This window comes from Chryseobacterium proteolyticum, from assembly GCF_046591535.1.
Classification (GTDB): Bacteria; Bacteroidota; Bacteroidia; order Flavobacteriales; family Weeksellaceae; genus Chryseobacterium; species Chryseobacterium proteolyticum.
On the sequence record NZ_JBJLWK010000001.1, the window covers coordinates 690,435 to 1,151,807 of the forward strand.

Here is a 461,373-nt window from a genome sequence, read left to right on the forward strand (position 1 = left end):
TTCAGTCAAATGATAGGGCAGGATGGTACCTTTAACAAAAGTGCCCAACTTATCTACCAGGACAACTGGAAAAAACTTCTTTTTAAACCCGGATTAAGAAGAGAAGCCAATGTAGGGATCAGCGCCAATAATGACCAGATAAAATCCTATACCTCCCTGAATTATTTAGATGATAAGGGATATCTTATTTCTTCCGGTTTTGAAAGATTCGGAATACGATCCAATCTGGATTATACTATCACCTCAAAGTTAAAACTGATCAGCAGCCTGTCTTATACTTACAGCCAGCAGGATTTTGGTGAATCGGGAGGATTTTCCAATCCGTTCCAGTTTGCAAGAAATATTGCTCCTTTCTATCCTGTTTTCCTTAGGAATGATAATTACCAGATCATTTATGACAATAATGGAAATCCACTCTATGATTACGGGGATTCCAGTGGTCCAAACGGAGCAGGAAGGTCTTATGCTGTCTATGAAAACCCGGTAGCCAATCTTCAGCAGGATAAATTCCGGACAACAAGCAATCTCACCAACATTAATCTGGGCCTCAATTACGAAATTGTCAAAGGATTGGATTTCACCTATAACTTTGGAGCATATCTGGAAAATCTTAAAGACCTCAGATATGGCAATACCGTCGGAGGAACTTCATCATCTGTCGGGGGAACCATCAATATGGGCTCCACATTCAAGCATACATTAAACCATCAGCAGCTCCTTACTTATCAGAAAAAACTAGACAAACATAGTTTCAATATCCTTATTGGGCATGAACTCAATAAAATAAAAAATGAAGGGTTTTCCGGATCAAAACAACAACTGTTATTACCCAACTCGTTATCTTTTGACAATGCTGTAAAAATAACAGATTTATCGGGGAATGGCTACGAATATGCTGTAGAAGGCTACTTTTCCAGATTACTTTATAACTATGATAATAAGTATTTTTTCAATGCCAATATCCGAAGAGACGGATCGTCTGTATTTTCGCCGGATAGCAGATGGGGTACCTTTTATGGTCTGGGAGCTGCATGGAATGTAGCCAAAGAAGATTTCCTTAAAGATAATGAAGTAATCAGCTCCTTAAGGTTAAAAGCTTCATACGGTCAACAGGGTAATGATAACATATTACTTAATGACGGAACAAGAGATTATTATGCATACCAGGACATCTATGGCATCAATAACTTTGGAAATGATAAGCCCGTTCTTTCCCTTAAAAAGCAGGGAAATAAGGACTTAAAATGGGAAACTTCCAAAAACCTGAATGCAGGTTTTGAAATATCCCTGCTACAAAACAGGATCAGCCTGAATGCAGATTATTTCGAAAGAAAAGTATCCGATATGATCTATATGCTTCCATTACCGCCTTCCAATGCCGGATCCTACATAAAGTACGGCAATATCGGTGACATGATCAACAGGGGAGTTCAGGCCAATCTAAGCGCTGAAATCCTGCACTCCGATCAATTCCAATGGAATGTATATGCGAATGCCACCCATTACAAAAATAAAATCACCAGATTACCGGCCGAACAAAGGAATACAGGTCTTGTTTCCGGACTTTTTATCCTTACGGAAGGAGGCGACAGGTATACTTACTATCTTAAAAAATTTGCAGGTGTAGACCCTTCTAACGGAGATGCTTTATGGTACCGTACAGCATTAAACCCTAATACCCAGAAAGAGGAAACAACTGTTACCCGGAATTATAAGGATGCAACAGATTACAATACGGGTAAATCCGCCATTCCAAAAGTATACGGTGGTTTCGGAACTGATTTTACTTATAAAGGATTTAACCTGGCTGTAAATTTCTCTTATCAGTTCGGTGGATACGGCTATGATGATATTTACAGATCTTTATTCCATTCCGATAGCTATGCTTCTAATTACTCTACAGATCTAAGCAAAACATGGACACCGGAAAATCCGGGTGCACAGCTTCCAAGGGTAGATCTTACCTCTACGAATCAGAATGGAAACTCCACGCTTTATCTTATAAAATCGGATTATATCAGTCTTCAGGATGTTACATTATCCTATCAGCTTCCGGACGGATTTCCGCAGCAGGCAGGTTTATCGGGGCTGAAAATTTACGTTACAGGAAACAACCTTTACCTATGGTCTAAAAGAAAAGGTTATGATCCGAGAGCTTCATTAACCGGCGTATCCGATCCATACCGTTACTCTTTATTATCCAGTGTTTCCCTAGGTTTTAAATTAACATTTTAAGAAAATATGAAAACAATACAATACTTTATAGCAGCCCTGTCAATAAGCGTTATGATGACAAGCTGTGCCAATGATCTGAATACAGATCCGGATGGAGATATCTCCGGTGAACAGTTGAATAATGATCAGTCATCACCTGAAAAAATACTGGGTGGAATATACCTTGATCTCCGCAGTAACGGAGCCGGAGGAACGACCTTACATTCGGATTTTGGAATTATGGCGATAAAAGCAGGATCAGATCTGATGTCTAATGACGTTATCCAGGCTAAAAATCAGCATTTGGGAATGTTTTACAATTATGATGCAACGAATGCCAATAATTCTGCATCCGAATTTGTATGGACTACATTTTATGCGAGAATCTTTATCATCAACAAACTTCTGGATGGTCTGCAGAAAAATGGTAACGATAATAATAAAGCCATTAAAGGACAACTTCTCGCCCTCAGAGCTTACTCCTATTTTTATCTGGTGCGGTTTTACGCCAACGATTACAAAGGACATCAATCGGAGCCGGGAGTTCCTTTGGTCTTAACAAGCAGCAACCCAAGCCAGGGACTTCCCAGAGCAATCATATCGGATGTATATAAACAGATTGCCAGTGATATTGAAGAATCTATTATCCTTCTGGATAGCTATGCCCGCCCATCCAGAGCCCAGATAGACCAAAGAACGGCAAAAGCTATAGCCTCAGAAGTTTATTTACAGACAGGAGATTACATAAAAGCAGCAAAATATGCTGAAGAAAGCAAGCAGGGAATAGCACTGATGACCGAAAATGAGTATACGACAACCGGGTTTTCCAATATCAATAATCCGGAAGTATTGTGGGGTTTCCACAATACGACATCCACAATGAGTATTGGAAATTACTATGCTTCTTTCTTCTCTATGTTTGATAATACCAATAAAGGATATGCCGGTGCTGCCGGTATCTATAAGCTTATCGACAAAAGGTTGTATGAAGCTATTCCAGAAACGGATTATCGCAAAAAAGTATTCAACGGAGCACAAAGCAATTCCTATACTTTTAATGGAGAAACAAGAAATTATCCTGCATATGTGAGCTGGAAATTTAAAGACCCTACTTTTTTTGAAGGGGATTATATTTATATCAGGGCTTCATCATTATATTACATACAGGCTGAAGCAATGGCCAGACAGGGAAGGGAAGCAGAAGCCAGACAGGTATTGTATGAAATCACTTCGAAAAGAAACAGTGCCTACACGTTATCTACCAAAACCGGAAATGAGCTGATCAATGAAATTATCCTGCAAAAAAGGATAGAATTATGGGGTGAAGGTTATGACTGGTTTGACATGAAAAGACTGAATGTTCCTCTGGAAAGAATATATCCGGGAACCAACCATACGTTTGGCAGATTCAATCTTTCACCCGATAAATTCAGGTTCCAGATTCCTAATAAAGAGATCAATAACAATCCACAGATCAAACAAAACGACTAGCAACACACATTCATTCATATCAACAAATTATTAGCAATTTGTAGCCGGAGTATTTTCACTCCGGCTTTTTTGTATATTACGTCTATGGCAATTCAACTTATAGCCTCGCATTAGCACACATTTTGTTATGATAGATGCTCAGTATTACCATAATGAAATTAATTGATCTCTGGTCAATTCAAAATTAATTTGAAATTGGTGTACTTATTTTATCCTGATTAATTTTTAAAATATGAAATTCCTAACTTATCTGGAGGCCAATAAAAAACTTCTATTTAAAGCAATACTTATGAGTTTAGTGGTGCTGTTTATTCTGTTGAGCCTTTTTGTTACTTTTATTTCTCCCGAATATCTGGACCTCCATATTTCCAGAGAAATACAGGAGAATCAAACCAGGAATCTTGACGCATTAATGATAGGTATCAGCTGGTTGGGAAGAACCCCGGTATCAGTGGTTATGGTTTTCCTTATTGCCCTTGTACTGGTTTTATTACGGTATAGAAAAGAAGCCGTATTTATTGTATCCACATTGTTATCAGGACTTGTAGGCTTAATCCTTAAAATCATCATCAACAGACCGCGTCCTTCCCAGGATCTGGTCGTTCTTTTAGAAAAAACCCAATACCAGAGTTTTCCAAGCGGACACGTTTTATTTTATACCACTTTTTTCGGAGCGCTGATTCTAATTTTCCTTCATATGAAGACCATAAAATATACCGTGCGTATATTCCTTGTTGCCACATGTCTGCTGATGATATTTGCAGGAGCTTTTTCCCGTATTTATCTGGGAGCACATTGGTTTACAGATGTTTTAGGCGGATTTATTGTAGGGATTCTCTGTCTCTTTGCTTTGGGATCCGTCTATGTGAAAAATATAAGAACTGCACCATAAAGTTGCTGAATAGTAAAGTGATATAATGGCGAAAAGGCAAAATTGCATAAAACCGGCTTCTCAAAAAACAAAATTTACAATTCAATAAATCTGCAATTTTACCTTCCAGCTTTATTCGATTCCGGCTTTTCGCTTTTTCGCGATGTAACAATACTTCAAAATGGTATCTTTTTTGCGACCATATCCCTATGAGTTGTTTTATTTCTGCTTATTGAAACTCAGTCCAATAGCAAAACACTCTGAAATATTCGTTACACTTTAATTCTTAACATTATGCTTAATTATAACTTAGCTAATCAGGAAATAGCCATCCGCCTGCTTGTTGCTGCTGTATTCGGCGGTCTTGTCGGTTGGGACAGACAAAGGAAAGAGGGGGTGGCAGGTTTAAGAACCCATATGTTGGTTTGTGTAGGTTCTTCTTTAATTATGATTGTTTCTGCTTTTGGCTTTAATGATATTATGGGAAAACCTTCTATTGTGCTCGACCCTTCACGGATTGCTGCCCAGGTCATCAGTGGAATAGGCTTTTTGGGAGCCGGTACCATTCTTTTTCTCAGACCACAAATTATAATCGGACTTACTACAGCGGCAGGATTATGGGCTGTTGCAGGTATCGGATTAGCCGTTGGGGGTGGCTTGTATTTTCCAGCCTTCATTGCCACGGTGATCATCCTTGTTATTCTGGCTCTATTAAAACCATTTGAAAGAAAGCTTTTTAAAAGTACAAAAGGTAAAACCATGACCTTGTTCTATAATTCCGGACTGATCAGCCTTGCTCAGATTGAAAGTATATTCACTAAATATGAATTGGTGACGAGTGAAATATTCATACACAGCAGTAAGGACAGCTCATCCGATGAACTAAAGGTTACCTTTGATTACAATTCCCCTCCATCTCAAATACTTTCAGCATTAGATGAGTTTAAAACGATTGAAGGGATAACTGAGATTAATTCTCATATCTAATAAATCTTTCTTTAAATTCTTTTTCAACTTTAAGGATTATACAGCAAAATGATCCGCTTCATTTATGCAGATTTATAGATTAAGCAAGATTAATATTGCAATATAATGCAAATTTGCATATTTTTGCAAAACAAATAATTACATTAATGGTCTCTGAAACGGTAAAGAAAGCAAAAATAGCTACCCAGCTTATATTTTTAGTTTGTGGATTGGGAATTGCGAGTTGGGCACCTATGGTTCCCTTTGCTAAAGACAGACTTAGATTAGATGAAGCCGATTTAGGCTTACTGTTGCTTTTGCTGGGAGGAGGAGCCTTGTTGATGATGCCGTTATCAGGACTCCTGATCAATAAAATAGGGAGCCGGAAAATTATAGCTGTAAGCGTTTTGTTGAGTGCATTACTTCTTCCTTTTCTATTGATTGTATCGGATGTTTATATTATGGGAGCCGTTCTTTTCGCATTCGGGTGCAGCATAGGAACGATTGATGTAGCTATGAATGCTCATGGAGTACAGGTGCAGAATCAATATGGAAAACCTATTATGTCATCCCTACACGGACTCTTTAGTGTTGGCGGGCTTTTCGGTTCTTTAGGACTGGGTTTTCTTATGAAGCTGGGATTAAATCCGATTTATGCGGCAGTAAGTATATCCGTTTTGCTTATTTTCCTTTTGATCATTCAATTCAGATATTTATTTGATCGTGAAACGGAAAGAAAAAGCATTATCCAGTTTTCCCATGTGGATCATGAAAGTAAAACGACTTCCCGTTTTCAATGGATGGATTCGAGAGTTTTGATTCTGGGGATCATGTGCTTTATGGTTTTTCTCTCCGAAGGAGCTATGTTGGATTGGAGTGCCGTATTTCTAAGAGATGATAAAGGCGTGGAGTCTGAATTTTCAGGGATAGGATATGCTGCTTTTTCTGTAGCCATGGCTGTTATGAGATTATCGGGGGACTCCCTTATCAGCAAATTAAACAGCAGGATAGTGGTCATAGGCGGAAGTATTATTGCTGCAGCGGGAGTAATTATTTTAACGTTTAGTCCATGGGTACCGCTATCTCTTTTTGGCTTTATATTACTCGGATTGGGAGCTGCCAATATTGTTCCTGTATTTTTCAGTGAAGGCGGGAGGATTTCAGGAATTTCTTCCACGGTTGCCATTCCTGCAATTACGACAATAGGTTATGCCGGATCACTGGCAGGTCCTGCTTTACTAGGCTTTATTGCGCATCATTTTTCTTTGACTGCCGCATTTGAAATTATAGCTTTGCTATTTGTTGTGGTCGCCATCATATATAAATTCAGAAATACTTCGTCATCATGTTAAAAGAAGAACGTTTTGAGGTCATCCTGACCCAGCTAAAGAAAAAAAAAGAAAGTTATGTTTGAGAGCCTGGCCTCAGATCTTAATGTTTCTGAAGACACGGTACGAAGAGATATAGAGCAGCTTCACCGCAATGGTCTTTTATCCAAGGTTCGTGGAGGTGCTATTTTAAGAGAGAAAGATCCGCTTTCTTTTCATGACAGACAGTCTTTTTTGGCCGAGGAAAAAAATGTAATTGCTTTAAAAGCTCAGCAATTCATTAAGGATGGGATGACCCTCTTTTTAGATGGGGGAACAACCCTCTGTGCAGTTGCGAATTATATGCCGGCAACTATCAATATCCGGGTTATAACGAACAACACCTCGCTCATTCCTATCCTTAGTACATTCAAAGGGATAGAACTGATTCTGTTGGGAGGAATTTATGATAATGATTTAGCCGTTACTACAGGAAATGCAACCTGTGATGAAGCGTCCCGGTTTATTGCAGATCTTTTCATCATGGGAACCTGTGCAATAGATGCAGATTTTGGTGCATCAGCAACTTCTATGACTGATGCGGAAACCAAAAGAACCATGATCAGATCATCAAAAAAAAACAATTGCACTCGCCAATCAAAATAAACTCCGACGTACAGAGCCCCTTAAAATCTGTGATATTTCAGATCTTGATGTATTAATTACAGATCTATCTGCCGATCATGATGAACTGGAATCTTTCAGGAGGCTAAATGTTCAGATTGTGTAGAGAACAGTATTATAAACTGTATGATTGAATGTTAAAAATCAATCTAAAAGCTTATGTATAATATTATGTATTTTTTAATCATATTATTTATAAATTATGTCTTACCTCTCAAATTTGGGGAAAACTTCTAAAAAAAAAGACTTAAAAATCACGCCTTATTCTGTGTAAGGCGTTTCTTTTTTATTAAGGATATTTCTTTGATTTTCTAGAATATTTAAAAATTTTAATATGCCTACAGAAGATTCAACAAAGAATAAAATCAACATATAAATTAATGTTGCATATAACTTTTATTCATTAAAATAAATTTCATTTAGAAATGAATTAATTACAATCCAATAGATAAAATTAAATTCATCATCCGATTTTCTAAAAGTTTCTTTAAAAATAAAATAAGCAAAATAATTTCTTGACGAATCTGAATGAATCATTTAGATTAGCTGCCATTAATAAGAAACACAAGGCATGAAAAAACTCTACTTCAGTGTACTTTCTATGTGCATTATTTCCGGGCTATCGGCCCAGGAAGTGGTTTGGCAAAAAGATATCAAATCCTCAACCCTGGATTTTCTAAGCCAGGTAACCACTACAATCGATCAGCAGTATTTGATAACAGGAAGTGTCATACAGGCTGGAAATCAGAAGAAGGATGCTGGAAGCATCCAGCAAAATAATGGATATGACTTTCATCTGGTAAAACTCAACCAACAGGGAGACCAGGTTTGGGAAAAATATTTCTCAGGAAACAATCATGATTATTTGTCTTCTACCGTAGCTACCCAGGAAGGAGGCTTTCTAGTTTCAGGAACCTCATATTCCGGAAAGGGAATAGATAAAAAAGATGACTCGAAAGGCGGATCAGATATCTGGCTCATTAGAATTAATGAATTTGGAGATGAGCTGTGGCAAAAGACTTTAGGAACAAGTGCTGATGAAGAAGCCAGAGCTGTTATCCAGTCCACAGATTTAGGATTTGTTGTAGCCGGAAATGTTCAGAATTCTTCCAAAGGCTATGGTTCAAAAGATATCCTGGTTATCAGACTTGATAAAAACGGAAAAGAACTTTCACAACTTATTTTAGGAGGAAAAGGATTAGATGAAGTGGAGAAGATGATCCCCACAAGAGACGGAGGAGCACTTCTGGGAATCTATTCAAGAAGTTCAGAGTTTCGTGTTTTCGATTCCGGGAATCAAAACTCAGCCACAGGAACCTCAGATTCCGTATCCCGCTATGCAAAAACAACTGAAAACTTTGGTGAAGGAGATTACTGGATCGTAAAACTAAACAAAGAAGGAAAGGTAGAATGGGAAAAGAACCTGGGAGGAAAAGGAGATGATCATCTAAGAACACTGGCTTTAACCTCAAACGGTTATATCATCGGAGGAGAATCCAGAAGTGAAAGATCCGGAAACAAAACAGTAGGAATAGAAGAAGGAACAGATTTGTGGTTGGTTTCTTTAAATGAAAGAGGAGATGAACAGTGGCAGAAATCCTACAACTTCAAAAACAGGGATGTTTTGATGGGTATGACTGCCCTAAATCAGCTATCAACTGACAACTCTCAACCCTCAACTAAAGGAATATTGTTGGGTGGATATACTCAGGCAGAAGGAAGAATAGAAACAGATGATGAAACATTCTGGATATTGTATCTGGATCATAATGGAAATGAACAGTGGAGAAAGCATGTGAAGGGAGAATCCAGAAAGAGAGAAGAGAGGTTATCGGATATTAAGCTGAACAGGGATGGTTCCATCATTTTAGCAGGAACCAGTGCAGAGGAACTAGGGAAGGAGAACTGGAAGATTGTGAAGCTGGGAGATAAGCAACTGGATCAGTTAATTGAAAAACAGGATATCAAGATCTACCCGAATCCGGTATCAGATTATGCTTATGTGGAGGTTGGGTTGGAGAGTTCGAGAGTGAATGGGTTTGAGGCAGACATTACCTTATATGATATGGGAGGAAGACAAATACAAAGCTTGAAGACTAAGAATAAGATAACGAAGATGAATACTCAGAATTTAATTCAGGGAGGTTACCTAGTTACGGTAAAGACCAATGAAAACAAAACAGCGAGCGCAAAACTGATAAAAAAATAACATGATGAGAAAAATTATATTTTACCTATTTCTTATTGCTATAATAAATTATACAAATGGACAATCTTATAGAAGCGTGTCTTTTCCTTCCAGCCCAGAGGCAATCTCAATTTTAAAAGTGGTTGATATCCCCGTAAACCTTTCTACTGGAGTAATAAATTCTAGCATACCTATCCACAACATCAAGCTGAAAAACCTAGAAATACCTATTTCAATAAATTATCAATCTTCTGGTTATAAACCAACCGAAGTGGCAAGTAATGTAGGATTAGGTTGGGATTTAATTGCAGGAGGAAAAATTGTTCAAAATGTGAATGGTAAAAATGATTTAATAGACGGTTACTTGCAACATGATGCTCAACTTCCTATTAACCGTGATTTAAAATTTCCGATAATGATGGGGACAGGTTATGGAGGTCCTGCAGGTGCTGCCGTAATGGCCATTATGGATAGCTTAAAACAGCCTGGTACAGACTACTATTTACTATCCCGTATCACCGGAAGGAATTATACAGGCTCACCTGTTTTAGATGTTAATGCAGATGTATTTTATTATTCAATCCCTGGTCAGTCGGGGAAGTTTTTTCTTAGCAGAAATCAGCAGGGCGAAATCAAAACGTATCCGATACCTGTGGAAAAAGGAGAAAAGATTAATTTAAAAAATAATTCGGAATATGAAATCATAGATACAAAAGGAAACATTTATACTTTTGGACAAACTACTGAAAGTTTTAATTATACCAATAGTACAGGAGCTATTATAAATTCTCTAAACGGGCAATCGACCAGTTCTTATTTAACGTTTTACTTAACTCAAATCAAAACACCACAGAATGAGATTGTCAATTTCTATTACGATGATGTAGAATATGAACATATAGCCAATAATGATTATATAAGATATCGATATTTTTCTGAAAAATTCGAACAAACAATTAATTATTATACTATTGTAAAGGCTAAAGTTCTCAATAAAATAATAGTTAATAATGATTATGAGGTTATTTTTAATTACAACAATTATCGGAAAGATATCTCTGGTAAGATAGCACAAAAGGCGCCAAAAACCTTAGATAAAATTGTGATCAAAAAAACATTAGAAATTACAAACTATGATTTCGAGTACGAATATTTTGGGGTTAATAAGTCTAATTACAATACTACCATACATGAATCCAATAATTTTAATGTTGGATATAAGCTTAAACTAAAAAGCATAAAGAAATCTGGTGAAGAACCTTATGTTTTTAACTATTACAATGAGAAAAGCATTGACCGCTATACGGAAGCATTAGACCATTGGGGCTATTATAATAACAGATCTCTAAGATATATCCCTACAGCTGGTTTTGATAATGGTTATATTTCTGTTTCAAATGCGAAGGAACCTGATCTTGAATCAACAAAAAGTAACATTTTAAAATCGATTGTATACCCTACTAAAGGATATGTATTGCTTAATTACGACTTAAATGATTATTATGATGAAAATTTTATTAAATACCAGCAAGAAACCAATGTGGTAGGGGTCTATGCTGAAGATGGCACAGATCAATATACAGGACAAATCGAGAGACAAGAAAAAGAATTTATTTTCCCAAATAATAGTTTAGAATCATCAACTACTATTTCCATCCAGTACTCTTTAATAGATGACGGGGTACAGACAACGAATAATTATATCGATTATGGTTTTTTAGATGAAAATAATAAAGCCGTATATTTTAAGCTTGCTTTAAAGCCTGGGTTCAATAATGAAGGTATTTCTATACATGATTTCATACCGGGTAAAAAATACAAGATTTTCATAGAATATTCCAAAACACAAGAAAATGCAGGGAAAAGCTTTGGAATCGTTTTTACTACTGTAAAAAGAATAAAAGCAGGTGAAAAATATGTTAAGGTTGGAGGACTCCGAATTGAAAGTGTAGAGCATTATGACCATAATGGGCAGAAAGAAAGAAAACAAGCTTATAATTATACCAATAATGATAAAACTTCTGGTTTACTTTACGAAAGGCCTTATTTCTACTATGGTGAAAAATTGATACTACCGCAATATATAGGACAACAGGAAGGAGCTAATTATATCAAACTCTATCAGACACAACACTCTAAGTTACCTTATAACGTAATGGGTTACAATGGTTATCATATCTTCTATAAAAAAGTTACAGAACTTACTCAGAATGTTCGATATCAAAACTTTCCAGCAAAAAAGATAGAACGATACTTTACTTTTATAAATGACACTAAAAGATATGGGACGGAACAAGTAACCTCTTATGATTGGAAAAGAGGACTTCCGGAGATGGTGAAATATTTTCTATATAATAATAACAAATATGATCTTACAAGACAAGAAGTGTACAGCTATAAATTCTGGGATGCTCCGCGAATCACAAATTCGATCTACATAGATCATATAGATCCTCCTATTTATCCAAATGAATTCCATAAAACCTCTGTAAATGCAACCGCAGAATATGATGATCCTTATTTACTCAACTGGAGTACGTTTAGTGTATCAGGATATAAGCTCATCTCTTCCTGGTTTCATCTTGATAAAAAAACTATAGAAGATTATTACGATGGGAAGCTATTAAAGACAGAAATTAAGTATTCTTATGATAATCCTACCCATTTACAATTGACTGGCCAGTCTACTACCTATCCCGATGGTTCTCAAACTGAGACCCTTTACAGCTATGCCCATGAGAAAGGAAATCAAAAGCTGATTAACGCTAATATGATTGGAATTCCATTAGAAACTACAGTGACAGAAAAACTAAATGCTAATACTGCTGTAAAAACGATTTCAAAATCAGAAACAAAGTATGATGATCCTTCAAATCTATTTCCAAGCTCAGCAATATCCTATAATATTCTGGATAATACCCCCTCTACAGAAGTGACTTACAATAAATATGATTCTAAAGGAAATATCCAGCAATACACTACCAAAGCAGGTGTTCCCACAACAATCATCTGGGGATATAACCAGACACAGCCTATTGCAAAAATTGAAGGTGCAAAATTATCTGACATTCCACAATCACAGATTACAGCTATTGTAAATACTTCTAATGAAGATGCCTCAGATCCTGCAAAAGAAAATTTATTGATGACGGCCCTGGATACCTTCAGAAAAAATACAAACCTGGCTTCCTATCAGGTTTCCACTTATACTTATGATCCTTTAATCGGAATAACCAGTATTACTCCACCATCAGGGATCAGAGAGGTGTATATCTATGATACTGCCAACAGATTGAAAGAGATCCGCCAACAGGAAGTGGACAGCTCCGGAAATATAACATATAAGACGTTAAAGGAATTTAAATACAATTACAAAAACTAGCATACAATGATCGCCTAAGTTTTATAATAATATATTTTGTCTAATAAATGAATTTTTAAATAAGGTTACACTTACTCTAAATAACAAAGTTTAATGCCGTTAATTTTAAATTAATTAAAAATAAAACACACTAACCCCACTTTAATAATGATGAAAAATATAATTTTATTACCATTTTTATTTATAAGCTATTTTATATATGGACAAAATTATCAGGTTGCGCCGAATAAATACAACTTAACAATCAAATCTCCTGACGCAAGCCAACTATCCAAATTTACAGATATTCCTCCTAGCACTCATACAGGTACTACAAGTATTATAATTCCCATTTATACAATTCAAGTGGGAGATTACACTCTTCCTATTTCCTTAAAATATCATACATCGGGTATAAAAGTGAAAGAAGTTGCTTCTAAAGTAGGGCTTGGGTGGAGTTTGTCTATTGGAGATATTATTCTTTCCAAACAAATATTTGGAAATCAAGATAAGGGAGCAATTCCTAATATCAATCAGGTAGATGGAGGCTTTGAACCCAATACAAACTCCGGTGACCAGAATTTTGCGACAATAATAACAGGATTTAATTCTTTTGATCCTGAAAATCCACTCAAAGATAATAAAAAGGATACCCAGCCAGATATCTATTCTTATTCCGTAAAAGGTACTTCAGGAGACTTTTATTTTGATAGTAAAGGAAAAATTATAAAAATACCAGAAACTGATATAAAAATAGAGGATTATTTTACATTGACTGATAATAATGGTAACAAATATTTTTTTTCAGAGGGTAACCAAATGAGAACAACAGGAGGACAGATTCCTTCTAGCGATGATATTATAACTACCGATTTTATTATAAAGAAAATTATTCTTAATACCGGAAAAGAAATCGTATTTGAATATTCATCAATAAATACTCCATACCAATATTTAAGCAATTACTACAAGGGATTCTCCTATCCGGTATCATGTATACAAAGTAAAAGCTCTGAATATAACGAGTATGCATCTTTAACAGAAGTAATGTCCGAAAATTACCTCACTAAAATTATCTATCCCGAAGGCTCCGTACTATTCACTTATAATAATAGTAGAGAAGACATTATAAACGGACTTTCATTAGAAAAAATTTCAACTTATGATAATGCAAATAAGTTAATTTATAATTATTTTCTTAATAAAAGCTATTTCACCACCTCTGATACTAAAAATATTAATGGCTACCCCAATCATACAAATTCAATAACAAAAAGATTAAAATTAAATGAAGTAAAAAATACCGTTGATAACTCTTCTTTTAAACTAACATATTATGAGGAGAATCCTCTTCCTAACAGGTTATCTGATGCTACCGACTATTTGGGATATTCTAATGGAAAAACAAATAATGCAGGAATTCCCTATTTTACAATGGAAGATGAAGTATATGGATTAGGGGACGATAAAAAACCCAATATCACCTATGCTGTTTCCGGAAGTTTAAAAGAAATTATATATCCCACAGGGGGTAAAATGAAACTTGACTATGAATTGGATGACTTTAATTTTGAAGGACCAGAAATCAATGTTTCACGTCAAGGGTTTATGGAATGCGGAAACGGAACAATTGGAGGAAGAGAATTCACAGTAAATTCAACTCGCGCCAATATAAAGTTCAAATTTACCTTCACTAGTCCATATAGTCCTAATGATGATGGATCAGGAAGTCTTCCTATAGGATCATATGTTGTAGCTGAACTCCTTGACCAAAATAATAATATTTTAAAACAATTCTTAATCAGTAAAGAGTATGAGTATTTTATAGAAAAGAAAAGCTTATACAAAATCAGATTTCGCAAGCAAGGAAGTGAAAATCTAGATACTACAAAGCCTCTTCCTTGTCTGATGGTAGAATGGTATGAAGTTACCTCAGAAAATAAAAAATATAACAAATCGGTTGGAGGAATTCGCGTTAAAAAAAATTACCAAACAAGAAAATTTTAATAACAATATTATGGAAGAAAGGTTTATATATACTGATAAAAATAATATTTCCACAGGAGTATTTATGGGAGATCCTCTCAACTATTTTTATTCAGTAAAGTCTCCTGATGATTATAATGGAAATTACTGCGAAAAACTTATTGTCAGTAATTCAGGAAACTTCAATCTAGCGACAATAAACGGAAAACCAGTAGTGTACAATAAGGTTATTACAGAAAGAATAAATGTAAACAATAATGAAAAATGGAAAACGGAAGATAGCTATTATAATATAGGATCTACAAATGCATATAATAGCAAAGTACCCTATCTTACTTTTGTTAATAACCAGTTTGCCAGAGGCCTTTTAATTAAAAAAGAAATTTTTGACACTAATAATAAAATTGTAAGAAGAATAGAGAACAATTACAGTTCGGATAGTTTTTTTAATCAGAAGTCCGCTGATTATGTAGGCCAATTTCCACAACTAGTAATAAGACCATATCAAATAAATATCATAGGAATATATGCTAGTCTTTATGTGAATAATATTCCAATTTCATATACTCCTGTTTTTGAAACAAACCGCTATGAAATAACTTCAGCCTGGATGAAAAACACACAGACTAAAGTAACTAATTATCTCGGTGACAAAGAAATAAATGAAATTACAGATTATTACTATGATAATTCATATAACCACTTAAATCCTGTTAGACAGAAAAACACACTCTCTGACCTGATAAGTGAAGTAAGTTTAGGCTACGCTTATGAAAAAAACAATCAATTGATGATAGATAAAAATATGATAGGTATTCCGCTGGAAACGACTACGAGTAAAACCATTGGAAATAATACTAAAATTATATCCAAAGTGGAAACGATTTATCCAAAAACTCAGGCAGAGGCTGATACTAAAACACAAGGATTAACAGTACCCACATCCATGCTATCTTATGATATTTCAAACCTTTCTTCGGGCATTACAGAAATCACTTACGATCAGTATGATTCTAAAGGAAATATCCAGCAATACACTACCAAAGCAGGTGTTCCCACAACAATCATCTGGGGATATAACCAGACACAGCCTATTGCAAAAATTGAAGGTGCAAAATTATCTGACATTCCACAATCACAGATTACAGCTATTGTAAATGCTTCTAATGAAGATGCTTCAGATCCTGCAAAAGAAAATTTATTGATGACGGCCCTGGATACTTTCAGAAAAAATACAGGCACATCTTCCTACCAGGTTTCCACGTATACTTACGATCCTTTAATCGGAGTAACCAGTATTACTCCACCATCAGGGATCAGAGAGGTGTATATCTACGATACTGCCAACAGATTGAAAGAGATCCGCCAACAGGAAGTGGACAGCTCCGGAAATATAACATATAAGACGTTAAAGGAATTTAAATACAATTACAAAAACTAACACACGATGAAAAAAATAATCATTCCTATTGGAGTATTAATGGCGGGAATAGCTCATGCACAGCTTTCTCCGACAGAAAATTATGTATATTCTAAAACATATTTAGAATACAGTGCCAATAACCAGCCCGCAAGAGTTTCAGAAACTGTGGAGTATTTCGATGGTCTGGGAAGGCCAAAACAAATAGTGAATATAAAAGCATCTCCCAAAAGAAGGGATGTCGTAACTCATATCGAATACGACGGATTTGGAAGGCAGGTAAAAGATTATCTACCGGTTCCCCAGGATAAGACACTCAATGGCGCCATTGTTCCTAATCCTTTAAACAATGCTACTCAGGTAGGGATTTACGGACAGGAAAAGATCTATGCTGAAAAGACATTAGAAAATTCTCCTTTGGACAGGCTACTAGAACAAAAACAAGTAGGGACAGCCTGGAGTGATAAACCTGTAAGGTTTCAATATGATGCCAATATCCATGAGGATTATGTTAGAAAATATAAACCTACAACGACATGGGATCCTATAGGAAAAATGACAGTCACTAAGATTGAGTTGCTTGAGTATTTTTTACCGAATACCCTCTATAAAAATACTGTTACCGATGAGGATGGAAATAAAACCATAGAATTCAAAAATGGAAGGGGACAAGTTGTGCTGGTTCGAAAAGTCATTAGCCCTACTGAAAATGCAGATACTTATTATGTATATAATGAATACGACCAATTAGCATTTGTTATTCCACCAGGCTCTCCAGCAACACCAGATGATACCGCATTAAATAATTTCTGCTATCAATATCGATATGATGGAAAAAGCAGACTGGTTGAGAAAAAACTACCAGGCAAAGGTTGGGAATTTATGGTGTATGATAAAGCAGATCGGGTAGTTTTAACAAGAGATGCTAATTTAGAAGCAAAAGGACAATGGCTTTTTACTAAATATGACCAGTTTTCGCGGCCTGTTTATACGGGAATTTTAGACAGCTATCCAGGAAGATCCGCACAAGCTGCAACGGTTAATGGTTTTAGTTCTTCTAATGAAGTACGAAGCTCTTCAAGTTTTAATAATAGTGGAATGGATATTTATTATACTAATTCTACTTATCCTCAATCCAATTTTAAATTACTCAGTATAAATTACTATGATACCTATCCATCATACAGTTTTAACCCATCCTTCTCTGCTGATATTTTTGCCCAACCCGTCCTAACAGATAACTCTTCTGGAAATAACACTAGTACAAAAGGTCTTCCTGTAATGACCTTTATTAAAAACATTGAAGATGATAACTGGACAAAGAACTATAATTATTATGATACCAAAGGAAGACTCATCAGTACCCACTCGATCAACCACCTGGATGGATATACAAGAACGAGCTACCAGCTTAGCTTTGCCGGACTTGTTAAGCAAACTGCCACAAGGCATAAAAGATTAAAAACAGATGCGGAGACATCCACCCGGGAGTTTTTTACTTATGATAGTAATGACAGGCTTCTCACACATACCCACCAGGTCAATGGCGGTCCTATTGAATATCTGAGCCAAAATACCTACAATGAACTTTCCCAGCTGGAAAGTAAAAAGGTTGGAGGAACTACTATAAACACCCCGCTTCAGCAGGTAGATTATAAATACAACATCCGCGGTTGGATGACCCAAATTAATGCTCCTTCAAACCTTAATGGAAAACTTTTTGGGTATGAGCTGAGGTATAATAATCCAGTTAATACGTTATTTGCTATTTCAAGATACAATGGAAATATTGCAGAAGTGGACTGGAAAACTTCTGTAGATAACGTATTAAGACGATATTCTTATAGTTATGATAATTTAAACAGGCTTAATTATGGGCATTATTCTGAACCTAATGGAACAGTCCCACAGGAAAATCATTTCGGAGAGTCTTTGGAATATGATTTAAATGGAAATATTACACGATTATACAGAAATACAAAAAACACAACCAATGGCCTTGCCATGCAGATAGATAATCTTACGTATTCATACACTGGAAACAGATTATCCAAAGTCTCAGATGCGTCTAAAAATTTGTCAGGATATCCTTATTTTGCAACTCCAAATGAAATTACTTACGATTCGAATGGAAATATGACTAGTCATAAAGACAAAAGCCTCGAATTAATTGAATACAATTTTCTAAATCTTCCAAGTAAAATAACAGGAAAACCAGTTAAAGCGCAAAAAATCACAACAAATCTATACAGAGCAGATGGAGTAAAGCTTTCTAAAATTTTTAGTGCACCATCTATTCAAGAAACAAATACAACAGAGTATCTTGACGGCTTTCAGTATAAATTTTATACAGGATCACTTACCCCACCAACACCGAATGGATTACAGTTTATATCAACATCCGAAGGGTATTATGATTTTGTAAAAAATAAGTATATTTACAACTATACCGATCATCTAGGGAATGTGCGATTAAGTTATACCAAATCCGGATCCGGAACAGAAATTATTGAAGAAAACAATTATTATCCTTTTGGATTAAAACACGAGGGATATAATAGCCTTGCGGGAAATCCAGCTTATCAATATAAGTACAATGGCAAGGAATTGCAGGAGACGGGAATGTATGATTATGGGGCAAGGATGTATATGCCTGACTTGGGAAGATGGGGTGTGGAAGATCCGTTGGCAGAGAAGATGAGAAGACATAGTCCTTACAACTATGCTTTTAATAATCCGATTGGCTTTATTGATCCTGACGGGAGAGAAGGAAAAGGATGGATTCATCAATTGTTTGATGATGGTAGTCAAAGGTTAACCTATAAATCTAATATTAATACACCTAGTGAGGCAATTGCTGCTGGTTATACAAATGTTTATGGAGTTTCCCAAGAAGGATTTGTTAGGGAAGGTGATACAGAATATTCTTTAAATAATGACGGGACATATACAAATACAGCATCCGGAGATACTTCTTCTGGTATTTTAACAACTCAAGATGGAACTACTATAAAAGGAAAAGGAGCTTTTGATCTTACTCAATATTTATCAAATCTTGGAAATTCACCTCAAGAGTTTTATTCAAATCTTGGAGGAGCTGCTCCTCTTGAATATAACAATCCTTTTTTTAGAGGTAATATAGATAAAATGGTAGATTTAGGAGGTTTTATGGGAGGAATGGTTAATAGTTTAAGTAGAGGAAATGATTGGAAAGATGTTACTGCTTATAGAGTAGATCTGGCAGGATTAGCTGACTTAGCAATTTCACTATTTGGAAAAGGACAAGCTAATGAGAATATTAGTAGGGATACTATTATTACAGCTAAATTTATAATTGATGACAAGAGAGATTCAATGCGTTTTAAAGTACCGAAAGTGGGTGATATATACCAAAATTGGCATACAGGAAGGAATTATGATGAAATTACAAACCCTTACGTGCAAGCAAAAGTTGATAGTGTTATAAAATCTCGGAAAAAATAATATGAAAAATTTAATACTGGCAGTACCTTGTTGCTTCTTTTTATTACAATCTTGCAAAAAAGAAGATTCACAAAAAGATCATGTGGAACTAATCAAAGAAAATGCCACTACTACAAAGGCATCATATAAAAATGGAAAATTGGTTAGCTCAGAAGTATATGACAAATCTGGGCAATTAGACAGTAAATACTTGTACCAGAATGGAACTGTAATAAAAATATATCAATATTTTCCTGATCAAAAAGTTAGTTCATATTCTTATCTAACGAAAGCACCTAATCATTATATTACAACAATTTATTATAAAAATGGAAAAACAGCCAGTGAAGGGGAAGGAGATTATTATAAAGATCAAAACTTATATTTAAGAAGAGGTGAATGGATTTTTTATAGTAAAAGCGGAGAACCTTACTCTGTATATGGTTTTATGCATGATGGTAAAAAACAATACATAAAAAGAGAAATTATTTTTGATACTATTAAAAAGAAAACTCTTAAAGATGTAAATTTTGATCCTCCTTTTTTATATGAAAAAGAGACAGTAAAAAGTTTAAAACCTGTTAATTCAAAATAAAAAATAAAGTCAACAAGATTGGTGACTTTAAAAATTATAAGTACAATGGAAAAGGAATTGCAGGAGACTGGAATGTAGTGCTGGACACGCTCACGGAGAAAATGCGTTGTTACAGCCCTTATAACTATATTTTTAATAATCTGATTGGCTTTATTGATCCTGACGGGAGAGAAGGAAAAGGATGGATTCATCAATTGCTTGATGATGGTAGTCAAAGATTAACCTATAAATCTAATATTAATACACCTAGTGAGGCAATTGCTGCTGGTTATACAAATGTTTATGGGAGTTTCCCAAGAAGGATTTGTTAGGCAAGGTGATACAGAATATTCTTTAAATAATGACGGGACATATACAAATACAGCATCTGGAGATACTTCTTCTGGTATTTTAACAACTCAAGATGGAACTACTATAAAAGGAAAAGGAGCTTTTGATCTTACTCAATATTTATCAAATCTGGAAAATTCACCTCAAGAGTTTTACTCAAATCTTGGAGGAGCTGCTCCTCTTGAGTATAGCAATCCTTTTTTAGAGGTGATATAGATAAAATGGTCGATTTAGGAGGTTTTATGGGAGGAATGATTAATAGTTAAGTAGAGGGAATGATTGGAAAGATGTTACTACTTATACAGTAGATCTGGCAAGATTAGCTGACTTAGCAATGTCACTATTTGGAAAAGGAAGAACTAATGAAAATATTACTAAGGGATTCTAGTATTACAGCTAAATTGCAGGTCAATGAGAAAGATACAGTAATGCTGTGTAAGATAGCGTTAAAAAATCTAAAAAATAACATGAGAAATTCAATATTACTACTATTTTTTTGTATATACTTATTACAATCTTGCAAAAAAGAACTTCCAAGAAAAGATTATATAGAACTAATTAAAAATAATGGTACAACTTCAAAAGCTACATATAAAAATGTAAGATTAAAAAGCCATATAAGCTTAAACTGGTTTAAGAAATATTACTTTAAAATTCATTCTGTTCCCAACAAAAAACCACTGCAATACAGTGGTTTTCTATTATAAAAATATAATTTCTATGATTCAGTAAATGGATCAGCTTTTAAGCTTACCTTTCAACGGGTGCTCGCCCTGCCATCCGGCACTGGCATCATTACCCACATAATGAATTGATAAATCTGCAGCGGCTTTGGAATTGGAAAAACAAATCGAACGATCCGAGCTGTTCTCCAATTTCTCAATATACCAGAACGCTTCATTTTCCAGAGCTTTCAGTTTAGAGTTTGTTTTATAGACCAGTAGATCAGCTGAGCTTTCAACATCAGTTTCATAAACTACAAGATCATTTTTAGATTGAAAATTTTTAATACTAATACTTGGCATGTGTTCGGTGTTTTGGAGTTATTATATTTCGGTATTGAATCAATTCCGTAGGCCTAAAGGTAGTAAATTATAATTTAATGGATCACAATGCTTTATATCTCCTTCCATTAAACCATTTCTTTAACCTTCTGTTTAGATTTTCTAAATTCGGTTAAACTGATCTTGTGGCGCTTTTTGAAAAACTTATTGAGGTGGCTTTCATCCGCAAAACCAAACTCGCTCACGATTTCATTGATCCGCATATCGCTGAACATCAGCCTGTGTTCAATCAATCGCATTTTGTAGTTATAGATATAGTTTTGAATGGTTTCTCCACATTGATTCTTAAAATAGCTTCCCAAATAAGTTTCAGATAATCCAAATTTCTGACTGATCACAGAGGCCTTCAGCTGTTGTGGGTCATAGATATGGGTCTGAATGTGACCGATGATCGATAACATTCTTTTGTCTGCATTCACCGTTGCATTGACAGGCCTCATCTTGGAAATATTTCTTGCTGCAATCACAATTAATGCGTTTACATAATGAAGTGTGAGATCCTCCTGATAAAGATCACTATGCTTCATATTGTGCAGAAGTGAATCTACGATTGATTTTACCAGAAATTCATCCGGCTTGTTTTTCAAAACACAGCCTGACAGATGTGAAGCATGATACAATAAGCATTCAATACAGTTTATGCTTTTCCAATTGTATTCTCTTACATAATTCTCACTGAACTTAACAAATAAAAATTCTGAGATCTCAGAAATCTCAAAATAATGCTGGTCATTAGGAGTGAGCATGATCAGGCTACCTTTGTTGTAGGTAACTTTATTATCATTGATTTCTAAAAATCCTGATCCGGAGATAACATAGACCATCTGAAAGAAAGAAAACTGCAGATTCCTTACGGGGCACTTTTCTGTTTTACAGTACTCTACATCTACCAATCGGTCTATATTTTCTTTATTCATCCTGCAAAATTACTCAATTATCATTAAAATATACTGATTTATTAAAAAAAAATCTGTCCAATTTTGTGGAATAATTTTAAGACTCATCATGAAACGATCGATTTATATTTTGGCTCTGGGAGCTTTTGGAATCATTACAACAGAATTTGGGGTAATTGGAATTCTACCCAACATCAGCAGGGAATTTAATGTATCTATAGATACAGCCGGTTGGCTGTTAAGTGCTTTTGCACTTACTGTGGCTGTTTCGTCTCCTTTTATCACTGCATTTACCACTAAGATCAACCGTAAGCTTTTATTATGTATGGTGCTTGGTGTATTTGTATTATCAAATCTTCTTTCTTCTATTTCAACCAGTTTTACCATGTTGATGGTAGCACGGGTTCTACCTGCGTTTTTGCATCCGCTGTTCTGGAATATTTCAATGGCAATTGCATTTAAACAGGGTGGTGCTAAAGCCGTTTCTGTGGTAATGGCAGGACTTAGTTTGGCTACCGTTTTAGGAGTTCCGCTTACCACCTATGCAGCGGATTTCTTTAATAACTGGCAAGCCTCTTTTTATATGGGAAGTTTTGTGAGCCTGATTGCGTTTTTAGGATTATTATTCTTTGTTCCGTCCATGCCTGCAAGTAAAGATAAAACATCACAAAATCAACTATACGTATTAAAAAGTCCACAACTTTGGGTCAATCTGGTCTCGACTATTCTTACATTGGCTGCTATGTTTTCAAGCTATACATATCTGGCTGCATATCTGGAAAAAATTACACGGATGAATGGAGCAGAAATAAGTGTAATGCTTCTTTTATTCGGAGGTATGGGAATTCTGGGGAACTGGCTTATGGGGATTGCACTAAACAGAAATTTACTTGTTACCGTACGATTGTTTTTTGTGTCTCTGATTGCCGTTCAGATATTAGCCTATTACTTCGGGGGAATTTTTGTGGCGATGGTTCTGATTCTTTCTCTTTGGGGAATGATACACACCGGAGGTTTCCTGGTTCCTAATATCCGTACCACTCAGGCAGTCCCTCACAGCGCACTTGAATTTGTCAACAGCCTGCTGACTTCCTGCTACAATATCGGGATATCATTAGGAGCTCTTGTGGGTGGTTTAATTATTGCAAAATATGGAATTCATCAAATTGTCTGGATCAGCATTGCATTATTGGGAGTTACACTCGCTATCAGTTTTATTACTTTTCCGAAAAAAATAGAAATAGAATCAGAAGCTGAGGAAAAAGAAGAAATAACAATTTCTCCTGCAGTTTGCGAATAAATCCTATTTGACTAAATAATAAATTTTTTCTCCTCATCTCAATACAGTTTTTATTCTGAATATTCTACAGAAAAAGATTGTATTGAGATTATTTTTGATATCGGTTCTAAAAGCTTTTATATGGTTTCTTTGCCGTAATGTGTACAACGTTAGATGCTCCGGGTTCTATAACAAATTGTACTCCGGGTTCTCTTTCCTCATGTCGTCCGTCAATGGCTGATCCCGTGGATAATGTCAGTTTCCCTTTCCAAGCAGGATGCGGAGGAATCAGGGCGATTTCAATTTCTTCCTCTTCAATCTGTATGATAATCGATTCGGCATCAATCTTTGTCCGGATCCCGTCTTTTGATACCGTATAAGTTACGTATTGCTTATTTTCATTCATATTTTTAAAATTTTCATTCATTAAATTAAAACGTTTCTTCTTGGGTTATGGCCGATCGTGACCATTTTATTTTTAATTTAGTATTACTTTTTAAATATAGCTTTAATACCAACATCCATTTATTATGCCTCCCGAAATGTATCATCAGGAATTTGATGTTCCGGAACAATTACAGGATACTATAAAATGTTTCTGGTACAACAGGAGGGATTCAACAGAAGCTCAATCCTTCTTTGAAGTAACTCCTGATGGCTATGCTGAAATTATTTTTTATTTCAGTGGCGAATGCAGCGTTGCTCAAAACGGAATTCTTCATCCGTTACCTTCGCCATTTATGATGGGGCTGCTCAATCAGCCTGTTCATTTCCATATGGCCAACCGGCTGGAGATTATCGCGGTAAGATGTTTCCCATGGACGGTTTTCGATTTGCTGGAACTTCCTTCCGGTAAAGTAGGGGTACATACTTTTGAACACCCAATAGCACAGCTTCATTCCACATTGGATACATTGATTCAGCAAGGTAGAAAAGAAGAAGCTATAGATCAGCTAAAACAATATTTCCTTACACTGCGTTCACATGTTTCTACCGACAGCATGCTATTCAAAGCAGGAGTTGCCATGACAAAGGCCAAAGGTACTTTACACGTCAGCCAGGTCGCTGAAGCGGCTCATGCAACAGTAAGAACTTTAGAAAGAAAATTTAAAGAGTCATCCGGCCATACCGTTAAGGATGTATCGGGTCTGATGCGTTTTGAGCAGGCCAGAAATCATTTATGGCTGCATCCTGATGTTAATCTAGCCGGGTTGGCTGTTGATCTTGGATATACGGACCAATCCCATTTAAGCAGAGAGTTTAAACGGTATACCGGTATTACTCCTGCTGCGTTCGCTAAAAAAGCTAAAAAAAAGACAACGAGCGGTAAGCAATGATTTTGTCGCATTTGTACAATCCTAAGCTTACTGCATTTCTGACATTTGTATGGAAATTAACATACAAATTAAAAGACATGCAATATTTATTAAAAGACAAAAAAGTAGCGATCATCGGTGGCGGACCTGTAGGTTTAACTATGGCCAGACTACTTCAGCAAAAAGAAGTCAATGTAACCGTTTATGAAAGAGACTTTGACGCCCAAACCAGAATATGGGGTGGGACGCTCGATCTTCATAAAGGTTCAGGACAGGAGGCCATCAAAAAGGCCGGACTGCTTGAAAACTACTATACAACCGCAATTCCCATGGGAATTATATTTGCCGATCAACAAGGCAATACTTTATATACCAGAAAGCCAACTCCGGAAAACCGGTACGATAACCCTGAAATCAACAGAAATCAGCTAAGAAAGATCCTGCTGGAAAGCTTAGTTCCAGATACCGTTATATGGAACAGAAAGCTGACCAACCTCACAGAACATAATGGCAAATGGTTGCTACAATTCGAAAACCAGCCCGATGCAACAGCTGATCTAGTGATTGTGGCCAACGGAGGAATGTCAAAAGTTAGAAACTATGTCACCGATGCCGAAATCGAAGAAACCGGTAGCTTTATTATCCAGGGTGATGTTCCGCAGCCTGAGATCAATTCTCCTCAAATGTACGGGCTGTGTGATGGAAGCAGGCTCATGACTTCAAACCAAGGAAGCTTATTCGTTGCCAATCCTTATAACAATGGTTCGCTCACTTATGGTTTAATTATACAAAAACCTCAAGAATGGGATCAGGGCAATGCTTTGGACTTTCAGGATAAAGAAAGTGTAATTCAGTTTCTTTCCGAAAGATTACCGGATTGGGGCAAACCTTATCAGGAAGTATTTCAGGCAACTTCCTTCTTCGTTGGATTACCAACCCGAAAATTACCATTAAAACAGTGGAAAGATAGCAGACCGCTTCCCATAACTCTGATCGGTGATGCAGCCCATCTGATGCCTCCTTTTGCCGGACAGGGTGTAAACATTGGCCTGGTAGATACCCTTACCTTATCTGAAAATCTTACTGAAGGTAGTTTTGAAACTGTAGAAGCAGCTATAAAAGATTATGAACTGAAAATGATAAAGTATGCAGCTGAAGCCCAACAGGAATCAGCCGTTAACGAGGCAGAAATGCGCGATCCCGATTTTTCTTTCCTACAGCTTTTTAAATAACAATAACCTTCTGCATAAAGAGATATAGTCTGGGTTGACGCAACTCAGGTTATATCTTTATAAAAAATAAATTTAATCATTCGATTAAATTACTTGTTTAACCTAAAAAATATTTTCTACCTTTGCAACAGAAGAACGATTGTAATATGAAAGAAGAATCTAAAAAAATAGATACCTCAACGGAAGAAAAAATAAAGGAAGCCGCACGAATCGTATTTTATAGAAAGGGATTCGCTGCAACCAGAACCAGGGATATTGCTGAAGAAGCAGATATCAACCTGGCATTGCTCAATTATTATTTCAGAAGCAAGGCCAAATTATTTGAGATTATCATGCTCGAAACTATGGCTGGATTCTTTCAAAGCTTGTTAGTGGTGCTAAATACAGAGAAAACAACTCTCGAAAAGAAAGTAGAAGAGGTGGTAGGGAAGTATATCGACCTGATCATCAAAGAGCCGGAAATTCCGACATTCATCATCAGTGAGCTCCGTAACAATCCTAATCTTCTATTGCAAAAAATCCCTTTAAAAGAAGTGATTCAATCTTCTGTCTTTTTAAAGCAACATCAGGAAGCGGTGAAAAAGGGTAGTATTATCGAGCCTAATCCTTTACATTTTCTAATTAACCTGTTGGGGCTTACCGTATTTCCCTTCATAGCAAAACCAATGTTGATTGGAAGCAGCGAACTGAACGATAAAGAGTTCAATACCTTAATGATTCAACGTAAAAAGCTTATCCCGATCTGGGTAAAAGCCATGATGGCGGCAGGCTAATTTTTTTTGACCCTAATTTAATCAAATGATTAAAACGAAATTTTAAACAAGAATTGAAAAATAAAAAAAATGATTTTTAACCTATAAACGATGAGTTATTATGTACAAAAATGCTCAAAAATACCTGCTGGTTTTCGTTCTGGGTTGTGTCTCCACAACTTCTTTTAAATCTCAGCTTCAAAGCCTTAGTCTTGAAGAATGTTATCAGCTGGCAAAAGACAATTACCCGCTAATCAGAAAAAAAGGGATGATTGCAAAAACAGCCGGTTACAATATTGAAAACGCCAATAAGAAATATCTTCCCCAGGTTTCTTTTTCCGGCCAGGCCACATACCAGTCTCAAACCATCAGTTTTTCGGATGCACTGGGAGCACTCCCGATCAATGCAGCACTTCCTTCACTCAGTAAGGACCAATACAAAATTCAGGGAGAGATAGACCAGGTATTGTACGATGGAGGAACCACTCACAACCAGAAGGAACTGATAAAAGCCAATACTGAATTACAGCAACAAAACATTGAAACAAGCCTTTATACATTAAAGCAAAGGGTCAATAATCTGTTTTTCTCCATCCTGCTTATGGATGCACAGCTAAAACAAAACGACCTCAACAAATCCAACCTTCATACCCAGATCCAGAAGACAGAAGCCGCATTAAAATATGGTGTTGCGTACAGAAGCAATCTGGATGAACTAAAAGCAGAGATCATCAATATCGATATGATGGCAACAGAGTATAAAGCTAACCGGGAAGCCTATCTTAAGATGCTTTCCATTTTCATTGGGAAAGAACTTTCAGATTCTACGAAACTTGAAACTCCCGACAGTGATTATTTTCAAACAGAAATTAGAAGGCCTGAGCTCAAAGCTTTTGATCTCCAAAACTCCATTTATGACCTCCAGAAAAAACAGTTGAAATCCGATTTTCTCCCCAGGGTAAGTGCATTCTTCCAGGGAGCATATGGAAGGCCTACACTTAATATTATTGAGAATAAGTTCGGTCCGTGGTTTATTACAGGAGTTAGGTTTAGCTGGTCTCTTGACAGTTTGTATACCTCATCCAACAAAAAAGAAATACTGGAGTTAAACAAAAAAACTGCGGATGCAGACAGAGATACATTCCTTCTGAACACAAAACTGGATCTTACGCAGCAGGATGAACAGGTAAAAAAATACACCCAACTGATCACACAGGATGAAAACATCATTGTCCTGCGGCAATCTGTAAAACAATCTGCAGAAGCACAGCTTGATAATGGAGTAATCACCATCCACGAATACATTCAGAAACTCAATGCTGAACATCTTGCAAGACAAACCCTAGTTCTTCATCAGATTCAATTATTACAGGCCAGATACAATCAGAAATTCATAACCGGAAATTAATAATCCATTGTTATAATGAAAAAAATAATCATCCCCTTAGCCTATACTTTACTCTTGACGGCATGTCAACAAAAAGATAATTTTGACGCTTCAGGAAACTTTGAAGCCGATGAGGTTATTGTATCCGCACAGCAAAACGGTGAGCTGATTTCTTATTCCGTTCAGGAAGGATCGCAACTTCATGCAGGAAGTAAAGTAGGACAAATAGATGTAAAAGTAGCCACTCTTCAGAAAGAGCAGGCCGAAGCAAGCATCGGAGCCCTAAACCAAAAAACCAATAATGCAGATGAGCAGAATCTGCTGATCAAAAAGCAGCTTGCTGTACAGGAAGCTCAACTGGCACAACAGCTCCGTGAACGAATACGTACAGCTAACTTATTGAAAGCAGATGCTGCTACAAGGAAACAGCTCGACGATATCGATGCCGCCATTGATCAACTAAGAAAACAGATTGAAGCCACCCGCCAGCAACGATCAGTCAATAACTCCACTGTCAATACCCAAAACAGAAGTATTCTCAGTGAAAAAGCTCCTTTGGAGAAAACAGCGGCCCAGTTTCAGGAACAGATTAACAAAGGACAGATCATTAACCCTGTTAATGGAGTAGTGCTTGTTAATTATGCCCTCAAAGGAGAAATGCAGCTGATCGGTAAGCCCTTGTATAAAATAGCCGATATCAGTACCCTTGATTTACGAGCTTATATAACGGGAGTCCAGCTTCCTCAGGTTAAAATAGGGCAGCAGGTAAAAGTAAGAATCGATCAGGGTAAGAATGGATTCAGGGAATACAAAGGAAGCATACAATGGATCTCATCTCAATCCGAATTCTCTCCAAAAAATATTCAGACTAAGGACGAAAGAGCCAATCTCGTTTACGCTATAAAAGTACGTGTAAAGAATGATGGTTATTTGAAAATTGGAATGTACGGTGAGGTAGTTTTTTAATTAAAAATGGAAAATTAAAAAGTTCAATCTTTTTCCTCTTTCAACTCTCAACCCTCAATTCATAATTCATAATTCATAATTCATAATTCAAAATAAAAATGAATTCAGTAATAGTAAAAAACCTGACCAAGTCCTACGGCGATATAAAAGCCATTGATGAGGTTTCATTTGAAGTAAAAAAGGGGGAACTCTTTGGGTTAATCGGTCCTGATGGTGCTGGTAAGACCTCTATTTTCAGGATTCTTACCACACTTTTACTTCCTGATAGTGGAACAGCCACTGTGGAAGGACATGATGTGGTAAACGATTACCAGATTATCCGAAATAAAGTAGGCTACATGCCAGGAAAATTTTCACTATATCAGGATCTCACCGTGGCAGAAAACCTGGACTTCTTCGCTACCTTATTTGGAACAACCATAGAGGAAAATTACAGTCTCATTAAAGATATTTATGAGCAGATCAAACCATTCAACAACAGAAGGTCAGGTAAGCTTTCAGGGGGAATGAAGCAAAAACTCGCTTTGTGCTGTGCATTGATCCATAAACCGGAAGTGCTGTTTCTGGATGAGCCAACCACCGGTGTGGATGTGGTTTCAAGAAAAGAATTCTGGGAAATGCTAGGAAGATTAAAAGAGCAGAATATAAGTATCGTTGTTTCTACACCTTATATGGATGAAGCCAAACTTTGTGACCGGATCGCCTTGATACAGGGAGGAAAGATCATGTCTGTAGATCAACCCGAAACAATCGTCTCCAATTTTCCCAAATCCCTTTTTGCAGCTAAAGGTGCCAATATGTATCAATTGTTGGAAAACCTGAGATCTGACCAAGCTGTTGAAAGTTGCTATGCATTCGGAGAATATCTTCATCTTACTATGGTTTCTGATACGGCAACTGAAAAGGAGGTGACAGAACTAGCCCAATCGTATCATCCTGATGAATTTGAGATCAAAAAAATTACCCCCGCTATTGAGGATAGTTTTATTCGTCTGATGCGTGAACAAAAAGAAATAAGAGAAACGAACCATGGGAAATAAAGCAATTATCTGTAAAGATCTGACCAAGCAGTTTGGAGATTTTAAGGCCGTAGACGGTATTTCCTTCGATGTAGAACAGGGCGAAATATTCGGTTTCCTGGGAGCCAACGGGGCAGGGAAGACCACCGCCATGCGTATCCTTTGTGGCCTTTCTTTTCCAACCTCAGGAAAAGCAATAGTAGCCGGTTATAATGTATACAAACAACAGGAAGAGATCAAGAAAAATATAGGCTATATGAGTCAGAAGTTCTCTTTATACGATAATCTTACTGTATTGGAGAATATTGAGTTTTATGGAGGAGTATATGGCGTATCGCGTTCAGATATAAAAACACGAAGCAATGAACTCATTTCCAGATTAGGACTGGAAAACGAGGCTAAAAAACTGGTGGGTTCCTTACCGCTGGGCTGGAAACAAAAGCTGGCCTTTTCAGTAGCTGTTTTTCACAGGCCTAAAATCGTATTCCTGGATGAACCCACAGGTGGAGTAGATCCCATTACAAGAAGGCAGTTCTGGGATATGATCTATCAGGCAGCAGCGGATGGGATCACGGTGTTCGTGACCACCCATTATATGGATGAAGCAGAATATTGTAACCGGATTACTGTAATGGTGGACGGAAGAGTAGAAGCCATGGATACCCCCGCTAACCTGAAGAACCAGTTTGGAACCCACTCGATGGACGAAGTTTTTTACCAGTTGGCAAGAAGTGCCAAAAGATCAGGAGATTAGTTATGAAACAGTTACTCGTATTTATCAGGAAAGAATTTTACCATGTTTTCAGAGATCGGAGAACCTTACTTATCCTTTTTGGTTTGCCTGTCGTTCAAATCATCTTATTTGGATATGCATTAAGCAGCGAGGTAAAAAATATAGGCATTGCCATACAGGATAATGCCCATGACATCCATTCCGTCCAGATCATTTCCAAAATACAGGCAAGCCCCTATTTTACAATGCATGGACCCATCCTGAATTATCCGGATGTGGAAAGAAGGTTTAAAGAAGGAAGCATCAAATGTGCAGTTATATTCCCGGTCAATTTCGGAAAAGATCTCTATCGTACAGGCGGAGCGCAAATTCAGATTATAGCGGATGCATCAGATCCCAATACCGCAACGATATTAACCAATTATCTCAACAATATCATTAATGATTATCAGCAACAACTTAATCCCCATATCAAAATCACATATAAAATAATTCCCGAAATAAGGCTGTTATACAATGAAGAACAAAACGGCTCACTGAATTTTATTCCGGGAGTGATTGCTTTAATTTTTATGATTGTGAGTACGGCTTTAACCTCTGTGTCTGTCGTTCGTGAAAAAGAAATGGGAACCATGGAAATCTTATTGGTTTCTCCTTTTAAGCCCGTTATGGTCCTGATGGCCAAAGCCATTCCTTATCTTGTATTGTCTTTGGTCAATTTTGTGATCATCCTGCTGCTATCTGTGTATCTGCTGGATGTAGAAATCCGGGGCAGCCTGCTTTTATTATTTGGAGAAAGCATCTTATTCATTATCACATGTCTTTCCCTGGGATTGCTGATCTCGAATGTAACCAACTCCCAACAGACAGCCATGCTGATTTCTATGATGGGAATGATGCTACCTACATTATTGCTTACAGGATTTATGTTCCCTATAGAAAATATGCCCTGGATATTCCGTGTCGTATCACACATCCTTCCCTCAAGATATTACTATGATATCGTAAAAGCAGTTATGCTGAAAGGACTGGGCTTTAGTTATGTATGGAAAGAAACTCTTGTTTTACTCATTATGGCAGGTGGACTCTTAACGTTTGCCTTAAAGAAATTTAAAATCCGCTTGTCATGAAAGTATTAAGCTTTATTTTAAGAAAAGAATTCCGTCAGATCTTCAGGGATAAGATTATCCTGGCAATGATGTTCATGATGCCGACAATACAGCTCATCATCATGCCATGGGCGGCTAACTTTGAGGTAAAAAATATTAATATTGCATATGTTGATCACGATCAAAGTAGCTATTCCCACAGACTGATCAACAAAATTGCTTCATCCGGATATTTTAAAATTGCAGGAAACCCGGATTCCTACCAAAAAGGATTGAAAATGATTGAACAAGGTGATGCCGATCTTGTTCTGGAGATCCCTGCTCACTTTGAACGCAATTTGGTCCGCGAGGAAAGCCAGAAAATAAATATATCGGTAGATGCAATCAACGGGACAAAGTCTTCTCTGGGAGGTAGCTATCTGGTATCGGTTATCGGAGATTTTAACAAAAATCTGGATATTAATATTAAATCACCGGTTAAAACCACCACTGTATCTCCGGCAACCATTAAAGTGGCAAGTACCAACTGGTATAATCCAAGGGCAGAATATAAATACTATATGGTTCCGGGAATACTGGTCCTGCTTCTGACACTGATCGGAGGATTCATTACGGCTCTTAATATTGTCAAGGAAAAAGAAATCGGAACCATTGAACAAATTAACGTTACTCCCATAAAAAAATGGCAATTTATCCTGGGGAAACTGATTCCTTTCTGGATTGTAGGAATGACTGTTTTTATCATCGGATTGATTGTAATGTACATTATTTACGGCATATTTCCTGAAGGAAGCCTTTTGACCCTTTATCTTTTTGCAGCAGTTTACCTTATTGCATTGTTAGGGTTGGGCCTCCTGATCTCTACTTTTGCCGATACACAGCTTCAGGCAATGTTCATTGCATTTTTCTTCATGATGATCTTTATGTTGATGAGCGGATTTTTCACCAACACCGAAAGCATGCCCGACTGGGCGGAACAGATATCCAATTTCACCCCTGTTACCCATTTCATTAAAGTCGTAAGGCTTATTGTACTGAAGGGAAGTGGATTCTCTGAGATCAAAACCGAGTTTTTCTACCTGCTGGGATTCGCATTGCTCCTGAATTCACTGGCAATTTACAACTACAGGAAAACGAGTTGAAAGCACTGAAAATCAACGATAATTGTAAAATTATTTTGTTCATATTTCTAATAATTAATTGTTAAAATGGAAAAAATATTTTTAGTGTAATATATTAATCGTAATATTGCAATATAAAGTTATCATTATGGGAGCAACCAAGACAGACCATTTTACGGATAAACAGAATAAAATAGCCACTATTGCCAAAGCATTGGGACATCCTGCACGGATTGCTATTATAGAATACCTTTTAAAAGTAAACGCATGTATATGCGGGGATATCGTTAATGAACTTCCGCTGGCACAGGCTACGGTTTCCCAGCATTTAAAAGAATTAAAAAATGCAGGGCTCATCAAAGGAAATATCGAAGGAACTGCAATTTGCTATTGCATTGATGAAAAAACTTTTGAAGTTTTGAACGAATATTTCTCGGGGATTATTTCCACTGTTACTACACAAAAATGCTGCTAATGCATTTTTTTGACCTTATCAATCGTAATATTGCAATAAACAAATAAAATAAAAACAATGAAATTATCTGAAATCAAAAACATCTTACCAACATTACATAATGTTGAATTTCAATTGGAAGACGGAACATTTGTACCTGAGCATTTTCATGTTACAGAAGTAGGAACGATAACAAAATCCTTTATTGATTGCGGAGGAACCATAAGAAATGAAAAAGTAGTCAATTTCCAGCTTTGGAGTGCCAATGACTATGAACATCGCTTAAAACCCGGAAAGCTTCTCAATATCATCGCGCTATCCGAAGAAAAATTAGGAATTGAAGACCATGAAATAGAAGTGGAATATCAGAACATTACCATCGGAAAGTATGATCTGGATTTCAATGGAAAAACCTTTGTCCTTAAAAATAAAACCACAGCCTGCCTGGCTCAGGAAGCTTGTGGGGTTCCAACTGAAAAGAAAAAACTCAAATTATCAGACCTTTCTGCCCAATCAGGTGCTTGCTGTACACCAGAATCAGGATGCTGCTAATCAACTGTCTCATCTTAAAAATAAACAAAAATTATGTATCCATCCGTTTTAGAAACTATAGAAAAATTAAAGGCCTTTGAAATCACCTCATTATCAGTGGGAACAACCAATATTCCTTTAGCCGTCGGTCTAATCGTAATGATGTATCCGCCATTGGCAAAGGTGGATTATTCTCTTCTCCCTGTAGCATTCAAAGATAAGAAGGTTATCGGTGTTTCACTATTGCTGAACTGGCTGATTGGCCCTGTTTTAATGTTCATATTAGCTGTTTTATTCTTAAGGAATGAACCTGATTATATGGTCGGCCTGATTCTCATAGGACTGGCAAGATGTATTGCAATGGTCCTTGTCTGGAATGATCTTGCAAAAGGTAACCGTGAGTATGCAGCCTTGTTGGTAGCTCTTAACAGCATATTCCAGGTATTCAGCTACAGTTTTATGATTTGGTTATTCATCAATGTCTTACCCGGAAAACTCGGCCTTGCTAATTTTAATATCAGCGTATCCATATCAGAAGTAACAGAAAGTGTTTTGATATATTTGGGCATCCCTTTTTTTGCCGGTTTTCTGAGCCGTTATTTACTTACAAAATTGAAGGGAAAGGAATGGTACCAGAGAAAGTTTATTCCTAAAATATCACCATTAACGCTATATGCCTTATTGTTTACCATCATTCTTATGTTCAGCCTTAAGGGGGACAAAATTTTGGAACTCCCTTTAGATACGCTAAAAGTAGCCATTCCGCTTATCGTCTATTTTATAGTGATGTTTATGATGAGTTTCTTTATCAATAAGCTGTTGAATATTCCTTACGATAAAAATGCAGCCATCGCATTTACTGCAACAGGAAACAATTTTGAACTTGCCATCGCCGTATCTATCGCCGTGTTCGGAATCCATTCTCCACAGGCATTTGTTGGTGTGATAGGACCTTTGGTTGAAGTTCCGGTTCTGATACTATTAGTTAAGGTCAGCTTATGGTTAAAAAACTATAGTAACAAGCCATAACCATTTTTGTATGCACTTAAGGGTTGTTGATACCTGAAATAAAACCAGACTTTTTCCTATGACCTATTTTTGGTTATATGAAAAAGTCTTTTTTCCTTAGGTTTGCGTTATCCGTGATTTTATTGATGCACAGTGTTGATTCCATTGTGAGTGGGGATGTTAATAAATTTGGCATCCATTTTTTGAATACCATTGGTTTCAGTCCCTGGGGCTTGTATATCGCGTGGATGGTTAAATTAACCCATCTTTTATCCGTCCCATTTCTGGTGCTGAACAAATATATAAAAGCGGTCGCGATATGCAACATACTGATCTTTATATCAGGGATCTATTATGTCCATGCACAAAACGGCTGGTTTGTGGTAGGAGGGGGTACCAACGGAATTGAATTTAATTTCCTTTTGATCTTTTGTTTTCTGAATCTTATGTTTCCGAAAATTTCCTTTAGAAAGAAAGAAGCAGGTCGTTCATAGACAAAAAGTTTCGTTTCATAGCTTTTCTGCTTTTATATTGGTTTGAAAAATAGTATTTTGTAGTTTTAAATCGACAGCTTGAAAACCAATATCAAATCGAAATTATATACCCATCTAGTTTTTTGGATATTGTATTATATCCTTGAGGCTTATCTTGATTTCTATTGGTCCCGGTATCAGTTTCCGGATTTCAAGTGGCAGATCAGGCTTCAGAACACCCTGACTCTTGAGTTGGGATATTTTTTTGTCAAAGTCCCTCTTGCCTATGCGTTACTCTATGTTTACGAAAAAACAGACATCAGTAAGCTTCTCAAGTATCTTTTTTCTATTCTCATTGTGATCTTTGCCGTGTTGGGGCATCGGTTTTTTTACGCATTATATCATTTATCCTTACATATACGGAGTTACGGAAACCCTTGACGGGAAACAACCTTCGGGGTTTATCAACGGACTGGTTGCTTTCAATTCATTCATGGATCTTATTTTTATGGTCGGATTGGTATTCGGAGTTGAAATTACCCGGCAGAAGAACCTTCTCAAGAACCAGATATCCATGCTGAAATCGGAAAAACTGGATCAGGAACTCACCATGCTGAAAGCCCAGATCAATCCGCATTTTCTGTTCAATACGCTTAATAACATCTACGGAATGGCACTGAAAAAGGCCGATGAGACCCCAGACGTCATTCTCCAGCTTTCCAAAATCATGCGTTATAATATCTATGAAGCAGCTGAACGACACATTTCCATTGCAAAAGATATTGAGAACATTAAAGATTTTATTGAAATTCAGAAAATTCGTCACCGTCGGCTTTTTGTTAATTTTAAAGAAGACATCGATAATCCGTCGCAGGAAATTTCACCGTTGATACTGATTCAGTTTATTGAAAATGCATTTAAACATGGCGTATCCGAAAGTCTGGGCAATTCATTTATACATATAGATATTCGCCTGAAAAACGGCATCCTCCATTATTCTGTAGAAAACTCCAAAGAACAGATAGCCGGTGATTCTACTAAAATAGGATTAAAAAATATCCGCAGACAACTGGAATTATTGTATCCGGAACATATCCTTTCTGTGGAAGATAAAAATGATCGGTATAACGTTAAACTAACCATTGACCTCAATGATACATTCAGCATCTAAAAAATACAACTGCATTATCGTGGAAGATGAGCCTATTGCAGCTGAAATTCTGGAAAATTTTGTAATCCGGAACGAAGAACTCAACCTTGTTGGAAAATGTGCCGATGCTGTACACGCAAGCAGCCTTTTAAACATTCATGATGTAGATCTTATGTTTCTTGATCTTAACCTTCCCGTTATAAAAGGATTTGATTTTCTGAAAAAATTAAAGAATCCTCCCTTTGTCATTGTAACCACAGCTTATCATCAATATGCAGTAGAAGGGTATGAACTCGATGTCGTGGATTACCTGATGAAACCCATTCCTTACGATAGGTTTGTTACTGCCATCAGTAAATTCAGACACATTGTGGAATCCGAAGAAGCTTTACTGGAAATTGCCGACCGTGATTACATTTTCATTAACAGCGGAAAAAAACAGGTTAAGATCACACTTCAGGACATTTTTTATATTGAAAGTCTGCGTGAATATATCAATATCCATACAAAAGCAGAAACGCTCACCTTTAAAATGCCCATCAGTAAAATTGAAAAAAGCCTACCTTCAAAAATATTCTTCCGTATTCATAAATCCTATATTGTTTCTAAATTAAAAATAGAAGTTAAATCAGCCAATATGATTCAGATAAACGGTAAAAAGCTTCCCATAGGCAGAACGTATAAGCCATTTGTTGAATTGTAGCATTCTTTAAGCCTTTATTCTGTAATGGTATCATTTTTCCGGCTTCCAGTTTTAGTAGACGTTATCCAGCTGTTGATATATACATTTCATTAAAATATTCACCAATTATTGAATTTTGACTCATAACAGTTAAAAAAATCAATAATTATGAATTACCGGATGAAGCTTCTCAGCGCAGGTGTCGTCTTTTTTATAGGACACGGGCTTGTTTTTGCACAGGGAAAGCAAGATACCATTAAAACCCAGGATATAGAAGGTGTGGTGGTAACTGCTTTAGGAATAAAGAGAGAAAAAAGATCTTTAGGATATTCTACCCAGGAAGTAAAAGGCGAAGAAATTAATAAAAATCCTACCACCAATTTCATTAATAATCTATCCGGTAAAGTGGCTGGTCTTGAGATCAAGCAGTCTACCAATTTCGGAGGATCAGTCAATGCTGTTTCCAGGGGATATAAATCTATCCTTGGAGATAACCAGGCTTTGTTTGTGGTAGATGGAGTTCCCATCATCAACAGGAATATCAATTCCCCGCTTCAGGTTAATGGCTTTGGAGGCTATGATTACGGCAGCCCGGTTTCCGATATCAATCCCAATGATATTGAAACACTCAATGTATTAAAAGGAGCTGCAGCCACCGCATTGTACGGATCCAGGGCACAGAATGGAGCCATAATCATCACAACGAAAAAAGGCAGGAAAAATACCCAGGGGATCGGTCTTGAATACAGTGGAAGCATTTCCGTTTCTACTGTGGATAAGTCAACCTTTCCAAAATATCAGACAGAATACGGGCAGGGATACGATGGAAACATTTTCAATTCTTATCAGGGACATCCGATTTCCTCTTTTTCAGATTCTTCCTATGGAGCGCCATTTGATCCTAACCTTATGGTGTGGCAATATGATGCATTTATTCCCGGTTCACGCAACTTTGGAAAGAGAACACCATGGGTAATGGCCAAAAACGGACCGGTAACTTTTTTTGAGAAAGCAATTAATCAAACCAATAATATCGCACTAAGCGGGGGAAATGACCGTGCTACCTTCAGATTAAGCTATTCCAATATCAATGCAACAGATATTCTTCCCAACTCTTCCCTGATCAAAAATAATTTCGGGGGCAATGCGTCGTATAAAATAACGGATAATCTTACCGCTACAATCTTTGCCAATTATGTAACTCAAAATACCAAAGGCCGGAATTCTACGGGTTACGGGGATAATATTATAGGTAATTTCAGGCAGTGGTGGCCTACCAATGTCGATATTCAATACCAAAAATATCTTTATGAAACATTTAATAAAAACTATACCTGGAACATCCTTTCTCCTGATGATTTACGTCCGGGTTATTGGGATAATCCTTATTTTACACGCTATAAGAATTATCAAAACGATAAAAGGGATCGTTTTGCAGGAAACTTCAGCCTGAGCTATGATCTTTCCAAAAGCATCAATATACTGGGAAGGGTAGGTACCGACGGATATACGATGATCACAGAAGAGCGGAGGGCCAAAGGCTCAATACCTGCATTCTTTAGTTTTAATCCTATTGAACAGCCTTCCGGATATGCTATTACCGATTTCCGCTTTACAGAAACCAATTACGACCTTATCGCAACCTACAAAAAGAATATTGGAGAAAATTTTAATATCCAGGCACTGATCGGGGGAAATATCAATGTCCAGTCCAGCTATTCCAATGCCCAGACCACATCCGGAGGATTGTACATCGATGACCTGTATACCATTTCCAATTCTGCAGCAACACCTGCAAAACCCCTGATATCGGATACATCAAAATATGTTTACGGAGCGTTTGTCCAGGCTTCCTTAGGATATAAAAACACGTATTACATTGAAGGGACTTTCAGAAGAGACCAATCCAGTTCATTGCCTAAAGGAAAAGAAGCTTACTACTATCCATCCGTTTCAGCCAGCATGGTATTTTCCAATCTGCTGCAACAAAAATGGCTGAGTTTTGGAAAGGTAAGGGCTGCCTACGCAGAAGTAGGTTCTGACACCAATGCAGATCAATTGAGAAACAGGTTCATTGTTCAGTCATCCTTTGGAAACAACCCTGTATATTCTTACAATACGGTCTTGCGGAATGCCGACCTGCTTCCGCAAAAGCTTAAAAACCTTGAATTGGGTACCAATATGCAGTTCTTTAAAAACAGAATAGGTTTTGACGTTGCCTGGTTCAGAAATATTGCCTTTGATCAGATTTTACCACTTCCTATTTCTCTTGCCAACGGCTCCGGAAGCAAAATTCAGAATACAGGGGAGCTTACCACCAAAGGATTTGAGGTCTCATTCAATATAACTCCTTTAAAATTGAACAACTTCAACTGGGATATGAGCATCAACTGGTCCAATCCTAAAACAAAAGTTACCGCCTTAAGAGAAGGGACAGAAAACATTTCAATAGGAACGCTTCCGGGAGGGATTTCTATCAACGCACCACTTAATGAGGAGTATGGAAGCATCTGGGGAGCAGATTTTGTGTATGATCCTAATGGAAATAAGATCATTGGAAAAAACGGTGCTTACCTTCACACGGATGATACCAATCACAACCTGGGAAGTTTCCAGGCTGACTTTATTGCCGGACTCAACAATTCTTTTACCTATAAAAATTTTAATGTAAGCTTTCAGATCGATTGGAAAAAAGGAGGAAAGATCTTCTCACTGGACCAATATTTCGGCTATGGAACAGGACTTTATCCCGACTCTGTGGGATTGAATGATTTAGGTAATCCTATAAGAAACACATTATCTAATGGAGGAGGAGTTATATTACCCGGAGTGATGGAGGATCCTAATAATCCGGGACATTATATTCCCAACACGATACGTCTGGATCGTTCCAGATCCAGCCAGATCATTGAAACCGACCCACCTTCTTCTGCCTTTGTTTATGATGCCAGCTTTATAAAACTACGCCAGGTATCCGTTTCTTATACTTTTGATAAGAAATCTCTGGGAAATATAGGCATTCAGAGTCTCACATTGGGTGTTGTGGGAAGTAACCTCTGGATCATCCACAAAAACCTTCCTTATTCAGATCCCGAAGCTGGTTTGTCATCGGGAAATATTCAGGGATATCAGTCCGGAGTGATGCCTGCAACCAGAAATTTTGCATTTAACCTGAAAGTTAATTTTTAAAAACTATGAAAATGAAAAATAAAATAATGATAAGCTCTATACTATTTTCGGTATTAATGGGCTGCACATCGGAGGATGTAAATAATGATCCCCATGTCACTTATAACACGATCCCGGAAACTCTTATTACTTATGCGGAAAAGGAACTGAGCGATTATATGAACACTCCCAGTGTGAACGAAAATAATTTTCGTCTTATTATGCAGTATTGGCAGGAAACCGTTTATGTGAATGAAAGCAACTATAATTTTACAGCAAGAAATGTTTCCAATAATGTATGGACCGATAATTATGTAAATGTGCTTAACAGCCTCAATAAAGCTAAGGAACTGATAGAGCAGTACCAGCCTTCCGCTTCCGAAGTGACCAGCTGGCAGGCTAAAAAGCAGAATCAGCTGGCCATTATTGATATTTTATCAGTTTATACATTTCAGACTTTGACAGACACTTATGGAGATATTCCGTACAGCCAGGCTCTCAACAATGAAAAATACCCGCTTCCGGTTTATGACGATGACCAAAAAATTTATGAAAGCATGATCAATCGTCTTATGGCGGACATCAACAGACTGAAGGAAGGAGAAGGGACTTTTGGCTCCGGAGACATTTTGTATGGTGGAGATATCGCAAAATGGAAAAAATTCGGGAACTCGTTACTTCTGAAACTGGGGATCGCTATTTCCGATATTGATGCAAACCTGGCTAGGACAGCAATCAATACAGCGATTTCCGGAGGAGTAATTACGGATCAGTCTCAGAACTGTATTTTCAGATACCTTGCGGAGACACCCAATTTCAGCCCTATATTCGAAAATCTGGCTAATAATGGAAGAAACGATTTTATTGGAGGAAAACCTTTTATAGATTATCTCAATGCTACTTCCGACCAAAGGGTAACCAAGTACTTCAGAGATGTAAACGGAGTTTATCTGGGACAGACCATAGGAGCTCCCGGAAACTTTTTCGCTTTTTCCTCTCCCGGAATCTTTGCTTATATTCCAGTGACTCCGGGAAACCTGATGACGCATACAGAAGTAACATTTTATCTTGCAGAAGCAGCTGCCCGGTTTGGAATCGGAGGAAATCCGGAGACGCTTTATAAAGATGCTGTCCGGGCCTCATTCCTGGAATGGGAACTTTCTGCCCAGGAGGCTGAAACTTACCTGACAGCCCACCCTTATAACCCCGGCAACTGGAAAAAATCAATCGGAGAACAGGCATGGATTGCTCTATATAATCTTCCTGTAGTATCATGGAATTTTTACCGCAGGCTGGATTATCCCGCTCTTCAGGCTCCTCCTACCGCCATTAACAATGCAGAAGGAAAAGTCCCTGTAAGACTGCAATATCCATCGCTTGAAGCAACTACGAACGGAACCAATTATTCCAAAGCCGCCACCGCTATCGGAGGAGATAAATTAACGACTAAAATCTTCTGGGATATCCATTAAACAGCATTTATAAATTCACACAATCAACTTCATATTAAATTTTTTCAGTTGTGATTTTAGCCTGCATGACTCATGCAGGTTTTTTATTAAAACTTTTATAGACCGGACTCTTGCATTCGTAGATCATTTTATTTTTTTTACACACCAATTGATCATCTTTGAACTGTGAATTAGGGTTGGCAAAAACACTATCATACCTTATTTTTCCAAAGAACATAACAATATATAGGTTAGTATTCACGCTGTGAATCGTTAAGGCTTAATGAGTTTTCAGACTCTTAAGCCTTTTTTTTTGTCCTGTAATAATTCATGATCCGTAGAGTAAAAAAACAAACATGTGAGGCATAAATTGATGTTCGATTAAAAAAAAAACATTAATTTTGTATATTATTATGTTTCAACGTAAGTACATATTGATTTTTATTCTATTGGGATTTTTATTCATGCCCAAGCAAATCTATGCATGTGCTGTAAAAATTTCCTTACAAGAGAAATCGCGTTGTGAACTCAATATTTCAAAATCTATTAAAAAAGATCAGTGTAATTCCTGTGGTTCTAAAAAATGTCCAGGAAAATGCAATAATCCTTTATGCAAATGCCCGGCATCCAATTTAAATCCAACTTTACCGGACAGACATGATTTTAGTTTTCTTACAGTAGAAGTCTTTTCTCCTGTTTCTTTTTTAACTTATGAAAGTGCTGTTTCTAAAGGCTTTCAATCCATTTGGTTAATCCCTAAAATAGGCTAGATCCTGTATTTTATAGCCTAAAGTGTGCCTTTTTGTAAGGATACATTTTAATTTTTTTCCATTCAATTTATTAACTGAAACAACAGGAATATTCCTTTTGTTCACAAAATACTCTATACAATGAAATCAATATCAAAAATATGGATAGCATTCACCTTGCTGTTTTCATTACTAATCTATGCCCAATCTCAAAATATAAAAACAGAAACCGTAAAGATCTATGGGAATTGTGACATCTGTAAAGCGAATATAGAAAAAGCGGGAAACCTAAGAAAAATAGCCACAGTAAGCTGGAACAAAGATACCAAAATGGCTACTTTAACCTACGATCCTCAGAAGACCAATCAGGACGAAATATTAAAAAGAATAGCTCTGGCAGGGTATGACAGTGAAAAATTTTTAGCTCCTGACAATGCTTATGCAGCATTACCGGAATGTTGTCATTACAAAAGGGATTTAAAACCCGCTTCTCAAAATAAGGCTATGGACATGAATATGAAGACTGACCATATGAACCATGACCAGAAAAAAACGGAAGAAAACAACATGATAGCTACCCAGAATACATCTCAGCTAAAAGCTGTTTTCGATAACTACTTCTCTTTAAAAAATGCACTGGTTAAAACAGATGCCGATAATGCATCAACTAAAGCTTCTGAACTGTCAAAAGCAATTAAAGCCGTGGAAATGAACCAACTTTCAAATGAAGAACATATGGTCTGGATGAAAGTAATGAAGGACCTGACCCTTAATGCAGAAAAGATTTCCTCTGCTAAAGATGTTGCCAAACAAAGAGAAATATTTGCTGTATTATCTAAAAATATGTACGACCTCGCAAAGGTATCCAAACAGGGTAATCCTATATATTATCAGCATTGTCCTATGTATAATAATGGGAAAGGAGCTGATTGGCTGAGCCTGGAAAATGAGATCAAGAACCCTTATTTTGGTTCTCAGATGATGACTTGTGGCAGCACAGTAGAAACACTTAAATAATATCAGTTATGGATAATCAATCAGATCATCACGGAATGCAACATAAAAACCATACAGGAATGTATAAACGATTTATCATGATGGCTGTTGCTATGTTTGTTGCCATGTACTTCATTATGTATTCAATGATCGACGGAATACAAAACCTCATTCCCAATATCAATAACTTTTATATGACCTTGCTTATGGTATCCGTCATGTTAATTATTGAATTATTGATCATGAAGGATATGTATAAAAACAAGAAAATCAATGGGATCATCATTGTATTTTCTCTTGCTTTAGGCATTTTTTCCTGGTTCGGAATCAGAGAACAGATTATGGTGGATGATAAAGAATTTGTAAAGGGAATGATCCCTCATCATGCGGCCGCTATTCTTATGTCAGAAAAGACAAAACTTACTGACCCGGAATTGATACAACTCCAAAAAAACATATTGGAAACCCAGGCCAATGAAATCGAACTCATGAAGCGGAAGCTGGAAGAACTCAACAAAAAATAAGGTAAAATTCATATTATAACAATTATGAAATCAAAAAAAATTTAATAGTACCTATACCATGAAAAATATATTCTTATCAATCAGTGTTGTCTCAATGATGGCAATTACTTTATTCTCCTGTACAAAATCACCGGATAAAAATGCGGAACAACATACTGACCGTGCTTCTTCTGCAACAGAAACACAATCAGCCGCCCAATTAGAAAATACCAATACAGCAGAAGAAATCAACAATAAATCAAATGAAAAGACAGCTGTCAAAGACCCTGTTAACAATTTTTCTATAGATCCTTTAATCAAAGATTATTTAATTTTAAAAAATGCACTTGTTGCCGATAACGGTCAAGCTGTTGCTACTGCCGGAAAACAGTTATTAGCTACCCTAGAGAAGGTAGATATGAAAACTATTCCTGCAGATAAGCATAAAGCATATATGGAAATTGCAGAAGATGCTAAAGAGAATGCGGAGCATATTGGAGATAATGCTGGAAAAATAGATCACCAAAGGGAACACATGATGTCATTAAGTAATGACATGGCTGATCTTATTGCAACATTTGGAACGACCCAAAAATTGTATCAGGATTATTGCCCGATGTTCAACGATGGAAAAGGTGCCATCTGGATCAGCGAAGCAAAAGAAATTAAAAACCCTTATTACGGTAATAAGATGCTCACTTGTGGTTCCTTAAAAAAGGAATATTAAAATGAAGATAGTACTAAAGATTTTTGCAGCTATTATGCTGCTGGTTTTTATTGCTGTACAATTTTATCAGCCTGCCCGGAATGCAGATAAAGGGCAGGTTTACAAAACCGATTTTATAAAGACCCATAAGACAATGCCCGTTGAAGTAAAAACCCTATTACAGACCTCGTGTTATGATTGTCATAGTAACAATACCAATTATCAGTGGTACGATTACATACAGCCTGCACGAAGTTTAGTAGACAAACACATTAAAGATGCTAAAGAGGATTTGAATTTTAACGAATGGGCCACTTACTCGGGTCGAAAGCAGGAAAGATTAATAAACTCAATTAAAAAACAGATTGAAACTAAAAAAATGCCAATGTCATCCTACACATTCATGCATAAAGATGCAAAACTGAATGACCGGCAGATAAAGCTGATAACAGATTGGCTGGAAAAGCAAGAATAAGTTTCATATAAAAGAAATATACAATGAATATATCCCAAAATATCTCGTTAAAGGTACTTCTGACAGTATTTATACTCCTGTGCTCGAAGACTATTTTCGCGCAAAAAGTCGTCCGTTACGAGCTATATGTAAAAGATACCATAGTTAATTACGCAGGTAAAGAAAAAAGAGCCATTGCAGTAAACGGGCAAATACCGATGCCTACATTGACCTTTACGGAAGGTGACATTGCTGAAATAGTGGTCCACAACCTGTTAAAAGAAAATACTTCGCTGCACTGGCACGGAGTCTTTTTACCCAATAAGGAAGATGGTGTGCCTTTTCTCACCCAAAATCCAATAAAACCAGGTGAAACCTACACTTATCGCTTTCCAGTGATTCAAAACGGTACTCATTGGTACCATTCCCATTCAGGAATGCAGGAGCAAATTGGTATGTACGGGAGCCTCATCCTGAAAAAGCGTGAAGAGGATAAAAGATTTAGAAAAGGAATCGACGATTTGCCAACCGTTCCTGTTATTTTAAGTGAATGGACAAACCTTAATCCGGACAATATTCACAGAATGCTTCATAACGCCAATGATTGGGCAGGAATAAAAAAGAATGCAACACAATCTTATGTCGAAGCTATCAAGGAAGGTTATTTTAAAACCAAAATCGCCAATGAATGGAAGCGTATGACAGCAATGGATGTAAGTGATGTGTATTACGATAAAATATTAATGAACGGGAATAACGCTACAGATTTAAAAACCGTTGATGGTAAAACATTAAAAGCCGGCGATAAAGTAAGGTTACGAATATCAAACGGTGGTGCATCATCTTACTTTTGGCTTCGCTATGCAGGAGGAAAAATAACGGTTGTCGCCAACGATGGAAATGACGTTGAACCGGTAGAGGTCGACCGTTTGATCATTGCCGTTTCCGAGACTTATGATGTAGTCGTAACAATTCCTGAAGATGGTGTTTCTTACGAGTTTTTAGCTACTACTGAAGACAGAACCCAGTCAGCCAGTTATTACATTGGGAATGGGATAAAACAGCTTATTTCACCACTTCCAAAATTAAAATATTTTGAAGGAATGAAAATGATGAACGGGATGATGAAAATGAACGGAGACCTGAATGATATGGGCATGAAAATGAGCTTAAACCAAATGGATATGAATGTCGTGATGTATCCCGAAATTACAGGAGAAACTAAGAAAAAAGGCAAGCAAAAGGAAGAACCCAAAGAAGACCACAGCAAACATACCATGAATATGGATATGGATAATGATCCCAACCGGTATAATGCCAATGCTTTGGGTGACATTAAAACGCTAAACTATGCCATGCTACAATCTCCTTTCGATACCACGCTTCCCAAAGATGCCCCGGTGAAAGAACTCAGGTTTACGCTTACAGGAAATATGAATCGATACGTATGGAGTATGGACAATAAAGTTCTTTCCGAAACAGATAAAATTCCGGTTAAAAAAGGAGAGATCCTGCGTATTACGATTTATAATAATTCCATGATGAGACACCCGATGCACCTGCATGGATTTGATTTCAGGGTGATCAATGGTAAGGGGGAAAAATCTCCACTGAAAAATGTTCTCGATATTATGCCGATGGAAACCGATACCATCGAATTCCTGGCCAATGAAGAAGGGGACTGGTTCTTCCACTGTCATATCCTTTACCATATGATGTCCGGAATGAACAGGGTATTTGCTGTTGGTGATTATAAGAATCCTTTACTCCCAGACAAGGAAAAAGCCTATATGGCTTTGCAGATGGAAAGCAATATGCCACACTTTATGGCGCAGAATGATTTTGCTACCAATGGTAATGACGGGCAGGCCATGCTGCAGAATGCAAGATGGTCTTTAGGAACGGAATGGCGTCTGGGATACAACAGCATGCACGGTTATGAGGTAGAAACCCATCTGGGCAGATATATAGGTAAAATGCAGTGGTTTATGCCGTTTATTGGTTTTGACTACCGTTACCGGAAAATGGGAATCGACGAACACGAAACCAATATCTTCGGACAAAAAAAACGAAAAAGATAGTCGTAGGGCATTCAGTTTAGGTTTTATGTACACTTTACCGATGCTGGTTAATTTTCAGGCAGAAGTATATCATGATGGTATTGTGCGTCTGCAGCTCATGCGTGAAGACATTCCGATCTCCAGAAGATTGAGAGGAGACTTCATGATAAATACCGATAGAGAATATATGGCAGGGCTCAGCTATATCATCAACAAAAATATCAACATCCGAACCCATTATGATAGTGATATGGGCTTTGGAGCAGGTATTACCTTAAATTATTAAAGGTGATACTTTAAAAACAAAATGGCTCGGGAGCTTTGCTCCCGAGCCGTTTTTATTGAATGAATATATACCTGAAATCCAGAATATTTTAACCCTTGGGGCATAATTCTTGTACGAATTGAATACACCACAAAAAAAAAGTAAATATGGAAAATCAAGAGACCGTAGCAGTCCTTAACGATCTGCTGCACATCAGCAACGACCGGATTGCCGGATTTGAAAAAGTAGAAGGAAAGGTATGGGAGTCTTATCCGGACATCAAAGGTGATTACGATAAGATGATCACCCAATCAAAAATCATGAAAAATGAACTGATCAACCTGATTACCGAAAAAGGAGGAACTCCCGAAGATTCACCTTCTGTTGCAGGATCACTTCACAGAACATGGATTGACATTAAAAACTCTTTTCTCGTAGGGGATAAGGTAGAATCTACCCTGGAAAATGTTGCTTTTGGAGAAAAAGCGGCAATAGAGGCCTATCAACAAGCTATCGATAGCGGACACCTTTATGATAAGAGCCTGGAGACCGTAAAAGAACAACTGCACAACATAAAACAGTCCTACGCCCAGTTTAAAAAAAATGGGGGATTATAAGAAAAAGGATTAACTAATATATACTATTCACGAACTGATAAGGACCATGAAAATAGCTACGTATAATGTAAACGGAGTAAATGGGCGGCTGCCTGTTCTGCTTCGCTGGTTACAAGAAGCACAACCGGACGTGGTATGCCTCCAGGAACTGAAGGCGCCACAGGAACGTTTTCCCCTGAAAGAAATAAATGATGCAGGATATAATGCCATCTGGCATGGCCAGAAAAGCTGGAATGGAGTAGCCATACTTTCAAAAGGATATGAAATCACAGAGGTTCAGAGGGCTTTGCCAGGCGATCCGGAAGATATTCAAAGCCGCTATATTGAAGCAATCATTGATCAGATTGTTATTTGTTGTTTGTATCTCCCCAATGGCAATCCTTATCCGGGACCAAAATTCGAATATAAACTGGCATGGATCGATCGCTTGAAAAAAAGAACAGATGAGCTTATAAAAATGGACCTGCCCGCCGTTATTATTGGTGATTTTAATATTATTCCGACGCCATTTGATGTACATAAACCCGAACGATGGGAAAATGATGCATTATATCGGATCGAAGTAAGAAAAGCTTTTGAGAAAATGCTTAAAAAAGGTTGGCTTGATTCTATCAGAACCTTGTTTCCTGAAGAAAAGATCTATACGTTCTGGGATTACCTCTACAAAGCATATGACCGCGATGCCGGAATCAGGCTTGATCATGTTCTGTTGAGCCCTTATCTATCATCCAGGTTAAAATCGGGCGGTGTTGACCGGCATGTTCGTGGCTGGGAAAAGAGCAGTGATCATGCCCCGGTGTGGATAGAATTAGAAAAAGAAGGGAAACAATAACCCTATCTTTCCTGTTATCTTTTATTCCAGGCATATCAATAATAAATCTTTTAATTTTAGTTAAAAGATTTTTCGTAATATTATAGAACGTTTTATAAAATACAAACACATGAAAAATACAAAATTATTACTGGCAGTAATGATCACTGCGATGTTTACCACTACAGGATGGGCTCAGAAAACAACTCCAAAAGTAGCAGGTGGGGATAAAGACCAACACGGGTGCATCGGTTCAGCCGGTTATACCTATTCCGTTCTAAAAGATGATTGCGTAAAGCTTTTTGAAGAAAAGATACAGCTGAGAGAAGCTAATCCTCAGAAATCCTACGTTTCCAATGCTGTAGTTATCTTGAGTAAAGACAAGAAAAAGGCGGAATTGTTCCTTCCTGAATCCAAGGGAAGTATCATTCTCAACAGAACCCTTGAATACTTAAACACATCGGTGTATAAAAGTAAAAAAGGAACGTATAACCTGAATAAAGAAAAGGATAGTTATACACTGAGAAAAGGTAAGAAAATCATTTACAGTATTTAAAAAAATAAAGCCTGCCGGTCAGGCTGTTGATGACCAGAGCCCGTTATTTGCTGATAACGGGCTCTGATTTTATTTATTTTTCTTTAAGATCTTTTTTAATCTGCTTCTCAGCATTTTCAGCTTTTTTTTTCCTGTGCTTCCTTCTCTTTACGCTGCTGCACTCTGGATTTTTTTTCAGCACGCCTTTCCTGGCGTATTACTTTATTCGATTTCGTATTATACAAAGCATCAACAATTCCTTGTCCGGTTTTACTGAAGATTTTTATTTTAGGTTTGTCATGGGTCCCCGTTACAACTACCGGAAAGCCGATCCATCCTCCCGGAGGAAGACCTATTCTTACCCGCAGATCCAGTAAACCGTTGAAACTTGTTGTTCCACTGATAGAAGGTCTTAGGATAGATACTTTAAAGGTGAATTTATCAACGTGGATCAGGTTATTTTTGATCACGGTTTCGATATTAACTCCTTTCATATCCGGATTATTAAAAGCGTTTGCACCAACATTATCACCAATTACCGAAAGCATCTTAAGATTTTTTACCTCTACATCCCGGAGGTTTACGATACCACCCCCTTCAAGGGACGGATAAATAGGCTTCATATTTTTATCAAAATCTCCTTTCAGTTTATAATCAAGAGACACAATCCCTTTTACATTCTTAGCAGCAGTAACCATTTCCCGGACCATATCAATTTCTTTATAAGCCCTTTGTACATCAAAATCCAGTACCTTAAGCGCAATGTCATAATTAGCCGTTAATGGAGATTCGTCCTGATAACGTGCATCAATATTCATGCGGCTTCCAATGATATCAAAAGAAGTATTTTTAAGATACACCTGACCCATATTTACAGAAGCCAGACCTTGAAGATGATTGAGATCAAGTCCCTTAAATTCGACTTTTTTAGCATGGGCTTCCAAAGAGACATCAAGGTTTTTCGGAATAATTACCACACCGCTGCTTTTAGGATTTTCAACTTTTGCATATTCCACTTCAATCGATTTATCTGCATTATCTCCATCCTTAAGTGCCATGAACTCGTCAATAAGAATATAATTGGAGTTTAACCCAAACTTTCCGTGAAGGGTCCCCTTTCTTTCAATAAAATAGTTGATGGTATTGAGCAGATATCCGTTTAATGCAAAATCCGATTTTCCATAAGTGGCCAAAAACTTTCTGAACCACATTTTCTCATTTTCAAACTGAAAATTTCCTTCTTTGATATAAAATGATTTGGGAAGATACGATGTAGTAGCCTTTATATTTTTAAGAATCAAAGTTCCTTTGTTATCCAGCTTACTGTATTGGCCGGTAGTTGCATAGCTCTGACGTCCGTTCAGGGAAAGATCCGCCATAATAAGTCCGCTTACATCAAATCCTTCTTTTGCAAACACTTTATAGATTCTGCCCACATTCAAAACACCTTTTGCTTTAACTTTATAAAGCAGGTCTTCAAAATCATGCAGATCAGCATTAACATAGACAGGATTCCCTTCAAAATCAAAACTAAAAGGATCCAATTTCACTCCAAGGCTTTTAAAGGTTCCGTCTGTATTATTAATGTTGGCGATCAGGTTGATATTCTGAATAGGGTTAGGGTAATATTTCGTCTTCAGCCAACCGTCTTTTAAATGAAGATAACCCTCCGTCTTTGGGAATAATTTTTTATCCAGGCTGAAAATCCCGTTTGCCTTGATATTCGTATCCATAAGCCCACGAACATCAATATTCTTCAAACCTAATGCATGATCAAGAGTCTGAAGATCAACAGCGCCTTTTACATCGGCATTCACCATCATTTCATTAAGTCCTTTCGTTCTTACCACCGCACGGAAATTATTATTTTTACCCAGATCAAAACTCAGATTCCTGAGATTCAGATTCATCTGTTCCGTATCTAATGAAGGAAGATCTACCATAAGATCCATATTCAGGTTATTCATAGGAACAGGAGCTTTTCCATTGGAGACAAATCCATCTTTTACCAGCAGTCTGGCATTTAACCTTGGTTTCAGCTTTTTGGGTTCACTGAATCTTCCTTTCAGGCTGAAAAACAGATCGCTGTTTCCTTCAATTTTAGTGTCTTTTGCCCAGTCCAGATATTGCGGCGGCAATACCGAGATCATATCGCGGATCGTTGTCTTTTCAGATGCAGCATTGATGTCGAGATTATATCCGTCTTTCAAAATACTAAGAGAACCTGTAAATTTTAAGGGCAGATCATTGATCCTTAATTCGTTTTTCCTTAATACAAAAGTTAATGCATTCGTATTGATCCGCGTAATGAGATCTGCACGCAAACTTTTTTGTTTGGCGTAATAGATTCTGTTGAGGGCAAAGTCTACTTTATTGATCTCCAGATCGGTTTGCAGATCAAAAATATCTTTGCTGAATCCACCTTTACCTGTGTAATTCAAGCCTTTGGCATCTACCAGCACTCTGGCAGAATGATCATTGTATTTGATATTCCAGTTTCTGAATTTGATAAGGTCCAGCTTTATAGATGCTCCTTCTTCTGTACTATCCTTAGGTGTTTGTGAGGGCTTGGAAACATAAACATTATAGTTGGCTTCTCCTTTACTGTTGACGAAAACATTCGCGTTGGCATCCGTTACATATATTTCATCAATCTTCACCTCACGGTCAAAGATCAGGTTTTTAAGATTGATTCCCACGGCCACTTCTCTAGCGGCAAGTAGAGTATCTTCCTGAAATGGCTTTGAACCTTTCAGGATAAGCTGATCCACAGAAACCGTTAGCGATGGGAAATGCCTGAAAAAGGAGAGGTGGGTCTTTTTATAATCCAGTTTACCCGCAAGATGTTTATTGGCAAATATTTTTACCTGCTGGGAAATAGTTCCCGGAAACAATATAGGGATGATGAACATCAGAAAAAGAATGGATGCTATAGAAATTCCCAGCCATTTCAAAACTTTCAAAATTATTTTTATAAACTTTTCCATAAAATTGCTATTATAATTTTGATTTCGATATTATTTTCCTCTTATGAGTAAATAATAATTAACAACCATCTAAAATCAAGCCATTCATCATTAAAGCACTGTTTCAAACATGTAAACAAATACTTCATTATAAAAACAACAATACATTAATAAACAAATAATTACAACAATAGATTGCAATCAAATTATAGTTTATATGATCTATGAAAGTTTACAATAATTTTAACAAAAAAGTACCTCTAAGAGGTACTTTTAAATTCTATAAATTCGAAAGAGTTTTAACTCTAAAACAATTTAAGTCCTACAATTCCAACTACGATCAGCAATGCAGACAACAATCTGAAGATATTAGCCGAATCCTGAAAGAATATAATCCCTACCAATAAAGTACCTACCGCACCGATTCCTGTCCATACCGCATAGGCTGTCCCAATAGGAATGGTTTTCTGTGCATACCACAGCATAGCACCGCTGATCGTCATACAAATGACAGATAGAAAGATCCACCCGAATTTATTGCTATCAGCCTGTTGCGACATCTTGATTCCCAAAGGCCATCCGATTTCAAAAATCCCTGCGATAATTAATGCAATCCAGTTCATAATTTATTATTTTTTCATCTGTTATAATGTTCTCAAAAAGTAGGATTGGAATACACCAATCCTACCAAACATGATTAAATTAGAATGAACCTTTCCGGCATGAAAGGATAGACTGTACAGATTTTTATTGATTCTTAACCATGTTTGCCAATCATAAAACTGAAAACTTTGAGTAATGAAGTGTACAGCATTTTTACTTTGTAAAAGTAATAGTAAATACTAGTTTTCAACAGATTAAATAAAGTGATCTGACATAATCCGCAGGTGAAGTGTAGTTTTCAACGGATGAAACGTCACATATATATTTTACTGTAGATCTTCCTTTTTACACAATAGCAGATTTAGGGAGAATAGCTTATCTTTAGGTAGATATTTTCATTCTTAGCATTACCATGGGAAAATCAACGGAATCACTTGAGGAATTTTACAAACATAAGCTTACGCATCTTTCCCAGAGTCCAGGAAAGGACAGTGGTCTATTCAATATTTTTAGTATTGAAGAAAATATGATTAACGGAACAAGTTCACCAAGCTATATCCGGAGAAACTTTTACAAGATCATGCTTTTTAAAGGGAATAATGTATTCCATTACAGTGACAAAAGCATACCAGTTGAAGGAGATACCTTATTATTCTTTGATCCTAAAACGCCTTATACTTACGATCCTTTGAAACCCGGAATCGTCGGATGGTTTTGTGTCTTTAAAGAAGAGTTTTTTCAGGATACCCAACGGATCAACCTCAGGGAACTGCCTTTATTTTCAGGGGCAGACCATCCGGTATTTAAACTCAATTCCGAAGAGTCTGAAGAAATACGTATGATATTCGAAAAAATCTATAAAGCAAATAATACAGAATACATCTACAAACATGAACTGATCAAAAGCTATATCAGTGAAGTGATCTATCTTGCCATGCAATTCCGTCCCAGTGAAGATATTTCTTTACATTCCGATTCAAATTCGCGCATTACGGCTCTATTTCACGAATTGCTCGACAGAGAGTTCCCGATAGAATCCAAAACAGACCGGTTCGAGTTAAGATCTCCGCGTACAATTGCCGAAAGGCTTTCAATCCATGTCAACTCACTCAACAGAGCTATAAAAACCGTAACAGGCCTTACAACTACGGAACACATTTTTGCTAAGCTCACTGCAGAGGCTAAATCCCTGCTAAAGCATACCCAATGGAATATCGCAGAAATAAGCTATGTTCTGGGGTTCGAGGACCAGGCTCACTTTAATAATTTCTTTAAAAAACAAACGGGTATGAATCCATCTGCCTTCAGACAGGTTTGAATCTGACAAAAAATGGTTTTAATATCACAAAGTAAAGCCGGGTAACGGGATCTACCTTTGTAAAAAAAAGAAATCATGACAGGTACAAAAATCTGGTATATCACCGGAGCTTCAAAAGGGATGGGATTTGCAGTAGCTCAACAATTATTAATTAAAGGCCATTGCGTTGCCGCTACATCCAGGTCTGTAAGCTCATTAGAACCACTTTTTCAGTATGGAGAAAAATTTCTTCCACTGGAAGTTGACCTTAAAAAAGAGAGTTCTATTGCTCAATCCCTGAAGACAACCTATGAAAAGTTTGGGAGACTGGATGTTGTGGTCAATAATGCCGGGTACGGGCTTGGCGGTGCGTTGGAAGAACTTACGTCAGAGGAAATTAATGACAATTTTGAAGTCAACTTTTTTGCTGTCGTTAAAGTTATTCAGCAGGCTTTACCGTATTTAAGAGATCAGAGATCAGGGCATATTATTAATATTTCATCTATAGCCGGCTTTGCTCCCGGAACAGGCTGGTCGATGTATAGTGCTGCAAAATTTGCAGTTAGCGGACTTTCTGAAGCCCTTTCGAATGACCTTAAACCTCTTGGCATCCATGTAACGAATGTACTTCCCGGGTGGTTCCGGACAAACTTTGCCAATACAGATTCCATAGCTTATAATAAAAACAGCATAAAGGATTATGATTACCTTCGGGAGGCCCATGAAAGAATGAATAAATTGAACGGAAACCAGCCGGGAGATCCGGATAAAATAGCAGATGTATTTTTAGAAATAGTTAATAACCCTGCACCGGCTGTCAATTTATTTTTGGGCAGTGATTCTTTCAACAGAGCTCAAAGTAAAATAGAACAGCTTTCCCAGGAAATGAGCAGATGGAAAGATATTTCTTTTTCTACAGATTTTCCCGGATAAAAAACTAAGTTATCAAGACCCTCCATAAACCAGCAAGCTTTTTTATGGAGGTTGTTTTATATAAAACAGGAGCGGACCATTAAAAATTTCTAAATTGCGATCATCAAACAATAACATCCAGTTCTTACAATGCTGACCGATATTATAGCAAAGGATCTCAATATTATCTTCTGTGGAATCAATCCTGGCTTAAAATCTGCGGACGATGGCCATCATTTTTCAGGCAGAAGCAATCGTTTTTGGAAGGTTCTTCATCAATCCGGTTTTACTCCCTACCAAATTGAAGCAGTACATGATACCACGATTCTGGATTTTGGATATGGTCTCACTACGGCTGTAGCAAGACCCACATCGCGGGCAGATGAGCTTTCAAAGGAGGAATTCGACCAGTCTCTTGAAATTTTTAAATCTAAAATCACAACTTTCCACCCCAAATATGTAGCTTTCTTGGGGAAGGCAGCTTATCAGGCCTTTTCTGGAAAAAAACAAATCTCATGGGGAAAACAATCCGAGGATTTCTGCGGAGCTAAAGTCTGGATATTACCAAATCCAAGTGGCCTGAACCGTGGATTTACCTTTGAAGATCTTTTTCACTCTTATTCAGAATTGTATCAGGAAATTCAAAAGTAAAAAGTACTAATATAAATTTTTATATTTTATTTGGCTTGCTTACATATTGATTGCCTTTCACAAAAAACCTCCAGGGCAGAAGGGCATCTTCCTGGGCATAAGCAACTCCTACACGTGGAGATGCCACGATATCATCAGGCGAATAACGAATACCATGATCTTCGATCCAGATTTCTTCCCCCGTCAAATCTTTTTTGTTGAATGTGCGGTCAATTCCCAGAGCTTTGGCTGCTGAACCCGGTCCGGAAGAGATCGCTGCTTTTGTAAAAGGCATATTTCTTCTTTGTTCCATAATTTCTTTCCCTACCAATGGTTCGACTGCCCTTACTAATACCGCGTGCGGTTCATCACGTACCGAGCTTACAATATTGAAGAGATGGTGAATTCCATAGCACAGATATACATACGAAACACCTCCTTCATGATACAGTGTTTCTGTTCTGTCCGTACGCCGTCCTCCATAGGCATGGGAAGCCTTGTCAAGAGCGCCGAAATAAGCTTCAGTTTCAACAATAATACCTGCCGTCACCTGATCACTGATCTGCGTGAAAAGCACTTTTCCCAAAAGGTTTTGAGCGAGAAATATAACGTCCTGGTTCTGATAATAGGAGAGTGGTAGTTTCAAAACAATGGGTTTTAAAATTTAATACAACAAAATTAACGATATAAACAGCAATCTGCTAATCGTCTGTAGATTCTTATTAGATTTGAACTTTAAGATCCTACCTATTCACTAAAATAAAAGTAGTGCATAATAACAAGGTTAGCCGTGGAATCTGCACACTGGTTTTTAAAAGAAAATAGCTCTTAGGTTACATTTGCTATAAAAAGAAATAAAAAATCCCACATTACTGTGGGATTCTTTTTATCTAGGTCCGGGAGGACAATGTTCTTTTAAATATTGGGTAAACAATGTAGCCAGGTGAAGCGAAGTTCCTTCTCCTTCACTGATTGAGTGTGTCCTGTTAGGGTAGGACATCAGCTGGAACTGCTTGTTGTACTTGATCAGCTCATTCACATAGACCTCTGTATTCTGATAATGCACATTATCATCTCCTGTTCCGTGAACCAGCAGAAGGTTCCCTTTCAGATTTTTAGCATAAGCAAGAGGAGATCCGTTTACAAAATCTTCTCTGTTTTCCTGTGGAAGTCCCATATATCTTTCCTGGTAGATATTATCATAGAACAATTGATTAGCCACCGGAGCAATCGCTATCCCTGTCTGATAAATGTCCGGATATTGTCCCAAAAGATTCAGTGTAGAAGAACCGCCACCGCTCCAGCCCCATACGGCAACTCTGGAAGTATCAATATAAGGCCATTTTGCAAATAAAGCTTTAGCTCCCATTGCCTGATCACGGATGTTCAGCTGTCCTATTTTACGGTAAACAGATTTTCTCCATTCACGACCTCTTGGAGCCGGAGTTCCACGATTTTCAAGTGAAACATATAAATAGCCATCCTGTGCCATATCTCCGATATATAAGCCGTTCCAGCCCGTATAAAAGCTATCGGTTACGGTTTGGGCTCCAGGTTCTCCATATACTGTAAAGACGATCGGATATTTTTTATTCGGATCAAAGTTTTTAGGTTTTACCACCCATCCGTCCAGGGTAATTCCATCCTGTGTTGTAATCTGGAAAAATTCTGCCTTAGATCTCGAAGGGTCTGCTTTGGTGGAATTTTTTGCAGCTACCAGTTCTTTATGATCAGGAAGCGATATAATGGAACCATTGGAACGGGCATTAACACTGCTGTTACTAAATATCGCCAGTTTTCCATTGGATGAAATGCTGTATTTGTTAGTTCCAGGATAAGACTCAGGCGTAACCCTTTCGGATTTCCCACCGTTCATGCTCACTTTGTACAAATATTCCTGAGTGGCATTCTTTGGTGAAGCTAAAAAGTAAATCAGTTTGTTAGGAACATCAAAAAATTCCGGTTTTATCACATCAAAATCATCTTTTGTAATCAGTGTTTCTTTTCCGTTCAGGTCTATTTTATAAATGTGTCTCCATCCGTCTTTCTCAGATAACCATAAAAATTCTTTACCATTGTTAATCCAGTCCCATCCGCTCGGATCATTGTCGTTCCAACGGGATTTGATATCGATCCACGCAGGATCCGTTTCGGTATAAATGGTTTTACTGTTTCCTGAATTGGCATCGGCAACAATTACCTTACTCTGGTTTTGTTTTCTGTTCAACTGCTGTAAAATAATAGATTTGGAATCCAACACCCATTCCATTCTCGGAATATAGTTCTGCATTTCATCCCCTGCAATATTTGCTTTTTTTGAGGACTTTGAAGCCAAATCATATAACCAGATGCTACAACCAGAAGGATTTTCTCCAACTTTAGGGTATTCTACCGGAATCGTAAAAGAATATAGGCTATCGGTATTATTGATCATCAGGAAGTTCTTGGTTCCACGTGCATCCAGTTTCCAATAAGCAATTTTACTTCCATCCGGAGACCATCTGAATCCATCCTGAGTCCCGAATTCTTCTTCATAGGCCCAGTCAAAAGTTCCGTTGATGATCCTGTCTGTTCCGTCATTCGTAATTTTACTGTACTTGTTGTTGGAAAGATCTTCGATGTATATGTTATGCTTAGATACATAAGCTACCTTTTTCCCGTCCGGTGAGAATTTGGCAAACATCAGCGATTCACCGGGTAATCCTTTTCCAAGCTGTGTCAGCTTTTTACTGGCTTTATCAAAAATCCAGTAATCACCACGGGTATTGTCCCGCCATACCTTCCGGGTATTGGCAAAAAGCAAAAGGCTTTTTTCATCCGGAGACACCTCGAAACTTTGTACGTCCAGAGCTTCTGAACTTCCGGGTGGAATTAATTCGCTCGAACTTAAAAATGTCTGGTTCTTTCCGGGATTTAATAAATTTACGGTTTCAATTCCGTTTTTGGTAAATGAATAATAAGCATTGCCATCAGGCGTCCATTGTGTTTTTTGCGCCGCAAGAGGCGACAGACACAGGAAACACAGTGCAATGTTAATCAGTTTTTTTATGCTTCTCATATAATAATTAATTAAGATATATGTTCTTTTCTGTAATTCTCAATTTCTTCCACAGTTTTAATCAATCCGTTCCCCAGAAGTTTGTATCCCTCATTCGTAATCACGAAATCATCTTCGATACGTACGCCTCCAAAATTCCGGTATTCATTAACTTTATCGTAATTAATAAATTCTGCATTTTTATTTTCAGCCTGCCATATATCGATCAATTCAGGAATCATATAAATACCCGGTTCAACCGTTACCACGAAACCGGTTTCTAAAGATTTACCTAAACGTAAAGATTTTAGCCCAAATGTTTTTGTATCCTTTGGTTCATCTTCAGTATATCCTACATATTGTTCCCCAAGGTCTTCCATATCATGAACATCAAGCCCCATCATATGTCCTAATCCACACTGAAAAAATAGGGTATGGGCATGATTTTTTACTGCTTCTTCCGGATTTCCCTTCATTAATCCTAAATCGACAAGTCCGTCTACCAGATGCCGGGACGCTTGTAAATGAATATCCCTGAATTTTACACCTGGTTTTAAAAGACGCTGGGCATTTTCAAAAGCATTCAGAACTACCTCATAGATTTCCTTTTGCTGGGTACTGAAAGTTGTACTCACAGGAAATGTTCTGGTGAGATCCCCGGCATATCCCATTGCTGTTTCAGCTCCTGAGTCATTCAGGAAAAGATCTCCGTCTTTCAAAGTATTAAGGCGGTAGTGATTGTGCAGGATGCCTCCGTTTATCGTTACGATTGGCGGATAGGACATCTGGCATTCTTTATCTCCTGCCAGGTGCTGAATTGCATTGGCAATTTCATATTCTTTAACTCCGGGTCTTGCCATGCGCATTGCCAGCAGATGCATATCATTGGATACATTTACAGCCTGTTCTATCTGAACGATCTCTTGAGGTTCCTTTACCGAACGTTGTTTTACAATCGCTTTGATCATCTCTACAGAGGGCTGTAATTCTGCTACTTTAATTCCCAAAAGATCACTTAGCAAAATTTTATTGAAAGATTGATATGGTGGAAGATAGTGCACCTTCCGGTTAGCTGTTTTTGCCTTCAGAATGTATTGGGAAAGTTCCCTGTAGGGTAAAGTTTCTGATACTCCTGATTTCTGGCTTTTCTCTTTCAGTGTTTCCTGTCTTCCCATCCATATGATATCATCGATGCTCAACTCGTCGCCGAAAATAATCGTTTTATTTTCATCGATGTCAATGATAGCGGCAATACGAGGTTCCTGAATTCCAAAATAATACAGAAAAGTACTATCCTGGCGGAAATAATAAGGATTATGTTCAAAATTAACAGGGTTCTCTATATTCCCTAAAAACAAAAGAATCCCGTTCTTTATACTGCCTTGTAATGCAGTTCGTCTATCCTGATAAGTCTGTGGTGAAAACATATAATGCATATAATTTTGATAAGGTTTAAAGTTACAATTTTGTTATATTTCTAAAGGATTTGTTCACGAAAAATAAATAGCAGGTAAAGTTTGGATTTTAAAATGATATACAGTGTTTATATTTTGCTTAAATTCGACCATATTTTAACACCATATTCTTTCATCACAAAATTCTGATCCTGTATGAAAAGTCTTCAGTTTTCAGTTCCTGCTGATACCAGCAAAAGCATCCGTATTCAAGAGGATATTATGCCTAACTTCTACCCCCATTTTCATCGGCATACCGAAGTCCAGATCATGTGGATCATTGAAGGACATGGAACATTAGCCATAGAACAAAACCTTTTTGCTTTTGAAGCCGGTGATATTTTCTATATCGGAGCCAATCAGTCACATGTTTTCAAAGGTGATTTTAATAAAGGAGAAAAACAAAAAGTTCATGCCGTATCCATCTTCTTTGATCCCCATAAAAAATTATCTCCCATCTTTAACCTACCCGAATTTGAAGAGTTGAAACATTTTATGGATCACTCTGAAGTGGGCTTCCAGATCGCTTCTGAGGTAAAAGCCGAGATAAGCGTCAGCATCAACGAATTGAAAAAATCGAAGGGTATAGATCAAATTCTAAGCTTTATAAAGATCCTCACTCATTTGATGCAAAACAGAAATCTACACATTCCATTATCAGCAGAAAAAAATATGCCTGTTGAGATTTCTAATTATGATCAACGCATCATAGATGCCCAAAACTATATCAGGAAAAATTTTGCCCAGAATAAGCTGACTCTTGATCGTATTGCGAAGGAAGCATGTATGACTCCACAGGCTTTTTGCCGCTCTTTTAAAAAGAGGACCGGAATTACTTATATTGAATTCCTTAATGAATTACGGGTACAACGCGCATGCAAACTGCTGATCTCTTCCACCATGTACAATATCTCGTCAGTAGCTTTTAACAGTGGTTTTACGAGCCTGACTAATTTTAACCGGGTTTTTAAATCAATTATGAAGCATTCTCCCAAAGAATATCTTAAGCGGTACAAAGACACCATTTTGGATTAAAAAGACACCATGTTAAAATATGGTTACAATTCATTAAAATATTAACATTCATCGATTTAAAATTCCGGTAGTTTTGGAGAAAAATATAATTTGATTATGAATACAAAACTTAACTGGGAAGGTATTTATCCGGCAGTGTTGACTCCATTCACAAAAGAGGGGAATATAGATTTTGAAATGTTTGCTAAAAATACAGAAGCTCAGATTGAAGCGGGTGTCCATGGAATCATATTGGCTGGAACATTAGGAGAGGCAAGCGCTTTGGAAACAGAGGAAAAATTTGAACTATTAAAATATGCAAAGAAGATTACAGCTGGAAGAATCCCTGTCATTTTGAATCTTTCTGAGAATACTACAAAAAATGCAATCAACTTTGCAAAGAAAGCTAAAGAACTAGATGCAGATGGATTGATGTTACTTCCTCCTATGAGATATAAAGCGGACAGCCGTGAAGTCGTAGAATATTTTAAAGCCGTAGCAACTGCGACTGATCTTCCTATTCTTATTTATAATAATCCTGTTGATTACGGAATTTATGTAACTCTTGATATGTTTGAAGAGCTTATTGCTTATCCTACAATCCAGGCCGTTAAAGAATCTACAAGAGATCTGGCCAATGTTACCAGAATGATCAACCGTTTTGGCAAAAGAATTAAAATTCTTGGTGGTGTAGATACCATTTGCCTTGAAACTCTGATACTTGGTGCTGACGGTCTTGTTGCGGGTTTGGTCGATGCATTCCCTAATGAAACAATGGCAATGTATAACCATGCTAAAGCTGGAAACTATGATAAAGCAGTTACGATCTACAGATGGTTCATGCCTTTACTGGAATTGGATATTCATCCTAAACTTATTCAATACATCAAACTTGCAGCAACCGCAGAAGGGATAAGCAATCCTTATGTAAGAGCTCCAAGATTAGAACTTCAAGGCGAAGAAGCTGAAAAAATCAATACAATTATTGCAGATGGAATAGCGAATCGTCCCTCATTAGATTAATGTCATAGATACAGTTATGATTGAAGAAACATCAAAAGAAACTATTGATAGGAAAATTCAGAAGGCAACTGAGGCTTATCAGTTCCTGAAGAATTCAACGATAAAGGAACGTGCGGCGTTAATGAACGCTATAGCAGATAAAATTGAATCCCTGGGAGATGAACTTCTGGAGACAGCACATGCTGAGACTTCATTACCTATGACCAGACTTGCAGGTGAAAAAGCAAGAACAATAGGACAATGGAGAGGTTATGCTAAAGCAGTAGCAATAGGGATCTACACCGAACCAAGAATTGATCTTCCTCAACCGGATAAACAAAAAGGAGATCTGAGAAAATACAATATAGGATTGGGTCCTGTAGTGGTTTTTGGAGCCAGTAACTTTCCATTTGCATTTTCTACTGCGGGAGGAGATACTGCCAGTGCAATAGGTGCAGGAAATCCTGTTATTGTAAAAGTACATCCTGCACATCCCAAAACTTCGCAGATCATGGCAGAGGCTATAACAGAAGTGATAAAGGAACAAGAATGGCCTGAAGGTATATTCAGCGATATTACAGGAATATCAAATGATGTTGGAGCTTATTTAACTCAACATAAAGATATTAAGGCTGTTGCTTTTACCGGTTCATTTGCTGGTGGGAAAGCTTTATTTGACCTCGCCAATCAGCGCGAGGAACCTATTCCTGTATTTGCAGAAATGGGAAGCATCAATCCTGTATTTGCCTTTCAGAGTGTATTCCAAAACAGAGCAGAAGAATTGGCAAAGGAATATGCTGCTTCTTTAACATTGGGTGCAGGTCAATTCTGTACCAATCCTGGTGTATTTATAGCGTTGAAAGGAGAGGGACTGAATAGATTTGTCAATGCACTAAAAAAAGAAATTCAAGGGATTACTCCTGCCAACATGCTTCATAAAGGAATTTTTGAAAATTTTGAAAAACATAAAAGGACAGCTTCAACACAACCAGAGGTTCACCTTATTGCCGAATCTCATACGGAAGCCCAGGAATGGCAAGGACGTGCAAGTGTGATACAGACCAGCGGCAGAAACTTCATTAAAAATCATCTTTTAAGTGAAGAAGTTTTCGGGCCTTTTGGTATCGTTGTCGAATGTGAGAGTCATGAAGAAATTATTCAAATTGCTCAACAGTTAAAAGGACAGTTAACCATAACCGTAGCAGCTACAGTTGAAGATGCACGTGAAAATTCTGATGTGATTAATCTTTTAAAAGATAAATGCGGAAGATTATTATTCAACGGAATGCCAACAGGTGTTGAAGTTGTTTATGCCATGCAGCACGGAGGACCTTTTCCATCTACCACAGATACCCGTTTTACATCAGTAGGACCGGATGCCGTGAAACGATTTGTCCGTCCGATCTCTTTTCAGAACTGGCCGGATGAATTTCTGCCGGAAGAATTAAAGAATGAAAATTCACTACAAATTAACAGAATTGTTGATGGAAAAATTCATTCAGGACCAATAAAATTATAACAGATGAACAGAACATTTTTTTGTATCGACTCCCATACTTGTGGATGCCCTGTACGCCTTGTGGCTGGTGGTGGACCCATGCTGGAAGGGAATTCGATGATGGAACGCCGGCTTCATTTTATGAAAGAATATGACTGGATCCGAAAAGGATTGATGTTTGAGCCAAGGGGGCACGATATGATGAGTGGCAGTATCCTTTATCCACCTATTGATGAAGCTAATGATGTCGGTGTTTTATATATTGAAACCAGTGGATGCCTTCCCATGTGTGGGCATGGAACCATCGGAACAGTCACCATCGCTATAGAAGAAGGCTTGGTTGTTCCAAAGGTTCCCGGGAAATTACGGCTGGAAACTCCCGCTGGCCTTATTCTTATTGATTATGTTGAGGAAGGAAAGAAAGTAAAATCTGTAAAACTAACGAATGTAAAATCTTTTCTGTACGCCGAAGATCTGGAAGTAGATTGTTCGGGTTTGGGGTCTATAAGAGTAGATGTAGCCTATGGTGGTAACTTTTATGGAATTATCGATCCTCAGGAAAATTTCAAAGATATCTCGGGTTTTACAGCCAGCCAGTTAATCCATTATGGAAAAATGATCAGAAAGCTTTTGAATGAAAGATATAGTTTCATTCATCCTGAAGATGAAAACATTACAGGATTAAGCCACATTCAGTGGACAGGTAAGCCTACAGATCCTAAAGCAAGTGGACGTAACGCAGTTTTAGTAGGTGAAAATGCTCTGGATCGTTCTCCTTGTGGTACGGGAACTTCTGCAAGAATGGCGCAATGGTATGCTAAAGGAAAACTAAAAGAAGGCGAGGAATTCATTCACGAAAGTTATATCGGATCCCAATTTATAGGCCGGATTGAAGGAACCACAACCGTTGCCGGAAAATCAGCCATTATCCCTTCAGTTGAAGGCTGGGCGAGAATTACAGGGTATAATCATATTATTATTGACGACGAAGATCCATACTGGTTAGGATTTCAGGTTATGTAAACAGACAAATGACACAAAATAAAGGAAAAGCACTGGTTATTGGTGCAGGAATCGTAGGATTAAGCTCTGCATACTACCTCTTACAAAAAGGCTGGCAGGTAGAAATTCTGGAACAGAATGATCTGTCCAACAATTGCTCTTATGGCAATGCAGGAATGATTGTTCCGAGTCATTTTACACCTTTAGCTGCACCAGGAGTAGTGACACAAGGTATCCGATGGATGTTTGACAGTAAGAGTCCATTTTATGTAAGACCTTCACTAAGCCCACAACTACTATCCTGGGGGTTGAAATTTTTAAAACATTCCAATCAGAAGCATGTAGATCGTTCTGCATCGGCTATCCGGGATCTTAATTTAGCAAGCAGCCAGCTTTATAATGAGCTCGCTAAAAAAGAAGAATTTAATTTTGAGCTTACTCAGAATGGAATCCTTATGCTTTATAAAACAGAAAAAGTCGCTGAAGAAGAAATTGAACTTGCTCATACTGCTATCAAATTAGGACTGCCTGTTGAGATTCTTGATCAGAAAGAAATTCAAAGCTTAGAGCCGCATGCTAAGCTGGATGTCATTGGTGGAATTAATTATAAATGTGATGGTCACATGAATCCTATAAAACTGATGAGTCAGATGATCTCATATCTTAAAAATAATGGGGTTGTTTTCTATACTCAACATGAGGTAACGGGATTTGAAATACAAGGAAGAACAATTAAAGGCATTATTGCAAATGGCAAAAAATTCACTGCAGATCAGTATGTAATGACGGGAGGGTCTTTTCTTCCGGAACTGGCACAAAAAGCAGAAATTAAAATCCATTTAATGCCTGGTAAAGGATATTCATTCATGCATCAACCAGACAACCCATCCAACAAACTGGAACACGCTGCATTATTACTGGAAGCCAGAGTAGCAGTAACGCCAATGGGAGGACAAATACGCTTTGGGGGTACCATGGAGCTTGCACCTCATCGTGATAAAAAGAACATGAACAGAGTAGAAGGTATTGTACAATCAATCCCTAAGTATATGCCGGACTTTCAGGTACAAATACCAAAAGAATCTGATGTTTGGTTTGGATACAGACCCTGTGCTCCAGACGGACTTCCATATTTAGGACAATCTTCAAAACTTGACAATTTAATTATTGCAGGCGGCGGTGGAATGATGGGACTCAGTCTTGGACCCGTTTTTGGAAAAACAGTTTCCGAAATCGCCAATGGTCAAAAACCAACAGCCGATATCAGCAAATTCAATCCCGAAAGATTTAGCTAAAAATTACATTTTACATTCGACATTTTACAATTCAACACCAAAATCACACCATAACTAATTAATAATGAAAACAACACCTATCACAATGATGCTATTATTACTCAATTTCCTGCTTTGCTATTCATGTGAAAGCAAAGAATTGGAGACCATAACAGACCAGCCAGAGGCAAAACCCACAACTATGGCTAAGAATGTTTCTTTAATCGGCGAACAGAGAGAATACACTTTTTCACCCGAAGCAGGTGGAGAGAGAAGTTACTACATTTCGATTCCTGAAAATTATGACGATACTAAAAAATACCGTTTGGTTTTTGTTTTTGCAGGAACAGATTCGACCGGAGAATTTATGCATGAATGGATGGGACAAGGTTGGAATTCCAACACTCCTGGACTGGAAAAATTAATGGACAATACTATTTTTGTTTATCCTGATCAGAAATACATATGGGGTACTGGAACAGGTTGGGCTCTTGGAAGCTATGCCGGACAATATGGAGGAATGCATGATATTCAATTCACAAAAGAACTTCTTGCATTGATCAAAAATGAATATACCATTGATAACAACCGTATTTTTGCTACCGGACATTCCTGGGGCGGTGATATGACCAATGTTACAGCTTATTTCTTAAATGGAGTATTCACAGCTATTGCTCCCATAGCATCCAATAGACCATTTTGGTTTGAAAATAGCAATGGTAATTATGTTGCTAATTCCAATTATCACGGAAACACGGCCGTCTGGGTGTTCTTTGGGCTTAATGATGACCATTTTGGTAACATCAGTCCTAACGGGCTCTTCGGAATACAGCAAGCTGATTTCTGGAGACTGAAAAACGGAACAAGCAGTACCCCCACATCTACACCAATTGGAAGCAGTACAGATGTTACAAAAACGTATGGTGGGGGCACAGCAGCCGTAAAGCTTAGCCTTTATAAAACCGGACAATACTCAGGCAGTGGCAGTCTTCCTGGTCACCAACCACCAGATTATTACTTCAAAGCAGTAACAGATTGGTTCAAAACTTTTTAATTGACACATTTCTAAAACAAAACATCACCATTTAAAACAACCTAAAATTTCCCTCCTACTGAAGGGTTACAAATCAAAGATTTGACGGGTGGTCTATTAAAAATAATAAATATATAGTTGAATGTTGAAAAGGCTTAATGACCAACAATGGCGTTAAGCCCTTTCTGATTAATATCATTACCCATTTTACAGTTATTTATGTAATTTTATAATCATTAAAATATTCTTATGCATTATCAAGACGATACCATCATCATACGTGAGTTTACCCCTCAGGAATTACCTCTTTTTCTTTCTCTTTTCGAAAATAAAAACGTTACCAGCTTTCTGCCCCATAAAACCCATCAGGAATATATAGAAATGTTCGAAAAAGCTTTATCAGATTATAAAGAAGGTTCACTCAGCAGATGGGGAATTTTTAATGCTGAAAATAATGACTTTATAGGAATGGGGGTTGCCAGAATCTTTGCAGATCATCCTGAACAAACCGAAATCGGATACGTACTCAGTGAAAATTATTGGGGAAAAGGGGTAGCAACTCTTGTATGCAAAGCCCTTGTCGGGTATTGTCTTTCACTAAGAGAAACAAAAGATATCGTTGCCGTAACTGATCTGGATAATATCGCATCACAAAAAGTTCTTGTTAAAAATGGCTTTAACAGGATGGAAAACCTGGCAAGGGAAAATGAGGAATTGGCCTATTTTATATTTCAGAAAAATTAAATAAGTATGTTTGTTTAATTCTGCCCGGTTTGCGGAAAAAACATCTCACTTCTCATTCCCACTCAGAGATTTCTTATTTGCATAGTAATTTCTAATCCCTGTTGAAATCTGCAAGGAATAATCGGTGGTTACATAATTTTCTCCTTTGTAGCTGATCCCATTTGCACCCGGCGCAATATCTTTAAAAAATTGCCTGAATGATTCCTGGGAATAATTCTGCCGTGTTGTAGAACTTTTAAAATCACCAAGAGGCAAAGTAACGCCTCTATCATTAACTGCTGCATTTCCGTGACAAGAGATACAGGATGAGACAGGATTATCAATCGGACCATTAAGCCTTCCACCCAATCCATGATATTTGAGAAAAGCAGCATAATAATTTTCTTTCGACCCGATCAATGCAGGATTAATAAATGATTCCGTTAATTCCCGGTTGATAAATGCACCATCCCGGTTAAGATCCTTCACCACACCCGAATCATTCCCCCAACTTAATCCTACCGGAACCATTCTCTCCCAGACTGTTTTTCCTTTCCCTGATCCGTCATACATAAACGTGCCGTATACCCAGCCCGTTTTTAAAGCTCTACGATCTTTTACAGCAATATCGATCTGCAGTAACCGAACAGTACGATCAATTCTTTTTTTGTTGACACACTCGGCATTGGGATTGCACAAATAAATATTTGCTTTCCATTCAAGCGTATTGTTCAGGAAGGGAAGCTTTTTGGTATCGGCATCTGTAAACAACAACTTAAAACTTACCGTTCCTTCGGGGAAATGGGATTTCCCGGGATCAGGACTTTGTTTTGCTCCCGGCCAGACTTGCCCTAACGTATATCCTCCCGGAGAATTATACATACCGACTGCCCAGTTTTCCAGCTCAACATCCTGAAGATCGTGCAGTTTGTATTTTGGGGTTGCAAATTCTCTTGTCATGCCATGGATATATTCCCGACCATTTCCTATATAGTCAGTACCTGCATATTTTTCATCATCGTGAAGCCAGGGTGCATGGTACCATTTTCTGATCCGGTTTTCCTGACCTCTGAAATCCACGTCTGTATTACCTTCCAGACAATAGTATAAAACCTTATGCATGTAAAGCTGAGGATTTTTGGTGAAATCAATACTTTGCCAGGGATAATTTTCTAAAACCAATTCTTTAGGATAGTCCTGACTCAGCTCAAAAGGTTTCAATCCCACAGGAGGCACATAATTAGCATTATAGCTTGGATATAAAGATGCAGTATATATGATCTTTTTTGTTATCGTTCCTTTCTTGGAAGACACTCTATTTTGAAGGGATTGCTGGCAGCCAACCAGAAAAATAAGTACCATTAAAATACTTAAGAACTCTAATCTTTGTCTCATATCAATAGTTTGATCATAAAGATAACAGGTTAATCTTAAAGCGAGTAGGGGTCTTTTAAAACTTAATATGTACTATGAAAAAAGTTCTCTATGCAGCTTTTCAAGATCTCTTCAGAATAAATAATTACTGTCCTGACGGGTGGCCAATCGACAATTTTACAAAATGGCTATATATTCCCACCTGAAAAACATTTCATTAATAAAAGAAAATGTTATAACTTGCAGTCATTATGATGTCCAAACGTTGCAAATATGCTTTAAAAGCAATGGTCAGGTTAGCAAGAAATTACAATCAGGGCTTTCTGCCTACGTCTGTTATAGCACAAGATGAGCATATTCCCAGAAAATTTTTAGAACAAATTCTTTTAGAGCTGAAGAGGGTAAAACTGGTGAACAGCAAACAGGGAAAAACAGGAGGATATTATTTACTGAAATCTCCTGACGAAGTTTCTCTCGCTGATATTTACAGGATTTTCGACGGTCCTATTGCATTGGCGCCATGTGTTTCCTTAAACTTTTATGAACCCTGTGATGATTGTGTGGATGAAGAAACCTGCTATCTAAGAAATGAATTTATTATCGTAAGGGAAAAAACAAGAAAAAGCATGATGGAGGCCACTCTGACTACGTTTATGAAAAAAAAATTAGTTTTTTTTTAATTTTAAATACTACTAATTTGGTAGGATTAATAGGATTATATATATTTGCAGGAATAATTTCAATCTCAAATGGAAAATAATCTGAAAAAAGAATTCGAAAAACTGCTTGAAGAAGTCTCTGACCATGCTGTTAATACTGAGTTTCTACAATTACTTGCAGAAAGGTTTCCGGGTGAGGTTATTTTTTCAACAAGCTTCAGCTACGAAGATCAAATAATCACTCACCTGATAAAAAATCTTGATATTGATATTTTCACGTTGGATACCGGGAGGCTCTTTGAACAAACCTATGAAACATGGACAGCCAGCAGGGCTTTCTTTAAAAAGAACATCAAAGCCTATTATCCCGATACGGAAGAAATAAGAGAGTTTGTTTCACAAAACGGACCGGACTCATTTTATCAATCGGTGGAGCAGAGGAAGGCATGCTGTACAATCCGTAAAGTACACCCTTTGAAAAAGGCATTGCAGGGTTATAAAGTATGGATAACAGGATTGAGATCCGAACATTCTGTCAACAGACAAAATATGCCGCAATTGGAATGGGACGAAGATAACAGGATCATCAAATTCCATCCATTGCTTCACTGGACTTCAGACCAGGTCCTGGAGTATGTTCAGACGAACCACTTACCCTATAATCATCTGCATAAAAAAGGATTCGTCAGCATTGGCTGTGAGCCCTGTACAAGAGCTGTAAAAGAAGGTGAAGATTTCAGGGCAGGCCGCTGGTGGTGGGAAGATGCCAGTAAAAAAGAATGCGGTTTACATATCCATAAATAAAGAAAAAAAATATGTCAAAATATCATTTAAATTATCTCGACCAGTTAGAATCTGAGTCTATTTATATCTTAAGGGAGGTCGCGGGACAGTTTGAGCGGCCCGCATTGCTGTTCAGTGGAGGAAAAGACAGTATTGTTCTGGCTCATCTTGCTTCAAAAGCATTTCGTCATGGGAAGATCCCTTTTACATTTGTTCATGTGGATACCGGACATAACTTTCCGGAGGTCCTTAATTTCAGGGATCAGCTGGTGAAAGAGCTGGAAGTGGACCTTGTTGTAAGAAAAGTAGAAGATACGATAAAAGCTAAAAGCCTTACAGAACCTAAAGGTAAATTTCCAAGCAGGAATTGGCTGCAAACCTATACTTTACTGGATACCATTGAAGAATTTGAATTTGATGCCTGCATAGGAGGTGCCCGCAGAGATGAAGAAAAAGCTAGGGCGAAGGAAAGAATTTTTTCTGTGCGTGATGAATTCGGACAATGGGATCCTAAACTCCAGCGTCCCGAACTATGGAATATCTTCAATGGAAAAATTCATAAGGGAGAAAATGTAAGAATTTTTCCGATCAGCAACTGGACCGAACTTGATGTCTGGAATTATATCCGAAGAGAAAAAATTGAATTGCCATCAATTTACTTTTCGCATGACAGGGAGGTGGTAGATTTTAACGGACAATGGATTGCCAATTCGGAACATGCTTCCTTAGAAAGCCACGATTTTATTACTACAAAAAAAATACGGTATCGTACGGTAGGCGATATGACCTGTACCGCAGCGGTTGAATCTCATGCTGTAACCATAGATGCAGTGATCGAAGAAATTGTTGCAACCCGCATTTCCGAACGTGGAGAAACAAGGATCGACGACCGTGTAACAGAAGCCGCTATGGAAGATAGAAAAAAAGGAGGCTACTTTTAATCGTGTATCATCTATCATTTATCACTAATCATTGATCATTTATAACTAACAGATATGGATATTTTAAGATTTATAACAGCAGGAAGTGTTGATGACGGTAAAAGTACCCTTATCGGAAGACTGTTGTACGATAGCAAAAGTATTTTACAGGATCAGTTGGAAGTCCTTGAAAAACATTCTAAAAATAAAAATGAAGATGGAGTGGACCTGGCGCTTTTAACGGATGGTTTACGTTCTGAAAGAGAGCAGGGAATTACCATTGACGTCGCTTACAGGTACTTTTCAACAGCTAAAAGAAAATTTATTATAGCCGATGCTCCCGGCCATGTGCAATATACCCGGAATATGATCACCGGAGCTTCCAATTCGGATCTGATGGTCATCCTTATTGATGCACGTAAAGGAGTCATTGAACAAACAAGAAGACATTCTATCATCGCTTCATTACTCAAGCTGAAAAAAGTAGTTGTAGCCATTAATAAAATGGATATGGTCGATTATTCGGAAGAAGTTTTTGAAAGCATTAAATCCGATTATTCCAAGATTGCCGATAATCTGGACTTACATGACGTAAGCTATTTTCCCATTTCAGCACTGAAAGGAGATAATATTGTAAGCTTATCTTCTAAAACGGAATGGTATAAGGGAAACGCTCTTCTGGAATACCTGGAACAGGTAACCCTTGATGAAGAATTGAATAGTGGAAGCCGTTTCCAGGTACAGTATGTAATTCGTCCACAGACAGAGGAATTACATGATTACAGGGGATATGCAGGACAGATATTAAGTGGGAAATTTCAAAAAGGGGACAAAATCCAGATATTTCCGGCTGTTTCATCAAGTGAAATCACAGCAATTGAAATTAATGGAAAAGAAGTTGAAGAAGCCTTTGAAGGACAACCTGCCGTCATTCACATTGCTGATGATCTGGATATTGGGAGAGGTGATCTTTTTGCGACCGAAGAACAGCTTCCCATTATAGAAAAAGATCTGGAAGTACTCTTATGCTGGCTCGACCAGAAATCATTACAGCCCGGTAATAAATACCTGTTACAACAGAATAGCAGACTTGTAAAAACAGTAGTAAAAGCAGTAGACTATAAGATCAATGTCAATACGCTGGTACAGGAACAGGCTGATGGGGAGATAAAGCTGAATGAGATCGTTAAGGTTACCCTGAGAACAGCACAACCTCTTGCTTACGATAGTTTTATTAATAACAAAAGAACCGGATCTGCAATTTTGGTGGATGAAACATCTAATTCTACGGTGGCAGCATGCATAATTCAATAAAAAATGACAGCATTTAGTAATTTAATCGATAGAATCCGGGACAATAAACAAAATAGCGGCCATGTTTTTTTTAATAAAGCAAAAGCCAAAAATTTTGTTACGACCCTGTACGAAGTTCTTTTTCTTCCTGGAAAAGAAGAGATAAAAGATCAGTTGGAAGAAAATTTTGCCAGATTATATGGCGAACTGTTTTGCCTGATCAACAGCATAACCGGTGATGAGGAAATTGCAGAAGTACAGACGGATAGCTTTTTTGATGCACTCCCGGGAATTTATGATCACCTCATCAAGGATGCCCGTTCTATACTTGAGTTTGATCCCGCTGCGGATTCTCCTGAAGAAATACTTCTTGCTTATCCAGGATATTTTGCTACGTATGTCTACAGAATCTCTCATCAGTTATGGAAACAGGAAGTAAGAATTTTACCGCGTTTCATTTCTGAATATGCCCACAGCAAAACAGGGATCGACATCCATCCTGGAGCGGTGATCGGGGAACATTTTTTTATTGATCACGGAACAGGAATCGTGATCGGGGAAACAGCCATCATTGGAAACCATGTGAAGATCTATCAGGGGGTAACCTTGGGAGCTTTGAATGTTTCGAAGGAAAAAGCCAACCAAAAAAGACATCCGAATATTGAAGACCATGTTATTATATATTCCGGAGCGACTATCCTCGGCGGAAATACAACAATAGGCAGGGAAAGCATTATCGGTGGAAACGTATGGATCACTCAAAGCGTTCCGTCTAATTCCCTGGTGTATAATAAAGGGGAAATAAGAATAAAAGATAACAACACATTACCGGAGTCGCTGAACTTCGTCATATAAAAAGAGAAAAATAAAAATTGTATTGGTATGAAATTTCAGAACGCATTAGAAACGATTGGAAATACGCCAGTCGTAAAGATTAATAAACTTTTTAATTCAGATCATGAAGTCTGGATCAAACTGGAAAAAAGCAATCCCGGTGGAAGTATCAAAGACAGAATTGCATTAGCAATGATCGAAGATGCAGAAGCAAAAGGATTATTAAATAAAGATACTACCATTATAGAGCCAACCAGTGGCAATACAGGAATAGGACTTGCGCTTGTTGCTGCAGTTAAAGGATATAAACTTATTCTCGTAATGCCCGAGAGCATGAGTATAGAACGCCGCAAGATTATGGAAACCTACGGTGCTGAGTTCGTGCTCACTCCAAGGGAAAAAGGAATGAAAGGTGCTATTGAAAAGGCTAACGAACTGGCAGAGGAAATCCAGAACTCATGGATTCCGAAACAATTCGATAACCCTGCCAACGTAAAAGTACATACCGAAACTACGGCACAGGAAATTATAAAGGACTTTCCCGACGGACTGGATTATGTAATCACAGGAGTGGGTACAGGAGGACATATCACTGGAATTGCTAAAGTTTTAAAAGAAACCTTTCCCAATATCAGGGTAATTGCTGTAGAACCAGAGCTGTCTCCCGTATTGAGCGGCGGAAGTCCCGCACCTCATCCTTTGCAGGGACTGGGAGCAGGATTTGTTCCTTCCATATTGGATATAACACTTCTGGATGGCGTCATTACTGTAGGTAAGGAAGAGGCATTTGAATATACACTGAAAGCAGCAAAACAGGAAGGACTTTTTGTAGGAATTTCAACAGGTGCTGCATTGGCAGCGATTGCAAAACATCTCCCTGAAATACAACCCGGAGCAAAAATTCTTACCGTAAATTATGATACCGGAGAAAGGTATCTTTCGATTGAAGGACTCTTCTAAATCCTTTAACTAAAAACCGATTTTAAATGAATACAAGTATCAAAGCACCCAAGGTATATCTTATCGGTGCAGGACCCGGCAACCCTGATCTGATCACTGTAAAAGCAGTAAAAATTATTGCTGAAGCAGATGTTATTATGTGTGACCGACTTGTAAGTCCTGAAATTTTAGAGACTTATGTCAGTAAAAACGCAGAAATAATATATGTAGGTAAAGAATGCAGTAAAAATGCTTCTACCCCTCAATCGGTCATTAATTCTCTAATGGTAGATTATGCTCGCCAGAACAAAACCGTCGTACGGCTTAAAGGAGGAGATGTATCTGTATTTTCTAATATCCTGGATGAACTCCAGACTTTAAGAGAAAATCATATTCCATATGAAATCATCCCTGGTATCACTGCAGCTTTAGGAGCAGCAGCCTATGCAGGCATGCCTTTAACAGCCAGAGGATACGCCACATCAGTCCGTTTCTTAACCTATTATAAATCTGAAATTCTTACTGATGAATACTGGAAGGAACTGGCCGGGACCGACGACACTCTTGTCTTTTATATGTCCAAAGGTAATCTTGCCGGTCTGGTTGAGAAGTTCATCAGGCTGAACATTTCGGATGAGAAAAAAATAGCTGTCGTTGAGCAGGCCACAACACCTTATCAAAAGGTATATACTTCTTCTTTTGATGACTTTAAAAATAATTTTAAAGGTAAAACATTTGCCTCACCGTCACTGGTGATTATCGGCAAGATCGTGAATCTGCATGAAGAGTTCTCGTGGCTGGAAAATGCAGCAGAAGAAGGTCTCTATTTTAAATCGGTTGAAAATGGAAGCCTAATACAAAAAACTCAAAACTTTTTCGAATATGCTGTCTGAAACAAAATTAAATGTCCTTAAACAAATATCCGGGGAGTTCTCCAGGGACGAAACCATATGGGCAAGCGGATATTTAGCCGGTCTTGCAGGAACTCCTTTGACGGCTACGCTACCACCTATCCATACAGACCAGCCAGATCCCATCACTACAAGGAAAATAACCCTGGCATACGGTACGGAAACGGGAAACAGTAAAAAGCTGGCAACAGGACTTGCAGGGATTATCAAGAAAAAAGGAATTCAGGTCAAATTAGCCGATCTCTCCCAATATAAGCCTAAAGACCTTGGTAAAGAAGATTATTTCTTTGTGATCATCAGTACGCAAGGAGAAGGAGATCCACCTGTTCTGGCAAAAAAATTCTATGATTATATCCATGAAAATGAAATCAATCTCAGCAATCTTAAGTTCGGGGTTCTGGCATTGGGAGACAGCAGTTATCCTTTATTCTGTAAAACAGGAGAAGACGTGGATTACCGTTTTGAGCTATTGGGAGCAAAACGTATTGTTCCTTTAAAAAAAATGTGATATTGATTATGAAAGCGAAGCCGGAACCTGGATAGAACATGTTTTTGAAGCTGTACAAAAAGCATCAGAAGGAAGCTTAAAAAAATGCTTCAGCTCCAAAACAACCTTCCGGCCGAAGAAAATATAAGGGAAAAATATCTGCAATCATCAACCTCAACGATATCACTTCAGAAAAAGAAACCTATCATATTGAGATTGAAACCGAAGAAACCCTTAGTTATCAACCGGGTGCAGCTTTAGGGATTATGCCTTTTAATTCACAGGAAGCAGTGGACGAGATCATCCGGCTTACCGGAATCAATTCCCAAAAGCAGATACAAACTACAAAGCTTACAGCCAGCGTGCAGGAGCTTTTACATAAACACCTTAATATAAGTTATTTATTAAAGTCTGTCGTTGCACAATATGCCAAGATCACAGGTCATTCAATTCCGGATGTCCGTTTAGGTCTTTTGGATCTTCTAAGGATCTATCCGGTAAAGGGACCTGATGAGTTTGAGCAGGTTATTAAAATACTGACAGGCCAATCCCCACGTCTGTATTCTGTTTCTTCTTCACTGGAAGCGCATGGTGATACTGAAATTCATATTACGGTAGCGAAATCAGAATTTTTCATTGATGACCAGAAGCAAAATGGTTTATGCAGTGGTTATTTAAGTCAATTTAAGGAAGGCGAAGAGCTTGAATTTTATATCCAGGACGCGGGACACTTCAAACTGCCTGAACCGGAAAAAGATATCATTATGATAGGGCCCGGCACCGGGATTGCGCCTTTCAGGTCGTTTCTTTGGGAACGGGATGCCACGGGAGCGGAAGGAAGAAACTGGTTATTTTTCGGGGACAGAAATTTCATTTCAGATTTCCTTTACCAATCGGAACTGATCGATTTCCTGAAAACAGGAACATTAACGCATCTGGATACCGCATTCTCAAGGGATACTGTTGAAAAAATTTATGTCCAGCATAAGCTGAAACAAAAAGCACAGGAGGTATTTTACTGGCTGGAAGGGGGAGCATCCGTCTACGTTTGCGGAACCAAAGACCCGATGAGCCGTGATGTAGAAGAAACTCTTCTGGATATCATACAGGATGAAGGACGACGTAGCAGAACCGAAGCAGTAAGCTATCTCGAGGAAATGGAACTTAGTGGCAGGTACGCGAAAGATGTTTATTAAAATCTGCCGGAAATAATCACCAATTAAAAGAAAATAATAATGAGCAATAAAGATAACCTTTCGCCGGTAGAAAGGATAAAAACCGGAAGCAACGGACTCAGAGGTACGTTAAAGGAAAGTCTTGCGGATGATTTCACAGGATCTATAAGAGAAGATGACCAGACACTTATCAAATTCCATGGAATGTACCAGCAGGATGACAGGGACAGAAGGGAAGAACGCGTAAGCAAGAAGCTGGAGTGGTTGTATTCATATATGATCAGACTGAGACTACCCGGTGGATTTTTAACCCCGGAACAATGGATCGGATTGAATGGCATTGCCGAAGATCACTCTACAGGCACAATAAAAATTACAACAAGACAAACCATTCAGCTGCACGGCATTTTAAAATCACATTTAAAACCCACGATCCAGAATTTCAATATACAGCATCTCGATTCCATTGCAGCCTGCGGGGACGTGAACAGAAATGTAACCTGTACTGCGAATCCTTCGGAGTCTCCATTGCATCAGGAAGCTTATGAATTAGCCGGTAAAATCAGTGAAATGTGTCTTCCTAAAACCAAGTCCTATTATGATATCTGGATCGATGATGAATTAATAGTCGACAGGAAAGTTGAAGAAGATCCTCTGTACCAGGACAGATATCTTCCAAGAAAACTGAAAATTGGAATTGCTATTCCACCTAATAATGATGTGGATGTATTTATCAATGATATTGCACTCATCGCTATCATTGAAAACAATAAAATCTCCGGCTACAATATTGCAGCAGGAGGAGGCTTGGGTGCAACACATGGAAATGAGGCCACCTATGCACGTTTGGCTTCAGTATTAGGATTTGTGGATACCGAAGAGAAAGTATTAAAGGCGGTATATGAAATCATCACCGTACAGCGTGACTTCGGAAACAGAAGTGACAGAAAACTTTCCAGGCTAAAATATACAATCGATACAATGGGAATCGAAGGATACAGAGCGGAGGTTGAAAAAAGAACAGGCTTTGCCTTCGAACCCGCCAGGGAATTTAAGTTTGAACAAAGAAAAGACCGTTACGGCTGGACACAAAACCATGAAGGAAATTGGTTCTACACCGCATTTGTTGAACATGGAAGAGTTCTCAACACGGATAATTACCCGTTAAAATCAGGTTTATTAAAAATTGCAGAAACCGGCAAGGTTAATTTCCGCTTTACTTGTAACCAAAACCTTATTCTTGCGGATATTAAAGAAGCTGATAAACCTGAAATTGAACGTCTCCTGAAAGAATATGGTATTTCTGGGTATACAACCGGAGCCAGCGCATTGCGCAAAAACTCCGTAGCATGTGTAGCCTTAAATACCTGTTCCCTGGCTTTAGCAGAAGCACAGCGTTATCTGCCTTCCCTGGTAACCAAAATAGAGCCCGTACTCGAAAAATATGGCCTTTTGGAGGAAGATATCACGATCAGGATGACAGGTTGCCCGAATGGTTGCGGAAGATCACCTAATGCAGAGATCGGTTTTGTGGGTACTGCTTATGGTAAATACAACCTTCACATTGGGGGAGACCGCTTAGGAACCCGTCTTAACACGAAATTCAAAGAGAATATCGGCGAAGAAGAAATCATTGAAACGCTTGATGAGCTTTTTGGAATTTACAAACAAGATAAACTAGAAGAAGAAACTTTCGGTGATTTCTCCTATCGTTATTTACAAAACTTAAATTGAAAATATGACACAACCATTTTATCGTCAGAAACAAACTAAAAAACAAAACCATTCTATTTTAGGTAAACGAATGTGTATGTGTTGTTGATTTTAAATCAATGATAGCATTAACTGTTTAAATTATTTAAATCGCAAGCCACAAAGACTTTAATGTTGCTTGTTTTAAAACATATCTGAATCCTCCCTTATTAAAAGTTTAAACAGGCTCATTCACATAACCTAAAAAATGAAAAAATGAAAAACAATAAGCAGGGATATTTTCTGCAGAGATCAGCTGTATTTCTATTGATCTTCTTATTTTGTACTCTTGCAGAAGCGCAGCAGCAGCTCGTAGAGTTAAGCGGAACGATAAAAAATACCGATACCCGGAAAGGGATCAGTACCGTAAAGGTGCAGGTTGAACACACTGAGGATACTTCATTAACAGATCAACAGGGTAATTTTAAAATACGTACAAGGGTAAAAGTACCTTTCAGGCTGATCATCAGCAAAGAAGGTTTTCTCACCCAAACGTTGGAAATATTATCCCTATCCAATAAAATTGCGGTGGAACTTAATCCGCAGAATGCCATCATTGATGAAGTGGTCATCTCTGCATCAAGAGTTCCGGAAAAAGTTTTAAAATCACCAATAGCTATTGAAAAGATTGATATCCGGGCGATCAGGGAAAGCCCTGCTGCATCTTTTTATGAAACCCTTGAAAATGTAAAAGGGTTACAACTATTAACGTCCAGCCTTACTTTAAAAATTCCTAACTCAAGGGGATTTAATTCTCCCAATAATTTCCGGTTTATGCAGCTGGTAGATGGGGTAGATGTACAATCTGCCACATTGGGTGTTCCTTTAGGAAATGCAATCGGACCTACAGAGCTGGATATACAGTCTATGGAGGTTACACCCGGTGCAGCGTCTGCGCTCTACGGAATGAATGCCATCAACGGACTGGCAAGCCTTCAGACAAAAGATCCTTTTACCTCCGAAGGGCTCAGCGTTTATTTCCGGGGCGGCGTGAATCATGTAGACAACGTTAATCATAAAATAAGTTCTCTGGGGGAGAGTGCAATACGGTTTGCAAAAGTTTTAAATAAAAATCTGGCGGTAAAAGTTAATGCCTCTTATTTCAGCGGAGTCGATTGGATCTCGAATAATCAAACCGATCAGAACGCCAATCCATTGATTACGGCCAATCCCAATTTTTCATTGGCTAATAACCCTGCAGAGGATCTCTGGAACAAATACGGAGATGAAAGAAACAACCGGGTTGCCGTAAAAGTAGATTATAATGGCAAACCTACCACATTCAATGTATCGAGAACAGGGTATCTTGAAAAAGACCTTGTAAGTCCTGAAGTAAAGAACATTAAATTTGATGCGGGATTATATTACCGTTTTGGAGACCAATGGAAGACTTCATATGTATACCGGTACGGATTGCTGGACGGAACCTTCCAGAGGGGAAATAAAATCCGCCTCCAAAATGCGACAGTGCAGAATCACAAAGTTGAACTGACTGGTAAGGAGCTTACATTCAGAGCGTATGTCTCTATAGAAAATACAGGAGATTCCTATAATCTGAAACCATTAGCGGATAATCTTGATCTTACGAATCTTTCTAACAGCAACTGGAGAAATGTATTTCAGACGGCTTTGCAGAACAGTATTAATGCCGGTGTAAGCCTTAATGAAGCTTTTATTCTTGCCAGAAGGGAAGCCGATAAAAACAGAGTAGTCCCGGGAACCCCGGCTTTTGAACAATTAAAAAATACAATTATTGGGATTAATAACTGGGATTCGGCCAATGGAGGAGTGGCAGGAGCACCTGCAACCGGAGGAGCAAAACTGGAGCAAAAATCGCGTTTTTATCAAGGGGAGCTAACCTATGATTTCAGCAGATTTGTAAAAATATTCAATCTCCTTGCGGGTATCGATTACCGTCTTTACAGCATTACTTCCGATGGAAACAATTTTGTAGATTTTAACAGGCCGGTTAAAGAAAGAAACATCCCTTTAACCGACGGAACATTTGGTAAGGATGTTATCTATCAGAAATATGGGATTTTCGCCCAGGTTACCAAGCTTTTCTTTGACGATAAATTAAAACTTAATGCCGCCTTAAGGGTGGACAGAAATCCTGAATTTGAAGCTAAAGTGAATCCGAGGATAAGTATTGTCTATTCTCCTGTAAACCAGCACAACTTCAGAGCATCATTTCAGAACGGATACCGGTTTCCTTCATTATTTGAAGCATTGTCTTTCGTCAACAACGGAAATGTAAGAAGGGTCGGAGGACTTTCAAAGGTCAACGAAGGACTCGGATATCTCGAAAATTCTTACACATTAGCATCAATTGATAAGTTTACTTCTGCTGTGAATGCGGATGTAGACGGAGGGAAAACCCTTAACCAGGCGGCCCTGGACAATAAGAATCTTTTAGCCGTCGCCAATCTTCAAAAGTTACAACCTGAAAAGATCAATTCATTTGAGGTAGGATACAAATCGGTTTTCTTTAATAGTAAACTGGTTCTGGACTGGGATTTTTATTATAATATCTACGAAGGTTTTCTGGGACAGGTAGAAGTGGCCGTACCTAAAAACGGTCAGGTGGGAAGCAATAATGCATTGCTAGATATGACCGACCGAAGCAAGCAGGATCGTTATCGGGTATATACCAACAGCAACAGTACTTATAAAAGTTACGGGACCTCTCTCGGAATCAGATATAATATTATTAAAAACTACAATATCAATGCTAACGTTTCTTACAATGATCTGGCTTCGAACAATGCATCCGATTTGTTCATTACTTCATTCAACACCCCAAAATGGATGGTAAATGTAAGTATAGGAAACAGGGAGATCATTAAAAATATCGGATTTACAGTCGTAGCAAGATGGCAGAATCAGTTTTTATGGGAAAGTCCTTTGGCCTCGGGGAATATTCCGGCATATTACACCATAGATGCACAGGCAACATGGAAGCTTCCTGAGATCCATGCCAATGTAAAGGTTGGAGCTACCAACCTTTTTAACAGGCGTTATTTTCAATATGCAGCCGGGCCTGAAATAGGCGGATTGTATTATCTGGCTTTTACCTATGATTTAAAACTATAATTAAATGAGCAATTCCTTATATCCCATATTTTTAAAGCTGGAGCAGCTGTCACTCCTCATTATCGGTGGTGGCAGGGTTGCCCTTGAAAAGCTGGAATCGGTACTGGGTAATTCCCCTGAAACTTCAATTAAATTGGTAGCCAAGGAAATTATTCCGGAAGTAAAAGCTTTACAAGCCCGGTTCCCTAAAATACAGATACATGAAAGACCTTATAATGAGAATGATTTTAATAATGCAGATCTTGCGATTATTGCCGTAAATGACCTTGAGCTGGCCGGTCAGATCAGGGAAAAGGCACGGAATCATGATCTCTTGGTGAATATTGCGGATAAACCGGATTTGTGCGATTTTTATCTAGGATCCATTGTCAGGAAAGGAAGTCTGAAAATTGCTATTTCAACCAACGGAAAATCGCCAACCATTGCCAAAAGATTAAGGGAAACATTTACCGAAATCATTCCTGATGAAATGGATATGGTACTGGACAATATGCAGGATATTCGTAACCAGCTAAAGGGAGATTTTAATTATAAAGTAAAAGAACTGAACCGGGTAACGACAGAATATCTTGCTGATGGAAAAAAAAAGCTTTTCGAATTCAGATCTGGAAATCGAAAAGCTGATCCACATTACCAAAATAGCCCAGAGAAGAGCAAACATATATCTCGCTGTCATCGGAGTTTTACTTCTTTTAGGCGTATTAGGAATTATTATTTATCAGTTTAACCTTTCGGATGACATTCAGGTGTTCCTTAATAAGGACGGCCATATTTTTTACTGGATGCTTCTTACCGGTTTTCTGGCAGAAATTGTAGCAGGATCAATGGGTATGGGGTACGGAGTAATATGCACCACTATACTTTTGTTGCTCAATGTTCCGCCACCCGTAGTAAGCGCAAGCATTCATTCTGCAGAATCATTTACTACTGCAGCCGGAAGTTTCAGCCACTATAAACTGGGAAATGTCAATAAAAAACTGGTTTGGGTTCTGTTTCCGCTGGCCATTGCCGGCTCTGTGATCGGTGCATTAACCTTATCCCATTACGGCGAATATTATGCGCATATCGTAAAGCCTATTATCGCTTGTTATACTTTGTATTTGGGACTGAATATTCTTAGGAATGCTTTCAAGGAAAAAACAAAAGATCGTATAAAAACAAAAAAAAAGAACCAACCTTAGGCTTCTTGGATTGGTTGGGGGCTTTATAGATTCATTCGCCGGAGGCGGTTGGGGGCCGTTGGTTACAGGAACCCTGATCAAAGAAGGAAGAATTCCGCGTTATGTTGTAGGAAGCTCTACTGTTGCTAAGTTTCTTCTAACCCTTACCAGTGCTGTTACTTTTATTTTTACCATTGGTATCCATCATTGGAATATCGTGCTTGGACTTTTACTGGGTGGTGTTTTTACTGCCCCTTTTTCAGCAATGCTTACTTCCAGGCTTCCTACAAAGAAAATGTTTGTGGTTGTAGGAATAGTGGTTATTGCAATGAGCCTTACCACAATTATCAAATCAATAATCTAGCAACCAGGATTTTACCTATACAGAAAAAGCTCCCTCACGGGAGCTTTTTTGCTAATAATATAGATGTAATGATTACTTCCTATAAAAATCATTCCGTCCACAGATGTCCGGCAGCATACGTTTTTGCTTTTCCGGCAATGATCACCCGATCACCCTGATCCTCACAATATAACTTTCCTAATCTTTCGGAAAGCTGCATTGCAAAAAGATCTTTTTTCCCCAATCTGTCAGACCAGAAAGGAATTAATGAGCAATGAGCCGAGCCTGTTACAGGATCTTCAAGAATACTTGCCTGCGAAGTAAAATATCTTGAAACAAAATCGCTGTGGTCACCTTTTGCAGTTACAATCACGCCACCTGGGTCCAGATTGATCTGATCAAAGATTTGCCTGTCGATTTTGATGTTTCTGATATCATCTTCATTATCATATACCAGAACATAATCCCTGGATTTAAATACCTCTTTAGGCTGTATATTCAATGATTTTGAAATCAAATCCGGTAAAGAGGACGGGGAAGGCATTCTCGAAGGAAAATCAAGATAATATAGCCCATCCCTGTAGGTAACTTTTAAATCGCCACTTTTTGTTTCAAAGATAATTTCATTCCTGTTATAGTTTAAAACTGAAATCAGACAATGGGCCGTTGCCAGTGTTGCATGTCCGCATAAATCCATTTCAATTTCAGGGGTAAACCAGCGAAGATGTATTCTTGAACCGAGGTCTATAAAAAATGCTGTTTCGGCAACCGCGTTTTCCATAGCAATCTTAAGAAGAGTTTCATCCGGAAGCCATTCTTTTAATGGTACAACACATGCCGGATTTCCTCTGAAAAGCTCATCTGTAAATGCATCTATCTGATATAATTCTAATTTCATAATTACGGATATAAACTTGTTTCCTGCAAAATTAAAAATTTCTTTTCATCTTGGTATTCCAACAGGGGCAATATCTTTCAGATGGACCTTCAGGTATATTTACGCATTTATTTTTTTCGAAGATCAATCCCAAATCCCACACATCCCCGGAATAAGAACAGGGTAAGAAAAAGTAAATAAAGGGTTTGAGGCAGGTAAAGAAAATAACTCAGCCAGGTAAACGCATCCATTTCATAAACTCCAGTTTCCGGCTTAATCGGAATAAGCTCTTTAGGAATTGAATTCAGATCATGTGTCAATAAGGCTACCAGAATTATGATGATCAGAACAACAGAACTTATTCTCGTCCAGAAACCCAACATTAAAAATAAGCCAAATACACACTCGCAAAAAGCTGTAAAATGAGCAGTGAACGCCGGAAAGGGAAAGCCTATACTGCTGATGGTATTGAACATATATCCCTGGAAAATAGGGTGGAATAATTTATTAAACCCTGCGATAAAAAAGAACAGCCCTATCAGGATTCTACAGATAATATAAATGGTATTGCTGTTTTTTTCAAAGTTTGATATGGTTGTTTTCATTATATTTTTTAATTCATTTTAATTAAACATTATTGAAGGCACAGAAATCCCGGCCTTGCATTTTATTGAAATCCAGATCACAGATTATGAAGGAATAAAGCAATGTGCATATATTCCGGCATATAGATCCTGGATAGTATTATTGTAAGCAATAATAAGGTTCTGTCATTGTTGGATAAGACCAAAGACAATCAGAAATTAAGCTGTTATTTTTGGGGGAATCCAAATCGAATAAAAAAAAGAAGAGTAGGATGGATCATCATATAAAAAGAACCGGTTTTTTACATCCTTTTCAAATCTACCGAATGTAAAAGATGAAAATGGTGCAGTAAACAATGATGAAAAACCTGAACAATAATTGCCATTACATTTAATAGGCGTTGTATTGTTTTCTTTGAGAATAACTTTATCACATTCTTTATGGGAAGTTTCCTTGATGTGAAAAAAGACAGTGGTCGGAGCTGTAAAAGAATTTGTACCAGACTGAATGATCAACAAATGGGTAAGCATCAAAAATATACTCAATACCTTTATATAATGCCATAAACCGATTTGTTTCACCATAAGCACTTCCTTACACCAGACAAAGGTAATAAAATATTTACGGGTGAAATTCCTTACATCCATTCACTACAGATGTGATATTTATCAATTATTATAACTGTTTTTTATTTAATAGTTTTGCACAAAGAAAAATCACACCAAAATATTAGACACCATGAAAAGATGCATCCTGTCGATACTATGTTTTTTATCAAGCTATATTCTTTCGGCACAAAATGCCGACAATTCCCTTCAGGGATATTACAAAGCAAGCAGTGACGATACACTTTACAGCAGTTTTAACTTCGATGGAAACGGAAAAGTTTCGATAGGTGATATGGATTATGGAGATTATTTTACAAGAAATGACAGTTTAATTATTTATCCTGATAAAAGCATTTTCATCTTTAAAATTAAAAAAGGAAAACTGCTCGGGATTTCTAATTGGGTTGAAAAAGGCGTCTGGGTTCAGAAAAAAGACAGCTCCGAAGTCAATAACAGAAAGAGTCCTCTGGAGGCTCAAAACAAAGCCCGGCTTTTAGCAGAATACTATGATAAGACAAAAAGTCCTTCAGGTTCAGATCTGGATTTTGAAGCCCTGTTTTCAGGAAAAACCGATGAAGTGAATGAAGAACTTTGTAATAAAGGATTAGCAAAGGCCTGCATGAATCTTTTTGGGCTCAAAATGATGAAGTATACTCCCGGGCTTTTGACCAAACCGGAGAAAATCGCCTCAAAAAAAAATACAACCTCATCCTGAATTAATTGCCCTGTCAAAGAAAATAATAAACATGGGAGAGCCTGAAGGGTATACGGTTCTGGGAAGCTATTATTATACATTAGGATTAAAAGAAAAAGCTTTTAAAACCTGGGATGAGGGAGAAAAGAACGGAAGCTTAAAATCCGGAACGACAAAAGCCCTGATTGTATTCCAGGAAGAACTGGAAAAAGAGGCCGCAAAAGAATAATCAGTTAAAAGTCTGCCGGAATTCAAGTGGAGAAAGCGAAGTCCTGTTCTTAAACAAACGGTGAAAAGACTGCGAATGCTCAAAACCAAGATGATAGGCAATTTCCGAAACCGACATTGAAGTGGTAGACAACAATTCTTTAGCTTTTGCAATCAGCCGGTTCTGGATATGCTGCTGTGTTGTTTGTCCCGTATGGACACGCAACATATCGCTGAGATAATTAGGACTGATATGCAATTCGTTTGCTATAAATTGTACGGACGGAATTCCATTGATGATGAGGCTGTCATTTTTAAACTGCTCATCAAGCAGTGTTTCCAATTGCGTCAAGAGATCATTATTTACTTTCTTTCTGGTTAAAAACTGACGGTTATAAAAACGATCACAGTATTTCAAAAGCAGGTCAATATTGGAGATCAGTAAATCCTGGGTAAAAACATCCATATTATTTTCCGTTTCCCTCCGTATATTGGCGATAATTTCCGTAACAGAATTTTCTTCTTTTTCGGAAAGGTGTAAAGCCTCATTGGCAGAATAGGAAAAATAGCCGTAATCCTTTATGGAAGAAGCAATAGGATAGCCCTGCAAAAAATCCGGGTGAATCACCAATACACTTCCTTTAACGTCAGAAAGCAGAATATCTTCAAACTGCACCACCTGATGGGGAGCAATAAAGTACATGATTCCATCTTCAAAATCATAATATTGCTGACCGTATTTGAATCTTCCCGCACAATCACTTTTAATCGCAATAACGTAAAATTCCGTTGTAATAGCACTCAGAATGGTATCCGGAGACACAGACACTTCATTAAAATCAAAAACACTGATCAATGGATTCGTAGGTTTTTTAAGCTTCAGATAATGATGCATTGCTGTAATAGAAGATACTTTTTCAGGAGTTTTCATCGTTTGTTGTTTTATAAGTTACCGTGTATTTTACTGCTCTTTTTTTATCTGTTCTATGCCTTTTCGATATGGGGTTACTTCAAAATCCGGGAATCTGTTTCTGAATTTTGAATCATCAAAAAGGTTATCATATTCATATCTGGGAAGAAGTTCCTGCAGTTCTTTTGCTTTCTCATTAAACAGGGCTCCAATCCTGAAAGCAAATTTAGGAATTGTAAAATATCTGAATTCCTGTCCATAAATTTCCGAAGCTAAAGCAATGAATTCTTTATAAGTCAGCCGATGATCATCAACAGGTAAGTGCCAGGTTTGACCATAGGCATCGGGTGTATTACCAATCAAAGCGGTAGCTCTGCTCGCATCGGGTGTCCAGATTAAGCTTCTTAACTTATCATCTCTTAAAGGAACCTTTAGTTTTTTTCCCTCTTTAATAGCATCGAAAATAAAAGCGTTGGTAATGCTCTGTGTTTTTCCGGGGCCATAGAATTCCGGAGCTCTGCAGATGACAATATCCATAGTTCCGGCTGCCATCTCTTTTAAAAGCATTTCTGCCATTTTCTTCCTTACTCTTCCTTTTCTACCCACAGGAGCAAACGGTGTTTCTTCCGTAAGAACGTTACCATTTTGAGGATACATGTAGGTATTATCAAAAAATACAAGCCTGGTTCCGTTTACTTTACAAGCCTCAATTATATTTTTTGTAATAAGGAGAAACTGTTTTTCCCAAAGATCCGAGTCCATCGGAAGCCCTAGTGTGAAATAAGCAATTTCACTTCCTTTCACCGCCTCAACCGCATTTTCTTTAACAGAGAGGTCCGCTGAAAAGACGGTATCCGTGTCATTTACTTTTTTTGCATTTCTGCTTACAATTCTGATATCGGAAGTGAAATTCCGTTTCAGCTCCCTTGCCAGTTCTTCGCCAATCTGGCCATTAGCACCTAATATTGTTTGCATAATTATGGGTATTTATTTCTGACTTATATTCCTGTGCAAAATTCGGGCATAATCTGAATGAAATTGTATCCCGATCACCTGAATTTGTAACATAATCTCTGTTCTTGCCCTACACACATTTCAATCACAGGTGTTGATCATTCTAACGTAATTACAAATCCCAATTCCATTCCTAACCTTATTTATTCTAAGAAAAAATACCGGAAATTCCTGTACTAATCCGCATTCTTGAACGTTGTGAAGGAGGTGTATTTATGCTAAACTTGTATATTTGCCCAACAATCAAATTCATTCGAGACAAAGAGAATATTAATGATGCCAAATGATGCTTCCCATAAGCTTATCCCAATGACCGATTTTGTCATTGAGTATTATTCAAACGAAGGATACGCCGATCTTCAGACATTAAATCTGATGAAAAATTATGCTAACTTTCTGAGGCATCCCTTAACGCTTGCCCTGTTTGTTCCTGTAGATCCAAATGGGAATGTCTTGAAGGAACCTAAAAACTATTCTTCCTGGAAATCGCTTAAGCACAATGAAGTTCTTTCCGATGATACTCCTGCTGTAAGCGGATTTGAAGAATACAATGTCTATAAGAAAGCCGAACAAAACTGCTTTTTTGAAGGCTTTAAAGTGGCCTACAATGGGTATTCGGTCGTACGCATTACAGCATCCTATGATGAATCGATAGAATTATCTTTCAATAAAAATGACTCAAAATTTCAAACGTTTACGGATATTGAATCCCTTACTGTTTTTGATGAGATCTATCTGAGCCCTACGGCATTAAAAATGATTGGCATCAAAAGGAAATAATAGGGCAGAGGTCACTGTTGGCAAATATCAGGAAACGGTTACTCCAAAAAGATGTCCTATCAGTGCCGTTATCCCCATCGCAGCAGTTCCCCAGAAACAAATCCTTAACACAGCAATTCCGATTTTTGAACCTCCTGTTTTTGCAGAAACAGCTCCCAAAATCATCAGAAAAATAATGGAAAATCCATATTGAAAATAAACCATCTGATCAATAGGAGCTAAAAGAGATACAAGAAAGGGAAGCATGGCGCCCACAGCAAATGATGCCAACGAAGCAATGGCAGCCTGCAATGGCCTGGCCTGGCTGATCTCATTAATTCCTAATTCATCCCGGGCATGGGCTTCCAGGGCATTGTGCTCACTTAATTCAACGGCAACTTGCATTGCTGTTTCCTTACTCACACCTCTTTCTTCGTATATTTTGGCAAGTTCTTTAAGTTCCATTTCCGGCATTTCTTCCAACTCCCTTTTCTCACGCAGAAGATCAGCTTTCTCGGTATCCTCCTGTGAACTCACCGATACGTATTCACCTGCAGCCATGGACAAGGCACCGGCGATCATCCCGGCTAATGCAGCCAGAATGATCGTGTTACGCTGTGATTCTGCAGCGGCAACTCCTATAACAATGCTTGTTGTAGATAATAAACCGTCATTGGCTCCCAAAACGGCTGCCCGCAGCCAACCAACCCTGTTTACATAATGTTTTTCTTGTTGATGATGCATACACGAATGAATAAATGGTTATTCTCATCTTAAATATAAGGAAATAATACCGTATTCTACTTTTGTAAAAGTAAAAAGACAATGCTAAACGCCATTTCAACAATTTATCATTTCGAAAAAAATATTTATAATCTCTAATCAACAGTACATGCACCTCCTGGGGTCAAACATTTGTTTAGAAATTTATTGTTTTACAGGAGCGAGCTGTAACAATAATACAACATTAAAATAACGCAACGCTACAACCAGGATCTATAAATAAATATTCATTCCGGAAAAAAAGCCCCCTAATATCCGTTAAAATGCATTCAGAAAGGGTGTTTTTACAAAAACGATATCCATACTAAACACCCGATATATTAATCGAATATTAAATTATAAGAATATTTAATTATTTTTTTCAAAAAAAATTTGTCATATTATAATTTTTCATATCTTAGTGATGTATTAATCATAAAAAATTATATCATGAAAAATTTAAAAAAAATTAGACAGAGAGCAATTGAAAACTATTTCAGGAGATGGATTCCTTGATCCAATCTTAGGATTAGTAGGTGGTGTATTAGGAGGTGTTGGAACTATCGTTGGCGGTACTATCGGTGCTGTTGGTGGTGCAGTTGGAGGAACTGTTGTTCAAGTGATCAAAAATCTTGAAAACGGACTTTGCCAGGTGCAGTGCGGAATCAACAACGTAGTACACATTACTGTTGTTAGCTGTGGAGCAAACACTTGCAACTAATAAAAAATTAAAGACTAATAACCGCTCCGAAAAGGGCGGTTTTTTTATGCTCAGAAATAAGCAATACAAATCTTGGTCACATTAATCAGCGGGTATAGAACCGGAGATTTACGGACAAACTTTTATTTTAAAAATGGATAGGTAAAAAACAGAATATGAATGATATTCAATAAAAAATGACTCAATATATTCACCAGTATATTGTTTGATCTCTGGTAAATTAAACCATACATAATCCCGGCTATTGCAGCATACAGAACATACAATATTCCACCCGCCCAATGCAACGCTCCAAAGCTTAATCCGGCAATAACAACAGCAATTATCTGACTGTTTTTAATATTCAGCAAAGACAAATGCCTTTGAAAGAAACCTCTGAACAAAACCTCTTCGGCCATGACGACAAACAGCACGTTATTCAAGGCCCATACAAAGAAATACTGATGAAATTTAATATCAATTCTTACAAAACTAAATAATAGTGTGAGTCCCATCAGCAAAAGAATGGTCATCAAAATCAGGGACCAGCTTTTCTTCAAAGCGGACCTGAAACCAGCTCCAGGCGGTACTACAAATAACAACAGGGTAAGTCCTGCCAACGTTTTATCTATATTAAAGTACATTGTGAAAGGGACACCGTCTTTTGAAACCTGTATTTTGTCGAAAATGAGCACATTATTAAACCCCGGCAACAGATGCTGAAAAATAATAATCGAAATAGCTAGAATTACCAGTGCCAAAGTATGATATAAAAACCTGTTGTATTTCAGGTTCTTTTCCAGCACAGTATACAGATAGACCAAAGCTGCAAACAACGTTATAATTAAAAATCCTGTAACAGATATAAGCTGAGTGAAGAGGCTCATCATCAAAACAGAAAATAATACTCCTGTTTTGACGAATTCTTTTCTTTCCATATGGTTGATGATACTTTAATTAAACTAATAACTGCTTGGTTTCTGAAAGTAAAAATAATAATAAAAAAGTCAATTAAGAATTTTCTGTTGGAACTGAATAAAAAAGCTCCTGCAAAATGCAGGAGCGATAACTATTGAGAGCTTTTTTTTTGATTTATTTATTTTTTAACCAGTTTCAAACTTCCGGTTTTACCGGTACTGGATCTCCATTGAACAATATAAGTACCGCTCAAATGATTTTGAATATCAATAGGAAGCTTTTGTAAACCGGCTTCTAAATCCTTAGAATAAGCATTTATTGTTTTACCATTAATATCTGCTATGTTTATTGAAACTGTTTCCTTACCTGCAGCCGTATAATACAATTCGCTAAGTCCTATGCTTGGATTTGGAGCTATTAGTGGTGTATTTTGAGGGTTTGCTGTTTTTGAAACCGGTATACCACCTCCCGGAATGCATAGATTACATTCAAAACGGGTAATTCTCATGAGATATTTATTGGTAGCAATACAGGTAATCGCAACACCGTATCCGAATTGACCGGTATAGTAGGTCACAGGAGGAATTATAGTCTCATCTCCAACATGGGTTCCAAGCTCATAATATCCGCTTTGTAAGGATGGAGTACTAAAAGTTACATTAACATAGGTGACAGGGGCCGGGCTCCCGGGAAGAAGGTAGATCACAGGAAAATTATAATCCTTTGAGGAAACAACATCTGGAAGAAAAGTATTTGTTCTTATATTAGAACCAATTTTTATATCCAGGGTAACGTTTGTATGGGCGTGCCCTGGTACGGTTTCACCTATAAAATTGTCATCCCTGGTAAAAGTAATGTTATAGGTATCTCTTACAGGAGCAATTATCTGCGCAATTATCTGACTTTGAAAGAAAGACATAAAGGATAAAAATAGAATTAGTTTTTTCATGCAATTAAATTTAGGTTAGTAAAATATTTTTAATAAAATTGAGATTTAAATAGGGTACAGCCAACAAACAACTAGCAACTGAGCAAACTGGTCTAGTATCTGTCTTGTTTTCCGTAGTAATCGTCTATAACATACTATTAAAAGAAACTCCGATAATGCTCATATTAAAAATGATATGACCATTATCATATCATTCTTCAGTCCGAGCTTTTCAACAAAGTATTTTGAGCTTTCCTGCAAAGTTAAACTCTGATTTCCCCCATAACTTTGTCCATGCAAATAATGATACAAGCATGAAAAAGAAAGACCCAACTGTTTTAGGACCAAGATTAATATTAAATGATTATAAGGGAGCTGATGTAGAAGGAGAAGCTTTTGTAACCGACCATATCTTCAGCTATATCCTGCAGGGAAAACATGAGGTATGGCTTGGCAACAAAAAATATTCATTTCAACAGGGAGATTTCAGATTCTTCAGAAGGAATCAGCTGGCTAAATACGTTAAAAATACCGGTACTGAGGGCTTTAAATCAATTGCTATCCATATTGACCAAACCACTTTAAAGGAAATGAGTCATCAATATGGGTGGATAGCAGATGAAATGAATTTGTCAGGAGAAGTGCTTTTGATCAGTCCCGACAATCTTCTCAAAGGATTTACAGAATCTCTGATTCCCTATCTGCAGGAGCCTGAAATTGATCATCATATTCTAATGTTAAAAACCCGGGAGCTGATCATGTTACTGATCAAAAACAATCCACAGTTTAAGAATATCCTTTTTGATTTCAGAGAGCCGGGTAAAATTAATCTCGAGGCATTTATGAACAGCCATTACAGATATAATATCAGTATTGAACGTTTTGCTTTTCTTACAGGGAGAAGTCTGGCCGGATTCAAAAGAGATTTCGAGAAACTTTTTCTGACGAGCCCCCGCAGGTGGCTCGTCAGAAAAAGACTGGAAGATGCTCAATATCAGATAGAGGAAAAAGGATACAGGCCTTCTGATATATACCTGGATCTGGGATTCGAAGATCTTTCTCATTTTTCATATGCTTATAAAAAAGCATTTGGGTACGCTCCCAATAAAAAATAATATCAATAAAAACCAATACAATAATAATGGATATACAATTAAAAGGAAAAAGAGCATTAATTACAGGTTCAAGCTCCGGCCTCGGCGAAGCTATTGCAAAAATGCTAGCAAGTGAAGGTGCTATGGTAATTATCCATGGCCGTGATAAAAGCCGTGCCGAGAACGTTGCAAAAGCAATAATCGATAAAGGAGGGTCTGCAGAAATTGCTATAGGGGATCTTTCAACTGATGAAGGAGCAGATCAGGTAGCCGCCGAAGCACTCCAGTCTGGAAAGATAGATATCCTGATTAATAATGCAGGTGCAACTTCCCATAAGTCCTGGGGTGAAGCGACAGCCGATGACTGGCTGGATATTTACAATACAAATGTAGTTTCATATGTACGGATGATTCAACGTATTGTGCCACAGATGAAAAATCTGGGTTGGGGAAGGGTAGTCCATATCGGAGGAGGCCTTGGCATACAACCGATTAAAGAGCAGCCCCATTACAACGCAACCCTGGCAGCCCGTCATAATATGTCTGTTTCGCTTGCCAGAACACTAAAAGATACGGGCATCACATCAAATGTGGTGTCGCCGGGTGCCATTATCAATCCAATGGTGGAAGACTGGCTCAAAAATGCAGCCCCTAAATTTAATTGGGGAACAGATATGGAGGAGATCAAGTACAAAGCTGTCCAGGAGCTTATCCCGAATGACACAGGAAGATTTGGTGAACCCGAAGAGATTGCAGGAGCTGTAGTATACCTTTGTAGTCGTTTTGCCGACTACATCAGTGGTTCTGTTCTTCGGGTAGACGGCGGTACAATACGTTGCCTGTAAATAATAAAATCCGGCAGACCCGAGTGATCTGCCGGATCAGTAGAATTCATTTGATGCATAATACATCGGTTCTTTTAGACATTTACAGAAAATTATTGAAATAAAAAGGAGACCTTCTGGTCTCCTTTTCTTTATATTTAAAAGCTAACTACCAGTAATTTGCATTTCAAAAAGTCAAATAAACCCCGGATAGCCCTTAGATCAAAAATGTTTTTTACGTAAAACATTTTTATAGAAAAAATGAATATTTTTAAATAAATTAGAGCTTTCCACGATACAAGATTTAACCCTTCAATCATGAGCCTGAATTTTAAAAAAAAATACGCTGAAAAAAATACTAATTCCGCTTTTAATAATAGCTTTTTTATTTTTAGTTGGTGCCCTTTATCAAAAGAAGGCGCGGTATAATTTAGTCACCATTTCAGAAAACAAGGTGTACAATTCAGGAGTTATTCCTCCTGACAAATTACCGGAGGTATTAAAGAGTCACAATATAAAAACGGTTATTGACCTACGGGATGGCTTGCAGCAAACGGAACTCAATCCGGAAACAAAGAAACAGGTAAATGCGGAAGAAAATGCCGTAGATAAGCTTTCAGGTATTCACTATTTCAATTTGCCCACCGATCAGATTCCCCAGGACAGCACGGTAAAAAAGTTTTTATCTATTATGGATAACCCTAAAAATTATCCTGTTTTGATCCATTGTCATCATGGTGTTGGGCGTTCCCGTTTATTCAGCTCACTATACAGAATTGAATATGAAAATTTCACCAACGAAGAGGCGAGAGCAAATGCCCGTTTCCTTTGGGAGTTCGGTAGTAATTTCTCTAAAAATTCGGACAAAGGAACTTATCTGTTGAATTACAAGAAAAGAACATCAGGCAAAAAACTGGATTCTTTATAAGAGATAAAATAATATATCCAACAAACTGAATAAAAATTAAATATAATGAAGTACTACCATGTAGATGTTTTCTCAAAAAAGAAATTTTCTGGAAACGGATTGACCATTTTTGAGATTAATGAGGAATTTGATAAAAAGAGCATGCATATTCTAACGCAGGAAATGAAGCAATTTGAAAGTATCTTTTATTATAAAATCAATCCGAACACTTTCAGAGCATACATATTTACAGTTGAAGAAGAGCTGGATTTTGCAGGACACCCCATAATCGGCTTGTCTGCAATGCTTCACGATCTTTATTCCCCGGAAAAGGAGAGAAACAGCTGGACTATTGAGCTTAATGAAAAGCCGGTTGTTGTGGAAACAACAAAAAAACCCAACTATTATTCAGCAAGAATGAATCAGGGAATTCCGGAATTTAAAACGGTATTAAGAAAAGAACAAGAAAATGAATTTTTAAGCTATTTAAATCTGAGCATGGAGGACAAATTCGGAGAATTTCCATTTCAGGTGGTTTCTACAGGTTTACCTTACTTAATAGTTCCTGTAAAAGCCAGTGCATTAGGCAAATCAAAAATTATAATTCCTGATTTAGAAGTTAAGCTTAATGAAATTGGTGCCAAATTCATATTTGTTCTGGATGTTATCGGGAAGCAGGGGAGAACCTGGGATAATCAGGGTTGGGTAGAAGATGTTGCCACAGGAAGCTCAGCTGGTCCTGTAGGTGCCTACTTAGTTGGGAATAAAATTGCAGAAATAAATAGCGAAATCATTATTGAGCAAGGGCATTTTTTGGGAAGACCAAGCCAGATTAAAGTTATAGTCACCGGTGAAAATGAACAAATGGATCATATTTTTGTAGAAGGGGATGTCTGTAAAATAGCACAAGGAGAAGTATTCATCTAACTAAGAGCAAATGTGCTCCTGATATATATTTAAATAAAATTGAAAATCAGGCTTACATAAAGTCTTTAGTAAGAATTAAAACAAATCGGCTCTGCCAACTTACAGATAAATTTGACAAGGCATTTGACAACACTTCGTTATAGGGAATTATATGAAAGAGATAATATATAAATTAAACAAAGAAATAGAAATTGAAAAAATAATAGCCCTATTATTTGATTCTGATTATTTGCCACTTGAAGATATGAATGATAAAATTCGTTTACAAAAAATGTTCACTAATGCAAATCTGATAGTTTCTGCTTGGGATAACACAAAACTTGTTGGAATTGCTCGTTCTTTGTGCGACTTTAGTTATTGTTGCTATCTTTCAGATCTTTGCGTTGACTTACAATATCGAAATCTGAATATTGGAAAAAAATTAATTGAACTCACAAAAGAAAGTGCAGGCAATGAATGCAAACTAATTTTGCATTCAAATGCAAATGCATTTAAATTTTATGAAAAAATTGGAATGAAAAATATTTCTGAAGCATTTATAATTCAAAGAAATTATTAAGTATGCTTATTATAAAAAGATACATAAATTATACTGGCATATACAATTTAACATAATATAAATTATAGGACTTTTTAAATTCATTCCGAATAGGGGTAATTATCCTTCATACGCTGATCTTTCTGTCATCTTTTCAAATATCCGATTCTCAGCCATTACAAATCTTGCCATATGGCAATGCAGATTCTTTATAAACCCTATACCTTTATCCTAACCAAAAAATAAAATCATTATGAAACCTACAATGATCTGGTCAAATCTGGCCGTAGCCAATCTTGAACGTACCCACAAATTTTATACAGACTTGGGATTTAAACCTAATGGTCCGCACACCTCTGATCAGCTGGTAAGCTTTTTCTTTGGTAACAATGATTTTGTGATCCATTTTTTCCTCAAAAATATCCTGGAGTCCAATCTTAAACCGTTAGAATTCTGCGACACCCAGAAAGTCCATGAGATTGTTTTTACGCTATCTGCAGAAAGCAAAGATCAGGCAGATGACTGGGCTAAAGAAGTTGAAAAAGCCGGTGGCACCATTGTCTCGGCGCCTCAAAGTTTCGGAGATCATTACTATGGATTTGTTTTTTCGGATCCTGACGGCCATACCTTTAATGTATTCCATATGTATTATTCCTGGATTTAATTCTTATATTTGCTGCAATACAATCCAATATGAACCATTCAAGCTGTTTGCCTCCTCCAAGATTTTAATATTTCTAAAGTGTAACTGAAGTATTAACGCTGATAAAATTTTATTGGCTGTTTTCTAATGCTTCAGATTCAATGACTTATTAATTAAAATCTTTGTCTTTACAGAAAGGCAAATTGTCTCATGAAAAAATCATATGTATTATTACATCTGGCCGTTATACTGGCTGGATTTACAGGAATATTCGGAAAACTCATCTCGCTTAACGAAGGTCTTCTGGTCTGGTACCGGCTGTTATTCTCCACTCTCATTTTATTTGTGATTCTCAAATCGCTGAGAATCCCTTATACGATTTCAACCCGGGGAAAATTCCATATAGCCAAAGTTGGAATACTGATTACCTTGCACTGGTTATTTTTTTACGCAAGTATCAAATACGCTAATATCTCCATAGGTGTAGTGTGTTATTGTCTGACCAGTTTTTTTTACTGCCGTATTCAAACCTCTTATCGATAAGGAACGGTTTAAGATTTCCGAGCTGTTGTTAAGTTTATTAACGGTTTTTGGGATCAGTCTGATTTTTCATTTTGATACATCGTATCAATTAGGAATTGGTTTGGGTGTTATTTCATCCGCTATTGGCGCTTTGTATACCATTTTCAACAAGCGCCTGGTTCAACATTATGACACCAAAGTCATTAATTACTACCAGATGCTTAGTGGAACTGTTTGCCTGGGAGCTGTCCTACCGGTTTATCTTTATTTTTTCCCAGTAGAAAGTGTGATTCCCGGAATGAAAGATATCGGTAATCTGATGATCCTGGCTCTTTTTTGTACAGTGGGTCTCTATGTTATATTTGCAGAGGTTTTAAAAAAGATCCCTGCATTTACAGTGAACTTAACCTTCAATCTGGAGCCTGTTTATGCAATTATCATGGCCTTTTTATTCTTTAATGAAAGCAAACAGGTAAATCATTCATTCTATATTGGACTTTCTCTGATCATTACTTCTGTTGTATTACAGACCATCATTTCGATCAGGAAAAAATAATATATACAAAACCCTCTTCCTTTATAGTAAGAGGGTTTTTAAATCAATTTAAATCACAAAATAGTGATAAATTAACTATTATACATGCTTTTCAATCTTGCTCTGTTTATCCGTACTATATCCTTATTCTTAATCTTATGTTTCTTTTGCAGTGGCCCTTGCGGGATATGTATTGCTTCTTCCGTGATCAATTGGTTCAGTTTATTTGTCGAAAGCTGTAAGCATTTTTTTATAACAGATGAAAATTTAAGATTAAAATCAAAAGGATATTTAATTTCAAAGGCTATGATATCATGGTCACCATTCAGAATATCTTCTGCTGAAACCTTTTCATATTCCAGCTCATACCGGACACTCTCAAAATCCAGCTCAACATTATTTTTCCGTGCTGTTTCCCTGGAAAACGCGTAATCCCAGGCTGTCTTTGTACAATTCTCCGAAAACTTATTAAAAAGATTTTTATCTATGTTCTCTGGTTTTATACGGGAAAAAATCGTCATGTTATAGGAGCTCCCACATTTTAAACAGTTGTAAATTAACCATATATCGATATTCTTTTTTTGAGCGTTCATCCTGAATTTCTCGCTGCAATAAAATCTGTCGCTGCTGCAATGACTGCATTTTCTTTTTAAAAAGGGAGTATTCATTATTTTTACCTCCCAAATATATTGTATCATTTAAAGTATGCTTATTATTCTTCATTAATTTTGGGATATCATTTAATAATATTATAGTCTTGATCCATAAGATGATCAGGACACTGTAGAAATAATTCATGCAATTGCCTTTGTAAGCAACCCAATAAATAATATGATTAAATGAAAAACCTGTTCGGGTATAGAATTACCCAAATAAAGAAATAATCAGCCTGTGGTTTGTGAGGCCGATTTTAAGCTACTATAAGTTTAAGAATGGTTCTCAATGATCGTTGATTTGTGATATAAATATAATCAATCTCTTGTAAACAGCGATTATTTGATCGTTTTTTTTATTCGTTACGATTCCTTTTTGAGAATAATATGATTTTTCCTAACCTTTACAACTACCCTGTCTCCAGGCTCAAAGCCGCAATCCAATGCTTTACAAAAGATTTATATAAAACAATTTCAATTTTTTTTTGGAAAACATTTGCGTAGCTAAATAACTTCATATATATTTGTAGTCAAATAACTACACGATGAATTTAAGAAGAGATGTATTCCAGGCAATAGCAGATCCTACCCGAAGATCTATTTTGATGTTGGTGGCGGCCCAATCGATGACCGCAGGAGCCATTGCTTCTAATTTTGATACTGCCCGCCCAACTGTTTCGAAGCATTTACAGATCCTTACGGAATGTGAACTTTTAACCCAGGAACAAAACGGCCGCGAAATGATATACCACCTAAATCCCAATAAAATGAAAGAAATAGCCGATTTTATAGAACCCTTCCGCAAAATGTGGGATGAGAAATTCAACAAGCTGGAAAGCGTGATGAAAGCATATCAAAACATAAGTAGTAAGTAATGGGCAATGAATAATTACACCTAACAACTCTTACTCTCCCCCTCTCAAACACCAAAACCCTCAAACCAAAAACATGGAACTAAAAACAAAAATTCACGCCGAAGACGGCAAGCAGGAAATCTTCATCACCAGGGAATTTGATCTTCCTGTCCATCTTCTCTTTAAAGCCTACACAGAACCCGAATTGGTAGAACAATGGATGGGAACTAAAGTGGTAAAAATGGAAAATAAGCAACATGGCGGCTACCGTTTTGAAACCTCAAACCCGCAGGGCGACGTAATCTTCAGTGCCAACGGAACGATCCATGAGATCATTCCCGATCAGAAAATAATCCGGACCTTTCAAATGGAAAATACACCCTTCCCCGCTCAGATCGAGTTTTTAGAGTTTGAAAAATTAACTGACACAACCAGCAAAATCACCATCCAAACCATCTATAAATCGGTAGACTTCAGGGACCAGCACCTGAAATTACCATTTGCCCAGGGAATCAATATGGCCCATAATCGACTTCAGGAAGTGGTTAAGGGAATTGAGAAATTAGAGGTTAGAGGTTAGAGGTTAGAGGTTAGAGGTTAGAGCAAAAATAATCATTTCACTTTTTAGCCCCAAAATTCGGATCCTGCAAACCCCACCCTCACACACTCACACACTCAAACCCTCCCACCCTCAAACCCTAAAACTCTCCCACTCCAAACCCTATAACACAAAACACCATGAATCCAAAAACAGACTTTTTCTTTAACGAACCCGGCCAATGGCAAAAAGAATTTAAAAAGTTAAGAACCATTGCTTTAAGTACCGAACTTGTAGAAGATTTAAAATGGGGATGTCCCTGTTATACCTATGAAGGAAAAAATATTTTTTTGATCCACGGGTTCAAAGACTATTGCGCCCTACTCTTTTTTAAAGGTGCTTTAATGAAGGATCCTGATAAACTCCTGATCCAACAGACAGAAAATGTAAAGGCCGCAAGACAAATCCGCTTTACAGATCTGGAACAGATTAATGACCTTGAAAAAATTCTTCGGGAATACATGTTTGAGGCTGTTGAAATTGAAGAATCGGGAATTAAAGTTGAAATGAAAAAAACTAAAGAATTCGAAATGGTGGAAGAATTTCAACAGAAGCTGGATAAAGATCCTGTTTTAAAACAAGCCTTTGAAGCCTTAACACCGGGAAGACAAAGGGCCTACCTACTCCATTTTTCCTCTGCTAAACAAAGTAAAACCCGTGAATCAAGAATTGAAAAATGCATTCCTCAAATTCTTGACGGTAAAGGAATTAACGACTAATCACAAAAAAATTATACTATGGAAACACAATCAAACAAATCCGAAAAAAGAAATAAGATCATCTATTGGATATTTACCCTTTGGCTGGCATTGGGAATGATATCAACCGCCGCGGTTCAGCTTTTAAAAAATAAAGATGAAGTGGAAAACTTTACCAGCCTTGGATATCCGGCTTACCTCATGACCATTATCGGAGTATGGAAAATCCTGGGTGTCATAGCCGTACTTATTCCTAAGTATCCTTTATTAAAAGAATGGGCTTATGCAGGATTTTTCTTCGTGATGTCAGGAGCTATTATTTCCCATCTTGCTTCAGATCACAATTCAAGTAAAATTTTTGCTTCACTATTGCTTTTGGTACTTACTCTGATTTCATATTACTTCAGACCTGCTGACCGAAAAGTTGGATTTGGTAATAATAATGTATTGTAAGTTTTTTAATCTGATTGAAAATATCTGCATGATCAGTTAGACAAAAATTTTAAAAAATACACCTAAAACACATATAATCAGTAACTTCATAAATACGTGTTATACGAAATCACATCCCATTAAAGAATAACAAAAAATCAAATTAATATGAATAAGAAAAAATTAACTTCACAACAGAGTCAGGAGCTTTTAAAAATTCTGAAGACGCGTTTTGAAAAAAAATACCGGCCGCCACAAAGGCCTTGACTGGAGTAAGATCCAGACCAGGCTTGAAGCACAACCTGAAAAATTATGGTCACTTTCTGAAATGGAAGATACTGAAGGAGAGCCTGATGTCATCGGTTACGATAAAAAATCCGATGAATACATTTTTGTCGACTGCTCTCCGGAAAGTCCAAAACGAAGAAGCTTATGTTACGATTACCAGGCCTGGGAATCCCGTAAAGCCAATAAGCCGGAAAGTAACGCCATCGACAAAGCGTCAGAAATGGGAATCGAGTTACTAACTGAAGAACAATACCGCCAACTTCAGGAATTAGGAAAGTTTGATCTGAAAACATCCAGCTGGGTAAAGACACCTCCTGAAATTCGTGAATTGGGAGGCGCCATCTTCTGCGACCGCCGGTACAATACGGTTTTCATGTATCACAACGGTGCAGATTCATACTACGCTGCAAGAGGGTTTCGTGGGAGTTTGAGAGTTTGAGAGTATTAGGGTTGTAGAATACTGGGTTGGTATGAGGTTGTTTGATTTGGTAGGTGGTTCTAGATATCGTTAAGGTTGAGAGTATTTATTTTGTAATAACTCTCAACTTTCAACTCTTAACTTAACTTTACATCTTGAACCTTATTGCAGCTCTCAGACCCTCTAACCCTCAAACACAAATACAACTCCCCTCCCCCTCAGTCTTCAACTTTCAATTCCCTTATCCACGGTGTTTCCACGCTCCAAAAGATAATATCCACACCCAGATAGTTCCCGGCATATTCTACAAACTCTTCTTTTGTGAAAGGTTTCTTTGTTTTTGGATTTTTATACGTGAGTGTTGGCTCCTGGACTGCCATTGCAACTAAAGAAAGTTGTCCTTTATACTGATTAAAGAAGGGATAGGAATTTTTCATCTGGGCTTTTTTGTTGGGAACAATATCAGGACCGCCTAAACCCACATTATTTTCTTTGGCAAATTTAAATAGCCTGGACATATATTGATGATCATTTTCCCATTCACATGGAAAGAAATTGACATACTGCAAAACGTTGGACTTTTTGAATACCTCTTTTGCAAACTTTAGATTATCGATCTCTGCCTGAAAATACCGGTCACAGCTGAAACCGGTTTTATCTTTTTTCATCTCAATGTCTATAGATGTTTCCGGTAAATTAATACCTTGAATTCTTCCGTCAAATTTTTCAGCTAAAGCGCCCATGAGCTTTTGAAATCTTTTTTGAACTTCGGGATTCCATTGTTGGGTGACCCAACCATTTCCAACAGGCTTATTTTCACCAGGGTTATCATATTGCGGAACCAATCCTCCTTTATATTCCTTATCCTTTAATATATAATCCGGAACGTATCGGGCTTCGGGTTCAAAAAAGCGGTCCTGAAGCTGGATAAACAACTTTCTATCGAGTTGGCTTAGGAAATTGAGATCATTTTCAATCCGGGAAAAATCATAAACATCTTTTTCTTTTTCCAAAGATTTCCAATTATACACAATTTGAACTCCTCCGATCTCTTTGTTTCTTATCTTTTTTTCCAGATCATGAAGATCACCTGAAGAAGTATAAATATAATTTTGAGGTTTTTGAGATTTGAAAGAACTTGCTCCAAAGAAAATGAAAGCAAGACAAAATATTTTAAAACTTTTTATCATATCCGATTTTTATTATCCATTTATAAGCACTTTTTATGCCTAAATGAGTTTTTGATATACGGGAAAATATCCGGGAAAGTTTTTTTTAAGCGATTCTCGGCAATTAGGAAAAATTTGATATACACAAGTATTTCGGGGACTTTTTTTTTAATAAATTTTATTTCCATTAAATATATCTTTGATTTAAATAGTTTGGTTAATTTAGCAAAATCGAAATTTGATTTAATATAATTCTAAGGATATGAAAAAATTAATTATGTTGGGTTCATTATCATTCTTTTTAATGAATTGCAATAAAAAACCAGAACCTGTAACTCCAAAAGTGGAAACCGATTCTGTTGCAGTTGAAGAGCCGGTGGTTGATACATTAGGAACAAAGTCATTTTGCTATTTAGGAGTAATTGGTAAAGACAGTGTTTTTGCATCTATTGATGATAATCTGGGAACCATCTCAGGTAAATTAGCTTATAAAAACAGCGAAAAGGACAGTTCTAAAGGAGATATAACAGGCTTTAAATCAGGAGATACATTAAAACTCACTTATGAATTCCAGTCGGAAGGTACTAAAAGTAAACGCGATATTTTCTTTATTCAGAAAGACAATATATTAATTGAAGGAATTGGAGACCATAAAGAAGAAGGCGGGCAAAGTAAGTATGCCGACGAAAAGAAAGTTGCTTACAAAGATGGGCCGAAAATGAATGTTGCTGATTGTGCGCTTGTATCCAAAGCATTAAAATAAGACACAGCTTCTTGCATCACATTAGCGCCTTTCCAAGAATACAAACCAAAATCATGTTCTATGCAGACACTTCAATTCAGGCCTTTTTCACAGTCCGAATTTATTGAAGATTTAAGGAGAATATTTCCTCAATATAAAATTCAGACAAGTTTTGGAACATTACAGGTTCGTACAAGCGGTTTTACTCTTACCGGAAATGTAAAAATAACGACCAATCCGGGAATAGGTACCGTTACTACACAAACCAACAGTGATATCCCTCTATTTTATTTTATCTTCTCTTTTCCGATCGCTATTTATATCAGAATGAAAAAAGATAAAATAAAACATCTTGAAGATGAAGTGGTTGCGGGTATAAAGCGTATACTTAGGCAAGATCCCCACGGTTAATCAGCCGTGACACAAACTAAAAAAACAGCCATATGGCTGTTTTTTTAGTTATGACTCTCTGTTAATAATTTCAATAAAATCATTGATGCCTTCGTCAGGAGTATTCCAAGAAGTAATCAACCGGATTGCAGAATACTGGTCATCGATCTTTTTCCAGATGTAAAACTCAAATTTTTGAGATAAAATATCGATAAGCTCATTACTCAAAATAGGAAATATCTGATTGGTATAAGTCACGGATAAAAAGGCAGTTCCTTTTTCCTGTAGGGCATTTTTTATTTTCATCGCCTGCCGATTCGCATGTCTGGCCAGATCAAAGTACAGATCATCTTTCATCAGTTCCAGAAATTGGATTCCAAGCAACCTTCCTTTTGCCAGCAAAGCCCCTTTCTGTTTGATATTGAACCCAAAATCTTCCTGAAGAACAGGATTATTGATCACAATTGCCTCCCCTATCAGAGCTCCGTTTTTAGTTCCTCCCAGATAAAAAACATCAGTCAGCCGGGCTACGTTTTCAAGACTCAGGTCACTTACTTCTGCCGTTAAACCATGTCCAAGCCTTGCTCCATCCATAAAAAGATACAAGCTTCTTTCTTTGCAAAATGCGGAAAGATCCTCCAGTTCTCGGGTGGTGTAAATAGTTCCTAATTCTGTTGAGTTGGAAATATAAACCAATTTAGGCATCACCTGATGCGGAACATTGGTATGGCTTTCCAAAACCGTTATGATATCTTCCGGTGTTAATTTCCCGTCTGCTTTTTCAATGCCTAGAATCTTATGGCCTGTAGCTTCAATAGCTCCGGTCTCATTATTTAAAACATGACCTGTAGAAGCAGAAATTACAGCCTGATAGGGTTTTAAAATAGATGAAATAACGATCAGGTTAGCTTGCGTTCCGCCTGAAACGAAATAAATTTCTGAATCTTTTTTTCCTATTTTTTCTCTGATCAGTTGTTTAGCTTCTAAAGAAAAAAGGTCTTCCCCGTAACCGGCTTCCTGCTCGAGATTAGAACGTAAAAGTGCTTGTAGAATATTGGGATGACATCCCTCTGAATAATCGTTTTTGAATGAAAATTTCATAGATCAAAATTAAAAAAATTGAAGACAACAAGCGCAACATTTCCACAATATTTTGTTAGATTTGTAGGTAAAATCGTCTAACATTTTGAAAACAACATTAACAGAAGAAAATTATCTGAAGGCTTTGTTTCATTTGGTTGATAATGAAGGGAAAGTAACGATTAACGAACTGAGTAAATTTTTAAATGTAAAAATGCCCAGCGTTAATAACATGATGAAAAAATTTGCAGAAAAAAGCTGGGTTGTTTATGAAACCTACAAACCTCTCCGAGTTACCGAAAAAGGAAGGCGGGAAGCAGCTTTGGTAGTGCGTAAACATAGGTTGACGGAGATGTTTCTGGTGAAAAAAATGAACTTTGGCTGGGAAAATGTGCATGAAATTGCAGAACAATTGGAACACGTACACTCCCAGATCTTTTTTGATAAAATGGATGAAATTCTGGATCATCCGAAATTCGATCCCCATGGAGAGCCTATTCCCGATAAAGATGGAAATATTATTGCTCAGGATCTGCAGAAGCTGAGCAATTGCGAAGTCGGTGAAACCGTAGTTTTTGCATCCGTTACACTCTCGGATGATGCTTTCTTAAGCTATCTCACGGAGAGAAAGTTATTACTGAATACAAAGATAAAGATCATTAAAATTGAGAGTTTCGATAAATCCGTAACAATTGAAATCGAAGGAAAAAAAGAAATTCTAAGTAAAAAAGCGACGGAGAAAATACTGGTAAAAAAGTAAATCCTAAGTATAACACAAATAAGGTGGCATGGAAAAAATCCGGCCACCTTTTTTATATCCTTAAAAAGGAACAATAAGTTTTAAAGATACATTCCTTCCCATATTATAAATATTGCCTAAATACTTCAAACGGCTAAGATGCGACTGATAGGCACGGTCAAAAACATTATTCACCTGAAACTGGAGGACTGCGGAATGATTTTCCGAATAGTTGATAGCCATGGACGTTCCTATATTACATAAGGTATAGTCAGATGTTGCAGTTTCAGTACCATTGAGGTTAAGGTATCTGTTCTGCGCAGCTGAATATTCTATTTCTGCCATTGGAGTAATCGAAGAAATAATTGTGGAACCTGTAGCTATTTTCTGGGATATATTGCCTGATAATCTCAGCGGAGAGATCAATGGAAGATATTCGCCGTTGATTCCCTGGTTTTTAAACATCTTTTCCCGGTTGAATCCATAAATAACCGAAAAACTGGTTTCAAAATTAAATCCCTTCCACTTCTCAGGATGAAGAGAAAGCCATGCTTCCATACCATAAAGTTGGGCAGAAGCCTGCTGATATTGGTAGGTTTTGTTTCCCTGGGAATCGACGAGAGGATTTCCCTGACTGTCTATAAGCAATGAAAGATATATATAATTCTGAATATTATTGTTAAACAAACTCACGTCTGCAGAAAAATCTTTAAAGCGTGTACTGACTCCCAAGTCTTCCTGTAATGAAAACTCCGGATCAAAATTCCTGTTTCCTTTGTAAATAATATGAGCTCCCGGATCCAATCCATTGGAACCTATTTCTGTGATATTAGGAGCTCTGTAGCTTCTTCCGATATTTGCTTTAAGACTGATGTGCTTCGTTAACTGAAACGCTGATCCTATGCTGGCAGATAGTCCGCCGAATGTTTTATGATACAAGGGAAATCGAAGTTCGGCACTGGCAGATGATGATGGGACGTGTTCTTCAAATTGGGTGATAGGATTTGTTCCTATATAAAAGTCACTCCATCGAATATTCCGAAGATCATACCGCGCACCACCACTGATGTTGAGTCTTTTGTATTTCCATTTTACATAAGCATAAACTCCTTCCTCCTGCAGATCATAGTCCGGAATAGGAAAATCAGTTGCTGATTTATTTGTATTATTCTGCATCATACCATTCACTCCGGCAGAAATTTCAAAAGACGAAAATTTTGGAAAATTATAGCGTACCCCATAATTTAACGTGTTGAGTCGTACATACATCCCGGCCTGGGAGGGAAATGTAGGATGATTGTATTCACGGCGGATATTTTGTTGTAATGCCAGCTGGATATCCAGATCACCTTTTCCCAACTGTTCGGTATGTTGAGCATATAGCCTGTAATGCTGAATTCTCTGGTGTAATGGAGAAAGAGCATAAGAGTTAAGCTCTTTTTCCGGCACAATAGGTCTCTTTTCCATATCATCATCATCTCCCTCTCCTTCCTGATAAGTAAATTTTCCGGTTTTTGGATCTCGACTACCATCCGGTATTCCCTGGAGATTATCATATAATGTAAAATTGATCTTAGAAAAACGGGTGTCTGTTTTATATCCTAATAAAAAAGACAAGTTCTTTTCTTCAAAATTGGTATTGTAGACCCTTCCATCAATAGAATTTCTAAAGTTTTTAGCTATTCGGTAAGAGCCGGTTAAGGCTGCTATAAAAGAGTTCTTTTTGTATCCCACCTGCATTCCGTTCCCGATAAGATTATTATTTCCCTGGTATTCACTTGTTATTTTACCATGTACTACTCCATCATCCAGATTTGGAATATAGGGAAAAAGACTTACAACGCCGGCCAATGCATCAGAACCAAACATCAGGCTTGCAGGGCCTTTTATAACTTCAGCCCTTTCAATCATATAGGGACCGATCTCTATACCATGCTCATCTCCCCACTGCTGACCTTCCTGGCGTACCCCGTCATACAAAGTCAAAACCCGGTTATAACCCAATCCCCTGATAAAAGGTTTGGAAACATTCGGTCCCGTTTCTACCACACTCATTCCCGGTGCAGATTTTACAAGGGCACTTATGATATTGGTAGCTACCGATTTTTCAATCTGTTTAGAAGAAATACTGATCACTGCAACAGGATTTTCCTTAATTAAAGTTTCTTTTGAAACCCCTGTAATAACCACTTCATCAATTGTATTGCTATTACGTAACAATAAAATATCCGGAATAGACGTAGAAGCTTTCTCTACAAAAATGTCCTGCTGCACTTCCTCATACCCTTTCGCCTTAATAACAAGCTGATAACTACCCGGAACCAGATTTTTCATAATGTAGTTACCGGTTTTGTCGGCTACCGTCTTTTCTTTTGTTCCTTTGAGTATTACTTCGGTATTCGGAAAGTCTCCGTTTTCATAAAGTACCCTTCCTTTTAATTGTGCATTTTGGGCACCTACTATAGAAATAGTAAAAATACCGGATGCTGACAGCATAAATCTGAAATTCATATACATTGTATTAAACCATGATCATCAAAGGCTATGGCTAAACATTAAAAAGCCTATTCGTGAACAAAGGCAAAAGTATAAAAATTTTAATTAATGCAACAATGTTGCTTTAATTATTTATCATATTCTTCTCATTACTCTGGAATCCTACCTGAAAGTAACAAAGTTAATTTCACAGACGAAGTGAAAATGGTTTTTCAAAACCACTACGGAGATTTCACAACATTATCATGCAGATAAATTTGCGAGCAAGTATTTACCTCATACAGAATGATGGTGACTGATAATCGTTAAAAAAGGGTTAAACCTTCTTCAGCAAATGGTCAATATTTTTATTTTAATTAGGTTTGCAAATCTTTCTGCTTCAACTTTTATTCTTCTTAAAAGCAGTATCATTAAATTATTATTCTAAAAAATTATGAAAAAAAGAAGTCAGTTTCTGATTATTTCCATTGTGTTTCTAAGCCAGTTCATCCATGCCCAGGTAAGAGATTTTGTAATAGAACCACCTATTAAGCCCAATTTGTATATCTACAAAACTTTTGGAGTATTTGGAGGCAAGGAATATTCTACCAACGCAGTATATCTTATTACTAAAAAAGGAGTCGTTTTATTTGATGTTCCATGGCAGAAAACACAGTATCAAAGCCTGATAGATACAATACAAAAGCGTCATAATCTACCTGTTATTGCTGTATTTGCCACCCATTCCCATGAGGACAGAGCAGGAGATCTCAGTTTTTATAATAACAAAGGCATCAAGACCTATGCTACGGAAAAAACTAACGAAATCTTAAAGAAGAATGGAAAAGCAACCTCTACTGAAATTATAAAAACAGGAAAACCCTATCGCATTGGAGGAGAAGAGTTTATCGTTGATTTTCTTGGAGAGGGACACACTGCAGATAATGTAGTGGTATGGTTCCCCAAATACCATATATTAGATGGAGGATGTCTGGTAAAAAGCAGAATGGCAGCAGATTTAGGATATACCGGAGAAGCTAATGTAAAAGCGTGGCCTCAGACAATGGCAAAATTAAAATCCAGGTATGCCGGAGCAACGATGGTTATTCCGGGACATGATGAATGGAAAGGTGGAGGTCATGTAGAACATACAATAGATCTCCTGAATAAAAAATAGCAAAAGCCCAGGCAAGTTGCCTGGGCTTGTTTCATCAAAAAAAATCCCGTAAAACGGGATTTTAATATTTAATATGGATCAATTAATCCAATACGCTCCATCCTCTTTTCGGATTAGCATTATTGGAAACTTCCTGTTCATTAACGATGATATTTTCTTTTCTCTGACCGATATAATCAAGTTCACTTAATTTAGAGAAAATAATTTCAAGACTTCTAAGCATCTGCTGGATATAAAGCAAAGGCTCACCACAATTGTGATGATCATAATTGGTTTCAGCAACAATAGAAAGCTGATTCAATAACGTATGAGGGGCAATTTCACTCCATTCCAAACTGTAATTCAGCATTTCTTCCAGCTCGGCAGGAACCAGAACCTGGGTAGAATTATAAAGACGAAGCGCCAGCTTTGCGAAAGAATCAATTAAAAATACCGGTGGTTGCCAGGGAATCACATTTCTGAACTGAAAATACATATCCCCGAACGTATTGATCATAGCATTACACAAAAACTTAACGTTTTGTGCCAGTGCCGTATTCTGATTTTTATGAGAAGCTTTCTGAATGATCTTGAACGCATACTGCTGTAGATTTCCAATAGATTTAGCAAAACTGCCATAGTAATCAATAAGAACAGGATGGCTCTGAATAGAAGTACATGGCGGAATAAAATTGGAATTAACCTGGGCAATATTACCTTTAAGATCAACCTTTCCCACGATCAGATAATTTCCTCCGGAATAGCTGCTGTTGAGCGAAGTTACAGGAAGAAGTTCAATATGGTAATTCGGCTGGGCATTTGGGTGTCTTGGAGGGATCTCTTCAGGATCGATATCTCCAAAAGGTACTTTATCAAATGGATTTACTGAAATCAGAATATAATATTCTCCATCAGCCTGTTCTTCATTCATGGACTTCGCCAATGATTTTACGCTTACCCTCCTGTCCGACAGCTCCATTCTGTATCCGGCCAGTGTTACAGCACTGCAACGTTTGATAACCAGCTGTACATCATTCGTCGCGGTATTGTGAACATCAAAAATGGTTTTATCTGTAAATTCATTTGAGATAGGAAGAAGCCCGTAATTATAAGGAGTGATTCCCAATGAATTGGAATCCCTGATGGTATCAATTAAAAAATTATCCTGATCATTCAGGTGTCTCTGGGAAACTTTCATCCCGTCAACCCAATTGATTGCAAAATGTTTAATAGGCTGTATCATATTAAATACTTTTAAATTTTGTGTGGTTATGATTTTCTTGTTATTCCTTCTTCTTCATGCTGAATAACCCTCTTACAAATTACGACTTCGTTTTCAGAAATCCCGTTTGTATTAATATCCTGGTTAAAATCAATATATTTTCTAAAGCTGAAAAATGATTTTTTAGTATAAAAGATCCAGTAATAAGATTCTCTGTCTGCATCCGTAAGGTGAATGATCGATTTAGGATTTTTGTGATTGTAGTCATCCACTACCCTATAAAACCAGTCTCCAAATGTTACTCCGGTTGGCAAAGTCTTAGCCTTAATTCTGAACCTGTTGGAATCTTCTAAGTTTTTACTCAATTCCACATTCAATACCATAAGTCTATCAAAATCCGCGCCTTCAAAATCCGGAAGCCTCTGCTCTGGAGAATAACGCCATGTTTTATAAATATCCACCGGAATACTGATAAACTGAACATAGCAATAGTGAAACACCATCGGAACAAGAAATATGATAACACTCGTTGCAGACATTACCGCATTACCGGTTCCCACACTCATCCATTTGAACAGCAATACAAAAAGATATCCTCCGAAAGCAATACACGTTAATGAAAGTATGGACTCAAATAAAATGCTCATCGGCAATGAGTCAATGTGTTTTTTGAAATATTTATCCAATAGATTAACATGGATAATTCCAAAAATAAGGTAAATGATTTGTGCTATAAGATACCAATACGGGTTAAATAGATTTCCGGCAAACCCAAAAAAGCCGGGCAAAGCCAAACATAAACTGCATAGCAGCACATAAATAATAATGACCTTAATTTTAATTGCAGGTTTATTTCTTCTGATTACACCGAGTATAACCATCATGATTACTGCTATTAAAGGCATTAAAATATATCTTAAAAAGATTCCCTTTACTGAAGAAATTTCCATTGGTTGTTTTTCAAATTTATAATGTATTGGTGCTTGTAAATATAGCTAAATTATTTTACAGAAATGTAGAGTATCCAAGGCGGTTTGCATTTCTTTCATCATCTTCCAGCTTAAATGAATATTCCTGTTTTTCGGTGATAAAATTTTCCACTACATCTACCGTTACAGGAAGAAAATAATCGTATAACGCCTGGAGAACTTTTCTGAATGGATTTCCGGGAATATACATTTTCATTTTTTCGTACGGAATGGGTCCTATATTCACAACCCAGTTACGCTGTCCGTCCATATGCCTGCCACTGGGAATATAAGTAACTCCCAATCGAGAATTCCCTAAAAGCATAGAGTCGTCATTTTCCTCTATATCCTCGATAACATTAGGAGTGAAGGTAACTTCTACCGGTACCTGAAGGAAGGCGGTCAGGCATCTTTCAAACCACCTTTTATCTCCACGGATGTTATGGAAAAAAGGTAAAATATGCATAAAGATATAGGCATTCTTTGTATCCAGATGTCTTACAATAGGCCACAGGTCACTGATCGTTTCAAGCAGTGTATCGGTATCGCTTGATACATCAAAGTCAAACTCCTTAGACAGAGCACTGATTTCGGTAAAAAAGATTTCTAATTCAAATGGGCGAAAAAATTTGCGCGCGTCTTCCTCAATCCTTTTTTGTTTGCGGATCTCCTTAACAACGCTTTCTACATTCTTTCTTGAGGTGCTTAATGAAGGAGGATGAAACAAACCTTCCGGAAGATAGTCGTATATCCCTTCCCTGTAAGTTTCTATCGTAAATACTTCTTCATCAAATCCCAGATAATTACTTGAAATACTTTTGATATCTTTAAGATAAGCCCTGTCATTGATGCCGATACGGTCAATGAAAATATTGCTTACACTCCTGTGATATTTCAAAAGATTGACGGCTACAGACTCTGCTTTAAAATCTGTCTGCAGCTTATTGTAATGCATATCTACAATATTATTCTCATACATAGTGTTTCCTGTGATTATGGCCTGTAAAGATAATATATCTCATCGCAATGAAAAAAAAATATTATTCAATTTTTATATTTCTACGACAATACTATCGATAACAGCAGTAAAAATATAAAAATTTTGTATAATCAAAGCGGGTTCCGGATAAAAAATATAAAATAAAAGAATACGTAGCTACCTGTTAATTGGAACATGGTTTAATCCATGAATATGATTAAATTTTATTAACCTTATTATAATAATAAGAAATTCACTTTTTTACGCCTTATTACCAAAAGCTAAGTTATCTTTGCAGATTGAAAATGTTATTTACAATGAAAAGTATTTATTCTAAAATTTTAATTTTAGCATTCATTTCCTCTTCTCTTTATTCATTTGCGTGGGGATTAACGGGACACAGAATTATTGCAGAAATCGCAGAGAATCATCTTTCCGGAAAGGCAAGAAGAGAAATCAGAAAAATTATGGGCAAGGAACGCCTGGCCTATTGGGCTAACTGGCCGGACTTTATTAAATCGGATACAACAGGGGTATGGAAGCAGGCTTCAGCATGGCATTATGTAAATATTGATCCGCAGACTGATTTTAAAACCTTTGAGCAAAATTTAAAAGCACAGGCGGGACCAAGCCTTTATTCTCAGGTAAATACGTTATCTGCACAGGTAAAAGATGAAAAAACCCCTGAGAAAGATAGAAAAATTGCACTGATTTTCCTGATCCATATTATGGGAGATTTAGCACAGCCTTTACACGTTGGAAGAGCGGAAGATCTGGGAGGCAACAAGATTAATGTTACTTATTTCGGAGAAAAAACCAACCTGCACTCTGTCTGGGACGGAAAATTGGTTGATTCCCAAAAATACAGCTATACAGAATATTCAAGATTACTGGATATCAAATCAAAGGATGAAGTGAAACAAATTCAGTACGGGACATTAGAAGACTGGTTGTACGATTCGCATAAAATTGCCAATAAAATATATGCGCAAACACCGGATGGATCCAAATTATCATTTGACTACCAGTATAAGTTTAACGATACTCTGGAAAGACAACTTCTTTACGGAGGTTTAAGACTGGCCAAATTGTTGAACGACCTGTTTTAATAAGATTGATCGTGATAGAACTCAGGGTTGTATGTTGAATTATATTTTTGTTCAACATCTAACCTCTAAAGTGTGATTCTAAAAATTTCAACGATTAAAAAGATAGGGCGAAACTTCGGTTTCGCCTTTTTGTTTGCGCAAAATTCAGTTTATGTTTAAAAAAAAATTAAAACTGGTGTAACCTTTTGACCTCTTCAAGCGTATAATATATAGTAACTCTAGTTTGAGGATAAAATAAATGAGACAGTTAAAAATTACTAAGCAGGTAACCAACAGGGAAACTGCTTCATTAGACAAGTATTTGCAGGAAATTGGTAAGGTAGAATTGATTACTGCAGACGAAGAAGTAGATTTGGCACAAAAAATACGTGCAGGTGACAGAGCCGCACTGGAGAAATTAATCAAAGCCAACCTTCGTTTCGTAGTTTCTGTATCTAAACAATACCAAAACCAGGGACTTTCTTTACCCGATTTGATCAATGAAGGTAATTTAGGATTAATGAAAGCTGCAAAAAGATATGATGAGACCAGAGGTTTCAAATTTATCTCTTACGCAGTTTGGTGGATTCGTCAATCAATTTTACAGGCTTTGGCAGAACAGTCAAGGATTGTAAGATTGCCACTAAACAAGATTGGCTCAATTAACAAAATCAATAAAGCATACGCTCACCTTGAACAGGAAAATGAAAGACCACCTTCTCCGGAAGAATTGGCTGAAGTTCTTGATATGAGCGAAGAGGATATTAAAGAATCTATGAAAAACTCCGGTAGACACCTGTCTATGGATGCACCTTTAGTAGAAGGTGAAGATTCTAATCTTTACGATGTATTGCGTTCCGGAGAATCTCCAAGCCCGGATAAAGATTTAATGCTTGAATCTCTTCAAATTGAAATTGAAAGAGCATTGAACACTTTAACTCCAAGAGAAGCGGATCTTGTAAGATTATACTTCGGATTAAACGGAAAACATCCAATGACTTTAGAAGAAATTGGTGAGACTTTTGACCTGACGAGAGAAAGAGTTCGTCAGATCAAAGAAAAGGCGATCAAGAGACTAAAACATAATACAAGAAGTAAGATTTTAAAATCTTACCTGGGTAAATAATTTAGCCTAAACAATTAGCAGCGGAGTTTGATTTTCAGACTCCGCTTTTTTTATCTTTGTATTTATGATCGAGATTTTTTTAATCTCAATCAAAAGCCGGCGAAAGCCTCAGGATAAAAGGCTACTTCAACCGCGGAATTTTAAATCAGGACTTTAAAATTTTCATAAATTTTAAAAATAAAGGATTTGATATCAATTCCATTTTATAAATTCAATGTTTGTAACAATACAAAATATATATTCAACTAATCAAATTAAATAATCAGATCTTCGGAAAAATTCTGTAGTCAACAAATATCAACTGAAAAAAACAACACATGAAAAAAATACTTTACATCATATCCCTTGTTGCCTTACTAATCTCCTGCAAAGAAAATAATTCGGAGAATGCACCTATTGCAGATAATTTAGTGGATCATGCAGAATCTTCTGTTTCAGGATCTTTTAAAAGTGGTCGGGGTGGTGATATGATCGACCAGATTTACTCTGAATTGATTAAGAGTGACAACAATCTGAAAGTACTGGATGATAAAATAAACGATGCCAACAGGGAAGCCATTCAAGTTATTTTTAAGTATAAAGAAATCCTTGACAAATCTGAATCATACTACCATGATGCTCAGTACCATACTGATGCAATAAGCGATTCCATTCTGAAAAACGAACTAACCAAATCTATCAAAGCAAGCTCTGATCAATATTCTTTAAAGGTCAAAAACATAAAGGATCTTATTAGTCAGATCGATGTCAATGAAAAGAAAATGAATGATCTTTACACCGCTTTTAAGATCAGAAAGACACTTCCTGAAATTGAAAAATACCAGCAGGCTCATCCTCTGAAAACAGACCAACTGAACATATTCATTAATAAGCAAAATACGCTATTAAAGGAGCTGAAAAACCTGAAATAATTCAGAATACAATAAAAATCCAAATGATGCAATATACCACTCAATGGCTTACTGATAAAAGCCGGATTAAAGAACTTGTTGACTTTTTTATTACCCATAAAACAAAGTCATACATTTCACATGGAGAAATAATTTCAGGAAGAGCAGAAAGTTCGGAAGAATGGAGTGCTGATCTTGAATCCATTCTAACAGAGCAGTTTAACAGTGATTTTAATGCTGGAAGTCCTTCTGCATCAACGGTCAGGATTTTAATTGCAGAAAACGCTGAAAAAGAAATCATTGGGATGCTGGTTTTTAATGTGATTTACAGTGGTTTTAAAAATTATGCAGTGCTAGAAGACATGCTCTTAGATCAGTCTTACCGCGGGCAATCTATCGGAAGTACCCTCCTGGAAAGTGCGATCGAAGAATCCGGTAAGTGGAATATCAGCTTTCTCCTTTTGGAAAGTGGTATTGATAATAAAGGAGCTCATCATTTTTTTGAAAAATATGGTTTTAGAAAAGTTTCCGAAAATTATATTTTAACCCTGTAAGCAGATAATCAAGCTGATATGAATTCAATTTCAATTATCGGAGCCGGAATCGGAGGTCTCACCCTTGGCAATATCCTTAAACAACATCAGCTGGATGTTACATTATATGAGTCAGCTCCTGAAATTAAGCCAGTGGGATCAGGAATTATGATGGCCATGAATGCGATGAAGGTATTTGAACAACTAAATCTAAAAGAAAAAGTTGAAAATGCAGGGAATAAAATTCATGGGATCTCTATTACTGACGGTTCATTTCGATCTATTTCAAGAACACATAGTTCAGATCTTGAAAGAAAGTTGAATGTCTCCAATGTAGCCATTCATAGGGCGGAGCTGCAAAAAATCCTTGCTGAAAACATAGGTTTCGAAAACATTCAGCTAAGTCATAATCTACAAAGTATAGAAAAAAATGATAACTATACGTTACACTTTGAAAACAGAACAGCCGTAGAAAGCATGGTTGTTTTTGGAGCGGATGGAATAAAATCCAAAGTTAGGAATCAGATCTTAAAAACAGGAACCATCAGAAATACAGGACAAAAGTGCTGGCGGGGCATCGTTAACTACGATCTCCCGGAAGAGTACCATCATGAAGCTCTGGAAATGTGGGGAAAAGGTAAACGTTTCGGTTTTGTAAAGATGTCAGCTACAAAAGTATATTGGTATGCCGTAATAAGTGATAAAAGCTTTAAACCGGATATTGATCTCTGTTCTGTTTTCAGTGATTTCAATCCATTGGTAACAAAAATCCTACAAGCAACTTCTCCCGGGGATATCATTTTAAATGATATTACAGACCTCTCTCCCATACCTGAATGGTATTCTGACAATTTATGCCTGATAGGTGATGCCGCGCACGCAACAACTCCTAATATGGGGCAGGGTGCATGCCAGGCCATAGAAGATGCTTATATCATCGGAAAATTGCTCGTAGAGAATAAAGATTTTAACCGGGTCTTCGAAAATTTTCAAAAAAATAAGGAGAAAAAAAAGTAGACTATGTTGTCAATACCAGCCGGATGATTGGAAAAATATCTCTGTGGAAATATGGCACAGGATTCAGGAACTTTTTAATGAGGCAAATCCCTGAAAGTACCAATAAAAAACTGATTGAAAAACTGGTATATCTGGAGCTATAACCATTATAGAGTCAACAATCTTCTTCCGCTAAGTCAGTAAACAGAATAAAAAAAAATGTATAGCTTTAATTAAATTACACTTTAAATAAAACTATACAATCAATTATCTTAAAGACAGTTAAGGTCTTTATTTAATTTCCGACTTTACACTCCCACATGAAAGCATTTTACTTCCGTAGTAAGGATTTACAACCTGCTTTTCATTACTTAGCCAGCTTCCGTCAGCCATAGGACAATACATTACAAAAACAGGTTTTCCGGATAGTTTGAACTGCTTTGTCAGCGCGATCATATCTTTTGAAAGATTCAGAAAGGCCTCTCTTTGGGTATCTATACTTTTGGTTCCGGAAATAGTACCGGCATTCTTTTTCAGGGCAGACAAATGAGTTGATGAAATAACTTTAGGATCTATTGCAGCAGCTGTCTTAACGAATTCTGCGGCGGCTTTTGATGTTTTATCAGCATCGTCCGTTGTTAAAGCTGTTTTAACAGAAATATAATCCTGGTATAATTTTGAAACCTGAGGGTTGGATTGTGACTGTGCAGATAAAGACAGTACTGAGAATATAGAAAGTACTGCTGTAATGATATACTTTTTCATTGTTTTAAATTTAGAATTGAAAATTTTAATATTAATAAGGTCCTGGAATATCACAAATGGTGATAATCATCTTGTTCATCCAATAAAAACCATTGGACGAAAGATTAAATTTTAAATTCTGAAATTACAATGTTCAATAAAAATAGGAACTGAACTCCTCTCAGGTGGTGGATTGACAGTGGTTTGCGAAAATTTTTCAGCTGAAAAAGATTGGTCTGCATAAAAAGTTTCGTCACTTTGAAGCCTTGGAATCGCTTTCAGTAATTTGATTTTCAAAAAATCTGACTTTTGCGAATCATCAACTTTTAAAACCTTAATTTCTGTCTTGCAGCAGTCCTTTTTGGACTTAACACCACATTTAGAGCATATGTCATCGGTTTTCCGGCTTACAGAAACCAGCTCTTCCATACAATAATGCACCCTAAAAACAGCTCCGGAAGAAAATCCGAAGTAGAAAATAGAAAACACTATGGCCAGAATCTTTTTCATATGTTGAAGCAAAGGTAAAAATATCTTTGATTTTGTTGTTATAAAATTATGTAACGTTGTTATAAAATTCGGGAAATAAAAAGCTTCTGAAATCTTCAGAAGCTTTTTTATATTTTATCTATTTCAGATTAACCGTTTTTAATGATCAGACGGTCATCTCAGGGAAAATCTTATTTAAGCTTAAATTCAAGTTTTACATTGAAAAATCTTCCGGTCAGACGTACCGGTACCGGATACATCAGATTGGTATTCGCGTCGGTAATCCATTGATTGGCTACCGTATTCCGAATGTTAAATGCATTGAATACCTGTACTCCTAAAGTAAGCTCCTCAAAATTACCCCAGAAACCATATGTCTGTTTTTTATCTTTTGAATCAATGAATACTTTGGATAGTCCTATATCCACTCTTTTATAAGATGGTAAGGTACTCTGATATCTATAAGGGGCATTCACGTCTGGTGCACCGTTCTGATCCAATATGATTGGCGATCCTGTCGGTAATCCCATTGCATAGGTTAAAGTAAGATTTACTCTCATTGAAGGAAATTGAGGCATATAATCCTGATAGAACATCGCAAATCTTAACCTCTGATCGGTAGGTCGGGGAATATTCCCTCTCCCATCGATATTTTCATATACCCTCGCATAACTTGCAGACAGCCATGAATCAATTCCGGGAACAAATTCTCCGAATAACCTGGCATCAAGCCCATAGGCATATCCGGAAGCATTATTTTTCCCTGAATAACGGATCCTTACATTATCCATGTAGTATGGAATAAGATCATCCATCTTTTTATAATAAGCTTCTGTAGTCAATTTAAACGGACGATCATACATCTGGAACTCATAATCATTTGCCAGAATCAACTGTATGGAACGCTGGGATTTGATGGTGTTATTGAAATTCCCATCCAGATCCTTAATCTCTTTGTAAAAAGGTGCCTGATAGTATATCCCTCCCGAAAGCCTGAATAACATATCCGTATCCCAGTCAGGTTTTACAGCAAACTGAACGCGGGGCGAGAAAATGGTTTCATTATTAAAGCTCCAATGGGCAACCCTTGCTCCGGCGTTGATGAAAACCTTATTGGTTCCCCAATAAAATTTCTGGGAATACTGTGCATAGGCAGATAACCGTGTGGGCTCAATAGCATTCTGCCCTGCTATTCTGTATAATAATTTAAGATCTCCCGGTGTTCCGAATCTTGGATCATCTATAGGTCTTGGGATACTGTAGCCGGCAGAGTCAATTAATTTCCATTCATTGGTAAGATCCTTGAGGTTTTCTTTTTCATATTTAAACCCTACTTCGATATCAGTATTCACATTCGGAGAAAAACGTCCTCTGAACTGAGCTCCGTAGGTTCTTACGAAAAGATCATTCCTTGCATGGTCTATCTGTCCTCCAGTATCATAGGTCGTTATAGGTGCTCCGGTGATCGGATCAAATGTTTGTAATATATATTGGGATTGAATAGAATAATATTCTCGCTCCCTGTTTTGATAGGCAAAAGCATCTAATGTAAACCTCCACTTTTCCGATGGCTTGAAATTCATCGAAAGTGTTCCCATCATGTTTTTATACTGGTCATTTTCTTTTCCTGCATAAAAAACAGTCAGATTAAGAGGCCTCTGGAGCGTTCCGAAATCCACACTCCTTTCTTTAGGAATCATTTCATAATCATTCTTGGAATAATATCCTACAAATGAAAGGCTAAGCTTAGGATTGAAATGATAATTGATATACGATTGAAAATCCCAATAGGTAGGATTAAAATTGGTATCTTCTTTCAAGGTATTCAGAACCAGATTGGTATTTCTATACCGGCCGGAAAATAAAGCAGTCAGCTTTTTATTTTTTGAAGCCAGACCGGTCGTTAGTCTGCCTCCGATCAAACTTGCTTCCCCGGACAGTTCAAATTTCTCAGGTTCCCGGTAATAAATATTCAGTGCAGAGGACATCTTATCTCCATATCGGGGTTCAAAACCTCCTGCAGAAAAATTAACTGTTGAAACCATATCGGGATTGATGATACTTAACCCTTCCTGTTGAGAGTTTCTGATCAAAAAGGGCCTGTAGATTTCAATATCATTAATATAGATAAGGTTTTCATCATAGTTTCCACCACGAACCATATATTGTGAAGAAAGCTCTGTATTGGAGTTTACGGAAGGTAAGGTTTTCAGAATTCCTTCTATTCCTCCCGAAATACTTGCAACATTCTTAGCATCTTTGGCTGAGATTTTTACAGTACTGAGATCACTGGTTTTACCAACGACTTTTTTCTGGAACACAACTTCCTCAATATCTCTGTATTTTGCAGTATCCTTCTTTTTTGTCTGAGAGAACACTAACATGGGAACCATAAGGCTCAGCGGTAAAACTAGTTTTTTCAAAAGAAATGTTTTAAGAATTTCTAAAATTAAGTATTTTTTAACAATTACAAAATCGATTCTCTAATTCTTGTTAATTTTTGTAACAAATCTTCTAATAAATCCAGCCTTAACATATTAGCTCCATCAGATAACGCCGTTTCCGGTGTAGGATGTGTTTCTATGAAAAGTCCATCCGCCCCTACTGCAATTCCAGCTTTTGCAATTGTTTCAATCAGGTCTGGTCTTCCTCCAGTAACTCCTGAATTCTGATTAGGCTGTTGTAAAGAATGGGTAACATCCAGAATAACAGGGGCATATTGCCTCATAGTAGGAATCCCTCTGTAGTCAACGATAAGGTCTGTATAGCCGAAAGAATTTCCTCTTTCAATAATTGCTACTTTCTGATTATCGGAATCTGTTATTTTCTGAACAGCGAATTTCATAGATTCCGGAGACAGGAACTGTCCTTTTTTCAGGGTCACACATTTTCCGGTTTTCGCTGCTGCCACCAAAAGATCCGTCTGACGGACTAAAAATGCGGGAATCTGTAAAATATCTACATACTGGGCAGCCAAAGCTGCATGCTCATTTTCATGAATATCTGTTGTTGTAGGAATATTAAAAGTTTCCCCAACTTTTTTTTAGAATTTCAAGAGACTTTTCTTCCCCGATCGTAGTAAAGGAATCTACTCTACTTCTGTTGGCTTTCTTGAAGCTTCCTTTAAAAATATATGGTATATTATATTTGTTGGTAATTTCTATTACTTTTTCAGCAATCCTCAATGCCATGTCTTCGCCTTCGATGATACAAGGTCCTGCTGTAAGAAAAAAGTTTTTTGAATCTTTGTGATGGATATTATCTAAATACTGAATCATTTTATTATAATTAAAAAGTTCAGTAAAAATACTTATAATGTTTCAGAATCCGAAATTATTTAAAGCCTTAATATTACTGGAATTTCAAGGTCTTTTTCCAAAACATTAATAATATTAAGACTCCATCTTCTTAAGAATTTTCTCAAAAGTATTAATATTTCTACTGGTAAACTGGTCTTTCATACTTTTCTTTCCCAGAATTTTCCCGAAGCTGGAGTCTAATGTATTCCCCTTAGGAACCTGCCAGTAAAAAATATCATTGATAATCTCACCCTTCTCATTTTCAGCTTTGGAAGACAATTCAAATTCTTTCATTAAAATAGCTTCTACACCTTCATTTCCTATAAAAGTATAGCTATGAAAATCTTCGTTTTTTTCAAAGGGATTTCCGTTCCAGAAGTTTTCAATTTCAGCACCAGACCTGATAAAAAGAAAAGCATCATAAGAAAAATGTTCAGACATTGCTGCTTCCAGAATTTTTTTAAGATCTGCCACATTCTTATCGGAAGAAAAAACAATATTTCCGGAAGCCAGAATAGAGCTTACGTTTTTCATTCCGGCTTTTTCAAAGACTTTACAAACATCGGCCATTTTCATGTTCGTTCCTTTTACATTCACACCTCGAAGAAAAGCACAGTATTTCATAGTTTTAGTTTTTTAAGGTTTGATTATTACAGGTTTGTCAAAGTTGAGAGCAACTACGTGTTACTTAATCCTAACGTACAAATTATAATCCGTTCCGGAAGGTTTAAGACGATAAATCTTTTCCATAATTGTATTTTCACTTTTTAGATGGTCTTTTATCCTGAATTCTTCCAATAATCTGTAGTGAGTTTTATAATATTCCGCATCTTTTCCTTTAAATAAGTCATTATAAGAAAGCAGATATTTTGGTTTTCTGTTTTTAACGGTGTTGATCCAGTAATTGGCTTTATCTTTCTTGATTTCGGTCTGAATCTGTTTATCCACCAAACCAACTTCATCAATTGTCTTCAACCCAGAAAAATAAGGTACATATCCTGCTGGTTCTAGTAAGATCCACTGATTTTTATCTTTTTCATAAAAGTTTAAGGAAGTTCCGATCGATCTTCTGTAATTCCATTCTCCGTTGCCCGTTGCAATAGAATGTATGGTCTGGAAAATCATCATAGGAACGATATAAATAATAATCAATAAAAACAGCCATAGATCTCTTTTGACCTTTTGTTCGAGCACAAAAATAAGGACCGGGACAAAAAGTAAAATCTGAGGAACCCAGTAATACCAGTCGAATAAACTTTTCTGAGAAAGAAAGACCAGTTGCTTCACCCATCCAAAAATGAAAATCATCCATAAGAAATAATTCCTCTTTTCTCTTTGGCGGACCAGAAAAACAAAACAGGCCAATTCAAAAAGCAGCACAACGATTGTAAACGGATTAAAATCGCCGGGTAATTTGAGCATTCCCCAGAAGTTTCCGTAGTTAGAAATAAAATATTCCACATCCTGCCCGAATGTAAAATTCTTATCATAAAGTAGTTTTTTAGCAACAATGGTATTGTTAACCCATTCTCCAAAATAAAACCAATTGAACGCCAGGGCAAAGGAAATCCCCAGTATTCCACCTAAAATGTAGCTCCATCGTATTTTCTTATTCCAGAATATATCGACCAGAAATACAATACCTAAAAAAATAACAGTATCAATTCTTGTAAATAAAATAAGGATAGGAAGTACAATAAATGCCCATTTCTTTTCCTTTTTAAAACCATAATACAGCAAAGCCATTTCAAGGAAGAAGAGAAGCCCGTATTCCATTCCCAGAATTGAAATTTTTATTGAAGGTGGTAAAATTCCAAACAGAAAAATAAAAACAGCTTTATGCCATGGATTTTTTAAAAGCAGATGAGATAAGAATAAACTTCCTATTGTAAATAATATGGAGTTGAAAATAAGAAGAGGTTCAATAAAGTATTCTTTACCGAAAATAAGGTTGAACAGGTAGGAAACAAAAACATACAGGTGCGTTGTAGATGCCGATATTTTTGTATCTCCGTTAAACCCTATTACTCCATAATCCATTAAATTCTGTGCGACCCGCCAGGTGATGAATGCATCCTCCTGAATATGGTGCGTCAGTAAGAAAAGGAGCTTAAAAACCACTGTAAAAATTACAGCATAGATTGGAAGTTTAGTTGTTCTTTCAGACATTGTGCTTCTTTAATGCCACAAATATAACCTTAAAAATTTATGAATACAATAACAAAAAAACGGAACCGAAGTTCCGTTTTAAGTATGTTTTGAAAGCCCTTTATTGGGTAGCTTTCATAATCGCTGTTGTAATCTGCTGTTCTTTTTCTTTGGAATAAGTAGAATCAAAAGGTTTCATAATATCAAATAAGTACTGATAGAACGGAGTGATTCTTTGTACATTTTCAGATTCATTCATCGCTTTTTCCTTACCCATTTGCTGGAGGCCTTTAATGAATACATTGAACTTTTTATCTATAGGCTCTATCGACTTCACAAGATAATCATATGCTTTATCTTTCAGCCCAATAGCTTTGTATGCAGAAGTTACAGCAGAAACCACAAGAGAATATTCCATAGGTTTAGATCCCATTTGTCTTCTCAGGTATCTCTGATCACCAGGGCTAAGGCTTAAATAGTAATCATATTCTTCAAATATTCCTTTCTTAAGAACTTCTGCCAATTTTAATCCTTTTTGTTCCTGTCCTGCTACAATATATCCGTACACAATTGAACTTAATGAGCGTGGATCATTGTATTTCTCCGTCGGGATCTCTTTTGCGGCAAGATCTAACAATTCAATTGCTTTATCTTTCTGTCCGGCGGATGATAAAGCTCCTACAGCTCTGCTGACTGTTGATCTGTAATATATAATATTGGATGTTGCAGTTTCATCATAATGATTGGTAAGATCTTTAAAATTACCCCATTTGAAGTTTTTAACCACATTGTATAGAGAGTTGGCGTCTACCCTTCCCATATCTCCATCGCCGCTAGGTGGCGTATGAATAGGAACCAATCGGTAACTGAAACCATCAAATTGTAAATAATCATCCAGATAGAAAATATTTTCACTGTCATAAATTCCACCTGAGGAGAAGTTAATCGGTCTTTTCCAATCAAAATTGGCAAAAATATCGAACATCATAAGGTTTCCCTTAAAAAGAGTATTCGCTTTATAATCGATCATAATCTGATTTACAGTATTAGGAAGATCACTTGGATTGATAATCCCTGCTTTTAAAGCATTTTCCTTGTTGACAGGTAAAATAAATTTATTCACTGGTAAGAAGTTGTATTTCTCGTAATGTGCCTCTCCGAAGATCATTTTAAGAATTTCATCCTTTTCAGGAGATTTCATCTTGATGAAATTGATTGCTTCTTTTAAAGTCATGGAATCCTGGGTAAGATATTTTCTAAAAGCCTGGAATTCCGTTTCAGGCGCTCCATGTTCTTTAAGATTTTCAAAAATATTCTGCCAGTCTTCTTTTTTCATAATGTAAACCTGATCGTTCACACCATCTTTATAATCATCACGAGTAAGTTCCCCAGGGATTGGATTGGCGTTATAGGTTTTTCTCTTTACCTGATCACAGTACCAGGGAGTAGCAAGCAATGTAAAGTTGACCGTTTTTACATCATCACGGAAATTTTCGGTTTCCTGAATCGCCCAAACAGGAAAGGTATCATTATCTCCATAAAGAAATATAATATCCTCTTTGGGCAAAGACTTCAGAAATGAGTAGGCATAATCGTGTGCTGCTGATTTACGGCTACGGTCATGCGTATTATAATTCTGAAATCCCATCATAAAAGGTATACCCAGTAAAACCACTCCCGCAACAATATTCGCTGCACCGGACTTTACTTTAGATTGTAAGAACCATAAAATAGCACCCGCTCCTAAACCTATCCATATAGCAAAAGCATAGAATGAGCCTACCATCGCATAATCTCTTTCTCTAACCTCAAAAGGTTTTACTCCCGTATAAAAAACAATTCCGGCACCTGTGAGAATAAACAATGACAGCAATGCATAAAACCTCCCAAAATCCCTGTTAAGCTGGAAGAAGAATCCGATTAATCCTAAAATAAGGGGTAAGAAGAAAAAGGCAACCGTGCTTTCATTTTTAAATTTAGCAGGCATCTTATCCTGATTTCCCCACATGGCATTATCTATAAAAGAAAATCCGGAAATCCAGTTTCCATTGGTACTTTCCATATGTCCTTCTCTGTCGTTTTGCCTTCCTACAAAATTCCACATCAGATATCTTACAAAGTAATATCCGTTCTGGAAAGTAATGAAGTAATCCATATTCTGAGCCAGAGAAGGCTTCTGAACATTAATAAGATCGTATGGCTTTACTTTCAGGTAATCTGCTGCCGTAATCGTTTTATCTTCGTATTTCTTTCTCAGTTCATTGAAGATCTCTTTTGCCTGAGGATTATCTGCCACATCTTCATTTCCATAATTGAAGGTGAAGTCAGGAGCCCCATACATTGAAATATAGTTCGCCATAACATCTTTATCTTCGTTAAACATTCTGGGCATTAAACTTACCTGGGACTTACTGAAAACATAGTTAAAACGTTCTCCTGTTTTTCTATAGGTTCCTGTTTTTTCATCCTTTTCATAAATGTCGCCGGTTTTCTTTGTTTTAAAACTTCCGTCTTCATTTTTCTCAATTCCGTTGGCATCAAGGAAAGCGGTATAGTTTTGCCCGTAAATTGTCGGCCAGTCTCCATATTGAGCTCTGTTATAATAATCAAGCATACCGATAGCCGTATCGGGATCATTCAGGTTCATTGGCGGGTTTGCGTTAGCTCTGATTGGAATGACCATCCAACATGAGAAGCCGATTACCATATAAACAATTGATAATGCTACGGTCTGATAAATGCTTTTTTTACTTTTTCTCGCATATTTAATCATGAAATAGCATATTGCTACCATAAGAATAAAAGCAGCAATTGTTCCTGAATGGAAAGGAAGTCCCAAACCATTGACGAAGAATATCTCTAGTTTACCAAACATCGTCATGATGAGTGGGAAAATAATTTTAAATACAATAATCAGAATCCCCAACGTGATCAGATTTGCCCAGATGAAATTTTTCCACGTGAACTTATAGTTTCTGGCGTAGTATACCAGGCAGATTGCGGGAAGAGATAACATACACATCATGTGTACACCTACTGAAAGTCCAACGATAAAGAAAATAAGAATGATCCATCTTTCATTGTCCGAAGTGTTATACTCATTTTCCCATTTGGTGATCAGCCATACCAAAAGCGCAATAAACATCGAAGCCATGGAATACACTTCCCCTTCAACCGCCGAAAACCAAAAAGTATCGGAAAATGTAAAACACAATGCGCCTACTACCCCGGCAAAAAGAATCGAAATTTCCTGATGTTTGGTTACTTCTTCAAAATCTTTATTCAGTAATCGTCTTACAAAATGCGTAATGGTCCAGAATAAAAACAAGATCGTAAAAGCACTGAACGTAGCAGACATTGCATTGATTACGATAGAATAATTTTCGCCTTTTCCTAATGCAAAAATGGCCGCTACAGCGCCCACAATCTGGAATAAAGCAGCCCCGGGAGCGTGCGTTACCTCTAATTTTACTGCAGAAGATATGTACTCACCACAGTCCCAAAAGCTCAAATAATGTTCTATCGTTGATAAATAAGTAATAAATGCAATGACGAAAATCACCCATCCTAAAACGGTGTTCCATTGCCTGAAAGTCCAGTTTTTCATATAATATATCAGTTTATCTTTGCCTACAAATTATTAAGCGGTCAAGGATTATTTTCCAGTGATATCTTTAATAATATAGCTATTCTCTGTAAGACATTTAACCACTTAATTTTATTACATCCAAAGCAAAAAAAAAACGGAACCGAAGTTCCGTTTTAAGTATGTTTTGAAAGCCTTTTATTGGGTCGCTTTCATAATCGCTGTTGTAATCTGATGCTCTTTTTCTTTGGAATAAGTAGAATCAAAAGGTTTCATAATATCAAATAAGTACTGATAAAACGGAGTGATTCTTTGTACATTTTCAGATTCATTCATCGCTTTTTCTTTACCCATTTGCTGAAGATCTTTGATGAACACATTGAACTTTTTATCAATAGGCTCAATAGATTTCACAAGGTAGTCGTATGCTTTATCTTTCTGCCCAATAGCGTTGTAAGCTGTAGTTACAGCAGAAACCACAAGAGAATATTCCATAGGTTTAGCTCCCATTTGTCTTCTCAGGTATCTCTGATCACCAGGGCTAAGGCTTAAATAGTAATCATATTCTTCGAATATTCCTTTCTTAAGAACTTCTGCCAGTTTCAATCCTTTTTGTTCCTGTCCTGCTACAATATATCCGTACACAATTGAACTTAATGAGCGTGGATCATTGTATTTTTCTACCGGAATTTCCTTAGCAGCAAGGTCCAGTAACTCGATCGCTTTAGCTTTTTCACCTTTTAAAGAAAGGGCTGCTGCTGCTCTGCTCGCTGCACTTCTATAGCTGATGATATTGGAAGTTGCGGTTTCATCAAAATGAGCATTTAAGTCTTTAAAATTACCCCATTTGAAGTTTTTCACCACATTGTACAGAGAGTTGGCGTCTACCCTTCCCATATCTCCATCGCTGCTAGGTGGCGTGTGAATAGGAATCAGTCGGTAGCTGAAACCATCCAATTGCAAATAATCATCCAGATAGAAAATATTTTCGCTGTCATATACTCCGCCTGAGGAGAAGTTAATCGGTCTTTTCCAATCAAAATTAGCCAGAATATCAAACATCATCAGGTTGTTCTTATAAAGAGTATTGGCTTTATAATCAATCATGATCTGATTAACAGTATTAGGAAGATCGCTCGGATTGATAATCCCTGCTTTTAAAGCATTCTCCTTGTTGACAGGTAAAATAAATTTACTCACCGGTAAGAAGTTGTATTTTTCATAACGCGCCTCTCCGAAGATCATTTTAAGAATTTCATCCTTTTCAGGGGATTTCATTTTGATGAAATTGATTGCTTCTTTTAGAGTAATGGAATCCTGGGTAAGATACTTTCTAAAAGCCTGGAATTCCGTAGAAGAGGCTCCTTGTTCCTGAAGGTTATTGAAGATATTCTGCCAGTCTTCTTTTTTCATCAGGTAGATCTGATCATTCACACCATCCCTGTAGTCTTCGTGAGTTAACTGGCTTGGAATGGCATTGGCATTATAGGTTTTTCTTTTTACCTGGTCAATGTTCCATGGTGTTGATAGCAAAGTAAAGTTGACCACTTTTACATCATCACGGAAATTTTCGGTTTCCTGAATCGCCCAAACCGGATATGTATCATTATCACCGTATACAAATAAAATATCCTCTTTTGGCAATGATTTTAATACGGAATAAGAATAATCATATGCTGTATACCGGTTACTTCTGTCATGTACATTATAGTTCTGGAATCCCATCATAAAAGGTATACCCAGTAAAATCACTCCCGCAACAATATTCGCTGCACCGGACTTTACTTTAGACTGTAAGAACCATAAAATAGCACCCGCTCCTAAACCTATCCATATAGCAAAAGCATAGAATGAGCCTACCATCGCATAATCCCTCTCCCTAGGTTCAAATGGTTTTACACCTGTATAGAAAATAATTCCAACGCTGGTAATAACGAATAATGATAATATAGCATAGAATCTTCCAAAATCCCTGTTAAGCTGGAAGAAGAATCCGATTAATCCCAAAATAAGAGGTAAAAAGAAAAAGGCAACCGTGCTTTCATTTTTAAATTTAGCAGGCATCTTATCCTGATTTCCCCACATGGCATTATCTATAAAAGAAAATCCGGAAATCCAGTTTCCTTTTGTATTTTCCATATTCCCCTCAAGATCATTCTGTCTTCCTACAAAATTCCACATCAGATATCTTACAAAGTAATATCCGTTCTGGAAAGTAATAAAGTAATCCATATTCTGAGCCAGAGAAGGCTTCTGAACATTAATAAGATCGTACGGCTTTACTTTCAGGTAATCTGCCGCTGTAATCGTTTTATCTTCGTATTTCTTTCTCAGTTCATTGAAGATCTCTTTTGCCTGAGGATTATCTGCCACATCTTCATTTCCATAATTGAAGGTAAAATCAGGAGCTCCATACATTGAAATGTAGTTCGCCATCACCGATTTGTCCTCATTGAACATTCTCGGCATTAAACTTACCTGGGACTTACTGAAAACATAGTTAAAACGTTCTCCTGTTTTTCTATAGGTTCCTGTTTTTTCATCCTTTTCATAAATGTCGCCGGTCTTCTTCGTTTTAAAGCTTCCGTCTTCATTTTTCTCAATTCCGTTGGCATCAAGGAAAGCGGTATAGTTTTGCCCGTAAATTGTCGGCCAGTCTCCATATTGTTCTCTGTTATAATAATCTAGCATACCGATAGCCGTATCGGGATCATTCAGGTTCATTGGCGGGTTTGCGTTAGCTCTGATTGGAATGACCATCCAACATGAGAAGCCGATCACCATATAAACAATTGATAATGCTACGGTCTGATAAATGCTTTTTTTACTTTTTCTCGCATATTTAATCATGAAATAGCATATTGCTACCATAAGAATAAAAGCAGCAATTGTTCCTGAATGGAAAGGAAGTCCCAAACCATTGACGAAGAATATCTCTAGTTTACCAAACATCGTCATGATGAGTGGGAAAATAATTTTAAATACAATAATCAGAATCCCCAACGTGATCAGATTTGCCCAGATGAAATTTTTCCACGTGAACTTATAGTTTCTGGCGTAGTATACCAGGCAGATTGCGGGAAGAGATAACATACACATCATGTGTACACCTACTGAAAGTCCAACAATAAAGAAAATAAGAATGATCCATCTTTCATTGTCCGAAGTGTTATACTCATTTTCCCATTTGGTGATCAGCCATACCAAAAGCGCAATAAACATTGAAGCCATGGAATACACTTCCCCTTCAACCGCCGAAAACCAGAAAGTATCGGAAAATGTAAAACACAATGCGCCTATTACCCCGGCAAAAAGAATCGAAATTTCCTGATGTTTGGTTACTTCTTCAAAATCTTTATTCAGTAATCGTCTTACAAAATGCGTAATGGTCCAGAATAAAAACAAGATCGTAAAAGCACTGAACGTGGCAGACATTGCATTGATTACGATAGAATAATTTTCGCCTTTTCCTAATGCAAAAATGGCCGCTACAGCGCCCACAATCTGGAATAAAGCAGCCCCGGGAGCGTGCGTTACCTCTAATTTTACTGCAGAAGATATGTACTCACCACAATCCCAGAAACTCAGCTTGGGTTCTATTGTTGATAAGTACGTGAAAAATGCAATGACGAAAATCACCCATCCTAAAACGGTGTTCCATTGCCTAAAAGTCCAGTTTTTCATAGTATAAAATCAATTACGCGAAAATAGGGCTTTTATATGATTTTATATCGATTTTAACAAATTTTTAAAATACTGGTGTGGTATTTGCGTTAATAAGTCTGTAACCATTGAGGAAGGAAAAATATCGATTTAAGTAATGACAGCTTAGAAATCAAACAAAAGTTTAGAAATTATTTATTTTTTTGTATTTTTGCCCTCAGATTTTTATTGAAAAATAGCAAATAATGAGTAATGTTTACGATAATATCCTTGGCCTAATAGGAAACACTCCTATGGTGAAGCTAAATACTGTAACGAAAGATATTCCTGCAACTGTTTATGCCAAGTTAGAATCATATAATCCTGGACATTCCACTAAAGATAGAATCGCACTTCACATTATAGAAAACGCTGAGAAAAAAGGTTTATTAAAAGAAGATTCTGTAATTGTAGAGACCACCTCAGGGAATACAGGATTCTCTCTTGCAATGGTTTGCATTATCAAAGGGTATAAATGCATTCTTGCTGTAAGTGACAAAACAAAACCTGAAAAGATTGCCTATCTTAAAGCTCTTGGAGCGGTAGTGTATGTTTGCCCTGCTAACGTACCTGCGAATGATCCCCGATCCTATTATGAGGTTGCCAAAAGAGTGGCTTCTGAAACACCTAATTCTGTTTATATCAACCAATACTTTAATGAGTTGAATATTGATGCCCATTACCAGACTACCGGACCGGAAATATGGGAGCAGACAGAAGGAAAAATCACACATCTTTTTGCATGTACAGGAACCGGGGGAACTTTATCCGGGTCAGCAAAATTTTTAAAGGAAAAGAATCCGAATATCAAAATAATAGGAGTAGATGCAGACGGATCTATTCTGAAAAGTTATCATGAAACCGGAGAAATCCATAAAGAAGATGTTCACCCCTATCAGATTGAAGGAATGGGAAAAAATCTTATTCCTGCCGCCTTACTTTTTGATAAAGTCGACCAGTTTGTAAGAGTGAATGATGAAATGTCTGCCTACAGAACCCGTGAAATAGCTCTGAAAGAGGCTATCATGGGAGGTTATACGACCGGAGCTGTTACCCAGGCGCTTATACAATATGCTCAATCTAACGAATTTTCAAAAGATGACCTGGTTGTATTAATTTATCCTGATCACGGATCAAGATACATTACCAAGGTATACAGCGACAAATGGATGGCGGAACAAGGTTTTGTAAACAATTGTGTTCACAACTACGATGAAGTTTTCAAGACAGAATTCATCAAATAGAAATAATTACCATACAAATCAAGCCTTTTTTGTAGATCACAAAAGGCTTTTTTTAATTAAATAAAATCACTTATAAAATGTTGGATATTTTTGAAAGAATAAAAGAAAATCCAGGACCTCTTGGACAATTTGCAGATTATGGAGAAGGCTATTTTATTTTCCCGAGACTTGAAGGGCCAATCGGACCTAGAATGCAGTTTCAGGGAAGAGAAGTCATTTTCTGGAGTGCTAACGATTATTTAGGATTATGTAATCATCCTGAAGTTTTGGAAGCCGATGCAAAAGCCGCTGCTGAATACGGGATGTTTTATCCAATGGGAGCAAGGGCAATGTCCGGGGAAACAGAACAGCATTTACAACTGGAAAGGGAGCTTGCTGATTTTGTTCAGAAAGAATCTGCTTATTTATTAAATTTCGGTTACCAGGGAATGGTTTCTACCATTGACGCTTTGGTTAGCAGAAATGATGTAATCGTATATGATGTAGATTCACATGCATGTATCGTAGACGGGGTAAGACTTCACTCCGGAAAAAGATTTACCTATAGACACAATGATATAGAAAGTCTTGAAAAAAACCTTCAGAGAGCAACAAAAGTAGCTGAAGAAACCGGTGGTGGTATTCTGGTAATTACAGAAGGGGTTTTCGGAATGAGAGGTCAGCAGGGGAAGCTTAAGGAAATCTGTGACCTGAAATCAAAATATAACTTCAGACTTCTTGTAGATGACGCTCATGGATTCGGAACTCTTGGAAAAACAGGAGCCGGAGCTGGAGAAGAACAAGGATGTCAGGATAAAATCGATGTATATTTCTCTACTTTCGCTAAGTCAATGGCAGGTTTCGGAGCTTTCATTGCCGGAGATAAAGAAATCATCAGATACTTAAAATTCAACTTAAGATCACAAATCTTTGCAAAATCCCTGACGATGCCAATGGTTATCGGAGGGCTTAAAAGATTAGAGCTTTTAAGAACAAGACCTGAAATTAAAGCTAAACTTTGGGAAAACACCTATAAACTGCAAAACGGTCTTAAAGAAAGAGGTTTCAACATTGGAGACAGTAATACTTGCGTAACGCCAGTAATGATGCAGGGAACACCGGTAGAAGCAACTCTTTTGGTTAAAGATTTAAGAGAAATTTACGGAATTTTCACATCTGTAGTTGTTTACCCGGTAATTCCTAAAGGAATGATATTACTAAGATTGATTCCAACAGCGTCTCATACAGATGCTGAGATCAATGAAACATTAGCTGCCTTTGAAGCTATTCACGATAAACTGGTGGGTGGTCATTATAAGGAGCAAGCTGATAATTATCTGAAGGAGAACAACGTTCAGTTTAAAGAAATTTAAAACAATACAAAAGGCCATTTGAAATACAATGGCCTTTTTATCTATAATCCACTTCTGAATGAGTGGTAAGTATCTGTCTTTTAATTTTTTAAAAGTCATTATTTTATCTAATAGATTGATATCAAAATAGATGTATTATGAGAAATTCTAGAAATATTAAAACAGCAATTATCGGCCTGTTTCTTACGCTTTTCTTTACAACAGCTAATGCCCAGCATTCTTATATAGATAACCATAAAGATATTGCAGCAGATCTCTCAAAACAATACGGGATTCCAAGCTCGATCATACTCGCGATAGCTATTGTGGAGTCCGGAGCCGGAACCAGCAAGGCTAGCAAAACCCTTAATAATCACTTTGGTATTTTGGGAAAGAACGATGTGAATAATTCTAAATTTAAAAGCTTTAGTACCGTTCGCGAAAGCTATGAAGCTTTTTGCCGTATGCTTTCTAAAAAGAAAATTTATACCCGGTTAAAAGATAATAACAACAGTAACGATTGGGTTAAAGCTATTGCTTCCACAGGTTATTCTACCAAACCTAATGAATGGATAAAGAAAATAAATTCTACCATTGCTAAATTCGGCTTACAAAAATAAGTTCAATTCATCTTTTACAGGCCATTAATTTTTTTGTATGATATAGATGTGATAATTTTGCAAAAAAATTCCTATTGAAAGATCTTCTTCTGATTACTCCGCCTTTTACCCAACTTAATACTCCTTATCCTGCCACGGCTTATATTAAAGGTTTTTTAAATACCAAAAATATTACCAGCTATCAGATCGATTTGGGGATTGAAGTTATTTTGGAACTTTTTTCAAAAGAGGGTCTTCAGAACATTTTTTCCAGGAAAATTGATCTTGAAAAGTTGTCAGAAAATACCCAAAGGATTTTCGCTCTAAGGGACGAATATGTAAAAACAATTGATCAGGTCATTCATTTCCTGCAAGGTAAAAATGCCACTTTGGCCCGCCAGATCTGTAGCATGAATTTTTTACCGGAAGCTTCCCGGTTCAATCAGCTGGATGATATGGAATTTGCTTTCGGAAACATGGGGCTTCAGGATAAAGCAAAACACTTGGCCACATTGTATTTGGAGGATCTATCTGATTATATTGTTGAAAATATAGATTCCGATTTTGGTTTCAGCCGGTATGCAGAACGCCTGGGGAAAAGTGCCAATTCTTTTGACGAGCTATATTCCAAATTATCAGACCGGCAAACATTTATTGATGATATCACATTAGAAATTTTAGCGGAAAAGCTACAGACCGTACAACCCAAACTTGTCTGTTTCTCTATCCCCTTTCCGGGGAATTTGTACTCCGCTTTTCGATGTGCCCAATACATCAAGAAAAATTTCCCAAACATTAAAACAGCGATGGGTGGTGGCTTTCCAAACACGGAATTAAGAGAAATAAAAGATCCCAGGGTTTTCGAATTCTTCGATTTTATTACTTTAGATGATGGCGAACTCCCAATTGAGCTTCTTTATAACCATCTAAATAACCCAACTGAAGAAGCCGAATTTAAAAGAACTTTCCTCATTGAGAACCATACGGTAACTTATAAGAATAACTCTAAACGACACGACTATAAACAGGCACAGGTAGGAACACCGGAATATACAGATCTTTTACTCGATCAATATATTTCAGTCATTGAAATTGCCAACCCAATGCACAGTCTGTGGAGTGACGGAAGATGGAACAAGCTTACAATGGCTCATGGATGCTATTGGGGAAAATGTACTTTTTGTGATATTTCGCTGGATTACATCAGAATCTACGAGCCTGTTTCTGCAAAAATCCTGGTCGACAGGATGGAAGAGCTGATTAAAGAAACTGGAGAAACCGGTTTTCATTTTGTGGATGAAGCTGCCCCACCCGCTTTAATGAGAGAAGTTGCGCTGGAAATTTTGCGCAGGAATCTCGTGGTGACCTGGTGGACCAATATCCGTTTTGAAAAGAGTTTTACCCGAGATCTTTGTTTTTTACTGAAGCTTTCAGGTTGTGTTGCTGTTTCAGGAGGACTGGAAGTAGCCAGTGACCGTCTTTTAAAATTGATTGATAAAGGGATTTCCGTTGATCAGGTGGCTCAGGTTACAAGAAATTTCACTGAAGCCGGTATAATGATTCATGCTTACCTTATGTACGGCTACCCTACCCAAACTGTACAGGAAACAATTGATTCACTCGAAATGGTGCGGCAGCTCTTTGAAATGGGAATTCTGCAAAGTGGATTCTGGCATCAGTTTGCCATGACGGCTCATTCTCCGGTGGGTTTACATCCTGAAGAATTTGGCGTTACTCCTATTAAACAGGAGATTTTATTTGCCAATAACGATATTGATTTTACAGATAAAACAGGAATTGACCATAGTAAATTCAGTTTCGGATTAAAAAAATCGCTTTTCAATTATATGCACGGAATCAATTTTGATATCCCATTACAGGATTGGTTTGATTTTAAAATTCCCAAAACAACCATTCACCCCAATTATATCCACGATTGCCTTTTAGAAGAAGATAATTTTGTTTTTAAAGGAAACTCAAAGGTTATTTTTATGGACAGAAATGTTGTTGCCGAGAATTACATAAAAACAAAGAAACAAAATTCGTGGGCATATACACAACTGACATTCCATTTAAAAACAAATATCGTAAAAATAGATCTGGAGCAGCCAAAAGCAGAATGGCTCATGAAAGTGCTTGCGGAAAACGCCATTGAAAATGCAAAAAAGACAACCCTGCAACAGCTTAAAATTCAGTTTGAAGAGAACTTCGAGGATTTTGAACTGTTCTGGTTTTCAAAACCTATACAGCAACTTAAAGATAATGGTGTCATTTTAAGTTTGTAGTTTCTAATTGAGAAGTCTACCGGGATCTTTAGCTGATCCAAATTTTGATTGATTTTTATAAATGAATCAAACCCGGCATTCCATAGACAATTAAATTATTAAACACTAAACTTTTATTTCTCTACACCATCTTTTACGACCTGTCCTACAACAACCTTTTCCTGAATTTTAATAAAATTCGGATCTAAAATTGCCATCCGTTCTGCAATAGTTTTATAGGTCGGAAATTTTAAAATTGAAGCCCTTCCGGACATTTCCCTGTACAATGTAAAACTTTTTCCACCGGCTGTTTTGATCTGCTTGGTAGTGGTAATGTATTTGCCAATATATTTGCTCTTGGCATCATAGATTTCAATATCTACAAATGTTTTCTCAGCAATCTTATCATCAGATCCGAAGCTTACCGGCAAATTCGTAAAATATCCGACCGGGACACCATTGCTGAGAATTTCCCCTACATTGTTGACTTCAATTTTCATTTTGTCAATTTTACTCCGTATGGAATAAGCATCCTTGGTTTTAGTATCGAGTTTTCTTTTGGGTGTATTTTGAAAAAGCTCATCTAAATTCTTAACATTAATACCTTTGTTATCAATTATCTTGAGGTCTTTTATACAAGTATATACTGCAGATCTTTCTTCACCGGAAAAGGCCGAAGGAGAGCTGTAATCCAACTCAATGGTCTTATCCCTGTTGTATACTCTGTTCAATTTTATGTAACTGTCCCTTACAGAATCCACGACGCTTTTATCAACAAATTCTATTGTATAAATAGGCGTCTCCTTCAGATCCATAAAAGTGTACTCACTTGATTTATTTGAAATTTTAGCAACATGTACTCCATCAAGACTTATAATACCCCTTTTGGTTTTAAAATTCTGGGCGTTTAACACAATTCCCATCATCATAAACAACATGATCATACTCTTCATAAAATCAGATTTACATTACATAAAAAAAAGTGTAACCAAAGTTACACTTTCTTGAAAATATATTTAGCTTTTCATTTAATTACTCACAAAGGATAATTCCTTTATTATGATTAAATTCTACAACACCGCTTTTGATAGAATAAGAAAAAACAGAATCTTTTTCATTCTCTCTGGTAAGGTTCTTGGCATAAGCTTCATCGACAGAATTCACAAACAGCTTTACTTTACCATTAATTAATGAAGAAACGATTCCTGCGTGGTTTTTCATGATGTGAAATTCACCATTTTTTCCCGGAAGTAAAACAGAGTTTACCTCGCCTTCAAAAACTACGTATTCTGGTGTTAAAATTTTTATATTCATTTTAATTTAGATTAAAAGATTTCAGATCTCAGATTTCAGACAACCTTTAAAGTCTCATGTCTAGTATCTGATATCTCATGTCTAACTTATTAAGCGTTATCAGCTAACATTTTTTGTCCTGCTGCGATAGCTTCTTCGATAGTCCCCTTCAAGTTGAAAGCGGCTTCTGGTAAATGATCAAGTTCTCCATCCATAATCATGTTGAATCCTTTGATGGTGTCTTTAATATCTACCAATGAACCAGGGATACCTGTAAACTGTTCAGCAACGTGGAAAGGCTGAGACAAGAATCTCTGAACTTTTCTTGCACGGTAAACAACAGATTTATCTTCTTCAGAAAGTTCTTCCATACCAAGGATCGCAATGATATCCTGAAGAGCTTTGTATCTCTGAAGAATTTCTTTTACTCTCTGAGCACAGTTATAATGCTCTTCTCCGATAACTTCCGGTGCAAGGATTCTTGAAGTAGAAGCCAATGGATCTACCGCCGGATAGATACCTAAAGAAGCAATTTTTCTATCTAGTACTGTAGTTGCATCCAAGTGAGCAAATGTAGTTGCAGGAGCCGGGTCAGTTAAGTCATCCGCAGGTACATATACTGCCTGTACTGAAGTAATGGATCCGTTTTTAGTAGATGTAATTCTTTCCTGCATCGCTCCCATCTCAGAAGCAAGCGTCGGCTGGTAACCTACCGCAGATGGCATACGTCCAAGAAGTGCAGATACCTCTGAACCAGCTTGTGTAAAACGGAAGATATTATCTACGAAGAATAGAACGTCTCTACCTTGTCCACTTTCTCCTCCATCTCTATAGTACTCAGCTAATGTAAGACCAGAAAGGGCTACTCTCGCTCTTGCACCTGGTGGCTCGTTCATCTGTCCGAAAACGAATGCAGCTTTTGAATCTTTCATCGCTTCTAAATCTACTTTAGAAAGATCCCAACCACCATTTTCCATAGAGTGCATGAAATCGTCACCATATTTGATAATTCCTGATTCCAACATCTCTCTCAAAAGGTCATTTCCTTCTCTCGTTCTTTCACCTACTCCGGCAAAAACTGAAAGACCTCCGTGTCCTTTTGCAATATTATTAATCAACTCCTGGATCAATACTGTTTTACCAACACCGGCACCACCGAACAATCCAATTTTACCTCCTTTTGCATAAGGCTCAACTAAGTCGATTACTTTAATACCTGTAAATAAAACTTCTGCAGAAGTTGACAACTGATCAAATTTCGGAGCTTCTCTGTGGATAGGTAATCCATTTTCTTTAGAGATATTCTGAAGCCCGTCGATAGCATCACCAACAACGTTGAATAGTCTTCCGTTTACAGCCTCACCAATCGGCATTGTAATAGGATTTCCATATCCGATTACTTCCTGACCTCTTGTAAGACCATCTGTAGCATCCATTGCGATACATCTTACCGTATCTTCACCAATATGTTGTTCTACTTCTAAGACTACTTTTTCACCGTTTCCTTTAGTAATTTCTAACGCGTCATAAATACTTGGAACTGCTTCCACATTATTAAAAACTACGTCGATTACCGGACCAATAATTTGAGAAATTTTTCCTTTAATTTGGTTTGCCATTGCTAAATTTTTTCTTGGTGCAAATATAATGATTCTTCATAAACCCACAATTGGTAAAAAAAAGATTTTTATCATGCTTTTCTGATCAGATGAACAGAATCGGAAATCAAAATTCAGGTACAAAATTCACTGTTAAAAATCTCAAACAGGCTGATTAAAATTTAACAATTGATAATTTATACTGTTATTCATTCACAAAAATTAAAATTGACAACAATTCTCAGACTGCAAATTATCGAAATTGTTCATTGAAAATAACTCTTACTATATAATAATAGATAATTTTAAAGGTTTTATATTTGCAGTCAAATTTTTTCCGTTTTGAAAGTTTTCAAGAATTTTAATGACTATTCCGCGCAAAAGCCTTTAGCACTGTCTTTAGGAATGTTCGACGGGGTACATTTGGGACATAAATGCATTATTGATGAACTAAAAAAAAATAGGGGCAGAAAACCAGTTGGAAACTGCTATCCTTACTTTTTGGCCACATCCAAGATTTGTTTTTAATCCCAATGAAGATTTAAAACTTTTAAATACCCTGGAAGAAAAAAAAATTGTTGGTTGATAAATATGGGATCAATAATTTGTTTTTAAAAGAATTTGATGAAGAATTCAGAAATCTTACAGGAGAAGAGTTTGTTCGCCAGATCCTTATAGATAAGCTGAATGTAAAATACCTTATTATAGGATACGACCACTCTTTTGGAAAAAATAAAAGCGGAAATTTTGAACTTCTCCAAAAACTGTCTAAAGAATTGGATTTTGAAGTGGAACAAATGGAAGCCATCAATATCCACGAAAATAATATAAGTTCTACCAAAATCAGAAATGCTCTCTTAGCGGGAAATATTGTAGAAGCTAATGAAATGCTTGGCTACTCCTACTCTGTTTCAGGAAAAGTAGTTCATGGCAAGAAAATAGGAAGAACTATTGGCTATCCTACCGCTAATATTAGTACCGAATCTATTAAGTTATTGCCTAAAAAAGGAGCATATATTGTTGAAGTTTATATTAAAGGACAGCCATATAAAGGAATGCTCAGTATAGGAACCAATCCTACTGTAAACGGCGACGCACTAACGGTTGAAGTGTATATCCTAAATTTCAACGAGGACATCTACGATCAGGAGATCACTGTAAAATTCAGGGATTTTCTTCATGATGAAATCAAATTCGAAGGTCTTGAAAAATTGATCGAAAGATTGGATGAAGATAAAAGACTTACTGAAGAATTTGATTTTAAAAAATAATAAAAGCTTACAAAATTTGTAAGCTTTCTTTTTGATTTATTTATATCCTAAAATTTGATTTTCCGTATTTACTGAATCTTCAACAAATTTTTTAAATTCCGGATACTGTTCTTTTTTAATATTATCCCAAGGTGTATTGGCTGTCCGGGTAATTTTCAATTTGTTATTTTTTTGTAATTCATAATTAATCGAATACTTAAAATTATTATAAGTCAGTGTTTTATTTTCCGGAATTTCAATGAACTTCATACTTTCCGGAATATTGAGATACACTTCTTCTACATATTCGTTATGTTTTTCATATTTGGTATATTGAATATCTGTATTTCTGTTTTCTGTTGCTACAACTTCCTTTGTAAATGGTTTTGTCACAAAAGGAATCTTCATAATCTTTAAACTTCCAACAGACTGAGGTTTATCATTAATACTAAATTGTACTTCAAAACTAAGAGGTTTTGACGTTAGGTCTTTTCCATCAATCAGCTTCACAGTTGTTACATTAATGATCTTATCAAGCACAGAACCGTATTGTTCCTCCATACTTTTCTTCCTGTAATCATCTGTTTGATCATCTTGAAAAAATTCATTAAAATAACTTTTCGTTTCTCCCATTACATACTGTTTTGTAGAAAAGTTCTGATTGTCTCCATTAATTGTAACGTCACTAACTGTTCTAAAAACACTTTTAACATTATTATCGCTCGATAAACTGATCAGATCTGTGGATGTATTCGATTTATCAATAACAAGAGCTTTTGCATTATAATTAAGTTTAACTGCAGAGTTAAAAGGTAAATATTTTCCTGTCATTTCGAGAAAAGTTTCTTTTCCGTCAAGATTAACTTTTACTATACAGTGATTAAAACTAAGATTGGGCAATAAGAGACGCTGAGAGGAGTTGTCATTAGTTTGAACCAATACAAGGTTTGACTTCAATCCTGCCTGATTTCCTAAAATCAAAAACAAAGTAGAAAGATCTTTACAATCCCCTAATTTAGTAGAAAGTGTTTTAGATGGTTTTTGAGGTATATACCCACTTTGACGGAAGTCGACTGAACTATAACTTATGTTTTTTTCAATATAGTTATAGATTTTCTCAGCCTTTACCATATCATTCATTCCTGAAGTTCCTGCAGGAAAAATTTCTTTAAAAGATCTCTCAACAACTTTGTCTGAAACAACACTTTTTTGGATCAGATCAGCATACCATTTAGCTATTTCCTGCCATGTTTTAATTGAATTCACTGTTACCGAAATAGTCGAATCATAGAAACTTGGACCATAATACTCTTCCAGATCTACTTCGGGAAGATTATCTAATTTCCATGTCTGGAATAATTTATCCCCAATTTTCTTCTTCGTAGACGTTACTTCTTTATTATTGCTTTTTACCTGATAATTTAGACTTTCAGGAGTAATAACAGTAAAAATAGATTCTACCACAGGGTATTCAGAATCAAAATAAGAACTTAGGTTAAAATCTTTAGAGAATCGTCCTCCATTTCTTTCCAAGCTTTCTTTTTGAATAAGAATTACGTCTCCTACTGATAAATTTGTAAATACAATCTCATCTGCGGATTTTTCTCCCGGAATTATACTTCCATTTTGCTTAATAATTTCAGATTTTATTACATCATCATCATAATCAACATAATACTCTTTCAATTCTTCAATTCCTTTTTCCGAAGTAATTTCATAAACATATGTACTTCTTTTTTTGAGTCCCCCTTCTGCAAATACATTTACAATGTACTCATCCAAAAGTGTTGTAACTCCCTTTTTTCCTTTTATCCCATTATTTCTGCGTTCACTGATAAGTTGGTACAATTCCTTTTTAGATACTTGTGTAATTTCATCCTGGGTTTTATCAAGATCCCTTAACAACTTATGCATTTGTTCATTTTCCGTATTATGAGAAAGGGAAAGTTTTGCAAATTTTATAGCGTCCTGTTTTTTATTTACTTTTGCCAAATAATCTGCTTTTGTAGCTAAGATTGAATAAGAATAGGGAAAGTTTTCTAAAGCATTTTCTAATTCAGTAGCATATTCAGGATTCTGGTAATCTCCATCTAAAATGCCTAAATATTGTGATCTGAAAGAATTTACCGTAGGATACAGTTCAATATATTTCTTTAAAATTTTCTTCTGATCTTCTATCCTATTTGCTTTTTCATAGTAAGAATATAAAGTTGACATTACATCATTACTATTCTTCTTTTCATATACTTCTTCAAGTTTTTTTAATGGTCGAGCTTTGATCCTTTTTATCAAAATCTTCTAATGTTGTAAAAACTGTAAAAAACTTCTCATTATTGGCAAAATACTTTTTAAGGTTTGCAATATGCATTTTTGCTTTAACAACATCACGATTTCTCATTGCAATTACAACATCAAAAAATTCGCCTAATGGTTTTGCTTTTGTTTTATATAAAATGTTCCTGTACTTTTCAAGTTCCTCGATAGACATACTCTCAAACTTTTCGCTTTCTACCATTTTGATCATCGGTACTATATAGTATTCAGGATCATTAACTCAATATTTTTAAAAACTTCATTGACTTTTTTATCATCTTCTACATTCGTATAATAGATTGTAAACAGAGATTGAATAAGAGAAGACTTAGGGTAAGATTTCAACAATTCATCAATCAACTCTTTCGCTTGTTCATTTTGAAAATTACTAAGATAGGCTGAGGCTAATAAATATTTATAAAAAAAACTATTTGGAGTTTGTCTAAGCTTTTCTTTTAAAGCTTTTTCAAATTTCAAAGGAACTTCTTTAGCTTGTAACTGATTAAGTGGGGTTTTCTGATAATCCTTAAAAGTATCAAAATATTTAAGGTCAGAAATTTTATTAAAATTCAGATCAAAAGGCACCACCATAAAGGCATTCTTAGAGTTCTTCATGTCAAATTTTAACATAATTCTATTCATTCCTTTAGGTAGATTTACTTCTACCAAATGTGCTCCTAGGTTTGTATATCCGTCATTTGTACTTGATAGTATTTCAGAATCATTTAAAAACAGTCTGAATTCAGTGTTTGTATCTACTTCAAGCAAAATTTTCCTTTCTGTAGGATTTTCTACAAAACTTTGGGCATACATAATTCCTCTTCCATACTCTATTTCGTTAATAAAAAACTCAAATCCATCATTTGATGGAAGTTTCTTATTATACCACCCTACATTTCCAAAGCTATTAGCATTGAAAAGTTTATCATTTTTCGCATAAGATTCCGGATCATATTCGTTGTACAAACCGCTTCCGTTAAGATTTTCAAAAACACCTGCATACTGCCATTTATCGATCCTGCCTATTCTTGCTAAAGCTTCATCGGCGGATTTGTAGTTATTTCTTATCCTGTCTAGGGTCGCTTTATATTCTAAAATAGTAACTGTATTTGCATAGGTTTCATTTTGAGCTAAAAAATCTATTTTCTTATAAGAATTATCGTCCAATCCTGATCTTTCATTATCTCCCAATACAAATCTTCTTTTGAAAATAGGATACAAATAGGCTTCATCCAGTTTGAAATTAACGAAATTTTTAATAAATGTTTCATCAAAAGACATTTCCCCCAATTCCTCATCTATTAAAGCATCTAAAAATAAAGATTCAAAACCATTTAGCTTTTTGTCTTTTAAATTTTTATCATAAAAATTTCTGGCCTCCTCTCTTTTATTATTCAATAAAAGATTCCATGTTTTAGTCTCTTCCTGAGTTTGTGCAAAGGCACTGACTGATAAAAAGTAGATAGCGGAAATTAGTACTTTCCTCATAGTTAGTTTATAAATTATTAATGGTATTTTGATATTTTTTCGTTAATGAAGAGAAAACAAGATCATAGGAGTGATCAATCATTTTAAAAATAAGATCTCTTTTTAACCCATCCAAAGAAACTGAATTCCAATGGGTCTTATTCATGTGATAAGCACCTGTGATCTGCGGATATTGCTCCCGAAGTTCGGCACTCCATTCAGGATCGGTCTTTACGTTGATTGCTAAGGGCTGTCTTTCCAGTCCCATTAATAAAAACATTTTCGTTCCTACTTTCATCACAAGCGTTTCATTGTCAAAAGGAAAAGTTTCTGTGACTCCTTTTTTTGCAAGACAGTAATCCAATATTTCGTTGGCATCCATTTTTAATAGCTGATTGTTTTAATGGGTTATTAGTTAAAAGATGAAAATGAGAGTTTAGTAGTTGATAGTTGATAGTTGATAGTTGAAAGTGCAAAATTAGTGTTTATCAAGTTCTTTTAATCTTTTAATCTTTTAATCTTTTAATCTTTTAATCTTTTAATCTTTTAATCTTTTAATCTTTATTATTAATTTCAAATTTAGTAAATTTAGGTAGGAAAGAAAAGTTCACAACATCATCACTAATCACATTTATTATGAAAGCTTTGGTAATTGGCGCTACAGGTGCTACCGGTAAAGATTTAGTCAATCAATTACTTAACGATAAGGAATTCGATGAAGTTGATGTATTTGTCAGAAAACCTCTTGATATCAGGAGTGATAAATTAAACGTTCACATCGTAAACTTTGATGCACCGGAAGAATGGAAAGAAGCAGTAAAAGGTGATGTTGCTTTTTCCTGCCTGGGAACCACTTTGAAAACAGCTGGGAGTAAAGAAGCCCAGAGAAAAGTAGATTTCGACTATCAGTATGAATTTGCAAAAGCTGCGAAGGAAAACAATGTAGATGACTACATTCTTGTTTCTGCATACGGGGCAAATCCTAAATCTAAAATTTTCTACTCCAAAATGAAAGGCGAGCTTGAAGAAGCTGTTAAGCAACTGCATTTTAATAAAATAACCATCTTTAAACCTGGCATGCTGGAAAGAAAGGATTCTGACAGAACGGGAGAAGTTCTCGGAAGCCGAATTATAAAATTTGCCAACAAAATCGGACTTCTGGAAAGCCAGAAGCCATTGCCAACTCATATTTTAGCCAAAGCCATGATCAATTCTTCTAAAATCAAAAGCTATGGGTATTCCAGTATAAAACTGGGAAATATATTTTGTTTTGCTGAGAAAACAAATGAATGAAAGGTTAGAAATTAGAGATTAGAAGTTAGAGGTTAGAGGTTAGAGGTTAGAGGTTAGAGGTTAGAGGTTAGAGAAAGATAATAATTTGAGGTGATAAACTGATATTTTCTGGTCTGAGCCGAAGCTCAGACTTTATTTCGTCGTTTTACTGTTCATACTTTTCCCTAATTTTTCATATTCAACATCATTAGGCTCCCAAAGCTCGATTTTGTTTCCTTCTATATCCATGATGTGTACAAACTTTCCATATTCATAACTTTCGATCTTATCCACGATGGTTACATTTTCTTTTTTTTAACTCTGCAACCAGCTTTTCAAGATGTTCTACCCTATAATTGATCATGAAGTCTTTTTCTGAAGGTTGAAAATATTTTGTTTTTTCACTGAAAGGACTCCACTGGCTAAATCCTTTTTTAGAGTTATCAGCCCCCTGGTACCATTCAAATACCGCCCCATATTCATTGGTGCGAAGCCCCAGGTGATCGCTATACCATTCTCTCATTTTCTTAGGATCTTTACATTTAAAAAAAATTCCACCAATCCCCGTTACTCTTTTAAGACGGTCCTCATTGCCATCAGTAGCAGATTTAAAGGCAAATCCTAATATAAAAGAAATTAGAATGCAAAGCGCAAAAATGATCTTTTTCATGAGTTACGTTTTTATTTATTTAACCATATAAAAAAAGTGGGTGAAAACACCCACTTTGTAAAAATATACTTTTTTTGTTTACTTAAAATATTTTGTAATCGCCTGATCAGTTGGCTTCGTAGTGCTTACAAAGCTATCTACTAATTTACCGTTTTCATCGATCAGGAATTTAGTGAAGTTCCAAAGGATCGTAGTATTCTTAACTCCGTTTAGTTCTTTTTCTGTCAGATATTTAAAAATAGGTGCTGTATCATCCCCTTTTACAGAAACTTTAGCAGCCAATGGAAAAGTTACCCCATAATTTTTCTGGCAAAACGCACCGATCTCGGTATTGGTTCCCGGTTCCTGACCTCCAAAGTTGTTGGCAGGAAAACCCACTACTACCAATTTATCTTTATATTCTTCATAAACTTTTTCCAGATCCGCATATTGAGGGGTAAATCCACATTCCGAAGCCGTATTTACAATCAGGATCTTTTTCCCTTTAAAGTCTGCAAAATTGATCTCTTTGCCATCAAGGCTTTCTACTTTGAAATCATATATTGTTTTTCCCATAAGTTCATTGGTTTTAGCTTTAGAAATTTCACTTTTTTGGTTGGTACAACTCTGTAAGAACGCTACAAAAGAAAGTAGCAATAAGAAGATCTTTTTCATGAGTAATATGATTAGTGGCAGTTTTCACTGCGTTATTTATATAGACTATTAAAATTTAAAGATATTGGCAGGAAAAACTTTGTTGACGTCTATTTTATTGATCTGCATTACAAAATCCCCATCTTTTTTAGGGCTTGAAGATTCAATTCTGAAAGGCATTAATAGATTTCCCACTTTTCTATACTCCGAATACGTTAATGTTTCATCTTTTTTTATTTCCTTAAGAAGCATATAGGTATTGGTATCAAAATAATAGAAATTTTTATTGACATTTTTTGTTAATTCTACTTTATGGCAATAAATATCTCCCACTTTCTCTTTTCCCAGATATTTAGCTTCAAAACCTTTATTCTCCCAGTCAATGAAATCATTATCAAAACTTTCGGGAATATAATTCGGATATTCCTGAACTTTATTTGTGGCATAGTTCATTGCATATCCTTTACTTCCGTCATAGCCTTCAATCGCAGTTTCTTTATTATTAATGGTAAGAACTGTTTTAGTGAGATTCGGGCGTTGCTGATAAATTTTTATCGGATATTCATCTTTGATCCCCAAAATTACTTTCCCTTGAAGTAATACTGAATTTAACAGCTTCCAATTTGTCAGTCCGCCTGATAGTTCAATATTTTTATCGATAATTTCCTTAGCGGTCTGTGCAAAAGTAATTTGTGAATAAATCAGTACGAATACTAAGAGTAATTTCTTCATTAATTCAATTTATAATTCAAATATAAGGCGAATTTGTAAGAAAGCAAATTTGTGAAAATGTAAAATCGTACTCATTTAACAATTTTACAAATTTGCTATTTAGCAATTCAGCCCTTCTTCCTTTTTGCCTGTTGGCAATTTAGTTGATCAATTTTCTTGCTTTTTCCAAATCCTCAGGTGTATCAATTCCAACTCCAATAAAGTTGGTCTCTATTAATTTAATTTTCATCCCATATTCCAGGTAACGGATACATTCTATTTTTTCCGAAATTTCTAAAGGTTTCATTTCCAGTTTAGAAAACTGCAGCAGTGCATGCTTCCTGAATGCATATACTCCAATGTGCTTGAAATAATCTACAGCATACGAGATCTCCCTGTGGTAAGGAATAACTGAGCGGCTAAAGTATAATGCAAAACCATTATTATCGGTAATAACTTTCACATTATTTGGGTTTTCAATTTCCTCCTTTTCAGTCAGCTTTATCTTCAGAGAAGCTAATGAAATTTCCTGATTATGATCTTCTTTAAAAACTTCAATCAGCTGTTTTAGAGGTTCTGTCTTTAAAAAAGGCTCATCACCCTGCACATTGATCACAATATCACAATCTATATGCTGAACTGCCTCCGCAATACGGTCACTTCCTGTTTCATGCTGCCCGGTCATTACGGCCTTTCCTCCATTATTAATAATCTCATCATAAATAATCTCAGAATCACACGCTACAAAAACTTCATCAAATAAACCCGTTTCCAGAACATTCTGATAGGTGGTCGTAATTACTGTTTTACCACCTAAAATCTGCATTAATTTTCCGGGAAACCGGCTTGCTTCGTAACGGGCGGGAATAACTGCTATGATCTTCATTGAACGATTCTTATTATTTTAATTTTTTTTTAAATATAAGCAAAATATGGACTTCTTCTTAAAAAGAAACGTTTACTCCCACCATATTATAGCCTAGATTCGTAGAAGCAATAAAATTCAATTTATATTTTACTTTTCCTGTACTTGCTCCTGAAACTGTATATCTGTTTTTCGAAATGGTTTTCCCTATAAAATATCCCATGAGCAAGGCTAAAGGATAATCCGATGCCCAGTGAACCTGGCTTTGCATCATCTGAAAAGCCATCGCTCCTGCCAATGTATATCCTACTGGTTTAATCCATACTGCATCAGGATAATTATCTGCAATCGTTGTAATAGCCGACATAAATGTTGTTAAATGTCCCGATGGCATCGCATCATAACTTGATGTATTTTTAGCAAAAGCTGCAAAGCTTGGAAAAGGAGTCCAGTGTCCTCCGGAATTACCTTTTTCTATTGCTATAAACGGACTTTCCCTGCCTGTAATCCTTTTTATTGTTTGTGAAAAAACACCGGAAAGCAATAAACTTTCCATTAAACCACTGGCGGTTGCCTGAGCCCTGTAGTCATCTTTTATCCAACCATACGTCGCAAAACCTATCCCTAACAATACAACTGCAGAGCCATTACCGATGAGATATAAACCTGAGCCGATATTTTTCGGTATTTTTATAACTCCTCCGATTTTACTGTAATTATTATCGGCACTCATCCCCCATTTTTCACCCAGTTCTCTTGAATTATCAATCAATTTCTGATCGAATGGAATAAGCACCAAAGTACTTGCTATTGCACCTCCTAAGTAATAAGCATGATCCTTTGCAACAAAGTCCTTATTAGTATCTATAAAATCTTTCGGGGCCCTGGTAATAAATTCGAAAAGCTTAGGCTTATGATAGGTTCGCACAGAACCGTCTTTGAGAATATAGCTCTGTGATTTTAACGATTTTTCGATGGTGCTGTCTTTTTTCTGCGACCATACCATTACTGATATGGGTAATAACAGCCATTTAATTTTTTTCACTTTGTGTTTTTTTTATACCCGCAATCAGCTATCCGGTTCATGAGACTTTCAACAGAAACAAAAGTTCATTACAACAACTGATTGCGGGTATTTATTTTATTTTAAATTGCTTAATGCCTGCTCTAATTTTGGCATCATTACTTCAATTTCGTTTACTGCTAATCCTCCTACAGAAGCACGGAACCAAGGTTCAGATTTTTCTTCTCCGAAGGCAGAGAAAGGAACTAAAGCTACACCCGCTTCATTGATTAGATAAAAAACAAGATCAGATGAATTTTCTATAGTGTTCCCATCCGGTTTCGTTTTTCCGATATAATCCAACTTGATCGTAAGGTAAAGGGCTCCCATAGGCTCAATGCTTTCTACGGCTAATCCTTTGCCTTTTAAATCCTGGATTCCTTTATGAAGAACTTTAAGGCTTTCTTCCAGTTTTCCTTTAAATTCATCAACAAAAGTATTTACATCTTCAGAGTTCTGGTAATATTTAGCTGTTGCCTCCTGCTCCGGCTTAGGTGCCCAAGCTCCTACGTGTGTAAGCAAAGCTTTCATTTTATCGATAATATGAGATGGCCCGAACCCCCATCCTACACGCACTCCTGTTGCAGCAAGACATTTTGAGATCCCATCAATATAAATCGTATAGTCTTTCATTTCAGGGAATAGAGAAACGGGATCATAATGTTTAGCATCAAAAGTAAGATTCGAGTAAATTTGGTCATACATCAGATATAAAGGCTTTTCATCAGCGCCTCTTTTTTTGTTTTCTTCGATGATGAGTTCGCAGATTTCAGAAAGCTGGTCTTTTGTAAACATCGTTCCTGTTGGGTTCAATGGCGAACAAAGCGCTAATAAAACAGCACCACTTAAGTGAGGTTTAAGATCAGCAGCAGTAGGTAAAAAGTTATTTTCAGGAGTTGTCTTCACCTCAATAGCATCTGCAGAAGTAAGATAAGCATAGTGATTATTATTCCAAGAAGGAATAGGATAAATAACTTTATCACCTTCATCTACAATCGTCTTATACACTGCATAAATCAAAGGTCTAGATCCTGCAGTAATTAAAATATCATTGGCTGAATACTCCAGATTCCATCTTGATTTAAGATCTTTTGAAACTTCATTTCTTAAAGATAAAAGTCCGTTTGCAGGCGGATAATTCGTCAGATTATTCTGATAAGCTTTCTGAATCTCCTCCTTTAATTTTGCAGGTATCGGATAGATATTAGAATTCAGGTCACCAATAGTAAGATTGGCTATCTCCGCTCCTTTTGCCTTTAAATCATTTACTTCATTACCAATTTTTACAATTTCAGAACCAATCAGGTTCGCCGCTAATTTTGAAACTTTCACTTTATTTAAATATTTATTGTTTTTGACTAATGTTATATGTTATTAAGTATAAGTTATAAATTTTGTTTTTAATTAGAGAGCTCTTTCCTAATACTCTCATTCATAAATGTATAAACCAAATTTATAACTTTCATTTTCAGTCTAGTTTAAGATCTGCTTTTACCTGATCAATTTTCTCATCCAAAGATTTTAATTTATCTCTGAAATCAGCTTCGGAAGTAATCATATCTTTTACCGAAATATAAAACTTGATCTTTGGTTCTGTTCCGGAAGGTCTTATACAAACTTTAGTTCCATCCTGAGTATAGTAAATCAATACATTGGATTTTGGAATCTCATTCATAACCTGTTTTTCATTTTTAGAAACAATAAAATGGGTTTGTTCCTTAAAATCTTTAATATCTTCAACCAAAGACCCCGCGATTTCTTTTGGAGGGTTTTCTCGGAAATTTTTCATCATGTTCTGAATTTCTTCAGCTCCGTCCTTACCTTTTCTGACAAGATTCACCAATCCCTCATAGTACATTCCTGTCTCCTGATATATCTCAATCATATATTGATACATCGTTCTGCCATTGGCTTTGCACCATGCTGCAATTTCGCACGCCAAAAGAATACTTCCACAAGAATCTTTATCACGAACAAAATCCCCGGTCATAAAACCAAAGCTTTCTTCTCCTCCGCAAACAAACTTTTCTTTTCCCTCAGCTTCACGGATCATTTTTCCGATCCATTTAAACCCAGTAAGACCTGCCTTACAGGCAACCCCAAATTTTTGGGCAATATCAAAGAAAATATCTGACGTAACGATCGTAGAACCAATAAACTCTTTTCCAGTAATCTTATCCAGTTTTCTCCATTCATTTAGAATATAATACGTAAGAATAGTATTGGTTTGATTACCATTCAGCAGTTGCATTTCTCCATCAAGGTTTCTCACTGCAATTCCCAATCTGTCACCATCCGGATCTGTTCCAATCACAATATCAGCATTGGTGATTTTTGCAAGATCCATTGCCATTTCCAATGCAGCAGGCTCTTCAGGGTTCGGGGAAGCTACAGTAGTAAAGTTTCCGCTAGGAATCATCTGTTCTTTTACAAGATCCACCTTTTTGAATCCTGCTTTTTCCAAAGCCTTCGGAACCGTTGTATAAGTTGTTCCGTGAATGGATGTAAAGACAATATTCAGGTTCTCTTTTCCAACATTCTGATACGTGGAATTCTCAATACAGGCATCAATATAAACATCATCCTGCTCTGCCCCGATCCATTCAATAAGATCATCGTTCCCGTCAAATTTAATTTCATCAAATTTCACAGAATACACCTCATTGATAATTGCTTCATCATGAGGCGGAACAATTTGAGCTCCATCATTCCAGTATACTTTATATCCATTATATTCCGGGGGATTATGAGAAGCCGTAAGTACAATACCCCCGTTACATTTTTTATCACGAACGGTAAAAGACAATTCCGGCGTAGGTCTGTGATCTTTAAAAAGCAATACCTTAATTCCATTAGCCGTTAAAACATCAGCCACCAGTTTTCCAAATTCTTTGGAATTATGACGAACGTCATAAGCGATAGCTACTTTAATTTCCTCATTGGGAAATTGCTTTAACATATAGTTCGCAAGTCCTTGTGTAGCTTGACCTAAAGTGTACTTATTTAAACGATTCGTTCCAACCCCCATAATTCCTCTCATACCTCCGGTCCCAAATTCCAGTTCCCTGTAAAAAGAATCTTCCAGATCAGGAGAATTACTATCAATTAATAATTTCACAGCATCTCTCGTTTCCTGATCAAACGTTTCACTTAACCAAAGTTTCGCTTTTTCTAATGTTGTCATATTTGTATCTTATTTAAGCTGGAAGTCTGATGTCGGAGGCCTTTCAGCTGTCTCCATATCAACTTTTGCAGCGTATATTTATTATTCTTTTATTGCATTTCTGTATATATTTCTTTACAACTTTATTCAGAAATATATTTTCTATTCTTTTTTATAAACAATTACATGCTCTCCTAACTTTCAGCTTCTATTATAGCGTCTTATTTTCAACCTTTGTTGTTTTATCAATTTTGAAAGCGCGGATAGGATCATTATAATATAAAAACTTTGCTGTATTCTGAATATGTCCTTTAAGAGAATCTTTTACATTAACTTCAGCATAATTCCCGTTTTTAGAATCAATATTCAGGTTGGTGATTTTCCAATACGGAGCAATCAGGCTAGCCGTATCAGAAATCTTTATTACTGCATTTTTAGTTTCTCCTAAAAAATTGGCTCTACTCCTGTTCACCATCTCTATTTCCGCTCTTCTTGTGTTCACTGAACCCATAAATGTAGCGTTATTCTTTAAATTAAGCTTAAAATTATCTGTTTTTATTTCACTCGAAATATTCATTTCTACAGAATCTGAAATGGAAACTTTTTCAAGATTATATTTTGAATAAATGGTCACATTATAAAAATCAACTCCCTTTGTTCCTCTTTTTTCTTTTATTGAAAGAGTTTTGTCTTTCACATCTACATCTAAGTTATTGGCAACATTTGGATAAGTCTCTATTTCAACAAAATTTTTAGGACCTCTCGCATAAAATACCCTAAACTTCCCGTTAAGGTCCAGGTTGACAAATTCAGAAACATCCACATCTTTTCTCTCAATATTTCCTTTGGGGGAAACTTTTCCACAAGAAATTACGGCTACAAGCACAAATATGTACAATATATTTTTCATACTTACTTAAAATATTTTATATAAAACAGAAATTATTGCAAGACTTTCTATTCCCATTACCACATAAAGAATTGATACTCTCACCATTAAACCTGGTTTTGAGTATGATTTTTTAAAAGCATTCCAATAAGTGATTGCAGGAAAGAGAATAAAAAGAACGAATAAAATTTTATCAGCAATATCAGTAATTTTTGATAAAGGCTTCCATAAACCCATAAAACTTACGATATCATCTAGCAAAAATATAACTAAAATTCCTAAAAGACTTACTGTTCCAAGGATAAAATGCTCTCCAAGATTCAATTTTACCTTTTTAAAAATAAAAAAAGCGTTAACTGCGAGCATTGGGATAATAATAAAGAGGATTGTTTTGGAGTATCTTGCAAAAAAAGTCCTTACTTCAGAAGATTCAGGAATTGCTTCTTTCGTTGCAAATTTTTCGTAAAAATGTAAGGTCAGTACATTAAAGCTAAAAAGAATCAGCAACAACGAAATAAAGTTGTAATATCTGATTCTTTTTCCTGCTATATAATCCATTGCTGTTTTTCCGGGCCGAAACAAAATACTCTTTATTGTTTTGAAAAAACGGGTTTCTACATGCCAGATGGATCCTAAGATGTCATTTTTAATAAGTGAGATATGAGTTATTCTTGTTGTGTCGGTCTTCTGTCCGCAATGAGCACAAAACTCACCGGAGATTGTATAACCGCAGTTCAAACAACTCTTCTTATTCATGGAAAAATATCACATTATATTAAGTATTTTCAAGTGATCCAGCATAAATAATTAAGCCAACAAAAGATACTGTTATGATAGCTGCAATGATCAAAGGCTTCCAAATCTCTTTTTTAGGATAATGTTCTTCATCCGGAAAATAGTTGGGAACGAAATAATATGAGAGCAAACCTCCTCCAGCGGCACCAAAGACATAAGCAAGTGAGCTTTTCGGTTCTTCCGGAATATTTACTATAACTATAGTTACTATTGTTATTAAAATGGAAAGACCCAATACAATATAAGCCTCTCTTTTCTTCTTAATATCAATTAAATTCTGATATAATAAAATACCCCCAAAAAGAGTTGACATCAAAACAGAAAAACCGAAAATGGCCTTTTTAGAATATATTTTTGGCAGATTATTTTCCATACTATATCACTTCATCAATATTGTAGTTCTTATGTTCTCTATTAGTCCTGATGATCATTTCTCCTAAGAAGCCGGCAATAAAAAGCAATGTTCCCATAATCATCATGGTTAAAGCAATAAAGAACCATGGATTATTGGTAATCAGGTGGCCGTAAATTCCCCTGGAGACATCAATTAATTTCGAAACACCCAGCCAAAATGCCGAAAGGAATCCAAAAATAAACATAGTGGTTCCCACCGCTCCAAAAAAAATGCATAGGTCTTCCTCCGAAACGGCTTACAAACCAAAGTGTTACTAAATCCAGAAATCCCCGAATAAACCTTTCGGTACCAAATTTGGAAGTCCCGTAAGGCCGGGCCTGATGACGGACTTCTTTTTCCGTAATCCTTTTGAATCCTGCATTCGCAGCCAGAACTGGAATGTATCGATGCATATCTCCATATACATCAATAGATTTAACGACCTGTTTTTTATATGCCTTCAAACCACAATTGAAATCGTGCAGCTCCACTCCTGAAACTTTTCTAGCAGCAGCATTGAAAAGTTTAGACGGAACATTTTTGGTCATTACATTGTCAAATCGTTTCTTTTTCCACCCTGAAACAATGTCGTAATTATCTTCAACGACCATTTTATAAAGATCAGGAATCTCTTCAGGAAAATCCTGTAAATCAGCATCCATTGTAATGATCACATCTCCGTGTGCTCGTTCAAACGCTGCATGCAATGCCTGAGATTTCCCATAATTTCTGGAAAATTTAATTCCATGAATCTGTGGATGCTGTACCTTGAGATTTTCGATAATGCTCCAGGACAAATCCGTACTTCCATCATCTACAAACCAGATTTCATAGGATAAATTGTTCGTTGCACAAACCAGATCAATCCTTGAAAACAGCTCTTCAAGAGAGTCTTCTTCATTAAGTAGCGGAATAATTATAGATAAGTTCATTTAATTTTTATAAAGATTTATTGATGAATCGTTTTTGTTCTGAAAAACGCTCCGAAAAACAGGGACAAAACTACGTAAAATATAAGAATTGCTGCAAAATATCCTGAAAAATGACTTGCAGTAAGCATATCTTTTCCTTTTACAGCTTGTGGAGAAAAGCTTTGACTTCTCTCTTTGTATTTTTGATCTAATTCATCAATGTCTTTCTGATGTTTCAAAATCTTTCCTGCAGACTGATATTCAGAATCTAATTCAGATTTTTGTCTTTCAACATACTGGTAATTTAACAGTTTTTTAGCATCTGTATCAACAAAATTCAGGAACAGGTAAATGCTAAATATGGAAAGAATTCCACCAATAAACATGGGCACAAAAGATCTCTTGAAAGCTTCTCTGAAACCCATTTTATGGGTGTTCCAACGTGATTTAACAGACCAGAATGCTCCCCCTGCATAAATAACAGGCAATACGAAAGCATTGATTTTGAGGGATGTATCAAAATAATGAATTCCTGAGAAGAAGTAGTATGCTACAAAAAAAAACAATCATTGTAGCGATAAATAGTATAATTCCTATAGTGGATGGACTTTTCGTCATATTCTTATTTTTAGAAAAATTTCAGAAAAATTATTACCCTAAATTTCAGCAATTTAGCACCAGTAAAGCTTTTTTTCGTTCATTTTTCTGTAATATTATTTTCAAATTTATAATTAATTCCTATCTTTGCACCGGCAAGTCCTACACAACCAGCTCCTGAGAATCCTCCAGGGTGGGAACACAGCAAAGGTAATCGGTCGTAGCGGTGTGATGTAGGTAGCTTGCCATTTTTTATTTCCCTTAGTTTAAAATTCAAACTCCTCTCCCAATTTCGGTAAAACAAGCTCTACATTTTTATCACTAAAATGTTTTAAGGCACTTTCATGATTTATTTCAATAGCCGGGAAAGTATCAAAATGACATCCTATTACTTTTGGTGTTTTTAGCAATTCAGATGCTGCAAAGGCCGCTTTTCTCGGGCACATTGTATAATGGCTTCCAATTGGTAAAATGGACAAATCAATATTTCCGTAAAGCCTTGGAAATAATTCCATATCTGCCATTACCCCTGTATCCCCTGCCAGATAAATATTCTTACCTTCAGGTAATCTGAAAATATATCCCACAGGAACACCTCCATAGCTTCCATCAGGGAAAGAACTAGTATGGTGAGCCGGAACCATGGAAATTTTAAGATCGTCGATTTTTGCCGATCCTCCTAAGTTCACATCATCTTTGTTTTTTGCAGCCTTGAAGTATCCACACACTTCAGGCACCCCGATAACGGTAGCTTCTGGATGATATTCCAAAACTTCCGCCACATCTGCTATATGATCACCATGAGCGTGGGTCAGCAGGATATAATCGATTTTCTGGGCAGAAATATCAAATCCGGACTCTGCTTTTTTATAATTATAAAAAGGATCACTTAAAATAGTCTTATCCTTGTATGTGAACAAAAAACAATTTTGTCCTAAGAATTGTATTTTCATTTTGATTTTATTTTAATTATGTTAAATATAATTGTCAAGTATTTCTAAATAATGTTTCAAAGATTTGTTGATATTTAATAAACAAAGAATACATTACTTATTTTTGGGGAAATTTATCTTCAATCAGCCTGAGGTTAATGCCATGTTCCAGATATGCTTTACAACCGTCTAAAACTGTCGTAAAACCACCCGTATTATCATTAATTGTCTTTAAAAGATCTTCACCTGTCTGGGTAAATCCATAGCTTTTAATCACAACTAAAGTCCCTTTTTCCATTTCTTTGAATTCATAATCCACATTAGATGAAGGATCACCCCATTCTGTTTTGATAAGATGATTGGGAATGATTTTATGAACAGTGACATTATTTTTCACTCCATACATTTCCCATTCCCAGGTAATTGTTTTACCTTCTTCAAGTCTTCCGCTCGATTTTGTAAACCAAAATTGAGTGGTTAGTTCAGGATTGATAAATGCTTCAAACACCTCTTGAACAGGTTTTCTGATAAGCATTTGAGCTTCAACGAATGCAGGAGAATTACTCATACTGATAATTTGTTTAGTTAAAAAAAATTAAGTCCGATTGCTGTCAGTACAGCCATAGTAAACGTCAGGATACCCACTTGTTTCAAATACTGATCAAGTTCTTTAGGCTCCTTTACAGACATTATTTTCCTTCTCAGTTTAGCAAACGGGATTAACAGGATCATTACAATGAATACATAGTAATTTTGCGACTGTATGAAACCGTTTATCCCTAAAAAGATAAGGATTAAAATCAGAGGAAGCTGCAAAAGGATCATCTCATAAATCATTGCATGTCTGAAACCTAATCTTAAGGCAAAGCTGTTCTTCCCAGATAATCGATCCGTTTCAATATCCCTCATATTATTAAGATTTAAAACAGCCATACTCATCATTCCAACTGCCGTTCCCGGCAATAAGATATCCCAGCTGAATGTTTTTGTAAACAGAAAATAACTTCCGCAAACAGAAACCAAACCAAAAAAGATAAATACAAAAACGTCTCCCAATCCCATATACCCGTAAGGTTTCTTACCTACAGTATAGCCGATTGCCGCTAAAATACTTGCAACTCCCAGACCTATAAAAATGTAAAACTCATTCATATAATCGGGAATAAAAGCAACGTACAGCAAAACAACAGTTGCTATAAAGGACAAGGTTGAAAATAAGATCACTGCATTTTTCATTTGCTTTGCTGTAATCTTTCCTGAAGCTACTGCTCGACTTTCGGCCTCACTGATTCTTTTTGCATCTGTCCCTTTTACGCCGTCACCATAATCATTGGCATAGTTTGATAAGATCTGATACAGAAGGGTTACCAGCAGGGCTAAAGCAAAAATCTTCCAATCCCAGGTCCCTCCTTCACCGTATAATTTCCATTTTGCAATGAAACTACCCATAATAATTCCGCTCAAAGAAAGCGGTAAAGTTCTTAGCCTTGCGGCTTTTATCCAATCTTTCATAGTTATAATTGATAAGCGATAATTGATAAATGATACCGTGATCATTTATCAACTATCATTTATATTTTTATGATATCCATTGATTTTCCCCGAAGTCAGGTTTTCTTTTTTCCAGGAATGCATTTCTGCCTTCCTGAGCTTCTTCAGTCATATAAGCCAAACGGGTAGCTTCTCCTGCAAAAACCTGTTGTCCCACCATTCCATCGTCAGTTAAGTTCATTGCGAATTTCAGCATTCTGATGGAAGTCGGAGATTTGGCTAAAATTTCCTGTGCCCACTCATAAGCTGTATCTTCTAATTCTTCATGTGGAATAACGGCATTCACCATTCCCATCTCCAAAGCTTCCTGGGCAGAATAGTTTCTTCCTAAAAAGAAAATTTCACGGGCCTTTTTCTGGCCTACCATTTTTGCAAGATATGCAGAACCATAACCACCATCGAAGCTTGTAACGTCAGCATCCGTTTGTTTGAAAATAGCATGTTCCTTACTAGCTAGCGTGAGATCACAAACCACATGAAGCGAATGTCCTCCACCTACTGCCCAACCCGGAACAACGGCAATTACTACTTTAGGCATAAAACGGATTAAACGCTGAACTTCTAAGATATTCAGACGATGTCTTCCATCTTCACCTACATACCCTTGATGTCCTCTTGCTTTTTGGTCTCCTCCACTACAGAAAGCCCATCCTCCGTCTTTAGGACTCGGTCCTTCTCCTGAAAGCAAAACAACACCTATTGAAGAGTCTTCATAAGCGTCATAAAAAGCATCATATAATTCTGAAGTTGTCTTAGGTCTGAAAGCATTACGAACCTCCGGTCTGTTGAAAGCAATTCGAGCTACACCATTGCATTTTTTATAGGTAATATCTTCGTATTCTTTAGCGGTTTTCCACTCAATCATCTTGTAAAAATTTTTCTCAAAGATACGGAATTGCAAAGAATTTTAACGTTCCAAAAACAAGGATTATCATGTAAAAAAACATAGAAACTGAGGAAGCTCATTTTCGGATTAAAAAACAAAAACCGAAACAATTTTGTTTCGGTTTTCTATATCAATTCTTTTAAAGAATATTATTTAGCTTTTCCCTGAAGTTCAGCTTCTTTAGCTTTCATTTCAGCCATCTTAGCCTGATTCTTAGTAATGCTGTAAATCTCCTTCAGCATAGTAACCGCATTTGCATCATTAGGAAGAGCCTTATACCAGCTTTCAGCATAAGGTAAAGCTTTGTTAAATCTTTCTTTTCTGGCTTCAATAAGCTTCGTTGCATCATCCGGCTTAGTTTTTCTAAGCGTGTTGATTTCATTTACCGCTTTATCATCTTCTCCGATTATTGTATACACTAAGTTTTGATAAGCATTGGCAAAATCAGGCTTCAACTCAATTGCTTTTTTGAAAGAAGCTTCAGCATCTGCACCGGTAGCAGGATTTTTAGATTGCATAACTCCTAAATTATACCAGTTGGTAGCATCATTAGGATTTTTAGCCAACTGCTCTTTTAAAGTAGCCACAAATTTATCTGTATTTCCTGACTGATAATAAGCTGTACTTTGGAAGTCTTTCAGCTTAGCATTATTAGGAAATTTAGCTAATCCTTTTTCAATGATAGCTACAGCCTCGTCATTCTTTTTGGCATTTAAAAGCAATGTAGATAAAGTCTCATATAAATCAGGCTCTACACTTGGAGTTTGCTCTGTTTTGAAGTCTGAATAATCTGAAGATTTTTTCAGCATCTCCCAAGTTCCTTTATCATAAGTAGCAACCTGACCTGTTTTTTTATCTTTTGCCGTATAGTTGGTCTGAACTCCTGTATATCCTGAATTGATCAATTCAGTATAGATCTTAATGGCTTCATCAACGTTGTTAGCCAAAGCATAGTTAAGTCCTGCATAATACATATACACTTTATCATCTTGGCCATTCGTTTTTAACAGGTTATAAACCTCTAAAAACTTAGGAGCCGCAACAGCATAGTTTTTCGCATTATATGCATCCATAGCTGCTTTGTTAGCATCTTGTAGCTGAGCATTTACATCCTTCTTCTGTCCGAAAACAAAAGCTGAAGAAATAATCGCTATACTTAAAATTAGCTTTTTCATAATCAGAATTTATTTTATTTACATTTATTCTTCAGAATCTGAATCTCCGTTTTCATCTGCAGACTCTTCATTTTCCGAATTATTTTCTAATTGTGGTGTTACATTTGCATCTGCATCGCTGCTTTGTGTAGATTCTGCTCCTTCTTCTCCTTCCTCCAACTCTTCTTCTACATCCTTATCCATCTCCACTTTTGCAATCGCCGCAATTTCATCATTTTTCTTAAGGTTGATCATTCTAACCCCTTGTGTATTTCTACCCATAACCCTCATTTCATCCATATTCATACGAATAGCAACACCGGATTTATTGATGATCATCAAGCCATCTTCATCCGTTACATTCTGGATGGCAATAAGATTTCCTGTTTTTTCGGTAATGTTTAGCGTAATAACTCCTTTTCCTCCTCTGTTGGTAATTCTGTAATCTTCTACAGCAGTTCTTTTACCATAACCCTTTTCAGAAACCACTAAAACGGTTTCATTCTCTACATCGTTCACAACAATCATACCAATTACCTCGTCATTATCTTCCATGGTAATACCACGAACCCCGATAGATCCTCTACCTACCTCTCTTACTTTTTCTTCCGGGAAGCGGATACATTTACCATTTTTAGTAGCAATCATGATCTGAGAAGTTCCGTTCGTAAGCCATGCTCCTAACAATTGGTCATTGTCTCTGATTTCAATAGCATTAATACCATTAACTCTTGGTCTTGAATAAGCTTCAAGAGATGTCTTCTTGATCGTACCGTTCTTAGTGATCATAACCACACTCATCTGATTGATGTATTCAGCATCTTTCAGATCATTGGTTCTGATATATGCTTTGATCTTATCATCCGGTTCGATATTGATAAGGTTTTGTACAGCTCTTCCTTTTGCCGTTTTAGAACCTTCAGGAATTTCAAATACCCTTAACCAATAACATCTTCCTTTTTCTGTAAAGAACAACATATACTGGTGATTGGTCGCAGAAACAATATATTCAAGGAAATCTTCATCTCTTGTTGTTGCCGCTCTGTTTCCTACACCACCCCTGCTCTGGATCTTATATTCTGACAGGGAAGTCCTCTTGATATATCCTGCGTGAGAAATAGTAAGAACTACCGCTTCATTAGGAATAATGTCTTCAATTGACATTTCACCTCCTGAATAATCGATTTCAGTTCTTCTTTCATCACCATATTTTTCTTTTACTTCAAGTAATTCCTCTTTAATGATTTCAAACCTTCTGCTTTCGTTAGCAAGGATATCTTCTAAATTCAGAATTTCTTTCATGATCGCGTCATACTCATCACGGATCTTATCCAGTTCCATTCCCGTTAAACGAGCCAAACGCAGATCAAGAATTGCCTGGGCCTGGATTTCAGAAAGATCAAACTCCTGAATCAATCCTTCCTTAGCAGCCTGTGGGTTTACACTGTGACGGATGATAGAAATTGCCTTATCCAGAGAGTCCTGCGTACCGATCACCTTCATAAATCCTTCAAGGATATGTGCTCTTTCTTTGGCTTTTTTAAGCTCAAACTGAGTTCTTCTTATAACAACATCATGTCTGTGCTCTACAAAGTGATGGATAATATCCTTTAAGTTTAATTGTTCCGGTCTTCCGTGTACCAAAGCAATATTGTTGACACTGAAAGATGTCTGAAGTGAAGTATATTTATATAATAAATTCAATACAACATTCGGAATCGCATCATTTTTCAGCTCATATACAATACGAAGTCCGGTTCTGTCGGACTCATCTCTTATCTCATAAATCCCTGGAATTTTCTCATCTTTAACCAGCTCAGCTGTCCGGGCAATCATTTCAGCTTTGTTTACCTGATATGGAATTTCAGTTACGATAATAGCATTTCTGTTTCCTATCTCTTCGAAATTAACTTTTGCTCTAAGAACTACCCTTCCTCTTCCAGTATGGAATGCATCTCTTACTCCATCGTATCCATAAATAATTCCTCCTGTTGGAAAATCCGGAGCAACGATGTGCTGCATCAGCTCATCTATGGTAATCTCTTTATTATCGATGTAAGCAACAATAGCATTAACAGACTCAGACAGGTTATGCGGAGCCATGTTGGTTGCCATACCTACAGCAATACCGGAAGTTCCGTTAACTAAAAGATTAGGGATTTTAGTAGGCATTACAGTAGGTTCCTGTAAGCTGTCATCAAAGTTATTCTGAAAATCAACTGTTTCTTTGTCAAGATCAGCAAGAACGTCGTCAGAGATTTTTTTCAATCTTGCCTCAGTATAACGCATTGCTGCAGGTGGATCTCCATCCATTGAACCGAAGTTCCCCTGACCATCAACCTGTGGATAACGTAAACTCCAGGATTGCGCCATTCTTACCATTGCATCGTATACAGAAGAGTCTCCGTGAGGGTGGTATTTACCTAAAACATCCCCAACAATTCTCGCAGATTTTAAGTATTTTCTATTAGAAAAAACCCCTAATCCATACATACCATAAAGCACTCTTCTATGAACGGGTTTTAAGCCATCTCTTACGTCAGGTAACGCCCTTGAAACGATAACCGACATCGAATAATCGATATAAGATGACTTCATTTCATCAACAATGTTGATAGGAATTAGTCTTTCTCCTTCTTTTTGCATAAACAAATTTTATTATAATGACAGTCAGACTTTTAGCTGTGAGTCTGAAAATTATTTATTTTGGTTTTTTAATAACGGGCTAATTTACGAAATTTTTACCGATTTTTGTGGTAGAATTTATCCACAAAATCTTAAAAATTCTTAAAATATGAGCCTATTAAGTATAACTTTCCACTGCACAAAAAATAATCTTGAAGAGTGGGAAAATTATATGGATGAGACATTGGTTTTAATGACTGAAAATCTTATGGATGTAAACAAATATATTCTTTCTGAGATCGAAAGTGATTATATCGATGAAGGGAAGAATTATAATCTCTTGCTGATCTTTGATAATGATGAGCTTCGGACAGATTTTATCGAGAGTGAGCTCTTAAACATTAGAGAAAGAGTTGAAAAACAGTTCGGGCAAGAGGTCATGATATTCAATACTTTCTTGAACCCCAAAAAAACAAGAATGTAATCATAAAAAGAGCTCTGAAATCTCAGAGCTTTTTTGTTGTATTAAAATTAATTATAAATCTCTTTCATTACCTCGGATGATGCGGAGGTCCATGTGGTCTTGGCGGTGGAGGTGGATGATGCAGACAAGAAGTCAGCAGGAAAACCAACGCCAGTATGCCGATAGTTTTAGTCAGGGTTTTCATATTTTTTCTTTTTATGATTACCATAACAACAACAATCTGGATGCCAGATATTTACTTTATACATAATAAATTCTAAAACACCTTATAAATTAAAAACCCTGCTTTTCCAGGGTTTTAATTTTTCAAGAGATCTTAATCTCTGTGATGTTTTTTATGTTTCTTGTGTCCTCGTCCTCTATCATCATCATATTCGTAATAGTACACTCTTTTTTTTAACCTGGCCCGGTGCATAGTATCTTGCACTTCCGCCATACACTTTCTTAGCTTGGCCCGGAGGTAATCCTCTCCTTCCATGGTGGTATTCCTGCACTGTACAGCTACTTAGCATTAAAGTCAAAGAAACCACACCTAGCATTTTTATCAAACCGTTCATATTTTCATTGTTTCGAATTTCGAAATGTATATAAACAAGGTTGATGCCAAAAGCAAAAAGAAGTTAGAGGTTAGAGGTTAGAGGACAAAGTTAAAGTTTAGGAATGCGTTGCCGTTTTTTAAAGCGGACACTGCCTAATCAAACCCAACTGTCTCACTTCTCTTTTCAAGCATGACAAGATCTTTCCACTCTCCATTGAGCTTTCCCACTTTTTTACGAACTCCCACTGTTCTGAATCCATTCTTCTGATGAAATTTTATAGAAGCTTCATTTTCCGGAAATATATTAGACTGTAAAGTCCAGAATCCATGATATTCACTATCCAGAATCATCTTTTTAAGCAGCACAGATCCCAGCCCTTTTCCCTGGTACTGATTATCAAAATAAATACTCACCTCAGCAACACCTTTAAAACATTCTCTTTTACTCACAGGCTTCAAAGCCGCCCATCCTACTACTTCATTATTTTCATTCTCCAATATCCACCTGCAATCATTGAAAAATTCCGTATTCCAAACTTCTCTGTTAGGAGCCTCTGTCTCAAAAGTGGCAATCCCACCATCAATTCCCTGTTGAAATATTTCTAATACACGTACTTCGTCACTGGGAAGCATTTCTCTGATCTCGTAGTTCATTTTATTACTGATATTTTCTTTTATTTTTTCTTTTTATCCTCGAATAATGAGTCTGCTTTGTCTGGTTATCTTCCGAAACAACACTGATATTCCCATCCACTTCCAGAATCGATAACCTTACATCTTCTATTCTTTCTACTCCATGCTCCCTGATCGCTTCCTCCAGCTCATCTTTGGTAATTTTTACTGTATTTAAAGCTTTTTCATCGATCTTACCATCCTTTACCAGGATTACAGGATTTTCTTCCATAAACGTTTCAAAAGAACGGTTAGAAAACATTAATCTTTTTAGTATAAAATTGGCGGCAAAAAGAACAAGTGCAGCAATGAGACCACCTTGCAAGGAAGTATCCTGACCCACCATTGCATTTTGCACTGCATTGGAGATTAATAATAACAAGACTACATCTCCCGCGTTAAGCTGAGATAGCTGATTTTTGCCGAACAGACGGATCGCTACGACCATAAACAGGTATACGCAAAGCGAACGGACTACAACATCTAGGATAGGATTCACCAATTATATTTATATCTATCAAATGTATAAATTTTTATGATTCTGAGGAGTATTTTTTAATAGAGTCCTATCAAATTCAATTATGAAAAATTATAAAAGATTGGCATAAAGTTTGAGCATCTGTTAGCATCAAACACAATATTATGAAACGACTGCTTTTTTTCCTATCTCTACTGCTACTTTTTAACAGCTGTGTAACAAGCAAAAGCAGCAATGAAAAGGAAATAACAGCTAAAATCGACCAACTCTATAAATATACTTCACCGTCCAATTCTACTTCTTCAAAGGAACTTTTTTCTCCTGATCTAAAAAATATACTTGATCAAGCAAACAGGATAGCTGATGCGGATGCCCAAAGAATAAAAAACAGCAACTATCCCACTGATAAACCTGCAGCAGTAGAAAGCTTTATTTTCACAGGAGTACCTGATGCTACAAATCAAAAAATAAAAAGCATAAATGTAACCGGAAATACAGCAGAAGCCATCGTGGAAATGGAAATCAGTGAATATAAAGCAGACGATAAAATATATCCTACTCTGGTTTGGGAAAATACAATTCAACTGATCAATGATAAGGGCTGGAAAATTGACAATATCATTTTTACTCAAAGGTCTACCCTCAAAGAGCAACTCAAGGCTTTTATTATCGAAACAAAAAAGGCCCTGTGCTATAACAAATAAAAAAGCTGCTTGACGAAGCAGCTTTTTTTTTTATTTTAAGGACACTGAGCGATTGGAACTTCGCTACATACTGTCTTATTCAATCTTTCACAGTATACGCAGTATTTTTTAGGTTCTCCGCCATACACTGATTTTAATTCTTCCTTGTTAAGTTTCTTTAAATTTCTCATACTTTTTAATTTTAATGTTTGGTAAATTTAAAACGAAGAACAAATTAATTTATTACAGTTTTTTGCAGAAAATTTTCACTATTTACACTTAAAAACTATCAAAACTTCTTTTATGAAAAGATTTATTACCTGTTATCAATCTCAACTGTTACAGGCATTACATAGGTATAAGCAATAATGTTGTTATTAAAATCTTTACGATTTATTTTCAGATTCGTTAAAACATTTTCAATCTCTTTACTTACGTTCTTGCAATCACCTGTTGAGTGTACATTCACAATTTTTCCATTTTCTGTAATATCAAATTTCACTTCTGAATTCACAACACCTTGTTTATATTCATAATTAGTAAAGTCGAAATTATTGATAAGCTCTTTTCGTATTTTATTGAACGTATCATTTTTGCTCAGCTGAATTTCAGGAATGACATTACCATCTGTAGTCTGTGCTTTTAAAGTGCTCAATGAAACAAATCCTATAATGGACAGGAATAGGGCACCTATTTGAATTTTATTTTTCATAACTAATTGATTTTAAATATTGTAATATTCCATTTATAATTGCTACTCTAAGTTATTAAAAATAATTCATATTCAGTTCATATTTAATTAACATTCAGTTAATATTAAAACATAAAACACTAAATAACAGATATTTAAATAGATTAACCATGTGAAAATTTAATATTGGAGTTGAGAAAACCACCTTTTTATACCCTATTTTATCGAAATCTTTCCTATCCAATTGGCTTTGATAATCAAGAATCTTTTAGATTTAGGAATAAAAGAGAGGATAGTACACTATCCTCTCTTTATAAAATGAATTCCGTAATTAAAATATCTATTCCAATGAAGTATAAATATTGGATACCTATAGTTCTTTTTTTCAGAAATTTACCGGTCAAACTTTTCTTAGACCTCACGATTTCTTCCGGAGTTCCCTGGGCAACAATCTGTCCGCCATGCTTTCCTCCTTCAGGTCCCACATCAATAATATGGTCGGCCAATTTGATTACATCCATATTGTGTTCAATAATAATGAATGAATTTCCGAGTTCTACCAATTGATTGATCGCATCCATCAAAATTTTAACATCTTCAAAGTGCAGACCCGTGGTAGGCTCATCAAGAATATAGAGTGTATTTCCGGTTTGCCTTTTGGCAAGCTCAGTAGCCAGTTTAATACGCTGGGCTTCTCCTCCTGATAGTGTAGTTGATTGCTGTCCCATTGTAATATACCCTAAACCTACATCCTGTAAAGTTTTAACTTTACTGTAGATCTTAGGAATAGGTTGGAAAAACTCTACTGCTTCATCAATTGTCATATCTAGTACATCAGAAATTGATTTACCTTTATAACGGACTTCAAGGGTTTCCCTGTTGAATCTTTTCCCATTACATGTTTCACAGTGTACATACACATCCGGAAGGAAGTTCATTTCAATTACTTTCAATCCACCTCCCTGACATGTTTCACATCTTCCACCTTTTACATTGAAAGAAAATCTTCCCGGCTTGTAACCGCGAATCTTACTTTCCGGAAGCTCTGCAAAAAGATTTCTGATATCAGTAAACATTCCAGTATAAGTTGCTGGATTGGATCTCGGAGTCCTTCCAATCGGAGCTTGATCTACATCTACTATTTTATCAATATTCTCAAGCCCTTCTATTTTTTTGTATGGCAAAGGTTCCTGAACCGCTCTGTAAAAATGCTTGTTCAATATAGGATATAATGTTCCGTTAATCAGAGAAGACTTACCACTTCCCGAAATTCCTGTTACCACCACAAGCTTTCCTAAAGGAATATTGAGATTTACATTTTTAAGGTTGTTTCCTGTAGCTCCTTTTAAAACGATGCTCTTACCATTTCCAGATCTTCTTTCGGCTGGTATTTCGATTTTTCTTTTCCCATTAATATAATCCGCTGTGATAGTGTCTGCTTTCAAAAGATCTTTAGGTTTTCCCTGCCATAGAATTTCACCTCCAAACTTCCCGGCCCTAGGACCAATATCCAGAACCTCATCCGCTTCAAGGATCATATCTTTATCGTGCTCTACCACTAAAACAGAGTTTCCGATATCTCTCAGGTTCTTCAATGAATTGATCAGCCTCTCATTATCTCTTTGGTGAAGTCCGATACTGGGTTCATCCAGAATATAAAGAACATTAACCAATTGAGAACCGATCTGTGTAGCGAGACGGATCCTTTGGGATTCTCCCCCTGAAAGCGTTTTTGAGCTTCTGCTTAAGCTTAAATAGTCTAATCCCACATCCAGCAAAAACTGAAGCCTGGTTTCGATTTCTTTTAAGATTTCGTAAGCAATAATTTTATTTTTTTCTGAGAATTTATCTTTAACATCATGGAGCCAATCTTTCAGATCAGCCAAACTCAATCCATTAACCTCAGCAATATTTTTACCATCAATTTTAAAGCTCAGACTTGTTGGCTGCAGGCGGGTTCCGTTACATTCAGGACATGTTTCCTCAGTAGTAAAATGTCTTTCCAATAAAACCCCTTCATAAGATTCTTTTTCATCAATAATTTCTTCCATAAAAGGAATCAATCCATCAAAATTAATCTTTATCTTTTTAGTGATCCCTGCATATTTAAGGTCTTTGTTAAATTCTTTATGACATCCATAATATATATATTCCAAAGCTTCTTCAGGAATATCCTTCATGGGAGTTGTAAGACCTAAACCAAATATCTCCAGGATATTTTTAATCTGTGCTAAAATCCATTTATTCGATTTAATATCTTCTAAAGGCAACAGACCTCCCTGATTAATGGATAATTTAGGGTTTTCCACAAAATAATCCGTATTAATCTTTTTAATAGTACCAAGACCTTTACAGTCCGGGCAGCTTCCTTTCGGCGAGTTGAAGGAGAATGTGTTGGGTTCAGGCAATGCTAATGAATGTCCTGTTTCTGCATCCATTAAGTTTTTTGAAAAGTACTCAATTTCCGTACTTCCTAATTTTTGAATTCCGATAATTCCCTCTCCCATCTCCATAGCAGTTCTGAGTGACTTCTCCATTCTGCTTTCAGATGCATTTTCTCCAATGATCCAACGGTCAATAACGATATCAATATCGTGTGTCTTATAACGATCAAGCTTTAGATCATATTCAATATCCTGTAGTTCACCATCAATTCTTGCCTGCCCATACCCTTTTTTCGCCATCTGTACGAAAAGCTCATGATAATGCCCTTTTCTTGAACGGACTACAGGGGCCATAAGCATGATCTTTTCCCCTTTATAGTTTTCTTTAATAGTTTCAAGAATCTGATCTTCCGTATAGCTAACCAATTTTTTTCCTGTAGAAAGGGAATAGGCGTCAGAAACCCTTGCATATAACAGACGAAGGAAATCATACAATTCCGTAACCGTTCCTACTGTAGATCTTGGGTTTTTATTTGTTGTTTTCTGCTCGATAGCAATTACGGGAGATAATCCTTCTATCTTATCGACATCAGGACGTTCCAATCCTCCCAAAAATTGTCGTGCATAAGCAGAAAATGTTTCTATATAACGACGCTGGCCTTCTGCAAAAATGGTATCAAAAGCCAATGAAGATTTTCCACTACCGGAAAGCCCCGTAATAACCACTAATTCATTGCGTGGAATTTTGACATTGATATTTTTAAGGTTGTGCTCGCGTGCGCCGTAAATTTCTATATATTCTGTTGATTTACTCATAATTTGGCGTGACTTTACCTGAAAATCACAATGTGCAAAATTACGGAATTTTATGGAATTTTTTATGTTAAAAAGTGTTAGATTAATTAACTCTAAAAGTCCTGTTTTTGTTTTTTAAAGTTTAAATTTACATTGCTTTAACCCTAACTAATCAATGCAAAGATTACGCGACCATATTGAAGAGATAACGTCCCTTACTGATGAAGAATTCGAATATATCAAAACATTTTTTACACTCAGGAAAGTCCGTAAGAATCAATTTCTGCTTCACGAAAGTGATGAAGTAAAATTTGAATTCCTGGCTTTAGATGGAATTTATAAAGTTTTTTACATCGATGAAAATGGAAAAGAACATATTGTACAGTTTGCCAAAAAGAACTGGTGGATGACCGATTACATCGGTTTTTTTAAGCAAAACAATGCAACTATGTTTGTGGAATGCCTGAAAGAGGGTGAAGTGGTATGCCTGACCCTTGAAGGAAGAGAGAAACTGGCGGCTGAATTTCATAAAATGGAACATTTCTTCAGAGTAAAACTTACCAATGGATATATTGCTTTACAGCAAAGGATTACATTACTATTATCCAGTACACCTCAACAGCGATATGAAGAATTCTCAAGATTATACCCAGATCTTATCCTCCAGATCCCGAAAAAATATGTTGCGGAATATCTGGGCGTAAGCAGGGAGACTCTAAGCAGATTGTATACCAATGATAACAAGTACTGAGTGTGATCGAAATCACACTTTTTTTGTGACTCCGATCCTTCTTTTAGCATGCCTTATCACCATAAATTTGCTATATCAATCGGAAGAATTCCGACGAAGTAAAATAACAAATAATTCAAGTCATGAAACCAAAAGTATTAATCATTGTATCCAATGCCAACTCAATCGGACCGGAAAACAGAAGAACAGGAACTTTCCTTCCGGAAGTAGCACATCCGTATGCAGAATTTTTAAAAGCCGGTTATCAGATTGATTTTGCCAGTCTGACAGGAGAGACACCTTTTTTAGATGCCTTAAACTTGGCTGATGATCCTGATAATTTAAAATTCCTTACAGGTACCGGATGGTCAGATATGCAAAAAGCGGCTTCGTTATCAGATTTTAATAGTAATGAATATGATGCTGTGTTCATACCCGGTGGTTTAGCACCAATGGTAGATATGCCGGAAGCACCTCTTCTCAAGAAATTTATAGCTGAGATATATGAAAAAAATGGTATTGTAGGAGCCGTATGTCATGGTCCTGTATCTCTTCTCAATGTACAATTAAGCGATGGAAGCTATTTGGTAGCCGGAAAAAATATTACATCTTTTACCACGGAAGAAGAAGACAACTATGCGAGAAAAGATGTTCCCTTTGACCTTCAATCTGCTTTAACGGAACAAGGCGCTATTTTCCACGCTGCACAACCATGGTCAGCGAACAGCATTGCTGATGGGAATCTGATTACAGGACAAAACCCCGCCTCCGCAAAAGGAGTGGGTGAAAAAATAGTTGCTGCCTTAGAAGCTAAATAATCTAATTAAATCTAAAAAAATGAGCCAGAAAGAAGTTTATGTATATGCGAGGTGGCAGGTAAAAGAGGGAGAATTACCTACCGTATTGAATATGATGAAAGAAGTTGCTGAACAAAGCTCCCGGGAAGATGGAAATTTATTTTATAAACTCCATCAGAGTCAATCGGATAGGAATACATTGATTTTATTTGAAGGATACAAAAATTCAGAGGCTGTAGAGATACATCGTAATTCTGAATATTTTAAGAAATTGGTGTTGGAACAAATTGTTCCTTTACTCGAAAGCAGAGAAGTGCTCCTTATGGATAAAATTGTATGATGCCTTTATAAAATTAAAATTCCGGAAATTATGTTTTTCCGGAATTTTAATTTAGTTTTCAAAAAAGTCAACATCTTCGTTACTGATACTGACAATATATTCTATACCATCTATTGCTTTAGAAATGATTTGGTTCCGAAGCATGTTGGACATATTCTCCCAATACGCTCTTCCGTAAAAAGAATAATTCTGAGGGATAATTTCAATCTCTACTGTTCGTACAAAACCTTCCTTAGGCTTATTACTGATCATAGTTCCCCTTCTCACCCTTACCTCTTTCAGTTCATCTTTAAGTACCATTCTGCAATAATTTTTCACATCTTCCAATGAGATTATCTTATCACGGGTTGTAAGTGCATATTTATAGGCCTGAATGCTGTCTGTTCCTTTTTGTTCCTCAGCTCCTCCGATTGTTTCTGTAAGAAGTACTAAAGACTGCGATTTCAGCTGATTGGATAATTCGGTTCCCGGACGCATATGATTGGCCAGAGTACAATGAGTAATCCAAAAGGATGCATATGTATGATCAGTCTTTTCAACAGGTTCCATAATAACGTAATTCAGTTCCTGCTTGATACTTCTTTTAGCATTATTAACCTTTTGTACCATTGATTTCATTTTATCAGACATCTCGCTCAACATCCCTTTTACATTATCCCTGTTTAAAAGTGAAAATGCTGCAATCTCGTCTCTTGTGAGTTCCAGAACATTGGCAATCATATCGACTGCATTTCTGTTGGTAAAGCGTTCCATTCCTCCTTTTCTTACCGTATAAAGTCCTTTTTTAAGGTCATCGGTGGGAGTAAAAGGAATTTCCGTATATCTCCTTCCCTCTCCATCCTGTACCTCATCAACATATAAGAAATGTTCTCCTTCATCTGTTACCAAAGGAATGTTATTTCCCATGATATCAAGGCTGTATTCTGTTTTTTTCCATCCTCTGTTATAAATAGGAAAAGCATTGAAAACAAATGAGAAATTATCCAGAATTTCTGAAGAAAACTGTGGCGGAAATTCAAAAGTCAGCCATAGATATTGTTTTCCATCAATATATTTTTCTATCTCTTCTCTTCCTTCAAGGAAATTCAGATTCTGTGGGAGTTTACCGGCTTCAGAAAACAAGCTATTTGATAATCCTGTTATTTCAATGAATTTGTGATGGTAGATGCTTTTAATATCTTCAATTGTTTTTGTCCTGATCGATTGTTCACGGAACATTTGTTCATATCCTTCTGCCTGCGTATTTTTAAGATATGATAAGCCTTCCCTCACAAATAATGGATTGCCATCGCTTGTAACCGTAAGATAAGGCAATAGCTTATAAACAAAGTCCAGATGTTCAAAGGCAGGATTGGAGCAAAATATACTTAAATATTTAGGAAAGTTCTCACTTACGTACTTAGAGACATCCACTCCAATGGTTACCTTACGGTAATCTTCCGGTTTTCCCTGAAATCTTGAAATAGGTATTTTATTCAGTCGGTCATCGATACTATAGCATGTATTCCCTACAAACATAATAGAAGTTTGAATTCTATTGATTCTTACATTACCGATTGGCGTAAAAGGAATGTTAACCTGTTTATCCGATTCTGATTTAACCGTAGAGGTCATCTGCTTTCTAAAGAAAAACTCCGTATGCTCAAGCAATACTTCTGAAGATTCTGAAGGTTGAGTAAAGGCAATAGCATGCGACGGAATTGGATGTGTATAAATAGAAGGAGTCAGTAATTTTGCCAGTTTCTCTAAAATACGGGCATTTACGGTCTGTATTTCATTATTTGCTTTAAAAATTTCAGTACTGAAGGCATCTATCAGTAATTTCACAAACGGGTCCAAAGATTGTGGACTTTTCAATCCCCATACTTTCGTTGCGTTTTGAAGCATTCTTGCCTTTACAGATTCTTTGGAATATATATTTTGATCTAGATTCATAAATTTCAATTACAATAAGCATTAATCAATAGACATAGGGCTCAGGAAAAGCTCTGTAGAAAAGCTAAAACGCTCACCGGTTGCCTCCATTTTGGCATTAATGGCAATCTTTACTTTTTTCTTTATTTCCGTATGCTCTTTGGTATCGTAGCTATGTTCTACAATTTGTATGTGGGCGTCAATCTGTGGCTGAACAATTCTTGGTTCATATTCCTGTATCTGTCTTTTTAGACTTTTAATGAATATATTCTCCCAAACAGCGCTTGTAACTCCATTATCGAATTCAAGGTTCCAAACATCATTTCCGTAATTTTCATCATATCTGTTTTCTCCTTTTTTAGTGGTTATCAGCAACATAATGTTATGGGCTATACTCTCTCCCATGTCGCAGGTATCAATACTTCCTCCTTCGGACATTAGTGTTGACGGAACAAAAGGCATTCTGTAATTTGGTGTGTCCATATATCAACTTTTTTGTTTTGACAGTATTATTTCATTCGCATAAAACAAAATACCAATTTAAACATTTTCAGGAAATAATAAGAAATAAAAATATCATTTAAAAATTACGGCTTTCAAAGTATCTTGAAAGCCGTAAACTATTTTTTACCTCCCGTTGCCAGGATGTTTTTTATTTAGCAAATAGATCGTACTACTGATCTGTTTTTTTGTTCCTGTTGATAAAATAATAGACAGGAAGCCCTAATATCACCATTATAAACCCCGGCCAGGTATATTGTTGCTTATAGATCAATAGTAAAATACAAAATCCGGTTCCTATTAATAAATAAATAAGAGGAGTAACTGGATATAACCAGGTTTTATAAGGTCTCTCAAGATTAGGCTGTTTAAATCTTAAATAGATTACACCAAAAACAGTAATCATATAGAATAAAACAATCACAAAAGAAATCATATCCAGTAAATTTCCATACTGCCCGCTCAGGCATAATAAAGAAGCCCAGATTCCCTGCATCCAAAGTGCATTTCCGGGAACTGCATTTTTATTGTTTTTTTCTGCCGACTGGAAAAACATACCATCTTTCGCCATTGTCTGGAAAACTCTGGCTCCTGCGAGGATCAGTCCGTTATTACACCCAAAAGTAGAAATCATGACCAGTAAAGCAATAATAATTGTTCCCGCACTTCCAAATATATGATGCGAAGCAGCTACCGCTACTCTGTCATTAGCCGCGAAAGCAATGGAATCCCGGTCCAAAGCATTCAGGTATACATAATTAACTGCTATATACAGAAGCATTACGGCAGAAGTACCATAGATCATTGCCTTAACCACATTTTTTTTTAGGATTATCAATTTCGCCGGATACAAAAGTAACGCTCTCCCAGGCTACGGAACTGAAAACGGAACCTACCATAGCTGCGGCAATACCTCCAAGTAAGGTCATTCCTCCAATAGGCTCCCATCCATGTTTAAGAAAATTTCCGCTAATATCTTTTTTCAGATTGTTAAATGAGTCATAACCAAATCCAAAATTTTCGGAAAGATGGGAAACATCAACTAAAATAAATCCGGCAGCAATAAGACCTATTAATGCTATAATTTTAGAGCCTGTAAAGATATTCTGTAAAATCTTCCCGCTTTCTACTCCTCTTGTGTTGATGTATGTAAGAAGAAGAATAACGGCAATTGCTAATATCTGGATCCACGTTATTTTAAACTCACCACTCTGGAAAATTGCTTCAGCATCATTAAGTGCTGGAATCAGGTAAGCAGTAAATTTACCGAAAGCCATTGCAACGGCAGCAATAGTGCCCGTCTGAATAACCGTAAAAAGCCCCCAGCCATATAGAAACCCCATCCTTTTACCGAAAATCTCCTTAAGGTAAGTATATTGTCCTCCTGCTTTAGGAAACAATGCAGACAGTTCCCCATAGCTTATTGCTGCTGCCACTGTCATTATTCCTGTAATAACCCATACTACGATCAACCAGTATCCGGATCCCAGATTCCGCATCATATCGGCACTTACAATAAAGATTCCACTCCCAATCATAGAACCCATTACCAACATAATGGCATCCCAAAGTTTTAATTTTTTCTGCATAGATTATTTAGAATTTCCAAATATAAACAAATAAGTTTCTGATTTTGAATTTTATGCAAAAATTACAAATACACCTATTTTTTATCAAGTATATCTAACTTATTAATTCAATTTTTATTGTTATTTTTGAAAAAAATATTAAAAATGAAATTCAAATCCATATTACTTGCGGTTGCAATCAGTACTTCTGCTGTAGCATTCGCTCAGGAGACATCACAGAAAAAGTTCGCTCCGCCGGCAGGAAATGCTATCGTGGGAGATACTTATGGTGCTGGTGTTGACTCATCTGTAGAATCTAAGGCGATTACGGTTGAAAAACTTGGTAAAAAACTGAAAAAAGAAAATAAAAAACTTGAGAATGTAGCCATCAAAGGAAAAGTAACCGATGTATGTGAGAAAAAAGGATGCTGGCTAACTATTCAGACTGAAGATAATTCTCAGTTCTTTGTAAAAATGAAAGATTATGCATTCTTCGTTCCTACTGCTCTGAAAGGGAAAAACGTTGTTTTGGAAGGAAATGCCGAAAGAAAAGTAATCTCTGTAGATGAACAAAAGCATTATGCTGAAGATGCTAAAAAACCACAATCAGAGATCGACGCTATCACAAAACCAAAAGAGGAAGTGAGATTTGTAGCTAATGGAATCAAAGTTGTTAATTAATCCTGCAAACCTCATCTAATAAAACAAAAGCGGAACAAATGTTCCGCTTTTTATTTTTCATTTTTTAATCTTCAATACTAAAATCTACTTTTTCATCCAGCTTAGGATATTTGGTAGCACACAAAAATTTCTTTCCCGTACAATCTATTTCAAGCCATCCCTTTCTTTTCTTTACATCTCCCACCTCCATAACAAATGGAATAAAAGACAAATCATCTTTTCCTTCTTCTTTAATTTCTCTGTACTGAACTGCGATATCTAAAATACAATGATGATCTGTATTCAGTTTTACATTTCTGTAGATAATATCGTAGTGGCTTTCTTTATTCTCTGGAATATCGAGGTAAGATTCCCAGCCTGTAATATCAGAATTAAGTTCACTGATTGCTTTTAAAGCATAGAATAATGCTATAGTATAATATTTTCTTGTTCCTGTCCTTGTATAATCATCTACAAAGTGTCCTCCCTCAAATAGAATCGTAGGCATTCCTGCTTTAATAAAATTATCACCAGTTGATGTTGGATAAAACTCATCAGAATATCTTCCAATCTGATTAGGAATTAAATCTTTTAAATGATTGTATATACTTCCAATCACTGCCATACATTTTTTTCTGTTGTCCGTAACGGTGCGCTCTTCATTTTCAGAGGGAGCCAAAAACGAAAGTGTGGCTGGATGGATTCCATCTGTTGTAAAAATAGTCCTTTGCTCATGTAAATTCAGAGCATAATCATATTGGTTTGCAGATACTGTATTCTTAAGGAACTTAATCTCTTTACTGGCCTCACTATGAAAATCCCTGTTAAGGTCTATATCAGTCGCATTTAGCCTTGTCCATCTTTCAGAGCCATCAGGATTTAGCATAAAGATAAAGTCAAGTTTGATCTTGCTGAATAAATCTTCCTTCATTTCAGGATATTTATCAAGACTTACCAGTAAGTCAAGCATAGCATGGGTAGCGTTTGATTCATTTCCATGCATTTGCGACCATGCCAGTATTTTAATAGGTCCACTGCCAATACTTAATTTATAAATGGGCTTCTCCAAATACGATCTTCCGATCTCTGTAATATATTCGCTGAGATTCGTCTGTAGGTAAAAAAATAATTTTTCAGGGGAAATATAGCGATTAGGAAAATTTGGATTTTGAAGATAGATCTGTTCAAAGTTCATTTCATAATAATTTACATGAGTCAAAATTAGCCATTTTTAAAGAGAAAATAAAATTAACATTTGTAACTTTATTAAACAATGTAAATTGCCATAATGTCTGTGGATAAAATTGTGGATTGCTAATAATTTAATATAATATTATTAAGTAATTTAAAATCAAATATTTACTACGATTATCTAAATGCCTATTTTAAATTTACTTGAAGTGGTCAATTCCCTATTTATCCTCAATTGAGGGTAATGTGATTAAACACAGTAAGATGTGGAAAACATAAATTTCCCGCTTTGTATACAAATGTAAATTGTGGATTATTTTCTTATTTTTTTGATTTCCGTCATTAAATAGGACAGATAAAAAGTCATTTTATTATATAGTAATGCATTGAGGAATTTTCAAATTAATCTTAATCAGTTTCTCATAAGAAATAGCCATTAATAGACACTTAGCGTTTAAATTTGAGTATAACTTCATATTATATATGGTTGAAATCAGGCATTTATCATTGGTCCTACTCCAGCGTCATTCAAAAAGACAATAAATAGTGATGAATAGAGCCTTATCAGAAGATTAATACTAATTTTTGAACAGCATCCTATTAACAGGAAATTTATTGACTTCTTATTTTAAGTATATATCACTAAAATCAGATATGAGGATAAATTGTTGAATAAAAATTATAGTAGAATTTTATGAGTAATATAATATGTTGTTTATCAACAATATACCTATTTACTTTTGTATATTATGAATGTGAATAATTATTTACATTTGTATTTTGCATTTGTAAATTTATTATTTACATTTGTAAAACAATTAAAAGCTTATTTTTATGAGTTTAAATGAAAGAATTTCTAAAGTTATCGAGTATTCAAGACTTACTCCTTCTGAATTCGCAGATGAGATCGATGTACAGCGATCTTCCATTTCTCATATCACTTCCGGAAGGAACAAACCTTCTTTGGAATTTATTATAAAAATAAAATCTCATTTCCCTGAGATCCTTTGGGATTGGTTAGTCAATGGCGAAGGTGAAATGCTCAAATCAGCCTTACCCGAAACTTCAGTTCCCGAACCGGATGAACCGGATGAAGAAAAGTTAAAGCCTACTTCCCTCCCTGATCTGTTTACCATGATGAATGATGATGAAGATTTCGGCATTGATGAAGATGAAATTGTTCCTCAAAAACAACCCCTTCGAGAATCTCCTATACCGTACAAGGTTAAAGCTCAGGAAAAAATAAACGATTCTCAGCGATTAGAGAATTCAAATGAAAAAATTATTAATCAAGTTATTGAAAATCAACAAAGTAAGATAAAAAGAATCGTTTTGTTTTATGAAAATGGAAAATTCGAAAGTTTTGAGCCATAAAAAAGCCTGATCAAAGAATTGATCAGGCTAAAAATAGTTTAAGAAAAAACTAAACCTATTGTTTTAAAAGTTTAGTCATTTTTGTAATCTCATTACTTTTAATTTTTAAAATATAATTTCCTGTAGGAAGTTCAGAAACATTATATTCTTCTGAACCTTTTAGTGTTTTCACTAACTTTCCTGATATATCAATTACTTCCACACTGCTGATCTTAATCTTTTCGGGATTACTAATTTTAAAAATATCTTTTACAGGGTTGGGATAAACCTGTATCCTGTTATCATATTGCATCACTTCATTAGTTCCCAATGTTGTTGATGTAAATGTTATTATAAAGGGCATATCAACAGTATAATCAGGTGCTGTTGTAGGATTGCCATCATCTATTAATGAAATCCATGTTCCTGCTATGGCATTATTTTGTTTAGCATTAAAGCTGGCAAGCCCTCTGCTTCCTGGTATAGTAACAGAAGGTAAAAAACCTGCATTTGCTGTAATTGCGTTTTGTAATTGATATTTTATCCAATAAGTGCCAGCGTTTAAAGTAACAGGTGTACTTGCCGTAATTTTCCAAATTTTCCTTGTTGTCCCCGGTACAGAAGCTGAAGTAGGTACTGCGCTATTAAATATTCTATATGTATTATAATCTACCCCTGTAGTACCTATTGGTTGTATCATTCCCAAAAACACTTACCGCACCTGACACAGAAGGATCAGAACTGAATATATTTACCCTTACTGTATTAAAAGGAGATGTTGTTCCTGTATATCCGGTTTGATAAGCAAAAAAATCTATCGTACTAATTTGCCATTGAGCACCGGGAGGAATTGTAAAATCATCTGCAATAAAAAAGCTACTTGTGGTTGAACTATAAGTCCCTCCATAGCCCGAACTTGTATTGGACTCTGTTGTATTTCCTGTATTATTCTGAACTTCAGACCATGTGTATCCAGCAGGTGCAGTAACACCGCTTTTCGAAGTAGTTCCGGTACTTAAACCTCCATTAGTGTAGGTTTGTGCTATGGTAAAATTTGCTATTGTGATGATAGCAATAAGTAATATTAAATTATTTTCATCAAAAAGTCTTATTCCACTAAATCCACCTTAATAATGCGAATAAAAAAACTCACTATTGGTGAGGTTTATTATTTTTTAAATAATTGGTATTAATTATTTACTGTTTTTTCTTCTTTCTAATTCTTTCTTTAACAGTCCCAGTTCTCTACCGGTCTGCCCGGCCACAGAAGTGTTTTCCTGAGCTCGTCTGGTCAAATAAGGAACTACGTCTTTTACTGGACCATAAGGAAGGTATTTAGCCACATTATAGCCTTTATCTGATAAAGCGAATGTAATATTATCACTCATCCCGTAAAGTTGCCCAAAATACACATGAGGATTACCCGTTTCCAGAGATTTTGTTTTCATTTTATCCATAACCAACTCGGAAGAGATCTCATTGTGGGTTCCAAAAAATGCTGAAACTTTATCTAAATGATTCATTACAAAATCAATTCCTGCATTATAGTTCCTATCAGTTGCTTCTTTATTAGGCTGGATAGGATCTGCATATCCCTTTTGTTCTGCTCTGGCTCTTTCCTTTTCCATGTAAGCCCCACGCACTATTTTATATCCGATAAAATAATTCTTTTCTCGGGCTCTTTGCAAATGGCTTTCCATGTATTCCAGCCTTCCGGTTCTGTACATCTGAATCGTATTCCAAACAATTGGTTTTTCTTTGTTGTACTTTTCCATCATCTCTTCACAAAGATGATCTGCAGCATCCTGCATCCATGTTTCTTCTGCATCAACCATTACTTTCTTATCGTTCTCATGACAAAGCTTACAAACCTCATCAAACCTTCTTACCACTCTTTCCCATTCTTCTTTCTGGCTGGTCGTTAGCTCTGCGTTTTTACCAACTGCTTCATACAGATCAATTCTTCCAAAAGCTGTAGGCTTAAAAACAATAAATGGAATTGCCGGATTTCCTACGGAAAATCTTACAATATCCTTGATTTCCTTACATACTGCATCAAAAGTTTCTTCATCTTCTTTTCCCTCAATTGAGTAATCGAAAATACTTCCAACCCCTCTTTTAAATAATTGCTTTACCACTTTCATGCTTTCTTCCCGTGTTTCGCCACCACAGAATTGTTCAAATAAAGTATTTTTTACAATTCCGGTTACAAACGGAAAATTATGATGAACGGTAAAATTAAGAATAGAAGTTCCAACACTGGTTAAAGCCGGTTGTTCAATCATTTTAAACATCCAATATGCTTTTCTTAATTGGGCATCTGTTTTGTCTGCAAATGCAACTTTAGTATCGTTAAAAATGGGCATTCCTTTTTATTAAATTTAATTTTGCAAAGGTAATAATAACCTTAGTCTTTTTAAAAAATATTTTTTAAAATTTACTTTCGATCCCGTTCAAAAGCATCGCAATAATTCCTACGAAGACCCAAAGTCTTAATATATTCAATGTTATGAACTTGCTTTTCCGGGAGTAGTTGAGGAGTAAATAAATACATAAAATCATAATAAACATCCCGCCGACAAAGTAATAAGCCATAAAACCTGAAACTCCGGTTCTCATAATTAGCTTCATAGACACCACCATCGTTACAATAAGCAGAGATACGATAATGATTTTAGTTGTTTTATTTTCGAAATAATTAGGAATTGTAGTATATCCAAACGCTTTATCAACGCTTTTGGTCAGTGTGTCTTTTACAATATCAATGCATAAAAGGATCAAAAAAAGGAAAATGGCCATTAAAAGAACCTTTTTGGAAAAAGTTTCATAGTATACCATCATCCCAAAGAAAGGATATAATGTAAGACTTACAAAAGTAAGGTTATTCAGCAGCAATACACGGCTTAACTTATGGCTGTAAAACCACATAAAAAAACTGATAGATCAGAAAAAAAAATAAATACGTTATGTGAAATAAACCAAGCAACTCCAAGGGAAATAACACTTAATGCGAGATATGCGTACAAGAAATATTTCTGGGCAATAAAACTTTGAATTCTTGTACGAAAAGGTTTCACCACATGGTCCTTTTCAAAATCGTAGAATTGGTTGATAATTCCTCCCGCTAGAATGCTCAGTACCGTACAGAAAATAATACCGTGAACCTTAAAATCGAAGACAAAATTTCGAAGACTTTCCTCCTGATTAAATAAGAAAAAAGTAGATACATAAAGCGCAAATGTAAGCAAGATCGCTACAAAAAACCTTGCGCCTAAAAGAAAGCCCACGAACTGTGAGAATCTATAAAATAAAGATTTAGATATATAGTTTTTTGATTGGAAAGTTTCTTTTTCAGAATTCATTCCCAATCTGTTTAAAATCTGTAAATAACCTCTTTGTTAAAACCATCAAGCATTTTTTCCGCCTTTTCATAGTCTTTGGTAAATCCAAGTATATATCCTCCGCCACCGCTTCCGCATAGCTTAAGATAATAGGCATTGGAATCCAGACCTTTCTTCCATATGTTGAAAATACTTTCCGGAATCATTGGTCGAAAATGTTCATAAGCCCAGTGTGAAAGTTTTTTCAAGTTTCTAAAGAAAGGATTCATATCCTTTTTCAGAAAAGCCTCGATACAGGCATTATTATAACGGATAAACTCCTCTTTTAATGTTTTACGGAAACCTTCTGTCTTCATTTTTTCAAAGAAAATCTGAATCATCGGGCCGGTTTCTCCGGTCATTCCGGAATCTATAAGGAAGATTGCTCCTTTTCCTTCTTCCCCTTCAGGAATAGCAACCCTATCGAGATTTTCTTTGTTTTCGATAAGGATGGGAAGATTCATATAACAGATTAAAGGATCCATTCCTGAGCTTTTGCCGTGAAAATAGCTTTCCATTTCTCCAAAAACAGCTTTCAGTTTTTTAAGATTTTCTTTGGAAATATTCTCCGGGTTAAGCTTATTCATAGAATAACGTTCAAAAATAGCAGCTACTAAAGCCCCTGAACTTCCTACCCCATATCCCTGAGGAATATTAGAATCAAAGAAAAGTCCATTTGAAATATCTTTTTTAAAACTTTCTATATTAAGTTGGAAGTCATCAGAAAGATTAAGATCCGCAAGAAAATCAGAATATTTCTGCAGATGCTGATTTGATTTCAATTCAAATTCAGAATTCAGATCAGAGAATTTTAAAGCTCCTTTATAGAAACTATAAGGTACCACAAGCCCCTGGGAATCTTCTATCATCCCATATTCTCCAAACAGAATTATTTTTGCGTAAAATAGAGGGTTCGTCATCTTGACAATAAATCTTTTTGCAAATTTAAGATTATTCTGCTGAATATAATCAAAATCCGGGCCGAATTACAATATTTTTTGAACAATAATGGATTTGTAACCATAAGCCTTATTCATACTTCCAACCTGATCAACCCAATAAAAAAGCCTGATTTGATCAGCTTTTTATTGGGTATTATTGTTTTATTAATTTCTTTATTACCGTCTGTTTTTCCGTTTCTACAGAAACTACATAATTTCCTGTTTGTATTGATGAAATATTAACTTCTGATTTATTTCCCTTTAATGAATCGGATGACAATACTAACCTTCCTGCTTCATCGTACATTTTATAGGATCTGAGGTTTTCCTTGGCTGAAATGACAATCATATTCTTTGCTGGGTTAGGATAAATATTCACGGTATTGTCTTTTGTACTTACATCTTCAATACCTAGAACAGCACATGAAAAACCTGCTTTCCAGCCACTTCCTGTTTCAGCAGGATCCGATACAAACCTTACAGTAATAGCACCTGTAGCATGAGTAGAAGTAAATACTCCCGGCAATGTATTCCCAGTTAAAGTCCCATTAGCAAACAAAGGTGAAGTCGTTGAAGGACCATTATAAATATACATATAATCATAGTCTTCTTCCAGTTCAAGTTCTGTAAAAGCATGCTGAGCGCCGAGCCGGAACTCGGATAAAAAGTTTTTACAATAGTTTCATTATTACCATAAGCACCATTCACCCCTCCTGTATCCGTAAATAATATACCTCCACACCAATTGGCATCTGTTAGAAATAACTGGGATCTTTGAAAAGCATTTGATCCCGAACAACCCGATCCTACAAAAAGTCTGTAGTAAGTGGCCGGTTGAAGGTTCGCTAAACTAATATTTTGAGTGGTTGTATTTCCTGATGTTACAACTGTCCCGTCCATTGTTGTCAATTTATACTTCCATGAAGTAGAAGTTCCATCCGTAATCGTAGCATTTGCTGTATTTGTGGTAACATTAGAAATATTCATAGCCGTAATGCTAAGCGCACAAGGTGTTGTACAGTTGGTTCCCAGACAAGGTTTGGAATCTACGGTACTCCTGATTAGTGCTGCAGGCTGAGGACCAAATCCATTACTAAAACTTATTCCCACTCCTGAAACCAGGTGACAATAGCTCATGATCGTACCCTTTACCGTGGTGGCCGGAATCGGGCCTGTACAGCCTTCACTATACCCAGCTTGTGCACCACATCCGTCTATTGCTGTTCCATTACCATTCCATGCACAAGCATGGGTATGGGGAGAACCTAAACTATGCCCCATTTCATGAGTCATTGCTTGGATAGTCCATGAATAAACAGGAACATTGGAATAGGTCTGAGAGATTCCCGAATATGCATATTTGTTTCCCGTGCAAAGTGAATTGAGATAGGCAATACTCGTTGTAGCCGGAGCATTTACTAAATGAGCAAGATCTCCATTAAAAGTAGGCCTGTTTGTTCTGAAGCTGCTAAGATTAGCACCAGGAGTTCCTGTATAAGGATCCGCAGTAGTCCAGATAAAAATTTCATTAAGGGCTACTTTTATATCATCATTATTATAAAGTGTTGCGATATTGTTATGAACAGCCGTAAGCCAATTCGTTACCGTTGTTGTATTGGAGCCGTTATTTTGATAAGGAGCAAAACAAACTTCATAATAAATCCGGACACAGTTTTCAGTAACAGCTTTATTAACAGTAGCAGGATCAAATGCTGTCTTTTGAACCTGATTTTCTTTTAACTCGTCTACTCCACAAACAAAAGGATTCGTGCCTGTAAGTTTTGACTCAGAATAGCTTACAAAATCTTCCGAATTCTTTATTTTTCCGACAATAACATTTCCTAATTCAGATGATGAAGCTACTCCAACTACATCATCTTCAAAGAAGCTAAAAGCAACGATCGAAGAATTATCTCCCTTAATGATACCTCTGTAATACGCCCCAGGGTTATATGGCACAATTTCCCCTTTATTGGTGGTTACTTTAAAATTATCTGTAAAAATCTGATGCTTGTAAAGCTCTACGGTAAGCTTTTTATCTCCTTCGAAAGGGAATGAAATTTCAATAGATTCAGGCTTGTCTCTGACCAACTTTTTTAGATTTACAGAATGAATAGTCATTGCAGTAATATCTGTGGCTGCCCTTTTATATTCCTCCATTTTAGGTGAAGTTCTATTAGTATTGAAAAGATCATATTTCTCAAAGTGTTTACCTTGTTTATGATATTCTGATATTTTCTGCGAGACAGGCCTTAAATTCTGAGCAAAATTTAAGACAAAGCATAACGAAATGCTAAAAAGTAGAATTTTCTTTATCATTATTAATTTTTATACAAATAAACAAAAAAAAATCTACACCTAGTGATTAATCGTCATGAAAATTATTAAAATGATAAGTACAATATAACAAAAAGGCTAATTAATTAACAATATGCTTCTATCATTTTTTAGACCTTTTTAAATAAAAAGACGCTTATAAGCGTCTTTTTATTTATGTCTTCTACAATGTATCACGATCTTTCAGCATTTTGACCTTCAGAAATCTAATCAATATAAGACCAACCCCAAAGAATAAAGTCATTGAAAGGGCAGCAATACGCATATTATTAAAATGCTCAATCAATGTTGCGAAAATAAATGTTCCAATAATAATGGCTATTTTTTCCAATACATCATAAAAACTAAAATAGGTTGTATTTTCCATTGAATCTTCAGGTAACAGTTTTGAATATGTTGATCTGGACATGGCCTGAAGCCCGCCCATCACTAAACCTACAACTGCTGCAACTCCATAAAATTGATATTCAACATTTGGATTTTCTTTATTTAAGAAATAGGCCCATAGACAGGCTACAATCCATAACACAATAGCGATAGAAATTACATTTTTATTTCCTATTCTCTTTGATAATCTGGAGAAAATTATAGCTCCTATAATTGCCTCGATCTGGATTACCAGAAGAGTCCCTATAAGCTTATCCTGTGCGAGATTAATTTCACTTTTACCAAATAGCGTAGCCATGAGGAAAATGGTTTGCATTCCCACACTATAAAAAAAGAAACTCGAAAGGAAAAATTTCAGATTTTTATCTTTAAAAAGCTCATTTCCTACCTTAAAAAGTTCATGAAAGCTTTCTTTGGCAATATCTTTATAAAAGCTCATATTATCTTTAAGTACCTCAAAAAAGCCTCCTTGTTCTGCGTGCTTTTTGAATATATTCTTATAATTTAATAAAACCAGATCCTTTGGCAGGTTATCTTTTACATTTCCAAATTGTGGCAAATGTTTAAAAGTATATTGGGAAAAACCAAACCACCATGCTCCCGTTAATAAGAAACTTATTCTTGTAAATAAAAGTTGTTGGGCAGCACCTTTAGCGAAAACCTGAATCAGAACTAAACAAATAACAACTAAAACTACAGAACCAATATAACCGTAGACATAACCTTTTGCTGAAAGAGCATCCTGCTTATCCGGAGTTGCGATATCGGGTAAAAATGAATTATAGAATACCAGACTTCCCCAAAATCCTACACTTGCAGTAATACTGAAAAGTAATCCTAAAAATACATTATGCATTCCTGTAAACATAGCCAATCCCATACATGAAGTGGCTCCAAGATAACAGAAGAATTGCAAAAATGATTTTTTATTTCCGATCGTATCTGCCAAAGAAGATAAAAATGGAGATAATAATACTACGATAAAGAACGATATGGTAAGTGAATATCCATACACTGCATCAGGTTGATATTCTTTTCCAAAAATCTTTATTAAATGCCTTACAGGGACATCAATCCATTGTTTTGTCTCAGTTACATACTCCTTCTTTTCATAGGCGGTAGTAAGAATAGAATAATAAATAGGAAAGATGGTAGAAGTAATAACCAAAGAATAAACAGAATTGGCCCAGTCGTACACTGCCCAAGCCTTCATTATCTTTGGATTATTCTTAATATTTTTTGGTCGTTGATTCTCTGTTTCGGACATTTCAAATATATTAGATGCACAAAAATAGAAAAACCGCTGAATATTCAGCAGTTTTTTTTTATTAATTAGAATATCCTGATATATTATCAATTCTTTAAATACTATTGATATGTAGAGGTCTTGAATAATAATTACAGGTTTTAAAACAAAAATTGGAGCCTTTAAAGCTCCAATTCAAATATTCAAAAAGAATTTGAATACTAGATATTTTCAATAACAATAGCTGAAGCACCTCCACCACCATTACAGATAGCAGCAGCCCCATATTTAGCATTGTTTTGTTTTAAAACGTTAATCAGAGTAACAATAATCCTTGAACCAGAGCTTCCCAGTGGATGTCCTAAAGCGACAGCCCCTCCATTTACATTTACTTTGGCGGCATCTAATCCTAAGATCTTATTATTAGCCAAACCAACTACTGAAAATGCTTCATTAAATTCAAAGAAATCAATATCTGTAAGTTCTAACCCTGCTTTTTTAAGAGCAATAGGTAAAGCTTTAGCAGGTGCTGTTGTAAAGTTTTCAGGCTCCTGAGCTGCATCAGCGTAAGAAACGATCTTCGCTAAAGGCTTAAGGCCTAATTCTTCCATTTTTTCTTTAGACACAAGAATCAAAGCTGAAGCACCGTCATTTAAAGTTGAGGCATTAGCTGCAGTTACAGTTCCTGCTTCTTTTTTAAATACTGTTGGAAGTGTTGGCAATCTGTCAAAATTAACAGCTTTATACTCTTCATCTTCAGCAAAAATTACAGGTTCTCCTTTTCTTTGAGGAATCTCAACAGATACAACCTCATCGTTGAATTTACCTTCACTCCATGCTTTAGCTGATCTTTTATAAGATTCGATAGCAAACTGGTCCTGCTCCTCTCTGGAGATAGAATAATCTGTTGCGCATTTTTCTGCGCAAACACCCATGTGAACTTTATTGTAAACATCTGTCAGACCGTCTAAAACCATTCCATCCTGCATTTTAACATCGCCTAACTTGGTTGCTATTCTTGCGTTATAATAATGAGGTACTGAAGACATATTTTCCATTCCTCCGGCAACGATTATATCTACATCACCTGCTTTAATAGCTTGTGCCGCCATTGTTACGGCTTTCATTCCTGAAGCACAAACTTTATTTACTGTTGTGGACGGAGTTTCGATAGAAAGTCCTGCTCCTAATGCCACCTGACGGGCAGGTGCCTGCCCTTCTCCTGCCTGTAATACGTTCCCCATGTAAATTTCCTGAACCAATTTCGGATCAAGACCAATTTTGTCTAATGCTCCTTTTACGGCAACAGTTCCCAGCTTTGTAGCAGGAACAGTTGATAAACTTCCCATAAAACTCCCCATTGGTGTTCTTACTGCGGAAACGATGAATACTTCTTTCATGTGTATGATTTATTTTTTTTATTGATATATGTAACCTTACGGCTTCATTTTATTTGATAGTAATTAGTTCATATCTTCGACTTTACTAATTATAAATTCTGTCGTTTTATTATTATATTCTGAAGTAATTTTAATAAAATTACGATCAGTTTCTACAACCCTGTTTACCATCACTTCTCCCAGCTTCATAGGGTAGCTTTCTTCAGATTTGGCTATCAGCGTAACTTTATAATTACAATCATCTACGAAATCTAATCGTGATTTTATATAGTCTTTACCTTTGTTATAATATTCTGTTTGAATATTGTCTTGTACAGTCATTACCCATTCGTCAATAGGCATATCCACACGTAAGAATTTTCCTGTTTTGATATTCTGACATTTTGCAGGTTGATCTGAAGTCAGAAAAATATTTTGCTGGGCTCTTACCTGTGAAAAACTTAAGACAAAAAGCAAAATGAATAAAATGTTGAGATGTTTCATATTTTTGTTGTGTTTTTTTTAATTAATAATAAAAAAGCTCCTAAAAACTCTATAATCCATCCCCATTTTAGCTTAACCACACCCGCAAATGTCTCTCTCCATGATGCAAAAGGAAGAAAACTGAAATAATTCAAAGATTGCATTTTAATGGCAACCAAGGTAAATATAAACAAAAGGATAAGTAAAAAGCCTAGAATTTGCCCCATTTTAAAACGATTATTGACCACTCCAAAAAGAGCACAAACACCCAAAATCCAGCAAATTATTGCCAGTGAGAGATCCAGCTTCCAGTAATTCCAGTTTCCAATAACAGGAACATGAACCAGCGGTAAAAAGCTTCCTGCGATTACTAATAATGATCCTATTAACTGAATATTTTTCATAATTCTTAAAATGCCAAAATACAAAAAAAAAACACACTTATAAAAGCGTGTTCAATACCATGATATCCTATTAAAAATCAAAACATTAAATTGAAAATTTCTAAACCTATTTGTATTCCGTTTTTGTTTTTCATCAGGGCATCATCATTAAAAATAGGAGTAAGATCTTTTTTCACATATAAACTAATCCCTCGATAGCCTATACTCAATTTTGTTCCAAAAAGGAAAGGATTCATCCCATCTTCTATCCTCTGTTTAAAAATATTCCTGTTTGACTCTTCATTGGAGTATCTGTATTTTATTTTACTTCCGATTTTTACGCCTCCATATACACCAAGACCTATCCTCAACTGTGGCTGACTGTTATCCAGAAATTTCTCACCACCATAATTTACGTACTTAGGATTTAATACAAACTGCATTTCAAGAGGAATTTCAATATATTCTGCTTTTAATTGTGAAGATTTCAGATTACCCATCGTAAAAGGTCTTTGAAAGAGTTTTCCATCAGCTTGTGCAAAAACCATTGATTTCTTCACATTATAGATATCCGATCTCAACCCAACTCCAAAATTCAGCAATACGGGGCTGGCATTACTTCCTGCCTGTACTTCAAATCTAAACTGATAAGAAAGAGACCCTGACTTTCCTGAACGAAGTTCTTCAGAATCGTTAGAAAAATTAAACGGAGCAGACTTATCTGTAAGATTTAAAAAGCCTCCACCAATAAGAACACCTGCATGATTTAAAAGACGTTTCATATCTGTTTTTTTCTCATCAATACTTTTACCCAGAACAGATTTTCTTACTTTCTCTTTTGTTATATCCTCAAAGCTTTCTTTTTCAGCATCAACCTTTTCATTAATACTATTTTCATACTTCACTGCAATTTCACTATTCATTTTTTTCTTATCATCAGCAGAAATCTTTCCATCCTTAAAGTCTTTATCAACAGCATCAAGCTCTCCATTCATTTTTGTCTTTTCTGAAGTAATAATACTGTCGATTTTTGCAGTATAATTATTAATTTTTTCTTTCAAAGTTTCCCGGGAACGGGAATCGTAATAATTCCCTGATTTTTCCTGTGAAAAAGCCATTACAGAAGCAGTCATCATGATGGCAGAAATTAGAGCTTTATTTTTCATTTTTCTTATTTTTATTAATTATTCCAGCTGTCCAGCTGCATTTGAGTTGGATGATATATTGTGATTATAAGTCGAAATTGTTTTAATCTGTTTTGGTGTGGACAGTGACTCCTAATGTTACAGCAGCTTTTGAAAGGTGCGGTTTTAATTTATCCAATTCAATTCTTATGTATGGTCCTTTTTCCAGGTTTCCTTGTATTTTATCATATTCTCTTCCTACAAGCAAGTCTGAAGCCTCTATATATTTTGCAGTTTTTTTTCTCAGTTTTTTTGATTAACCGTACTTAATTTATTTTCAGATATCTTTTCTTCCTCGGGAATTACAAGATCAACAGGCTTTATTTGAACGCCAGATGCAATAGGATGAAGATCGTGATCTGCTTCATAATTTGACACTTTAATATCCTTTGTAATAGCCCTATTATGATCACGATTGGATGTGATACTATCTACTCTTTCCTTCTCTTTACCATTTGTTGCAATACTACGATCAACAATATCAGAAGATATAGCAGAATGATCCAGATGCTCATTCCGGAATACTAACTCTGGGTTATTATCTAAAGTCTCAGTTTTCTCGTTTGACTTGTCATGGGCAATTGTATGTGCAGTTTTTGTCCTGTCTATATTAAAATAAACAAGAATTCCTGAAGAAAATAAGAACAAAATAATTGCTGCATATTTCCACCACTTATAAGGCGATGAAACAGGTAGATTTTCAACTGAAATATCTGCTTCATCCAAACCTATTTCTATTTTGTTCCAAAGATCATGAGATGGCTTTATCTCCATTTCTTCATATCCGGATTTTAATTTATTCAGCATTTTGTTTTTCATTTTCTTTAGTTTTAAAAAATTCAACCAGCCACCTTTTAGCTTTGTTTAATTGACTCTTACTTGTCCCTTCGGAGATATTAAGGATCTCAGCTATTTCCTGGTGCTTTTTCTCTTCAAAAACATATAAATTAAAAATAATCCTATACCCTGGTGGCATTTTAGAAAATATTTCTTCAAGATTAATTTCTTCCAATCCTTCTTCAAAATCGTCATCAGAAAAATCATCGGCGATTTCTACATCTGCATATAAAATGTTTTTTGTTTTCCTTATAAAATTTATTGAGTCATTGATTATGATCTTTCTCAGCCAAAATGGAAAACTCTTGTAATCTCTGCATTCATTCAATTTAGTAAAGCACTTTAGGAATGCATTTAATAGAATATCTTCAGCATCATGGATATTATTGGTATAAGAATTCGCAACAGCCAACATTTTACTTGAAAAAGCATCATAAAGAGCTTTTTGAGCCCTCCGATCCTGTTTTATAGCAAGTGTAAAGTTTTCTTCTAAATTCTTCATGTTTTAGTTTCTATCTTATAGACGTGGAAAAATACAAAAGGTTGCCTGAAAAAATAAAAAAATGCACTTTATTTCTAAAGTGCATTGTATTGTATTGATAATAAGCTTAATATTTTTTTAATGATTGATATGGGCTACTTCTTTAGGATCGTGTTTGTGTTTAAATAAAAGAGCAAAAAGAATAGCCAAAACTAATGCATACGCAGCAAAAGATAACCAGATATTCTGCCAGTCTTTTACCATCACAATAGAGGACAAAGTTCCATCGGAATTAACAGCTGCATTAAAAGAATTTTTCAGAATTTCTAAAAATGTCGGATTATCGGGAGTTGTTTCCAGATAAGCAGATAAATCACTTACATTAGTAAATTCACGTGTAAAGAATTTATCAATCGCCCAACCTGCCATGTAGCTTCCAAAAACAGCTCCAAAACCATTCGTCATCATCATAAATAAACCCTGTGCAGAAGAACGGATCTTTTTATCGGTTGTGGTCTCTACGAAAAGGGAACCTGAAATATTGAAGAAATCGAATGCCATTCCATAAACAATGCAGGAAAGAATAATCAGTGCAAGCCCATATCCTTCAGGAATTCCATATGCGAAAAAGCCAAACCTTAAAACCCAGGCAAGCATTGACATCAACATTACTTTCTTTATACCGAATTTCTTTAAAAAGAAAGGAATTGCAAGGATAAACAGTGTTTCCGAAACCTGTGAAATCGACATAATAATTGTTGATCTCTGCACCACAAAAGAATCTGCATATTTAGGAAAATGAGCAAATTCACTCAAAAATACATCACCATACGCATTGGTAAGCTGTAAGGCAGCTCCTAAAAGCATGGAAAATAAAAAGAATAATGCTGTTTTATAATTAGCAAAAAGTTTAAAGGCATTCAGTCCTAATTGCTCTGATAACGGAGCATTTTTATCAATCAGTTTTTGAGGTGGGCATTTAGGTAAAGTTAATGCATAAATTCCTAATAAAATTGCAACAACGCCTCCGATATAAAATTGTCCTTCGGTTGCTTTGTTTCCTGTAAGATTTGTTATCCACATGGCTACAATAAATCCTATTGTCCCCCAAACCCGTATAGGTGGAAAGTCTTTTACAACATCTAGATTACTATTTTTCAGTATCGTATATGAAATAGAGTTGGCAAGAGCAATAGTAGGCATGTAGAAACACATAGCAGCCAGCATGACATAAAAGAATGAATTAGGATCGCCTGTATGTGGCAAGATAAATAAGACAATGCCGTAAAGAATCTGTAAAACCGAAAAAATCCGCTCTGCATTTACCCAACGGTCTGCTATAATTCCGGTTATGGTAGGCATAAAGATAGAAGCTATCCCCATTGTTCCAAAAACAGCTCCAAACTGAGTTCCATCCCAATGTTTTGTACCGAACCAAAAATTAGCCATCGTAATCAGCCATGCACCCCAAACAAAAAACTGCAGAAAGCTGAGGATGGTAAGTCGTAATTTTAAATTCATAGTTTAATTGTAAGTATCTCTTTAGTCAATTTTCTTTTTCCTCCTTTTGATTTCTTCCTGAATCTCCAAAGCGGTGTCAAAGTCTTCTTCCTTTACAGCATCTTCCAATAATTTCTGTAATTCCTCCATAGAGAGAGATCTTAAATTATCTTCTGTCTGAACTGTTTCAGAAAATGACTGTTCCTCCTTGGAAACATCTTCCAATTCCAAAAGAATTCCTGCTTCATTTAAGACTTGTTGAGTGGTAAAAATAGGCGCGTCAAAGCGTACTGCCATAGCAACGGCGTCAGAAGTTCTGGCATCTAAAATCAGTTCTTCTTCCGTTATTTTATTTTTGAAGTTTATGTTGGAAAAGAAAACTCCATCTACAATCTGATAAATAATCACGGACACCAATTCATAATTTGCCGAAACTATAAATTTTGTAAATAAATCATGGGTAAGAGGACGTGGTGGATGAATATCTTTCTCCAGACCAAGAGAAATGGATTGTGCCTCGAAATTTCCTATAACAACAGGTAACTTTATGTGTGTTTCTTCATGTTCCAATAACAAAGCGTACGCCCCTGATTGGGTCTGGCTGTACGATATTCCTCGAATAATTAGCTGTTTATAATCCATAGCTACAAAGATAAAGTAATTTTTGAATGTAGGTTTTACTTTTTGGACAAAAATAAAAGCTCGGAAAAACCCGAACTTTCATTTTTTATATAGTATAAAACTAAATTTTATCCTTTGATTGCTTTAATTTTTTCAGTTAATGCCGGAATAATCTGGAATGCATCACCAACTACCCCATAATCTGCTGATTTGAAGAAAGGAGCTTCCGGATCACTGTTGATCACAACAATTGTTTTAGAAGAGTTTACTCCTGCTAGATGCTGGATAGCACCGGAAATACCTACTGCAATATAAAGGTTAGGAGAAATTGCTTTACCTGTTTGCCCTACGTGCTCAGTGTGAGGTCTCCAACCAATATCGGAAACAGGCTTGGAACAAGCTGTAGCTGCGCCCAAAACATTGGCAAGGTCTTCAATCATCCCCCAGTTTTCAGGACCTTTTAAACCTCTTCCCGCTGAAACTACAATTTCAGCTTCTTTAAGATCCAATTTCCCTGAGCTTTGTTCATGAGAAACCACCTTAGTATCTTCATTAGCCACTGATAAGTTTTTCACCTCTTCAGAACCTGACACCGGATTCTCTTTAATTCCGAAAGCATTTTGAGAAACAGTAATAATTACTCCTGTCCCTTCAGCTTTAGCATGCATAAATCCTTTTCCTGAGAAAGCTCTTCTCTTCACCTGGAACGGAGAAGTACTTTCAGGAGCTGCCAATACATTGGTAATTAAAGAAAAATTCTTCATTACAGCTAACATAGGAGCTACGGAAGAAGCATCGGTAGTATGAGGAAAAACAATTATGTTTCCATTCACCACCTCACTCACTGCCTGAGCAAATGCTTTTGCTGAAAAGTTTTTAAGACCTTCGTCTTTAATATTGATGACATTAGATGCTCCATATTTATATAATAAATCTGAAGAATCTGTAGGGTTTACAGAAATTGCTGTAACGGTATCTCCCGCCTGATCAGCAATAGCTTTAGCATACGAAACTGCTTCAAAAGCTGCTTTTTTGTAAACTCCGTTTATATTTTCTGCGTATACGAATACTGCCATTTTTTTTTGAATTAAAAGATTAAAAAATTTAATAATTAAAAGATTTAGATCACTTTAGCTTCTTCGTGAAGTAATCTTACCAGCTCATCCAGATTGTCCGGAGAAACCATTTTCACAGCAGCTCTTGGAGGAACACTATCATAAGAAACTCCCTGAACTTTCACTTCAGAAGAAGTAGGCTCAACAACCTGCAAAGGTTTTGTTCTTGCAGACATAATCCCTCTCATATTAGGAATAATTAGATCTTTTTCGTCCACCAAACCTTTCTGTCCGGCAATCACAGCAGGAAGTTTTACAGAAATCGTTTCTTTACCTCCTTCAATCTCTCTTACTGCAGTAGCTTCGCTTCCATTAACATCCAAACCAACAGATGCATTCACAAACGGCTGATTTAGCAACTGTGCTACCATTCCGGGAACAGAACCTCCATTATAATCAATAGACTCTTTTCCACAAAGGATAAGATCGTAACCTCCATTTTGAGCAACAGCAGCAATTTCTTTAGCTGTTGAATAACTATCTTTTGGATCAAGATTTACTCTAACTGCATCATTTGCACCAATTGCCAATGCCTTTCTGATAACCGGTTCCGTTGCAGCATCTCCTACATTAATAACCGTCACTGTAGCTCCTTGGGACTCCTGAAGTTTAACTGCCTTTGTCAACGCAAATTCATCTAATGGATTGATTACCCACTGAATTCCGTTTTTGTCGAAAGCAGACTTATCTGCTGTAAAGTTAATTTTGGAAGTAGTATCCGGAACACTACTAATACAAACTAATATTTTCATGTGTACTATTTTATTTTTCTCTTTATTGCATAAAAGCCTGGTGTTGTTATGCAGAGATTTTGTTTGATTAATTTCTGTAAATATAAATAAAAAATATATTATGCATGCATAATACTTATGATTTTATTATTCAATACATTAAATGTATTTATTTTGCCGGTTTAGTCGCCCTGAACTCTATCTTACTAGGTAAAACCCGTGGATTCATTTTTAAAATATCCAACACCAGATTTCCCATATCTTCAGGCTGAATTTTCCATGCATCTTTTTCTGAAACAACATTCCCGTTGAAATTCGTCGCTACAGATCCCGGCATAATGACTGTTGTTTTAATATTATATTTTCTTAGATCTATCATTGCGGCCTGTGTAAAGCCAACAACCCCAAATTTTGAGGCATTATAACCAGTTCCGTTTTCAAAAAAATTAGCTCCTGCCAGACTTGAAATTGTAATATAATATCCTTCCGTCTTCTTTAATTCCTCAACTGAAGCTTTTAACGTATAAAAAGGGCCGGTTAAGTTCGTTTTTATCATAGTATTCCATTCTTCCACAGTAAGTTCATCTACGGGCTTAAATATCCCTAGTCCTGCATTCGCAATTACAAAATCTACTTTTCCAAACTTCTGTACAGTGTATTTTATAGCTTCCTCTTCACTTTCAAGACTTCTCACATCTGAAACAATCCCTAAAACCTGTCCGGAATATGACTGCAATTCTTTTTCTGCTTTCATTACATCTTCTCTTTTACGTCCTGAAAAGGCAACTGATACTCCGTTTTCCAATAAAATCCTGGCAATTCCAAAACCTATCCCCTTGGTTCCTCCTGTTATATAGGCTACTTTATTTTCGATCATACATTTCACTTTAATTCCCTAAAATAAAAAAAAAACGCTTCAATTGAAGCGTTAATTCTTGCTAAGATTAATCAGTTATTTATTTTTTAATAATTTTTTAGATATCTTCCCATCTATGGTCTCAATACTGATGATATAAGCACCTGAACCGAGATGCCTTACATCAATTTTATCTCCATCAAATTGCGCATGCATATTTCTTCCGGCAGCATTAAAAATTTCAATTTTAGTTACAGTTGACTTGGATTGTATAGCAACAAAATCAGTTGCAGGATTTGGATAAACCAAAACACTATCGTCCAACACGGAAGCTTCTTTTGTTCCTAATACTCCATTATTTGTAGCTGAAAGTGTATAATTATCAAAAGAAGTGATATGAGCAACCGTATTTCCCGCTCCAACAACAGAAACGAAATCCATTTCAAAAGGATCTACTCCGGGGGCGGCAGGAATGTAGGTAGCCGGAGGACTAGAAACAATACCGCCCGGACTTAACCATGTTACCACCCCTGTAGTTTTATTAAATGTACATTTTAATGTAATCCACGTATTTGCTGGATAGGTATATGTATTAGGCTCCAGATAAAAAAGAATATTACCCGTTACATTTGTCGTAGTATTGGTATAATATGCTATGCCTACAACTCTTTGTGTAGCGTATTCATATCCGGCTCCAAGCAATGTTTTATGCGTTGTTTGGTCGTAAACCATCACAGTTCCTCTAGCTACACCCCCTGTGACGCTTCCTGTATATAAGTTAAATTCCAATGACAGGATATCATTTCCTGAGGTTCTTGCAGCCCATGCGGCTGGTAATCCATCCTTCCACATATACTTTTGATCAGTTGCATTCGCACTTCCGGTTAGCTGTAAAGATTTGCCATGAGAAGCATCAATATTTACAATCTGTGCGTCTGTATTAGCTCCCCCAGCAAAATCTGTACGAAAGCCACCTTGCCCTGTGGCTGGAACACCCGGGGAGCCTGGGGTAACACTTACCCCCACATTTCCTATGACATAGGAATTAAAATTATCACTTTGTAAAGATTGAGCATTGAATGTTTGAAACAAACCAAACAAAAACGCGCTAATTGATAAAACTTTTTTCATAACATACTTTTTTAGTTAAACATATTATTATAACATTAATTTTTAGTACAAACTTCATTACCAAAGAATTTACTTCTATTGATAAGACAACTAAACTCTAAAAAAGGTTGCTTATGAAAAAAAATAAAACATTTAAAATCAATCGTCTAATAAAAACCAAAGCTCTATTCGAGTATACTTTCAGTACCTCATTGATTGATTTTTTATCATTCCTTATCCTAAGCCTAACCAATTTTATGTTACAAAACTATTTTGATACTTAAAGATTACCAATACTTGGAAAAGGGTAATTATTTCTACCTAGTTTTAGGTATTATTAAAATTAATCAATGAAATATTTTGGCAATAAAAAAACGCTCCGGATTGGAGCGTTTTTTATACTAAAGTTTATTAGTTTTATTCTTTAATGATTTTTTGAACATATACTTTTCCATCACTTGCCTTAACCTTTAAGATATAAGTTCCTTTTGTAAAGCTTGATACGTTTACTTCATTAACATTTTTATTATTAGAAATTGAAGTAATCACTCTTCCATTCATGTCATAAATATCAATTCCTTCAGATTTTAAACTGTTACCAAATCTGAATTTCAAAACATCTTTAACCGGATTTGGGAAGATTTGTAAATCTTTTGAATTAATTACCTCTGTAACACCTAGAGTATTCTGTCCTGTAATAGTCATTACCCATCTTGCAGAAGCAAAACCTGCTAAAGCTCCGGTTCCTGTTGCAATAGGTGTGTCAATACCACAAGTTTCTGAAGATAAATAAGACGGTCCTGTCTGAGCTCCAGGATGAGTTCCTAAATAGAAGGACTGAGGTGGAGTTGCTGTAGATCCATCATGATATATTTCCACAACAAATGTTCCTCCTGCCGGAACCACTTGTGATAGTGTTGCTCCCGTACTAACCATCTGCCCAACATTAGCCGGAGCTACGTTTACATTAGCCGTCCCTAAAAGTGTCGGGGTTCCTGTTGGAAACGTACCTGCCAAAGTATAAAGGTTTACCTCTACAGGGAAAGTAGTATTGGCTGTTTGTACTCCAAATGCAATATTGGTAATATTATAGTTGTAATTAATACCATAGTCTGATAGTTTAAATACTCTATAATAAGAATTATCGGCAGTATAGCCGTTAGCCTGACTTCCACACGCCACAGAACCTGTAGTTGCTACAGTATTAGGAACTGCATTTTGTGTAATAACTTGAGAGTAAGCAGCACTTGCGATTAACGCAACTGCTAAAGATGTAAAAATTTTCTTCATGATATAATTTTTAAATTTAAAATGTAAATATATTTTATTTTTTTGATTTAAAAAAATTTTAACAAATAAATCAAATAATCAAGAATAACAAGCTATACAAGCAATTAATAAAACAAAACAATCCACATAAGAGTGAAAAATATGCATTTTAGGAAATAATTTAATTATTAATAAAATAAACCATAAATAACATTTTAATGTAAAAATACCTGAGTCAAAATAAAAAAGATAGGATACCTGGTGGGGTATCCTATCTTTTATTTGTTTACTACAATATGTGCAAGCACCTAGCTTCTCATACTGTTCTGTTATTTTGAATAATTTTCAAAAAAGAGCGGAATACTTTCGATTCCTTTATAGAAATTAAACAATCCATAGTGTTCATTAGGCGAGTGAATGGCATCAGAATCCAATCCAAAGCCCATCAATACAGACTTTGCACCTAATACTTTCTCAAACATTGAGGTAATAGGAATACTTCCTCCTCCTCTGTAAGGTAATACCTCTTTTCCAAATGCCGTTTCCATTGCTTGCTTAGCAGCTGCAAATTCCTTGGTATCAGTCGGTAAAACATAAGGCATCCCTCCATGATGCGGAGTTACTTTTACCCTTACTGTATCCGGAGCAATTTTTTCGAAATATCTGGTGAATTTTTCAGTGATTTCTTCCGGAGTCTGATAAGGCACCAAACGCATAGAAATCTTTGCAAAAGCCTTTGAAGGAATAACTGTTTTTGCTCCCTCTCCGATATAACCACCCCAAATTCCATTACAATCCAATGTTGGGCGAATTGATGTTCTTTCTAGAGTCGTGTATCCTTTTTCTCCTTCTATGTTACCTAATCCGATAGCTCTTTTAAACTCCTCAGGATTATCTTTCAATTTATTCATTTCAGCTCTTTCCTGATCTGAAACAATATCTACATTATCATAAAACCCGTCAATTGTAATATGTCCATCTTCATCGATTAACTTTGCAATCATTCTTGAAAGAACGTGGATTGGATTTGGAACTGCACCTCCATACAATCCGGAGTGCAAATCCCTGTTTGGCCCCTCTACTTCTACCTCTACATAACTTAAACCTCTTAAACCCGTTGTAACAGTTGGCTGCTCATTGCTGTAAATATGAGTATCAGAAATCAGAATGCAATCACAAGACAGTTTTTCTTTATTTTCATTAACAAAATCACCAAGACTTACGGATCCTACTTCTTCTTCTCCTTCTAAAATAAACTTAACATTACAAGGAAGAGTATTGGTTTTCATCATCGCTTCAAATGCCTTTAGATGCATAAAAAACTGTCCTTTATCATCTGCAGAACCTCTGGCAAAAATAGCCCCATCCGGGTGAAGCTCTGTCTTTTCTATATATGGTTCAAAAGGAGGTTTCTTCCATAATTCTAAAGGATCAGCAGGCTGAACATCATAATGACCATATACCAGAACAGTAGGAAGATTTTTATCTAAGATCTTTTCTCCAAAAACAATTGGGTAACCAGCTGTTTGGCATACTTCCACATTATCGGCTCCCGCATTTTTTAGATGTGTTGCACATACTTCTGCACATTTCAATACGTCATCTTTATACGCAGGATCTGCAGAAATAGAAGGAATTCTCAATAACTCAAATAATTCATCCACGAAACGCTGTTTGTTTTCGTTGATGTAATTTAATGTCTCTTGCATTGTAAAAATTTGTTTTGTTAAAATTAAAGAAAATGGTCTGCAGCAGCAAGCAAAAACAAAGAATTTTCCTTTAGCCAATTATTTATTTAGAATCGGCCAAATACTACACACCAAAAACAAAAAATGTCCTGCAACCTGGCAAGACATTTTTATATTTTCTAATAATAATTAGTGTTCAGCTTTAGCTTTTTCAGCTTCTACGGGTTTTGCTGCAGCAGTACTGTCTGTTTTTGGAGCTTCTGTTCCATGTTTTTCAGCAACAGCAGCTTCTTTATGTTCAGCTGTAGCATCATGACCATGAGTTTCTCCACCTTTTTGCACATCATCTGAATATCTTTCTGCTCCCTCTTCTAGCTTTAAAGTATTCTTATTTCCTCCAGCTTGTATTTTTTTACAGCTTACTGCTACACTTGCAATGGCTAAACATATAATTAATTTTTTCATATGTAAGATTTATTTTTTTAAAAGGTCATATGGAATCGCTCTATTTTAGTCTATTCTAAATTATCCCAACAGCCGCGATTTCATGCTTAAATTTTAGATTGCCCAAAATTAAGAAATCCTGCTCCTTTTGACAACATTTTTACACTGATTTTAAAATAATTTTACCTTTTTTGGATTGTGTAAAAATAAGATATCTTTCTCCACCATCCTTCAGGTTGTATTTCTTTTTGATTTCATCTGGTTTCAAAGGATAATTCTTTGAAATGATATTAAATTGCTCCTTCTTTTTAATCTGCTTATTTCCAATAACTTCCATTTCCATAACTCTTCCCGGAAAGCCTTCAATTTTCTCTGTTGAAGTATAGATATGAGTGTTGGGATGAAGTTTTTTTTAGGGAAAATTTTTCAGATATAAGATTAAACGCACCTGCTTTTAAAATGGAGTTATTTGGCAAATATATAAAACGCTCTGGTTCGGAATATTCTGAATGAACAAATTCTTCATTACCCAATTGAAATACAAAGTCCGACTCTCCACTTTCTAAGTTGATACAATGGCACATGACTTTTTCAGGCTCATCATGTGTTAGAAATACGACGACTTCTTTTACCTCATTTTTTAATGCGATAATATCAATTCTTGAAATATTCTTTAATACAGAGAGAAGATATTTTAAATCAATCAGTGGCGATAGTTTTACTACTACCTTATTTGAAATGGATAGTAAATGATCCTGGATTTCAAGAATATTGGGTGAGAGATCTTCTAAAAGAAAAACTTTATTTTTACTACCATCTCTTCTGGCCGGATCCAAATACGTAACATCAAAAACTTCTTTATTCTGCTCAAGAAAATTTTCAAGCCTTAGATTAATAAATTTGGCTTTTTTACTTAAAACCGACCAGTTATGTTCAACTATTTTTAAAAGTTCAGTATTTTGTTCTACTAAGACTATATCATCAAAATTTTGTGACAGATAGTAGGCATCAATTCCAAAGCCACTGGTAAGGTCAATGAATTTTTTCCCACTTATCAAAGTTGATTTATAAATCGCTGTTTTTTCAGAAGACGATTGTTCCATATTGAGCTGAGGAGGAAATATAATTTCATCACGTAATAAAAAAGGAAATTTCTTTAAAGCAACTTGTCTTCCCTTTATTTGATGAACGATTTCCTGCATGCTGACTTCATCAAATGGCGATTTTTTCAATAATAATGAATGTAAATCTGTAGTCAGATTTGCATTTATAAAATTTTGAACCTCTTTTTTTAATATTTCAACCACAGATTTCCCTGATCTACAAAGATGTTTATGTTTAATTTCTTAATATTTTAAATTTCAATTTATTTTTCTAAATATCCTTTTAGCAATGCAATCAATATTGAAACCAACTAAAATTTAGAGTTTTAAGCCTGTTAATTTCAAGTAGATCGATAGAGAAGAACACTACAGCTCTAAATAATATAAAATTACCTTTTATAAAAGATATAGTCTGTTAATAACGGCTCAATACCGTTTTGTTTTAATAGAGAATTAATCTGCCCTCTGTGATAAGTAGAATGATTGATTGCATGGAAAAGCATTTCAAAGACACTATTTTCAAATTTTGTCCCCTTTGAGTTCTGATATCCTATTCGGTTATCAAGATTAAAATTCTGAACAATCTGAATACTTGTTAAAAAATTCTGGTGATTGATCTCTTCCAGATCTTCAAGTGGATTGACCTGCCAGACTTCGAAAGTTTCTTTTCCCAATATCCTTGCATTCCAGATTTGTTGAGCATTAATCGTATGATTGATTAATGCAATAGTTCTTTCATCTATTTTCGGCGTATGATCTTTAACCAGCTTAATTATTTTCTGATTATAATGATGCGTATATTCAAATAAATCAACTAGCTTATCGATCATAATTCAAACATTTCCGCCCAACGTACAGGCTTTATCTCTTTTTCAGAATACAATTCATCAATTGATCTTTTAGCTTCCAATTTTGGATAAAGATTCACTCCTATTAATTTGATCTTTCCTTCTTCCACCCACTTCTGCTCTTCAATAGCGTGCTGATAGATTTTTTTCTGAATAACTCCCTGTCTGATTAATTCCAGATAGCCACCCCCGTCTTCTATTTCCAAAAACAGATCCCAGGATTTTTCTGCAATTTGTCGTGTGAGATCTTCAACATAATAACTCCCATTGGCAGCATCTTCAAAAACATTAATGATACTTTCGTAAGCCAACACGATCTGTTGCTTGAAAGAAATTTCCTCTGAATTATCCGTACTTCTGCTTACAAGATAATTATTGCTATAAACCGCATCAGCACCACCAATCATTGCTGCGGCAAGCTCCAATGTGGAACGGATAAGATTATTTTCACTATCCGAAACTGCTTTATTTCTTAATGAAGTTTCAACAAAAATATAAGGGATTTCGTTAAGGTTATATTCTTTTGAAAGCTGGTTAAAGATGAGTTTAAATGCTCTTATCTTTGCCATTTCAAAAAAATAATTTCCTCCTACGGCAATTTTAAAAATCAATTTATCTAAGATTTCAGCTCCAAAAACTTCAATAAGTTCTTTCGTTTTTGCTAATGCTATTCCAAGTTGCTGATAAATTGCAGCTCCTGCATTTTGATGAAGAGAAATATCTATACAAATATTTCTTCTGAAATCTTTAGCTAATAGCTCCCTGGCCAGCTGATCATTAATTATTCCATCTTTTTCATTGAATACATCAATCAGCGAAAAGTATTGATCTTCATCCTTTGGGCTGATATGTTCTGCAAGATCTTTATTATTAACGAAAATGGTTTTTCCTTCTAAATTTTCAACATTCTGATTTAAAAGAAATGCAAAAACATCATCTTCCAGACTTTCATGGTACTGGGCAACCAAATGAGTGCTTTCTTCAACTTTGGGAAGATTAACCAAAAGCTGTGGTACAGAATCATAGAAAGGTTTTACTACAATTCCTTCTAAATTTTCTTTTTTTCAGAATTGTGTAGATATCTTCTGTTTTAAGTTGCTTTTTTACTAAATTTTCCCAATCAGGAAGGGTATTAATATTTGACATTTAGTGGAAAGTTATAGGATTAAGAGCTTTTATTTTATGAATTTTATTTTTTCGATATTTTAGTGCTATCCACAACAAGAATGAAGATTTCCTCATCAGGTTTTTTCATAAAATAATTTTCTCTTGCGTATTTTTCTTTTTCAGATTTATTATTCATGAGCTTTTTATAAAACGTATCATTTTTTTCATATTCCGTTTTATAATACTGCAATTGTTCCTGGTATTTACTGATCTCACCATTGAGCTCATTAATTACCAGAAATGATGTTTTATCAAAGAAAATCATCCACACTAAAAACAAACAGATAGTAATAAAATACCTATTTACAATGTATTTCTGAAGCAGTTTAACGACTTCGGATTTCGGTTGGATGTCTTTAATTAATTTATTTGCCATTTTAGTGTTTTCTCAACGAGTTTTTTATCACAGTAGTTAAAAAATCAATCGCTACAGAATTTTGCTTCATATTAGGGATGATAAGATCAGCCTCATTTTTTGAAGGTTCAATAAATTCCTGATGCATTGGCTTTAAAGTAGTTTGATAGCGATGTAAAACTTCACTTAAATCTCTACCTCTTTCCTGGGTATCTCTTCTAATTCTTCTGATCAGCCTCTCATCAGAATCTGCATGAACAAAAACTTTCAAATCAAATTCTTTCAGCAGCTCTTTATTAGTAAGAACTAAAATACCTTCCACAACCAATACATTTTTAGGTTCTACAGTCACATGGTCTCCGGTTCTGGAATGCGTAACAAAACTATAAATGGGCTGTTCAATGGGCTCATTATTTTTTAAAGCTTTGACGTGTTTTAACATCAGTTCAAAATCTATAGACTTCGGGTGATCATAATTCAAAGCTTCCCTTTCAGCCAATGTAAGATTATGGTTATCATGATAATAATTATCCTGTGACAAGATGTTCATTCCTTCGATATCAAGCTGTTGGAGTATTTTATCCACAACTGTAGTTTTGCCGGATCCAGTTCCTCCTGCAATTCCTATTACAAGCATTCTTTTTGAGTTTCTATATAGTTGGTACAAATATACTATTTTACTTGAATGCAAGTAAAGTAATCCATCTTTAAATTATATGGAAAGCACATACAAATAAAAACACCGGCAATGATACCGGTGTTTTTATTATACTATTTCGCTTGTCAGCTCTCTTGAAATCAATTTCTCATGCATAGGCTTCAGTACATCCATAGAGCCTGTTTTTACAGTGCATTTGCCCTTATAATGAATCAGGATCGTACATTGCTCAGCCTGCTCAAATGTATGCTTACAAATTTCCACAAGGCAGTCGATCACATAATCAAAAGTATGTACATCATCATTATGTACAATCAGCTTATACACATCATCCGTTTCTTCCAACACGAGAACTTCTTCTTCGTACTGGCGTTTTGGATTTTCGTAATCCTTTATACTGTTATAAAAAATCATTTTAGAATTATTTAAACTTCCCCTAATTTATCCGCCAAATCATTGATAACATTTGGACCTTCATACACCAATTCTACCAGCTCAACGCTCTTGTTATTCATTTTCAGAATTTTAAAATGGTAGTTTTCAATATCAAACTCCTGATTTTCCACAGGAATATCTTCTAATGCGTGGAGAATAAATCCTGCTAATGTATTATATTCGCTTTCTTCAGAAGGAGCCAATTTTTTAGGCAGGAATTCATTAATTTCTTCGAGAGGTTGTGTAGCCTGAACCCAATAGATGTTGTCTCCAATCTTATCAACAATTTTATCTTCGTCATCTTCCTCATCCTGAATTTCTCCCACCAGCTCCTCGAGGATATCTTCAAGTGTTATAATACCTTCGGTACCACCGAATTCATCAATAACAATTGCCAGGTGTTGCTTTTTCTGCTGGAAGATCTTAAGGAGATCGGAAATCTTTTTACTCCCCACTACAAAGAAAGCATCACGCATAAGGGTTTTCAGATCTTCATGATTCAGCTCACCTTTTCTTTTAACAAATTCTCTGATAATCTCCTTTGTATAGAGAATACCGATCACGTTATCAATAGAGTTGATATACACGGGAATTCTGGAATAACCACTATCCATAATTTTATTGATAATATCGTTGATATCTTCCTCAAAATCTATTGATGTAATATTCTGTCGGGGAACCATGATTTGCTTTGCAGAGTGATCTGTAAAATCAAACGCATTCTTAATAATCTCATAGTTTTCCTCTTCTATTTCTCCGCTATCAGCACTTTGTTTTACCAAAAGCTGAAGTTCTTCTGTGGAATGGATTTCCTGCTCAGATGCGGGATGTATCTTCATTAATCTTAAAACCCCGTTCGACATGGAATTCATCAACCAGATAAAAGGTTTGAAAATCGTATAGAAGATCCTCAATGGAACAGCAGTTGCCATCGTGGTAGCCTCTGATTTTCTGATTGCAATAGATTTGGGAATCAATTCTCCAAACACTATATGCATAATCGTAATAAGAACAAAACTGATGATTAACGATATAGAAGTAACTGAAGCAGCACTTAATTGAAAATTGATAGATATAAAGATATTCTCTACAATATGGTGTAATGCGCTTTCTCCTACCCAACCTAGGGCAAGTGAAGCTAATGTAATTCCTAATTGTGTTGCAGAAAGATATTCATCAAGATGTTTTATGATGTGCTCTGCCTGTTTAGCCATTGAGTCCCCCTCTGCGGCTTTAATTTGAATTTGCGAATAACGAACTTTAACAATTGAAAATTCAGCGGCTACGAAAAAGCCATTAAGTAATACAAGAAACAAGGCTAGCAAAAGCCTGACTATGTCCGAGTCCATTTAGAAAATTATATAAAATTTAGTTTTACAAAGATATAGAAAATAAAAATAACAAAAAAAAGCATCGATATACTCGATGCTTTAATATTTTACTAAATATTTTTCTTATGAATTTTTCAAAGCTTCTGCTCCCGAAACGATCTCAAGGATTTCGTTTGTAATAGCAGCCTGTCTCGCTTTGTTATAGAAGATTACCAAATCATTCTTCAAAGCCTGGGCATTATCTGTTGCTTTATGCATCGCAGTCATTCTAGCTCCATGCTCAGATGCCACTGAATCTAAAACAGCTTTGAAAACCTGAGTTTTAATAGATTTTGGAATCAGGTTATCCAAAATTTCATTCTTGTTAGGTTCAAAGATATAATCTGTTTCTACTTGTGGCTCAGTAGTTTCAGGCATCAGGATAGGAAGAAGTTGCTCTTTGGTTACTTCCTGAGTAGCAGCATTAATGAATTTATTATAAATTAAATAAATCTCATCAAATTTACCCTCCTTAAAGCTGTTCATAACCCCTTCTGTAAGGTTAGAAACTGCATCAAAGTTCAAATTATCAAAAACGGCACTTTCATTAGCATATACAGTACGGCTTCTTCTTACAGCATCATATGCTTTTTTACCGATTGTAAGAACTTCAATATCGTATTGAGAATTATTCTGAAACTGAATATTAAGCTCCTTTACAATAGATGAGTTAAATGCACCGGCAAGACCTCTGTTTGAAGTTACAGCGATAAAAAGCACTCTTTTAACCTCTCTCTTTTGAGCATAAATAGAAACCTGATCAGGATCTGAACTAGAGTTTACATTCTGAATGATTTCTTGTAGTTTCTCGGAATAAGGTCTTAACATCACGATTGCATCCTGTGCTTTTTTAAGTTTCGCAGCAGAAACCATTTTCATAGCACGTGTAATTTGCATCGTAGATGAAATTGAACTGATTCTTCCTCGTATTTCTTTTAAGTTTGCCATATTGGGTTAGTTGTTGGTTGTCGGTTGTTGGTTGCTAGTTTTAGAAATTTCTGTCAACTATCAACCAAAAACCATCAACTAATTTTTTAATTATATTTTGAAGCTAGATCGTTAGCAGCTTGCTTAAGAACGTCTGTAATTTCGTTATCAATTTTTCCAGATTTAATAGCAGCCATCGTTTCAGGATGCTTAGATCTTAAGAACGCGATATATTCCGCCTGGAATTCTTTCACTTTTCTGATAGGAACGTTTCTTAACAAGTTTTCAGTACCTGCATAGATCATTGCTACCTGGCTGTCTACCGGAAGTGGAGAGTTAACCGGCTGCTTAAGAAGCTCCACGTTTCTTTCCCCTTTAGAGATTACAGCTAAAGTAGATGCATCTAAGTCAGAACCAAATTTAGCGAACGCTTCTAGTTCTTTATATTGAGCCTGGTCAAGTTTCAATGTACCAGACACTTTTTTCATTGATTTAATCTGAGCGTTACCCCCTACCCTTGATACGGAGATACCTACGTTAATTGCAGGACGAACCCCTGAGTTGAATAGATCAGATTCAAGGAAAATCTGTCCGTCTGTAATTGAAATTACGTTAGTAGGAATATATGCAGAAACGTCACCAGCCTGAGTTTCGATAATAGGAAGTGCAGTTAATGAACCACCCCCCTTAACCAAAGGCTTCAAAGATTCAGGTAGGTCATTCATCTGGCTTGCGATGTTATCATCAGCGATCACCTTTGCAGCTCTTTCCAATAATCTTGAGTGAAGGTAGAAAACGTCTCCAGGATAAGCTTCACGTCCCGGTGGTCTTCTCAATAGAAGAGAAAGCTCACGGTAAGCAACAGCTTGTTTAGACAAGTCATCATAAACGATAAGAGCTGGTCTACCTGTATCTCTGAAATACTCACCGATAGAAGCACCTGCCATAGCAGAATACACCTGCATTGGAACAGGGTCTGATGCATTAGCGGCAACAATTACAGTATAAGCTAAAGCTCCTTTATCAGAAAGAGTTTTAACGATCTGAGCTACTGTAGATGCTTTTTGTCCAATTGCAACATATATACAATATACAGGTTTCCCTGCATCAAAAAATTCTTTTTGGTTGATGATCGTATCAATAGCAACAGTCGTTTTACCTGTTTGTCTGTCACCAATGATAAGCTCTCTTTGTCCTCTTCCTACAGGGATCATAGAGTCGATCGCAACGATACCTGTTTGTAGAGGCTCAGTTACAGGCTGTCTGAAGATAACTCCAGGAGCTTTTCTTTCCAATGGCATTTCGTATAAATCCCCTGTAATAGGACCTTTACCATCGATAGGGTTACCAAGAGTATCAACTACTCTTCCTAGCATACCTTCCCCTACTTTAATTGAAGAAATTCTGTTTGTTCTTCTAACTGTATCACCTTCTTTTACTAATTTACTTTCTCCTAAAAGTGCAACCCCTACGTTGTCCTCTTCAAGGTTAAGTACAATACCTTCTACATCACTAGAAAATTTAACCAACTCTCCGTATTGTACGTTTTCTAACCCGTATACACGAGCAATACCATCACCGATGGTTAAAACTGTACCTACTTCCTCAACGTTAGATTGAGTGTCGAAGTTGGCCAATTGTTGTTTTAAGATCGCAGATACTTCTGCCGGATTTATTTCTGCCATTGTATGGTTGTTTTTGTCTTAATTTAATTGAAAATCTTTTTTAACCTGATTAAGTTTGCTTTTAACAGATGCATCGATCTGCTGGTCTCCTACTCTTAAAATATAACCTCCTAAAATCTTAGGATTTACATTAACCTTCAAATCAAAATTTGAAGTATTTTTTACCAGGTTTGTAGATCCTAAGATCTGATCAATATTTTCTTTTGAAAGCTCAGTAGCAGTAGTTAAAGTGATTCTCTGTACACCATTAACATCTTCTACTTTATTGATAAATTCCTGAGCGATATTCTTCAACTGGCTTTCACGACCTTGTCTGATAACCAATTTGATTAAATTCTGCGAAGAAAGTGACAAACCTTTGAAAATCTCATCAGCTACTTCTATTTTCTTTTTAGCATCAATGTAAGGTGTAAGGAAAAACTTGTTCAGATCCGCAGATACTGACATCAGTTTTACCACATCTTTCATTTCAGAAAATACAGTAGCCGTTTGCCCTGTTTCATTAGTGAAATCAAGCAAACCCTGTGCGTATCTTTTAGCTACTTTAGATGTAAGCATTATTAGTTAAGGTTAGATTTGTTTAAATAATTTTGAACCAACTCGTTCTGAGCTTCGTTGTTATCTAATTTTTGTTTTAAGATAGACTCAGCGATATTTACAGATAAAGCACCAATTTGAGTTTTAATATCTGCCATTGCAGCATTTTTCTCTGTCTCAATAGTTTGTTTAGCTGCTTCAATCATTTTATCTCCTTCAGCTTTAGCAACATCTTTAGCCTCTCCTACAATTCTATCTTTAATTTCTCTTGCTTCTTTCAGGATAGCGTCTCTTTCAATTTTAGCTTCACGAATGATTCTTTCGTTATCAGCTTTAAGATCTTCCATTTCTTTTTTAGCCAATTTAGCTTGATTTAATGCGTCAACAATAGAAGTCTCTCTGTCATTTACTGCATTAACGATTGGTTTCCAAGCGAATTTTGCTAAAAGAAACAACAGGATAACAAAAGTAAGCGTCATCCAAAACAAAAGTCCAATTCCAGGTTCAATAATTCCCATATCTGTAAATTCTTTTTTTAATGTGATAATTTTATGGATATCTTTTTAAAATTCTTAGCAGCAGCCAACCGCTTCACTGCTAAGAATATTCTCTTTTGAGGATAAATTACTTGATGAAAGCACCAAAGATGATCGCGATAAGACCAGCACCTTCAATAAGACCAGCAGCAATAAGCATTGCTCCTTGAATCTTACCAGCTTGTTCTGGTTGTCTAGCGATAGCATCCATTGCATGTCCACCGATTTTACCGATACCAAGACCTACTCCTAGTACTGCTAAACCGATTCCTACGTAAATTAATCCTGCTCCAGTTGATAAATCCATAATAAATAAATTATATTAGTTAAAATTATTTTAAAATGATGCTCTATTAGTGAGCGTGTTCTTCATGACCATGTTCGTGCTCATGTTCTGCTACAGCAATACCGATAAATAGTGCTGATAATACTGTAAATATATATGCTTGCAAGGCAGCTACCAATAATTCCAATACGGAAACAAATAATGCTAATGGCACAGATGCAAATCCTAAGAATGGTGATTTGAAGATAAAGATCAAGGATATAATTGCTAAGATCATAATGTGACCTGCAGTAACGTTAGCGAAAAGTCGCATCATTAAGGCAAAAGGCTTTGTAAAGATACCGATGATTTCGATCGGAACCATAATAGGATATAATAAGATCGGTACCGGCGGCATAAAAATGTGTTTCCAATAATCTTTATTAGCACTGAACAAAGTAATCAATAAGGTAATAACAGCCAATACAGCAGTGATTGCAATGTTACCAGTAAGGTTAGATCCTCCAGGGAAGAAAGGAACCAATCCGAAAAGGTTATTGAACCAGATAAAGAAAAATGCTGTTAATAAATAAGGCATATATCTTTTATATTTAACTGATCCGATATTCGGGATTGCTACTTCATCTCTGATAAACACGATCACAGGCTCCATTATTTTTCCAAAACCTGTCGGAAGCTGAGATTTCTTATAGTTTCTTGCCATTCCAATGAATACTACCAGCATAAAAATCACTGATAAGAACATTGACGCTGCATTTTTAGTAATGGAAAGATCAAAGTAAACATTATCTGATTTTTGTTTCCCACCTATTAATGCAAACAAAGTTGCTTTTTCAATTCCTTTAGTAGAAACCACTTGTCCCTCTTCTAATGTATACCCATCATGCTCATGACCGTGAGCGATCTTGTTAGAAAGGAAAGTATGCCATCCTTCATTATCTTTAATAATTACAGGTAATGGAATTGAAACGTGATGTTCTTCCCCATTATCATCTTTGGTAGTCCATAAATGCCATTCGTTAGAATCACCAATGTGTTCCATGATCATTTTGGTCGCATTAAAGCCCTTTTCCGCTTCTGTATGCTCTACTTTTTCAGCTGCCTTCTCACCTTCAGATTCATGTTGTGCATTAGCTAAACCACTAATAAACACAAATAAAAATGCGAAAAATAATGAAGAAATTTTTCTGTTCATATCTCTTTTTTAATCGTGTGCAAATATATCGATTTTATTAAACTTTACCAATATTAAAAATTGATTTTTATCATCAAAAAAGTCAAGATTTGTTAATGAGTTTTATTATAGATAAGTATATAAGGAACGATGCGATAATAAAGCAAATTACAATAAATAGAAAATTAGCTTTTGTTTTATCAATAACAAGCAAAGAAATAACAAGCCATACAAGATCTTTTGAAAGGTTTACCACCAGAAATTTCATCCCCGCGTCTGGTCTGCCATATAAATATCTTTTAAATATTATATAAACAATACTATTAAGGACTATTATTAAAAGTACAATAATTAAACTATTCCAAATATTCATTTTGCAAAAATAAAATTATAATTTATTAAGCAAAATAAATCTCCGCAATGTATATCATATATATTATTAAAAAATCCTTATTTTTGCAGACTATAATTTATAACACATATGTTTAATAGTTTACAGGATAAATTAGACAAGGCGCTTCATAATATTTCCGGACGTGGAAAAATTACGGAAATCAATGTTGCGGAAACCGTAAAAGAAATTCGTAGAGCATTGGTAGATGCCGATGTTAATTATAAAGTAGCAAAGGATCTTACTAAAAGAGTTCAAGATAAGGCTTTGGGACAAAACGTTCTCACTTCTCTTACTCCGGGCCAATTGATGACTAAAATTGTTCACGATGAGTTGGTAGATCTAATGGGGGGATCCCAGGAAGGCATTAATCTTTCAGGTAAACCTACCATAATCCTTATTGCAGGTCTTCAAGGTTCCGGTAAAACTACATTTTCCGGAAAACTTGCCAATTATTTACATACTAAAAAGAATAAAAAACCTTTATTGGTAGCGTGTGATGTTTATCGTCCCGCTGCAATCGACCAGTTAAAAGTACTGGGCAGCCAGATAGGGGTTCCTGTTTATACAGAAGAAGGAGCTACCAATCCGTCTACCATTGCTGAAAATGCCATCAAGTTTGCAAAAGAAAAAAACCATGATGTTGTAATTGTGGATACTGCAGGACGTTTGGCGATTGATGAGCAAATGATGAATGAGATCAAATCTGTTCATTATTTCATCAAGCCTCATGAAACATTGTTCGTTGTAGACTCTATGACGGGTCAGGATGCTGTAAATACTGCAAAAGCATTCAATGATGCATTAAATTTTGACGGTGTTGTTCTTACCAAATTAGACGGTGATACAAGAGGGGGAGCTGCATTAACGATCCGTTCTGTAGTTGAAAAACCGATTAAATTCATTTCCACAGGGGAAAAAATGGAAGCTCTAGATCTTTTCTACCCGGAAAGGATGGCGGACAGGATTTTGGGAATGGGAGACGTTGTTTCCTTAGTAGAAAGGGCTCAGGAACAATTCGATGAAGAAGAAGCTAAAAAACTTCATAAAAAAATTGCTAAAAACGAGTTTGGTTTTGACGATTTCCTAAAGCAGATCAATCAGATCAAGAAGATGGGTAATATGAAAGACCTGATGGGAATGATCCCTGGGGTGGGAAAAGCTATTAAGGATGTTGAGATCAGTGATGATGCATTTAAACACATTGAAGCAATTATCTACTCCATGACTCCGGAAGAAAGAAGAAGACCTTCTATTATCAACACGCAAAGAAAACAAAGAATTGCAAAAGGCGCAGGAAGAAAGATTGAAGATGTAAACCAATTGATGAAACAATTTGATCAAATGGGTAAAATGATGAAGATGATGCAGGGACCTCAGGGTAAACAAATGATGCAGATGATGAGTAAAATGCCTAATATGCCTGGAATGGGCGGAATGTTTGGAAAATAGGAATCCATCAATCAATATAAAAACCGGCTCAATTGAGCCGGTTTTATTTTTTAGTCTGACTGATTATTATTTATCAGATTTCTGAGATTTTGATTTAATGAAGTAAGAAAAACCAATATTAACTCCAAAAGTTTTAACGTTAGTTTTTACATCCGTATTCATAATTGTTTCTTTATTAGAAAACTGATCATATGAAACCCCTAAATTAACCCCTAAAGATTGTGTTGCCATGTACGTTACTCCTCCTTTTACCTTCCATGCCAAACCATCTGTAGTAGTATCAGATGAAACTGAACCATCACCAAAATTTCCTTCACCTGTATTTTTAACAGACGAATATCCGATCCCTGCTCCAAGGAAAGGGACAAACTTGCTATCATTAACAAAGTAATAAGTAGCAGTTGGCATTACAGAAAAATTATTGGTTTTAGATTTGATTCCCTGATATTTTGTTGTAGCACTCATAAAACCTAAGTCAATTCCAACGGCTAACTTATCAATTACAAAATACCCCACTGAAGGAGATACAGAAAAAGTGCTCACTTTAGGCCCATCTATCGATTGTCCGCCAGCTTTAATTGTTGTAGTAATGTTGTTAAATCCTAAACCAGTGTTTCCACTGATCACCCAGTCTCCTTTAGTCATCTGAGCGTTTGATAATCCAAAAAGTGCAACAGCACCAGTTAGTAATAGTTTTTTCATAGTTATTAAAATTTAATTTATACAGGGTTCTATTTGTGGAAATAGAACTCATTATTAGTTATCATTTGATATAAAAAGTTACAAGCGGCAAATTTAACATAAATTTACCATTTATTTAATATTTAATTAAACAATATTATAATCTCTTTTACACCATTGTTTTCAGGAATTTAAAGCGATAAAAAAAAGGTCTGAGCAAGCTCAGACCTTTTTTTATTGTAAAATAATGTACTAATTACTTAGCAAAAACATATTTAACTCCGAAAGTTACAGAAGATAAATTCAATCCGAAGTTATAGTTGTTTGTAGCATCACCATCTTTTGGCTTGTAGTTGTTGTAACCGAACTCACCGATAGTAGCTTCGATAGACCAGTTCTTGTTCAAGAAGTAATCTAAACCTGGCTTCACAGTAACACCAATTTGAGTGTATTTAGCTTCGCTAGAAGTAGAGTTTGAAACTGTAGTATTTCCTGAAGTAGATACTGAGTTATTTTCTAACTTAGTTTTTCCGAACTCCATTGGTACTGCTAATTGTCCGAAGATATATAATTTTTCAGACAAAGTCCAGTATTTTCTTACGAAAGGAGCAACAACGAAAGCTGGCTTCTTAGTGATATTCTCACTTACAGTTGTAGTGTTAAGAATAGTTGTAGTAGTAGTAGCTGTAGTTTTTTCAGTTTGGTAACCAACACCTAAACCAATTGCTAAGTTTGTGTTAACAAAATATCCAACTGTAGGTAATACATTGAAGTTTTCTTTTTTAAGATTACCATTGTTAGATTCTTCTTGAGAATAACCAACAGATCCTGATAAATATGTAGTACCTTTAGCAATCTGAGCATTAGATAAACCGAAAAGTGCAATAGCACTCGCTAATAATAATTTTTTCATTTTAAAAAATTTTAATACTTTCTGAGAGCAAATTTACAGTGGGTCCCTCTAATATTAAAATTTGTTAACGTGATTAATATCATCCAAAAATACTCGCTTTTTACAGAAAAAAAATGCACTTAATATATTATATTATTTTTTTCACAAATTTTTGAATAAAAAAACTCCAATTCTGCAATTGGAGTCCTTAAAATTCGGAATTTTTAATAATTTTATCTTAAATAGAAATTATATCCGATGTTTACAGCGCCTATTGTCCAGCTTGATCTGTATCTTCCAAAATCACGTCTGTTACTAATGCTTTGGTACCCTATATACAATTCACCTTTAGACATCTGATATCCAAATTTCGGTTGTGCATAGAAACCTCCATCCATTCCGTCTTTTACAGAAATAGCATAACCAAGATCTAATCCTACAAAAACAGGAGCTCCTGAGAACTTATACTTTCCTGAAACAGCCACCGGAATAAATCCAAAATCATCAAAGTTATCTTTTCCAAAGAAATGTGAATACCCTGAAGCAACTCCCAGATCCAATCCTTTTGTAATATTCCACATATAAGATGCATCTACACCTAAAGTAAATGATGAAACATCACTGGCATCAGCAACAGGAATTCCGATATGTCCTCCTAGTTTAAAACCTTCTTGCGCATTTACTGCACTTCCTAAAAGCGCAAAAGCGCCCACTAATAATAGTTTTTTCATTTTTAAATAGTTTTGATTGATGCTGCAAAATTAACGTTTATTTTTCATTCTACCTCCCGTTAAAACACGGATAAAAAAAAACACTTACCAGGTAAGTGCTTAAAATTATTTTAAATTACGGTGAGCGGAAGTAATCTTGCTGAAGAATTAAACCTATTAATTTCCATCAAATTTAAATCGGACCCAATGTTTGATTATTCGTTTCGAAGCCTTTTCTCTTCGTCATTATAAGCCAGGATAATTTTCCTTACAACCGGATGTCTTACAACATCCTCTTCAGTTAGATGCACAAAACCAATTTCATTTACACCATGCAAAATCCTCATTGCTTCTTTTAGTCCGGATTGCTGATTTCTTGGCAAATCGATTTGGGTAGGATCCCCTGTTATAATAAATTTAGCGTTCATACCCATTCTGGTAAGGAACATTTTCATCTGGGCATGGGTTGTATTCTGTGCTTCATCCAGAATTACGAAAGCATCATCCAGGGTTCTTCCTCTCATAAAAGCTAAAGGTGCCACTTCAATAACTTTCTTCTCCATAAAACCTTCAAGTTTCTCGTGAGGAATCATATCTCTTAAAGCATCATATAAAGGCTGTAAATAAGGATCTAATTTTTCTTTAAGATCCCCCGGCAAAAATCCAAGGCTCTCCCCTGCTTCTACAGCGGGTCTGGTAAGTATAATTCTTTTAACCTCTTTATCCCTTAAAGCCCTGGCTGCTAAAGCAACACTGGTATAGGTTTTCCCTGTTCCTGCAGGTCCTATAGCAAAAACCATATCCTTTTTCTCGGTTTCTTTAACCAGTTTTTTAAGATTAGTCGTTTTAGCTTTTATAATTTTACCATTGACTCCTTTTACAATAATATCCTGATCAAAAATCAGATGTTTTTCATTCTCATCCTTAATATTGAGAATACTCTCTACATCTTTCAGTTCAATAGAATTATTTTTTGAAATAAATTTTACAATATCATCAAGTTTTTGTTTAAATATATCCAGAGCTTCCTGATTTCCTTTAGCTAAAATAGAGTGATCTCTGCCTGTAATTTTTAGTGTCGGAAAGCTTGATTTTAATAAATTGAAATATTGGTTATTAACTCCATAGAAGATTTTCACATCGATATCTTCCAAATCATATGTTAATTCAAACATGTAAGCATTTTTTTATTAGAATCTAAATTTAAAGTTTTTTTTTCATACTTATATTAATTTTGTTATCCACAATTTTCATTTAAACACCTTTATAGTACAATTAGCTAACTCTTAGTTATATAAAATATCAATTCTCTTAAAAGGTACCGCAATATAGATTATATAAACACTTGTAACAGGTATAATGTGGTACCTTTTTAATTCTTTTTCTTAGTATTAAAAAGATATTATATTCAATGTAATAAAAGGAGGTTTAAACTCATGTAAGCTTCTTTTTTAATTATTTTTTATGAGTTATAAGCACGAAGTTTTCCTTTATTTTAAATAAATTTGCAGGACTAGTATTATTCCACAACTACAAAAATGTCAATTATTACACTCACTTCTGATTTCGGAAATTTAGATTACAGGGTTTCGGCTATGAAAGGCAAAATTCTTTCTTTAAATCCTGAGGTTAATATTATTGATATTACCCACGAAATTCAGGCATATAATCTTATCCAGACTTCATATATCATACGGAACGCGTATAAACATTTTCCAAAAGGAACTATTCATATTCTGTCGGTAGACAGTTTTTATCACAAGTCAAGAAAAAATATTCTCTATAAAGCAGATGGTTCTTATTTTCTTGCTGCAGATAATGGTTTACTTAGCCTTGTTTTTTTTTGATATCAAACCTGAGGCTATTTATGAAATTACTCTGAACAACAGGTTTGATGATATCATTAATTTCACTTCAACAGATATTTTCGTTCCTGCTGCCGTACATTTAGCCAACGGTGGCCTTCCGGAAGTAATCGGACGGAAAATAAAAAGTGTAAAAGAACTTCTATTCCCGAAACCTGTCTATAATGAGACTGAAAAGATGATTATCGGGGAAGTGATGTATATTGATAATTTCGGAAACATAATCTCAAATATCAACAAAGATTTTTTTGAAGCCGCAGGAAAAGGACATGAAAATTTCACGATCAAATTCAGGAATTTAAGTCTTTCAAAAGTATTTTCCAGCCACACGGAAGTTGTTTCAGACTGGAACAGGGAAACCGAATTCCATGGGCAATCCGCAGCCATTTTTAATGACAGCCAACTATTGGAACTTACTATCTATAAAGGAAGCAAGAAAAATGGTGCAAGAAGTTTATTTGGACTGAATGTAGGCGGGAATATTTATATAGAATTTTCGTAAAATTATATATTCCGTAAAAAAACCGATTTTTTTTATATATTTGTCAAAATCTAAAAAATAAAAATGGCAGAGTACAAATTATTGCTTCCTTCCATGGGAGAAGGTGTTATGGAAGCTACAATTATCACTTGGTTATTCAATGAGGGTGATCAGGTAAAGGAAGATGATTCCGTAGTAGAAATTGCAACAGATAAGGTTGATTCAGATGTTCCGACACCAGTTTCGGGAAAAATTGTGAAAATCTTAAAGCAAAAGGATGAAGTTGCAAAAGTTGGTGAAGCCATTGCTATTTTAGAAATTGAAGGAGAAGGCGGAAATACAGCTACAGAAGAAACGATCACTGAAGCCCAAGTATCAGCTCCTGATACTGAAACTTTAAAAACGATTGAAGAACCATTAAAAACGGGAACTTCAACAGTTGAATTTTCAGGAGATCTTTATTTATCGCCTCTTGTAAAATCTATTGCACAACAAGAAAACATTTCTGAATCTGAATTAAAATCTATTAAAGGAAGCGGTTTAGAAGGAAGAATTACCAAAGAAGATATTTTAGCATTTGTTAATAACAGAGGAAACCAACCAAAGGCAGCACCTGTTCAGCAAGTTGCCTCTACTCCACAGCCGGTTGCAACAACTCCTGTTGTAACACCTGTATCAGTTTCAGCTGGTGACGAAATCATTCCAATGGACAGAATGAGAAAAATCATTGCTGAAAATATGGTTAAAGCAAAACACATTGCACCTCACGTTACTTCTTTCATTGAAACAGACGTTACCAACGTTGTAAAATGGAGAAATAAGCATAAAGATCTGTTCGAAAAACGCGAAGGTGAAAAACTTACCTTTATGCCGATTTTCGTAAAAGCGATCGTAAAAGCAATTCAGGATTATCCAATGATCAATGTCTCTGTAAATGGAGATAATATCATCAAAAAGAAAAATATCAACATTGGTATGGCAACGGCTTTACCGGACGGAAACCTTATCGTTCCTGTCATTAAAAATGCAGATCAGCTTTCGCTATCAGGACTTGCAAAGGCGATTAATGATTTAGCTTATAGAGCCAGAAACAAGAAATTAAGACCTGAAGATACTCAAGGTGCTACTTACACTATTTCCAATGTAGGAAGCTTCGGAAACTTAATGGGAACCCCTATTATTCCTCAACCGCAGGTAGCTATCCTTGCTATTGGTGCTATTGTAAAAAAACCGGCAGTACTTGAAACTAAAGACGGTGATGTAATCGCTATCCGCCAGTTAATGTTTATGTCCCACTCTTATGACCATAGAGTTGTAGATGGTTCTTTAGGCGGAATGTTCTTAAAACATGTTCATGATTACCTTCAAAACTGGGATCTGAATACAGAAATTTAAAAATTAAAGCAGCAATAAATTTTGCTTGTTATATGATACAAACCTTCGAAATGAATTTCGGAGGTTTTTTATTATTGCATTTGTGATTAAATAATATTATTTTTAAAACAAACTTTAAATGATGAAATTGAAATACAATAACGTTAACTTCTTGCTATCCTATCCCTTAAATAATTACAACTATTATTTAGGAATAAAAACAATATTTGCTCTTCAAGGTAAAACAGGACTATAAAATGTACTCAGTTTTTATATACCTCCGCAGAAGTCTCAAAAAATCTTTTGATAATATCCGCAATGAACAACTGAAGTACAATTTGCTTCAGGCAATTCCTTTCTGGATTGGTTCGGTGATTACGGGATTTTTTGCCGTGATGTATGCTAAAATATTTGCGTGGGGTGAAAGTCTTTTAAATATCATTTTCAATTGGCATTCATGGATGATCTTCATTATTGCTCCCATTGGTTTTGTTTTATCCTGGTGGCTGGTAAAAGAATTTGCACCGAATGCCAAAGGAAGCGGAATTCCACAGGTAATGGCTGCCGTAGAGCTTGCTAATCCCAAGGAACACAAAAAGATCAGAAGCCTTTTGAGCCTTAAAATCATATTCTTTAAAATTATTTCTTCTGTCATTTTGGTAATCGGGGGTGGTGCTGTGGGACGCGAAGGACCAACCATCCAGATCGCAGGTTCTGTTTTCAGAAAGGTAAACGAATATCTTCCCGAATGGTGGCCGAAAATATCAAAAAAAAAATATGATTATGACAGGTGCGGCCGCAGGTCTTGCAGCAGCTTTCAATACTCCTTTGGGGGGAATTGTATTCGCAGTGGAAGAACTATCAAAAACTCATATTAATTATTTTAAAACAGCTCTTTTTACAGCTGTTATTATTGCAGGCTTAACTGCGCAAACCCTGGCAGGATCTTATTTATATCTTGGTTATCCCAAAACGCATGATGTCTCGCTGATTGTAATGTTCCCGATCATGCTTGTAGCGGGTGTTTCAGGTATTCTCGCAAGTCAGCTGTCCGTTATCATGCTTACCATGAATAAGTGGAAAAAGAAAAATCTGAAAACGGATAAATCAAATATTTTATTTCTTATTATTTGTGCGCTTATCATTGCTTCTATTGCTTATTTTATTAACAGAGAGATCTTAGGATCCGGTAAAGAAATCATGGAAAGAATTCTTTTCACAAAAAACAAGCATGAAGACTGGTATGTGCCCATCTTAAGAATGTTGGGACCTGCTTTATCCTTTACATCAGGAGGAGCCGGCGGCATCTTTGCTCCTGCTCTTTCCGCAGGCGCAAGTATTGGCTCCGTCATTTCAGGAGTGATTCATCTTACCCAAAACGAAACGAATGTTGTGGTTCTTGCGGGAATGGTTGCTTTTCTTACGGGAATTACAAGAGCCCCTTTTACATCGGCAATTATCGTCCTTGAAATGACTGACAGGCACTCATTAATATTCCATTTAATGCTGGCCGGAATGGTATCGTCTATTGCTTCTATTTTAGTAAGCAGACATTCACTCTATGACGTGATAAAGATGAATTTTTTAAGTGAAATAAGAAGCAAAGAAGAAGTCTAAAATTTTGCAAAAATATTCATAGCTCAGACTTTCTACTATTATCTTTAGCAGTTCCCCACAAACAAATCTGCCGTATCTGTTGCATACTTAAAATACTTTCACTACTTTTGCACCTCGAAATAATTAATAAATTCATTTAACATTATGAACAATTACGAAACTGTTTTCATTTTAACTCCCGTTCTATCTGACGCACAGGTGGAGGAAGCAGTAAAAAAATTTGAAACTCTTTTAAAAGAGAAAAACTGCGAAATCGTTGCTAAAGAGAACTGGGGATTAAAAAAATTAGCTTATCCGATCCAATTAAAAAAGAACGGATTCTACACTTTAATTGAGTTTAAAGGAGAAGGTACTATCGTTGCTGATTTAGAATTAGCTTTCAAACGTGACGAAAGAGTAATCCGTTACCTTACTACAAAACTTGACAAGCATGCTATTGACTATGCTGTAACAAGAAGAACTAAAGTAAAAGTAGCTAAAGCTTAATTATTAACCCATTATTAAAAAAGACAAGACATGGCAATAGATGAAATGGCTAAACAAGCCTCAGCTGGAGGAGAATCAGAAGTAAAATTCCTTACTCCACTTGATATCAATACAAAATCTGAAAAGAAATATTGTAGATTCAAAAAATTCGGAATTAAGCATGTAGATTATAAAGATGCTGATTTCTTATTACAATTCGTAAACGAGCAGGGTAAAATTTTACCAAGAAGATACACTGGAACTTCTTTAAAATACCAAAGAAAAGTTTCTGCTGCTATCAAAAGAGCAAGACACCTTGCTTTAATGCCTTACGTAGCTGACTTATTAAAATAAGATATAAAGAAACAAGAAGAAAGAGAAAAGATGGAGATCTTTTTCTCTTTTTTTAAGTTGCTGAATAAATAATTAATTCTAACGATTTTTAGATTAAAGGAAAGAAATAATTTCTAAGACAACAGTCTTTTTTCTTTTTTCTTTGTTCTTTTCTCTAGAACTAAAAAACGGACAACAACAATGGAAATTATCCTAAAAAAAAGACGTAGAAAACTTAGGACTTGAGTTTGATACAGTAAACGTAAAACCAGGTTATGCAAGAAACTTCTTGATTCCTCAAGGTTACGCACTTTTAGCTACTCCTAAAAACAAAGCAACTTTAGAAGCAACTTTAGAAGCTAGAAAAGAAGAAGAAGCTAAATTAATTGCTGCTGCTAACGCTGTAGTTGAGCAATTGAAAAAAACTACTATTACTATTCCTGCTAAAGTTGGATCTGGTGATAAATTATTCGGATCTATCAACAATGCTGACCTTTCTGCAGCTCTTGCAAAAGCTGGTGTTGAAGTTGAGAAGAAATATATCAAAATTCCAGGGAACACTATTAAGAGAACTGGTAAAGTAACTGCTGTTGTAAGATTACACAGAAACGTAGAGTACAACTTCGAGTTTGACGTTGTTTCTGATGCTCCTGTTGTAGCTCCAGCTCCAGCGGCAAAAAAAGAAGAAGCTAAAACTGAAGAAGAAGCTTAATAAAAAGAGAATTTATTTCTCACACCATATAAACCACTTCATTCGAAGTGGTTTTTTTTATACCCTGATATCTGTTGCCCTATTCATTCCCTCTCAACTTCTGGAGATATTCTGTCGGGGGTATCCCAATTACTTTTTTAAAGATATTACTGAAGGAAGACAGACTGTTATACCCTACCATCATTGCAATCTCGTACATATTGTATTTCCCTTCAAGCATAAGTTCCAATGAACGGGTTATTCTTAAAGCTCTTAAAAAACGAACGTAATTCATGCCCAAAATCTCTTTAAATTTTCTGGACAATGTTCTTGTACTCATTCCAAATTCTTTTGCCGTAGATTCAATGGTAAGGTTCTTCTCCAGGTTGGCATGGATGTATTTGGCTACCTTTAGCAATGTTTCATCTTCCGGGAAAGGATGCTGTACAGGAAACGCTAATTTTTTATCTCTTTTTTCAGGTAAAATTCCCTTAAGTGCTTTGAGAAAATAATATTTAGAACCGTCATTTTTTGTGATTTTCCCATCCCATTCTTTTGTGTATAAAATCATTTCCCGAAGTAAATGACTCACAGAATAAATATTGATTTCATCAAAAAAGCCATTTTCATCTCCATCTTTTTTAAAGTAAAAATTGTATAAATCCACTTTTGGGCTAGATGTAAATATATAATGGGGAATACCGGCAGGGATCCACATAAAACATCTCGCAGGAAGGTACCAGTGCTTAAGTTCAGTAAAGATATGTACGATACCGCCTTCTGCATACACCAATTGGGCAGAACTGTGATTATGGATATCTGTTTTTACATTACCGGTAAGTACATGATATACATAAAATTCTGCGTCTTCTTCCTCTACCGCTTTAAAGTGACTATCATTCATGAGATAAAGGTACTGAGAATATTTCTATTTGGCGTAAATGAGAAAATCTTTTTCTGCTTTAACAAATCATGTCTAGACGTACTGCTCGTACCTTTGCACTATCAAAATCAATTTAGCAAAAAACCTTTAATTAATTTATGAAAATGATATTTAGCACACGCAGATATCACTGGATTGCGTTGTGCTTATTATTGATAAGCATGTCCCTACACTCACAAGTGATCGATTATCAACATCTCAGCCTTCAACAGGCATTAGAATTAGGTCTGAAGAATAATAAAAATATTCAGATCAGCCACCTCAAACAAAGTATGTCTGAAACAAAAGAGAAAGATCTTAAAATGGAAAGATTGCCGGACATTGAATTTCATACCAGCTACACTCAGGTATCTGATCTTTTTCAGCATGAAAACGGAATTTTGGGAAAAGCAACCCGATATAATGTTATTAACGGGATGTATGATTTTACCCTTTCCGCTTCCATTCCGGTATATATGGGTGGAAGAATTAAAAATACGGAGAAGAAATCATCTGTAAACACTGAAATTTCGAAATTACAAACCCATCTGGATGAAAGATCACTGAAAATGCAAATCATTACCGCTTTTCTTCAGATTCACCATTTAAAGGAACAACAAGAACTTATTGCTGAAAAAATGAAGGAAGATTCTGTAAACATAAAACAGGTAAAGGCCTTAAAAGCAAACGGAGTGGTTACTTTTAATGAAGTACTAAGAACATCTTTGCAACTTTCTAATCACAAAATGAGCTGGACAGAACTTGATAATGACATCCAGATCGCGGAACACCAGTTAAAAACAATTTTATTCCTTCCGGACACTCAGGAAATGCATGCTGAAACAGAAGATCTTATTTCTGAAAATGCAGAAATTCCGTATATCAATGAGCTGACCGAAACAGCTTTAATTAAAAATGAATATGTTGAAATCACCAAGAAAAATCTCTCTTTAAAAGAGCTTGATCAAAAAATCGTAAAAGCCAATTATCTTCCCAAGATTACTGCCGGAGGTGAATATTTCATAAAATATCCCAATATGATGTTCTTTCCCCCTGAGCCTTATGCTTATCGTTTAGGAATGATTGGGGTAAACCTAACCTATCCTATAGAGAGCTTATATAAGAATAAATATAAGATGCAGGAAGCAAAGGAAAATGTAGACCTTGCCAAATTACAGATTGAAGAGAAGGAAGAAAGTTTAAAACATTCAGTTTATGAAGCGTATAAAAAATTTGAAGAAACTGAACAAAAAGTAAAAATAGCAGAGGAAGCTATTAATCAGGCAAAAGAAAACTATCGGATCGTTAAAACAAAATACGCAAATAAATTAAGCCTTATCACCGAATTGATTGATGCTGATAATACATATCTGGAAACTCAATCCAATCTTATTTCTGTGAAGATCAACCGACAATTAAAATACTATCAACTCCAATTTACTATCGGAAACTTATAAAACTATGACTAAGAAGCAATTGACCAAAAAAGAAGAAAGAATCAACAAATCGATTACTTTATTAGCCTGGATTCTCATCATAAGCGGAATTACAGGGATGATAAGTTTCTATCTTTTTTCCAGAAAGAATGTAACAACAAATGATGCGCAAATAGAACAATATATTACACCGGTTTCAAGTAAAGTTTCAGGCTTTATTAAAGACATACGGTTTAATGAAAATCAGTTTGTCCATAAAGGAGACACTTTAATTGTAATTGACAATCGGGAATTCATCAATCAAGTAAAAATGGCCGAAGCCAACCTGCATGCAAATTCAGAAAATATTGCAACCATCCAAAGTGGTGTTAATACTAAAGAAAGTGATACTAAAATCATCGATGCTAAAATAGCTTCAGCAAAAATTGATATATGGAGAACGGAACAGGATTATAAGAGATACAAAAATCTTTTGGCTGAAGATGCTGCCACCGAACAACAGTTTGAAAATGTACAGGCTTCATATGATCAGGCTAAAGCCAATCTGCTGGCATTGGAACAGCAAAAGAAAGCAATTAGAGCTGGTGCTAATGAACAAGAGACCAAAGTAGCTCCCGCAAAAAGTCAGATTCAGCAAAGCTCCGCCAATCTCAGTAATGCAAAATTGTTTCTTTCGTATACGGTAGTTACTGCCCCTTATGATGGATGGGTCGGAAAAAAAAACGATTCAGGAAGGACAGCTGATTAAAGAAGGACAAGCTTTGGTTCAGATCGTCAGTAAGGAAAAATGGATCATTGCCAATTATAAAGAAACCCAACTGGGGCAGATTGATCAGAAGCAGGAAGTGATTATTGAAGCGGATGCTTTTCCGGATATTGAATTTAAAGGAAAGATAGTTTCCGTATCCCCTGCATCAGGTTCTCAGTTTTCTCTGGTTAAGCCCGATAATGCAACCGGAAATTTTGTAAAAATAGAACAGCGTTTTCCAGTAAAAATTATTTTAGAGAATGGTCAGGACAATGAAAAATTACTTTCAGGAATGAATGTACTGGTCAGCGCTAAAAAACTATAGAAAGCGAAAAATTCACCATGCATGCGATGATATAAAGGAATTTGAGACCTTATATCCATCCTTAATCCCCACTATCCGTAATTCCAAATCTACTATCTAAGTTAAAAAAATGCAACATAATTCAGTTTATTATAAATGGGTACCACAATGGCTGAAACTGCCGCTCCTTATTCTGGCGCTGTTTCCCCACCTGATGTTATTGTCTATCCTGCATTCCAATAGTGCCTTCACGGCTTCCTTTATGGATGTGGACCCAGATGACATCCAATACTTATTGATTTTGATGTACGGGACATTTGTGGTTACCCTTTTAGTTTTGCAGCGATTTATGGCCTATTTCAGCGTAAAATACTACATTTTGCTGATGTCCTCTATTTCAGTAATTATACTGTATGTATTATCAGTCACCAATGATTATCATATTGTTCTTGTCATCCGCTTTCTTGAAGGGATATTCGGATTATTGGAAGGCGCTATTTTTTTACCCCTTATTATAGCGGAATTGAAGACTGTTCATGCTAAAGTAATTGCTTATCTTTTCATGTACACCATAATGCTTACCGGAGGAACAGTTACCACCTCATTATTAAAATCAAGCATTCAGGATTACGATTTTCAGCATATGATTCTGATGATCGCTTATTTCCACATTTTTGTATTGATTATCGGAATTGCGTTATTCAACAAAAACAGATTCTTTCCCAAAAAGCCACTATATCAGCTTGACATTACCAGCTGGTTTTTATTGTGGACCTGCTTGCAGGCGGGAGCTTATGCTATTATCTATGGAAAACGCCTTATGTGGTTTGAGTCCCATATCATTATTTTATGCTTATTCATATTTTTAATATCCGGAGGATTATTTATTTTAAAACAGAGAAATTCAAAACGCCCAATTTTCCATTTTGAAGTTTTCCATTCTAAAAATGTTATTGCGGGTATGGTTCTTTTTTTTTGTTTTTTATCTGATCCGTTCGGCTTTGAATAATGTTTACAGTATCATGGCTACCGTATGGAAATGGCCCTGGGATTATATTGTAGATGTACAGTATTGGAATGTGGCAGGAACGCTTATTGGCGTTTTATTATCCGGGATCTGTTTAATGAAAGGTATTTCCTCCAGAATGGTCTTCTTTACCGGGTTTTTATTACTGGCCATTGATTGTGCCTGGTTCACATATACTTTTTATCCCGATACAACACTTTCTACCATTTGCCCTCCGTTATTTTTACAGGGAATAGCCCAGGGGCTTTTATTCACCCCTCTTGTTTTCTTTTTAATAGCAGGGCTTCCGGAAGATTATGTAGCAAATGGCACGGCAATGGGAACCACTACCCGATTCTGGACGACTGCTATAGGATATGCTTTAATGCAGAATTTAATGCTCTTTCTTACCTTAAAACATTCTGATGCCTTAAGCTATAACATGACAGATACCAATCCTGTTTTTTATTCACAGTGGACACAGATTTTCGGAGCAAATATCTCTAAGCTACCGGTGAATGAATCTTTATCATTGACAGCCGGAGCGTTTAAAGCAAAAATTACATCACAGGCTATTTTACTTTCCAATATGGAAATATTTACCGGCTTATTCTGGCTGGCATTTATTACGGCACTTTTACTGCTTTTATATCATCCCGCTAAAATTGCGATCAGAAATATAATGTAATTTTTAGGCAAAAAATTTGCATTGCTTTCCCAAATTTGAAAGCATGGACATTCAGGAAATCTCATCAGCTCAGAAAGCATTTTTCAAAACACATAAAACAAAAAGTATAAAGTTCAGGAAAATGTACCTTGAAAAGCTTAAAGAAATCATCACACAGAATGAGGAGCTCTTATATAAAGCAATAGAGAAAGATTTTGGAAAATCAAGATTTGATACATTTACTACAGAGTTATCTTTTGTTCTAAAGGATATTGATTATTATATAAAAAATCTGAAAACGCTTTCAAAACCCCAAAAGGTTTCAACCAACCTTGCTAATCAGATCGGGAAAAGTCTCATTTATCCTGAACCTTTAGGATGTATTCTTGTAATTGGTGCATGGAATTACCCTTATCAACTATCCCTTTCTCCACTTGTTGCCGCCTTAGCAGCAGGAAACTGCTGTATCCTTAAACCAAGTGAAATTGCCGAAAATACAATGGAAGCAATGGCTAAAATTATCAATGAAAACTTTCCTTCTGAATATGTTTATGTCTATAAAGGTGGAATCAATGAAACGACAGATCTTTTGAAACTCAGGTTTGATAAAATATTTTTTACAGGGAGTACCAAAATAGGAAAGATTGTTTATAAAGCTGCTGCGGAAAATCTGACGCCAGTAACCTTAGAATTAGGAGGAAAATCACCGGTCATCATTACTAAAGAAGCAAATCTTGAAGTTTCAGCCAAAAGAATCGTTTGGGGTAAGTTTTTAAACGCAGGACAAACTTGTGTTGCTCCGGATTACCTTGTTATAGAAGAATCCGTGAAAGAGCAGTTTCTGGAAATGCTCCGGAAATACATTAAAGAATTTAAATATGAACCCGGATCAGAACAATACACAAGAATCATTAACCAAAGAAATTTTCAAAGGCTTATTCAATTGATCCAAAAGGATAAGGTATATTTCGGAGGTAATTATAGTGAAGAAAAACTTTATATAGAACCAACCATCCTAACGGATATTGAATGGAAAGATCCTGTCATGGAAGAAGAAATCTTTGGTCCGATTCTGCCCGTGATTTCATTCACCCACTATAACCAAATGATCAATACGATTACAGAATTAGAGAAACCTCTCGCTGCTTATCTCTTTACGAATAACCCAGAAGAAAAAGAAATTTTTAAGCAAAAGATCTCTTTTGGCGGAGGATGTATCAATGATGTGGTAATGCATTTAAGTAACGACCATCTGCCGTTTGGGGGAGTAGGAAATTCAGGAATTGGCCATTATCATGGTAAATATGGGTTTGAAACTTTTTCACACCAGAAATCGATCCTTGAAAGGGTAACATGGGGCGAACCCAATATAAAATATCCACCATATTCTGATAAAAAACTAAAATGGATTAAGAAACTTTTATAAAACAAAAACCGGGGAAATTCCCGGTTTTTATTTATGATTTAGGTATCCATTCGTTGAAAAATGCTTTTACTTTTTCAAGATTATAGCCTTTATCCTGTTCCAGAACATCACTTTGCTGAACATGAATCATTTTACCATTTTTATCCAGAACAATAAACACAGGATATCCGAATTTATCTCCCGGATTACCATATTGAGCAAAAACTTTTTCATTTTTGTTGTCCGGAGAGAAATTAAGGTGATAGTATAAATAATTTTTATCAACAATATTTTTTAATTCAGGTGTGGTTTGTACAAACTGATTAAAGCGTAAACACCAGATACACCAATTTCCACCGGCCTGGATCATAATATTTTTATTTTCTTTTTTTGCCTGAGCAATCAGTTTATTAATATCTTTTTGAGCATCCGCTTTCGGATCATATGGCTTCGGTAACTTAGCCTTCTCCTCAGCGGCTTTTCTTTTGGCATCCAGTTCTGCATGATCAGTCTTTACAATTAATGCCTTATCTCTTGAATCCTTAACATCCTCAGTCCTCTTTGTTTCCTGTGAAAAAACAAAAGTACCTGCGATCAGGAAAGCTGCTATTGATAATTTTTTCATAATATAAAAGTAAAAAAATAATACTTATTGCAAGCAAAAATAGAACCATATTTTTATTATCACTAAATTTGCATGTTTTATGAATTTCCTGATCAAGATACTATACCTGATTTCTAAGCTCCCGTTGAAAATATTATATATTTTTTCGGATATCATTTTCTTTTTAAACTACTACATTGTAGGTTATAGAAAAAATGTAATCACCCAGAATCTAACCAGATCTTTTCCCCTGAAATCAAAAAAAAGAGATCGCAGAGATAAGAAAAAAATTCTATCGTAACTTTTCAGACTACCTGGTAGAAACTGTAAAATCCTTTAGTATTTCACAAACAGAGGCCAGGGTAAGGATGCAGCATATCAATCAGGATGTATTTCATGAAGTCCAAAAGGAAGGAAAAAATGTTATTTTATTGGCCGGACATGTTTTTAACTGGGAATGGATTAATGCATTGGCTACTATCGTTCCTCAGAAAAACTGCCATCCTGTATACCGCAAAGTAAACAGTGAATTCTGGGAAAACCAGATGAAAAAGGTCCGGAATAAATTCGGAAATAAGGCGTTGGAAGCCAATGAAGTTATTCTCAATATTTTCAGGAGTAAAAATGATGGCGACTCCATTTATATGTTCGTTGCCGATCAAACACCTCATGTTTCTCATGTCAACTACGGATTGGAATTCCTGGACCAGAGAACCCCAGTATTTATAGGATATGATAAGTTGGCGACAAGAATGGACCTGGCTTTCATTTACTGTGAAATGAAAAAAGTAAAACGTGGTTTTTATCAGGTAAACTACCATAGAATTTATCCGGACAGTGAAAAGTTTGTTGAGCACGAGGTAGTAAAAAAGTTTCATAAATTACTGGAAAATACCCTTCATAAACGTCCTGACAACTACCTTTGGTCACACAGGAAGTGGAAATATCAGGACTCTATTAAACACTTTGATTCAGAAAAAGAATAATACAGGATGTCTAAAAAATTAGCAGTTGTTATTTTAAACTGGAATGGTAAGGACTGGCTGGAAAAGTTTCTTCCTGGCGTTGTCCGCTTCTCGGCTGATGCGGATATATATGTTATTGACAATCTTTCTACAGATAACTCCATCGATTATCTAAAATCACAGTTTCCGACCGTAAAGATTATTTACAATGACAGAAATTATGGCTTTGCGGGCGGATATAATGTCGGATTGAAAAATATCAGGGCTGACTATTATTGCCTTCTTAATTCTGATGTAGAAGTAACGGAAAACTGGATTACCCCTGTCCTTGACCTCTTTGAAAGAGATCCTGAAATTGTAGCTATACAACCCAAGGTTTTATCCTATCAGAACAAAAAATATTTTGAATTTGCAGGTGCTGCCGGGGGATTAATAGATAATTTAGGATATCCATATTGCAGAGGAAGGGTTTTTGATGATGTAGAAGAAGACAAAGGACAGTACAATGATGAAGCAGAAATATTTTGGGCATCGGGATGTTGTTTCTTTATCCGTTCAAAGGATTTTCAGGAACAAAATGGATTTGACGAAAGATTCTTTGCCCATCAGGAAGAAATCGATTTATGCTGGAGGCTGATCAACACGGGAAAAAAAAATATACTATACAGGGAAATCTACTGTTTATCATGTAGGAGGAGGAACTTTAAATAAGCAAAGTCCGCAGAAGACTTATTTGAATATCAGAAATAACCTTTCCATGATGCTTAAGAACCTTCCTTTCCCAAAACTGATCTGGCTTATTTTTTTCAGACTTTGCTTAGACAGTATAGCGGGTATTTATTTTGGATTAAAAAATGGATTTTCACATCTTTGGGCTGTTGTAAGAGCACATTTTGGCTTTTATGCACAGGTTCCCGGAACCTGGAAACTCCGTCAGAAAAATCAAAAGAATATTTTCTATCAAAGCAAATGGCTTATATTCAAACACTTTATTGGAGGTAAAAAATATTCATAAACTTTGGCTATCCAATTATAATTCATAACTTATCATATTATCAATAAAAATGGATTTTTGTGCAATAGATTTTGAAACGGCAACCAACGACAGAAGCTCTGCTTGTGAACTTGGAGTCTGTATTGTTCAGGATTCCAAGATTGTTGAAACCAAAACCTGGCTTATTAAACCACCCAGTTTTCCTTATTTTAGCCGATTTAATGTTGCGGTTCACGGTATAGAACCAGAAGATGTAAAGGATGCTCCTACTTTTGATGAAATCTGGTATGAAGTGGAAGAAATGATGTATGGAACGCTTATGATTGCTCATAATGCAGGCTTTGATGCAGGGGTCTTAAGAGGGTGCCTTAAACATTATGGTATATTCACACCAAAACTGAATTATTTATGCAGTATTCAGCTGGCAAAAAAGTCCTGGAATTATCTCCCTAGGTATGGATTAAAACATCTGTCAGAATATCATCAGATCAGCCTTAATCACCATAGGGCTGGAGATGATGCCGAAGCTTGTGCTAAAATCTCTTTATTAGCCTTTGAAAAGTTATTTCTAAGTACAAATGAAGAAATTTATGATTACCTGCGGCCTAAAATCAAACAACTCTGATTCTAATTGCTCAATACTTCTGAAAGCAGGTTGAATTTAGGAATGTCTATTTCAAAACTTTCCTGAGTTTCCATGTTTTTAACCAGGTATTTTCCGCTCATATTCCCTACTCCTGACCGAAGCATTACGTTAGAGAAATAACCGAAATTTTCACCTGTTGAGATCTCCGGAGTCAATCCGATTACCCCATCTCCGATGATCTCAGTATATCCGAAACCTACATCGAAGATTAACCATTTTCTTTTCAGGATCTTAATGGGAAAACCACCGTCATTTTCTATGGTTATATTATACTTAAAAACATAACGGTTTTCTGAGGGGTAACTGTTTTTACTATCATATTCAGGTATGACTGAAACTTTGATATTAGAAGTTATTTTTGAAAACATCACTTAACATTTGTTTAAATAAATACAAAAATCTCGCCTTTTTTGAGGCGAGATCGTAACTTATATTATAATTTTCTTAAAATTTATAATTCCAGAGCTTTTCTTTCATCACCGCCCATTAAAATCTCAACAGGATTATCGATACCTTCTTTTACAGCTACTAGGAACCCTACGGATTCTTTTCCATCAATAATTCTGTGGTCATAAGACATTGCAACGTACATCATAGGACGGATAACTACCTGCCCGTCTACTGCTACAGGTCTTTGAATAATGTTGTGCATTCCCAGGATTGCAGATTGTGGAGGATTGATAATCGGAGTAGACATCATAGATCCGAAAGTACCACCATTTGTAATTGTGAATGTACCACCAGTCATTTCATCAACACTGATTTTACCATCTCTTACTTTAGTAGCTAAATCTTTGATGTTTGCTTCAATACTTCTGAAAGTCATGTCTTCAGCATTTCTCAATACAGGAACCATTAATCCTTTAGGACCTGAAACCGCGATTGAAATATCACAGAAATCATAGTTGATTTTGAAATCTCCATCGATAGATGCATTTACATCAGGATACATTTGCAAAGCTCTTGTAACAGCTTTTGTAAAGAAAGACATGAAACCTAGTCCAACGCCGTGTTTTTGGGCAAACTCTTCTTTATATTGTTTTCTGATTCTGAAGATCTCAGACATGTCAACCTCGTTGAAAGTAGTTAACATTGCCGTTTCATTCTTTACAGAAACCAGTCTTGAAGCGATTTTTCTTCTTAGAACTGAAAGCTTAGTAGTCGTTGTTGCTCTTGAACCGTTAGTAGAAGATACACTTCCCATAGCAGGAACAGCAGCTAATTCAGCATCAGTTTTAGTAACTCTTCCATCTCTTCCGGATCCGGTAACTTGCCCTGCATCTATTCCTTTTTCATCAAGAATTTTTTTAGCAGCAGGAGACGGAGTTCCCGTTGCATATGTCTGTGTAGCAGCCGCAGGTTGTGCAACCGGTTTTGGTGCTTCCTGAACAGGTGCTGGTTTTGGAGCCTCTTCTTTCTTAGGAGCTTCAGCAGCAGGAGCAGCTGCCCCTTCTGGTTTAGGAGCATCTACATCAATTAAGCAAACTACCTGACCTACTTGTACAACTTCACCTTCTTCTGCTTTTAAAGTAATTACACCACTTTGCTCAGCTGGAAGTTCAAGAGTTGCTTTGTCTGAGTCTACCTCAGCGATTGGTTGATCTTTTTCTACATAATCACCATCTTTCACAAGCCAAGTCGCGATTTCAACTTCTGTTATTGATTCGCCCGGTGAAGGAACTTTCATTTCTAAAACTGACATATCGTATTTTTTATTTTTTTATTAATTATTATTTATTGATTAAGCTGTTACAGGTCTTTTTGCAGGCGCATCGTTTGTGTTGAAAACCCTGTTGATTACTGCATTCTGATTTTTCTCAAACATCTTGTGACTACCAGGAGCCGGAGCACCACTTGGTACCGGAGCTATTACCTGAATACCTGTATCTCTGAAGTTTCTAAGGATATAAGACCATGCCCCCATATTTTCAGGTTCTTCCTGAGCCCAGATCAATTCTTTTCTATTATCATATTTGCTTAAAATCTGCTCAATAGCATCTGTTTGTAATGGATACAATTGTTCAAATCTAACCAGAGCAATATCTTCATTGTTAAGTTCCTCTTTCTTCGCCAATAATTCAAAATAGAATTTACCTGAACAAAGGACAACTTTTTCTACTTTTTTAGGATCTGCAGTAGCATCATCCAAAATAGGCTGGAAAGTTCCGTTCGCAAAATCTTCTAATGGAGAAACAACTTTAGGATGTCTTAGTAATGATTTAGGACTCATTACAACCAACGGTTTTCTGTAAGACCATTTCAATTGTCTTCTCAACAAGTGGAAATAGTTAGCTGGAGAAGTGATATTGGCTACCACCATATTTTCGTTCGCACAAAGTGTCAAGAATCTCTCCAATCTTGCAGAAGAGTGTTCTGCTCCCTGTCCTTCGGAACCATGTGGCAATAACATTACCAATCCGTTCTGAATCTTCCATTTCTCTTCCGCAGCAGCCAGATATTGATCAACAATAATCTGAGCACCATTTACGAAATCCCCAAACTGAGCTTCCCAGATTGTAAGCGTGTTTGGAGAAGCCATAGCATATCCATAATCAAAACCTAAAACTCCGTATTCTGAAAGGTGAGAGTTATAAACATCAAATCTGCTTTCAGAAATATGTCTTAATGGAATATACTCTTCTTCCGTATCTTCTGTTTTTACTACGGCATGTCTGTGGGAGAAAGTTCCTCTTTCCACATCTTCCCCTGAAATTCTGATGTTGTGTCCTTCAGTAAGTAATGTAGCATATGCTAACCATTCTCCTAAAGCCCAATCTAAAGAATCTACCTCAATTGCTTTTACACGGTTTTCGAAAAGTCTTGTAATCTTATTGATGAATTTCTTATCAGCAGGAAGTGTAGACATTTTAATAGCCAGTTCCTTAAGCTTAGCTAAATCATATTTTGTATCTACAGGAGACTGCATTGCTCCTCTTTTTGCAATAGGATAGTTTGTCCAGTCATCAGACATGAAAACATCCATTGCATTTTTCTCAATCTCCTTAGAAGCATCGAAATCTTTATCCAAAAGTTCTTTGAAATCAGTTTCCATTTTCTTCAGGATATCATTAGAAACAATACTGTCCTGAATTAATTTATCCTTATAAATTTCTCTTGGATTCGGATGCTTGGAAATCAGTTTATATAAATTGGGTTGAGTAAATCTTGGTTCATCCCCTTCGTTATGACCATATTTTCTATATCCCAGTAAATCGATGTATACATCTTTTCCGAACTTCGCTCTGAAATCAGCTGCAAAGTGGATTGCATGAACTACTGCTTCCGCGTCATCAGCATTTACGTGCATTACCGGAGACTCAGTTACTTTTGCAATATCCGTACAATAAGTGGATGATCTTGCATCTGCATAGTTGGTTGTAAATGAAACCTGGTTATTCACAACAATATGCACCGTACCTCCTGTTTTGTATCCTTCCAGGGTCATCATCTGCGCTACTTCATAAACAATTCCTTGTCCTGCAATAGCTCCATCCCCATGGATAACGATCGGTAAAATTTTAGAATAATCCCCTTTGTATTTATCATCTACTTTAGCACGGCAGATCCCTTCTACCAAAGCTGCTACTGTTTCCAGGTGAGATGGGTTCGGAGTAAGATTGATAGAAACTTCTTCACCTGAAGCTGTTTTGATCTTTTTAGAAGATCCTAAGTGATATTTAACATCACCCGAGAATACATCTTCTTCAAATTCTTTTCCTTCAAATTCAGAGAAGATCTGTTTGTAAGATTTTCCAAAAATATTGGATAGTACATTTAATCTTCCTCTGTGAGCCATACCAAGCACCACCTCATCTACACCAAGCTGAGAAGATCTTGAAATCAACTGATCCAAAGCAGGAATCAATGTTTCTCCTCCTTCCAGTGAGAATCTTTTCTGACCAACAAATTTCGTGTGAAGATAATTTTCAAAAGCTACAGCCTGATTCAACTTCAATAAGATCTCAGTTTTTTCATTGGCTGAAAGACTTGGATGGTTTTCATTTACCTGCAACCATTTTTTGATAAAATCCTTCTCTTCAACATTGTTGATATAAGTATATTCAACACCGATAGAGTCACAATAAATGTTTTCCAGGTGCTTAATGATATCCTGCAATGTTGCAGGCTCTTTCATCCCTGTTTCAACAGCACAGTTAAATTTTGTATTTAAATCCTCCTTGCTCAGACCGAAGTTCTCGATATCCAGAGTAGGTGTATAGTGTCTTCTTTCTCTTACCGGATTTGTTTTTGTAAACAAATGCCCTCTTGTTCTGTAAGCCTCAATAAGGTTTACTACTTTAAATTCTTTCTTGATGTGCTCAGGAACTTCTCCGTTTGATACCGCCTGAGATATTTGCTGTACTGCAGGAGCAGTAGTAGCTGGAGCTTGAATGTATTGGATGTTATCTTCATCACCGTAGTTCTCCAAAGCAAAATCAAAGCCTTGAAAGAAGGCTTTCCATGATGGCTCTAAAGAATCCGGGAATTTTAAGTACTGTTGGTATAAATCCTCAATTAACTGAGAATGAGCTGCGTTTAGGAATGAAAATCTGTCCATTATTACAGTTTATCTATTATTAAAATTTGTTTGTATAATTAATCCTCAAATTTAATAAAAAAAACCGACTTGGGACAGCCTCAGATTACTAAAAAAAACATAAAATATATAATTTCCAATAATTTACTTAAAGACAGATAGGGAAAGCTTCATGTTCACATCCTGATCATCCATCGGGCGCTCCATAAAAACCTGACGAATATCACCAAAACGCATCTCATCTTTCTTTGCTTTTTGAATCAATTGCTGAATTGCTTTTACTCTTCCGGCATAAGGTCCTTTGTAATACATCACATAATTCTGCGTAGGATTTACAGATCTGAAACTAAAGTTATTATCTGTAACTCCTATCTTTTTTGACAATGGTATCCCCAGGAAATAGGAAACCTCCTTATCTTTATAATTATCGGCGTCAGTGATCAGGATGGGAAACCCGAATTCATCCTCTTTTTTTCCAAGATCCATGCTTACATAATTGTAAACTTTATTGTAGTTCATAACGATGTTTTTGTACAAAGCATCTTTCTTGTTGGAGGTACTTACATTAATTCCCAGCAATAACTTTTCCTCTTCATTTTCTACCATTAAGCTATCGTATTTTATTGCAGCCATCTGGTTATCTTTTTCCACCTTATTTCCGAGAACGTTCTTAAGGTTGGCCATACTTTTATCGATATTTTCTGTAAAACGGTCCTCCGTCCAGAAATTCTCCACTCTCCTCAGCACAGAAAGTTTAGGGGTATGAACATACCATGTGATCTTTGTTTTTTCTGCAGATAATGCTTTGAATTTAACATCGACAAGCGTTGGGTTCTCATTTTTATCTTCAAAAAGCTGATATTTAAGGGTTTGATTAGGGTTTTCATACCGGATAAACATCTCTCCGTCTCTATCATTTTTTGGATCAACGTAACTTATAGCGCTTCCCATTCCCTCGTAGGGAGTATAATAATCAATATCAATAGTTTGGGAATTTGTAAAGAAATTATTCCAACGGGTAAAATTCTGCAAATTATTGAATTGGTGAAAGACTTTATCCAAAGGATAATCTATCTCTTTTTCAATTTTAAAATCTTTACTTTCATCCACAAAATAATACATGGAAGCAGCATAAGCCCCTACCAGTAAAACAACAATTACACTTATTATTTTAAAAAAAACGCATCGTACAAAAGTAAAACAAATAAAAAAAAGTGACCAATATATTGATCACTCTAGTTTTAAGTTTATGAAAATTATCCAATATGAGTTCCCGGAGGCAATACAGCTCCTTTTTTCACCACAACAATACCATCCTGCACGGAATGGGTTCCAAAGTCGCCATCCTGTAAGTGCTTCCCTCCGATAATCCTTACATTATCTCCGATATAGCAATTTTTATCCAGAATTGCTTTTTCGATATAACAGTATTTCCCTATTCCCATGTTGGGACGGCCATTTCGGTCATTCATGACAATTTCAGTAGTGTTCTGATAGAAATCCGATCCCATTACATAAGAATTTACGATCGTACTTCCTTTATCGATACGGGTCCTGTTTCCGATCACTGAATTTTCAATTTTGTCCGCCATAATAATACATCCGTCTCCAAAAACAGCTTTACTAACGTAAGATCCATTAATTTTGGATGGAGGTAGCATTCTGGCTCTCGTATAAATCGGTGACGAAGAAAATAAATTAAACTGTGGAAAATCCTGACAAAGATCAATATTAGCTTCGTAAAAAGACTCAATTGTTCCAATATCAGTCCAGTATCCTTCATACTGATAACTTAATGTAGCATATTTTCCTATTGAATTAGGAATAATATCTTTACCGAAATCATCCCCCGCACCTTCATCAAACATCTTTTTAAGAATACTCTTTGTGAAAATATAAATCCCCATAGATGCAAGGAATTCTTTCCCTTCATGTTTGTTATGATCAGAAACTTCAGACTTCCAATCTCCTAAAATATCCATCCCAGGTTTTTCAACAAATGAAGTAATATTTCCTTCATCATCGGATTTCAAAATACCAAACCCTGTTGCATCCTTGGCATTTACAGGAATAGTCGCAATAGTTACATCCCCTCCTTTTTTAATATGATAATCCAGCATTTCCCTGAAGTCCATCTGATAAAGTTGATCTCCTGAAAGGATAAGGATATAATCATAATCATATTTTTCAAGGTGTTTCATCGACTGACGAACCGCATCTGCTGTACCCTGGTACCAGCTCTCATTTTCAACATTCTGTTCGGCAGCTAAAATATCTACAAATCCTTTACTGAAGATATCAAAATGATATGAATTTTTAATATGAGAATTTAAAGAAGCAGAATTAAACTGGGTTAAAACCAAGATCTTATTCAGTCCCGAGTTTAAACAATTGGAAATAGGAATATCTACCAGTCTGTATTTTCCGGCAATTGGAACGGCTGGTTTTGACCTTGAATAAGTTAACGGAAAAAGTCTCGTTCCTCTACCTCCTCCCAAAACAATGGAAATAACGTTGCGATTCATAAATATCTTGCGTTTAATTTAGTTTAGATTACTTTTTATTCACTTTATGTATTTCTACAATACTTCTTTTCCTCATTATGTCACTACAGAAAACAAAACAGGTTATACTTCGTTTTATTTATTGTATAACGCAATATACTTCTCCGCAGACTTCTCCCAGGCGAAATCAAATTGCATATTGGCAGTGATAAGGTCCTCCATCACACCTTTTTGATAATATATATGCATCCCTCTGTTCATCGCGTGAATTACATCATCAACTCCCGGATAGGAAAAATTTAATCCCGCGCCTCCTGTAGATATATCCTGCACAGTATCTTTCAATCCACCGGTGTATCTTACAATGGGAACCGTCCCGTATCTCATGGAATACATCTGATTCAATCCGCATGGCTCCACCCTTGAAGGCATCAGCAAAAAGTCTGCTGAAGCATATATTTTATGGGACAGATATTCTTTATACCCCAGATCAAGAGCAAAATTACTGTACAAATGTTCATATTCTTTTAACTTATCTTCTATATATCTATTACCGGAGCCCAGAATGATGACATTTAAAGCACCATAGCTCTGTCTTATACTTCTCCATACAACATCGGGCAGCAGATCGGCTCCTTTTTCTGTTGCAAACCTTCCAATAAATGCAAACAAAGGAAGTTCCGGCTTCAGACCATACTCTTTGCAAAGTTTGGCTTTACTCTTTTTCTTCTGTTCTACGGCATCTTCGATACTAAAGTTATAATCCAGCATAGGATCAATCTCAGGATTCCATACTTCAGTATCAATACCATTGATGATTCCGTATGCTTTTCCGAATTCTTCGCGAACCAGACTTTCAAGTCCGCGGAAACTTATAAAAAGCTCTTCCAGATAGCCTTCCGAAACCGTGGTGAATGCATGTGCACATTTGATCATACACGCCAGAGGATTAATCAATCCGTTCCAGTCTAAAAGTCCCCACCTGTAGTTATCAAACACAGGCATATATTGTGCCATATTCCAGCCCATCATCCCTTGGTATTCACCATTGTGAATTGTCCCAATTGTTTTAACCCCCTTAAGAAATTTAAATTCAGGACAATATTCAATCATAAAAGGAACCAGGCCTGTGTGATAATCATGGCAATGCAAAACATCAGGACGGATTTCCATGGCACTCAGCCAATGCAAGACACCATGCTGAAACGCTAAAAACTGGAAACTTTCATCCTGGTAACCGTAAGGATTATCCCTGTCTAAAAGCCCTGGAATTTTCACCAGGTATAACTCAAAGCCTAAAACATTTGTTTTTTCTTTCATTACCTGAACCTGAAGCATATTGGGCCCCTGATGAATAAAACCATCAAAAACAATATCAAATTCATGATCGTAAATAAAAGATTTATTATACCAAGGCATTACAACCTTTGCATCCACTCCTTTTATTTTATTCTGATATTTTGGCAAAGCTCCTACAACATCTGCTAAACCGCCTACTTTTGCTATCGGATAACATTCCGTACTAAGATGATAAACAATCATTTTACTTTTTATGTAATTTAATTCTATGTAATTTATACTTTTTATCTTTTTTCTGCTTTAAAATCAATCCGGCGAGTGGCGGCAGTTTTAAAGTTATGGATTGGGGCCTGTTCATCCAATCCCCTTTCTCTTCCCTGATAATAATAGGATCTACACCACTGCCACTGTATATTTCATCATCGGAATTGAAAATAACTTCCCAATGTGTTCCTTCGTTCACTCCTATTGTATACTCCAAAATACGGGGTGTAAGATTAAGAACGACCATGCAAACATCATCCTTCCGTTTTCCCTTTCTTAAATATACAAAGACAGAATTATCCTTATCATCGGCTTCCACCCATTCAAATCCTTTGGGAATAAACTGGTTTTCATACAAAGCAGATTCTGATCTGTACGCATGATTGAGATCTTTGACTAATATCTGCAATCCTTTATGAACAGGATACTGTAACAAATGCCAATCCAGGCTTTGCTTAAAATTCCATTCAGCAGTCTGACCGAATTCATCTCCCATAAAAAGCAGTTTTGCTCCCGGATGCGTATACATGTATACATAAAGTGCCCGAAGATTGGCAAACTTTTGCCATTCATCTCCCGGCATTTTATAAATAAGACTTGCTTTCCCATGTACAACTTCATCGTGAGATAAAGGCATCATGTAATTTTCGTTATACATATACATGGACGCAAAGGTTATTTTGTGATGGTTGTTGTTCCTGAGGATGGGATCAAGTTTAAAATAATCCAGTGTATCATGCATCCAACCCATCATCCATTTCATTCCAAATCCCACACCACCATCATGCACCGGCTTGGTAAGCATTGGAAAATCTGAACTTTCTTCAGCAATCGTAATAATTGCATTTCCGAATTCTTTATATACTGCTGTATTAAATTCCTGAAGAAATATTTTTGCTTCAAGATTTACATTCCCGCCATACTGATTTGGCTCCCACTCTCCTTCATTTCTGGAATAATCCAGATGGAGCATGGAAGTTACGGCATCTACCCGCAATCCATCCGCATGATATCTTTCCAGCCAAAACATGGCGTTGGAGATCAAAAAAGATTTTACTTCATTTCTTCCGTAGTTGAAAATGTAAGATTTCCAGTCCGGATGAAATCCTTTTCTCGGGTCTTCATGCTCATATAAAAAAGACCCATCGAAACGATGGAGTCCATTCGCATCTCCCGGGAAATGAGAAGGAACCCAGTCCAGTATTACGCCTATATCATTCTTATGAAGTTCATCAATCAGGAACATTAAATCCTGAGGAGATCCGAATCTTGAAGTTGCAGCATAGAAACCTGTGATCTGATATCCCCAACTGGGATCATAAGGAAACTCCATGACGGGCATAAATTCTACGTGTGTGAATCCCATTTCTATGATGTAAGGCACCAGCTTTTTGGCTATATCACGATAATTTAAAAACTTATCAGGATGGTCTTCTTCCCTTACCCATGAACCTAATTGCATTTCATATACAGAAATCGGAGCTTCCAACCGGTTCTTTTTCCATCGGCTGTCCATCCATTCCTGGTCCTTCCATTCATACCATGTAGTAGAAATCAGAGATGCTGCCTGTAAATTTTGCTCCCAACTTAATGCATAAGGATCACTTTTTTCCAAAAGATCACCGTAAGCCGTTTCTATAGCATATTTATATAAAGTTCCCCATTTAAGATCAGCAATAAAGCCTTCCCAGATCCCGGATCCATCCCACCGGGGATATAAAATATGCTCTTTATGACTCCAGTTATTAAAATTCCCAATCACAGAAACCTTTTTTGCATTGGGTGCCCAGACAGAAAAATAAACTCCTGAAACCCCGTCTTTCTCTACGGAATGTGCCCCAAACTTATCGTAAAGCTTGTAATGCTTACCTTCTTTGAAAAGATAAACATCATCATCCGTAAAAAGTGTATAGGTTTTAACAGAGTTCATTAGTGTTTAATTTTATATGCTTTGAAACTACGGAAAATACAGATAGAAACAATTAATTATAATTCAAATAATTGTTATAAAAGTTCTTTCATCCACCTCCCTATCAAATATATAAAATTTAATAGTCTTCTGATTGTTTTTTACCAGAAATTTTCAACGTTTATATATCTAAAGTTTTTTTATAAATTTAGCCTTAACTTTTTATAAAACGCATGATGAAGTTTAAGCTTTACACTGATGAAAGTGATGACAGAACTGTTTATATAACAGGAAATTTTAATAACTGGAACCCTAAAGATGATCAATACAAGCTTACTTCCATAGATGCTAACAACTATAGTATTGACATTAGCGATGAATTTTTGCCCTCAGCAATAGAATACAAATTCACAAAAGGAGGCTGGGAAAATGTAGAGCTTGACCAGTATGGAAATATTACTCCCAACAGAAAAGTAAACAAATCGACAGGAGAAGTCTCTGACATTGTAAAGAAATGGAGGCTTAACTGGGGACCTTTTAAAGATGAATTTTTTCCCATTATTGAAATCATCTCAGAAGAATTTTACATTCCACAACTCGACAGATACCGAAAAGTATGGGCATTACTTCCCTACGATTATTATATATCCAACAAAAGCTATCCTGTACTCTATCTTCAGGACGCACAGAACCTCTTCAACGAAGGAAGTGAATACGGCAATTGGGAAATAGATAAAAAACTCTCTATTCTTGCAGAATACGGACGTGGGGATGTCATCATCATCGCGATTGAACACGGAAGTCAGGAAAGGATAAAGGAATATATATTCGACAATGATCATGTTGCTCACGGTTCCGAAGGCAAGAAATACATACGCTTCATTACAGATACGCTGAAGCCTTTCGTCGATGAAAATTACCGGACCAAAAAAGACAGGGAAAATACAGGTATTGGCGGGAGTTCATTAGGTGCCCTTATTAGTATTTACAGTGGATTTCTATACCCTGAAGTATATTCAAAATTACTGATCTTCTCTCCTTCGCTTTGGGTAGAGCCTAACAATAATTTTCCAATGATGAACTTCCGTATTCCCTTCAAGACTAAAATCTATTTATACGGAGGAGGAAAGGAAGGATCTAAAATGGTAAAAAGAATCCGCATATTTGAAGAATATTTAAAAAAATGGGAACAAAAAAATCTTTTTGATTTCGAATTTAAAACCAGTATTAATCCCGAAGGTACACACAGTGAATTCTATTGGTCGCAGGAGTTTCCAAGGGCCATCGAATGGCTATTTTATGACAATACAGAAAATCCTGTAGAAGTAGCACCACAACAACAATCAATCAAACCGTAAAAATTATGAAACTAATTAATAAAAAAAATAAAAATTACATTCAGGTTTTTCAACTATTTACAGAAGAAGAATGGATCAAAAAAAATAAAAGCTTTAACAAAAATATTTCCACCTTTTTTACAGGAAAAAAGAATGAAGTTTTCATCAGCGCTAGTGAAGATAGCATTACTTATTTTATCGGATTAGGAAAATCGTCTGTTCAAAGTTTTGAGATCCAGCAGGTGGCAGTAAAATTTTCACAAACACAAAAAAATAATTTAAAAGCTGTCCCTACTCTGTTGATGAGCGATTTCATCAGCCAAAAACAATTTGAAGAATTTATCAAAGGACTGTTATTAGGAACATACAAATACCCATTTGATAAAAGCCATCCTTTCTGGAGCCCTGAATTTGAAATTCACTTTGAAAATATAAGCCAGAAAAAACTGGATAATATCAGCCAAAAAGCATTAGCGTTGTCCAATGGTCAGACAGCCTGCCAGGAATGGTTAAATAAACCTGCAAACCTTAAGACCCCACCCGTTTTAGGCTCATACCTTAAGGATCTGGCAAAAAAACATCAGCTTAAATACACTGTATTCAACAGAAAAAAATGTGAGGAATTAGGTCTTGGAGCGTATCTCTCAGTTAATCAGGGAAGCGCTTATGATGCTGCCTTCACCATATTAGAATATCGGACAACCGTAAAAAAAGCAAAGACCATTGGATTAATTGGAAAGTGTGTGGTTTTTGATACCGGAGGCATTTCATTAAAAGATCATCAGAACATGCATTATATGAAATCCGATATGGGCGGAGCAACTGCTGTTATAGGATCTTTAATTTATGCTTCAGAGATGCAGCTTCCTGTAAACCTTGTTGTAATTTTACCTATTACCGATAATGCTATTTCTGAAAAAGCTTTTCTGCCAAGTGATGTCATCACAGCTTACAACGGAAAAACTATAGAAGTTCTGAATACTGATGCAGAAGGCAGAATGATATTAGCCGATGCTCTTTCTTATTTGGCTAAAAACTACAAAACAGATCTTCTTATTGATCTGGCAACCCTTACAGGAAGTTCAGTAAGAATGTTTGGAGATACCTGTGGTGCTTTGTTCTCAAACAATGAAGAAGTGAAAAATCTGTTATTGCAAACAGGTGACAGAACCAATCAAAGGCTGTGGAATCTTCCCTTGTGGGATGTATGGAAAGAAGACATACAATCTGATGTAGCAGATCTTAAAAACATTTCCTTGAAGCCGATTGGTGATTGTATTGTAGCGGCCAAATTTCTGGAACAATTTATAGAAAATCATCCGAAGTGGGCTCACCTGGATATTGCGGGAGTCACTTTCGGGAGTGTTGGTTATGCCAAAGAAAAAGCAGCAACAGGTTTTGGAGTGCAATTGCTGACGGATTTAATCGAAAATTATCATTAAAAATTAGTTTATTACAAAATTTCTCTGTATAATTGATTTAGGATTTTCAAAATCTCAGCAATGGCTAATTTTTAATATTAATTAGTTAATAAAAAATTGCTTTTATTTTTGATAATTCATTAAATTTTTAAAAACACTGTATGGAGGAGAAAACTATAGTATGTATTTCGTGCTATTACAAGGGCTATGATTTCATGGACGAAATGAAGATGCTCGGTAATAAAATAATCCTGATTACATCCGAAAATATCAGAGAAAAGAACTGGCCGTGGCATGCGATCGATGAGGTTTTTTATATGCCCGAATTAAAGCCGTCCGTATGGAACCTTGAACATCTTATTCAGGGATTCTCTCATCTTATGCAGACCCGAAAAATTGATGCTGTCGTTGCTCTCGATGATTACGACGTTGAAAAAGCAGCACTGATCAGGGAGACTTTCCGTATCCCAGGGATGGGACAAACTACCCACCGCTATTTCAGGGATAAACTGGCAATGAGACAAAAAGCCAAAGATTCGGGTATCAACGTACCGGAATTTACAGCAGTCTTTAACAATGATGAGGTTAATACTTTTATTGAAAACGTTCCTGCTCCGTGGGTGTTAAAGCCCCGTTCCGAAGCTTCTGCATCTGGGATAAAGAAAATCACTTCTAAGGAACAGCTTTGGGAAGCTTTAAATGAGCTGGGAGAAGAACGGCATCTTTTTTTACTGGAAAGCTTTAAACCCGGAGATGTTTTCCATGTAGACAGCCTTACTTTTGATAAGAAAGTGGTGTTTACATCAGCATCTCAATATCTGGCCCCGCCGATGCAGGTTTCCCATGAAGGAGGTGTTTTCAGAACCAAAACTTTAAGCAGGCAATCTGATGAATTTAAAGCTCTTGAAGAAATTAATGCAAAACTCCTCTCAAATTTTGGATTACTGAATGGAGCCACCCATACTGAATTTATAAGGAGTAAAGAAGACGGAACATGGTATTTTCTGGAAACCTCTTCACGTGTAGGGGGTGCACATATTCCTGATCTTGTTGAAGCTTCCAGCGATATCAATATCTGGCGCGAATGGGCAAAGATTGAAGACGCACTCCTGAGATCAAAAAAATATGAAGTAGCCAAACCCGTGGAGTACCATTCCGGGTTGATCATTGCCTTAATTAAGGATCAAAAGCCTGATTACGGTCCGTTCGAATGTGAAGAAATCGTTAAGTACCTTCCTATAGATTATCATGTCGGGATAGTATATAAATCCGGAAACGCCGACATTATACAGGAAAGACTCGACTTCGCAGCAGAGAAGATCAATACCGGATTACTGAATATTTTACCTCCGAAAGGTAAACCCACAAGTTAGTTCGGTCTGTATTCAAATTATAATTATTCCAAGCATGCCACATATACAACATACTGATTATTATTCAAATATATTGGGAATAAGCATTAAGGTAGAAGTAACAGGACATTACGGCTATCCTATCATCATGTTCCCTACTTCGCAGGGATTGTATACCCAGAATCATGATTTCCACCTCAACGGAAGCATCAACTGGTTTGTAGAACAGGGTAAGGTAAAGCTGTATAATCTTCAGACTATTGACAGCTGGAGTTTTTATGATGATGCTATATCGCCGCAACAAAGAATAAAAAATTATGAAAGGTATGTTCAGTTTCTTATTCAGGAATTTGTCCCTTATATTCAGAAATTACATAAAACACACCGGGTTGCTATAGCCGGTGCCAGTTTCGGAGGATACCATGCTGCAAATTTTGCATTCCGGTTTCCTGATGTCATCTCACATTTATTCTGTCTTTCCGGGGCATTTACGATCCGGAATTTCATGGACGGATATTCTGATGATCTTGTATATTATAATTGCCCCAGAGAGTTCGTCAAAAATGATGAGGCCTGGAAATATAAACATATGCATATTGTCTTAAGTACTTCTGATCAGGACATTTGTAAGGATAAAAACCTTGAAATGGCAGCAATCCTTCAATCAAAAGGAATAGATTACTGGTATGATGAAAGAAAATGGATCAATCACGACTGGCCGTTGTGGAGAATGGTATTTCCGACGTTCATCAGCACATTTTTTTCCTGAAAAATCAGGTTCTGACAATCATTTATTAGTATAAAACAATAAAAATAACAATTATGAAAAAAAAAGGTGGGAATTCTATTTGGTATGGAGGATACATTTCCCTGGGCATTTATCGATAAAGTAAATGAGCTGGGAAGTGGCGAGATTATAGCAGAACCTGTCCATATTGATAAACTTGAACAAGGGGCTGATTATGGTTATGCTGTTATTATAGACAGGATTTCCCATGATGTTCCCTTCTACAGGGCATACCTCAAAAATGCTGCACTGAATGGGACCTATATTATCAATAATCCGTTCTGGTGGAGTGCTGATGAAAAATTTTTCAATAATGCACTGATGACAAAACTGGGAATTCCTCTTCCCAAAACGGTATTATTACCTTCTCACGAAAGGCCAACCAATACTACGGAAACATCATTCAGAAACTTAAAATTTCCTCATGACTGGGAATATATATTCGATTATGTAGGTTTTCCTGCTTATATGAAACCTCACGACGGAGGGGGCTGGAGAAATGTGTATAGAATTGAAAATCCGGAAGATTTATGGAATAAACTGGGTGAAACAGAACAACTCGTGATGATGGTTCAGGAAGAGATTATTTTTGATGATTACTACAGGGTATATTGCCTGGGCAGGAAATACGTTCATATCATGCCTTATGAGCCACGAAATGAGCCTCATTTAAGATATGCAACCAATCATCAGACTAATGGTGAAGAACTGGAAAAACTATTGAAGACCATTCACGATTATACCATAACAATGAATGAGGCCTTAGGATATGATTTCAACACCGTGGAATTTGCAGTACGGGATGGAATTCCTTATGCTATTGATTTTTGTAACCCTGCGCCTGACGCCGACAGAAATTCTGTAGGAGAAGAAAATTTTGCATGGATTGTGGAACACGCTGCTCTGTTTGCGATTGAAAAAGCCAAAGAATATGTTCCAGGAAAGCCTAATATTTCCTGGGGAAATTTTGTAAAAGACTCTATACGATAGATCAGTGAAAGAGAAAATAAAAAAACACTAAAAGGATGCACCAGTTTACTATAGGAATCGAAGAAGAGTATCAGATAATTGATGTTGAAAGCAGGGATCTTATTTCTCATGTTTCTAAAATTATTGAAGGTGGGAAAGCTGTTTTAAGTGAAAATTTAAAACACGAAATGCATGAATCCATGATTGAAATGGAAACAGGGATCTGCCAGAATATTCAGGATGCAAGAACTGAGCTCACGAATTTAAGAAGGCATCTCATCAATATCGCCCATGAACAGGGGCTCAGGGTATCAGGAGGAGGAACCCATCCTTTCTCCCATTGGTCGGACAATTCCATTACCCAGGGTGAACGTTATGTAAAAATTGTAGATGATATGGGAGATGTAGCCCGGGAAAATCTCATTTTCGGTCTTCATGTTCACATTGGTATTCCCAATCGTGAAGAGGGAGTAAGAATTCAAAACGTAATGCGATATTTTCTTCCCCATGTTTACGCCCTATCAACCAATTCTCCGTTTTGGATCGGAAGAAATACAGGTTTTAAATCATACAGACAAGAGATCTTTGTCAAATTCCCAAGAACAGGGATACCAAGCTATTTCAACTCATTGGCTGAATTTGACAGCTATGTAGACCTTTTGGTGAAAACAGGAACGATTGATAACGCCAAAAAAATATGGTGGGATCTTCGGGTACATCCATTCTACCCTACTATTGAATTCAGAATCTGTGATATGCCGTTAAGGATTGATGAAACGGTTTGCCTGGCTGCCATTATGCAGAGTTTAGTGGCCAAAATTTATAAACTTCACAAGCAAAATTTAAGTTTCAGAAGTTATAGAAGGCTTTTATTAAACGAAAATAAATGGCGCGCTTCAAAAAGTGGTATAGAAGCGCATCTTATCGACTTTGGTAAAGAGGAATCGGTGCCATATCCGGATCTCCTGAAAGAACTGCTGGAATTTATAGATGATGTAGTTGATGAGTTAGGATGCAGAAAAGAAGTAGAATACGCATGGAAAATACTGGAAAACGGAACCGGTGCAGACAGGCAGCTTCAGATCTTCAGGGAAACAGGAGACCTTACTAAAGTGGTAGATTATATGATCTCCGAAACAGAATACGGCATTACCCACGGCGAAATCATTTCATGATATTTTTGGTAACTTTGCAAAAATATGATGTATGAAAGATATTAGAATTGCTCTGTTGGACATGAACAACAATCATGTTAACCAAGGATTTAGAAATATTAAAGAAATTTCTGAAGCCTTCAGGCAAAATTCTGAAGAAAATGTAAGCATTGAGGTATTTGATGTACGATACAAAGATGAAATTCCGGATATCAGAGATTTTGATATTTTCATTTCATCCGGAGGGCCGGGAAATCCTCATAAAGAAGGTTTGGACTGGGAAATAAAGTACTCTGATTTTTTAGATGCCGTATATAACCATAATAAAGAAAAGGAGGATAAGAAATATTTGTTTCTCATATGCCATTCGTTTCAGATAGGAAGTATTCACTGGAATCTGGGAAATGTATGTCCAAGAAAATCTTACTCTTTTGGAGTAATGCCTATCCACAAGACAGAGGAAGGAGAACGTGAATTCTTATTTAAAAATCTTTCAAATCCTTTTTATGGTGTAGATTCGCGGGCATTTCAGTTTATAGAACCGGACCATGATCGTTTTGAGGAATTAGGAATGAAGATCGTTGCAATAGAAAAATTCCGACCTCACATAAACCTTGAACGGGCTGTTATGGCAGTTCGCTTCTCAGAAGAGATCTTTGGAACACAGTTTCATCCCGAAGCAGATCCGGCGAGCATGCTTGAAAATCTAAAAGATGAAAAGAACAGAGCTGCGATGATAGAAAACTTCGGAAGAGAGAAATATCTTGAAACACTTGACCGCATTGATGATGAAGACAAAATTGTTTTGACAAGAGCACAGATCCTTCCGGCATTTTTACAGTTTGCGAAAAAAAAATATTCTGAAGAGAACAGGTGTAATTGCTTGAAATAAAAAGTAAATAAACGCAACCTCATAAATCGAGCAATTTTGCTCGATTTTTTAAAATCACAAAGAAAAAAATATGATCCCAAAATACAGAAAGCAATTTAATAAAGATTTTTCGCAGGAAAAATACAATCAAGTTAAAGATATTCTTACGCAAAAAAGCGGTATTGAGCCTGCATTCAGAATTTCAGAAAGTCCATTTTTTCTTACTAAAGAATTTGAAACCAAACTCATTGACGCCAGTGAAAGCATTATCGATCAGATAAAGGCTTTACCTAAAGAAATTCTTCAGAAAGCTATCCCGGAGAATTGTAAAGTTCCCAATGATACAGATCAGCCTCACTTCTTCACCATTGACTTTGGTGTTTGTAAAAATGAAAATGGAGAGATTGAGCCACAATTGATAGAACTACAGGCCTTTCCTTCGTTGTATGCTTTTCAGAAAACTTTTGAAAATACTTTTTGTGAAGTTTATCCCTTTCTTTCAGCAATTAAGAATCCCATGTCTGCTGACCAGTTCACTCATTATTTGAAAGAGTTAATTATCGGAGATGAAAATCCGGAAAATGTAATTCTTCTCGAGATTTTTCCCGACAAACAAAAGACGGCAATAGATTTTGCGCTGACTGAAAAACTACTCGGAATAAAAACAGTTTGCCTTACTAAAGTAAAAAAAAGAAGGAAGAAAACTATACTATGAGGATAATGGCAGACAAATTCAGATAAAAAGGATTTATAATCGTGTTATTTTTGATGAATTGGACAGAATTCCGGGTCTTACTCTTGAATTCGATTTTCGAGAAGAGGCAGATGTTAAATGGATCACTCATCCCAATTGGTTTTTTAAAATTTCAAAATACCTTTTACCTTTATTACGACATCAGTTTGTTCCTAAAAGCTACTTCCTCCATGAGTTTCCCGAGCATGAGAATCTTGAAAATTATGTTTTAAAACCTTTATTTTCATTTGCAGGTAGTGGTGTAGAACTCAATCCTACCTTTGAAATAACAGATTCTATTACAGATAAGGAAAATTATATATTACAACGGAAAGTACAATACGAACCTGTTTTTGAAGATATCAATGGTGAATTTTCAAAAGCAGAGATCCGTTTATTGTATATTTGGCGGGAAAATGATGAACGTCCTATCTTACTTGAGAATCTTGGCAGAATGACCAAAGCTGCCATGGTGAATGTAGATTTTAATAAAAAAGATGCCATCTGGATCGGTAGTTCTAATGTATTCTTTGGAGAAATGTAAAAATAATTAAAACAACATCTGTTTATGGAACAAAATTCCGCTTTTGAAGAGTTTGATAATACCACTAAAAGGCGCGACCTATTACCGGTATGGATCAAGATCTTTACCTGGTTTTTCTTAATTGGAGGGTCTGTAGCATCCCTGATACTAATTGCAGGATTTTTCCTGACAAATGTATCATTATCAATTTACGGAATCAAAGCCAATCATCCTTATACTATTCCTGGTCTCATCGTTTGTATTCTTTTAATTTTTAAGGCCATTGTAGCTTATGGACTTTGGTTTGAAGAAAAATGGGGTCCAAAAACAGCAATTATTGATGCTATTATAGGTATTATAGTTTGCATTGTCATGATGGTAGTTATTCCTTTCGTTAATTCAAACATCAGCTTCACCATTAGACTAGAATTAATCCCTCTCTATTTTTATCTGATGAAAATGAGGGAGATTGAGAAGAGATGGACAAGCTTATAAAAGAAAAACCTCCAAATGGAGGTTTTTTCATTATATTCTTAATCAGATTTTATCGTCTTCCAGCAATTCTTTAGCCTGATACTCCTGGACAAGATCAATCGCATTTGAAATCACATCGCTCAGGGCAGTAATAAATGTTCCTTCTTCAGCCATTCCGATAGCATGTTTCAATGCCTCAATTTCTTTTGGAATAATCTCATAACTTACATCTCTTCCGGCTTCATTAATTCCGTCTATAATCAGACCGTTAATTTCCTCTTCTTTCCTTCCCCGAAGATGTTTTTCATTTCTTATGATAATGTAATCAAACATTCTCCCCGCAATCTTGCCGCATAACCGTATGTCTTCATCTCTCCGGTCTCCTACCCCTGAAATAATTCCAATTTTTTTGGTTGACTCTACATTTTTAAGATAATCTTCAATCGCCTCGTAGCCATTTGGATTATGGGCAAAGTCTATTAAAACCTTAAAATTTTTAAACTTAAATATATTCAATCTTCCCGGTGTAAGCTGTGCACTTGGAATAAATGTTCTAAGTGAATTTGAAATATCCTCAATACCAAAACCGTACAGGTAGCAGGCTAAACTTGCTGCCAGAACATTTGCGATCATGAATTTTGCCTTACCTTCCATTGTAATAGGAAAATCTTTAGCCCTTCCAATGCGGATCTTCCAGTCTCCTTTTTTAATGGTTACAAAGCCTTCTTCATACACACATGTAATTTTTCCTTCTTTCGCGAACTTCTTAATATACGAATTATTCTCGTCCAAGCTGAAAATTGCTACATTGCTGTCCAGATCATTTACAATTCGCATTGAATATTCATCATCGGCATTCATTACACTCCAGCCGCTTTTCTTTACACTATCCAATACTACTCTCTTTACTCTGGTAAGATCTTTTAGATTATGAATATCATTCATCCCCAAGTGATCTTCTTTAATATTGGTTAAAACGCCAATATCACACTGTGAAAAACCTAACCCTGAACGCAGAATTCCTCCTCTGGCAGTTTCTAATACCGCAAATTCTACAGTCGGATCTTTTAAAACAAATTCAGCGGAAAGCGGACCTGTGGTATCTCCTTTTGTAAGCATGGTATTCTGAATATAGATTCCATCTGAAGTTGTAAATCCAACTCTGTATCCGTTATTTTTAACAATATGGGAGATCAGTCTCGTCGTGGTTGTTTTACCATTAGTCCCCGTTACAGCTATAATAGGAATTGTAAAAGGTTTACCCTGTGGATACAGCATATCTACAACAGGAGCAGCCACATTCCTCGGAAGACCTTCACTTGGAGCAAGATGCATTCTGAATCCAGGAGCTGCATTTACTTCAATAATGGCCCCACCACTTTCTTTGAGTGGCTGAGTCAGATTTTCAGCCATGATATCGATACCACAAACATCAAGACCGATGATTTTAGAAATCCTTTCGGCCATGGTAATATTTTCAGGATGTACCATATCCGTTACGTCAATTGAGGTACCTCCCGTAGAAAGATTGGCAGTAGATTTCAGGAAAACGACTTCTCCTTTCTGAGGAACCGTCTCCAGTGTATACTGAAGCTTTTCAAGAAGCTCCATCGTATCCTTATCAATTTGTATTTCCGTTAAAACATTTTCATGACCATAACCTCTCCTCGGATCTTTGTTTTCCTTTTCAATCAGTTTTCCTATATCATGTTCTCCGTCACCTACCACGTGGGCAGGTACCCGTCTGGCTGCTGCAACCATTTTATTATTAATGACCAGAACCCTGAAATCATATCCTGTAATATATTTTTCAACGATCGTTTTTTTAGAATAGTTCTGGGCATGTTGCAGACCAATTTTAGCACTTTCCCAATCATTTACATTGATAGATGACCCTTTTCCATGATTACCGTCCAATGGTTTAAGAACAATCGGATATCCGATTTTTTTAATAACCTTTTCCAAGCCTTCTTCATCCGTTACAAGGTCACCTATGGGAACCGGAATTGCCGCATCATGAAGCATCTTTTTGGTAAGCTCCTTGTTACATGCAATATCTACCGCAATTGAGCTTGTTTTACCGGTAATCGTTGCCTGGAATCTTTGCTGGTTAACTCCGTATCCCAATTGTACCAGAGAATTGGTTCCTAATCTGATCCATGGAATTTTTCTGGAAACGGCTTCTTCTACGATACTCCCTGTAGAAGGACCTAAACGAACACGTTCCCTGATTTCCTTTAATTTATGAACGCATTCACTGATATCGTATTCTTTTCCTTCGATCAGGGCTTCAGCAATTTTTACGGCTTCTTCAGCAGCATAAATTCCTGCATTTTCTTCAATATAATCAAATACTACATTGTAAACTCCGGGAGTTTTTGTTTCACGGGTTCTTCCAAATCCGGTGTCCATTCCTGCCAGGGTTTGGATTTCGAGAGCGATGTGTTCAATAACATGTCCCATCCAGGTTCCCGTTTCTACCCTATGAAAAAAGCCTCCTCTTACGCCCTCCGAACAGCGATGGGTAATCAAGGAAGGTATCAATTTTTCTATACGCTCTCTGAACCCTTCAATCTTATTGGTAGGAAAATTCTCCATCTCTTCGAGGTCCAACCGCATCTGTATCAGCTTCTTCCTTCTGATGCTCCAAATATTTGGACCACGTAAGGCCTGTATCTTCTCAATTTTCATAGTCAATTTGCATTTTTCTTGATTAATAATAACATCTTCTAAAATCAAAGATAATGTAAAACCATAAACAAAACCATAGACCATTTAAAGATTTCCCAAAAAAATTAAATATTATTAACAATCTTAAAATCCTCAAAATCAATTTATGTATAATTGATATTTCCTCGAGTACTAATAATTTTTTAAATTTGCATACATGATGAAACCTGTTGGAAAATTAATTGTTATCGGAGGTGCTGTAAATAAAGGAAGTTTTGCAGAAACCGATTATGATCAGAACATAGAAAAAAACCTTAATTTTTTTGAAAGAGGTATTTTAAGAAAGATCATTAATGAGTCTAAGCTCAAAGAAAATTCTGTAATAGAAATCGTTACTACAGCTTCACAGATCCCTCAGATTGTAGGAACGGAATATAAGAAAGCATTTGAATTTCTGGGCGCAAAAAATGTCAACATTCTGGATATCCATAACCGGGAAGAAGCCAATTCTGATGCTATGGTAGCAAGAGCCAATGCAGCGGACGTGGTGATGTTTACCGGTGGGGACCAATTGCGGCTTACATCTATCCTTGGCGGGACAAGATTCCACGATACCATTCTTTTAAAATACCAGGAGCAGGATTTCATCTATTCCGGAACTTCTGCCGGAGCTGCTGCTGCTTCAGAAAACATGATCTATCAGGGTAGCAGCTCGGAAGCATTATTAAAAGGAGAAATAAAAACCACTCAGGGGTTAGGACTTATTGATAATGTAATCATTGATACCCACTTTGTACAAAGAGGACGCATCGGAAGACTTTTCCAGGCAGTTGTTAATAATCCAAGAACATTAGGAATTGGATTGGGAGAAGATACAGGTCTTTTTATACATAATGATGTAATGACTGCTGTAGGTTCGGGTCTTGTGATTATCGTGGATGGACGTTTTATCAAAGATACCAATCTTACCAATATCAATTTAGGCGAACCTATATCCATTGATAACCTTACCGTGCATGTCATGTCGATGAACGATCATTATGACCTTACCACAAGAACATTAACGATTGAGAATTCACAATTCAATCCTATCCCACAGGACAAATAATTTGATCCCGAAAAATTGAGAGTGAAGAATTGAAAGTTTTTAGTGTATATGAACTAAAAACCTTATAATTTATAGTCAATATAATCGTAAGTTTACCACCTTCAACTTTCATTTAAATAAAAATATGAAAATAATCATCCACGGTGGTTTCTTTTCCGAAAGTGACCAAAGCCATGAAGTAAAAGTTGCCAAACAAAATTCATTAAAAAATATTGCACAAAAAGCATTTGATTATCTGCAATCCAATTCAGCTTTTGATACCGTAGCGTATGCAGTATCTCTTCTTGAAGATGATGCCCTGTTCAATGCAGGAATAGGTTCCCAAATCCAAAGTGATGGTATCATTCGGATGAGTGCAGCGATCATGGATGGAGAAACACAGAAATTAAGTGGTGTTATTAATATTCAGGATGTTAAAAATCCCGTATTTGTAGCAAAGGATTTAATGAAGGAGGAAGATCGTGTTTTAGGAGGTAGTGGTGCAAAAAAATATGCTTCAGAACATGGTTTTCAAGATTTCTCTACAGAAATTCCCCAAAGAAGAAAAGAGTACGAAGCAAAAATCAATAACGGAGGAAAAGGAACTGTAGGCTGCGTAGCCATAGACAAGGATGGAAAACTTGCTGTTGCCACTTCAACCGGTGGAAAAGGATTTGAAATTCCCGGAAGAATTTCTGATTCAGCTACTGTTGCCGGAAATTACGCTAATTCATTTTGTGCGGTAAGCTGCACTGGTGTAGGTGAAGATATTGTAAGCAATGCTACAGCAACAAAAATTGTGACCCGGGTAACTGATGGAATGAAATTGAAAGATGCATTTCATAAAACCTTCGAGGAATTAAAAACTATTGATGGCTTTGCAGGTGCGATTGCTCTTGATAAAGATGGAAATATCTATCATCAGGACTCTTATCCTACGATGGTTTTTGCAAGTTTTGATGGTGAAAATTTTGAAATATTCAATTAATTTAACATTTTTTTTATTACTGCTTTCATTTTTTTGGCACGCAATTTACATGATACTAAACAACAAATTTTTAATATTAATTTAAAAAAATAGAAATCATGGGAAATAAGACAAACGGATTATTAGCTTTATTAGGTTTAGGTGCTTTAGCATATTGGAAGTACAAAAAATCCACACCAGAAGAACAACAAGCTGTAAAGGACAAAATCAACAACGTTAAGGACAATGTAAACAAGTGGGGAAATGATCTTAAGAACAAAGCAAATGATGTAGCATCCCAGGTTCAGGACAAAGTTGATGAGGCTAAAACAAAAGCTCAGGACTCTTTAAGTTAAAACAAGTTTTTTTTAACATTCATATACAGAAAAGTCATCGTAATACTTATTTACGATGACTTTTTTTGTGCTTCCAATGCAAATACCAAAGGTATATGATTTCCAAATTGCGGTATTCTCCATTTACCTTTCTCAGATTCTACAATGTGTTTAAAACAAGGATAGGGAGACCAGTCAAATTCCTGAAAGTCATTTATGGTCATGTTATTTTTAATTAGATTCTGGATAACCTCTGTCAATGAATGATTCCACATCACATATTCCTGAGTAATATCGGCTGATGGATCTGCATACGTTCCGTTATATGTTTCAATGATCGGTTTTTCATTGAAATAATTATAAGCAACCCTATTAAAGTCATCATCAAACATCCAGACAACAGGATGAAATTCTGCCATGATAAACTTCCCATCCGGTTTTAAAAAGTGAGCAATAACCTGCGCCCACTGATCCAGGTCGGGAAGCCATCCTATGGTTCCATAGCTTGTAAATACAATATCGAACTTTTCATCTAAAACATTGGGAAGATCGTAAACATCAGAGCAAATAAATTCAGTATCGGTTCCACACTTCTTCGTCAAATCTCTTGCAGTGGCAATAGCTTTGTCAGATAGATCAATTCCGGTAACCACAGCTCCTAGCCTTGATAATGATATTGAATCCTGTCCAAAATGGCATTGCAAATGCAGGATCTTTTTTCCTTCAATATTTCCTAAAAGATCGAGTTCTATGGAATTGAGTGAACTTCTTCCATTTAAAAACTCATCAACAAAATAAAAGTCCGATTTAAGATGGGGTTCCACCTTAGCATTCCAGGAGTTTCTGTTAATTTCTAAATAATTCTTTTCCATGATTGAACATATAAGTGCTATGATGTGTATTGTAAACAATATTAATTATAATTCCCCGAATCAGTCATCCAGAGAATCATCGGATGGAATCACAATAGAAGTGTAAGGACTGTAAATCTCCCACCCTAAAGTTTCATATAATGATTTACCCTCTGTAGTGGCCACCAGAAAATTATTCCGGGCGCCTTTTGACAGTGCTATTTTTTCAAGTTCTTTCATTAGTAAAGAAGCAAGTCCTTTTCTTCTGTGTTTCTCATCTGTAATGATCTGATCATACACAGCCATATCATCAACAATAGCAACTCTTCCTATCGCTCCCTGCTCATTTCCATTTTTGGTCATTACCCTTACAACATGCGTAGAATTATACACGTCATGATGAATCGTGTAGTCATCTGGGAGACAACGCTTTAAAGCAACCATGGGATGAAAACATGACATCATATACTGGTCACCCTGAATTTTCCATTTTGAGGGGATTTTATCCTTAAAAGTTTCAAAAGTTGAGGAAACTTTCAGGTATACCCATGGTTCATCAATTATCTTCGACAGCTGAATAAAATCATCATTAGGTTCAGAAAACAGATATCGCTTTTTCTGCATAGGAGCATTGACATCAACAGTAAAACCGGATTTATATGGAACCGGTAAAGGTAATTCTCTTGATAACGACCATCCTTTCAACCACTTTTCTAATATTTCGGCTGAAGCTTTATTTTTCATGATAAGGCTATTAAAAATGTTGACATAAATATAATAATTGATTGATCTTATCTCACAATAAATATAGATTATATACATCTCAAAATATTAAAATAAATCACCATCTTTAACATAGTGTATTATGAAAGGCCAGGTTTTAAACAGATAAAAAATAATTTCATGAATAAAAAACATATTGTAATCATAGGTTTAGGAGGTGTAGGGGGCTATTTTGGCTTTAAAATAAGCCAGAATAATGAAACTTTCCACCAATATATCATATCATTTGTTGCAAGAGGTGAAACCTATAAAAAAGTGAAAGCGGAGGGCTTGACCTTAATTTCCACTGAACACCGATATAGTAAAACATGGGCTAATTCAGTTTATGAAAATATCGGGGAAATTGTAAAACCTGATCTTGTATTGATTTGTGTAAAAGAATACGACCTGGAAAGAGTTTGTCAAGAACTGAAAGAAGTCATTACTGAAAATACCATTTTATTACCTATGATGAATGGTGCTGATATTTATGACAGAATAAGAAAAATAATTCCTGCTCATGTTATATTGCCTTCATGTGTTTATGTGGCTTCTCATATAAAAGAAAAAGGAGTTGTAGAACATAAAGGGAAAACTGGAAAGTTGATTATTGGCAGGGATCCACAAAATTTTTCCCAAAACATAGATTGGGTAATCAATGTTCTCAAAGAAAGCAGGATCGATTTTGATTTTAAAGATGATGCCTTAACTGATATCTGGACCAAATTTACTTTTATAGCAAGTTTCGGACTGGTAACAGCTAAATACAACTCCTCTATTGGTACCGTTTGTACAGATCCTGCACAAAAAAATGAGGCAGAAGAAATAATGAAGGAAATAAAAGCAATTGCAGATAAAAAGGGGATTTTCCTTGAAGATAATATCATTGAGAATACTTTTGAAAAAGCATCAGCATTTCCTCATGAAACTCCTACTTCCCTTCAATTGGATATTAATTCCGGAAAAAAAGAAAGTGAACTGGAATTATTTGCAGGAGCAATTATCAAATACGGAAATGAAAACGGAATCAAGGTACCTTTTACTCAAAAAATATATGATGAAATAAAGGCTAAGATAAAATAAAAAAAGAGTCTTCTTATCTTGATAAGAAGACTCTTTTTAGTTATTAATCTAGACTATCCCAAAAACTCTTCCAAAGAAACTGTTTTTTGCTCTCCGGCTTCAAGGTTTTTAAAAGTCACTGTTCTGTTTTTAATCTCTTCTTCACCCAGGAATACCAGGTTTTTAATTCCCTTTTTTTCCGCATAAGTGAATTGCTTATTAATTTTTGCACTTTCAGGATAAAGCTCGGCAGAAATCCCCTTTGCTCTGAGTTGAATAATCAGCTTTAGAGCTTCAAGTGTTTCTTCCCCTCCGAAATTAGCAAACAAATATTCTACTTTCGACGCAGCCTCTTCCGGGAAAAGACCTAGCTCTTCCATAACCAGATAAATCCTGTCTAATCCGAAAGAAATACCGATACCCGGAATATTTTTAACCCCGAATACAGCCGTAAGATTATCATATCTTCCACCACCACCGATAGAACCCATTTGAGCTTCATCAGCTTTCACTTCAAAGATAGCTCCTGTATAATAATCCAACCCTCTTGCTAATGTAATGTCGAAAACAAGGTTCTGCAAGTCTACGCCAAGACTTAAAGATTGCGTAAGAACAAACTCCAGTTCCTCTACTCCTTTCAATCCTATTTCATTTCCTACAAATTTTTCCTTCAGCTGAAGAAGGTTTTCCAAAGCATCATCCGATTGAGAGAATAAGAAATCTAGTTTATCGATAGATTCCGGGGAAATTCCTCTTTCTAGCAATTCCTTGATTACACCGTCTTTTCCAATCTTATCCAATTTATCAAGTGCTACAGTAAAATCAATAAGCTTATCTGTAATTCCTGCATATTCTGCCAATCCGGAAAGGATTTTCCTGTTGTTGACATGAATCGTTACCGAAACTTTCAAGTCTGAGAAAGATTTCAGATACAGCTGAATCAGCTCTACTTCCTGTAAAAGACTTTCACTGCCTACTACATCGGCATCACACTGGTAAAACTCCCTGAACCTTCCTTTTTGAGGGCGGTCAGCTCTCCAAACCGGTTGAATCTGATATCGTTTGTATGGAAATGTTAATTGCCCGTGATTCATTGCCACGAATCTCGCAAAAGGTACGGTAAGATCATAGCGAAGAGCTTTGTCCGTAAGACTTTCTGAACTGAAAGGCTTATCCAATGCTTTTTGAAAATCGGTAAGCATCTGTGTCTTTTTATCTTCTTTAGCTTCATTGATGCTCGAGTTCAGAATCTTAAAAATTAACCGATCTCCCTCTTCTCCATATTTCCCCGTTAATGTCGAAAGATTTTCAAAACTTGGTGTCTCCAAAGGCTGGAATCCAAATAATTGAAAGTTATTCTGTAAAATATTAATGATATATTTTCTTCTTGAAACTTCCTGTGCGGTAAAATCTCTCGTTCCTTTTGCTAAGCTTGGCTTCATTCTATAATAGGTAAATGATAAATAATAATTGATAAGTCTTGCAAAAATAAGGAATTGAAAGGACTTTTTAAATTCCGGAAGATTTTAATTATTTAAAATTTGAACTCATCAATTCCCTTATCATTAAACAGTATTTTTGTACAAGCCTCATGATTTTTCAAAGCTCCCTGTACACGCCATATGATCGTATATTTCTCTCCGATCCTCATCTGTTTACCCCTGCTCGATTTTAGTCCGTATTCTTTGAAAAGGGCTTCATATTTATCCACCACTTCATCATTATAAGAAAGGGTAATCTGATAAGTATAGCGGGTTGTAATCCTATCGATAACGTTCTGTATGTATTTGAAAAGGACCAAAAGTAAAACTACAGATATGGAACCGATCAGAGCTTCCTTATAATATTCCGCACCTATCGTCATACCCAGTGCCGCACAAATCCAAATAGTCACAGCTGTTGTAAGTCCGGATACCCTGTTTTCCTCCTTAAAAATAACTCCCGCCCCTACAAAGCCGATTCCTGTAATAATATTAGCTGCAATCCGATCCGGACTTCCCTCGACACCAAGACTCAAAGATAGCATGGTAAACATACACGAACCCAATGTCACTAATATCATTGTCCTAAGTCCTGCAGATTTTAACTGGTACTCTCTTTCGATCCCGATGATTCCTCCAATTACAATCGAAAATACTATAGGGAGTATATCGTTTATACTAATCATTTATCTTTTTTTTGCCTATGTCAAATTATTATTTTTTTGTTTTATTTACAAATGTCTTATAAAAAAATATTATCAGTTTTCAGTACGTGTGCCCATTATTTACCGGTAGGTTTCATAACATAAATAGGTATGGAAAAAGCTGAAGGAATACAGATCCCCCAGCTTTTCATTGTTTCACAATTTGTGTTTGATCAATTAGTAAATCAGATACTTTCCAGAATTTCTATAATCTCTTCACCATAGTTTTCTATTTTATGTTTTCCGAAACCTTTGATGTCTAATAATTCTGCTTTTTTTGCCGGTTTATATTTTGCTACGGATAACAGCTCTTTATTACTGGCTATAAAATAAATTGGGAGATTTTGCTCTCTTGCTTTTTCCGATCTCCATAATTTCAGGGCATCGAGAATTTTTTCTTCATCCCTATTCAGCATTTCATTTTCTGCCGAATATTTTACACTTTTGGATTCTTTTACAGCAGATACTCCTGCTTTCAGTTCTTCGAAGTATAAGACAACTGACCAGTAAAGCTCGTCGTGTACAAAAGCGGTTTCCGTTTTAATAATTTCATGATTTCCGAGAAAATCGTCCAATGCCTGCTGATCTGTATACAGATACTCTTCGGGCAGCCTTATTTTAAAAACTTTTACTCTCATCATCTGTGTTTTTGTATTATTTATTACCCCCTAACAGCAGGATTTCATCAACCCTTATTTCTGTAATATACCTTTTTACACCATCTTTATCATCGTAAGATCTGTAGGTAAGCTTTCCCTCAATAGCGATTTCTTTTCCTTTGGGAACATACTTCTGAAGGATCTCCGCAACTTTTCCAAAGGCAATCAGATTATGCCATTGTGTTTCTTCTACTTTTTCACCTTTTGCATTGGTGTAGTGATCACTCGTTGCTAAAGACACGCTTGCTTTTACATTCCCACTGTCGAAGTTGATCATTTCTACTTCTTTTCCTGTGTAACCGATTAATGTTACTTTGTTTCTTAGTGACATAACTATAAATTTTAAAGATTAATATTATCAGATAAGAGACGTTCACTGCTTTCTCAAATCTCTGTTGCAAAGATTGCCATCCCAGCCCATTAAAGTCGGTTATAAACTATTTAAATTCATTTGTAGTCGTTTGTAAACGGATAATCCGTACCTTTGATTAAATATTCATGGTATGAAAAAAGAGATCAACATCTTTGAATTTCCTTTTAATTTAGGCCTTACTAAAAAAGAACATGAAACAGAGCCCGGAGTAAGAAAACTTCCGGATTGGCTTCGAAAACTTAATTTTCATGCTAAGCTCCATCCTAAGAATATTTTGAGACTTAATGGTCCTGACTATGCAATGGATTTTGATGAAGAAACCCAGGTAAAAAATCCAGATCGAATCATTGAATATGCCCAAAAGCAATCTGACCTGATCCTGAAAAACTATGATAAAGACACCCTCAATGTAATCATTGGCGGTGACTGCAGTATTTTAATAGGAACTGCAATCGCCCTTAAAAAGCTGGGAAATTTTGGTTTGTTTTATCTTGACGGGCATACTGACTATATTCCACCTGAACTTTCACCAAGTGGTGGCGTAGCCGGAATGGATCTGGCTATCGTTTCAGGAATGGGACATCAAAAACTCACCAATATTCGTGGCCTGAGGCCCTATTTTCTTGAAGAAAACATCTTCTGTGTAGGGAATGCAGAAACAGACGATGAAGACTATGTAAACCAGGTTATTAATTCAGGCGTTCATTATTATGATCTGGAAAGTCTACGTAAAAATGGTTTCAGCAAAACGGCTGAAGATTTTTTAAAAATGGTTCAACAGAAAGGTTTGGATGGTTTTTTCATTCATTTCGATGTTGATGTATTGAATGATCAGATTATGCCGGCTGTTGATAGCAGAACAGAAGATGGAATCGACTATAATAACCTCCGGGAAATTCTGACTCCATTGATTGAGAATGACCAATGTTTTGGAATAGAAATTACTATATTAGACCCTGACTACGATAAGCAAGGCGTCTACACAAAGGCATTTGTTGAAAATTTAACCCAGATAATAAAAAAATAAAGAAGAATTCATGAAGCAGAAAATAAAAAGAACACTAAGGGTTTCGAAATATGTAATTTATAAAGAAACGCTCGTCGATTACAAAGAACATTTCTGGTCTTTTTTAGGTGCATTTTTTGGAATCGGAATCATTGCATTCATCCAGTCGCACTATCTTTTGGAACAGGAGAACATTTTTCTGATCGGCTCGTTCGGGGCATCCAGCGTTTTAATCTATGGAGCCATTCAAAGTCCGTTGGCACAACCCCGGAATCTTGTAGGAGGTCACCTTCTTTCTGCATTGGTGGGTGTAACGATTTATAAAATAGTTCCCGACGTATTATGGCTGTCAGCTCCGTTGGCTGTTGCGTTTTCAATCGTTCTGATGCAGTATACGAAAACCCTGCATCCACCCGGTGGTGCTACAGCGTTGATCGCCGTTACCTCATCAGGAAAAATTCCGGAACTGGGATATTGGTATGCATTATCTCCTGTTCTATCGGGGTGTATCATCCTGCTTCTTGTTGCTTTATTTTTCAATAATATTACTTCCAACAGAAGTTATCCCAACCATACAAGATTTCTGCGGTTGTTAAAGAAAAAGCATCAACACAAAATGAAAAAATAATATTATGAATTGTCTAGAATGTGGCGAAAAGATCATCGGAAGATCAGACAAAAAATTCTGCAATGACGCCTGCCGCAACGCCTATAACAATAAGCAGAATAAAGACTCCAATAACCTGATGCGGAACATTAATAATAAACTTCGCAAAAACTACCGTATTCTTACGGAAATAAACGTGGAAGGTAAAACAAAAATTTCACGTTCAAAGCTGGATGGCTTAGGTTTTGATTTCGATTACATCACTAACATTAAAGTTTATAAAAACGGTTCGGAATATAAATTTATTTACGATTACGGTTATAAACTTTTGGAAGATGATTTTGTATTGATTGTAAAAAATCAAAACTAAGAATACACCACCAAAATTAATATCTATGAAAGAAGTTGTTTTAATTACCGGAGCTAATGGAATGGTTGCCCGAGAGCTATCAAAAAAGATAGATCCGGAATATACGGTCCGGTTGCTGACCCGGAAAAAGACCAAAGACAATGAATACGAATGGGATATTAGTAATAGGACAATTGATGATTCGGCATTTGAAAATATCAGTCATATCATTCATCTTGCTGGAGCCAATATTTCTGAAAAAAGATGGTCGGATGACAGAAAAAAAGAGATTATTTCCAGCCGGATTGATTCTGCAAAACTTATTCTTGATACTTTAAAAAAGAAAAACATCAAGTTAAAATCTTTTATATCAGCTTCCGCCACGGGAATTTATGGAGCTTATACTTCACAGAAAATTTTCTCAGAGGAAGATGAAAAAGCCGATGATTTCCTTGGAAAGGTAGTTATGCTTTGGGAGCAAGCTGCTGATGAATTTCTTAGTCAGAATGTTGCAGAAAGAGTTGTTAAAGTAAGAACATCCATCGTACTATCTGAAAAAGACGGAGCCTTAAAAAAAAATGGCAACTCCCGTGCGGCTGGGAATCGGTTCACCCATTGGAACCGGAAAACAATATATGCCGTGGATTCATCTGAAAGATATCATCGGTATATATGAATTTGCTCTAAAAAATCCTCAGCTAAAAGGAGCTTATAATGCTGCATCACCACAACATACAACCAACGAACAGTTTACGGAAAAAATTGCAGAGGTTTTACACAAACCTTTGTTTATGCCTAATGTTCCTGCATTTGTACTGAAGATCATTTTTGGAGAGCTTTCTGTTGCTTTACTGGAAGGCTCAAGGGTTGATTCCCAAAAAATTCAGAATGCAGGCTATCGGTTTCAGTTTCCTGATCTGAGAGATTCGCTGGAAGATTTACTGAAGAAATAAGATCCACGGTCTTTTCTCAGAGGATACATAAAGAGAAAGTATCTGTTAATATTGAAGTATCTGATTTCATATCTAAATACCACATTATGAAAGACATCATTGTTACCAAAGCCAGACAGAATAATCTTAAAAATATCTCCTTAAAAATACCTAAGAACAAAATCACCGTTTTCACCGGAGTATCGGGATCAGGAAAATCATCCCTGGTTTTTGAAACAATCGGGGCTGAAGCTCAGAGGCAGATCAATGAAACCCAAAATAGCTTCATCAGAAACCGCCTGCAACATTTTGGTGTTCCGAATGTAGATAAAATTGAAAATCTGAATGTTCCATTTATCATCAATCAAAAGAGATTAGGAGGTAACGCCCGTTCTACAGTGGGAACCGCAACCGATATTTATGCTTCTTTACGATTACTTTTTTCAAGAATCGGTGAGCCTTTTGTGGGATATTCCAATGTATTTTCATTTAATAATCCCCAGGGAATGTGTCCTGAATGCGAAGGTCTTGGATTTGTACAAACGGTAAATACTGAAACTCTCTTTGATAAAAATAAATCCCTAAACGAAGGTGCTATACGGTTTCCTACTTTTCAACCCGGTGGCTGGCGGCTGACCCGATATATTCATTCCGGATATTTTGACAATGATAAGAAATTAAAGGACTATACAAAAAATGAATGGGAATTATTACTGAATGCTGAAGAGCACACTCCTAAACATCCTTCAAAAGAATGGGGGAAAACGGTTAAGTATAAAGGAGTAATTCCAAGGATTGAAAACTCATTTTTAAAAAAGGACTCAAAAGAGAATATCACCAGGAAAGAAACGCTGAAAAAAGTAATCATTACTAAAGATTGCCCGGTCTGCAAAGGAAAAAGATTGAATCCAAAAGTTTTGTCCTGTAAAATTGCTGATAAAAACATTGCCGATTGTACAGCATTATCAGTGGATGAACTTCTGGTATTCATCCAGTCCATCCCCTCCAAAACCTACTCTTCCATCCTATCGGAGCTGAAAAAAAAACTTCAGAATCTCATCGATATAGGATTGCAGTATCTCACGCTGGACCGGCAGACAGATACTCTGTCCGGAGGTGAATCTCAACGGGTAAAAATGGTAAAACAGTTAGGAAACAGTCTTGTCGATCTGTTGTATATTTTTGATGAACCCAGTATTGGTCTTCATCCCAAAGATATTGATCATATTGTAGACATTATAAAGAAAATCAGAGATAAAGGAAATACAGTATTGATCGTAGAACATGATCCTGATCTTATTAAAATAGCAGACCTTGTCGTAGATATGGGACCTGCATCCGGAAAAAATGGAGGCGAGATTATGTACCAGGGAACTTTTAAGAATCTAAAAACGGCTAAAAGCAAAACCGGAATCTATTTCAGCAAAATTCCAGATTATAATAAAAATCCCCGATCAGCAAAAGGATTTATTGAAATAAAAAACGGAAGTATGTTTAATGTTAAAAATATTGACATAAAAATCCCGAAAGGAGTTATGACGGTTGTAACGGGAGTTGCAGGTTCCGGTAAAAGCACGCTGATCAATAAAATACTCCCTCTTTTTTATCCGGAATTAACCGTCATTGATCAATCTGTTTTTACGGCCAGCAGCCGTTCCAACCTACTTACTTATCTCAATCTTTCCAATACGGTCCGAAAGCTCTTTGCAGAATCAAACAATGTTTCGGATAAGCTTTTCAGCCGGAACGGAGAGGGCGCCTGTCCCAATTGTAAAGGTCTCGGAATAGAAAAAGTGGACCTCGCATTTATGGATGATATTGAGCAACCTTGCGAAGTTTGTCAGGGATCAGGATACAAGCCCGAAGTTCTTCAATATCATTATCACAAAAAAAAATATTGCTGAAGTGATGGATATGACCGTTTTAGAAGCGCTAAGTTTTTTTCCCAAACAAGGATTCGGACATGAGCTTACACTGCTGATCAAACTTGGTTTAGATTACCTTACTTTAGGCCAGCGACTCGACAGTTTTTCCGGCGGTGAAAGGCAGCGTCTAAAATTAACCAAAGAATTAAACCATACTGCCAGGGTTATAGTTCTGGATGAACCCAGCACCGGACTTCATCCTATCGACAATGAAAAGTTGCTTTTATTTTTTGAGGAGCTTGTGAATAAAGATAACACCCTTATCGTCATTGAACATAATCTGGATATTATTGCTCAGGCAGACTGGATTATTGACATTGGTCCCGGAGCCGGAAAGTTGGGTGGTAAAATTATGTTCGAAGGGACTGTAGAACATCTTTTATCCGCTTCCCAGTCCCAAACGTCTAAATATCTGAAAAAACATCTCCATGGAAAATAGTAAGATATGATCTATATCGATCAAAATCTCTCAATTTAAAGGCATTTTACAGGATTTGTTGGAAAATAAATATTAATTTAGCCCGTACATTACAGAGAAATTAAAGGTCATCTGATAACCATGAATAACAGCTTAATCTTAAGGAATATATCCCGACATATATCGCTCAGCGATGATGAAGCCAATTACTTCAATTCTTTGTTACGCGAAAGGAAAGTCAGAAAAAAAGAATGTATCCTGAAACAGCAGGAAGCCTGTAAAGAAATCAGCTTTGTTCATTCGGGCCTACTGCGTGCTTTTTATTTGGATGCGACAGGTAAAGAATCCACAATTATGTTTGCCCTTCCTGATTGGTGGATCACTGATATGTATTGTTTCGTTAATGAAAAACCCGCTATGCTGAATATTGAAGCACTCGAGGATAGTTTTATTTTTCAATTGAAAAAAGGAGATCTGGACAAATTGTACTATACGGTTCCGAAATTTGAAAGATTCTTCAGAATTATGATGCAGAATGCTTATACCAGGGAACAGCTAAGGATCATTGAAAATCTCTCCCTGTCTTCAGAAGAACGTTATAATGCCTTTATCCGGAAATATCCTGTGGCGGCAGAACGTATTACCCAAAAGCAAATCGCTTCTTATCTTGGGATCACGCCCGAATTTCTAAGTACCATAAAAACCAATAAAAATAAAAAATGAATACTCTTAAACTATCTTATTTTTTTTTACATGGTTTCTTTCTTTATTTTACTTAAAAATAAAAGATAATGCTAATATTAATTGCCGGACCTTACCGAAGTGGTACCCACGATGATCCAAAACTCATCAAACAAAATCTGAATAAACTAGAATCAGCAGCATTGCCTATTTTCAGGAAAGGTCATATCCCGATGATAGGTGAATGGGTGGCATTACCACTGATACACCTTGCCGGTTCAACAAAGATAGGTGATGAAGCTTGGCAGGAAATACAATATCCGATTGCCCACAGAATTCTGGAAAAATGTGATGCTGTATTACGGATAGAAGGAGCATCCAAAGGAGCTGATGAGGATGTAAGAATTGCTCAAGAAAGAGGACTGAAAATTTATTATCATATAGAAGATATTCCCTATGCAGAACAATAAAGTGAAAATCATAAAGACTGAAATCTTATCAGATAACTGGTACACCCTGAAAAAGGTTACCTATGAAAAGATAAAAAACGACGGATCAGTAGAAATCCAAAGCAGAGAAGCTTACGACAGAGGAAACGGTGCCACGATCCTGCTTTACAATAAAAATACAAATACGGTTATTCTGACAAAGCAATTCCGATTACCTACGTTTATTAATGGAAATTCAACAGGAATGCTTATAGAAGCCTGCGCAGGTTTACTGGATGATGACAATCCTGAAGATTGTATCAGAAGAGAAACCGAAGAAGAAACAGGCTACCAGATTTCGCGGGTAGAAAAAGTTTTTGAATCTTATATGTCTCCGGGGTCAGTAACTGAAATTCTTCATTTTTTCATTGCGGAATATTCTAAAGAAATGAAAATAGCAGATGGTGGTGGCCTTGAAGAAGAAGGTGAAGATATTGAAGTGCTGGAGTTATCTTTCGGTGAAGCATTGCAAATGATCGATAACGGGGAGATCAAAGATGCAAAAACAATCATGCTCCTTCAATATCTTCGTGTAAAAAATATTTTGTAGCATCATCTTTGCTGCTAAAAAACTAATATCATAAAAACTGAATTTAAAATAAAATAAGTATTTTTCATTCTTGGTTTCTTAGCCTTAGAATTTCCCGAAAAGGATGTGAGAAGTACACTTAAAATTTAAAAATATGAAACGGAAATTTTCATTGATTATCTTATTATCGTTATCATTAGCTGCCTTTGGTCAAAAAAAAAGAAAGTGTAAGCATTAAGGAAAAAGCACTTACCGAGCAGTTCAAAAATGATTATAAAAAGAAGACTTATAACAAATTTGAAGGAAAGATCGTTGTGAAAGATAATCAGATACAATTTGATGATAAAACCATTTTCTATGATAAATCGGATAAACTAACAAGTTTAATTTTACGGGAAGGACTTATCTATCCGCAACTCCTGACCGATTATCAAATGGAAAAATTCATAGAGGAAAGTACCGACAAAACCCAGAAAAGATTTCTGCGTCTTCAGAAAAATCCCCGTGCCGGTTTCGATGTCAATAATGTAAAATTAAGCAATACCATAGAACTAACGTTCCTCGAATCCAGCCTGAAGGCCAAAAGATTCAGAGTGACCTGCAAGGATAGTAAACTGGGCAATTTAATTCAATATCTTTTTGAACTGACTAATAAAAATGCAGGTAAAGAAACTTCTATGGAAGAGTTTGTTAAAAATTCAACTTTGACCTACCTGCAGCAGCAGAGGCTAGATTAGAAGATCTTTAATTATAGCAGTGTCAGATGATTTTAAAAATTTCAAGCATCAAACAGCTTAATGTAATTTTCTTATTATTTTCAATTTATCAGATAATTGCACTAGTGTCGCTTTTTGGATGCTACCCTTCAGATATATTTTACTGTCAATATTCTATTTATGGTTTGATGATAACATATCCCATTTCAGTTGTTAGCTTTATGATTAGATTTGCTGCTAGGGATTCAGAAATAATAGTCATTATTATTCAATCATTTATTTTTTTGATCTTAGCTTTGATTTACATATTGTTAAAACGTAAAATTCAACAATCCAGTAAGGCAAGATGACATTGCTCTTGAAAATTATTATGAGAAATTCACCATAGATTATAATCAACATAAATGTTAAAAAAAACATCAACATCCCAAATAGTATTTTTTAGTGTTTTTCTAATCATTTTCTTTGTACATAATTTTGTATTACAACCGATGATCAGAGAGACCTACTTATCTTCTGATCTCAAAAATTTTGAAGAAAGCTCCTGGAAATATACAGTGATTGTATTTTTCGCTCTTTTGTCCCTAATGTTTTTCTTAACAATTAAATCAAAAATAAAAGATCTTTCAAACTTACCCATTGCTATTTTTGTTTTAGGACTCAGTTGTTTCGCAGGATTACATCGTCCAATAAATGATCTTTTACTTTACATCAATATGAAAGTTGAGAAAGGAAGAAATTCAAAAGAATATAAAGTTGTTAATCATCAAGATTATAAGACCTTTTGGTTGAATGGTAAAACCTCAATACATGATAATAATGATTTGAATAAAGTAAATACATTCAGGCTGAAAAAAAAATTTAAAACCCATTTTTGAAATGAATACCAATGATACAGTCCTTGTTCCATTGAGAAGGGGTCTGATCAATATTGATTATCTTTATTAATATTTCAAACACAGCATAAAAAATATGCAGTGTTTACATTAAAAACAAAACCATGGAAATTCAAAACATTGATCATATCGTTCTAACGGTAGCTGATATCGAAAAAACCATCTCTTTTTATACAGACATCCTTGGATTTGAAGCGGTCTCATTCGGAGATAACCGGAAAGCGCTTGCTTTTGGAAACCAAAAAATCAACCTGCATCAGAAAGGCAATGAATTTGAGCCAAAGGCACTACATGCTACTCCCGGTTCTGCAGATCTGTGCTTTATTGCCACAACAGATGTACATGATATTTTAAAAGAACTTAAAGAAAAAAAACATCGAAATCATCGAGGGTATTGTTATCAGAACCGGAGCAACAGGCAAAATAAGGTCCGTCTACTTCCGGGATCCTGATCAGAACCTGATTGAAGTGAGTAATTATATTTAAAATCTTCTTGAGCATGTCCCCAGATAAAAACGCCTTGGCTAAAATCCTTAGTAATTTCGAACAGGAAGAATTACCCAACAAAACCTTGCTAACGGAAGAAGGTAAGATGGCGCGTAAATTTTACTATCTCAAAAAAGGAGTTGCCAGAGGTTGGCTTAATAATGACGGTAAGGAAATTACATTTCAGTTTTTGTTTGAAGGAAACTTTATTTCGTCGTGGGAAAGTTTGTTTTATAATTCTCCAAGTATTTATAATATCGAAACGATAGAACCCTGTACTGTATACAGCACTTCTATTGAGGATTTCAGACAAATAATTGAAAATAATCCGGACAGCAAGGAACTTTATTACAGCTATCTACAGGAACGCTTACTTAAATATCAGAAGCTCTTTATTTCCCGTATAAAAGATTCTGCAGAGGAAAGATATAATGAGCTTATAAAGCAATCCCCCGAGATTTTCCGCCGGGTTCCTCAGTATTATATTGCATCTTATCTTGGTATCACTTCTGTATCATTAAGCAGGATCAGAGGAAAAAAAAATCTAATAAGAGATGTACTCTATATAGTAACTCCATGGTTATTCTTCACTTCTGCCATTACAAAAGTACTGTGTGTGCTTCCTATCGAGTCGACGGAACCTAATTTATTAAATACAAAATCCTGGTAGTGTTTCATATCGCGTACCTGAACTTTGAGAAGGAAATCAAAATCGCCCGAAATATTATAGCATTCCGCAACTTCGTCTATCAGTGTAATTTCCTGTACAAAATCATTTCCCACAGACCTGTCGTGGATCTTTAATTTAACCTGACAGAAAACTGTAAAACCACGATTCAGTTTCTCAGCTTCCAGGACAGCCGCATAATGTTTGATATAACCCTCCTGCTCCAACCTTTTAACACGCTCAAAAACAGGAGATGGAGAAAGATTAATTTCCTTTGCCAATTCTTTAACGGTCAATTTTGCATTTTTTTGAAGGATCCTTAACAATTGAAGGTCTTTATCGTCTAGTCTTTCCACAGGATAATATTCTTTTTTCGATTTATATTTTCAAATTTACAGAATAAATAACTTACAAATTCAATTCAAACAAAACAATATCCTTAATTTTTACATTTAAGCCAATTAAACATCTTAAATTAATACCTTTACACCCTATTTTGTTCTTTAACATACTTCATCAAACGGAAAAGGTTTTACTTAAGGTAGATTAATAGGGAATCGTGTGAAAATCACGAGCTGTCGCGCAACTGTAAGTAACACAACAGAGGTTTTTGTCCCTGAATATCCACTGCCACAAGCGGGAAGGATGACAAAAACTGTTACAAGTCAGGAGACCTGCCTGTCCCGAATTGACAATGCTTTCGCGGTCTGAAGCTTTTGGTCATACAGATGATACTTTTGAACGTATTGGATTGGGTTTTAACTCAGAATTTATTTGAGTTTAAACGTAATGTTTTTTATGAAAATTAATTTCAGGTTACCTAACAATCTACTCTTCACTGGGAAAATTACGTCTATATTGTATCTTCTCTATTGCTAAAAACTATTTCCCGATTGCGTTATGAAGCATTATAAGAACTTTTAAAACCAAAATTTAATTAAAAGTTTAAAGAAAATGCAAACACACATCCTTGGCTATCCGCGAATCGGTAGCAACAGAGAACTTAAAAAAGCCTGCGAACTATATTGGGCAGGTAAAACATCGTTACAGGAACTTTTAGAGGCAGGAAAAAAGATCAGAAAGCAAAACTGGGAACTACAACAAGAAGCCGGAATTGATCTGATTCCATCCAATGACTTTTCTTTTTATGATCAGGTATTGGACATGACATTGTCTGTTGGAGCTATTCCTTCCCGTTATCAGGATATTACACCAAATGAGCTAGATCTTTACTTTGCTATGGCCAGAGGTTATCAGAAAGAAGGGCACGATATTACAGCCATGGAAATGACAAAATGGTTTGATACCAATTATCATTATATCGTTCCAGAATTCCAAAAAGATCAGCAATTCAAATTATTCTCCCATAAAATCGTTAATGAGTTTATTGAAGCGAAGGAAGCAGGAATTCATACAAAGCCTGTTATCCTTGGATTGGTAACCTATTTATTATTAGGAAAAGAAAAAGAAGAAGGTTTTGATAAATTGGATTTAGCACAAAATCTGCTTCCGGTTTACGTTGAGATCTTAAAAGAGCTTGAAAACAACGGAGCAGAATGGATTCAGCTGGATGAGCCGTTTTTAGCACTAGACCTTGATCAGAAAGCAAAAGAAGTTTACCAGAACATTTATGCTGAAATTGCCAAACAGTTTCCGAACCTTAAATTTATTGTGACCACCTATTTTGATGGGTTAAAAGATAACCTTTCATTGGCCACTACTCTACCTGTTGATGCACTACACATTGATCTGGTAAGAGCCCCGGAACAATTGGATGAGGTCATCAATGCAATTCCTGAAACATTAATCCTCTCATTAGGAGTCGTAGACGGAAGAAATATCTGGAAAAACGATTTCAATCAGTCTCTGGTTTTCATCAAAAAAGCTATTGCAGCATTAGGTTCTGAAAGAGTTTTCATTGCACCGTCATGTTCATTACTTCATTCTCCTTTCGATCTTGACCTGGAGAAAAATGAAAATATACTATCTCCGGAGATCAAACAATGGATGGCTTTCGCCAGGCAAAAAGTTTATGAAATTGTTACCTTAAAAAAAATTAGCTTCAGAAAACCCGGATTACAATACTTTACAGGAATTAGCTGAAAATAAAAAAGCTATTGAAAACCGAAAAGTTTCAACACTAATTCACAATCAGGATGTGAAAAACCGTGTTACCGTAACTACAGAAAGTGACGCACAGAGAAACAGTCCTTTTAATGTGAGAAAAGAAGCACAGCAGAACGCATTGGAGCTTCCTTTATTTCCAACAACAACAATTGGGTCCTTTCCTCAAACCAAAGAAGTAAGAAGCTGGAGAGCTCAATTCAAGAAAGGAGATCTTACCGCCCAGAAATATGATCAGCTGCTTAAAGAAGAAACACAGAGAACCATCCAATGGCAAGAGGAAATCGGAATTGATGTATTGGTACATGGAGAATTTGAACGCAACGATATGGTCGAGTATTTTGGGGAACAGCTCGCAGGATTTGCATTTACTCAAAACGGATGGGTTCAAAGCTACGGAAGCCGCTGTGTAAAACCACCGGTTATTTATGGAGACGTTCACAGGCCTCAGCCAATGACGGTTTACTGGTCGCAATATGCCCAGTCATTAACTCAAAAATGGGTAAAAGGAATGTTGACCGGCCCTGTAACCATTCTTCAATGGTCATTTGTACGTGATGATCAGCCTCGTTCTACCACCTGTAAGCAGATTGCTTTGGCAATCCGTGATGAAGTAAACGATCTTGAAAAAGCAGGAATCAGAATTATCCAGATCGATGAACCAGCTATCAGAGAAGGTCTTCCTTTGCGTGAGGCAGAATGGCAAAATTACCTTCAATGGGCTGTAGAAGCTTTCAGAATCTCCGCAAGCGGTGTCGAGGATGCTACACAGATCCACACGCATATGTGTTATTCCGAGTTTAATGACATTATCCACAATATCGCTGATATGGATGCCGATGTTATCACGATAGAATGCTCAAGAAGCCAAATGGAGTTATTGAATGCTTTCGCAGACTTTAAATATCCAAACGAGATCGGCCCCGGAGTGTATGACATTCACTCTCCAAGAGTTCCATCAAAAGAGGAAATGGTTGCATTGCTGAAAAAAGCACAAGCCGTAATCCCGGCAGAACAGCTTTGGGTAAATCCGGATTGCGGATTGAAAACCCGTCATTGGGAGGAAACAGAAAAAGCATTGATCGCTATGGTAGCAGCTTCGAAAGAAGTGGCTGCAGCTTATTCGACTGAGAAAGTTTAGTTAGAAGCTGATTATTATTTTTTTTATGTTGCAAGGCAGAAGTGTAAGCTTCTGTTTTTTTTGTTTATTTTAAAGGTAATAAATAAAATTTGGAATAAATTTTTAAAAAGTTTAGATTAGACTTAAAAAATTAATGATTGAACATTTTAATGAAATATGTGAATTTCGCCAAAAAAATCCTATAGTAAAGGGAAAAGTCATTAAAACTGACGACCCAATTTTAGTGAATGTTAAAAATTCTCTTAAAAACCTTAAAAAAGAATTAGAAAGTAAATATAAAATTTTTAATGGTATCAATCTTTCCATAGAGGTTTCCAAAGGAGCAGCTAACTTCCCACATGTAACACATATCTGTATTTTACCCCCTAATCAAAAAGTATCAAATGGTATTTATGTAGCAATATGTTTTGATAAAGCAGGTAAAGGAGCTGTTGTAGGATGTTTAGAATCTAAAACAAATCCAAAAGGATTAAATGTAAAGCTTAGAAAAAAAAGGAAAAATAGCCCCTAAAATTGATGTTGACGGAGGCGGACAAAATACCAAATATAACAATGTTTTCGAAAACCCTAAAGAGTTTTATTATAAACTAGAAAATAATTATGAGTTAGAAGACCATATAAGTAGATCACTAAGTATTTGCCTTTATAATTTATCGTTAATAGAAGATTCTAGCTATTTACAGGCTAATGATTATTTAATGTCATCTATTAATCAAAAAGAAATTGAGCACTTTAATTTCAAAACTATAAAAGATGACAGAAAAAAAAATTGCTGTTTATATTCATTTAAGAAGGGGACAAAAAAATTTCAGAAATAAACTTATTGAAACATATAATAAAAAAATGTGCAGTAACTGGATGCGAAATTATTGAAATGTTAGAAGCTGCACATATATATCCTTATAAAGGCTCTAACACTAATAAAATACAAAATGGTCTCTTATTGCGTTCAGATATCCATACTTTATTTGATTTAGGGTTAATAAGTATAAACCCTGAAAACTATACTATTGAAGTAAGTCACAAAGTTTTTAAAGATAATTATTACTCAAATCTAAAAGGTAGTAAAATATATTTACCAAAAAGAAATGAAAGTTATCCCGACAAAAATTCTCTTAAAAATCATTTCGAAAATATCTTCATTAAGTAAAAGCAAAATAATAATACCTACAGAGGAATAAAAAAACTTCTCAGAAATTTATATATAAAAGAATCAAATCCTAAATAATGTTGCATAAATATGTCTAAAATACTTTCAAAAATTATTGACTTTTCTGGTATTTTATAATACCGAAATAAACTTCAAATAAATTAATAATGAATAAGTTATGATTTTCTGGAATTAATTACCTAATTTTGCACCCCAAAAAAAGGATTATACTATGGAATCTAAAATAGCATTGTACTCATTCATACTTATGGATATAACAATTACATAGAATCCTTAAAATCAATAAAATATATAGATATGAAAAGAGTTGGTGAACATAGAAAGCTTCTTGGGGTAGATAAAACAGTAACATTACAGGAGTTAAAAACCATTTACAGAAATACGATGAAAGATTCTCATCCTGATAAATTCATCAACGATGAAGCCGGGAAACTGGAAGCTGAAGAAAAAAGCAAATCTGTGATTGAAGCTTACCATTTTTTGGTGAGCATTAACCCTGAAACACAGGAAAAGTATAAGGAGGAATATGTAGAAACAACTACAAAATCTAATATTCACGATTTCTATTTTGAAAAACAGGTTCTGAAGATCCAGCATTTAAACGGAATGATGTATGAATACCTGGGAGTACCAAGAAACACCTATATCAAAATGGTAAATGCTGATTCACCAAGCCGTTTTGCAAGAAGACACATTTACGGAAACTTCATCTACAGAAAGTCAGGTGAAGCCATGGCAGATTAATTTTTTGTATAAAATAAAAGGGAAGGCTTTCAGTTTATTCTGGAAGCCTTTTTTATTGTGGAGAATAGAGTTTAAAATTTTGTTGGCAGCACAGGGAACAATCAAAAAAGCGTATCAAAAATGATACGCTTTTTCGGTTAATTAAGGTTGTTATTTTAATCTAAATGTTTAGGAGTAAATCCGTCATCACTTAGTTCTCTGTGCTCGTAATCAGCTTTCATTTCAGCCTCGTAGTCTGTTTTCTCATGCTGACCCATTCTTCGTAGAATTGAATCAAACAGAGAGTATACTACTGGTACGATGATCAAGGTAAGGAATAGAGACGATGTTAAACCACCGATAACTACCCAAGCCAGACCTTTATTAAATTCAGCTCCTGCTCCACTCGCCAATGCAATTGGCAACATCCCGAAGATCATCGCGATGGTTGTCATAAGAATCGGACGAAGACGAGCATGGTTAGCCTGAATCAAGGCATCGTGTGTATTTGATCCTGCAGCTTTTCTAGCATTGGTAAAGTCAACAATCAGGATCGCATTCTTCGCCACAAGACCAATCAACATGATCATCCCTAACATCGTAAAGATGTTCAGTGAATTTGCTGTTAAGGCAAGGATAACCATAACTCCGATCATCGCAAGCGGAATCGAGAACAATACCACAAACGGATAAACAAAACTATCATATAAGGAAACCATTACCAGGTAAACCAATACGATAGCTGCCAATAAGGCAATACCTAAAGTACCGAAACCTTCCTGCTGGTTCTCCATATCACCACTCCAGATATAATCCACACCGATAGGTTTTTTATCGCTCTTCATGAACTGGTCTGCCCATTCATTCGCAACATCTCCCACAGGTCTACCCACTGCCTTTGCTCTTACTTTTACGGAAGGAGATTTATCTCTACGCTCAAGTAAGCTTGGTCCTGAACCCATTTTCACTTCTGCAAACTGACTCAAACGAACTTTTTCTCCCCTAGGATTTGTGAACATCAGGTTCTTAACGTCATCAATAGATTGTCTATTTGCATCACCAAAACGGATATTGATATCATATTCATATTCTCCGGCTCTGTATTTCCCATCTGTGTTTCCGTTGAATGCTGTCTGCATTGTTTGTCCTACACTCTGAAGATTCAGGCCTAAAGAAGCCATTTTATCTCTGTCTATATTTACCTGAACTTCAGGATTACCGGTATCTGTTGATAGTTCAGCATCTACTGCCCCGGGAACTTTTTTCAATAGTTCCAGAATTCTTGTTGCCTCTTTTACTGCTGTAGCATTATCAGGAGCTGTTACAACCATTTCGATCGGTGCATTTTCAGCACCCAGGATACCAATTGGAGCCGTTTTAAACTCAACTCCTGTAAATTTCTCTTCTAATGCTCTTTTTACTTTAGCTGCTTTGATGTTCGTACTTTCAGCACGCTCAGATTTATCAGTAAGGTTTACCTGAACTTCAGACTGATAAGTCGTTGCCTGAGCTCCACCAAAACCTGTTGACTGCTGACCTACAGTGGTAATCAGATCCACAACATCTTTATCATTTCTTAAAAACTTCTCTACATCTAAAGTTAACTGGTTGGTCTTTTCAACCGTCGCATCTTTTGATAATTCCATTTGAACTAGGAACTGACCACGGTCGATTGGAGGGAAGAATTCACCACCAATGAAACCAAATGCTACCAGCATGAACGAAGAGATCAGAATAATAAAGGTGATCACTACCGTTGATATCCTTCTTAACGTTGACTTCAGACACCACTCAAGAATTCCTGTGATCCAGTGTGTGAATTTATCAATCAGTCCTTCAAACCAAAGAATGAATTTTTCAAACCAGTTTTTACCTGTTAAGTGCTCCAGCTTACCAAATCTCGATGATAACCAAGGGATAATAGTAAATGATGCCAACAATGATAATAAGGTTGCAATAACAACCGTGACGCAAAATTGTCCAAGGATGTTTGCTACAAGACCTGAACTCATTGCAATCGGAAGGAATACTACCACGATTACCAATGTAATTGCAGCAACGGTAAATCCAATTTCAGACGCTCCATCATACGCAGCCCTGATCTTACTTTTACCCATCTCCATGTGACGGTAAATGTTTTCCAATACCACAATCGCATCATCCACAAGGATACCAACCACCAGGGATAGTCCTAATAAACTCATCAGGTTCAGTGTATACCCCATCAGGTTCATTCCAATGAAGGCTGCAATTAACGAAGCCGGAATAGAAACCATTACGATAAAGGCATTTCTGATACTGTGAAGGAATAATAACATCACAATAGCTACAAGTACGATTGCCAGGAACAAGTCAAAAATAACGTGGTTGGCAGATTCAAGAGTAAAATCCGTAGTATCATTCACTACCTTCACTTTTATCCCCTGAACTTTATACGCTTCTTCTACTTTTGCTATGGTTTTCTGAACACTCTCAGATACAGCAACCGCATTCGCATCAGACTGTTTCTTAACCTGCATTAAGATCGTCGGAAACTGGTTAAATCTCGCCACTTTCTCAACATCTTTCTGAGAGTCGAAAACGGTAGCAATATCGGATAAACGAACCTGAGCTCCATCTTTATTGGAAACAACAAGGTTGTTCATTTCCTGGATCGATTTATATTTTCCGGATAATCTGATCGTAGATTTTGTCGTTCTCGATTTCAAACTTCCTGTAGGGAAATCCAGGTTGGATGAAAGGATAGCCTGCTGAACATCTCCGATGGAAAGTCCATAACCCTGCAATTTTTTCTCATCAAGATTCACCTGAATCTCTCTTTCCTGTCCACCTACAAGATCAACCTGTGCTACTCCGTTTACACGGGAGAAAATAGGCTCTATTTTTTTATCTAAAAGGTCATAAAGTTCTTTGTTATTCAATTTATTCGAAGAAACACTCATTGTAATAATAGGTAAATCATCCAATGAGAATTTATTCAGTGAAGGTGGATCTACATCATCCGGAAGATCTTTAAGAACTGCATTTACTTTACGCTGAGCATCATTTAAAGCATAATCCACATCTGCACCATCGTTCAGCTGAACCATGATCACGGATAAACTTTCATATGAAGAAGACTCTACTTTTTTTACATTTTCCAAAGAACCTACGGCATCTTCAATTTTCCGGGTTACGGAAGTTTCCACCTCTGCAGGCGAAGCTCCCGGATAGGTCGTAGAAATTGTTACCATATTGGTTTCAAACTTCGGAATCAATTCGTATCCCATGAGTGTATAACTCAGGATACCCCCCCAGTGTCAGAATTTTAAATAATACAATTACCAACGAGGGTCTTTTGATCGATATTTCTGCTAACTTCATAAGTCTACTACTTTACAATATTGATTTTTGACCCATTATCCAAGTTGATCTGTCCGCTGGTAATTACCTGTTGACCTTCAGTAAGACCTGTAAGAATCTGTACTTTATCTCCGTACACTTTCCCGATCGTTACTTTGATCAATTTGGCAGTTCCATTTTGAACGATAAACAACTGGCCAGAGCTCACCCCGTTTACAAATGCTTCCGCAGGAACAGTAAGCATGTTCTGAGTTTCAGCCCCGTTGTTTGTTTTGAATACTGCAGTTGCATACATACCGGCTTTCAGGTTTCCTTTGTTCGGAACTTCAATTTCTACCGGGAAATTTAAAGAAGCATCACTTTTAGGAGCAATAAATGTAATTCTTCCACTGAAAGAATCTTCAGGTAGAACATTTACGCTAATTGGAACTACCTGACCTAACTGGATTTTCCCAACCTGGCTTTCATCCACCAGAACGGAAAGTTTTAAGGTATTGATATTAACGATCTCAAACATGGAAGTTCCCACTGAAACTACAGTTCCAGGCTCCACCATTTTTTTATTAATTGTACCACTGATCCCTGCCCGGATGCTGGTATCATTTACTCTTACACCCTGAGCTTTTACAGCAGCCTGCATATTTTTAAGCTGTAATCTTGAATTATCAAGCTGTTGCTTGGTAACTCCTCCTGTTTTATAAGCATTTTCATAACGCTGATTGTCGATAATTGCGTTTTGTAAGTTATTCTGAGCCTGTGATACATCTACCTCAATAGCATCTCTTTTAATAGTTGCTAAAGTCTGACCTGCAGAAACTCTTGAACCTTCTTTTACTAGAACACTTACAATACGTCCTGCAATTTCAGAAGACTGATTCATTTCCTGCTTTGGAAGAAACGTTCCATTCGCTGAGTAATCCGTATCGATATTTTCTCTCTTTACGGTTACCACATTAACGTTGATCTTATCAACCTGCTTGGCAACTTCTTTTACTTCCTGTGTCTGTTTTTCTTTGTTTCCCGCAATCTTATAAGCTGCTAAACCAATAAGTACAGCCGCTACGATGATATATATTAAAGTTTTTTTTCATTTTAGTTTATTATTGGTTTTCTAATGTATTTAATTCTCCTTTAGCTTTGATCAGTTTTATCTCAGCCTGCTTATAATCCAGCAATGCATTCGCATAATTCTGTTTTGCCTGAGTAAGAGCATTTTCAGAATCCAGAACTTCTGTAAGTGTTGCTAAACCATACTGATAATTGGATTGTGTGTTGCTTTGAACCCTTTCTGCCAGTCCTACATTATTCTTCATGCTTTCGATATTGATGATCGCATTTTCCATATTGGAAATAGCATTTTTATAATCCAGGTTTAGGCTAAGCTTAGTTTTCTCAATATCCTGATCCAGATCCTGAATATCGATTTCAGCCTGTTGAATCTGAGCCTTGGTTTGGCCACCCATAAAAATCGGAACTTTAATGGCTAGACCTATGGAAGCAAAATCACTCCAGTTGGTTCCCTGAGAAGATCCTGTGAAATAAGGAAATTTATTTCCTAATCCCTGCCATCCGTAATTGGCTGTTAATCCCACCGTAGGATAAAGATAAGCTTCTGTTGCTTTTTTACTAAACTGTAATAACTCTCTTTGTTTATTTAGTACTTTTAATTCAGATCTTTGTTCCAGGCTCACATTGGTTGCTAAAAGCTGCGGATTCGGTTCGATTGTTTTTTCTTCAAGCTCTATCGGTGTTTCAATAGGAACTCCCATATAAAACTTCAATGAATTTTTAGCCACTTCCACTCCGTTGATCAGCTGTTGCCTGTTCGATCCTATATTATTAAGCTGAACATTGGTACGGTCCAGGTCGATAGTTTTAGCAAGGCCATTATCAACTAAGCTTTTGATCACATTTCTTACCCTTTCCGTATTAGCATAACTGGCTTCAATCGTCTTAAGATTTTCTTCCTGAACAAAAACCTGATAATAAGCTGTCGCTACATTTTCAATGATTTGCTCATTGGTTAGCTGTGAATTAAGAATATAAAACTCACGGGTAGATTTAGCCGCTTTTAAACCGATGAATACTCTCTGGTCAAAAATATTCTGGTTAAGCGTTACAGAGTTTACAGACTGCCATTTTGTTCCGAACGTCACAGGAATCATCTGTCCCGGCATTCCTAGAATCTCACCAGGAAGAACAGACTTCTGTAAAATAGGATTAAAGGTATTGCTGATATTAGCACTGATCTGCGGTAAAGCACCGGCTCTGGCTTCATCAATCTTATATTCAGCTTTTTTTTACCTGTAAAGCAGCTTTCTTAGCTTCTGCCTTATTTTTCAGGGCCTGCTGAATGGCTTCTTTTAAAGAAACCTGTTGTTGAGCATGTACCGATGAGTAACCGAAAATCATAAATGCTGCAGCTATCCCTATTTTTAGCTTTTGTGCAGTTATACGTTTTCTTTTCATAATTTTATTACTTCGTTTATTTTTTTAATAGATGTTCTTCTTCAAATACTTTATTCCTAAAGGACGGATCATATTTAAAAATACTTTAAGCTTTTAACTAATTTTTAAATAAAATATTCAGTATGATCTCTTTTCTCTCTGATATGATCTTATCAAATTCTTTATCACTGATCATTAGATTCTCCATCAAAAGAGGACGTATTGCGCTGGGAAATACCAATAAAGAAACCATATTCAGAATAAATTGGATAGGTTTCATTCTCTCTATATTTCCTGCTTCCATTTCCGTTTCAATGTCTTCATACATCTTTTTCAAGTCATCTTCCTCTATATCCTTCTTATGACAATTTCCTTTATTGATCTGTGAAACAATATAAGTTTCCAGATAAGGATACTGAAGGCTTGTTGATAAACTTCCTTCTATAAACTGGCTTATTTTCTCTTTAAAAGGCAGATCGGAATTCTGTATAATTTTAGATTTCTCTTGTTCTACTTTTTGCGCTTCATTAAATACAATCTGCATCAGATTATCTCTGGAACGGAAATAGTAATTAATAAGCGTTCTATTCACTCCGGCTTCATCTGCAATCTCTTGCGTAGTAGCATCAAACTTCCCTTTCACAAAGAATAGGTGCTTCGCAGTTTCTTTGATCAATTCTTGTGTTTGGTCTTTTTTTGCTTGATTTGACATTTTTGTTAAACAAATTTGTGCAAATGTAGATCAAAATTTTTTTTTTGACAAAATTGTTAAACAAAATAATTAAATGAATCTCATGATTTACATCATGTTTTAAAACAAACACTTACAGATGAATGATTATTAATCCCGATAAAGTGAGGCGTTTTTATATATTTGCCGGAAATTAATAATAGATGCGGAAAATTTTATTTCTTTTATCAGTGTTCACTTATGGACTCACATTTTCTCAAACCAAAGCTATACAGGATAATCAGTATTTTTTTTACGAAAACAAAGGCCAGATTGTTGATCAGGATGGAAAAGAAAACACTGATGTAAAATATTTGTACAATTCAGCAGGGCTGAATGTTCAACTTCGATCTAATGGGTTTTCTTATGATGTATACGAAACGAAAAAGACATCCAATCCTAATTCCCAAAAATTTAAAAAAGATAAATCTTTAAACGCTAAAACCTATTATGAGGATGAATTCCTTTACGAACATTTATTTCATAGAGTTGATATTGAATTACTAAATTCAAATAAAAGTGTTTCAATTATTGCGGAGGGAAAATCTTATGATTTTGACAATTATTACAACATTCCCAATAATTCTGAAGGAATAACCAATGTTCACAAGTTTCAAAAAATAGTATACAAGAATATTTATTCAAATATTGATTTGGTATTTTTTAAACCAAAAGATACTATGAAGCCCATTGAATACAATTTTATTATCAATCCAGGCGGAAAAATTTCAGACATAAAAATGAAATTTAGTGGGGCTCCAACCTCAATTAAAGATGGTAAGCTTATCTTGGATATGCGTTTTGGAAAAATGCAGGAAAATATTCCCAACAGTTGGATTAAAAACAAGAATATAAATGTAAGTATTCCCGTTTCTTTTAATGATATTGGTAATCAAACTTTTAGCTTTAATACTCCAATTGACATTTCCACTAAAACTATTATCATTGATCCGGTTCCAACAAGAATCTGGGGAAGCCATGCAGGTGGAACAGGTGATGATTATGGTAGAATAAAAACTGATAGTCAAAATAAAGGTTACTTATTTGGTACTACCAGTAGCTATACTAATTTTGCTACTTCAGGTACCTATCAACAGAATCTTGCCGGTGGACTTGACTCTTTTTTAATGAAGTTGACACCAAGCGGACAAAGACTTTGGGGAACATATTATGGTTTTGGAATGACTGATGTTTTCATGGATGTTGATTTTGACGAAGATTTTAGTATTTATGCCGGGGGAACTATTCAAAGAGGACCATACAATGAAAATATTGTTTTAGTAAAATTTGACAATAATGGCGCTCTTGTCTTTCAAAAAGAATTTGTTTCCAGCAGACAAGACAAGCTTTATTCCGTTTCTTATAATCAAAATAAGATATATATCGGAGGAGATGCTTTCAGTTCTGATTTCCCAACTGTGAATGCAATGCAACCAACAAAATCTACACCTCTTGGATATACAGATGGAATTTTAGCCTCTTTAAATTCAACAACAGGTAATGTAGATTGGGCAACTTATTTTGGGCAAAGTGATGGTTCAACTTCTATTTTCCATATTTTTTCTTCAAATAATGATCTTGAAATAATTGGAGCTACACAATCTTCAAATATCCCCATGATTAATGCCTTTCAATCTATAAAAGGTGGAGAATCAGACGGAATCTATATTAAATTATCGAAACAAGGAAACACCATTCTTCGATCAAGCTATTATGGAAACGCAGGATCTGAACTTGTGTTAAAAGCAAGAATTGTAAATAATATTTTAATTCTTCCGGGAAAATATACTACAACTGCTTTTCCTCAGGGGCAGCCAGGAATTTGGCGGGTTAACCTAGCGAATAATACCGTTACAAAAAACTACTTTAATTTTCATGGAGATCCTCAATTATTAGCATATCCTGACACTTCGGGAAATGTTTTCTTCACAGGTTTACATTTCAATGGCCTGCCGGATATATCGACTCCCGGTGCCTATATGGGAATGCCGGCACAATATAATTCTACATTTTTAATTAAATATAACCAAAATGATGTAAAGGAATGGGGTACTTATTATACAGGAAATGGTGCGACACAACAAGGAGAGGTAACAAAAGATAATGATGATGCGATTTATTTAACAGGAATGTCAGGTGGAAATACATCAGGTATCGCAACCCCTGGAACATTTCAGCAATTACCTGGTGGTGGAAACGATATTTTTATTGCTAAATTTAAGGATTGTACATCAGCCGCTACAGTAACCTCAAACTCTCCTGTTTGTATCAATTCTTCCATCCAATTACATGCAACCGGGGGAACAACATATAGCTGGACCGGACCTAATGGATTTAGTTCCACCCAACAAAATCCTACTATTCCGAATGCCACAGCCGCTAGTGCAGGGACATATATCTGTCAGGTATCAGGGTCAGGCGGTTGTGACGGAAGCTTCACTGTAAATGTAATCGTTGGAGATACTGTTGCACCGGTTCCAAATATTGCCAATATGCCGGATGTCACAGGAGATTGCCATACTGTAATTTCAACTTTCCCAACAGCAACTGATAATTGCGCAGGAATTATTACAGCAACCACCACAGATCCGCTTTCTTATTCTGTTCCGGGAACTTATATAATCCACTGGACTTATAATGATGGTCATGGAAATACGGCAACACAAAACCAAAATGTAATTATAACCTCTCCGGCTCTCCCTGCAACACAAAATTTACAACAAACATTTTGCGCTACTAATCAGCCAAAAGTTTCAGATATTCAGATCATTGGTCAGAATATAAAATGGTATGATGCATCAGGAAATCTTTTACCTTTAAATACAGGGCTTGTAAGCGGGCAAACCTATTATGCTTCACAAACCATTAACAACTGTGAAAGCAACAAAATAGCAATTCAGGTGACGGTTAATTCCACTCCTAAGCCAGCAGCAAATACTACTCAGGATTTTTGTGCCTCTGCCAATCCTACGCTAGCTAATCTGGCTGTTACGGGAACATCACTTGTGTTTTACAATGCGGGCGGGAATATTTTACCCCTTAGTACACCACTGGTACATGGACAAACGTATTTTGTCACTCAAACATTGAGCGGGTGCGAATCTGAAAAGCAATCCATAGCTGTTACATTGTCCATCAATAATGTTCCGGCTCAGGATGTCACAGATGCTTTATGCAATACTTCTACCGGAACAACAATGGCTATTAATCTTCATTCGTATGAAGGAAATATTATTTCTAACCCGCAAAACTACACCTTTACTTATACTGATAGTGCAGGAAATACGATTCCAAATCCTTCAGTTTATATGATGACCATTGGCTCAAGTGTTATTCATGTAAAAGTATCTACCCCTGACGGATGTTTTATAGTGATACGATTAAGCTTAACATTAAATCCAAAGCCTAAAATCAGTCTTCCAGAAAACATTGATTTTTGCAAGGGAAAAACATTAACACTCGATGCAGGAAGCGGATTTGCTTCTTATCTATGGAATACAGGAGCTACAACACAGACAATTGTAGTATCCGTTCCCGGAAACTATTCTGTGAAAGTAACCAACAGTTTCGGATGTGAAAGCATTGCAAATACGCAGGTTAGCTATTCTGTTTTAGCTGAGATCGTTTCTGTAACAATTGCTAATAGTTCTGCAACTGTTTTACTTTCAGCTAGTGGAAACTATGAATATTCACTGGATAATGTGACATGGCAGGATTCCAATGTCTTTAATAATTTAAGCATGGGAGAATATACTGTTTATGTAAGAACAAAATCAGGTTGCATCATTGGCCAGAAAAACTTTTCTATCTTCAATATTCCTAATGCAATTACTCCTAATGGTGACGGGATCAACGATAAATGGAAGATAAGAGGCCTTGAAAATTATACAGGAACTGAAGTCGGCATCTATGATAGAAGAGGTATTCCGGTATTCAAAGATATCATCAGTAAAAAACCTTTTGAATGGGACGGAAAATACAATTCATTACCATTGCCTACAGGAAGCTATTGGTACATTATAAAGGTTTCGGATGGGCGATTATACAATGGTTGGATATTGATTAAGAACAGAGAATAAAAACAAAAAAACGAGCAGAAAATTCTGCTCGTTTTATATTTATAATAATCTGATCTTATCCTCCATAATATCGATGATCTTATCTTTATAAAGACCTCCGATTGCTTTCTTGAAGTTCTTTTTACTCATCTGGATTTCATCTTTGATCTCCTCTGGAGTAGATTTATCAGACAGGTAAAGAAGACCATAGTTCTCCTCTAATTTGGTAAGGATTTTTTGCTTAAACTCATCAATATTTTCAAAACCTTCAGGCTGTAAGGAAACGTCAATCTTACCATCTTCACGAATGGCTTTAATGTAGCCTTTTTCTTCAGATAGCGGATATAATTTCTTGAAAACATCAGAAGCATAGATCAATCCTATGTATTTTTTATTGATGACAACATTCCAACCCAGTTCACTTTCATTCATCATGATCAGATCTACCTTATCTCCTTTCTGGAAGGGCAGATTTTCATATTGAGGATTCCTTTTAAACTTTGTTGTTCCCGTGATCAATTCCAGATCCTGATCTACATAAAGATATACCAGATATCTCTTGCCTTCAATAATTTTGGATTTTTGTTGCTTATAAGGAATGAATAAATCTTTAATAATTCCCCAATCCATAAAAGCACCACTAGGTAAACTCTGAACACTGGTCATTACTGCATACTCTCCTACTTCAGCCAATGGAATTTCAGTAGTGGCTTTTAATTTACCATCATCCTGATACACAAAAACTTCAATTTCATCCTCAATTTCCTTATCTTCCTGAGCGAAAACCTTTGGTAAAAAAGCCTTTTCACCCGATTCATCGATCAGGATCCATCCTGAATTATTTTTTTCTGAAATTTTTAAAGTTTGAGTTCTTCCGAGTTGCATTGATGATAAAATTAGTCTGCAAAGGTACGGAAATATAAAATGACTCCTTCAGAAATAATTCCGTCAACTTCTATTTCCCTGAATTTCCTGATTTAATTTTATTAATCCGACCCAATATTCCTTTACCAGTTTATATTTATAAAGAGGTCTATTTTAAAAGAGAACTTAGCTACAAAGTTGATTATTCATCGACCGGTTATTAAGTTGTCTGAAAACGAATCCGGATTTCGTTCAGCTTGTTATACATTGTGCTTAATAATTGATCCGAAAGCTTGTCAAGATTAAAATGTGTGGCCAGGATAAACCTTAGTTGATCAGGCTCAGTAATTTCAAGACTTTCTTTTCTTCCATCATTTCCGCGTATAGTGAATGCATGATTAAAAAGCGAATATCTGGATTTTTCATCTACACGGGAAATCATAAGAGATTTACCAAATACAGAATCAGGCCCGGTAGCCACAAACCAATTTGCCATTTCCAGGTCAGGCTGCTCCACTTCTTCAAGTGAAAATTTATAGATTGGAAGCCATTCTTCCTTCAAAACCTCCAACTGATAAAAAATGTCATTGTTAACCAATCGAAACACTCCATTTGGAGTTTCCTGCTCTATATTTGCCTGAAGTAATATGGGGGAAGTAAGCGTCATTGAACCGAAACCCACGTCCACAAGATATTTTAGACCCTTAATATCTGTAGTGAGCATCATGTGTGATCTTGCCGTTGCTTTACCATTAGCACAATTCCACAGGACTCTGGCCAGATGCATTTTGATAGTAAATCCTAAGTTCGTCAGGATATTTTTAAACAGTATATTTTGTTCATAACAGTATCCACCTCTTTGAAGTGTAACCAGTTTATGGAAAATGACACCTATGTCTAAAGAAGGAACTATGCCCATGAAAGAATCAATATTTTCAAATACAATATGTTTAGGATGCAACTGATGTAATTTCTGCAAGCCTTTCAGCTCGCCGTTATCTTCATGGTTCCAGTACGTTCCCAACCGTTTTAAATACAATTCCAATTCTGATCTTTCCATAATTTAAATTTAAAATTTGTCTAGATGCTTATTATGAGTTTGCTATATATTCCATTAATTCCCGCTTACTGCTTTCGAAATCAAAAGCATCATACACCATGAAATACCTGTTCTTATCTGCGCATTTTCGGTACATGGATTTCGCCAGGGCCAATTTATTCTTATCAAAACTCAACGACTTTACAAGATCCCTTATCTGCTGTGAAGTAAAAAAAAGAAGTACGCATCTGCTGATTAATCAATGCTATTTTACCGTCATCAAATTTCTCATTATTCTGAAGCATTTCAAAAAATTGGCTGAATGTGCGGGCATCCATAGTATTGCCCGGTTGATTCCAGTTTCCGGATTGATTACCATAAGGATTATTCCATATATCATTCCAGTCGTTGAAGCCATAAGATCCGTCCTGAATCGGGTAAGAATCCAATAAATATAAACCTTCATTGGTAAAAAAATCGAGTACCATTCTGTTGTTATTCCTTAACATCAGAGTCGATCTGTAAATTAAAAATCCATTATCATAAATTGATATGGGCATTCTCCCGGATTGCAAATCAAAGAAACGGTATTTTCCCGAATTGTTTGAAATGGATTGATCACCAAGTTCAACAGTGAAGTATCCCAGTTCAGGAATCCTCAGAAAAACTTCTGCATATCCATAATTTTGGTTCCAATGATAATTGGGATTTTTAAAACCATTATTTTGATTACCGTTTCGAAAGCCGGAATTGCTTTTAGTAGTATTATTTTTAGTAGTATTATTTTGTTGATTTCCTTTGGCCGCTGAAGATTTCATTTCAGTCACAGAAGCTTCATTTTTTAACAGTTCTCCTGCTTTTCCAGCTTCCTGAGCAAAAGAATAAATTCCGGTAAACATCGCTAAACCAATAAATATATTTTTCATTATTTTACTTTTATATCAGCATCTCTATTTTTATGCCAAAAAAAAGAGAAACCAAGTTTTGGTTTCTCTTTTTATATCAATTTTGAAATTTTTAATCTTCAGTAAATACTACATATGAATTGGTCTCTTCCCTGTAGCATCCAATGCCGCTTCTTTAACAGCTTCAGCATATGTTGGGTGAGCGTGAGAACTTCTTGCAATATCTTCTGCACTTGCACGGAATTCCATAGCAATTACACCTTCAGCAATTAAATCTGCGGCTCTTGCTCCGATGATATGCATTCCTAAAACCTCATCTGTCTTCTCATCAGCAATGATTTTTACCAATCCGTCAATATCACCACTTGCACGGCTTCTTCCTAATGCTCTCATTGGGAATGAACCTACTTTAATAGCAACACCTTCTTCTTTTAATTGCTCTTCAGTTTTACCAACTCCTGCAACTTCAGGCCATGTATATACTACACCAGGAATAAGATTGTAGTTGATGTGTGGCTTTTGACCTGCTAAAGTTTCAGCAACAAATACGCCTTCTTCTTCAGCTTTATGTGCTAACATAGCTCCTTTAACCACATCTCCGATCGCATAAATATTGGCAACATTGGTCTGTAAATGATCATTTACCTTTACTCTGCCTCTTTCATCAAGCTCTACTCCAGCCTTCTCAAGACCTAAACCATCTGTATAAGGCTTTCTACCCACAGAAACCAAACAATAGTCTCCTTCAACAGTAATTTCCTCTCCTTTTTTATCTTTAGCTGTAATTTTTACAGAGTCTCCATTTCTCTCAACAGCAGAAACAGCTGTAGAAAGCATGAATTTCATTCCCTGCTTCTTAAGAACTTTCAGTAATTCCTTACTTAATGCTCCATCCATTCCAGGAATGATCTTATCCATAAATTCAACAACAGTAACCTGAGATCCTAATCTTAAATATACTGAACCTAGCTCAAGACCGATTACCCCACCTCCGATAACTACCAAATGCTTAGGAATTTCTTTAAGATTCAAAGCTTCAGTAGAAGTAATTACTCTTTCCTTGTCAAGCGTAATAAAAGGCAATGAAGATGGCTTGGAACCTGTTGCAATGATTGTATATTTGGAATCGATAGTTTCTGAAGAACCGTCTTTCTTGCTGATTTTAATCTGAGTAGCTGATTCAAAACTTCCAACACCTTCAAAAACAGTAATTTTGTTTTTGCTCATCAGATAGTTGATCCCATCTGTATTTTGCTTTACCACTTCATTTTTACGCTCGATAATTCTTGCAATATCTACTTGAGGATCATTGATAATGATTCCGTGACCTGCAAAATTATGTTTTGCGTTTTCGAAATGCTCGGAACTATCTAAAAGTGCTTTAGAAGGAATACATCCAACGTTAAGACAAGTTCCGCCTAAAGTTGAATATTTTTCAATAATTGCTGTTTTGAAGCCTAATTGCGCAGCACGAATTGCAGCAACATAACCACCAGGACCAGAACCTATTACGGTAACATCGAATTGACTCATGTTATTTTATGAATTTGTTTATTATTATCTATCTTAAGTCTTACAAATTTAATGATAAATTACCAAGCACCAAAGTGAGTTTTATCAATTTTAGAATTGATAACAGGACATCCTATCTTTTACAGGAGTTATTTCAATAGTTTGATATTTTCTTCATTTCCTTCTTTTAAATAAATAGCTGAAAAAATGAGTGGTTTTTCAGCTGATGCATTATCAAAATGAAGAATTTTAACGTTTTTTGGTTCATAAAAAGCATCCCCCTCATGGAGTATTATTTTTTGCTGTCCTTCTATCTGAAAAACAGCATCTCCTGATTTTATTATTCCCAATACCGGACAAGGATGCAGATGCTCCGGTGCCGCTATGCCTGCAGCTATTGTGACCTCCTGAATTTCCGCAGTTTTAACTTTCTGATCAAGACCTGTTTTTAGCAACTCTTTCCTGGAAAGCTGGGTGTTCTGAGCCATAAGAGCTACAGAATTCACCATCAAAATAGCTATTGCAAACGATTTAATTATTTTCTCCATGATAACCTTTGGTTTAATAATTAGTAATTAACCTATTAACAATTTTTATTATGAATTACGAACTACATCCAACAGAAGTTTTTCGTATTTATCGAGAATAATATTCTTGGAGAACCTTGATTTAATAGAACTTTTAATGGCTTCTTTATCATAGGTCTGATGCAGGATAGTCATGATCTTTTGGGAAAAATCTTCATGATTATTGATATCCGAAATCTCACCGTTTACCTGATGTTGGATGATTTCATTAATACCTCCGGGACAGTTGTTGGCAAGAGCGTAAGTTCCACAAGCACCGGCTTCCAATAATACATTAGGAAATCCCTCATATCTTGAAGAAAGAATGAAAAGGTCCGCGTATTTTAAGTATTGATAAGGATTCTCCTGTCTTCCATGGAAAAATACATGTTTTAATCCCAGAAAATCTTTCATCTGATGCAGGATTTCTTTGTCTTTTCCATCCCCCAGAATATGGAGCAGAATATTTTCATTTTTTAATCGGGAAAAAACTTTCAGCAAGTTATCGAATCCTTTTCTTGAAGATAAATTTCCAATGGCCACAACATTTTTGTAATTGTACGCAAAGCATTCCGGCTTTTGGGAAACGGCAAGCTTCTGATTGATAAAATCAAAATCCACCGGATTATTGATCTTCACAATCTTATCCGATTTTATATTGAAATTCTTCATCAGATCCCTCATCATGTCATCACTTTGTGCGATGATCCGTTGATAGTTATTATAAAAATTATAAAAGAATTTAATTTCTTTCCGCGTCACATGCTCACTTACCACATTTGTTTCTCTGGCAATGAACTTCGTCCTTGGAAAAAGCTTTATAAACAATGATAAATAAGCATTTACCTCACCAAATCCTGAAAATACAATATCAGGTTTCCTTTTATAGATCTCCGATAAAATAGGCTTTAATGAATGTCTGATTCTTTCTGTATTGATATCAATAATTTCAACATCTTTTTCAAGAAAGCTAAGATAACCTCCTTGTTTCCGTAAAAGCAAAATCTTAGGTTCAAAACGATCCCGTGAAAGATGATTTGCAATTGTGGTAATAATTCTTTCTGCACCTCCGGTTTCCAAATCCGGCAGAATAAAAATAACAGAAATCTTTTTCATCATTGTAAAAGAACCTTACCCATGATCGGATAAGGTTCATATTTTTAATTTAATTAGCTACGTCACTAATGAATTTTATCCTTAACATTCTGACCTCTTCATCAGAAAGCTCATCTCCGAATTCATCCAGCAACACTTTCATGCTATCGCTTTCAGAATCATTCATGAATTCCATGAAGCCATCTACAATATCTTCATCGAAATTATCTTCAATATAGTAATCAATATTCAGCTTCGTTCCCTGGTATACAATACTTTCCATTTCTTTCAACAATTCATTCATTGTTAAATTTTTGGCTCTTGCAATATCTTCAAGATCGATCTTCTTATCGGTACTCTGAATAATAAATACTTTGTGGCTCGATTTATTCGCTACCTGTTTCAGTACCATATCCTGAGTACGTTCAATATTATGGTCTTCAACATAGGTTTTTATGTAGTCAGCAAATTCCTTTCCATACTTTTTAGCTTTTCCTTCCCCTACTCCATAAATCTTGGCAATTTCCTCCACTGTGATCGGATACTGAACCGTCATGTCTTCCAAACTAGGATCCATAAATACCGTATAAGGAGGAATTCCGTATTTTTTAGCCACTTTTTTCCTCAGTTCCTTTAAAAGACCAAATAAATTCTGGTCCAGTCCTCCTCCGGATTGCATCTGCACCTGATCACTTTCCGCTTTTGACTGTGTAAGGTCAAATTCGCGGTCTTCTGCTATCATAAACACGTGATCTAAATTATGGTCCAGAACCTGTAGGCCTTTATCCGTAATCTTTAAAACACCGTACGTTTCAATATCTTTTTGCAGAAAATTCTGAACAGTAGCCTGTCTTAAGATCGTTTTCCAATAGTTATCTTTCTGATCTTTCCCGAAACCGAAATATGAACTTTGTTCAAGCTTGTACGATTTGGTTACAGCACTTTCTTTTCCCGAGATCACCGAGATCAGGTCTTTGGATTTAAACTTTTCTCCAGTTTCTCTGATCAGTTCCAGAACTTTCTTCAGATCTTTTGTAGCATCCTTTAATTTTGGAGGGTTTGATGCATTATCACACATTTTAGCTCCTTCTCCATTAACAGGATCAAAAGCTTCACCGAAGTAATACAAAATATACTGTCTCCGGCTCATGGATGTTTCAGCATAACCTACCACTTCATTTAAAAGCTGTAATCCGATTTCCCTTTCTGAAACCGGCTTTTGAGCAAGGAACTTTTCAAGCTTTTCGATATCTTTCGGATCATAAAAGGCTAAGCAGTGTCCTTCTCCACCGTCTCTTCCTGCGCGTCCCGTTTCCTGGTAGTAACTCTCTAATGACTTCGGAAAATCGTAATGGATTACAAACCGCACATCCGGTTTATCAATTCCCATCCCAAAAGCAATGGTTGCAACAATAACATCAGCATCCTCCATGAGGAATTTATCCTGATTAGCCACTCTTACCTTCTGGTCAAGACCGGCGTGATATGGTAATGCATTGATTCCATTCACTTGTAAAAGCTGCGCAAATTCCTCTACTTTTCTCCTGCTTAAACAATATATAATTCCTGATTTTCCCTTATGCTGATTAATAAATTTTACGATTTCAAGATCTACATTGACTTTCGGGCGTACTTCGTAGTATAAATTAGCACGGTTGAAGCTTTCCTTAAATACCAATGCATTCGTCATTCCCAATGTTTTCTGGATATCATCCTGAACCTTAGGAGTTGCCGTGGCTGTAAGTGCAATAACGGGAACGTCGGCAATTTTATCGATAATCAATTTCAGATTTCTGTATTCCGGTCTGAAATCGTGTCCCCACTCTGAAATACAGTGAGCCTCGTCAATAGCAAAGAATGAAATTTTAACTTCCTTAAGGAAATCCAGATAATCTTCTTTAATTAATGATTCAGGAGCAACATAAAGTAATTTTGTCTTCCCGCTTTTAATATCATCAAAGACCTGCTTGGTTTGGGTTTTATTTAATGATGAATTTAAAACATGTGCTACTCCATCATCAGATGAAAGACCATTTACGGCATCTACCTGATTCTTCATTAATGCGATTAAGGGAGAAACTACAATCGCCGTCCCTTCAGAAATGAGTGCCGGAAGTTGGTAACATAATGACTTACCTCCCCCTGTCGGCATCAAAACAAATATATCCTTCCCTTGTAACAGATTTTCTATAATTTGTTCTTGTTGACCTTTAAAAGTAGAAAACCCGAAATACTTTTTCAATTCGCCTGATAAATTGGCTTTTTTTGCGCTCATCTAATTTTCTATTGCTAAATTTGCATCTAATCCAAAGTTATAAAATTTTTGCTTATAATAAAAGCGAACGAATTTATAAAAAATAAAATTTATATTAAATATTCTTTTTAAAGTATAAATTTATATCGGGAGAATTTTGTATACAAATTGTAAAGGTAAAAATGGAAAGAGCAAATATCATTTCAATAGCAAAAACAACATTAGAAATAGAGATTTCAGAACTTGAAAAATTAAAAAGCAGAATAGACAATGAATTTGTAAAAGCAGTAGAGGTTATTCATTCAGCAAAAGGAAAATTAATTGTTGTTGGAATAGGAAAATCTGCTCATGTGGGAAATAAAATTGTTGCCACGCTCAATTCCACAGGAACTCCTTCTCAGTTCCTTCACGCTTCGGAAGCCATTCATGGAGATCTTGGAGTTATCCAGAAACAGGATGTGGTTTTATGCATTTCCAATTCCGGGAATTCACCTGAAATTGCCAATCTTGTTCCATTCTTAAAAGATTATTCTTCAGCATTAATAGGAATGACAGGAAACAGAAAAAGCAAACTGGCAGAATTTTCTGAAATCATTTTAGATACCCATGTCGATCTTGAGGCCTGTCCCAATAAACTAGCTCCGACCAGCTCTACTACCATACAGATGGCACTGGGAGATGCGCTGGCAATCTGCCTGATGGAACTCAACGACTTTAAAGAGAACGATTTCGCAAAATTCCACCCCGGAGGAAGCTTAGGAAAAAACTTAACCGCAAGGGTTGAGCAATTCCTTTCATCACAAAAACCACAGGTAAGCGAAAATGCACCTGTACGGGATGTAATTATCTCAATCAGCGCATCGAGTCATGGAATTACTGTGGTTACAAAAGAAGATGAAATCATCGGTGTGATTACGGACGGTGACCTGAGAAGGATGCTGTTAAAAGATGAAGATGTATCTAAGGTTCTGGCCAAAGATATCATGTCTGCCCATCCTAAAACCATTGAAAAAAATGTTCTCGCAAAAGATGCGATGAAAGTTTTAAAAGAAAACAATATCGGCCAGCTTATTGTAACCGAAAATGGTAAGTACTTTGGAATTATAGACCTTCACAAATTGTTGGACGAAGGAATTATCTAAAAAATAACATCTTATAAAAATAAAGTTCCGGCTTGCTTCGCAAGCCGGAACTTTATTTTTACCCTTGCCAACTTTTTTTTAAAATCCATATCTTGTAAGAACAAATACAAAAAACATGAAGAAAAAAGCATTAATCGTAGTCACAAGTGTGGAAAAATACCCTGAAATGGATCGTGCAACCGGTTTATGGCTAGGTGAGGCAGTTCATTTTTATGAAAAATTATCCCAAAAAGGATATGAAATCGATTTTGTAAGCCCGCGGGGTGGTTACACTCCTCTTGATCCTGTTTCCCTCCAAATGTTTGTACAACCGGTGGACTGGAAATATTATGCAGATCAATCCTTCAGGGAAAAGTTGGCAAATACTTTAGAGCCTAAGGATATTCATGCAGAAGATTATGAAGTTATTTACTATTCCGGAGGACATGGTGTTGTATGGGATTTTCCTGACAATAAGGAGTTACAGGATATTTCAAGAAAGATCTATGAAAACGGAGGAATTGTTTCTTCTGTTTGTCATGGTGCTGTAGGTTTATTTAACATCCGGCTTTCAGATGGTGAATTACTGATTAAGGGGAAAACACTTACCGGTTTTTCAAATTCGGAGGAGGTAGCAGCTGAGCTAGCTGACCATATGCCTTATCTGACAGAAGATGTTTTAAAAAGCAAAGGTGCCAACTATGTAAAAGCTGATAAAGATTTTATTTCTTTCGCCGTTGCTGACGGAAGACTGGTTACAGGCCAAAATCCTCAATCAGGAGGAGCGGTTGGTGAAAAAGTGCTGAAAATATTGGAAAAACAAGAAAAGTAGAAATCTAAAAACTGATCCCGGTAAAAATTTACCGGGATCATTAATAATATAAAAAGGACAGCAAAATCATAATCAATAATTACAATTACTCATTATAATTTCATAGTTTTGCATGCTTATATATTATAAAGTTTTTACTTTGTAAGACCTTAATATTCTAGATAGATTCTATATAATGGAAGAAAAAAAGGAAATGTCCTTTCTTGGGCACATTGGAGAATTAAGAGGGCATCTGATTCGCTCAATTATTGCTATTATTATTGCCGCTTTTATCATTGGCTTTAATATCAATTGGATTATGGACCATATTTTTTTCGGTCCTACCAGAAATGACTTTCCCACTTTTAAAATTGTTAATCACTTTTCGAGGATGATCCTCGGAGAAGACAGCATACATCTTCCAAAAGAATTTCCTGTTCGTGTACAAAGGCTTTATCAGCAGTTCAATGTCATGATGGCGGTTTCTATTTTCGGGGGGGATTGTTCTGGCATTTCCCTATATAGTCTGGGAGCTATGGCGTTTCGTCAGTCCTGCATTACATCCGAAAGAAAGAAAAAATTCGATCTTCATTATCAATGCGGTGTGGATATTGTTTATGTCAGGGGTTTTATCAGGATACTTTCTGATTCTTCCTTTTGCCGTCAACTTTGGGGTGATTTTCAAAATTTCCGATATTATCGTTCCTCTTTATGATCTGAGTGATTATACCACGTTATTCTTACAGGTTGTATTAGGTATGGGAGTGGTTTTTCTATTTCCTATCCTTATTTATTTCCTTACGACGATCGGAATTCTGAGCCCGAAATTCATGAAAACATACCGAAGACATGCTATTGTGCTCATCATGGTTGTAGCAGCTATTATTACTCCTGCTGATGTTTTAAGTATGATTATGGCAGCCCTGCCATTATTGTTGTTGTATGAATTCAGTATTGTCATGTGTTCTTATACCTATAAAAAGGTTCAGAAACGTGAAGGAAACCTGCCTGTCGTTCAGAAGTAGTGTCAGCAAAAAACGAAGACCGAAAGCGTCTTCTTACCATATTCCCGCAGATTAATCTGCGGGATTTTTTTATGGATATAACCACTCGATTTATTTTTTTTTCAGGAGCTTAATCCTGCTTTCCGTTACAATCTTTTTTACAAAAAGGATTTTCACTTCAATCAGGGCTATTGTTTTGCCCGTTGTCACCGATATTAGTTTTAAGAACTATTTTATGCTTTCACAATTTATCTTCAATTAATTTTCTATTTTTGATAGATTAATAATTTGATATCAGATGAAAAAACTTTCATATTCACTTTTACTTGCATCAGGACTTGCTTTTGGACAATTCTTCGAAAAACCGGAAACATTTACAAAGCAGGACACTTTAAAAGGTTCTAACACCAAATTCCGAAACTTTTGGGATGTAAAAAGATATGATCTTTCCGTAGAACCGGATTTTGATCAGAAAAGCATTAAAGGAACCAACAAGATCAGTTTTGAAATCATCAAAGATGTCACCAACCCTACTTTCCAGATCGATCTTCAAAAACCTATGAAAGCCGATAAAGTAGAGGCTAGTTTTCCGATTGCCGACACCAAACAGGATGGGGATTTCATTTTCATCACCACAAATAAAAACTTCAAAAAAGGCGAAAAATACACCATTGATATCACCTATTCCGGAAATCCTGTGATTGCCAAAAAAGCACCCTGGGATGGCGGCTGGGTTTTTACCAAGGATGAAAAAGGAAATCCTTGGATGAGCGTCGCTGATGAAGGCATAGGGGTTTCTATATGGCTTCCTACAAAGGATATATGGAGTGACGAGCCGGATAATGGCATTACTATGAAAATCATTGCTCCCAAAGGTCTTGTTGGGGTTGGAAACGGACGTTTAATCGATAAAAAAGCGGACGGAGATAAAACCATATATACTTGGGAAGTTAAAAACCCGATCAACGGCTATTCCATTATTCCTAATATTGGAAAATACGTCAATTTTAAAGATACTTTTAACAGAGAAAAAGGGAAATTGGATCTGGATTATTGGGTATTGGATTATAATCTAGAAAAAGCAAAAAAGCAATTCCAGCAGGTAAAACCAATGCTATCCGCTTTTGAGTACTGGTTTGGTCCGTATCCTTTTTATGAGGATTCTTATAAACTCGTGGACTCTCCGTATCTGGGGATGGAACATCAGAGTAGCGTAGCTTATGGTAATCAATATATGAACGGATATCTGGGACGGGATCTGTCCGGTACGGGAGTGGGATTGAAATGGGATTTTATCATTATCCATGAAAGCGGACATGAATGGTTTGCCAATAATATTACCGCAAAAGATCAGGCTGACATGTGGATCCATGAAAGTTTTACCAATTATTCGGAAGTTCTTTTTACAGAAAAATACCTGGATAAAAAATCAGCAGATATATATGCCATCGGAATACGCAATATCATAAGCAATGACATCCCGATTATCGGTAAATACGGAGTTCGAAATGAAGGAAGCGGTGACATGTACCCTAAAGGTGCCAGCATGATCCACACGATCAGACAGGTTATCAACAATGATGATAAGTTCAGACAGATCCTAAGAGGTCTTAATAAGGAATTCTACCACCAGACGGTAACTACTCTGCAAATTGAAAACTACATCAATTCGAAATCAGGCATTGACTTTTCCAGTGTATTCAACCAGTACTTGAGAACTATTAAAGTTCCGACACTGGAATACTCTCAAAAAGGAGAAGCATTGAAGTTCAGATACACCAATGTTGTTAAGAACTTCAAGCTTCCTATCAGAATTGACGGAGAGCAAACTATAAATCCAACGGAGGAATGGCAAACGGTAAAATTGAAAAAAGGTACTCCTGTTGAGTTTAATAAAAATTATTACGTGAATTATAAGAAGGTACAATAAGCGAAAAGGCTGATAGAGTAAATGGCTAATTTGCAAATTCGCTTTTTCGTCCTTCTGCATTTCAGCGCTTTCTTCATTTTAAGAAAAGTTTAATACCACAATGGAATCTTATTTGTAACAAAATCATTTTTAGAGCAACTACTTAACTATAAATTCTAATCAATGAAAAAAATAGCACTAAGCTTAGGTATATTAGCCACTGTTCTGGCCAATGCCCAGTCTATTAAAACCAATATTGACCTGGTGAATGTAAAAGACGATAAGGTGGCGGTAACAATGGAATTTCCTAAAATGAAATCCGGCAATGTAAAATTCCATTTTCCTAAAACAGTTCCCGGAACTTATTCCGTGGATGATTACGGAAGATTTATAGAGGGTATCAAATTCTTCGATAACAAAGGAAGAGAGCTGGCCTACACTAAAGTGGATGACAATTCCTATGCACTTAAAAATGCTCAGTTTTTATCAAAGGTAACTTATCTGGTCAATGACAGTTTTGATGATGAATTGAATACTGAAAAACACAAAGCGGTATTTTCTCCGTCTGGAACTGATATTGAAGCTGGAAAAGTATTTTTAATCAATACCCATGGGTTTATAGGATATATAGATGATATGCAGGATGTTCCTTACCAGTTGGTCATTCAGAAGCCCGCTGATTTCTATGGAACCACTGCCCTCGTAGATCAGGATAAATCAGAAGCTACAGACACTTTTACGCTGGCTAACTATGCAAAAGTGACAGATTCTCCGTTAATGTACACCAAACCGGACTATATTACTTTTAATGCAGGCGGTATGGATCTGGTTTTAGGCGTTTATTCTCCGACAGGAAAGTATAAAGCAGCTGACTTTAAAACCAACCTTGAAAAAATGGTCGTTGCCCAAAAGAAATTCCTGGGTGATATGAATACCAATAAAAAGTATGCGATCATGCTTTACCTTTCAGGTGGAGAAGGACCCCAGATTAAAGGTTTCGGAGCACTGGAACACCATGAGTCTACAAGTGTTGTATTACCGGAGGCCATGCCTAAAGAAGCTATCGATCAAACCATTACCGATGTTGTTTCACACGAATTCTTCCATACGGTGAACCCACTGAAAACCCACTCTGAAGAAATTCATTACTTCAATTATGCAGATCCTAAAATGTCTCAACATCTATGGATGTATGAGGGAGGAACAGAGTATTTCGCAAATTTATTCCAAATCCAGGAAGGATTGATCAACAAGGATGAATTCCTGAAGAGAATAGGTGAAAAAATCACCAATTCTAAGAACTATGACGACACAATGCCGTTTACCGTAATGAGTAAAAATGTTCTTGTAGAGCCTTACAAGGATCAGTACAGAAATGTTTACGAAAAGGGAGCCTTACTGGCGATGTGTATGGATATTGAGCTTAGAAAGTTATCCAACGGTGAGATGGGGTATCGTGATATGATCAGAAAATTATCACAGAGATTTGGTGAAAACAAACCGTTTAAGGACGACAAACTGATCGATGAACTGGTAACTGTTACCGGCTACCCGCAAGTTAAAGATTTTTACAACAAATATATTGCAGGAAATCAGCCAACACCTTATGCTGACTATTTAAACCAGGTAGGTGTGGAAATAACAAAACAGGAAACTCCACCAATCTTCTGGTTTATTAAAGACCCAAACCAAACAGGATTTAACGAGAAAAACAATACTTTCATTTTTGATGAAAACTCTCCTTTATCTCCTTTTGCGAAGAGCATTGGTTTTAAAATTACGGATGAGATCTATGCAATAGACGGAAAAACTATTGATGTGAAAAATATACAGGCATTTATCAATTATACCAAAACCATCAAAGAAGGACAACCCGTGACAGTAACAGTTCTTAGAAAAAATGGAGATAAGACTGATAAAATAGAGCTGAAAGGAAAAGCAATCCTTGATAAGTTAACTATGGAAACGCTTAAATACAAAGCCAATCCTACACCGGCAGAACAAAAACTGCAGGATCAGTGGTTAACAGGAAAGAAATAATAAACAATACTTAATGAAAAAGCGGGGATTGTTCCCCGCTTTTTTTATTTTTACAGACTTTCTTATCCTTTCTTAATTGTTATCCTAAAAGTAGTCCCCTTGCCCAATTCTGTCTGTGAAATCTTTATGTCACCGTTATGGTATTCCTGCACTACCCTTTTTGCAAGCGACAATCCTAATCCCCAACCCCGCTTCTTTGTTGAATAGCCCGGTTTAAACGCATTTCTTGCCTGCTGCTTTGTCATCCCGCTACCCGTATCTTTCACTTCTACCAGGATATTTTTATTTCTTTCAAATACGGACATTTGCAAAGATCCTTCCCCTTTCATAGCATCTACGGCATTTTTCACCAGATTTTCAATAACCCAGCTCATCAGGATCTTATTATGCGGAACCAGAATAGTATATGTCGGTAGCTGCAGGGTAAAACTTATCTTACTTGAAATCCTGGATTTTAAATATTCATAATTCTCCTGAATCATCTGATTAAAATTCATATCATTAAGCTCCGGCACAGATCCGATTTTTGAAAATCGTTCAGAAATGGTTCTCAGTCTCTCAATATCCTTTTCTATCTCTTCAATTCCTTCAGAATCCGGATTTTCCAGTTTCATAATCTCCATCCATCCGATCATGGATGAAAGCGGAGTTCCGATCTGGTGTGCGGTTTCCTTCGCCAGACCTGCCCATACATACCCTTCATCCGTTTTTTTAATCGTCCTCAGAAACCAGAATGAAAATAACAGGTAGGATAGGATAAATAGCCCTAAGAAATAAGGATAGTACCGCAAATTGTTAAGCAATGAAGAGTTATCATAAAATACAAACTGCTTATCACCGTTTGCCACTTCAATCTCAAATGGAGCATAATTATTTTCCATTTTTGAGATTAGCTTTTTTAGTTCTCCGGGATTTTCAAGAATTTCTTTGGCAATATTTCTTGAACTCCCCTCAAATATAAAAGGTTCTTTATTTTCATTCGTCAAAATTGATGGAATCTGATCATTCTCCGTTAATATCGCAAACAAAAGCTCCTGGGTCTCAGAACTTTTCTGCTTATTGTCCTGAAGAATCTTTATCGCAGTAGCGAAAACCTTAATTCTTTCAGCCTCTTTTTCCCTTAAATTTTTAATGAGAATATTAGATGAAACAATCAAAGCAATAACAATCACGGTAAGTAACGTAAATACAAACCAGTTATTGATTCTCGATAAAAACGGATGATTCTTCATACCTTTTTTATTTTAAAATATTCAGAATTTTCTGTAATTCCGTATTTCCGCTTCCCTGATAATTATTGATGATAATGGAGAATACATATTTTTTTCCATCCTTTGCCGTTTGATATCCCGCAAAAGATTTTGTATCCCTCATAGTTCCGCTTTTCATTTTCATCCCGTTTTCCTGCGTTGGGAATCCGTCATAATAGGCATCAAACCATGGTTGCTTTTTAGCATACAAAAGAGCCTGTACCTCCGCTTTTGCCGATACATAGTTCTGAGGAGAAAGCCCGCTACCGTCTGCAAAATTGATCATATTCGGATTAATCCCGTTGGATTTCCAGAACTCTTTAAGATAGGCAACTCCGCTTTTAAAGCTTGAATTTCCCTTTTTCTCTTTCCCCAGCGTCTTAATAAGAGTTTCTCCATATAGATTAATACTCTTCCTTAGAAACCAGTATATAATCTTATCTAACGTCGGTGATTGATACGTAAGAAATATATTTTTCTTAGAAACTTCCAATATCTGTTTTCCTTCAATTTCGAGTTGGGAATTCGTAATAACCTTCCCTGAAAAGCTAATTCCGGCTTCCTTAAGCCACTGTTTTACTTCTACTCCCAATTGTAAAGGAGGATTTGGAGTTGATCCTGAAACAGTAACCGTTTTACCGGCAGGTAAAGTTCCGTTAATCAATGCCACATCCGAGTGTGGTGCCGTGAAAATAAGGCTCTGATCCGAACTTCCACCGGCTTTCAGGTCATTTAACCATTGAACTCCTTCCAGCGGATAGGAAAAGCTTTTAAAAGTAGTGCCGTTGATGTTGATATCAAACTGGTTCTCTCTCCAGTTGATCCCCCAAACTCCGGCGCCGTAATAATTCCCCAGATCGTCCCAGGGCCAGCCTCCGGGAATCGTCTGATGGTCAAAATATGAATCATCGATCACCAGGTCTCCATTAACCTTTGCAATTCCCTGCGTTTTGATTGCTTCGATAAGCTTTTTCTTAAAATTTTCAGGTTTGTATGCTTCGTATCTCCAGCTTCCCAGAGTAGGATCACCATTAGAGCTGATCAACAGGTTTCCGTTAAGAACATCTTTTGAAATCGTACCCGAATAACCGGCTGTTGTTTTAAAAGTATAATTTTTCCCTAAGGTTTCCAATGCTGCCCCAGCCGTAAATATTTTCTGCGTGGAAGCAGTCGAAAGTCCTTTATTTCCCTGATAATCGTAAATCAAACGCCCGTTTTCATCGGTTACATAAAACGATAAACTGGATGCTACTCCTCCTGAAGAATTCATAAGATCCTTTGTAGCATCGTCTAATTTTTGAGCGATATCCTGAGCAAAAACTATTTGTGTAGATAATATAAGAACACCAAGTGTTTTTTTTCATTGCATCATTGTTATGGTGATTGATTATTTCGCAACTTATGTTGACTATATCATTGCTGAATAGTCCATTCTTTATTCAAATATAAAAAAAGATAGTGGGATCAGATTAATGAGCTTCCTGCCTCAATTTCATAGGGTGCCTTTCCCTTCTCAAAAATCCTTGTCAGTTCGCTTCCTTCAACCGTTATATTTCCACCAATTCTCCTGATCCAGTTTCCTTCACGCAACCCGATTACCTTTAAGTCATTTTGGGTTAGAAATTCAAGAATTCTGGTTTCCCGGGTTTCGCCGTTATGTTTTAATTCCGGATTTGGATCCAGATAGTGAGGGTTCAGATTAAAAGGGACTAAGCCCATACAATCAAAACTTGGAGGATAAACGATAGGCATATCATTCGTTGTTTTCATATTTTGTCCTCCGATATTGCTTCCCGCGCTGCATCCTAAATAAGGCTTACCTTGTTCTATATTATTCTTTAAAACCGACATCAGATTTTCCTCATGTAAAGTTTTAACCAATAAAAATGTATTTCCACCTCCTGTAAAATATCCTTTCGCATTATGTAAGGCAGCGGCTTTATCGTCAAATTCATGCAGGCCTTTTACTTTAATACCTATTGTTTCAAAAAAAGAACGGGCTTTTGCCGTATAATCGTCATGGGATATCCCTCCAGGCCTTGCATAAGGAACAAAGATGATTTCATCAACACCCTTATATAATTGTATTAATTCTTCTCTTAAATATTCCAGGTATTCGCCACCGAAAATGGTTGATGTCGAAGCTAATATGATATTCATACAATGAAATTATTGTGGTTATAAAACTAGTTGAAGTACAAAGATAACTGAAACCACAACGAATCAAAAATTAAGCTAAAAAAAAATAGCTGTATCCGTTAATATTTTCTAAAAAAACTTAAAGCCTCTAAAATTTAGCCATTTATGGAATTATTATTGAATTTCAAAATGTAGAATTATAAAATATAAGATTATGAAAATCGTTAAAATTAATATCAAAAATCTATTTTTAGGTTTATTATTTGTAGGAGGAATGAGTTTGGTTAATGCACAGGTAGATAGCACCAAAACAACAGCCAATACAGCTGCAACAACTCAAGCTGGAGATTCCAGTATTGAGGGTCTTAAAAAACAAATTGAAGCCAATCCAAAGGATACAGAATCGTTAGCTAAATTAGCTGCAGCTTACCAGGATGCTTCAGATTGGACCAATGCAGTGGCAACCTGGAAAAAGATATCTGTTTTATTACCCGATTGGGCTCCGGCATATTACAGCCAGGCTTATGCATATCAGGCTGCTAAAGATGATGCCAATGCTAAAATTGCTTATGAAAAGTATATAGCAACTGTAAAGCCTGAGGAAGTAGAGCAAAACAAGAAAAACCTTGCGTATGCTTATTTCTATCTGGCCTTTTCAGAACAGCAGAGCGACCGTAATAAAGCAAAAGAACATATAGCTAAGTCGTTACAGTATGACCCTACCAATCAGGATGCTTTAAAACTTAGCAAAACCTTAAATTCATAAAAAATAAAATCCGGAAAATTTTCCGGATTTTTTATTTCTGTATTTTATTTGATCATTTTACCGAAGAAATCGGTTTCTCCTTTTAGATGTCTTATAATTTTATCAATGTTTCGGTCAATACTTGCCTCGGTTTTAAGGTTATTGATATAACGAACCAATTCCAGCTTTCTTGAAGGAATTAAACTTTCAAAATTACGCAGGGTAACGGAATCTTCCCTGATCGCCTGGTCAAGTTTAGGATGAATAACAATACTCCTGTCCGAGCTATCATATTCTATTGAAACTTCTATTATCTCACCAATTCTTTTGGGAGAATTCTTTAACATGACAAGATTTACATACAATCTCCATTCTCCGAGATACTTCATTAAATTCTGCTTATATTCCACACCATTCACTGTTCCTTTCACAGGAATAGGACTCTTTTCTCTTCCTGAAACTTCAAAAATTGTTTTTAATATTTCTTCAGGAATGAAAACAAAAGGATTAATTCCTATAATTTCAAGCCGTGCTGTAAACAGATTATTTTCCATATATGACAAATTTAGAAAATAGTTTAATAGGATAAAATAGTAGACAATCAATAGATATCCGACAGACTATTTATGTTTTCCAACCTCCAACCTCTAACCTCTAACCTTTAATATCTACCTTCCAGTCTCAAACCAACAAAACAGCAACTAAGTTTTCCACTCACAAAGTATTCCTTATCTTTGCAGGAATAAATCTATGTAACAAAATGAAATTTTTTATTGACACTGCTAATTTAGAGCAAATTAAGGAAGCTAAAGATCTTGGAATTTTAGATGGTGTAACCACTAACCCTTCATTAATGGCTAAAGAAGGTATCCAGGGAGCTGAAGCAATCAAGAACCACTACAAAACGATCTGTGAAATTGTAGATGGTGATATTTCTGCAGAAGTACTTTCTACAACATATGAGGAAATGATCAAAGAAGGAGATGAATTGGCAGCAATCCATCCAAACATTGTGGTAAAAATTCCGATGATTAAAGATGGTATCAAAGCATTAAAATATTTTTCGGACAAAGGAATCAAGACGAACTGTACATTGATTTTCTCTCCGGGACAGGCTCTTTTAGCAGCAAAAGCAGGAGCAACTTATGTTTCTCCATTCCTGGGAAGACTAGATGATATTTCTACGGACGGGCTTAACCTTATCCAGGAGATTCGTTTGATTTTTGACAACTATATGTACGAAACTGAGATTTTGGCAGCATCTATCCGTCATTCTATGCACATTATCGATTGTGCTAAAATCGGTGCTGACGTGATCACTTCGCCACTGGCTCCGATCTTAAGCCTGTTAAAGCACCCGCTTACAGACAGTGGATTAGCTCAGTTTATTGCAGATTCTCAGAAATTGGCTTAACAACTTAACCATATTGCATAAAAAATCCCGAAATGAATTCGGGATTTTTTATTTTATTTATAAAGATCAGGCTCTATTTTATTATTGTTATTTTTCATTTCTTCTCTCGCCCTTTTCTCTATATTCCTGTACATTTCATTCATATCAATGTCTTTCCCATCCTTATTTTTCATTCTTACGACAGCTCCGGCCGGAAGTGTGCTCATTGTTTGCTTCATGTCCTTTGTGGGATCTGCCTGATAATCTTTCCAAGCTTTTTTAAACTGTTTTTTTGTTACTTCGATATCTTTGCCCCCCAAACCGATCATAGTTACTCCCGGCATTTGTATGTCTTCGTCCTGGCTTATGTTTGTCTTTTTATTTCCAATTAAAGTCATTATATGCGAACCTGTTTTGTCTTCGAGCTTCACAATTAAACCGGGCAATCCATAGAATTTATAAGGTCCGTCCTGAAAAGGGATATCGGTACTAAACCAGGCAGTCCATTCTCTGCCTCCATAGGTTGTTGTTGCTTTTTGGGTGTTATACTCTCCTATTTTTTGTTTTTCAGAAAGAATCTTCCATTCAGGTTTTTGATCTTCTGCTATTTTATAGATTGTGTTCCCTATTTTTTCTGAAAGTACAACCTTATAGTCGGGGTATGTTTTGGTAACGCTTGTAGCGATCACACCCGGTTTCATATTTTTTTTTGATATTAATACTTTCTCCAAAACCGCCTTTCATTTGCTTTGCGATATCCGCTTTTGTTGTAGAGTCGGAGACAAATTTTTCACGGCTGTAATATTTTGAGCCATTTTTATCAATATCCAGGAGCATTACATCACTTTTTATATCCGCTCTGTTGGTGGAATCAGAGATATATTTATAATCATAATAAAACCTGTTTGCCTGGGCATGAGTAAGTATACTCAAAAGTAAAAAAAGTAAAATATTATTTTTCATAGGTTATTGAGACATAAAAAAGCTTTGCCAATTCTGGATTGACAAAGCCAATTGGAACTTTATTATTTTGTCTGAATTCTTATCTCTCCTGAAGGATCTCCGTCTTTTGTGCGTTTATTCACATTCATACTTTTAATATCCTTTGGATTAATAGCATCAAATTCTTTTCTGGTGACCTCTACTCCGTTAATGTATAATTTCATGTTACCGTAATTATTAGCGGATCCGTTTACTCTTGGAACTGTAAAAGTATTTACATCTTTAAAATTAGAGTTCAGCCTTACTGTCACCGGATTATCCGAATCGCTAAAACTGGATGTATACACATAAACTCTTCTATTGTTGCCATCCAATGCTCTTCTTTCTGCATCCAGCTTCATTCTTTCTGCATCAAGTTTAGCTCTTTTTTCGTTAAGCCTGGCACGCTTTCTATCGAGTTTCGCTCGTTTCGCAGCCGTTTCCATAGCTCCTTTTGCATTCTCGGAAGCCTTGGCAAGTTCTGCTGCATCCCATTTCATATCCTTAATTTCACTGAACTTTAAAGCTTTCATTCGAGGAGCTGTCGGAGGAACCGGAGGCGTTGGCATATCCTGGAAATCGAAATTAATTTCAGGTATTTCAGGAATCTCAACGTTCATATTCTTGAGCTCTTTCACTTTATTCTTCCATTCATCGGATTTGAAAAAGTCATTAATTCTTTTAATTTCATTTCCATTAATGGTATAAGCCATTCTGAAATCATCGGAACTTGTAATTTTTCCCATTTCAGCTGACAGATCATTAAGCTCATCTACATTCTTCTGGAACTCTTTACTTTCCGGCTTAAGGCTTTTCAGAGCCATACTTTTTTCCTGGATTTTCTTTCCAAGATCTTTTAATTTCTCTGTTTCTTTTTTTTCTTAGCAGCTTTTGTTGTGAATCATCAATTTTACCGATCTTGGCAGGAATGGTGTCTTTTGTGATGGAAGTTACATTCTGAATTTTGGCTTCAGGCTGTTCTTCCATTTTGGATACTGCTTCCCGGATCGCTATGTTGGTTTCTTTGATTTCTTTATTCTTCGCATTTACCATATAGGCAAAAGCTACTGTAAATAAAACCGGTAATGCAAAAATCCTTCGCGCATACCCGAATTTGGTTTTGGGTTTTTGTAACATTTTTAGACGTTTTTTTTAGATTTGAACTTAAAAACGGACTGGTTGCAGGTAACTGTGTTCCGGAAAAGTGACTTGCTAAAAGCATCTGCGCAAATGCTTTTGTGTCCGATTGTTTGACGGCTTTTTTATCAGCCAGGTATTCATGAATAAGACCGAGTTCTTTTTTCATCATATAAAAGAACGGATTGAACCAGAAGACTGAAGTAATCACTTCGATAAAAATTTTATCAAAGGAATGCTTCTGTTCAATATGTACCATCTCATGCTTTAAGATCTGTTTCCCAATATCAGAATTCAACTGTATTGAATTCTTCCAGAATAGATTTTTAAAGTATGAAAACGGTGCTTCAGTAAGGTTTGTATGGTAAAAATTTATACCATCAAAACTCTCTTTTTGAAATTTCTTTTTAAGCTGTTGGATCCTGATGATCCCATAGATAAACCTTCCTAAAAAATAGAAAGAAACCAGTCCCAAAGCTGAAAAAATAATTCTAAAATAAATGTGGTCATTGCTTATGTTTTTATGTGAATTAAAATTCTGTAATTTATTGAGCAACAAATACACCTCATTATTCACTTCTATAGTAAAATCATCAACCCTCATAAGAGGTAATAACAATGAAAGTAATATAGCCGATAACAGATAGAATCTGTTATAATGATGAAATGTCTTGTCCTTTAAAGACAACTGATAATACAAAAATGTTACACCAGAACATACAATTACTTTCCCAAAGTATAGAAGTAGAGTTTCCATATCAGTTTTTCTTTTTGAGTTCGTTGAGCAGCATTTCAAGATCTTCTACCGTCATTTCATTTTTTTCTACCAAAAAAGAGACTGCACTTTTATAAGATCCTTTGAAATAATTTTTCACAAGACTTTTCATCGTCTTTCCCGAATACTGTTCCTTTGTGATCAGTGCAAAATATTCATGCTGTCTGCCATAAACATTATAATCAACAAATTCCTTATCCTTTAGTACTTTTAGAATAGTTGAAACAGTATTTGTGTGAGGTTTGGGTTCAGGAAACAAATCAAGAATATCCTTGAGGAATCCTTTTTCAATTTTCCATAAATACTGCATTACCTGTTCTTCTGCTTTTGTTAAAGTCTGAATTATCATATCCTGTTCATTTATCTTGAATGATATATCATCGCTAAATTCTATATCACTATTAAATTAGTTATACAAATGTAGAAATAAATTACATTCAAACAACTATTTTTTTAGTGATAAACAGAATAAGCACATAACTAATTGATATTCAATATAATATTTTTTATTAAAATATGTTAAATTTATAAGTAGTAATCAAATTCCACTGAATTATCAATAGAAAATTCTTTAATTACAATATAAATTCTTAAAACTTGTTAATTTTTATTAAATAAAATTAAAATGAATATGTTTAAACTGGGAAAATATATTTATTTTAGTGCTTTAAAAATTTCTCATGAAAAGATATAATTTACTGATTGTACTATTACTACTTATTTTTAACATTACTAATGCTCAAAAGAAAGGTTCGCCTGCTGCAGATTTCAGCGCTTTAAAGGAAGCAAAAACTAAAATTGAAAATACAGTTCCTGCGGTTATCGGACATTTACAAGCGATCGCTACCAAAGAAGGAGACAATAATATTCTTACCAACGGAAAAGCAGCACTGGGAAAAGAATATGGTATTTTAGAATCTGAATGGTACTTATACAGAGGAAATATGAACAACTGCATTTTAAATAATTCTTCAAAGAAAGCTAAAAAGTGCATGGAATACCACACCCAATACCTGAGAAATACGCTTATCAACTATAAAAACTATATTACTTACCTCACAAAAAAGAATGGATATCTTGGAGTAGAAGGTGATACTAAAATTGATTTTAATCCTAGTGAAATCACTACAAAATTAAATGACGCTTATTTTAACGGTGGTGATGCCTCCAACAGAATGAAAGGAAATCAAAAGAAAGAATTTCTGGGTCAGACAATGGCAGATGATCTTAAATTAAAACCTTATGCTGAACTAGCACAATAATATAATCCCGCTTTATGCGGGATTTTTTAACATAAAAAAAGAGAATCACAAAGTGATTCTCTTTTGCTTTAGTAGCGGGAACCGGACTCGAACCGATGACCTTCGGGTTATGAGCCCGACGAGCTACCTACTGCTCCATCCCGCGATATTGGATTGCAAATGTACGACTTTTTTTTTAAAATTCCTAATTTTTCTTTTAAATAAAGGAGTTTTATAAAAACTATACATTTATTTGTATCTTTGTTTTATGGCAAAAATATTAAAAATTTACCCTGACAATCCTCAGGAAAATCTTATTAATGAGGTGGTTAAAACCTTGAATAATGGTGGATTAATTATTTATCCTTCTGATACTATTTATGCATTGGGTTGTAATATTTTTGACATCAAAGCCATGGAAAAACTGGCTCAGATCAAAAAAATGAAGCTGGAAAAAGCCCAGTTTTCAATTATTTGTAACGACCTCAGTCACCTTTCGGATTTTACAAGACCCATTGATACTTCCGTATTTCGATTTTTAAAAAGCCACCTTCCCGGACCTTTTACATTTATTCTGGATGCCAACAAAAGTGTTCCTCTGGCTTATAAAGGACATAAAACAATCGGTATCCGTGTTCCAGACCACTCCATTCCTCAGCTGATTGTTGAAAAATTGGGACATCCGATTGCTTCTACCTCTATCAGGGATGAAGATGAAGTGATCGAATACTCTACCGATCCGGAACTCATCGCTGAAAAATATGATCATCTGGTGGATATTGTTATAGATTCAGGATACGGAGACAATGTAGCTTCTACTATTGTAGATCTTACTTCCGGAGAACCTGAAGTAATCAGACAGGGAAAAGGGATTATATAACTTTTCTAAATAGAAGTTAGAAATTAGAGGTTAGAGGTTAGAGGTTAGAGGTTAGGAAGAAACTAAAAATGGGATATATTTCCGGATTTCCCCAATAACGATTATTATCCAACATTAAATATATATTGTTTATTATATACCTCTCACTGAGGTTCTTATTATATTATTTTATGAAAATCATTACATCACCGGCTAAATTAATGAACGTAGAAAATTCAACTGACCTGTTGAGATCCACTACCCCGAAATTCATTGAAGAGGCAGAATTTATACAATCATTTTTAAAACATAAATCACCTAAGTATCTTTCCGAACTCATGGAGATCTCTCCTAAGCTGGCAGATGAAAACTGGGAAAGAAATCAAAACTGGAAAGCAAATCCAAAGCCTAAAGAATCTGCACCGGCTATGTTTGCGTTCACCGGAGAAGTATACAGAGGGCTGGATGCCAAAACCCTGGATAAAAGTGCCGTGGATTATCTGCAGAAAAATTACAGAATGCTTTCAGGTCTTTATGGCTTGTTAAAACCTTCTGATAAAGTCATGTTGTACCGACTTGAAATGGGCCGTCATTTTGAATTTGATCAATACAAAAATCTATATGAGTTCTGGAGAGAGAAAATTACAGATCAGCTGAACTCAGAAATGAAGAAAAATGAGATTCTGCTTCAACTGGCAAGTAATGAATACGGAAAGGTAATTGACTGGAAAAAACTGAACCATAAAATAATTGATTTCGATTTTTATGAATTAAAGGACGGAAAATTAAAAACGATTGTTGTGTATACCAAACACGCCAGAGGTCTTGTTGTAAGATTCTGTGCTGAAACCAATGCCCAAACGCTGGACGATGTTAAAGCCTTTAATTATGAAGGTTATATGATCGACGAAGAAAAATCTACAGATACCAAATTGGTTTTTACAAGATAAATGACAATTTCAGAATTTAAAATCTATTTCAAAAAAGAGCTGAGTGATCTGTATACAGCATCTGAAAGTGCTTTCCTGTTTTCTGTTTTTGTTGAAAAATTAATCGGATTTGATCAGTTCCAGCAAAGACGGTTTTCTCATCAGGAGTTGCTATCTGATGATGAAAAGGAGCTTCAGAAAATAACCGCAGAGCTAAAAACCGGTAAACCTTACCAACATATCCTAGGTGAAACGGAATTTTATGGGATGACATTTTTTGTGAACGAAAATGTTTTAATACCACGCCCAGAAACAGAAGAACTGCTTGAGATAGCCATTGATACAATCCAAAGGTCGTTTTCTGAACAGAAAGATCTCAAGATTCTTGATATTGGTACAGGAAGCGGAGTTATTCCTTTGGTTCTTAAAAAACATTTTCCGGATGCCGATGTTTCATCTATAGATTTTTCAGAAGCAGCTTTAGAAACAGCAAGAAGAAATGCTGTTTTTCATGGGCTGGATGTTCGTTTTATGTATGGTGACTATCTGAATTTTAAGCTTACTGAAAATTATGATGTCATTATTTCCAATCCTCCTTACATCGGGATTGAAGAAGAAGTTGAAATTGAATACTCTGTGAAAGGATTTGAACCACAAATGGCACTCTTCTCTCCTACTTCTGATGCTTTGATCTTTTACAGGAAAATCGCTGAAGACTCGAAAAAGAACCTGAACGGAAACGGATTGTTATTTTTAGAAATTAATCAAAAATTAGGGGCAGAAACCCTGGAGCTTTATTCTTTCTTTTCGGAGGCTCATCTTGTAAAAGATTTGTCTGGAAATGACAGGTTTATAACGGGAAAAAGATAGGATTCCGTTATTTTCGGTTTTAAGTTCTGTATCTTTAGCTCAAATTTCAAATAACCATGCCACATTTTATCATAGATTGCTCAGAAAATATTTTAGATCAGAAATCTCCCGGTGAAATAATGAATGCAGTTTACGAGACTGCAGAAAACTCCGGACTTTTTGCAAAAGGAGACATCAAAGTGAGATTAACGCCTTTTAAATATTATAAGATGGATGATGGAAAGGAAAGCTTTATCCATATTTTCGGAAATATTATGGGAGGAAGAACTATAGAACAAAAGGCCAGCTTATCCAGACAAATAATAGAACGACTGAACCTGATGTTTCCGGATATACCTATTCTGTCTATCAATATACAGGAGTTTGAAGCAGCGACTTATTGCAATAAATCTTTAATCAACCCTGAAAATATGAATAAGGACAGACATTTTCCTGGTCACTGATATTTTTTAAACGAAACAATATTTAGCATAATACTTGTTTCCTTTACACATCAATAAGCAAACTTTTACGTCAAAAATTAAATAATCATGGAACTTAAAGCTCACCAGGTCAATGGTATCAAAGTAGCGGAAGTGATTTCCGACAACCACGTGATAAAATCAGCACAGGACGGTATCGATCTATTAGGTAACGCCTACTATCAGGGGTTTGATAAGGTGATTATCTATGAGAAAAATATAACCCCGGAATTCTTTGACCTCAAGACTAAAATTGCCGGCGATATTCTCCAGAAGTTCTCCAATTACAGAATGGGATTAGCCATTATAGGAGATTTTAGTCAATATGAAAGTAAAAGTATGAAAGATTTTATTTTTGAAAGCAATAAAACCAGGCATATTAATTTTGTTGAAACGTTGAAAGAGGCTTTGGAGAAGTTTTCAAAGTAGTATATTCTTTATTCTGAAAAAAATCTATCGCATCGGCAATTGCTTTATCTACGGACTGGTATTCCAGGTTTAATTGTTCTATTGACTTGCAGTTGGTATAATAATTATCTATTCTCAAAGCTTTCATGTTGGGTGAGCTTAGATTCGTCTTTACATTCAGTGATCTTAGTAAATCCCCTGCTACTCCTAAAAGTATCAGGATGAAATCCGGAAGTGGAAGCAATAAAGGGTTTTGGCGGGTAATCATATTTACTTTTTTAAAGAAGTCTTTATACTTTAAATTCTCATGGGCCAAAAGGTAACGCTCTCCGTTTTTTCCCCTATCGATGGCATTAACGATTCCACAGGCAACATCCTCCACATGAACAAAATTCTTTCCTCCGGATGGGTAAAAAACCAGATTTTTCTTCCATACCCAATAAATAATTTTCCCCGAGCTGGGCTTCCAGTCATAAGGCCCAATCATAAACGTCGGATTTAGAATAACAACTTCAGTGGTTTTGTTGTTTCGTAAAAGAAAATCCTCAGTTTCTGATTTACTTCGGGCATAATAAGATTTTGTGAAGGGATATTTTTGACCGGAGCTTTCATGACCTAATTCGTCAAGATTCCCATATCCCATCGTATTCGCAGTACTTACAAATAAGAACTTTCTAACCCCGGCTTCAACTGACTGTGAAAACAAATGAACCACGGCATCATAATTTGTTTTTCTGTATTCCCCATAGGAAAGCAGATCCTGCCCAGTTTCAGCAGCAATATGAATGACGAAATCCACCAGTTTAAGATGCGAGGAAACATCAGAAAACAAGCTTCCCTCAACTAACCGGAGGTTTTCATCTTCCTGACCATAATAGCGACTTTTCTGCCGCACCAAAGCAATAACAAAATAACCATCTCTTAATAATTTTTTAACAACATGAGTTCCTAAAAGCCCGGTACTACCGGTAACAAAAACTTTTTTCATGCTTCTATTTCTTTTTTTATTGCGTTCGTCATCAAAGGTAATTTAATCCAGATGGGCAATATCTTCATTACCAGCCAACTTATAGGATTAACCATGATGACAGAATCTCTTTTGAATAGCTGGTTGACACATCGTGCAGCCACCTTATTAGGATCAAGCAAAGTCAGTTTTCCTAAAAAACCCTGTTTTTCAATTCTTTCGCAGACATCTTTATTGGTTTTCATTGCTCCCGGATTCACAACACTCACAAAAACGTTGGTATCTTTTAGTTCCTCATGTAATCCCCTGGAAAAGGAATGGATAAATGTTTTGGAGGCGGGATAAACCGTTTTAAAACCAATCGGTGAAAATGCAGCCATACTGGAAACATTTAAAATATAAGCTTTGGGTTGTTTCAAAAGATTAGGCAACAGCTGATGGGTCATTAAAGAAGTAGCCATAACATTGACCTGTAATATCGTATTGATATAATCAGGCGTAGCATCCACAAATTTTCGGGTTCCTCCCAGACCGGCATTATTAATTAAAATGTAGATATTAAAAGACATGTTCAGCTTCTCTGTTATGTACATTACATTTTCATTTAGTGAAAGATCAATTTCATAATAATGTGTTTTTACATCATAGGTTTTTGCTATTTTTTCACTTAAAGAAGCCACATTCTGACCAGGCAGACTGATAAGAATAACATTGATCTTCTTTTTAGCCAGATGCTCGACAAACGCCTTGCCTAATCCCTGACTTGCTCCCGTTACAACAGCAAATGATTCTTTAGTATCCATGATAAAAATTATGGTACAAATGTATCTTTATGAAGATCCTTTTCTGTTCCATCTTATATGACTGAACACATTTAAGCACAAATCATAAACAACTTAAAATCAATATAATAAAAGTAAAAAAAGGTTAAAATTTATAAACCTGAACTTATTTTTTAAACTCAGAAGGGGTCTGATCAGTAAATTTTTTGAAGGTGGTGTTAAATGAGGTCTTGGAATTAAATCCAGATTCGAAAGCAATCCCTAAAATGGAAAGCTTATTGGCCTCATTATTTTTCAGCAACTTTTTAGCATGCTCGATTCTATATTCATTAATGAACTGAAAAAAGTTTTTTTGAAAGCCGGTATTGATCACATACGATAAATGATGAGTAGAAACAGACAAGTGTTCTGCAAGCTTAATTAAATTCAGCTCACTATCCAGGTAAAGCTTTTCTTTTTCCATTACATTTTCAAGCTTTGTTTTAAGCCGGGATAATTCTTCATCAGAAATGAGTTTTCGTTTGATTTCTTCATTTTCTGCTTCATCATTAATGGATATGAGCTCATCCCGTTGTTTTTCCTCAACAGGATAAATTTCTTTTTGCTTCAGCGAGTAATACGCTACAAAATAAACCACTAAAAGAAAAGCTATATTGATGAAAGCATTTAATGATGTAGAATCATAGAAAAGATTGTAGATAACATATACGATATTGATAATCAAAAGAATAAGAATAATATACTCCAGCCAATTAAGATTGATCCCTTCCGTATTAGCAGAGAATTGCTGAATTCTCTTTTGATGTTTCCGTATGGTAAAATAAGAAAGCCCTGTATAAAATACCGCCTGGAATAATATCAATCCTATAAATGTAAACTCAAAAAAAGATTGGTTTTCAAAGTTTCCGTAACGTTGTAATAACAAATTGATAAGAAAAATAACAGGTAAAACAGCATATTTTACGTCCGACCTCTTAAACCTAAATGAAGGATTTGTAAAGAATAAAACACTGAAATAAAACATAATGGGTGTAAAAAACTGAACGAACTGAACAAAAAGAATGGAATGAATTTCTATCTGAGAAATTTTGATCAGTGACCAAATTTCATCCAGCCAGTATGTGGACCACAAAAAAAGAAACAAACCAAACCATAGGTTGGCTTTTCGATTAACTTTAAGAGGATTGGCCAGTTTTAACAAAGAAAGCAAAACCAATGAACCATAGATAAGTATGACGATAAAACGATTCAACTCTATTGTATTCATTGGTTTTGATATTTTATTTAAAGATAGGTTTTTTATCCTATTCTTTTCCTGACAAAAATCTCGTAGCTTAAGTACAGGAGCGGAATCGCCATAATTCCAATATACAAACCGTTATCCATTGCTCTTTCAGGCTGATTGATCACCGCATATAGCAGACCGAAAAAGGCTCCGCCAAGATGTGCTGCATGACCTATATTATCATGTTGTCTGGGATTAAGCATCATATAGACGGAATAGCTGAAATAAAGAAGCCCGAATATATAGCCCGGAATTCCGATAGGAATAAAGAATATATATATTTTAAGATCAGGAATAAGTGCAATTCCGGCAAATAATATCCCTGAAACCCCTCCACTCGCTCCAATAGCAGAATACCATGGCTGCTTCTGATAGATAAACAGGGAAAACATATTTCCGAGCAGTATAGAACCAAAGTATACAATTATGAAACCCAGATTTCCAAAACCTTCCATTACGATAGGCCCAAAGAAATAAAGGGTCATCATATTAAACAGAAGATGCATTAAATCTGCATGAAGGAAACCTGCAGAAAGGAGACGGATGTACTCTTTCCTGTTTTGGATAGCTCCTACATTAAATTTATACTTTTCGAAAATACCATGATTATTAAAAGCAATAAAGCTGATAATACTGGTAGCTATAATAACTAATAATAAGATATTCATGATTAATTTAAAATTTAATTTTCGTCACTATCAGTATCTCCTTCAAAAAGGTCACCGATAACCCCACCGTCTTCATCAATGCCTTCAGTATGTTCAGGCTCTTCATATACTTCCGGTTCCTCTTCTTCAATCTCCGGAACCGTAATATTTATCGCTTTTACCTTGAATTTGGTAAATTGATTTCCGATTGCTTTTATACCTTTCACCATAATAAAATCATCAATATTTATGGTTTCGGGATCACGTTCTTTTCCTTTATCTTTTGAAAAAATGATTTCTGCAGTAGATCCGTTGGCTACTATCACGTTCTCAATAAATGATTTGCTATGCTCCGAAGGCATGAAATTCTGGGGATTGGTATTATTTTCGAGAAGGAATCTTTTAATAAAATACATCTCTTTTTCCCCATCGTAATAAATACAAGTTACAGGTTGCTGCGGCCGCCATTTTTCAAGGATCAGATAATCATCGTCAAAACGGTTTCCAAGGTCAAAACTTACCAGCTTTGCCTCTCCATTGGAATTAATCGTCAGGATTTTATCATCTCCTTTAAAATTCCCTAACAAAGTACCCCTGCCATCAGCATTTAATCTTCGTACCGTATCATCAAACCAGATTCTTCTTGGAGCCAGGGTTGAAATACCTTCTTCCTTAAGATCTACTTTTTTCACGGAGTATTTGGTCACCAGGTTTCCTTTGGAATCGCGGCCTTTAATTGCCAATTCAGAAAAATCGATATCCATCTTATTTTTTCTGATTCTTGGATTCGGTTTTAAGAGAACAGTAACCGTTTCAGCTTCTCCATTCGGATTAGCGGAAAAATAAAGCACTTCCGAGCCTTTTTTATCAGACGCCAGAGGATAATCTGTATTTCTTGTCACCGCCGTTACGGAGAAACGTTTCATATAATACGGACCTTCTTTACCTTCACGGTAGATCATATTATACACTGTTCTCTTGTCGTTTTTCTTCCAGACAGCCACATGCAGGAGATCTTTTCCGATAAAGGTTTTTGCCTCTACTTTGACGATCTTCATACTTCCGTCTTTTCTGAAAGTTATAATATCATCGATATCGGAACAGTCGAATAGGTATTCATCTTTTCTCAATGAGGTTCCTATAAAGCCTTCTTCACGGTTTACATAGAATTTTTCGTTAGCCACGGCTACTTTTGTAGCATCAATGGTATCGAAAATTCTTAATTCGGTTCTTCTCTGCTTTTCTTTACCGTACTTCTTCTGAATATTTAAATAATACTCGATAGCATAAGCGATAAGATTAGCAAGATTATATTTAACCTGCTCTATCTTACCTTCAAGAGCAGCAATATTTTCTTTAAATTTATCTAAGTCGAACCTGGAAATTCTCTTGATTCTGATCTCTGTCAGCTTCAGAATATCTTCCTCAGTAACGGCTCTCAAAAGATGCTTGGTATGTGGTTTTAATCCTGCATCAATAGTTTTGATTACCTCTTCCCACGTCTTTACTTCTTCAATATCGTGATAGATTCTGTTTTCGATGAAAATCCTTTCCAATGAGGAGAAATGCCAGCTTTCCTGAAGTTCGTGAAGTTCAATCTCCAGTTCTTTTTTCAGCAATGAAACGGTATGATCCGTATTCATTCTCAGGATTTCAGAAACACTCAGGAACATTGGTTTATCTCCCACAATTACACACGCATTCGGAGAAATTGTTACCTGACAATCTGTGAAGGCATATAACGCATCAATTGTTTTATCCGGTGATACGTCATTATGGAGATGGATCAGAATTTCTACGGTATCGGACGTATTGTCTTCAATTTTTTTTAATCTTGATCTTACCTTTTTCATTAGCCTTTAGGATAGAATCTATCAGATCACTGGTTGTTTTGGAAAAGGGAAGTTCAGAGATAACCAAAGTATGTTTATCGGTCTGTGTAATTTTGGCTCTTGCACGTACTTTACCACCTCTTTGTCCGTCGTTGTATTCAGAAACGTCCAGATACCCTGCTGTAAGGAAATCTGGGAAAAGTTCAAACTTTTTTCCTTTAAGGTGAGCTACTGAAGCATTGATCAGTTCATTAAAGTTGTGAGGAAGTATCTTCGTGGATAATCCTACACCAATCCCTTCTACTCCCTGCGTTAAAAGTAAAGGGAACTTTACGGGAAGATCTATAGGCTCGTTATTTCGTCCATCGTAAGATTTTGCCCACTCCGTTGTCTTAGGATTGAAAACTACCTCCAGTGCAAAAGGGGTTAATCTGGCTTCAATATACCTTGCTGCTGCAGCCGAATCTCCGGTAAAGACATTCCCCCAGTTTCCCTGAGTGTCAATCAGAAGCTCTTTCTGCCCGATCTGTACCATGGCATCAGTAATAGAAGCGTCCCCGTGGGGGTGATATTTCATTGTATTTCCTACAATGTTCGCTACCTTATTGTACCTCCCGTCCTCCAGCTCACGCATGGAATGCATAATTCTTCGCTGAACGGGTTTTAATCCATCGTAGACCGATGGAATCGCTCTATCTAAAATCACGTAAGAAGCATAGTCCAGAAACCAGTCTTTATAAAGTCCGGAAACTTTCTTCAGGCTTTCGCCTTCATGTGAATTTTCTTCTGTCATTATTCGTTTTTAACGTTTTTCTCGTTATTCGCTTTTACTACTTTATTTAAAGAGAATTTCAAATCATTTACTTCTTTTGTCGTCAGGTAAGAAATTTCGTATTTCAACATGGTTGAACCACTATTCTTACTTGAAATTGTAATATATAATCTTTTTACAAAGAGTAAATTGACGATCTCGTATTTTATTAATTTGTATTTTGGAAATTCATCACTTAAAGGTTTATCTAAAAATGGAATGATGTTCCTGTTTTTGAAATTGAGAGCCTCTCCATCACTATCATACTCAAATATTTGTCTTCCGGTAAGATGGAAAGCTAATAACATAATTACCGGTACAATAATCAGCAGATAGCTTTCTGATCCTAAAATATTAAATTTATATTCTTCTAAAAAGAAGGACACAATTCCGGCTATTAAAAACATTATTAAGAGGGTATTAATAAAGTTGTAGCCCGGTGCTTTATTACGGTTACTTAATCTCATTGTTATTTGTGTTTAAGTTTAAAGGTTATGTCATTTAAGTTTTTTAAAGATTAATTATTAAAAGAAAGTTTTTTGGAGGGATCTTTAACTTTCTACTTCGCTTATTAGTTCTCTGCTATCAATATCCCCGTCTTCTACAACAAGATTTTCAAGAATGAAAACCTGTCTGTCCGGTGTATTTTTACCCATATAAAACTCTAAAAGCTGTTCTATGGTCTGATCTTTTCCGACAACTACAGGCTCCAGGCGGATATCTTTACCTATAAAATGTTTAAACTCATCGGGAGAAATCTCTCCAAGCCCCTTAAATCGTGTAATTTCAGGGTTTTTTCCTAATTCATTCAAAGCCTTTACCCTTTCCATTTCCGTATAACAATATCGGGTTTCTTTTTTATTTCTCACCCTGAATAAAGGAGTCTGAAGGATATAAAGATGTCCGTTCTTGATCAGGTCCGGGAAAAACTGCAGGAAGAATGTAATCATTAAAAGACGGATGTGCATTCCATCGACATCCGCATCAGTTGCAATAATAACCTGGTTGTATCGCAGATCTTCAAGACTTTCCTCAATATTTAAAGCGGCCTGCAATAAATTGAATTCTTCATTTTCGTACACTACTTTCTTGGTCAGTCCGTAGCAGTTCAATGGTTTCCCTTTCAGTGAGAATACAGCCTGTGTTTCTACGTCTCTTGATTTCGTGATGGATCCCGATGCGGAATCTCCCTCGGTAATAAAGATCTGTGTATCCCCTTTTCTTTCTGCCTTCTGATCATTATAATGTTGACGGCAATCACGCAGTTTTTTTATTATGAAGCGATACTTTTTTCGCCCGCTCTCTTGCCAGTTTCTGAATTCCCGAAAGTTCCTTTCGTTCTCTTTCGGAAATTAAAATTTTCCGTTGAATGGCTTCTGCAATCTCAGGGTTTCTGTGCAGGAAATTATCCAGTTTGCTTTTTAAGAAATCAATGATAAAGGTTCTTACAGTGGGACCATTAGGGCCCATATCATTAGATCCTAATTTTGTTTTGGTCTGGGATTCAAAAACAGGTTCTTCCACATTAATTGAAATCGCAGCAATGATTGATTTTCTTATATCCGAAGCATCAAAGTTTTTGTTGAAAAATTCACGGATTGTTTTCACATATGCTTCACGGAAAGCATTAAGATGGGTACCTCCCTGCGTTGTGTTCTGCCCGTTCACAAAAGAAAAATAGGTTTCAGTCTGTGATTTATCCGAATGCGTAATAGCTACTTCAATATCATTATCCATCAGGTGTACGATCGGATATAGAATTTCGCTTTCCAGTTCTTCTTCTAGCAGATCTTTAAGTCCATTTTCTGAATAATAGGTTTCCCCGTTAAAAATGATCTTCAGTCCCGGATTCAGATATGCATAGTTCCGGAGCATTCTTTCGATATACTCTTTTCTGTATTTGAAATGAAGAAAGATTTCTCCATCGGGTATAAACGAAATTTCAGTACCGTTCCTGTCCGAAGTATCTTTTTCCTCATGGTTTTCCGAAATGATTCCACGTGAAAATTCCGCAACCTTCATTCTTCCGTCGCGGAAAGATCTTACTCTGAAATAATCAGAAAGCGCATTAACCGCTTTTGTACCAACACCATTCAATCCTACGGACTTTTTAAAGGCCTTACTGTCGTATTTACCTCCGGTATTCATTTTGGAAACAGCATCCACCACTTTTCCAAGCGGAATACCCCGGCCAAAATCACGAATCGTTACCTTTCCGTCATCTACTTTTATTTCAATTCTCTTACCCGATTTCATCCTGAACTCATCGATAGAGTTGTCCAGAATTTCTTTAAGTAAAATGTAAATACCATCATCGGCGGAAGAACCATCTCCAAGCTTTCCGATGTACATACCGGGACGCAAACGAATATGTTCCTGCCAATCGAGGGTTCTGATATTATCTTCTGAATAGATTGGATTTATTTCTTGTGACATAAGTTATTTCAGCAAACACACAAAAGTACGAAAATGCTTAAAATTATCCGAATTTTTCTAATTCATTTTTTTCAATATTATGTAATATGTTTTGCATTATTATCAAGCAAATTTTATATTTACATCATTATTCAAGATCAAGTGAAAAACCTACGTGATTTTCTTCTATTTTTAGTAATACTATTTTTTCCATTTCTTTCATTTTCTCAAATCCCGGGATTGGTAAATTATAGTGAGAAAGACGGGTTGAATAGCTCCTACACCTATTCTATGAGTCAGGATGACAAAGGCCTTATCTGGATTGGTAGCGATAATGGACTTTTCAGGTTTGATGGTAAAGAATTTAAACAATACAATAAAAAAAGCGGGCTTAAAAACATTGATATCCTTGGGTGCAATCCTTTATCTAATGATGAGATTTTCATCGTAACCTACCTGAGTGATTTTGCCTATCTGAAAAATGGCAAAATCATCAATCCGGATGATAACAAAGAGCTTAGGAAACTTAAATTCCGTGACACCTCCCATACTTACAGCAGTGGAGATTCAGTTTGTATATATACAGCCAACAATCCAAAAGATATCTATATATACAGACGTGGAAAAGTAACAACAATTCCTCTTTCCTTACATGCAGGTTTTCCCTTAGTGGGTCGTAATCCTTATATATTCAGTATGGATGTGGCCAACCACCTGCTTTACCTTACAGATGATACCCAAAAAGTTATAGCATATGATATCCTCACAAGAAAGAAAATACTATGCAATATTTCATTACCAAAAAGTGCCATCTACAGAAAGGGGGACTTCTTAGTTGCTTACCGTGGAAATACTATTGATATCTTCAAACGAAAAAACAAATTTGAATTCATTAAAACGCAGTCGTTTTCTGTTGGAGAACCGATCCATCAGCTTGTTATTGACCGTAACGACAGATTGTGGGTATGTTTAGATAAAGGAGGAGTTCTTTATTACAAAAATACTTTACGGGATGGGAACCTATCCCGGCCCATGAAGATCATGAATGATTTTGTCATGAATCATATCCTCGTAGACAAGGATAAAAACATCTGGTTTTCCACGAGAAACAATGGTATTTACTTTATTACAGATAAGTTTTTCAACAATTATATCCATCTTCCTGTAAAGAATAATTCTTCCTACATTACCGCTATCGGAAAAAGTGGTAAAAACATTATCATGGGGTACAATGAGGCAAAATTCGGCATTTTAAAATCGAATACCATCATTGATGTATCCCTTGAAAAAAATCGGAAAATTGAAACAAAGGCCCTGTTTTCAAAAGGGAATAGCATTATACTGGGGCTTAGCTTAAGAACATACCAATACAATACCGATAATAAAAAAATTACAACCATTGGTGATTATAGCTTAAAAAATATAATCCCCTATAATGACAGTTCAATACTCCTCTGTACTTCCCAGGGTCTTACACTTTATAATTTCATTACCGGGGCCAAATCTGACCTGTTTAATGAAAGAGCCTATACAGCCCTACGCTACGACAAAGACAGTGTCTTTGTTGGAAGTTTTAAGGATGTGTATAAAATGAATGTAAAAACAAATAAAAGAAAACTATTTATTGAGGGATATTATTTCAAAGATATCAAAAAACTTAAGCCTGATGTATATATAGGCTCAACCAATCTCAATGGAGTCCTGATTTTTAATAACAAAAAGATCCTCAAAAGAATCACTGAAAAAGGTGGTCTGTCCACAGACCAGATAAAAAAAAATCGAAGTTGAAAATGAAAACGTTTTCTGGGCGAGTACCAATTCCGGTTTGAGCAGGATAGAAATAAAAGGGAAAAAACTGGCCATCGATAATTTCACACAAACCGATGGGCTTCCCTCCAACGTAGTCGCGGGATGCGTTATAAAAGACGACACCATTTATGCCGGAACGTCAAAAGGTCTGGGTATTTTACCTATTCACAACTTGTTAACCCAGCAGAAGTTTATCAATAAAAAAGTAGTCATTAATTCTGTGACCGTAGGGGGTAAAGAGATATTTGATCTCAATCAGGAGATTAAAGGGCAAACACCTGACAACACAATAACCTTTGACCTCAGCTTTCCGGATTATATCTCTCAGGGTATGATCAAATTCAAGTATAAAGTCGAAGGTCTGACCGACGAATGGCAAATAAGCAATTCATCTAAGATCATGTTTAATTCAATTCCGCCGGGCAAATATACTTTTAAAGTTTTCGGGCTTGGTTATAATGGAAAACGATCCTATACATTTTCGTCAATAGCATTTGAAATTAAGCCCAAATTCTGGCAAACCTGGTGGTTTAAATTCTTCATCATTATCATGGGATGCTCACTTATTTTTGTGGTGGTTACTATTTACTTTCAGAGAAAAAGAAACAAAAAACTCGAAACGCTTTATTATGAAAAGAAGATTGCCGAACTTGAGTTACAGGCCATCAAGGCACAAATAAATCCGCATTTCATTTATAACTGTCTCAATTCTATTCAGTTTTTGCTCTACAAAAAAGATTATGTGGAAACTGAAAACTATTTAAACATATTTGCTCAGATGATACGAAAAACGTTACACTATTCTGAAAAGACATTTATGCAGATCAAAGAGGAAATTGAATACCTTTCCCTATATCTGAATATGGAAAAATTACGTTTAAAAGATCAGTTCGACTACACCATAACACGTTCAAAAAAAACAGATGAAAACTGGATGATCCCATCATTACTGATACAGCCGTTTGTAGAAAATGCCATAAAACATGGTGTTTCCGGTTTAAAGGATCGAAAAGGAAATATCAGGATTACATTTGATTATACCGATTCACTTCTTTGTATTACTATTGAGGATAATGGCGTGGGAATAGAAAAAAGACCGGAATCTGCAAAAGCCAATTCTTTCGGAGTGAAATTATCTCAAAAAAGGATTGAAACATTCAGGCAGCTTTTTGAGACTGATATAACGTTGGAGCTGAATAATCTTTCCGAAAAGGACGGAAAACAAGGTACACAAATTAAACTATATATGACCCCCTATGAAAACCAAAATACAAGCCTGCATCATTGATGATGAACAAGACGGAAGAGATTATATTTCTCTCCTGCTGAAGAATGAGTTTCCGGATATACAGATTTCGTTTCAGGCCTCAAGCGTAGAAGAAGCCTATGTTAATCTTCTGAAAAACGCTCCGGATATCTTATTTTTAGATATCCAGTTAAAAGATGGTACCGCATTCGATTTGCTTTCAAAATTCAGAGAGATCAACTCGCAGATCATATTTATTACCGCCTTTGAACATTTTGCGATCCAGGCCATAAAAAATGGAGCAACGGATTACCTTCTGAAACCTATCAAAAAGATGGATTTTATTATCGCTGTAAATAAGGCTCTGGAAATCAACAAAAAGAACAGAACTTCTATACCGGCTGTTAACCAGAATAAAATAAGCCTACCTACTATGCAGGGATTCAAGCTTACGAATATCGCAGATATTGTTCGTTGCGAAGCGGATTCCAGCTACACTACATTTTATATGAGTGATAAAACAAAGGTTATTGTATCGAAAACACTGCATGAATTTGAAGATTTTCTTTCCGACTATAATTTTTTCAGAATACATCATAAACATCTGATCAATCTGAGCCACTTAAAAGAGTACATCAAAGGAAAAGGAGGACAGGTTATTATGACTGACAACTCTGTTCTGGATGTTTCCGTCCGTAAGAAAAATGATTTCTTAAATAAAATTGAACAATTGGAATAAATCCTAATCCGATTTTTCAAAAAACAAAATCCCTCCATCCAACATAATATTTTGGATGGAGGGATATTTTATATGTATGTAAAAATATCGTTTGAATCCAGACGCTAAATCACAATTAAGAGAAATTATATAACACTTATTAGTGAAGCAGGAACACTTATTAAATCACAATACCCTGGCATCAGATATCGTAATACATTTATGACAAGTTCATAAACAAATTACTAATAACTAAAGTTTTTCTGGTTTTTGATTGATAAAACCAGTAGCACATTATGATAAGAATATATTTTTTAACGATTTATTTGTTCCTTGGATGCCTTCTGATGAATGCACAAGCTCCTTGTTCTGATTTTAATGGCACCAGTAATCCTTTAGGAAACTGGCAGCTGGATCCTGTAAACAACGCTGTCAATTACAACCTTGGCAGCCCCAATACATTGGACGGTTCACAATATCTTATACTAGATGATCTTTCCGGTGGGTCCTGGTTCATCAATCCTGTTGACTATAAAAACATAGGCCAAAGATTCCTGGGACAATGTCTGTATTTCGATTTCTATCTTGAAAAAGACGGAGGTTTTAATGCCCCACTCCATCCTACTATTTACATTCTTTCAGGAAATCAGGCGATTACGTTTGTTGCCAATGCTACAGTAACCCCTAATAGCGGATGGGTCCGGGTACGTGCTCCATTAGCTTTAGCTACGAGCTCAGCTTTTCCAAGTAATTCAGAAGGTACATGGAGCATGCCGGGAGGTACATGGACTGACTTCAATAATGTATTGAACAATTCAACAGCAGTAATGATATCGCCAGACATTACTTCAAGCCCAAGCGAGAGAGTATACTTCGACAATATTTGCATCAAATCATGTGACGGATGTACAGCAGACTTTAAACTTGAAACATCATTCAGTACACAAGGTAATAACACAGGAACTGTGAATTTAACTCTTACCAATCCAATTCTTGTTTCAACACCCAATAATCCGGGCAGTAGTTACACTGTAAACTGGGGTGACGGAACAACATCTCCTTATGTTTTTTCCACTTTAACCCATACTTATGCCACTCCTGGTACATATACGATATGTGTTACTGAAAAGCAAGGAAAACTATTGGTATGTACAAGATGCTTCACTTTCTGTTATTCCAAATCAACAGTCCCTTCCAGAGAGGCTAATATTGGTAATACAGCACCTCAGATTGATATCAAAGCTATTGGCAAGGCAGAGTTAACAGCGATGGATAATGAGTACAGACTGGTTCCTAACCCCGCTAAAAACTATGTGGATATTCAAACAAATCTATCCTCAAGAGGACCTGTTTCCATAAGAGTTCTTGATACATCGGGAAAAATAGTGCTGGAAAAATCAGAAAACCTTGAAAGCGGCCGCCAGAATATAAAACTAAATACTGAGCACCTTATTCAGGGGAATTATATTGTTGAAATTAAATCAGCCAATAAAATAAATTCTCAAAAATTGATTATTTCAAAATAAAATCCAAAGTTTTTAAAAGAGCTGTTCATATCCGAACAGCTCTTTATTCATTTTCATGTTGGTTACAGTTAACCTCCGATTAACAACACTTATTAAAAAAACACCAACACTTACAAATTCACAGTATCGGGATGTTTACTATCATGATACTTTTAGTCTACCAAAAAAAAACAAAAACTTTAACCTATGAAAACAAAAACGCTTCTGGTCCTTGCCGGACTGGCAACTACACAATGTATGTTTAATTCTTGTGGCGAAGACAACACAAACCTGCAAAATGAAAACTACAAATCAACCCAATCATTACCTAAAACAGCTCTAAGCTTTACCAATGGTACTTATTTTACAGATCCTCAGGCTGTAAATGCAGGATTCGAATTTATCCGAAGTAAGTTTGCTCAAAATCCGGGCTATGTTTTAAATCAGCAGGATCTGAATACATTTTACGAAAAAGCTCAAATTGCAACGGATGAAAGATTACCACTTGATCAGGTTAATAATATTATTAACAAAACAGTAAGTTTAATGCAGGTACCTTTTGCACAGGCTGTTCAACAATTAAATATTTCAAGTGCTGCAAAATCATTAGCGATAACAATTAATAACGGTTCAATCATTCATTTAGAGGCGAATGCAGCATATAACAATCTTCCGGCTAATGAAAAATCAATGATTAAGAATATCAATGACTACAAATACAATGCTGAACAAGGAAATTACCTGATTACAGGAATTCCAACCGGTAAACAACCGTTATGGATTACAGGCGGTATGATCGGTATGGTAGGCGGTGGTATCATTGGATTTGCAGTAGCAGGTCCTGTTGGAGCACTTGTAGGAGCAGGAATAGGTGTAGTTGGTGGTATTATAACAGGAGCTATACTAGGAGCTAAGTAAACTATGAGAATGGCATTTCCTTATCAAAAATAAATTTTTTAATTGCTGTTATGGGCCTTGCGCTCATAATAGCAGTTTTCTCTTTTCATAAAGACCCTTCTTTAAAATATAAAATTAAAAATATTGAACTGAATAGTGAGGCCATTTATTTAATACAAAGAGGTACAACAGGAAAACTGGGAAATGTCGCAAAAGACTTTAATATCAATAATAAATATGCTTCTCATTTGGGAATTGGTTTTGTCAACAATAATATCCTAACCATTTATCATGTGTATGTGGACAAAAATAAAAACAATAACAATCTTTATATGGATAGTATAGACGAATTCATCAGTCCTGAAGACCTGAATTATTTGTCTATCTGGAAACTTAAAAATATTGATACCGCAAGTTTCGACCATATTAAACAGACCCTTCGCGAATCTGAAAAAGAAAATATCAATTTTGATTTTAAGTTTGAGGAAAACAACAAAGCCTATTATTGCTCGGAATTTATCGTAAGAATATTGGAGAAAAATAATATAAAAATCATGTCTGATCATAAAAAAAACATCGTCGGAATGATGAGCCAGATTTTAAAAAAAGATACCCTTACCTATTTCCCTGTAGATGGCTTTGAAAATAGTAATCAAGTAATCAAAATATTTGAATGGATAAAATAATCTTTGATATATACTCAAAAAAATAAAATCACAAATAATAAACATCAGGGTTATCGAAATGGGTAACCTTTTCTTATATCCATACTTCTGTATTGGAAAAAATAAATTAAATTCGAAGTATATAAAATACAGTCAATGATACAGCTTCCTCTTTCCAAGCTTTCCAATGTTGGAACCACTATTTTCAGTCAGATGACTCAATTGGCAAATGAAAATCAAGCCATCAATTTATCTCAGGGATTTCCGGATTTTATGCCGGATCCAGAATTACTGAATTACGTGGATAATTTCATTAAAAAAGGGTTTAATCAATATGCTCCCATGGGAGGGATGATTGGATTAAAGGAAGAAATTGCCAGGAAAATTGAAAACAGCCATCAGGCCATTTATCATCCCGACTCAGAAATTACAGTAACGGCAGGGGGAACACAGGCTATTTTTACAGCCATAGCCACGTTCATCAAGAGAGACGATGAAGTGATTATTTTTGAACCGGCTTATGATTGTTATGAGCCGACCGTAGAACTTTTTGGAGGAGTTATCCGGCGTTTTGAAATGAAGGCCCCGGATTATGCGATCGATTGGAATGCTGTAAAAGGAATGGTTAATGAAAAAACCAAAATGATCATTCTTAATAATCCTAATAATCCTTCGGGAAGGATCTTAAAGGAAAGCGATATTCAGGAGCTTATTCATATCGTAAAAGATACACCGATTCTCATTTTAAGTGATGAAGTGTATGAAAATATTGTTTTCGACGGAAAACAGCATTTAAGTATCTGCAAATATCCAGAACTAAGGGAAAGAAGCCTTCTGATAGCTTCATTTGGAAAGCTTTTTCATGTTACAGGCTGGAAAGTGGGTTATTGTGCAGCTCCAAAAATACTGACCGACGAATTCAGAAAAGTTCATCAGTTCAATGTGTTTAGCGTGAACACACCCATTCAGCTGGCGCTAGCCGAATATATGAAAGATGATGAACATTACAACCACCTGAATGAATTTTTCCAGAAAAAAAGGGATTTTCTACGGCAAGGGCTTTCGACTACTTCATTCGAATTACTTGATTGTGAAGGAACATATTTTCAGGCTTTAAAGTATGATAAGATATCGGATAAAAATGATTTTGACTTTGCCAGCGAATTGACAGTGACCCATAAAGTAGCCAGTGTTCCCTTCTCTTCTTTCTACAAAAACAAGGTGAACGAAAACGTGATCAGGCTATGCTTTGCAAAGAAAGAGGAAACGTTAGAAAGGGCAATTGAAAATCTATCTAAAATATAGCACATCGCTAAAGGTACCTGATCAGATGAGTGGAGAAAGCAAGCGGGCTAAATGTTCAAAGAAAATCTTTAGCTTAGGTCTTTTTCTCCATTCATTAAGATGAATTTCAGAGCAATCATTCATATCATGAAGAAATACCTGCTCAATCTCCCGGTTTATTTCCTTATCAAATACAAGAGTATTCACCTCAAAATTCAGCTCCTGACTCCTCACATCCATATTTGCAGTACCTACTGATGAAAAAAGATCATCTATGATCATCGTTTTAGCATGTATAAACCCTTTTTTATAAAAAAAGATTCTCACATTACTTTCCAGTAATTCCTCATAATAGGAATAAGCAGCTGCATTTACCACAACAGAATCTCCGGATTCAGGAACCATAAGCCGTACGTCAAGTCCGGCAATAGCAGCTTGTTTGATGGCATTGAGAACTGTTTCTACGGGAATAAAATAAGGGGTAACAATATATACTTTTTCTTTGGCCGAAAGAATAGCAGAAGCTGTACTCAGCATGATGGAAGGCTTGGTATCCGGTCCACTGGCGGCTACCTGAATAATTGTTCTTCCTTCTTCATTATCCTTATAATTGAAATAGTCTTCAGACAAAGGAGGAATTTTTTCGGTTGCAAATATCCAATTGCTCAGGAATAAAAACTGGAAATAAAAAGCTCCGTTTCCCTGGATATATAAATGCATATCGCGCCAATATTGTGTAGGGTTAGGATTGATATATTTATCAGAAACATTGATTCCACCTGTAAAAACTTTTGTTCCGTCAACAATAATAATTTTTCTGTGATCTCTGTAGTTGACCCTGTTGGCGAGAACCCTGAAAGTAATTTTGTTGACAGGAGAAACTTCTACTCCGGCTTCTCTTAATCTTGCAAGCAGTTTCTTTCCGATTTTACCACTTCCCATATCGTCATAAAGAAAACGGATAATAACACCTTCCCTAGATTTTCTCACCAGTAAATCCGCAAGTCTATTACCTATATCATCATTTTCGTAAATATAATATTCAAGATGAATATGGTGTTGCGCATTTTCAAGAACCTCAAAAACTTTTTGAAATTTTTCCTCTCCGTTAATCAATACTTCTACCTTGTTTTTACGGGTCAGGGGTGAGTGTCCGCCATGATAAAGAAAATTAACGGTCGTTATAAAATCCTCCAGCTCTTTTTCTCTGATACCAAGAGTTTCATAATGTGTTTCTTTGATATATTTTTTAATCCTGTTATAGATTTCCTCGTTTCTTTCAATCTTGAATGTATAGAACTTATTCTTCCTGTAATTAACACCAAAAACAAAGTAAATCACGATCCCTATTATAGGTAAAAAGACGATCAGTAGCAGATAAGCCAACGTTTTGCTGGTATTTCTGGTATCCATGATAATTCTCACCGCAAGAAAAAAGATCCCTGCAAGATAGAGTATTTCAATCGCAGGTAAAATGTAAGGAAACTGGCTTAAAAATTCTTTAATCATAACCGGTAAGATCGTTCATCAGACAATTATTATTCTACATTAAAGATAGCAAAAAGCAGTAGATTCCTACTGCTTTTATTCATTATTATATCCTTGATATTATCTTACAACGCCATTCCTCCCGACACTTCGATTCTCTGACCGCTGATCCATCCTGCATCTTCCGTACACAAAAAAGCGACTACTCCACCTACATCTTCCGGAAGTCCAGCCCTTCCTAAAGCTGTGATGTTTGAAACCAAAGCATTAACCTCTTTATTATCACGTGTTCTGCCACCTCCAAAATCGGTTTCTATAGCTCCGGGCGCCACGACATTAGCTTTAATCTTTCTCGCACCTAATTCTTTCGCCATATATTTTGTAAGCATTTCAACCCCTGCTTTCATAGATCCGTATACTGACGATCCCGGAAGCGCTACTCTTGCCAAACCGGATGAAATATTGATAATTCCACCTCCATCATTCATAAAAGGCAAGAACTTCTGACTAAGGAAAAATACTCCTTTGAAATGGATATCTATAATATCATCCAGTTGCTCTTCTGTAGTTTCAGTAATCGGAGAATATAAAGCAGTTCCGGCATTATTAATTAAATAATCAATATTCGGACTTGCGGTGTGCTCCTGTAGATGATCTGTTACATTTTTTATAAAGGCGTCAAAACTTTTCACATCTCGTGTATCCAATTGGAAAGCAGCAGCATTTCTACCCAATGCCTTGATCTCATTGACTACAGCATCAGCTTCTTCTTTACTGCTTTTATAGGTAATGATAACGTCGAGACCTTTTTCAGCTATTCTCAAGGCTGAATTTTTTCCTATTCCACGGCTTCCACCGGTTATTAAGGCAATTTTTGTTTTTGAATTCATTTTTTCGTTGTTTTTAATGGGACAAAGTTCTGGTATTTGGAGACACAGATGTTTGCTTCAATCAATCTGAAATTTGCAAAATTCAAATCAGGAACGAAACTGTAATGGATTGTATGAAGTTTTTCTCTTAAAGAAATTTGAAAAATGAGCAATTTCCTCAAAACCCAACGCATACGATATTTCAGAAACATTCCAGGTGGTTTGCTTCAATAGTATTTTAGCCTCCTGGATAAGCCTGTCAGCTATAAATTCCGTCGTAGTCTTTCCTGTATTTTCTTTAAGTTTTTTGTTTAAATAATTAACGTGCACAGACAGGCGGTCTGCGTAATCTTTTGCTGTTTTAAGCTGGAGTCTCTGATCGTAGGATTCAATGGGAAACTGTCGTTCCAATAGCTCTATAAACAAAGAAACAACTCGTAAAGAAGCATCATTGGAGGTCGACAATTTTGTAGCCGGCTGTAACTTTTGTCCGTAATGGATCAATTCGAGTACATAATTGCGGATCAGGTCATATTTAAAAATATAATCAGACTCAATTTCAGTTTTTATTTTCCTGAAAAGTACCTCAATTTCATCTGCTAACGAAGCATCAATTTCAAATACGGGGAATGCTCCCGGTTGAAATATAGGCAAGTCTTCAAGCGTATTATGAGATTTATCCTTAATGAAGAAATCTTCAGTGAATACACAGAAGCTACCCGATTGATTAGGATCTTCAGGAACCCAGTGATAGGGAACCTTAGGCGTTGCAAATAATAGCGCATTCTCTTTTATGGGAATAACCTTATCTGCATATTCTGCTCTATTTCGTCCCCGGATCAGGCTTATCTTATAATATTTTCTTCTGTTATATGGCATTTCAGAAGTTGCCTTTACCTTTTCAATGGTCTGAGCAATATCAAATACATTAAAATGACCAATATCTTTATGCAAACCCTTTGGAAAAATACTTTCAATATCCTTCCCCAGCTTTGCAGTCATTTCCCTATAAAAATCTTCCAGAGAAGCATGCCCTATTTTTTCCATAATTGAGTATTTGTAAAATTCAAATATATAAAGTTACACAAATATTGAATTCCAATCATTTATTGTTAATGTAAATATTTTTCATAATATAGTGACATACAATAAATATTTTTCATAACTTAGTTTAAACTAATTTATTAAAATCATAATATGAAAAATCTGAATCTCCAAAAAGGAAAAAAATTAAACAAAAAAGAGTTAAGAACAATTACCGGTGGACTACAAATGTGTGTGGATCCGGATACCAATCAATGCATCGCTTACGGGCGTCAGTGTGCAGAATTTCAATGCAGATACATTCCTTAAATTGATATTTTTTACGAAGCCACTCTTCCAAAGAGTGGTTTTTTGTACTAATTCAATAAGGCTGAAAATTGATGTTTTCAGATTCAATAAAAGGAAATAGATTAGAAGCATATTTATTACTAAATCATTAACACGATCATCATGAAAAAACAAAATTTACAAAGCGGAATAAGATTAAATAAAAAAAAAGCTAAGAACAATTACAGGAGGCCTGATGCAATGCCGTGATCCGAAAACCAACGGTTGCAGGATCTTTTCACTGGGATGTGCAGAGCCTGAGTGCCGTCCGGAACTTCCATAATCCCAACCGCAAAACTTTTCTCATAAGACCATTCTGCATAAGAATGGTTTTATACTATTTTAACTGATCAACTATTAATAAACACTTTAGTTACTGTAAAAATGCATTTTTAAATGTACAGGCACTTTAGGGATGATCATTTCTTACCCTGATTTATTAAACAATTACCAATCAATACATATGAAAAACCAAGACTTTATGAAAGCAAAAAAACTGACAAAAAAAGAATTAAAAACAATCGTCGGAGGAATGCTTGACTGTAAACAGCCTATCGCATGTCCTACTTATCCCTGCGACCCTCCGCTTCCGGATTATCCTAACGGTTGTACAACCATTTCGCCAAGCTGCGCACAAAAGGAATGTCGTTATTAACGGATGCACATTTTTGTTAAAAAAAAACGCTCCCAAATTAATGGAAGCGTTTTTTTAATTACTATAACTTTAATATTTCTTTTACTTTATACGTTGAATCTGAAGTGCATAATATCACCGTCCTGAACAATATATTCCTTTCCTTCTACAGATAATTTCCCAGCCTCTTTTACTTTCGATTCCGAACCATATTGTACATAGTCGTTATATTTGATTACTTCTGCACGGATAAATCCTTTTTCAAAATCAGTATGGATAACTCCGGCTGCCTGAGGAGCGGTCCATCCCTGTCCGATAGTCCATGCTCTTACTTCTTTTACACCCGCAGTAAAATACGTCTGAAGCTTGAGAAGATCATATGCTTTTCTGATTAATCTGTTAACTCCGGGTTCTTCTAATCCCAGCTCTTCAAGGAAAATTTCTCTTTCTTCGAAAGTTTCAAGCTCATTGATATCAGCTTCAATCTGAGCAGCCAAAACCACAATTTCAGATCCTTCTTTTTGAGCCATTTCATCAATTTTGGACACCCATTCGTTTCCATTCTTAATTGAATTCTCATCTACATTACAAACGTAAAGTACAGGTTTTTTTGTTAATAGCTGAATATCGTCAATAATTGGTTTTGTAAGATCATTTACAGGAAACTCTCTTGCATTTCTTCCATCTTCAAGAAACTTCTGAAGGCTTTGCAGCGTTTCATAAGTAAGAATGTCTTCTTTTTTTCCTGATTTGATAAATTTCTTAGCTTTATCAACTGCTTTTCCTACTGTTTCAAGATCTTTCAGCTGAAGTTCAATATCAATAATTTCTTTATCTCTCAAAGGGTCTACGGAACCTTCTACGTGAATGATGTTTCCATTATCAAAACATCTTAAAACATGGATAATTGCTTCACATTCGCGGATATTTGCAAGAAACTGGTTTCCTAAACCTTCTCCTTTGCTGGCTCCTTTTACTAAACCTGCAATATCTACAATCTCCACAACAGCCGGTAAAACTCTTTCAGGATTTACTAATTTTTCCAACTCGAATAATCTTTGATCCGGTACTGATACCGTACCCAGGTTAGGTTCGATAGTACAGAAAGGATAATTGGCAGATTGAGCTTTTGCATTGCTCAAACAGTTAAACAGAGTTGATTTACCAACGTTCGGCAATCCTACGATTCCACATTTCATAATGAAACTATTTTATTTTTAAAGGTCTGCAAAGATAGTGATTTTAACACGAGTTTCATAATAAAAAAATCTGCCGGATTCCCGGCAGATTTTTTTTTACATTTTATTTGCACCTTAAGGATTTGCACCTGTAGCGTTCTGAGCTAAGGGAGCATCATCAGGTGTTTTTTCTAATGTCTTATCTAATGTAAACAGAGATTCGTCCGTTGCACGATCTCCACCAGCAATTTTTAATTTATCGATCAGGTTCTGAGCTAAAGTTTCCTCTTCAATCTGTTCCTGAACGAACCATTGCATAAAATTCCAAGTTGCCCAATCCTTTTCCTGAAGGGCAAGATCAACAATTTTATATATCGATGTTGTATTGTCTACCTCGTGATTAAAAATGCCGTCAAAGCAAGCAGTCAGAGATTCAGGATCACTTGGAGGTGCAGGAATGGCATCAACTTTAGGTTTTCCGCCTCTGTTTAGTACATATTCCATAAATTTGATAGAATGGTTTCTCTCTTCCTGCGCATGCCTGTATAGAAAGTTAGCAATACCCTGGTATCCTTTGTCATCAGCCCATATTCCATAAGAAAGAAAAGTGTGTGCTGCATGAATTTCTTTATTCATCTGATCGCTCAAGGCTTTTTCCACTGCAGGTGAAAGTCTGTTCGTATTCATAATATTTTATTTTTAGTGATTATGAATATAATCCTGCAAAAATGGTTCCGATAAAGTTCTTATTCTTTAAAAAAAAACACTAAAATAACAACATAAAATACTAGAAAACAATATTTTAAGCTAACAATTTATAGTTATTCTAAAATAAAAGCAGCTCTACAAGAGCTGCTTTTATTGTATCGGCACCAATAACATATCATTTATTCTTTGCTTTATAGTTTTGGAAGCCTTTTATTATTTTATTTTTTTTGCCATGTAATCACTTTCATTTCCCAGCCGGTCAATTGCTTTAATGGCAATTGCATTTAAAGTTTTTCCATCCTTATATTTAGGAATATCTTTTGAAAGTGTGTCTAAAGTCAGAATTTCAATTTCCCAAACGCCATTATATTGCTTAAATAATGCCCACTGAAATACATCTTTCAGATTTTTATTACTCCAGCTTGCCTGAGCAAAACTTCCGTTATCGGCCACAAACAATGTTGGGGTTGAGATAGGAGCAGCTTTAATCCATGGACTTTTTGGCACCAAAGCTTTTTCTTTATAGGGCCCGTTTCTCAGGGTGCTTAACATCGAGGGATTTCTCGTAAGCCCTGCAATGCTCCAATGGATTTCACCTGCATCACCTTTCAGAATCTGTCTGGAAAGTTCTATCTGGTTTTTAATCTCGGAAGGACGATCAGAAGTCCTGATTTCCACTGTATTTAATCCCGGCCATAGGTGGCGTTTCATTGTATTTTCAGATTCCCACCAATTCAGCAAAGCTTCAAAACCCTGCCCTTTAGAATCAATAGGCCAGTACAGTTGGGGAGAAAAATAGTCTACCCATCCTTTATTTAACCATAATTTAGCATCAGCATACAATTCGTCATATTGAGAAGATCCTGTAATTCCCACAGGATAACCCGGTTTCCAGATTCCGAAAGGGCTGATCCCGAATTTTACATAATTTTTTTCCGCATGAACTTCTTTGTAAATCCTTTCAACAAATTTATTGACATTATCTCTTCTCCAATCTGCCCGGGATAAAGTTCCTCCACTGCTTACATATGCATTCCAAGTAGCATTATCAGGAAAATCACCTCCTTTATTATAAGTTGCATAAGGATAAAAATAGTCATCAAAATGCACCGCATCTATATCATATCTCTGCACGATATCCTTTACCACATTAGAAACGTGTCCCTGTGTTTTAGGATTCGCAGGATCAAACCAATACATCCCGTTTTTTAGTCTTACCACAATGTCAGAAAGCTTATTGGCCATAGAAAGGCTGTTCACAGCTCCTCCGTTTGTATGATGTGCACGATAAGGATTAAGCCAGACATGAAGCTCCAGACCTCTTTTGTGGGACTCTTCAATCCAGAACTGCAACGGATCATAATTGGGATAAGGGGATCTCCCGGTCTCTCCTGTCAGAAAATAAGACCAAGGTTCAATAGAACTGGTGTATAATGCATCCGCAGAGGGACGTACCTGAAATATTACAGCATTAAAGTTGTTATCTTTCAGCATATCCAGCATACTGATGGCTTCGGCCTTTTGCTGATCAATAGATAAATCGTTTCTTGAAGGCCAGTTGATATTCGCAACACTGGCAATCCATGCACCCCGGAATTCCCTGTTAATAGCCGGAAGATTAACTTTAAAAACCTCATCGGCTGGTGGTACAGGAACTGGTTTAGTATTAGCCACAGGAGGCTTTGAAATATTTTTAACGGGATTGGCTGTATTTGGATTTCTGGTTGGTTTTACCGTATTATTCTGAACGGTACGGGAACTTCCACAAGATGCCAGTACCCCCAGCAATATGATCAATTTTAAATTACTAACTTTCATAGGGTGCAAAACTACATTAAATTATTTTTTTAGTTTTTTAAAAATATTATAATAAATTGAATTAATTCAACTTTTGTATATAAAAAAAAGCCTCGAAAATCGAGGCTTTCACTTATATTGAATTTCATTATGCTTTCGCAGATCTTTCCAGTCTTTTTCTTTCTTCTTCAGAAAGTACTTTCTTTCTCATTCTGATGAAGTTTGGAGTTACCTCGATTGCCTCATCACCCTGGATATATTCCATACATTCTTCTAATGAGAATAAGATTTTCGGAGCAACACCAGTATCTTTATCTTTTCCAGAAGCTCTCATGTTGTTCAACTGTTTTGCTTCTACGATGTTTACAACTAAATCTCCTGGTTTGTTTTGTTCACCAATGATCATACCTGCATAGATTTCCTCACCCGGATCAACAAAGAACTTACCTCTATCCTGAAGTTTAGCAATAGAATATTCAGTAGCCGGACCTTGAGTTTTGCTGATCAATACACCATTGTTTCTTCCAGGAATAGCACCTTTAAATGGCTTATATTCTGTAAAACGGTGTGCCATAATAGCTTCACCAGCTGTAGCAGTTAACATCTGAGAACGCAATCCGATCAAACCTCTTGAAGGAATCTCAAATTCCATATGCTGCATTTCTCCTTTAGTTTCCATAATGTGAAGGTCCCCTTTTCTTTGAGTTGCCAAATCGATAACTCTTGAAGCATACTCTTCAGGAACATCAACAACCAATGATTCATAAGGCTCACATTTTTCACCGTCAATTTCTCTTAAGATAACTTGTGGCTGACCGATTGTCATTTCATAACCTTCTCTTCTCATTGTTTCGATCAAAACTGATAAGTGAAGAATACCTCTACCGAAAACAAGGAATGTATTGGCATCATCAGTCTGTTGAACTCTTAATGCTAAGTTTTTCTCCAATTCTTTCGTTAATCTTTCTTTCAGGTGATTTGAAGTAACATATTTACCGTCTTTTCCGAAGAAAGGTGAATTGTTAATAGAGAACGTCATGTTCAACGTAGGCTCATCAATTGCAGTTCTTGGTAATGGTTCAGGATTTTCCATATCCACAAAAGAATCACCAATCTGGAAAGAGTCGAAACCTACTACAGCACAGATATCTCCAGCTTGTACTTCAGTTACTTTTTTCTTTCCTAAACCTTCAAAAACGTATAATTCTTTTACTTTTCCTTTTACAATTTTACCATCAGCCTGAGCAAGGCCAATCCACTGAGATTCTTTAATCTCACCTCTTGTTACTTTCCCGATTGCAATTCTTCCCAGGAAAGAAGAATAATCAAGAGAAGTAATTTGCATTTGAAGATTACCTTCAGATACTTTTGGAGCAGGAACATATTGTAAGATACCATCTAATAATGGTAAAATATCTTCCGTTTGCTCTAGTGAAGTATTGAACCAACCTTGTTTTGAAGATCCATAGAAGGTTGGGAAATCCAATTGCTCTTCAGTAGCTTCCAGGTTGAAGAATAAATCAAATACCTGATCATGTACTTCATCCGGACGACAGTTTGGTTTGTCTACTTTATTGATAACCACTAGTGGTCTTAACCCTAATTCCAATGCTTTTTGCAATACGAATCTTGTTTGTGGCATAGGCCCTTCGAAAGCATCAACTAACAAAATTACACCATCTGCCATTTTAAGAACTCTCTCTACTTCACCACCAAAATCGGCGTGACCAGGAGTATCGATTACGTTAATTTTAACGTCTTTATAAGTAACAGAAATATTTTTAGATAAAATGGTAATCCCTCTTTCTCTTTCAAGATCGTTATTATCCATTATTAATTCTCCACTTTCCTGATTTTCTCTGAAAATGTTTGTAGCATGAATAATCTTGTCAACCAAAGTCGTCTTCCCGTGGTCAACGTGTGCGATAATCGCAATATTTCTAATGTTTTGCATGAATGATTTTTACGGGTGCAAAAATAGTGTTTTTTAATTAATTAATCAGTATGATTATACATTATTTAACAAATTCATAATGAGAAAGTTAAAATAAATCACATAGCAATGGGCTCCCTGGCTCCTTATTCCAAAGTACACATATACCTGACCATCCAGCTGTTAGGCGTTCATTACATCATACCTTCATCTGTATTTTCTAAAAAAAATAAACCAATACCATCTGAATAACAAGAACCGCACAAAATCTTAATAAAAAAGATTTTTTCGAAATTTTATGTCTAAAGATAAAAATTCCGAATATTCCTCCTACACTGCCGCCAAATAGGGCCAATGCCAAAAGTGTGTTTTCAGAAATCCTTCTTTGATGCATTTTAGCCTTTCGTTTATCGATTCCGAATATAAAAAAGCACACGAGATTAATAGCCAATAAATAATACATCATATCCTGCAAATGTACGATCCTTGTAAAAAATAAGGCATAGTAATTAAAATTTAACCACTATGCCTCATCTTATATTTGATCAGAAATTATAAATTAACCGTGCTTTCCTTCTCTTATTTCCTCAACCATCTTAGCATTAAATGCTGGCAAATCTTTCGGTGTTCTGCTTGTAACAAGACCATTATCCACTACAACTTCTTTATCTTCCCACAAAGCTCCTGCATTTTTTAGATCTTCGCTTATCGAATTCACAGAGGTCATATTTTTTCCGTCTACAACTTTTGCGTTGATCAGGATTTGTGGACCGTGGCAAATCGCCGCAACAGGTTTTTTCTGCTGAAAAAAATCTTGTACAAAATGGAGTGCTTTGTCATTTGTTCTTAACTGATCTGGATTGATCACCCCTCCAGGTAATACCAGTGCATCATAATCTGAAGCATTTGCTTCATTAAGATTTTTGTCCACAGTGTATTCTTTACCCCAGTCTTTTTCGGCCCATGCTTTTATGGTTCCGGAATCGGGGCTTACAATATGCGCAGTCCAACCTTGTTGTTCCAAAAATTCTTTTGGTGATTGTAACTCACTTTCTTCAAAACCATGGGTTGCCAGAATTGCAATTTTTTTCGACATAATATTAAAATTTTTGGTGTTATTAATTAAGAAGAAGAAAAAATGATGCCGAGCCCGTGTTATCAATTACTAAAAAAAGTTAAACATAAAAAAAGAGCTGCTATTAAGCAGCTCCCTATTTAGTATATCTAACAAATTATTTTTTTGCTTTCACATTAACGCCGATCTCAATGTCTTTACTAATCATCCATTCAGCAGGGTCTGCTTCGGAAGTTCCGAATTTAATACCCCAATCAGCTCTGTTTACAGTAAATTTAGCATCTATAGAAGCGGAATTAGCTGTTGCTTCTACTTTGGCTGGGAAAGTTACATTCATTGTTTTTCCCAATAGCGTAAGATTACCGCTTATTGTTTTATTTGCACCTGCCACAGCATCTTTAGGAGCTTCTTTAAGGTCCGCTACACGGGTAATTTTAAAATCTGAAACCGGATTCTTCTCTACATTAAAGAAGTCAGGAGTTTTTAAATGCGTTACCAGATCTTCCGGCTTCTTGTCTTTTTCAGTTACTGAAGCAGGATCCACTTTAATAGAAGTCATGTCGATAACAAAATTTCCTGCAGAAACCTGATTACCTTCAACACTAAGGTCACCTGATTTTACATTAAGAGTTCCCCAACGTGGAGCAAAACCTCCTTTATGGTAAGCTTTCCAGTTAACCACAGAAGCTACTGTATCTACGGCAAGCACTTCTCCTTTGCTCTCAGCAACAGCCTGTTCCTGGCCAGCAGCCGAAGCCTCCGCTGATTTCTCTTTAGTACATGATGCCATAAGCAATCCTACTCCTACTAACGCGATAACACTAATTTTTTTCATATTTTATTTTTTTAAAAAGTTTTTGAACTGATCAGGATCGATTCCTTAATTCTGAAATTCAAAAGTAGAAAAACCTTATTACTTATTCTCTTATCATACATCAAGAAATTAAGTTTCTATTTTCAGATATCCATCATAAAGTCCTAAAACCATACAAATATGTAAGGTGTAAGATATTTCACTCACCATATAAATTGCCTATTTTAGCAGTCTAAAATTTAGAATGAATACAACCGGCTATATACAACAAGCGCTTAATATACCTGAAAAAAGCATTACGAATACCTTACAATTATTGTCAGAAGACTGTACTATTCCTTTCATCTCACGATATCGAAAAGATACGACCGGAAATCTGGATGAATTGCAGATTGAACAAATTTCAAAACTCAGCAAGCAGTTTGATGAAATCATTAAAAGAAAGGAATCGATCCTCAAATCCATTGAGGAGCAAAACTCTTTAACGTCTGAACTTCAGCAAAGAATCCAGGATAGTTTCGACATACAGGAACTTGAAGATCTTTATCTTCCGTATAAAAAACGAAAAAAAAACGAAAGCCGATGCTGCGAAGGAAAAGGGACTTGAACCTCTGGCTAAAATCATTATGAGCCAGAAATCCCATGATCTGGATTCTGTAGTTTCCCGGTATATGAACGATTTAGTTTCTTCTCCGGAGGAAGCTTTGCAGGGAGCACGGGATATCATGGCTGAATGGATCAATGAAAATATGTATGTCCGCAAAAATCTCCGTCGTTTATTTCAACGCAAAGCAGTTATATCTTCTAAAGTTGTTAAAGCCAAAAAGGAAGAGGAAGGTGCACAAAAATTTTCTCAGTATTTTGAATGGGAAGAAAGCCTTGGCAGAACCCCCTCCCATCGACTTTTGGCTATGCTACGAGCAGAATCTGAAGGTTTTGTAAAAGTAAATATAGGAATTGATAAAGAAGAGGCAATCGATTTTATTGAAAATGCCATCATTAAATCTAAAAATGAAAGTAGTGAACAAATTGCTCTGGCGATAAAAGACAGCTATAAAAGGTTACTGGAACCCGCCATTTCCAATGAAACACTACAGGAAGCAAAAGAAAAGGCAGATAAAAAAGCGATCGAGATTTTTTCTGAAAATTTAACCCAGCTATTATTAGCTCCTCCTTTAGGAGAAAAAAGAATATTAGCAATAGACCCTGGATACAAAAGCGGGTGTAAAGTGGTATGCCTTGATGAAAAAGGAGACCTTCTGCACAACGAAACCATTTATCCGCATGCACCTCAGAATGAATCGGGAATGGCAATGAAAAAGATACGCTCGATGGTTAACGCCTATAATATTGAAGCTATTTCAATAGGAAACGGAACAGCAAGCCGTGAAACAGAGTTCTTTATTAAAAAAATTGCATTTGACAAACCGCTGCAGGTTTTTGTTGTTTCAGAAGCCGGAGCATCTGTTTATTCTGCAAGTAAGATTGCCAGAGAAGAGTTCCCCAGCTATGATGTGACAGTACGTGGTGCTGTTTCCATTGGCAGAAGACTTGCAGACCCATTAGCTGAACTCGTTAAAATTGATGCTAAGTCCATTGGTGTTGGACAATATCAGCATGATGTAGACCAGACTCAATTGAAAAACGAACTGGATTCTACGGTTATGAAATGTGTAAACTCCGTAGGGATCAATCTGAACACAGCCAGCAAATCACTTTTAAGCTATGTTTCCGGAATTGGTGAGAAAATGGCAGAAAATATTGTCAATTACCGCGCGGAAAACGGAGCTTTTGAAGACAGGAAACAATTGAAAAAAGTACCCAGATTAGGAGAAAAAGCTTTTCAGCAGGCAGCGGCATTTATAAGAATAAGCAACGGAAAAAATGCATTGGATAATTCAGCGGTGCATCCGGAAGCATACGGTATCGTTGAAAAAATGGCCAAAGACCGGGGAATAAAGCTGAATGAACTTATAGCTAACAAAGAGAAAATTGCATTAATCCAGCCGGAAAAATATATTAGCGAAGAAATTGGTATCCTTGGGATCCGGGACATTTTAAAAGAGCTTGAAAAACCGGGATTGGATCCCAGAAAGGCAGCCAAAATTTTTGAATTTGACCCCAATGTAAAAAGTGTAAAAGACCTGAAAATAGGAATGATCCTTCCGGGAATCGTTAATAATATTACAGCCTTTGGATGTTTTGTTGACCTGGGGATTAAAGAAAGTGGATTAGTCCATATTTCTCAGCTCAAGGACGGTTTTGTTTCAGATGTGAATGAGGTAGTGAAGCTGCATCAGCATGTTCAGGTAAAAGTAACAGAAGTAGACGAGGTAAGAAAGAGAATTCAGCTGAGCATGATCTTATAAAGAATTTAATTTGAAAATCTCGGAAATTAAAGAAAGAAAAGTCATTCACCGGCCGATTCGTTATTTTGACGAGTCCGGCCAAAGAATTTATCATGCATACGAGTATCATTTACCTTATAATCCAGGTTATAAAGGAAACGAGACCGAAAGACTTTTTGCCAAGTGGATAGATATGCTTCCTTTTGGTTTAATTTTCTACTTTCTCCTTCATAAAGTAATTGTTATCAGCATTCTGCTTTCCATACCCTGTGTTATCATTGCAGGAACCATAACGGAATGGTCTTGGGGAACAACTTTAGGCAAGAAAATATTTAAAATTAAAGTCCTGGATGATTACGGAAACTATCCCGGATTTTTAAAATCATTCCAAAGGAATCTTTTATGCCTTGCTAACTTTTCCCCTGTCTTCTCTGAATACACAACCAGAACAATTGCCATGGGAAGACGAACCGGAACGCGGGTGAATTTCAGCATGCATATGAACAACACGATCTGTAAGACCTATATTGTAAAAGAAAGCAAAATTCCGGAAATCAGGGATCTCCTGAAATATCAGGGTGATCAGAACCTTTTATTGTAAAAGCTTTTTTTAAATAAAAAACCGCCCTAGTGTTGTGGCGGTTTCATTTATTGTTTATTTATAATCCTTTGAATCTCTTCTCGGCTGCTTTGCTTCAGGCCATTTTACAACCTCCCCTTTTTCATCTTGCGGCATTACTCTTCTCTCTCTGCTGGTAAACTCAGGATCTTCAGATGCCATATAAGCTAAGGTAGCTGTTAAAATCACATTATTTTTAAGCTCATCAAAAACGATCTTATCATATGTATCTTTCGTTGTATGCCAGGTATATCCAAAATATCCCCAGTTCAATGAACTTAATGAGAATCCCGGTACACCTGCTGCTACAAAAGATGCATGATCAGATCCACCTCCTCCCGGCATTCCCGGAAAATCGGTTTTAATATTATCACGTACATTTTTAGGAACTGCATTCAGCCATTTCCCGATATAATCATATGACTTCAGAAATCCCTGTCCTCCGATATTCACTACTCGGCCAGTTCCATTATCCTGGTTGAAAACAGCCTGAGTTCCTTTCATAATTTCCGGATTATCAGCAACAAATCCTCTCGATCCGTTCAATCCCTGCTCCTCGCTTCCCCAAAGTCCGATTACAATCGTCCTTTTATTATTAGGGTAGTATTTTTTAAGAATCCTAATGGTCTCAAGCATGGTAAGTGTGCCGGTTCCATTATCCGTAGCACCCTGCGCTCCGTCCCATGAATCCAGGTGTGCAGAAAGAATAACATATTCATTGGGTTTTTCCTTTCCTTTGATCATTCCTATCGTGTTGAAGCTTTTAGCTTCAGGAAGTATTTTTGACTGGGCCTCAAGCTTTATTTTGGGTTTAGCCCCCTTTTCTGCCATTCTGTACAACATGCCATAATCTTCCACATCAATATCAATCATGGGAATTTTAGATGTTTTCGCTCCGAATATTCTGTTGGCTCCCATAATTCCTGTCCAGTTGGAAATGGCAATCCCTGCTGCTCCCGCTTTTTCCAGAGCTTCCGGAAGTGTATTATTGTCATATCCTATATTCTTTACATAATCACGGAAATCTTTGGAAGCTTGTTCTTTTTCCGCCTTTAGCTTTTCATATAATTCCGGAGTAGCGAATTCTTTGATCTGATCATCAGAACGTCCGATTTTCTGATACTGCGCAATCAATACCATTTTACCTTTTACAGAAGGCAACCACTGATCAAATTCGGCCTTGGAAGATACCTTTGGAAGTACTATAACCTCAGCTTCAATTGCCTTCTTAGTTGCAGGGCTCCATGCAAGTTGTGTGGCAGATAATGATTTCACACGGGGATATACCATATCTACATGGGTAATTCCTCTCTGCCACCCTTTCCAGGTTCCAAATTGCTGAAGGTTTGCATCTACTCCCCATGAGCGAAGTGTTTTAGCTGTCCATTCATTGGCGGCAAGCATTTCCGGAGTTCCTACCAAACGGGGTCCGATACCATCAAGCAGCTCATAGGCCATATTTTCGAGTTGAGAATTATTATTGGCTTCATTCACAAAGCTTTCCACAATAGGATTAAGCTTTTCCTGAGATTTTGCGGGAGCCTGTGCCCAAGAAAACTGCGTTGCCAGAACAACTGCCGGCATTGCAAAAAACGTATTTATCTTCATAGCATTATTGATTGGAATAAAGATATAGATTTCAGCGAAAATTGAAAAGAAAAGGAGAACTAAATAAAAGAATAAAAGCCTTTATAGGAAAATAATTAAGAAATTAAATGGATAACAATTAAAAAAACAGCTTAAAACAACAGTTTAATTTTTTTTTTCAAAATTTGTTACTTTTCATTAATAAAAGCCTGCTCCTCAGCAGAAAGTATGATAGCATCTTCTTTCTCCTCTTTTACCGGAACATTTTCCCAGATGTTTTTACTGAAGTCTACTCTGTACGAAAGTCCCTCCTTATTTGACTTTTCAAAAGTATTGTAAATAATTTCTCTGTTGAATTTTCTTTCATGCTTCTTTCCCTGGTAAAAAGCAGAGTATTTTTCACCTTTAAGTCTTACCAAGGCGGGCAGATACATTCCGTCTTTTTTATAAAAATCAAAAGTAAGTGAAGCATCCCCTAATTGGTAATCATACTCTATTCCTCCTGCCATTTTTCTTCTGATTGGCGGATAATTTGTCTGTAGATAATTGACTTCAAAATAAGTAATCACTTTATCAGCCTTGTTATACTTAAGCTCTCCTATGAGCTCAATACCCGTACCGGATTTAACCTTAAAAGTCATCATCTGCTCATCCCCTTCTTCAGAGATTATTTTCCCTGAATATTTTGAGTTAATACTGTTAATATGATTAAGTGTACGGTTCAGTTCGAAGCTAAGAAAATAATTTCCCATATACTCATGAGAAAATTCATTACTCCCCGGCGAAAAAATACTGTCTGACTTTAAATTTTTCAGGTATTTTACATTATTCAGCTGCATCTGGAGAATCTTGTCATAATTTTTACGAATTCCGTCATTATAATTGTAATGGTTACTTTTGCTCCATAATTTAGCTTCCGTAATAACTAAAAAGCAGAGTTCATCATTATCTGATCTTTTTTCTTTGAATACCACATTATATAAGGAAGGCTCATTATAATATCTTTTTTCATAATTCTTTCTTATATCATTAAAAAGTTTTTTTATATCTATACTTACCATTTTTACCTCTTCAATATTTTTGAATGAAGGTTTCAATTTGATAAAAGAATTAAAACCGGATACTTTTCTTTTCTGATATCCGAAAGCTGATACTTCAAAGTTTCCTGCGTTCTGCCCAAGTGGAGCATAGCCGTCTTCATTGGTGTAAACAACCTGATTATTAAGAACAATCCTCGCATGAAATATGGCTTTCCCGTTTTCTGAATCTTTGACTTTTACTTTTTGCGCGGAAAAAAGACCAAAAAAAAAGAATCAAATATAAATAAGAATGCTTCATATGACGGGTGATTAATGTAAAACAACTAACTATACAAATATACCCACAAAGGGAAATAAGACAATACCTTGATGAAATTTAGTACTATTTAGCTTCTATTTTCAAAATTCTCTAAAACAAAGAGATTGAATATCTGAAAGCAGGATCCATAGAAAAATCCCGGCACAAAAAAAGCCAGCTTAAAAAGCTGGCTTTTAGGAAATTTATTTTTTTGATTCCTCAACAGAAACTTTTCTGAAATCTTTGAACAATTTGCTAAGTTCTAAAGCTGATTTACGAGCTCTTGTTCCAGCTGCCTTGTTTCCTTTTTCAGCTTGTTGGTTTGCTTCAGTTGCGAATGCTTCAAATTCCGCGTTGATTTTTTCAATTAGTTCTTTCATTTATTTTAAAATTTAGGGTGCAAATATAGGTTTTATGGTGATTCCAGCCTAACTGTGATGAAAAAAGTTTACAAAAATTTGAAAAAAAATAATCCTTTATAATACCCAATATAAATTCAAATTTTAGAAGGCGGGTGAAATTTTTAATTTAAAGCTAAATTTTTTCCAATATCCTTTTTAAATTAAGGGTTTATAACATAAAAAATTCAAAGACCTTACAGCATTAATACTGTATAAAATTGCAAAGCACTTTTCAATAGGAAAAGAAGCGGAATCTCAATTTTATAATAAGAGTACACAGTTCTTTTTATCTGTTTTTATGTACCTTCGTTTTTTATAAATTATCTGCCTGTCCCAACCATGGAGCTGCCAAAAGAATATATATTACGGAATACCCATATCAGCACGCTTTCAGTTTATGAACTTTTAAAGCATACTTCAACGGCAAGATTCATGGAAGAAAAAAACTTCCATGATATTGAACCTCTTGCCCTGGAGATTAATTCGGGTGTTTTTACAAAATCTGTTTCGACAATAGGTTTTCCTAATATTTCCGTAAGCCAGGTAGGTTCTTCAATTGTAACGGCATGCTCTTGTGATCAATACGGAGAAAAACTTTGTGAACATCAGGCAGAGATTATTTATTGTATTCTAGAACAGAAAAATTACAGAATATTCTACGATGCCAATCTAAGACAAAGGACATTGGTTTCACATGCTAAAAGTTTCGGGTTGGAAAATGAACCTGACCTTGACACTTATTTCCAGTTGGAATTACAGAACGGAAAACTCAACATTCAATCCAGGATAAAGGAACTTCTCCAGATAGATGAACCAGGCTTTAAACAAAATCTGCTTCCTACGAGGCAATCGGTTTTAAAGGAACTTGCTATGCAAGAGACTGAGAGAAAAAGAATATTGGTTATTGGCAAGCACCGGTATTATAATCATCTCAATTTTTCATTAATGGAAGCTGATACTACCCAAAGCGGTAAGATCAAAAATCCGTTGACCCCTATTCATCCTATGCAACTCGTCTGGAAAGCGGATCAACCTGCTGAGATCAAATTCTATACGGCAATCGCTTCTTTTCAGAATAAATTTAATGAAGAAGCGGACGCAACGGAAACGGAAGCCCTGAAGTTAATTATCCGGAATCCACAGGGACTTGATACTTATTACCACGATCATACTATTTCAGAAGCCATTTCTTCTAAATCCCTGATTCCCGTAAAGCTCAATCTGCTGAAAGCCGAAATTCTGCTTACAGTGTTTAAAAAAGAGCCTTTTTATGAGATTACGGGAGAATTACTATTTAATGATATTTCTCTTTCTTTCAAAAATGTAATAATCCGCCATGATTGTTTCATCTATCATCAGAATACATTGAATCTCATTGACAATCCTGATCTTCTTAGGGTGATCAGATTTTTTAAGTCCAATAATGAGATTCTGCTGATTCATGCATCAAAGTATGAACACTTTTTACATACTGTTTTATCTCCATTAGAGACTCATGTCCAAATCAATTACAGCTACATTCGTACTGCCAGTCCGGTACAGCTTCAGGAAAAGGATTTCCAAATGGAAAAGATCATTTATCTTCACCAGGAAGGCAACTATATCTCCATCACACCCGTAATGAAATACGGATCCGTAGAGGTGGCAGTATACTCCCGGAAGCAATTATATGATACGGATCAGAATGGAAATCTGTTTAAAATTGAACGCAATTACGAAGCTGAAACAGCACTTACATCCATTGTCATGATACAGCATGAGGATTTTCAGGACCAACTGGAGGGACATGAATATTTCTACTTGTACAAAGATAAATTTCTGGATGCCGATTGGTTTTTAAGAACTTTTGAAGCATGGAGAAATGAAGGGATAACCATCCTTGGATTTAATGAACTCAAAAATAACAAACTGAACCCTCACTCTGCGAAAATCAACATCCAGGTGACAAGTGGTATCGACTGGTTCAATGCTAAACTAAGTGTGCGTTTCGGAGGTAAAGAAGCTTCTTTGAAACAGGTACACCGGGCCCTTCGTAATAAAACAAAGTTTATACAACTGGATGATGGCACCCAGGGAATTTTACCTGATGAATGGATAAAGAAGATCGACAGGTATTTTCAGATTGGTGATATGGACGGAGAGTTGCTTAAAATTCCAAAAGTTAGCTTTTCGGAGGTTTCGGATTGGTTTGAAAAAGAGGTTTTATCAAAAGAGGTACAGACTGAAATTCATTCTTACTCCAAGCAATTCTCTGTGCTGAAAAAAGCACCTGAAATTCCCGTTCCTGCAGGATTGAGAACTACCCTACGAGATTATCAGAAAGAAGGCCTCAATTGGCTGGGGTTACTCGACCATTATAATTTCGGCGGCTGTCTTGCCGATGATATGGGATTAGGAAAAACTATACAGATCCTCGCATTTATTCTATATCGAAAAGAGAAATATCATTCCGGAACCCACCTGATCATCGTTCCTACTTCCCTGTTGTTCAACTGGCAGGAAGAGATTGAAAAATTTGCTCCTTCTCTTAAGGTATTGATGCATTATGGTCCGGACAGGGAAAAATCAACAAACCGTTTCCAGGATTATGACATTATATTGACAAGTTATGGAATGCTCCTTTCGGACATCCGTTTTCTTAAAACATTTCATTTTGATTATATTTTCCTTGATGAATCACAAACAATTAAAAACCCCAATTCAGAAAAATATAAAGCTGCACGTCTCTTACAAGCCAGAAACAGAATTGTTATTACAGGAACGCCTGTTGAGAACAACACCTTTGATCTGTATGGCCAGCTTTCATTCGCCTCACCCGGATTATTGGGGAGCAAACAATATTTTAAAGATACGTATGCCATTCCCATCGATAAGTTTGAATACAACAAACGTACTATTGAACTTCAACAAAAAATAAATCCTTTTATTTTAAGAAGAACAAAAAAGCAGGTTGCCAAAGAGCTTCCCGAAAAAACAGAAATGGTAATCTACTGTGAAATGGATGCAGAGCAACGTAAAATCTATGACCTTTATGAGCGTGAATTACGCGATTTCATATCCGCTTCCACAGATGATGAAACACTAAAAAACAGCATGCATGTTTTGACAGGTCTTACTAAACTCCGTCAGATATGCAATTCTCCTGTATTACTTAAAGAAGGCTACTCAGGCGATCACGCTGTAAAGATCCAATTATTAACGGAACAGATTGAAAATAAATCAAAAGAACACAAAATCCTTGTATTTTCACAATTTGTAGGAATGCTGGACCTCATCAAAAAAGAACTTGAAAATAAAGATATTCCCTTCGAGTATCTTACAGGACAGACCAGGGACAGAGGTACAAAAGTTCATAGATTTCAGACCGATGACAATGTGAGGGTATTCCTCATCAGCTTAAAAGCTGGTGGTGTAGGACTCAACCTTACAGAAGCTGATTATGTATATCTGGTAGACCCATGGTGGAATCCGGCTGCCGAAAACCAGGCCATTGACAGGAGTTACAGAATAGGGCAGACAAAACATGTAGTAGCCGTCCGTATGGTTTGTACCCATACGATTGAAGAAAAAATACTGAACCTGCAGAAAAAGAAAAGTAAACTGGCCCAAGGACTGATAAAAACAGAAGAATCGAAATTACAAGGCTTCAGTAAAGCAGATTTGCTGGAAATTTTAGAATAGTCTGACGGCATTTTCTTCAACCTCCTTTCTAATTTTACACAATACACATTGCTTGCAATATCTGTCGTTAGGTTTTCGTATCTTTGATTTTTATAATTTTAAAGTTATGAGCGATCGGCTGGAAACCATTGAAGACTATTACAGAAATATCAGAGAAAACCAATTAAAAATGTTTGATTCTCACGATTTTGAATTGGGGAAATCACACTTTAATATCTCTATGCGAAGATACTGCAGCTTCAAAAGCCCGTACAATCGTCGTGATTATTACAAAATAAGCTTCATCATCGGTAAAGGAACTTTTAAATATGGACAACAGGAATTGTATATAGACCGTCCTGCTTTGTTTTTTCCCTCTCCAAATATTCCTTATTCATGGGAGTGCGATGGAGATCTTCAGGAAGGCTACTTCTGCCTTTTCAATCAGGAATTCTTTAACGGAAGTTCGGAATTCAAGCTATTTAAGAAAACATCATTATTTAAGGAATGGAGCATGCCTATTGTATTTTTGACAGAAGAACAGACTCAGTTAACAACGGTGTATTTTGAACAAATGTACAAACTCAATAATTCAAATTATCCGTTTCGCTGCGGAAGCATTAAAAGTCATCTGGCATCTGTCCTTCATCTTGCCCTAGAAAACCGCGTAGAAGACGTTGATCCTGATGAACTTCCCGCAAATGTACGCCTGTACCGTCTTTTTGACGAATTGCTCAACAAACAGTTCCCTTTAGATTCTCCTGCCTATCCGCTTGCCCTGAAAACCGCATCAGATTTTGCCGAACGGCTTAATGTACACGTCAATCATTTAAATTCTTCTGTAAAGTCCGTAACCCAGCTTACTACCACACATATTATTAAGGAAAGGATGTTTGAGGAATCTAAAAACCTTTTAAAATACACCAACTGGGATATTGCTGAAATCGGTTACACTTTGGGATTCGATCAACCCTCTCATTTTAATAATTTCTTCAAAAAATACTCAAATACCTCGCCGCTCAAATTCAAGCACGCGATTTAATTCTTTGAATTTTGTAATTTTTTCTTTGTCTTTTAAAATTGATATCAAAAATTCCCGGCTTATTTTTGTATCATTAAAAAAAGAGATGAATTATGTTGAGAGAAGCATCTGAACAAAGGATCAGATTGATCACCATTATGGCTTTTATATCCATTCCATTATCGGGGTTTGTTACAGATATATATCTGCCCTCCTTCCCCTCAATGGCTAAAGGAATGCATGTTTCTGAAAAAGACATACAGATTACCCTTACCTCCTATTTGCTGAGCTACGGAATTTCCCAATTATTCGTGGGAGGAATTTTGGATAGCATCGGCCGGTATCGCCCCAAGTTAATCGCATTGTTTTTATTGGTAATTACAAGTATTCTAATCACCATGACCAATAGCATTTTACTGATTTGCCTTCTCCGTATCCTTCAGGGGATAGCCGTATCAGTGCTGGTGGTCGCTACACGGGCAATTTTTGTTGATATTTATGACGCGGAAAAAGTAAAACATTATCTCAGTTATTTTACAATTGTTTGGTCCTTAGGTCCGATTCTCGCTCCTTTTCTTGGTGGATATCTGGAAAAATTATTCAACTGGCATGCTAATTTTTACTTTCTGGCTTTTTATGCCGGAGCCATACTGCTATTTGAATGGTTTTTTAGTGGAGAAAGTCTTCCACAAAAAAAGAAACTCAATTTTTCTGAAAACATCAGCTTGTATAAAATGATGCTCCGGAACCGTATTTTTATGCTGGGCATTATTATTTTAGGATTAAGCTACTCGATTGTTATGCTATTCAATATCACGGGTCCCTTTATTATCGAAAATACTTTCCATTTCACCCCTGTTGTTATCGGATACTGTACACTAATCCTGGGGTTCTCCTGGATGATCGGTGGATTTATCGGTAAAAAAAGAGTATCATTAGGCTTTAAAGCAAGAATACTGCAGCCTATCATATTACAATTAACTCTCATTACGGGACTCATTATTATAAGTTATTTTTCTGAAAGTTTATATATCATGATTCCTTTTGCATTTTTTATTCATATCTGTTCGGGGATTCTATTTACTTCATTCTTCACAACAAGTATGCTTTATTTCCCTAAGAATGCAGGGACTGCCGGTGGACTGATGGGAGGACTGGTGTATATTATTACTTCGGTTACAAGTTTCATTATCTCCGTAAGCGGAACTGTTAGTTTACAGAAAGATCTTTCCTGGCGGTATTTAATTATTGCAATAATCCTTCTGGGTATCATTCTTACCATGAACCACACTTTACAAAAAGAAAAAGCAGAGAATTGATCTCTGCTTTTTTATTTTCATACCTGCTGATTATAAAATGCCCCGAATCAAATTGTTGATGCCGGGAATACAATTGTTGGTGGATAATGTTTTATGCTAAAGAGTATATGAGTTAATATTGCACTGTCAAAATAAAATTATTGTAATTTCATAGAGAATACGGAAACTTATATTTCTTATTTCTCTATTTAATTAAAATGTAATTATAAAAAGCTCAAAATAAAGTATATTCATGATAACGTTCGCCAAAAAACAATGGAAGCAGATAATGATCATTCTGATGATCTATACGACGTGGAGTGTGGCGGCATTTCTATTTCTGATCCGACTACAGGGATTGGAGACCACCCTGAAACAATTCGGAACAGGAAGTCAGCTTTATATTAATTTTATTCATACTGTTGTAAAGGGAACCATTGTATACTATATTCTTATTTATCAGTTGTTGATCCCTCTAATAAAAACCAGAAACTGGAAGAAAGCAATTTTACAAGGGCTTTTATTCTTTACCATACTGACCATTTATGAATACATATGGAATTTCCAGATTCAAAACCCCAAACCCACAGATCCAAGTTACGTTTCACCCAACATATTCTTTCTCACTGCTGCATTACTTGATCTTGTTATCATTTTGATAGCCGTCTTTTTTGCCACGATAATAACTTCCAATGAAATGCGTAAACGTAAAGAAGAGCTGGAGAAAGAAAAATTAAAAGCCGAACTTGCCGCCATAAAATATCAGATCAATCCTCATTTTATTTTCAATTCGCTAAGTTTTATTTATACAAAAACCCTTAAAACAAGCCCGGAGGCAGCTCATGCAGTACATCTTCTTTCAGAAATTATGAGCTATGCTCTGGATGATTGGGATGAGCTTGGAACAGTGCCTCTTGCATTGGAAATTGATCATATGAAAAAAGTTATAGAAATGAATCAGATCCGGTTCAATCATATGCTAAAAGTAAAGTATCATCAACATATTGAAACCGATGAAGCTTACATATCTTATGTCCCGACTCTGGCATTGGTTACTTTGGTGGAAAACGCTTTTAAGCATGGGGAATTGAATGATGAAAAAAACCAGGTAACCATTGAGCTGGAAGCCACAAAAAATAAGATCTATTTCCTTGTCAGCAATAAAAAGAAGAAAGGTCCTAAAGAACCCTCAAAAGGAATAGGATTAAGCAATGTGAAGCAACGTTTACAACTCATGTACGGTGATAAGCATTCCTTTGCTGTTAAAGAAGATGAAAACTATTATTTAAATGAAATAACCATTAATCTTTAAACCATGATTAACTGTATTGTCGTAGATGATGAAGCCCACGCAATAGAATTGCTCACATTGCATATTGAGCAAACACCATTTCTGAAACTTGTAGGTTCTGCTATGAATCCGGCAGAAGCTTTACAAATTTTGAATACCACGGAAGTGGATCTCATTTTTCTCGATATTCAAATGCCGGGTATGTCAGGAGTTGAATTTCTACCATTACTAAATGACAGGTATAAAGTCATCCTCACTACCGCTTTCAGAGAGTATGCTTTAGACGGATTCGACCATAATGTTGTAGATTATCTGCTTAAACCAATTTTCTTTCCACGGTTTTTAAAGGCAGTACAACGGGCGCAGGAAATCATTTCTTTATCTACAAAAGATGCAGAAGACGATTTTATCATGGTTAAGACAGAATATAAAGGAAAACTAATAAAAATTAAAACTCAGGATATCATATATATAGAAGGAAAAGGAAAATATGTATGCTTTCATACCAGAGATGGAGAAGAAATCCTGGCATTATTAAATATCGGTGGACTTGAAAATAAATTACCAGGTGATCATTTTCTCAGAATACATAAATCATTCATTATTGCAATCCCTTTTATTATGATGATCCATGGAAATTTAGTCCAACTCGAATTTACTAAAAACCAGATACCAATCGGGCAGACTTACCGCGAATCTTTTATGAATCAAATGCTGGGTAAAGTAATTACCAATAAAAAAGAAGAAGGCCCGGAATAGGATTACGGACAATAAACCAATATATACACAAACAATCAATTTATAAATCAAAAAAAATGAGAAAATCATTATTAATCCAATCCGTTGGAGTTTTAGCCCTTTCAGCGGCAACATCATGTGCACCTTCCTATTTTGGGAAAACATATGCTGCCACCCAAAACGTAGATGTTTATTTTGATGCTGCTGATGTAAAAAGAGAGCATGAAACAATGGGGACAACAGAAATCAATCAAGGCTTCAGTTCCATGGATGCTATGCAGCAAAAAGCGATTGAATTAGGCAAGTCACGAGGTGCAGACGGCGTTATTATGAAGCTTACAGAAGAGGTTACGGGAAGTTCGAAAAGCGATTTTGGAAACATGAAGAAAGGAAGCAAAAACAATACTTATACCGGTGGGTCGGTAACCACTAACATGAAAGTAAAAAAGATACAGGCTACTTTCATTAAGTATAAATAAGCCAAATGTCCTTCATTCTTATCAGGCTGCTCCTCTGGCTTCTTTCGCAGGCTTTATTCTAAAGATTAGCTGCTTTTCATTTATTTTTTTAATCGTTCAACATTATTTAACAGTTTACAACAAAACTGCATGAAAAGTAATGCCCGAAAATTAATAAACGTCCCCCAGGCAAAACAATGAAAAGCACGTGAAGCCAGTAGAGCCAGCCGTGTATATGATAAAGCTCTCCTTATCGTTTAAATAGTCGTTTTCACTATAAACAATTCAGATTGTTTTCATCCGAAGTCACCTGTGGCTTCGGATTTTGATACAAAGACCTGTTCCTTTAATTAATAGATGATAGTACCATATATAGCTCATTTTGATTTTTCAGCTCCATCTTTTTATTGATCCTGTATCTTCTCGCTTCAGCTGCTCTGATTGTAGAATTGGCATATTGAGATATTTCCTTAATTCCAAAATTCATCTTCAGAAGCGTACAGAAGTTGATATCCGAAATATTCAGATCAGGGTATTTACTTTTCAGAGTAGGATAAAAATTAGGATATATTTTCTGGAACTCTATGTAAAATGCATTGATATCTTCTTTAGCTAAAAGTATCAGTTCTTTTGTATTTTCTGATTTTGCATTCGAGATGTTATCCTTTACAGTTTCCGTTTCAGCTTTTTCGAGGTTAATGATATCTGCCGGCACTTCATCTGGTATTTTATTCTGAATAGAATTATCCTCTTTATTTCCTTGTTTCTTTTTATAATAAAGGAAACCAAAAAGAGCTGCTAAGAGAATAACACCTGCACCAATAGCAATATTTGTTGGTTTTGATGACACCTCTTCTACATTGTCAGAAACCTTACCATTTATTTTATTAATAAAATTTACATCCCCTGATTTTTTCTTTACCAGATCAACGCTATCTATGATCCGTTTATACTTTTTTGAAAAATAAGTAGATTGTTCATAATCTTTCAATCCTTCATATGATTCAGCCATCATGGCATACACCTCATACTGCTCATATCGGTTATGATCTTTTTGGGAGTCCATAATAGCCCTTGAAAAATAACTAATAGCTGCAGGATAATTCCCGGATTCTTTTTCAACGATTCCTTTATTTATTAAATTCTGGATGATAAATCTATCGTCCGGAAATGAAGCAAGAAACTGATCTGTGATAGCGATATACTTTCTGGCTTCATCTACTTTTTTAAAGCGTGCCAGGGAACCGGCCAGGGACTCAAGTGTACAGATTGTGGTTACCTTCTTCAATCTGCTTTCATTACCTATTTTTAGACATTGTGAATAAGCAAGTTTTTTTAAGTCTGACAACCTCTTGCTTGGTACTTTCATTAAAATTTTCACTAATCGTCAATAGCTCAGCCTTTGCCACTGTGATGTGTATATCATTAACCAGCTTATCATTCTTTATAGTAACAAGTTTATTATACTCCTGACATTTATTTAAAATTTGTTTTGCAGCACTTAGGTGATCAAGCTGTAAGAGTAATTTATGATAAGATAACAAAATGCGACATATCATATTGTAATCATTTTGTTTTGTCGCCATATCTACACCTTCATTAATTTTGGCCAAAGCCGCATCAAAATCACCATTAAGTTGATATATCCTAACTTCTTCAAATATTGAATAAACTTGCCCAGGGTAAAATTTCTTTTCACGGGATAGATAATAAAGAACTATAGCATTCTTAAGCGTGAGTCCTGGATTATTATCTCCTGTTATATAATTTTTTTCCAACAACCGGCTTACACTATCAATTTCTTTACTGCTATTCTGTGCCCCGGTATTACTACAAAAAATAAAAAAAACAATAAAGAATGTGGATGTTTTTAATACTTTATTTATTAGCATGTTTCTAAATTAATTAAATATATACAATTGGTAATTATTTTACAGGACTTCTGACTGCTTTTCAGTACAACTCAATCCCTGTATATTTTGTGTATTTATATGTTTTTCCATTTAACCAATTTACATTTATGACCACAATCAATCATATAAAAAAAATGCACTTACACAAATATACATAAATTAACACATCTCTGCACAATAGGCGCTTTAAGGTTTGTTTATAAGTTTTTTCATTATAGTTTTGTGACAGGAAATTATTTAAATCAGAAAGTAAAATAAAACAACAAAAGATCAACTTCAATAAAGATCACTTTAAAAAAAAATTAACACAATCTCTTAATTTAACTTAAAAAAAAACACAAATGAAAAAAAAATTGCAGTTAAACGCTAAAAAATACATTTAATTACTGATCATCAAAAAATTTCAAGAAGATATATAGTTTTTCTAATAATAAGCAAAAAACACAAATGATGAGAAAAAGTAATAATAAGTCAGTTTTTTATAATTGATTATTCTTTGAAACTTCAAGATAATCATTAATTAGTGTTAATAGTTTTAAACTGTTTTTTATCCGGGGCCAATTGGTCCCGGATTTTTTTAATGACTATTTAAATAATAGTGTACGACTTTTCCCTAAATCAAAAGCACCTGTTATTTCGTTTTCTTACAATAAACGCGAACAACAAATCGGTAGCTTCGTTTATCAAAATATTTAAAAACAACATTATGAAAAAGTTTCTCTTTAGTGTTTTAGCTTTATTAACAGCGCTGCTCCTGATCATTGGCATATTAGAACTTACCAGTTCTTATAAAGTTTCAGAAGATATCAACCGAAATGCTCCTGTTCAGACCCAACAACATATCGCTATCCATGCTTCTCCGGAAAAGATATATCAGATCATGGGTGATGTTAATCATTGGTCTGCCTGGAATAAAGACATCCAGGATCCGGTAATGACGGTACCTTTTCAAAAAGGCAACAGTTTCGATTGGAAAAGTGGAGGTCTTACAATCAGATCCACCCTACACACTGCAATTCCTTATCGCAAAATCGGGTGGTCAGGTCCGGCATTCGGTGCTTTTGCGATTCACAACTGGACATTTGTTCCGAATGGTGTAAACACGACCGTTGTTGTAGATGAAAGTATGGAAGGGTGGCTTGTTACCATGATGCATAAAAAATTCCAGAGCCATCTGGAACATTCTTTACAGGAATGGTTAAGAAATCTAAAAATACAAGCCGAAAAATAGTTTTTTTAATAAAAAAAGCCATAATTATTCTACAGATAACGAATAATTAACAAAAATAATGACATTTAATTTTAAAATCTTTATATCTTTATAGTCTAATAACCTGTGTTATTATAATCTCAACAGTTTATATACCTCTCGCTTACCCGGGAGGTTTTATAAAACTGACTACTTCCACTCTGGATTACTACAAAGAATTTATCTCACCTGTTATGAAACAGGATATATAGCCTACCTCACATGCATTCTTGATCAATTTGAATTGCCTTTATGATTTTTTAAACTACTTTCGCTTTTCTGGTAATCCTGGCCAGCCATGCGGGGAAAAATCTTTTAAGAAAAACACCCAGAACTTCCTTGCCTCCTATCGCTTTCTGGTATTTTTTCTTTTCAATCGCACGAAGCATTTTTCTGGCAAAAACGTGAGCCGGCATACCATTTTGGGTTGCATTATCCATGGTTCCCTGTGAAGATCCGTCTCCGGTTACGGCATTCATTGAAATATTGGTTTGTATAAACCCCGGACAAATAATAGTTATCAGAATATTTTCTTTGTATAATTCTGCCCGAAGAGCATCAAAAAAGCCATGCAAAGCATGTTTTGCTCCCGCATAACCACTCCGCATCGGAGCCCCGAAAATACCCATAAGGCTTGAAACAACAGCAATCTGTCCTCTTCCATTCCTGATCATGTAAGGAATTGTTGCTTTGGTAAGGGCCACTGTCCCAATATAATCTATGTCTATCAGACGTTTATCAACTTCAATATCAGTTTCCATTGCCAGAGACCGCTGAGACAAGCCTGCATTGTTAATAAGAAGATCAATACTTCCGAATTTTCCAGCTGCCTCTGCTGCAACAATAGCCATATTCTTATAATTGTAAAGGTCCAGTGGTAATACCGCGTACCGATTTTTGGACAGCTTTGCTTTTTGCGCAACTGCTTCCAGCTGATCTTCTTTTCTGGATGAAAGAATTATTTTTGCTGTAGTCTTTGCAGCCAGCTCCATTACCAATGCTTCTCCTATTCCGGAAGAAGCCCCTGTGATCCAAACTGTTTTATCATCAAAGTAGGTGCTCATGATATTGTTCTTTATCTTATTTCAGCCCGGCAATATATTTTCCGGCTTTCATTCCTGAAAAAATACAGCCTCCTAAAAAGGTTCCTTCCAGGGCTCGATAGCCATGCATTCCTCCCCCTCCGAAACCTGCAACCTCCCCAGCCGCATAAAGTCCTTCTATTATTGTATCATCTTCTCTTAAAACCTGTCCATTCAGATTGGTCTTAATCCCTCCTAACGTTTTTCTTGTCAGAATATTAAGCCTTACCGCAATTAAAGGTCCGTTTCGTGGATCCAGTATCTTGTGTGGTGTGGCTACTCTTCCCAATTTATCTCCAAGGTATTTTCTGGTACTTCTTATGTAATTCACCTGTGTATCTTTTGAAAACGAGTTATCCAATTCTCTGTCCCTGGCTTCGATCTGAGATTTTACCTTTTCATAATCCAAAAGATGATCTCCGGAAAGTTCATTCATCCTTTTAATCAGATCCTGAAGATTATCCGATACAATAAAATCTTTTCCATGTTCTTTAAAAGCTTCCACAGGGCCTGGTGCTTTTTTCCCAAAGATTCTTTTTAAAAAAAGACTGTAATCCTTATTTGTAATGTCAGGGTTTTGCTCGGAGCCAGAAAGGGCAAACTCTTTTTTAATGATTTTTTGTGTTAAAATAAACCACGAATAAGAAAACCCGGTATCCTGTATGTATTTCAGGGTTCCCAATGTGTCAAACCCAGGTAAGAAAGGCGCTGGAAGCCTGTTTCCATTCGCATCAAACCACAGGGATGAAGGTCCCGGTAATATCCTGATCCCATGATCCGGCCAAATAGGATTCCAGTTTTGAAGACCTTCCGTATAGTGCCACATCCGATCCCTATTGATGATATCAGCTCCGGCATTTTCAGTAATCCCTATCATTTTCCCATCTACATAAGCAGGAACTCCAGATACCATTTTTTCAGGAGCTTTACCTAATCGTTGCGGCCAGTTTTTGCGCACCAGTTCATGATTAGCTCCTATTCCTCCGGAAGCAATAATAATATGGGGCGCACAGTATTTGAATTGTGAAACAACAATTCTGCTGGTTGCCTCACCTCTTTCTTTATTGTCATTTTCAAGAATGTCTCCTTCAATGCCTGTGACCTTACCATTTTCTGTAATAAGGCTGGTAACGCGATGCCTGAACCTCATTTCAAGAAGCCCTTTTGCTTTTGCTTCGTAAGCCTTTTCTACAAAAGGTTTTACAACCCCGGTCCCAGTGCCCCAGCTTACATGAAAACGAGGAACGGAGTTACCATGCCCATCCGCGGAGCCATCTCCTCTTTCTGCCCACCCCACCATGAACATCAGCTTAATTCCCATTTTAGAAATATAATCATACTTTTCGTTAGCTGCGAAATTCAGATAGGCTTCTGCCCATTGTTTCGGCCAGTAATCTTCTTTACGATCAAAATCTGCTGTTCCCATCCAGTCCTGTTTCGCCAGTTCATAAGAGTCCTTAATTCCTAGTCTTCGCTGCTGAGGAGAATTAATCAGAAAAAGACCACCAAAAGACCAGAATGCCTGTCCTCCGATATTCTGTTCTGTCTCCTGATCGAGCAATAATACTTTTTTTCCGGTGTTCGTTATTTCCATAGCAGCAGTAAGTCCTGCCAAACCAAAACCTACGATAATTGCATCTGGTTGAAATTCATTGTCCATTGGCGGTAAGTGTAACAAAATTCTATTAACTAAGATAATAGATTTTAACATTATAAAACGTCAATTATTTTCAGCTTTACTAATTTTATTCCACTTTTATTATGTTTTGAATATGATATGACAAAAGACTTTAATGATGTAAAAGTTGGGATTTAGAAGTAAAAAATATAACAAAAGAATGGGACCACTTTTGTTATAATACTTAATTTGATATAGTTAAATCCCTTATTATTCAAAAAATATTCGATAAAAAAACAGAAGAATAAAAAAATATATACCACACAACCACTTTAAACACGGGTTTTCCTGTATTTTCTTTATTTTTTACAAAATATTATTTCATATGCTCCGTTTACTATGCACGTGACTCATGTTTGAGTTTCATGGTTATTAGTTTTTATCCTCAACTTAGGTTGAGGATTTTTTATTATATTTGAACTTCTTGTGATTTAATCACATTTGTGTTTTTTTTTAGGCCTTCTCCGGAAGGCTTTTTTATTGTCTATCGCCCTACTGTTTCCCATTTCGGACTACTTATAATAAATAATAAGAGGCTGTCATTTAAGACAACCTCTTGTATTGGTTATTAGTAAATACCCCCGACAATCTAAATTTTAGCAAATTCGTTCAGTTTACTTACTGGTTAAGTTTCGGCTAAATTACAAAAATTCATTAATTAGTGACAAATTATTATCTTTAATCTACCATTAATAAATAGTTATGTAATTAATTTAATTCACTATAATATGAAATAAAAAGCATAATATTTACATTTTCTCATTAAAAATATTGGTTAAGCTTTTCCTCTTCAATATCCAAGAGAGATATTTACGAATTCATTTTTTGAAGGATATGTCTATTATCAGAATGATTACACTGAATAATCGGTATGAAATATGGATTACTCATTATTTATTAACTGGACTCTAACTAAAACTTGGAAAATTATTAAAAAATACTTTTTCAGGCACTCAGATATAGTCCTGGTTGCTACATTTAATCTAATCTTTTCATGATGATATTCTAATCTCTCGTTTGAATATCAAAAAAGTCTTGACTGAATACTTGCGGTAAGTTAAGATTTACTTTTGCTATGCTAATGGGTTTAATAAAACTATACGATGCTTGATTCAAAACTACATCTTTTTTTATTTAAAATTTTAAAGTTCCCTTTTCAAAAAGGAATTACTTTACAAAAAGTTTCGTGGAAGAACTTAGTTTTTATAAAGTCGTTCAATAATCAGCGATGAAAAATACTTCACCCCTGTTCTTATACTTTCTTCATCCACTTGAAAATTTGGAGAATGATTCATAGCAATCATTTCTTTTTCAAAGTTGGAACCTCCAAGGAGAAAATAGACACCCGGTATTTTTTGTTGAAAATAAGCAAAGTCATCATTAAAAAAAAGGAACCTGTCCATAATCAGGAGAAATTGCATTGATACCGTAAATATCACGAATGGTTTTTATTGCAGTGCCGGTTAGTTTTTCATCATTGATGACCGTAAGATTTTCTTGTATAAATGAAACTGAAATAAGCTGACTTTTATAAATATCCTCCACCAATCTTTTAACTTCAGGAATTATTTCCGGAACACGTGACGCATTGGTCTCATACAAATAAGCTTCGAGAAAGAAGTGGTCATTTTTAGAATAGACACTCAACTTATCGTCCATGAAGCGATAATCCTTAAAAATAGTATTAGGGTTTATCAATCCTATATTCGTATCTATTATATGCTGAATTTCCCATGGCTTACTTCCTGCGTTCATGCGGGACAAAGAGGTATGGATTTTCCCGGTTAAACTTTTTATCTCCTCTTTTGATAATTCTTTTTTTTAATTCAATTCGTATTCTTTTCTGATAAGCAAATACTTCATTCGGCTTCACTATTATTTCTCCTACCGGGAGAGCGGTTACGTGCAGACCATATATTTCATCAGGAGCTATTTTGGAAAATAAATTAGTATTCATCATTCCTTTAGCTCCCATAAAAGTTTCTTCTTCCGGTTGGAATACAAAGTAAACGGTTCCTTTTAAATATTTTTTATTTTTAGCAAGAACTTCAGCGATTCCCAAGCCGACCGCCATATGAACATCATGACCACAGCCATGTTGAATACCTTTTGTTTCTGATTTGAAAGGCTGCGGATCCGGAAAATCATTTGAAAGCGCATCCATATCGGATCTCCAGGCTATTTTCTTTCCTTCTCGTCCGCCTCTTAAAATTCCTACTACTCCATATCCATATATATCTGTTTTTACCTCAAGACCTAAGGCAATCAAATACTGTTTTAGCATCTTCTGAGTCCGAATTTCATGACCTGCCAATTCCGGATTTCTATGAAAATCTCTTCTGATCTCAACAAGTTTATTAAAAATTTTATCGGTTTCGAGCTGAATAGATTGATGGGAAAAAAAATCTTTTTTAGAGTTGGATATTACTGGCTTTTTCAGTTTTTGTGCAGAAACAGCAGGAACACTAAGGTAAATTAGGCCTAACAGGAGTTTTTTCATAGTAAAATTGATCTAAGTTTTTTGAAGAGTTAACGTTGATTATTATATATAATAAACAATCATTGCAATATTATCATTACAATTTACACACAAATTGCAACTAATAAAATACAGCCTAGAAAATAATCTCAGGCTGTATAATTATTTTAGAAACAGATATCAGTTATAAACGAAAATATTCATCCGCTTCTTGATAGTCTTAGTATTGTTCGAATGCAACAACATATGTTTCGTTTTCGGCTCCTGCCCCATTATTAAAACTATCAAACCCGTAAAAGTACCCCGCTTTTAAATCATTACTTCCCGGTATTACTCCATCTTTTGTAGAAATCTGAAACTGAAATCCCCATGGTCTTGTCCAATTTCCATTGTATGATAAAGCATTTGACCATGTATCCCAATTCGATGGAGTAAAGGTAACATTCTGCACACTTCCATTTGTGCTAGATCCAAACCACAATAAACTAGCATAATAAGTAACATCTGAAACTGGAGCTGACAATAATCTTACTTCAATATATGTATAGGAATTATCGCTATTGGCTCCAGGTGTTGTACCATTATAAGTTGCAAATCTGAACTCCAAATTCATGGAAGGCACTTTTAATGTTGGTTTATTAAAGCCATTAGACTGTAGATTCCTTCCTCTGTATTTTTGTTTTAACAATATGGAACCCGACTCATCGTCAGAAGGCTGATTTATTTTATCCCATTGCACTCCATCATTGACATATAAACCAGGACTCACATCATTTACTTTAGCAATGTTGTAGACAACCATACCTGCCACATGTTCGGACAAAGGAGATGGAGAATTTATAGATGATAATGCTAATCTTGGAGGTAAAAAACCTCTATTATCTGAAGTTAAATCAAGCACAGAATTCGAATTTGGTGTTGTTGTATTAATCCCAACTTGAGCAGTAAAAAATAAAGGATTAAAGAATAAAAACAATAATAATACGATACTAATAATCGGGTAATTTTTCATAATAATTTTTTTTTTAAAATTTATGTCCTACAAAATTATAGGCACAATTTTTGAAAATCGAATAGTTTAAAAAAAGATATGTTTCATTTTGTAAAAATTATAAAACACTTAAAATCAACCATTTTTAAAGTTTACATCTACGGAAATGATACATGATATTATTCAATGAAATTATCAAAACATCACTTTTATATAATTATATATTGTTATGCATGTACTCGCAGATGAAGTAAAAAATAAAATAGAAAAATTAGAATATTCTTTCGCTAAAAAAATCATATTCTTATTATTGGTGAAACAGTTCATCACATTGTTGTTTGATCTCTATTTGTGGGGGACCAAACACCTTTTTTATGATTTAATATTACTTTTAACAGTAGGGCCTTGTTATATTTTCACTTTAGTTTCTGGGGATTATAACTTTCAGAAAGTTGGAAAACTTACCTTGGCTTATCTTATGCTTTTAAATACTTTTCTGACCATTGTATATTATCAGAATTTTCCAAGTATTATTGTATATGTCTTTATATTTCCTATTGCATTGCTATTATTTTACAACGTAAAGAAAACAGTTTATATATCGGCCATTTTACTTACAGGTCTTCCATTAAGTATTATATTTAACTATTATTTTATAAAAGACAATATAAATATCAATGATATTCTTTACTATGAAGTTTCCAATACTTATATGATTGTCTGGGCATTTATCATCTTTACTGTTTGTTTATACTATGCAATTCAAATTCTTAGATTGAAATCTGTCTACATTTTCTTAATGGAAAATAATATAAGCGTAGAAGGTTTCTTCTTACTGGAGAAACAGAAAAAAATGAGATTGTTTAAGAATAAATATTCTGAGGATGAGCTTTCAATCACTATTTATGAAAAATTATTTAAAAAAAATTGAGCTGTTAATGCAAACTGAAAAACCATGGAAAAATCCGGAATATAGTCTCAAGCAATTAGCACGTGATGTGAATTCCAATACCCAATACGTTTCTACAACCATCAATAATTACACAAAAAATAATTTTAAAACCTATCTGAACGAGTTTAGATTAAATGCTTTTATTGCTTCCCTTGAAGACAAAAATGAAGAATTTTCAATGGAGGAAATATATCTTACTATAGGCTTTTATAACAGGTCAACTTTCAACAGAGTCTTTAAGTCTAAATTTAAAATGACTCCTCAGGAATATATTAACAGCAAGGAAATTTTGATTTGTAATGATGCATGAAAACTTTTTACAATTAATTTTTCAGATAATATTATTTAAAATATTTTTCAAAAAAAAATCAATATTTCTTTGTGAAAAATCCAGAGAAATCACACAAAGATTAGATAAAATAACTTCTCAATATTAGGATCTAAGGCACTAAAACCACATACAATTTAAAAATAAAACGTCCAGATCCATTATAGATCTAGACGCTCAATATATTCAATTTTCAATCTTTGAATACTTTTATAAAGTATTGAAAAAATTAGCGCTCAGTGACGCGAAGTTCTATTTTCTGATTAAAATAAGTTGAAATAGCTCAGATTTTAACCTCCTGCTTTTTCATCTGTGAAAAACTGAAAACCTGCCTTTTTCTCAATAAGCTGCATCGGATATAATTTGGGATTATATTCTCCATTGATTATCTCATTCAGCGCATGTCTTTTAGACTCCCCAAATGCAACAACCAGTATGTTATCTGCTTTATTGATCAATGGTGCCGTTAAAGTAATTCTGAACATTTCCTGAGGTTTCAGATAGTAAGCGGATACCCACTTTTCTTTTTCATCCAAAACATTTTCTCCCGGAAATAAAGAAGCCGTATGTCCGTCATCTCCCATTCCTAAAAGAATGAAGTCGAAAATACCGTCCGGCCCAAGAACTTTTCGGATCTGTTGTTCATATTCTTTAGCATACTCTTCAGGTGCTATACCTTCCTTATACATCGGAAAAACCTGGTCTTTGTTAACCGGAATCTTACTGAGAAGGGCTTCAAAAGTCATTTTAGCATTGCTTTTGTCATCATCTAAAGGAACCCATCGTTCATCAACCCAAAAGAAATACACTTTATTCCACTCAATCTTTTCTGCATATCCGGGAGTTGCCAGCAAGTTGAAAATAGCCTTAGGAGAAGAGCCTCCGCTTAGCGCGACAACAAATTTATCGTTTTTCTCTATTGATTTTTTTGAAAGATCAACAAAGGTATTTGCTGCTTTTTCATACAGCTTATCCAGATCTTCAAATATCGTAATATTCATTTTTTTCTTTTTAAATTAATACTTGCTACACCCAGCTATGCCCCTGTCTTTCAACCAATGAAATACTGTCATCCGGTCCCCAGCTCCCCGCTTTATAATTAGGGAAAGAGGCATCTTTATTATTTTCCCACGCTTCCTGTATAGTAGTAACTACATCCCAGGCTTCTTCTACCTGATCGGAACGCATAAATAAGGTAAGGTCCCCGATAAGCGCATCCAATAATAAAGTTTCGTAGGCTTCCGGGGTATCTTCCTGACAGACAAAGTTATCAAAGATCATTTCTACCGGTTTTAGGACCAGCGAAAGCCCTGGTTTTTTGGTCATAAACTGAAGTCTGATATCCATCAGCGGCTGAATATTGATGATGAGCCTGTTTGCTGATAAAAGATGGGGACTATCCGAGAATGTGGAATGTGGCAAAGGTTTAAACTGGATCGTAATATAAGAATGCTTTTCTTTCATTTTTTTCCCGGTACGGACATAAAAAGGAACATTCTGCCACCTTTCATTATCAAGGTAGAATTTTACAGCCGCAAAAGTCTCTGTGTTGGAATCCTTAGCAATCCCATCTTCCTGGCGGTATCCCTTTATTTCTACACCGTCTATAATATTCTTTCCATATTGGCCCCTCACCGCATAATGATCGACCTGGTCCGGAGAAATTCTACGGATTGCTTTCAGAACATCTACTTTCCGGTCCCTAATCTCCCCGGATTCAAGCGATGCAGGCGGTTCCATAGCAACCATACAAAGGATTTGCAACAAATGGTTCTGAACCATATCCCGTAATGCTCCGGTTTGCTCATAGAAAGCTCCCCGCGTCTCTACCCCCACTTCTTCGGCAACAGTGATCTGCACAGATTCTATATATTTATGATCCCATAAAGGTTCAAAAATAGAATTCCCAAATCTGAATGCCAATATATTCTGAACGGTTTCTTTTCCTAAATAATGATCGATACGATAGATCTGTTCTTCTTCAAATGTCTGTGCAAGAAGACTATTGAGCTCTATTGCCGATTGTTTATTATAGCCAAAAGGTTTTTCGATAATGATTCGGTCTTTTTTAGCATCACCAGCTAAAGCTGTATTTTTAATATGGTTTGAAATGGTAGCTATGAAATTAGGCCCGATTGATAAGTAAAACAATCTGTTGGCCCGTACACCATACACTTTATCAAAAGCCTCCAGCTTCTCATACAACGACAGGTATGAACTTTCTTCATCCAGCTGATGCTGAAAGTAGGTAATATGTGCCTGAAAGCCTGCCCAGTCCTCAGAAGTCACTTTTTTTCTGGAAAAACGCTCCAGATTTTCTTTAATATAGCTCCTGAAATATTCATCAGTATTGTCTGCTCTTCCTAGTGCAACAATGTTAAAGCCTTTTGGCATTCTGCCATCGATATACAAGTTATAAAAAGCCGGAAAAAGTTTTCTTTTTGCCAGGTCTCCTGTAGCACCAAAAATTATAATGGTTGTTGGCTGCAAGATTTTATTTTCATTCATTTTTCCGAATTTATTGATTTAGACTTTGCCAAGAAGTATGAAAAACTCCTTCTCTGTCGGTTCGCTGATAGGTATGTGCTCCAAAGTAATCACGCTGAGCCTGGATAAGATTTACAGGAAGAGATGCTGTGGTATAGGCATCAAAATAACCTAAAGCAGTCTGCAGCCCTAAGCTTGGAATTCCATTAGAGGCAGCATAAGCCGCTGTTTTTCTTAATGAGCTTATTTTTTCTTTAACAATAACTGAAATATCCTTATCAAGTAAGATATTGGATAAATGAGGGTCTTGGGTGTACGCCAGATAAAATTTCTCTAACAGCACGGAACGAATAATACAACCTCCTCTCCAGATTTTTACAACATCTTTTAACGGAATTTCAAAACCATATTCCTCAGATGCTTTAACCAGTAAAGCCAGTCCCTGCGCATAACTGATCAGGGTAGCCAGATAAAGTGCATCTCCTACTTCTTTAATAAATGCTTTAGTATCTTCCGGATTTGTTATTTCGCGGTCTGAATACAGTTTAGAAGCGCAAACCCTCTCTTCTTTATATGCTGATAATATTCTTGAAGTAACAGCAATATCAATCGTCGGAATGGAAACTCCGATTTCCATGGCTTGCTCAGAAGTCCATTTTCCTGTTCCTTTTGCCCCTGCTTTATCTAAAATCTGATCCAACAGGTATCCATCGGTTAAAGAATCTTTCTGTTGAAAAATATCCCGGGTGATCTCTATTAAAAATGAGTTCATCTCGCCGCTATTCCACTCTTTAAAAACCTGATATAGCTCATCATTGTTAAGCTTAGCTCCTCTTTTTAGCAGGTCATAGGCCTCACTGATCAGTTGCATAATGGCATATTCAATCCCATTATGAACCATTTTCACATAATTTCCTGCTGATCCTTTCCCCATATATGCGGTACAGGCTTCATTATCCACTTTTGCAGAAATGGCCTCCAACATAGGCTGAAGAAGACGAAATGCTTCCAAATCTCCTCCTGGCATTATACTCGGTCCAAATCGTGCACCTTTTTCACCGCCGGAAACCCCCATCCCCATAAAATGCAGATTTTTTGAGGCCAAATCGGCAATACGTCTGTTGGTATCTTCAAAATAAGAATTTCCTGCATCAATAACGATATCGCCTTTACTTAAAAGCGGAGTCAGGCTTTCAAGAACTGCATCTACAGGCTTGCCCGCCGGCACCATAAGAATAATTTTCCTCGGACTTTCCAATGCGGAAACAAAATCTTCCAGAGAACTTATCCCTTTTATTTTCATTTCTGAAGTGGCCTCAGCCTCTAATTCTTTTACTTTCGCTACATCAAGGTCAAATCCTGCGATTGAAAAACCGTTATCAGCAATATTGTAAAGAAGATTTCTCCCCATTACACCAAGGCCGACCATCCCATAACTATATCCTTCCATTGTATTGGTATTTATTATACAAAGAATAAATTTACGCAAAGCCTATGAGGAAAAAAAATAAAAGAATAGAAAAATTCCCTGACTTTTTTCATCTTCCTCATTTATAAGAAGATAGTTTAAAACAAGTTTTTACGGATAATCTTCCGATTTTTAAAAAGGAAAAAAATTCACCTTTATTCGAAATTTTACAGATATACGATCCCTACTATTGAATAACAGTATATTTATTTCAGTATAACGTGAATAAATATAAAATTATTTCGCATTTCTCCTCTCCTGCTTGACTAGGACCTGATAATTATGAAAATAATCTATTGAAAAATGAATGCTATTTTGTGTAATTAAATCATATATTTGCCAAAATTTAAATTCATGAACTACAAACTTGCGCTTAATACGCAGGAGCCTAACTCTAACATTGTTTTTAATACAATTATGTTTGATTCTTTTAAGATCAATATAGTTGAGAGGTATGCTGGATCAATGAATGCTCGGCCGAAATTGTGTGAAGTTTTATTCAAGGTGAGAACTTTGGATGATAATATCATCCAGAAAAGAGATGGGAATATGAGGGTAAAAATCAAGGGAGATACTTTTGATGATTATCAGAAGTTATCTCAGAAACTAAATTCTTATGAATATAAAAATAAACTGATCAACAGAAAAGATGCTGAACAGGATTACGTTCACTTTATCCTTAGTCTGGTAATTGCAAATTACGATCTCAACTAATTTTTTGTATTCTTACAATAATTTTTATTGCACATTATTCTAAATCTGTAAGAGGTATTCCTATGGTTATACCTATCGGATTTATTAGGCTCAGGCAATACTGAATTGTCGGACAACTATTCCTTTACGTATTCATCAAGGGAAAAGCTAGCCTTATATGCTGTGGAATGATGAAGACTTGCTATTTCATTTTAATTTTCTATACCGCTTTTTATGTATATTTAAAGCAAACTTTTAACTAAAATGAAACAACAATTATTCTTTAGACAGATTATCTTTCTTTATTTATTCTCCCTTTCTATTTTTTTATTCGGTCAAAATAATACCTGGCAGCCCCTGGGTCCCGATGACTCCAGCCAACCTTCGTTCGGAACTTCTGACGTTACCAGCCTTACGATGGCACCAAATGGTACCCTATATTTTGGATACAGAGATTATGTGAACAATAGTAAAGCCACTGTAAAGAAGTTTAATGGTACCAATTGGGAAACCGTAGGAACAGAAGGATTTTCGGATGGCATTATATCTCAGATAGATCTCACTACAGCCCCGGATGGCACTCCGTATATTGCCTATCAGGATTATGCGAATGGTAGTAAATTGACGGTAAAAAAAATTCAATGGTATCAGCTGGGAAACAGTAGGAATACAAGGATTTACGAGCAGTGGTCCCATTTTTATCAGTTTAGTTATTGCCCCTGATGGAACACCATACGTAGGATATTCAGATAATAATAACAATAAAAAAGCTACTGTAATGAAGTTTAACGGAACGATTTGGGAAACAGTGGGAACATTAGGCTTTTCAGCTGGAGATGCCCAATATGTCAATCTTGCTGTAGCACAGAATGGAACTCTATATGCAGGGTACAGAGACATTGTTAGCGGAGGCAAAGCAACCGTGAAAAAATTTAATGGTACCAGTTGGGAGACGGTAGGAACATCCGGATTCTCGGTAGATTTCAGTGCCATGTATGTAAGTCTTGTAATCGCACCTAATGGTACTCCTTATATTGGCTATTCAGATTTCAATGACAGTGAAAAAACAACTGTTATGAAATTTAACGGTACCAGTTGGGAAACAGTAGGTCCGGCACAATTTTCTGCAGGCACAGCCATTTTTACCAACCTTGCCATAGCATCGGATGGCATACCTTACATAGCTTATGCAGACGGTACTAACAATATGAAAACTACCGTTAAAAAATTCGATAACAACAATTGGGTAACTATAGGTACACCGGGGTTCTCAGCAGGAGGGGTTAACTATAATGTTGATCTTGTTATTAGCCCGGACAATAAAAAAATAATTGTAGGATACAGTTTATCGGCATCTAATGGTGTTTTTGCCAGGTATTACGATGCAGGAGAACTGAGTATCAAAGAAACCTCAATTCAAAATTCCGGCATATATCCAAATCCTGTAAAAGGCGAGCTCAATATAAAAACAGAGAAAAAGATCAAATTATGTACTTTATTTGATATGGCAGGGAGGATCATTCTAACCACCTCATCCCAAAAGATCAGTGTCTCAGCACTGACAAAAGGAGTCTATATGCTGAATATCCAATTTGCAGACGGCACTTCCTTATCGCAAAAAGTGATGAAAGAATAAAATCAATGTTATTTAGATATAAAAAGGGCCTCTTAAGAGGCCTTTTGTTATGATTACAAACGTCAACTTTTAAATATTATTAGCAAAAATTTTATCCTAACCCACTATTGAATAGTATAATCTTTGGTATCCACTTCTGATAATCTAAAGTAGCCCAATGGAGCATTAGAAGAGTTAGTCTGATTAATAATACTTCCGTTAACAGCTGTAGGAATCGTAGAAAACGGACCGCTTTCTGAGCCGGAAGCATTCAGTATTTTTCTGAAATAAGCATAATACCTTTTGGAAACTGCAATTAATTTAATATTGATAAAATCTCAGGTTGGAACGTTTTCAAAAAGCAGTATAAAAGTCAAAAAGCTACTCCAAATTAATGAAAATAGATCAAAGTTTTTCCGATATAGAACCCAGTACAAATTATTATTTATTGGTCCGGGCAGAACGGAGAATGTTTAAACTTTATTTTAAAGATATTCTTTTCATCCAGGGGCTAAAAGATTATGTGATTTTGCATACGGAAAAACAAAAAATTATTACAGCAATGAATATTAAAACAATTCATGATCAGCTGCCAAGGAATATCTTTGTAAGAGTGAGCAAATCCTATATCGTTAATTCCATGCATATAAATTCTCTAGACAATAATACCATTTACATTAAGGAGAATGAAATCCCCATTGGAAATATATACAGAGATTATTTCTTCAAAGAATTTGTAACAAAAAAGATGTTGGGGAAATAACACCTCATAGAAAATTCTGCAATAATCATTGAAACCAATACTTACCGATTTGAAATCATTCCTTAATAGCTATTATAATAATCCTAGTTATACATACAAGGCTTATTTAAATCTATTTGTTTGTTCTGATCACTTTTCTTTTATTTTTGCCTATGTTTCAGACCAAAATTAAGCAAGGCATCAATGACCGGATGAATCTCCTCCATATATTGAGTGGGTGTATAAGAAACGGTAACCGGTTTCGTATTATTCACAGTCCGGCTAATCAGCAAATTGTCTTCAAGCTCCTTTAACTCTTTGGATAGAACTTTTGGCGTTATTCCAACAGACTTCTCCAGCAAATCTGTGAATCTCATCACTTTATAATGATATAAATTATGCAAAATACAAAACTTCCATTTGCCGCTCAATAGTTCAAGGGCATCTTTTATAGCCAGTACTTTTTCCTTATCAATATCTTTTTTTTCGATCATAAATAGTGACTTTCCTAGAGGAAATGAATAGTAAATATAAAGCAAATATCCAATACTTTTGTTTGTAAAATAAAATCATTCGCAATGAAAGTAACACTAATCGCCAATATTTCAGCTAACGGAAAGGTCTTATTATCAGACAATCCCCATCATCAATTACCACCGGAAGCAATGGAATTTTACCTGGAGTATGCAAAACAAGCCGGAAACCTTGTCATAGGATTAAAAACCTTTGAAAATTTCCTGAACTTCCCCCAAGATGTTCGTGAACTTTTTGATGGAATAGAAATCATAGTATTAGCATATGCTCCTTCTTTTGCAGTCCATTCCGCTGCGATTTTCTGAAACGCTAATACTTCTTCAGAAAGCTGTTCACCATCAGCTATATAGGGTTTATAAGAACCTGAAATGTAATTAAGATGCAAACCAATCATATGAGAGGGTATTTTAAGGACAGCCAGGTGCTTATGCCCGAACCTATATCGCCGCCTTGAGCTCTATATAAATATAAAGTGGTAATTACAAAATTTCATACTCTTTTAATAATTGACCGTCCTGAAAAGCACTTCTTTTAGAAAGGAAATAAAGAAATACCATAATATTATTATGGTAAAATGTTTTTTCCGTAACGAATCCATGTTCTAATTGTTGTTAAGATTATGGCTGTCCTTTACCTCCGGCTGCTCCGTAAATCTGTCCAGTTGCAAAACTGGCGTCATCAGCTGCTAATTGAACAAATATAGAAGCGAGTTCTGCAGGCTGCCCCGGCCTTCCGAGCGGTGTATCACCACCGAATTTTTCCAGATTTTCCTGTGTCTGCCCTCCGCTTACCTGCAAAGGTGTCCAAACAGGTCCGGGCGCAACGCCATTGACCCTTATCCCTTTCGGGCCCAGTTGCTTGGCAAGAGATTTCACATAATTGGTCGTTGCTGCCTTGGTTTGTGCATAATCATAAAGATCAGCGGATGGATCATAAGCCTGAATAGACGATAGACCAATGATAGAAGAGCCTGGTTTCATATGAGGCAGAGCTGCCTTTGTGATCCAAAAAGGTGCGTAGATATTGGTTTTCATCGTCCAGTCGAAGTCTTCGGAGCTAAGATCGAGTATAGATTCGTTGGCTTTCTGATGACCTGCATTATTGATCAGAATATCCAAACCTCCGAGTTGCTGTACAGCCTGGGTAACCAATTGCTTGCAAAAGGCTTCACTGCGAATATCCCCGGGGATGGCAATACCTTTACGACCCTCCTTTTTAATAAGCTCAATCACCTGCTTTGCGTCTTCCTCTTCTGCAGGCAGATAATTAATTGCTACATCCGCTCCTTCTCTTGCATAAGCAATAGCTGCAGCCCGACCAATGCCTGAATCACCGCCGGTGATCAGTGCTTTTCTTCCTTCTAATCTTCCAGAACCTACGTAGCTCTTCTCTCCATGATCGGGTACCGGTGTCATTTTGTTTGCCAATCCAGGAAAAGGTTGCGATTGCTTATTAAAAGGCGGCTTGGGATATTTGTTCCGGGGATCCGTAAGCTCCTTCGCATTCGTTTTTCTTGTAGTAGTGCTTTGTGACTGCGCTAAAGCACCGGGAGCAACGGCTGCCACTGCAACAGTTGCAGCTATTTTTCCGATAGCATCTCTCCTTGTTATTTTACTTTCCATATCAATATGATTTATTTGGTGTTTAAAGAATTTATGATTTGAAAATAAGCAGCAGGACACGCCAATATTAAGTGCGAATTATTGAACATGTTACTGATTGCTCAATTGCCATATACTCTATTATATTCAGTGATAAAAGATTGTAATTGATTCGGTTTAATAATTATAATCTTATTACAATTATTTAGTGAGTATAAGTGTAAAGGTAATAGACTGCTCAACAAAAGTTTATGACACAGATCATAATTCAATTATTGTTCGAAGGAATGATGATTAATTGTTATTAAAATATCCCTTATGATAGACTGTCCAAAGAATACCATATAACCACAAAAAACTAAAATATGATGGAAAAAAATTATAACATAAGATTTTGTTGGCTGCAAGTTGAGCAGAGCCATTATTGAGTATTATGCAAACTTTATCTACAGTATTTGTAGCACTTCCAGAATGTTTATTTTAAATAGACTAAAATATCAAACACAACAGATTAAACATAAGAGTTGATAAAGAGATTTTACATTTAAAAAAAAAAGACAACTATCAAATAGTTGCCTTTTTTTTGTGACCGCAGAAGGATTCGAACCCTCACTGTCGGAGCCGAAATCCGAAGTTCTATCCATTAAACTATGCAGCCGATCCGTAATAGATTGAAGTAACAAGATCAGAAGGAATTAAACCTTCTTACTCCTATTCTTTAAAGTACTACTAGAAAGTAATCTTTACACCACCCAAAATCTGGGCTCCCAATACTTTATATCCTTTGTAGGTTTGGTAGTTTGAGTTCAGAAGATTATTTCCGGTTGCAAAAATACTGAAATTTTTGTGAAATTTATACTCTGCGGAAAGATTTAAATCTGCATAACCACCAACTTTATCATTAGTGTTCTCTGTAGACTGATACATCATAGCAGGATTTGCCACTCCCTCGATAGAGTAAGAGTTTGTCGTTCTGTCACTTGCAAAAATTCCCTTGAACCCTAGCAATAACTTTTTATCAAGCATTGAATATTTCGCACCAATGCTGGCATTAAATAAAGGAACGTTATAAATATTATCGTAATTCTTCAAATTATACTTTGTGAATCTCAATTCAGCATCTAAAACAAGATTTGCCAGAGGAAAATACTGAATGCTTCCTTTGATATCACTTACATTACCGTCATCGTAAATAGCAGAGAATGTATTCGCAAAATTATATGCAGAACGGTTTAATGTAAAATCATTATTGAAAAGATCATTAGCCTTAAAGAAAAGGATATCTCTCATTTTTCCAAAACCAGCTGAGAAATCATACTTGATTGTTTCATCAATATCCCCTCTTAAACCAGCATAAAAATGATATTTGGTTTCTGTAGGTTTCAACATCTGATCGGAAAGAATAAATGGATTTTGCTGCAGAAGGTCACTGTAGGTATTTAGTTTTAAACCTCCGTCTACCCCTCCATAGAATTTGAATTCTTTTGAAGCAGCCACCTGGAATTCAGCTTTTGGAAACCAGTAGCTTTTATTGTTTTTAACCTGCTCCATAATGGCACTTGAATTTTTACCATTCAGAAATGCAAATGAAGAACCCACCATTAAATAAGACTCTCCCTTAGTGAAAGTAACTTTCGGATCTAAAGTAGCGTTGAAATAATTGGATGAATTTTTATCCCTGATTTCGAAATCGGTTTTAACGGTTTCCAATCCTACTCCCAAATCAGCATTCATGAGAATGTCATTTTTAGACAATTCTACACCATGTTTTGATAAATTTACCAAAACGGATGCCTGGTTTTCCTGAGCGTCAAAATGATCCTTTAAAAAAGAGGATTTAACCCTTACATCATTTAAGATCTCATTTGAATAGAAATCATAGTATCCGTTCACTTTAAATTGGTTTACCCTCTGCGTCAGATCCACATCTGCTGCAGGTTCCAGAGCATAGATTCCGTAATACCTGTTGTTATCCAATCCATATTGGGCGTTCAAATTGAATTTTCCTTTTTCTCCATAGGAGTTTAAGAAAGCCCCTATAGTGGCAGAACTCTGTTTGGAATCCCATGCATATTCTCTTTTCAGTCCCAATGTTGACAGAAAATGCACATCAGCCCCTACTTCAAACTTATTATCAAGGGTTTTGGAAATATTGGCATCTCCTAATATCTTTCCGAAATTCCCCATCCCAAATTGCAGATAATTATTTTGAGCAGATCCTTCAAATTTCGGCGTTACATCCTGACCCTGAATTGTGGAAGTTTTAAAGTCTGAAACAGCAGGAACATCTGTAATCCTGTATTGTACAGGATTCTGAGATTTCTCTTCAGGCGGATAGTTCTTAATAGTTTCTATTGAAGTCTTTTTCTTTTCGATCTTCTTAACTTCCGGTTCTCTTTTTTTTATTAAGAATCAGCCTTTCTTCCTTGATCTGGGAAAACGCAATCTGCGAAACCCCTAAAAATAATATGGATAATATTTGAATTTTCTTGTTCATTATTGCTTTGTATTTATGTATCTACGGCATATATTAATGAAATAATACCCGTCGATACGACCGTACATTTTCTTTATTTTTTGATCTGTTTTTTCACTTCCTTAGCTTCATTAACAATTTCCGGGAAGTCCTTGTAGTTCGCAATGATCTGATCACAAGTATAACTTGCCTGGTAATTATCTTTTAAACCAATATAATTTTTCGCCATCAGCACCAATGCTTTAGCTCCCCAATACTCCTCAGAAGAATAGTTATTAGCCAGCTTGAAGATGGTTTCGTTGGAAGATTTGAATGCTTTTCCTTTGTTCTGGTAAAATGCTTTTGCATATAATGCTTCTGCTGCCACCTCAGTATTGGAGGATTTTTCAAGAGAAGCGTAAGCTGCCTGGGCATCTTTATCTTTCGAAGAGTTCATGAGGCTTCTTGCCTTGATTACTTTTGCCGTCTCAATAACAGCAGCAGAGTTTTTAGTATTAGCAATAACATCATTGGCCAGCTTTTCAGCCTGAGAGAAGTTTTTCTCCTCAGCATACATCTTCATTAATTCTACATTCGCGTAGTTTTTAATATTGATATCCGAAGAGTTTTTAATGTTCTCTAAATATTTTTTAGCTTCTGCACTGTTCCCCTGCGACACATAAATCTGGGCTAAACGGGTTTGTGCATCATCCTGGTAATCATTCTGAACATTAGCAACTTCCTGCAGTACCAATAACGCTTTTGTTGTATTATTCGTTTGATAATAACTTTCTCCCAGTTCATATTTAGCCTGGAAAAGTCCTTCTCCAGTAGGATTTTGTGTAAGGTATTTCTCATAATAAGAAATGGCATTCTTATAGTCTTTTTTCGAGAAATATTGTTTTCCTGTAGAAAGGTTGATCTCATCGATCTCCGAGGCATCTACATTAACCCCAATATTTTTTGCAAAACTTTCGTATCCTGCAACATCTCCATTTTTAGTAAATACAGGTTTGGCCGCCTGAACAATTTTCTGGGCATATGCCGTATTCTTATACTGTTCTCCCAGTGATTTCAGCTCAGCAATCGCTTTATCGTTCTGGTTCTGATCAATATAATTTTGTGCCCTGTAAATAGATGCGTTAGCAACAAGATCTTTATCTGAAGAGGTTTTAATTACTTTTGCAAAATAATCATTAGAGTTTGTAAAGTCATCTTGTGCCGCATATGCTGTTCCGATCTCATATTGAGAATCATCGTAATAGTCGGATTGCGGATATTTGGACAGAAGGGATTTTAGCGTATTAATTTTAGCCTGCGTATCCCCTTTAAATCCTAAAGCCATCCCCTTCTGGTATAAGGTATAGTCCGTAGAATCCTCATTTTTATCATAGATAGCGATTGCATCATTCAGCTCATTATTTGCATAATGAATATCTGCCAAACGAAGTTCCGCATCATTTTTAAATTCCGGTTTAGGGTTGGTAAGGTATTGTTTAAAGTAGGTTTGGGCCTGATCAAATTTTTTGGATTTGAAATAGGCATATCCAAGATCATAAGGCAGCTGTTGCTTCTCTGGAAAGGTAGCGGTCAGTAATTTTTCATAACGCACAATTGCTGATGGATAATTTCCTTTCTGATAGTAAGTCTGAGCCAGCCAGTAAAGTGCCCTGCTGTTGAATTCTTTATTGATATTGAACGCAAGGCTTCTTAAGAAATATTTTTCTGCCTCATCATAATTTCCTTTGTTGAACTCCTCTGTTCCCAACAGGTAAGAAACCTCCTGATCTACTTTATCAATTTCCGGAGAAGAGCTTTGCAACCTGTCGATTGCATTTAATGTCTCCTTGTAATTCCCTGAATACAAATAGGATTTCACCAGCAAAGACCTCATCTCTGAAGCATTATCTGCATTCTGGTTTTCATTGATATAACTCTGGATAACTCCTGAAGGACTTTCAAAAGGGTTTCCGATATCGTAGCTTAATTTTGCGTATTGCTCATGCGCCAGCTTCTTTACTTTTGCATCATAATTCATCTGGTAAGACGATCGGAATGCAGACAATGCTTCCTGTTTTTTATCTACTGCCAGATAAGCATTCCCTAACTGGTAATAAGCATTTTGAGCCAATGCAGAGTTGCTGTTCAGCAATTGATTGTAATAAGAAACCGCTTCATCATATTTCTTCAGCTGAGCAGCTACAAATCCCATTTCATACAAATCGTTCTCAGAAGGACTTTGCTGAACACTCAGGTAATCCTTCAGGTGCGGATATGCAGCAGCATAATCATTCTTCATGAAATAACTTTCCCCAATGATTTTATGAACTTCTGCTTTATAGGAATCAGAAATATTCTCATTCAATAAAAGATTTCCTTCAGAAATTGCTTTATCATAGTCCTTGTCATTGTAGTACATCTGAACGTAATAAGGACGAACCAGCTTTGAATATTTAGGCTGATCTTTTACAGAATCAAAATACTGGAATGCTTTATCATTCTGCCTGTTTGAATAATACAAATGTCCCAGCATATAAGCAATATCCCCTTTTTGAGATTCATCAGCCGATTTATAAGCTTCTTCCAGCGCATCTATTGCTCCTTTAGAATCTCCGGTCATGAATTTTGCATATCCTAATTTTAGAATATACTGGGTATTTTCTTCTTTTGAAAGCTGATACTGATTCACATTTTTCAAAGTCTCCAGCGCTTTATCAAAATCTTTTTTAGCCAGATAATAATCCGCCAGAGGTAAATTAGCCTGAGCAAAATATGCTGAATGCGGATATTCTTTGATAAAGGCCGTTAAACCTTCTTCAGCATGATTTTTCTGAAGAATAACTCCGATCACATTATCAAAAAACTGGGCTGCTTCTTTCCTGGATCTCGACAGATTTTGATTGTAAAAATATTGTCGGGCATATTCGTATTGAGAAGCGTTGTATATTTTGGTTTGGTAAAGATTTTCAGCTAGATTGAATCTGTAATTTTCTTTCTGTGTAAAGTATTGAGACTGTTGAGCATCGGAGATTCCGAAATAGATCACAGCAGCCGCTAAAAGTATTTTTTTTTGATTTCATTCTTTATGGAATAAAAAAATTAGTCTATTATATCAACGAAAGTATTGAAAACTTATTGCTTAGGCAAATCCCGGCCGGGAGTTTATGGAAAAATATAGAAAATTTAGCTATTTTTTAACATACTTTTATAATTATCATTACATTTGTTTTTTTTTCAACTTCAAATATAAATATTGAATGAATCAACTTTTCAGGAGGAAAAACTATTCAGAAACAGATACATCTACCAGTCTTTTAAGAGTTTTAGGTGTTTGGGACATCGTTTTTTTTTGGTATTGCAGCCATTATTGGAGCAGGGAGTTTTAGCAGTTTGGGCGAAGCTGTTTTCAGAGGGGGCCCCGGAGTTATTCTTTTATATTTAATTTGTGGTTTTGCTTGTGGCTTTACAGCGCTTTGTTACGCTGAATTTGCCAGTAGAATTCCTACAGCAGGTTCTGCTTACACATATGCTTACGCAAGTTTCGGAGAATTAATTGCATGGATCATTGGTTGGGCATTGATCATGGAATACTCTTTCGGAAATATCTACGTGGCTTTTTCATGGTCCGATTATTTTACAAGTTTCCTGGGACGTCTGGGTATGCATATTCCCGATTATCTTACCTGCAGCTATACGGAAGCCCAAAAAGCATTCCTCAACGGTTCAGAAAATAAGGAGTTACTCAACGCCTGGAAATCTGCCCCATTAATAGGAAGCTTAAAGTTCATCGTTGATGTTCCTGCCCTTGTGATCAATGGTCTTATAACATGGCTCTGCTATGTGGGAGTAAAGGAAAGTAAAAATTTCAATAATTCATTGGTTATTTTAAAACTGGCAGTAATTGTTTTAGTGATCCTTGTAGGGTTTTCTTATATCAATACTGATAACTGGACTCCGATAAGCCCTGAAACACAAACTCCATCCTTTATGCCAAATGGCTTTGCAGGAGTTATGAGTGCTGTTTCCGGAGTTTTCTTTGCCTACATTGGTTTTGATGCCTTAAGTGTTCTTTCTGAGGAAACAAAAGATCCTCAAAAAACTTTACCGAAAGGAATGATCATTTCCCTGGTTCTTTGTACAGTGATCTACATTGCTTTAACATTAGTCCTGACGGGAATGGTAGATTACAGAAAATTTGATGGTATCGGCGATCCTCTTTCGTTCATTTTTGAAAAATCCAATGCCAATGTAGCGTGGATGGAACTTGTCGTTTCCTTTGTTGCTATCGTTGCCATTACTACCGTATTACTCGTTTTCCAGATGGGACAACCAAGAATCTGGTATGCGATGAGCCGCGACGGATTGATGCCTGAAAAATTCAAAACGGTACATCCGAAATACAAAACACCATCATTTGCAACGATTGTTACAGGTATTGCCGTAGGAGTTCCTATCCTCTTTACAGACAAGACATTCATTCTTGATTTTACCAGTATAGGGACCATTTTTGCATTCGTTCTTGTTTGTGCAGGAGTTTTAATGCTTCCGGCAAAGGAAAAGATCAAGGGCAGATTCCACCTTCCTTATATTAACGGGAAAATTATATTCCCCGTAATATTTATCGGTGGATTAATAGGTTTTTATATGTGGCAGCCTCAGTTCTTCCACAACCTCATGGATTGGAATGATCCTAAAGAAGGTGAATTCAGGGCTTCAATCTTTGTGTTCATTATTATTAATCTGATCCTTTGTTTCTTTACTTTTGTTAAAAATTTCTCCTTAATTCCTTTGATAGGGTTAAGCTCATGTCTTTACCTTCTTACTGGAATGAGCCATGAAAACTGGTTCTGGTTCGGATTATGGTTCGCTATAGGTTTAGTGATCTATTTTTGCTACGGATATAAAAACAGTAAGCTGGGAAAGGAATCTTCCAGAGACTAATTACAAATAAGCGAAAAGGCTCAATGACCAAATCGCAAAAAAATACTACAAGGCAAAGTTGCGATTTCGCAATTTTGCCTTTTATTTTGCTCTTAAATGCCAGTGATTGATCAGACCTGAAGTCTATTCAGCATTCCTGTATTTTCAATTGTGAAATTTTAAAATTAAATCACCTTCAGGCAGTTTCACCATTCATAAATCAGTGATTTGATTTCTCACCAAAATTGGCGAACTTATTGCTTTAGATTTTTGGAAACTTAAAAACCATTATACCATGTCTGAAAGAATAAAAACATACAAAGAATTTTATCAGTTTTATCTTACCGAGCACAGTAAAACCGGAACCCGTATTTTTCATTTTCTGGGGACCCTTCTGGTATTTTTAGTTATTGCTTACGTTATCAGTTCAGGAAAGGAAAGGTTCTTATGGTACATTCCTATTTTTGGATATGGTTTTGCCTGGTTCAGTCACGCATTGATTGAAAGAAATAAACCGGCAACTTTCAAATATCCCATATGGTCATTAATTTCAGATTTCCGCTTATTTTTTGAACTTCTGATCGGGAAACAAAAGTTTATCACAAGATAGTCGCATTTCATGCACTATCTCACGTATAATAAATAATCAGCCCGGGTTTTGCTTCGCAAAACCCGGGCTGATTCAAACTTTTAGTTTTCAACCATTACCTTTCTCTACTTAAACCTCTTTTTAAAACTAAACTTCAGCTGGTTCATCAGTCCCGGTTCGATAATATCAATTCCAAGTCCGAAATTGCTATCAGCAACTGTGTGATGTGCAGCCCTGAATGTTTCAAATTCTTCTTGCGGGATTTCAAGATTGACCAAAGGTTTATAGTCGATGAAAACAGTTGCTCCGTTTTTGGTGATCTTCTTACGGCTTGTATAGTCAAAATAAGGGTTATTGATTGTACTTTCCTGAACCGTATATTTTTCCTCCGTATCTATTTTCTGATCCGTATACAGATTGATCTCATATTTTTCCGTATCAAAATTGTGCCAGAAAGGCAAATCTTTATGGAGGAAATCCCTGGCACTGGCTTTGATTACATTCCGGTCAAAATACATTAAAAACCGGTTGTTTTGCGGATCTACATAATAAGGATTTTCAACAGTTGCCTGATATTCGATCTTGAATTCGTTCAGCTTTTTGTCATCACTTATAATTTCTATTGAAGCGTCCTTAAAAATGTTCCTTACATCCATTCCGTTTCTGTCATTGGAATAATTCAGGCTGTAAAACAGGAAATTATTCCAGCTGTCTATCACCTCTCTTTTATTGGTATTTTTAAAATACCTTCTCATAGCGTTAGCCCTGTTGCCTTTGTATACCGTTGTTAGTTTTAATTTCCCGGTCTTATTTTCTGCATTGAACTCTACTTTTTCATCTATACAATAGTATGGATAGCGGAATGGTTTTCTCTGCTGTAATTCCTGATCTCGCTTCACTTCCAGATAGTGCATAAAATAAATAAAGCCCCTGTTTTCAATCATCCCGAACTCATCACGGATTGTAGCATCTATGAAATATTCCTCTCCTTTATAATTGATTTTCACAACCACATGATTGAATGAAAGCAACGAAGGCAAATAATATTTGATATAATAATCCGTATGATAATTAACCAAAACAACGGATGAATCGACTCCAATATAATCCAAAACAACTTTCAGCAAAACACATTTCGCCTTACAGTCCCCCTGTTTATTCTCGTAAGTTACTGACGGTTCCTGAGGCTTGTGACCATTCATTTCATCAGCATTGAATATATAATAGATATTATTCTGAACGTATTCAATGGCAAACTGGAGTTTCTCGTCCTGATTACTAATTGCATCCAGTTTTTCGACAAGTTTTGGAGCAAAATCTTTTAATGAGGACTTATTATAGATCTCTTCATATATAGGAGCAATATAATTGGAAAGATCTTTCCAGTTGCTTTCTGTTGCAAAATCAATGAAAGGAAAAATCTCACGGCTGGCATCTACAGGATTGATGTAATTTTCTTCACGGATCACAAAACGCTCCCCTTTCTTCAGATGATGAGTTTCAGGTTTTAAAACATTTCCCTGCTCATCTCTGAAAAATACTTTTTTATAGGCAACCGGCTCTTCACGTTCATTAACAAAAGTGAACTGATAACTTCCGTAAGCCCAATAATTATCAGGGCTTACCCATACGTATTTAGAAAATTCCTTCCTTAAAAAATCCCGATCGGTAAAAGCCTTTACCCTGGAATCTTCAAGGATCAGAATATCATAAAGCCTCAGATCTTTTATTGTAATATTAATCTTCTTATTACTGCTTAAGATGCCTCCGCTGCTTTGATTTTCACTATCCAGAACCTTAATTTTTGTATCTGGTATTTTATCGATCAAAACACCTTCTCGTAATACACTGATTCTATGAATATGGTAAACTTCATTTTCTTCGACCACTACATCCATTACTGAAGCCCTCTCCAGATTGGAAGGTTCGTTAAGGGTGTAAGCCATGCACACATACTCATTGCTTTCCGAATTGCTCGTGTAATAGATCTTGTCCAGAAAATAGCAATAATCCCGCCCTTCATTAATTTGTTTATTAGAGAAATCCGATTCTCTTATCTTTTCAATAAGCTGTTGATCGTCTACACTTCCCGCCCACGACTCAGGTTTTTGAATTTTGTAATTTTCAATGTGAATTTGATTATCCATATTATTATTTGCTATTTAAAATGTTTTGGTTAAAATAATTAACAGAGCGGAAATTAAATAATAAATACATAAAAAGCAAGAGTAGAACTACGACTGTTGCATACATTCTTTCGGCACAATAATTGCCAGTAAGTTTTAAAATTTAGATTTATGAAAAATATGATGACGATTGTAAGAGGAGCGCTTCCTGTATTAGCTTTGGCTGTATTAACACAATGTACAACTTCTGCAAAAGTTTCCAACGGAAATGAAAAGACTTTTATTGTTGGGCCTCAGACTGCTGATTGTACGGGAGTGGCACCTATGAAATGTCTTCAGGTAAAAGAAAATGCTTCAGAAAGCTGGACGAATTTTTATAGCAATATTGAAGGATTTACCTATGAACCGGGATACGAATATGTTTTGAAGGTAAAGACTGAAAAAATAGAGAATCCTCCTGCAGACGGATCTTCTATAAAATACACACTGATCCAACAAGTTTCCAAAACTAAAAAATAAAAAATGCCTCCTTAAAGGGAGGCATTTTTGTATAGTTGACTTATATTCTAATGTTCATGATCTTTTGGAGGTTGCGGGTATTTTCCCTTGGTTGCCTCTCCCACTGTATTAGCTGTAGTCATAGCAACAACAAGATCATTCAGCATTCCACTCGCTGCTGTAGGAGAATTAGGTAACAATACAAGATTACTTCTGCAGCTAGCCCCCACAGAATGGAGTGTATCATAATGCTGCGTCACTACAATCAGAGCAGATGCTTCATGGGAATTGATATCCACATTGTTCAGCATTCTTACAGATTCCTCAAGACCTTTTGCTATTTCTCTCCTTTGATCAGCAATCCCCTGACCCTGTAATTTTTTTGATTCTGCTTCTGCTTTTGCAACAGCTACAATCCTGATTCTTTGTGCTTCGGACTCATATTCGGCAGCTGTTTTTTCTCTTTCAGCCGCGTTGATCCTGTTCATAGCATGTTTTACCTGTTCATCCGGATCAATATCCGTTACAAGAGCTTTGATAATATCATATCCGTAGCTTTGCATTGCTTCCTGGAGCTCTGCTTTTACAGCAATTGCAATATCATCTTTCTTTAAGAAAACATCATCCAGCTTTAACTTAGGAACCTCAGCGCGTACCACATCAAAAACGTATGAGGTGATCTGGTCGTGGGGACTTTCCAAACGGTAAAATGCGTCGGCAACCTGTGTCCTGATCACCTGAAACTGAACGGAAATTTTCATTTTCACGAAAACATTATCCAAAGTCTTGGTATCGATCATAACGTCCAGCTGCTGAATTCTAAGATTCATTCTTTTAGAAATCCTGTCTAAATATGGTATTTTAAGCTGCAAACCCGCATGGCGCACAGAATGGAATTTTCCTAAACGTTCTACAATAGCTGCAGTTTCCTGTTTTACCGTAAAAAAAGAAGCAAAGAGGGTTACAAGCCCTATAAAAACAATAATGCCTAAATATGTCATAGTTTAATAATTTTAATTGATAGGTCGTATAAGATACGGTTTTGTTATATTTTTTTTAACAAAAAAATCAATTATAATTACATGGTCATGCCGATGTCGATTCCTTTGATCTTTCGGTAGAGATCAGTGGCATAATTATCGGTCATTCCCGAAACAAAATCGATCACTCCCAATACCTTCTGGTATTCTGTTCCACTATCATATAAAAACTGGTTAGGAAGAAGTTTTAAAGCCATTTTATCATATGATTTTCTTTCTTCTTTTGATTTTAAAACGGAAGGAATGAAATGATCCAACAATTCGTACATAACATTATACCCTGCGTTTTCAATTTCTACAACAGCTTTATGGTTGTATATCTTTTCGATCGAGAAGCTTTCGATATCCTGCAATGTTTTGTTATTGGATTTATAAATATCCAGCAATGCTTTATCCAGGTTCCCACGAAGAATATCTTCAAAGTTCTCTTTATAGGTTTCAATTGATTTATTGATCAGGGCATTAATAACTTTTGCCCGGAGATAAGAAATTCTTTCATTGTCATTCGAAATAGAAGCCAACTTCTGTTCTACTCTTTTGACATCCTGATTCTCAGATTTAATCAGTTCAAAGAATAGGTTTTCACAATCCGAGGTAGAAACAATCCCCAAACGATGGGCATCCTCCATATCAATAATATTATAACAAATATCATCTGCAGCTTCCACAAGCCATACAAATGGGTGTCTTTTAAAAATATGCGGCTCGTTGCTTTCGCAGATCAGGTTTGTTTTTTCTGCGATTTCCAAAAAAGTTTCCTTTTCATTCTGGAAAAAACCGAATTTTTTCCGATGAATGATTCCTTTTTGTCTTGCAATTGCCTCACAAGGGTACTTGGCAATACTTGCCAGGGTAGTTAGAGTAAGCTGAACTCCTCCTTCATCCTTGCCTTGCTGCTGATGAGCCAAAACCCTGATCGCATTGGCATTTCCCTCAAAATTCACCAGATCCGCCCATTCTTTTTCAGAAAATTTTGGTTTCAGATCTTTTTCATTTCTTTCAAAGTAGCTGGCAATAGCATCTTCTCCGGAATGTCCGAATGCCGGATTTCCCACATCATGACATAAACATGCTGCTGCTATTACATTACCTAAATTGTGCAGATAAAAATTCTTAGACTCTTCTGAAAGATCATGACTGAAACTTTCAGAAATAAACTCTCCTATGATACTCCCCAAACTTCTTCCAACTGATGAAACTTCTAATGAATGGGTGAGACGGTTATGAACAAAGACACTTCCCGGAAGTGGAAATACCTGTGTTTTATTTTGTAATCTCCTAAAGGCTGCCGAAAAGATAATTCTATCAAAATCCCTCTGAAAATCTGTTCTGGACGCTATAGTATGTGGATTATTTCCCGTACGTTGATTGGTGAAAATCTGATTTAAATTCATCATTTTTCAAAATTACTTCAAATTTTACTTTTACGGAATACTATTTGAATTTTTATAGAAAATTAAAGCTATGCCAGAAGGTCCGTCTATACTCATTATGAAAGAGAATCTCCAGGGATTTACAGGAAAAAAAGTTACCAAAGCCTGGGGAAATGCTCAATTTGAAAAAGAGCCACTTGTAGGAAAAACTCTTCTTGAAATAAGAACTTTCGGAAAGCAAACCTATCTTGTTTTTGATACAGTAAGTGTGCGTATTCATTTGTTGATGTTCGGTTCTTATGAAATTAACGAACAAACAAAGCCGGACAAAAGCTTACGTTTAGCGTTAGCCTTCAAAACGGGAAGCATGTATTTTTATACCTGTTCTGTAAAAATGGTGGATTCAGAATTCCTGTCCACCATAGATTGGGAAGCCGATGTTATGAGTGACCAATGGGATCCTAAAAAAGCAGAAAAGAAACTAAAAGCGAATCCACAAATGATGGTTTGTGATGCTTTGATGAATCAGGATATTTTTTCAGGAGTCGGGAATATTATCAAAAACGAAGTTCTTTTCAGAATCGGAGTTCAGCCTGAAAGCCTTATCGGAAATCTTCCTCCCAGAAAACGTAAAGAACTTATTCATGAAGCCCGGAATTACAGTTTCGAATTTTTACAATGGAAAAAGGAATTCGTGCTGAAAAAGCACTGGCTGGTTCACACCAAAAGCACCTGTCCGAAGTGTGGACGTAAACTTATAAAAAAGCAAACCGGTCTTGGTAAGAGGCGTAGCTTCTATTGCGAAAAAGATCAAAAACTGTATTAACCCCAAAACTTTAATTTCGAAACTACAACAAAACCGACATTCTGTCTTCAAATAAAAGCCTTTGCCATTTGCGAAGTCCTAAACTAAATAATTAAAATTTTAGTACATCTCATTTAACTTAGTGGGTAAATCATTATCCAACTCCCAACACAGCAAATTTTTTCACATTAAATATTGAATTGCCGCCAAAATAATGGTGGTCAGGTGAACCATTGTGCATTATCAAAACTTGTTAATTATTTAATTATGTCCATTCCAAAACAGATTTTTCAAACATTCAAGTCTAAAAAATTACCTTTAATTACTCAATGGCATATTTGGCGAATGAAGAGAAAAAATCCGGAATACCAATATCATTTCTATGATGATAACGATATCCAAAAATTCATCACGGAGGAATTTCCTCCCCAGTATATTGAAAATTACAATAAGCTAACCATTGGCGCGGCAAAAGCTGATTTTTTCAGATATGCTGTTTTATATAAAAAAGGAGGAATCTATCTTGATGTAGACAGTGCCATCACAAGACCTTTAAGGGATCTCATTAAAGATGATGATGATGCTGTAATAAGCAGAGAAAGACATGATGGCTTGTTTGTTCAATGGGCACTTATATTCAATAAAAATCACCCTTTTCTAAAAAAGACTCTGGACCTTATGCTGGACAATATCGAAACCCACCGATATCCCCACAATATCCATGCTACTACTGGCCCAACGGTTTATAGCGAAGCAATCAGCCAGAGTTTGAAAGAAAATTCAAATATCTCCTATAGATTATTTCCGGGAATTGAGTTCAGAGGTTATCTACAATTCAAATATAAGCTGGGAAAATTCTTCCTGTATGAAAAAAAAAGCAGAACACTGGAAGAAAAAACAGACAACCCAGGATATTATTAAACAAAATCACGTAACATTGCTTCTTGTTATCCCTACTTTGATGGAATTTATCATTTAATTATCAACGGTATTCTATTTTCAAAAAAATTAGTGCCCATTTCATTGGAAACATTTTAAAATCACAAACATAAATTTTAATTTTGTAATCCGCCAATAACGGTCAAATAAAAGAGTTTCCTATGATTAATATCAACGATTTTATTGATGAGTTTTTTGATTTCACCGCCAACAACCAGCTTTTTCCCTGGGAAGTTATCAACCATCTGGATGATCTTCTGGCAGAAAAATTCAATCAACTGACTGATGAATATGAAATTTCGGGTAATATTGCTATCCATAAAACGGCTACAATAGAGCAGAATGTTATTTTCAAAGACAGGATCATCATCGGAGAAAACTCTTTTGTTGGTGCCAATGCATATCTCAGAGGTCCTGTTTTTGTAGGAAAAAATTCCAAAATCGGTCCCGGATGTGAAATCAAACAAAGCATCATATATAATGATACTGCCATTGCTCATTTTAATTATATAGGAAACAGCATTATCGGAAACCGGATTAATTTTGAAGCAGGTTCCATCTGTGCAAATCATTATAATGAAAGAAAAGATAAAGAGATTTCGGTTCTTTTTAATAATGAGATCATCAGAACCCAGACTTATAAGTTGGGCTCTCTCGTAGGTGATGATTCACGGATCGGAGCGAATGCCGTATTATCTCCTGGAACTATATTACCTAAAGAGAGTATTGTCAGAAGGCTGGAACTTATCGAACAGGTAAAGGCTGATCAGTAAAAATTAATTCTTTTCTTCTTAGTCTTTCTTTCACTACCCAAATCATTGCAAATAAAAGAAACTTTATAATCTGCAAAAGCGAAATTACATAACCCTATGTAAATGGTTTATTGAAATACCTATGACTTAACAGTAACCCATTCTGCTAGTGTGTCCCCATTTTAGAAAAAAGGTTAATCACAATTACTCCTATTACGATCAAGGCAATACCAATAATAGCAGGCAAATCAGGAACCTGCTTAAATACTACCATTCCAATGATGGTAATGCATATAATTCCAACACCTGACCAGATCGCATACGTAATTCCTATCGGAACATGACGCAGTGTAAGACTCAGAAAATAAAAAGCCGCCGAATACCCTGCAATAGTAACAATAGAGGGTATAAGCTTCGAAAACTCCTCGGATTTCTTTAAAAACGTTGTGGCAATAATTTCAAAAACAATGGCAAGGATAAGAAAGAGATAACTGCGTCCCATTAAAAAATCTTTTAGTCACAAAAATAGCAAAAGTGACAGTCTTAATTCAGTTCAATTTTTGTCCATTATTAAATCTTCGTAATGATCTATTTTCTATACAATTTGAAAAATAAATTTTATTAATATTTAATTTTTAATTTATCACTTTAAAGTGGCTTATCTCTTTTTCGGTTTTCCGATAATATGCACTGCATTCCTTTTATCAATCTTTAAATACAGAACGGAAATCTTTTATCAAATTAATAATTTTTACGAATAACATAATAATAATACACATATTTTTTCAAAAATATATTAAATTAATGTAAACAAATAATAACAAAAGCAACACCAAGCTAACACCTAAATACCTGATAAACATCACAATTATTCTATTTGGCATGTCATTTGAAAGCTGTAATATTGCAATTAGAAAATTAGCAAAGAAAGTATAATTAAAATTTTAAAAAAACAAAAATGGTAACCTACGCTTTTATCGCAACATGTATAGTAGTATTCGCTTCTTATTTTACAACAGTTAGAAGAGAAAGAAATTAATAAAAGAGTTATACTGCATTCAGTTTTACACTATTTATTAATTGTATTGTTTATGTTTGCCATCTGATTCTGTCAGATCGCCGCTCTTTTACTCAGTAAGAGTAAAAGAGCCCCAAACATAAACCCAATGATTCAAGAACTTACCTTTATAGAGAAATCAGTTTTCACTCAACTGAATCTAACAATTTCACATTTACACCCCGATTCAGAAAGCGAAGAATACCTAGGGTATAACTTCCGACTTAATCAATATCATATCAAATTCAGAAAGGCTAAGACAACTCCGATAAAAAACGGCCAGTTTGTTACGCTATGGAAAAGAAATCAACAGACCCAACAAACCGGACCTTTTACCATTTCAGATCCTTTTGATTTTTACATGATTTACACAGAACTCCAAGACAAGGCCGGTTTTTTCTTTTTTCCAAAACAAATTCTTGCAAGACAACATATAATAACATCCTCCGCCAAAGAAGGAAAACGCGGATTCAGAATATATCCGAACTGGGACATCCCGGTCAACAAACAGGCTGCAAAAACAAAAAGCTGGCAGGAAAAATTTTCATTGACTTCTCAGAAACTGACCATATGGAAAGAATTCGGGAAATTTTATCTGTTTCACATCGCGCTTAATACACTTTGAAATATTTATCTTTGCACTTCAGTATATTTTGGTAAAACCCATCTTTAAATTATTCAAAGGCATGAATCTGTACAACCTTATTATTCAAGACAAAGAAGAGGTTACCCTTAATGATGTATTTCTTGAAACCTCCAATAGGGAACAGTTTGTACAGCTGATTAAAGAACATACATACATCAAAGAACTCCAGGAATATGGACTTCCTGTTAATAATAAAATTTTACTGCAGGGAAGTTCAGGGTGCGGAAAGACAATGACAGCAAAAGCTATTGCTAATGCATTGGGTAAAAATATCATTGTGCTCAATCTCAGTAACATTGTATCCTCCAGGATAGGAGAAACTTCGCAGAACATAAAAATGATCTTTGATAAAGCAGGTCGCGAAAGATCGGTTCTTTTTCTGGATGAACTTGATCAGATCGGAAAAGCCAGAGGTAGTGATGATAAGGATGTAGGGGAAATGAGAAGACTTGTTAATACCCTACTCCAGCTTATTGATTATTACCCGGAAAATTCTTTATTGCTTTGTGCAACCAACCATCCGGAAATTATTGACACCGCATTATTGCGACGTTTCCAATTGAAAATCAATTACGAAATGCCTTCCAAAGAATTTTTAGATCAATTTTATGACAGCCTCTTAGCACGGTTTCCAGAGGATATTAAGGATATTAAGCGCCAATACAACATTTCCTTTGCCGAAGCTAAAGATTATGCATTTACTATTGTTAAAGGAAACCTTATTAAAAAGCTGGAAGCACAGAGAGAATCCGCCAAAATATAAAGACTCATCATATCAATTTTTTATCGCCTCTATTTTTTTGATATCTGTAAAACCACTGTACAGCTATAGTTTTGAATTATATATTATTCAAAACATATAACTCTATAATAATTCACATACATTCGGCATATTTATTGATGATAATCCACTAATAACCAAACATATATACACATGATAAAAAAACTACCCTCTATTTGCTTATTAATAGCAGCATTATTCCTATTTTCCTGTGAAAAAGGTAATAATAGTTACCACGGTAATGAAAGCCAAAATGCAATTGAAATAACCTCAATTATCACATTTAGCATTATGGCGATAGCGCTTCTGATAGCGTATACATCAACAAGAAGGAAACATTAGAAAATGTAAACAAAAACCCACTCAAAAGATGAGTGGGTTTTATATTTATTGGTTAGAACTTTCTATTACATATAAGCTTCAATAGGCTCACAAGTACAAACCAGATTTCTATCTCCATAAGCTTCATCCACTCTTGAAACAGAAGCAAAGAACTTATGATCTCTTACCCAGTCAAGAGGATAAGCTGCTTTCTCTCTGCTATATGGTTTATCCCATGAATCAGAGATAACAAGCTGTTCTGTGTGCGGAGCGTTTTTCAACACGTTATTTGCCGGATCAGCTTCTCCGTTGGCAATCTCATCAATTTCTTTTTTGATAGCAATTAAAGCTTCTGCAAAACGGTCAATTTCAGACTTACTTTCAGATTCAGTAGGCTCAATCATCAATGTTCCTGCAACAGGGAAAGATACGGTAGGAGCATGGAAACCATAATCCATTAATCTTTTAGCTACGTCAGCCACCTCAATTCCCAAAGTTTTAAACTGACGGAAATCTACGATACATTCGTGAGCTACTTTTCCATTTTTGTTTGAATATAAAATAGGGAAATGCTCTGCTAAAATCTCTTTCAGATAGTTGGCATTCAGAATAGCATGCTCAGTAGCTTTTTTCAATCCTGAAGCTCCAAGCATCTTAATGTATGCATATGAAATATTAAGGATCAATCCTGAACCGTAAGGAGCTGCAGAGATTCCTTCAATAGCTTCTTTAGTTCCCACTTTAATGTTGGCATTGGTAGGCAAGAAAGGCACCAGATGTTTTGCAACACAGATTGGTCCTACTCCAGGTCCTCCACCTCCATGTGGAATAGCAAAAGTTTTGTGAAGATTCAAGTGGCATACATCCGCTCCGATGTTTCCAGGACTTGTATATCCTACCTGAGCGTTCATATTGGCACCATCCATATATACTTGTCCGCCATGCTGGTGGATAAGATTGGTAATTTCAATAATGTTGGCATCAAAGAATCCGTATGTAGACGGATATGTAATCATTACACATGACAGGTTTTCAGAATGCTGTTCTGTTTTAGCTTTTAAATCGTCGAAATCAATCTCCCCGCTTTCAAGGTTTTTAACTACTACGATCTTCATTCCCGCCATTGCCGCAGAGGCCGGATTTGTTCCGTGTGCAGACTGAGGGATCAATACTACATTTCTATGACCTTCTCCTCTTGAAATATGATATTCTCTGATGACCATCAATCCTGCATATTCTCCCTGCGCACCAGAATTTGGCTGAAGTGAAGTTCCTGCAAAACCGGTAATTTTAGCCAGATCTTTTTCTAATTCACGGATCATTTCCTGATACCCTCCTGCCTGATCTACCGGTACAAACGGGTGGATACTTCCCCAGTTATCCCACGAAAGCGGAAGCATTTCAGTTGCAGCATTCAGTTTCATTGTACAAGAACCCAGTGAAATCATTGAATGCGTTAATGATAAATCTTTTCTTTCCAGACGTTTGATGTAACGCATCAACTCTGTTTCTGTATGATATTTATTGAATACTTCTTCCGTAAGAATCTCATCTTTTCTCAAATTCTCTTCAGGAATACTGTATCCTTCTTTTATTTCAAGTTTGAACGTCTGCTTATCTTTGAATTGCGCGAAAGAAGCCATCAGAACATTTAGTTTTTCCAATGTTGTACTTTCATTGATAGCAATACTTACAACTCCTTCTGTGAAATAGTTCAGATTAAGCTTATGGTCAAGCATCATTCTTGACAATCTTCCTTTTTCATCTTCACTCATCTCAATTTTTACCGTATCAAAGATAGGTTCCTCAACAGTCTGATACCCTAAAGCTTTTAAACCTCCTTTCAGAGCATTGGCTTTAAAATGAATCTGGTCAGCGATATAATTCAATCCTTTAGGACCATGATATACGGCATACATTCCAGCCATTACTGCTAAAAGTACCTGAGCTGTACAGATATTGGAAGTTGCTCTTTCTCTCTTAATATGCTGTTCTCTGGTCTGTAAAGCCATTCTTAAGGCACGCTTTCCATACATATCCTGAGAAACTCCGATGATTCTTCCCGGAATATCTCTTTTATAATCTTCTTTACAAGAGAAGAATGCTGCGTGAGGTCCTCCATAGCCTAATGGAATACCAAATCTCTGAGTAGTCCCTACGGCACAGTCAGCTCCCATTGAAGCCGGTGATTTCAACTTAACCAAAGCCATTGGATCACAAGCCACAGCAACCTGAAGGTCTAATTTCTTGTATTCTACAATGTCCTCTGTATAATCCAGAACAATCCCGTTCTTACCAGGATATTGCAATAGAACTCCATAATAGGATCCATCTAACTGGTGGGTTTTATGATCACCTTCTACGATTTCTATACCAAGTCCTTCTGCCTTTGTCTTTAAAACGGAAACCGTTTGAGGCAAAACAAGATCAGAAACAAAAAACTTATTTGCATCGACTTTTTTCTGGTCCTTTGTTCTGTTATTAAAGAACATATGCATTGCTTCTGCAGCAGCAGTAGATTCATCCAGCAATGAAGCATTTGCCAAAGCAAAACCTGTAAGATCACACACAACAGTCTGGAAATTCAAAAGAGCTTCCAATCTCCCCTGAGCGATTTCCGCCTGGTAAGGTGTGTAAGCTGTATACCAGCTTGGGTTTTCAAAAATATTTCTTTGAATAGCCGATGGTAAAAGCGTATTGTGATATCCAAAACCGATATAACTGGTATAATCAGTATTTTTTGAGGCCAATTCTTTTGAATGAATAAGCATCTGATATTCTGAAAGCGGTTCGGAAATATCAAGGTCTTTTTCTAAACGGATAGAAGAAGGGATGGTTTGAGAAATTAACTCTTCGATACTTGAAACGCCGACTCTTTCTAACATCGCCTGCTTATCGGCTTCATTAATAGAAATGTGACGGCTCACAAACTGTTCTGTATTCATTTTTTTTATTAGATTTTGTTTGTAAAAAAGATGGGTAAAATTACAATTTTTTAAGGGATTCTACAATAGTCAAAAATTACTGACAGATATTGATAATTACTATTATTCCATAAACGTTTGTTTAAAAAAACAAGGGCACGAATACAAAAAATACAAGAAAAATTTCACGCCATTTTTCTAATTTTTATTTCATAATTCTAATAAAATACGGAATACTTAATGGGTAAAACTCCTTTTCATAGAATATTTATACTTTTCATTTTTACAAGGACTAAAATTTTCAACAAATACCCACAGAAAATAATTTTGTAGTTTCATCCGAAAATTTAGAAATACAAGTCCGATAAGAAGGTAAGCCCTACACCAATCAATATCATTCAGCTCCTATGAATACATAAACTACACAATTAAAAAATCAAAAACACAACACAATGACGAAAAAAAAAACACAAAAGGCTGATGGTCTCATTTATCTTTATATCCCTATTCAACGTAAAAGGCCAGGTAAAAATAATAACCCGGCAGTCAGGAGGGTCATCTCCTGAAAATTCGGGTGATACATGGTCTGCCTACGTAAAAGGCTTTATTCAAACCGATGCCATGCTCGATTTTCAGGAAATGGGATTTAAAGACGGATTCATAGCTCCTTCTATAGCAATACCCCAAAACAATTCGGTAAACAGTAACTTCAGCATTAAACAATCGCAAATAGGCTTTGGAATAAAACAGATGGATGAAAATGGAAATTCGGATCTGTCGGCTTACACAGAAATCGATTTCCTGGGTCCCAACGGAACTACTGCCCCAAGGTTTCGCCAAGGGTATATCAAATGGAAGAAATTATTGATCGGACAAACCTGGAGTAACTTCAGTGATTTTGATATTTTCCCCAATATTTTTGATTTTGTAGGGCCTAACGGAACCATGTTCATCAGAACGGTTCAGATCCGCTACTCAACACCTTTATCGAAAAAAGAAAGTCTTTCCCTTTCTCTGGAAGATCCTGATGCGGCGAGCATATTTCTTCCTAATAACGCTCCGAACTGGAAGAAGAAATCTATCCTTCCCATCTTCACAGCTGTATACAGATATGGCAATACAAGAGACTACTGTAAGCTGGGAACAATGGTTTCACCCATAAGCTATGAAATAAAAAATGATGAACAAAAGCACACGGATGCCAATACAATTCTCGGATATAGCGGAATGGTTTCTGCCCGGCTTTATAGTGGGACATTAAGTAATTTCAGATTCCAGTCTTCATACGGAAAAGGATATTCCAGCTATAATGTAGTTTTAAACGGTGAAAAATATGATGCGATCCCTGACATGGCCAACAACAGGCTGGTGGCTTTGAATTTATTCAATATTGTAGGCATCTATGAACATTGGTGGAATCCAAAACTGAGCTCGGTCATTTATTACAGCTTCTCTCAATTGGGAAGAAAGGATTTTGTTCCGGATACGATGATCCATAATTTTCAGAATTCAGGAATTAACCTGGCCTTTCAACCGCGTAAGAAACTAAGAATGGGTATCGAAGGAACTTACGGAATGCTGAAAAACTTTGGTCGGCAAAAAGCAAATATATTCCGGATCCAGCTTTCATCTTCTCTTTCTTTTTAAAAAACACTGTTAAAAAGGGGTAATCATAAAGATTTCAACAAACTGATTTTCAGTGATAAAATTTTTAATGAAAATTTATTAATTATATTTATTCTAAATTAATATATTTGCAACATGAATATGATTACCCCTTTTAAAGTACCGCCCTTAAGCCCTGTATATTCTTTTAATAATGAAGATATGTATTGCGAAAAAAAAATCCTGTTGCAAGAAATTCAAAAAAAGGAAAAAGATGTAAAAAGTGTCCGGGAAGGAAAAAAAATGGCTTAATCTAGCTAAAACTTTTTATCAGAAAATAACCGGCTAAAACCAAAAGTATAACCGCCGCAATAATCTGAATAACTTTCGGCTGTCCCTTAGGATTCACGGCTGTCCGTGGCTGACTCTTAAACAGATCTTCGGCGCCACTTCTAAATTTCTCCGTGTTACTTTCAAACACTTCCGTAATCGTAATTCCCTGCACCACCGTTTTGTGTAATAATGAATTGGTTGCGTGCAGCAAAAGCTGGAATTTACCATCTTTAAATTCCGTAATCTTAAACGTCCTTTCACCATAAGCCTTTTCCAGTCCAAACGGAAGAACCTTTACCACATCAGCATTACTTGTCTGCCAGTTGATAATGATCTCTTCTCCTTTTTTAGCATGAATTTTATTAGAGGTAAACGTTTTAATCGCCGGTGGAACATTATACCTGAAACTCTTCTGATGACTCTCCAAATTCTGATCATAGGCCCGTCTTCTTGAAGAATCGCTGAGCGTTTCGTAGGCTTCCTGAATTTCACGGAACCGGTCTGCAAAAAAATCATCATTTTCATTCTTATCCGGATGATATTTTAATGATAATTTTCTATAAGCCTTTTTGATGTCTTCTTCTGAAGCATCCTGAGAAATACCGAGAAAATAGTAGTAATCTTTCATGTAGAACCCTACAAAAGTAAGAATTTATTTTTCTAAATGCCCTTAAACATATACGATTTTTGTCATTGTAAACTAAGAGATTATTTCTTTATCCTCACTTTCAAGATACTCTGGACAAGTCTCAAAGCTCAGGTTGGTTTAAAGATGAAGGAAAATAAAAGACTTTTGTATCGTCCAATCTGCAGAGACGAAATCTCCTGCTTTGCCAATCCGTATATTCAAAATTTCATTAAAAAATTACGGCGCGGGAAGCAAAGCTTCCCGCGCCGTAATTAAACAATTTCAATTGAGTAATGATGATTAAGCTTTCGCTGCTTCATGTCTTCTGTGGCATCTGGATTTAAATTCTTTTTTGAATTTTCCTTTTAATTCCTCATACTGCTCATTATTCATTTCTCTGATTTTATCTGCAAGCCCGAAAGGTGATCTTTCTTTGATTCCGTATTCATCAAAAATACCTCTGATAAATCTTTTTCTTTCTGCCATTTTTTTTGACTGCTAATGCTACGCCTACTACAGCTAATGCTCCAAGAGCACCTTTTAATACTGAATTTTTCATTTTTTCAAAATTTTAAATTTTACTACTTCTTGTTTTTTATAGAGACGAATGAATTTTAATTTTACTTTACTACTTCTTTAAAAATTTCAAACTATTCGTTATTTCTGTTATGTCTGTTAAAGAATCCGTTTTCGCATTTGCTTCTCCAGACTTCTTTAAATTTTTCACGTTCTTCGGGAGACAAATGTTGCATTCTTTCTCTCATCTTTCTTTCTTTAAAGTCCCGCATTCCTTTTCCGAAATGGAAACCTCCGAAAAGAATTTTACTTAATATCAGTATCCCCATCGCCTGCCAGTAGCTAATTGATTTTACTCCTAAAATTTCAGGCAAAAGGCAGTTCCAAAGCGACATTACAATCCATGTAACGGCTAAGAGAATTAATGGTGGACATAGAATTAAAAAAATCCAGCCTTTTTTGTGTTTATGATTCATAATATCTTCTTTCTAACTATTTAAATCTTCGTATAATTTTCTTAATCTGTTTCTTAAATGCTTTACTGCATAGTTCTTTCTGCTGATGATGGTTTTTATATTTTCCCCTTGTTCATCCGCGATTTGCTGGAGGGTCTTGTCATTCAGCTCGTTTTCCGTATATACCAATCTTTGTTTCTCCGGAAGCTCTTCTAAAGCTTCGAATAATTTCTTCCAGATTTCATCCTGAAACATTTTCACTTCCGGACCGGCACTTTCATCCATCAATAGAATATCCTTGATGGAGAAGTCGCCATCTTCATCTTCGTATACAAAATCTTCAAGATTCTCGGTTTTCTTTTTACGGTAACGGTCGGTAATTTTATTGGCAGTCACCCTGTACAGCCATCCACCAACGTTTACAATCTCAGACAGATTGGTAATACTGCTGAACTGATACCAGACTTCCTGCAGAATATCTTCTGCATCTTCTGTATTTTTCACTTTCGGACGAATGAAAGACATCAGTTTTCCTCCGTAGCTCGAAACGGTTTGTGAGATGATACTTTCTTTCTCTTTCTGTGGCATTGTTATTTTTTCGACAACCTCCATACTCACATGACGATCATCTGTTTTGTTTTACTTTAATAAATTTAAAATATTTTTTATCAAATATTCACTTTTCTTTTGCTAATCATATTTTGACTCATAGATCTTAATAAACATGGTTCATTTTACACTTCTATACTTTTTATCCTGAGCAAAAGAAAAGGACGGAGCTAAAATATACTCCGTCCTCTTATAAAAGTTTATCTATGTTGTAATTATTTATTAAAATTCTCAGCAAAAAATCCCAGCATATACTTGTATAGTTCCAATCTGTTGGGTTCTTTTCCAAAGCCATGTCCTTCATCATATTTTACCAGGTAAGGAATTCCATATCCTTTTGCACGAAGTGCTTTCACGATCTGATCAGATTCATTGATATTTACTCTTGGATCATTCGCTCCCTGAACTACAAAAAGAGGCTTTTTAATTCTATCAATCTGAAAAACGGGAGATACTTCTTTTGCAATTTTTGCTTCCTCCGGATTGTCCAGATCATACCATATCTGTTTTACCATTTCTTTATATGGCTTCCAATACTCCGGAAATGAGTCAAAGAATGTAAAGATGTTTGAAACTCCAACATAATCCACTCCGCAGGTATACAGGTCGGGTGTTTTTATCAATCCCATCAAAGTAGCGTATCCTCCGTGGCTTCCTCCATAGATGGCTATCTTATCTTTATCTGCCCATCCCTGCTCTATGACATATTTTACTCCATCTTCTACATCATCCATTGCTTTTCTGCCGATTTGCTTATAGCCTGCTTTCTGAAATCCTTTTCCATAACCACCCGAAATCCTGAAATTAACCTGTAAAGTAGCATACCCGCGGCTCGCGAAAAGCTGTGTTTCAGGATTGAAGCCCCATTCATCACGGATTCCCTGCGGACCTCCATGAGGATTCACAATTAAAGGAACCTTTTTTCCTTCTATGGCAGCTTTCGGTAGTGTTATATATCCGTGAATCGTCAGTCCATCTCTGCTTTTAAACTGTATAGGACGCATTTCAGCCATATCTTCCTGCTTCAGCTGAGGCATAAGATCATAAAGAAGGGTTGTCTTTTTCGTCTTTGGATCATATTCATAATAGGTCCCGTACAATTTATCACTGCTCACAATAACCAAAAGTTTGTTATCATTATCATCTGAGGAAACGACATAAAACTGTTTATCTCCAAATTCTGATGTCAATTGAGCATGAACATCTTTATAAAATGCACTCACGGGAATCGTTTCATTTTTATCTCCGGTATAGCTAATGTAATCCAGCTCATAATTCCTGTTCTTACCTGCAATGCTTATTGAGCTTACATCAAAAACAGGGTTAGAATAAACTTCTTTTATTACGGAATTTTTTTTTCAGGTCATACAATACGATTTTTGCCTTATCACTATCAAGGTTAGAAACAACATAAGCATCATCTTTATTTTCTGAATGGTCATTAAATCCAATAATAGTAAAAGTATCGGACCAGTCAGTTTTCTTGATCAGATTAAACTTGCCGGTCTGTGTGTCTTTATAATAAGTATGAGTAGTCAAACCGTTAACCAGGATTGTATAGCCTCTTAAATTACCTTCTTTATCAAAGATATAATCATCTATAGGGTTCTTAGGATCTTTATTTTCATACAACTGAACCATATCTCCTGTCACGAAATTAATCTTATAAGGTTCAAAGATCTGTTTGTTGTTTTTATTCATGGTAACTACCACGAAATCCGTATCTTTTATTAATTTAACCATACCTAGTGTTACTCCTTCAAAAGGGGTAAGGTCTTTCAGATTACCTCCATCAAGATCTGCAGCATACAAATGAATATTTTCATTTCCTCCTTTATCCTGGGTAAAGAACAGTCGGTTTTTATTCAGCCATCCATAGCTCTTGATCAGATCTTCCTTCTCCTCAATAGCTTTCGTAACTTTTCCAGTTTTTAAGTTCTTTACATAAACATGATTCTTGCTATCCTTGTCTTTTTCTTTATAGGATAGGAAATTGCCATCGGGAGAAATTTTAAATTGTGACGCTTTTGGCCTTGCAAAATAATCCTCTACTTTGTACTTAAATGTTCCTTTATCATAGGAGATAAGCTTATCAAGGTTCGCTTTGGCAGTTGGCAGGGTGGCATCACCCGGTAATTTGGCAGTTGTGTTTTGTGCATTGATCATAATTGTAGACATCGCAACCTGAACGGTTATTATAATTTTGGTTTTCAGTTTCATGACTTGGATTGATTTGAATTAAAAACATTAGCAAAAAAAGATGCTCTATAAATTAGACGTTTATATAACGCAAATGTTACATTTTTTCTCTCTTTTATGTGAAAAAAAATAACGAAGACTGACTTATCTCCGTTATTTTTTATAATTACACTATATTTTTAATTTAAATAAATTCCAAAATACCATGTCCAGGCAATCAGTATGATCTGCATGGGAAGCCTTTCTTTGTATAAATAAGACATTCCCGGCCCCGTATAATCACCTTTGAAAAGATTAACTTTTTTTCTTGAGGAATTAATATTGGCAATAAAAACCAATACATAAAATATAATCAGCAAAATTGCCGTAGTTTCACGTAACGATGGTATCATCAAACCGATGCCGGCAGCAATTTCAATAATTCCCGTAGCGTATACCCAGAACATTTTAGCAGGTATAAAATCAGGAATCATCATTGCCATTCCCTTTTGGAATTTAAAATGAGCAAAGCCGGTAAACAGGATAAAAACAGCCATTCCCAGATTTCCAGAAAAAAGAAAGTTCCATTGTCCCTGAAACAGCTTTGTCCCGACCAAAGCTATAATAAACGTAACGAAAAGAATAGATAATAGTTTCATTTTTTTTAAGGTACTACAGATTCAAAATTTATTTCTGTATAGTTACATAAAAATAAAACAAAAATCCTCTATATTCATCCTAACCTGTTTGGGGAAACTATTTAATTCATAATTAATTTTTCTCTGCAAGATTTTTTACAACTTCCAGTCCTTTTGTAAAACCCATATTTAAATGGTCTTTCCAGCTTTTCTCAACCTGGACTTCAGCATGGAGTTTGGTTTTTCCATCAAAATCAATAAGGATGTATTTTTCAAAGGAGCCACTCCATTCTTTTACTTCCTTACTCTCTGTATCTTCCACTCCACCTTTCACCATGCCCAGATGTTTAAATATAACCTCATGCGGCTCATTGAGACTATCAATAGTAGATACCATTCCCTCATTATTAGGATCCAGGAAATACGTTTTTCCACCGACTTTCCAGTCAGATTTCATGTGAGATCCCGGACTGAAAAACTGAGTCCATTCAGTGTAGGTTTCTTTTCCCCATAAAATATCCCAGACCTTTTGTAAGGGAGCATTAATAACGATTTCGTATGATAAAGTTTCCATATTATATTTTTAGGTGATTTTAGTAGATCATAAAATTACAGCTGATTCTGGGAAAGATTTTTTATAATCTCCAGGGCTTTAGGAAATTTCTCTTCAAAAAACCCTTTAAATTCTTCAGGAGTCTGAATTTCACATTTTAAAGATGTTCCTTCATCGGTCTCTTTCAGGAAATAGGACTCTGTTGCCTCCCCCCCATTCCTGAGGAGCTTCAACTCCGGCAACAATTTCTCCAAGGTGAAGAAACCGTATTTCTTTATTAGGTACATTTTTTTCCACCTTACTAAACATTCCATTATTATTGGGATCGAGGAACTTTACAATTCTTCCTTCTTCAAGATTTCCCTGATAAAATGATCCCTCAGCAAAAACTGCTGTCCATTGTCTGTAGGTTATTTCACCCCAAAGTACACTCCATATTTTTTCAGGAGTTGCATTGATTTGTATTTCGTACGATAATTTTTCCATGTTATATATAATATTTAAGTGATTGTTCTAAAATTGGCAGCATTCATTAACCTCCTACAAAATCCCCTCCGTTGATATGAATGATTTCTCCGGTAATAAAACTTGAATCTTCAGAAGCCAGAAAAACATAAGCCGGTGCAACTTCAGAAGGCTGTCCAGCCCTTTTCAGGGGATTATCTTTACCGAATGTAGAAAGGTCATCAAACGTTTCTTTTACCAGCGGTGTCCAGATGGGTCCCGGAGCAACTCCATTAACCAAAATTTTCCGGTCAGCAAGATTGGTTGCCAATGACCGTACAAATGTTGCAATAGCTCCTTTTGTTGCAGAATAATCAATCAGGTGATCACTTCCACGGTAAGCAGTGACGGACGTGGTACAAATAATTCTTGCTCCGCTTTCCATGACTGATAGAAAATCCCTCGTCAAAGCAATCATTGAAATAATATTTACATTAAAGGTCTCAAGGATCTGCTGGTCGGATATTTTCTCAATATCATCTTTAGGAAATTGTATTCCGGCATTATTGACGAGAATATCAAGGGTCTTCCACTCCTTTTTTACCTTTTCAATACATTTAGTTCTGAAAGTTTTTTTTGGAAACATCACCCTTGAGTAAAATACATGACCGTCCTTCTTTTTCTACCAGCTTTAAAGTTTCGCGGGCATCTTTATCACTTTCTTTGTAAATAATGATTACATCCGCTCCTTCTCTTGCAAAATGCACCGCTACCGCTTGTCCTATTCCGCTATCTCCACCCGAAATCACGGCTTTCTTATTCAGAAGTTTTTTACTTCCCAAATAGTTTTCACGAATGACCTCGGGAAACATGCCCTCTTTGGGTACTTTAGATTTGGATTGTGATTTGTTCTGTGTTTTCATATGCCGATCTTTTATAAACAGCATCAAACAATAAGCCGAAAACACTTTATGATTTATAAGCCACTTCTAAATCTTCTATAATAATTTTCTGCATTCGCATCATGGCCTGCACTACTTTTTGAGCTTTACCCTGATCGGAATCATTCATTAATTCGATCAGTCTTTTGGGTACTATTTGCCAGCTGACACCGTATTTATCTTTTAACCATCCACACATACTTTCTCTTCCACCTCCTGAAATCAAGGTGTTCCATAAATGATCTGTCTCCTGTTGGTCGTCGGTCATAATCACCATAGAAACCCCTTCATTGAAATCAAACTTATGATCATAAGAAGAGTCCATACAGTACAAGCTGTATCCGTCTATTTTAAAGCTGGCATGTTGTACGTTTTCGGGATTTTCATTGGATTCACCCCCATCTTTATATTTCATGACATTTACAATGTTTGAATTGGGAAAAGTATGGGTATAAAATTCCATTGCTTCCATTGCTTTACCATTATTATCATGCATGAACATTAATGTCGGCACCACCTTCTGATCACCATCCTTTTCGCCGAAAAGCAATTGCCAGTTCACCCCATAACGGTCACTCAACCATCCGAATTTTTTACTCCATGGATAAGAATCCAGTGCCATTAAAGCAGAACCACCATCAATAAGATGATCCCAATATCTTTGTACTTCATCTTCTGTTTCGCAGATTACCATGAAAGAGATGGAAGGATTTTTTTCAAATTGAGGGCCACCGTTAAGCAGCATCAACTTTTGCCCGAATAATTCTACATTCATTACAACTGGTGTATCTGCTGTAATTCGTCCATTAAATACTTTGCTGTAAAATTCTGCAGCCTCTTTAGCCTCTCCGTCGCACCAAAGGCACGGAAAAATATCGTTATTCATAATTAATTTTTTTAGGGTGATTGATATTGTTTTATTTTGTAGTAACGGATATGCTGTTCTCTTACCGAACTAAAACCAATTCCTTATTTCGATATCACTTTTAACAGCCAACTGCATATCGATGACGTTATAGTCTAATGAAAATATACCTTTATAAAAAAGTTCATTCCTTATTCAGATTGAAAATATGAACCGCATGCGAAAGAACTGACAAGCTATTATTCTTTAAACTCTTTAAAGTAAATCTGATGCTCGTGCATATAAATCTTAAGCTTTTTTAAAGTGTTCTTTCCAAACCCATGAAGCTGCAGGATTTCCTCCTCAGAATAATCTGATAATTTTTCCAGGGAATCAATTTTCTCTTTTTCTAAGGCACGTCTTGCAGGCATGGAAAGAACGCCTTGCAGAAAAGTTCCGGGAACAACATGATTAACAGCACAAATGGAACTTAAACATTTTGCCATTATGACTAAATTGATCATGATTGTTAAGAAATTTAATGATTTTCAACATATTTATGGAAATTATCGAGGATCGCATACCAGCCATCCCTTTGCATTTCCACAGAATTTTGTTTTTCAGGATCAAAAATTTCGGTAACCTTTGTTGTATTGGCATCAATACTGTCAAAGATCACTTCCACATTTCTGCCATCTTCCAAATGATACTTGATCCTCTGATTCGGAATAACCACATCATAAGTCCCTTCAAAATCGAATCCGAAACTTTTATCTTTGGCTTCCATTCTGTTTTTGAACTTGCCTCCTACTCTCAGATCATTTTCAGAACTTGGGCATTGCCAGCTTTCATGAGCAAAGTTCCATTTTGTAATATGGTTGGGAGTATTAAAATAATCCCAAACTTTTTCAACTGGAGCTAAAATGGTAATGTCTATTTTAATGGGTTCCATAGTTATATTTTTGTGATTGTTGTAAAAACAGGGCAACCAACTTACAGCTGCCCTTAGATAATGAAGTTAAATATAGGATTATTTTGCCGATTCATCATTATAGTTCACCATCCAATGAACACCATATTTATCCTGGAAGCTTCCAAAATAATCTCCCCAAAACTGGTCTTCTATAGGCATTTCTATATTTCCACCTTCAGATAAACCTTTAAAAAGACGGTCTGCCTCCTCCCTTGATTCAGGAAATATGGAAACATAATTGTTGTTTCCTACGGTAAGTGTTTGTCCGAATCCGGGAACAATATCTGATGCCATTAAAAGGTCGTCACCGATAGGTAACGCAATATGCATTACTCTGTTTTTTTCTTCCTCAGAAAGGTTTTCCGTTCCCGGAGCGTTGCCCATCTTATGAACTTCTCCTCTGAACTCTCCCCCGAAAACTGATTTATAAAAATTGAAAGCTTCTTCTGCTGTACCGTTAAAATTAAGGTACGGATTTAATTTTGCCATGATGTTTGGTTTTTAAAGTTATAATTATGTTTATATTGTAAAAGAGATCATTACTAACAGATAAACCAACCGTTTTGTCAGAATGATTCACTTCAATTAATTAAAGTTTAATGATTTAAAAATTTGACTACTTCGTTCACGGTCAAATCGATGAGCTTGCTATCGGTTTTACCCTCAAAATCAGTCATCATATAAGAACCGTGAGTAGCAGGAAGGATCATAAGCTGAGAATCAGGAACCAACCTCCACATTTCGACAACATGTTCAGGTCTTATTACATCGCGGTCTCCCGAGATAAAAAGAGTCGGTGATTCAATAGATTTCAAAACTTTCTCATCCCAGTCTTCAAAAGACTGCATTCTTTTGCTATCCTTCTGAAACATATTTTCCAACTTTGAGAAGTCAGGATTTAATTCCAGAAAATTGATCTTTAAAGGTTCCGGCATTGAGTCTAAAGTGACTTCGGACATGGAATCGAAAAAGCCCTCTATCATTCCGCTTCTTTTAAAAAACGCAGAAGCTACGATGAGTTTATCCACCAAACCGGGATGATGATGAGCGATTTGCATTACTGTACTTCCTCCGTTACTAAAACCCCAGAATGAAGCTTTTCCTATTTTCATTTCTTTTAGCAGTTGAGCTACATCATGAGCGTCCTGGTCAAATGTTTCAGGAATATCCCGGTGTTCACTCATTCCGTGATTTTGGAGATCAATTCCTATTAACTGAAACTGAGATTCAAGCCTGGAAATAATTTCCTTGTAATCAAATAAAATTGAAGAACCCCCTCCATGGATTAAAACCAAAGGTTTCCCTTCTCCATATACTTCATAATACATCTGAATTCCATTGACTTTTTTATAGCCTTTCTCTTTAAGATCCATGGGTTAGTATTTTAAATTTTCATCGGTGGTATAACTCATTCCCGGGTATCCTAAAATCTTCCTCATCAATCCCATTTGTCCGCACAGATAATCTTCCCGCCCTATACACATTCCCGTAAAATTGAGTTTTGTTTCTGAGTAAAAAGAAATATTCATCCCTATTTCAAAAATCTCATCCAACTGTTCATCTGTTGCCTCTAATAGTTTTTGATAAACCTTTGGTGAAATATGGTGAAAGCTTTCTTTTAATTGAGCAATGCTAGGATAGCTGAAATTTTCATCCAATGCTTTTCCCTGAAAGAAAAGGTCTGTGTATGGATCTTCTTCCTGAAGACCTAAAACTGATCCCAGTCCATAGCGCATATTAAGAAAATTACCTGCCATCCAGACAATGTGATTCGTTTTACCGTCAATTCTTTTCATTGCATCTTCCTCTGAAATGCCCTCTAAAACATTTAAAAAGCTTTGTGAGTGCATCCTGTAGGCAGGAATTACAATTTCTAATTTTTTTGATTTTGGTGTATCCATAACGATATGGTTTTAATTTTTAATCTTTAAAGGTCTGCTGTTAAACATCTTTTTAAAGCATATTATTACTTGATAGCTCCCGGTTTTCCGAGAATTCTCCGAAGATATCCGAACTGGCCACTGTGATAGATCTCATGAAGACATAATGTAGCTATATCGTTAACCTGATCGGGGTTGATTCTTTCTAGGTGGCTGATTTTTTGTATCAGCCGGTCCTGGGTTTCATCCAGATAGGATTTTAATGTTTCAAAATCCGCAAATTCATCTTTTCTTTGTAAAGGAATCTCTCCCCTGTTATAGCAAGAATATTTCTCTTCATCCCATACTGATTCTCCTCCCAGAACATTAATAAATGCATTTCGTATATAGATTAAATGTCCTAAAATCCAGTTCATACAGTTGGCATCACCATTGGGAAAAACCATCGCTTCTTCGTTGCTGATGCCATCGATATTCATCAGAATCACTTTATAGTTACTAAGAACCTGTAGATTGATGATTTCAATGTCGTTTGATTTCGATTCCATAATAGGTATTTTTGGGAATTAAACTATTCCGTTGGTAATTTGGACATATCTGCAAACATTACTTCCCACTGGTGTCCGTTCAGATCGGCAAAAGCACATTGGTACATCCATCCGTGGTCCTGAGGCTCACTGTATTTGGATCCTCCATTGGCAAGCGCTGTCTGAACCATTTGATCTACTTCTTCCCTGCTGTTAACACCTATAGCAAGAAGTACCTGAGTGGTATCGCCTTTTGCAACAGGTCTGTCTGTAAAGGTTTTTAGAAACTCTTCCATTAAGAACATGACATAAATATTGTCTTCTTTCATGATCACACAAACAGCTTTTTCATCTGAAAACTGCTCGTTGATTTCAAAACCAAGCTTCGTCCAGAATGCTCTTGTATCTTCAACGCTTTTTACCGGAAGATTTACGTAAATTTGATTGACTTTCATTTTTTGTAATTTTAGTGTTAAACTTTTAACCAAAATTACCAAGTCGATATCAGAATCGTCTTGCCTTATGGCAAGATTTAATTTTTCTTTGGATGGGAAACTAATTCTTTACGGATTCTGCTTAAAGAAGTGTCTGTTACTCCAAGATAAGAAGCAATCTGCTTTAAAGGAGCATACTGAATCACCTGGCATTTCTCCTCCAGGAGATTAAGATATCTTCTGGTAGCAGATAAGGTAAACATTTCTACAGAACGCTGCTTATAAGCAAAGAGCTGCTGGGACATCCACGATCTCCCCCATTCCCTCAGGTTGGGAATTTTATGAAACAGGTTCTGAAAAGTATCATAATCCAGTTTCCAGCATTCACAATCGGTAATGCAGATGATATTCTCCTGAGAGGGAATTCGTTGGAAAAGAGATAATACTTCTATGATAATTTCATTCTCCGTAAAAAAATGAGTGGTTACTTCATTCCCGTTAAAGTCATTAACAAAGGATCTTGCAAGCCCTTTATCTAAAATATAATATTCATTAGCCATTTTTCCTTCTTCAAGAATAAAATCTCCTTTTTGAAAACTTATTTTTTCATGCGCCTGAAAGATCTCATCGAGCTCTTCGTGCATAAAAAAAGGGAAATCATATGAAATTTCTAAGGACTTACTGCTCATAAGATGAATATTTTTTAGATTCTAAAATTAAAATTTTTATCGGAACTGAATCAAAAAAGTTGTTGAAAATGTAAATAGCCCGAAATCAAATCACTTTCTGCCTACATTATAAATAATTTCACCTGATATGGTGATTGCCTTCTCAAAACAAAGAAAGCTGAATATCATTAGGTTTGATTGGCTTTTTAGCATCTCCGAAAACAGTTTTCCCTCCAAATCTCCAGGAATTCTGTCTTTCTTCTTCTATAACCTGCTGAATATCAAAATCTGGTGTAAAATCTTTTTCCGTTGTTGCTATTACCTGATGCAGCTTATTTAATGTCTTAAGTTTATCTGAATTTCCCAGCTTAGATTTTTCAATACCTTTTCGAAGGATATCGATGCTCTGATCATACACTTTCGTAGGAACAGGAAACGGATGTCCGTCTTTTCCGCCATGTGCAAAAGAAAATCTGGCCGGATCCGAAAATCTTGACGGTGCCCCATGAATCACCTCACTTACCAAAGCCAAAGATTGCATCGTCCTTGGTCCCACCCCTTCCAGCATTAAAAGATCTTCAAAATTCTGAGGCTGTTGTTCACGGGTAACATATAAAAGAGCCCCCAATCTTTTTAAATCTACGTCAGAAGCTCGGACATCGTGATGATCAGGGAGAATCAGACGGGAAAAATCGTTCATAATCTCTGCGGAATCCGTATGAGAAATCTCGAGAATTCCTTTTCTGTTTTCTGAAGCCTGTGCATCGGTAAGATTAAGAATTTTCCCTCTATGAACACCATTTATTCCCGTATGCGGTTCTTCAATAAATGATTTTATATTTTCCGAATGCCAATGATAGCGCCTTGCCGTTCCATCAGATTCATGCATTCCCTGCTGAACAACACTCCAGCTTCCATTGTCTGCCAGGATAAAATTATGCAGATATAACTGATACCCATCATGAATTGCTGTATTATCCACTTTCGCAGAGAGCTTGCTCGCCTTTACCAGCTCAGTACCGTTCAGGCCTGTTTTATCAGCAATCTGAAGAAGTTCCGAAGGAGTCTCTCTTGAAAATTTCCCTTTTCCCCCACAGATATAAAGCCCCAGTGATTGTGAATTCGGATTAATAGAGCGTTTTAAAGCTCCCATTACAGAGGTTGTAATGCCTGATGAATGCCAGTCCATTCCCATAACGGCTCCAAAACTCTGAAACCAAAACGGATCGGCCAGTCTTCTCAAAACCTCATCCTTGCCATAATCCATCAAAATCACTTCAATGATGGACAATCCAAGAGTAGACATACGCTCATACAGCCATGGCGGTACTTTGCCATAGTGTAAAGGGAGATCTGCTGTTCCTGAACGTTTCATTTAAGGTGTAAAGTTAGAGGTTATTTAATAAGGTTTTAATGATTTGAATCATTATTTTTTTACATGACACTAATGTTTAGGACGAGTTTAATAAATAAGATTTGGCTAAAGCCATTGGACAGTTTTGTTGAAAACGGACTGAATCCCGCTTTTAATAATATTAAAAAATATTACTCCCTTACCCTTCGTCTTGAATGACAAACAATAATACTCGTAACCTATCCAAATCTTTTAGTCTTAAATCCGTTCAATACTTACCATTACTTTATCAAATAAACTCCACTTCCTTATGTTTCTCTGCATCAAATTTCTCATTGAAAATTATTTTATTTCCGAAAGGATCATTAACTGTGAAAGCTACTGCATCATAAAATGTTTTTTCCAACCCCGGCCTGTTGTATTTGTATTTCTTATCAATCAGTTCTTTATGATAGCGTGCCACGTCTTCACCCCAGATAAAAACACTGCTTCCAGGACTTGCATCTCCGTGATGTTCACTTAAATGAAAGATGATGTTTTCCTTCTTTACTTCCAGATAAACAGGGGTATTTTCTTCGAAACGATGTTCCCATACAATTTCAAAACCAAGCCAATCAATGTAAAATTCTATGGTTTTATTATAATCAAAAATTCTGAGGACCGGTATTACTTGTTCTGCTCTCATGTTTGATAATTAAATTATTCGTGTGAAAGGATATTAATTAATTTTCCAAAGGGATCTCTGACAAAAAATCTACGAACCCCCCATTCCTCATCTGCAAGGTCATAGGTTATCTCAAAACCTGAATCTTTCATCTTTTTATAGATAGCCTCTACGTCATCTACTTCAATAGACAAATCAGGAACCGGCGTGTCATTTCCTCCCTGCATTGCAAAACTGATCTGAACCTTTGATTCTTCATTGCTTCCGAATGTTTTGATCCATCCGTGATTCATTATTATTTCCAGACCTAAAATACCATGATAGAAATGATCTGCCATAGACAAGTCTTCTGCCTTAATGTTAGCTACAATTCTTTTTACCATATTTTTGAAGTTCTTATCAATAAAAAAGCCTTGTGAAGATACACAGAATCATCACAAGGCGTATAGCTATTTTTACTAAATTGTCTTACAAGGTCGCTGCAGCTTCTAAGATCAATTGTGTTACTTCATTGGGATGGGATGCTAAGGAGGCATGCCCAGCATCTAAAGAAATAATTTTCTTAGGATTCATTCGCTCTGCCATTTCCTTTTCTGTTTCAGCAGGGATCATGCGATCTTTTGATGAAATCTGATACCAGCTCGGCTTTGTTTTCCATGCCGGTTCACCTGCAGTATCACCAAAACATTGGCTATGAATCGGTTTTTGGGATAATGACATGACCAATGCCTTTTCATCATCAAGATCCTGGCAAAATGCCGATTGGAATTCATCATATTTGATCCAAAGGAAGCCCTTGCTGTCCGGGTAAATGCTTGCTCCTCCAGGAGACTCTCTTCTTCCTAAAAGCGAGCCCAGACTATCACCGGCATCCGGTGCAAAGGCGGCAATATATACTAAACCTACAACCTTATCGTGATTTCCGGCTCCTGAAATGACAGCCCCTCCATATGAGTGACCAACCAAGAGAACTTTCCCATCCTGTGCATCTATCAAATCCTTAGTCTTGTCAATGTCATCTTGAAGAGTTGTGAGAGGGTTTTGAACACTTCTTACCTTATATCCTGCTTTCGTAAGTGCAGGGATAACATACTGCCAGTGGGAACCGTCTCCCCACGCTCCGTGTACCAGAATAATGGTTAAATCTTTTTGATCCATAATTGCTATTTTTAAGTTTGACACTAGTAAAACTACGTTCTTAAAAACCAATACACGTTAACTTAAGTTAATTAATAATCCGGGATCTTATACGACTTAATGACTGTTCCGTTATCCCCAGATAACTTGCGATATGCTTCTGGGCTATTTTCTGAACAAGCATAGGGTTTCTTTTTAAAAGATTCAGGTATCTGTTTTCAGGAGAATAGCATAGTAAATCATCAATTCTCTTTTTTGCATCAAGATAGATCTTTTCGCTCATCATCCTTCCGAACTTTTGCCAGTAAGCTTCCTTCTTATATAGATTTTGAAGATCATCTTTACTTAAAAGTAAGATCTCACAATGTTCTATAGCCTGAATATTCATATTGGAGACCGTATCGCAAAGTATACTTTCATAGTCCGTAAAAAATTCATTTTCAAAATAGAAACCGAAGTTGATCTCACGGCCCTGATCATTGATGTAAAAGCTTCTTATCGTTCCGCTTTTAATAAAGCCTAAGTATTTGCATTTTTCTCCTTGTTTAAGAAAAAAATCAGACTTTAAAAGATGTGTATCTTTAAGGAGGGAAAAGAACTCCCCGAAATGTTCTTGGTCAACCTGGAATAGTGTACCATACTTAGTGTAGTTATCGGACATAATTTATTTTTCATTTGTTATTTGTGTATTTTGAATTTAAAAAAGCCTTGTAAAAATAAATCCCACAAGGCTCTTTAAAGAAATAAATTCTTAATTATTTTAATGCTTCAAGAGCAGCATTGTAATTAGGTTCGCTTCCAATTTCAGGAACCTGCTCCGTATATACTACCTTATTATTTTCGTCAGTAACGATCACTGCCCGGCTTAAAAGACCTTTCATAGGAGAATCTGTAATAGTTACCTCATAATCATCACCGAAGCTGCTTCTGAAATCAGATAGTGTTTCTACATTATTCAGACCTTCAGCTGCACAAAATCTGCCTAAGGCAAATGGAAGATCTTTGGAAACATTAATTACTACTGTATTATTTAAATTTGAAGCTTCTTCATTGAATTTTCTGGCAGAAGCCGCACATATTCCTGTATCAATACTAGGAAAAATATTAAATATTTTTTTCTTTCCTTCAAAGTCTGACAGGGTTTTAATATTCAATCCTGAATCCACTAATGCGAAATCCTTAATGGTATTTCCAACAGCTGGTAAATTACCTAATGTATGAACTGCGTTTCCTTTTAACGTTATATTGGACATAATTTATTTTTTACGGTTTTTCAAATTTAGTTAAAAATGCCATTTTTTTCGTTCAAATAAAGGTTAAATAATTCTTAAAGTATAAAAACTTATATAGGATTAATCCAAAAAAATTAAATTTTAACTAAATTTGTGGGAGTTAAAAAATCAAATAATAAATAACAGTATAATGTCAGAAAAATCAAAAATCTACTACACATTAACGGATGAAGCTCCAATGCTGGCTACACACTCGTTTTTACCTATCGTAAAGGCATTTACAAAATCAGCAAATATTGAAATCGCCGTTCCGGATATTTCTTTGGCAGGAAGGATCCTTGCCAACTTCCCGGAGTTCTTAAAAGAAGATCAAAGAATTGGTGATGCTTTGGCTGAATTGGGCCAGATTGCAACAACACCGGATGCTAATATTATCAAGTTACCGAATATTTCCGCTTCTGTACCTCAGCTTGATGGAGCTATTGCAGAACTACAATCCAAAGGCTTTGCGGTTCCAAACTATCCTTCTGAGCCTAAAAATGATGAGGAAAAGGCGATTAAAGCAAAATATGCAAAAGTTTTAGGAAGTGCCGTAAACCCTGTGTTAAGAGAAGGGAATTCTGACAGACGTGCACCAAAAGCTGTTAAAAACTACGCAAAAGCAAACCCTCACCGAATGGGAGACTGGGCTTCTGACAGTAAAACTGATGTTGCCCATATGAATAACGGAGATTTCTATGGTACTGAAACTTCAACAACTCTTGAAAATGCTACAAAATACAAAATCGTTTTCAAAGGAAATGATGGTTCTGAAAAAGTCCTGAAAGATTTTGCAAGCCTTGAAGCAGGAGAAGTTATTGATTCTTCAGTGATGAACCTGAACGCTTTGAAATCTTTTGTACAGGAAGCGATTGAGGAGGCTAAAAACAGAAATGTTCTTCTTTCTGCTCACCTGAAAGCGACTATGATGAAAATCTCTGATCCGATTATTTTTGGGGCTATCGTAGAAACTTTCTTCAAAGATGTATTTACAAAATATGCAGACACTTTCAAATCTTTAGATATCAATCCTAACAACGGTCTTGCTGATCTATTTGAGAAAATCAAAGGAAATGCTCAGGAAGCTGAAATTAAAGCAGCTATCGAGACCGCTTTGGCAAATGGACCAAGAGTAGCAATGGTAAATTCAGATAAAGGAATTACGAACTTCCATGTTCCTTCGGATATCATCGTTGATGCGTCTATGGCTGCATTAGTAAGAGGTGGAGGTAAAATGTGGAATAAAGAAGGTAAGGAAGAAGATACAGTAGCGATCATTCCGGACCGTTCTTATGCAGGTTTCTATCAGGCAGTAATCGATGATATGAAAGCTCATGGTAAACTGGACCCTACAACTATGGGCTCTGTTCCGAATGTAGGTTTAATGGCTCAGAAAGCAGAAGAATACGGTTCTCATGACAAAACATTCCAGGCTACTGCTAACGGAACAATTGAAGTTCAGGATGAAGCAGGAAACGTTCTTCTTTCTCAGAAAGTAGAAGAAAATGATATCTTCAGAATGTGTCAGACTAAGGATGCTCCGATCCAGGACTGGGTAAAACTGGCAGTAAACAGATCAAGACTATCCGATACACCGGCTATTTTCTGGTTGGATAAAGGAAGAGCTCACGACAGAGAAATCATCAAAAAAGTAGAAAAATATCTAAAAGATCATGATACTGCAGGATTAGATATCAGAATCCTTGACGTAAAAGATGCCATGACTGAAACTCTTAAAAGAGCAAGAGAAGGTAAAGACACCATTTCGGTTTCAGGAAATGTATTGAGAGATTATCTAACAGACCTTTTCCCAATCCTGGAATTAGGAACTTCAGCAAAAATGCTTTCTATCGTTCCATTAATGAATGGAGGTGGTCTATTTGAAACAGGTGCCGGAGGTTCTGCTCCTAAGCATGTTGAACAGTTTCTTGAAGAAGGTTATTTAAGATGGGATTCTTTAGGAGAATTCTTGGCACTTCAGGCTTCTTTGGAACATTTGGCACAAACTCAGGGGAATACAAAATCTCAGGTGTTGGCTGATGCACTGGATGAAGCTAATGCTAAATTCCTGGCAACCGATAAATCTCCTGCAAGAAAGGTAGGACAGATCGATAACAGAGGTTCTCACTTCTACCTTGCTATGTATTGGGCAGAAGCCTTAGCTAATCAGACCAACGATGCTGAAATTGCTCAGAAGTTCAAGTCTGTTGCTGCAAGCATGCAAGAGAATGAAGCAGTGATCAACCAGGAATTAATTGCAGCTCAGGGTAAACCTCAAAATATTGACGGATATTACAAAACTGATACCTACAAGACCTATGCAGCTATGAGACCAAGTACTGTTTTAAATGAAATTATTGATGGAATTTAATCTTCATTGACTATAAATGAAAGCTCCTTTTCTAAGGAGCTTTTTTTTTATTGAAATAAGTGCGATATCTTATCTTTGTATGATATAAAAATTTTGGTTTAGTTTTGACGAAAACCATAGGAAGAATGTCTTGTATTGAAAACGCTAAAGCCCATTTCTACTGCTAGGAATTATAAACAAAATGCACTATGTTTACCAATTCTTTCATTTTGAATTCTTTAATCTTTAAATAAAACTGCTGAGATTCTTCACTTACGCTTTGTTCTGAATAACAAAGACAATCCCTCAATCGCTCCCAATCTTTTAAATCTTTTAATGTTTAAATTTTTCAATCTTTTAATCTTTTAATCTCATACGCTAAACATCCCTGTCTACGATTACCTTCCGGTGCTCCCTCCCCCAGTTGATCATTTCCGTGATGATCTTCCCGAAAGTACGACAATACTCCGTGGGTACATATTCTATTAAAACCGGAGTATCGGGATATACATTTCTGGTCACCAGTTTATTCATCTCCATATCTTTTAACTCTTTTGAAAGCATTCTTGTTGTAATACCTGGAATACTGCGTTCAATCTCACGGAAACGCCTGTTACCATTGCAAATTGAATTGATAACCGGAATACGCCATTTACCACCTATAAAGTATAAGGTATCCTGCAACGCTCTGAGTTCTTCGGTCTGATCTCTTTCCATTTTAAAATATTTATTTTGATATACTCTGTGATACTGATTACAAAAGTATATCATTTTCACTATAACTTTGTCAAAAATTTTAAGAAATGAATAAATTTAACAACAAACTGGCAGTAGTGACCGGTGGAAATAGCGGGATCGGATATGCCACAGCAAAGGAATTAATAGCTGAAGGAGCAAAAGTAATTATTACCGGCAGAAGGAAAGACGCCATTGAAAAAGCAGCTGAAGAACTGGGGGCAATTCCGTTCGTTGCAGATCAGGGAAAACTGGAAGATATTGATCTGTTGAAAAAAGAGATTGAAGAAAAACACGGAAAAGTTGACATTTTATTTATCAATGCAGGAATTACGGGTACATTGACCTCTATTGAAAATATGGATGCCGATAATTTTGATAATGTAATGAATATCAACTTCAGAGGAGCTTATTTCACGCTGAGTAAGTTCACTCCTATTTTACATGATGGTGCTTCTGTGGTATTCTTATCATCAAATGTTGCAACAACCTATAAACCTAACAGTTCCGTTTACCAGGCAAGTAAGGCAGCCCTCAATTCTATTGCGAAAACAGCTGCCTCTGAATTAGCACCAAGAAAGATCAGGGTCAATATGGTAAGTCCGGGTCCTACAAAAACCGAAATTATGACCAAAGCCGGTCTCGATGACGAAACACTAAAAGGCATAAATGAGTGGCTCATCGATGCTATCCCATTAAAGAAAATGGGAACTGCTGAAGATGTTGCAAAACTTGTTGTTTATTTATCCGATTCGCATGTGGCAAGTTTTATGACAGGTACTGAAATTATTATTGACGGAGGAATGATTTTATAGTTAAACACTCTCCATATCACATACCGGAAGAACTTCCGGTATTTTGTTTTATATTCCGGGGCATAAATTCTACTTCACCCCTTAAATTGTCCGGTTCACCTTTTTTTAGGTTTCATTTCCTTTGCCAGCAATCTATTTTTGGATCATAAAAATAAAACGATTATGGATTCAGTAAAGAAAAAGAGAACAACAAAACCCATTGCTATATTATTTATAGCTATTGTGGGAGTCTTTGCAGGATTACAGCTTTTCAATTCTCCTATTGAAGGTAAACCTGTAACCGGCACCATTGAAGCACCGCACGAGGTAATTGCCGTTCTGGAAAGATCGTGCTTCAACTGCCATTCTAATGAACAGAAACTAAGCTGGTATGATCAGCTTGCTCCCATATCATGGGGTGTAAAAAAGGATGTTGAAAGAGCAAGGGAAGTCATGAATTTTTCTGAATGGTCAAAGGTTTCACCAGGTGAACACAAAGGCAGAATGTATTCCATATTGAATATGATGCAAGCCGGAAAAATGCCTCTTCACGAATATACCTTACTGCATGCATCTGCAAAAGTTTCTGCAAAGGATATTGAAGTTATCAGAAAATACACACTATCTCTTTCAGGAAAAAGTCCTTCACCGGCAAACACAAAAGAGGTAAAACCCCTTCAACAAGATATAAAAACAGCTTCTGTCAGCCATTCCGGTTTTCCGGTTTCACCAAATGGGGTAAAATATACACCGGAGTTTAAAAACTGGAAAGTAATCAGTATGAGTACATTATTTGATAATTCCATCCGCGTTATCTATGGAAACAGCATTGCCGTAAAAGCAGTTGAAACAGACAATTTCCATCCATGGCCGGACGGCAGCATCGTCGTAAAAGCAGTATGGAAACAGACAGAAGCTCCTGATGGAGAAATCAGACCTGGCGAATTTATTAATGCCCAGTTTATGGTAAAAAATTCAAAAAAATACACCGATACCGAAGGCTGGGGCTTCGCCAAATTCTCGGGTAAAGATCTTCACCCTACCGGAAATACGGCATCATTTGCCAGAGAATCATGTATTGCCTGTCATCGTCAGCTGGCAGAGCCTACAGGATATTTATTCGACGTACCGATGAAAGTAAACACCAAAAATCTAATCGAAAAACTACAGACAAAATGAATAAAATAATTATAGCCATGATAGGAAGTTTTCTTTTTTTTAATTTCATGCAAAACTGAAAATTCCAAGGACCGGGAGCATGTCCGTCTTGTGTTTGATGCCGGTGGGCTACAGTTCATTGCCTCATCTTTAAATACGAAAAAAGAGACGATGTCCGCCCTATACGGAAACAGTCAGGCCCTTCAATCTTTATCCAATAAAAATGATAAGCCGCTGCCCGGAACAAAAATGAAACTTGTCACCTGGAAATATCATGAAAACCCGCAATATACCGGAGGTACTATCACTGGTGAGCTGGTGAGCGTAGAAACTGTTGAAACCGGTATAAAAGGATTAGTCTCTTACCGGAAAGAGCTGGATAACGAAAAGGAACCCGGCATCTTTCAGACTAAAGAACAAAGAATACAGTATATGATGGGCTATCAACCGGTCGTTATGCCGTAAAAATAATGCAATCTGAGATTCAATAGCAGTCTCAGATTGTATTTATTTAATAGTTATCATTAAAAAATATTAATTTCACATTTTTAAATCTAATTCTTCTTAATGCAACAAGAAAAAATAAAAATATCACAGGCTGTTATCTGGATAAGCTCTATTGTTTTGGGGGCACTTTCCTCAGTTCCTCAGCTTGCTTCCCATGATTTTAATCTCATGGAAGCTGTGGTTAATGCAGCCATTACTTCAGCATTTGCAGTTGTTATGTGGTACCTCAACATTTTTTTTACTCAATCGTAATACAAAGAAACGTCAGGGAATTTCATACTCCCGGCTTTTGGTTGTCCTTGCCCTGGGAATGGTTGTAATGTTTGGCCTGGCCTGGATCCAGCAGCTTATTTTATCCCATATTAATTTCGGACCTGTTATGCTGATGGTGGAAGTAAGAGGAATCCTTATCAACCTTGTTTTCTATATGTTTTTAAATCTTGTACAGCATAATTACGCCGGCCAGCAGGTTCATCTGGAACTAGAAAAAGTAAAAAGCGATAATTTAGGTGCTCAATATGAATTATTAAAACAACAGGTAAATCCCCATTTTCTTTTCAACAGTTTAAATACGCTTAAATCCATGGTGGAAACGCATGATGAGGAAACCATTGATTTCATTATCAAGCTTTCTGACTTTTACCGTTTCACCCTGGAAAGCAGAAAACTTGACCTCATCACCGTTGAAGAAGAAATGAAAATACTTAATTCTTACCTTTTCCTGCAAAAAGCCAGATTTGGTAACGGATTTACCTTTACCGATACTCTCGGTAAAGAAACGCTCAAAACCCTTATTCCTCCGTTTACCCTGCAATTGCTGGTGGAAAACTGTATTAAACACAATATTGTTTCCCAGAGTAAACCTCTTCATATCAGAATCTATGATGCTGATCAAAAGATCATTATTGAAAATCCTATCCAGCGGAAATTGGTTCCGGAAGATTCATTAGGAGTTGGCCTGAATAACGTCAATATGCGTTACAAACATCTTCTGGACCAGGAAATCGACATTTTAGATAACAATCAAATTTTCCAAATAAAACTACCATTTATCCATGAATATCATCATCATTGAAGACGAGTTCAGAGCCGCAAAATCCTTACAGAATTTAATTAAAGAACTAAAACCGGAATCTGTTATATCCGGAGTTTATGACAGCATAGAATCCAGTGTGGCTGCTTTGCAGAACAATACAAAGCCCGACCTGATCTTTATGGACATCCACCTTTCTGATGGGTTATCATTTGAAATTTTTAAGCAGGCAGATATTACCTGCCCCGTGGTCTTTTGTACTGCCTTTGACCAGTATATGCTGGACGCTTTTAAAAGTAAAGGGGTAGATTACGTTTTAAAACCTTTTTCACGTGAAGATATTGCAGAGGCATTACGAAAAGTGGACGAGCTCAAAAAGTTTTTCCAGAAAACGGAAATCCCGGAACTGGAAGCACTTTTACAAAAAATAGCTCAGCCACAAACTGCTACCAAAAGTAGTTTCCTGGTCTTTAAAAATCAAAAATACACCACTATTCTTACCGAAAACATAGCCTATTTCTACATTCACAACGAAATGACCCATCTGGTTACTTTTGATAAACAACAATTTTCACTTTCACAATCGTTGGGACAAGTCGCTGAGCAGGTTTCTCCAAAACAATTTTTCAGGGTGAACAGGCAGTATATTGTGAATTTCAGCGCTATTAAAGAAATGGAGCATTATTTTCAACGTAAAATCTATGTAAAGTTAGTTATCGACACACCGGAAAAGCTTCTTATCAATAAAGAAAAAACGCATAGTTTCTTTTCCTGGCTGGAAGATCGTTAACAGCTAATTTCTTAAATCTATATTTTTCAGGGTTCACCTTTCGATTTGTCTGGTTGAGCCCTTTTTTCATTTTTTAGCATCCCCTAGGTATCTACTTTTGAATAAAAATTAAAAGAAATGATATCTAAAAAACTTTTCATAGTAGGAGCATTTGTAGCTTTACTATTTACTGTTTCTGCCTTTATGCAGAAAGATAAACCACATGAAAGCTTTAAAAAAAATTGCATCAGGTAAAAACAATGGCTTTGCGGTCCTTGAACTCTTTACTTCTGAAGGATGTTCAAGCTGCCCTCCGGCAGATGCCCTAATGGGAGAAATTAAAGAGAACAACAAAGATCAGCCTGTCTATATTCTGGCGTATCATGTGGATTACTGGAACCGTCTAGGATGGAAAGACAGATTCAGCAGCATTGAAAATTCAGAGCGCCAACAGCAATACAGCAGAATACTGGATTCCCAGGTATACACCCCACAGCTCGTTGTCAACGGAAAACAACAATTTGTAGGATCAGACAGGGAAGCTGTAGAAAACTCCATCATCAACGCTGTAAGCCACACAGCAAGCAGTTCTATAGACCTTAAAGCTGAATCCGATTCTAAGCAGATCAATATTCACTATAAGGTATCAGGAAATGATTCTCATAGTAAACTCTTACTTACATTGGTACAGAAAAAAGCATCAACTAACGTTGCAAAAGGTGAAAATGAAGGACGACACCTGAATCACTGGCAAATTGTTCACAAGCAGATTCAGATTTCATTACAAAATAATTCTGAAGGTGTTTCTACTTTTTCAATACCTGAAAACTTCAATACCACAGACTGGGAAATTATAGGATTTGTTCAAAATACAAAAACCGGCCAGATCTCAGGTGCATCAAAAGCTACATTTCAATAACATACACATTAAACAATATATAACAATTTAAAACAATAAAAAAATGAAAACAAAAACAACAAAAATCATCTATTGGTCAGGCGCTATCTTTATGTCATTATGGTTTGGAGCAAGTGGCTTCTTTGAATTGACTAAAAATCCGGTAGTATGGGATATTACCCAGCAGCTAGGATACCCTCCTCACTTTATTTATATCCTTGGTGTTTTTAAATTGGCAGGAGTTACCGTACTTTTAATTCCAAACAAATTACTGAGATTAAAAGAATGGGTATTCGCCGGAATGTTTTTCGATATTATTTTCGCATTCTTTTCCAAAATTGCCGTTCTAGGATTTCCTTCTACGATCGATGCGATCATAGCATTTTCAGTCCTTTCCGTTACATATCTTATGTTCAGAAAAATGTACAGTCCGGAATTGATCTTTGATGAACCCGGATTTTAATTCAAAGTTCTCCTTAATAAGAAAATCCTACTGTTCTCAGTAAGATTTTCTTATTCTTTTTAGCTCATAAAAACCTCAGGAACCCATTCAAATGTGTTCCCTTTCTTTTTAGTAAACCCTAAACCGGGCCATGGTAAATGGTACGCAAAAGCTCTGGATCTCGTTTCCGCCAGTTGTTCAAGTATTTTTTTCCTTGAAGCAATGGCTATATCGAGGTCCGTATCACCAAAGTATCCCCAGTCAGGATGCGGAAATAAAATGACATCCGAGTGCATTAAATCTGCAATATATAGAAGTTGTTCATTACCCGAGGTAATCGTAACCAAAGTAAGACCTGGTGTATGTCCTGGAGCTAACTGAAAACTGAATTGATTATACAGCATCTTTTCAAGATCATAAAATTTTAATTGAGGTTGTATCACCTTAAGAATATTCTGAATGCCAGGAATAATCTGATTAAGAAATTCGGGTTGATCCTTTAATGCGCTGTTAACAAAATCCTTGATTGTTGCCTTCATCCAGAAATCATATTCAACTTTTGAAATAAACAACCGGGCATTTGGAAAAACCAATTGATTCTGCTTATCCACTACTCCACCTATATGATCAGGATGAGCGTGAGAAAGAAATACATCTGTAATATCAGAAGGTAAAAAACCAGCCTTTTTAAGGCTTTTCAATAAAAATCCGGTTCTGCTATCGGCAAAAATTCCCATGCCGGTATCCATTAGAATCAATCTGTCTTTTGTTTTAACCAACAATACATTCATTGCCATGTCGATCGAATTTTCCGGACGGAAATTATCTTTGAGGATTGTTTTCAATTCAGATATATTTCCGCGTGGAGCAAAGGAATTAAGATTTTCCTCATGGATTAATCCATCTGTAAGAATAAATAAGTCCAGATCGCCCAATTTTATTTTTTTCACTCCAGAAAGATCATCTTCGGCGCTTATACTGAAGGAATTTTTCTCCCGCGCCAACGAGCTGGAAAAAGGAATTATACTAAAAGCTCCTGCTAAAATTCCATTTTTTAAAAGTTCTCTTCTATTCATGATTAAATGTGTGCTTTTCTGATTTTGATCATACTTAAAATAAAAAGCCCCAAAATACCCAGCACAAAGTAACCTTCTGCTACCTGCAGCTGGAACTGAGGTTTTATAAGACTTGCAATACCATAGCTTATGGCTGAAGTAATGATAAATGCCACTCCTCCGGTTAATCCTCCGGCAATACCTGCCGAACTTGGAAATCGTCCGATACAATAAGAAAAATAGTTATTGAAAATAAATCCGGCTGTCACATGAATTGCAAAAGCAAAAGCAACAAGGCTGTACAGATTACTTACATAGTAAGAAAAAATGAACATTAAAATAATTAAAATCAACTGAATAAAATTAGCATATCGGATCTTAGGCAGAAAGGCCTTATTGATTAACGCTTTTCCCAAAAACCCACCCGTCATCCAGGCTAATCCCAAAATCAGAGAAACATATCCCGCAGTAACCTCAGAATATCCCATTTTATGCTCGATAATAAAGGCTCCGCATAGATTAAAGAATATTACCATCGCATAACTAAGCCCACACATCAGCATCCCATAGAAAAAATCTTTGGTTTTAAACATGGAATTATACTCTTGGATCAGGAAACTGATGCGAAAAGGATTCCGTACCTTTAAAGTCTCCCCCGAAAATACCAGTTCTAAAATAAGAAGCAATAAACTGTATCCCGCCAGAACGTAGAAATTGGATTGCCATCCGAAACTCTTTTGGAGATAACCTCCGATAAACGGAGCGATGATAGGCCCTACAGACCATACGATCGTCATGATACTCAAATAATGTTTTCGCTGTTCTCCTTCGTACACGTCTACAAAAAAGGCCCGCTTGGAAACGACGGCAAAACCGGATAAAATACCGTGGAGGACACGCATCGCATAGATTACCATAATATTTTTAGTCGTTGCCGTAATTAAAAAGGTGATCACAAAAAAGGCCAGTGAAAAAATGGACACCGGATAACGCCCAAATGAATCTACAACACTCCCGGCAAAGAACTGCGTTATTCCATAGCTGATCAAAAATATAGAAAGTGTAAGCTGGATACTGCTTTCAGGTAAATGAAGTTCTGTTGCCATGCTGGGCATAGAAGGTAAATAAATATCCGTTGCCAGACCAGACATCGGAATTACTGCAAAAGCCAGCACAGTAGCTATCAATTGATTCTTTTCTTTAAGAGTTCTCATTCCTCTTTTTATTTTTCTTTCAAAAAAAATCTGGATTTCCGAATAATCAGAAATCCAAACTTAAAATTTATTTAATTATTAACCAGTTTCATCGAACCTTCATTATATCTCTCTCCCACATTTGGATATTTCTTCAGAATCGTATCAATAGTATCAAGTTCAGATTGTGAAAGTTCTACATCAATCGCTCCAATATTTTCTTCGAGATATTTAATACGCTTGGTTCCTGGGATAGGAATAATATCATCCCCTTGATTAAGTACCCAGGCCAAAGCCAGCTGGGTTCCTTTGATTCCTTTGGAGCTTGCCAGTTCATTAAATTCCTGAACCAGCTTTCTGTTGTTCTCAAGACTTTCTTCCTGGTAACGTGGTAAAGACCTTCTGAAATCATCTTCTCCAAAATTCTGTACCTCATTAATGTTAGCAAAGAGCCCTCTTGCCAGTGGAGAATAAGGAACTAAGGCAATCCCCAGCTCTCTTATGGTTGGCAAAATTTCTTTTTCTACATCTTTTGTTAAAATGGAGTATTCCGATTGTAACGCAGTAATGGGATGAATTTTATTTGCCTTTTTGATAGATTCTGCTGAAGCCTCAGACAAACCTATATATTTTACTTTTCCGGCCTTTACAAGTTCAGCCATCGCTCCCACTGTTTCTTCAACGGGCACATTCGGATCTACTCTGTGTGCATAATAAAGATCTATCGTATCGATTTTTAATCGTTGTAGACTTAAATCTACAGCCTGTCTGATCCATTCCGGCGAACCATCAAAATAAGTCCCGGGAGCACCACTATGGCTAGCTTTACCGTCCTTAAACCTGAATCCGAATTTTGTGGCAATGAATATTTTATCCCTGTTCGGAACAAGCACTTTGGAAATTAGTTTTTCATTTTCTCCGTTAGCATACATGTCTGCAGTATCCCAGAAATTAACTCCAAGATCCAATGCTTTGTGTAATGTATCAATGCTTTCCTTTTCATCTGTAGGTCCGTAAGCAAAGCTCATTCCCATACATCCCAAACCTATTGCAGATAGCTGCTCTCCTGTGTTTCCTAATTTTCTAAATTTCATGATTTTTTTGTGGTTTTAAATTACTGAAACAAAATTACAACAACATCAATGATGATTGCATATAGAATTCAAACTAAGAATTATAAAATTCAAACTAAGTTACTTCGCAGTGCATTGGGAGTTCTTCCTGTTTGTTTTTTAAAATAATTAGTAAAATAAGCAGGTTCCTCAAATCCTAACCCGTAAGCAATTTCAGAAATATTCCAATCCGTATGCTTCAGCAAAGCATTGGCCTCCTGAATAATCCTGGAAGTGATCTGTTGTGTGGTTGTTTTACCTGTAATCTCCTTTACGGAGCGATTAAGGGAGTTCACATGTACGGAAAGACTCTCCGCATAATCATTAGGGGTTCTTAGTTTTAAATAGGATTCGGGACTATCGATAGGAAACTGCCTCTCTAATAATTCCATGAACAAGGATGCCACTCTTTGTGAAGCATTCTGATGATACTCAAAGTTTTCGGCAGGGTTCATCTTCATGGTTTCATGGATTAAAAGATGTAAATAGCTTCGAAGCATATCATATTTATGAATATAATCAGAATCAATTTCTGTCATCATTTTTACAAATAAGTCAGAAACTGTTTTTTGCTGTTCTTCATTAACAAAGAAAACAGGTGTTCCCCCTATTTTAAAAAGCGGTGAATCCTGGAGGTTTCCCAAACGGCTTCCATTTTGAAGAAACTCATCGGTAAACAGACAAAACCACCCTGTCTGGTTATCATCATCAGCTTCCCAGGAATATGGTATTACCGGATTAGAGAACAGCAGCGCAGGCCTATCCACACGGATCCATTTATTCGCATAGTGAAGTTTTCCTTTCCCGATAATCAGGGATACTTTATAAAAATCCCTTCTGCTGTAAGGAGTAACCAATGCACAATTATCCCGTGAAAAGACATTAAAATGTCCCAGTCCGGAATTAGAAAGGCAGGAAGGATAAACCCTTACCTGCGTACGGTTATAAAATTCCTGTAATGACTCTGATGATTCCATAAGACAAAGTTATAAAATTCAAACAAAAACAAAATAACTTCCTTCTTATTCTTGCGACACAAAAAATGACTGATCTTACGAACAGCCATCAAGAAAAATTTGAATATATAGTGAAATGTGATTAATACGGTGTTCATGTCATTTCAATTAAAATGCCAAAGCAAAAGAAATCATTTATTAATATTTGTTAAAGGATCATAAGCAACTGAGAATGTAACGAATAAATTTGCCGGTGGAATGCAGGTTATGAAATCCGTTATAGAAAGAATAAGTAGGATTATTGACCATTGTGTTCAAATACCAACTATTGCCTGGCTTAATTGAAAAGAATATAAATAACGATTAACTTCTTATAAATTGGTGAATTGTATGATTATAATTTGTAATTTTAAAGAAGAGATCTGATTTTCAGGCTCTCAAGATCATTTATTACTCAATCTAATTTCAATACTTATGGAAAATATAAAATTTGAAATATCTCCATATCAGGATGAATTGCAGATATTAATTGACGACAAGAAGGCTGGCTATATGTCCATAGCGATTGATGGCAGGCAATTAATTGTATATTATACAAAGCTTAATGAAGAACTCGAAGGACACGGATATGCCAAGATGCTTTTAGATGAACTGGTACGGTACGCAGAAGAAAAGGACCTGCTGATAGACCCTGAATGTGATTTTGTAAGACAACAGTTTGAAAATCACCCGAAACGATATAACGACATCTGGCACGCCTGATATCAATCCTCCCACCAGGCTTTGAACTGATGATCCTGCTCATCCAGGCTAACTGTTTCACCGATCATAGGAGTAAGAATACGTAGATTTTTTTCCTTACCTAAACTTGTTATTTTTTGCAATGGCTCATTCCATGGATGTAGGGCTAAAGCAAATTTCGAAGAGTGAACAGGAATAATATTCCTTGCATTAACATCTATACTCGCCTGTATAACATCTTCAGGAAGTGCATGAATGTATTTCCATGCTTCATTGTACTGGCCGTTTTCCATGATTGCATAATCGAAAGGACCATATTGATCACCGATCATTTTAAAGTGGGTATCATAACCGCTATCCCCTCCTAAAAATATCTTTTTAGTAGGAGTTTCCAAAACGTAAGAAGTCCACAATGTTCCGTTCCTCTTTATTTTTCTTCCTGAAAAATGTCTTGCCGGAGTAAAAGTAATTTTAATATTATTCTTTAAATATGCCATTCCTCCCCATTCTTCTTCAATAAGCATATTTTCTTGATAACCCCATTTTTCAAAATGTGCTCCGACTCCCAATGGTAAAATAACGCTTCCTACCCTGTCTTTTATCTTTTTGACAGTAGGATAATCCAAATGATCAAAGTGATCATGGGTAATAACAAGATAATCAAGATCCGGGATATCCTCGGGTTTGAAAATATCAGACCCTGGAAAAGCTTTGTTAAAAAATTTAAATGGAGAGCCATACGTACTCAAAACAGGATCTATCAGAAAGGATACTCCATCTGTCTGAATGAAATAAGATGAATGCCCTAACCAGACATATACATCCTGGTCTTTTGGGATCTCTTTTAAAATGGTATGAACTGATGGTATATTTTTCAGTGGTTTTAAAAGCGGATCTTTTTTAGCCACAAAAAAATCATACAGAACCTTTGGCATGCTATAGCCTTCAGCAATTGATGGTGTATAACTAAGGTTTTGAAACTGTTTATCTTTATAAAGCTTTGAATGCTTCATTCTCTCCAGTCTTTTTCCAGCAGGTTCGGCACCAAAAACTTCCCGGCTTGTTATTATGTAGTATGCTACTATAAGCAGGATGGCAATCGCAATAAATAAATACATCATTTGATAAATAAAGTTCAAATGTATTAACTTTTAGTGTGAATTGGTAGGCAGACCTAATAAATAACTCATTTATTTAACGCAATATTATAGTTCACACTTAAAAAATTATTAGTATTTTAATATCAGGATGATTTTAAACGCCTAAATTTGTAGGTTTTAAACACAAAAATTTTGAAAATTACATTTATTTTATTTGGACTTATTTTTCTGTGGTCCTGTTCTTCTCTCACCAATAGCGAGCGGCAGGAAGGGACACTTATTGAGCCTGAGCAGCTCAAAAAAGATGTGGATTATGCATATACTAAATTAAAAGAAATGCATCCTCAGCTCTACAGATATATTACAAGAAAAGATCTGGATTTTAAAATCGACAGCATTAAGCAAACCATCAACGAACCTCTTACTCCAACACAGTTTTATTTCAAATTACAACCCGTTATTACAAGCATCAGAGAAGGGCATCTCTCACTGATGATTCCTTTTGAAAAATTAAAGCGTGAATATGGAGGAAGAAAATTATTTACGTACTTCAAATATTACATTAAGGATGACCATCTTTATATCATCTCGAATAAAGATTCCATTCAGAATATAAAACCAGGCACCGAAATACTGAGTATCAATAATGTTCCGATATCTTTCTATATCAGCAAATACAGAAAGCTGATCAGCAGCGATGGCAGAAATACTACATTTACACCCTATTACCTGAAAGATATGTTTTTTGTTTTTTTCAGCATGGAAAACGGCTTTTTGGAACAGGTGAAAATTGAAACCTTGTATAACAATAAAAAACAAACTTTCATTATCGAACGGGATAAGCAAAGCGAAGCAGAAAAGGCTAAATCTCAAACCCAGGCTAACGGAAATTTTCACTGTCCTATGAACAGAAATTTCAAATTTCTGGATGAGAACAATTCAATTGCATACATCAATATAAAAAAATTCTCAAACAATAAATCTGACAGGTTTTATAAAAATACATTCGAAAGAATTAAAGAAGCTAAATCAGACTATCTGATATTAGACATCCGGAATAATTACGGAGGTTCTTTACAGGAAATTAATAATCTTTATTCCTATCTTGTTTCAGAACCATTCACTTTAATAAAACCTTCGAGGCTCAATTCAGGCTATACCCCACTAAAAACAAATTATTTCAAAAAGAGCAGCCCTTTGGAATATGCATTAAAAGGAATTACCTATCCAACATACTTTTTCCTTAAAACCCTTCATACTTATAAAGGCAACGACGGCAAATTCTATTATAAGATAAAAGCAGACAATGTAACAAAACCCAATAAAAATGCTTTTCATGGAAAAATTTTTGTACTGGTTAATGGCGGAAGTTATTCTGCATCTTCCATTATCAGCTCAAAGCTCAAGTTTGATAAGGTAGCAACCCTCGTTGGAGAGGAAACAGGCGGGGCAAATGACGGAACCGTAGCCGGATTTTATTCTTATCAGGTCCTTTCTAACTCCAAACTTACACTGCCTATCGGCTTACTGCTGGTAAATCCGAATATAACACTCACCAACTCTCAGAGAGGGGTGATCCCGGATGTAACGATCACAGAAACTTTACAGGATATTATCAACAAAAATGATGTACAGCTTGCGTGGGTAAAAAAGGAGATTGAAAAAGAGAAAGCCAGAAAGATTAAATAGATCTTCAGATGAAAAATGCATTTTTTTCCGTTCAAAAAAGAGATTCGGAATATTATAAAAATATCACCAGCGATTCTTTTTATCACATCTTCCTGTTGGAGGGAGTGGGAAAAATCATTGTAGATTTCGTGGAATATGATTTTGAGGGAAACATTGTCCTTTTTTCTTCCCCTTTCCAGAATATCCGGATCGTCACTGAGACCGTTCTTAAGATTGATGATCTCAGCTTCCACAGTGATTTTTATTGCATAGAATTTCATAAGAAAGAAGTAGCCTGTAACGGATTGCTTTTTAACAATATTTACCTCTTTCCTTATTTCAAACTGACTGCAGAGGTCTTTGAAGAAATTTCAGGCTATTTTTCTAAGATCCGGAAAGTAGATCCTGAGGAGGATTTTTCACAGGCCGTTTTACAATCTTATCTGCAGTTAATCCTGGCAATTTGCAGTAAAGAAAAAAATAAAATATTCCCGGACAAGGATCTGATAAAGGATGATTTCAAAGAGTTAAAATCTTTCCAGGATTTGGTAGAAATTCATTTCCTTACGGAAAAAAATCTATCGTTTTACGCCGATCTTTTACATATCACTCCCAACACGTTAAGCAAAAAGATCAAATCCCGATTTAATAAAACACCTTCTCAGATTATTCAGGAAAGAGTTATCCTGGAGTCTAAAAAACAAATTCACCTGACCCGGAAATCCATGAAAGAAATTGCAGCAGAACTTAACTTCAGTGATGAATTTTATTTCAGTAAATATTTTAAAAAACATACCGGCGTTTCCCCTACTCATTTCAGGAAAGAAGCAGGAATTTCCATCGTTGCAGATTTGTACAAATAACGTCCACAATTCTCCATTTTATAGGTTAGACATTCAATCTAATTTTGTCAAAAAAAAATAATATGATTGAATTCTTAGCACACTCACAGAAAAACTTCATCCATATTCTAAGGGTTAGTGTTTTTATCGTTATGGCCTGGATCGGAGGACTAAAAGCATTTCATTATGAAGCGGAAGGTATTATTCCTTTCGTAGCCAATTCTCCTTTTATGAGTTTCTTCCTTAATACGAAATCTTCAGATGCAGATAACTACAAATTCCATAAAAATAAAGAAGGAGAGTGGATTCCAGCCAATGTAAAATGGCATGAAGCAAATGGTACCTACGTGTTTTCCTATGCATTGGGAAGTTTCATTGTTGGCATTGGAATTCTTGTTGTATTGGGTATATTCTATCCAAAGATTGGTTTATTATCCGGGATTTTAACCGCGGGAATGTCAATAGTAACGCTTTCATTTCTGATTACAACTCCCGAAACATGGGTTCCGGATCTCGGAGGGCCTGATCATGGTTTTCCTTTCCTCTCAGGAGCCGGCAGACTGGTGATCAAAGATATGATCATGTTGGGCGCCGGATTGGTAATAGCTTCTGACTCAGCAAAAAGTATTTTAAGCAGATAAATTTTCGGCGGGCATTCTGCCCGCAAAATTTATCCCTGAAATTCTATCACAAGATTTTCTATTGTTACAATATACTTACCATAAAACTTTTGAAACCAATACTTCCCAAGTAAATACAAAGAAAACAATCCAAACAATACAGAACCTATAAGAATGCCGGCAATCTTAAGATCACTTAACGGTTGTGGTCTTGGAATAAATTCAAGCACAATAATAATTTCACATACCAGAAAGGGGATAAAACTGAGATAAAATGAAAGGTAATATTGTTTATTGAGCTCAAATTGATGAAGCAGGTCCTTTAATCCATCGTAAGTTTTCATTTGCGGATTACTTATGTCCTTGTAAAGCTTAAAAAATTTACTGAAAAAGAAAAATGTAACTATGGCCATAGAAGCCAAAAGTATCGTGAGATAAAACTTAAATTTAAAAGGAGCACCACATAACCAGACAATGGCAAATCCAAAAATAAAAATCCCAATTGTGGAGAAGAATTCCTTTCTCATATTTTTACGCATCCTTTCCAAAGGAAGGCTAATCTTGTTTTTATTTTCAATACTGATTTCCGGTGTTTCCTCAAAAACATCATCATTCCAGGTATTTTTCAATTCATCTATATTCATTGTTATTGATTTAAAAATTAGTACTTATTTGTGTTTAAGATATCTTTCAACTTATTTTTGGCGCGATTCATTTTCACCCTTACATTACCTTCTGAAATTCCCATTTGTTCAGCGATTTCACGTCCGGGAAAATCTTCCAGATAATAAAATATAAAAGCTTTATCAATAGGATTCAATTGATGGATAGCCTGATACATAGCCGCCAGCTTTTCCTCTTTTTCGTGGTCATATTCCTCCTGTTCAATTTTGTAATGAGCAAAATCATCATTTCCTATAAAGCTTCTTTTCTTTTCGGATTTTAGAAAGATAATGGCCGTATTCAGGGCTATTCTGTACAACCAGGTTGAAAATTCACTTTGCCCTTTAAATCCTGGATATGCTCTCCAAACCTGATAGGTAATTTCCTGAAAGAGATCATCGCGGTCGTCTTTATCGTCCATGTACATTTTAGAAATCTTAAAAATGATTCCTTTATGCTTTTCGATTCTTTCTAAAAATTCTTTTTCTAGTTTGCTCATGGTTCCTGGCTCTATGGAGTTAGTGACATTTCATAGAAAATGTTACAATCTTTTGTAAAAAATAGTGAAATCTAATAAGATCAATAAAAAGTTTGATATCACATTTTCTTTTTACCATTGGTAAATCGAATAAAATACAGTTATGGGAAATTTGTATCATAAAATAAATAGAAATGATATCAACAACAAATCCCTTAGAAGGAAAACATGTCATTGTCATGGGAGGCAGTGCAGGAATAGGTTTTGCAACTGCTAAAGCTGCCGCTGAAAAAGGAGCTGTTATTACTATTGTTGCTTCGAATCAACAACGTATAGATTTCGCTCTGAAGCAACTTCCCGGGAATGCAAAAGGTCAGGCTGCAGACCTAAGTAAAGAAGAAAATATTAAAAATTTCTTTGCTGTTCAATCCTCTTTTGATCATCTGGTATACACCGCCGGTGAAAACCTTCAACTGAACCATATTGATGAAACTTCCCTTTCAGAAGCGCAAAAATTCTTTACAATCCGGTATTGGGGTGCTCTTGCTGCTGTAAAATATGGTGCTCCGAAAATAAATCAAGGCGGATCCATTACTTTAACGAGTGGAATTGCAGGCAACCGGCCGGGAAAAGGTTGGGGTATTGCAGCCAGCATTACTTCAGCCATGGAAGGTTTTGCCAGAGCAATGGCAGTTGAACTTGCTCCAACGAGAGTTAATATCGTATCTCCTGGCATAGTAAAAACAGATCTATGGGGAGCTATCCCGGAAAATGAACGGGAGAAAATGTATCAACAATATGCGGAGGCATTATTGGTAAGAAAAGTAGCCACTCCTGAAGATATTGCTCTTGCTTATATTTACCTGATGGAGCAAAGTTTCGGGACGGGTAATACAATAGTTGCAGATGGCGGCGGGGTGCTAGTTTAAAAAAGAATGCAATTTTCAGCATTGGGTTTAAAGAATTCATATTTTAAATTTTAAGCTGAACTAAATAAAAAACCGTACTTCATTTAAATTGAGTACGGTTTTTTTATTTTGGACTGACCTACTGGCTAGAATATGTAATCTGTGCTTAAGAAATTAGAATCATGTTCCCGGACAATTGTATTCAGGAGCTCTTTATTGGATTCTGTAAGTTTTGCAGCTACCAAAGATCTTATAGAGAAAGACCGTAGCGCATCAAATACAGAAAGCGTTCCCTCTGCACTATCTTTTCTTCCCGTAAACGGAAAAACATCCGGGCCTCTCTGTGCCTGGCAATTAATATTAACCCGGCTAACCAGATTAACGAATGAATCAATAAGTTTTGAAACTTCATGTGGGTCTTCACTGAAAATACTTACCTGCATTCCATGGGAAGCATTCACCTGGTATTCAATAGGCTCCTCAATATCATCAAAAGGGACAACAGGTATCACGGGACCAAACTGCTCCTCATGGTATAACTTCATCTCACTTGTTACCGGATATACTACGGCAGGAAATACAAAAGAAGCTTCAGTATAGCCACCGTTTTCATTCAATACTTTAGCACCATGAGCAATGGCATCATCAATACATTCTTTCAAATAAGGCGGTTTATTGACTTCAGGAAGCGGTGTTACTTTCACATCTTTTTCCCAAGGCAATCCGGGCTTCAAAGCAGAGACAGCCTTATTCAGCTTTTCTGTGAATTCGGCGGCAACCTCTTTCTGTACAAAAAGAAGCTTTAACGCTGTGCATCGCTGACCATTAAAGGACAGCGCTCCCAAAATACACTCGTTTACCGCTACATCCAGATTGGCATTTTTAGTAATAATCGCTGCATTTTTTGCATCAAGACTTAAAATAGCACGTAAACGATTTACTTTCGGATGTAACTTTTTCAATCCATTAGCCACTTTACTGGATCCTATAAACGCCAGAACATTCACTTTTCCACTTTCCATAATAGGAGTGATGATTTCAGATCCTTTCCCATAAAGTGTGTTCACAGTTCCTTTTGGAAACGCCTCTTTAAAGGCATTCAATAAAGGATAGTGGGCTAAAACACCATGTTTGGGAAGTTTAAACAGAATGGTATTCCCCATGATAAGAGCCGGAATAAGGGTTGTGAATATTTCATTTAAGGATAATTAAAAGGTCCCATACTCAGGACAACACCAAGAGGAGCTCTGCGAATCTGTGCAATCGTTCCTTCTGCCTGCTGAAAACGGGAAGATTCCCGGTCCAGATCTTTCAGTGCGTCTATGGTTTGGTTGATATAATCTACTGTACGATCAAATTCTTTTGTAGAATCGGCCAGGGTTTTCCCGATCTCCCACATCAAAAGCTTAATCACAAGATCACGTTGCTGAATCATGAGATACACAAATTTTTCCATACATTTGATGCGTCCTTCTACAGACATGGTCGGCCATTCCCCAAGACCATTATCATACGCTTTTACACAAGCCTCAAGAACCTCCATAGCATCTGCAGGACTGATATTAGGGATACTTCCCAGTAACTTTCTCTCAAGCCCATTTTCTGTAGGAATACAAACTGGGGAATAAATCTCCGTGACATCACCTTTCCACTCTATAAGTTCACCATTAAGCAAATAGGTTCTCTGATGAATTTCCGGAACTTTGAATTCTTCCGGTATTTCATTTTCGCTTTTAAAAATCTCATGGAATGATGTGTTCTGTGCTGAATTCATATTTTTTATCTTTTTAATAATTAAGTGTCCACTTTGTTAGAATAAAGGTAGACCTTACAAATGATTATAAAAATAGTCAGCTAATAGATTCGGTCTATTTAAAGACTGTTTGAATTAAAATTAATATTCAATCCAAAAAAAGAATAATTTTGTCTTAAAATAAAATCCAATGTTTTCAAAATTAATTTTCACCACGCTATTATCTGTTTCTGTATTCCTTTTTGCTCAAAACTCCCATAATGCCAATACCATTATGATGGGAGGGAAACCGGTACAAACGTATTCCAAACTACCGGCCGTAAATAAAGCAGCGCCAAAGTTCACCCTTACCGATGTTTCAATGAAAGATCAGACCCTGGATTCCTACAAAGGAAAATTTCTTATTCTTAACATCTTTCCGAGTGTAGATACCGGTGTTTGCTCAGCTTCAGTCCGACATTTCAATGAGGATGCAGCTAACCTTCCCAATACAGTAGTTCTTTGTATTTCTAAAGATCTGCCGTTTGCACAAAAAAGATTTTGCGGAGCCGAAGGGATAAAAAATGTGGTTATGCTTTCTGATTTCCGCTCTGATTTCGGAAAAACTTACGGTGTAGAGATCACCGATTCTATGATGAAAGGTCTCTTAAGCCGGGCCGTCGTAGTAATTGATCCTTCAGGAAAAATTGTATATGAAGAGCAGGTAGCAGACATTTCAAAAGAACCTGATTACGAAGCAGCTATTAAAGCTGTGAAACATTAAGTGTTCATCGTATAGGATAAAAACCTCCGTCAATTAGAATTGGTGGAGGTTTTTTATTTAAAATAATGAATCTAATTCATTAAGCTCGCTGAAGAATAATACAAAAATAATAAGGCCAATGCATCATCAACTGAATCATCTACCTCAATGCTGAAAACAGGATTTCCAAACCATTTCCTGTGGGTTTGAATATCAATGATTAATTTCTTTTGTTCGTACAACTGCATTCCTTTATCTGATGTGAAACGACAAATCTTTATATCCGATTCATCTGCTTTTATAATCAGATCTTTTCCAAAATCTGTATAATAAATTACTTTCCTACCATCCGAAAGTTCAATATCATTCCATAAAAATCCTACATTTTTAATATGATATCGTTTAGAATCACATACAATGTATCTTTTCCATGAGATCAATTTGTTTGCTTCTACAATTTTTCCGATCTCTGAATTATTTTCTGAAAACAAGACCAACTGCCTCTTTTCAAATTTTGCGGTATATCTTTTCAAAGGCTTACTTTAAATTTAAACGGATTATACTTAATAAATAATTATCTACACCTATTCTTATTTTATTTTGCTTGAGATAACAATCTCCATGTGTTGTGGCAATCCCAAAGCTATTTTTTCTTAACCGATGAAAAATTTAAATTTCTGTTTAACTAATTTTCATTAAAATTTTCTACATGCATCTTTATCCTTATTCAAGTTCGTGATCAAATCTTCATTGGAAAAATTACTAAAGTCTTAAATCTCTTTACTGTGAACTCTTTAAAACAGGCTGTTTTGATTGGGTTGCATTTCATTCCAAACCTCATCACAAATATTAGCAGTTGAAATTTTCTTTTCATCATGGTTTTATATAAAAATAAAAAAACTTTGCAATAAGCAAAGTTTTTTATTGAATATTTTTTCAAAAATTATAATAAATTATCATCGACTATATTAGGAAGGGTAACTTTTAAATTCGGCTCTACTTCCATTGCCCTTTTGATAGCAAAAACAGCTCCTTCATTTCTCGCCCAGCTTCTTCTTGAAATTCCGTTATTCACGTCCCAGAAAAGCATAGACTTTAACCTTCTGTCAGCATCATCACTCCCATCCAGCAACATTCCGAAACCTCCGTTGATTACTTCTCCCCAACCGACACCACCGCCGTTGTGAATAGAAACCCAGGTCGCCCCCCCGAAAACTATCACCAATTACGTTGTGGATGGCCATATCCGCTGTAAATCTTGAACCGTCATAAATATTGGAAGTCTCTCTGTACGGAGAATCTGTACCCGATACATCATGATGATCTCTTCCTAATACCACCGGTCCTATTTCTCCGTTTTTTATAGCTTTATTGAAGGCTTCAGCGATCTTCATTCTTCCTTCTGCATCGGCATATAGTATCCTTGCCTGTGAACCCACAACCAATTTGTTTTCCTGTGCACCTTTGATCCATTGGATATTATCTTTCATCTGCTGTTGGATCTCCTCCGGAGAATTTTGCTGAATTTCTTCCAATATCCTGCAGGCGATATCATCTGTTTTTTGAAGATCTTCCGGCTTTCCACTCGTACAAACCCAACGGAATGGCCCAAAACCGTAATCAAAGCACATTGGTCCCATAATATCCTGAACATAACTTGGAAACTTGAATTCCCTTCCTAATGTCGGATTCTCGGCCATTACATCTGCGCCGGCTCTTGAAGCTTCTAATAAAAAGGCGTTACCATAATCAAAGAAGTAAGTTCCTTTTTCTGTATGTTTATTAATGGCAGCTGCATGTCTCCTTAAAGTTTCCTGAACTTTTTCTTTAAATAATTCAGGATTTTCCGCCATCATCGTATTTGATTCTTCAAAACTTTGTCCCACAGGATAATATCCTCCCGCCCATGGATTATGCAGCGATGTCTGATCCGAACCGATATCAATCTTAAGACCTTCTTCATCAAACTTTTCCCAAACCTCAACTACATTTCCTAGATAAGCCAATGAAACAGTCTCTTTATTTTCCTGCGCTTTTCTCACTCTTGCTACCAGCTCATCTACATTTTCATGGATTTCGTTTACCCATTTCTGATCATGACGAATCTTTGTAATTTTAGGATTTACTTCAGCACACACGGTAATACATCCTGCAATATTTCCAGCTTTTGGTTGTGCTCCGCTCATTCCTCCCAATCCTGAAGTTACAAATAAGCCACCTTTTGTTTCTTTATTTATTTTTCTGAAAGCATTCAGTACTGTTATTGTTGTTCCATGAACAATTCCCTGCGGACCGATGTACATATAACTTCCTGCAGTCATTTGCCCATATTGGGAAACCCCTAACGCATTGAACTTCTCCCAATCATCGGGCTTAGAATAGTTTGGAATAACCATTCCGTTCGTTACCACAACCCGTGGCGCATCTTTGTGCGAAGGAAATAATCCCATCGGATGTCCGGAATACATGACAAGGGTTTGCTCATCATTCATTTCAGACAAATACTTCATCGTTAAAAGATACTGTGCCCAGTTTTGAAAAACAGCTCCGTTTCCACCATACGTTATCAGCTCATGGGGATGTTGTGCTACCGCATAATCCAGATTATTCTGAATCATTAGCATAATAGATTTTGCCTGTTCCGATTTCCCCGGATATTCAGTGATAGGTCTTGCTTTCATTTCATAATCCGGACGGAATCGATACATATAAATTCTGCCATACTGCTCAAGCTCTTCTCTGAATTCAGGTAATAATTCTGCATGGAATTTAGGCTCAAAATAACGTAAAGCATTCTTTAATGCTAACTTTTTCTCCTCTTTACCCAAAATTTCTTTACGTTTGGGAGCGTGATTTATATTGGTTTCGTATGGTTTGAATGGTGGCAATACGCTAGGTATACCTTGTTGTATAAGTTCCTGGAATGTCATAGCAATGAGTAAATTATTCGTTTAAAATTCAAAGTTTTAAAGATATTCAAAATAGAAAATATAATGCAATGAAAACATAAAAAATTCCCTTTCTCCGAAAGCTATTACCAGAATGTATATCAATTTTAAGATCAACCCAAAAAAAATAAAGCCATTAACCTGTTTTATTATGTATCAGCGTTTTGAAGTATAACAACCAATCTAAAGGCAATAAAAAACCTTACCCGGTTGAGTAAGGTGTATTTTACCATCTTAAATATATGAATGCAAATCTTTATCTTATTATGTAAGGACATCATCATTTTCCTCTTCATGATCATCATCGTTATCACTGGTACTCCAGTAATTATTTTCTTCATCTTCGGATCCAATCTCTTCCATATCGTCATCTTCTTCAGATCCCGGAACGTCCAGATCCATTTCCATATCATAACTGTCTTCATTTTCATCGAGAATAGGATTTCCATCCCCGTCTAAAGGAACATGCTTTTCCTTATTGAAGAAATCTTCATTAGGATTGTAATCCATCTCTCTCAGTTTTCTGTTTTGTTCGTTGATGTTATCTTCTGGTATCATAGTATTTGTATTTAGTGTTACTGATAGAGAACAAAAATAATTCCAAGTTCTGTTTATTGCTCAGAATAAACATCAGGATTAGCACAATGTGGCATTTTTTCTCCTTTTGAAAAAGCAATAATATTTTCCGCTGCTGATTTTGCCATTCCATTCCTTGCTTCAACTGTTGCGGATCCTATATGAGGCAATACACATACACTGGAAAGTTCGAGGATCGGATCGTCTTTTACAATAGGTTCAGGATTAGTAACATCCAGTCCTGCTCCCCATATTTCCCTTGAAACCAAAGCTTCATAGAGATCACCCTGATGATGAAAACCTCCTCTTGCCGTATTGATAAAGATAGCATCGGGTTTCATCTTCTCAAAGACCGATCGGTTAAAAAGTTCTGTATGTTCAGGAATAAAACTGGCATGAATACTCAGAACATCAGACTGCCTGATCAATTCATCAAAAGAAACATATTGTGCGTTCAACTCCCTTTCAGCTTCTTCGTTATGGTGCCTGTTGTGATAAATGATATTCATATCAAAAGCTTTCAGGGATTTCTTTGCCATTTCAAAACCAATCCTTCCCAAACCGAAAATCCCCAGGGTTTTGCCGTATAGCTCTTGTCCTAATGCATGAAGGGGATCAAAATCTCCCCAATTCCCCTCCTTTACCTTCCCATAATTATAACTTGCTCTTCTTGCCACCGATTGCATTAACAAAAACGCAACATCAGAGGTAGCTTTACTTAGGACGTCCGGTGTATTTCCAACCGGTATATTTCTACGGGTCGCTTCCTGAATATCCACATGATCGAAACCAACAGAATATAAAGCAATTGCTTGCACATTAGGGCATTCGTTAAAAAAATCCTTGTCAAATGAATGGGTTCCTACATTGAGAATGGTATCGGTATCCTTGCAATAGTTTATCCACTCTTCATGTGAAAGTTGATCATTTTCAGGGATAATAACATCCATTCCAGCCTCTTTCAGCATTTTTATTCCTGCTTCAGGAATTCTTTTATTGATGAATACTTTCATTATCTTAACTTTTTTTCCAATAAAAAACCCCACCCATTGTCTAAGTGAGGCTTTAACTTTAATATAAAAATTACTTCTTCTCTTCTGATTCTCTTCTATTTTTATCGCCGACCCCGGAAGCCATTTTCTGAATTTCATCGCGGACCTCTTTCGCCGATTTCTGTGCTTGACTTATAAAACCCTGTTTTGTTGCTTCCTGATTTCGGCTCTTCATTTCATTGAAATAATCCTTTGCTTTTTGAGAATGACTTTCTACATTATATCCCGGATTATTGTAAATGTTTTTCTGAATATTACTAAAGTCGTGTGACGATTTAAATCTGTTTGTGTCCATAATCATAAGATTTAAGTGATTTCGTCATAGAAAAGCTTCAATTTCTGTTCCGAAAATCAGTGCCGATTTGTCATTTTTCTTTCAATCCTCCGTCACGAAAAGCCTAGAAACGATTATAGAAATTTTGAATCATATCACGAATTTATTTTAATCTTATCAATTCCCCTTTCCTTTTAACAATATTTTTATAGTCCCACTGAATTTGCTGAGATTTCATAAGCCATCTTTTCAGATCAGCTGTATTGATTTGTTCACGAGACGTATATCTTTTTTCTGCTGCCTTGAATGAACCTTCGGTCTTTAAATCGTCTTCATCAAATGATTGCCCGCTCCAGAACATCAGCCGTACAGAATCTTTAAGCTTACTGTAACCTACAATCGGATTCCCTTCCAGAAACCACACAGGATGCCTGTGCCATATCTTATTTTCAGCATGTTCCAGCTCCTGATCAATAACAAGTGAAAGCATTGTGCAGATCTCCTGATCTGATGGGGACTGTGCGTTATTATAATCTGATATGTCAGGATTTATCATTAACTAAGAATTGGTATTATTGAGCATAGGTACAAATTTATAGGCTCCGAATTCCTCTTTCTCAATTTCCGTAGGCGAAACTTTTGTAAACCTGTACAGTACCTGTTCATCTGTCGGTCCAAGTGGAATCACCATTTTCCCTCCTACTTTCAATTGTTTTAGTAATTCCACGGGCAGCACTGAAGCTCCACATGTAACGATGATCTTGTCAAATGGAGCGAAAGTTGGCAATCCTGCAAAACCGTCACCAAAACTCTGAAATTTTGGAAAAAGATTAAGCTCCCTTAATTTTTTCTTAGAAAAATCGAACAGGTCTTTTTGTCTTTCTACAGTATACACCAGGGCTTTCATTGCCAATAACACAGCAGTCTGATACCCACATCCTGTTCCAATTTCCAGAACTTTCTCTCCCGGGATTACCTGTAAAAGCTCTGATTGCTCTGCAACCGTTGAAGGATGCGAAATGGTTTGATGGGCCAGAATGGGAAAAGCACGGTCTTCGTAAGCGAAGTCTTCAAAAATACTTTCAATAAAAAGATGTCTCGGAACTTCATTCATTGCCGAAAGTACATTTTGATCCGTAATCCCAATTCTCTGTTGAAGATATTCAACTAAAATCTTTCTTTTTCCTTTATGTACAAACGAGTCTTGCGTCATTTAGATAGTAGTTATTAGGTTGCTGGTGCTAGTTTCACACAAAAGTAAGAATTAGATTTCAGATTTCAGGAAGCTACCTTAATTTTTGATGATTAAAGTCAAAAGTCTTTATATCTGAAATATCATACCTAATTTATATCTTTACACAAATTAAAAAAGCTATGTTGAAAGCAGGTTTGGTAGGTGCCGGACATTTGGGAAAAATACACTTAAAGCTTCTCAATCAATCAGATAAGTATGATTTTGTAGGTTTTCATGATAAAGATGTAGAAAACGGAAAAAAATTGGAAGCCGAGTTTGGCTATACCTATTTTGAAAATTTTGATGATCTGTTGAATCAGATTGATATGCTGGATATTGTAACGCCTACGGTTTATCATTATGATTATGCATTAAAGGCCATTGAAAAAAAAATTGCATTTCTTCATTGAAAAACCGGTAACACAAACGCTTGAACAAGCTGAAGAAATCCTTTATAAGTGCCGTGAAAATGGAATAAAAGCACAGGTAGGACACGTGGAAAGGTACAATCCTGCCTTTATGGCAACTAAGGATTATATTAAAAATCCCATGTTCATTGAAATCCACAGATTGGCTGAATTCAATCCAAGAGGAACCGATGTTTCTGTGGTCCTGGACCTGATGATCCACGATCTGGACATTTTATTGAGTATAGTTAAATCTAAGGTAAAAAGCATCCATGCAAGCGGTGTATGTGTCGTAAGTAAAACTCCAGATATTGCGAATGCCAGAATAGAATTTGAAAACGGATGTGTTGCCAACCTTACCACTTCAAGAATCTCTATGAAAGCCATGAGAAAAAGTCGCTTCTTTCAAAAAGATGCCTACATTTCTGTTGACTTCCTTGAGAAAAAAGCAGAAGTAATCCGTATGAAAGATGCTCCGGAAACACCTACTCCATTCGACATGATCATCGAAAATGCCGAAGGAGAAAAGAATCAGATTTTATTCGAGTATCCTAACATCCAGCCCAACAATGCCATATTAGATGAGCTCAACTCATTTGCCGATTCCATTACTGAAGATAAAAATGTAGAAGTATCACTGGAAGACGGAACTGAAGCGCTAAAAGTAGCATTGGAAATTATGAAATTAATCACAAGCAAATAACTACTCTTTTCACTTTGGACTTTCACATTTAATCACTGATATTATTTTAAAACCTGTTTAATAAGGTTAAATCCAAGAAAGCCTTTCAGTTTAAATGGCTGTGGTAAAAATACAATCATACTTCCTCTTTAAATTGTTTATATATTTAAAGAGGATTTTTAATTTTAATTCAATAATTTTTAAATATATTTGTGATTAGTAAACTTATAATTCTAAAATCAATCCCATAATCTTATAAAATCCAACTATGAAACGAACCATCCTAATATCCGCACTTTTATTGTCTCAATTTGGGACATCACAATTATTGAAAACAAACGGTCAAAAAATAGTTAATGACAAAGGTGAGAATATCCAGCTAAAAGGCCTAGGCTTGGGAGGATGGATGCTGCAGGAAGGATACATGCTCAAAACAGCAGATTTTGCAGGTCCCCAGTATAAAATCAAGCAAAAGATTTCTGAATTGATCGGTGAAGATGGGATGAAAGAATTTTATAAAGCATACTGGAAAAACGGAATAACCAAACAGGATATTGATATGCTTGCAAAAGCAGGCTTTAATTCTATAAGGCTTCCGATGCATTATAACCTGTACACATTGCCAATTGAACAAGAGCCCGTAAAAGGACAGAATACATGGCTTGAAGAAGGCTTTAAAATGACGGATGATCTTCTGAAATGGTGCGCTGATAACAAAATGTATCTGGTTCTTGACCTTCATGCTCTTCCTGGAGGCCAGGGAAATGATGTAAACATATCAGACAACGATAAATCTAAACCGTCACTTTGGGAAAATGAAGAAAATCAGAAAAAAACCATTGCATTCTGGAAAAAGCTGGCAGAACGTTATAAAGATGAACCATGGATAGGTGGTTATGACCTCATCAATGAGCCTAACATCAATTTCACAGGAAAAAATCCTAACGGAACAGATGAAATGTCAAATGCCCCATTATGGAAATTCCAGAAAGAAATTACAGAAGCCATCCGTGAGGTGGACAAAAAACACATCATTATTCTGGAAGGAAACGGATGGGGAAACAACTATAACGGCCTGACTCCTCTTTGGGATAATAATCTGGTCTTCAGCTTCCATAAATATTGGAACAACAATGATGACGCGACCATAAAAGGAATTCTGGATTTAAGAGAAAAGCATAATATTCCGATATGGTTGGGAGAAACAGGGGAAAACTCTAATGTATGGTTTACGGAACTGACCCAGCTGATGAATAAACACAATATTGGCTATGCTTTCTGGCCAATGAAAAAGATCGATAATACGGCAGGAATTGCCAATGTAAAAATTACACCCGAGTATCAGAAACTGTTAGACTATTGGAAAAACGGAGGTGAAAAACCTTCAAAAGAATTTGCAACAAAAGCTTTAATGAAAATTGCAGATAATTATAAATTCAGTAATGTTGAAATAAAAAGAGACGTTATCGATGCTATGTTCAGACAGGTAACCGATGACTCTACAAAACCATTTAAAAATCATCAGGCACCGGGAAGAATCTTTGCTACCGACTATGATTTGGGCAGAATGGGTTCAGCATATCTGGATAAAGACTTCATCAATCTGTGGGTTAGTGATCCTGCCAAAAGATCTGAATGGAATGCAGGTCACCAGATGAGAAATGACGGAGTGGATATTTATTTGTGTAATGACAAAGTAACTAATGCGTATTATGTAGGAAAAACCGAAAAAGGAGAATGGTTGCAATACACAATTAATAGTAAAGCAGACAAAGCATATACCTTCGGTATAAGATATGCCGCTGGTAATGATTCGAAATTGAGAATTGAAGACGCCGCAGGAAAACAGCTTGCAGTTGTTTCACTGGCATCAACAGGAGGAAAAAATCAATGGAAAACTAGTTCTGTGAAGAACGTTAATCTTAAAAAAGGGGAAAACAAGATCAGAATCATTTTTGAAAATGACGGCGTTGATGTTAATTATTTTGAAGTAAAATAACCACAATAAAATAAAATAGAAGTATTTCAAAACAGCCTAAATAAATTTATTCATAATAGCGTGATTTAAAATAAAAAAAATAGAATTAACATTTTTTTTTAATTTTATTCCTTAAATAATTTATTTCAGCTTTATTTATTAATTTTTTAATTGAACTGTAGATTACGTAAAAAATATACATAAAAAAACAGACTTAAGCTCTCAAAACACAACACTTATTTTCACGTAAAATACAGTGTATCAGTCGTTGGCATCATTTTAGATATGCGTTATAATTGTAAATTAATAAATGATGAAAAAAAAAAATTTTCGGTATTCTTTAATCGGAATACTGATAGGATCTTTTGGTGCTCATGCGCAGGCACCAGGAGGAGTATCAGGAGATTTGAGAATCTGGCTTAAGGCAGATAACGGGTTTACTTCTTCCCAATGGACTGACCAGTCCCCTGCCGGTAACAATTACACGCAAACCAACGCTTCACGACAACCTTTTTTGCAACCTGCCAATGCCAGGTATAATTTTAATCCGGTTGTCAGCTTTGGAACGACAGGTGCAGATGCACGATTTATGGTAGTACCATCGGGTAAGCCATTTACCGCCAACAGGCTCAATGGTAATATTTTTATTATTGTCAATAGAAACTCCGACACTACTTACCGGGACTACCTGGGATTCGGGAATACAGGAACCGGAGCAGGCCTTATGCAAGCCAATTCTCCTGTATTGACAGCAAGTTTTAACGGAAATAAAGCCATGCAGCTTTATCCGTACAATCCACCTAACAGTCCTAATCAGAAACTGGATATCGGAAAAACTTATTTATCAGATGTTTCCTGGGAAATCGGAGTTGCCGGTGGAATGAAACATGGACTCAATTCTTTTGTTACTTCTGCACCAGGGACTTTTGCGGCAGGATATGCATTAACAGCTAACGGTTCCATATTAGGTTCACAACCTGAAGTTACGGATGGGAATATGTCTGAGGTAATTGCATACGAACGGGTACTGACTGATGCTGAACTTCAAAGAGTACGGTCTTATCTTGCTATTAAATATGCTACTTCCATGGATCAGACCACACCATACAGCTATGTGAATTCGCAAGGTACGACCATATGGGATGCGGCATCCAATTCCGGTTATTCTAACAATATTGCAGGAATTGGTCGTGATGATGCAAGTGCCCTGAAACAAGTTCAATCTAAAAGCATCAACAGTACCAACGAAATACTGATCAGTTTAGGTAATTCTGCTTCCCAAGACAATGCAACACATGCTGCGGCTAACTCATTTGATAACGATAGGGAATTTCTCACCTGGGGAACCAATGGTACAGTTGGATTTACCCCTTATACCAACTCAGGATTCCCATCGGTTACGCATCGGTTTTCCAAAGTGTGGAAAGCCCAAACCAGCAATTACAATATAAATGGAAATGATGACGTATATTTCAATGTTCTTAGAGGTTTGATCAACAGTTTTACATTGAGTGAAAAACCACTATATCTGATCATGAGTACAACGAGTGATTTTTCAAGTAACACTCACTTTATACCTATTGGCACCAATACCCATACTGTGGACGGAGAGGAGTATGTTAGCGAACCCTATAGAGTAGCTTCTAAAGCTTTCAACGGATTTACTTCTAATGGCACTTTTTACTTTACCATTGCAGGAACTCCGATAGGTCCCGGAGGAGTGTTGGGGAATTTCTGGAACAGAGCAGATAAAGATGTAACCGCTGCCTCCGGAACAGTAAACCAATGGGTAGACCAGATGTTCGGGATTAAAACCTCACAGGTTGCGGATGTAACTACAAAACCCAATTATGTTCAGGTAAATGATGCCACTACTGCTGCTACTTTTAACTTTAACCCCTATATTGATTTTACCAATACCAATCAGGCGATAGGAAATGAAGGTGTAGCACCTTTTGAAGGTTCTAATTCCGAATTAGAAATGTTTTACGTGATAAAAGATAATGTATGGACTGCCAATAACCGTTTTTTTGGAGTTAATTTTGACTTAAAAAACTCAGCAGCCGGGGCTGCAATCTACGATTGGAATACTCTTACACAGGCTAATTATCTATCGAGAGGAAATACCCCAACCAGTAATAATGCGACCAACACAGTACTTAATCCGGCTTTGAGCACAACGCTTTCCAATATTTCCAATGTAAGTCTTAGTGCGACCAATAGTACCGTACAACATAGATTAAACGGTAGTGGTATTGGAACCAATCTTACAGGGCAGACTGTATACATAGGACAAGGAGGATTTGTATATGGCGCCAATAACCAGTCGAGTATGCCAGGTAACGAGGTAGGGGTTACTGCACAGATTGCAGAACACCTTGCGTTCGGATTTGCTTTAACTGAAACAGAGCGCCGCCAGGTAGAAAGTTATCTTGCCATAAAATATGGAACAACATTGGCGGATTTTACCACGGATACCAACTATCGCAACAGTACCGGAAATCCTGTTTTCACTGCTGACGGAACATACCAATATGACATTTTTGGGGTAGCAAAAGATTTACGTGGTGGATTAGACCAACGGATCTCAAAATCCATCAACAATGATGGCGGACAAGCTACCAACATTATTACTGCATCTACAGATAATAATTTCATCAATCAAAATGATACCCATGCTAATCAGCTGACTGATGGTCAATACCTTATTTTTGCATCTAATAATGGAGCACAGACTTTTACCGGTAAGACTATTACTGCGGCTGACGGTACCCAATTCAACAATTCGCTTGCTCTTCAATGGAAAGCAACCGATACGAATAAAGTAGGATGTATCAATCTCCGTTTCGATGCAACCAACATTCCTGCACTTGCATCAGGAGAAAACTACTACATGCTTATTTCTCAGGATCCGTCATTTACCAATTCTATTTATCAGAAGGTTGTAAGAACAAATAATACCATTGATGTTATCCCCAATTTTGCAGACAACAGTAATTCATATTTTACCCTTGCAAAAGCTAATCTTAATATAACAGGAAGTACTGTAAAAGGAGGTCAGGTAGGTATATCATCAATTCCGGGGTTATTACCATCTGCTTCTGACACTTGGCTGGAACTTAATGCCAAATCTAAAGGAATGGTAATTACAAGAGTTTCGGATGCTAATAACATTCCCGCAGGAAACAGACTTAAGGGTATGATCGTATATGATACCACGAAAAAAGAATTTAAAGTATATAATGGAACAGAATGGAGAACTTTAGGAACCTCTACTTCCACTTCTATTTTCTGTAATTAAAAAAAAACATACAAGATGAAAAATATATTCTTAATCTCAGTATTGCTAATAAGCTCAGGCATTAATGCCCAGGTTGCAATTGGTAAGAAAAGCATCACGAATAATAATACCATATTAGAATTCGGTAATTCCTCTAACAGGGGAATCGTACTTCCTAAAGTAGAAAATGCCACCACAATGAATGCAAGTGAGGGTACTATGGTTTGGGATACCACTACAGGAAGCTTCAGATATTATGGAGGTACCACTCCGGCATGGAATTCACCTGCTGCAGGAGGTACTACAGGAGGTGCTCCTTCGGGTTCGGATGCTAATGGTAAAAAGATGATTATCGGGTCAGACACTTCTGATGCAGACGGAATACTTATTCTAGAAGCAAAACAGGGAGATAAGGCCCTTGTATTGCCATCGATAAGCCAGCCGTCGGAAAGATTCTCTTCTCCGCCAACTGGACTTATGGTCTATGATACGGCAACTAATCAGGTTGCCGTGTTCAATGGCACCAAGTGGACATACTTTTAATGTATTGCGCCTTATAAAGATTAGCAATTAATCGATATTATTTAATCCGGAAGAGTACCTTTTCCGGATTATTCATTTCTATTGTCAAGACCTGAGTATATCCTAATAAATTAAGCTATGGTTATACATGTAAAGAGATTTATTTTTTAAATTTACGGCGATATAAATTGACCATTATGAAAAAAGCAGGATTTCTCTTTCTCTTGATTTCTACATTTACTTTTGCCCAGCATACAGCCCTGGAACAAAAAATAAATTCTATCATCAATGACAAAAAAGCCACTGTAGGAGTTTCTGTACTGGAAATGGAAAATCAATCACTTTACAGCAAAAGCGGAGATAAAAAGCTTCCCATGCAAAGTGTCTTCAAATTTCATATTGCTGCCACTGTTCTCAATTTAGTAGATAAAGGAAAACTGTTGTTAAATCAGAAGATTTTAGTTAAAAAATCAGATCTTCTTGAGGATACATGGTCGCCACTTAGAGAAAAATATCCCAATGGTAATATTGAACTTCCTTTAAGTGAAATTATAGACTTCACCGTTGCGCAGAGTGATAATAATGGGTGCGATATTCTTTTAAGGTTAATTGGCGGAACGGATACAGTTCAAAAATTTATGGATACCAAAGGAATAAAAAATTTCCAGATTCGCTTTAACGAAGATGAAATGCATAAAGACTGGAATGCACAATATCAAAATTACAGTTCAACGAACTCCATCGTACAGGTTTTGAAAAAGTTTTATAAGGGACAGTTACTTTCCAGAAATTCCACAGATTACCTGATGAAGGTAATGCTAGGCACCAAAACAGGAACAAACAAATTGATTGAGCAGCTTCCTAAAAACACACCTGTGGCTCATAAAACAGGCTCTTCAGGTAAAAATAAAGATGGGCTTACCGGTGCTGAAAACGACATGGGAATTGTAACCCTTCCTAATGGAAAACATTATGCCATAGCTGTATTTGTAAGCAATTCTATGGAAACAGAAGCTGTAAACTGTAAAATCATTTCAGATATTTCAAAAGCAGTTTGGGATGATTTTAGTAAGTAAATATTAAAGCTTAATTTTAAGCGAAATAAAAAGCGCTCAATTAGGGCGTGATTAAACCTAATCTTATTTATTACAATGAAAAAAATAGCAATACTTTTCAGCATTTTTTGTTTCAGCTTCTTTTTTTCTCAAAAGAACCAGAACTATTTACAGGTAGGCTACGCAAGCATTTGTTGCGGAACACCTTCCGAAGATCCTGTGATTAATTACATATCAAAGTTTCAAAAAAAGAATAAAACAAAACCTTTTGAAATTTACAAACAAAGCGGCCTGGGCCGGGAGGGGGAATTTAATCTTTATATCGGGATCGATTCCTTAGCAAAAACTAAAAAAAAAGAAGTTCATATCCGGACTTAAGGCTGCTATATCTTCTCAAAATGCAGTAAGAAAAAGCAACAGCGGAAATGTGAACTTTGATGAAACGCAGATCGTCACAAAAGCAGATTTAGCCAATTCAAGAAATTTAACTATCTATAAAAAATAATTTAATTAAAGGAAAAATGATCAAAAACGTTGTAGTTATCGGAGCTGGAACCATGGGAAATGGTATTGCACATACTTTTGCGCAAAGCGGATTTAAAGTAAATCTTGTAGATGTTTCTCAGGATGCTTTAGACAGAGGAGTAAAAACCATTACCACCAACCTCGACAGAATAATTGCAAAAGGCAACCTTACAGAGGAGCAAAAAGCAGAAACTTTAGGAAATATCACCACTTTTACAGAGTTAAAAGAAGCTGTGGGAACCGCTGATTTAATCGTAGAAGCAGCTACTGAAAATCAGGATCTGAAACTGAAAATCTTCGGACAGATGGATGAATTTGCTCCGGAAAACTGTATTCTTGCAACCAACACTTCTTCTATCTCCATTACAAAGATAGCCGCTGCAACTAAGAGAGCTGATAAGGTGATCGGTATGCACTTTATGAATCCTGTTCCAATTATGAAACTGGTTGAAATCATTAAAGGATACTCTACTTCCAAAGAGACTTTTGATATCATCTATGATATGAGTAAAACTTTAGGAAAAGTGCCTGTGGAAGTAAATGATTACCCTGGTTTCGTTGCTAACAGAATTTTAATGCCTATGATCAATGAGTCTATTGAAACATTATATAACGGTGTTGCAGGCGTTGAAGAAATTGATACGGTAATGAAACTTGGAATGGCTCATCCAATGGGACCTCTTCAGCTGGCTGATTTCATTGGTCTTGATGTTTGTCTTGCTATTCTTAATGTGATGTATGACGGATTTAAAAATCCAAAATATGCCCCGAATCCTCTATTGGTAAATATGGTAATGGCAGGAAAACTGGGAGTAAAATCAGGAGAGGGTTTTTATGACTACTCCGAAAGCAAAAAAGCTGAAAAAGTTTCAAAAATGTTCTCGAAATAATTCTAGTGATTATCAGTTGTGAGTTATAAGTTATACATTTGAACAACGGTCTGTTCTGGCTGTTATCATTGATCACAACCCTAATGAAAATTAAAGAAAAAAATATTCAGATATCATTGGTCATCATTA

The 461,373-nt window shown here is 36.1% G+C and carries 427 protein-coding genes, 2 tRNA genes, 1 other RNA gene, 25 pseudogenes and 1 riboswitch (2 of these 456 running past the window's edge); of the genes and pseudogenes, 225 read left to right on the plus strand and 230 right to left on the minus strand.

What is annotated here, in order from left to right:
- The 16 genes and pseudogenes from ACJ5H0_RS03135 to ACJ5H0_RS03210 form a co-directional block, all read left to right on the plus strand.
- Positions 1-2,235, plus strand: the 3' portion of a protein-coding gene (locus tag ACJ5H0_RS03135) for a SusC/RagA family TonB-linked outer membrane protein (protein ID WP_411247119.1). It extends 723 nt beyond the left edge of the window; only the last 2,235 of its 2,958 coding nucleotides appear in the window; its start codon lies off the left edge, out of view; it ends in the stop codon at positions 2,233-2,235.
- A gap of 6 nt (positions 2,236-2,241) precedes the next feature.
- The gene (locus ACJ5H0_RS03140) at positions 2,242-3,705 is read left to right on the plus strand and encodes a RagB/SusD family nutrient uptake outer membrane protein (protein ID WP_411247122.1); all 1,464 of its coding nucleotides are present in this window, start codon (positions 2,242-2,244) and stop codon (positions 3,703-3,705) included.
- 232 nt (positions 3,706-3,937) lie between these two features.
- Positions 3,938-4,597: a phosphatase PAP2 family protein gene (locus ACJ5H0_RS03145; RefSeq protein ID WP_411247125.1), complete on the plus strand. Its 660-nt coding sequence runs from the start codon at positions 3,938-3,940 to the stop codon at positions 4,595-4,597.
- Positions 4,598-4,870: 273 nt separating this feature from the next.
- Entirely contained in the window at positions 4,871-5,563 is a 693-nt protein-coding gene (locus ACJ5H0_RS03150) for an MgtC/SapB family protein (protein ID WP_172282632.1), read from the plus strand.
- Between the two features lie 146 nt (positions 5,564-5,709).
- On the plus strand, positions 5,710-6,894 hold the full coding sequence (locus tag ACJ5H0_RS03155) for an MFS transporter (RefSeq protein ID WP_411247128.1): 1,185 nt from the start codon (positions 5,710-5,712) through the stop codon (positions 6,892-6,894).
- Between the two features lie 51 nt (positions 6,895-6,945).
- Positions 6,946-7,056 (plus strand): annotated as a pseudogene (locus ACJ5H0_RS03160) (DeoR family transcriptional regulator); the annotation flags it as partial.
- A gap of 48 nt (positions 7,057-7,104) precedes the next feature.
- Complete coding sequence (locus tag ACJ5H0_RS03165; RefSeq protein WP_411248055.1) at positions 7,105-7,515, plus strand: DeoR/GlpR family DNA-binding transcription regulator; 411 nt, start codon at positions 7,105-7,107, stop codon at positions 7,513-7,515.
- Between the two features lie 589 nt (positions 7,516-8,104).
- Positions 8,105-9,742 carry a T9SS type A sorting domain-containing protein gene (locus tag ACJ5H0_RS03170; RefSeq protein ID WP_411247131.1) on the plus strand — a complete coding sequence of 546 codons (1,638 nt, stop codon included), beginning with the start codon at positions 8,105-8,107 and terminating at the stop codon, positions 9,740-9,742.
- Positions 9,743-9,992: 250 nt separating this feature from the next.
- On the plus strand, positions 9,993-13,103 hold the full coding sequence (locus ACJ5H0_RS03175) for a hypothetical protein (protein ID WP_411247133.1): 3,111 nt from the start codon (positions 9,993-9,995) through the stop codon (positions 13,101-13,103).
- A 150-nt stretch (positions 13,104-13,253) separates the two neighbouring features.
- Positions 13,254-15,089, plus strand: coding sequence for a hypothetical protein (locus ACJ5H0_RS03180; RefSeq protein ID WP_411247135.1), 1,836 nt, complete (start codon positions 13,254-13,256; stop codon positions 15,087-15,089).
- A gap of 10 nt (positions 15,090-15,099) precedes the next feature.
- Positions 15,100-16,509, plus strand: coding sequence for a hypothetical protein (locus tag ACJ5H0_RS03185; protein WP_411247137.1), 1,410 nt, complete (start codon positions 15,100-15,102; stop codon positions 16,507-16,509).
- 6 nt (positions 16,510-16,515) lie between these two features.
- Positions 16,516-19,971, plus strand: coding sequence for a DUF6443 domain-containing protein (locus tag ACJ5H0_RS03190; RefSeq protein ID WP_411247139.1), 3,456 nt, complete (start codon positions 16,516-16,518; stop codon positions 19,969-19,971).
- A 1-nt stretch (position 19,972) separates the two neighbouring features.
- Positions 19,973-20,545, plus strand: coding sequence for a hypothetical protein (locus ACJ5H0_RS03195; protein ID WP_411247141.1), 573 nt, complete (start codon positions 19,973-19,975; stop codon positions 20,543-20,545).
- 101 nt (positions 20,546-20,646) lie between these two features.
- The gene (locus tag ACJ5H0_RS03200; protein ID WP_411247143.1) at positions 20,647-20,856 is read left to right on the plus strand and encodes a hypothetical protein; all 210 of its coding nucleotides are present in this window, start codon (positions 20,647-20,649) and stop codon (positions 20,854-20,856) included.
- Positions 20,828-21,091, plus strand: coding sequence for a hypothetical protein (locus ACJ5H0_RS03205; RefSeq protein ID WP_411247145.1), 264 nt, complete (start codon positions 20,828-20,830; stop codon positions 21,089-21,091). Before ACJ5H0_RS03200 ends, ACJ5H0_RS03205 begins: the two co-directional genes overlap by 29 nt.
- A gap of 146 nt (positions 21,092-21,237) precedes the next feature.
- Positions 21,238-21,582 carry a hypothetical protein gene (locus ACJ5H0_RS03210; RefSeq protein ID WP_411247147.1) on the plus strand — a complete coding sequence of 115 codons (345 nt, stop codon included), beginning with the start codon at positions 21,238-21,240 and terminating at the stop codon, positions 21,580-21,582.
- A gap of 30 nt (positions 21,583-21,612) precedes the next feature.
- On the opposite strand, the gene ACJ5H0_RS03215 is transcribed toward ACJ5H0_RS03210, so the two are convergent.
- Both ACJ5H0_RS03215 and ACJ5H0_RS03220 read right to left on the minus strand, forming a co-directional pair.
- A complete protein-coding gene (locus ACJ5H0_RS03215; RefSeq protein WP_172282622.1) occupies positions 21,613-21,900 on the minus strand; it encodes a DUF6150 family protein in 288 nt (95 codons plus the stop codon).
- Positions 21,901-22,007: 107 nt separating this feature from the next.
- On the minus strand, positions 22,008-22,856 hold the full coding sequence (locus ACJ5H0_RS03220) for an AraC family transcriptional regulator (RefSeq protein ID WP_172282620.1): 849 nt from the start codon (positions 22,854-22,856) through the stop codon (positions 22,008-22,010).
- A gap of 88 nt (positions 22,857-22,944) precedes the next feature.
- Here ACJ5H0_RS03220 and ACJ5H0_RS03225 point away from each other — a divergent pair, with 88 nt between their 5' ends.
- Positions 22,945-24,135 (plus strand): MFS transporter, encoded by a 1,191-nt coding sequence (locus tag ACJ5H0_RS03225; RefSeq protein WP_411247149.1) that lies wholly within the window; start codon positions 22,945-22,947, stop codon positions 24,133-24,135.
- A gap of 106 nt (positions 24,136-24,241) precedes the next feature.
- Here ACJ5H0_RS03225 and ACJ5H0_RS03230 read toward each other — a convergent pair whose 3' ends face one another.
- Complete coding sequence (locus tag ACJ5H0_RS03230) at positions 24,242-24,520, minus strand: hypothetical protein (RefSeq protein WP_411247151.1); 279 nt, start codon at positions 24,518-24,520, stop codon at positions 24,242-24,244.
- 124 nt (positions 24,521-24,644) lie between these two features.
- Between ACJ5H0_RS03230 and ACJ5H0_RS03235 the strand changes: the two genes are divergently transcribed.
- From ACJ5H0_RS03235 to ACJ5H0_RS03360, 26 genes and pseudogenes are all read left to right on the plus strand, one after another.
- Positions 24,645-25,451, plus strand: a complete 807-nt coding sequence (locus tag ACJ5H0_RS03235) for an AraC family transcriptional regulator (protein WP_411247153.1) — start codon at positions 24,645-24,647, stop codon at positions 25,449-25,451.
- A 77-nt stretch (positions 25,452-25,528) separates the two neighbouring features.
- The gene (locus ACJ5H0_RS03240) at positions 25,529-26,662 is read left to right on the plus strand and encodes an FAD-dependent oxidoreductase (protein WP_411247155.1); all 1,134 of its coding nucleotides are present in this window, start codon (positions 25,529-25,531) and stop codon (positions 26,660-26,662) included.
- A gap of 146 nt (positions 26,663-26,808) precedes the next feature.
- Complete coding sequence (locus tag ACJ5H0_RS03245) at positions 26,809-27,435, plus strand: TetR/AcrR family transcriptional regulator (RefSeq protein ID WP_172282614.1); 627 nt, start codon at positions 26,809-26,811, stop codon at positions 27,433-27,435.
- 100 nt (positions 27,436-27,535) lie between these two features.
- Entirely contained in the window at positions 27,536-28,822 is a 1,287-nt protein-coding gene (locus ACJ5H0_RS03250; RefSeq protein ID WP_411247158.1) for a TolC family protein, read from the plus strand.
- Positions 28,823-28,837: 15 nt separating this feature from the next.
- Positions 28,838-29,767 carry an HlyD family secretion protein gene (locus tag ACJ5H0_RS03255; protein ID WP_411247161.1) on the plus strand — a complete coding sequence of 310 codons (930 nt, stop codon included), beginning with the start codon at positions 28,838-28,840 and terminating at the stop codon, positions 29,765-29,767.
- A 98-nt stretch (positions 29,768-29,865) separates the two neighbouring features.
- A complete protein-coding gene (locus ACJ5H0_RS03260) occupies positions 29,866-30,807 on the plus strand; it encodes an ABC transporter ATP-binding protein (protein ID WP_411247165.1) in 942 nt (313 codons plus the stop codon).
- Entirely contained in the window at positions 30,797-31,540 is a 744-nt protein-coding gene (locus ACJ5H0_RS03265; protein WP_411247167.1) for an ABC transporter ATP-binding protein, read from the plus strand. The genes ACJ5H0_RS03260 and ACJ5H0_RS03265 overlap by 11 nt, the downstream gene beginning before the upstream one ends.
- 2 nt (positions 31,541-31,542) lie before the next feature.
- The gene (locus ACJ5H0_RS03270; RefSeq protein ID WP_411247169.1) at positions 31,543-32,649 is read left to right on the plus strand and encodes an ABC transporter permease; all 1,107 of its coding nucleotides are present in this window, start codon (positions 31,543-31,545) and stop codon (positions 32,647-32,649) included.
- Positions 32,646-33,770, plus strand: a complete 1,125-nt coding sequence (locus ACJ5H0_RS03275) for an ABC transporter permease (RefSeq protein WP_411247173.1) — start codon at positions 32,646-32,648, stop codon at positions 33,768-33,770. The genes ACJ5H0_RS03270 and ACJ5H0_RS03275 overlap by 4 nt, the downstream gene beginning before the upstream one ends.
- A gap of 127 nt (positions 33,771-33,897) precedes the next feature.
- Entirely contained in the window at positions 33,898-34,224 is a 327-nt protein-coding gene (locus tag ACJ5H0_RS03280; protein WP_172282600.1) for an ArsR/SmtB family transcription factor, read from the plus strand.
- Positions 34,225-34,281: 57 nt separating this feature from the next.
- A complete protein-coding gene (locus ACJ5H0_RS03285) occupies positions 34,282-34,755 on the plus strand; it encodes a DUF6428 family protein (protein WP_411247176.1) in 474 nt (157 codons plus the stop codon).
- Positions 34,756-34,788: 33 nt separating this feature from the next.
- Positions 34,789-35,763 (plus strand): ACR3 family arsenite efflux transporter, encoded by a 975-nt coding sequence (gene arsB / locus ACJ5H0_RS03290; protein ID WP_411247179.1) that lies wholly within the window; start codon positions 34,789-34,791, stop codon positions 35,761-35,763.
- 77 nt (positions 35,764-35,840) lie between these two features.
- Positions 35,841-36,236: a DoxX family protein gene (locus ACJ5H0_RS03295; protein ID WP_411247181.1), complete on the plus strand. Its 396-nt coding sequence runs from the start codon at positions 35,841-35,843 to the stop codon at positions 36,234-36,236.
- 78 nt (positions 36,237-36,314) lie between these two features.
- Positions 36,315-36,656, plus strand: a complete 342-nt coding sequence (locus ACJ5H0_RS03300) for a hypothetical protein (RefSeq protein WP_411247184.1) — start codon at positions 36,315-36,317, stop codon at positions 36,654-36,656.
- Positions 36,580-37,386: a sensor histidine kinase gene (locus ACJ5H0_RS03305; protein WP_411247186.1), complete on the plus strand. Its 807-nt coding sequence runs from the start codon at positions 36,580-36,582 to the stop codon at positions 37,384-37,386. Before ACJ5H0_RS03300 ends, ACJ5H0_RS03305 begins: the two co-directional genes overlap by 77 nt.
- Positions 37,367-38,068, plus strand: a complete 702-nt coding sequence (locus ACJ5H0_RS03310; protein WP_411247189.1) for a LytR/AlgR family response regulator transcription factor — start codon at positions 37,367-37,369, stop codon at positions 38,066-38,068. Before ACJ5H0_RS03305 ends, ACJ5H0_RS03310 begins: the two co-directional genes overlap by 20 nt.
- A 147-nt stretch (positions 38,069-38,215) precedes the next feature.
- Positions 38,216-41,236: a SusC/RagA family TonB-linked outer membrane protein gene (locus ACJ5H0_RS03315; RefSeq protein ID WP_411247192.1), complete on the plus strand. Its 3,021-nt coding sequence runs from the start codon at positions 38,216-38,218 to the stop codon at positions 41,234-41,236.
- Between the two features lie 11 nt (positions 41,237-41,247).
- Positions 41,248-42,687, plus strand: a complete 1,440-nt coding sequence (locus ACJ5H0_RS03320; protein WP_411247195.1) for a SusD/RagB family nutrient-binding outer membrane lipoprotein — start codon at positions 41,248-41,250, stop codon at positions 42,685-42,687.
- A gap of 869 nt (positions 42,688-43,556) precedes the next feature.
- Positions 43,557-44,432 (plus strand): DUF3347 domain-containing protein, encoded by an 876-nt coding sequence (locus tag ACJ5H0_RS03325; protein WP_411247197.1) that lies wholly within the window; start codon positions 43,557-43,559, stop codon positions 44,430-44,432.
- A gap of 8 nt (positions 44,433-44,440) precedes the next feature.
- The gene (locus ACJ5H0_RS03330; protein ID WP_172282580.1) at positions 44,441-44,935 is read left to right on the plus strand and encodes a DUF305 domain-containing protein; all 495 of its coding nucleotides are present in this window, start codon (positions 44,441-44,443) and stop codon (positions 44,933-44,935) included.
- A 58-nt stretch (positions 44,936-44,993) separates the two neighbouring features.
- Positions 44,994-45,641 carry a DUF3347 domain-containing protein gene (locus ACJ5H0_RS03335; RefSeq protein WP_411247200.1) on the plus strand — a complete coding sequence of 216 codons (648 nt, stop codon included), beginning with the start codon at positions 44,994-44,996 and terminating at the stop codon, positions 45,639-45,641.
- A 1-nt stretch (position 45,642) separates the two neighbouring features.
- The gene (locus ACJ5H0_RS03340) at positions 45,643-46,095 is read left to right on the plus strand and encodes a heme-binding domain-containing protein (RefSeq protein ID WP_411247202.1); all 453 of its coding nucleotides are present in this window, start codon (positions 45,643-45,645) and stop codon (positions 46,093-46,095) included.
- Between the two features lie 23 nt (positions 46,096-46,118).
- Positions 46,119-48,420: pseudogene (locus ACJ5H0_RS03345) on the plus strand (multicopper oxidase domain-containing protein).
- Positions 48,421-48,566: 146 nt separating this feature from the next.
- A complete protein-coding gene (locus ACJ5H0_RS03350; RefSeq protein ID WP_411247204.1) occupies positions 48,567-49,016 on the plus strand; it encodes a PA2169 family four-helix-bundle protein in 450 nt (149 codons plus the stop codon).
- Between the two features lie 46 nt (positions 49,017-49,062).
- On the plus strand, positions 49,063-49,848 hold the full coding sequence (xth, locus tag ACJ5H0_RS03355; protein WP_411247206.1) for an exodeoxyribonuclease III: 786 nt from the start codon (positions 49,063-49,065) through the stop codon (positions 49,846-49,848).
- A gap of 109 nt (positions 49,849-49,957) precedes the next feature.
- Positions 49,958-50,383, plus strand: coding sequence for a hypothetical protein (locus tag ACJ5H0_RS03360; RefSeq protein WP_411247208.1), 426 nt, complete (start codon positions 49,958-49,960; stop codon positions 50,381-50,383).
- A 116-nt stretch (positions 50,384-50,499) separates the two neighbouring features.
- Here the strand turns inward: ACJ5H0_RS03360 and ACJ5H0_RS03365 are convergent, their stop codons facing one another.
- Positions 50,500-53,349 (minus strand): AsmA-like C-terminal region-containing protein, encoded by a 2,850-nt coding sequence (locus ACJ5H0_RS03365; protein WP_411247210.1) that lies wholly within the window; start codon positions 53,347-53,349, stop codon positions 50,500-50,502.
- Between the two features lie 284 nt (positions 53,350-53,633).
- A complete protein-coding gene (locus ACJ5H0_RS03370; RefSeq protein WP_411247212.1) occupies positions 53,634-53,951 on the minus strand; it encodes a DMT family transporter in 318 nt (105 codons plus the stop codon).
- Positions 53,952-54,343: 392 nt separating this feature from the next.
- Here ACJ5H0_RS03370 and ACJ5H0_RS03375 point away from each other — a divergent pair, with 392 nt between their 5' ends.
- The 3 genes from ACJ5H0_RS03375 (at position 54,344) to mug (ending at position 56,791) form a co-directional block, all read left to right on the plus strand.
- The gene (locus ACJ5H0_RS03375; protein ID WP_411247214.1) at positions 54,344-55,249 is read left to right on the plus strand and encodes a helix-turn-helix domain-containing protein; all 906 of its coding nucleotides are present in this window, start codon (positions 54,344-54,346) and stop codon (positions 55,247-55,249) included.
- Between the two features lie 75 nt (positions 55,250-55,324).
- A complete protein-coding gene (locus ACJ5H0_RS03380; protein WP_411247216.1) occupies positions 55,325-56,161 on the plus strand; it encodes an SDR family NAD(P)-dependent oxidoreductase in 837 nt (278 codons plus the stop codon).
- A 129-nt stretch (positions 56,162-56,290) separates the two neighbouring features.
- Complete coding sequence (mug, locus tag ACJ5H0_RS03385; RefSeq protein WP_411247218.1) at positions 56,291-56,791, plus strand: G/U mismatch-specific DNA glycosylase; 501 nt, start codon at positions 56,291-56,293, stop codon at positions 56,789-56,791.
- A gap of 19 nt (positions 56,792-56,810) precedes the next feature.
- Here mug and ACJ5H0_RS03390 read toward each other — a convergent pair whose 3' ends face one another.
- The 3 genes from ACJ5H0_RS03390 to ACJ5H0_RS03400 form a co-directional block, all read right to left on the minus strand.
- Complete coding sequence (locus tag ACJ5H0_RS03390; RefSeq protein ID WP_273648094.1) at positions 56,811-57,416, minus strand: DNA-3-methyladenine glycosylase; 606 nt, start codon at positions 57,414-57,416, stop codon at positions 56,811-56,813.
- A 240-nt stretch (positions 57,417-57,656) separates the two neighbouring features.
- Positions 57,657-59,828: a S9 family peptidase gene (locus ACJ5H0_RS03395; RefSeq protein ID WP_172282559.1), complete on the minus strand. Its 2,172-nt coding sequence runs from the start codon at positions 59,826-59,828 to the stop codon at positions 57,657-57,659.
- Between the two features lie 11 nt (positions 59,829-59,839).
- Positions 59,840-61,234, minus strand: a complete 1,395-nt coding sequence (locus ACJ5H0_RS03400; RefSeq protein WP_411247220.1) for an aminopeptidase P family protein — start codon at positions 61,232-61,234, stop codon at positions 59,840-59,842.
- Between the two features lie 183 nt (positions 61,235-61,417).
- Between ACJ5H0_RS03400 and ACJ5H0_RS03405 the strand changes: the two genes are divergently transcribed.
- The 7 genes from ACJ5H0_RS03405 (at position 61,418) to ACJ5H0_RS03435 (ending at position 68,828) form a co-directional block, all read left to right on the plus strand.
- Positions 61,418-62,296: an AraC family transcriptional regulator gene (locus ACJ5H0_RS03405; protein ID WP_273648097.1), complete on the plus strand. Its 879-nt coding sequence runs from the start codon at positions 61,418-61,420 to the stop codon at positions 62,294-62,296.
- 96 nt (positions 62,297-62,392) lie between these two features.
- Positions 62,393-63,298, plus strand: a complete 906-nt coding sequence (locus ACJ5H0_RS03410; protein ID WP_273648098.1) for a dihydrodipicolinate synthase family protein — start codon at positions 62,393-62,395, stop codon at positions 63,296-63,298.
- Between the two features lie 16 nt (positions 63,299-63,314).
- The gene (locus ACJ5H0_RS03415; RefSeq protein ID WP_411247222.1) at positions 63,315-64,796 is read left to right on the plus strand and encodes an aldehyde dehydrogenase (NADP(+)); all 1,482 of its coding nucleotides are present in this window, start codon (positions 63,315-63,317) and stop codon (positions 64,794-64,796) included.
- A gap of 3 nt (positions 64,797-64,799) precedes the next feature.
- The gene (locus tag ACJ5H0_RS03420) at positions 64,800-65,798 is read left to right on the plus strand and encodes a 4-hydroxyproline epimerase (RefSeq protein ID WP_411247223.1); all 999 of its coding nucleotides are present in this window, start codon (positions 64,800-64,802) and stop codon (positions 65,796-65,798) included.
- 8 nt (positions 65,799-65,806) lie between these two features.
- The gene (locus tag ACJ5H0_RS03425; RefSeq protein ID WP_411247225.1) at positions 65,807-67,072 is read left to right on the plus strand and encodes an NAD(P)/FAD-dependent oxidoreductase; all 1,266 of its coding nucleotides are present in this window, start codon (positions 65,807-65,809) and stop codon (positions 67,070-67,072) included.
- A 64-nt stretch (positions 67,073-67,136) separates the two neighbouring features.
- Complete coding sequence (locus ACJ5H0_RS03430) at positions 67,137-68,105, plus strand: CE1 family esterase (RefSeq protein WP_411247227.1); 969 nt, start codon at positions 67,137-67,139, stop codon at positions 68,103-68,105.
- 228 nt (positions 68,106-68,333) lie between these two features.
- Positions 68,334-68,828: a GNAT family N-acetyltransferase gene (locus ACJ5H0_RS03435; RefSeq protein WP_172282555.1), complete on the plus strand. Its 495-nt coding sequence runs from the start codon at positions 68,334-68,336 to the stop codon at positions 68,826-68,828.
- A 45-nt stretch (positions 68,829-68,873) separates the two neighbouring features.
- On the opposite strand, the gene ACJ5H0_RS03440 is transcribed toward ACJ5H0_RS03435, so the two are convergent.
- Positions 68,874-70,202: a hypothetical protein gene (locus ACJ5H0_RS03440; RefSeq protein ID WP_411247230.1), complete on the minus strand. Its 1,329-nt coding sequence runs from the start codon at positions 70,200-70,202 to the stop codon at positions 68,874-68,876.
- Positions 70,203-70,432: 230 nt separating this feature from the next.
- Here ACJ5H0_RS03440 and ACJ5H0_RS03445 point away from each other — a divergent pair, with 230 nt between their 5' ends.
- From ACJ5H0_RS03445 to ACJ5H0_RS03510, 14 genes are all read left to right on the plus strand, one after another.
- Complete coding sequence (locus tag ACJ5H0_RS03445; RefSeq protein WP_411247233.1) at positions 70,433-70,861, plus strand: RrF2 family transcriptional regulator; 429 nt, start codon at positions 70,433-70,435, stop codon at positions 70,859-70,861.
- A gap of 69 nt (positions 70,862-70,930) precedes the next feature.
- On the plus strand, positions 70,931-71,644 hold the full coding sequence (locus ACJ5H0_RS03450; protein ID WP_345988214.1) for a phosphoadenylyl-sulfate reductase: 714 nt from the start codon (positions 70,931-70,933) through the stop codon (positions 71,642-71,644).
- An 11-nt stretch (positions 71,645-71,655) separates the two neighbouring features.
- Positions 71,656-72,564: a sulfate adenylyltransferase subunit CysD gene (gene cysD / locus ACJ5H0_RS03455; RefSeq protein ID WP_172282547.1), complete on the plus strand. Its 909-nt coding sequence runs from the start codon at positions 71,656-71,658 to the stop codon at positions 72,562-72,564.
- Between the two features lie 54 nt (positions 72,565-72,618).
- Positions 72,619-73,857 (plus strand): sulfate adenylyltransferase subunit 1, encoded by a 1,239-nt coding sequence (locus ACJ5H0_RS03460; RefSeq protein WP_411247236.1) that lies wholly within the window; start codon positions 72,619-72,621, stop codon positions 73,855-73,857.
- A 3-nt stretch (positions 73,858-73,860) separates the two neighbouring features.
- The gene (epsC, locus tag ACJ5H0_RS03465; RefSeq protein ID WP_411247238.1) at positions 73,861-74,691 is read left to right on the plus strand and encodes a serine O-acetyltransferase EpsC; all 831 of its coding nucleotides are present in this window, start codon (positions 73,861-73,863) and stop codon (positions 74,689-74,691) included.
- Between the two features lie 27 nt (positions 74,692-74,718).
- A complete protein-coding gene (gene cysK / locus ACJ5H0_RS03470) occupies positions 74,719-75,630 on the plus strand; it encodes a cysteine synthase A (RefSeq protein ID WP_345988207.1) in 912 nt (303 codons plus the stop codon).
- 26 nt (positions 75,631-75,656) lie between these two features.
- Complete coding sequence (gene cobA, locus ACJ5H0_RS03475) at positions 75,657-76,502, plus strand: uroporphyrinogen-III C-methyltransferase (protein ID WP_411247242.1); 846 nt, start codon at positions 75,657-75,659, stop codon at positions 76,500-76,502.
- The gene (locus ACJ5H0_RS03480) at positions 76,492-77,028 is read left to right on the plus strand and encodes a flavodoxin domain-containing protein (RefSeq protein ID WP_411247244.1); all 537 of its coding nucleotides are present in this window, start codon (positions 76,492-76,494) and stop codon (positions 77,026-77,028) included. Before cobA ends, ACJ5H0_RS03480 begins: the two co-directional genes overlap by 11 nt.
- Before the next feature lie 161 nt (positions 77,029-77,189).
- Positions 77,190-78,203, plus strand: a complete 1,014-nt coding sequence (locus ACJ5H0_RS03485; RefSeq protein WP_411248057.1) for a diflavin oxidoreductase — start codon at positions 77,190-77,192, stop codon at positions 78,201-78,203.
- Between the two features lie 39 nt (positions 78,204-78,242).
- Positions 78,243-79,916: an NADPH-dependent assimilatory sulfite reductase hemoprotein subunit gene (locus tag ACJ5H0_RS03490; RefSeq protein ID WP_411247246.1), complete on the plus strand. Its 1,674-nt coding sequence runs from the start codon at positions 78,243-78,245 to the stop codon at positions 79,914-79,916.
- Between the two features lie 234 nt (positions 79,917-80,150).
- On the plus strand, positions 80,151-83,027 hold the full coding sequence (locus ACJ5H0_RS03495; protein ID WP_411247249.1) for a TonB-dependent receptor: 2,877 nt from the start codon (positions 80,151-80,153) through the stop codon (positions 83,025-83,027).
- A gap of 4 nt (positions 83,028-83,031) precedes the next feature.
- Entirely contained in the window at positions 83,032-83,754 is a 723-nt protein-coding gene (locus ACJ5H0_RS03500; protein WP_411247252.1) for a precorrin-2 dehydrogenase/sirohydrochlorin ferrochelatase family protein, read from the plus strand.
- 19 nt (positions 83,755-83,773) lie between these two features.
- On the plus strand, positions 83,774-84,208 hold the full coding sequence (locus tag ACJ5H0_RS03505; protein WP_411247255.1) for a sulfite exporter TauE/SafE family protein: 435 nt from the start codon (positions 83,774-83,776) through the stop codon (positions 84,206-84,208).
- 10 nt (positions 84,209-84,218) lie between these two features.
- On the plus strand, positions 84,219-84,551 hold the full coding sequence (locus tag ACJ5H0_RS03510; RefSeq protein ID WP_411247258.1) for a TSUP family transporter: 333 nt from the start codon (positions 84,219-84,221) through the stop codon (positions 84,549-84,551).
- An 88-nt stretch (positions 84,552-84,639) separates the two neighbouring features.
- Here the strand turns inward: ACJ5H0_RS03510 and ACJ5H0_RS03515 are convergent, their stop codons facing one another.
- Together ACJ5H0_RS03515 and ACJ5H0_RS03520 are read right to left on the minus strand one after the other, a co-directional pair.
- Complete coding sequence (locus tag ACJ5H0_RS03515) at positions 84,640-85,428, minus strand: PhzF family phenazine biosynthesis protein (RefSeq protein WP_411247261.1); 789 nt, start codon at positions 85,426-85,428, stop codon at positions 84,640-84,642.
- Positions 85,429-85,535: 107 nt separating this feature from the next.
- Positions 85,536-86,012: a DoxX family protein gene (locus tag ACJ5H0_RS03520; protein ID WP_411247263.1), complete on the minus strand. Its 477-nt coding sequence runs from the start codon at positions 86,010-86,012 to the stop codon at positions 85,536-85,538.
- A 718-nt stretch (positions 86,013-86,730) separates the two neighbouring features.
- On the opposite strand from ACJ5H0_RS03520, the gene ACJ5H0_RS03525 reads away from it, so the two are divergent.
- Together ACJ5H0_RS03525 and ACJ5H0_RS03530 are read left to right on the plus strand one after the other, a co-directional pair.
- The gene (locus tag ACJ5H0_RS03525) at positions 86,731-87,315 is read left to right on the plus strand and encodes a hypothetical protein (protein WP_411247266.1); all 585 of its coding nucleotides are present in this window, start codon (positions 86,731-86,733) and stop codon (positions 87,313-87,315) included.
- Positions 87,316-87,346: 31 nt separating this feature from the next.
- Positions 87,347-87,523, plus strand: coding sequence for a hypothetical protein (locus ACJ5H0_RS03530; RefSeq protein ID WP_411247269.1), 177 nt, complete (start codon positions 87,347-87,349; stop codon positions 87,521-87,523).
- Here ACJ5H0_RS03530 and ACJ5H0_RS03535 read toward each other — a convergent pair whose 3' ends face one another.
- Entirely contained in the window at positions 87,524-88,432 is a 909-nt protein-coding gene (locus ACJ5H0_RS03535) for a helix-turn-helix domain-containing protein (RefSeq protein ID WP_411247272.1), read from the minus strand. It abuts the gene before it with no gap.
- A 30-nt stretch (positions 88,433-88,462) separates the two neighbouring features.
- Positions 88,463-89,386, minus strand: a complete 924-nt coding sequence (locus ACJ5H0_RS03540) for an NAD-dependent epimerase/dehydratase family protein (RefSeq protein WP_411247276.1) — start codon at positions 89,384-89,386, stop codon at positions 88,463-88,465.
- A gap of 312 nt (positions 89,387-89,698) precedes the next feature.
- On the opposite strand from ACJ5H0_RS03540, the gene ACJ5H0_RS03545 reads away from it, so the two are divergent.
- Entirely contained in the window at positions 89,699-90,205 is a 507-nt protein-coding gene (locus ACJ5H0_RS03545) for a hypothetical protein (RefSeq protein ID WP_411247279.1), read from the plus strand.
- Between the two features lie 27 nt (positions 90,206-90,232).
- Here ACJ5H0_RS03545 and ACJ5H0_RS03550 read toward each other — a convergent pair whose 3' ends face one another.
- On the minus strand, positions 90,233-90,928 hold the full coding sequence (locus ACJ5H0_RS03550; RefSeq protein WP_411247281.1) for a VIT1/CCC1 transporter family protein: 696 nt from the start codon (positions 90,926-90,928) through the stop codon (positions 90,233-90,235).
- 502 nt (positions 90,929-91,430) lie between these two features.
- On the opposite strand from ACJ5H0_RS03550, the gene ACJ5H0_RS03555 reads away from it, so the two are divergent.
- On the plus strand, positions 91,431-91,667 hold the full coding sequence (locus ACJ5H0_RS03555) for a hypothetical protein (RefSeq protein ID WP_172282450.1): 237 nt from the start codon (positions 91,431-91,433) through the stop codon (positions 91,665-91,667).
- A gap of 122 nt (positions 91,668-91,789) precedes the next feature.
- On the opposite strand, the gene ACJ5H0_RS03560 is transcribed toward ACJ5H0_RS03555, so the two are convergent.
- Together ACJ5H0_RS03560 and ACJ5H0_RS03565 are read right to left on the minus strand one after the other, a co-directional pair.
- Positions 91,790-92,584, minus strand: coding sequence for a CPBP family intramembrane glutamic endopeptidase (locus tag ACJ5H0_RS03560; protein ID WP_411247285.1), 795 nt, complete (start codon positions 92,582-92,584; stop codon positions 91,790-91,792).
- A 158-nt stretch (positions 92,585-92,742) separates the two neighbouring features.
- Positions 92,743-93,513, minus strand: coding sequence for a T9SS type A sorting domain-containing protein (locus ACJ5H0_RS03565; RefSeq protein WP_411247288.1), 771 nt, complete (start codon positions 93,511-93,513; stop codon positions 92,743-92,745).
- Positions 93,514-93,806: 293 nt separating this feature from the next.
- Between ACJ5H0_RS03565 and ACJ5H0_RS03570 the strand changes: the two genes are divergently transcribed.
- The 7 genes from ACJ5H0_RS03570 (at position 93,807) to ACJ5H0_RS03600 (ending at position 99,503) form a co-directional block, all read left to right on the plus strand.
- Positions 93,807-94,607, plus strand: a complete 801-nt coding sequence (locus ACJ5H0_RS03570) for a helix-turn-helix domain-containing protein (RefSeq protein ID WP_411247290.1) — start codon at positions 93,807-93,809, stop codon at positions 94,605-94,607.
- 26 nt (positions 94,608-94,633) lie between these two features.
- Entirely contained in the window at positions 94,634-95,431 is a 798-nt protein-coding gene (locus ACJ5H0_RS03575) for an SDR family NAD(P)-dependent oxidoreductase (protein WP_411247294.1), read from the plus strand.
- Between the two features lie 433 nt (positions 95,432-95,864).
- The gene (locus tag ACJ5H0_RS03580) at positions 95,865-96,338 is read left to right on the plus strand and encodes a dual specificity protein phosphatase family protein (RefSeq protein ID WP_411247296.1); all 474 of its coding nucleotides are present in this window, start codon (positions 95,865-95,867) and stop codon (positions 96,336-96,338) included.
- Between the two features lie 45 nt (positions 96,339-96,383).
- Positions 96,384-97,244, plus strand: coding sequence for a PhzF family phenazine biosynthesis protein (locus ACJ5H0_RS03585; protein ID WP_411247300.1), 861 nt, complete (start codon positions 96,384-96,386; stop codon positions 97,242-97,244).
- A gap of 151 nt (positions 97,245-97,395) precedes the next feature.
- A complete protein-coding gene (locus tag ACJ5H0_RS03590) occupies positions 97,396-97,803 on the plus strand; it encodes a GNAT family N-acetyltransferase (protein ID WP_411247303.1) in 408 nt (135 codons plus the stop codon).
- Positions 97,804-98,035: 232 nt separating this feature from the next.
- On the plus strand, positions 98,036-98,446 hold the full coding sequence (locus ACJ5H0_RS03595) for a VOC family protein (RefSeq protein WP_411247306.1): 411 nt from the start codon (positions 98,036-98,038) through the stop codon (positions 98,444-98,446).
- A gap of 547 nt (positions 98,447-98,993) precedes the next feature.
- Complete coding sequence (locus tag ACJ5H0_RS03600) at positions 98,994-99,503, plus strand: DMT family transporter (RefSeq protein WP_411247309.1); 510 nt, start codon at positions 98,994-98,996, stop codon at positions 99,501-99,503.
- A 71-nt stretch (positions 99,504-99,574) separates the two neighbouring features.
- Here the strand turns inward: ACJ5H0_RS03600 and ACJ5H0_RS03605 are convergent, their stop codons facing one another.
- The gene (locus ACJ5H0_RS03605) at positions 99,575-100,180 is read right to left on the minus strand and encodes a DUF1062 domain-containing protein (RefSeq protein WP_411247311.1); all 606 of its coding nucleotides are present in this window, start codon (positions 100,178-100,180) and stop codon (positions 99,575-99,577) included.
- A gap of 500 nt (positions 100,181-100,680) precedes the next feature.
- Between ACJ5H0_RS03605 and ACJ5H0_RS03610 the strand changes: the two genes are divergently transcribed.
- The 5 genes and pseudogenes from ACJ5H0_RS03610 (at position 100,681) to ACJ5H0_RS03630 (ending at position 103,444) form a co-directional block, all read left to right on the plus strand.
- Entirely contained in the window at positions 100,681-101,010 is a 330-nt protein-coding gene (locus tag ACJ5H0_RS03610) for an ArsR/SmtB family transcription factor (protein WP_172282498.1), read from the plus strand.
- A gap of 73 nt (positions 101,011-101,083) precedes the next feature.
- On the plus strand, positions 101,084-101,569 hold the full coding sequence (locus ACJ5H0_RS03615) for an SRPBCC domain-containing protein (RefSeq protein WP_411247315.1): 486 nt from the start codon (positions 101,084-101,086) through the stop codon (positions 101,567-101,569).
- Positions 101,570-101,727: 158 nt separating this feature from the next.
- Positions 101,728-102,306 carry a YdeI/OmpD-associated family protein gene (locus tag ACJ5H0_RS03620; protein WP_411247318.1) on the plus strand — a complete coding sequence of 193 codons (579 nt, stop codon included), beginning with the start codon at positions 101,728-101,730 and terminating at the stop codon, positions 102,304-102,306.
- Between the two features lie 18 nt (positions 102,307-102,324).
- Positions 102,325-102,738, plus strand: coding sequence for a DoxX family protein (locus ACJ5H0_RS03625; protein ID WP_411247321.1), 414 nt, complete (start codon positions 102,325-102,327; stop codon positions 102,736-102,738).
- A gap of 147 nt (positions 102,739-102,885) precedes the next feature.
- Positions 102,886-103,444: pseudogene (locus ACJ5H0_RS03630) on the plus strand (DUF4256 domain-containing protein).
- Positions 103,445-103,641: 197 nt separating this feature from the next.
- Here the strand turns inward: ACJ5H0_RS03630 and ACJ5H0_RS03635 are convergent.
- Positions 103,642-104,613 (minus strand): hypothetical protein, encoded by a 972-nt coding sequence (locus tag ACJ5H0_RS03635; protein WP_411247323.1) that lies wholly within the window; start codon positions 104,611-104,613, stop codon positions 103,642-103,644.
- Between the two features lie 241 nt (positions 104,614-104,854).
- Here ACJ5H0_RS03635 and ACJ5H0_RS03640 point away from each other — a divergent pair, with 241 nt between their 5' ends.
- Together ACJ5H0_RS03640 and ACJ5H0_RS03645 are read left to right on the plus strand one after the other, a co-directional pair.
- The gene (locus tag ACJ5H0_RS03640) at positions 104,855-105,355 is read left to right on the plus strand and encodes a hypothetical protein (RefSeq protein WP_411247325.1); all 501 of its coding nucleotides are present in this window, start codon (positions 104,855-104,857) and stop codon (positions 105,353-105,355) included.
- A gap of 60 nt (positions 105,356-105,415) precedes the next feature.
- A complete protein-coding gene (locus tag ACJ5H0_RS03645) occupies positions 105,416-105,745 on the plus strand; it encodes a hypothetical protein (protein ID WP_273648134.1) in 330 nt (109 codons plus the stop codon).
- A gap of 48 nt (positions 105,746-105,793) precedes the next feature.
- Here ACJ5H0_RS03645 and ACJ5H0_RS03650 read toward each other — a convergent pair whose 3' ends face one another.
- On the minus strand, positions 105,794-106,825 hold the full coding sequence (locus tag ACJ5H0_RS03650) for a threonine aldolase family protein (RefSeq protein WP_411247328.1): 1,032 nt from the start codon (positions 106,823-106,825) through the stop codon (positions 105,794-105,796).
- Positions 106,826-106,910: 85 nt separating this feature from the next.
- On the opposite strand from ACJ5H0_RS03650, the gene ACJ5H0_RS03655 reads away from it, so the two are divergent.
- Positions 106,911-107,564, plus strand: coding sequence for a metal-dependent transcriptional regulator (locus tag ACJ5H0_RS03655; protein WP_172282483.1), 654 nt, complete (start codon positions 106,911-106,913; stop codon positions 107,562-107,564).
- A 60-nt stretch (positions 107,565-107,624) separates the two neighbouring features.
- Here ACJ5H0_RS03655 and ACJ5H0_RS03660 read toward each other — a convergent pair whose 3' ends face one another.
- Positions 107,625-110,054: a TonB-dependent receptor gene (locus ACJ5H0_RS03660; RefSeq protein ID WP_411247332.1), complete on the minus strand. Its 2,430-nt coding sequence runs from the start codon at positions 110,052-110,054 to the stop codon at positions 107,625-107,627.
- Between the two features lie 418 nt (positions 110,055-110,472).
- Here ACJ5H0_RS03660 and blaIND point away from each other — a divergent pair, with 418 nt between their 5' ends.
- Positions 110,473-111,195, plus strand: a complete 723-nt coding sequence (gene blaIND, locus ACJ5H0_RS03665; protein ID WP_172282479.1) for an IND family subclass B1 metallo-beta-lactamase — start codon at positions 110,473-110,475, stop codon at positions 111,193-111,195.
- Between the two features lie 82 nt (positions 111,196-111,277).
- On the opposite strand, the gene ACJ5H0_RS03670 is transcribed toward blaIND, so the two are convergent.
- The 3 genes from ACJ5H0_RS03670 to ACJ5H0_RS03680 are packed head-to-tail and all read right to left on the minus strand — an operon-like array spanning position 111,278 to position 114,343.
- Complete coding sequence (locus ACJ5H0_RS03670; RefSeq protein ID WP_172282477.1) at positions 111,278-112,417, minus strand: hypothetical protein; 1,140 nt, start codon at positions 112,415-112,417, stop codon at positions 111,278-111,280.
- Positions 112,418-112,443: 26 nt separating this feature from the next.
- A complete protein-coding gene (locus ACJ5H0_RS03675) occupies positions 112,444-113,346 on the minus strand; it encodes a TssN family type VI secretion system protein (RefSeq protein ID WP_172282475.1) in 903 nt (300 codons plus the stop codon).
- A 55-nt stretch (positions 113,347-113,401) separates the two neighbouring features.
- Positions 113,402-114,343, minus strand: coding sequence for a type VI secretion system baseplate subunit TssG (locus ACJ5H0_RS03680; RefSeq protein WP_411247337.1), 942 nt, complete (start codon positions 114,341-114,343; stop codon positions 113,402-113,404).
- 317 nt (positions 114,344-114,660) lie between these two features.
- Between ACJ5H0_RS03680 and ACJ5H0_RS03685 the strand changes: the two genes are divergently transcribed.
- The 5 genes from ACJ5H0_RS03685 (at position 114,661) to ACJ5H0_RS03705 (ending at position 118,997) form a co-directional block, all read left to right on the plus strand.
- Positions 114,661-115,452, plus strand: a complete 792-nt coding sequence (locus ACJ5H0_RS03685; RefSeq protein WP_273648137.1) for a S1/P1 nuclease — start codon at positions 114,661-114,663, stop codon at positions 115,450-115,452.
- 238 nt (positions 115,453-115,690) lie between these two features.
- Entirely contained in the window at positions 115,691-116,557 is an 867-nt protein-coding gene (locus ACJ5H0_RS03690; protein ID WP_055859010.1) for a sigma-70 family RNA polymerase sigma factor, read from the plus strand.
- A gap of 317 nt (positions 116,558-116,874) precedes the next feature.
- On the plus strand, positions 116,875-117,468 hold the full coding sequence (locus ACJ5H0_RS03695; RefSeq protein WP_411247341.1) for a hypothetical protein: 594 nt from the start codon (positions 116,875-116,877) through the stop codon (positions 117,466-117,468).
- 23 nt (positions 117,469-117,491) lie between these two features.
- The gene (locus tag ACJ5H0_RS03700) at positions 117,492-118,001 is read left to right on the plus strand and encodes a GNAT family N-acetyltransferase (RefSeq protein WP_273648139.1); all 510 of its coding nucleotides are present in this window, start codon (positions 117,492-117,494) and stop codon (positions 117,999-118,001) included.
- An 18-nt stretch (positions 118,002-118,019) separates the two neighbouring features.
- Positions 118,020-118,997: an FAD-dependent monooxygenase gene (locus tag ACJ5H0_RS03705; RefSeq protein ID WP_411247346.1), complete on the plus strand. Its 978-nt coding sequence runs from the start codon at positions 118,020-118,022 to the stop codon at positions 118,995-118,997.
- 270 nt (positions 118,998-119,267) lie between these two features.
- Here the strand turns inward: ACJ5H0_RS03705 and ACJ5H0_RS03710 are convergent, their stop codons facing one another.
- The 8 genes and pseudogenes from ACJ5H0_RS03710 to ACJ5H0_RS03745 form a co-directional block, all read right to left on the minus strand.
- A complete protein-coding gene (locus ACJ5H0_RS03710) occupies positions 119,268-119,741 on the minus strand; it encodes a DUF3347 domain-containing protein (RefSeq protein ID WP_345988139.1) in 474 nt (157 codons plus the stop codon).
- A 111-nt stretch (positions 119,742-119,852) separates the two neighbouring features.
- Positions 119,853-120,230, minus strand: a complete 378-nt coding sequence (locus ACJ5H0_RS03715; RefSeq protein WP_411247350.1) for an HYC_CC_PP family protein — start codon at positions 120,228-120,230, stop codon at positions 119,853-119,855.
- Positions 120,231-120,400: 170 nt separating this feature from the next.
- Complete coding sequence (locus ACJ5H0_RS03720; protein WP_172282460.1) at positions 120,401-122,632, minus strand: TonB-dependent receptor plug domain-containing protein; 2,232 nt, start codon at positions 122,630-122,632, stop codon at positions 120,401-120,403.
- A 44-nt stretch (positions 122,633-122,676) separates the two neighbouring features.
- Positions 122,677-123,487 (minus strand): annotated as a pseudogene (kdsA, locus tag ACJ5H0_RS03725) (3-deoxy-8-phosphooctulonate synthase).
- Positions 123,488-123,601: 114 nt separating this feature from the next.
- Positions 123,602-124,132, minus strand: coding sequence for a DUF1697 domain-containing protein (locus ACJ5H0_RS03730; protein ID WP_273648143.1), 531 nt, complete (start codon positions 124,130-124,132; stop codon positions 123,602-123,604).
- Between the two features lie 60 nt (positions 124,133-124,192).
- Positions 124,193-125,677, minus strand: coding sequence for an LTA synthase family protein (locus tag ACJ5H0_RS03735; RefSeq protein WP_411247356.1), 1,485 nt, complete (start codon positions 125,675-125,677; stop codon positions 124,193-124,195).
- 100 nt (positions 125,678-125,777) lie between these two features.
- Positions 125,778-129,263, minus strand: a complete 3,486-nt coding sequence (locus ACJ5H0_RS03740) for a glycosyltransferase family 117 protein (RefSeq protein WP_411247359.1) — start codon at positions 129,261-129,263, stop codon at positions 125,778-125,780.
- Positions 129,264-129,440: 177 nt separating this feature from the next.
- Positions 129,441-132,926 (minus strand): glycosyltransferase family 117 protein, encoded by a 3,486-nt coding sequence (locus ACJ5H0_RS03745; protein WP_411247363.1) that lies wholly within the window; start codon positions 132,924-132,926, stop codon positions 129,441-129,443.
- Between the two features lie 224 nt (positions 132,927-133,150).
- Between ACJ5H0_RS03745 and ACJ5H0_RS03750 the strand changes: the two genes are divergently transcribed.
- The 4 genes from ACJ5H0_RS03750 (at position 133,151) to ACJ5H0_RS03765 (ending at position 138,403) form a co-directional block, all read left to right on the plus strand.
- Positions 133,151-134,188 (plus strand): PLP-dependent cysteine synthase family protein, encoded by a 1,038-nt coding sequence (locus ACJ5H0_RS03750; protein ID WP_273648147.1) that lies wholly within the window; start codon positions 133,151-133,153, stop codon positions 134,186-134,188.
- An 80-nt stretch (positions 134,189-134,268) separates the two neighbouring features.
- The gene (locus ACJ5H0_RS03755; RefSeq protein WP_172279656.1) at positions 134,269-135,540 is read left to right on the plus strand and encodes an aminotransferase class I/II-fold pyridoxal phosphate-dependent enzyme; all 1,272 of its coding nucleotides are present in this window, start codon (positions 134,269-134,271) and stop codon (positions 135,538-135,540) included.
- A 137-nt stretch (positions 135,541-135,677) separates the two neighbouring features.
- Positions 135,678-136,139, plus strand: a complete 462-nt coding sequence (locus ACJ5H0_RS03760; protein WP_411247366.1) for a glucosaminidase domain-containing protein — start codon at positions 135,678-135,680, stop codon at positions 136,137-136,139.
- A 74-nt stretch (positions 136,140-136,213) separates the two neighbouring features.
- Positions 136,214-138,403: a B12-binding domain-containing radical SAM protein gene (locus ACJ5H0_RS03765; protein ID WP_411247369.1), complete on the plus strand. Its 2,190-nt coding sequence runs from the start codon at positions 136,214-136,216 to the stop codon at positions 138,401-138,403.
- 113 nt (positions 138,404-138,516) lie between these two features.
- Here the strand turns inward: ACJ5H0_RS03765 and ACJ5H0_RS03770 are convergent, their stop codons facing one another.
- From ACJ5H0_RS03770 to atpD, 3 genes are all read right to left on the minus strand, one after another.
- Positions 138,517-139,335, minus strand: coding sequence for a hypothetical protein (locus ACJ5H0_RS03770; RefSeq protein ID WP_411247372.1), 819 nt, complete (start codon positions 139,333-139,335; stop codon positions 138,517-138,519).
- A 79-nt stretch (positions 139,336-139,414) separates the two neighbouring features.
- Positions 139,415-139,696 (minus strand): FoF1 ATP synthase subunit delta/epsilon, encoded by a 282-nt coding sequence (locus tag ACJ5H0_RS03775; RefSeq protein ID WP_172278362.1) that lies wholly within the window; start codon positions 139,694-139,696, stop codon positions 139,415-139,417.
- A gap of 89 nt (positions 139,697-139,785) precedes the next feature.
- Positions 139,786-141,294 (minus strand): F0F1 ATP synthase subunit beta, encoded by a 1,509-nt coding sequence (gene atpD / locus ACJ5H0_RS03780; RefSeq protein WP_172278364.1) that lies wholly within the window; start codon positions 141,292-141,294, stop codon positions 139,786-139,788.
- Positions 141,295-141,615: 321 nt separating this feature from the next.
- Between atpD and ACJ5H0_RS03785 the strand changes: the two are divergent.
- Positions 141,616-142,544 (plus strand): annotated as a pseudogene (locus ACJ5H0_RS03785) (bifunctional riboflavin kinase/FAD synthetase).
- 36 nt (positions 142,545-142,580) lie between these two features.
- On the opposite strand, the gene ACJ5H0_RS03790 reads toward ACJ5H0_RS03785, so the two are convergent.
- Genes ACJ5H0_RS03790 through ACJ5H0_RS03805 form a run of 4 tightly spaced genes read right to left on the minus strand, consistent with a single transcriptional unit; the run spans position 142,581 to position 146,685 of the window.
- Positions 142,581-144,815 (minus strand): DUF3857 domain-containing protein, encoded by a 2,235-nt coding sequence (locus ACJ5H0_RS03790; protein WP_411247376.1) that lies wholly within the window; start codon positions 144,813-144,815, stop codon positions 142,581-142,583.
- Complete coding sequence (locus tag ACJ5H0_RS03795; protein WP_411247378.1) at positions 144,775-145,011, minus strand: hypothetical protein; 237 nt, start codon at positions 145,009-145,011, stop codon at positions 144,775-144,777. The genes ACJ5H0_RS03790 and ACJ5H0_RS03795 overlap by 41 nt, the downstream gene beginning before the upstream one ends.
- 41 nt (positions 145,012-145,052) lie before the next feature.
- Positions 145,053-146,324 (minus strand): hypothetical protein, encoded by a 1,272-nt coding sequence (locus ACJ5H0_RS03800; RefSeq protein WP_411247379.1) that lies wholly within the window; start codon positions 146,322-146,324, stop codon positions 145,053-145,055.
- Positions 146,325-146,331: 7 nt separating this feature from the next.
- Positions 146,332-146,685: an MmcQ/YjbR family DNA-binding protein gene (locus tag ACJ5H0_RS03805; RefSeq protein WP_273648154.1), complete on the minus strand. Its 354-nt coding sequence runs from the start codon at positions 146,683-146,685 to the stop codon at positions 146,332-146,334.
- A 254-nt stretch (positions 146,686-146,939) separates the two neighbouring features.
- Here ACJ5H0_RS03805 and ACJ5H0_RS03810 point away from each other — a divergent pair, with 254 nt between their 5' ends.
- Positions 146,940-147,596 carry an NAD(P)H-binding protein gene (locus ACJ5H0_RS03810; protein WP_172278370.1) on the plus strand — a complete coding sequence of 219 codons (657 nt, stop codon included), beginning with the start codon at positions 146,940-146,942 and terminating at the stop codon, positions 147,594-147,596.
- A 132-nt stretch (positions 147,597-147,728) separates the two neighbouring features.
- Here ACJ5H0_RS03810 and ACJ5H0_RS03815 read toward each other — a convergent pair whose 3' ends face one another.
- The 13 genes and pseudogenes from ACJ5H0_RS03815 to ACJ5H0_RS03875 form a co-directional block, all read right to left on the minus strand.
- Positions 147,729-147,869: a VOC family protein gene (locus ACJ5H0_RS03815; RefSeq protein ID WP_411247380.1), complete on the minus strand. Its 141-nt coding sequence runs from the start codon at positions 147,867-147,869 to the stop codon at positions 147,729-147,731.
- Entirely contained in the window at positions 147,862-148,245 is a 384-nt protein-coding gene (locus tag ACJ5H0_RS03820; protein ID WP_411247381.1) for a VOC family protein, read from the minus strand. Before ACJ5H0_RS03820 ends, ACJ5H0_RS03815 begins: the two co-directional genes overlap by 8 nt.
- Positions 148,246-148,323: 78 nt before the next feature.
- Entirely contained in the window at positions 148,324-148,899 is a 576-nt protein-coding gene (locus ACJ5H0_RS03825; protein WP_172278374.1) for a glutathione peroxidase, read from the minus strand.
- A gap of 48 nt (positions 148,900-148,947) precedes the next feature.
- Complete coding sequence (locus ACJ5H0_RS03830; protein WP_411247383.1) at positions 148,948-149,610, minus strand: histidine kinase; 663 nt, start codon at positions 149,608-149,610, stop codon at positions 148,948-148,950.
- A 139-nt stretch (positions 149,611-149,749) separates the two neighbouring features.
- Positions 149,750-150,475: a 3-deoxy-manno-octulosonate cytidylyltransferase gene (gene kdsB, locus ACJ5H0_RS03835; RefSeq protein ID WP_411247385.1), complete on the minus strand. Its 726-nt coding sequence runs from the start codon at positions 150,473-150,475 to the stop codon at positions 149,750-149,752.
- Between the two features lie 58 nt (positions 150,476-150,533).
- The gene (locus ACJ5H0_RS03840; RefSeq protein ID WP_411247388.1) at positions 150,534-151,499 is read right to left on the minus strand and encodes a phosphatase PAP2 family protein; all 966 of its coding nucleotides are present in this window, start codon (positions 151,497-151,499) and stop codon (positions 150,534-150,536) included.
- 96 nt (positions 151,500-151,595) lie between these two features.
- Complete coding sequence (locus tag ACJ5H0_RS03845; RefSeq protein ID WP_273648159.1) at positions 151,596-152,849, minus strand: pyridoxal phosphate-dependent aminotransferase; 1,254 nt, start codon at positions 152,847-152,849, stop codon at positions 151,596-151,598.
- 136 nt (positions 152,850-152,985) lie between these two features.
- Positions 152,986-154,701: a phospho-sugar mutase gene (locus ACJ5H0_RS03850; RefSeq protein ID WP_411247391.1), complete on the minus strand. Its 1,716-nt coding sequence runs from the start codon at positions 154,699-154,701 to the stop codon at positions 152,986-152,988.
- A gap of 190 nt (positions 154,702-154,891) precedes the next feature.
- The gene (locus ACJ5H0_RS03855) at positions 154,892-155,590 is read right to left on the minus strand and encodes a GIN domain-containing protein (protein ID WP_306612496.1); all 699 of its coding nucleotides are present in this window, start codon (positions 155,588-155,590) and stop codon (positions 154,892-154,894) included.
- Positions 155,591-155,596: 6 nt separating this feature from the next.
- Positions 155,597-156,307, minus strand: a complete 711-nt coding sequence (locus ACJ5H0_RS03860; protein WP_411247397.1) for a DUF3667 domain-containing protein — start codon at positions 156,305-156,307, stop codon at positions 155,597-155,599.
- Between the two features lie 37 nt (positions 156,308-156,344).
- Entirely contained in the window at positions 156,345-156,737 is a 393-nt protein-coding gene (locus ACJ5H0_RS03865; RefSeq protein WP_411247400.1) for a hypothetical protein, read from the minus strand.
- A gap of 1 nt (position 156,738) precedes the next feature.
- Positions 156,739-157,690 (minus strand): annotated as a pseudogene (locus ACJ5H0_RS03870) (glycosyltransferase family 2 protein).
- A gap of 17 nt (positions 157,691-157,707) precedes the next feature.
- Entirely contained in the window at positions 157,708-158,235 is a 528-nt protein-coding gene (locus tag ACJ5H0_RS03875) for a DUF4199 domain-containing protein (RefSeq protein WP_411247403.1), read from the minus strand.
- Positions 158,236-158,419: 184 nt separating this feature from the next.
- On the opposite strand from ACJ5H0_RS03875, the gene ffs reads away from it, so the two are divergent.
- Positions 158,420-158,517: signal recognition particle sRNA small type (ffs, locus tag ACJ5H0_RS03880), an RNA gene on the plus strand.
- A gap of 15 nt (positions 158,518-158,532) precedes the next feature.
- Here ffs and ACJ5H0_RS03885 read toward each other — a convergent pair.
- The 6 genes from ACJ5H0_RS03885 to gyrA all read right to left on the minus strand — a co-directional run bounded on the left by ACJ5H0_RS03885 (position 158,533) and on the right by gyrA (position 165,435).
- A complete protein-coding gene (locus ACJ5H0_RS03885; RefSeq protein WP_411247407.1) occupies positions 158,533-159,219 on the minus strand; it encodes a metal-dependent hydrolase in 687 nt (228 codons plus the stop codon).
- A 97-nt stretch (positions 159,220-159,316) separates the two neighbouring features.
- Positions 159,317-159,766: an SRPBCC family protein gene (locus ACJ5H0_RS03890; RefSeq protein WP_411247409.1), complete on the minus strand. Its 450-nt coding sequence runs from the start codon at positions 159,764-159,766 to the stop codon at positions 159,317-159,319.
- Positions 159,767-159,783: 17 nt separating this feature from the next.
- The gene (menA, locus tag ACJ5H0_RS03895) at positions 159,784-160,710 is read right to left on the minus strand and encodes a 1,4-dihydroxy-2-naphthoate octaprenyltransferase (protein WP_411247411.1); all 927 of its coding nucleotides are present in this window, start codon (positions 160,708-160,710) and stop codon (positions 159,784-159,786) included.
- 67 nt (positions 160,711-160,777) lie between these two features.
- Positions 160,778-161,614, minus strand: coding sequence for a 1,4-dihydroxy-2-naphthoyl-CoA synthase (locus ACJ5H0_RS03900; RefSeq protein ID WP_172278400.1), 837 nt, complete (start codon positions 161,612-161,614; stop codon positions 160,778-160,780).
- Positions 161,615-161,784: 170 nt separating this feature from the next.
- A complete protein-coding gene (locus ACJ5H0_RS03905; protein ID WP_411247413.1) occupies positions 161,785-162,810 on the minus strand; it encodes a tetratricopeptide repeat protein in 1,026 nt (341 codons plus the stop codon).
- Positions 162,811-162,834: 24 nt separating this feature from the next.
- Positions 162,835-165,435: a DNA gyrase subunit A gene (gyrA, locus tag ACJ5H0_RS03910; RefSeq protein ID WP_411247415.1), complete on the minus strand. Its 2,601-nt coding sequence runs from the start codon at positions 165,433-165,435 to the stop codon at positions 162,835-162,837.
- A gap of 148 nt (positions 165,436-165,583) precedes the next feature.
- On the opposite strand from gyrA, the gene ACJ5H0_RS03915 reads away from it, so the two are divergent.
- Entirely contained in the window at positions 165,584-165,898 is a 315-nt protein-coding gene (locus tag ACJ5H0_RS03915; protein ID WP_172278406.1) for a DUF4286 family protein, read from the plus strand.
- Positions 165,899-166,266: 368 nt separating this feature from the next.
- Here ACJ5H0_RS03915 and ACJ5H0_RS03920 read toward each other — a convergent pair whose 3' ends face one another.
- The 3 genes from ACJ5H0_RS03920 to ACJ5H0_RS03930 all read right to left on the minus strand — a co-directional run bounded on the left by ACJ5H0_RS03920 (position 166,267) and on the right by ACJ5H0_RS03930 (position 167,607).
- On the minus strand, positions 166,267-166,455 hold the full coding sequence (locus tag ACJ5H0_RS03920; protein WP_411247418.1) for a hypothetical protein: 189 nt from the start codon (positions 166,453-166,455) through the stop codon (positions 166,267-166,269).
- Positions 166,456-166,589: 134 nt separating this feature from the next.
- The gene (locus ACJ5H0_RS03925) at positions 166,590-167,090 is read right to left on the minus strand and encodes a GNAT family N-acetyltransferase (protein WP_273648168.1); all 501 of its coding nucleotides are present in this window, start codon (positions 167,088-167,090) and stop codon (positions 166,590-166,592) included.
- Positions 167,091-167,094: 4 nt separating this feature from the next.
- Positions 167,095-167,607 carry a DUF421 domain-containing protein gene (locus ACJ5H0_RS03930; protein WP_172278412.1) on the minus strand — a complete coding sequence of 171 codons (513 nt, stop codon included), beginning with the start codon at positions 167,605-167,607 and terminating at the stop codon, positions 167,095-167,097.
- Positions 167,608-167,750: 143 nt separating this feature from the next.
- Between ACJ5H0_RS03930 and ACJ5H0_RS03935 the strand changes: the two genes are divergently transcribed.
- The gene (locus tag ACJ5H0_RS03935) at positions 167,751-168,290 is read left to right on the plus strand and encodes a hypothetical protein (RefSeq protein ID WP_172278414.1); all 540 of its coding nucleotides are present in this window, start codon (positions 167,751-167,753) and stop codon (positions 168,288-168,290) included.
- Between the two features lie 35 nt (positions 168,291-168,325).
- Here the strand turns inward: ACJ5H0_RS03935 and ACJ5H0_RS03940 are convergent, their stop codons facing one another.
- From ACJ5H0_RS03940 to uvrA, 3 genes and pseudogenes are all read right to left on the minus strand, one after another.
- Positions 168,326-168,460 (minus strand): bacteriocin-like protein, encoded by a 135-nt coding sequence (locus tag ACJ5H0_RS03940; protein WP_172278416.1) that lies wholly within the window; start codon positions 168,458-168,460, stop codon positions 168,326-168,328.
- A gap of 125 nt (positions 168,461-168,585) precedes the next feature.
- Positions 168,586-168,981, minus strand: a complete 396-nt coding sequence (locus ACJ5H0_RS03945) for a hypothetical protein (RefSeq protein WP_172278418.1) — start codon at positions 168,979-168,981, stop codon at positions 168,586-168,588.
- 359 nt (positions 168,982-169,340) lie between these two features.
- A pseudogene (uvrA, locus tag ACJ5H0_RS03950) lies at positions 169,341-172,160 on the minus strand (excinuclease ABC subunit UvrA); the annotation flags it as partial.
- Between the two features lie 154 nt (positions 172,161-172,314).
- On the opposite strand from uvrA, the gene ACJ5H0_RS03955 reads away from it, so the two are divergent.
- The 3 genes from ACJ5H0_RS03955 (at position 172,315) to ACJ5H0_RS03965 (ending at position 174,006) form a co-directional block, all read left to right on the plus strand.
- Positions 172,315-172,890 carry a Crp/Fnr family transcriptional regulator gene (locus tag ACJ5H0_RS03955; RefSeq protein ID WP_172278422.1) on the plus strand — a complete coding sequence of 192 codons (576 nt, stop codon included), beginning with the start codon at positions 172,315-172,317 and terminating at the stop codon, positions 172,888-172,890.
- Between the two features lie 122 nt (positions 172,891-173,012).
- Positions 173,013-173,687: a type 1 glutamine amidotransferase domain-containing protein gene (locus tag ACJ5H0_RS03960; RefSeq protein WP_411247422.1), complete on the plus strand. Its 675-nt coding sequence runs from the start codon at positions 173,013-173,015 to the stop codon at positions 173,685-173,687.
- Positions 173,688-173,706: 19 nt separating this feature from the next.
- Positions 173,707-174,006 (plus strand): putative quinol monooxygenase, encoded by a 300-nt coding sequence (locus tag ACJ5H0_RS03965; RefSeq protein ID WP_411247424.1) that lies wholly within the window; start codon positions 173,707-173,709, stop codon positions 174,004-174,006.
- A gap of 51 nt (positions 174,007-174,057) precedes the next feature.
- Here the strand turns inward: ACJ5H0_RS03965 and ACJ5H0_RS03970 are convergent, their stop codons facing one another.
- The 3 genes and pseudogenes from ACJ5H0_RS03970 to ACJ5H0_RS03980 all read right to left on the minus strand — a co-directional run bounded on the left by ACJ5H0_RS03970 (position 174,058) and on the right by ACJ5H0_RS03980 (position 178,010).
- Positions 174,058-175,941 carry a type VI secretion system baseplate subunit TssF gene (locus ACJ5H0_RS03970; protein WP_411247426.1) on the minus strand — a complete coding sequence of 628 codons (1,884 nt, stop codon included), beginning with the start codon at positions 175,939-175,941 and terminating at the stop codon, positions 174,058-174,060.
- 21 nt (positions 175,942-175,962) lie between these two features.
- Complete coding sequence (locus tag ACJ5H0_RS03975; RefSeq protein ID WP_172278430.1) at positions 175,963-176,403, minus strand: GPW/gp25 family protein; 441 nt, start codon at positions 176,401-176,403, stop codon at positions 175,963-175,965.
- A 190-nt stretch (positions 176,404-176,593) separates the two neighbouring features.
- Positions 176,594-178,010, minus strand: a pseudogene (locus ACJ5H0_RS03980) (APC family permease).
- 144 nt (positions 178,011-178,154) lie between these two features.
- Here ACJ5H0_RS03980 and ACJ5H0_RS03985 point away from each other — a divergent pair.
- Complete coding sequence (locus ACJ5H0_RS03985) at positions 178,155-178,670, plus strand: DUF4920 domain-containing protein (protein WP_411247427.1); 516 nt, start codon at positions 178,155-178,157, stop codon at positions 178,668-178,670.
- Positions 178,671-178,734: 64 nt separating this feature from the next.
- Here ACJ5H0_RS03985 and ACJ5H0_RS03990 read toward each other — a convergent pair whose 3' ends face one another.
- Positions 178,735-179,844 (minus strand): M14 family zinc carboxypeptidase, encoded by a 1,110-nt coding sequence (locus ACJ5H0_RS03990; RefSeq protein WP_411247428.1) that lies wholly within the window; start codon positions 179,842-179,844, stop codon positions 178,735-178,737.
- Positions 179,845-180,674: 830 nt separating this feature from the next.
- Here ACJ5H0_RS03990 and ACJ5H0_RS03995 point away from each other — a divergent pair.
- Positions 180,675-181,214, plus strand: a complete 540-nt coding sequence (locus ACJ5H0_RS03995; RefSeq protein WP_411247429.1) for a helix-turn-helix transcriptional regulator — start codon at positions 180,675-180,677, stop codon at positions 181,212-181,214.
- 55 nt (positions 181,215-181,269) lie between these two features.
- Here ACJ5H0_RS03995 and ACJ5H0_RS04000 read toward each other — a convergent pair whose 3' ends face one another.
- The 36 genes and pseudogenes from ACJ5H0_RS04000 to atpB form a co-directional block, all read right to left on the minus strand.
- On the minus strand, positions 181,270-181,893 hold the full coding sequence (locus tag ACJ5H0_RS04000; RefSeq protein ID WP_411247431.1) for a T9SS type A sorting domain-containing protein: 624 nt from the start codon (positions 181,891-181,893) through the stop codon (positions 181,270-181,272).
- A gap of 493 nt (positions 181,894-182,386) precedes the next feature.
- A complete protein-coding gene (locus ACJ5H0_RS04005; protein WP_172278440.1) occupies positions 182,387-183,559 on the minus strand; it encodes a proline dehydrogenase family protein in 1,173 nt (390 codons plus the stop codon).
- A 64-nt stretch (positions 183,560-183,623) separates the two neighbouring features.
- Positions 183,624-184,121 (minus strand): UbiA family prenyltransferase, encoded by a 498-nt coding sequence (locus tag ACJ5H0_RS04010; protein WP_411247433.1) that lies wholly within the window; start codon positions 184,119-184,121, stop codon positions 183,624-183,626.
- On the minus strand, positions 184,097-184,555 hold the full coding sequence (locus ACJ5H0_RS04015) for a UbiA prenyltransferase family protein (protein WP_411247435.1): 459 nt from the start codon (positions 184,553-184,555) through the stop codon (positions 184,097-184,099). The genes ACJ5H0_RS04010 and ACJ5H0_RS04015 overlap by 25 nt, the downstream gene beginning before the upstream one ends.
- An 11-nt stretch (positions 184,556-184,566) precedes the next feature.
- The gene (locus ACJ5H0_RS04020; protein WP_273648182.1) at positions 184,567-185,493 is read right to left on the minus strand and encodes a mevalonate kinase family protein; all 927 of its coding nucleotides are present in this window, start codon (positions 185,491-185,493) and stop codon (positions 184,567-184,569) included.
- A 175-nt stretch (positions 185,494-185,668) separates the two neighbouring features.
- Positions 185,669-186,109 carry a CUB domain-containing protein gene (locus ACJ5H0_RS04025; RefSeq protein WP_411247438.1) on the minus strand — a complete coding sequence of 147 codons (441 nt, stop codon included), beginning with the start codon at positions 186,107-186,109 and terminating at the stop codon, positions 185,669-185,671.
- Positions 186,052-187,833, minus strand: coding sequence for a M12 family metallo-peptidase (locus tag ACJ5H0_RS04030; RefSeq protein ID WP_411247440.1), 1,782 nt, complete (start codon positions 187,831-187,833; stop codon positions 186,052-186,054). Before ACJ5H0_RS04030 ends, ACJ5H0_RS04025 begins: the two co-directional genes overlap by 58 nt.
- A 181-nt stretch (positions 187,834-188,014) precedes the next feature.
- Entirely contained in the window at positions 188,015-189,505 is a 1,491-nt protein-coding gene (locus ACJ5H0_RS04035) for an MFS transporter (RefSeq protein WP_273648184.1), read from the minus strand.
- 200 nt (positions 189,506-189,705) lie between these two features.
- Positions 189,706-190,884 carry an acetyl-CoA C-acyltransferase gene (locus ACJ5H0_RS04040; RefSeq protein WP_172278450.1) on the minus strand — a complete coding sequence of 393 codons (1,179 nt, stop codon included), beginning with the start codon at positions 190,882-190,884 and terminating at the stop codon, positions 189,706-189,708.
- 63 nt (positions 190,885-190,947) lie between these two features.
- Positions 190,948-191,367, minus strand: coding sequence for a hypothetical protein (locus tag ACJ5H0_RS04045; protein ID WP_172278452.1), 420 nt, complete (start codon positions 191,365-191,367; stop codon positions 190,948-190,950).
- Positions 191,364-191,750 carry a hypothetical protein gene (locus ACJ5H0_RS04050; protein ID WP_411247443.1) on the minus strand — a complete coding sequence of 129 codons (387 nt, stop codon included), beginning with the start codon at positions 191,748-191,750 and terminating at the stop codon, positions 191,364-191,366. The genes ACJ5H0_RS04045 and ACJ5H0_RS04050 overlap by 4 nt, the downstream gene beginning before the upstream one ends.
- A gap of 77 nt (positions 191,751-191,827) precedes the next feature.
- The gene (locus ACJ5H0_RS04055) at positions 191,828-192,895 is read right to left on the minus strand and encodes a hypothetical protein (RefSeq protein WP_411247445.1); all 1,068 of its coding nucleotides are present in this window, start codon (positions 192,893-192,895) and stop codon (positions 191,828-191,830) included.
- 261 nt (positions 192,896-193,156) lie between these two features.
- Positions 193,157-193,732, minus strand: coding sequence for a hypothetical protein (locus tag ACJ5H0_RS04060; protein WP_411247446.1), 576 nt, complete (start codon positions 193,730-193,732; stop codon positions 193,157-193,159).
- Positions 193,710-194,252: an RNA polymerase sigma factor gene (locus ACJ5H0_RS04065; RefSeq protein ID WP_411247448.1), complete on the minus strand. Its 543-nt coding sequence runs from the start codon at positions 194,250-194,252 to the stop codon at positions 193,710-193,712. The genes ACJ5H0_RS04060 and ACJ5H0_RS04065 overlap by 23 nt, the downstream gene beginning before the upstream one ends.
- Before the next feature lie 117 nt (positions 194,253-194,369).
- Positions 194,370-195,752 carry a nucleoside permease gene (locus ACJ5H0_RS04070; RefSeq protein WP_172278462.1) on the minus strand — a complete coding sequence of 461 codons (1,383 nt, stop codon included), beginning with the start codon at positions 195,750-195,752 and terminating at the stop codon, positions 194,370-194,372.
- Positions 195,753-195,773: 21 nt separating this feature from the next.
- Positions 195,774-196,373 carry a bifunctional nuclease family protein gene (locus tag ACJ5H0_RS04075; RefSeq protein ID WP_172278464.1) on the minus strand — a complete coding sequence of 200 codons (600 nt, stop codon included), beginning with the start codon at positions 196,371-196,373 and terminating at the stop codon, positions 195,774-195,776.
- A gap of 107 nt (positions 196,374-196,480) precedes the next feature.
- The gene (locus ACJ5H0_RS04080) at positions 196,481-197,428 is read right to left on the minus strand and encodes an electron transfer flavoprotein subunit alpha/FixB family protein (protein WP_411247452.1); all 948 of its coding nucleotides are present in this window, start codon (positions 197,426-197,428) and stop codon (positions 196,481-196,483) included.
- Positions 197,429-197,472: 44 nt separating this feature from the next.
- Entirely contained in the window at positions 197,473-198,219 is a 747-nt protein-coding gene (locus tag ACJ5H0_RS04085; RefSeq protein ID WP_065394252.1) for an electron transfer flavoprotein subunit beta/FixA family protein, read from the minus strand.
- A gap of 148 nt (positions 198,220-198,367) precedes the next feature.
- Entirely contained in the window at positions 198,368-199,075 is a 708-nt protein-coding gene (locus ACJ5H0_RS04090) for an SDR family oxidoreductase (protein ID WP_411247454.1), read from the minus strand.
- Positions 199,076-199,150: 75 nt separating this feature from the next.
- Positions 199,151-200,185, minus strand: coding sequence for a T9SS type A sorting domain-containing protein (locus ACJ5H0_RS04095; RefSeq protein ID WP_411247456.1), 1,035 nt, complete (start codon positions 200,183-200,185; stop codon positions 199,151-199,153).
- A gap of 396 nt (positions 200,186-200,581) precedes the next feature.
- On the minus strand, positions 200,582-201,454 hold the full coding sequence (locus tag ACJ5H0_RS04100) for a T9SS type A sorting domain-containing protein (protein ID WP_273648193.1): 873 nt from the start codon (positions 201,452-201,454) through the stop codon (positions 200,582-200,584).
- 308 nt (positions 201,455-201,762) lie between these two features.
- The gene (locus ACJ5H0_RS04105) at positions 201,763-203,142 is read right to left on the minus strand and encodes a dipeptidase (RefSeq protein ID WP_411247457.1); all 1,380 of its coding nucleotides are present in this window, start codon (positions 203,140-203,142) and stop codon (positions 201,763-201,765) included.
- Positions 203,143-203,310: 168 nt separating this feature from the next.
- Positions 203,311-203,586, minus strand: coding sequence for a hypothetical protein (locus ACJ5H0_RS04110; RefSeq protein WP_172278476.1), 276 nt, complete (start codon positions 203,584-203,586; stop codon positions 203,311-203,313).
- 139 nt (positions 203,587-203,725) lie between these two features.
- Positions 203,726-204,872: pseudogene (locus tag ACJ5H0_RS04115) on the minus strand (THUMP-like domain-containing protein).
- Positions 204,873-205,057: 185 nt separating this feature from the next.
- A complete protein-coding gene (locus ACJ5H0_RS04120) occupies positions 205,058-205,498 on the minus strand; it encodes a DinB family protein (RefSeq protein ID WP_411247459.1) in 441 nt (146 codons plus the stop codon).
- Complete coding sequence (locus tag ACJ5H0_RS04125) at positions 205,495-206,484, minus strand: methylmalonyl-CoA mutase family protein (RefSeq protein WP_411247461.1); 990 nt, start codon at positions 206,482-206,484, stop codon at positions 205,495-205,497. Before ACJ5H0_RS04125 ends, ACJ5H0_RS04120 begins: the two co-directional genes overlap by 4 nt.
- Positions 206,485-206,705: 221 nt before the next feature.
- Positions 206,706-207,059 (minus strand): FtsB family cell division protein, encoded by a 354-nt coding sequence (locus ACJ5H0_RS04130; RefSeq protein WP_172278484.1) that lies wholly within the window; start codon positions 207,057-207,059, stop codon positions 206,706-206,708.
- 1 nt (position 207,060) lies between these two features.
- Positions 207,061-207,675: a uridine kinase gene (gene udk / locus ACJ5H0_RS04135; protein WP_273648198.1), complete on the minus strand. Its 615-nt coding sequence runs from the start codon at positions 207,673-207,675 to the stop codon at positions 207,061-207,063.
- A gap of 129 nt (positions 207,676-207,804) precedes the next feature.
- Positions 207,805-208,110 (minus strand): ATP-dependent Clp protease adaptor ClpS, encoded by a 306-nt coding sequence (locus tag ACJ5H0_RS04140; protein ID WP_172278488.1) that lies wholly within the window; start codon positions 208,108-208,110, stop codon positions 207,805-207,807.
- 11 nt (positions 208,111-208,121) lie between these two features.
- The gene (locus ACJ5H0_RS04145; protein ID WP_172278490.1) at positions 208,122-209,480 is read right to left on the minus strand and encodes a hemolysin family protein; all 1,359 of its coding nucleotides are present in this window, start codon (positions 209,478-209,480) and stop codon (positions 208,122-208,124) included.
- A gap of 105 nt (positions 209,481-209,585) precedes the next feature.
- Positions 209,586-210,449, minus strand: a complete 864-nt coding sequence (gene atpG, locus ACJ5H0_RS04150; protein ID WP_172278492.1) for an ATP synthase F1 subunit gamma — start codon at positions 210,447-210,449, stop codon at positions 209,586-209,588.
- A gap of 86 nt (positions 210,450-210,535) precedes the next feature.
- On the minus strand, positions 210,536-212,113 hold the full coding sequence (atpA, locus tag ACJ5H0_RS04155) for a F0F1 ATP synthase subunit alpha (RefSeq protein WP_172278494.1): 1,578 nt from the start codon (positions 212,111-212,113) through the stop codon (positions 210,536-210,538).
- 18 nt (positions 212,114-212,131) lie between these two features.
- Positions 212,132-212,671 (minus strand): ATP synthase F1 subunit delta, encoded by a 540-nt coding sequence (gene atpH / locus ACJ5H0_RS04160; RefSeq protein ID WP_345988060.1) that lies wholly within the window; start codon positions 212,669-212,671, stop codon positions 212,132-212,134.
- 2 nt (positions 212,672-212,673) lie between these two features.
- On the minus strand, positions 212,674-213,168 hold the full coding sequence (locus ACJ5H0_RS04165) for a F0F1 ATP synthase subunit B (RefSeq protein ID WP_172278498.1): 495 nt from the start codon (positions 213,166-213,168) through the stop codon (positions 212,674-212,676).
- A 106-nt stretch (positions 213,169-213,274) separates the two neighbouring features.
- Positions 213,275-213,493, minus strand: a complete 219-nt coding sequence (locus tag ACJ5H0_RS04170; protein WP_007844726.1) for an ATP synthase F0 subunit C — start codon at positions 213,491-213,493, stop codon at positions 213,275-213,277.
- Positions 213,494-213,539: 46 nt separating this feature from the next.
- Positions 213,540-214,667, minus strand: coding sequence for a F0F1 ATP synthase subunit A (gene atpB, locus ACJ5H0_RS04175; protein WP_411247467.1), 1,128 nt, complete (start codon positions 214,665-214,667; stop codon positions 213,540-213,542).
- Positions 214,668-215,127: 460 nt separating this feature from the next.
- On the opposite strand from atpB, the gene ffh reads away from it, so the two are divergent.
- Positions 215,128-216,489 carry a signal recognition particle protein gene (gene ffh / locus ACJ5H0_RS04180; RefSeq protein ID WP_172278502.1) on the plus strand — a complete coding sequence of 454 codons (1,362 nt, stop codon included), beginning with the start codon at positions 215,128-215,130 and terminating at the stop codon, positions 216,487-216,489.
- A gap of 66 nt (positions 216,490-216,555) precedes the next feature.
- On the opposite strand, the gene ACJ5H0_RS04185 is transcribed toward ffh, so the two are convergent.
- The 4 genes from ACJ5H0_RS04185 to ACJ5H0_RS04200 all read right to left on the minus strand — a co-directional run bounded on the left by ACJ5H0_RS04185 (position 216,556) and on the right by ACJ5H0_RS04200 (position 219,947).
- Complete coding sequence (locus tag ACJ5H0_RS04185; RefSeq protein WP_411247469.1) at positions 216,556-217,191, minus strand: outer membrane protein; 636 nt, start codon at positions 217,189-217,191, stop codon at positions 216,556-216,558.
- Positions 217,192-217,426: 235 nt separating this feature from the next.
- Positions 217,427-218,083 carry an outer membrane beta-barrel protein gene (locus ACJ5H0_RS04190; protein ID WP_273648200.1) on the minus strand — a complete coding sequence of 219 codons (657 nt, stop codon included), beginning with the start codon at positions 218,081-218,083 and terminating at the stop codon, positions 217,427-217,429.
- 212 nt (positions 218,084-218,295) lie between these two features.
- Entirely contained in the window at positions 218,296-218,793 is a 498-nt protein-coding gene (locus tag ACJ5H0_RS04195; RefSeq protein ID WP_172278508.1) for a hypothetical protein, read from the minus strand.
- A gap of 194 nt (positions 218,794-218,987) precedes the next feature.
- The gene (locus ACJ5H0_RS04200) at positions 218,988-219,947 is read right to left on the minus strand and encodes a PhoH family protein (RefSeq protein ID WP_172278510.1); all 960 of its coding nucleotides are present in this window, start codon (positions 219,945-219,947) and stop codon (positions 218,988-218,990) included.
- A 363-nt stretch (positions 219,948-220,310) separates the two neighbouring features.
- On the opposite strand from ACJ5H0_RS04200, the pseudogene ACJ5H0_RS04205 reads away from it, so the two are divergent.
- The 6 genes and pseudogenes from ACJ5H0_RS04205 to rplI all read left to right on the plus strand — a co-directional run bounded on the left by ACJ5H0_RS04205 (position 220,311) and on the right by rplI (position 225,619).
- Positions 220,311-221,139, plus strand: a pseudogene (locus tag ACJ5H0_RS04205) (SAM hydrolase/SAM-dependent halogenase family protein).
- Between the two features lie 63 nt (positions 221,140-221,202).
- A complete protein-coding gene (locus ACJ5H0_RS04210; protein WP_411247472.1) occupies positions 221,203-222,513 on the plus strand; it encodes a dihydrolipoamide acetyltransferase family protein in 1,311 nt (436 codons plus the stop codon).
- 236 nt (positions 222,514-222,749) lie between these two features.
- Positions 222,750-224,109: pseudogene (locus tag ACJ5H0_RS04215) on the plus strand (chloride channel protein).
- A gap of 144 nt (positions 224,110-224,253) precedes the next feature.
- Positions 224,254-224,595, plus strand: coding sequence for a 30S ribosomal protein S6 (gene rpsF, locus ACJ5H0_RS04220; protein WP_172278518.1), 342 nt, complete (start codon positions 224,254-224,256; stop codon positions 224,593-224,595).
- Between the two features lie 30 nt (positions 224,596-224,625).
- Positions 224,626-224,928: a 30S ribosomal protein S18 gene (gene rpsR, locus ACJ5H0_RS04225; RefSeq protein ID WP_007844708.1), complete on the plus strand. Its 303-nt coding sequence runs from the start codon at positions 224,626-224,628 to the stop codon at positions 224,926-224,928.
- Positions 224,929-225,108: 180 nt separating this feature from the next.
- Positions 225,109-225,619 (plus strand): annotated as a pseudogene (gene rplI / locus ACJ5H0_RS04230) (50S ribosomal protein L9).
- Between the two features lie 79 nt (positions 225,620-225,698).
- Here rplI and ACJ5H0_RS04235 read toward each other — a convergent pair.
- On the minus strand, positions 225,699-226,502 hold the full coding sequence (locus tag ACJ5H0_RS04235) for a helix-turn-helix domain-containing protein (RefSeq protein ID WP_172278522.1): 804 nt from the start codon (positions 226,500-226,502) through the stop codon (positions 225,699-225,701).
- Between the two features lie 200 nt (positions 226,503-226,702).
- On the opposite strand from ACJ5H0_RS04235, the gene ACJ5H0_RS04240 reads away from it, so the two are divergent.
- From ACJ5H0_RS04240 to ACJ5H0_RS04265, 6 genes are all read left to right on the plus strand, one after another.
- Entirely contained in the window at positions 226,703-227,977 is a 1,275-nt protein-coding gene (locus ACJ5H0_RS04240; protein ID WP_411247477.1) for a TolC family protein, read from the plus strand.
- A gap of 4 nt (positions 227,978-227,981) precedes the next feature.
- Positions 227,982-228,704 carry an HlyD family secretion protein gene (locus tag ACJ5H0_RS04245; protein ID WP_411247479.1) on the plus strand — a complete coding sequence of 241 codons (723 nt, stop codon included), beginning with the start codon at positions 227,982-227,984 and terminating at the stop codon, positions 228,702-228,704.
- A complete protein-coding gene (locus ACJ5H0_RS04250) occupies positions 228,658-229,029 on the plus strand; it encodes an HlyD family secretion protein (RefSeq protein WP_411247481.1) in 372 nt (123 codons plus the stop codon). The genes ACJ5H0_RS04245 and ACJ5H0_RS04250 overlap by 47 nt, the downstream gene beginning before the upstream one ends.
- A 109-nt stretch (positions 229,030-229,138) precedes the next feature.
- Positions 229,139-230,017 (plus strand): hypothetical protein, encoded by an 879-nt coding sequence (locus ACJ5H0_RS04255; RefSeq protein ID WP_411247484.1) that lies wholly within the window; start codon positions 229,139-229,141, stop codon positions 230,015-230,017.
- A gap of 13 nt (positions 230,018-230,030) precedes the next feature.
- Complete coding sequence (locus ACJ5H0_RS04260; protein WP_273648205.1) at positions 230,031-230,702, plus strand: MFS transporter; 672 nt, start codon at positions 230,031-230,033, stop codon at positions 230,700-230,702.
- Between the two features lie 16 nt (positions 230,703-230,718).
- A complete protein-coding gene (locus ACJ5H0_RS04265) occupies positions 230,719-232,107 on the plus strand; it encodes an aldehyde dehydrogenase (RefSeq protein WP_411247488.1) in 1,389 nt (462 codons plus the stop codon).
- A gap of 31 nt (positions 232,108-232,138) precedes the next feature.
- Here the strand turns inward: ACJ5H0_RS04265 and ACJ5H0_RS04270 are convergent, their stop codons facing one another.
- Positions 232,139-232,711 (minus strand): thioredoxin family protein, encoded by a 573-nt coding sequence (locus ACJ5H0_RS04270; protein ID WP_172278530.1) that lies wholly within the window; start codon positions 232,709-232,711, stop codon positions 232,139-232,141.
- A gap of 79 nt (positions 232,712-232,790) precedes the next feature.
- Here ACJ5H0_RS04270 and ACJ5H0_RS04275 point away from each other — a divergent pair.
- The 3 genes and pseudogenes from ACJ5H0_RS04275 to ACJ5H0_RS04285 all read left to right on the plus strand — a co-directional run bounded on the left by ACJ5H0_RS04275 (position 232,791) and on the right by ACJ5H0_RS04285 (position 235,274).
- Positions 232,791-233,676, plus strand: a pseudogene (locus tag ACJ5H0_RS04275) (lysophospholipid acyltransferase family protein).
- Between the two features lie 6 nt (positions 233,677-233,682).
- Positions 233,683-234,670: pseudogene (locus tag ACJ5H0_RS04280) on the plus strand (glycosyltransferase family 2 protein).
- A 49-nt stretch (positions 234,671-234,719) separates the two neighbouring features.
- The gene (locus ACJ5H0_RS04285) at positions 234,720-235,274 is read left to right on the plus strand and encodes a 3'-5' exonuclease (protein ID WP_172278536.1); all 555 of its coding nucleotides are present in this window, start codon (positions 234,720-234,722) and stop codon (positions 235,272-235,274) included.
- A gap of 2 nt (positions 235,275-235,276) precedes the next feature.
- Here the strand turns inward: ACJ5H0_RS04285 and apaG are convergent, their stop codons facing one another.
- The 7 genes from apaG to glgB form a co-directional block, all read right to left on the minus strand.
- Positions 235,277-235,663 (minus strand): Co2+/Mg2+ efflux protein ApaG, encoded by a 387-nt coding sequence (gene apaG / locus ACJ5H0_RS04290; RefSeq protein ID WP_194304229.1) that lies wholly within the window; start codon positions 235,661-235,663, stop codon positions 235,277-235,279.
- A gap of 83 nt (positions 235,664-235,746) precedes the next feature.
- The gene (gene odhB / locus ACJ5H0_RS04295) at positions 235,747-236,997 is read right to left on the minus strand and encodes a 2-oxoglutarate dehydrogenase complex dihydrolipoyllysine-residue succinyltransferase (RefSeq protein WP_172278540.1); all 1,251 of its coding nucleotides are present in this window, start codon (positions 236,995-236,997) and stop codon (positions 235,747-235,749) included.
- A gap of 39 nt (positions 236,998-237,036) precedes the next feature.
- Positions 237,037-239,853 carry a 2-oxoglutarate dehydrogenase E1 component gene (locus tag ACJ5H0_RS04300; protein ID WP_411247495.1) on the minus strand — a complete coding sequence of 939 codons (2,817 nt, stop codon included), beginning with the start codon at positions 239,851-239,853 and terminating at the stop codon, positions 237,037-237,039.
- A 123-nt stretch (positions 239,854-239,976) separates the two neighbouring features.
- A complete protein-coding gene (locus ACJ5H0_RS04305) occupies positions 239,977-240,954 on the minus strand; it encodes an SRPBCC domain-containing protein (RefSeq protein WP_411247499.1) in 978 nt (325 codons plus the stop codon).
- Positions 240,955-241,088: 134 nt separating this feature from the next.
- The gene (locus tag ACJ5H0_RS04310) at positions 241,089-242,357 is read right to left on the minus strand and encodes a glucose-1-phosphate adenylyltransferase (RefSeq protein WP_345988030.1); all 1,269 of its coding nucleotides are present in this window, start codon (positions 242,355-242,357) and stop codon (positions 241,089-241,091) included.
- Between the two features lie 114 nt (positions 242,358-242,471).
- A complete protein-coding gene (locus ACJ5H0_RS04315) occupies positions 242,472-243,878 on the minus strand; it encodes a glycogen synthase (RefSeq protein WP_411247505.1) in 1,407 nt (468 codons plus the stop codon).
- A 1-nt stretch (position 243,879) separates the two neighbouring features.
- Positions 243,880-245,829, minus strand: coding sequence for a 1,4-alpha-glucan branching protein GlgB (gene glgB / locus ACJ5H0_RS04320; protein ID WP_411247507.1), 1,950 nt, complete (start codon positions 245,827-245,829; stop codon positions 243,880-243,882).
- Positions 245,830-246,044: 215 nt separating this feature from the next.
- Here glgB and ACJ5H0_RS04325 point away from each other — a divergent pair, with 215 nt between their 5' ends.
- The 10 genes from ACJ5H0_RS04325 to ACJ5H0_RS04370 all read left to right on the plus strand — a co-directional run bounded on the left by ACJ5H0_RS04325 (position 246,045) and on the right by ACJ5H0_RS04370 (position 255,450).
- Positions 246,045-247,166, plus strand: coding sequence for an alpha/beta hydrolase-fold protein (locus tag ACJ5H0_RS04325; RefSeq protein WP_411248059.1), 1,122 nt, complete (start codon positions 246,045-246,047; stop codon positions 247,164-247,166).
- 5 nt (positions 247,167-247,171) lie between these two features.
- Positions 247,172-248,587, plus strand: a complete 1,416-nt coding sequence (locus ACJ5H0_RS04330; protein ID WP_411247511.1) for a M17 family metallopeptidase — start codon at positions 247,172-247,174, stop codon at positions 248,585-248,587.
- A gap of 140 nt (positions 248,588-248,727) precedes the next feature.
- Complete coding sequence (locus ACJ5H0_RS04335) at positions 248,728-249,939, plus strand: ATP-grasp domain-containing protein (protein WP_411247516.1); 1,212 nt, start codon at positions 248,728-248,730, stop codon at positions 249,937-249,939.
- Between the two features lie 34 nt (positions 249,940-249,973).
- The gene (locus tag ACJ5H0_RS04340) at positions 249,974-250,687 is read left to right on the plus strand and encodes an alpha/beta hydrolase-fold protein (protein ID WP_411247521.1); all 714 of its coding nucleotides are present in this window, start codon (positions 249,974-249,976) and stop codon (positions 250,685-250,687) included.
- 84 nt (positions 250,688-250,771) lie between these two features.
- Positions 250,772-251,695, plus strand: coding sequence for an ATP-grasp domain-containing protein (locus ACJ5H0_RS04345; protein WP_411248061.1), 924 nt, complete (start codon positions 250,772-250,774; stop codon positions 251,693-251,695).
- Positions 251,696-251,730: 35 nt separating this feature from the next.
- Positions 251,731-252,849, plus strand: coding sequence for a carboxylate-amine ligase (locus ACJ5H0_RS04350; RefSeq protein WP_172278560.1), 1,119 nt, complete (start codon positions 251,731-251,733; stop codon positions 252,847-252,849).
- Between the two features lie 31 nt (positions 252,850-252,880).
- Positions 252,881-253,720, plus strand: coding sequence for a type 1 glutamine amidotransferase (locus ACJ5H0_RS04355; RefSeq protein ID WP_411247528.1), 840 nt, complete (start codon positions 252,881-252,883; stop codon positions 253,718-253,720).
- Between the two features lie 70 nt (positions 253,721-253,790).
- Positions 253,791-254,414: a hypothetical protein gene (locus ACJ5H0_RS04360; RefSeq protein ID WP_411247533.1), complete on the plus strand. Its 624-nt coding sequence runs from the start codon at positions 253,791-253,793 to the stop codon at positions 254,412-254,414.
- A gap of 58 nt (positions 254,415-254,472) precedes the next feature.
- Positions 254,473-254,976: a hypothetical protein gene (locus ACJ5H0_RS04365; protein WP_411247538.1), complete on the plus strand. Its 504-nt coding sequence runs from the start codon at positions 254,473-254,475 to the stop codon at positions 254,974-254,976.
- Positions 254,977-255,000: 24 nt separating this feature from the next.
- Positions 255,001-255,450: a hypothetical protein gene (locus tag ACJ5H0_RS04370; protein WP_172278565.1), complete on the plus strand. Its 450-nt coding sequence runs from the start codon at positions 255,001-255,003 to the stop codon at positions 255,448-255,450.
- 42 nt (positions 255,451-255,492) lie between these two features.
- Here ACJ5H0_RS04370 and cphA read toward each other — a convergent pair whose 3' ends face one another.
- On the minus strand, positions 255,493-258,120 hold the full coding sequence (cphA, locus tag ACJ5H0_RS04375; RefSeq protein ID WP_172278567.1) for a cyanophycin synthetase: 2,628 nt from the start codon (positions 258,118-258,120) through the stop codon (positions 255,493-255,495).
- A 199-nt stretch (positions 258,121-258,319) separates the two neighbouring features.
- Between cphA and ACJ5H0_RS04380 the strand changes: the two genes are divergently transcribed.
- The 3 genes from ACJ5H0_RS04380 to ACJ5H0_RS04390 all read left to right on the plus strand — a co-directional run bounded on the left by ACJ5H0_RS04380 (position 258,320) and on the right by ACJ5H0_RS04390 (position 260,509).
- The gene (locus ACJ5H0_RS04380; RefSeq protein ID WP_172279675.1) at positions 258,320-259,207 is read left to right on the plus strand and encodes a cyanophycinase; all 888 of its coding nucleotides are present in this window, start codon (positions 258,320-258,322) and stop codon (positions 259,205-259,207) included.
- 124 nt (positions 259,208-259,331) lie between these two features.
- On the plus strand, positions 259,332-260,174 hold the full coding sequence (locus tag ACJ5H0_RS04385) for an isoaspartyl peptidase/L-asparaginase (RefSeq protein WP_411247547.1): 843 nt from the start codon (positions 259,332-259,334) through the stop codon (positions 260,172-260,174).
- A 98-nt stretch (positions 260,175-260,272) separates the two neighbouring features.
- On the plus strand, positions 260,273-260,509 hold the full coding sequence (locus ACJ5H0_RS04390; RefSeq protein ID WP_172278571.1) for a YtxH domain-containing protein: 237 nt from the start codon (positions 260,273-260,275) through the stop codon (positions 260,507-260,509).
- 50 nt (positions 260,510-260,559) lie between these two features.
- Here the strand turns inward: ACJ5H0_RS04390 and ACJ5H0_RS04395 are convergent, their stop codons facing one another.
- Positions 260,560-261,360, minus strand: coding sequence for a class I SAM-dependent methyltransferase (locus tag ACJ5H0_RS04395; RefSeq protein ID WP_411247553.1), 801 nt, complete (start codon positions 261,358-261,360; stop codon positions 260,560-260,562).
- 60 nt (positions 261,361-261,420) lie between these two features.
- Positions 261,421-262,083, minus strand: a complete 663-nt coding sequence (locus tag ACJ5H0_RS04400; protein ID WP_411247558.1) for a GNAT family N-acetyltransferase — start codon at positions 262,081-262,083, stop codon at positions 261,421-261,423.
- A 159-nt stretch (positions 262,084-262,242) separates the two neighbouring features.
- Here ACJ5H0_RS04400 and ACJ5H0_RS04405 point away from each other — a divergent pair, with 159 nt between their 5' ends.
- On the plus strand, positions 262,243-263,184 hold the full coding sequence (locus tag ACJ5H0_RS04405; protein WP_411247559.1) for a ketopantoate reductase family protein: 942 nt from the start codon (positions 262,243-262,245) through the stop codon (positions 263,182-263,184).
- A 53-nt stretch (positions 263,185-263,237) separates the two neighbouring features.
- Here the strand turns inward: ACJ5H0_RS04405 and hisS are convergent, their stop codons facing one another.
- From hisS to ACJ5H0_RS04425, 4 genes are all read right to left on the minus strand, one after another.
- Positions 263,238-264,605 (minus strand): histidine--tRNA ligase, encoded by a 1,368-nt coding sequence (gene hisS, locus ACJ5H0_RS04410; RefSeq protein WP_306612568.1) that lies wholly within the window; start codon positions 264,603-264,605, stop codon positions 263,238-263,240.
- 92 nt (positions 264,606-264,697) lie between these two features.
- Positions 264,698-265,330 (minus strand): MgtC/SapB family protein, encoded by a 633-nt coding sequence (locus tag ACJ5H0_RS04415; protein ID WP_411247562.1) that lies wholly within the window; start codon positions 265,328-265,330, stop codon positions 264,698-264,700.
- A gap of 203 nt (positions 265,331-265,533) precedes the next feature.
- Positions 265,534-265,989, minus strand: a complete 456-nt coding sequence (locus ACJ5H0_RS04420) for an HRDC domain-containing protein (RefSeq protein WP_228456952.1) — start codon at positions 265,987-265,989, stop codon at positions 265,534-265,536.
- 13 nt (positions 265,990-266,002) lie between these two features.
- Entirely contained in the window at positions 266,003-266,338 is a 336-nt protein-coding gene (locus ACJ5H0_RS04425; RefSeq protein WP_172278583.1) for a single-stranded DNA-binding protein, read from the minus strand.
- Between the two features lie 172 nt (positions 266,339-266,510).
- Here ACJ5H0_RS04425 and ACJ5H0_RS04430 point away from each other — a divergent pair, with 172 nt between their 5' ends.
- From ACJ5H0_RS04430 to ACJ5H0_RS04495, 14 genes are all read left to right on the plus strand, one after another.
- Positions 266,511-267,407, plus strand: a complete 897-nt coding sequence (locus ACJ5H0_RS04430) for an arginase family protein (RefSeq protein WP_411247567.1) — start codon at positions 266,511-266,513, stop codon at positions 267,405-267,407.
- A gap of 10 nt (positions 267,408-267,417) precedes the next feature.
- Positions 267,418-268,014 carry an HPP family protein gene (locus tag ACJ5H0_RS04435; RefSeq protein ID WP_411247571.1) on the plus strand — a complete coding sequence of 199 codons (597 nt, stop codon included), beginning with the start codon at positions 267,418-267,420 and terminating at the stop codon, positions 268,012-268,014.
- A 4-nt stretch (positions 268,015-268,018) separates the two neighbouring features.
- Complete coding sequence (locus ACJ5H0_RS04440; protein ID WP_411247574.1) at positions 268,019-268,363, plus strand: hypothetical protein; 345 nt, start codon at positions 268,019-268,021, stop codon at positions 268,361-268,363.
- A gap of 25 nt (positions 268,364-268,388) precedes the next feature.
- Positions 268,389-269,018 (plus strand): NAD-dependent epimerase/dehydratase family protein, encoded by a 630-nt coding sequence (locus ACJ5H0_RS04445; protein WP_411247576.1) that lies wholly within the window; start codon positions 268,389-268,391, stop codon positions 269,016-269,018.
- Positions 268,978-269,295 (plus strand): DUF1731 domain-containing protein, encoded by a 318-nt coding sequence (locus ACJ5H0_RS04450; RefSeq protein WP_411247579.1) that lies wholly within the window; start codon positions 268,978-268,980, stop codon positions 269,293-269,295. The genes ACJ5H0_RS04445 and ACJ5H0_RS04450 overlap by 41 nt, the downstream gene beginning before the upstream one ends.
- Before the next feature lie 86 nt (positions 269,296-269,381).
- On the plus strand, positions 269,382-271,178 hold the full coding sequence (locus ACJ5H0_RS04455; RefSeq protein WP_411247582.1) for an excinuclease ABC subunit UvrA: 1,797 nt from the start codon (positions 269,382-269,384) through the stop codon (positions 271,176-271,178).
- A 10-nt stretch (positions 271,179-271,188) separates the two neighbouring features.
- On the plus strand, positions 271,189-271,638 hold the full coding sequence (locus ACJ5H0_RS04460; protein WP_411247585.1) for an ATP-binding cassette domain-containing protein: 450 nt from the start codon (positions 271,189-271,191) through the stop codon (positions 271,636-271,638).
- Positions 271,639-271,758: 120 nt separating this feature from the next.
- Entirely contained in the window at positions 271,759-272,340 is a 582-nt protein-coding gene (locus ACJ5H0_RS04465; protein WP_411247588.1) for a Crp/Fnr family transcriptional regulator, read from the plus strand.
- A 68-nt stretch (positions 272,341-272,408) separates the two neighbouring features.
- The gene (locus ACJ5H0_RS04470; RefSeq protein ID WP_273648222.1) at positions 272,409-272,768 is read left to right on the plus strand and encodes a DUF4406 domain-containing protein; all 360 of its coding nucleotides are present in this window, start codon (positions 272,409-272,411) and stop codon (positions 272,766-272,768) included.
- Entirely contained in the window at positions 272,755-273,336 is a 582-nt protein-coding gene (gene nudK / locus ACJ5H0_RS04475; protein WP_273648223.1) for a GDP-mannose pyrophosphatase NudK, read from the plus strand. Before ACJ5H0_RS04470 ends, nudK begins: the two co-directional genes overlap by 14 nt.
- Before the next feature lie 185 nt (positions 273,337-273,521).
- Positions 273,522-274,052: a hypothetical protein gene (locus ACJ5H0_RS04480; protein WP_411247594.1), complete on the plus strand. Its 531-nt coding sequence runs from the start codon at positions 273,522-273,524 to the stop codon at positions 274,050-274,052.
- 383 nt (positions 274,053-274,435) lie between these two features.
- Positions 274,436-274,909, plus strand: coding sequence for a hypothetical protein (locus tag ACJ5H0_RS04485; RefSeq protein WP_411247598.1), 474 nt, complete (start codon positions 274,436-274,438; stop codon positions 274,907-274,909).
- 122 nt (positions 274,910-275,031) lie between these two features.
- A complete protein-coding gene (locus ACJ5H0_RS04490) occupies positions 275,032-275,379 on the plus strand; it encodes a VOC family protein (protein ID WP_411247599.1) in 348 nt (115 codons plus the stop codon).
- A 47-nt stretch (positions 275,380-275,426) separates the two neighbouring features.
- The gene (locus ACJ5H0_RS04495) at positions 275,427-276,083 is read left to right on the plus strand and encodes a Crp/Fnr family transcriptional regulator (protein WP_411247602.1); all 657 of its coding nucleotides are present in this window, start codon (positions 275,427-275,429) and stop codon (positions 276,081-276,083) included.
- Here ACJ5H0_RS04495 and ACJ5H0_RS04500 read toward each other — a convergent pair.
- Entirely contained in the window at positions 275,975-276,436 is a 462-nt protein-coding gene (locus tag ACJ5H0_RS04500) for an Lrp/AsnC family transcriptional regulator (RefSeq protein ID WP_345988000.1), read from the minus strand. The two genes, ACJ5H0_RS04495 and ACJ5H0_RS04500, sit on opposite strands and share 109 nt — an antisense overlap.
- A gap of 154 nt (positions 276,437-276,590) precedes the next feature.
- Positions 276,591-276,776: riboswitch (cobalamin riboswitch) on the plus strand.
- 258 nt (positions 276,777-277,034) lie between these two features.
- Here ACJ5H0_RS04500 and metE point away from each other — a divergent pair.
- From metE to ACJ5H0_RS04520, 4 genes and pseudogenes are all read left to right on the plus strand, one after another.
- Positions 277,035-279,345, plus strand: a pseudogene (gene metE / locus ACJ5H0_RS04505) (5-methyltetrahydropteroyltriglutamate--homocysteine S-methyltransferase).
- Between the two features lie 133 nt (positions 279,346-279,478).
- Entirely contained in the window at positions 279,479-279,856 is a 378-nt protein-coding gene (locus tag ACJ5H0_RS04510; RefSeq protein WP_411247607.1) for a hypothetical protein, read from the plus strand.
- Positions 279,857-280,168: 312 nt separating this feature from the next.
- A complete protein-coding gene (locus tag ACJ5H0_RS04515; RefSeq protein WP_411247609.1) occupies positions 280,169-280,495 on the plus strand; it encodes an HNH endonuclease in 327 nt (108 codons plus the stop codon).
- Between the two features lie 318 nt (positions 280,496-280,813).
- Entirely contained in the window at positions 280,814-281,260 is a 447-nt protein-coding gene (locus tag ACJ5H0_RS04520; protein WP_172278613.1) for a KTSC domain-containing protein, read from the plus strand.
- Between the two features lie 155 nt (positions 281,261-281,415).
- On the opposite strand, the pseudogene ACJ5H0_RS04525 reads toward ACJ5H0_RS04520, so the two are convergent.
- From ACJ5H0_RS04525 to ACJ5H0_RS04545, 5 genes and pseudogenes are all read right to left on the minus strand, one after another.
- Positions 281,416-284,602 (minus strand): annotated as a pseudogene (locus ACJ5H0_RS04525) (efflux RND transporter permease subunit).
- 7 nt (positions 284,603-284,609) lie between these two features.
- Positions 284,610-285,533, minus strand: a complete 924-nt coding sequence (locus ACJ5H0_RS04530; RefSeq protein ID WP_411247612.1) for an efflux RND transporter periplasmic adaptor subunit — start codon at positions 285,531-285,533, stop codon at positions 284,610-284,612.
- 148 nt (positions 285,534-285,681) lie between these two features.
- Entirely contained in the window at positions 285,682-286,863 is a 1,182-nt protein-coding gene (locus ACJ5H0_RS04535; RefSeq protein WP_411248063.1) for a TolC family protein, read from the minus strand.
- Positions 286,864-286,870: 7 nt separating this feature from the next.
- Complete coding sequence (locus ACJ5H0_RS04540; RefSeq protein WP_411247615.1) at positions 286,871-287,050, minus strand: hypothetical protein; 180 nt, start codon at positions 287,048-287,050, stop codon at positions 286,871-286,873.
- Positions 287,051-287,147: 97 nt separating this feature from the next.
- The gene (locus ACJ5H0_RS04545) at positions 287,148-287,741 is read right to left on the minus strand and encodes a TetR/AcrR family transcriptional regulator (RefSeq protein WP_345987994.1); all 594 of its coding nucleotides are present in this window, start codon (positions 287,739-287,741) and stop codon (positions 287,148-287,150) included.
- 182 nt (positions 287,742-287,923) lie between these two features.
- Between ACJ5H0_RS04545 and ACJ5H0_RS04550 the strand changes: the two genes are divergently transcribed.
- Positions 287,924-291,838, plus strand: a complete 3,915-nt coding sequence (locus ACJ5H0_RS04550) for a DUF7948 domain-containing protein (RefSeq protein WP_411247619.1) — start codon at positions 287,924-287,926, stop codon at positions 291,836-291,838.
- Between the two features lie 39 nt (positions 291,839-291,877).
- Here ACJ5H0_RS04550 and ACJ5H0_RS04555 read toward each other — a convergent pair whose 3' ends face one another.
- From ACJ5H0_RS04555 to recQ, 8 genes are all read right to left on the minus strand, one after another.
- Complete coding sequence (locus tag ACJ5H0_RS04555; protein ID WP_411247621.1) at positions 291,878-292,702, minus strand: CvfB family protein; 825 nt, start codon at positions 292,700-292,702, stop codon at positions 291,878-291,880.
- 199 nt (positions 292,703-292,901) lie between these two features.
- Entirely contained in the window at positions 292,902-293,741 is an 840-nt protein-coding gene (locus ACJ5H0_RS04560) for an arylamine N-acetyltransferase family protein (protein WP_411247624.1), read from the minus strand.
- A gap of 31 nt (positions 293,742-293,772) precedes the next feature.
- Positions 293,773-293,916, minus strand: a complete 144-nt coding sequence (locus ACJ5H0_RS04565) for a DUF4476 domain-containing protein (RefSeq protein ID WP_411247627.1) — start codon at positions 293,914-293,916, stop codon at positions 293,773-293,775.
- Positions 293,906-294,646, minus strand: a complete 741-nt coding sequence (locus ACJ5H0_RS04570; protein ID WP_411247631.1) for a hypothetical protein — start codon at positions 294,644-294,646, stop codon at positions 293,906-293,908. The genes ACJ5H0_RS04565 and ACJ5H0_RS04570 overlap by 11 nt, the downstream gene beginning before the upstream one ends.
- 108 nt (positions 294,647-294,754) lie before the next feature.
- Positions 294,755-296,158 (minus strand): dihydrolipoyl dehydrogenase, encoded by a 1,404-nt coding sequence (gene lpdA, locus ACJ5H0_RS04575; protein WP_273648234.1) that lies wholly within the window; start codon positions 296,156-296,158, stop codon positions 294,755-294,757.
- Positions 296,159-296,286: 128 nt separating this feature from the next.
- Complete coding sequence (locus ACJ5H0_RS04580; RefSeq protein WP_273648235.1) at positions 296,287-296,685, minus strand: cupin domain-containing protein; 399 nt, start codon at positions 296,683-296,685, stop codon at positions 296,287-296,289.
- A 48-nt stretch (positions 296,686-296,733) separates the two neighbouring features.
- On the minus strand, positions 296,734-297,819 hold the full coding sequence (locus ACJ5H0_RS04585; RefSeq protein ID WP_411247638.1) for a glycosyltransferase: 1,086 nt from the start codon (positions 297,817-297,819) through the stop codon (positions 296,734-296,736).
- A 49-nt stretch (positions 297,820-297,868) separates the two neighbouring features.
- Complete coding sequence (recQ, locus tag ACJ5H0_RS04590; protein WP_172278637.1) at positions 297,869-300,073, minus strand: DNA helicase RecQ; 2,205 nt, start codon at positions 300,071-300,073, stop codon at positions 297,869-297,871.
- Between the two features lie 161 nt (positions 300,074-300,234).
- Between recQ and ACJ5H0_RS04595 the strand changes: the two genes are divergently transcribed.
- From ACJ5H0_RS04595 to ACJ5H0_RS04615, 5 genes and pseudogenes are all read left to right on the plus strand, one after another.
- Positions 300,235-301,194, plus strand: a complete 960-nt coding sequence (locus ACJ5H0_RS04595) for a KpsF/GutQ family sugar-phosphate isomerase (RefSeq protein ID WP_172278639.1) — start codon at positions 300,235-300,237, stop codon at positions 301,192-301,194.
- 115 nt (positions 301,195-301,309) lie between these two features.
- The gene (locus ACJ5H0_RS04600) at positions 301,310-302,005 is read left to right on the plus strand and encodes a type 1 glutamine amidotransferase domain-containing protein (RefSeq protein WP_411247645.1); all 696 of its coding nucleotides are present in this window, start codon (positions 301,310-301,312) and stop codon (positions 302,003-302,005) included.
- Positions 302,006-302,180: 175 nt separating this feature from the next.
- Positions 302,181-303,009, plus strand: a pseudogene (tatC, locus tag ACJ5H0_RS04605) (twin-arginine translocase subunit TatC).
- Between the two features lie 277 nt (positions 303,010-303,286).
- Positions 303,287-304,918: a M1 family metallopeptidase gene (locus tag ACJ5H0_RS04610; protein ID WP_411247648.1), complete on the plus strand. Its 1,632-nt coding sequence runs from the start codon at positions 303,287-303,289 to the stop codon at positions 304,916-304,918.
- A gap of 162 nt (positions 304,919-305,080) precedes the next feature.
- Positions 305,081-306,937, plus strand: coding sequence for a M61 family metallopeptidase (locus ACJ5H0_RS04615; protein ID WP_411247652.1), 1,857 nt, complete (start codon positions 305,081-305,083; stop codon positions 306,935-306,937).
- A gap of 62 nt (positions 306,938-306,999) precedes the next feature.
- On the opposite strand, the gene ACJ5H0_RS04620 is transcribed toward ACJ5H0_RS04615, so the two are convergent.
- The 3 genes from ACJ5H0_RS04620 to pepE form a co-directional block, all read right to left on the minus strand.
- Positions 307,000-308,169, minus strand: a complete 1,170-nt coding sequence (locus ACJ5H0_RS04620; RefSeq protein WP_411247654.1) for a sensor histidine kinase — start codon at positions 308,167-308,169, stop codon at positions 307,000-307,002.
- A gap of 7 nt (positions 308,170-308,176) precedes the next feature.
- A complete protein-coding gene (gene dacB / locus ACJ5H0_RS04625; protein WP_411247656.1) occupies positions 308,177-309,457 on the minus strand; it encodes a D-alanyl-D-alanine carboxypeptidase/D-alanyl-D-alanine endopeptidase in 1,281 nt (426 codons plus the stop codon).
- A gap of 194 nt (positions 309,458-309,651) precedes the next feature.
- Entirely contained in the window at positions 309,652-310,347 is a 696-nt protein-coding gene (gene pepE / locus ACJ5H0_RS04630; protein WP_411247658.1) for a dipeptidase PepE, read from the minus strand.
- A 193-nt stretch (positions 310,348-310,540) separates the two neighbouring features.
- Here pepE and ACJ5H0_RS04635 point away from each other — a divergent pair, with 193 nt between their 5' ends.
- A complete protein-coding gene (locus ACJ5H0_RS04635; protein WP_306612601.1) occupies positions 310,541-311,092 on the plus strand; it encodes a tetratricopeptide repeat protein in 552 nt (183 codons plus the stop codon).
- Positions 311,093-311,136: 44 nt separating this feature from the next.
- Here the strand turns inward: ACJ5H0_RS04635 and ACJ5H0_RS04640 are convergent, their stop codons facing one another.
- Positions 311,137-311,625, minus strand: a complete 489-nt coding sequence (locus ACJ5H0_RS04640) for a DUF1905 domain-containing protein (RefSeq protein ID WP_411247661.1) — start codon at positions 311,623-311,625, stop codon at positions 311,137-311,139.
- Positions 311,626-311,831: 206 nt separating this feature from the next.
- Here ACJ5H0_RS04640 and fsa point away from each other — a divergent pair, with 206 nt between their 5' ends.
- Complete coding sequence (gene fsa, locus ACJ5H0_RS04645) at positions 311,832-312,485, plus strand: fructose-6-phosphate aldolase (RefSeq protein WP_172278659.1); 654 nt, start codon at positions 311,832-311,834, stop codon at positions 312,483-312,485.
- A 53-nt stretch (positions 312,486-312,538) separates the two neighbouring features.
- On the opposite strand, the gene ACJ5H0_RS04650 is transcribed toward fsa, so the two are convergent.
- The 6 genes from ACJ5H0_RS04650 to ACJ5H0_RS04675 form a co-directional block, all read right to left on the minus strand.
- Positions 312,539-313,165, minus strand: coding sequence for a GLPGLI family protein (locus ACJ5H0_RS04650; protein ID WP_411247664.1), 627 nt, complete (start codon positions 313,163-313,165; stop codon positions 312,539-312,541).
- Positions 313,113-313,427: a hypothetical protein gene (locus ACJ5H0_RS04655; protein WP_411247666.1), complete on the minus strand. Its 315-nt coding sequence runs from the start codon at positions 313,425-313,427 to the stop codon at positions 313,113-313,115. The genes ACJ5H0_RS04650 and ACJ5H0_RS04655 overlap by 53 nt, the downstream gene beginning before the upstream one ends.
- A gap of 62 nt (positions 313,428-313,489) precedes the next feature.
- Positions 313,490-314,269 carry a hypothetical protein gene (locus tag ACJ5H0_RS04660; protein WP_411247669.1) on the minus strand — a complete coding sequence of 260 codons (780 nt, stop codon included), beginning with the start codon at positions 314,267-314,269 and terminating at the stop codon, positions 313,490-313,492.
- Positions 314,250-314,498, minus strand: a complete 249-nt coding sequence (locus tag ACJ5H0_RS04665) for a hypothetical protein (protein WP_411247671.1) — start codon at positions 314,496-314,498, stop codon at positions 314,250-314,252. Before ACJ5H0_RS04665 ends, ACJ5H0_RS04660 begins: the two co-directional genes overlap by 20 nt.
- Positions 314,479-315,339, minus strand: coding sequence for a M56 family metallopeptidase (locus tag ACJ5H0_RS04670; protein WP_411247673.1), 861 nt, complete (start codon positions 315,337-315,339; stop codon positions 314,479-314,481). Before ACJ5H0_RS04670 ends, ACJ5H0_RS04665 begins: the two co-directional genes overlap by 20 nt.
- 1 nt (position 315,340) lies before the next feature.
- The gene (locus tag ACJ5H0_RS04675; protein WP_172278665.1) at positions 315,341-315,706 is read right to left on the minus strand and encodes a BlaI/MecI/CopY family transcriptional regulator; all 366 of its coding nucleotides are present in this window, start codon (positions 315,704-315,706) and stop codon (positions 315,341-315,343) included.
- A gap of 331 nt (positions 315,707-316,037) precedes the next feature.
- Here ACJ5H0_RS04675 and ACJ5H0_RS04680 point away from each other — a divergent pair, with 331 nt between their 5' ends.
- Positions 316,038-316,619: a hypothetical protein gene (locus ACJ5H0_RS04680; protein ID WP_172278667.1), complete on the plus strand. Its 582-nt coding sequence runs from the start codon at positions 316,038-316,040 to the stop codon at positions 316,617-316,619.
- 72 nt (positions 316,620-316,691) lie between these two features.
- On the opposite strand, the gene ACJ5H0_RS04685 is transcribed toward ACJ5H0_RS04680, so the two are convergent.
- Positions 316,692-316,764 (minus strand) — tRNA-Met (locus ACJ5H0_RS04685).
- 102 nt (positions 316,765-316,866) lie between these two features.
- Here ACJ5H0_RS04685 and ACJ5H0_RS04690 point away from each other — a divergent pair.
- From ACJ5H0_RS04690 to ACJ5H0_RS04710, 5 genes are all read left to right on the plus strand, one after another.
- Positions 316,867-317,478, plus strand: a complete 612-nt coding sequence (locus ACJ5H0_RS04690) for an L-threonylcarbamoyladenylate synthase (RefSeq protein ID WP_172278669.1) — start codon at positions 316,867-316,869, stop codon at positions 317,476-317,478.
- Between the two features lie 170 nt (positions 317,479-317,648).
- Positions 317,649-318,407 carry a peroxide stress protein YaaA gene (gene yaaA / locus ACJ5H0_RS04695; RefSeq protein WP_411247675.1) on the plus strand — a complete coding sequence of 253 codons (759 nt, stop codon included), beginning with the start codon at positions 317,649-317,651 and terminating at the stop codon, positions 318,405-318,407.
- Positions 318,408-319,256, plus strand: coding sequence for a peptide chain release factor N(5)-glutamine methyltransferase (prmC, locus tag ACJ5H0_RS04700; RefSeq protein WP_411247677.1), 849 nt, complete (start codon positions 318,408-318,410; stop codon positions 319,254-319,256).
- 56 nt (positions 319,257-319,312) lie between these two features.
- Positions 319,313-319,699 (plus strand): 5-carboxymethyl-2-hydroxymuconate Delta-isomerase, encoded by a 387-nt coding sequence (locus ACJ5H0_RS04705; protein WP_411247679.1) that lies wholly within the window; start codon positions 319,313-319,315, stop codon positions 319,697-319,699.
- A gap of 87 nt (positions 319,700-319,786) precedes the next feature.
- Positions 319,787-320,146 carry a DUF4180 domain-containing protein gene (locus ACJ5H0_RS04710; protein WP_411247681.1) on the plus strand — a complete coding sequence of 120 codons (360 nt, stop codon included), beginning with the start codon at positions 319,787-319,789 and terminating at the stop codon, positions 320,144-320,146.
- Here ACJ5H0_RS04710 and ACJ5H0_RS04715 read toward each other — a convergent pair.
- The 7 genes and pseudogenes from ACJ5H0_RS04715 to ACJ5H0_RS04745 form a co-directional block, all read right to left on the minus strand.
- Entirely contained in the window at positions 320,097-321,113 is a 1,017-nt protein-coding gene (locus tag ACJ5H0_RS04715) for an NAD-dependent epimerase/dehydratase family protein (RefSeq protein WP_411247683.1), read from the minus strand. The genes ACJ5H0_RS04710 and ACJ5H0_RS04715 overlap by 50 nt on opposite strands.
- On the minus strand, positions 321,110-321,895 hold the full coding sequence (locus tag ACJ5H0_RS04720; protein WP_411247685.1) for an SDR family NAD(P)-dependent oxidoreductase: 786 nt from the start codon (positions 321,893-321,895) through the stop codon (positions 321,110-321,112). The genes ACJ5H0_RS04715 and ACJ5H0_RS04720 overlap by 4 nt, the downstream gene beginning before the upstream one ends.
- Before the next feature lie 145 nt (positions 321,896-322,040).
- Complete coding sequence (locus ACJ5H0_RS04725; protein ID WP_411247687.1) at positions 322,041-323,141, minus strand: helix-turn-helix domain-containing protein; 1,101 nt, start codon at positions 323,139-323,141, stop codon at positions 322,041-322,043.
- A gap of 32 nt (positions 323,142-323,173) precedes the next feature.
- Complete coding sequence (locus tag ACJ5H0_RS04730) at positions 323,174-323,827, minus strand: rhomboid family intramembrane serine protease (RefSeq protein ID WP_172278685.1); 654 nt, start codon at positions 323,825-323,827, stop codon at positions 323,174-323,176.
- 14 nt (positions 323,828-323,841) lie between these two features.
- A pseudogene (locus tag ACJ5H0_RS04735) lies at positions 323,842-326,431 on the minus strand (DNA gyrase/topoisomerase IV subunit A).
- Positions 326,431-326,916: a hypothetical protein gene (locus tag ACJ5H0_RS04740; RefSeq protein ID WP_172278689.1), complete on the minus strand. Its 486-nt coding sequence runs from the start codon at positions 326,914-326,916 to the stop codon at positions 326,431-326,433. Before ACJ5H0_RS04740 ends, ACJ5H0_RS04735 begins: the two are co-directional and overlap by 1 nt.
- Positions 326,917-327,000: 84 nt before the next feature.
- Positions 327,001-328,885, minus strand: a pseudogene (locus ACJ5H0_RS04745) (DNA topoisomerase IV subunit B).
- A 219-nt stretch (positions 328,886-329,104) separates the two neighbouring features.
- On the opposite strand from ACJ5H0_RS04745, the gene ACJ5H0_RS04750 reads away from it, so the two are divergent.
- The 7 genes from ACJ5H0_RS04750 (at position 329,105) to ACJ5H0_RS04780 (ending at position 337,009) form a co-directional block, all read left to right on the plus strand.
- Positions 329,105-330,652 carry a two-component regulator propeller domain-containing protein gene (locus ACJ5H0_RS04750; RefSeq protein WP_411247690.1) on the plus strand — a complete coding sequence of 516 codons (1,548 nt, stop codon included), beginning with the start codon at positions 329,105-329,107 and terminating at the stop codon, positions 330,650-330,652.
- Positions 330,653-330,689: 37 nt separating this feature from the next.
- Positions 330,690-331,961, plus strand: a complete 1,272-nt coding sequence (locus ACJ5H0_RS04755) for a histidine kinase (protein ID WP_411247692.1) — start codon at positions 330,690-330,692, stop codon at positions 331,959-331,961.
- Positions 331,930-332,658 carry a LytR/AlgR family response regulator transcription factor gene (locus ACJ5H0_RS04760; RefSeq protein WP_411247693.1) on the plus strand — a complete coding sequence of 243 codons (729 nt, stop codon included), beginning with the start codon at positions 331,930-331,932 and terminating at the stop codon, positions 332,656-332,658. The genes ACJ5H0_RS04755 and ACJ5H0_RS04760 overlap by 32 nt, the downstream gene beginning before the upstream one ends.
- A gap of 275 nt (positions 332,659-332,933) precedes the next feature.
- Entirely contained in the window at positions 332,934-334,163 is a 1,230-nt protein-coding gene (locus tag ACJ5H0_RS04765) for a T9SS type A sorting domain-containing protein (protein WP_411247695.1), read from the plus strand.
- 186 nt (positions 334,164-334,349) lie between these two features.
- Positions 334,350-335,060: a hypothetical protein gene (locus tag ACJ5H0_RS04770; RefSeq protein WP_411247697.1), complete on the plus strand. Its 711-nt coding sequence runs from the start codon at positions 334,350-334,352 to the stop codon at positions 335,058-335,060.
- Between the two features lie 50 nt (positions 335,061-335,110).
- Entirely contained in the window at positions 335,111-335,725 is a 615-nt protein-coding gene (locus tag ACJ5H0_RS04775) for a YiiX/YebB-like N1pC/P60 family cysteine hydrolase (protein WP_411247699.1), read from the plus strand.
- A 135-nt stretch (positions 335,726-335,860) separates the two neighbouring features.
- Positions 335,861-337,009 (plus strand): methionine aminotransferase, encoded by a 1,149-nt coding sequence (locus tag ACJ5H0_RS04780; protein ID WP_411247701.1) that lies wholly within the window; start codon positions 335,861-335,863, stop codon positions 337,007-337,009.
- A gap of 21 nt (positions 337,010-337,030) precedes the next feature.
- On the opposite strand, the gene cls is transcribed toward ACJ5H0_RS04780, so the two are convergent.
- The 3 genes from cls to ACJ5H0_RS04795 form a co-directional block, all read right to left on the minus strand.
- Positions 337,031-338,497 carry a cardiolipin synthase gene (cls, locus tag ACJ5H0_RS04785; protein ID WP_411247703.1) on the minus strand — a complete coding sequence of 489 codons (1,467 nt, stop codon included), beginning with the start codon at positions 338,495-338,497 and terminating at the stop codon, positions 337,031-337,033.
- Between the two features lie 104 nt (positions 338,498-338,601).
- Complete coding sequence (locus ACJ5H0_RS04790) at positions 338,602-339,366, minus strand: SDR family NAD(P)-dependent oxidoreductase (protein ID WP_172278707.1); 765 nt, start codon at positions 339,364-339,366, stop codon at positions 338,602-338,604.
- 87 nt (positions 339,367-339,453) lie between these two features.
- A complete protein-coding gene (locus ACJ5H0_RS04795; protein WP_411247705.1) occupies positions 339,454-340,392 on the minus strand; it encodes a helix-turn-helix domain-containing protein in 939 nt (312 codons plus the stop codon).
- Between the two features lie 150 nt (positions 340,393-340,542).
- Between ACJ5H0_RS04795 and ACJ5H0_RS04800 the strand changes: the two genes are divergently transcribed.
- The gene (locus tag ACJ5H0_RS04800) at positions 340,543-340,698 is read left to right on the plus strand and encodes a bacteriocin (protein ID WP_172278712.1); all 156 of its coding nucleotides are present in this window, start codon (positions 340,543-340,545) and stop codon (positions 340,696-340,698) included.
- 499 nt (positions 340,699-341,197) lie between these two features.
- A complete protein-coding gene (locus ACJ5H0_RS04805) occupies positions 341,198-341,371 on the plus strand; it encodes a bacteriocin (RefSeq protein ID WP_273648268.1) in 174 nt (57 codons plus the stop codon).
- An 86-nt stretch (positions 341,372-341,457) separates the two neighbouring features.
- Here the strand turns inward: ACJ5H0_RS04805 and ychF are convergent, their stop codons facing one another.
- The 7 genes from ychF to ACJ5H0_RS04840 form a co-directional block, all read right to left on the minus strand.
- Positions 341,458-342,549 carry a redox-regulated ATPase YchF gene (gene ychF, locus ACJ5H0_RS04810; RefSeq protein WP_172278718.1) on the minus strand — a complete coding sequence of 364 codons (1,092 nt, stop codon included), beginning with the start codon at positions 342,547-342,549 and terminating at the stop codon, positions 341,458-341,460.
- A 114-nt stretch (positions 342,550-342,663) separates the two neighbouring features.
- Positions 342,664-343,215 (minus strand): ferritin, encoded by a 552-nt coding sequence (locus tag ACJ5H0_RS04815; protein ID WP_172278720.1) that lies wholly within the window; start codon positions 343,213-343,215, stop codon positions 342,664-342,666.
- A gap of 234 nt (positions 343,216-343,449) precedes the next feature.
- Positions 343,450-345,054: a glycoside hydrolase family 10 protein gene (locus tag ACJ5H0_RS04820; RefSeq protein WP_411247707.1), complete on the minus strand. Its 1,605-nt coding sequence runs from the start codon at positions 345,052-345,054 to the stop codon at positions 343,450-343,452.
- A 127-nt stretch (positions 345,055-345,181) separates the two neighbouring features.
- Positions 345,182-346,987, minus strand: coding sequence for a translational GTPase TypA (gene typA / locus ACJ5H0_RS04825; protein ID WP_172278724.1), 1,806 nt, complete (start codon positions 346,985-346,987; stop codon positions 345,182-345,184).
- A 199-nt stretch (positions 346,988-347,186) separates the two neighbouring features.
- Positions 347,187-347,432, minus strand: a complete 246-nt coding sequence (locus tag ACJ5H0_RS04830) for a DUF1294 domain-containing protein (protein WP_411247709.1) — start codon at positions 347,430-347,432, stop codon at positions 347,187-347,189.
- A 93-nt stretch (positions 347,433-347,525) separates the two neighbouring features.
- Complete coding sequence (locus ACJ5H0_RS04835; RefSeq protein WP_172278727.1) at positions 347,526-348,062, minus strand: type 1 glutamine amidotransferase domain-containing protein; 537 nt, start codon at positions 348,060-348,062, stop codon at positions 347,526-347,528.
- Between the two features lie 136 nt (positions 348,063-348,198).
- Complete coding sequence (locus ACJ5H0_RS04840) at positions 348,199-348,876, minus strand: YceI family protein (RefSeq protein WP_411247711.1); 678 nt, start codon at positions 348,874-348,876, stop codon at positions 348,199-348,201.
- A 223-nt stretch (positions 348,877-349,099) separates the two neighbouring features.
- Between ACJ5H0_RS04840 and ACJ5H0_RS04845 the strand changes: the two are divergent.
- A pseudogene (locus ACJ5H0_RS04845) lies at positions 349,100-351,224 on the plus strand (Tex family protein).
- A 10-nt stretch (positions 351,225-351,234) separates the two neighbouring features.
- The gene (locus tag ACJ5H0_RS04850) at positions 351,235-351,804 is read left to right on the plus strand and encodes an RDD family protein (protein ID WP_411247713.1); all 570 of its coding nucleotides are present in this window, start codon (positions 351,235-351,237) and stop codon (positions 351,802-351,804) included.
- A 54-nt stretch (positions 351,805-351,858) separates the two neighbouring features.
- On the opposite strand, the gene ACJ5H0_RS04855 is transcribed toward ACJ5H0_RS04850, so the two are convergent.
- The 3 genes from ACJ5H0_RS04855 to ACJ5H0_RS04865 form a co-directional block, all read right to left on the minus strand.
- Positions 351,859-353,430 (minus strand): M20/M25/M40 family metallo-hydrolase, encoded by a 1,572-nt coding sequence (locus ACJ5H0_RS04855; protein WP_273648275.1) that lies wholly within the window; start codon positions 353,428-353,430, stop codon positions 351,859-351,861.
- Positions 353,431-353,597: 167 nt separating this feature from the next.
- On the minus strand, positions 353,598-354,506 hold the full coding sequence (locus tag ACJ5H0_RS04860) for a hypothetical protein (protein WP_411247715.1): 909 nt from the start codon (positions 354,504-354,506) through the stop codon (positions 353,598-353,600).
- A 444-nt stretch (positions 354,507-354,950) separates the two neighbouring features.
- Entirely contained in the window at positions 354,951-355,127 is a 177-nt protein-coding gene (locus ACJ5H0_RS04865) for a histone H1 (protein ID WP_089026768.1), read from the minus strand.
- Positions 355,128-355,487: 360 nt separating this feature from the next.
- On the opposite strand from ACJ5H0_RS04865, the gene ACJ5H0_RS04870 reads away from it, so the two are divergent.
- From ACJ5H0_RS04870 to ACJ5H0_RS04895, 6 genes are all read left to right on the plus strand, one after another.
- Positions 355,488-358,829, plus strand: a complete 3,342-nt coding sequence (locus ACJ5H0_RS04870; RefSeq protein ID WP_411247719.1) for a DEAD/DEAH box helicase — start codon at positions 355,488-355,490, stop codon at positions 358,827-358,829.
- 106 nt (positions 358,830-358,935) lie between these two features.
- On the plus strand, positions 358,936-359,850 hold the full coding sequence (locus tag ACJ5H0_RS04875; protein WP_411247722.1) for a helix-turn-helix domain-containing protein: 915 nt from the start codon (positions 358,936-358,938) through the stop codon (positions 359,848-359,850).
- Between the two features lie 92 nt (positions 359,851-359,942).
- Positions 359,943-361,148, plus strand: a complete 1,206-nt coding sequence (locus ACJ5H0_RS04880; RefSeq protein ID WP_273648278.1) for an MFS transporter — start codon at positions 359,943-359,945, stop codon at positions 361,146-361,148.
- Positions 361,149-361,380: 232 nt separating this feature from the next.
- The gene (locus tag ACJ5H0_RS04885) at positions 361,381-362,439 is read left to right on the plus strand and encodes a sensor histidine kinase (RefSeq protein WP_411247727.1); all 1,059 of its coding nucleotides are present in this window, start codon (positions 361,381-361,383) and stop codon (positions 362,437-362,439) included.
- Between the two features lie 3 nt (positions 362,440-362,442).
- The gene (locus ACJ5H0_RS04890; RefSeq protein ID WP_411247729.1) at positions 362,443-363,177 is read left to right on the plus strand and encodes a LytR/AlgR family response regulator transcription factor; all 735 of its coding nucleotides are present in this window, start codon (positions 362,443-362,445) and stop codon (positions 363,175-363,177) included.
- A 56-nt stretch (positions 363,178-363,233) separates the two neighbouring features.
- Positions 363,234-363,635 (plus strand): hypothetical protein, encoded by a 402-nt coding sequence (locus tag ACJ5H0_RS04895; RefSeq protein ID WP_172278750.1) that lies wholly within the window; start codon positions 363,234-363,236, stop codon positions 363,633-363,635.
- Positions 363,636-363,960: 325 nt separating this feature from the next.
- Here ACJ5H0_RS04895 and ACJ5H0_RS04900 read toward each other — a convergent pair whose 3' ends face one another.
- Together ACJ5H0_RS04900 and ACJ5H0_RS04905 are read right to left on the minus strand one after the other, a co-directional pair.
- Positions 363,961-364,962, minus strand: coding sequence for a transcriptional regulator (locus tag ACJ5H0_RS04900; RefSeq protein WP_411247731.1), 1,002 nt, complete (start codon positions 364,960-364,962; stop codon positions 363,961-363,963).
- The gene (locus tag ACJ5H0_RS04905; protein WP_411247733.1) at positions 364,913-365,506 is read right to left on the minus strand and encodes a hypothetical protein; all 594 of its coding nucleotides are present in this window, start codon (positions 365,504-365,506) and stop codon (positions 364,913-364,915) included. Before ACJ5H0_RS04905 ends, ACJ5H0_RS04900 begins: the two co-directional genes overlap by 50 nt.
- 727 nt (positions 365,507-366,233) lie before the next feature.
- On the opposite strand from ACJ5H0_RS04905, the gene ACJ5H0_RS04910 reads away from it, so the two are divergent.
- Complete coding sequence (locus tag ACJ5H0_RS04910; protein ID WP_411247735.1) at positions 366,234-366,758, plus strand: SRPBCC family protein; 525 nt, start codon at positions 366,234-366,236, stop codon at positions 366,756-366,758.
- A 278-nt stretch (positions 366,759-367,036) separates the two neighbouring features.
- Here the strand turns inward: ACJ5H0_RS04910 and ACJ5H0_RS04915 are convergent, their stop codons facing one another.
- The 6 genes from ACJ5H0_RS04915 to ACJ5H0_RS04940 form a co-directional block, all read right to left on the minus strand.
- Positions 367,037-367,840, minus strand: a complete 804-nt coding sequence (locus ACJ5H0_RS04915) for an SDR family oxidoreductase (protein ID WP_411247737.1) — start codon at positions 367,838-367,840, stop codon at positions 367,037-367,039.
- A gap of 16 nt (positions 367,841-367,856) precedes the next feature.
- Entirely contained in the window at positions 367,857-369,518 is a 1,662-nt protein-coding gene (locus ACJ5H0_RS04920; protein WP_411247739.1) for an FAD-binding dehydrogenase, read from the minus strand.
- A gap of 1,214 nt (positions 369,519-370,732) precedes the next feature.
- On the minus strand, positions 370,733-370,957 hold the full coding sequence (locus ACJ5H0_RS04925) for a M20/M25/M40 family metallo-hydrolase (RefSeq protein ID WP_411247743.1): 225 nt from the start codon (positions 370,955-370,957) through the stop codon (positions 370,733-370,735).
- Positions 370,917-371,291, minus strand: coding sequence for a hypothetical protein (locus ACJ5H0_RS04930; protein WP_411247746.1), 375 nt, complete (start codon positions 371,289-371,291; stop codon positions 370,917-370,919). The genes ACJ5H0_RS04925 and ACJ5H0_RS04930 overlap by 41 nt, the downstream gene beginning before the upstream one ends.
- The gene (locus ACJ5H0_RS04935; protein ID WP_411247749.1) at positions 371,275-372,036 is read right to left on the minus strand and encodes a M20 metallopeptidase family protein; all 762 of its coding nucleotides are present in this window, start codon (positions 372,034-372,036) and stop codon (positions 371,275-371,277) included. Before ACJ5H0_RS04935 ends, ACJ5H0_RS04930 begins: the two co-directional genes overlap by 17 nt.
- Before the next feature lie 199 nt (positions 372,037-372,235).
- On the minus strand, positions 372,236-373,027 hold the full coding sequence (locus ACJ5H0_RS04940; protein ID WP_273648288.1) for a hypothetical protein: 792 nt from the start codon (positions 373,025-373,027) through the stop codon (positions 372,236-372,238).
- Positions 373,028-373,235: 208 nt separating this feature from the next.
- Here ACJ5H0_RS04940 and ACJ5H0_RS04945 point away from each other — a divergent pair, with 208 nt between their 5' ends.
- The gene (locus tag ACJ5H0_RS04945) at positions 373,236-373,937 is read left to right on the plus strand and encodes a hypothetical protein (RefSeq protein ID WP_411247752.1); all 702 of its coding nucleotides are present in this window, start codon (positions 373,236-373,238) and stop codon (positions 373,935-373,937) included.
- Between the two features lie 7 nt (positions 373,938-373,944).
- Positions 373,945-374,268 (plus strand): helix-turn-helix domain-containing protein, encoded by a 324-nt coding sequence (locus ACJ5H0_RS04950; RefSeq protein ID WP_411247754.1) that lies wholly within the window; start codon positions 373,945-373,947, stop codon positions 374,266-374,268.
- A gap of 308 nt (positions 374,269-374,576) precedes the next feature.
- Here ACJ5H0_RS04950 and pgl read toward each other — a convergent pair whose 3' ends face one another.
- Genes pgl through gndA form a run of 3 tightly spaced genes read right to left on the minus strand, consistent with a single transcriptional unit; the run spans position 374,577 to position 378,223 of the window.
- Positions 374,577-375,287 carry a 6-phosphogluconolactonase gene (gene pgl / locus ACJ5H0_RS04955; protein ID WP_411247758.1) on the minus strand — a complete coding sequence of 237 codons (711 nt, stop codon included), beginning with the start codon at positions 375,285-375,287 and terminating at the stop codon, positions 374,577-374,579.
- Positions 375,288-375,312: 25 nt separating this feature from the next.
- Positions 375,313-376,794, minus strand: coding sequence for a glucose-6-phosphate dehydrogenase (gene zwf / locus ACJ5H0_RS04960; RefSeq protein WP_172278766.1), 1,482 nt, complete (start codon positions 376,792-376,794; stop codon positions 375,313-375,315).
- A gap of 10 nt (positions 376,795-376,804) precedes the next feature.
- Positions 376,805-378,223 (minus strand): NADP-dependent phosphogluconate dehydrogenase, encoded by a 1,419-nt coding sequence (gene gndA / locus ACJ5H0_RS04965; RefSeq protein ID WP_411247762.1) that lies wholly within the window; start codon positions 378,221-378,223, stop codon positions 376,805-376,807.
- A 372-nt stretch (positions 378,224-378,595) separates the two neighbouring features.
- On the opposite strand from gndA, the gene ACJ5H0_RS04970 reads away from it, so the two are divergent.
- The 4 genes from ACJ5H0_RS04970 to ACJ5H0_RS04985 all read left to right on the plus strand — a co-directional run bounded on the left by ACJ5H0_RS04970 (position 378,596) and on the right by ACJ5H0_RS04985 (position 381,312).
- Complete coding sequence (locus ACJ5H0_RS04970; RefSeq protein ID WP_345987916.1) at positions 378,596-378,955, plus strand: prevent-host-death protein; 360 nt, start codon at positions 378,596-378,598, stop codon at positions 378,953-378,955.
- 243 nt (positions 378,956-379,198) lie between these two features.
- Positions 379,199-379,657 carry a hypothetical protein gene (locus ACJ5H0_RS04975; RefSeq protein WP_411247765.1) on the plus strand — a complete coding sequence of 153 codons (459 nt, stop codon included), beginning with the start codon at positions 379,199-379,201 and terminating at the stop codon, positions 379,655-379,657.
- Positions 379,658-379,712: 55 nt separating this feature from the next.
- Positions 379,713-380,570, plus strand: coding sequence for a T9SS type A sorting domain-containing protein (locus ACJ5H0_RS04980; protein ID WP_411247768.1), 858 nt, complete (start codon positions 379,713-379,715; stop codon positions 380,568-380,570).
- 373 nt (positions 380,571-380,943) lie between these two features.
- The gene (locus ACJ5H0_RS04985) at positions 380,944-381,312 is read left to right on the plus strand and encodes a LytR/AlgR family response regulator transcription factor (RefSeq protein WP_411247771.1); all 369 of its coding nucleotides are present in this window, start codon (positions 380,944-380,946) and stop codon (positions 381,310-381,312) included.
- Between the two features lie 140 nt (positions 381,313-381,452).
- Here the strand turns inward: ACJ5H0_RS04985 and ACJ5H0_RS04990 are convergent, their stop codons facing one another.
- On the minus strand, positions 381,453-381,785 hold the full coding sequence (locus ACJ5H0_RS04990; protein WP_411247774.1) for a winged helix-turn-helix transcriptional regulator: 333 nt from the start codon (positions 381,783-381,785) through the stop codon (positions 381,453-381,455).
- An 84-nt stretch (positions 381,786-381,869) separates the two neighbouring features.
- Here ACJ5H0_RS04990 and ACJ5H0_RS04995 point away from each other — a divergent pair, with 84 nt between their 5' ends.
- Positions 381,870-382,130, plus strand: a complete 261-nt coding sequence (locus ACJ5H0_RS04995) for a hypothetical protein (protein WP_411247776.1) — start codon at positions 381,870-381,872, stop codon at positions 382,128-382,130.
- A 312-nt stretch (positions 382,131-382,442) separates the two neighbouring features.
- On the opposite strand, the gene ACJ5H0_RS05000 is transcribed toward ACJ5H0_RS04995, so the two are convergent.
- The 4 genes from ACJ5H0_RS05000 to ACJ5H0_RS05015 form a co-directional block, all read right to left on the minus strand.
- On the minus strand, positions 382,443-383,447 hold the full coding sequence (locus ACJ5H0_RS05000; protein ID WP_411247779.1) for an SDR family oxidoreductase: 1,005 nt from the start codon (positions 383,445-383,447) through the stop codon (positions 382,443-382,445).
- 565 nt (positions 383,448-384,012) lie between these two features.
- A tRNA-Arg gene (locus ACJ5H0_RS05005) sits at positions 384,013-384,084 on the minus strand.
- Positions 384,085-384,155: 71 nt separating this feature from the next.
- On the minus strand, positions 384,156-385,613 hold the full coding sequence (locus tag ACJ5H0_RS05010; protein ID WP_411247782.1) for a TonB-dependent receptor: 1,458 nt from the start codon (positions 385,611-385,613) through the stop codon (positions 384,156-384,158).
- Positions 385,614-385,996: 383 nt separating this feature from the next.
- Complete coding sequence (locus tag ACJ5H0_RS05015) at positions 385,997-388,927, minus strand: tetratricopeptide repeat protein (RefSeq protein WP_411247785.1); 2,931 nt, start codon at positions 388,925-388,927, stop codon at positions 385,997-385,999.
- Between the two features lie 211 nt (positions 388,928-389,138).
- Between ACJ5H0_RS05015 and ACJ5H0_RS05020 the strand changes: the two are divergent.
- Both ACJ5H0_RS05020 and ACJ5H0_RS05025 read left to right on the plus strand, forming a co-directional pair.
- Positions 389,139-390,822: pseudogene (locus ACJ5H0_RS05020) on the plus strand (APC family permease).
- 274 nt (positions 390,823-391,096) lie between these two features.
- A complete protein-coding gene (locus ACJ5H0_RS05025) occupies positions 391,097-391,411 on the plus strand; it encodes an Mpo1-like protein (RefSeq protein WP_411247787.1) in 315 nt (104 codons plus the stop codon).
- Between the two features lie 104 nt (positions 391,412-391,515).
- On the opposite strand, the gene ACJ5H0_RS05030 is transcribed toward ACJ5H0_RS05025, so the two are convergent.
- Positions 391,516-393,537 carry a hypothetical protein gene (locus ACJ5H0_RS05030; RefSeq protein ID WP_411247789.1) on the minus strand — a complete coding sequence of 674 codons (2,022 nt, stop codon included), beginning with the start codon at positions 393,535-393,537 and terminating at the stop codon, positions 391,516-391,518.
- 150 nt (positions 393,538-393,687) lie between these two features.
- Here ACJ5H0_RS05030 and ACJ5H0_RS05035 point away from each other — a divergent pair, with 150 nt between their 5' ends.
- Entirely contained in the window at positions 393,688-394,035 is a 348-nt protein-coding gene (locus tag ACJ5H0_RS05035; RefSeq protein WP_172278784.1) for a DUF4377 domain-containing protein, read from the plus strand.
- 47 nt (positions 394,036-394,082) lie between these two features.
- Here ACJ5H0_RS05035 and ACJ5H0_RS05040 read toward each other — a convergent pair whose 3' ends face one another.
- The gene (locus ACJ5H0_RS05040; RefSeq protein ID WP_411247793.1) at positions 394,083-395,015 is read right to left on the minus strand and encodes an SPFH domain-containing protein; all 933 of its coding nucleotides are present in this window, start codon (positions 395,013-395,015) and stop codon (positions 394,083-394,085) included.
- A gap of 77 nt (positions 395,016-395,092) precedes the next feature.
- Positions 395,093-396,448 carry a deoxyguanosinetriphosphate triphosphohydrolase gene (locus tag ACJ5H0_RS05045; protein WP_411248065.1) on the minus strand — a complete coding sequence of 452 codons (1,356 nt, stop codon included), beginning with the start codon at positions 396,446-396,448 and terminating at the stop codon, positions 395,093-395,095.
- Positions 396,449-396,518: 70 nt separating this feature from the next.
- Between ACJ5H0_RS05045 and ACJ5H0_RS05050 the strand changes: the two genes are divergently transcribed.
- The 3 genes from ACJ5H0_RS05050 to ACJ5H0_RS05060 all read left to right on the plus strand — a co-directional run bounded on the left by ACJ5H0_RS05050 (position 396,519) and on the right by ACJ5H0_RS05060 (position 398,944).
- Positions 396,519-397,253, plus strand: coding sequence for a DNA-formamidopyrimidine glycosylase family protein (locus ACJ5H0_RS05050; RefSeq protein WP_273648300.1), 735 nt, complete (start codon positions 396,519-396,521; stop codon positions 397,251-397,253).
- A gap of 324 nt (positions 397,254-397,577) precedes the next feature.
- The gene (locus tag ACJ5H0_RS05055) at positions 397,578-398,153 is read left to right on the plus strand and encodes a glycosyltransferase family 32 protein (protein WP_411247797.1); all 576 of its coding nucleotides are present in this window, start codon (positions 397,578-397,580) and stop codon (positions 398,151-398,153) included.
- Between the two features lie 179 nt (positions 398,154-398,332).
- Positions 398,333-398,944, plus strand: a complete 612-nt coding sequence (locus tag ACJ5H0_RS05060) for a DapH/DapD/GlmU-related protein (protein WP_411247799.1) — start codon at positions 398,333-398,335, stop codon at positions 398,942-398,944.
- Between the two features lie 145 nt (positions 398,945-399,089).
- On the opposite strand, the gene ACJ5H0_RS05065 is transcribed toward ACJ5H0_RS05060, so the two are convergent.
- Complete coding sequence (locus tag ACJ5H0_RS05065; protein WP_411247802.1) at positions 399,090-399,425, minus strand: DMT family transporter; 336 nt, start codon at positions 399,423-399,425, stop codon at positions 399,090-399,092.
- A 664-nt stretch (positions 399,426-400,089) separates the two neighbouring features.
- Here ACJ5H0_RS05065 and ACJ5H0_RS05070 point away from each other — a divergent pair.
- Positions 400,090-400,605 (plus strand): MepB family protein, encoded by a 516-nt coding sequence (locus ACJ5H0_RS05070; protein ID WP_411247804.1) that lies wholly within the window; start codon positions 400,090-400,092, stop codon positions 400,603-400,605.
- Positions 400,606-400,666: 61 nt separating this feature from the next.
- A complete protein-coding gene (locus ACJ5H0_RS05075) occupies positions 400,667-401,389 on the plus strand; it encodes an AAA family ATPase (RefSeq protein WP_172278798.1) in 723 nt (240 codons plus the stop codon).
- 425 nt (positions 401,390-401,814) lie between these two features.
- On the opposite strand, the gene gcvP is transcribed toward ACJ5H0_RS05075, so the two are convergent.
- Positions 401,815-404,673 carry an aminomethyl-transferring glycine dehydrogenase gene (gcvP, locus tag ACJ5H0_RS05080; RefSeq protein ID WP_345987899.1) on the minus strand — a complete coding sequence of 953 codons (2,859 nt, stop codon included), beginning with the start codon at positions 404,671-404,673 and terminating at the stop codon, positions 401,815-401,817.
- Positions 404,674-405,132: 459 nt separating this feature from the next.
- Between gcvP and ACJ5H0_RS05085 the strand changes: the two genes are divergently transcribed.
- On the plus strand, positions 405,133-406,299 hold the full coding sequence (locus ACJ5H0_RS05085; protein ID WP_411247807.1) for a DcaP family trimeric outer membrane transporter: 1,167 nt from the start codon (positions 405,133-405,135) through the stop codon (positions 406,297-406,299).
- A 271-nt stretch (positions 406,300-406,570) separates the two neighbouring features.
- Here ACJ5H0_RS05085 and ACJ5H0_RS05090 read toward each other — a convergent pair whose 3' ends face one another.
- The 25 genes and pseudogenes from ACJ5H0_RS05090 to tpx (ACJ5H0_RS05210) form a co-directional block, all read right to left on the minus strand.
- Positions 406,571-407,218, minus strand: a complete 648-nt coding sequence (locus tag ACJ5H0_RS05090) for a J domain-containing protein (protein ID WP_273648306.1) — start codon at positions 407,216-407,218, stop codon at positions 406,571-406,573.
- A gap of 300 nt (positions 407,219-407,518) precedes the next feature.
- A complete protein-coding gene (locus ACJ5H0_RS05095) occupies positions 407,519-407,704 on the minus strand; it encodes a hypothetical protein (RefSeq protein ID WP_411247809.1) in 186 nt (61 codons plus the stop codon).
- Between the two features lie 164 nt (positions 407,705-407,868).
- Positions 407,869-408,210, minus strand: a complete 342-nt coding sequence (locus tag ACJ5H0_RS05100; protein WP_172278808.1) for a hypothetical protein — start codon at positions 408,208-408,210, stop codon at positions 407,869-407,871.
- Positions 408,211-408,222: 12 nt separating this feature from the next.
- On the minus strand, positions 408,223-408,777 hold the full coding sequence (locus ACJ5H0_RS05105) for an RNA polymerase sigma factor (RefSeq protein ID WP_228456954.1): 555 nt from the start codon (positions 408,775-408,777) through the stop codon (positions 408,223-408,225).
- A 236-nt stretch (positions 408,778-409,013) separates the two neighbouring features.
- Positions 409,014-411,018, minus strand: a pseudogene (locus ACJ5H0_RS05110) (alpha/beta hydrolase family protein).
- Positions 411,019-411,176: 158 nt separating this feature from the next.
- Positions 411,177-411,635 (minus strand): DoxX family protein, encoded by a 459-nt coding sequence (locus ACJ5H0_RS05115; protein ID WP_273648308.1) that lies wholly within the window; start codon positions 411,633-411,635, stop codon positions 411,177-411,179.
- Between the two features lie 112 nt (positions 411,636-411,747).
- Positions 411,748-412,188, minus strand: a complete 441-nt coding sequence (locus tag ACJ5H0_RS05120) for an SRPBCC family protein (RefSeq protein WP_273648309.1) — start codon at positions 412,186-412,188, stop codon at positions 411,748-411,750.
- A 150-nt stretch (positions 412,189-412,338) separates the two neighbouring features.
- Entirely contained in the window at positions 412,339-412,653 is a 315-nt protein-coding gene (locus tag ACJ5H0_RS05125) for a hypothetical protein (RefSeq protein WP_411247812.1), read from the minus strand.
- A gap of 46 nt (positions 412,654-412,699) precedes the next feature.
- Entirely contained in the window at positions 412,700-413,257 is a 558-nt protein-coding gene (locus tag ACJ5H0_RS05130) for an SDR family oxidoreductase (RefSeq protein WP_411247814.1), read from the minus strand.
- Positions 413,229-413,534: an SDR family NAD(P)-dependent oxidoreductase gene (locus ACJ5H0_RS05135; protein WP_411247816.1), complete on the minus strand. Its 306-nt coding sequence runs from the start codon at positions 413,532-413,534 to the stop codon at positions 413,229-413,231. The genes ACJ5H0_RS05130 and ACJ5H0_RS05135 overlap by 29 nt, the downstream gene beginning before the upstream one ends.
- Before the next feature lie 46 nt (positions 413,535-413,580).
- Positions 413,581-414,438, minus strand: coding sequence for a VOC family protein (locus ACJ5H0_RS05140; protein WP_345987888.1), 858 nt, complete (start codon positions 414,436-414,438; stop codon positions 413,581-413,583).
- A 218-nt stretch (positions 414,439-414,656) separates the two neighbouring features.
- A complete protein-coding gene (locus ACJ5H0_RS05145; RefSeq protein ID WP_273648312.1) occupies positions 414,657-414,902 on the minus strand; it encodes a DNA-directed RNA polymerase subunit alpha C-terminal domain-containing protein in 246 nt (81 codons plus the stop codon).
- A gap of 32 nt (positions 414,903-414,934) precedes the next feature.
- Positions 414,935-415,348, minus strand: a complete 414-nt coding sequence (locus ACJ5H0_RS05150) for an SRPBCC family protein (RefSeq protein ID WP_172278824.1) — start codon at positions 415,346-415,348, stop codon at positions 414,935-414,937.
- Positions 415,349-415,426: 78 nt separating this feature from the next.
- Positions 415,427-415,858, minus strand: a complete 432-nt coding sequence (locus ACJ5H0_RS05155) for a VOC family protein (protein ID WP_273648313.1) — start codon at positions 415,856-415,858, stop codon at positions 415,427-415,429.
- Between the two features lie 107 nt (positions 415,859-415,965).
- Positions 415,966-416,742: an alpha/beta fold hydrolase gene (locus ACJ5H0_RS05160; RefSeq protein ID WP_411247819.1), complete on the minus strand. Its 777-nt coding sequence runs from the start codon at positions 416,740-416,742 to the stop codon at positions 415,966-415,968.
- A gap of 3 nt (positions 416,743-416,745) precedes the next feature.
- A complete protein-coding gene (locus tag ACJ5H0_RS05165; RefSeq protein WP_172278832.1) occupies positions 416,746-417,270 on the minus strand; it encodes a DinB family protein in 525 nt (174 codons plus the stop codon).
- Positions 417,271-417,335: 65 nt separating this feature from the next.
- On the minus strand, positions 417,336-417,797 hold the full coding sequence (locus tag ACJ5H0_RS05170; protein ID WP_273648316.1) for a hypothetical protein: 462 nt from the start codon (positions 417,795-417,797) through the stop codon (positions 417,336-417,338).
- Between the two features lie 23 nt (positions 417,798-417,820).
- Positions 417,821-418,231, minus strand: a complete 411-nt coding sequence (locus ACJ5H0_RS05175; RefSeq protein ID WP_172278836.1) for a VOC family protein — start codon at positions 418,229-418,231, stop codon at positions 417,821-417,823.
- Between the two features lie 77 nt (positions 418,232-418,308).
- Positions 418,309-418,899: a Crp/Fnr family transcriptional regulator gene (locus tag ACJ5H0_RS05180; RefSeq protein WP_273648317.1), complete on the minus strand. Its 591-nt coding sequence runs from the start codon at positions 418,897-418,899 to the stop codon at positions 418,309-418,311.
- A gap of 142 nt (positions 418,900-419,041) precedes the next feature.
- Positions 419,042-420,253, minus strand: coding sequence for a DUF763 domain-containing protein (locus ACJ5H0_RS05185; RefSeq protein WP_411247822.1), 1,212 nt, complete (start codon positions 420,251-420,253; stop codon positions 419,042-419,044).
- Positions 420,254-420,521: 268 nt separating this feature from the next.
- Entirely contained in the window at positions 420,522-420,917 is a 396-nt protein-coding gene (locus ACJ5H0_RS05190) for a glyoxalase superfamily protein (RefSeq protein WP_411247824.1), read from the minus strand.
- A 14-nt stretch (positions 420,918-420,931) separates the two neighbouring features.
- A complete protein-coding gene (locus tag ACJ5H0_RS05195) occupies positions 420,932-421,279 on the minus strand; it encodes a VOC family protein (RefSeq protein ID WP_411247826.1) in 348 nt (115 codons plus the stop codon).
- 85 nt (positions 421,280-421,364) lie between these two features.
- Positions 421,365-422,054 carry an alpha/beta hydrolase gene (locus ACJ5H0_RS05200; RefSeq protein ID WP_172278845.1) on the minus strand — a complete coding sequence of 230 codons (690 nt, stop codon included), beginning with the start codon at positions 422,052-422,054 and terminating at the stop codon, positions 421,365-421,367.
- 67 nt (positions 422,055-422,121) lie between these two features.
- Positions 422,122-422,694, minus strand: a complete 573-nt coding sequence (locus ACJ5H0_RS05205; RefSeq protein ID WP_273648322.1) for a Crp/Fnr family transcriptional regulator — start codon at positions 422,692-422,694, stop codon at positions 422,122-422,124.
- A gap of 94 nt (positions 422,695-422,788) precedes the next feature.
- Complete coding sequence (gene tpx / locus ACJ5H0_RS05210) at positions 422,789-423,286, minus strand: thiol peroxidase (protein WP_172278849.1); 498 nt, start codon at positions 423,284-423,286, stop codon at positions 422,789-422,791.
- Between the two features lie 169 nt (positions 423,287-423,455).
- Between tpx (ACJ5H0_RS05210) and ACJ5H0_RS05215 the strand changes: the two genes are divergently transcribed.
- Complete coding sequence (locus ACJ5H0_RS05215; RefSeq protein WP_273648323.1) at positions 423,456-425,675, plus strand: NADP-dependent isocitrate dehydrogenase; 2,220 nt, start codon at positions 423,456-423,458, stop codon at positions 425,673-425,675.
- Between the two features lie 357 nt (positions 425,676-426,032).
- Here ACJ5H0_RS05215 and ACJ5H0_RS05220 read toward each other — a convergent pair whose 3' ends face one another.
- On the minus strand, positions 426,033-426,371 hold the full coding sequence (locus tag ACJ5H0_RS05220) for a winged helix-turn-helix transcriptional regulator (protein ID WP_172278855.1): 339 nt from the start codon (positions 426,369-426,371) through the stop codon (positions 426,033-426,035).
- Between the two features lie 86 nt (positions 426,372-426,457).
- Here ACJ5H0_RS05220 and ACJ5H0_RS05225 point away from each other — a divergent pair, with 86 nt between their 5' ends.
- The 8 genes from ACJ5H0_RS05225 (at position 426,458) to ACJ5H0_RS05260 (ending at position 432,011) form a co-directional block, all read left to right on the plus strand.
- Positions 426,458-427,204: an SDR family oxidoreductase gene (locus ACJ5H0_RS05225; protein WP_172278858.1), complete on the plus strand. Its 747-nt coding sequence runs from the start codon at positions 426,458-426,460 to the stop codon at positions 427,202-427,204.
- A 162-nt stretch (positions 427,205-427,366) separates the two neighbouring features.
- Positions 427,367-428,362, plus strand: a complete 996-nt coding sequence (locus ACJ5H0_RS05230) for a heme-binding domain-containing protein (protein WP_411247829.1) — start codon at positions 427,367-427,369, stop codon at positions 428,360-428,362.
- Between the two features lie 150 nt (positions 428,363-428,512).
- A complete protein-coding gene (locus ACJ5H0_RS05235) occupies positions 428,513-428,806 on the plus strand; it encodes a hypothetical protein (protein WP_411247831.1) in 294 nt (97 codons plus the stop codon).
- 102 nt (positions 428,807-428,908) lie between these two features.
- Positions 428,909-429,100: a hypothetical protein gene (locus ACJ5H0_RS05240; protein WP_411247833.1), complete on the plus strand. Its 192-nt coding sequence runs from the start codon at positions 428,909-428,911 to the stop codon at positions 429,098-429,100.
- 37 nt (positions 429,101-429,137) lie between these two features.
- Positions 429,138-429,923 carry a sensor histidine kinase gene (locus ACJ5H0_RS05245; RefSeq protein WP_411247835.1) on the plus strand — a complete coding sequence of 262 codons (786 nt, stop codon included), beginning with the start codon at positions 429,138-429,140 and terminating at the stop codon, positions 429,921-429,923.
- Entirely contained in the window at positions 429,904-430,671 is a 768-nt protein-coding gene (locus ACJ5H0_RS05250; protein WP_172278866.1) for a LytR/AlgR family response regulator transcription factor, read from the plus strand. The genes ACJ5H0_RS05245 and ACJ5H0_RS05250 overlap by 20 nt, the downstream gene beginning before the upstream one ends.
- A 202-nt stretch (positions 430,672-430,873) precedes the next feature.
- Positions 430,874-431,569, plus strand: a complete 696-nt coding sequence (locus tag ACJ5H0_RS05255) for a DUF1223 domain-containing protein (protein WP_411247838.1) — start codon at positions 430,874-430,876, stop codon at positions 431,567-431,569.
- Between the two features lie 43 nt (positions 431,570-431,612).
- On the plus strand, positions 431,613-432,011 hold the full coding sequence (locus ACJ5H0_RS05260) for a DoxX family protein (RefSeq protein WP_172278870.1): 399 nt from the start codon (positions 431,613-431,615) through the stop codon (positions 432,009-432,011).
- A gap of 59 nt (positions 432,012-432,070) precedes the next feature.
- On the opposite strand, the gene ACJ5H0_RS05265 is transcribed toward ACJ5H0_RS05260, so the two are convergent.
- The 4 genes from ACJ5H0_RS05265 to ACJ5H0_RS05280 all read right to left on the minus strand — a co-directional run bounded on the left by ACJ5H0_RS05265 (position 432,071) and on the right by ACJ5H0_RS05280 (position 436,327).
- Positions 432,071-433,066 carry an MBL fold metallo-hydrolase gene (locus ACJ5H0_RS05265; RefSeq protein ID WP_411247842.1) on the minus strand — a complete coding sequence of 332 codons (996 nt, stop codon included), beginning with the start codon at positions 433,064-433,066 and terminating at the stop codon, positions 432,071-432,073.
- 2 nt (positions 433,067-433,068) lie between these two features.
- Positions 433,069-434,259, minus strand: coding sequence for an MFS transporter (locus tag ACJ5H0_RS05270; protein WP_411247845.1), 1,191 nt, complete (start codon positions 434,257-434,259; stop codon positions 433,069-433,071).
- A 71-nt stretch (positions 434,260-434,330) separates the two neighbouring features.
- Positions 434,331-435,332, minus strand: a complete 1,002-nt coding sequence (locus ACJ5H0_RS05275; RefSeq protein WP_411247848.1) for an aldo/keto reductase — start codon at positions 435,330-435,332, stop codon at positions 434,331-434,333.
- A gap of 89 nt (positions 435,333-435,421) precedes the next feature.
- Positions 435,422-436,327, minus strand: a complete 906-nt coding sequence (locus ACJ5H0_RS05280; RefSeq protein ID WP_172278878.1) for a helix-turn-helix domain-containing protein — start codon at positions 436,325-436,327, stop codon at positions 435,422-435,424.
- Positions 436,328-436,780: 453 nt separating this feature from the next.
- Between ACJ5H0_RS05280 and ACJ5H0_RS05285 the strand changes: the two genes are divergently transcribed.
- On the plus strand, positions 436,781-437,068 hold the full coding sequence (locus ACJ5H0_RS05285) for a GNAT family N-acetyltransferase (protein ID WP_172278880.1): 288 nt from the start codon (positions 436,781-436,783) through the stop codon (positions 437,066-437,068).
- A gap of 2 nt (positions 437,069-437,070) precedes the next feature.
- Here ACJ5H0_RS05285 and ACJ5H0_RS05290 read toward each other — a convergent pair whose 3' ends face one another.
- Entirely contained in the window at positions 437,071-438,186 is a 1,116-nt protein-coding gene (locus ACJ5H0_RS05290) for an MBL fold metallo-hydrolase (RefSeq protein ID WP_411247853.1), read from the minus strand.
- Positions 438,187-438,339: 153 nt separating this feature from the next.
- Here ACJ5H0_RS05290 and ACJ5H0_RS05295 point away from each other — a divergent pair, with 153 nt between their 5' ends.
- From ACJ5H0_RS05295 to ACJ5H0_RS05305, 3 genes are all read left to right on the plus strand, one after another.
- The gene (locus tag ACJ5H0_RS05295) at positions 438,340-439,836 is read left to right on the plus strand and encodes a S41 family peptidase (protein ID WP_411247856.1); all 1,497 of its coding nucleotides are present in this window, start codon (positions 438,340-438,342) and stop codon (positions 439,834-439,836) included.
- Positions 439,837-439,844: 8 nt separating this feature from the next.
- The gene (locus tag ACJ5H0_RS05300) at positions 439,845-440,678 is read left to right on the plus strand and encodes a helix-turn-helix domain-containing protein (protein WP_273648335.1); all 834 of its coding nucleotides are present in this window, start codon (positions 439,845-439,847) and stop codon (positions 440,676-440,678) included.
- A 62-nt stretch (positions 440,679-440,740) separates the two neighbouring features.
- Positions 440,741-441,298, plus strand: coding sequence for a DUF417 family protein (locus ACJ5H0_RS05305; protein ID WP_172278888.1), 558 nt, complete (start codon positions 440,741-440,743; stop codon positions 441,296-441,298).
- A 29-nt stretch (positions 441,299-441,327) separates the two neighbouring features.
- Here the strand turns inward: ACJ5H0_RS05305 and ACJ5H0_RS05310 are convergent, their stop codons facing one another.
- Both ACJ5H0_RS05310 and ACJ5H0_RS05315 read right to left on the minus strand, forming a co-directional pair.
- Positions 441,328-441,921 (minus strand): hypothetical protein, encoded by a 594-nt coding sequence (locus ACJ5H0_RS05310; protein WP_411247862.1) that lies wholly within the window; start codon positions 441,919-441,921, stop codon positions 441,328-441,330.
- Positions 441,922-441,938: 17 nt separating this feature from the next.
- Complete coding sequence (locus tag ACJ5H0_RS05315) at positions 441,939-442,439, minus strand: RNA polymerase sigma factor (RefSeq protein ID WP_411247865.1); 501 nt, start codon at positions 442,437-442,439, stop codon at positions 441,939-441,941.
- A gap of 173 nt (positions 442,440-442,612) precedes the next feature.
- Between ACJ5H0_RS05315 and ACJ5H0_RS05320 the strand changes: the two genes are divergently transcribed.
- Positions 442,613-443,347 carry an SDR family oxidoreductase gene (locus ACJ5H0_RS05320; protein ID WP_411247867.1) on the plus strand — a complete coding sequence of 245 codons (735 nt, stop codon included), beginning with the start codon at positions 442,613-442,615 and terminating at the stop codon, positions 443,345-443,347.
- 125 nt (positions 443,348-443,472) lie between these two features.
- On the opposite strand, the pseudogene ACJ5H0_RS05325 reads toward ACJ5H0_RS05320, so the two are convergent.
- A pseudogene (locus ACJ5H0_RS05325) lies at positions 443,473-445,100 on the minus strand (NADP-dependent glyceraldehyde-3-phosphate dehydrogenase).
- Positions 445,101-445,269: 169 nt separating this feature from the next.
- Between ACJ5H0_RS05325 and tpx (ACJ5H0_RS05330) the strand changes: the two are divergent.
- Positions 445,270-445,842, plus strand: coding sequence for a thiol peroxidase (gene tpx, locus ACJ5H0_RS05330; RefSeq protein WP_273648339.1), 573 nt, complete (start codon positions 445,270-445,272; stop codon positions 445,840-445,842).
- A 71-nt stretch (positions 445,843-445,913) separates the two neighbouring features.
- Here the strand turns inward: tpx (ACJ5H0_RS05330) and ACJ5H0_RS05335 are convergent, their stop codons facing one another.
- The 7 genes and pseudogenes from ACJ5H0_RS05335 to ACJ5H0_RS05365 all read right to left on the minus strand — a co-directional run bounded on the left by ACJ5H0_RS05335 (position 445,914) and on the right by ACJ5H0_RS05365 (position 451,884).
- Positions 445,914-446,354, minus strand: coding sequence for a hypothetical protein (locus ACJ5H0_RS05335; protein ID WP_345987849.1), 441 nt, complete (start codon positions 446,352-446,354; stop codon positions 445,914-445,916).
- 410 nt (positions 446,355-446,764) lie between these two features.
- Positions 446,765-448,751, minus strand: a pseudogene (locus ACJ5H0_RS05340) (urocanate hydratase).
- 282 nt (positions 448,752-449,033) lie between these two features.
- Positions 449,034-449,327 (minus strand): hypothetical protein, encoded by a 294-nt coding sequence (locus tag ACJ5H0_RS05345; RefSeq protein WP_172278902.1) that lies wholly within the window; start codon positions 449,325-449,327, stop codon positions 449,034-449,036.
- A 53-nt stretch (positions 449,328-449,380) separates the two neighbouring features.
- A complete protein-coding gene (locus ACJ5H0_RS05350; protein WP_411247876.1) occupies positions 449,381-450,358 on the minus strand; it encodes a 2-hydroxyacid dehydrogenase in 978 nt (325 codons plus the stop codon).
- A 70-nt stretch (positions 450,359-450,428) separates the two neighbouring features.
- On the minus strand, positions 450,429-450,692 hold the full coding sequence (locus ACJ5H0_RS05355) for a prevent-host-death protein (protein WP_172278906.1): 264 nt from the start codon (positions 450,690-450,692) through the stop codon (positions 450,429-450,431).
- Positions 450,693-450,834: 142 nt separating this feature from the next.
- Positions 450,835-451,227 (minus strand): DUF1801 domain-containing protein, encoded by a 393-nt coding sequence (locus tag ACJ5H0_RS05360; RefSeq protein WP_273648344.1) that lies wholly within the window; start codon positions 451,225-451,227, stop codon positions 450,835-450,837.
- Positions 451,228-451,230: 3 nt separating this feature from the next.
- Entirely contained in the window at positions 451,231-451,884 is a 654-nt protein-coding gene (locus ACJ5H0_RS05365) for a protein-L-isoaspartate(D-aspartate) O-methyltransferase (protein WP_172278908.1), read from the minus strand.
- 161 nt (positions 451,885-452,045) lie between these two features.
- On the opposite strand from ACJ5H0_RS05365, the pseudogene ACJ5H0_RS05370 reads away from it, so the two are divergent.
- From ACJ5H0_RS05370 to ACJ5H0_RS05405, 8 genes and pseudogenes are all read left to right on the plus strand, one after another.
- Positions 452,046-453,015: pseudogene (locus ACJ5H0_RS05370) on the plus strand (Gfo/Idh/MocA family protein).
- Between the two features lie 247 nt (positions 453,016-453,262).
- On the plus strand, positions 453,263-454,993 hold the full coding sequence (locus ACJ5H0_RS05375) for a cellulase family glycosylhydrolase (RefSeq protein WP_411247881.1): 1,731 nt from the start codon (positions 453,263-453,265) through the stop codon (positions 454,991-454,993).
- Between the two features lie 292 nt (positions 454,994-455,285).
- Positions 455,286-458,273 carry a hypothetical protein gene (locus tag ACJ5H0_RS05380; protein ID WP_411247884.1) on the plus strand — a complete coding sequence of 996 codons (2,988 nt, stop codon included), beginning with the start codon at positions 455,286-455,288 and terminating at the stop codon, positions 458,271-458,273.
- Between the two features lie 15 nt (positions 458,274-458,288).
- Positions 458,289-458,795: a hypothetical protein gene (locus tag ACJ5H0_RS05385; protein ID WP_306612719.1), complete on the plus strand. Its 507-nt coding sequence runs from the start codon at positions 458,289-458,291 to the stop codon at positions 458,793-458,795.
- Positions 458,796-458,971: 176 nt separating this feature from the next.
- A complete protein-coding gene (gene bla-A / locus ACJ5H0_RS05390) occupies positions 458,972-459,850 on the plus strand; it encodes a CGA/CIA family class A beta-lactamase (RefSeq protein WP_411247887.1) in 879 nt (292 codons plus the stop codon).
- A 75-nt stretch (positions 459,851-459,925) separates the two neighbouring features.
- Positions 459,926-460,207, plus strand: a complete 282-nt coding sequence (locus ACJ5H0_RS05395) for a hypothetical protein (protein ID WP_411247890.1) — start codon at positions 459,926-459,928, stop codon at positions 460,205-460,207.
- A 146-nt stretch (positions 460,208-460,353) separates the two neighbouring features.
- Positions 460,354-461,244, plus strand: coding sequence for a 3-hydroxybutyryl-CoA dehydrogenase (locus tag ACJ5H0_RS05400; RefSeq protein WP_306612912.1), 891 nt, complete (start codon positions 460,354-460,356; stop codon positions 461,242-461,244).
- An 83-nt stretch (positions 461,245-461,327) separates the two neighbouring features.
- On the plus strand, positions 461,328-461,373 hold the start of the coding sequence (locus tag ACJ5H0_RS05405; protein WP_273648352.1) for a hypothetical protein. 1,271 nt of this gene lie beyond the right edge of the window; only the first 46 of its 1,317 coding nucleotides appear in the window; the start codon lies at positions 461,328-461,330; the stop codon falls past the right edge of the window.

Bases quoted from the DNA above. Each gene is read 5' to 3' on its own strand.
- ACJ5H0_RS03140 (WP_411247122.1), top strand. From the start codon at position 2,242: ATGAAAACAATACAATACTTTATAGCAGCCCTGTCAATAAGCGTTATG.
- ACJ5H0_RS03145 (WP_411247125.1), top strand. From the start codon at position 3,938: ATGAAATTCCTAACTTATCTGGAGGCCAATAAAAAACTTCTATTTAAA.
- ACJ5H0_RS03150 (WP_172282632.1), top strand. From the start codon at position 4,871: ATGCTTAATTATAACTTAGCTAATCAGGAAATAGCCATCCGCCTGCTT.
- ACJ5H0_RS03155 (WP_411247128.1), top strand. From the start codon at position 5,710: ATGGTCTCTGAAACGGTAAAGAAAGCAAAAATAGCTACCCAGCTTATA.
- ACJ5H0_RS03170 (WP_411247131.1), top strand. From the start codon at position 8,105: ATGAAAAAACTCTACTTCAGTGTACTTTCTATGTGCATTATTTCCGGG.
- ACJ5H0_RS03180 (WP_411247135.1), top strand. From the start codon at position 13,254: ATGAAAAATATAATTTTATTACCATTTTTATTTATAAGCTATTTTATA.
- ACJ5H0_RS03185 (WP_411247137.1), top strand. From the start codon at position 15,100: ATGGAAGAAAGGTTTATATATACTGATAAAAATAATATTTCCACAGGA.
- ACJ5H0_RS03190 (WP_411247139.1), top strand. From the start codon at position 16,516: ATGAAAAAAATAATCATTCCTATTGGAGTATTAATGGCGGGAATAGCT.
- ACJ5H0_RS03195 (WP_411247141.1), top strand. From the start codon at position 19,973: ATGAAAAATTTAATACTGGCAGTACCTTGTTGCTTCTTTTTATTACAA.
- ACJ5H0_RS03200 (WP_411247143.1), top strand. From the start codon at position 20,647: ATGCGTTGTTACAGCCCTTATAACTATATTTTTAATAATCTGATTGGC.
- ACJ5H0_RS03205 (WP_411247145.1), top strand. From the start codon at position 20,828: ATGGGAGTTTCCCAAGAAGGATTTGTTAGGCAAGGTGATACAGAATAT.
- ACJ5H0_RS03210 (WP_411247147.1), top strand. From the start codon at position 21,238: ATGAAAATATTACTAAGGGATTCTAGTATTACAGCTAAATTGCAGGTC.
- ACJ5H0_RS03215 (WP_172282622.1), bottom strand. From the start codon at position 21,900: ATGCCAAGTATTAGTATTAAAAATTTTCAATCTAAAAATGATCTTGTA.
- ACJ5H0_RS03220 (WP_172282620.1), bottom strand. From the start codon at position 22,856: ATGAATAAAGAAAATATAGACCGATTGGTAGATGTAGAGTACTGTAAA.
- ACJ5H0_RS03225 (WP_411247149.1), top strand. From the start codon at position 22,945: ATGAAACGATCGATTTATATTTTGGCTCTGGGAGCTTTTGGAATCATT.
- ACJ5H0_RS03230 (WP_411247151.1), bottom strand. From the start codon at position 24,520: ATGAATGAAAATAAGCAATACGTAACTTATACGGTATCAAAAGACGGG.
- ACJ5H0_RS03235 (WP_411247153.1), top strand. From the start codon at position 24,645: ATGCCTCCCGAAATGTATCATCAGGAATTTGATGTTCCGGAACAATTA.
- ACJ5H0_RS03240 (WP_411247155.1), top strand. From the start codon at position 25,529: ATGCAATATTTATTAAAAGACAAAAAAGTAGCGATCATCGGTGGCGGA.
- ACJ5H0_RS03245 (WP_172282614.1), top strand. From the start codon at position 26,809: ATGAAAGAAGAATCTAAAAAAATAGATACCTCAACGGAAGAAAAAATA.
- ACJ5H0_RS03250 (WP_411247158.1), top strand. From the start codon at position 27,536: ATGTACAAAAATGCTCAAAAATACCTGCTGGTTTTCGTTCTGGGTTGT.
- ACJ5H0_RS03255 (WP_411247161.1), top strand. From the start codon at position 28,838: ATGAAAAAAATAATCATCCCCTTAGCCTATACTTTACTCTTGACGGCA.
- ACJ5H0_RS03260 (WP_411247165.1), top strand. From the start codon at position 29,866: ATGAATTCAGTAATAGTAAAAAACCTGACCAAGTCCTACGGCGATATA.
- ACJ5H0_RS03265 (WP_411247167.1), top strand. From the start codon at position 30,797: ATGGGAAATAAAGCAATTATCTGTAAAGATCTGACCAAGCAGTTTGGA.
- ACJ5H0_RS03270 (WP_411247169.1), top strand. From the start codon at position 31,543: ATGAAACAGTTACTCGTATTTATCAGGAAAGAATTTTACCATGTTTTC.
- ACJ5H0_RS03275 (WP_411247173.1), top strand. From the start codon at position 32,646: ATGAAAGTATTAAGCTTTATTTTAAGAAAAGAATTCCGTCAGATCTTC.
- ACJ5H0_RS03280 (WP_172282600.1), top strand. From the start codon at position 33,898: ATGGGAGCAACCAAGACAGACCATTTTACGGATAAACAGAATAAAATA.
- ACJ5H0_RS03285 (WP_411247176.1), top strand. From the start codon at position 34,282: ATGAAATTATCTGAAATCAAAAACATCTTACCAACATTACATAATGTT.
- arsB (WP_411247179.1), top strand. From the start codon at position 34,789: ATGTATCCATCCGTTTTAGAAACTATAGAAAAATTAAAGGCCTTTGAA.
- ACJ5H0_RS03295 (WP_411247181.1), top strand. From the start codon at position 35,841: ATGAAAAAGTCTTTTTTCCTTAGGTTTGCGTTATCCGTGATTTTATTG.
- ACJ5H0_RS03310 (WP_411247189.1), top strand. From the start codon at position 37,367: ATGATACATTCAGCATCTAAAAAATACAACTGCATTATCGTGGAAGAT.
- ACJ5H0_RS03315 (WP_411247192.1), top strand. From the start codon at position 38,216: ATGAATTACCGGATGAAGCTTCTCAGCGCAGGTGTCGTCTTTTTTATA.
- ACJ5H0_RS03320 (WP_411247195.1), top strand. From the start codon at position 41,248: ATGAAAAATAAAATAATGATAAGCTCTATACTATTTTCGGTATTAATG.
- ACJ5H0_RS03325 (WP_411247197.1), top strand. From the start codon at position 43,557: ATGAAATCAATATCAAAAATATGGATAGCATTCACCTTGCTGTTTTCA.
- ACJ5H0_RS03330 (WP_172282580.1), top strand. From the start codon at position 44,441: ATGGATAATCAATCAGATCATCACGGAATGCAACATAAAAACCATACA.
- ACJ5H0_RS03335 (WP_411247200.1), top strand. From the start codon at position 44,994: ATGAAAAATATATTCTTATCAATCAGTGTTGTCTCAATGATGGCAATT.
- ACJ5H0_RS03340 (WP_411247202.1), top strand. From the start codon at position 45,643: ATGAAGATAGTACTAAAGATTTTTGCAGCTATTATGCTGCTGGTTTTT.
- ACJ5H0_RS03350 (WP_411247204.1), top strand. From the start codon at position 48,567: ATGGAAAATCAAGAGACCGTAGCAGTCCTTAACGATCTGCTGCACATC.
- xth (WP_411247206.1), top strand. From the start codon at position 49,063: ATGAAAATAGCTACGTATAATGTAAACGGAGTAAATGGGCGGCTGCCT.
- ACJ5H0_RS03360 (WP_411247208.1), top strand. From the start codon at position 49,958: ATGAAAAATACAAAATTATTACTGGCAGTAATGATCACTGCGATGTTT.
- ACJ5H0_RS03365 (WP_411247210.1), bottom strand. From the start codon at position 53,349: ATGGAAAAGTTTATAAAAATAATTTTGAAAGTTTTGAAATGGCTGGGA.
- ACJ5H0_RS03370 (WP_411247212.1), bottom strand. From the start codon at position 53,951: ATGAACTGGATTGCATTAATTATCGCAGGGATTTTTGAAATCGGATGG.
- ACJ5H0_RS03375 (WP_411247214.1), top strand. From the start codon at position 54,344: ATGGGAAAATCAACGGAATCACTTGAGGAATTTTACAAACATAAGCTT.
- ACJ5H0_RS03380 (WP_411247216.1), top strand. From the start codon at position 55,325: ATGACAGGTACAAAAATCTGGTATATCACCGGAGCTTCAAAAGGGATG.
- mug (WP_411247218.1), top strand. From the start codon at position 56,291: ATGCTGACCGATATTATAGCAAAGGATCTCAATATTATCTTCTGTGGA.
- ACJ5H0_RS03395 (WP_172282559.1), bottom strand. From the start codon at position 59,828: ATGAGAAGCATAAAAAAACTGATTAACATTGCACTGTGTTTCCTGTGT.
- ACJ5H0_RS03400 (WP_411247220.1), bottom strand. From the start codon at position 61,234: ATGTTTTCACCACAGACTTATCAGGATAGACGAACTGCATTACAAGGC.
- ACJ5H0_RS03405 (WP_273648097.1), top strand. From the start codon at position 61,418: ATGAAAAGTCTTCAGTTTTCAGTTCCTGCTGATACCAGCAAAAGCATC.
- ACJ5H0_RS03410 (WP_273648098.1), top strand. From the start codon at position 62,393: ATGAATACAAAACTTAACTGGGAAGGTATTTATCCGGCAGTGTTGACT.
- ACJ5H0_RS03415 (WP_411247222.1), top strand. From the start codon at position 63,315: ATGATTGAAGAAACATCAAAAGAAACTATTGATAGGAAAATTCAGAAG.
- ACJ5H0_RS03420 (WP_411247223.1), top strand. From the start codon at position 64,800: ATGAACAGAACATTTTTTTGTATCGACTCCCATACTTGTGGATGCCCT.
- ACJ5H0_RS03425 (WP_411247225.1), top strand. From the start codon at position 65,807: ATGACACAAAATAAAGGAAAAGCACTGGTTATTGGTGCAGGAATCGTA.
- ACJ5H0_RS03430 (WP_411247227.1), top strand. From the start codon at position 67,137: ATGAAAACAACACCTATCACAATGATGCTATTATTACTCAATTTCCTG.
- ACJ5H0_RS03435 (WP_172282555.1), top strand. From the start codon at position 68,334: ATGCATTATCAAGACGATACCATCATCATACGTGAGTTTACCCCTCAG.
- ACJ5H0_RS03440 (WP_411247230.1), bottom strand. From the start codon at position 70,202: ATGAGACAAAGATTAGAGTTCTTAAGTATTTTAATGGTACTTATTTTT.
- ACJ5H0_RS03445 (WP_411247233.1), top strand. From the start codon at position 70,433: ATGATGTCCAAACGTTGCAAATATGCTTTAAAAGCAATGGTCAGGTTA.
- ACJ5H0_RS03450 (WP_345988214.1), top strand. From the start codon at position 70,931: ATGGAAAATAATCTGAAAAAAGAATTCGAAAAACTGCTTGAAGAAGTC.
- cysD (WP_172282547.1), top strand. From the start codon at position 71,656: ATGTCAAAATATCATTTAAATTATCTCGACCAGTTAGAATCTGAGTCT.
- ACJ5H0_RS03460 (WP_411247236.1), top strand. From the start codon at position 72,619: ATGGATATTTTAAGATTTATAACAGCAGGAAGTGTTGATGACGGTAAA.
- epsC (WP_411247238.1), top strand. From the start codon at position 73,861: ATGACAGCATTTAGTAATTTAATCGATAGAATCCGGGACAATAAACAA.
- cysK (WP_345988207.1), top strand. From the start codon at position 74,719: ATGAAATTTCAGAACGCATTAGAAACGATTGGAAATACGCCAGTCGTA.
- cobA (WP_411247242.1), top strand. From the start codon at position 75,657: ATGAATACAAGTATCAAAGCACCCAAGGTATATCTTATCGGTGCAGGA.
- ACJ5H0_RS03480 (WP_411247244.1), top strand. From the start codon at position 76,492: ATGCTGTCTGAAACAAAATTAAATGTCCTTAAACAAATATCCGGGGAG.
- ACJ5H0_RS03490 (WP_411247246.1), top strand. From the start codon at position 78,243: ATGAGCAATAAAGATAACCTTTCGCCGGTAGAAAGGATAAAAACCGGA.
- ACJ5H0_RS03495 (WP_411247249.1), top strand. From the start codon at position 80,151: ATGAAAAACAATAAGCAGGGATATTTTCTGCAGAGATCAGCTGTATTT.
- ACJ5H0_RS03500 (WP_411247252.1), top strand. From the start codon at position 83,032: ATGAGCAATTCCTTATATCCCATATTTTTAAAGCTGGAGCAGCTGTCA.
- ACJ5H0_RS03515 (WP_411247261.1), bottom strand. From the start codon at position 85,428: ATGAAATTAGAATTATATCAGATAGATGCATTTACAGATGAGCTTTTC.
- ACJ5H0_RS03520 (WP_411247263.1), bottom strand. From the start codon at position 86,012: ATGAAAACAACCATATCAAACTTTGAAAAAAACAGCAATACCATTTAT.
- ACJ5H0_RS03525 (WP_411247266.1), top strand. From the start codon at position 86,731: ATGAAAAGATGCATCCTGTCGATACTATGTTTTTTATCAAGCTATATT.
- ACJ5H0_RS03530 (WP_411247269.1), top strand. From the start codon at position 87,347: ATGGGAGAGCCTGAAGGGTATACGGTTCTGGGAAGCTATTATTATACA.
- ACJ5H0_RS03535 (WP_411247272.1), bottom strand. From the start codon at position 88,432: ATGAAAACTCCTGAAAAAGTATCTTCTATTACAGCAATGCATCATTAT.
- ACJ5H0_RS03540 (WP_411247276.1), bottom strand. From the start codon at position 89,386: ATGCAAACAATATTAGGTGCTAATGGCCAGATTGGCGAAGAACTGGCA.
- ACJ5H0_RS03545 (WP_411247279.1), top strand. From the start codon at position 89,699: ATGATGCCAAATGATGCTTCCCATAAGCTTATCCCAATGACCGATTTT.
- ACJ5H0_RS03550 (WP_411247281.1), bottom strand. From the start codon at position 90,928: ATGCATCATCAACAAGAAAAACATTATGTAAACAGGGTTGGTTGGCTG.
- ACJ5H0_RS03560 (WP_411247285.1), bottom strand. From the start codon at position 92,584: ATGGAAAGAAAAGAATTCGTCAAAACAGGAGTATTATTTTCTGTTTTG.
- ACJ5H0_RS03565 (WP_411247288.1), bottom strand. From the start codon at position 93,513: ATGAAAAAACTAATTCTATTTTTATCCTTTATGTCTTTCTTTCAAAGT.
- ACJ5H0_RS03570 (WP_411247290.1), top strand. From the start codon at position 93,807: ATGAAAAAGAAAGACCCAACTGTTTTAGGACCAAGATTAATATTAAAT.
- ACJ5H0_RS03575 (WP_411247294.1), top strand. From the start codon at position 94,634: ATGGATATACAATTAAAAGGAAAAAGAGCATTAATTACAGGTTCAAGC.
- ACJ5H0_RS03585 (WP_411247300.1), top strand. From the start codon at position 96,384: ATGAAGTACTACCATGTAGATGTTTTCTCAAAAAAGAAATTTTCTGGA.
- ACJ5H0_RS03590 (WP_411247303.1), top strand. From the start codon at position 97,396: ATGAAAGAGATAATATATAAATTAAACAAAGAAATAGAAATTGAAAAA.
- ACJ5H0_RS03595 (WP_411247306.1), top strand. From the start codon at position 98,036: ATGAAACCTACAATGATCTGGTCAAATCTGGCCGTAGCCAATCTTGAA.
- ACJ5H0_RS03605 (WP_411247311.1), bottom strand. From the start codon at position 100,180: ATGATACAATATATTTGGGAGGTAAAAATAATGAATACTCCCTTTTTA.
- ACJ5H0_RS03610 (WP_172282498.1), top strand. From the start codon at position 100,681: ATGAATTTAAGAAGAGATGTATTCCAGGCAATAGCAGATCCTACCCGA.
- ACJ5H0_RS03615 (WP_411247315.1), top strand. From the start codon at position 101,084: ATGGAACTAAAAACAAAAATTCACGCCGAAGACGGCAAGCAGGAAATC.
- ACJ5H0_RS03620 (WP_411247318.1), top strand. From the start codon at position 101,728: ATGAATCCAAAAACAGACTTTTTCTTTAACGAACCCGGCCAATGGCAA.
- ACJ5H0_RS03625 (WP_411247321.1), top strand. From the start codon at position 102,325: ATGGAAACACAATCAAACAAATCCGAAAAAAGAAATAAGATCATCTAT.
- ACJ5H0_RS03635 (WP_411247323.1), bottom strand. From the start codon at position 104,613: ATGATAAAAAGTTTTAAAATATTTTGTCTTGCTTTCATTTTCTTTGGA.
- ACJ5H0_RS03640 (WP_411247325.1), top strand. From the start codon at position 104,855: ATGAAAAAATTAATTATGTTGGGTTCATTATCATTCTTTTTAATGAAT.
- ACJ5H0_RS03645 (WP_273648134.1), top strand. From the start codon at position 105,416: ATGCAGACACTTCAATTCAGGCCTTTTTCACAGTCCGAATTTATTGAA.
- ACJ5H0_RS03650 (WP_411247328.1), bottom strand. From the start codon at position 106,825: ATGAAATTTTCATTCAAAAACGATTATTCAGAGGGATGTCATCCCAAT.
- ACJ5H0_RS03660 (WP_411247332.1), bottom strand. From the start codon at position 110,054: ATGAATTTCAGATTTATGCTGTCAGCATCCGGTATTTTTACTATTTCT.
- blaIND (WP_172282479.1), top strand. From the start codon at position 110,473: ATGAAAAAAAGAAGTCAGTTTCTGATTATTTCCATTGTGTTTCTAAGC.
- ACJ5H0_RS03670 (WP_172282477.1), bottom strand. From the start codon at position 112,417: ATGATACAGCCTATTAAACATTTTGCAATCAATTGGGTTGACGGGATG.
- ACJ5H0_RS03675 (WP_172282475.1), bottom strand. From the start codon at position 113,346: ATGGAAATTTCTTCAGTAAAGGGAATCTTTTTAAGATATATTTTAATG.
- ACJ5H0_RS03680 (WP_411247337.1), bottom strand. From the start codon at position 114,343: ATGTATGAGAATAATATTGTAGATATGCATTACAATAAGCTGCAGACA.
- ACJ5H0_RS03685 (WP_273648137.1), top strand. From the start codon at position 114,661: ATGAAAAGTATTTATTCTAAAATTTTAATTTTAGCATTCATTTCCTCT.
- ACJ5H0_RS03690 (WP_055859010.1), top strand. From the start codon at position 115,691: ATGAGACAGTTAAAAATTACTAAGCAGGTAACCAACAGGGAAACTGCT.
- ACJ5H0_RS03695 (WP_411247341.1), top strand. From the start codon at position 116,875: ATGAAAAAAATACTTTACATCATATCCCTTGTTGCCTTACTAATCTCC.
- ACJ5H0_RS03700 (WP_273648139.1), top strand. From the start codon at position 117,492: ATGATGCAATATACCACTCAATGGCTTACTGATAAAAGCCGGATTAAA.
- ACJ5H0_RS03705 (WP_411247346.1), top strand. From the start codon at position 118,020: ATGAATTCAATTTCAATTATCGGAGCCGGAATCGGAGGTCTCACCCTT.
- ACJ5H0_RS03710 (WP_345988139.1), bottom strand. From the start codon at position 119,741: ATGAAAAAGTATATCATTACAGCAGTACTTTCTATATTCTCAGTACTG.
- ACJ5H0_RS03715 (WP_411247350.1), bottom strand. From the start codon at position 120,230: ATGAAAAAGATTCTGGCCATAGTGTTTTCTATTTTCTACTTCGGATTT.
- ACJ5H0_RS03730 (WP_273648143.1), bottom strand. From the start codon at position 124,132: ATGAAATACTGTGCTTTTCTTCGAGGTGTGAATGTAAAAGGAACGAAC.
- ACJ5H0_RS03735 (WP_411247356.1), bottom strand. From the start codon at position 125,677: ATGTCTGAAAGAACAACTAAACTTCCAATCTATGCTGTAATTTTTACA.
- ACJ5H0_RS03740 (WP_411247359.1), bottom strand. From the start codon at position 129,263: ATGAAAAACTGGACTTTCAGGCAATGGAACACCGTTTTAGGATGGGTG.
- ACJ5H0_RS03745 (WP_411247363.1), bottom strand. From the start codon at position 132,926: ATGAAAAACTGGACTTTTAGGCAATGGAACACCGTTTTAGGATGGGTG.
- ACJ5H0_RS03750 (WP_273648147.1), top strand. From the start codon at position 133,151: ATGAGTAATGTTTACGATAATATCCTTGGCCTAATAGGAAACACTCCT.
- ACJ5H0_RS03760 (WP_411247366.1), top strand. From the start codon at position 135,678: ATGAGAAATTCTAGAAATATTAAAACAGCAATTATCGGCCTGTTTCTT.
- ACJ5H0_RS03770 (WP_411247372.1), bottom strand. From the start codon at position 139,335: ATGAAGAGTATGATCATGTTGTTTATGATGATGGGAATTGTGTTAAAC.
- ACJ5H0_RS03775 (WP_172278362.1), bottom strand. From the start codon at position 139,696: ATGAATATAAAAATTTTAACACCAGAATACGTAGTTTTTGAAGGCGAG.
- atpD (WP_172278364.1), bottom strand. From the start codon at position 141,294: ATGGCAAACCAAATTAAAGGAAAAATTTCTCAAATTATTGGTCCGGTA.
- ACJ5H0_RS03795 (WP_411247378.1), bottom strand. From the start codon at position 145,011: ATGTCTATCGAGGAACTTGAAAAGTACAGGAACATTTTATATAAAACA.
- ACJ5H0_RS03800 (WP_411247379.1), bottom strand. From the start codon at position 146,324: ATGAGGAAAGTACTAATTTCCGCTATCTACTTTTTATCAGTCAGTGCC.
- ACJ5H0_RS03805 (WP_273648154.1), bottom strand. From the start codon at position 146,685: ATGGATGCCAACGAAATATTGGATTACTGTCTTGCAAAAAAAGGAGTC.
- ACJ5H0_RS03810 (WP_172278370.1), top strand. From the start codon at position 146,940: ATGAAAGCTTTGGTAATTGGCGCTACAGGTGCTACCGGTAAAGATTTA.
- ACJ5H0_RS03820 (WP_411247381.1), bottom strand. From the start codon at position 148,245: ATGAAAAAGATCATTTTTGCGCTTTGCATTCTAATTTCTTTTATATTA.
- ACJ5H0_RS03825 (WP_172278374.1), bottom strand. From the start codon at position 148,899: ATGAAAAAGATCTTCTTATTGCTACTTTCTTTTGTAGCGTTCTTACAG.
- ACJ5H0_RS03830 (WP_411247383.1), bottom strand. From the start codon at position 149,610: ATGAAGAAATTACTCTTAGTATTCGTACTGATTTATTCACAAATTACT.
- kdsB (WP_411247385.1), bottom strand. From the start codon at position 150,475: ATGAAGATCATAGCAGTTATTCCCGCCCGTTACGAAGCAAGCCGGTTT.
- ACJ5H0_RS03850 (WP_411247391.1), bottom strand. From the start codon at position 154,701: ATGACAACATTAGAAAAAGCGAAACTTTGGTTAAGTGAAACGTTTGAT.
- ACJ5H0_RS03855 (WP_306612496.1), bottom strand. From the start codon at position 155,590: ATGAAAAATATATTGTACATATTTGTGCTTGTAGCCGTAATTTCTTGT.
- ACJ5H0_RS03865 (WP_411247400.1), bottom strand. From the start codon at position 156,737: ATGGAAAATAATCTGCCAAAAATATATTCTAAAAAGGCCATTTTCGGT.
- ACJ5H0_RS03885 (WP_411247407.1), bottom strand. From the start codon at position 159,219: ATGAAAATACAATTCTTAGGACAAAATTGTTTTTTGTTCACATACAAG.
- ACJ5H0_RS03890 (WP_411247409.1), bottom strand. From the start codon at position 159,766: ATGAGTAATTCTCCTGCATTCGTTGAAGCTCAAATGCTTATCAGAAAA.
- menA (WP_411247411.1), bottom strand. From the start codon at position 160,710: ATGAAAGATTGGATAAAAGCCGCAAGGCTAAGAACTTTACCGCTTTCT.
- ACJ5H0_RS03900 (WP_172278400.1), bottom strand. From the start codon at position 161,614: ATGATTGAGTGGAAAACCGCTAAAGAATACGAAGATATTACCTATAAA.
- ACJ5H0_RS03905 (WP_411247413.1), bottom strand. From the start codon at position 162,810: ATGAAAAAGCTAATTTTAAGTATAGCGATTATTTCTTCAGCTTTTGTT.
- gyrA (WP_411247415.1), bottom strand. From the start codon at position 165,435: ATGCAAAAAGAAGGAGAAAGACTAATTCCTATCAACATTGTTGATGAA.
- ACJ5H0_RS03915 (WP_172278406.1), top strand. From the start codon at position 165,584: ATGAGCCTATTAAGTATAACTTTCCACTGCACAAAAAATAATCTTGAA.
- ACJ5H0_RS03920 (WP_411247418.1), bottom strand. From the start codon at position 166,455: ATGAACGGTTTGATAAAAATGCTAGGTGTGGTTTCTTTGACTTTAATG.
- ACJ5H0_RS03925 (WP_273648168.1), bottom strand. From the start codon at position 167,090: ATGAACTACGAGATCAGAGAAATGCTTCCCAGTGACGAAGTACGTGTA.
- ACJ5H0_RS03935 (WP_172278414.1), top strand. From the start codon at position 167,751: ATGAAACGACTGCTTTTTTTCCTATCTCTACTGCTACTTTTTAACAGC.
- ACJ5H0_RS03940 (WP_172278416.1), bottom strand. From the start codon at position 168,460: ATGAGAAATTTAAAGAAACTTAACAAGGAAGAATTAAAATCAGTGTAT.
- ACJ5H0_RS03945 (WP_172278418.1), bottom strand. From the start codon at position 168,981: ATGAAAAATAAAATTCAAATAGGTGCCCTATTCCTGTCCATTATAGGA.
- ACJ5H0_RS03955 (WP_172278422.1), top strand. From the start codon at position 172,315: ATGCAAAGATTACGCGACCATATTGAAGAGATAACGTCCCTTACTGAT.
- ACJ5H0_RS03960 (WP_411247422.1), top strand. From the start codon at position 173,013: ATGAAACCAAAAGTATTAATCATTGTATCCAATGCCAACTCAATCGGA.
- ACJ5H0_RS03965 (WP_411247424.1), top strand. From the start codon at position 173,707: ATGAGCCAGAAAGAAGTTTATGTATATGCGAGGTGGCAGGTAAAAGAG.
- ACJ5H0_RS03970 (WP_411247426.1), bottom strand. From the start codon at position 175,941: ATGAATCTAGATCAAAATATATATTCCAAAGAATCTGTAAAGGCAAGA.
- ACJ5H0_RS03975 (WP_172278430.1), bottom strand. From the start codon at position 176,403: ATGGACACACCAAATTACAGAATGCCTTTTGTTCCGTCAACACTAATG.
- ACJ5H0_RS03985 (WP_411247427.1), top strand. From the start codon at position 178,155: ATGAAATTCAAATCCATATTACTTGCGGTTGCAATCAGTACTTCTGCT.
- ACJ5H0_RS03990 (WP_411247428.1), bottom strand. From the start codon at position 179,844: ATGAACTTTGAACAGATCTATCTTCAAAATCCAAATTTTCCTAATCGC.
- ACJ5H0_RS03995 (WP_411247429.1), top strand. From the start codon at position 180,675: ATGAGTTTAAATGAAAGAATTTCTAAAGTTATCGAGTATTCAAGACTT.
- ACJ5H0_RS04000 (WP_411247431.1), bottom strand. From the start codon at position 181,893: ATGATACAACCAATAGGTACTACAGGGGTAGATTATAATACATATAGA.
- ACJ5H0_RS04005 (WP_172278440.1), bottom strand. From the start codon at position 183,559: ATGCCCATTTTTAACGATACTAAAGTTGCATTTGCAGACAAAACAGAT.
- ACJ5H0_RS04010 (WP_411247433.1), bottom strand. From the start codon at position 184,121: ATGTGGTTTTACAGCCATAAGTTAAGCCGTGTATTGCTGCTGAATAAC.
- ACJ5H0_RS04015 (WP_411247435.1), bottom strand. From the start codon at position 184,555: ATGAATTCTGAAAAAGAAACTTTCCAATCAAAAAACTATATATCTAAA.
- ACJ5H0_RS04020 (WP_273648182.1), bottom strand. From the start codon at position 185,493: ATGACGAACCCTCTATTTTACGCAAAAATAATTCTGTTTGGAGAATAT.
- ACJ5H0_RS04025 (WP_411247438.1), bottom strand. From the start codon at position 186,109: ATGTATATTTATAATGGTCCTTCAACGACTTCACCTTTGTTTGCTAAT.
- ACJ5H0_RS04030 (WP_411247440.1), bottom strand. From the start codon at position 187,833: ATGATAAAGAAAATTCTACTTTTTAGCATTTCGTTATGCTTTGTCTTA.
- ACJ5H0_RS04035 (WP_273648184.1), bottom strand. From the start codon at position 189,505: ATGTCCGAAACAGAGAATCAACGACCAAAAAATATTAAGAATAATCCA.
- ACJ5H0_RS04040 (WP_172278450.1), bottom strand. From the start codon at position 190,884: ATGAAAGAAGTATTCATCGTTTCCGCAGTAAGAACACCAATGGGGAGT.
- ACJ5H0_RS04045 (WP_172278452.1), bottom strand. From the start codon at position 191,367: ATGAAACATCTCAACATTTTATTCATTTTGCTTTTTGTCTTAAGTTTT.
- ACJ5H0_RS04050 (WP_411247443.1), bottom strand. From the start codon at position 191,750: ATGAAAAATATTCAGTTAATAGGATCATTATTAGTAATCGCAGGAAGC.
- ACJ5H0_RS04055 (WP_411247445.1), bottom strand. From the start codon at position 192,895: ATGAAAAATAAAGCTCTAATTTCTGCCATCATGATGACTGCTTCTGTA.
- ACJ5H0_RS04060 (WP_411247446.1), bottom strand. From the start codon at position 193,732: ATGAAAAACAAAATGCTGAATAAATTAAAATCCGGATATGAAGAAATG.
- ACJ5H0_RS04065 (WP_411247448.1), bottom strand. From the start codon at position 194,252: ATGAAGAATTTAGAAGAAAACTTTACACTTGCTATAAAACAGGATCGG.
- ACJ5H0_RS04070 (WP_172278462.1), bottom strand. From the start codon at position 195,752: ATGAATTTAAAATTACGACTTACCATCCTCAGCTTTCTGCAGTTTTTT.
- ACJ5H0_RS04075 (WP_172278464.1), bottom strand. From the start codon at position 196,373: ATGGATTATAAACAGCTAATTATTCGAGGAATATCGTACAGCCAGACC.
- ACJ5H0_RS04080 (WP_411247452.1), bottom strand. From the start codon at position 197,428: ATGGCAGTATTCGTATACGCAGAAAATATAAACGGAGTTTACAAAAAA.
- ACJ5H0_RS04085 (WP_065394252.1), bottom strand. From the start codon at position 198,219: ATGAAAATATTAGTTTGTATTAGTAGTGTTCCGGATACTACTTCCAAA.
- ACJ5H0_RS04090 (WP_411247454.1), bottom strand. From the start codon at position 199,075: ATGATCGAAAATAAAGTAGCCTATATAACAGGAGGAACCAAGGGGATA.
- ACJ5H0_RS04095 (WP_411247456.1), bottom strand. From the start codon at position 200,185: ATGAAAAAAGTTTTATCAATTAGCGCGTTTTTGTTTGGTTTGTTTCAA.
- ACJ5H0_RS04100 (WP_273648193.1), bottom strand. From the start codon at position 201,454: ATGAAGAAAATTTTTACATCTTTAGCAGTTGCGTTAATCGCAAGTGCT.
- ACJ5H0_RS04105 (WP_411247457.1), bottom strand. From the start codon at position 203,142: ATGCAAGAGACATTAAATTACATCAACGAAAACAAACAGCGTTTCGTG.
- ACJ5H0_RS04110 (WP_172278476.1), bottom strand. From the start codon at position 203,586: ATGAAAAAATTAATTATATGTTTAGCCATTGCAAGTGTAGCAGTAAGC.
- ACJ5H0_RS04120 (WP_411247459.1), bottom strand. From the start codon at position 205,498: ATGATCGATAAGCTAGTTGATTTATTTGAATATACGCATCATTATAAT.
- ACJ5H0_RS04130 (WP_172278484.1), bottom strand. From the start codon at position 207,059: ATGGCAAATAAATTAATTAAAGACATCCAACCGAAATCCGAAGTCGTT.
- udk (WP_273648198.1), bottom strand. From the start codon at position 207,675: ATGCTTGTAATAGGAATTGCAGGAGGAACTGGATCCGGCAAAACTACA.
- ACJ5H0_RS04140 (WP_172278488.1), bottom strand. From the start codon at position 208,110: ATGATTTTTTATAACAGTATAAAGGATTACGAAAATCCAAAACGCCAG.
- ACJ5H0_RS04145 (WP_172278490.1), bottom strand. From the start codon at position 209,480: ATGGACTCGGACATAGTCAGGCTTTTGCTAGCCTTGTTTCTTGTATTA.
- atpG (WP_172278492.1), bottom strand. From the start codon at position 210,449: ATGGCAAACTTAAAAGAAATACGAGGAAGAATCAGTTCAATTTCATCT.
- atpA (WP_172278494.1), bottom strand. From the start codon at position 212,113: ATGGCAGAAATAAATCCGGCAGAAGTATCTGCGATCTTAAAACAACAA.
- atpH (WP_345988060.1), bottom strand. From the start codon at position 212,671: ATGCTTACATCTAAAGTAGCTAAAAGATACGCACAGGGTTTGCTTGAT.
- ACJ5H0_RS04165 (WP_172278498.1), bottom strand. From the start codon at position 213,168: ATGGGAATTATTGAACCTGGAATTGGACTTTTGTTTTGGATGACGCTT.
- ACJ5H0_RS04170 (WP_007844726.1), bottom strand. From the start codon at position 213,493: ATGGATTTATCAACTGGAGCAGGATTAATTTACGTAGGAATCGGTTTA.
- atpB (WP_411247467.1), bottom strand. From the start codon at position 214,667: ATGAACAGAAAAATTTCTTCATTATTTTTCGCATTTTTATTTGTGTTT.
- ffh (WP_172278502.1), top strand. From the start codon at position 215,128: ATGTTTAATAGTTTACAGGATAAATTAGACAAGGCGCTTCATAATATT.
- ACJ5H0_RS04185 (WP_411247469.1), bottom strand. From the start codon at position 217,191: ATGAAAAAACTATTACTAACTGGTGCTGTTGCACTTTTTGGATTATCA.
- ACJ5H0_RS04190 (WP_273648200.1), bottom strand. From the start codon at position 218,083: ATGAAAAAATTATTATTAGCGAGTGCTATTGCACTTTTCGGTTTATCT.
- ACJ5H0_RS04195 (WP_172278508.1), bottom strand. From the start codon at position 218,793: ATGAAAAAACTATTATTAGTGGGCGCTTTTGCGCTTTTAGGAAGTGCA.
- ACJ5H0_RS04200 (WP_172278510.1), bottom strand. From the start codon at position 219,947: ATGTTTGAATTAACATATGATTTGGAAGATATCGATGTGAAAATCTTC.
- ACJ5H0_RS04210 (WP_411247472.1), top strand. From the start codon at position 221,203: ATGGCAGAGTACAAATTATTGCTTCCTTCCATGGGAGAAGGTGTTATG.
- rpsF (WP_172278518.1), top strand. From the start codon at position 224,254: ATGAACAATTACGAAACTGTTTTCATTTTAACTCCCGTTCTATCTGAC.
- rpsR (WP_007844708.1), top strand. From the start codon at position 224,626: ATGGCAATAGATGAAATGGCTAAACAAGCCTCAGCTGGAGGAGAATCA.
- ACJ5H0_RS04235 (WP_172278522.1), bottom strand. From the start codon at position 226,502: ATGAATGATAGTCACTTTAAAGCGGTAGAGGAAGAAGACGCAGAATTT.
- ACJ5H0_RS04240 (WP_411247477.1), top strand. From the start codon at position 226,703: ATGTCCCTACACTCACAAGTGATCGATTATCAACATCTCAGCCTTCAA.
- ACJ5H0_RS04245 (WP_411247479.1), top strand. From the start codon at position 227,982: ATGACTAAGAAGCAATTGACCAAAAAAGAAGAAAGAATCAACAAATCG.
- ACJ5H0_RS04250 (WP_411247481.1), top strand. From the start codon at position 228,658: ATGGATGGGTCGGAAAAAAAAACGATTCAGGAAGGACAGCTGATTAAA.
- ACJ5H0_RS04255 (WP_411247484.1), top strand. From the start codon at position 229,139: ATGCAACATAATTCAGTTTATTATAAATGGGTACCACAATGGCTGAAA.
- ACJ5H0_RS04260 (WP_273648205.1), top strand. From the start codon at position 230,031: ATGGCTACCGTATGGAAATGGCCCTGGGATTATATTGTAGATGTACAG.
- ACJ5H0_RS04270 (WP_172278530.1), bottom strand. From the start codon at position 232,711: ATGAAAAAATTATCAATAGCAGCTTTCCTGATCGCAGGTACTTTTGTT.
- ACJ5H0_RS04285 (WP_172278536.1), top strand. From the start codon at position 234,720: ATGGATTTTTGTGCAATAGATTTTGAAACGGCAACCAACGACAGAAGC.
- apaG (WP_194304229.1), bottom strand. From the start codon at position 235,663: ATGTTTTCAAAAATAACTTCTAATATCAAAGTTTCAGTCATACCTGAA.
- odhB (WP_172278540.1), bottom strand. From the start codon at position 236,997: ATGTCAGTTTTAGAAATGAAAGTTCCTTCACCGGGCGAATCAATAACA.
- ACJ5H0_RS04300 (WP_411247495.1), bottom strand. From the start codon at position 239,853: ATGGACAGATTTTCATTCCTAAACGCAGCTCATTCTCAGTTAATTGAG.
- ACJ5H0_RS04305 (WP_411247499.1), bottom strand. From the start codon at position 240,954: ATGTATTATTTTGTGGATGAAAGTAAAGATTTTAAAATTGAAAAAGAG.
- ACJ5H0_RS04310 (WP_345988030.1), bottom strand. From the start codon at position 242,357: ATGAATCGCAACGTTATTTCCATTGTTTTGGGAGGAGGTAGAGGAACG.
- ACJ5H0_RS04315 (WP_411247505.1), bottom strand. From the start codon at position 243,878: ATGATTGTTTATCATCTTAGTACGGAATGTTATCCGATAGCAAAAGTA.
- glgB (WP_411247507.1), bottom strand. From the start codon at position 245,829: ATGAACTCTGTTAAAACCTATACACTTTTTACGGATGATGATGTTTAT.
- ACJ5H0_RS04325 (WP_411248059.1), top strand. From the start codon at position 246,045: ATGAAGTTTAAGCTTTACACTGATGAAAGTGATGACAGAACTGTTTAT.
- ACJ5H0_RS04330 (WP_411247511.1), top strand. From the start codon at position 247,172: ATGAAACTAATTAATAAAAAAAATAAAAATTACATTCAGGTTTTTCAA.
- ACJ5H0_RS04335 (WP_411247516.1), top strand. From the start codon at position 248,728: ATGGAGGAGAAAACTATAGTATGTATTTCGTGCTATTACAAGGGCTAT.
- ACJ5H0_RS04340 (WP_411247521.1), top strand. From the start codon at position 249,974: ATGCCACATATACAACATACTGATTATTATTCAAATATATTGGGAATA.
- ACJ5H0_RS04345 (WP_411248061.1), top strand. From the start codon at position 250,772: ATGGAGGATACATTTCCCTGGGCATTTATCGATAAAGTAAATGAGCTG.
- ACJ5H0_RS04350 (WP_172278560.1), top strand. From the start codon at position 251,731: ATGCACCAGTTTACTATAGGAATCGAAGAAGAGTATCAGATAATTGAT.
- ACJ5H0_RS04355 (WP_411247528.1), top strand. From the start codon at position 252,881: ATGAAAGATATTAGAATTGCTCTGTTGGACATGAACAACAATCATGTT.
- ACJ5H0_RS04360 (WP_411247533.1), top strand. From the start codon at position 253,791: ATGATCCCAAAATACAGAAAGCAATTTAATAAAGATTTTTCGCAGGAA.
- ACJ5H0_RS04370 (WP_172278565.1), top strand. From the start codon at position 255,001: ATGGAACAAAATTCCGCTTTTGAAGAGTTTGATAATACCACTAAAAGG.
- cphA (WP_172278567.1), bottom strand. From the start codon at position 258,120: ATGAAAATTGAGAAGATACAGGCCTTACGTGGTCCAAATATTTGGAGC.
- ACJ5H0_RS04380 (WP_172279675.1), top strand. From the start codon at position 258,320: ATGAAACCTGTTGGAAAATTAATTGTTATCGGAGGTGCTGTAAATAAA.
- ACJ5H0_RS04385 (WP_411247547.1), top strand. From the start codon at position 259,332: ATGAAAATAATCATCCACGGTGGTTTCTTTTCCGAAAGTGACCAAAGC.
- ACJ5H0_RS04390 (WP_172278571.1), top strand. From the start codon at position 260,273: ATGGGAAATAAGACAAACGGATTATTAGCTTTATTAGGTTTAGGTGCT.
- ACJ5H0_RS04395 (WP_411247553.1), bottom strand. From the start codon at position 261,360: ATGGAAAAGAATTATTTAGAAATTAACAGAAACTCCTGGAATGCTAAG.
- ACJ5H0_RS04400 (WP_411247558.1), bottom strand. From the start codon at position 262,083: ATGAAAAATAAAGCTTCAGCCGAAATATTAGAAAAGTGGTTGAAAGGA.
- ACJ5H0_RS04405 (WP_411247559.1), top strand. From the start codon at position 262,243: ATGAATAAAAAACATATTGTAATCATAGGTTTAGGAGGTGTAGGGGGC.
- hisS (WP_306612568.1), bottom strand. From the start codon at position 264,605: ATGAAGCCAAGCTTAGCAAAAGGAACGAGAGATTTTACCGCACAGGAA.
- ACJ5H0_RS04415 (WP_411247562.1), bottom strand. From the start codon at position 265,330: ATGATTAGTATAAACGATATACTCCCTATAGTATTTTCGATTGTAATT.
- ACJ5H0_RS04420 (WP_228456952.1), bottom strand. From the start codon at position 265,989: ATGATGAGAGTAAAAGTTTTTAAAATAAGGCTGCCCGAAGAGTATCTG.
- ACJ5H0_RS04425 (WP_172278583.1), bottom strand. From the start codon at position 266,338: ATGTCACTAAGAAACAAAGTAACATTAATCGGTTACACAGGAAAAGAA.
- ACJ5H0_RS04430 (WP_411247567.1), top strand. From the start codon at position 266,511: ATGAAAAAAGAGATCAACATCTTTGAATTTCCTTTTAATTTAGGCCTT.
- ACJ5H0_RS04435 (WP_411247571.1), top strand. From the start codon at position 267,418: ATGAAGCAGAAAATAAAAAGAACACTAAGGGTTTCGAAATATGTAATT.
- ACJ5H0_RS04440 (WP_411247574.1), top strand. From the start codon at position 268,019: ATGAATTGTCTAGAATGTGGCGAAAAGATCATCGGAAGATCAGACAAA.
- ACJ5H0_RS04445 (WP_411247576.1), top strand. From the start codon at position 268,389: ATGAAAGAAGTTGTTTTAATTACCGGAGCTAATGGAATGGTTGCCCGA.
- ACJ5H0_RS04450 (WP_411247579.1), top strand. From the start codon at position 268,978: ATGCCGTGGATTCATCTGAAAGATATCATCGGTATATATGAATTTGCT.
- ACJ5H0_RS04455 (WP_411247582.1), top strand. From the start codon at position 269,382: ATGAAAGACATCATTGTTACCAAAGCCAGACAGAATAATCTTAAAAAT.
- ACJ5H0_RS04460 (WP_411247585.1), top strand. From the start codon at position 271,189: ATGACCGTTTTAGAAGCGCTAAGTTTTTTTCCCAAACAAGGATTCGGA.
- ACJ5H0_RS04465 (WP_411247588.1), top strand. From the start codon at position 271,759: ATGAATAACAGCTTAATCTTAAGGAATATATCCCGACATATATCGCTC.
- ACJ5H0_RS04470 (WP_273648222.1), top strand. From the start codon at position 272,409: ATGCTAATATTAATTGCCGGACCTTACCGAAGTGGTACCCACGATGAT.
- nudK (WP_273648223.1), top strand. From the start codon at position 272,755: ATGCAGAACAATAAAGTGAAAATCATAAAGACTGAAATCTTATCAGAT.
- ACJ5H0_RS04485 (WP_411247598.1), top strand. From the start codon at position 274,436: ATGTTAAAAAAAACATCAACATCCCAAATAGTATTTTTTAGTGTTTTT.
- ACJ5H0_RS04490 (WP_411247599.1), top strand. From the start codon at position 275,032: ATGGAAATTCAAAACATTGATCATATCGTTCTAACGGTAGCTGATATC.
- ACJ5H0_RS04495 (WP_411247602.1), top strand. From the start codon at position 275,427: ATGTCCCCAGATAAAAACGCCTTGGCTAAAATCCTTAGTAATTTCGAA.
- ACJ5H0_RS04510 (WP_411247607.1), top strand. From the start codon at position 279,479: ATGATTGAACATTTTAATGAAATATGTGAATTTCGCCAAAAAAATCCT.
- ACJ5H0_RS04520 (WP_172278613.1), top strand. From the start codon at position 280,814: ATGAAAAGAGTTGGTGAACATAGAAAGCTTCTTGGGGTAGATAAAACA.
- ACJ5H0_RS04540 (WP_411247615.1), bottom strand. From the start codon at position 287,050: ATGAAAAGAAAACGTATAACTGCACAAAAGCTAAAAATAGGGATAGCT.
- ACJ5H0_RS04545 (WP_345987994.1), bottom strand. From the start codon at position 287,741: ATGTCAAATCAAGCAAAAAAAGACCAAACACAAGAATTGATCAAAGAA.
- ACJ5H0_RS04550 (WP_411247619.1), top strand. From the start codon at position 287,924: ATGCGGAAAATTTTATTTCTTTTATCAGTGTTCACTTATGGACTCACA.
- ACJ5H0_RS04555 (WP_411247621.1), bottom strand. From the start codon at position 292,702: ATGCAACTCGGAAGAACTCAAACTTTAAAAATTTCAGAAAAAAATAAT.
- ACJ5H0_RS04560 (WP_411247624.1), bottom strand. From the start codon at position 293,741: ATGGAAAGATCAGAATTGGAATTGTATTTAAAACGGTTGGGAACGTAC.
- ACJ5H0_RS04570 (WP_411247631.1), bottom strand. From the start codon at position 294,646: ATGAAAAATATATTTATTGGTTTAGCGATGTTTACCGGAATTTATTCT.
- lpdA (WP_273648234.1), bottom strand. From the start codon at position 296,158: ATGAGTCAATTCGATGTTACCGTAATAGGTTCTGGTCCTGGTGGTTAT.
- ACJ5H0_RS04580 (WP_273648235.1), bottom strand. From the start codon at position 296,685: ATGGAGAAAATAATTAAATCGTTTGCAATAGCTATTTTGATGGTGAAT.
- ACJ5H0_RS04585 (WP_411247638.1), bottom strand. From the start codon at position 297,819: ATGAAAAAGATTTCTGTTATTTTTATTCTGCCGGATTTGGAAACCGGA.
- recQ (WP_172278637.1), bottom strand. From the start codon at position 300,073: ATGAGCGCAAAAAAAGCCAATTTATCAGGCGAATTGAAAAAGTATTTC.
- ACJ5H0_RS04595 (WP_172278639.1), top strand. From the start codon at position 300,235: ATGGAAAGAGCAAATATCATTTCAATAGCAAAAACAACATTAGAAATA.
- ACJ5H0_RS04600 (WP_411247645.1), top strand. From the start codon at position 301,310: ATGAAGAAAAAAGCATTAATCGTAGTCACAAGTGTGGAAAAATACCCT.
- ACJ5H0_RS04610 (WP_411247648.1), top strand. From the start codon at position 303,287: ATGAAAAAACTTTCATATTCACTTTTACTTGCATCAGGACTTGCTTTT.
- ACJ5H0_RS04615 (WP_411247652.1), top strand. From the start codon at position 305,081: ATGAAAAAAATAGCACTAAGCTTAGGTATATTAGCCACTGTTCTGGCC.
- ACJ5H0_RS04620 (WP_411247654.1), bottom strand. From the start codon at position 308,169: ATGAAGAATCATCCGTTTTTATCGAGAATCAATAACTGGTTTGTATTT.
- dacB (WP_411247656.1), bottom strand. From the start codon at position 309,457: ATGAATTCTTCAGGAGGAGTAGCATCCAGTTTATCGTTTTATGTAACC.
- pepE (WP_411247658.1), bottom strand. From the start codon at position 310,347: ATGAATATCATATTAGCTTCGACATCAACCATTTTCGGTGGCGAATAC.
- ACJ5H0_RS04635 (WP_306612601.1), top strand. From the start codon at position 310,541: ATGAAAATCGTTAAAATTAATATCAAAAATCTATTTTTAGGTTTATTA.
- ACJ5H0_RS04640 (WP_411247661.1), bottom strand. From the start codon at position 311,625: ATGGAAAATAATCTGTTTACAGCACGGCTTGAAATTATAGGAATTAAT.
- fsa (WP_172278659.1), top strand. From the start codon at position 311,832: ATGAAATTTTTTATTGACACTGCTAATTTAGAGCAAATTAAGGAAGCT.
- ACJ5H0_RS04650 (WP_411247664.1), bottom strand. From the start codon at position 313,165: ATGAAACCGGGTGTGATCGCTACAAGCGTTACCAAAACATACCCCGAC.
- ACJ5H0_RS04655 (WP_411247666.1), bottom strand. From the start codon at position 313,427: ATGAAAAATAATATTTTACTTTTTTTACTTTTGAGTATACTTACTCAT.
- ACJ5H0_RS04660 (WP_411247669.1), bottom strand. From the start codon at position 314,269: ATGGCTCTGAAAAGCCTTAAGCCGGAAAGTAAAGAGTTCCAGAAGAAT.
- ACJ5H0_RS04665 (WP_411247671.1), bottom strand. From the start codon at position 314,498: ATGGTAAATGCGAAGAATAAAGAAATCAAAGAAACCAACATAGCGATC.
- ACJ5H0_RS04670 (WP_411247673.1), bottom strand. From the start codon at position 315,339: ATGGAAACTCTACTTCTATACTTTGGGAAAGTAATTGTATGTTCTGGT.
- ACJ5H0_RS04675 (WP_172278665.1), bottom strand. From the start codon at position 315,706: ATGATAATTCAGACTTTAACAAAAGCAGAAGAACAGGTAATGCAGTAT.
- ACJ5H0_RS04680 (WP_172278667.1), top strand. From the start codon at position 316,038: ATGAAAAGATATAATTTACTGATTGTACTATTACTACTTATTTTTAAC.
- ACJ5H0_RS04690 (WP_172278669.1), top strand. From the start codon at position 316,867: ATGGCAAAAATATTAAAAATTTACCCTGACAATCCTCAGGAAAATCTT.
- yaaA (WP_411247675.1), top strand. From the start codon at position 317,649: ATGAAAATCATTACATCACCGGCTAAATTAATGAACGTAGAAAATTCA.
- prmC (WP_411247677.1), top strand. From the start codon at position 318,408: ATGACAATTTCAGAATTTAAAATCTATTTCAAAAAAGAGCTGAGTGAT.
- ACJ5H0_RS04705 (WP_411247679.1), top strand. From the start codon at position 319,313: ATGCCACATTTTATCATAGATTGCTCAGAAAATATTTTAGATCAGAAA.
- ACJ5H0_RS04710 (WP_411247681.1), top strand. From the start codon at position 319,787: ATGGAACTTAAAGCTCACCAGGTCAATGGTATCAAAGTAGCGGAAGTG.
- ACJ5H0_RS04715 (WP_411247683.1), bottom strand. From the start codon at position 321,113: ATGAAAAAAGTTTTTGTTACCGGTAGTACCGGGCTTTTAGGAACTCAT.
- ACJ5H0_RS04720 (WP_411247685.1), bottom strand. From the start codon at position 321,895: ATGGATACTAAAGAATCATTTGCTGTTGTAACGGGAGCAAGTCAGGGA.
- ACJ5H0_RS04725 (WP_411247687.1), bottom strand. From the start codon at position 323,141: ATGAATACAATAGAGTTGAATCGTTTTATCGTCATACTTATCTATGGT.
- ACJ5H0_RS04730 (WP_172278685.1), bottom strand. From the start codon at position 323,827: ATGAATATCTTATTATTAGTTATTATAGCTACCAGTATTATCAGCTTT.
- ACJ5H0_RS04740 (WP_172278689.1), bottom strand. From the start codon at position 326,916: ATGAGATTAAGTAACCGTAATAAAGCACCGGGCTACAACTTTATTAAT.
- ACJ5H0_RS04760 (WP_411247693.1), top strand. From the start codon at position 331,930: ATGAAAACCAAAATACAAGCCTGCATCATTGATGATGAACAAGACGGA.
- ACJ5H0_RS04765 (WP_411247695.1), top strand. From the start codon at position 332,934: ATGATAAGAATATATTTTTTAACGATTTATTTGTTCCTTGGATGCCTT.
- ACJ5H0_RS04770 (WP_411247697.1), top strand. From the start codon at position 334,350: ATGAAAACAAAAACGCTTCTGGTCCTTGCCGGACTGGCAACTACACAA.
- ACJ5H0_RS04775 (WP_411247699.1), top strand. From the start codon at position 335,111: ATGGGCCTTGCGCTCATAATAGCAGTTTTCTCTTTTCATAAAGACCCT.
- ACJ5H0_RS04780 (WP_411247701.1), top strand. From the start codon at position 335,861: ATGATACAGCTTCCTCTTTCCAAGCTTTCCAATGTTGGAACCACTATT.
- cls (WP_411247703.1), bottom strand. From the start codon at position 338,497: ATGATTAAAGAATTTTTAAGCCAGTTTCCTTACATTTTACCTGCGATT.
- ACJ5H0_RS04790 (WP_172278707.1), bottom strand. From the start codon at position 339,366: ATGAATTCAAAAACAAAAATTGCCTTAATAACCGGTGGAAGCCGTGGA.
- ACJ5H0_RS04795 (WP_411247705.1), bottom strand. From the start codon at position 340,392: ATGGAAAAAATAGGGCATGCTTCTCTGGAAGATTTTTATAGGGAAATG.
- ACJ5H0_RS04800 (WP_172278712.1), top strand. From the start codon at position 340,543: ATGAAAAATCTGAATCTCCAAAAAGGAAAAAAATTAAACAAAAAAGAG.
- ACJ5H0_RS04805 (WP_273648268.1), top strand. From the start codon at position 341,198: ATGAAAGCAAAAAAACTGACAAAAAAAGAATTAAAAACAATCGTCGGA.
- ychF (WP_172278718.1), bottom strand. From the start codon at position 342,549: ATGAAATGTGGAATCGTAGGATTGCCGAACGTTGGTAAATCAACTCTG.
- ACJ5H0_RS04815 (WP_172278720.1), bottom strand. From the start codon at position 343,215: ATGAATACGAACAGACTTTCACCTGCAGTGGAAAAAGCCTTGAGCGAT.
- ACJ5H0_RS04820 (WP_411247707.1), bottom strand. From the start codon at position 345,054: ATGAAAGTTAGTAATTTAAAATTGATCATATTGCTGGGGGTACTGGCA.
- typA (WP_172278724.1), bottom strand. From the start codon at position 346,987: ATGCAAAACATTAGAAATATTGCGATTATCGCACACGTTGACCACGGG.
- ACJ5H0_RS04830 (WP_411247709.1), bottom strand. From the start codon at position 347,432: ATGATGTATTATTTATTGGCTATTAATCTCGTGTGCTTTTTTATATTC.
- ACJ5H0_RS04835 (WP_172278727.1), bottom strand. From the start codon at position 348,062: ATGTCGAAAAAAATTGCAATTCTGGCAACCCATGGTTTTGAAGAAAGT.
- ACJ5H0_RS04840 (WP_411247711.1), bottom strand. From the start codon at position 348,876: ATGAAAAAAATTAGTGTTATCGCGTTAGTAGGAGTAGGATTGCTTATG.
- ACJ5H0_RS04855 (WP_273648275.1), bottom strand. From the start codon at position 353,430: ATGAAGATAAATACGTTTTTTGCAATGCCGGCAGTTGTTCTGGCAACG.
- ACJ5H0_RS04865 (WP_089026768.1), bottom strand. From the start codon at position 355,127: ATGAAAGAACTAATTGAAAAAATCAACGCGGAATTTGAAGCATTCGCA.
- ACJ5H0_RS04870 (WP_411247719.1), top strand. From the start codon at position 355,488: ATGGAGCTGCCAAAAGAATATATATTACGGAATACCCATATCAGCACG.
- ACJ5H0_RS04875 (WP_411247722.1), top strand. From the start codon at position 358,936: ATGAGCGATCGGCTGGAAACCATTGAAGACTATTACAGAAATATCAGA.
- ACJ5H0_RS04880 (WP_273648278.1), top strand. From the start codon at position 359,943: ATGTTGAGAGAAGCATCTGAACAAAGGATCAGATTGATCACCATTATG.
- ACJ5H0_RS04885 (WP_411247727.1), top strand. From the start codon at position 361,381: ATGATAACGTTCGCCAAAAAACAATGGAAGCAGATAATGATCATTCTG.
- ACJ5H0_RS04890 (WP_411247729.1), top strand. From the start codon at position 362,443: ATGATTAACTGTATTGTCGTAGATGATGAAGCCCACGCAATAGAATTG.
- ACJ5H0_RS04895 (WP_172278750.1), top strand. From the start codon at position 363,234: ATGAGAAAATCATTATTAATCCAATCCGTTGGAGTTTTAGCCCTTTCA.
- ACJ5H0_RS04905 (WP_411247733.1), bottom strand. From the start codon at position 365,506: ATGCTAATAAATAAAGTATTAAAAACATCCACATTCTTTATTGTTTTT.
- ACJ5H0_RS04910 (WP_411247735.1), top strand. From the start codon at position 366,234: ATGAAAAAGTTTCTCTTTAGTGTTTTAGCTTTATTAACAGCGCTGCTC.
- ACJ5H0_RS04915 (WP_411247737.1), bottom strand. From the start codon at position 367,840: ATGAGCACCTACTTTGATGATAAAACAGTTTGGATCACAGGGGCTTCT.
- ACJ5H0_RS04920 (WP_411247739.1), bottom strand. From the start codon at position 369,518: ATGGACAATGAATTTCAACCAGATGCAATTATCGTAGGTTTTGGTTTG.
- ACJ5H0_RS04925 (WP_411247743.1), bottom strand. From the start codon at position 370,957: ATGCAATTTCTCCTGATTATGGACAGGTTCCTTTTTTTTAATGATGAC.
- ACJ5H0_RS04930 (WP_411247746.1), bottom strand. From the start codon at position 371,291: ATGAACGCAGGAAGTAAGCCATGGGAAATTCAGCATATAATAGATACG.
- ACJ5H0_RS04935 (WP_411247749.1), bottom strand. From the start codon at position 372,036: ATGAAAAAACTCCTGTTAGGCCTAATTTACCTTAGTGTTCCTGCTGTT.
- ACJ5H0_RS04940 (WP_273648288.1), bottom strand. From the start codon at position 373,027: ATGAAAAATTACCCGATTATTAGTATCGTATTATTATTGTTTTTATTC.
- ACJ5H0_RS04945 (WP_411247752.1), top strand. From the start codon at position 373,236: ATGCATGTACTCGCAGATGAAGTAAAAAATAAAATAGAAAAATTAGAA.
- ACJ5H0_RS04950 (WP_411247754.1), top strand. From the start codon at position 373,945: ATGCAAACTGAAAAACCATGGAAAAATCCGGAATATAGTCTCAAGCAA.
- pgl (WP_411247758.1), bottom strand. From the start codon at position 375,287: ATGAATATTACGATATTTGAAGATCTGGATAAGCTGTATGAAAAAGCA.
- zwf (WP_172278766.1), bottom strand. From the start codon at position 376,794: ATGAATGAAAATAAAATCTTGCAGCCAACAACCATTATAATTTTTGGT.
- gndA (WP_411247762.1), bottom strand. From the start codon at position 378,223: ATGGAAGGATATAGTTATGGGATGGTCGGCCTTGGTGTAATGGGGAGA.
- ACJ5H0_RS04970 (WP_345987916.1), top strand. From the start codon at position 378,596: ATGAACTACAAACTTGCGCTTAATACGCAGGAGCCTAACTCTAACATT.
- ACJ5H0_RS04975 (WP_411247765.1), top strand. From the start codon at position 379,199: ATGAAACAACAATTATTCTTTAGACAGATTATCTTTCTTTATTTATTC.
- ACJ5H0_RS04980 (WP_411247768.1), top strand. From the start codon at position 379,713: ATGAAGTTTAACGGAACGATTTGGGAAACAGTGGGAACATTAGGCTTT.
- ACJ5H0_RS04985 (WP_411247771.1), top strand. From the start codon at position 380,944: ATGAAAATAGATCAAAGTTTTTCCGATATAGAACCCAGTACAAATTAT.
- ACJ5H0_RS04990 (WP_411247774.1), bottom strand. From the start codon at position 381,785: ATGATCGAAAAAAAAGATATTGATAAGGAAAAAGTACTGGCTATAAAA.
- ACJ5H0_RS04995 (WP_411247776.1), top strand. From the start codon at position 381,870: ATGAAAGTAACACTAATCGCCAATATTTCAGCTAACGGAAAGGTCTTA.
- ACJ5H0_RS05000 (WP_411247779.1), bottom strand. From the start codon at position 383,447: ATGGAAAGTAAAATAACAAGGAGAGATGCTATCGGAAAAATAGCTGCA.
- ACJ5H0_RS05010 (WP_411247782.1), bottom strand. From the start codon at position 385,613: ATGGGGAATTTCGGAAAGATATTAGGAGATGCCAATATTTCCAAAACC.
- ACJ5H0_RS05025 (WP_411247787.1), top strand. From the start codon at position 391,097: ATGTCTGAAAGAATAAAAACATACAAAGAATTTTATCAGTTTTATCTT.
- ACJ5H0_RS05030 (WP_411247789.1), bottom strand. From the start codon at position 393,537: ATGGATAATCAAATTCACATTGAAAATTACAAAATTCAAAAACCTGAG.
- ACJ5H0_RS05035 (WP_172278784.1), top strand. From the start codon at position 393,688: ATGAAAAATATGATGACGATTGTAAGAGGAGCGCTTCCTGTATTAGCT.
- ACJ5H0_RS05040 (WP_411247793.1), bottom strand. From the start codon at position 395,015: ATGACATATTTAGGCATTATTGTTTTTATAGGGCTTGTAACCCTCTTT.
- ACJ5H0_RS05045 (WP_411248065.1), bottom strand. From the start codon at position 396,448: ATGAATTTAAATCAGATTTTCACCAATCAACGTACGGGAAATAATCCA.
- ACJ5H0_RS05050 (WP_273648300.1), top strand. From the start codon at position 396,519: ATGCCAGAAGGTCCGTCTATACTCATTATGAAAGAGAATCTCCAGGGA.
- ACJ5H0_RS05055 (WP_411247797.1), top strand. From the start codon at position 397,578: ATGAAGAGAAAAAATCCGGAATACCAATATCATTTCTATGATGATAAC.
- ACJ5H0_RS05060 (WP_411247799.1), top strand. From the start codon at position 398,333: ATGATTAATATCAACGATTTTATTGATGAGTTTTTTGATTTCACCGCC.
- ACJ5H0_RS05065 (WP_411247802.1), bottom strand. From the start codon at position 399,425: ATGGGACGCAGTTATCTCTTTCTTATCCTTGCCATTGTTTTTGAAATT.
- ACJ5H0_RS05070 (WP_411247804.1), top strand. From the start codon at position 400,090: ATGATTCAAGAACTTACCTTTATAGAGAAATCAGTTTTCACTCAACTG.
- ACJ5H0_RS05075 (WP_172278798.1), top strand. From the start codon at position 400,667: ATGAATCTGTACAACCTTATTATTCAAGACAAAGAAGAGGTTACCCTT.
- gcvP (WP_345987899.1), bottom strand. From the start codon at position 404,673: ATGAATACAGAACAGTTTGTGAGCCGTCACATTTCTATTAATGAAGCC.
- ACJ5H0_RS05085 (WP_411247807.1), top strand. From the start codon at position 405,133: ATGGTCTCATTTATCTTTATATCCCTATTCAACGTAAAAGGCCAGGTA.
- ACJ5H0_RS05090 (WP_273648306.1), bottom strand. From the start codon at position 407,218: ATGAAAGATTACTACTATTTTCTCGGTATTTCTCAGGATGCTTCAGAA.
- ACJ5H0_RS05095 (WP_411247809.1), bottom strand. From the start codon at position 407,704: ATGGCAGAAAGAAAAAGATTTATCAGAGGTATTTTTGATGAATACGGA.
- ACJ5H0_RS05100 (WP_172278808.1), bottom strand. From the start codon at position 408,210: ATGAATCATAAACACAAAAAAGGCTGGATTTTTTTAATTCTATGTCCA.
- ACJ5H0_RS05105 (WP_228456954.1), bottom strand. From the start codon at position 408,777: ATGCCACAGAAAGAGAAAGAAAGTATCATCTCACAAACCGTTTCGAGC.
- ACJ5H0_RS05115 (WP_273648308.1), bottom strand. From the start codon at position 411,635: ATGAAACTATTATCTATTCTTTTCGTTACGTTTATTATAGCTTTGGTC.
- ACJ5H0_RS05120 (WP_273648309.1), bottom strand. From the start codon at position 412,188: ATGGAAACTTTATCATACGAAATCGTTATTAATGCTCCCTTACAAAAG.
- ACJ5H0_RS05125 (WP_411247812.1), bottom strand. From the start codon at position 412,653: ATGGAAAAATTATCGTACGAAATACAAATCAATGCAACTCCTGAAAAA.
- ACJ5H0_RS05130 (WP_411247814.1), bottom strand. From the start codon at position 413,257: ATGTTTCCAAAAAAAACTTTCAGAACTAAATGTATTGAAAAGGTAAAA.
- ACJ5H0_RS05135 (WP_411247816.1), bottom strand. From the start codon at position 413,534: ATGAAAACACAGAACAAATCACAATCCAAATCTAAAGTACCCAAAGAG.
- ACJ5H0_RS05140 (WP_345987888.1), bottom strand. From the start codon at position 414,438: ATGAATAACGATATTTTTCCGTGCCTTTGGTGCGACGGAGAGGCTAAA.
- ACJ5H0_RS05145 (WP_273648312.1), bottom strand. From the start codon at position 414,902: ATGGCAAAATGTTTAAGTTCCATTTGTGCTGTTAATCATGTTGTTCCC.
- ACJ5H0_RS05150 (WP_172278824.1), bottom strand. From the start codon at position 415,348: ATGGAACCCATTAAAATAGACATTACCATTTTAGCTCCAGTTGAAAAA.
- ACJ5H0_RS05155 (WP_273648313.1), bottom strand. From the start codon at position 415,858: ATGGCAAAATTAAATCCGTACCTTAATTTTAACGGTACAGCAGAAGAA.
- ACJ5H0_RS05160 (WP_411247819.1), bottom strand. From the start codon at position 416,742: ATGGATCTTAAAGAGAAAGGCTATAAAAAAGTCAATGGAATTCAGATG.
- ACJ5H0_RS05165 (WP_172278832.1), bottom strand. From the start codon at position 417,270: ATGGATACACCAAAATCAAAAAAATTAGAAATTGTAATTCCTGCCTAC.
- ACJ5H0_RS05170 (WP_273648316.1), bottom strand. From the start codon at position 417,797: ATGGAATCGAAATCAAACGACATTGAAATCATCAATCTACAGGTTCTT.
- ACJ5H0_RS05175 (WP_172278836.1), bottom strand. From the start codon at position 418,231: ATGAAAGTCAATCAAATTTACGTAAATCTTCCGGTAAAAAGCGTTGAA.
- ACJ5H0_RS05180 (WP_273648317.1), bottom strand. From the start codon at position 418,899: ATGAGCAGTAAGTCCTTAGAAATTTCATATGATTTCCCTTTTTTTATG.
- ACJ5H0_RS05185 (WP_411247822.1), bottom strand. From the start codon at position 420,253: ATGAAACGTTCAGGAACAGCAGATCTCCCTTTACACTATGGCAAAGTA.
- ACJ5H0_RS05190 (WP_411247824.1), bottom strand. From the start codon at position 420,917: ATGAGAGCAGAACAAGTAATACCGGTCCTCAGAATTTTTGATTATAAT.
- ACJ5H0_RS05195 (WP_411247826.1), bottom strand. From the start codon at position 421,279: ATGGTAAAAAGAATTGTAGCTAACATTAAGGCAGAAGACTTGTCTATG.
- ACJ5H0_RS05200 (WP_172278845.1), bottom strand. From the start codon at position 422,054: ATGGATCAAAAAGATTTAACCATTATTCTGGTACACGGAGCGTGGGGA.
- ACJ5H0_RS05205 (WP_273648322.1), bottom strand. From the start codon at position 422,694: ATGTCCGATAACTACACTAAGTATGGTACACTATTCCAGGTTGACCAA.
- tpx (WP_172278849.1), bottom strand. From the start codon at position 423,286: ATGTCCAATATAACGTTAAAAGGAAACGCAGTTCATACATTAGGTAAT.
- ACJ5H0_RS05215 (WP_273648323.1), top strand. From the start codon at position 423,456: ATGTCAGAAAAATCAAAAATCTACTACACATTAACGGATGAAGCTCCA.
- ACJ5H0_RS05220 (WP_172278855.1), bottom strand. From the start codon at position 426,371: ATGGAAAGAGATCAGACCGAAGAACTCAGAGCGTTGCAGGATACCTTA.
- ACJ5H0_RS05225 (WP_172278858.1), top strand. From the start codon at position 426,458: ATGAATAAATTTAACAACAAACTGGCAGTAGTGACCGGTGGAAATAGC.
- ACJ5H0_RS05230 (WP_411247829.1), top strand. From the start codon at position 427,367: ATGGATTCAGTAAAGAAAAAGAGAACAACAAAACCCATTGCTATATTA.
- ACJ5H0_RS05235 (WP_411247831.1), top strand. From the start codon at position 428,513: ATGTCCGCCCTATACGGAAACAGTCAGGCCCTTCAATCTTTATCCAAT.
- ACJ5H0_RS05240 (WP_411247833.1), top strand. From the start codon at position 428,909: ATGCAACAAGAAAAAATAAAAATATCACAGGCTGTTATCTGGATAAGC.
- ACJ5H0_RS05250 (WP_172278866.1), top strand. From the start codon at position 429,904: ATGAATATCATCATCATTGAAGACGAGTTCAGAGCCGCAAAATCCTTA.
- ACJ5H0_RS05255 (WP_411247838.1), top strand. From the start codon at position 430,874: ATGAAAGCTTTAAAAAAAATTGCATCAGGTAAAAACAATGGCTTTGCG.
- ACJ5H0_RS05260 (WP_172278870.1), top strand. From the start codon at position 431,613: ATGAAAACAAAAACAACAAAAATCATCTATTGGTCAGGCGCTATCTTT.
- ACJ5H0_RS05265 (WP_411247842.1), bottom strand. From the start codon at position 433,066: ATGAATAGAAGAGAACTTTTAAAAAATGGAATTTTAGCAGGAGCTTTT.
- ACJ5H0_RS05270 (WP_411247845.1), bottom strand. From the start codon at position 434,259: ATGAGAACTCTTAAAGAAAAGAATCAATTGATAGCTACTGTGCTGGCT.
- ACJ5H0_RS05275 (WP_411247848.1), bottom strand. From the start codon at position 435,332: ATGAAATTTAGAAAATTAGGAAACACAGGAGAGCAGCTATCTGCAATA.
- ACJ5H0_RS05280 (WP_172278878.1), bottom strand. From the start codon at position 436,327: ATGGAATCATCAGAGTCATTACAGGAATTTTATAACCGTACGCAGGTA.
- ACJ5H0_RS05285 (WP_172278880.1), top strand. From the start codon at position 436,781: ATGGAAAATATAAAATTTGAAATATCTCCATATCAGGATGAATTGCAG.
- ACJ5H0_RS05300 (WP_273648335.1), top strand. From the start codon at position 439,845: ATGAAAAATGCATTTTTTTCCGTTCAAAAAAGAGATTCGGAATATTAT.
- ACJ5H0_RS05305 (WP_172278888.1), top strand. From the start codon at position 440,741: ATGATTGAATTCTTAGCACACTCACAGAAAAACTTCATCCATATTCTA.
- ACJ5H0_RS05310 (WP_411247862.1), bottom strand. From the start codon at position 441,921: ATGAATATAGATGAATTGAAAAATACCTGGAATGATGATGTTTTTGAG.
- ACJ5H0_RS05315 (WP_411247865.1), bottom strand. From the start codon at position 442,439: ATGAGCAAACTAGAAAAAGAATTTTTAGAAAGAATCGAAAAGCATAAA.
- ACJ5H0_RS05320 (WP_411247867.1), top strand. From the start codon at position 442,613: ATGATATCAACAACAAATCCCTTAGAAGGAAAACATGTCATTGTCATG.
- tpx (WP_273648339.1), top strand. From the start codon at position 445,270: ATGTTTTCAAAATTAATTTTCACCACGCTATTATCTGTTTCTGTATTC.
- ACJ5H0_RS05345 (WP_172278902.1), bottom strand. From the start codon at position 449,327: ATGATACCAGAAGATAACATCAACGAACAAAACAGAAAACTGAGAGAG.
- ACJ5H0_RS05350 (WP_411247876.1), bottom strand. From the start codon at position 450,358: ATGAAAGTATTCATCAATAAAAGAATTCCTGAAGCAGGAATAAAAATG.
- ACJ5H0_RS05355 (WP_172278906.1), bottom strand. From the start codon at position 450,692: ATGGACACAAACAGATTTAAATCGTCACACGACTTTAGTAATATTCAG.
- ACJ5H0_RS05360 (WP_273648344.1), bottom strand. From the start codon at position 451,227: ATGATAAATCCTGACATATCAGATTATAATAACGCACAGTCCCCATCA.
- ACJ5H0_RS05365 (WP_172278908.1), bottom strand. From the start codon at position 451,884: ATGACGCAAGACTCGTTTGTACATAAAGGAAAAAGAAAGATTTTAGTT.
- ACJ5H0_RS05375 (WP_411247881.1), top strand. From the start codon at position 453,263: ATGAAACGAACCATCCTAATATCCGCACTTTTATTGTCTCAATTTGGG.
- ACJ5H0_RS05380 (WP_411247884.1), top strand. From the start codon at position 455,286: ATGAAAAAAAAAAATTTTCGGTATTCTTTAATCGGAATACTGATAGGA.
- ACJ5H0_RS05385 (WP_306612719.1), top strand. From the start codon at position 458,289: ATGAAAAATATATTCTTAATCTCAGTATTGCTAATAAGCTCAGGCATT.
- bla-A (WP_411247887.1), top strand. From the start codon at position 458,972: ATGAAAAAAGCAGGATTTCTCTTTCTCTTGATTTCTACATTTACTTTT.
- ACJ5H0_RS05395 (WP_411247890.1), top strand. From the start codon at position 459,926: ATGAAAAAAATAGCAATACTTTTCAGCATTTTTTGTTTCAGCTTCTTT.